Annotated in this window: 439 protein-coding genes, 4 pseudogenes and 1 riboswitch (2 of these 444 running past the window's edge); of the genes and pseudogenes, 219 read left to right on the top strand and 224 right to left on the bottom strand. The window is 69.4% G+C overall.

Features of this window, described 5'->3' with window-relative positions; all coding sequences use genetic code 11:
- Positions 1-651: the 5' portion of a sensor histidine kinase gene (locus ACIQF0_RS05795; protein ID WP_401024894.1), read on the bottom strand. It extends 645 nt beyond the left edge of the window; 651 of the gene's 1,296 nt are visible here — the first part of the coding sequence; its start codon is at positions 649-651; the stop codon falls past the left edge of the window.
- 1 nt (position 652) lies between these two features.
- Positions 653-934: a hypothetical protein gene (locus tag ACIQF0_RS05790; RefSeq protein ID WP_401024892.1), complete on the bottom strand. Its 282-nt coding sequence runs from the start codon at positions 932-934 to the stop codon at positions 653-655.
- A gap of 118 nt (positions 935-1,052) precedes the next feature.
- Between ACIQF0_RS05790 and ACIQF0_RS05785 the strand changes: the two genes are divergently transcribed.
- The 3 genes from ACIQF0_RS05785 to ACIQF0_RS05775 all read left to right on the top strand — a co-directional run bounded on the left by ACIQF0_RS05785 (position 1,053) and on the right by ACIQF0_RS05775 (position 6,875).
- Positions 1,053-3,602 carry a glycoside hydrolase family 97 catalytic domain-containing protein gene (locus ACIQF0_RS05785; RefSeq protein ID WP_401024889.1) on the top strand — a complete coding sequence of 850 codons (2,550 nt, stop codon included), beginning with the start codon at positions 1,053-1,055 and terminating at the stop codon, positions 3,600-3,602.
- A complete protein-coding gene (locus tag ACIQF0_RS05780) occupies positions 3,596-6,463 on the top strand; it encodes a discoidin domain-containing protein (RefSeq protein ID WP_401024887.1) in 2,868 nt (955 codons plus the stop codon). The genes ACIQF0_RS05785 and ACIQF0_RS05780 overlap by 7 nt, the downstream gene beginning before the upstream one ends.
- A 145-nt stretch (positions 6,464-6,608) precedes the next feature.
- A complete protein-coding gene (locus ACIQF0_RS05775; RefSeq protein WP_401024885.1) occupies positions 6,609-6,875 on the top strand; it encodes an isoamylase in 267 nt (88 codons plus the stop codon).
- Positions 6,876-6,885: 10 nt separating this feature from the next.
- Here the strand turns inward: ACIQF0_RS05775 and ACIQF0_RS05770 are convergent, their stop codons facing one another.
- On the bottom strand, positions 6,886-7,497 hold the full coding sequence (locus ACIQF0_RS05770) for a TetR/AcrR family transcriptional regulator (RefSeq protein WP_401024883.1): 612 nt from the start codon (positions 7,495-7,497) through the stop codon (positions 6,886-6,888).
- 146 nt (positions 7,498-7,643) lie between these two features.
- Between ACIQF0_RS05770 and ACIQF0_RS05765 the strand changes: the two genes are divergently transcribed.
- The 3 genes from ACIQF0_RS05765 to ACIQF0_RS05755 are packed head-to-tail and all read left to right on the top strand — an operon-like array spanning position 7,644 to position 10,657.
- Positions 7,644-8,273, top strand: coding sequence for an NADPH-dependent F420 reductase (locus ACIQF0_RS05765; protein WP_401024881.1), 630 nt, complete (start codon positions 7,644-7,646; stop codon positions 8,271-8,273).
- Positions 8,274-8,276: 3 nt separating this feature from the next.
- Positions 8,277-9,287 (top strand): alcohol dehydrogenase catalytic domain-containing protein, encoded by a 1,011-nt coding sequence (locus ACIQF0_RS05760; RefSeq protein ID WP_401024879.1) that lies wholly within the window; start codon positions 8,277-8,279, stop codon positions 9,285-9,287.
- Between the two features lie 23 nt (positions 9,288-9,310).
- Complete coding sequence (locus ACIQF0_RS05755; RefSeq protein ID WP_401024876.1) at positions 9,311-10,657, top strand: nitroreductase/quinone reductase family protein; 1,347 nt, start codon at positions 9,311-9,313, stop codon at positions 10,655-10,657.
- Here the strand turns inward: ACIQF0_RS05755 and ACIQF0_RS05750 are convergent.
- The 3 genes from ACIQF0_RS05750 to ACIQF0_RS05740 are packed head-to-tail and all read right to left on the bottom strand — an operon-like array spanning position 10,654 to position 11,566.
- Complete coding sequence (locus tag ACIQF0_RS05750) at positions 10,654-10,833, bottom strand: alpha/beta fold hydrolase (RefSeq protein WP_401024873.1); 180 nt, start codon at positions 10,831-10,833, stop codon at positions 10,654-10,656. The two genes, ACIQF0_RS05755 and ACIQF0_RS05750, sit on opposite strands and share 4 nt — an antisense overlap.
- A 33-nt stretch (positions 10,834-10,866) precedes the next feature.
- On the bottom strand, positions 10,867-11,061 hold the full coding sequence (locus ACIQF0_RS05745; RefSeq protein WP_401024871.1) for a hypothetical protein: 195 nt from the start codon (positions 11,059-11,061) through the stop codon (positions 10,867-10,869).
- Positions 11,062-11,071: 10 nt separating this feature from the next.
- Positions 11,072-11,566: a metallophosphoesterase family protein gene (locus tag ACIQF0_RS05740; RefSeq protein ID WP_401024870.1), complete on the bottom strand. Its 495-nt coding sequence runs from the start codon at positions 11,564-11,566 to the stop codon at positions 11,072-11,074.
- A 98-nt stretch (positions 11,567-11,664) separates the two neighbouring features.
- On the opposite strand from ACIQF0_RS05740, the gene ACIQF0_RS05735 reads away from it, so the two are divergent.
- The 8 genes from ACIQF0_RS05735 to ACIQF0_RS05700 all read left to right on the top strand — a co-directional run bounded on the left by ACIQF0_RS05735 (position 11,665) and on the right by ACIQF0_RS05700 (position 18,270).
- A complete protein-coding gene (locus tag ACIQF0_RS05735; protein WP_401024867.1) occupies positions 11,665-12,327 on the top strand; it encodes a class II aldolase/adducin family protein in 663 nt (220 codons plus the stop codon).
- The gene (locus ACIQF0_RS05730; protein WP_401024865.1) at positions 12,324-13,205 is read left to right on the top strand and encodes a VOC family protein; all 882 of its coding nucleotides are present in this window, start codon (positions 12,324-12,326) and stop codon (positions 13,203-13,205) included. Before ACIQF0_RS05735 ends, ACIQF0_RS05730 begins: the two co-directional genes overlap by 4 nt.
- A 9-nt stretch (positions 13,206-13,214) precedes the next feature.
- Positions 13,215-14,456: an MFS transporter gene (locus ACIQF0_RS05725; protein ID WP_401024862.1), complete on the top strand. Its 1,242-nt coding sequence runs from the start codon at positions 13,215-13,217 to the stop codon at positions 14,454-14,456.
- The gene (locus ACIQF0_RS05720) at positions 14,453-15,214 is read left to right on the top strand and encodes a 2-keto-4-pentenoate hydratase (RefSeq protein ID WP_401024860.1); all 762 of its coding nucleotides are present in this window, start codon (positions 14,453-14,455) and stop codon (positions 15,212-15,214) included. Before ACIQF0_RS05725 ends, ACIQF0_RS05720 begins: the two co-directional genes overlap by 4 nt.
- 1 nt (position 15,215) lies before the next feature.
- Positions 15,216-15,413 (top strand): 4-oxalocrotonate tautomerase family protein, encoded by a 198-nt coding sequence (locus tag ACIQF0_RS05715; protein ID WP_401024857.1) that lies wholly within the window; start codon positions 15,216-15,218, stop codon positions 15,411-15,413.
- The gene (locus tag ACIQF0_RS05710) at positions 15,410-16,846 is read left to right on the top strand and encodes an aldehyde dehydrogenase (RefSeq protein WP_401024855.1); all 1,437 of its coding nucleotides are present in this window, start codon (positions 15,410-15,412) and stop codon (positions 16,844-16,846) included. The genes ACIQF0_RS05715 and ACIQF0_RS05710 overlap by 4 nt, the downstream gene beginning before the upstream one ends.
- A gap of 24 nt (positions 16,847-16,870) precedes the next feature.
- On the top strand, positions 16,871-17,443 hold the full coding sequence (locus ACIQF0_RS05705) for a PadR family transcriptional regulator (protein WP_360033296.1): 573 nt from the start codon (positions 16,871-16,873) through the stop codon (positions 17,441-17,443).
- A 71-nt stretch (positions 17,444-17,514) separates the two neighbouring features.
- Positions 17,515-18,270 carry a Ku protein gene (locus ACIQF0_RS05700; RefSeq protein ID WP_401024852.1) on the top strand — a complete coding sequence of 252 codons (756 nt, stop codon included), beginning with the start codon at positions 17,515-17,517 and terminating at the stop codon, positions 18,268-18,270.
- Here ACIQF0_RS05700 and ACIQF0_RS05695 read toward each other — a convergent pair.
- Both ACIQF0_RS05695 and ACIQF0_RS05690 read right to left on the bottom strand, forming a co-directional pair.
- Positions 18,263-18,922: a PP2C family protein-serine/threonine phosphatase gene (locus ACIQF0_RS05695; protein WP_401024850.1), complete on the bottom strand. Its 660-nt coding sequence runs from the start codon at positions 18,920-18,922 to the stop codon at positions 18,263-18,265. The genes ACIQF0_RS05700 and ACIQF0_RS05695 overlap by 8 nt on opposite strands.
- A gap of 70 nt (positions 18,923-18,992) precedes the next feature.
- Positions 18,993-19,931, bottom strand: a complete 939-nt coding sequence (locus ACIQF0_RS05690; RefSeq protein ID WP_401024848.1) for a helix-turn-helix transcriptional regulator — start codon at positions 19,929-19,931, stop codon at positions 18,993-18,995.
- 43 nt (positions 19,932-19,974) lie between these two features.
- Between ACIQF0_RS05690 and ACIQF0_RS05685 the strand changes: the two genes are divergently transcribed.
- Together ACIQF0_RS05685 and ACIQF0_RS05680 are read left to right on the top strand one after the other, a co-directional pair.
- A complete protein-coding gene (locus tag ACIQF0_RS05685) occupies positions 19,975-21,051 on the top strand; it encodes an epoxide hydrolase family protein (RefSeq protein WP_401024845.1) in 1,077 nt (358 codons plus the stop codon).
- A 31-nt stretch (positions 21,052-21,082) separates the two neighbouring features.
- Entirely contained in the window at positions 21,083-23,689 is a 2,607-nt protein-coding gene (locus ACIQF0_RS05680; protein WP_401024842.1) for a BTAD domain-containing putative transcriptional regulator, read from the top strand.
- Here the strand turns inward: ACIQF0_RS05680 and ACIQF0_RS05675 are convergent.
- The 4 genes from ACIQF0_RS05675 to ACIQF0_RS05660 all read right to left on the bottom strand — a co-directional run bounded on the left by ACIQF0_RS05675 (position 23,669) and on the right by ACIQF0_RS05660 (position 27,560).
- Positions 23,669-25,216 (bottom strand): PQQ-binding-like beta-propeller repeat protein, encoded by a 1,548-nt coding sequence (locus ACIQF0_RS05675; protein ID WP_401024840.1) that lies wholly within the window; start codon positions 25,214-25,216, stop codon positions 23,669-23,671. The genes ACIQF0_RS05680 and ACIQF0_RS05675 overlap by 21 nt on opposite strands.
- Positions 25,217-25,288: 72 nt before the next feature.
- A complete protein-coding gene (locus tag ACIQF0_RS05670; RefSeq protein WP_401024837.1) occupies positions 25,289-26,320 on the bottom strand; it encodes a hypothetical protein in 1,032 nt (343 codons plus the stop codon).
- 45 nt (positions 26,321-26,365) lie between these two features.
- The gene (locus ACIQF0_RS05665) at positions 26,366-26,740 is read right to left on the bottom strand and encodes a hypothetical protein (RefSeq protein WP_401024835.1); all 375 of its coding nucleotides are present in this window, start codon (positions 26,738-26,740) and stop codon (positions 26,366-26,368) included.
- Positions 26,741-26,786: 46 nt separating this feature from the next.
- Entirely contained in the window at positions 26,787-27,560 is a 774-nt protein-coding gene (locus ACIQF0_RS05660) for a TetR/AcrR family transcriptional regulator C-terminal domain-containing protein (RefSeq protein ID WP_319973058.1), read from the bottom strand.
- A 79-nt stretch (positions 27,561-27,639) separates the two neighbouring features.
- On the opposite strand from ACIQF0_RS05660, the gene ACIQF0_RS05655 reads away from it, so the two are divergent.
- Both ACIQF0_RS05655 and ACIQF0_RS05650 read left to right on the top strand, forming a co-directional pair.
- Positions 27,640-29,898, top strand: coding sequence for an ATP-binding cassette domain-containing protein (locus ACIQF0_RS05655; protein WP_401024831.1), 2,259 nt, complete (start codon positions 27,640-27,642; stop codon positions 29,896-29,898).
- Positions 29,895-30,677 (top strand): siderophore-interacting protein, encoded by a 783-nt coding sequence (locus ACIQF0_RS05650; protein ID WP_401024828.1) that lies wholly within the window; start codon positions 29,895-29,897, stop codon positions 30,675-30,677. The genes ACIQF0_RS05655 and ACIQF0_RS05650 overlap by 4 nt, the downstream gene beginning before the upstream one ends.
- Here the strand turns inward: ACIQF0_RS05650 and ACIQF0_RS05645 are convergent.
- Positions 30,667-31,641: a methyltransferase gene (locus tag ACIQF0_RS05645; RefSeq protein ID WP_401024826.1), complete on the bottom strand. Its 975-nt coding sequence runs from the start codon at positions 31,639-31,641 to the stop codon at positions 30,667-30,669. The genes ACIQF0_RS05650 and ACIQF0_RS05645 overlap by 11 nt on opposite strands.
- Positions 31,642-31,843: 202 nt before the next feature.
- Here ACIQF0_RS05645 and ACIQF0_RS05640 point away from each other — a divergent pair, with 202 nt between their 5' ends.
- The 5 genes from ACIQF0_RS05640 to ACIQF0_RS05620 are packed head-to-tail and all read left to right on the top strand — an operon-like array spanning position 31,844 to position 38,115.
- Positions 31,844-32,713 (top strand): ABC transporter permease, encoded by an 870-nt coding sequence (locus ACIQF0_RS05640; protein WP_401027714.1) that lies wholly within the window; start codon positions 31,844-31,846, stop codon positions 32,711-32,713.
- Complete coding sequence (locus ACIQF0_RS05635) at positions 32,710-33,705, top strand: ABC transporter permease (RefSeq protein ID WP_401024823.1); 996 nt, start codon at positions 32,710-32,712, stop codon at positions 33,703-33,705. Before ACIQF0_RS05640 ends, ACIQF0_RS05635 begins: the two co-directional genes overlap by 4 nt.
- A gap of 14 nt (positions 33,706-33,719) precedes the next feature.
- A complete protein-coding gene (locus ACIQF0_RS05630) occupies positions 33,720-35,390 on the top strand; it encodes an ABC transporter substrate-binding protein (protein WP_401024820.1) in 1,671 nt (556 codons plus the stop codon).
- Positions 35,387-36,919, top strand: a complete 1,533-nt coding sequence (locus ACIQF0_RS05625) for an ABC transporter ATP-binding protein (protein WP_401024819.1) — start codon at positions 35,387-35,389, stop codon at positions 36,917-36,919. Before ACIQF0_RS05630 ends, ACIQF0_RS05625 begins: the two co-directional genes overlap by 4 nt.
- Positions 36,916-38,115 (top strand): FAD-binding protein, encoded by a 1,200-nt coding sequence (locus ACIQF0_RS05620; RefSeq protein ID WP_401024817.1) that lies wholly within the window; start codon positions 36,916-36,918, stop codon positions 38,113-38,115. Before ACIQF0_RS05625 ends, ACIQF0_RS05620 begins: the two co-directional genes overlap by 4 nt.
- Here ACIQF0_RS05620 and ACIQF0_RS05615 read toward each other — a convergent pair.
- Together ACIQF0_RS05615 and ACIQF0_RS05610 are read right to left on the bottom strand one after the other, a co-directional pair.
- A complete protein-coding gene (locus ACIQF0_RS05615; protein ID WP_401024814.1) occupies positions 38,091-38,669 on the bottom strand; it encodes an SRPBCC domain-containing protein in 579 nt (192 codons plus the stop codon). The two genes, ACIQF0_RS05620 and ACIQF0_RS05615, sit on opposite strands and share 25 nt — an antisense overlap.
- The gene (locus ACIQF0_RS05610) at positions 38,662-39,159 is read right to left on the bottom strand and encodes a helix-turn-helix domain-containing protein (RefSeq protein WP_401024812.1); all 498 of its coding nucleotides are present in this window, start codon (positions 39,157-39,159) and stop codon (positions 38,662-38,664) included. Before ACIQF0_RS05610 ends, ACIQF0_RS05615 begins: the two co-directional genes overlap by 8 nt.
- A 105-nt stretch (positions 39,160-39,264) precedes the next feature.
- Between ACIQF0_RS05610 and ACIQF0_RS05605 the strand changes: the two genes are divergently transcribed.
- Both ACIQF0_RS05605 and ACIQF0_RS05600 read left to right on the top strand, forming a co-directional pair.
- Entirely contained in the window at positions 39,265-41,397 is a 2,133-nt protein-coding gene (locus ACIQF0_RS05605) for an RICIN domain-containing protein (protein ID WP_401024810.1), read from the top strand.
- Between the two features lie 60 nt (positions 41,398-41,457).
- Positions 41,458-42,708, top strand: a complete 1,251-nt coding sequence (locus ACIQF0_RS05600; protein ID WP_401024807.1) for an amidase family protein — start codon at positions 41,458-41,460, stop codon at positions 42,706-42,708.
- Here ACIQF0_RS05600 and ACIQF0_RS05595 read toward each other — a convergent pair.
- Entirely contained in the window at positions 42,683-43,009 is a 327-nt protein-coding gene (locus ACIQF0_RS05595) for a DUF6204 family protein (protein WP_360033234.1), read from the bottom strand. The genes ACIQF0_RS05600 and ACIQF0_RS05595 overlap by 26 nt on opposite strands.
- A gap of 69 nt (positions 43,010-43,078) precedes the next feature.
- Between ACIQF0_RS05595 and ACIQF0_RS05590 the strand changes: the two genes are divergently transcribed.
- Positions 43,079-43,720 (top strand): transcriptional regulator, encoded by a 642-nt coding sequence (locus ACIQF0_RS05590; RefSeq protein WP_401024804.1) that lies wholly within the window; start codon positions 43,079-43,081, stop codon positions 43,718-43,720.
- Between the two features lie 40 nt (positions 43,721-43,760).
- Here the strand turns inward: ACIQF0_RS05590 and ACIQF0_RS05585 are convergent, their stop codons facing one another.
- Complete coding sequence (locus tag ACIQF0_RS05585; RefSeq protein ID WP_401024801.1) at positions 43,761-45,254, bottom strand: chitinase; 1,494 nt, start codon at positions 45,252-45,254, stop codon at positions 43,761-43,763.
- Positions 45,255-45,454: 200 nt separating this feature from the next.
- Between ACIQF0_RS05585 and ACIQF0_RS05580 the strand changes: the two genes are divergently transcribed.
- Together ACIQF0_RS05580 and ACIQF0_RS05575 are read left to right on the top strand one after the other, a co-directional pair.
- The gene (locus ACIQF0_RS05580; protein ID WP_401024798.1) at positions 45,455-46,219 is read left to right on the top strand and encodes an alpha/beta fold hydrolase; all 765 of its coding nucleotides are present in this window, start codon (positions 45,455-45,457) and stop codon (positions 46,217-46,219) included.
- A gap of 13 nt (positions 46,220-46,232) precedes the next feature.
- Complete coding sequence (locus ACIQF0_RS05575; protein WP_401024796.1) at positions 46,233-47,240, top strand: hypothetical protein; 1,008 nt, start codon at positions 46,233-46,235, stop codon at positions 47,238-47,240.
- Here the strand turns inward: ACIQF0_RS05575 and ACIQF0_RS05570 are convergent.
- From ACIQF0_RS05570 to ACIQF0_RS05560, 3 genes are read right to left on the bottom strand one after another with little or no spacing between them, the layout of a single operon-like run.
- Positions 47,237-48,067, bottom strand: a complete 831-nt coding sequence (locus tag ACIQF0_RS05570) for an oxygenase MpaB family protein (RefSeq protein WP_401024793.1) — start codon at positions 48,065-48,067, stop codon at positions 47,237-47,239. The genes ACIQF0_RS05575 and ACIQF0_RS05570 overlap by 4 nt on opposite strands.
- Positions 48,067-48,912: a DUF6461 domain-containing protein gene (locus ACIQF0_RS05565; protein WP_401024790.1), complete on the bottom strand. Its 846-nt coding sequence runs from the start codon at positions 48,910-48,912 to the stop codon at positions 48,067-48,069. The genes ACIQF0_RS05570 and ACIQF0_RS05565 overlap by 1 nt, the downstream gene beginning before the upstream one ends.
- Positions 48,913-48,956: 44 nt before the next feature.
- Positions 48,957-51,818: an alpha-L-fucosidase gene (locus ACIQF0_RS05560; protein WP_401027711.1), complete on the bottom strand. Its 2,862-nt coding sequence runs from the start codon at positions 51,816-51,818 to the stop codon at positions 48,957-48,959.
- A gap of 193 nt (positions 51,819-52,011) precedes the next feature.
- Between ACIQF0_RS05560 and ACIQF0_RS05555 the strand changes: the two genes are divergently transcribed.
- Entirely contained in the window at positions 52,012-52,878 is an 867-nt protein-coding gene (locus ACIQF0_RS05555; RefSeq protein WP_401024788.1) for a DUF4231 domain-containing protein, read from the top strand.
- Between the two features lie 16 nt (positions 52,879-52,894).
- Here the strand turns inward: ACIQF0_RS05555 and ACIQF0_RS05550 are convergent, their stop codons facing one another.
- On the bottom strand, positions 52,895-53,281 hold the full coding sequence (locus ACIQF0_RS05550) for a hypothetical protein (RefSeq protein ID WP_319973078.1): 387 nt from the start codon (positions 53,279-53,281) through the stop codon (positions 52,895-52,897).
- Between the two features lie 30 nt (positions 53,282-53,311).
- Here ACIQF0_RS05550 and ACIQF0_RS05545 point away from each other — a divergent pair, with 30 nt between their 5' ends.
- Genes ACIQF0_RS05545 through ACIQF0_RS05495 form a run of 11 tightly spaced genes read left to right on the top strand, consistent with a single transcriptional unit; the run spans position 53,312 to position 63,459 of the window.
- Positions 53,312-53,857 (top strand): XRE family transcriptional regulator, encoded by a 546-nt coding sequence (locus ACIQF0_RS05545; protein ID WP_330277257.1) that lies wholly within the window; start codon positions 53,312-53,314, stop codon positions 53,855-53,857.
- 27 nt (positions 53,858-53,884) lie between these two features.
- Positions 53,885-54,964: an NAD(P)/FAD-dependent oxidoreductase gene (locus ACIQF0_RS05540; protein ID WP_401024785.1), complete on the top strand. Its 1,080-nt coding sequence runs from the start codon at positions 53,885-53,887 to the stop codon at positions 54,962-54,964.
- On the top strand, positions 54,961-55,143 hold the full coding sequence (locus ACIQF0_RS05535) for a 2Fe-2S iron-sulfur cluster-binding protein (RefSeq protein ID WP_360033208.1): 183 nt from the start codon (positions 54,961-54,963) through the stop codon (positions 55,141-55,143). The genes ACIQF0_RS05540 and ACIQF0_RS05535 overlap by 4 nt, the downstream gene beginning before the upstream one ends.
- Positions 55,140-56,330, top strand: coding sequence for an FAD-dependent oxidoreductase (locus tag ACIQF0_RS05530; RefSeq protein WP_401024782.1), 1,191 nt, complete (start codon positions 55,140-55,142; stop codon positions 56,328-56,330). Before ACIQF0_RS05535 ends, ACIQF0_RS05530 begins: the two co-directional genes overlap by 4 nt.
- Positions 56,327-57,235 carry a dihydrodipicolinate synthase family protein gene (locus ACIQF0_RS05525; protein WP_401024780.1) on the top strand — a complete coding sequence of 303 codons (909 nt, stop codon included), beginning with the start codon at positions 56,327-56,329 and terminating at the stop codon, positions 57,233-57,235. The genes ACIQF0_RS05530 and ACIQF0_RS05525 overlap by 4 nt, the downstream gene beginning before the upstream one ends.
- A complete protein-coding gene (locus tag ACIQF0_RS05520; protein ID WP_401024777.1) occupies positions 57,232-58,224 on the top strand; it encodes a proline racemase family protein in 993 nt (330 codons plus the stop codon). Before ACIQF0_RS05525 ends, ACIQF0_RS05520 begins: the two co-directional genes overlap by 4 nt.
- Positions 58,225-58,241: 17 nt before the next feature.
- Complete coding sequence (locus ACIQF0_RS05515) at positions 58,242-59,108, top strand: hypothetical protein (protein ID WP_401024775.1); 867 nt, start codon at positions 58,242-58,244, stop codon at positions 59,106-59,108.
- Positions 59,109-59,783 carry a hypothetical protein gene (locus tag ACIQF0_RS05510; RefSeq protein ID WP_401024773.1) on the top strand — a complete coding sequence of 225 codons (675 nt, stop codon included), beginning with the start codon at positions 59,109-59,111 and terminating at the stop codon, positions 59,781-59,783.
- Between the two features lie 21 nt (positions 59,784-59,804).
- Positions 59,805-62,249: an ABC transporter permease gene (locus ACIQF0_RS05505; RefSeq protein WP_401024771.1), complete on the top strand. Its 2,445-nt coding sequence runs from the start codon at positions 59,805-59,807 to the stop codon at positions 62,247-62,249.
- Positions 62,250-62,269: 20 nt separating this feature from the next.
- On the top strand, positions 62,270-62,845 hold the full coding sequence (locus tag ACIQF0_RS05500; RefSeq protein WP_401024769.1) for an ABC transporter ATP-binding protein: 576 nt from the start codon (positions 62,270-62,272) through the stop codon (positions 62,843-62,845).
- Positions 62,842-63,459 carry an ATP-binding cassette domain-containing protein gene (locus tag ACIQF0_RS05495; protein WP_401024767.1) on the top strand — a complete coding sequence of 206 codons (618 nt, stop codon included), beginning with the start codon at positions 62,842-62,844 and terminating at the stop codon, positions 63,457-63,459. The genes ACIQF0_RS05500 and ACIQF0_RS05495 overlap by 4 nt, the downstream gene beginning before the upstream one ends.
- Here ACIQF0_RS05495 and ACIQF0_RS05490 read toward each other — a convergent pair.
- Both ACIQF0_RS05490 and ACIQF0_RS05485 read right to left on the bottom strand, forming a co-directional pair.
- On the bottom strand, positions 63,432-63,878 hold the full coding sequence (locus ACIQF0_RS05490) for an Lrp/AsnC family transcriptional regulator (RefSeq protein ID WP_360033182.1): 447 nt from the start codon (positions 63,876-63,878) through the stop codon (positions 63,432-63,434). The two genes, ACIQF0_RS05495 and ACIQF0_RS05490, sit on opposite strands and share 28 nt — an antisense overlap.
- The gene (locus ACIQF0_RS05485) at positions 63,875-64,996 is read right to left on the bottom strand and encodes a M24 family metallopeptidase (protein ID WP_401024764.1); all 1,122 of its coding nucleotides are present in this window, start codon (positions 64,994-64,996) and stop codon (positions 63,875-63,877) included. Before ACIQF0_RS05485 ends, ACIQF0_RS05490 begins: the two co-directional genes overlap by 4 nt.
- A gap of 128 nt (positions 64,997-65,124) precedes the next feature.
- On the opposite strand from ACIQF0_RS05485, the gene ACIQF0_RS05480 reads away from it, so the two are divergent.
- The gene (locus tag ACIQF0_RS05480; protein ID WP_360033176.1) at positions 65,125-66,069 is read left to right on the top strand and encodes a 5'-3' exonuclease; all 945 of its coding nucleotides are present in this window, start codon (positions 65,125-65,127) and stop codon (positions 66,067-66,069) included.
- Here ACIQF0_RS05480 and ACIQF0_RS05475 read toward each other — a convergent pair.
- The 14 genes from ACIQF0_RS05475 to ACIQF0_RS05410 form a co-directional block, all read right to left on the bottom strand.
- Positions 66,066-67,235 (bottom strand): GNAT family N-acetyltransferase, encoded by a 1,170-nt coding sequence (locus ACIQF0_RS05475; protein ID WP_401024761.1) that lies wholly within the window; start codon positions 67,233-67,235, stop codon positions 66,066-66,068. The genes ACIQF0_RS05480 and ACIQF0_RS05475 overlap by 4 nt on opposite strands.
- A gap of 37 nt (positions 67,236-67,272) precedes the next feature.
- Entirely contained in the window at positions 67,273-68,124 is an 852-nt protein-coding gene (locus ACIQF0_RS05470; RefSeq protein WP_401024757.1) for a hypothetical protein, read from the bottom strand.
- Between the two features lie 58 nt (positions 68,125-68,182).
- The gene (locus tag ACIQF0_RS05465; RefSeq protein ID WP_401024754.1) at positions 68,183-68,896 is read right to left on the bottom strand and encodes a DUF4333 domain-containing protein; all 714 of its coding nucleotides are present in this window, start codon (positions 68,894-68,896) and stop codon (positions 68,183-68,185) included.
- A 96-nt stretch (positions 68,897-68,992) separates the two neighbouring features.
- Positions 68,993-71,740 carry a DEAD/DEAH box helicase gene (locus ACIQF0_RS05460; protein ID WP_360033167.1) on the bottom strand — a complete coding sequence of 916 codons (2,748 nt, stop codon included), beginning with the start codon at positions 71,738-71,740 and terminating at the stop codon, positions 68,993-68,995.
- 115 nt (positions 71,741-71,855) lie between these two features.
- Entirely contained in the window at positions 71,856-73,697 is a 1,842-nt protein-coding gene (gene htpG / locus ACIQF0_RS05455; protein ID WP_401024750.1) for a molecular chaperone HtpG, read from the bottom strand.
- A gap of 44 nt (positions 73,698-73,741) precedes the next feature.
- A complete protein-coding gene (locus ACIQF0_RS05450; protein WP_401024747.1) occupies positions 73,742-74,602 on the bottom strand; it encodes a diacylglycerol/lipid kinase family protein in 861 nt (286 codons plus the stop codon).
- Positions 74,599-75,507, bottom strand: coding sequence for a twin-arginine translocase subunit TatC (gene tatC / locus ACIQF0_RS05445; RefSeq protein ID WP_401027708.1), 909 nt, complete (start codon positions 75,505-75,507; stop codon positions 74,599-74,601). The genes ACIQF0_RS05450 and tatC overlap by 4 nt, the downstream gene beginning before the upstream one ends.
- Positions 75,508-75,619: 112 nt before the next feature.
- On the bottom strand, positions 75,620-75,913 hold the full coding sequence (gene tatA / locus ACIQF0_RS05440) for a Sec-independent protein translocase subunit TatA (RefSeq protein ID WP_401024745.1): 294 nt from the start codon (positions 75,911-75,913) through the stop codon (positions 75,620-75,622).
- Positions 75,906-76,178, bottom strand: coding sequence for a bacteriophage holin (locus ACIQF0_RS05435; protein ID WP_360033156.1), 273 nt, complete (start codon positions 76,176-76,178; stop codon positions 75,906-75,908). Before ACIQF0_RS05435 ends, tatA begins: the two co-directional genes overlap by 8 nt.
- A gap of 18 nt (positions 76,179-76,196) precedes the next feature.
- Positions 76,197-77,168: a helix-turn-helix transcriptional regulator gene (locus tag ACIQF0_RS05430; protein ID WP_401024742.1), complete on the bottom strand. Its 972-nt coding sequence runs from the start codon at positions 77,166-77,168 to the stop codon at positions 76,197-76,199.
- A complete protein-coding gene (locus ACIQF0_RS05425) occupies positions 77,165-78,130 on the bottom strand; it encodes a WYL domain-containing protein (protein WP_360033151.1) in 966 nt (321 codons plus the stop codon). The genes ACIQF0_RS05430 and ACIQF0_RS05425 overlap by 4 nt, the downstream gene beginning before the upstream one ends.
- 61 nt (positions 78,131-78,191) lie before the next feature.
- Complete coding sequence (locus tag ACIQF0_RS05420) at positions 78,192-79,043, bottom strand: alpha/beta hydrolase (protein WP_401024739.1); 852 nt, start codon at positions 79,041-79,043, stop codon at positions 78,192-78,194.
- Between the two features lie 58 nt (positions 79,044-79,101).
- Positions 79,102-79,734, bottom strand: a complete 633-nt coding sequence (locus ACIQF0_RS05415; RefSeq protein ID WP_401024737.1) for a hypothetical protein — start codon at positions 79,732-79,734, stop codon at positions 79,102-79,104.
- 1 nt (position 79,735) lies between these two features.
- Positions 79,736-80,740: an oxidoreductase gene (locus ACIQF0_RS05410; protein WP_401024735.1), complete on the bottom strand. Its 1,005-nt coding sequence runs from the start codon at positions 80,738-80,740 to the stop codon at positions 79,736-79,738.
- A 121-nt stretch (positions 80,741-80,861) separates the two neighbouring features.
- Between ACIQF0_RS05410 and ACIQF0_RS05405 the strand changes: the two genes are divergently transcribed.
- Positions 80,862-84,968, top strand: a complete 4,107-nt coding sequence (locus tag ACIQF0_RS05405; RefSeq protein ID WP_401024732.1) for a hypothetical protein — start codon at positions 80,862-80,864, stop codon at positions 84,966-84,968.
- A gap of 51 nt (positions 84,969-85,019) precedes the next feature.
- Here the strand turns inward: ACIQF0_RS05405 and pafA are convergent, their stop codons facing one another.
- Positions 85,020-86,378 carry a Pup--protein ligase gene (gene pafA, locus ACIQF0_RS05400; protein ID WP_093587937.1) on the bottom strand — a complete coding sequence of 453 codons (1,359 nt, stop codon included), beginning with the start codon at positions 86,376-86,378 and terminating at the stop codon, positions 85,020-85,022.
- 116 nt (positions 86,379-86,494) lie between these two features.
- Here pafA and ACIQF0_RS05395 point away from each other — a divergent pair, with 116 nt between their 5' ends.
- The 4 genes from ACIQF0_RS05395 to ACIQF0_RS05380 are packed head-to-tail and all read left to right on the top strand — an operon-like array spanning position 86,495 to position 91,693.
- Complete coding sequence (locus ACIQF0_RS05395) at positions 86,495-87,859, top strand: bifunctional phosphatase PAP2/diacylglycerol kinase family protein (RefSeq protein WP_401027705.1); 1,365 nt, start codon at positions 86,495-86,497, stop codon at positions 87,857-87,859.
- A gap of 41 nt (positions 87,860-87,900) precedes the next feature.
- Entirely contained in the window at positions 87,901-88,656 is a 756-nt protein-coding gene (locus tag ACIQF0_RS05390) for an IclR family transcriptional regulator (protein WP_401024729.1), read from the top strand.
- Between the two features lie 27 nt (positions 88,657-88,683).
- Positions 88,684-90,180, top strand: coding sequence for a glycerol kinase GlpK (glpK, locus tag ACIQF0_RS05385; protein ID WP_401024726.1), 1,497 nt, complete (start codon positions 88,684-88,686; stop codon positions 90,178-90,180).
- Positions 90,173-91,693, top strand: a complete 1,521-nt coding sequence (locus ACIQF0_RS05380; RefSeq protein WP_360033137.1) for a glycerol-3-phosphate dehydrogenase/oxidase — start codon at positions 90,173-90,175, stop codon at positions 91,691-91,693. Before glpK ends, ACIQF0_RS05380 begins: the two co-directional genes overlap by 8 nt.
- Positions 91,694-91,854: 161 nt before the next feature.
- On the opposite strand, the gene ACIQF0_RS05375 is transcribed toward ACIQF0_RS05380, so the two are convergent.
- Positions 91,855-92,670, bottom strand: coding sequence for a hypothetical protein (locus ACIQF0_RS05375; RefSeq protein ID WP_401024724.1), 816 nt, complete (start codon positions 92,668-92,670; stop codon positions 91,855-91,857).
- 14 nt (positions 92,671-92,684) lie between these two features.
- On the bottom strand, positions 92,685-93,104 hold the full coding sequence (locus tag ACIQF0_RS05370; RefSeq protein ID WP_401024721.1) for a MarR family winged helix-turn-helix transcriptional regulator: 420 nt from the start codon (positions 93,102-93,104) through the stop codon (positions 92,685-92,687).
- A gap of 78 nt (positions 93,105-93,182) precedes the next feature.
- Between ACIQF0_RS05370 and ACIQF0_RS05365 the strand changes: the two genes are divergently transcribed.
- Positions 93,183-93,791 (top strand): maleylpyruvate isomerase family mycothiol-dependent enzyme, encoded by a 609-nt coding sequence (locus ACIQF0_RS05365; protein WP_401024719.1) that lies wholly within the window; start codon positions 93,183-93,185, stop codon positions 93,789-93,791.
- Here the strand turns inward: ACIQF0_RS05365 and ACIQF0_RS05360 are convergent.
- Complete coding sequence (locus ACIQF0_RS05360; protein WP_401024717.1) at positions 93,781-94,368, bottom strand: GNAT family N-acetyltransferase; 588 nt, start codon at positions 94,366-94,368, stop codon at positions 93,781-93,783. The genes ACIQF0_RS05365 and ACIQF0_RS05360 overlap by 11 nt on opposite strands.
- Positions 94,369-94,520: 152 nt before the next feature.
- Between ACIQF0_RS05360 and ACIQF0_RS05355 the strand changes: the two genes are divergently transcribed.
- The 4 genes from ACIQF0_RS05355 to ACIQF0_RS05340 are packed head-to-tail and all read left to right on the top strand — an operon-like array spanning position 94,521 to position 99,042.
- Complete coding sequence (locus ACIQF0_RS05355; protein ID WP_360033123.1) at positions 94,521-95,066, top strand: PadR family transcriptional regulator; 546 nt, start codon at positions 94,521-94,523, stop codon at positions 95,064-95,066.
- Entirely contained in the window at positions 95,063-95,767 is a 705-nt protein-coding gene (locus tag ACIQF0_RS05350) for an ABC transporter ATP-binding protein (protein ID WP_401024714.1), read from the top strand. The genes ACIQF0_RS05355 and ACIQF0_RS05350 overlap by 4 nt, the downstream gene beginning before the upstream one ends.
- Positions 95,764-98,400 carry an FtsX-like permease family protein gene (locus tag ACIQF0_RS05345; RefSeq protein ID WP_401024711.1) on the top strand — a complete coding sequence of 879 codons (2,637 nt, stop codon included), beginning with the start codon at positions 95,764-95,766 and terminating at the stop codon, positions 98,398-98,400. The genes ACIQF0_RS05350 and ACIQF0_RS05345 overlap by 4 nt, the downstream gene beginning before the upstream one ends.
- A gap of 9 nt (positions 98,401-98,409) precedes the next feature.
- Positions 98,410-99,042, top strand: coding sequence for an alpha/beta fold hydrolase (locus ACIQF0_RS05340; protein WP_401024708.1), 633 nt, complete (start codon positions 98,410-98,412; stop codon positions 99,040-99,042).
- Positions 99,043-99,094: 52 nt separating this feature from the next.
- Here ACIQF0_RS05340 and prcA read toward each other — a convergent pair whose 3' ends face one another.
- The 5 genes from prcA to ACIQF0_RS05315 form a co-directional block, all read right to left on the bottom strand.
- Positions 99,095-99,859 (bottom strand): proteasome subunit alpha, encoded by a 765-nt coding sequence (gene prcA / locus ACIQF0_RS05335; RefSeq protein WP_401024706.1) that lies wholly within the window; start codon positions 99,857-99,859, stop codon positions 99,095-99,097.
- 34 nt (positions 99,860-99,893) lie between these two features.
- A complete protein-coding gene (gene prcB / locus ACIQF0_RS05330; protein WP_360033109.1) occupies positions 99,894-100,742 on the bottom strand; it encodes a proteasome subunit beta in 849 nt (282 codons plus the stop codon).
- 49 nt (positions 100,743-100,791) lie between these two features.
- A complete protein-coding gene (locus tag ACIQF0_RS05325; protein WP_030477124.1) occupies positions 100,792-100,986 on the bottom strand; it encodes a ubiquitin-like protein Pup in 195 nt (64 codons plus the stop codon).
- A 79-nt stretch (positions 100,987-101,065) separates the two neighbouring features.
- Positions 101,066-102,559 (bottom strand): depupylase/deamidase Dop, encoded by a 1,494-nt coding sequence (gene dop / locus ACIQF0_RS05320; protein WP_401024702.1) that lies wholly within the window; start codon positions 102,557-102,559, stop codon positions 101,066-101,068.
- A 73-nt stretch (positions 102,560-102,632) separates the two neighbouring features.
- Positions 102,633-105,026, bottom strand: coding sequence for an FtsX-like permease family protein (locus ACIQF0_RS05315; RefSeq protein WP_401024699.1), 2,394 nt, complete (start codon positions 105,024-105,026; stop codon positions 102,633-102,635).
- A gap of 107 nt (positions 105,027-105,133) precedes the next feature.
- Between ACIQF0_RS05315 and ACIQF0_RS05310 the strand changes: the two genes are divergently transcribed.
- A complete protein-coding gene (locus ACIQF0_RS05310) occupies positions 105,134-105,631 on the top strand; it encodes an NUDIX hydrolase (protein WP_401024696.1) in 498 nt (165 codons plus the stop codon).
- Here the strand turns inward: ACIQF0_RS05310 and ACIQF0_RS05305 are convergent.
- From ACIQF0_RS05305 to ACIQF0_RS05285, 5 genes are all read right to left on the bottom strand, one after another.
- Positions 105,618-105,953, bottom strand: coding sequence for an antibiotic biosynthesis monooxygenase family protein (locus tag ACIQF0_RS05305; RefSeq protein WP_401024693.1), 336 nt, complete (start codon positions 105,951-105,953; stop codon positions 105,618-105,620). The genes ACIQF0_RS05310 and ACIQF0_RS05305 overlap by 14 nt on opposite strands.
- Before the next feature lie 13 nt (positions 105,954-105,966).
- Positions 105,967-106,845 (bottom strand): aldo/keto reductase, encoded by an 879-nt coding sequence (locus ACIQF0_RS05300; protein ID WP_401024690.1) that lies wholly within the window; start codon positions 106,843-106,845, stop codon positions 105,967-105,969.
- A gap of 73 nt (positions 106,846-106,918) precedes the next feature.
- Positions 106,919-107,974 (bottom strand): glycoside hydrolase family 5 protein, encoded by a 1,056-nt coding sequence (locus ACIQF0_RS05295; protein WP_360033092.1) that lies wholly within the window; start codon positions 107,972-107,974, stop codon positions 106,919-106,921.
- 96 nt (positions 107,975-108,070) lie between these two features.
- Complete coding sequence (locus ACIQF0_RS05290) at positions 108,071-108,826, bottom strand: ABC transporter permease (RefSeq protein ID WP_360033089.1); 756 nt, start codon at positions 108,824-108,826, stop codon at positions 108,071-108,073.
- A gap of 108 nt (positions 108,827-108,934) precedes the next feature.
- Entirely contained in the window at positions 108,935-109,078 is a 144-nt protein-coding gene (locus ACIQF0_RS05285; RefSeq protein WP_401027703.1) for a transposase, read from the bottom strand.
- A gap of 128 nt (positions 109,079-109,206) precedes the next feature.
- Between ACIQF0_RS05285 and ACIQF0_RS05280 the strand changes: the two genes are divergently transcribed.
- Positions 109,207-110,511: an RNA-guided endonuclease InsQ/TnpB family protein gene (locus ACIQF0_RS05280; RefSeq protein ID WP_401024686.1), complete on the top strand. Its 1,305-nt coding sequence runs from the start codon at positions 109,207-109,209 to the stop codon at positions 110,509-110,511.
- 20 nt (positions 110,512-110,531) lie between these two features.
- On the opposite strand, the pseudogene ACIQF0_RS05275 reads toward ACIQF0_RS05280, so the two are convergent.
- Positions 110,532-111,179: pseudogene (locus tag ACIQF0_RS05275) on the bottom strand (ABC transporter ATP-binding protein); the annotation flags it as partial.
- A gap of 111 nt (positions 111,180-111,290) precedes the next feature.
- On the opposite strand from ACIQF0_RS05275, the gene ACIQF0_RS05270 reads away from it, so the two are divergent.
- Entirely contained in the window at positions 111,291-112,358 is a 1,068-nt protein-coding gene (locus ACIQF0_RS05270; RefSeq protein ID WP_401024684.1) for a sensor histidine kinase, read from the top strand.
- Complete coding sequence (locus tag ACIQF0_RS05265) at positions 112,355-112,981, top strand: response regulator (RefSeq protein WP_401024681.1); 627 nt, start codon at positions 112,355-112,357, stop codon at positions 112,979-112,981. Before ACIQF0_RS05270 ends, ACIQF0_RS05265 begins: the two co-directional genes overlap by 4 nt.
- A gap of 54 nt (positions 112,982-113,035) precedes the next feature.
- Here ACIQF0_RS05265 and arc read toward each other — a convergent pair whose 3' ends face one another.
- Positions 113,036-114,835, bottom strand: a complete 1,800-nt coding sequence (arc, locus tag ACIQF0_RS05260) for a proteasome ATPase (protein WP_093587965.1) — start codon at positions 114,833-114,835, stop codon at positions 113,036-113,038.
- Between the two features lie 713 nt (positions 114,836-115,548).
- Here arc and ACIQF0_RS05255 point away from each other — a divergent pair.
- A complete protein-coding gene (locus ACIQF0_RS05255; RefSeq protein ID WP_401024678.1) occupies positions 115,549-116,394 on the top strand; it encodes a hypothetical protein in 846 nt (281 codons plus the stop codon).
- 40 nt (positions 116,395-116,434) lie between these two features.
- Positions 116,435-117,274, top strand: coding sequence for a hypothetical protein (locus ACIQF0_RS05250; RefSeq protein ID WP_401024675.1), 840 nt, complete (start codon positions 116,435-116,437; stop codon positions 117,272-117,274).
- A gap of 59 nt (positions 117,275-117,333) precedes the next feature.
- Here the strand turns inward: ACIQF0_RS05250 and ACIQF0_RS05245 are convergent, their stop codons facing one another.
- Both ACIQF0_RS05245 and ACIQF0_RS05240 read right to left on the bottom strand, forming a co-directional pair.
- Entirely contained in the window at positions 117,334-118,161 is an 828-nt protein-coding gene (locus ACIQF0_RS05245; protein WP_360033073.1) for a tRNA (adenine-N1)-methyltransferase, read from the bottom strand.
- A gap of 12 nt (positions 118,162-118,173) precedes the next feature.
- Positions 118,174-119,292, bottom strand: a complete 1,119-nt coding sequence (locus ACIQF0_RS05240; protein WP_401024672.1) for a site-2 protease family protein — start codon at positions 119,290-119,292, stop codon at positions 118,174-118,176.
- 84 nt (positions 119,293-119,376) lie between these two features.
- Between ACIQF0_RS05240 and ACIQF0_RS05235 the strand changes: the two genes are divergently transcribed.
- The 4 genes from ACIQF0_RS05235 to ACIQF0_RS05220 all read left to right on the top strand — a co-directional run bounded on the left by ACIQF0_RS05235 (position 119,377) and on the right by ACIQF0_RS05220 (position 122,223).
- Positions 119,377-120,222: a PD-(D/E)XK nuclease family protein gene (locus ACIQF0_RS05235; protein ID WP_360033067.1), complete on the top strand. Its 846-nt coding sequence runs from the start codon at positions 119,377-119,379 to the stop codon at positions 120,220-120,222.
- Positions 120,222-120,992 carry a thioesterase family protein gene (locus ACIQF0_RS05230; protein WP_401024668.1) on the top strand — a complete coding sequence of 257 codons (771 nt, stop codon included), beginning with the start codon at positions 120,222-120,224 and terminating at the stop codon, positions 120,990-120,992. The genes ACIQF0_RS05235 and ACIQF0_RS05230 overlap by 1 nt, the downstream gene beginning before the upstream one ends.
- 139 nt (positions 120,993-121,131) lie before the next feature.
- Positions 121,132-121,581, top strand: a complete 450-nt coding sequence (locus tag ACIQF0_RS05225) for a hypothetical protein (RefSeq protein WP_401024665.1) — start codon at positions 121,132-121,134, stop codon at positions 121,579-121,581.
- 93 nt (positions 121,582-121,674) lie between these two features.
- Complete coding sequence (locus tag ACIQF0_RS05220) at positions 121,675-122,223, top strand: phosphoribosyltransferase (RefSeq protein WP_401027700.1); 549 nt, start codon at positions 121,675-121,677, stop codon at positions 122,221-122,223.
- Here ACIQF0_RS05220 and ACIQF0_RS05215 read toward each other — a convergent pair.
- From ACIQF0_RS05215 to ACIQF0_RS05205, 3 genes are read right to left on the bottom strand one after another with little or no spacing between them, the layout of a single operon-like run.
- Positions 122,184-122,495 carry an antibiotic biosynthesis monooxygenase family protein gene (locus tag ACIQF0_RS05215; protein ID WP_401024662.1) on the bottom strand — a complete coding sequence of 104 codons (312 nt, stop codon included), beginning with the start codon at positions 122,493-122,495 and terminating at the stop codon, positions 122,184-122,186. The two genes, ACIQF0_RS05220 and ACIQF0_RS05215, sit on opposite strands and share 40 nt — an antisense overlap.
- Positions 122,492-123,352 carry an ATP phosphoribosyltransferase gene (hisG, locus tag ACIQF0_RS05210; protein ID WP_360033048.1) on the bottom strand — a complete coding sequence of 287 codons (861 nt, stop codon included), beginning with the start codon at positions 123,350-123,352 and terminating at the stop codon, positions 122,492-122,494. The genes ACIQF0_RS05215 and hisG overlap by 4 nt, the downstream gene beginning before the upstream one ends.
- 16 nt (positions 123,353-123,368) lie before the next feature.
- Positions 123,369-123,632 (bottom strand): phosphoribosyl-ATP diphosphatase, encoded by a 264-nt coding sequence (locus ACIQF0_RS05205; protein ID WP_089912086.1) that lies wholly within the window; start codon positions 123,630-123,632, stop codon positions 123,369-123,371.
- A 108-nt stretch (positions 123,633-123,740) separates the two neighbouring features.
- Here ACIQF0_RS05205 and ACIQF0_RS05200 point away from each other — a divergent pair, with 108 nt between their 5' ends.
- From ACIQF0_RS05200 to ACIQF0_RS05170, 7 genes are all read left to right on the top strand, one after another.
- Positions 123,741-124,391: a (2Fe-2S)-binding protein gene (locus ACIQF0_RS05200; protein WP_360033045.1), complete on the top strand. Its 651-nt coding sequence runs from the start codon at positions 123,741-123,743 to the stop codon at positions 124,389-124,391.
- Between the two features lie 34 nt (positions 124,392-124,425).
- Positions 124,426-124,617, top strand: a riboswitch (cobalamin riboswitch).
- Positions 124,618-124,649: 32 nt separating this feature from the next.
- Positions 124,650-124,838 carry a CbtB-domain containing protein gene (locus ACIQF0_RS05195; protein WP_330277318.1) on the top strand — a complete coding sequence of 63 codons (189 nt, stop codon included), beginning with the start codon at positions 124,650-124,652 and terminating at the stop codon, positions 124,836-124,838.
- A 25-nt stretch (positions 124,839-124,863) separates the two neighbouring features.
- Positions 124,864-125,622, top strand: coding sequence for a CbtA family protein (locus tag ACIQF0_RS05190; RefSeq protein ID WP_401024657.1), 759 nt, complete (start codon positions 124,864-124,866; stop codon positions 125,620-125,622).
- A 60-nt stretch (positions 125,623-125,682) separates the two neighbouring features.
- Complete coding sequence (locus tag ACIQF0_RS05185) at positions 125,683-126,138, top strand: YbaB/EbfC family nucleoid-associated protein (protein ID WP_401024654.1); 456 nt, start codon at positions 125,683-125,685, stop codon at positions 126,136-126,138.
- Positions 126,135-127,565, top strand: coding sequence for a hypothetical protein (locus tag ACIQF0_RS05180; RefSeq protein WP_401024651.1), 1,431 nt, complete (start codon positions 126,135-126,137; stop codon positions 127,563-127,565). The genes ACIQF0_RS05185 and ACIQF0_RS05180 overlap by 4 nt, the downstream gene beginning before the upstream one ends.
- Positions 127,565-128,041: a hypothetical protein gene (locus ACIQF0_RS05175; protein WP_401024649.1), complete on the top strand. Its 477-nt coding sequence runs from the start codon at positions 127,565-127,567 to the stop codon at positions 128,039-128,041. Before ACIQF0_RS05180 ends, ACIQF0_RS05175 begins: the two co-directional genes overlap by 1 nt.
- Positions 128,038-129,078 carry a hypothetical protein gene (locus ACIQF0_RS05170; RefSeq protein ID WP_401024646.1) on the top strand — a complete coding sequence of 347 codons (1,041 nt, stop codon included), beginning with the start codon at positions 128,038-128,040 and terminating at the stop codon, positions 129,076-129,078. The genes ACIQF0_RS05175 and ACIQF0_RS05170 overlap by 4 nt, the downstream gene beginning before the upstream one ends.
- Before the next feature lie 8 nt (positions 129,079-129,086).
- On the opposite strand, the gene ACIQF0_RS05165 is transcribed toward ACIQF0_RS05170, so the two are convergent.
- Positions 129,087-130,655, bottom strand: a complete 1,569-nt coding sequence (locus ACIQF0_RS05165; RefSeq protein ID WP_401024644.1) for a hypothetical protein — start codon at positions 130,653-130,655, stop codon at positions 129,087-129,089.
- 11 nt (positions 130,656-130,666) lie between these two features.
- On the bottom strand, positions 130,667-132,166 hold the full coding sequence (locus ACIQF0_RS05160) for a serine protease (RefSeq protein WP_401024641.1): 1,500 nt from the start codon (positions 132,164-132,166) through the stop codon (positions 130,667-130,669).
- Between the two features lie 157 nt (positions 132,167-132,323).
- Here ACIQF0_RS05160 and ACIQF0_RS05155 point away from each other — a divergent pair, with 157 nt between their 5' ends.
- Entirely contained in the window at positions 132,324-132,668 is a 345-nt protein-coding gene (locus tag ACIQF0_RS05155; protein WP_401024638.1) for a CU044_2847 family protein, read from the top strand.
- Here ACIQF0_RS05155 and ACIQF0_RS05150 read toward each other — a convergent pair.
- On the bottom strand, positions 132,665-133,336 hold the full coding sequence (locus ACIQF0_RS05150; protein WP_401024635.1) for an HAD family hydrolase: 672 nt from the start codon (positions 133,334-133,336) through the stop codon (positions 132,665-132,667). The genes ACIQF0_RS05155 and ACIQF0_RS05150 overlap by 4 nt on opposite strands.
- The gene (gene metH / locus ACIQF0_RS05145; RefSeq protein ID WP_401024633.1) at positions 133,329-136,865 is read right to left on the bottom strand and encodes a methionine synthase; all 3,537 of its coding nucleotides are present in this window, start codon (positions 136,863-136,865) and stop codon (positions 133,329-133,331) included. Before metH ends, ACIQF0_RS05150 begins: the two co-directional genes overlap by 8 nt.
- 48 nt (positions 136,866-136,913) lie before the next feature.
- Here metH and ACIQF0_RS05140 point away from each other — a divergent pair, with 48 nt between their 5' ends.
- Together ACIQF0_RS05140 and ACIQF0_RS05135 are read left to right on the top strand one after the other, a co-directional pair.
- Entirely contained in the window at positions 136,914-137,813 is a 900-nt protein-coding gene (locus tag ACIQF0_RS05140) for a PAC2 family protein (RefSeq protein ID WP_093587980.1), read from the top strand.
- Between the two features lie 393 nt (positions 137,814-138,206).
- A complete protein-coding gene (locus ACIQF0_RS05135) occupies positions 138,207-139,367 on the top strand; it encodes an MFS transporter (protein WP_401024630.1) in 1,161 nt (386 codons plus the stop codon).
- Here ACIQF0_RS05135 and ACIQF0_RS05130 read toward each other — a convergent pair.
- Both ACIQF0_RS05130 and ACIQF0_RS05125 read right to left on the bottom strand, forming a co-directional pair.
- Positions 139,297-140,880 (bottom strand): ABC transporter permease, encoded by a 1,584-nt coding sequence (locus ACIQF0_RS05130; RefSeq protein WP_401024627.1) that lies wholly within the window; start codon positions 140,878-140,880, stop codon positions 139,297-139,299. The genes ACIQF0_RS05135 and ACIQF0_RS05130 overlap by 71 nt on opposite strands.
- A complete protein-coding gene (locus tag ACIQF0_RS05125) occupies positions 140,877-141,764 on the bottom strand; it encodes an ATP-binding cassette domain-containing protein (protein WP_401024625.1) in 888 nt (295 codons plus the stop codon). The genes ACIQF0_RS05130 and ACIQF0_RS05125 overlap by 4 nt, the downstream gene beginning before the upstream one ends.
- Positions 141,765-141,847: 83 nt before the next feature.
- On the opposite strand from ACIQF0_RS05125, the gene ACIQF0_RS05120 reads away from it, so the two are divergent.
- Positions 141,848-142,345, top strand: a complete 498-nt coding sequence (locus tag ACIQF0_RS05120; RefSeq protein WP_401024623.1) for a GbsR/MarR family transcriptional regulator — start codon at positions 141,848-141,850, stop codon at positions 142,343-142,345.
- A gap of 52 nt (positions 142,346-142,397) precedes the next feature.
- On the opposite strand, the gene ACIQF0_RS05115 is transcribed toward ACIQF0_RS05120, so the two are convergent.
- Positions 142,398-143,498 (bottom strand): S1 family peptidase, encoded by a 1,101-nt coding sequence (locus ACIQF0_RS05115; RefSeq protein WP_360033003.1) that lies wholly within the window; start codon positions 143,496-143,498, stop codon positions 142,398-142,400.
- Positions 143,499-143,997: 499 nt separating this feature from the next.
- Here ACIQF0_RS05115 and ACIQF0_RS05110 point away from each other — a divergent pair, with 499 nt between their 5' ends.
- The gene (locus ACIQF0_RS05110) at positions 143,998-145,704 is read left to right on the top strand and encodes a S8 family peptidase (protein ID WP_401024619.1); all 1,707 of its coding nucleotides are present in this window, start codon (positions 143,998-144,000) and stop codon (positions 145,702-145,704) included.
- A gap of 63 nt (positions 145,705-145,767) precedes the next feature.
- Here ACIQF0_RS05110 and ACIQF0_RS05105 read toward each other — a convergent pair whose 3' ends face one another.
- Positions 145,768-146,781 (bottom strand): hypothetical protein, encoded by a 1,014-nt coding sequence (locus ACIQF0_RS05105; protein ID WP_401024618.1) that lies wholly within the window; start codon positions 146,779-146,781, stop codon positions 145,768-145,770.
- A 9-nt stretch (positions 146,782-146,790) separates the two neighbouring features.
- Between ACIQF0_RS05105 and ACIQF0_RS05100 the strand changes: the two genes are divergently transcribed.
- Together ACIQF0_RS05100 and ACIQF0_RS05095 are read left to right on the top strand one after the other, a co-directional pair.
- Positions 146,791-147,054 (top strand): ATP-dependent Clp protease adaptor ClpS, encoded by a 264-nt coding sequence (locus tag ACIQF0_RS05100; RefSeq protein WP_401024616.1) that lies wholly within the window; start codon positions 146,791-146,793, stop codon positions 147,052-147,054.
- Positions 147,054-147,515: a hypothetical protein gene (locus tag ACIQF0_RS05095; RefSeq protein WP_401024613.1), complete on the top strand. Its 462-nt coding sequence runs from the start codon at positions 147,054-147,056 to the stop codon at positions 147,513-147,515. The genes ACIQF0_RS05100 and ACIQF0_RS05095 overlap by 1 nt, the downstream gene beginning before the upstream one ends.
- Here ACIQF0_RS05095 and mshC read toward each other — a convergent pair.
- Entirely contained in the window at positions 147,512-148,750 is a 1,239-nt protein-coding gene (gene mshC, locus ACIQF0_RS05090; RefSeq protein WP_401024611.1) for a cysteine--1-D-myo-inosityl 2-amino-2-deoxy-alpha-D-glucopyranoside ligase, read from the bottom strand. The genes ACIQF0_RS05095 and mshC overlap by 4 nt on opposite strands.
- Before the next feature lie 236 nt (positions 148,751-148,986).
- Between mshC and ACIQF0_RS05085 the strand changes: the two genes are divergently transcribed.
- Genes ACIQF0_RS05085 through ctaD form a run of 5 tightly spaced genes read left to right on the top strand, consistent with a single transcriptional unit; the run spans position 148,987 to position 161,059 of the window.
- On the top strand, positions 148,987-153,147 hold the full coding sequence (locus tag ACIQF0_RS05085; protein ID WP_401024608.1) for a glycoside hydrolase family 2 TIM barrel-domain containing protein: 4,161 nt from the start codon (positions 148,987-148,989) through the stop codon (positions 153,145-153,147).
- 49 nt (positions 153,148-153,196) lie between these two features.
- The gene (locus ACIQF0_RS05080) at positions 153,197-153,979 is read left to right on the top strand and encodes a slipin family protein (protein WP_360032982.1); all 783 of its coding nucleotides are present in this window, start codon (positions 153,197-153,199) and stop codon (positions 153,977-153,979) included.
- A 58-nt stretch (positions 153,980-154,037) separates the two neighbouring features.
- Complete coding sequence (locus ACIQF0_RS05075) at positions 154,038-157,934, top strand: AAA family ATPase (RefSeq protein ID WP_401024605.1); 3,897 nt, start codon at positions 154,038-154,040, stop codon at positions 157,932-157,934.
- Entirely contained in the window at positions 157,935-159,260 is a 1,326-nt protein-coding gene (locus ACIQF0_RS05070; RefSeq protein ID WP_401024602.1) for an esterase/lipase family protein, read from the top strand.
- A gap of 38 nt (positions 159,261-159,298) precedes the next feature.
- A complete protein-coding gene (ctaD, locus tag ACIQF0_RS05065) occupies positions 159,299-161,059 on the top strand; it encodes a cytochrome c oxidase subunit I (RefSeq protein WP_401024599.1) in 1,761 nt (586 codons plus the stop codon).
- Here ctaD and ACIQF0_RS05060 read toward each other — a convergent pair.
- On the bottom strand, positions 161,056-161,868 hold the full coding sequence (locus ACIQF0_RS05060) for an SCO6745 family protein (protein WP_360032970.1): 813 nt from the start codon (positions 161,866-161,868) through the stop codon (positions 161,056-161,058). The genes ctaD and ACIQF0_RS05060 overlap by 4 nt on opposite strands.
- A gap of 238 nt (positions 161,869-162,106) precedes the next feature.
- Here ACIQF0_RS05060 and ACIQF0_RS05055 point away from each other — a divergent pair, with 238 nt between their 5' ends.
- Positions 162,107-162,643 (top strand): DUF4240 domain-containing protein, encoded by a 537-nt coding sequence (locus tag ACIQF0_RS05055; RefSeq protein ID WP_401024596.1) that lies wholly within the window; start codon positions 162,107-162,109, stop codon positions 162,641-162,643.
- The gene (locus tag ACIQF0_RS05050; protein WP_401024593.1) at positions 162,640-163,161 is read left to right on the top strand and encodes a DUF4240 domain-containing protein; all 522 of its coding nucleotides are present in this window, start codon (positions 162,640-162,642) and stop codon (positions 163,159-163,161) included. Before ACIQF0_RS05055 ends, ACIQF0_RS05050 begins: the two co-directional genes overlap by 4 nt.
- Here the strand turns inward: ACIQF0_RS05050 and ACIQF0_RS05045 are convergent.
- From ACIQF0_RS05045 to ACIQF0_RS05035, 3 genes are read right to left on the bottom strand one after another with little or no spacing between them, the layout of a single operon-like run.
- Entirely contained in the window at positions 163,129-163,464 is a 336-nt protein-coding gene (locus ACIQF0_RS05045; protein ID WP_401024591.1) for a hypothetical protein, read from the bottom strand. The genes ACIQF0_RS05050 and ACIQF0_RS05045 overlap by 33 nt on opposite strands.
- Before the next feature lie 38 nt (positions 163,465-163,502).
- Positions 163,503-165,431, bottom strand: coding sequence for a VWA domain-containing protein (locus ACIQF0_RS05040; RefSeq protein ID WP_401024588.1), 1,929 nt, complete (start codon positions 165,429-165,431; stop codon positions 163,503-163,505).
- Positions 165,428-166,819 (bottom strand): sigma 54-interacting transcriptional regulator, encoded by a 1,392-nt coding sequence (locus tag ACIQF0_RS05035; RefSeq protein WP_360032956.1) that lies wholly within the window; start codon positions 166,817-166,819, stop codon positions 165,428-165,430. Before ACIQF0_RS05035 ends, ACIQF0_RS05040 begins: the two co-directional genes overlap by 4 nt.
- 155 nt (positions 166,820-166,974) lie before the next feature.
- Here ACIQF0_RS05035 and ACIQF0_RS05030 point away from each other — a divergent pair, with 155 nt between their 5' ends.
- Together ACIQF0_RS05030 and ACIQF0_RS05025 are read left to right on the top strand one after the other, a co-directional pair.
- Positions 166,975-167,400: a YcxB family protein gene (locus ACIQF0_RS05030; RefSeq protein WP_360032953.1), complete on the top strand. Its 426-nt coding sequence runs from the start codon at positions 166,975-166,977 to the stop codon at positions 167,398-167,400.
- A 60-nt stretch (positions 167,401-167,460) separates the two neighbouring features.
- A complete protein-coding gene (locus ACIQF0_RS05025; protein WP_401024585.1) occupies positions 167,461-168,258 on the top strand; it encodes a hypothetical protein in 798 nt (265 codons plus the stop codon).
- Between the two features lie 2 nt (positions 168,259-168,260).
- Here the strand turns inward: ACIQF0_RS05025 and ACIQF0_RS05020 are convergent, their stop codons facing one another.
- Both ACIQF0_RS05020 and ACIQF0_RS05015 read right to left on the bottom strand, forming a co-directional pair.
- A complete protein-coding gene (locus ACIQF0_RS05020; protein ID WP_401024583.1) occupies positions 168,261-169,172 on the bottom strand; it encodes a catechol 2,3-dioxygenase in 912 nt (303 codons plus the stop codon).
- Positions 169,173-169,174: 2 nt separating this feature from the next.
- Positions 169,175-169,513 (bottom strand): 2Fe-2S iron-sulfur cluster-binding protein, encoded by a 339-nt coding sequence (locus ACIQF0_RS05015; RefSeq protein ID WP_360032944.1) that lies wholly within the window; start codon positions 169,511-169,513, stop codon positions 169,175-169,177.
- A gap of 132 nt (positions 169,514-169,645) precedes the next feature.
- On the opposite strand from ACIQF0_RS05015, the gene ACIQF0_RS05010 reads away from it, so the two are divergent.
- Positions 169,646-170,491: an alpha/beta fold hydrolase gene (locus ACIQF0_RS05010; RefSeq protein WP_401024579.1), complete on the top strand. Its 846-nt coding sequence runs from the start codon at positions 169,646-169,648 to the stop codon at positions 170,489-170,491.
- Here ACIQF0_RS05010 and ACIQF0_RS05005 read toward each other — a convergent pair.
- Genes ACIQF0_RS05005 through fabG form a run of 4 tightly spaced genes read right to left on the bottom strand, consistent with a single transcriptional unit; the run spans position 170,436 to position 173,780 of the window.
- Positions 170,436-171,161, bottom strand: coding sequence for a FadR/GntR family transcriptional regulator (locus tag ACIQF0_RS05005; RefSeq protein ID WP_401024577.1), 726 nt, complete (start codon positions 171,159-171,161; stop codon positions 170,436-170,438). The genes ACIQF0_RS05010 and ACIQF0_RS05005 overlap by 56 nt on opposite strands.
- 31 nt (positions 171,162-171,192) lie before the next feature.
- On the bottom strand, positions 171,193-172,218 hold the full coding sequence (locus tag ACIQF0_RS05000; protein ID WP_401024574.1) for a ferrochelatase: 1,026 nt from the start codon (positions 172,216-172,218) through the stop codon (positions 171,193-171,195).
- A 52-nt stretch (positions 172,219-172,270) separates the two neighbouring features.
- Complete coding sequence (fabI, locus tag ACIQF0_RS04995; protein WP_093588011.1) at positions 172,271-173,038, bottom strand: enoyl-ACP reductase FabI; 768 nt, start codon at positions 173,036-173,038, stop codon at positions 172,271-172,273.
- 37 nt (positions 173,039-173,075) lie between these two features.
- Positions 173,076-173,780, bottom strand: a complete 705-nt coding sequence (gene fabG / locus ACIQF0_RS04990) for a 3-oxoacyl-ACP reductase FabG (RefSeq protein WP_401024570.1) — start codon at positions 173,778-173,780, stop codon at positions 173,076-173,078.
- A gap of 108 nt (positions 173,781-173,888) precedes the next feature.
- Here fabG and ACIQF0_RS04985 point away from each other — a divergent pair, with 108 nt between their 5' ends.
- Genes ACIQF0_RS04985 through ACIQF0_RS04970 form a run of 4 tightly spaced genes read left to right on the top strand, consistent with a single transcriptional unit; the run spans position 173,889 to position 177,767 of the window.
- Positions 173,889-176,471: an FAD-binding and (Fe-S)-binding domain-containing protein gene (locus tag ACIQF0_RS04985; protein ID WP_401024568.1), complete on the top strand. Its 2,583-nt coding sequence runs from the start codon at positions 173,889-173,891 to the stop codon at positions 176,469-176,471.
- Between the two features lie 28 nt (positions 176,472-176,499).
- Positions 176,500-176,922, top strand: coding sequence for a hypothetical protein (locus ACIQF0_RS04980; protein ID WP_360032926.1), 423 nt, complete (start codon positions 176,500-176,502; stop codon positions 176,920-176,922).
- 1 nt (position 176,923) lies between these two features.
- Positions 176,924-177,343 carry a hypothetical protein gene (locus ACIQF0_RS04975; RefSeq protein ID WP_401024565.1) on the top strand — a complete coding sequence of 140 codons (420 nt, stop codon included), beginning with the start codon at positions 176,924-176,926 and terminating at the stop codon, positions 177,341-177,343.
- A gap of 1 nt (position 177,344) precedes the next feature.
- The gene (locus ACIQF0_RS04970; RefSeq protein WP_401024562.1) at positions 177,345-177,767 is read left to right on the top strand and encodes a hypothetical protein; all 423 of its coding nucleotides are present in this window, start codon (positions 177,345-177,347) and stop codon (positions 177,765-177,767) included.
- Between the two features lie 54 nt (positions 177,768-177,821).
- Here ACIQF0_RS04970 and ACIQF0_RS04965 read toward each other — a convergent pair whose 3' ends face one another.
- On the bottom strand, positions 177,822-178,139 hold the full coding sequence (locus ACIQF0_RS04965; protein ID WP_401024560.1) for a hypothetical protein: 318 nt from the start codon (positions 178,137-178,139) through the stop codon (positions 177,822-177,824).
- Between the two features lie 150 nt (positions 178,140-178,289).
- Here ACIQF0_RS04965 and ACIQF0_RS04960 point away from each other — a divergent pair, with 150 nt between their 5' ends.
- The 4 genes from ACIQF0_RS04960 to ACIQF0_RS04945 are packed head-to-tail and all read left to right on the top strand — an operon-like array spanning position 178,290 to position 181,644.
- Positions 178,290-178,949: a response regulator transcription factor gene (locus tag ACIQF0_RS04960; protein WP_093588014.1), complete on the top strand. Its 660-nt coding sequence runs from the start codon at positions 178,290-178,292 to the stop codon at positions 178,947-178,949.
- Positions 178,950-180,254, top strand: a complete 1,305-nt coding sequence (locus ACIQF0_RS04955) for an ATP-binding protein (protein ID WP_401024557.1) — start codon at positions 178,950-178,952, stop codon at positions 180,252-180,254.
- Entirely contained in the window at positions 180,251-181,114 is an 864-nt protein-coding gene (locus ACIQF0_RS04950) for a TAXI family TRAP transporter solute-binding subunit (protein WP_401024555.1), read from the top strand. The genes ACIQF0_RS04955 and ACIQF0_RS04950 overlap by 4 nt, the downstream gene beginning before the upstream one ends.
- Positions 181,111-181,644 carry a dihydrofolate reductase family protein gene (locus tag ACIQF0_RS04945; RefSeq protein WP_401024552.1) on the top strand — a complete coding sequence of 178 codons (534 nt, stop codon included), beginning with the start codon at positions 181,111-181,113 and terminating at the stop codon, positions 181,642-181,644. Before ACIQF0_RS04950 ends, ACIQF0_RS04945 begins: the two co-directional genes overlap by 4 nt.
- On the opposite strand, the gene ACIQF0_RS04940 is transcribed toward ACIQF0_RS04945, so the two are convergent.
- From ACIQF0_RS04940 to ACIQF0_RS04920, 5 genes are all read right to left on the bottom strand, one after another.
- A complete protein-coding gene (locus tag ACIQF0_RS04940; RefSeq protein ID WP_401024550.1) occupies positions 181,629-182,594 on the bottom strand; it encodes a VWA domain-containing protein in 966 nt (321 codons plus the stop codon). The two genes, ACIQF0_RS04945 and ACIQF0_RS04940, sit on opposite strands and share 16 nt — an antisense overlap.
- Complete coding sequence (locus ACIQF0_RS04935; RefSeq protein WP_360033820.1) at positions 182,591-183,472, bottom strand: DUF58 domain-containing protein; 882 nt, start codon at positions 183,470-183,472, stop codon at positions 182,591-182,593. The genes ACIQF0_RS04940 and ACIQF0_RS04935 overlap by 4 nt, the downstream gene beginning before the upstream one ends.
- Before the next feature lie 59 nt (positions 183,473-183,531).
- A complete protein-coding gene (locus tag ACIQF0_RS04930; protein WP_360032906.1) occupies positions 183,532-184,581 on the bottom strand; it encodes a MoxR family ATPase in 1,050 nt (349 codons plus the stop codon).
- Positions 184,582-184,643: 62 nt separating this feature from the next.
- On the bottom strand, positions 184,644-185,174 hold the full coding sequence (locus ACIQF0_RS04925) for a molybdenum cofactor guanylyltransferase (protein ID WP_401024547.1): 531 nt from the start codon (positions 185,172-185,174) through the stop codon (positions 184,644-184,646).
- A complete protein-coding gene (locus tag ACIQF0_RS04920) occupies positions 185,171-185,854 on the bottom strand; it encodes a TetR/AcrR family transcriptional regulator (protein ID WP_401024543.1) in 684 nt (227 codons plus the stop codon). The genes ACIQF0_RS04925 and ACIQF0_RS04920 overlap by 4 nt, the downstream gene beginning before the upstream one ends.
- 77 nt (positions 185,855-185,931) lie before the next feature.
- Here ACIQF0_RS04920 and ACIQF0_RS04915 point away from each other — a divergent pair, with 77 nt between their 5' ends.
- Together ACIQF0_RS04915 and ACIQF0_RS04910 are read left to right on the top strand one after the other, a co-directional pair.
- Positions 185,932-186,840: an ATP-binding cassette domain-containing protein gene (locus ACIQF0_RS04915; protein WP_401024541.1), complete on the top strand. Its 909-nt coding sequence runs from the start codon at positions 185,932-185,934 to the stop codon at positions 186,838-186,840.
- Positions 186,837-187,580: an ABC transporter permease gene (locus tag ACIQF0_RS04910; protein ID WP_401024538.1), complete on the top strand. Its 744-nt coding sequence runs from the start codon at positions 186,837-186,839 to the stop codon at positions 187,578-187,580. The genes ACIQF0_RS04915 and ACIQF0_RS04910 overlap by 4 nt, the downstream gene beginning before the upstream one ends.
- Here the strand turns inward: ACIQF0_RS04910 and ACIQF0_RS04905 are convergent.
- Positions 187,567-188,439 (bottom strand): oxidoreductase, encoded by an 873-nt coding sequence (locus tag ACIQF0_RS04905; protein ID WP_401024536.1) that lies wholly within the window; start codon positions 188,437-188,439, stop codon positions 187,567-187,569. The genes ACIQF0_RS04910 and ACIQF0_RS04905 overlap by 14 nt on opposite strands.
- A 27-nt stretch (positions 188,440-188,466) precedes the next feature.
- Here ACIQF0_RS04905 and ACIQF0_RS04900 point away from each other — a divergent pair, with 27 nt between their 5' ends.
- Positions 188,467-188,808, top strand: coding sequence for a DUF2203 domain-containing protein (locus tag ACIQF0_RS04900; protein ID WP_401024533.1), 342 nt, complete (start codon positions 188,467-188,469; stop codon positions 188,806-188,808).
- Here the strand turns inward: ACIQF0_RS04900 and ACIQF0_RS04895 are convergent.
- Positions 188,805-189,722 carry a hypothetical protein gene (locus ACIQF0_RS04895; RefSeq protein ID WP_401024530.1) on the bottom strand — a complete coding sequence of 306 codons (918 nt, stop codon included), beginning with the start codon at positions 189,720-189,722 and terminating at the stop codon, positions 188,805-188,807. The two genes, ACIQF0_RS04900 and ACIQF0_RS04895, sit on opposite strands and share 4 nt — an antisense overlap.
- A 92-nt stretch (positions 189,723-189,814) precedes the next feature.
- On the opposite strand from ACIQF0_RS04895, the gene ACIQF0_RS04890 reads away from it, so the two are divergent.
- From ACIQF0_RS04890 to ACIQF0_RS04880, 3 genes are all read left to right on the top strand, one after another.
- A complete protein-coding gene (locus tag ACIQF0_RS04890) occupies positions 189,815-190,363 on the top strand; it encodes a cysteine hydrolase family protein (protein ID WP_401024527.1) in 549 nt (182 codons plus the stop codon).
- Entirely contained in the window at positions 190,360-191,262 is a 903-nt protein-coding gene (locus tag ACIQF0_RS04885) for a GlxA family transcriptional regulator (RefSeq protein WP_401024524.1), read from the top strand. The genes ACIQF0_RS04890 and ACIQF0_RS04885 overlap by 4 nt, the downstream gene beginning before the upstream one ends.
- Positions 191,263-191,334: 72 nt before the next feature.
- On the top strand, positions 191,335-191,886 hold the full coding sequence (locus tag ACIQF0_RS04880) for a cysteine hydrolase family protein (protein ID WP_401024522.1): 552 nt from the start codon (positions 191,335-191,337) through the stop codon (positions 191,884-191,886).
- On the opposite strand, the gene ACIQF0_RS04875 is transcribed toward ACIQF0_RS04880, so the two are convergent.
- Genes ACIQF0_RS04875 through ACIQF0_RS04860 form a run of 4 tightly spaced genes read right to left on the bottom strand, consistent with a single transcriptional unit; the run spans position 191,883 to position 193,666 of the window.
- Complete coding sequence (locus ACIQF0_RS04875) at positions 191,883-192,053, bottom strand: hypothetical protein (RefSeq protein ID WP_401024520.1); 171 nt, start codon at positions 192,051-192,053, stop codon at positions 191,883-191,885. The two genes, ACIQF0_RS04880 and ACIQF0_RS04875, sit on opposite strands and share 4 nt — an antisense overlap.
- 55 nt (positions 192,054-192,108) lie before the next feature.
- Positions 192,109-192,498: a hypothetical protein gene (locus ACIQF0_RS04870; protein WP_401024518.1), complete on the bottom strand. Its 390-nt coding sequence runs from the start codon at positions 192,496-192,498 to the stop codon at positions 192,109-192,111.
- Positions 192,495-193,136, bottom strand: a complete 642-nt coding sequence (locus ACIQF0_RS04865) for an epimerase (protein ID WP_401024515.1) — start codon at positions 193,134-193,136, stop codon at positions 192,495-192,497. Before ACIQF0_RS04865 ends, ACIQF0_RS04870 begins: the two co-directional genes overlap by 4 nt.
- Positions 193,133-193,666, bottom strand: a complete 534-nt coding sequence (locus ACIQF0_RS04860) for a TetR/AcrR family transcriptional regulator (protein WP_401024512.1) — start codon at positions 193,664-193,666, stop codon at positions 193,133-193,135. The genes ACIQF0_RS04865 and ACIQF0_RS04860 overlap by 4 nt, the downstream gene beginning before the upstream one ends.
- Positions 193,667-193,680: 14 nt before the next feature.
- On the opposite strand from ACIQF0_RS04860, the gene ACIQF0_RS04855 reads away from it, so the two are divergent.
- Together ACIQF0_RS04855 and ACIQF0_RS04850 are read left to right on the top strand one after the other, a co-directional pair.
- On the top strand, positions 193,681-194,190 hold the full coding sequence (locus tag ACIQF0_RS04855; protein ID WP_401024509.1) for a GNAT family N-acetyltransferase: 510 nt from the start codon (positions 193,681-193,683) through the stop codon (positions 194,188-194,190).
- Between the two features lie 86 nt (positions 194,191-194,276).
- Entirely contained in the window at positions 194,277-194,708 is a 432-nt protein-coding gene (locus ACIQF0_RS04850) for a PLAT/LH2 domain-containing protein (RefSeq protein WP_401024506.1), read from the top strand.
- Positions 194,709-194,752: 44 nt separating this feature from the next.
- On the opposite strand, the gene ACIQF0_RS04845 is transcribed toward ACIQF0_RS04850, so the two are convergent.
- From ACIQF0_RS04845 to ACIQF0_RS04835, 3 genes are all read right to left on the bottom strand, one after another.
- A complete protein-coding gene (locus ACIQF0_RS04845) occupies positions 194,753-196,063 on the bottom strand; it encodes an NlpC/P60 family protein (RefSeq protein ID WP_401024504.1) in 1,311 nt (436 codons plus the stop codon).
- A 158-nt stretch (positions 196,064-196,221) separates the two neighbouring features.
- Positions 196,222-197,736 (bottom strand): AMP-binding protein, encoded by a 1,515-nt coding sequence (locus ACIQF0_RS04840; protein ID WP_401024502.1) that lies wholly within the window; start codon positions 197,734-197,736, stop codon positions 196,222-196,224.
- A gap of 9 nt (positions 197,737-197,745) precedes the next feature.
- A complete protein-coding gene (locus ACIQF0_RS04835; protein ID WP_401024500.1) occupies positions 197,746-198,555 on the bottom strand; it encodes an SIR2 family NAD-dependent protein deacylase in 810 nt (269 codons plus the stop codon).
- An 18-nt stretch (positions 198,556-198,573) separates the two neighbouring features.
- Here ACIQF0_RS04835 and ACIQF0_RS04830 point away from each other — a divergent pair, with 18 nt between their 5' ends.
- From ACIQF0_RS04830 to ACIQF0_RS04820, 3 genes are all read left to right on the top strand, one after another.
- A complete protein-coding gene (locus ACIQF0_RS04830; protein WP_360032848.1) occupies positions 198,574-199,026 on the top strand; it encodes a hypothetical protein in 453 nt (150 codons plus the stop codon).
- Complete coding sequence (locus ACIQF0_RS04825; RefSeq protein WP_401024496.1) at positions 199,023-200,531, top strand: flagellar basal body protein FliL; 1,509 nt, start codon at positions 199,023-199,025, stop codon at positions 200,529-200,531. Before ACIQF0_RS04830 ends, ACIQF0_RS04825 begins: the two co-directional genes overlap by 4 nt.
- A gap of 84 nt (positions 200,532-200,615) precedes the next feature.
- Complete coding sequence (locus ACIQF0_RS04820; protein WP_401024494.1) at positions 200,616-201,917, top strand: FAD-dependent monooxygenase; 1,302 nt, start codon at positions 200,616-200,618, stop codon at positions 201,915-201,917.
- Here the strand turns inward: ACIQF0_RS04820 and ACIQF0_RS04815 are convergent.
- The 3 genes from ACIQF0_RS04815 to ACIQF0_RS04805 are packed head-to-tail and all read right to left on the bottom strand — an operon-like array spanning position 201,837 to position 205,965.
- Positions 201,837-204,626, bottom strand: coding sequence for a BTAD domain-containing putative transcriptional regulator (locus ACIQF0_RS04815; protein WP_401024491.1), 2,790 nt, complete (start codon positions 204,624-204,626; stop codon positions 201,837-201,839). The genes ACIQF0_RS04820 and ACIQF0_RS04815 overlap by 81 nt on opposite strands.
- Positions 204,626-205,258, bottom strand: a complete 633-nt coding sequence (locus tag ACIQF0_RS04810) for a hypothetical protein (protein ID WP_401024489.1) — start codon at positions 205,256-205,258, stop codon at positions 204,626-204,628. Before ACIQF0_RS04810 ends, ACIQF0_RS04815 begins: the two co-directional genes overlap by 1 nt.
- Positions 205,255-205,965, bottom strand: coding sequence for an ATP-binding cassette domain-containing protein (locus tag ACIQF0_RS04805; protein ID WP_401024487.1), 711 nt, complete (start codon positions 205,963-205,965; stop codon positions 205,255-205,257). Before ACIQF0_RS04805 ends, ACIQF0_RS04810 begins: the two co-directional genes overlap by 4 nt.
- A 370-nt stretch (positions 205,966-206,335) precedes the next feature.
- Here ACIQF0_RS04805 and ACIQF0_RS04800 point away from each other — a divergent pair, with 370 nt between their 5' ends.
- Complete coding sequence (locus ACIQF0_RS04800) at positions 206,336-209,152, top strand: aconitate hydratase (protein ID WP_360032833.1); 2,817 nt, start codon at positions 206,336-206,338, stop codon at positions 209,150-209,152.
- Positions 209,153-209,274: 122 nt separating this feature from the next.
- The gene (locus ACIQF0_RS04795) at positions 209,275-209,700 is read left to right on the top strand and encodes a DUF1761 domain-containing protein (RefSeq protein ID WP_401024484.1); all 426 of its coding nucleotides are present in this window, start codon (positions 209,275-209,277) and stop codon (positions 209,698-209,700) included.
- On the opposite strand, the gene ACIQF0_RS04790 is transcribed toward ACIQF0_RS04795, so the two are convergent.
- From ACIQF0_RS04790 to ACIQF0_RS04735, 12 genes are all read right to left on the bottom strand, one after another.
- The gene (locus tag ACIQF0_RS04790; protein WP_360032827.1) at positions 209,697-210,128 is read right to left on the bottom strand and encodes a PH domain-containing protein; all 432 of its coding nucleotides are present in this window, start codon (positions 210,126-210,128) and stop codon (positions 209,697-209,699) included. The two genes, ACIQF0_RS04795 and ACIQF0_RS04790, sit on opposite strands and share 4 nt — an antisense overlap.
- Positions 210,128-210,625: a 6,7-dimethyl-8-ribityllumazine synthase gene (gene ribH, locus ACIQF0_RS04785; protein ID WP_401024480.1), complete on the bottom strand. Its 498-nt coding sequence runs from the start codon at positions 210,623-210,625 to the stop codon at positions 210,128-210,130. Before ribH ends, ACIQF0_RS04790 begins: the two co-directional genes overlap by 1 nt.
- Positions 210,622-211,884: a bifunctional 3,4-dihydroxy-2-butanone-4-phosphate synthase/GTP cyclohydrolase II gene (locus ACIQF0_RS04780; protein ID WP_401024477.1), complete on the bottom strand. Its 1,263-nt coding sequence runs from the start codon at positions 211,882-211,884 to the stop codon at positions 210,622-210,624. The genes ribH and ACIQF0_RS04780 overlap by 4 nt, the downstream gene beginning before the upstream one ends.
- Complete coding sequence (locus ACIQF0_RS04775; RefSeq protein ID WP_401024475.1) at positions 211,881-212,501, bottom strand: riboflavin synthase; 621 nt, start codon at positions 212,499-212,501, stop codon at positions 211,881-211,883. Before ACIQF0_RS04775 ends, ACIQF0_RS04780 begins: the two co-directional genes overlap by 4 nt.
- A gap of 8 nt (positions 212,502-212,509) precedes the next feature.
- Entirely contained in the window at positions 212,510-213,493 is a 984-nt protein-coding gene (gene ribD / locus ACIQF0_RS04770) for a bifunctional diaminohydroxyphosphoribosylaminopyrimidine deaminase/5-amino-6-(5-phosphoribosylamino)uracil reductase RibD (protein ID WP_401027697.1), read from the bottom strand.
- A gap of 14 nt (positions 213,494-213,507) precedes the next feature.
- The gene (rpe, locus tag ACIQF0_RS04765) at positions 213,508-214,173 is read right to left on the bottom strand and encodes a ribulose-phosphate 3-epimerase (protein WP_360032818.1); all 666 of its coding nucleotides are present in this window, start codon (positions 214,171-214,173) and stop codon (positions 213,508-213,510) included.
- 26 nt (positions 214,174-214,199) lie between these two features.
- Complete coding sequence (locus ACIQF0_RS04760; RefSeq protein WP_401024471.1) at positions 214,200-214,697, bottom strand: flavoprotein; 498 nt, start codon at positions 214,695-214,697, stop codon at positions 214,200-214,202.
- A 36-nt stretch (positions 214,698-214,733) separates the two neighbouring features.
- Entirely contained in the window at positions 214,734-215,282 is a 549-nt protein-coding gene (locus ACIQF0_RS04755; protein ID WP_401024468.1) for a hypothetical protein, read from the bottom strand.
- A gap of 209 nt (positions 215,283-215,491) precedes the next feature.
- Positions 215,492-216,943, bottom strand: coding sequence for an RsmB/NOP family class I SAM-dependent RNA methyltransferase (locus tag ACIQF0_RS04750; protein WP_360032812.1), 1,452 nt, complete (start codon positions 216,941-216,943; stop codon positions 215,492-215,494).
- A gap of 109 nt (positions 216,944-217,052) precedes the next feature.
- A complete protein-coding gene (gene fmt / locus ACIQF0_RS04745) occupies positions 217,053-217,979 on the bottom strand; it encodes a methionyl-tRNA formyltransferase (RefSeq protein WP_401024466.1) in 927 nt (308 codons plus the stop codon).
- Positions 217,980-217,981: 2 nt separating this feature from the next.
- Positions 217,982-218,530 (bottom strand): peptide deformylase, encoded by a 549-nt coding sequence (def, locus tag ACIQF0_RS04740; protein ID WP_360032806.1) that lies wholly within the window; start codon positions 218,528-218,530, stop codon positions 217,982-217,984.
- 46 nt (positions 218,531-218,576) lie between these two features.
- Positions 218,577-218,726, bottom strand: a complete 150-nt coding sequence (locus tag ACIQF0_RS04735; RefSeq protein WP_401024464.1) for a hypothetical protein — start codon at positions 218,724-218,726, stop codon at positions 218,577-218,579.
- A 120-nt stretch (positions 218,727-218,846) separates the two neighbouring features.
- Between ACIQF0_RS04735 and ACIQF0_RS04730 the strand changes: the two genes are divergently transcribed.
- Genes ACIQF0_RS04730 through ACIQF0_RS04720 form a run of 3 tightly spaced genes read left to right on the top strand, consistent with a single transcriptional unit; the run spans position 218,847 to position 221,195 of the window.
- On the top strand, positions 218,847-219,449 hold the full coding sequence (locus ACIQF0_RS04730) for an RNA polymerase sigma factor (RefSeq protein ID WP_401024460.1): 603 nt from the start codon (positions 218,847-218,849) through the stop codon (positions 219,447-219,449).
- A complete protein-coding gene (locus tag ACIQF0_RS04725; RefSeq protein WP_401024459.1) occupies positions 219,449-220,666 on the top strand; it encodes a hypothetical protein in 1,218 nt (405 codons plus the stop codon). Before ACIQF0_RS04730 ends, ACIQF0_RS04725 begins: the two co-directional genes overlap by 1 nt.
- A gap of 10 nt (positions 220,667-220,676) precedes the next feature.
- Complete coding sequence (locus ACIQF0_RS04720) at positions 220,677-221,195, top strand: DinB family protein (RefSeq protein WP_401024457.1); 519 nt, start codon at positions 220,677-220,679, stop codon at positions 221,193-221,195.
- Between the two features lies 1 nt (position 221,196).
- On the opposite strand, the gene ggt is transcribed toward ACIQF0_RS04720, so the two are convergent.
- Positions 221,197-222,966: a gamma-glutamyltransferase gene (gene ggt / locus ACIQF0_RS04715; RefSeq protein WP_401024455.1), complete on the bottom strand. Its 1,770-nt coding sequence runs from the start codon at positions 222,964-222,966 to the stop codon at positions 221,197-221,199.
- 65 nt (positions 222,967-223,031) lie between these two features.
- On the opposite strand from ggt, the gene ACIQF0_RS04710 reads away from it, so the two are divergent.
- On the top strand, positions 223,032-223,499 hold the full coding sequence (locus ACIQF0_RS04710; protein ID WP_401024452.1) for a hypothetical protein: 468 nt from the start codon (positions 223,032-223,034) through the stop codon (positions 223,497-223,499).
- Positions 223,500-223,503: 4 nt separating this feature from the next.
- Here the strand turns inward: ACIQF0_RS04710 and ACIQF0_RS04705 are convergent, their stop codons facing one another.
- Genes ACIQF0_RS04705 through ACIQF0_RS04695 form a run of 3 tightly spaced genes read right to left on the bottom strand, consistent with a single transcriptional unit; the run spans position 223,504 to position 229,087 of the window.
- Entirely contained in the window at positions 223,504-225,894 is a 2,391-nt protein-coding gene (locus tag ACIQF0_RS04705; protein WP_401024450.1) for a hypothetical protein, read from the bottom strand.
- Positions 225,895-225,924: 30 nt separating this feature from the next.
- Positions 225,925-227,130: a hypothetical protein gene (locus ACIQF0_RS04700; RefSeq protein WP_401024447.1), complete on the bottom strand. Its 1,206-nt coding sequence runs from the start codon at positions 227,128-227,130 to the stop codon at positions 225,925-225,927.
- A gap of 10 nt (positions 227,131-227,140) precedes the next feature.
- Positions 227,141-229,087 carry a phosphocholine-specific phospholipase C gene (locus tag ACIQF0_RS04695; protein WP_401024445.1) on the bottom strand — a complete coding sequence of 649 codons (1,947 nt, stop codon included), beginning with the start codon at positions 229,085-229,087 and terminating at the stop codon, positions 227,141-227,143.
- Between the two features lie 113 nt (positions 229,088-229,200).
- Here ACIQF0_RS04695 and ACIQF0_RS04690 point away from each other — a divergent pair, with 113 nt between their 5' ends.
- Positions 229,201-229,686 carry a calcium-binding protein gene (locus ACIQF0_RS04690; RefSeq protein ID WP_401024442.1) on the top strand — a complete coding sequence of 162 codons (486 nt, stop codon included), beginning with the start codon at positions 229,201-229,203 and terminating at the stop codon, positions 229,684-229,686.
- On the opposite strand, the gene ACIQF0_RS04685 is transcribed toward ACIQF0_RS04690, so the two are convergent.
- The 13 genes from ACIQF0_RS04685 to pyrR all read right to left on the bottom strand — a co-directional run bounded on the left by ACIQF0_RS04685 (position 229,673) and on the right by pyrR (position 245,107).
- The gene (locus ACIQF0_RS04685) at positions 229,673-232,537 is read right to left on the bottom strand and encodes a hypothetical protein (protein ID WP_401024440.1); all 2,865 of its coding nucleotides are present in this window, start codon (positions 232,535-232,537) and stop codon (positions 229,673-229,675) included. The genes ACIQF0_RS04690 and ACIQF0_RS04685 overlap by 14 nt on opposite strands.
- 115 nt (positions 232,538-232,652) lie before the next feature.
- On the bottom strand, positions 232,653-233,855 hold the full coding sequence (gene metK / locus ACIQF0_RS04680) for a methionine adenosyltransferase (RefSeq protein ID WP_319973231.1): 1,203 nt from the start codon (positions 233,853-233,855) through the stop codon (positions 232,653-232,655).
- A 38-nt stretch (positions 233,856-233,893) separates the two neighbouring features.
- Positions 233,894-235,102: a bifunctional phosphopantothenoylcysteine decarboxylase/phosphopantothenate--cysteine ligase CoaBC gene (gene coaBC / locus ACIQF0_RS04675; protein WP_401027695.1), complete on the bottom strand. Its 1,209-nt coding sequence runs from the start codon at positions 235,100-235,102 to the stop codon at positions 233,894-233,896.
- 38 nt (positions 235,103-235,140) lie between these two features.
- A complete protein-coding gene (gene rpoZ / locus ACIQF0_RS04670; protein ID WP_045313812.1) occupies positions 235,141-235,419 on the bottom strand; it encodes a DNA-directed RNA polymerase subunit omega in 279 nt (92 codons plus the stop codon).
- Between the two features lie 3 nt (positions 235,420-235,422).
- Positions 235,423-236,019, bottom strand: coding sequence for a guanylate kinase (gene gmk, locus ACIQF0_RS04665; protein WP_093588062.1), 597 nt, complete (start codon positions 236,017-236,019; stop codon positions 235,423-235,425).
- Positions 236,016-236,333: an integration host factor, actinobacterial type gene (mihF, locus tag ACIQF0_RS04660; protein WP_030481817.1), complete on the bottom strand. Its 318-nt coding sequence runs from the start codon at positions 236,331-236,333 to the stop codon at positions 236,016-236,018. Before mihF ends, gmk begins: the two co-directional genes overlap by 4 nt.
- A gap of 290 nt (positions 236,334-236,623) precedes the next feature.
- The gene (pyrF, locus tag ACIQF0_RS04655) at positions 236,624-237,436 is read right to left on the bottom strand and encodes an orotidine-5'-phosphate decarboxylase (RefSeq protein ID WP_360032774.1); all 813 of its coding nucleotides are present in this window, start codon (positions 237,434-237,436) and stop codon (positions 236,624-236,626) included.
- Complete coding sequence (carB, locus tag ACIQF0_RS04650) at positions 237,433-240,735, bottom strand: carbamoyl-phosphate synthase large subunit (protein WP_401024434.1); 3,303 nt, start codon at positions 240,733-240,735, stop codon at positions 237,433-237,435. Before carB ends, pyrF begins: the two co-directional genes overlap by 4 nt.
- Positions 240,735-241,877, bottom strand: coding sequence for a glutamine-hydrolyzing carbamoyl-phosphate synthase small subunit (gene carA / locus ACIQF0_RS04645; protein WP_401024431.1), 1,143 nt, complete (start codon positions 241,875-241,877; stop codon positions 240,735-240,737). The genes carB and carA overlap by 1 nt, the downstream gene beginning before the upstream one ends.
- Positions 241,844-242,332, bottom strand: coding sequence for a transporter (locus ACIQF0_RS04640; protein ID WP_401024429.1), 489 nt, complete (start codon positions 242,330-242,332; stop codon positions 241,844-241,846). Before ACIQF0_RS04640 ends, carA begins: the two co-directional genes overlap by 34 nt.
- The gene (locus ACIQF0_RS04635) at positions 242,329-243,609 is read right to left on the bottom strand and encodes a dihydroorotase (protein ID WP_401024426.1); all 1,281 of its coding nucleotides are present in this window, start codon (positions 243,607-243,609) and stop codon (positions 242,329-242,331) included. Before ACIQF0_RS04635 ends, ACIQF0_RS04640 begins: the two co-directional genes overlap by 4 nt.
- A complete protein-coding gene (locus tag ACIQF0_RS04630) occupies positions 243,606-244,538 on the bottom strand; it encodes an aspartate carbamoyltransferase catalytic subunit (protein WP_360032760.1) in 933 nt (310 codons plus the stop codon). The genes ACIQF0_RS04635 and ACIQF0_RS04630 overlap by 4 nt, the downstream gene beginning before the upstream one ends.
- Entirely contained in the window at positions 244,535-245,107 is a 573-nt protein-coding gene (gene pyrR / locus ACIQF0_RS04625) for a bifunctional pyr operon transcriptional regulator/uracil phosphoribosyltransferase PyrR (protein WP_089912344.1), read from the bottom strand. Before pyrR ends, ACIQF0_RS04630 begins: the two co-directional genes overlap by 4 nt.
- A gap of 257 nt (positions 245,108-245,364) precedes the next feature.
- Here pyrR and ACIQF0_RS04620 point away from each other — a divergent pair, with 257 nt between their 5' ends.
- Complete coding sequence (locus tag ACIQF0_RS04620; protein WP_030471611.1) at positions 245,365-245,853, top strand: transcriptional regulator; 489 nt, start codon at positions 245,365-245,367, stop codon at positions 245,851-245,853.
- 82 nt (positions 245,854-245,935) lie between these two features.
- On the opposite strand, the gene ACIQF0_RS04615 is transcribed toward ACIQF0_RS04620, so the two are convergent.
- Together ACIQF0_RS04615 and ACIQF0_RS04610 are read right to left on the bottom strand one after the other, a co-directional pair.
- The gene (locus tag ACIQF0_RS04615; protein WP_401024420.1) at positions 245,936-246,661 is read right to left on the bottom strand and encodes an RNA polymerase subunit sigma-70; all 726 of its coding nucleotides are present in this window, start codon (positions 246,659-246,661) and stop codon (positions 245,936-245,938) included.
- A gap of 84 nt (positions 246,662-246,745) precedes the next feature.
- Complete coding sequence (locus tag ACIQF0_RS04610) at positions 246,746-247,555, bottom strand: sigma-70 family RNA polymerase sigma factor (RefSeq protein ID WP_401024417.1); 810 nt, start codon at positions 247,553-247,555, stop codon at positions 246,746-246,748.
- Positions 247,556-247,643: 88 nt separating this feature from the next.
- On the opposite strand from ACIQF0_RS04610, the gene ACIQF0_RS04605 reads away from it, so the two are divergent.
- The gene (locus ACIQF0_RS04605) at positions 247,644-248,345 is read left to right on the top strand and encodes an SDR family oxidoreductase (protein ID WP_401024414.1); all 702 of its coding nucleotides are present in this window, start codon (positions 247,644-247,646) and stop codon (positions 248,343-248,345) included.
- Between the two features lie 12 nt (positions 248,346-248,357).
- Positions 248,358-248,999 carry an HD family hydrolase gene (locus ACIQF0_RS04600; protein WP_401024411.1) on the top strand — a complete coding sequence of 214 codons (642 nt, stop codon included), beginning with the start codon at positions 248,358-248,360 and terminating at the stop codon, positions 248,997-248,999.
- On the opposite strand, the gene ACIQF0_RS04595 is transcribed toward ACIQF0_RS04600, so the two are convergent.
- The 4 genes from ACIQF0_RS04595 to ACIQF0_RS04580 form a co-directional block, all read right to left on the bottom strand.
- On the bottom strand, positions 248,996-249,532 hold the full coding sequence (locus tag ACIQF0_RS04595) for a hypothetical protein (RefSeq protein ID WP_401024408.1): 537 nt from the start codon (positions 249,530-249,532) through the stop codon (positions 248,996-248,998). The two genes, ACIQF0_RS04600 and ACIQF0_RS04595, sit on opposite strands and share 4 nt — an antisense overlap.
- 95 nt (positions 249,533-249,627) lie before the next feature.
- Positions 249,628-250,047, bottom strand: a complete 420-nt coding sequence (gene nusB / locus ACIQF0_RS04590) for a transcription antitermination factor NusB (RefSeq protein ID WP_360032744.1) — start codon at positions 250,045-250,047, stop codon at positions 249,628-249,630.
- Positions 250,047-250,616, bottom strand: a complete 570-nt coding sequence (gene efp, locus ACIQF0_RS04585) for an elongation factor P (RefSeq protein ID WP_360032741.1) — start codon at positions 250,614-250,616, stop codon at positions 250,047-250,049. Before efp ends, nusB begins: the two co-directional genes overlap by 1 nt.
- Positions 250,617-250,647: 31 nt before the next feature.
- A complete protein-coding gene (locus ACIQF0_RS04580; RefSeq protein WP_360032738.1) occupies positions 250,648-251,724 on the bottom strand; it encodes a Xaa-Pro peptidase family protein in 1,077 nt (358 codons plus the stop codon).
- A gap of 35 nt (positions 251,725-251,759) precedes the next feature.
- On the opposite strand from ACIQF0_RS04580, the gene ACIQF0_RS04575 reads away from it, so the two are divergent.
- A complete protein-coding gene (locus ACIQF0_RS04575; protein ID WP_360032735.1) occupies positions 251,760-252,170 on the top strand; it encodes a B-4DMT family transporter in 411 nt (136 codons plus the stop codon).
- Here ACIQF0_RS04575 and ACIQF0_RS04570 read toward each other — a convergent pair.
- Positions 252,154-252,762, bottom strand: coding sequence for a hypothetical protein (locus ACIQF0_RS04570; RefSeq protein WP_401024403.1), 609 nt, complete (start codon positions 252,760-252,762; stop codon positions 252,154-252,156). The genes ACIQF0_RS04575 and ACIQF0_RS04570 overlap by 17 nt on opposite strands.
- A 19-nt stretch (positions 252,763-252,781) precedes the next feature.
- Complete coding sequence (locus ACIQF0_RS04565) at positions 252,782-253,159, bottom strand: VOC family protein (protein WP_401024400.1); 378 nt, start codon at positions 253,157-253,159, stop codon at positions 252,782-252,784.
- Positions 253,160-253,259: 100 nt separating this feature from the next.
- On the opposite strand from ACIQF0_RS04565, the gene ACIQF0_RS04560 reads away from it, so the two are divergent.
- The gene (locus ACIQF0_RS04560; protein ID WP_401024397.1) at positions 253,260-253,907 is read left to right on the top strand and encodes a Long-chain-fatty-acid--CoA ligase; all 648 of its coding nucleotides are present in this window, start codon (positions 253,260-253,262) and stop codon (positions 253,905-253,907) included.
- A 126-nt stretch (positions 253,908-254,033) separates the two neighbouring features.
- Here ACIQF0_RS04560 and aroQ read toward each other — a convergent pair whose 3' ends face one another.
- From aroQ to ACIQF0_RS04525, 7 genes are all read right to left on the bottom strand, one after another.
- The gene (gene aroQ, locus ACIQF0_RS04555; RefSeq protein WP_401024394.1) at positions 254,034-254,462 is read right to left on the bottom strand and encodes a type II 3-dehydroquinate dehydratase; all 429 of its coding nucleotides are present in this window, start codon (positions 254,460-254,462) and stop codon (positions 254,034-254,036) included.
- Positions 254,459-255,568, bottom strand: coding sequence for a 3-dehydroquinate synthase (gene aroB, locus ACIQF0_RS04550; protein WP_401024391.1), 1,110 nt, complete (start codon positions 255,566-255,568; stop codon positions 254,459-254,461). Before aroB ends, aroQ begins: the two co-directional genes overlap by 4 nt.
- Positions 255,565-256,071: a shikimate kinase gene (locus ACIQF0_RS04545; RefSeq protein WP_401024388.1), complete on the bottom strand. Its 507-nt coding sequence runs from the start codon at positions 256,069-256,071 to the stop codon at positions 255,565-255,567. Before ACIQF0_RS04545 ends, aroB begins: the two co-directional genes overlap by 4 nt.
- On the bottom strand, positions 256,068-257,267 hold the full coding sequence (gene aroC, locus ACIQF0_RS04540; RefSeq protein ID WP_401024385.1) for a chorismate synthase: 1,200 nt from the start codon (positions 257,265-257,267) through the stop codon (positions 256,068-256,070). The genes ACIQF0_RS04545 and aroC overlap by 4 nt, the downstream gene beginning before the upstream one ends.
- A gap of 13 nt (positions 257,268-257,280) precedes the next feature.
- A complete protein-coding gene (locus ACIQF0_RS04535) occupies positions 257,281-257,733 on the bottom strand; it encodes a prepilin peptidase (RefSeq protein ID WP_401024383.1) in 453 nt (150 codons plus the stop codon).
- A gap of 119 nt (positions 257,734-257,852) precedes the next feature.
- A complete protein-coding gene (locus tag ACIQF0_RS04530) occupies positions 257,853-258,308 on the bottom strand; it encodes a PTS glucose transporter subunit IIA (protein ID WP_360032708.1) in 456 nt (151 codons plus the stop codon).
- Entirely contained in the window at positions 258,305-258,541 is a 237-nt protein-coding gene (locus tag ACIQF0_RS04525; RefSeq protein WP_093588084.1) for a glucose PTS transporter subunit EIIB, read from the bottom strand. The genes ACIQF0_RS04530 and ACIQF0_RS04525 overlap by 4 nt, the downstream gene beginning before the upstream one ends.
- 115 nt (positions 258,542-258,656) lie before the next feature.
- Between ACIQF0_RS04525 and ACIQF0_RS04520 the strand changes: the two genes are divergently transcribed.
- Genes ACIQF0_RS04520 through ACIQF0_RS04510 form a run of 3 tightly spaced genes read left to right on the top strand, consistent with a single transcriptional unit; the run spans position 258,657 to position 261,016 of the window.
- A complete protein-coding gene (locus ACIQF0_RS04520) occupies positions 258,657-259,412 on the top strand; it encodes a GntR family transcriptional regulator (protein WP_360032705.1) in 756 nt (251 codons plus the stop codon).
- Positions 259,409-260,719 carry a PTS transporter subunit EIIC gene (locus ACIQF0_RS04515; protein WP_401024377.1) on the top strand — a complete coding sequence of 437 codons (1,311 nt, stop codon included), beginning with the start codon at positions 259,409-259,411 and terminating at the stop codon, positions 260,717-260,719. The genes ACIQF0_RS04520 and ACIQF0_RS04515 overlap by 4 nt, the downstream gene beginning before the upstream one ends.
- A gap of 30 nt (positions 260,720-260,749) precedes the next feature.
- On the top strand, positions 260,750-261,016 hold the full coding sequence (locus tag ACIQF0_RS04510) for an HPr family phosphocarrier protein (RefSeq protein WP_319973703.1): 267 nt from the start codon (positions 260,750-260,752) through the stop codon (positions 261,014-261,016).
- 198 nt (positions 261,017-261,214) lie between these two features.
- Here the strand turns inward: ACIQF0_RS04510 and ACIQF0_RS04505 are convergent.
- A pseudogene (locus ACIQF0_RS04505) lies at positions 261,215-261,577 on the bottom strand (phosphatase PAP2 family protein); the annotation flags it as partial.
- A gap of 231 nt (positions 261,578-261,808) precedes the next feature.
- Here ACIQF0_RS04505 and ACIQF0_RS04500 point away from each other — a divergent pair.
- The 4 genes from ACIQF0_RS04500 to ACIQF0_RS04485 are packed head-to-tail and all read left to right on the top strand — an operon-like array spanning position 261,809 to position 265,068.
- Positions 261,809-262,483 carry a response regulator transcription factor gene (locus ACIQF0_RS04500; protein WP_360032700.1) on the top strand — a complete coding sequence of 225 codons (675 nt, stop codon included), beginning with the start codon at positions 261,809-261,811 and terminating at the stop codon, positions 262,481-262,483.
- Positions 262,484-262,526: 43 nt separating this feature from the next.
- Positions 262,527-263,837 carry a HAMP domain-containing sensor histidine kinase gene (locus tag ACIQF0_RS04495; RefSeq protein ID WP_360033811.1) on the top strand — a complete coding sequence of 437 codons (1,311 nt, stop codon included), beginning with the start codon at positions 262,527-262,529 and terminating at the stop codon, positions 263,835-263,837.
- A complete protein-coding gene (locus ACIQF0_RS04490) occupies positions 263,834-264,229 on the top strand; it encodes a hypothetical protein (protein ID WP_401024374.1) in 396 nt (131 codons plus the stop codon). Before ACIQF0_RS04495 ends, ACIQF0_RS04490 begins: the two co-directional genes overlap by 4 nt.
- A gap of 14 nt (positions 264,230-264,243) precedes the next feature.
- Positions 264,244-265,068 (top strand): MarR family transcriptional regulator, encoded by an 825-nt coding sequence (locus tag ACIQF0_RS04485; protein WP_401024371.1) that lies wholly within the window; start codon positions 264,244-264,246, stop codon positions 265,066-265,068.
- Positions 265,069-265,070: 2 nt separating this feature from the next.
- On the opposite strand, the gene ACIQF0_RS04480 is transcribed toward ACIQF0_RS04485, so the two are convergent.
- The 8 genes from ACIQF0_RS04480 to ACIQF0_RS04445 form a co-directional block, all read right to left on the bottom strand.
- Positions 265,071-265,565 (bottom strand): DUF6985 domain-containing protein, encoded by a 495-nt coding sequence (locus tag ACIQF0_RS04480; RefSeq protein ID WP_401024368.1) that lies wholly within the window; start codon positions 265,563-265,565, stop codon positions 265,071-265,073.
- 199 nt (positions 265,566-265,764) lie between these two features.
- Positions 265,765-266,583, bottom strand: coding sequence for a shikimate dehydrogenase (locus tag ACIQF0_RS04475; RefSeq protein ID WP_401024365.1), 819 nt, complete (start codon positions 266,581-266,583; stop codon positions 265,765-265,767).
- Between the two features lie 2 nt (positions 266,584-266,585).
- Positions 266,586-267,806 carry an endolytic transglycosylase MltG gene (mltG, locus tag ACIQF0_RS04470; protein WP_401024362.1) on the bottom strand — a complete coding sequence of 407 codons (1,221 nt, stop codon included), beginning with the start codon at positions 267,804-267,806 and terminating at the stop codon, positions 266,586-266,588.
- Positions 267,803-268,291, bottom strand: a complete 489-nt coding sequence (ruvX, locus tag ACIQF0_RS04465; protein ID WP_093588093.1) for a Holliday junction resolvase RuvX — start codon at positions 268,289-268,291, stop codon at positions 267,803-267,805. Before ruvX ends, mltG begins: the two co-directional genes overlap by 4 nt.
- The gene (gene alaS, locus ACIQF0_RS04460) at positions 268,278-270,947 is read right to left on the bottom strand and encodes an alanine--tRNA ligase (RefSeq protein ID WP_360032680.1); all 2,670 of its coding nucleotides are present in this window, start codon (positions 270,945-270,947) and stop codon (positions 268,278-268,280) included. Before alaS ends, ruvX begins: the two co-directional genes overlap by 14 nt.
- A gap of 58 nt (positions 270,948-271,005) precedes the next feature.
- Positions 271,006-271,275 (bottom strand): hypothetical protein, encoded by a 270-nt coding sequence (locus ACIQF0_RS04455; RefSeq protein WP_093588095.1) that lies wholly within the window; start codon positions 271,273-271,275, stop codon positions 271,006-271,008.
- The gene (locus ACIQF0_RS04450; protein ID WP_093588096.1) at positions 271,272-271,664 is read right to left on the bottom strand and encodes a DUF948 domain-containing protein; all 393 of its coding nucleotides are present in this window, start codon (positions 271,662-271,664) and stop codon (positions 271,272-271,274) included. Before ACIQF0_RS04450 ends, ACIQF0_RS04455 begins: the two co-directional genes overlap by 4 nt.
- A gap of 93 nt (positions 271,665-271,757) precedes the next feature.
- Positions 271,758-272,252 carry a DinB family protein gene (locus tag ACIQF0_RS04445; RefSeq protein ID WP_401024356.1) on the bottom strand — a complete coding sequence of 165 codons (495 nt, stop codon included), beginning with the start codon at positions 272,250-272,252 and terminating at the stop codon, positions 271,758-271,760.
- 152 nt (positions 272,253-272,404) lie between these two features.
- On the opposite strand from ACIQF0_RS04445, the gene ACIQF0_RS04440 reads away from it, so the two are divergent.
- The gene (locus ACIQF0_RS04440) at positions 272,405-272,983 is read left to right on the top strand and encodes a GNAT family N-acetyltransferase (RefSeq protein ID WP_401024353.1); all 579 of its coding nucleotides are present in this window, start codon (positions 272,405-272,407) and stop codon (positions 272,981-272,983) included.
- On the opposite strand, the gene ACIQF0_RS04435 is transcribed toward ACIQF0_RS04440, so the two are convergent.
- From ACIQF0_RS04435 to ACIQF0_RS04425, 3 genes are read right to left on the bottom strand one after another with little or no spacing between them, the layout of a single operon-like run.
- Positions 272,980-273,615, bottom strand: a complete 636-nt coding sequence (locus tag ACIQF0_RS04435) for a maleylpyruvate isomerase N-terminal domain-containing protein (protein WP_401024350.1) — start codon at positions 273,613-273,615, stop codon at positions 272,980-272,982. The two genes, ACIQF0_RS04440 and ACIQF0_RS04435, sit on opposite strands and share 4 nt — an antisense overlap.
- A gap of 41 nt (positions 273,616-273,656) precedes the next feature.
- Positions 273,657-275,006 (bottom strand): replication-associated recombination protein A, encoded by a 1,350-nt coding sequence (locus ACIQF0_RS04430; protein WP_401024347.1) that lies wholly within the window; start codon positions 275,004-275,006, stop codon positions 273,657-273,659.
- 56 nt (positions 275,007-275,062) lie between these two features.
- Positions 275,063-276,280 carry an RNA-guided endonuclease InsQ/TnpB family protein gene (locus ACIQF0_RS04425; RefSeq protein WP_401024345.1) on the bottom strand — a complete coding sequence of 406 codons (1,218 nt, stop codon included), beginning with the start codon at positions 276,278-276,280 and terminating at the stop codon, positions 275,063-275,065.
- Between the two features lie 103 nt (positions 276,281-276,383).
- On the opposite strand from ACIQF0_RS04425, the gene ACIQF0_RS04420 reads away from it, so the two are divergent.
- The 3 genes from ACIQF0_RS04420 to ACIQF0_RS04410 all read left to right on the top strand — a co-directional run bounded on the left by ACIQF0_RS04420 (position 276,384) and on the right by ACIQF0_RS04410 (position 278,623).
- Positions 276,384-276,962, top strand: coding sequence for a uridine kinase (locus ACIQF0_RS04420; RefSeq protein ID WP_360032653.1), 579 nt, complete (start codon positions 276,384-276,386; stop codon positions 276,960-276,962).
- Between the two features lie 70 nt (positions 276,963-277,032).
- Positions 277,033-278,037: a hypothetical protein gene (locus ACIQF0_RS04415; protein ID WP_401024343.1), complete on the top strand. Its 1,005-nt coding sequence runs from the start codon at positions 277,033-277,035 to the stop codon at positions 278,035-278,037.
- Positions 278,024-278,623 carry a DUF4129 domain-containing protein gene (locus tag ACIQF0_RS04410; RefSeq protein WP_360032647.1) on the top strand — a complete coding sequence of 200 codons (600 nt, stop codon included), beginning with the start codon at positions 278,024-278,026 and terminating at the stop codon, positions 278,621-278,623. The genes ACIQF0_RS04415 and ACIQF0_RS04410 overlap by 14 nt, the downstream gene beginning before the upstream one ends.
- A 31-nt stretch (positions 278,624-278,654) precedes the next feature.
- On the opposite strand, the gene ACIQF0_RS04405 is transcribed toward ACIQF0_RS04410, so the two are convergent.
- A complete protein-coding gene (locus ACIQF0_RS04405; protein ID WP_401024340.1) occupies positions 278,655-279,836 on the bottom strand; it encodes an RNA-guided endonuclease InsQ/TnpB family protein in 1,182 nt (393 codons plus the stop codon).
- A gap of 176 nt (positions 279,837-280,012) precedes the next feature.
- Between ACIQF0_RS04405 and ACIQF0_RS04400 the strand changes: the two genes are divergently transcribed.
- Genes ACIQF0_RS04400 through ACIQF0_RS04390 form a run of 3 tightly spaced genes read left to right on the top strand, consistent with a single transcriptional unit; the run spans position 280,013 to position 283,294 of the window.
- Entirely contained in the window at positions 280,013-281,044 is a 1,032-nt protein-coding gene (locus ACIQF0_RS04400) for a DUF4350 domain-containing protein (RefSeq protein ID WP_401024337.1), read from the top strand.
- Complete coding sequence (locus tag ACIQF0_RS04395) at positions 281,041-282,003, top strand: MoxR family ATPase (RefSeq protein ID WP_319973276.1); 963 nt, start codon at positions 281,041-281,043, stop codon at positions 282,001-282,003. The genes ACIQF0_RS04400 and ACIQF0_RS04395 overlap by 4 nt, the downstream gene beginning before the upstream one ends.
- A gap of 1 nt (position 282,004) precedes the next feature.
- A complete protein-coding gene (locus ACIQF0_RS04390) occupies positions 282,005-283,294 on the top strand; it encodes a DUF58 domain-containing protein (RefSeq protein ID WP_401024333.1) in 1,290 nt (429 codons plus the stop codon).
- A gap of 97 nt (positions 283,295-283,391) precedes the next feature.
- Here the strand turns inward: ACIQF0_RS04390 and ACIQF0_RS04385 are convergent, their stop codons facing one another.
- A complete protein-coding gene (locus tag ACIQF0_RS04385; RefSeq protein WP_360032638.1) occupies positions 283,392-284,399 on the bottom strand; it encodes a stage II sporulation protein M in 1,008 nt (335 codons plus the stop codon).
- A 19-nt stretch (positions 284,400-284,418) separates the two neighbouring features.
- Here ACIQF0_RS04385 and ACIQF0_RS04380 point away from each other — a divergent pair, with 19 nt between their 5' ends.
- Positions 284,419-285,150: an RDD family protein gene (locus ACIQF0_RS04380; RefSeq protein ID WP_401024329.1), complete on the top strand. Its 732-nt coding sequence runs from the start codon at positions 284,419-284,421 to the stop codon at positions 285,148-285,150.
- Here the strand turns inward: ACIQF0_RS04380 and ACIQF0_RS04375 are convergent.
- Positions 285,147-286,052 carry a phosphotransferase gene (locus ACIQF0_RS04375; RefSeq protein WP_401024326.1) on the bottom strand — a complete coding sequence of 302 codons (906 nt, stop codon included), beginning with the start codon at positions 286,050-286,052 and terminating at the stop codon, positions 285,147-285,149. The genes ACIQF0_RS04380 and ACIQF0_RS04375 overlap by 4 nt on opposite strands.
- Positions 286,049-286,465 (bottom strand): nuclear transport factor 2 family protein, encoded by a 417-nt coding sequence (locus tag ACIQF0_RS04370; RefSeq protein ID WP_401024325.1) that lies wholly within the window; start codon positions 286,463-286,465, stop codon positions 286,049-286,051. The genes ACIQF0_RS04375 and ACIQF0_RS04370 overlap by 4 nt, the downstream gene beginning before the upstream one ends.
- 77 nt (positions 286,466-286,542) lie before the next feature.
- Here ACIQF0_RS04370 and ACIQF0_RS04365 point away from each other — a divergent pair, with 77 nt between their 5' ends.
- On the top strand, positions 286,543-287,058 hold the full coding sequence (locus tag ACIQF0_RS04365) for a TetR/AcrR family transcriptional regulator (protein WP_401024322.1): 516 nt from the start codon (positions 286,543-286,545) through the stop codon (positions 287,056-287,058).
- Here the strand turns inward: ACIQF0_RS04365 and ACIQF0_RS04360 are convergent.
- From ACIQF0_RS04360 to ACIQF0_RS04345, 4 genes and pseudogenes are all read right to left on the bottom strand, one after another.
- Positions 287,037-287,780 (bottom strand): energy-coupling factor ABC transporter ATP-binding protein, encoded by a 744-nt coding sequence (locus tag ACIQF0_RS04360; protein ID WP_401027691.1) that lies wholly within the window; start codon positions 287,778-287,780, stop codon positions 287,037-287,039. The genes ACIQF0_RS04365 and ACIQF0_RS04360 overlap by 22 nt on opposite strands.
- A gap of 33 nt (positions 287,781-287,813) precedes the next feature.
- A pseudogene (cbiQ, locus tag ACIQF0_RS04355) lies at positions 287,814-288,452 on the bottom strand (cobalt ECF transporter T component CbiQ); the annotation flags it as partial.
- On the bottom strand, positions 288,449-288,733 hold the full coding sequence (locus tag ACIQF0_RS04350; RefSeq protein WP_401024320.1) for a PDGLE domain-containing protein: 285 nt from the start codon (positions 288,731-288,733) through the stop codon (positions 288,449-288,451). The pseudogene cbiQ and the gene ACIQF0_RS04350, both read right to left, overlap by 4 nt.
- Positions 288,730-289,416, bottom strand: coding sequence for an energy-coupling factor ABC transporter permease (locus ACIQF0_RS04345; protein ID WP_401024317.1), 687 nt, complete (start codon positions 289,414-289,416; stop codon positions 288,730-288,732). Before ACIQF0_RS04345 ends, ACIQF0_RS04350 begins: the two co-directional genes overlap by 4 nt.
- 299 nt (positions 289,417-289,715) lie before the next feature.
- On the opposite strand from ACIQF0_RS04345, the gene ACIQF0_RS04340 reads away from it, so the two are divergent.
- Together ACIQF0_RS04340 and ACIQF0_RS04335 are read left to right on the top strand one after the other, a co-directional pair.
- Positions 289,716-291,812: a glycosyl hydrolase family 95 catalytic domain-containing protein gene (locus tag ACIQF0_RS04340; RefSeq protein WP_401024313.1), complete on the top strand. Its 2,097-nt coding sequence runs from the start codon at positions 289,716-289,718 to the stop codon at positions 291,810-291,812.
- 50 nt (positions 291,813-291,862) lie between these two features.
- The gene (locus ACIQF0_RS04335; RefSeq protein WP_360032615.1) at positions 291,863-293,212 is read left to right on the top strand and encodes an aminotransferase class V-fold PLP-dependent enzyme; all 1,350 of its coding nucleotides are present in this window, start codon (positions 291,863-291,865) and stop codon (positions 293,210-293,212) included.
- A 94-nt stretch (positions 293,213-293,306) separates the two neighbouring features.
- Here ACIQF0_RS04335 and ACIQF0_RS04330 read toward each other — a convergent pair whose 3' ends face one another.
- Complete coding sequence (locus tag ACIQF0_RS04330) at positions 293,307-293,882, bottom strand: MarR family transcriptional regulator (protein ID WP_360032612.1); 576 nt, start codon at positions 293,880-293,882, stop codon at positions 293,307-293,309.
- A 302-nt stretch (positions 293,883-294,184) separates the two neighbouring features.
- Here ACIQF0_RS04330 and ACIQF0_RS04325 point away from each other — a divergent pair, with 302 nt between their 5' ends.
- From ACIQF0_RS04325 to ACIQF0_RS04290, 8 genes are all read left to right on the top strand, one after another.
- Entirely contained in the window at positions 294,185-295,534 is a 1,350-nt protein-coding gene (locus tag ACIQF0_RS04325; RefSeq protein ID WP_093588121.1) for a glutamine synthetase family protein, read from the top strand.
- Between the two features lie 10 nt (positions 295,535-295,544).
- Positions 295,545-298,031: a DEAD/DEAH box helicase gene (locus ACIQF0_RS04320; RefSeq protein ID WP_401024310.1), complete on the top strand. Its 2,487-nt coding sequence runs from the start codon at positions 295,545-295,547 to the stop codon at positions 298,029-298,031.
- 69 nt (positions 298,032-298,100) lie between these two features.
- Positions 298,101-300,266, top strand: a complete 2,166-nt coding sequence (locus ACIQF0_RS04315; protein ID WP_401024307.1) for an FG-GAP-like repeat-containing protein — start codon at positions 298,101-298,103, stop codon at positions 300,264-300,266.
- 421 nt (positions 300,267-300,687) lie between these two features.
- Positions 300,688-300,975 carry a hypothetical protein gene (locus tag ACIQF0_RS04310; protein WP_401024304.1) on the top strand — a complete coding sequence of 96 codons (288 nt, stop codon included), beginning with the start codon at positions 300,688-300,690 and terminating at the stop codon, positions 300,973-300,975.
- A gap of 308 nt (positions 300,976-301,283) precedes the next feature.
- Positions 301,284-302,186 (top strand): LytR/AlgR family response regulator transcription factor, encoded by a 903-nt coding sequence (locus ACIQF0_RS04305; RefSeq protein ID WP_401024301.1) that lies wholly within the window; start codon positions 301,284-301,286, stop codon positions 302,184-302,186.
- A complete protein-coding gene (locus ACIQF0_RS04300; protein ID WP_360032597.1) occupies positions 302,183-302,584 on the top strand; it encodes a hypothetical protein in 402 nt (133 codons plus the stop codon). Before ACIQF0_RS04305 ends, ACIQF0_RS04300 begins: the two co-directional genes overlap by 4 nt.
- Positions 302,581-304,323, top strand: a complete 1,743-nt coding sequence (locus ACIQF0_RS04295; protein WP_401024298.1) for a cation acetate symporter — start codon at positions 302,581-302,583, stop codon at positions 304,321-304,323. Before ACIQF0_RS04300 ends, ACIQF0_RS04295 begins: the two co-directional genes overlap by 4 nt.
- Before the next feature lie 7 nt (positions 304,324-304,330).
- Complete coding sequence (locus ACIQF0_RS04290; RefSeq protein WP_360032591.1) at positions 304,331-305,506, top strand: histidine kinase; 1,176 nt, start codon at positions 304,331-304,333, stop codon at positions 305,504-305,506.
- Positions 305,507-305,573: 67 nt separating this feature from the next.
- Here the strand turns inward: ACIQF0_RS04290 and ACIQF0_RS04285 are convergent.
- Positions 305,574-305,930 (bottom strand): annotated as a pseudogene (locus ACIQF0_RS04285) (transposase); the annotation flags it as partial.
- Positions 305,931-306,613: 683 nt separating this feature from the next.
- Here ACIQF0_RS04285 and ACIQF0_RS04280 point away from each other — a divergent pair.
- From ACIQF0_RS04280 to ACIQF0_RS04270, 3 genes are all read left to right on the top strand, one after another.
- Complete coding sequence (locus ACIQF0_RS04280; RefSeq protein WP_401024295.1) at positions 306,614-307,432, top strand: metallophosphoesterase family protein; 819 nt, start codon at positions 306,614-306,616, stop codon at positions 307,430-307,432.
- Positions 307,433-308,077 carry a 4'-phosphopantetheinyl transferase superfamily protein gene (locus ACIQF0_RS04275; protein ID WP_360032585.1) on the top strand — a complete coding sequence of 215 codons (645 nt, stop codon included), beginning with the start codon at positions 307,433-307,435 and terminating at the stop codon, positions 308,075-308,077. It abuts the gene before it with no gap.
- 98 nt (positions 308,078-308,175) lie between these two features.
- Positions 308,176-309,654: a glutamate--cysteine ligase gene (locus ACIQF0_RS04270; protein WP_360032582.1), complete on the top strand. Its 1,479-nt coding sequence runs from the start codon at positions 308,176-308,178 to the stop codon at positions 309,652-309,654.
- A 57-nt stretch (positions 309,655-309,711) separates the two neighbouring features.
- Here ACIQF0_RS04270 and ACIQF0_RS04265 read toward each other — a convergent pair whose 3' ends face one another.
- Positions 309,712-311,397, bottom strand: coding sequence for a cellulase family glycosylhydrolase (locus tag ACIQF0_RS04265; RefSeq protein WP_401024292.1), 1,686 nt, complete (start codon positions 311,395-311,397; stop codon positions 309,712-309,714).
- A gap of 158 nt (positions 311,398-311,555) precedes the next feature.
- On the opposite strand from ACIQF0_RS04265, the gene ACIQF0_RS04260 reads away from it, so the two are divergent.
- The 4 genes from ACIQF0_RS04260 to ACIQF0_RS04245 are packed head-to-tail and all read left to right on the top strand — an operon-like array spanning position 311,556 to position 315,598.
- Positions 311,556-312,617, top strand: a complete 1,062-nt coding sequence (locus ACIQF0_RS04260) for an ATP-binding protein (protein ID WP_401024289.1) — start codon at positions 311,556-311,558, stop codon at positions 312,615-312,617.
- Positions 312,614-314,227: a hypothetical protein gene (locus ACIQF0_RS04255; RefSeq protein ID WP_401024286.1), complete on the top strand. Its 1,614-nt coding sequence runs from the start codon at positions 312,614-312,616 to the stop codon at positions 314,225-314,227. The genes ACIQF0_RS04260 and ACIQF0_RS04255 overlap by 4 nt, the downstream gene beginning before the upstream one ends.
- Positions 314,227-314,907 carry an NAD-dependent protein deacetylase of SIR2 family gene (locus ACIQF0_RS04250; protein WP_401024283.1) on the top strand — a complete coding sequence of 227 codons (681 nt, stop codon included), beginning with the start codon at positions 314,227-314,229 and terminating at the stop codon, positions 314,905-314,907. Before ACIQF0_RS04255 ends, ACIQF0_RS04250 begins: the two co-directional genes overlap by 1 nt.
- The gene (locus tag ACIQF0_RS04245) at positions 314,900-315,598 is read left to right on the top strand and encodes a class I SAM-dependent methyltransferase (RefSeq protein WP_093588135.1); all 699 of its coding nucleotides are present in this window, start codon (positions 314,900-314,902) and stop codon (positions 315,596-315,598) included. The genes ACIQF0_RS04250 and ACIQF0_RS04245 overlap by 8 nt, the downstream gene beginning before the upstream one ends.
- Here ACIQF0_RS04245 and ACIQF0_RS04240 read toward each other — a convergent pair.
- The 6 genes from ACIQF0_RS04240 to ACIQF0_RS04215 form a co-directional block, all read right to left on the bottom strand.
- Positions 315,591-315,929: a hypothetical protein gene (locus tag ACIQF0_RS04240; RefSeq protein WP_401024280.1), complete on the bottom strand. Its 339-nt coding sequence runs from the start codon at positions 315,927-315,929 to the stop codon at positions 315,591-315,593. The genes ACIQF0_RS04245 and ACIQF0_RS04240 overlap by 8 nt on opposite strands.
- Positions 315,930-315,945: 16 nt before the next feature.
- The gene (locus ACIQF0_RS04235; RefSeq protein WP_401024278.1) at positions 315,946-316,506 is read right to left on the bottom strand and encodes a TIGR03086 family metal-binding protein; all 561 of its coding nucleotides are present in this window, start codon (positions 316,504-316,506) and stop codon (positions 315,946-315,948) included.
- Positions 316,506-316,916: a hypothetical protein gene (locus tag ACIQF0_RS04230; protein WP_401024277.1), complete on the bottom strand. Its 411-nt coding sequence runs from the start codon at positions 316,914-316,916 to the stop codon at positions 316,506-316,508. The genes ACIQF0_RS04235 and ACIQF0_RS04230 overlap by 1 nt, the downstream gene beginning before the upstream one ends.
- Positions 316,841-317,548, bottom strand: coding sequence for a DUF998 domain-containing protein (locus ACIQF0_RS04225; RefSeq protein ID WP_401024274.1), 708 nt, complete (start codon positions 317,546-317,548; stop codon positions 316,841-316,843). The genes ACIQF0_RS04230 and ACIQF0_RS04225 overlap by 76 nt, the downstream gene beginning before the upstream one ends.
- Before the next feature lie 81 nt (positions 317,549-317,629).
- Positions 317,630-318,358 (bottom strand): SDR family NAD(P)-dependent oxidoreductase, encoded by a 729-nt coding sequence (locus ACIQF0_RS04220; RefSeq protein ID WP_401027689.1) that lies wholly within the window; start codon positions 318,356-318,358, stop codon positions 317,630-317,632.
- Positions 318,359-318,383: 25 nt separating this feature from the next.
- Complete coding sequence (locus tag ACIQF0_RS04215; protein WP_401027688.1) at positions 318,384-319,244, bottom strand: LysR family transcriptional regulator ArgP; 861 nt, start codon at positions 319,242-319,244, stop codon at positions 318,384-318,386.
- A 99-nt stretch (positions 319,245-319,343) separates the two neighbouring features.
- Between ACIQF0_RS04215 and ACIQF0_RS04210 the strand changes: the two genes are divergently transcribed.
- Positions 319,344-319,892 (top strand): LysE/ArgO family amino acid transporter, encoded by a 549-nt coding sequence (locus ACIQF0_RS04210; RefSeq protein ID WP_401027686.1) that lies wholly within the window; start codon positions 319,344-319,346, stop codon positions 319,890-319,892.
- On the opposite strand, the gene idi is transcribed toward ACIQF0_RS04210, so the two are convergent.
- Positions 319,893-320,471: an isopentenyl-diphosphate Delta-isomerase gene (idi, locus tag ACIQF0_RS04205; protein ID WP_401027683.1), complete on the bottom strand. Its 579-nt coding sequence runs from the start codon at positions 320,469-320,471 to the stop codon at positions 319,893-319,895. It lies immediately after the preceding gene.
- 111 nt (positions 320,472-320,582) lie between these two features.
- Between idi and ACIQF0_RS04200 the strand changes: the two genes are divergently transcribed.
- Positions 320,583-320,771 (top strand): MbtH family protein, encoded by a 189-nt coding sequence (locus tag ACIQF0_RS04200; RefSeq protein ID WP_330277491.1) that lies wholly within the window; start codon positions 320,583-320,585, stop codon positions 320,769-320,771.
- On the opposite strand, the gene ACIQF0_RS04195 is transcribed toward ACIQF0_RS04200, so the two are convergent.
- From ACIQF0_RS04195 to ACIQF0_RS04185, 3 genes are all read right to left on the bottom strand, one after another.
- Complete coding sequence (locus ACIQF0_RS04195) at positions 320,768-323,281, bottom strand: glycoside hydrolase family 97 catalytic domain-containing protein (RefSeq protein WP_401024270.1); 2,514 nt, start codon at positions 323,279-323,281, stop codon at positions 320,768-320,770. The genes ACIQF0_RS04200 and ACIQF0_RS04195 overlap by 4 nt on opposite strands.
- Positions 323,282-323,396: 115 nt before the next feature.
- On the bottom strand, positions 323,397-324,689 hold the full coding sequence (locus ACIQF0_RS04190; RefSeq protein WP_401024267.1) for a cytochrome D1 domain-containing protein: 1,293 nt from the start codon (positions 324,687-324,689) through the stop codon (positions 323,397-323,399).
- A 35-nt stretch (positions 324,690-324,724) separates the two neighbouring features.
- Entirely contained in the window at positions 324,725-325,210 is a 486-nt protein-coding gene (locus ACIQF0_RS04185) for a GNAT family N-acetyltransferase (protein WP_401024264.1), read from the bottom strand.
- A 79-nt stretch (positions 325,211-325,289) separates the two neighbouring features.
- Between ACIQF0_RS04185 and ACIQF0_RS04180 the strand changes: the two genes are divergently transcribed.
- On the top strand, positions 325,290-325,781 hold the full coding sequence (locus ACIQF0_RS04180) for an RNA polymerase sigma factor (RefSeq protein ID WP_401024261.1): 492 nt from the start codon (positions 325,290-325,292) through the stop codon (positions 325,779-325,781).
- Positions 325,774-326,640 carry a hypothetical protein gene (locus ACIQF0_RS04175; RefSeq protein ID WP_401024259.1) on the top strand — a complete coding sequence of 289 codons (867 nt, stop codon included), beginning with the start codon at positions 325,774-325,776 and terminating at the stop codon, positions 326,638-326,640. Before ACIQF0_RS04180 ends, ACIQF0_RS04175 begins: the two co-directional genes overlap by 8 nt.
- On the opposite strand, the gene ACIQF0_RS04170 is transcribed toward ACIQF0_RS04175, so the two are convergent.
- The gene (locus ACIQF0_RS04170; protein ID WP_360030405.1) at positions 326,625-327,950 is read right to left on the bottom strand and encodes a serine/threonine-protein kinase; all 1,326 of its coding nucleotides are present in this window, start codon (positions 327,948-327,950) and stop codon (positions 326,625-326,627) included. The genes ACIQF0_RS04175 and ACIQF0_RS04170 overlap by 16 nt on opposite strands.
- A 69-nt stretch (positions 327,951-328,019) precedes the next feature.
- Here ACIQF0_RS04170 and ACIQF0_RS04165 point away from each other — a divergent pair, with 69 nt between their 5' ends.
- The 3 genes from ACIQF0_RS04165 (at position 328,020) to ACIQF0_RS04155 (ending at position 331,123) form a co-directional block, all read left to right on the top strand.
- Positions 328,020-328,976: a magnesium transporter CorA family protein gene (locus tag ACIQF0_RS04165; RefSeq protein ID WP_401024256.1), complete on the top strand. Its 957-nt coding sequence runs from the start codon at positions 328,020-328,022 to the stop codon at positions 328,974-328,976.
- 4 nt (positions 328,977-328,980) lie between these two features.
- Entirely contained in the window at positions 328,981-329,748 is a 768-nt protein-coding gene (locus ACIQF0_RS04160) for an enoyl-CoA hydratase/isomerase family protein (RefSeq protein WP_360030410.1), read from the top strand.
- Between the two features lie 271 nt (positions 329,749-330,019).
- Positions 330,020-331,123, top strand: coding sequence for a hypothetical protein (locus ACIQF0_RS04155; RefSeq protein ID WP_401024253.1), 1,104 nt, complete (start codon positions 330,020-330,022; stop codon positions 331,121-331,123).
- 57 nt (positions 331,124-331,180) lie between these two features.
- Here the strand turns inward: ACIQF0_RS04155 and ACIQF0_RS04150 are convergent, their stop codons facing one another.
- Together ACIQF0_RS04150 and ACIQF0_RS04145 are read right to left on the bottom strand one after the other, a co-directional pair.
- Positions 331,181-331,501 (bottom strand): hypothetical protein, encoded by a 321-nt coding sequence (locus ACIQF0_RS04150; protein ID WP_401024250.1) that lies wholly within the window; start codon positions 331,499-331,501, stop codon positions 331,181-331,183.
- Between the two features lie 57 nt (positions 331,502-331,558).
- Positions 331,559-332,014 carry an SLATT domain-containing protein gene (locus ACIQF0_RS04145; protein ID WP_330277501.1) on the bottom strand — a complete coding sequence of 152 codons (456 nt, stop codon included), beginning with the start codon at positions 332,012-332,014 and terminating at the stop codon, positions 331,559-331,561.
- 34 nt (positions 332,015-332,048) lie between these two features.
- On the opposite strand from ACIQF0_RS04145, the gene ACIQF0_RS04140 reads away from it, so the two are divergent.
- Positions 332,049-332,777 carry a PIG-L deacetylase family protein gene (locus ACIQF0_RS04140; protein WP_401024246.1) on the top strand — a complete coding sequence of 243 codons (729 nt, stop codon included), beginning with the start codon at positions 332,049-332,051 and terminating at the stop codon, positions 332,775-332,777.
- A gap of 279 nt (positions 332,778-333,056) precedes the next feature.
- Here the strand turns inward: ACIQF0_RS04140 and ACIQF0_RS04135 are convergent, their stop codons facing one another.
- Together ACIQF0_RS04135 and ACIQF0_RS04130 are read right to left on the bottom strand one after the other, a co-directional pair.
- Positions 333,057-334,352: a UDP-glucose dehydrogenase family protein gene (locus tag ACIQF0_RS04135; protein ID WP_401024244.1), complete on the bottom strand. Its 1,296-nt coding sequence runs from the start codon at positions 334,350-334,352 to the stop codon at positions 333,057-333,059.
- On the bottom strand, positions 334,352-335,683 hold the full coding sequence (locus ACIQF0_RS04130) for a glycosyltransferase family 4 protein (RefSeq protein ID WP_401024241.1): 1,332 nt from the start codon (positions 335,681-335,683) through the stop codon (positions 334,352-334,354). Before ACIQF0_RS04130 ends, ACIQF0_RS04135 begins: the two co-directional genes overlap by 1 nt.
- A 111-nt stretch (positions 335,684-335,794) precedes the next feature.
- Here ACIQF0_RS04130 and ACIQF0_RS04125 point away from each other — a divergent pair, with 111 nt between their 5' ends.
- Genes ACIQF0_RS04125 through ACIQF0_RS04115 form a run of 3 tightly spaced genes read left to right on the top strand, consistent with a single transcriptional unit; the run spans position 335,795 to position 340,896 of the window.
- Entirely contained in the window at positions 335,795-337,795 is a 2,001-nt protein-coding gene (locus tag ACIQF0_RS04125) for a glycosyltransferase (RefSeq protein WP_401024238.1), read from the top strand.
- Positions 337,796-337,797: 2 nt separating this feature from the next.
- Positions 337,798-339,621: an asparagine synthase (glutamine-hydrolyzing) gene (asnB, locus tag ACIQF0_RS04120; RefSeq protein WP_401024235.1), complete on the top strand. Its 1,824-nt coding sequence runs from the start codon at positions 337,798-337,800 to the stop codon at positions 339,619-339,621.
- A gap of 48 nt (positions 339,622-339,669) precedes the next feature.
- A complete protein-coding gene (locus tag ACIQF0_RS04115; RefSeq protein WP_401024232.1) occupies positions 339,670-340,896 on the top strand; it encodes an MFS transporter in 1,227 nt (408 codons plus the stop codon).
- Here ACIQF0_RS04115 and ACIQF0_RS04110 read toward each other — a convergent pair.
- A complete protein-coding gene (locus ACIQF0_RS04110; protein WP_401024230.1) occupies positions 340,868-341,713 on the bottom strand; it encodes a glycosyltransferase in 846 nt (281 codons plus the stop codon). The two genes, ACIQF0_RS04115 and ACIQF0_RS04110, sit on opposite strands and share 29 nt — an antisense overlap.
- Before the next feature lie 109 nt (positions 341,714-341,822).
- On the opposite strand from ACIQF0_RS04110, the gene ACIQF0_RS04105 reads away from it, so the two are divergent.
- The 3 genes from ACIQF0_RS04105 to ACIQF0_RS04095 are packed head-to-tail and all read left to right on the top strand — an operon-like array spanning position 341,823 to position 345,477.
- Positions 341,823-342,848, top strand: a complete 1,026-nt coding sequence (locus tag ACIQF0_RS04105; protein WP_401024227.1) for a glycosyltransferase — start codon at positions 341,823-341,825, stop codon at positions 342,846-342,848.
- Positions 342,845-344,287: a lipopolysaccharide biosynthesis protein gene (locus tag ACIQF0_RS04100; RefSeq protein WP_401024224.1), complete on the top strand. Its 1,443-nt coding sequence runs from the start codon at positions 342,845-342,847 to the stop codon at positions 344,285-344,287. Before ACIQF0_RS04105 ends, ACIQF0_RS04100 begins: the two co-directional genes overlap by 4 nt.
- Entirely contained in the window at positions 344,284-345,477 is a 1,194-nt protein-coding gene (locus ACIQF0_RS04095) for a glycosyltransferase family 1 protein (RefSeq protein WP_401024222.1), read from the top strand. Before ACIQF0_RS04100 ends, ACIQF0_RS04095 begins: the two co-directional genes overlap by 4 nt.
- Here the strand turns inward: ACIQF0_RS04095 and ACIQF0_RS04090 are convergent.
- A complete protein-coding gene (locus ACIQF0_RS04090; protein WP_360030439.1) occupies positions 345,470-346,435 on the bottom strand; it encodes a hypothetical protein in 966 nt (321 codons plus the stop codon). The genes ACIQF0_RS04095 and ACIQF0_RS04090 overlap by 8 nt on opposite strands.
- 137 nt (positions 346,436-346,572) lie before the next feature.
- Between ACIQF0_RS04090 and ACIQF0_RS04085 the strand changes: the two genes are divergently transcribed.
- Both ACIQF0_RS04085 and ACIQF0_RS04080 read left to right on the top strand, forming a co-directional pair.
- Positions 346,573-347,436, top strand: a complete 864-nt coding sequence (locus ACIQF0_RS04085) for a hypothetical protein (RefSeq protein WP_401024220.1) — start codon at positions 346,573-346,575, stop codon at positions 347,434-347,436.
- Complete coding sequence (locus ACIQF0_RS04080) at positions 347,415-348,743, top strand: O-antigen ligase family protein (protein ID WP_401024217.1); 1,329 nt, start codon at positions 347,415-347,417, stop codon at positions 348,741-348,743. The genes ACIQF0_RS04085 and ACIQF0_RS04080 overlap by 22 nt, the downstream gene beginning before the upstream one ends.
- Here the strand turns inward: ACIQF0_RS04080 and ACIQF0_RS04075 are convergent.
- The 3 genes from ACIQF0_RS04075 to ACIQF0_RS04065 all read right to left on the bottom strand — a co-directional run bounded on the left by ACIQF0_RS04075 (position 348,727) and on the right by ACIQF0_RS04065 (position 350,739).
- Positions 348,727-348,903 carry a DUF397 domain-containing protein gene (locus ACIQF0_RS04075; protein WP_401024214.1) on the bottom strand — a complete coding sequence of 59 codons (177 nt, stop codon included), beginning with the start codon at positions 348,901-348,903 and terminating at the stop codon, positions 348,727-348,729. The two genes, ACIQF0_RS04080 and ACIQF0_RS04075, sit on opposite strands and share 17 nt — an antisense overlap.
- Entirely contained in the window at positions 348,878-349,729 is an 852-nt protein-coding gene (locus ACIQF0_RS04070) for a helix-turn-helix domain-containing protein (protein WP_401024212.1), read from the bottom strand. The genes ACIQF0_RS04075 and ACIQF0_RS04070 overlap by 26 nt, the downstream gene beginning before the upstream one ends.
- Positions 349,730-349,794: 65 nt before the next feature.
- Positions 349,795-350,739, bottom strand: coding sequence for a zinc-binding alcohol dehydrogenase family protein (locus ACIQF0_RS04065; protein WP_401024211.1), 945 nt, complete (start codon positions 350,737-350,739; stop codon positions 349,795-349,797).
- A 127-nt stretch (positions 350,740-350,866) separates the two neighbouring features.
- Between ACIQF0_RS04065 and ACIQF0_RS04060 the strand changes: the two genes are divergently transcribed.
- Both ACIQF0_RS04060 and ACIQF0_RS04055 read left to right on the top strand, forming a co-directional pair.
- Positions 350,867-351,715 (top strand): helix-turn-helix domain-containing protein, encoded by an 849-nt coding sequence (locus ACIQF0_RS04060; RefSeq protein WP_401024209.1) that lies wholly within the window; start codon positions 350,867-350,869, stop codon positions 351,713-351,715.
- Positions 351,716-351,727: 12 nt separating this feature from the next.
- Positions 351,728-352,474: a maleylpyruvate isomerase family mycothiol-dependent enzyme gene (locus ACIQF0_RS04055; RefSeq protein ID WP_401024206.1), complete on the top strand. Its 747-nt coding sequence runs from the start codon at positions 351,728-351,730 to the stop codon at positions 352,472-352,474.
- A gap of 4 nt (positions 352,475-352,478) precedes the next feature.
- Here ACIQF0_RS04055 and ACIQF0_RS04050 read toward each other — a convergent pair whose 3' ends face one another.
- The 10 genes from ACIQF0_RS04050 to ACIQF0_RS04005 all read right to left on the bottom strand — a co-directional run bounded on the left by ACIQF0_RS04050 (position 352,479) and on the right by ACIQF0_RS04005 (position 366,245).
- Entirely contained in the window at positions 352,479-353,366 is an 888-nt protein-coding gene (locus ACIQF0_RS04050) for a hypothetical protein (protein WP_401024203.1), read from the bottom strand.
- A 90-nt stretch (positions 353,367-353,456) separates the two neighbouring features.
- Positions 353,457-354,017 (bottom strand): acyltransferase, encoded by a 561-nt coding sequence (locus ACIQF0_RS04045; RefSeq protein WP_319973335.1) that lies wholly within the window; start codon positions 354,015-354,017, stop codon positions 353,457-353,459.
- Entirely contained in the window at positions 354,014-355,096 is a 1,083-nt protein-coding gene (locus tag ACIQF0_RS04040; protein WP_401024200.1) for a DegT/DnrJ/EryC1/StrS family aminotransferase, read from the bottom strand. The genes ACIQF0_RS04045 and ACIQF0_RS04040 overlap by 4 nt, the downstream gene beginning before the upstream one ends.
- Positions 355,093-355,740: a NeuD/PglB/VioB family sugar acetyltransferase gene (locus tag ACIQF0_RS04035; RefSeq protein WP_401024197.1), complete on the bottom strand. Its 648-nt coding sequence runs from the start codon at positions 355,738-355,740 to the stop codon at positions 355,093-355,095. The genes ACIQF0_RS04040 and ACIQF0_RS04035 overlap by 4 nt, the downstream gene beginning before the upstream one ends.
- A gap of 7 nt (positions 355,741-355,747) precedes the next feature.
- Positions 355,748-360,457 (bottom strand): DUF4082 domain-containing protein, encoded by a 4,710-nt coding sequence (locus tag ACIQF0_RS04030; protein ID WP_401024195.1) that lies wholly within the window; start codon positions 360,455-360,457, stop codon positions 355,748-355,750.
- 220 nt (positions 360,458-360,677) lie between these two features.
- Positions 360,678-361,802 carry a DegT/DnrJ/EryC1/StrS family aminotransferase gene (locus ACIQF0_RS04025; RefSeq protein WP_401024192.1) on the bottom strand — a complete coding sequence of 375 codons (1,125 nt, stop codon included), beginning with the start codon at positions 361,800-361,802 and terminating at the stop codon, positions 360,678-360,680.
- Between the two features lie 307 nt (positions 361,803-362,109).
- Positions 362,110-363,108: an NAD-dependent epimerase/dehydratase family protein gene (locus ACIQF0_RS04020; RefSeq protein WP_401024190.1), complete on the bottom strand. Its 999-nt coding sequence runs from the start codon at positions 363,106-363,108 to the stop codon at positions 362,110-362,112.
- On the bottom strand, positions 363,109-364,131 hold the full coding sequence (locus tag ACIQF0_RS04015; protein WP_319973341.1) for a Gfo/Idh/MocA family oxidoreductase: 1,023 nt from the start codon (positions 364,129-364,131) through the stop codon (positions 363,109-363,111).
- Between the two features lie 14 nt (positions 364,132-364,145).
- Positions 364,146-365,654, bottom strand: coding sequence for a sugar transferase (locus tag ACIQF0_RS04010; RefSeq protein WP_360030467.1), 1,509 nt, complete (start codon positions 365,652-365,654; stop codon positions 364,146-364,148).
- A 375-nt stretch (positions 365,655-366,029) separates the two neighbouring features.
- Complete coding sequence (locus tag ACIQF0_RS04005) at positions 366,030-366,245, bottom strand: RNA-binding S4 domain-containing protein (RefSeq protein ID WP_360030469.1); 216 nt, start codon at positions 366,243-366,245, stop codon at positions 366,030-366,032.
- 189 nt (positions 366,246-366,434) lie between these two features.
- Here ACIQF0_RS04005 and ACIQF0_RS04000 point away from each other — a divergent pair, with 189 nt between their 5' ends.
- Positions 366,435-367,019, top strand: a complete 585-nt coding sequence (locus tag ACIQF0_RS04000) for a DUF2306 domain-containing protein (RefSeq protein ID WP_401024186.1) — start codon at positions 366,435-366,437, stop codon at positions 367,017-367,019.
- A 279-nt stretch (positions 367,020-367,298) separates the two neighbouring features.
- Here ACIQF0_RS04000 and ACIQF0_RS03995 read toward each other — a convergent pair whose 3' ends face one another.
- From ACIQF0_RS03995 to ACIQF0_RS03985, 3 genes are read right to left on the bottom strand one after another with little or no spacing between them, the layout of a single operon-like run.
- The gene (locus ACIQF0_RS03995; protein ID WP_360030473.1) at positions 367,299-367,715 is read right to left on the bottom strand and encodes an SLATT domain-containing protein; all 417 of its coding nucleotides are present in this window, start codon (positions 367,713-367,715) and stop codon (positions 367,299-367,301) included.
- A complete protein-coding gene (locus ACIQF0_RS03990; RefSeq protein WP_360030474.1) occupies positions 367,712-368,914 on the bottom strand; it encodes a DUF4231 domain-containing protein in 1,203 nt (400 codons plus the stop codon). Before ACIQF0_RS03990 ends, ACIQF0_RS03995 begins: the two co-directional genes overlap by 4 nt.
- Positions 368,915-368,968: 54 nt before the next feature.
- Positions 368,969-369,664 carry an HAD family hydrolase gene (locus ACIQF0_RS03985; RefSeq protein ID WP_401024183.1) on the bottom strand — a complete coding sequence of 232 codons (696 nt, stop codon included), beginning with the start codon at positions 369,662-369,664 and terminating at the stop codon, positions 368,969-368,971.
- Between the two features lie 35 nt (positions 369,665-369,699).
- Between ACIQF0_RS03985 and ACIQF0_RS03980 the strand changes: the two genes are divergently transcribed.
- From ACIQF0_RS03980 to ACIQF0_RS03960, 5 genes are all read left to right on the top strand, one after another.
- Positions 369,700-371,085 carry an SDR family NAD(P)-dependent oxidoreductase gene (locus ACIQF0_RS03980; protein WP_401024180.1) on the top strand — a complete coding sequence of 462 codons (1,386 nt, stop codon included), beginning with the start codon at positions 369,700-369,702 and terminating at the stop codon, positions 371,083-371,085.
- A gap of 187 nt (positions 371,086-371,272) precedes the next feature.
- On the top strand, positions 371,273-371,935 hold the full coding sequence (locus tag ACIQF0_RS03975; protein WP_093588179.1) for a Ku protein: 663 nt from the start codon (positions 371,273-371,275) through the stop codon (positions 371,933-371,935).
- 135 nt (positions 371,936-372,070) lie between these two features.
- On the top strand, positions 372,071-372,529 hold the full coding sequence (locus ACIQF0_RS03970) for a hypothetical protein (RefSeq protein ID WP_401024177.1): 459 nt from the start codon (positions 372,071-372,073) through the stop codon (positions 372,527-372,529).
- Complete coding sequence (locus tag ACIQF0_RS03965) at positions 372,462-375,332, top strand: AAA domain-containing protein (RefSeq protein ID WP_401024174.1); 2,871 nt, start codon at positions 372,462-372,464, stop codon at positions 375,330-375,332. Before ACIQF0_RS03970 ends, ACIQF0_RS03965 begins: the two co-directional genes overlap by 68 nt.
- A 136-nt stretch (positions 375,333-375,468) precedes the next feature.
- On the top strand, positions 375,469-376,080 hold the full coding sequence (locus ACIQF0_RS03960) for an LPXTG cell wall anchor domain-containing protein (protein WP_360030484.1): 612 nt from the start codon (positions 375,469-375,471) through the stop codon (positions 376,078-376,080).
- 62 nt (positions 376,081-376,142) lie between these two features.
- On the opposite strand, the gene ACIQF0_RS03955 is transcribed toward ACIQF0_RS03960, so the two are convergent.
- Positions 376,143-376,892 carry a PIG-L family deacetylase gene (locus ACIQF0_RS03955; RefSeq protein ID WP_401024171.1) on the bottom strand — a complete coding sequence of 250 codons (750 nt, stop codon included), beginning with the start codon at positions 376,890-376,892 and terminating at the stop codon, positions 376,143-376,145.
- Positions 376,893-376,989: 97 nt separating this feature from the next.
- On the opposite strand from ACIQF0_RS03955, the gene ACIQF0_RS03950 reads away from it, so the two are divergent.
- Positions 376,990-378,222 (top strand): glycosyltransferase, encoded by a 1,233-nt coding sequence (locus ACIQF0_RS03950; RefSeq protein WP_401024169.1) that lies wholly within the window; start codon positions 376,990-376,992, stop codon positions 378,220-378,222.
- 64 nt (positions 378,223-378,286) lie between these two features.
- On the opposite strand, the gene ACIQF0_RS03945 is transcribed toward ACIQF0_RS03950, so the two are convergent.
- The gene (locus ACIQF0_RS03945; RefSeq protein ID WP_401024166.1) at positions 378,287-379,960 is read right to left on the bottom strand and encodes a S8 family peptidase; all 1,674 of its coding nucleotides are present in this window, start codon (positions 379,958-379,960) and stop codon (positions 378,287-378,289) included.
- Positions 379,961-380,262: 302 nt separating this feature from the next.
- Between ACIQF0_RS03945 and ACIQF0_RS03940 the strand changes: the two genes are divergently transcribed.
- Together ACIQF0_RS03940 and ACIQF0_RS03935 are read left to right on the top strand one after the other, a co-directional pair.
- Entirely contained in the window at positions 380,263-381,189 is a 927-nt protein-coding gene (locus tag ACIQF0_RS03940) for a LuxR C-terminal-related transcriptional regulator (protein WP_360030491.1), read from the top strand.
- Positions 381,190-381,265: 76 nt separating this feature from the next.
- Positions 381,266-381,841, top strand: coding sequence for a hypothetical protein (locus ACIQF0_RS03935; RefSeq protein WP_401024163.1), 576 nt, complete (start codon positions 381,266-381,268; stop codon positions 381,839-381,841).
- Positions 381,842-381,900: 59 nt separating this feature from the next.
- On the opposite strand, the gene ACIQF0_RS03930 is transcribed toward ACIQF0_RS03935, so the two are convergent.
- Positions 381,901-383,778: a S41 family peptidase gene (locus ACIQF0_RS03930; protein WP_401024162.1), complete on the bottom strand. Its 1,878-nt coding sequence runs from the start codon at positions 383,776-383,778 to the stop codon at positions 381,901-381,903.
- A 120-nt stretch (positions 383,779-383,898) separates the two neighbouring features.
- Here ACIQF0_RS03930 and ACIQF0_RS03925 point away from each other — a divergent pair, with 120 nt between their 5' ends.
- The gene (locus ACIQF0_RS03925; protein WP_401024159.1) at positions 383,899-386,235 is read left to right on the top strand and encodes a hypothetical protein; all 2,337 of its coding nucleotides are present in this window, start codon (positions 383,899-383,901) and stop codon (positions 386,233-386,235) included.
- Positions 386,236-386,306: 71 nt separating this feature from the next.
- Positions 386,307-386,897, top strand: a complete 591-nt coding sequence (locus ACIQF0_RS03920) for a superoxide dismutase family protein (protein ID WP_401024156.1) — start codon at positions 386,307-386,309, stop codon at positions 386,895-386,897.
- Here the strand turns inward: ACIQF0_RS03920 and ACIQF0_RS03915 are convergent.
- Entirely contained in the window at positions 386,894-387,985 is a 1,092-nt protein-coding gene (locus ACIQF0_RS03915; protein ID WP_401024154.1) for a helix-turn-helix domain-containing protein, read from the bottom strand. The genes ACIQF0_RS03920 and ACIQF0_RS03915 overlap by 4 nt on opposite strands.
- 142 nt (positions 387,986-388,127) lie before the next feature.
- Between ACIQF0_RS03915 and ACIQF0_RS03910 the strand changes: the two genes are divergently transcribed.
- From ACIQF0_RS03910 to ACIQF0_RS03885, 6 genes are all read left to right on the top strand, one after another.
- On the top strand, positions 388,128-390,734 hold the full coding sequence (locus ACIQF0_RS03910; RefSeq protein ID WP_401024151.1) for a type 2 lanthipeptide synthetase LanM family protein: 2,607 nt from the start codon (positions 388,128-388,130) through the stop codon (positions 390,732-390,734).
- Positions 390,734-390,922 (top strand): hypothetical protein, encoded by a 189-nt coding sequence (locus tag ACIQF0_RS03905; protein WP_330277548.1) that lies wholly within the window; start codon positions 390,734-390,736, stop codon positions 390,920-390,922. Before ACIQF0_RS03910 ends, ACIQF0_RS03905 begins: the two co-directional genes overlap by 1 nt.
- 69 nt (positions 390,923-390,991) lie before the next feature.
- Complete coding sequence (locus tag ACIQF0_RS03900) at positions 390,992-393,868, top strand: AAA family ATPase (protein ID WP_401024148.1); 2,877 nt, start codon at positions 390,992-390,994, stop codon at positions 393,866-393,868.
- 112 nt (positions 393,869-393,980) lie between these two features.
- On the top strand, positions 393,981-394,967 hold the full coding sequence (locus tag ACIQF0_RS03895; protein ID WP_401024145.1) for an efflux RND transporter periplasmic adaptor subunit: 987 nt from the start codon (positions 393,981-393,983) through the stop codon (positions 394,965-394,967).
- The gene (locus ACIQF0_RS03890) at positions 394,967-395,677 is read left to right on the top strand and encodes an ABC transporter ATP-binding protein (RefSeq protein ID WP_360030509.1); all 711 of its coding nucleotides are present in this window, start codon (positions 394,967-394,969) and stop codon (positions 395,675-395,677) included. Before ACIQF0_RS03895 ends, ACIQF0_RS03890 begins: the two co-directional genes overlap by 1 nt.
- Positions 395,677-397,005, top strand: coding sequence for an ABC transporter permease (locus ACIQF0_RS03885; RefSeq protein ID WP_360030511.1), 1,329 nt, complete (start codon positions 395,677-395,679; stop codon positions 397,003-397,005). Before ACIQF0_RS03890 ends, ACIQF0_RS03885 begins: the two co-directional genes overlap by 1 nt.
- A 66-nt stretch (positions 397,006-397,071) precedes the next feature.
- On the opposite strand, the gene ACIQF0_RS03880 is transcribed toward ACIQF0_RS03885, so the two are convergent.
- On the bottom strand, positions 397,072-397,857 hold the full coding sequence (locus ACIQF0_RS03880) for an aldo/keto reductase (protein WP_401027681.1): 786 nt from the start codon (positions 397,855-397,857) through the stop codon (positions 397,072-397,074).
- A 52-nt stretch (positions 397,858-397,909) separates the two neighbouring features.
- Positions 397,910-398,674, bottom strand: a complete 765-nt coding sequence (locus ACIQF0_RS03875; RefSeq protein WP_401024141.1) for an SDR family NAD(P)-dependent oxidoreductase — start codon at positions 398,672-398,674, stop codon at positions 397,910-397,912.
- 83 nt (positions 398,675-398,757) lie between these two features.
- On the opposite strand from ACIQF0_RS03875, the gene ACIQF0_RS03870 reads away from it, so the two are divergent.
- From ACIQF0_RS03870 to ACIQF0_RS03835, 8 genes are read left to right on the top strand one after another with little or no spacing between them, the layout of a single operon-like run.
- The gene (locus ACIQF0_RS03870) at positions 398,758-399,195 is read left to right on the top strand and encodes a MarR family transcriptional regulator (protein ID WP_360030514.1); all 438 of its coding nucleotides are present in this window, start codon (positions 398,758-398,760) and stop codon (positions 399,193-399,195) included.
- A gap of 22 nt (positions 399,196-399,217) precedes the next feature.
- Positions 399,218-400,309 (top strand): acyl-CoA dehydrogenase family protein, encoded by a 1,092-nt coding sequence (locus ACIQF0_RS03865; RefSeq protein ID WP_401024138.1) that lies wholly within the window; start codon positions 399,218-399,220, stop codon positions 400,307-400,309.
- Entirely contained in the window at positions 400,309-400,911 is a 603-nt protein-coding gene (locus ACIQF0_RS03860; protein WP_401024135.1) for a nitroreductase family protein, read from the top strand. Before ACIQF0_RS03865 ends, ACIQF0_RS03860 begins: the two co-directional genes overlap by 1 nt.
- Before the next feature lie 13 nt (positions 400,912-400,924).
- Positions 400,925-401,722, top strand: a complete 798-nt coding sequence (locus ACIQF0_RS03855) for a thymidylate synthase (protein ID WP_401024133.1) — start codon at positions 400,925-400,927, stop codon at positions 401,720-401,722.
- On the top strand, positions 401,719-402,174 hold the full coding sequence (locus ACIQF0_RS03850; RefSeq protein ID WP_401024131.1) for a dihydrofolate reductase: 456 nt from the start codon (positions 401,719-401,721) through the stop codon (positions 402,172-402,174). The genes ACIQF0_RS03855 and ACIQF0_RS03850 overlap by 4 nt, the downstream gene beginning before the upstream one ends.
- A 38-nt stretch (positions 402,175-402,212) precedes the next feature.
- A complete protein-coding gene (locus tag ACIQF0_RS03845) occupies positions 402,213-402,641 on the top strand; it encodes a MarR family winged helix-turn-helix transcriptional regulator (protein ID WP_401024128.1) in 429 nt (142 codons plus the stop codon).
- On the top strand, positions 402,638-403,834 hold the full coding sequence (locus tag ACIQF0_RS03840) for an MFS transporter (RefSeq protein WP_401024127.1): 1,197 nt from the start codon (positions 402,638-402,640) through the stop codon (positions 403,832-403,834). The genes ACIQF0_RS03845 and ACIQF0_RS03840 overlap by 4 nt, the downstream gene beginning before the upstream one ends.
- The gene (locus ACIQF0_RS03835) at positions 403,831-404,379 is read left to right on the top strand and encodes a cysteine hydrolase family protein (RefSeq protein ID WP_401024124.1); all 549 of its coding nucleotides are present in this window, start codon (positions 403,831-403,833) and stop codon (positions 404,377-404,379) included. Before ACIQF0_RS03840 ends, ACIQF0_RS03835 begins: the two co-directional genes overlap by 4 nt.
- On the opposite strand, the gene ACIQF0_RS03830 is transcribed toward ACIQF0_RS03835, so the two are convergent.
- Genes ACIQF0_RS03830 through ACIQF0_RS03815 form a run of 4 tightly spaced genes read right to left on the bottom strand, consistent with a single transcriptional unit; the run spans position 404,376 to position 406,546 of the window.
- Positions 404,376-404,888 carry a YciI family protein gene (locus tag ACIQF0_RS03830; RefSeq protein ID WP_401024121.1) on the bottom strand — a complete coding sequence of 171 codons (513 nt, stop codon included), beginning with the start codon at positions 404,886-404,888 and terminating at the stop codon, positions 404,376-404,378. The two genes, ACIQF0_RS03835 and ACIQF0_RS03830, sit on opposite strands and share 4 nt — an antisense overlap.
- The gene (locus tag ACIQF0_RS03825) at positions 404,889-405,317 is read right to left on the bottom strand and encodes a hypothetical protein (protein WP_401024119.1); all 429 of its coding nucleotides are present in this window, start codon (positions 405,315-405,317) and stop codon (positions 404,889-404,891) included.
- Positions 405,290-405,649, bottom strand: coding sequence for an MmcQ/YjbR family DNA-binding protein (locus ACIQF0_RS03820; RefSeq protein ID WP_360030533.1), 360 nt, complete (start codon positions 405,647-405,649; stop codon positions 405,290-405,292). Before ACIQF0_RS03820 ends, ACIQF0_RS03825 begins: the two co-directional genes overlap by 28 nt.
- Before the next feature lie 9 nt (positions 405,650-405,658).
- Complete coding sequence (locus tag ACIQF0_RS03815; protein ID WP_360030535.1) at positions 405,659-406,546, bottom strand: PAC2 family protein; 888 nt, start codon at positions 406,544-406,546, stop codon at positions 405,659-405,661.
- A gap of 257 nt (positions 406,547-406,803) precedes the next feature.
- Here ACIQF0_RS03815 and ACIQF0_RS03810 point away from each other — a divergent pair, with 257 nt between their 5' ends.
- The 3 genes from ACIQF0_RS03810 (at position 406,804) to ACIQF0_RS03800 (ending at position 409,536) form a co-directional block, all read left to right on the top strand.
- Positions 406,804-407,286, top strand: coding sequence for a DUF4230 domain-containing protein (locus ACIQF0_RS03810; RefSeq protein ID WP_401024114.1), 483 nt, complete (start codon positions 406,804-406,806; stop codon positions 407,284-407,286).
- A 70-nt stretch (positions 407,287-407,356) separates the two neighbouring features.
- Positions 407,357-408,961: a serine/threonine-protein kinase gene (locus tag ACIQF0_RS03805; RefSeq protein ID WP_401024111.1), complete on the top strand. Its 1,605-nt coding sequence runs from the start codon at positions 407,357-407,359 to the stop codon at positions 408,959-408,961.
- A 140-nt stretch (positions 408,962-409,101) separates the two neighbouring features.
- Positions 409,102-409,536, top strand: coding sequence for a hypothetical protein (locus ACIQF0_RS03800; protein WP_360030541.1), 435 nt, complete (start codon positions 409,102-409,104; stop codon positions 409,534-409,536).
- Between the two features lie 38 nt (positions 409,537-409,574).
- On the opposite strand, the gene ACIQF0_RS03795 is transcribed toward ACIQF0_RS03800, so the two are convergent.
- Genes ACIQF0_RS03795 through ACIQF0_RS03780 form a run of 4 tightly spaced genes read right to left on the bottom strand, consistent with a single transcriptional unit; the run spans position 409,575 to position 415,790 of the window.
- The gene (locus ACIQF0_RS03795) at positions 409,575-411,572 is read right to left on the bottom strand and encodes a DUF3488 and transglutaminase-like domain-containing protein (RefSeq protein WP_401024107.1); all 1,998 of its coding nucleotides are present in this window, start codon (positions 411,570-411,572) and stop codon (positions 409,575-409,577) included.
- Positions 411,569-412,663: a DUF58 domain-containing protein gene (locus tag ACIQF0_RS03790; RefSeq protein WP_401024104.1), complete on the bottom strand. Its 1,095-nt coding sequence runs from the start codon at positions 412,661-412,663 to the stop codon at positions 411,569-411,571. Before ACIQF0_RS03790 ends, ACIQF0_RS03795 begins: the two co-directional genes overlap by 4 nt.
- Before the next feature lie 8 nt (positions 412,664-412,671).
- Entirely contained in the window at positions 412,672-413,637 is a 966-nt protein-coding gene (locus tag ACIQF0_RS03785; RefSeq protein WP_218164304.1) for a MoxR family ATPase, read from the bottom strand.
- Positions 413,634-415,790, bottom strand: coding sequence for a hypothetical protein (locus tag ACIQF0_RS03780; protein WP_401024101.1), 2,157 nt, complete (start codon positions 415,788-415,790; stop codon positions 413,634-413,636). The genes ACIQF0_RS03785 and ACIQF0_RS03780 overlap by 4 nt, the downstream gene beginning before the upstream one ends.
- 189 nt (positions 415,791-415,979) lie before the next feature.
- Between ACIQF0_RS03780 and ACIQF0_RS03775 the strand changes: the two genes are divergently transcribed.
- Entirely contained in the window at positions 415,980-416,624 is a 645-nt protein-coding gene (locus ACIQF0_RS03775; protein ID WP_401024099.1) for a hypothetical protein, read from the top strand.
- A gap of 178 nt (positions 416,625-416,802) precedes the next feature.
- On the opposite strand, the gene ACIQF0_RS03770 is transcribed toward ACIQF0_RS03775, so the two are convergent.
- Both ACIQF0_RS03770 and ACIQF0_RS03765 read right to left on the bottom strand, forming a co-directional pair.
- Complete coding sequence (locus tag ACIQF0_RS03770) at positions 416,803-417,477, bottom strand: fibronectin type III domain-containing protein (protein ID WP_401024096.1); 675 nt, start codon at positions 417,475-417,477, stop codon at positions 416,803-416,805.
- Entirely contained in the window at positions 417,474-418,076 is a 603-nt protein-coding gene (locus ACIQF0_RS03765; RefSeq protein ID WP_360030553.1) for a hypothetical protein, read from the bottom strand. Before ACIQF0_RS03765 ends, ACIQF0_RS03770 begins: the two co-directional genes overlap by 4 nt.
- An 80-nt stretch (positions 418,077-418,156) precedes the next feature.
- Between ACIQF0_RS03765 and ACIQF0_RS03760 the strand changes: the two genes are divergently transcribed.
- Entirely contained in the window at positions 418,157-419,044 is an 888-nt protein-coding gene (locus tag ACIQF0_RS03760; protein ID WP_401024093.1) for a LysR family transcriptional regulator, read from the top strand.
- Here ACIQF0_RS03760 and ACIQF0_RS03755 read toward each other — a convergent pair.
- Positions 418,947-419,810 (bottom strand): EamA family transporter, encoded by an 864-nt coding sequence (locus ACIQF0_RS03755; protein ID WP_401024091.1) that lies wholly within the window; start codon positions 419,808-419,810, stop codon positions 418,947-418,949. The genes ACIQF0_RS03760 and ACIQF0_RS03755 overlap by 98 nt on opposite strands.
- Positions 419,811-419,903: 93 nt before the next feature.
- On the opposite strand from ACIQF0_RS03755, the gene ACIQF0_RS03750 reads away from it, so the two are divergent.
- Positions 419,904-420,812 (top strand): RluA family pseudouridine synthase, encoded by a 909-nt coding sequence (locus tag ACIQF0_RS03750; RefSeq protein ID WP_401024089.1) that lies wholly within the window; start codon positions 419,904-419,906, stop codon positions 420,810-420,812.
- On the opposite strand, the gene ACIQF0_RS03745 is transcribed toward ACIQF0_RS03750, so the two are convergent.
- Positions 420,807-421,700, bottom strand: a complete 894-nt coding sequence (locus tag ACIQF0_RS03745) for a phosphotransferase family protein (RefSeq protein ID WP_401024087.1) — start codon at positions 421,698-421,700, stop codon at positions 420,807-420,809. The two genes, ACIQF0_RS03750 and ACIQF0_RS03745, sit on opposite strands and share 6 nt — an antisense overlap.
- Between ACIQF0_RS03745 and ACIQF0_RS03740 the strand changes: the two genes are divergently transcribed.
- Complete coding sequence (locus ACIQF0_RS03740) at positions 421,701-422,897, top strand: acyltransferase family protein (RefSeq protein WP_401024084.1); 1,197 nt, start codon at positions 421,701-421,703, stop codon at positions 422,895-422,897. It abuts the gene before it with no gap.
- On the opposite strand, the gene ACIQF0_RS03735 is transcribed toward ACIQF0_RS03740, so the two are convergent.
- A complete protein-coding gene (locus tag ACIQF0_RS03735) occupies positions 422,845-426,039 on the bottom strand; it encodes a GH92 family glycosyl hydrolase (RefSeq protein WP_401024081.1) in 3,195 nt (1,064 codons plus the stop codon). The two genes, ACIQF0_RS03740 and ACIQF0_RS03735, sit on opposite strands and share 53 nt — an antisense overlap.
- A gap of 53 nt (positions 426,040-426,092) precedes the next feature.
- Here ACIQF0_RS03735 and ACIQF0_RS03730 point away from each other — a divergent pair, with 53 nt between their 5' ends.
- Positions 426,093-427,355, top strand: coding sequence for a BNR-4 repeat-containing protein (locus ACIQF0_RS03730; RefSeq protein WP_401024078.1), 1,263 nt, complete (start codon positions 426,093-426,095; stop codon positions 427,353-427,355).
- Here ACIQF0_RS03730 and ACIQF0_RS03725 read toward each other — a convergent pair whose 3' ends face one another.
- Positions 427,356-427,790 carry a hypothetical protein gene (locus tag ACIQF0_RS03725; RefSeq protein WP_360030568.1) on the bottom strand — a complete coding sequence of 145 codons (435 nt, stop codon included), beginning with the start codon at positions 427,788-427,790 and terminating at the stop codon, positions 427,356-427,358.
- A 58-nt stretch (positions 427,791-427,848) separates the two neighbouring features.
- Here ACIQF0_RS03725 and ACIQF0_RS03720 point away from each other — a divergent pair, with 58 nt between their 5' ends.
- The 4 genes from ACIQF0_RS03720 (at position 427,849) to ACIQF0_RS03705 (ending at position 430,758) form a co-directional block, all read left to right on the top strand.
- Complete coding sequence (locus tag ACIQF0_RS03720; protein WP_360030570.1) at positions 427,849-428,232, top strand: VOC family protein; 384 nt, start codon at positions 427,849-427,851, stop codon at positions 428,230-428,232.
- Between the two features lie 117 nt (positions 428,233-428,349).
- Positions 428,350-429,042 carry a chitinase gene (locus tag ACIQF0_RS03715; protein WP_401024075.1) on the top strand — a complete coding sequence of 231 codons (693 nt, stop codon included), beginning with the start codon at positions 428,350-428,352 and terminating at the stop codon, positions 429,040-429,042.
- Between the two features lie 106 nt (positions 429,043-429,148).
- Entirely contained in the window at positions 429,149-430,216 is a 1,068-nt protein-coding gene (locus ACIQF0_RS03710; RefSeq protein ID WP_401027679.1) for a chitinase, read from the top strand.
- 53 nt (positions 430,217-430,269) lie between these two features.
- Positions 430,270-430,758 (top strand): DinB family protein, encoded by a 489-nt coding sequence (locus ACIQF0_RS03705; RefSeq protein WP_401024072.1) that lies wholly within the window; start codon positions 430,270-430,272, stop codon positions 430,756-430,758.
- 1 nt (position 430,759) lies between these two features.
- On the opposite strand, the gene ACIQF0_RS03700 is transcribed toward ACIQF0_RS03705, so the two are convergent.
- On the bottom strand, positions 430,760-431,005 hold the full coding sequence (locus ACIQF0_RS03700) for a mycoredoxin (protein WP_090069138.1): 246 nt from the start codon (positions 431,003-431,005) through the stop codon (positions 430,760-430,762).
- Between the two features lie 327 nt (positions 431,006-431,332).
- Between ACIQF0_RS03700 and ACIQF0_RS03695 the strand changes: the two genes are divergently transcribed.
- From ACIQF0_RS03695 to ACIQF0_RS03685, 3 genes are all read left to right on the top strand, one after another.
- Positions 431,333-431,956 (top strand): DUF4360 domain-containing protein, encoded by a 624-nt coding sequence (locus tag ACIQF0_RS03695; protein ID WP_360030575.1) that lies wholly within the window; start codon positions 431,333-431,335, stop codon positions 431,954-431,956.
- A 93-nt stretch (positions 431,957-432,049) separates the two neighbouring features.
- On the top strand, positions 432,050-432,661 hold the full coding sequence (locus ACIQF0_RS03690; protein ID WP_396424967.1) for a DUF4360 domain-containing protein: 612 nt from the start codon (positions 432,050-432,052) through the stop codon (positions 432,659-432,661).
- Positions 432,662-432,754: 93 nt separating this feature from the next.
- On the top strand, positions 432,755-433,936 hold the full coding sequence (locus ACIQF0_RS03685) for a hypothetical protein (RefSeq protein WP_401024069.1): 1,182 nt from the start codon (positions 432,755-432,757) through the stop codon (positions 433,934-433,936).
- On the opposite strand, the gene ilvA is transcribed toward ACIQF0_RS03685, so the two are convergent.
- Complete coding sequence (gene ilvA, locus ACIQF0_RS03680) at positions 433,933-435,168, bottom strand: threonine ammonia-lyase IlvA (protein ID WP_319973398.1); 1,236 nt, start codon at positions 435,166-435,168, stop codon at positions 433,933-433,935. The genes ACIQF0_RS03685 and ilvA overlap by 4 nt on opposite strands.
- Before the next feature lie 85 nt (positions 435,169-435,253).
- Between ilvA and ACIQF0_RS03675 the strand changes: the two genes are divergently transcribed.
- The 3 genes from ACIQF0_RS03675 (at position 435,254) to ACIQF0_RS03665 (ending at position 437,880) form a co-directional block, all read left to right on the top strand.
- Positions 435,254-436,090 (top strand): lytic polysaccharide monooxygenase, encoded by an 837-nt coding sequence (locus ACIQF0_RS03675; protein ID WP_401024066.1) that lies wholly within the window; start codon positions 435,254-435,256, stop codon positions 436,088-436,090.
- Positions 436,091-436,174: 84 nt separating this feature from the next.
- Entirely contained in the window at positions 436,175-437,416 is a 1,242-nt protein-coding gene (locus tag ACIQF0_RS03670; protein WP_401024063.1) for a ThuA domain-containing protein, read from the top strand.
- 56 nt (positions 437,417-437,472) lie between these two features.
- Positions 437,473-437,880 carry a DUF3574 domain-containing protein gene (locus ACIQF0_RS03665; protein ID WP_360030584.1) on the top strand — a complete coding sequence of 136 codons (408 nt, stop codon included), beginning with the start codon at positions 437,473-437,475 and terminating at the stop codon, positions 437,878-437,880.
- A 4-nt stretch (positions 437,881-437,884) separates the two neighbouring features.
- Here ACIQF0_RS03665 and ACIQF0_RS03660 read toward each other — a convergent pair whose 3' ends face one another.
- Positions 437,885-438,274: a hypothetical protein gene (locus ACIQF0_RS03660; RefSeq protein ID WP_360030586.1), complete on the bottom strand. Its 390-nt coding sequence runs from the start codon at positions 438,272-438,274 to the stop codon at positions 437,885-437,887.
- Between the two features lie 200 nt (positions 438,275-438,474).
- Between ACIQF0_RS03660 and ACIQF0_RS03655 the strand changes: the two genes are divergently transcribed.
- The 5 genes from ACIQF0_RS03655 to ACIQF0_RS03635 are packed head-to-tail and all read left to right on the top strand — an operon-like array spanning position 438,475 to position 442,217.
- Positions 438,475-438,912 (top strand): helix-turn-helix domain-containing protein, encoded by a 438-nt coding sequence (locus ACIQF0_RS03655; RefSeq protein ID WP_360030588.1) that lies wholly within the window; start codon positions 438,475-438,477, stop codon positions 438,910-438,912.
- Positions 438,913-438,915: 3 nt separating this feature from the next.
- Positions 438,916-439,428, top strand: a complete 513-nt coding sequence (locus ACIQF0_RS03650; protein ID WP_360030590.1) for a hypothetical protein — start codon at positions 438,916-438,918, stop codon at positions 439,426-439,428.
- A complete protein-coding gene (locus ACIQF0_RS03645) occupies positions 439,429-440,538 on the top strand; it encodes an MAB_1171c family putative transporter (RefSeq protein WP_401024058.1) in 1,110 nt (369 codons plus the stop codon).
- Positions 440,539-440,553: 15 nt separating this feature from the next.
- A complete protein-coding gene (locus ACIQF0_RS03640; protein ID WP_401024055.1) occupies positions 440,554-441,621 on the top strand; it encodes an ATP-dependent DNA ligase in 1,068 nt (355 codons plus the stop codon).
- The gene (locus tag ACIQF0_RS03635) at positions 441,618-442,217 is read left to right on the top strand and encodes a YigZ family protein (RefSeq protein ID WP_401024052.1); all 600 of its coding nucleotides are present in this window, start codon (positions 441,618-441,620) and stop codon (positions 442,215-442,217) included. The genes ACIQF0_RS03640 and ACIQF0_RS03635 overlap by 4 nt, the downstream gene beginning before the upstream one ends.
- On the opposite strand, the gene ACIQF0_RS03630 is transcribed toward ACIQF0_RS03635, so the two are convergent.
- Positions 442,214-442,993 carry an alpha/beta hydrolase gene (locus tag ACIQF0_RS03630; protein WP_401024049.1) on the bottom strand — a complete coding sequence of 260 codons (780 nt, stop codon included), beginning with the start codon at positions 442,991-442,993 and terminating at the stop codon, positions 442,214-442,216. The genes ACIQF0_RS03635 and ACIQF0_RS03630 overlap by 4 nt on opposite strands.
- Before the next feature lie 91 nt (positions 442,994-443,084).
- Between ACIQF0_RS03630 and ACIQF0_RS03625 the strand changes: the two genes are divergently transcribed.
- Positions 443,085-443,642, top strand: coding sequence for a TetR/AcrR family transcriptional regulator (locus ACIQF0_RS03625; RefSeq protein ID WP_401024046.1), 558 nt, complete (start codon positions 443,085-443,087; stop codon positions 443,640-443,642).
- Positions 443,643-443,669: 27 nt separating this feature from the next.
- On the opposite strand, the gene ACIQF0_RS03620 is transcribed toward ACIQF0_RS03625, so the two are convergent.
- From ACIQF0_RS03620 to ACIQF0_RS03610, 3 genes are all read right to left on the bottom strand, one after another.
- Entirely contained in the window at positions 443,670-446,273 is a 2,604-nt protein-coding gene (locus ACIQF0_RS03620) for a glycoside hydrolase family 3 protein (RefSeq protein ID WP_401024044.1), read from the bottom strand.
- Between the two features lie 125 nt (positions 446,274-446,398).
- Entirely contained in the window at positions 446,399-447,052 is a 654-nt protein-coding gene (locus tag ACIQF0_RS03615) for a YdcF family protein (RefSeq protein ID WP_401024041.1), read from the bottom strand.
- A gap of 13 nt (positions 447,053-447,065) precedes the next feature.
- Positions 447,066-448,139, bottom strand: a complete 1,074-nt coding sequence (locus tag ACIQF0_RS03610; RefSeq protein WP_401024039.1) for a helix-turn-helix domain-containing protein — start codon at positions 448,137-448,139, stop codon at positions 447,066-447,068.
- A gap of 156 nt (positions 448,140-448,295) precedes the next feature.
- Between ACIQF0_RS03610 and ACIQF0_RS03605 the strand changes: the two genes are divergently transcribed.
- Together ACIQF0_RS03605 and ACIQF0_RS03600 are read left to right on the top strand one after the other, a co-directional pair.
- Positions 448,296-448,751 (top strand): glycine-rich domain-containing protein, encoded by a 456-nt coding sequence (locus ACIQF0_RS03605; protein WP_401024036.1) that lies wholly within the window; start codon positions 448,296-448,298, stop codon positions 448,749-448,751.
- 7 nt (positions 448,752-448,758) lie between these two features.
- Positions 448,759-449,580, top strand: coding sequence for a hypothetical protein (locus tag ACIQF0_RS03600; protein ID WP_401024034.1), 822 nt, complete (start codon positions 448,759-448,761; stop codon positions 449,578-449,580).
- A gap of 24 nt (positions 449,581-449,604) precedes the next feature.
- Here the strand turns inward: ACIQF0_RS03600 and ACIQF0_RS03595 are convergent, their stop codons facing one another.
- Complete coding sequence (locus ACIQF0_RS03595) at positions 449,605-451,251, bottom strand: glutamate--tRNA ligase (RefSeq protein WP_401024031.1); 1,647 nt, start codon at positions 451,249-451,251, stop codon at positions 449,605-449,607.
- Between the two features lie 100 nt (positions 451,252-451,351).
- Here ACIQF0_RS03595 and ACIQF0_RS03590 point away from each other — a divergent pair, with 100 nt between their 5' ends.
- Positions 451,352-451,972 carry an L-threonylcarbamoyladenylate synthase gene (locus tag ACIQF0_RS03590; protein ID WP_093588235.1) on the top strand — a complete coding sequence of 207 codons (621 nt, stop codon included), beginning with the start codon at positions 451,352-451,354 and terminating at the stop codon, positions 451,970-451,972.
- On the opposite strand, the gene ACIQF0_RS03585 is transcribed toward ACIQF0_RS03590, so the two are convergent.
- Positions 451,973-453,459: the 3' portion of a S8 family serine peptidase gene (locus ACIQF0_RS03585; RefSeq protein WP_401024028.1), read on the bottom strand. Its footprint extends 337 nt past the window's final position; only the last 1,487 of its 1,824 coding nucleotides appear in the window; the start codon falls outside the window, past its right edge — the gene reads right to left on this strand; its stop codon occupies positions 451,973-451,975.

The raw sequence follows: 453,459 nt of genomic DNA, 5'->3' as shown, positions 1-453,459 counted from the left end.
GGCCAGCGCGGCGACGTCGTCGTTGCCGGAGACCGGGATGCGGCGGGTGAGGTCGTCCTCGGTGATCTCGGCCGCCGCCTGGCGGACCACGCGGATCGGCGCGAGGATCACCCCGGCCACGAACCAGGCGATCAGGGCGGCGATCAGCAGCCCCGCCAGCGACACCAGCACCAGCACGCGCACCGTCGAGTGCACCGGCGCATGTACGCCTTCCTCGAAGTAGCCGGTGACGAACCACATCTCCGCGGGAGCCGCCGCGTGCACCTTCGCCCAGCGGAACGGACCGGCCGGAGTCGACACGACGCCCCAGGGCGCGGCCGAGGAGGTGATCATGCCCAGCACCGCGCGGTCGTTCTCCAGCGCGTAGGTCGTCTCGGCACGCTGGACGAGCACGCCGCTGGGGAGAACGGCTAGGTGGATCTCGTGCTCGTCGGGGTACTGCAGCCGCAGGTGGGCCTCGGCGACGGCCCGTGCGTCGCCGGCGTGCGTCTCGGCGTAGGTGCTGAACTCGCCGGTCTCCTGTTCCAGAGCGCGGTTGACGCGGTCGTCGACGTCGACGAGCAGGAAGCGCCACACCACGACCACGACGGTCCCGAGGACGAGCGTCATGAGGCCGAGGAGCCAGCACATGATCTTCACGCGTGCGGGCACGTCAGTCGTCCTCGCCGTCGTCGTCTTCGACCGGCGGTGGCGGGGGCAGCACGGAGCCGGGTGAGGTCGTGGGAACCGCGGAGGAGGACGGGGCGGGTGGGGCCGATCGTCCTATCTGGACCTCCGGTGCCCGCACGTCGGGCGGCACCGGTCGCGCCACGGTGAGCACGAGCAGCACAGCCGCAAGCGCGCACACCACGCTGAGCACGGCCACGAGGACCGTGCCGGTGCGGGCCGACGGCAGCATGCGACCGACAATGCCCCAGCCGGAGCAGTCCCGCATGAGACCAGGATGAAGATCTCTTCATCTGTCCGCAAATCGACTGATAACTATCAGCCTCTTGACCGGGAACGAACGGCCCCACACGATGGGAGCGGTCTCACACCGGGAGCTGACAACGATGTCACGACTGCTCGTACTCGTGCTCGCCCTGCTGTTGCCCGCCGCGCCCGCCGTCGCCGCACCCGCCGGCTGGACGGTCACAGGCCCTGGCCAAGTCGCCGCGGAAGTAGCCCTGAACAGCGGAAATCTGACTCTGACCGTGCGCAGGCAAGGCAGAACGGTGCTCCAGCCCGCCGCCGTCGGCCTCACGACGACCGCCGCGGACCTCACGAAGGACCTGACGTCCACCGGACGCAGTGACCGCGTTGTCATCGACCGCTACACCATGCCGACCGGCAAGCGGTTGCAGCGCACGACCCGGATGAACGAGGCCACGTTCGGCTTCCGCAACGCGAGCGGCAGCTTCGACCTGGTCGTGCGCGCCTCGGCGGACGGCGTCGCCTACCGCTACGTGCTGCCCGCCCCGGCGACGATCACCGGAGAGGCGTCGAGCTTCAGCGTCCCCGCCGACTCCAGGGCGTGGCTGCTCCCCTACAACGCCTGGTACGAGGCCAACCGCGTGCGCACGACCGCCGGTGAGGCCACCGGCGACTTCGGTTACCCGTCGCTGTTCCAGTCGGGGCAGGACTTCGCGCTGCTCACCGAGTCCGATGTGGACGGCCGGTATGCGGGTAGCAGGTTGCGCAAGAGTGGCAACGGCTTCCAGGTCGTGCTGGCCGACGCGCAGGTCGCCTCGACCGGCACGACGCCGTGGCGCACGGCGATCGTCGGCGATCTCAGCACGGTCAGCACCTCCACGCTCGTGGACGACCTGGCCAGTCCCGCGAAGTTCGCCGACCAGAGCTGGATCAGGCCGGGCAAGGTCGCGTGGTCGTGGCTGAGCGAGCACTCGAGCCCGGGCGACTTCGCGCGGCAGAAGCAGTACGTGGACTTCGCCGCCCGCAACGGCTGGGAGTACGCGCTGGTCGACGAGGGCTGGAGCGCCGCGTGGGTGCCGGAGCTCATCCGGTACGCCCGCGCGCAGGGCGTGGAGATCCTGCTGTGGCTGCGCTGGAGCGACCTCGACACGCCGCAGGAACGCGACACCGTGCTGCCCAGGATCAAGCAATGGGGCGCGAAGGGCGTGAAACTCGACTTCATGGAGTCCGACTCGCAGGACCGTTATCGCTGGTACGACGCGGTGTTGCAGAAGACGGCCGACCTGAAGCTGATGGTCAACTTCCACGGCTCCACCATCCCGCACGGCCTCGCGCGCACGTGGCCGCACGTGCTCACGATGGAGGCTGTGCGCGGCGCCGAGAACTACCCGCCCGCCGCCAACAACCCCGTGCAGTTCTTCACTCGCAACGTCGCCGGGTCGATGGACTACACGCCCGTGTCGCTCGAAGTCGGCACGAAGGAGGCGTCGATCGCGCACGAGGTCGCGCTTCCGGTCGTCTACGAGTCGGGCTGGACGCACTTCGCGGACAAACCCGAGGCCTACGAACGGCATCCGCAGGCGTTGCGCTATCTCGACCAGATCCCGACGGTCTGGGACGAGACCAGGCTGCTCAACGGCGATCCGGACTCACACGCCGTGGTCGCGCGCCGCAACGGCGACAGGTGGTTCGTCGGCGGCATCGCCTCCCAGGAGCGCACTCTCCAGGCGCCGCTCGGGTTCCTCGGCGGCGGGCAGTGGCTGGTGGAGACCGTACGCGATCCCGCCATCCGGGCCGACGTCCTCCGCAGCGGCCAGATCCTGCGCAGTTCCGACACCCTTTCCGTGCCAGTCAAGCAGAACGGCGGCTTCGCGGCCGTCATCTGCCGCTACCGGACGGGGTTGCAGACCTGTGACCAGCCGATCAGGCAGGTCCCGAAGACCACGCTGACCGTCACGCCGACCGGCCAGGTCGACACCCCGGCGGGCTCGACCGTCGAGGTCGCCGGCACGTTCACCAACGGCGACAAGGAGATCCGCGACGTCAAGCTGACCGCCGTCGCACCGGAGGGCTGGTCCGTCAGCGGTCCGGCCGTGCAGCGCAGCAAGCTCGCTCCGGGCGAGTCGATCAGCGGGAGCTGGCAGCTCCGGGCGGGCACGCGGGTCGGCCCGGTGGACGTGCCGATCGTGGCCACCTTCGGCAGCGTGCACGTCGAGCAGGCGGTCAGGGCGTTCGTGCCACCTCCGACGCCGGCGAACGGCGCCCAGGTCAGCGATCTGCCGTTCATGAGCGAGACCAACGGCTGGGGCCCGGCGGAACGCGACAGGTCGAACGGCGAGAACACCGCGGGTGACGGCAACGTGCTGTCCATCGGCGGCACCACCTACGCCAAGGGCATCGGCACGCACGCGCCGTCCGAGATCTCGGTCTACCTCGGCCGCGGCTGCGAGCGCTTCACGGCGAGGATCGGCCTCGACGACGAGACCGAGCAGCCGGGTTCGGTCGCGTTCCAGGTCTACGGCGACGACAAACCGTTGTACGACAGCGGAGTCCTGGTGGGCAAGGGCGCGGCGGTGCCGATCGACGTCGACGTCAGCGACGTCCGGATGCTCAGCCTCCGCGTCACCGATGGCGGCGACGGCCGCAACTTCGACCACGCCGACTGGGCGGAGGCCGCGCTGACATGCTGATCAACCGCAGAACGTTCCTGGTCGCCACGGGTGTGCTGACGGTCGCGCCGAAGGTCTCGGTCGCACAGCTCAAAGACACCTACTACGAGGTGCTGCTCAGGCACACGAAGTGGGCCGAGACCCAGTACGACGCCACCGCCGGACGGTATCGGCGCACGGACTTCGGGTTCGCGGTCGTGCTCGGCAACGCCGTCCTGCTCACCCGAGGCAGCTACGACGCGTCCCTGGCGGGCGTCGAGAAGGACGTTCTGCGCGACCACACGCTCGCCACGATCAAGCACTTCGCGGCGAGCAACGTGCTGGCGGGCGGCACGGAGTGGGGCAAGACCCTGTTCTGGGACACCACGTTCCAGTCCTACTTCGTGCTGGCCGCCCGTCTGCTCTGGCCGGACCTCGACGCGCCGACCCGGGCGAACGTGGAGGCGATCGCCCGCGGCCAGGCCGACTACACGACCTCGCTCGGCACCGCGAACGACCCGCGTTCCGGCAGTTGGACGCCGAACGGCCTGACCGGCGGCCATCGAGGCGACACCAAGCTGGAGGAGATGGGCGTCTACGCCCAGGCACTCGCGCCCGGACTGGCCTGGCACGGCGACGGGCCGGGCTGGCGCGAGGCGTTCGGCCGCTGGAGCCGCAACGAGGCGGGCCTGCCCGCCGCCGACCTCGCCAATCCCTCCACAGTGGACGGCACAGCGATCTCGGGCAACACCGCGACGAACCTCCACGACACGTTCATAGTGGAGAACCACGGCTCGTTCGGCCCGCACTACCAGGAGGAGCTCTGGCGCACCTCCGGCCGCAACGCCGTGCACTTCCTGCTCGCCGGACGGCCGCTGCCCGAGGTGCTGACCAAACAGCCCAACGGGGAACTGTTGTGGCGCAGCATCCTCGCCACGATGAGCGACGCCGGCGAGCCGTTGATGCCGATGGTCAACGACCGGGAACACCTCTACGGCCGTGACGTCATCCCGCTCGCCTTCCGCTCCACGGTGCTGCGCGACCCGATGGCGGCGTGGGCCGAGTCGGCACTCGCGTCCCGGTTGCTCGCCTACCAGGCACATCCGCCCGTGTACCGGCTCGCGAAGTTCTCCGGTGAAGCCAAGTACGAGCCGGAGGCGCGCGCGGAGCTCGCGATCAGCTACCTGCTGCACGAGCTGCGCCCACCGGTGGCGCCGGCGTCGGACTTCTTCGCCCGCGCCGCGATCACGATCGACCACGGCGCCGACCCCGGCCTGCTGACCCACCAGTCGGCGGCCGCGTGGGCGGGCACGGTGACCAAGCCGGGGTTCACGAAGCTCGCCTGGCAGCCCGCGCACGACGACTGGCTGTTCAAGGTCAGCGGCGCGACCCCGATGCTGCTGCCGTCTGTCGCGGTCACGGGTCGCAATGCCGTGGTGTACCAGCAGATCCGGGACGGCTTCGACGGCACCGCGAGCCTGCTGCGGTTCGCGGACGGGTTCGCCGGCACCGCCACCCTGCCGACCGGCACGATCGTGTGCGCGCTCCCCCGCCCCGGCCGGGTCGACGTGCACAACCTCGCGATGGCCGGGATGCCGGGGCTGAGCGGCTCGCGCACCTACACGGGATCGGCGGGCCGCGTCACGGTCCAGGCGCGCGAGGGGTTCCGGGTCGACGAGCTGACGTTCCCGGCGACCTCCGCACGGTACGTCCGCATGCTCGGCATCACCCCGCACTCCACCTACGGCTACTCGCTGTTCGAGTTCGAGGCGGGTCAGGGCACGGCGACGGCGTCGTCGTTCGATCCCGGCTACGAACCGGCGAAGGCAACGGACGGCAACACGGCCACGCGCTGGGCCGTAGCCCGTGCCGAACGCGGCCGCGCGGACAGCTGGATCTCGGTCGACCTCGGCGCCGCCACGACCGTGCAACGCGTGCGCTTGCGTTGGGAGACAGCGGCCGCGGTCGCGTACCGCATCGAGACCTCACTGGACGGCGCCACGTGGACGACGGTGGCCGAGTACCCGCGCCCGGATCTCAGCACGCCGGGCTGGCTCGACGTGGACGGCCGGGCGGGGTTCGTCGCACGCTCCGCCGAGCCGATCACGGTGCAGGGCGACACGATCACCGTCCCCGCGGGCCTCGTCGAGGGGTACGTCCGCGCCGACCTGCGCAAGATCGCGGCGGAAGAGCCCCCGCAGTGCCCTCCGGGAGTGCGCGCGAGCACTGCGGACGGGTTCCTCAGCCTGTTCAACCTGTCCGGCGCCGACGTCACCGGAACAGTCCGGCTGCGCGGCACCCGGCTGTACCGGGGCACGCAGGTCACCACCCGCGACGGCACCGACTACGCACTGACCCTGCCCGCCGCGACCGCGCGGATCGAGGCACCGTGGTTCACCGCTCGCGGCCTCCCCGCGGGCATCACCGCCGTCGTGCACGACGGGCAGCGGGTCACTTTTCGCGGTGGCCCGGCCATGTTCGTGCTGACCCACCGCGACGGACACAGCCTCCCGGTCGTCCTTGGCCGGGCCGAGCGCACGGTGACCATGCCGCTGGCCACACCGTTCCCGATCGACGACCTCGCGCTGGGCCGCGTCACGTTCCCGAACTCCGTGCTGCCGGCCGGGATGAGCGATCCGGGAGCGGCGGTCGACGGCGACCAGCGCACCGCGTGGAAGCCGGGACGAGACGGCCGCATGGTGGTGGATCTCGGGGCGGTCCACGACGTTCAGGTCGCTCTCAAGTGGACGGTCGGGCCGGTGCCGCCGCACACCGTCACGTACAGCGTGGACGGAAGGGCCTACGGCTCGGTCACGGCCGCGCGGTACGTCGCCGTGTCGACCGGCTGGCGTCCAGGGCACGCCTCGCTGCAGAGCGTCGTGGTGCGGGCTCGCTCGAACTGACGACGATTCGGGCGGGATCACCCGATCCGGCGACCTCACGTCCTTCCCAGGCGCGCCGACTCGTCCGATGTGGACACGGCGGGCAGGCTGTCACCACGTCATCGTTGAAGCACGGGGAAGGAACGACGAGCGGATGATCCGAATCGTGCCTGCCAAGGATCAGCACGTGCGGGTGACCTGGGCGCTGCCCCGCCACGAGCCGCCGGGACCGGTGAGCGTGGTCGGCGACTTCAACGGCTGGACGCCGGGGGCGACCGAGCTCCGTGCCCGTTCCAACGGACGCCGCACCGCCGCGGTCGTCGTTCCTCGTGGCACGACGCTGCGCTTCCGCTACCTCGGCTCGGACGGCCACTGGTTCGACGACTCGGACGCGGCGGCGCAGGACGACCACGGCTGCGTGATCACCGTTTGAGTCCGGCCGGCTACCGCGCTTTGAGGCGCTTGCGGTTGACCGTCAGGACCTCGTCGGACAGCGCGGGATCCGCGTCGGCGACCGCGCGGGCGACCATCATCGCCCCGACCATCTGACTGAACAGCGCGACGGCGCGTTCGCGGGCCTCGGCGGGCGTGAGCTCCGCGCCGGTCTGGCGCGCCCGCTCCAGCAGCATCTCGGTGATGGCGGCGAAGTAGCCGTCGAGTCCGCGCTTGTACTCGGCCTGGGCGTCGGTGCCGTGGCGGCCGACATCGGAGACCAGGGCGGCTGAGGCGCACCCGATCTCCGGGTGATCGCGGTGGTGCGGGCTGACGTAGCTGTCGACCATGTCGTGCAGGGCCGCCCTGGCCGAGCGCGGGTGCGACTCGCGGATGGCTTCCAGAGCCGCCAGCGAGTCGGTGAAACCCTCGTGGAGGACAGCCAGGGCCAGGTCGTCCTTCGAAGCGAAGTGGTTGTAGAAGCCGCCGTGGGTCATGCCGGCGGACTTCATCAGCTCTTCGATGCCGATGCCATCGATGCCACGAAGCCGGAAGCCCTCGCCGGCCGCGCCGACGATCTTCTCGCGGTTGAGCCGCTTCTGCTCCTGTGTGATGCGGGGCACTTCGACCGCCTCCCTGGCTTGGCACGGCACCTCTACGACCAGGGCCGACGTTTGCCTGCCTGCGATGTTACCCATCATCAAAACGGGTGTCCACGAACGACAGCGCCTTGACAAGCCAACGATGTCGAGCATCATCATTCTTATTGATGTCGATCGTCATCAATAAGTGGAAGGAGCTCGTCGTGCGCTTCGGAACGATCGGCGCCGGGACGGTCGCGCAGGCCATCGCCGGTCACCTCGTCACAGCCGGGCACGAGGTGACGCTCAGCAACAGCCGCGGCCCGGAGACGTTGCTCGACGTCGTGACCCGGCTGGGACCGCTCGCCCACGCGGGCACGGCCGAGGAGGCCGCCACGGCCGACATGGTGTTCCTCGCCGTGACGTGGCCGCAGGTCGGCGCAGCACTGTCCAGTCTGTCCTCCTGGGACGGACGAATCCTCGTCGACACCACCAACTCCGGCTTCGCGCCACCCGCGGTGGAGGACCTCGGGGTGGAGACCGCCAGCGAGTTCGTCGCCCAGCGCGCTCCGGGCGCGCGGGTGGTCAAGGCGTTCAACACCCTCTACGCCCAGTACATCGCCGCCGATCCACGGCACGCGGAAGGCAGGCAGCTGCTGTTCCACGCCGGCGACGACGACGCGGCCAAAGCCGACTTCCGTGCGGTCTTCGACGGCATCGGGTTCGCCCCGGTCGACGCCGGGTCACTGCGCGAAGGTGGCCGGCTGATGCAGCTGGGCGCCGTGCTCTCCGCCCTGCACGCCGTGAAGCTGGACTGAGCCATGAAGGCACTCGTCTACGAGAAGGCTCATCCACTCGACGCGTTCGCCATCGAACTGGTCGACGTCGCGGAACCGCGGCTGCGCGACGGCGACGTCCTGGTCGCGGTCGCCGCGATCGGCGTCAACCCCGGCGAGGCCGCGATCCGGAGGACGCGCGGTGCCGCGCCCGGCGGCCGGATCGTCCTCGGCTGGGAGTTCGCCGGGGTGGTCGTCGCCACGGGAAGGAGCGCCACCGGTTTCGCGATCGGTGACCGCGTCATGGGGACCGGCGACGTCACCCGGGACGGGGCCTGGGCGGAGCGCGTCGCGGTCGACCACCGGGTCGTCGCGAAGATCCCGGACGAACTCTCGTTCACCGACGCCGCCTCCCTGCCCATCGGCGTGCTCACGGCGTGGGAGGCGTTGTTCCGCGATCAGGACTCCTTGCCCGCGGGCGTCGGCCGCGTGCTCGTCATCGGAGCGGCGGGAGGCGTCGGTTCGATGGCGACACAGCTGTTGAAGGCGACGTCCGCGTTCGTGATCGGCACGGCGTCACGCCCTGAGTCGGCGCGGTGGGTCACGGAGATGGGCGCCGATCTGGTCGTCGACCATCACGGCGACCTGCCGGGGCAGCTACGCGCGACGGGTATCGGCACGGTCGACGCGGTGTTCTCCACCGCGGGGACCGGCGGCCACCTGGGATCCATCACGGAGGTCCTGCGGCCGTTCGGCCACCTGGCCTTCATCGACGCCGCCGGCCCCGTCGACCTCGGCGCGTTCACGGACAAATCCCTGTCGCTGCACACGGAGATGGTGTTCAGCAAGATCACCGCCGGTGGGGACCCGAGCAGCCAGGGCCGGATCCTCGCCCGCACAGCGCGGGACGTCGTCGCGGGCCGCATGCGCCCGATCGCCACGACCACGCTGCACGGCCTGACCGCGGAGACCATGCGGACCGCCCACACGCTCACCGAAAGCGGCCGGACGGTCGGCAAGACCGTGATCTCCCTCGACGACGCGACCCCCGACTGAACCACCGGAAGGACTGCTCCCCCATGGAAAAGCTTCTCGTCACCGGCGCCACGGGCAACCTCGGGCGCCTGACCCTGCAAGCCCTGCTCACCCAGGTGCCGCCACACCGCCTCGCGGGACTCGCCCGTGACCCGTCACGCGCCACCGACCTGGTCGGGCAAGGCGTGGACATCCGCAAGGGCGACTACTTCGACCACGACTCGCTCGTCGAGGCGTTCGCCGGCGTGGACCGGCTGCTGCTGGTGTCCGCGGAGGCCTTCACCGACCGCGACACCCAGCACGCCAACGTGATCACGGCGGCGAAGCAGGCCGGCGTCCGGCACGTGATCTTCACCGCCGTCCAGCGCCGCGAGGACTCCGACGCCCGGCAGATCGGCGTCACCGACGGCGACATCTTCGCCGAGAACGCGCTGAAGGCCTCAGGCCTGACCTACACGATCCTCCGCCACCCGACGTTCGCGGAGAGCCTCGGCGCCTACATCGGCGCCGACGCCTACGACACAGGCGTGCGAGTCCCCGAAGGCGACGGCACGGTGGCACCGGCGACCCGGCACGACCTCGCCGCCGCCAACGCTGCCGTGCTCACCCAGAACGGCCACGAGAACACCACCTACACCCTCAGCGGCAGCGAGGCGGTCTCGTTCCGCGACCTCGCGAACGCGCTGACGGAGATCCACGGCTCCGACGTGCCCTACCTGCCCGTCACCGCCGAGGAGTACACCGAGAGCCATCTCGCACACGGTTTCCCGCGTGAGGTCGCGGAGTTCCTGACCTCCTGGGTCATCGCGATCGCCGGCGGTGCGTTCAGCGAGAACACCGGAGATCTCGAACGGCTGATCGGTTACCGGCCCACGAGCTACCGGGAGTTCCTCGCCCAGCACCATCCGCGACTCAGCCAGGCGGAAACCCCTGACGCCGCAAAGGATCTGCTCGAGGGCGAGTACGTTCCCAGCCCCGACCCGGCGACCCGCGAACAGGTCGAACTCTACGAACGCACCGGCGGCCGCGAAGGCGCGACCATGATGGGCGGCCCGGTGGTCGTCGTGACCATGCGCGGCGCACGCTCGGGCAAACTCAGGAAAGTCGCCCTCATGCGCATCGAACGCGACGGCGTCTACGCCATCGGGGCATCGGCCGGAGGCCAGGCACGCCACCCGAACTGGTTCCACAACCTCGTCGCCGACCCGGTCGTCCAGCTGCAGGACGGCCCGGATCGCAGACTGATGACAGCCAGGGTGACCGAGGGCCCGGAGCGCGACAGATGGCTCGCCTACGCGGACGGGCTCTACCCGTTCTTCGCGGACATGCGCGCCCGCGCCGCCGACGACCGCGAGGTGCCGCTCGTCCTCCTCGAACCCTCCGAGAGCTAGGCCCTGCCGAGGAAGTTCAGCACCGCGGCGAGGGTCTGCCGGGGGAGTTGGACGTGCGGGTAGTGGCCCGCCCCCTCGATCATCTCCAGCGCGCCCAGCCCGGCCGGCAGGTCAGCGGCGATCGCCTCGCCCTCCGCCGGCGGTGAGGCCCAGCCGGGGTCGAGGATGCCCTGCACGACCAGGACCGGCGGGTGACGCGGGCCAGGTGCTCACCGGCGTCGGGCGGGCGAGATCTTGCCCATGGCCTGCAGGACCTTCATCCGGCCGGGCTCCTCCAGCTTCGCGGTGATCTGACGCAGCCGGGTGTCCCAGTCCGCGGGCTTGGGGCCGGGGTGGGCGATGTCCAGGTACGTGGCCCACTGGCGGGTGCTGCCGAGGAGGGCGGTGCCCATGAGGTGGGTCATGCCTTGCGGATCAGCGCGTGACCGGCACGATCCGGGCTTCCAGCAGGACGCCGTCCTCGATCTCCAGCAGCCCGATCGTGCCCTGCGGCTGACGCCGCTTGTCCGTGGGCGAGCCGGGGTTGAACACCCGGACCCCGTCCTCCTGCTCGTCCCACGGGATGTGCGAGTGCCCGAACACGACGAGCCGGGCAGCGGGGAACCGGCGGCGCATCCTCGCCATCCGGCCGGCCTTCTGGCCGCTGTCGTGGATCATCGCGAACGGCAGCCCGCCGATGTCCGCCTCGACCACGTCCGGCGCGCCCCACGCCACCACGTCCGGGCCGTCGTTGTTGCCGCACACCGCGATTACGGGCGCGTACTGAGCCAGCTCGTCGAGCACCGGTGCCACGCAGACGTCTCCGCCGTGCAGGATCAGGTCCGCCGACCGCAGGTGTGACGCCACCGAGGCAGGGCACCGCTTCCAGAACCGCGGCGCGTGCGTGTCGGACAGCACGACGACTCTCACGGTTGCGAACCGTAGCAACCGCCGACACATATCTGTATCGATAGAAATATCGCCGACGTCTAGCGATAGGTATCTCCATACACGTATGGTCCGACACCATGAAGTCACGCGAGGTCGAAGAAGACCTGCTGGACGCGGCGCTGACCACCGCACACGCCGGGCTGGTCACGGCGTTCGGGCACGTGTCGGTGCTCGTCGGTGGGCAGGTGCTGATCACGCCGCCGCAGCCGTTGGGATCGCTCACCAAGCCCCCGATCCCCCTCGACCTCGCGGCTGACGAACTGCCCGAGGGGACGCCGAAGGAGGCGTGGATCCACCTCGCGGTCTACCGGGCCCGGCCGGACGTGCGAGCTATCTGCCGGGCCCAGCCCGAGACCGCCACCGCACTGGCGTCGGCGGGCGTGCCGATCCGGCCGTTGCACGGGCAGGGTGCCTTCCTCGGGCCCGAGGTGCCCGTGTTCGACGACCCGCGGCTCGTGCGGGACCGGCAACGCGCCGAAGAACTCGCCAAGACCCTCGGCAACGCACCCGCGCTCCTCATGCGGGGCAACGGCGCGGTGACCGTCGGCGCTGACGTCGGGCAGGCCGTGGCGCGGATGTGGCTTCTCGAGGTGTCAGCGCGGATCAACGCGCAGGCCGCCGCCGCCGGACGGCCGCGTGCGTTGTCCACGGACGAACAGGCGGCCTGGCTCGCCGCCGAGACCGAACTGCTGAGCCGGCTCTGGGCACACCTGCGTGCCGACCGAAGGGGACAGTCATGATCACGTTGCACGACATCGCGTACGTGCGTTCCGGTACGGCGGACATCGGCGCGGCGGTGGCGTTCGCCGTCGACGTCGTCGGCATGGAACTGGTCGCGCAGGAAGACGGGGTCTCCTACCTCCGCGCTGACCGGCGGCACCACTGCCTGGCGTTCGAGGAGGGCGAGGCGGGAGTGCTCGCCTCCGGGTTCAGCCTCCGCGGTCCCGATGAGCTCGAAGCGGCCGAGAAAGAACTCGAGGCGGCGGGCGTCGAAGTTGCTCGTGGTACGCCGAAGCAGGCTCGGAGCAGGCGCGTCGAGGACTTCATCGCGTTCGACGACCCGTTCGGCAACCGGATCGAGCTCGTGCACGGGCAGGTGCAGCTCGCCCGTCCGGTCCACTTCGGACGGACGGCGGGGATCACCGAGTTCGGGCACATCTGCTTCGACGCGCCGGACGTCAAGGAGGCGTACCGGTTCTGGTCGAAGCTGTTCAACGTCAAGGTGTCCGACTGGATCGGCGACTGGGCGTGCCTGATGCGGTTCGACCCGGTGCACCACAAGCTCGCGGTGTTCCGCGGCAGCGAACCGGGGTTGTGCCACATCAACTTCCAGGTCGACTCGCTCGACGACGTCATGCGCAACTGGCGGTTCCTGCAGGCGCGGGGCGTGGAGATCGAGATGGGGCCGGGCAGGCACCCGCAGTCGACCGCGATCTTCGTCTACTTCAAGGGGCCAGAGGGCCTCACCTACGAGTACTCCTACGGCGTCCGGAACCTCGACGACGACTGGGTTCCGCGGGTCTTCGACCCTGCCGAGCCGGACGCGATCGACATGTGGCACGGGCCGACCCAGCGCGTGCAGACCCAGCCCCAGCTCCGCCGTCCCCTCAGCGCGTAAGGAAGCGTCATGCGTTTGCTGATCATCGTTTTGTGCGGTCTCGCCCTCGCTTTCGACGGTTACGACCTCGTGGTCTACGGCACCACCATCAAGGCCCTGCGTGACGAGTGGGGCATCAGCGCGGCGCAGGCGGGCACGATCGGCAGTGCCGCGCTGGTCGGCATGCTCGTCGGCGCACTGCTCGTCGGCACGCTCACCGACCGCTGGGGGCGGCGCAGGACCTTCCTGTTCAGCGTCGCGTGGTTCTCCGTGCTGATGGCGGCATGCGCGGCGGCCACGTCGCCCGACATGTTCCTGGCGCTGCGGTTCCTCGCGGGCATCGGTCTGGGCGGGCTCATGCCGACCGCGGCAACGCTGACGATCGAGTACGCGGCCGAGAAGCACCGCGCTTTCACTTACGCCGCAATGCAGTCCGGGTACGCGATCGGCGGCATCATGGCCGCGACGCTGGCGATCCCGTTGCTGCCCACGGCGGGATGGCGGGTGATGTACCTGATCGGGGCCGCGCCGCTGATCGTCGTGCTGCCGCTGGCGTTCCGCTACCTGCCGGAGTCGCTGGAGTACCTGGTCACACGCGGCCGTCACGACGAGGCGAAGGCGCTCGCCACACGGATCGGCGTCCCGGTTCCGGTGCCGTCCGAGCACACGGGCAGTGGCGTGCGCACGCTCGTCCAACGGCCCTACCTGCGGCGCACGATCCTGTTCTGGGCGGCGTCGTTCTGCGGCCTGCTGCTGGTCTACGGCCTGAACACGTGGCTGCCGGAGATCATGCGCGCGTCCGGTTACCCGCTGGGTTCGGCGCTGAGCTTCCTGCTGGTGTTCAACCTCGGCTCGGTCGTCGGCGCGTTGCTGGGCGGGCGACTGTCCGACCGGCACGGCGCGAAGCCGATCATCCTCGGCTCGTTCGCCCTCGCGGCGATCTGCGCGGCGGCGCTGAGCACCAACCCGGGGCAGGTCGCGATCTACGCCCTGATCGCCGTCGCCGGGTACGGCACGATCGGCACGATGCACCTGATCAACGCCCACGTGACCAGGTCCTATCCGGCGAGCGTGCGGGCGACGGGCATCGGCTGGGCACTAGGTGTCGGCCGGCTCGGCGCGATCCTCGGCCCGGCGGTCGGTGGCCTGATCATCGACTCCAGTCTCGGCGCGGGCTGGAACTTCTACTTCTTCGCCGTCGTCGCCGTGCTGGGCGCGGCCGCCGTCGCCGCCTTCCCCCGCACCCGTGAACTCGTTGGAGCCCCCGCGTGAACTGGACTGTCGAAAGCGCCGCGGCGGAACTGCTGCGACGCGAGGACGAGCGCGTCGACGGCGACCCGTTGAGCGACACCTGGCCCGAACTGGACCTGGACACCGCCTACGCGATCCAGGACGAGACGCTCCGACTCAGGCTGGCGCGGGGCGAGACCTTGATCGGCGTGAAGCTCGGGCTGACGTCGCGGGCCAAGCAACAGCGGATGAACGTCGACTCGCCGCTCGTGGCGTGGCTGACCGACGCGATGGTGCTGCCGCAAGGTGTTCCGGTGCCGGCGCTCATCCACCCGCGCGTCGAGCCGGAGATCGCGTTCGTGATGGGCCGCGGACTCGAAGGGCCTGGAGTGACGGCGGCGACGGCCATCTGCGCGGTCGAGAAGGTCTTCGCGGGGCTGGAGATCATCGACAGCCGCTACCGGGACTTCCGCTTCACGCTGCCGGACGTGGTGGCGGACAACGCCTCCTCCGGCGCGTTCGTGACGGGGACCGTCGGCCGCTCCCCCGACTTCGATCTCGCGCTGGAGGGCTGTGTGCTCTCGTCCGGCGCCTCGATCGTCTGCACCGCGACCGGTGCGGCCGTGCAGGGTCACCCGGCCGAGGCACTCGCATTGGCCGCGAACACGTTGGCGCGCAGGGGAAAGCGGATCGAGGCGGGCTGGATCGTGCTGACCGGCGGTGTCACGGACGCGGTACCGCTGGAAACGACCGTGTCCGTGGAGTTCACCAACCTCGGCCGACTGACCGTGGGGAGCTGACATGCCGATCGTGCGCATCGAGGTGGCGCAAGGCCGTGACCCCGAAACCCTGCGCAAGGCGTTGCAGACCGTGCACGAGGCGGTCCGCGACGGCTTCGGGGTCCGGGACGAGCAGGTCCGGGTGCTGCTGACCGAAGTACCGCCGCAGCACTGGAGCGCGGGCGGCAAGACGTTGCTGGAACGGGAGTTGGAGCGATGAAGAGCATCAGGCACGTCATCGGGGGCGTCGAGACCGACTCGGCGGACGGGGGGACGTTCGAGGACGTCGACCCGTACACGCAAGAGGCCTACGCGACCGTCGCCCTGGGCGGCGCGCGCGAGGCGGACGAGGCGGTGAAGGCCGCGCGCAAGGCGTTCGACGACGGCCCGTGGCCGCGGATGTCGTTCGAGGAACGCGGAAAGCTCCTCCACCGGCTCGCCGACCTGATGGACGAGCACACCGACGAACTCGCGCTGGCCGACACCCGCGACATGGGCAAGCCGATCACCGCCGCGAAGTCCAAGGACGTGCCGCGTTCCGCGCTCAACTTCCGCTTCTTCGCCGACCACGCCAGGCTTTCCGAGTCGCAGCACCTGCCGTCGGCGACGGGCCACCACACCTACGTCCAGCACGCGCCCGCCGGGGTCGTCGCGGCGATCGCGCCGTGGAACTACCCGCTGATGCTGGAGACGTGGAAGGTCGCGCCCGCGCTGGCGTGGGGCAACACGGTGGTGCTCAAGCCCGCCGAGGACACCCCGCATTCCGCCTACCTGCTCGCGAAACTCGCTTTGGAGGCAGGGATTCCAGACGGCGTGTTCAACGTCGTGCACGGTTTCGGGCCCGGTTCCGCGGGCGAGGCCCTCACGGTGAACCCCGCCGTCGACCGGATCACGTTCACCGGCGAATCGGGCACCGGCAAGGCGATCGCGCGGGCGGCGTCGGCGAACCTGACCCCGGTGAGCTTCGAACTGGGCGGCAAGGGCTGCAACCTGGTCTTCGACGACGCCGACCTGGACAGCGCGGTCCAGTGGGCGGTCGAGGCGGCGTTCGGCAACGCCGGCCAGGTGTGTCTCGCGGGCTCGCGGCTGTACGTGCAGCAGGGCGTGCACGACGAGTTCGTCGAGCGCTTCGCCCAGGCGGCAACGGCGTTGCGGCTCGGCGACCCGAAGGATCCCGCCACCCGGATGGGCCCGCTGGCGAGCGAGGAGCACTACCGCAAGGTCACCGGCTATCTCGACGGCGAGGCCACCGGGCACGCCAAGGTGCTCGGTGGCGGCGCCGCACCGGGCTGGTTCGTCCGGCCCGCCATCGTCCTCGACCCCCCGGCGCACTCCCCCGTGCTGCGCGAGGAGATCTTCGGCCCGGTGGTGACGGTCACGCCGTTCGCGACCGAGGACGAGGCGGTCAAGCTCGCCAACGACACGCCGTACGGCCTCTCGGCAATGCTGTTCACCGAGAACCTGCACCGCGCGCACCGCGTCGCAGGCAGTCTGAACAGCGGCAACGTGTGGGTGAACTGCTTCTTCGTGCGTGATCTGCGGGCACCGTTCGGCGGGTTCGGCGCCTCCGGCATCGGCCGTGAAGGCGGTGCGCACAGCAAGGAGTTCTTCACCGAGGCGAGGACGGTCACGATGCGAATCGCCACGGCCTGAACCGGAAAACGTTAACATCGATACATGTCTCTTCCTCACGTCTTGCTGGGCGTCCTCGAAGCGCGGCCGATGAGCGGGTACGAGCTCACGCAACTCTTCGGCGCCTCGACGCGGTGGGTGTGGTCGGCTCCGCAGAGCCAGATCTACCCGGCGCTCAAGAAGATGGAGGAGAACGGCCTGATCGAGGGCGAGGAACAGCAGCGCGGCACGCGGATGACCCGCACGGTCTACGCGATCACCGCCGCGGGCATGGCGGAGCTGCGGGAGTGGATCGGCACACCGCTGCCGATCCCTCCCTCGCGCGACGCCCTGGAGGTGCAGGCGCTGTACTTCGACCTGGTACCGGCCGAGTCGGCCAAGCGCGTGCTGAAGGAGTTCATCAGCGAGCAGGAGGACGCGCTGGAGCACGCCGAGGCGCACCAGGCCCGGTTGCTGGCCAAGGACACCGAGCTGCTCAGGGAACGCATGAGCAAGCGGCCCGTCGGTGAGCACGACCGGATGGCGCGGCTGAAGGCGCACGTGTTCGCGGGGCACGCGGCGGTGGCCAGGACGCGCATCGCGTGGGCACAGGAAGGGCTGCGGCTGCTCGACGAGTAACCGCACGCTCCGGTGGGTACCTGACCTGCATGGCGAGGGCGATCTGGAGCGGTTCGGTCAGTTTTGGACTCGTGAGCATCCCGGTGGAGCTGTACAGCGCCACCGAGGACCACACCGTGCACTTCAACCAGTTCCAGCGCGGCACGTCCGACCGCATCCGCTACAAGCGCGTCAACGAGCGCACCGGGCGTGAGGTGCCCTACGACAAGATCGTGAAGGGGCACGAGGTCGACAGCGGCGAGTACGTCGTCGTGGAGCCGGAGGAACTGGACGAGATCGCGCCGGGCCGCAGCCGCACGCTCGACATCGAGGCGTTCGTCGACATCGACGAGATCGACCCGGTGCACTTCCAGAAGACCTACTGGCTGGGGCCTGCCAAGCCCGAGTTCTCCCGCCCGTACCTGCTTCTCGCGCAGGCGATGAAGAAGACGAACCGGGCGGGCATCGCCATGTTCGTCATGCGCGGCAAGCAGTACCTGACGGCGTTGACGGAGGACAAGGGCGTCCTCGCCGTGCACACGCTGTTCTTCGCGGACGAGATCCGCAAGCCGAAGGACGTGCTGGACGTGGTGCCGGAAGGCCGGGCGCCGCGCGGCAAGGAACTCGACATGGCGGTGTCGCTGGTCGAGTCCATGGCCGACGACTGGCGGCCCAAGGACTACCGCGACACCTACACCGAGCGGGTCACCAAGCTGATCAAGGCGAAGCAGAAGGGCCGCAAGGTCAAGGTCGAGGACGAACCCGCCGAGGCCACCGGGGTCATGGACCTCATGGAGGCGTTGCAGCGCAGCGTCGAGGCCAGCAAGAAGAAGCGGAAGGTCAGCTGACGACCAAAGCCGTCGCGTTGTCGGTGCCGCGCGCGTACAGAGCCGCACGCACCAAACGCTCTGCCGAGGCGTTCCCGGACATGATCGCGTCAATCCCGTTGTGTCCCAACGGTCCGTAGACGCCGTCGGACACGAGGGCAAGCCGCGGTGCGCGAGTCGCCGCACGGCCGATGTTCTCGGACGTGGAGTGGCGGACGGTGTTCGTGACTACGTGCTCCATCCGCGGTTCGGCCTTGATGCCGCGCTCGCGGAAGTACTCGGCGACGGTGTGGTCCGTGGTCAGCTGAACGAGATCCGAGCCGTTCGAGGCGTACGCGCGGGAGTCGCCTGCCCACGCCACGTCGAAGCCTCCGTCGGGACGGGCCGTGGCGACGACGATCACCGCGTCGCCGGAGTGCACCTGGAGGGCGTCGCGGGCGGCGAGGATCGCGGCGACCGGGTCGGCGAGCAGGGCCGCGGCTCGGGCGGCCGCCCATGCTGCTTCGGCGGCGGCGGGAGAGTCGCCCACGCCGTCGGCGACCACGAAGGTGCGGCGGTTCCACGCGAAGGCGTCGGCGTTGTACTTGCGCGGCCCGCGTTCCGAGGCGTGGGTCACGGTGAGCGCGGTGCCCAAAGGAACGGTGGAGAGTGGCATGGTGCGATCGATCAGCATGGCGGACCTCCCTGACCTCCACTAAGCCTTGCGCGCCTAGGAGTCTGCTGTCAGGACCCTGAGAAATTCTCTAGAACTTCGCCGCCCTGCGAAACCGGTCCGCGGCCTGGAGCAACGCCGTGGCCAGTTCCGGCGGGGAGACGACCTCGAACTCGACCGTGATGCTCGCGAGCATGAACACCACGTCGTCCATCGTCTCGCCTCCGACCCGCACCTGGCACGACGTTTCGTCCACAGCCAAAACCTCGCCGTAGCTGCGCCACCCCACGGCCTCCGACGCGGGCACGCTCAGCCGCACGACGCCCTGCACCGGCCACCGGTCGGCGACACGTGCCGCCACGAACGCCCCCGCGTCGCCGCCCGGAATCTCACGGGGCGTGAAGCAGGCACCGAACGGGGTCCGCACGCTCATCCGATCGAGCCGAAAAGTCCGCCAGTCCTCCCGCGCGAGGTCCCACGCGACCAGATACCAGCGCCGGCCCCACGTCACGAGCCGGTGCGGCTCGGCCTCGCGCTGCGACTGCTCCCCCGCGTGCCCGACGTAGCCGAACCGGATCCGCTGCCGGTCGCGGCAGGCCGTCCCGACCAGCGTCAGCAGCCCGGCGTCGACCGCGGGCGCGGGAGAGGTGTGCGGCACGGTCGCGATCTCCAGCGCCGCGACCCGGTGCCGCAGCGCGGAAGGCAGCACCTGCTCGACCTTCAGCAACGCGCGCACGGCCGTCTCACCGATGTTCTCGATGCCACTGGCGGTGCGCAGCCCGACCGCCACGGCCACGGCTTCGTCGTCGTCCAGCAGCAACGGCGGCAACTGCGCGCCAGACCCGAGCCGGTAGCCACCGCCGGACGTGCCCATGGACGCGTGCACCGGGTAGTCCAGTGAACGAAGCCGGTCGACGTCACGGCGCACGGTGCGTGTGGTGACACCCAGCCGATCCGCGAGCTCCGCGCCGGACCACTCACGGCGTGACTGCAGCAGACCGAGCAACTTCAACAAACGAGCAGAGGCCACTGTAGGACCATAACTGTCCTACAGGCGAAATACCGTCGTCGGCATGAAGCCGTTCGAGATCTCCATCCCCCAGTCCGACATCGACGACCTGCGCCGCCGCCTCGACCAGACCCGCTGGCCCAACGAACCGACAGGCGCGAGCTGGGCGCAGGGCACGCCACAGGAACGCCTCAAGGAACTCGTGGACGCGTGGCGGAACTTCGACTGGCGCGAACAGGAGCGGCGGCTCAACAAGATCCCGCAGTTCGTCACCGAGATCGACGGCGCGCAGCTGCACTTCATTCACGTCCGCAGCGCCAACGAGAACGCCGAACCACTCCTGCTCACGCACGGCTGGCCGGCGACCGGCTTCGCGTTCGACGAGATGATCGAACCGCTGGCCCGCGACTTCCACCTGGTGATCCCGTCGGTGCCGGGCTTCGGCTTCTCCGGCCCCACCACCGAACTCGGCTGGACCATCCCCCGCGTGGCGAACGTGTTCGCGGAACTCATGCGGCGCCTGGGTTACCAGAGCTATCTCGCGCACGGCTACGACTTCGGCGCCAAGCTCACGCGTGAACTCGGCCTGCGCGACGAGGTCAAGGCCATCCACGTCAACCAGATCTTCTCCGCCGGCGTCACCCAGGAGACGGCGGACATGGAGGTCGAGGCCGAGCGGAGGTCCGTGGAGAAGGCTTTCCGGTACGAGTTCGAGCAGTTCGGCTACGTGTCGATGCAGAGCACACGGCCGCAGTCGGTCGCCCACGCGCTCACCGACTCGCCCGTCGCGCAGCTGGAGTGGATCGAATGGGCGTTCCACACGTGGAGCGACCCGGAGATCGGGGTACCCCTCGACGCGCTGCTGACCAACGTCTCGATCTTCTGGTTCACCCGGACCGCGGGCTCGTCGGCGCGCTACTACCAGGAGGGCGACGAGACGTGGGGCGAGCTGGAACCGCCGTCGGCGACACCGACCTCGGTCGCGGTGTTCCCGCACGACGTGGGCGTGCCGATCCGGCGGATGGCCGAGCGCAACCACACCGTCGTGCGGTGGACGGAGATGGCGCGGGGCGGGCACTTCGCGGCGCTGGAGGTGCCGGAGCTGATGGTCGCGGAACTGCGAGAGGCGTTTCTTTTGTGAGGCTCGCGCTGGACCGACTACGGTGATCACCGTGCGGTTCACGGTCTTCGGCGGGGTCTCGGCACGAACGGGCGATCGCACGACCGAGTTCGGCCCGACCAGGCTGGGGGCTCTGCTCGGCGTCCTGCTCGTGGACGCGGGCCGGGTGGTGAGCGCCGAGGAACTGGTCGAGCGCGTCCTGGGTGAGGCGCCGCCACCGCGTGCCCGCGCGATGATGCAGACGTGGCTGACCAGGCTGCGGCACTCGTTGCCCGGCCTGGTCGAACGCGACGGAGCCGGCTACCTGGTGCGGGTCGATCCGCTGGAGATCGATCTGCACCTGTTCCGGCACCTCGTGCGCACCGGCCGCACCACCGAGGCCCTCGCCCTCGCCGGAAAACCCCTTCTGTCCACACTGGACACACCGTGGGCGCGGCAGCGACGCGCCGGCTTCGCGGACGAGCTGCTGGCCGCCCGGCTCGACCACGTCGACGCCCGGCTGGCCCAGGGCGAGCACTCGGCGCTGGTGCCCGAACTGCACGCGCTCGCCGCCGGCAGCCCGCTGGACGAACGGATCGCGGCCCAGCTGATCGAGGCGTTGCACGGCAGCGGACGCGCGGCGGAGGCGTTGCGGCACTTCGAGGTCGTACGCGAACGGCTGGCCGGCGAGCTGGGCGCCGAACCGTCGCGGCACCTCGCGACCCTGCACCGGCGGCTGCAGACCGCCACGGCACCGCGGCAGCTGCCGGCCGCGCCCAAGCCGTTCACCGGCCGGGCGCTGGAGCTCGCGGAGCTCGACCGGGAACCGAACGGCGTCGTGGTGATCACCGGCACCGGCGGTGTCGGCAAGACCTCGCTCGCCGTGCACTGGGCGCACCGCGCGGCGGCCCGGTTCCCGGACGGCCAGCTCTACGTGAACCTGCACGGCTTCGGGCCGAGCGGAGCGGCGGTGAGCCCCGGCGACGCGCTGCTGCGGTTCCTCTCCGCGCTCGACGTGCCGCGCGCCCAGGTGCCGCACGACCTCGCCGGGCAGTCGGCGTTGTTGCGGGACGCGCTCGCGGACAAACGCGTGCTCATGTTGCTGGACAACGCGACGGACGCCGACCAGATCGAGCCGTTGCTACCGCGCACCCCGAACGCACACGTGGTGATCACGAGCCGCACGACGCTGAAACCCGCGCACTCCCACGCGTTGCCGTTGGGACTGCTTCCGCCCGACGACGCCCGTGAACTGCTGGCCGCCCGCATCGGGCACGACCGCGCGCGAGCGGAACCGGACGCGGTCGACACGGTGGTCCGCCGCTGCGCCCGCCTGCCGCTCGCGCTCGCGGTGGCCGGGGCGCGGGCGGCGACGCAGCCGGAGTTCCCGCTGGCGACGCTGGCGGACGAGCTGGCCGACCTGGACGCGTTCGCCGACGACGATGACGTGACGGCGGACCTGCGTTCGGTGTTCTCCCACTCCTGCAAGGCGTTGAGCCCCGCGGCGCTGCGGCTGTTCCGGCTGCTCGGCCTCATGCCGGGCTCCGACATCAGCCTCGCCGGTGCCGCGTCGCTCGCCGGGCTCGGCGAACGGGAGACCGGGACGCTGCTCGCGGAACTGGCGCGGGCGAACCTGCTCGACGAGCCCGAACCGGGCCGGTTCACCTGCCACGACCTGCTCCGCGACTACGCGGCCGAGCTCGCCCTCGCCGGCGAACGGGACGAGGCGCTGCACCGGTTGCTCGACCACCTCGCGCTGACGAGCGTCGAGGCGGGCGTCGCGTACACGCCCAGCCGGCGGCGCCCGGCGACACCGGAACCGGCCGCGGGCGCGGTGGTCGGGCGGTTCGGCACGCACGAGGAAGCACTGGCGTGGCTCATGGCCGAGCACCCGGCGCTGATGGCGGCGATGCCCCACGGCACCGCGACCCAGACGTGGCTCATGGGCTGGTCGCTCGCCGACGCGCTGGACCGCCAGGCCCGCTACCGGGATCTGCTGACCTCGCAACAACTCGCGGTCGCCGCGGTCGAGCAGCTCGACGACACCGACGGCCTGGGCCGCACGCTGATCAACCTGGGCCGCAGCCTGAGCCGCATGCGCAGGCCCGACGAGGCCACGGCCGCACTGCGCCGCGCGTTCGACGTCTACGAGGGCGACCCGGCGGGCCAGGCAGCGGTGCTGCTGAACATCGCGATGCTGACCCCGGACGACCGGATCGCCGAGGCGCTGGAGCACACCCGGCGCGGGCTCGCGTTGTTCGAGGAGTGCGGCGACGCCTACGGGCAGGCCAACGCGCTGACCGGGCTGGCGTGGGGCCACGGCAAGCTCGGCGAGTACGCGGAGACCGTGCGGTACGCCGAACGCGCGATGCCGATGTGGCGGGAGATGGACCACCTGATCGGCCAGGCCGAGGCGTGGGACAACCTGGGCATGGGTCATCTCGGGCTGGGCGAGCACGCGAAGGCCGCCGAGGCGTTCACCCGGTCCTCCGAGATGTTCCGGCTCGGCGGCGACCTCATGCACGAAGCCGGCGCGTACGAACAGCTCGGCGACACCCACGCGGCCGCGGGTGACGCCGAGCCTGCTCGAGAGGCCTGGCAGAAGGCCGTCGAACTGCTTGCGGAGGCGGGTCTTCCGACCGACCTCGTGCGCGCGAAGCTACAAACCGAACGCGAGTAGCACGCTGCCGTTCGGGCTGGTGAACTCCGGGTAGTAGCCGGACTGCACGTACACCATGCCGTCCGACACCACCGCGCCCGTGCCGGGACCGGACATCGTGCCGCCACGCCCGGTCAGCCCGTTGACACCGCGAACGTCCTGCACGGTGTCGTAGGTCCAGATGATCCTGCCGGTCTTCGCCTCGTACGCCCGGAACTTGCCGTCCGCGGCGCCGAGCCAGACCACGCCCGGCGTGCTGGACACCGGCAGGCCGTGCGCCCGCGCGCAACTCGGCTGGCCCGCGGCCCCGCCCGTCGTGCAGCCGTCCTCGGGCGCCGGGGTCTCCCACAGCACCTGGCCGGTGCCGGGATCGACGGCGAAGAGCTTGCCCGGTTCGGCGTAGTACGTGGCGATGTAGAGCCGCTTGCCGTCGTAGCTCGATCCCCACTGGATACCGGAGACGCCACCGCTGGGCAGTGGCACGCCGAGCTGACGACGCCACACGACCTGGCCCGTCGAGGCGTCGAACACGTGGTACACACCGGACTTCTGGCCGACGCCGACGAGCTGGCGCCCGTTGACGGAGAACAGGTTCGGTGTGGCCCCGATGTCGTAGTCGAGGTTGGTGCCGTCCTTGAGCCCCGGGCAGTAGCCCTCGGCGTCCGGCGTGTTGCACGCGTCGCGCCAGGTGTCGGCGTCGGTGACCTGGTTGGTCCACTTCACCGCGCCGGTGCGGGCGTTCAGCGCGAGCAGCGAGTCGAACTCGCCGCCCTTGCCGGTGTAGTTCTGGCCGGTGCCGACGTAGAGCGTGCCGGTCCTGCGGTCGATCACCGGCGAGCTCCACACGCCCGCGCCCGACGGCTCGAACCGCTTGGCGCCGTTGGGCCACGTGCCGACCTGGACCGGTTCCGGCACCGTGTAGTGGCGCCAGACCCGCGCGCCGGTGTCGATGTCGTAGGCGTCGATGTGGCCCCGGAACGTGCAACAGTCGTGCGTGACCGGCAGCGTGTTCTCGGCACTGGACGTGCCCACGTACAGCAGTCCGTTGTGGACGATCGGTGAGCTGGTCGTGGTCGAGGCGATGCCGTCGTCCATCTGCACCTGCCACCTCAACCGGCCGGTGCGCTGGTCGAGCGCGTAGAGGCGGCTGGCGTTGTCACCGAAGAAGACCTTGCCCTCGGCGACCGTCGGCCCGTCGGAGTTGTAGGTGTAGTGGGCGGCCGTCGGGAGCGTGAACTCCCACTTCGCCCTGCCGGTGCGCGCGTCCCTGGCGTAGAACTTCCGGTCAGGGCCACCGAAGTAGATCGTGTCCCCCACGACCGCCGGCTGGCTGCGGACGCCGTTGAACTCGCTCTTCGGATAGGCGAACGCCCACTTCAGCTTGAGCTTGCCGGCGTTGCCCGCGTTGAGCCGCCACTCCGCGGCGTTGTGCCGGGATCCGTTGAGGTCCTTCTGCCACCCCGCCCAGTCGCCGTTGGCGTGCGCCGTCGCGGGTGCCGCGGTCAGCAGTACTAGCGCCGTCGTGAGCAGCGCTGTGGTCTTGAGCATGAGTTTCCCCCTTCCACCACCCACCCTGTCAGCGGAGGAAGGGGGAAACACCCAAAGAAGGTCTCGGGGAAATTAGCCGATCGGTTGATGCGTCACGACGTCGACGCCGGGAAAACCCTTGTTCACGATCGGGTTCCGCCGGCCGTTGAGGTACTGCTGGAAGAACGCCGGGACGTACGTGGTCGCGATCCCACGTTGCTGCTCAGGGGTCAGCGCGGTGGCCGGGCAGGTGCTGTCGTTGTCGTAGGACCATTTGGTGTTGAAGTAGTTGTGGTTGGCGTTCTTCGGCGTCACCTCGTGGATCGGGACGACGTTGCGGCCCTTGGCGTTGTCGATGTACGTCCCGCCGTCGACGGCGCCGTCGCAGCTGCCGGTCATGACGGCGAACGGCGTCTTGGTGATGCGGTAGTCGAGGTTCTCCGGCGCCTCCGGGTCCGGCGCGTAGTAGTCGGCGGGCGCGAGCGGGAGCACGGCCTTGATCTCCACCCCGGCAGGCAGCTCGCCCGCGTGCTTGTCCGACGCCTGGTAGACCGCACCACGACCGCCGCGTGAGTGTCCGAGCGTGCCGACGTTCGTGAGGTCGACGTGCCCGCGGAACCCCGGCAGCTTCAACGGGCCCTTGCCGTCGTTGAGATCGCGCCACAACTCCAGGTGCCTGCTCATCACCGCCGCCCTGGCCACGTCCGCGATCTCGCCCATCTCGCCCGCGTTGACGCCGTTCACGCTCACCGACACGACCACGAAACCCTGCCGCGCCAACTCCTCGGCGAGGTAGTCGTACCCGCGGTAGCTCGGGAACGCGTCCCCGGCAGGACACGGCCACTTCCACTGGTCGTCGGCGCACGGCTTCCAGTAACCGTGCGCGAGCAGCACCAACGGGCGTTTGCCGACGAGCGTGCGCGGCGCGTGCACGACCGCGGTGAGCTCGAGATCCGCGACGGGTCCGTCCGGTTCGGTGTGAAAGCCGGGCACTTGAAAGGCCCGGTCACCGAGCGAGTACTCGACCTTCCTGACGCCGGCGCCGTGCTCGGGGGCCGCGGAGGTGGTCGGCGCGGCCAGCACCATCGCCATCACGACGGCGGCCGCGGCTTTTCCGATTGCCATGTGCTGATCTCACCGGGAACTTGTGGTGGTCCTGTGAGGGAGCTGTCACGGTTCTGCCACAGCGAGGTGGCCGGCGAACCTCCCCATCCGCTCCGCGAGCGGTCCCGTGCCCGCGACGACCCCGCGCCACAGCTCGCGGTGCCGGTCCATCGAGAACCGGTCGTCCACCAGCACCACCACGAACCCCTGCCGCGCCAGTTCCTGCGCGTACACATCGGATCCGCGGACGTTGAACACCACCGGCCGCACGCCGACGATCGTGCGGGGCGCGTGCACCACACCGGTCAACGAGCCGGCCTCGTAGCGCAGGGACATGGTCGCGGGGCGGTAATCGTCGTCCTGCGAGGGTGCGGCCGCCGTGCTCTGCGCCGTCAGCACCAGGGCGCACGCGACGGCAACAAGAACTCTGCCGAAAACCATGAGCACGATCTCATCGAGTCCGTGTGCACTGAACGTCCGGACTATGTCACGGTTTTGCTACAGCGCCCTCGACACCGTCGAGCAACACTTTCAATCCGCCACGAAAGTTCTCGACGGCGTCGTTCTCCAGATACGGCAGTTCTGGATCGATAGGCTCTCGATCGTTCTCCAGCAAATGCAGCATCGGGAACTTCTTCGCCAGGTCAGGCTCGATCTCCAGCAGCACGGCGGACCGCGCGTACCACCACTCCTCGTCGGCCTCCCCGGTCGCGCCACCCGCCGCACGGGCCTCCGCGACGGTCTGGGCCGCGCCGCGCACGAAGTAGTTGACGGCACCGACGATGCCGCGCAGTTCGCGACCGGGCAGGCCGGTCGGTACCAGGATCGCCGCCAGCGCCTCGATCACCGCGAACTCGTGCGGCCCGAGGACCGGACGGGCCTGCGACACCTGCAACACCCAGGGATGACGGCCGTAGAACTCCCACATGTCCGTCGCCCACCGCGTGACGGCGGCACGCCAGCCGTCGTCCAGCTCGTACGACGTCGGCAGCTCGGCCATCGCGCGGTCGTACATCAGGTCGACGAGCTCGTTCTTGCCCGGCACGTACGTGTAGAGCGCCATGGCCGTGCGCCCGAGCCGCTCCCCCACCGCGCGCATCGAGAACGCCATGCCGTGCTCGTCGGCGACCGCGATGGCCGCGTCGACGATCGCGTCCACGCTCAGTCCGGGCTTCGGGCCGGAGCGCTTCTCCGCGACCGACGCCCGCCACAGCAACTCGATGGAACGGCGTGGGTCGCCCTGACCTGCGTAGACGACCACGGTTGCGACTCCTTACAACGTAAAGTAACCTTGCCGGTCGATACTTTACGGCATAAAGAATCACTTTGGGGAGCCAGCCTTGAACGCTGTCGCCGACAGCCATGACGTGATCCAGGTCCGCGGGGCGAGAGTCAACAACCTCGCGGACGTGTCGCTCGACATCCCCAAGCGCCGCCTGACCGTCTTCACCGGCGTGTCCGGTTCCGGCAAGTCCTCGCTGGTCTTCGGCACGATCGCGGCCGAGTCCCAGCGGATGATCAACGAGACCTACACCGCGTTCCTGCAGTCGTTCATGCCGTCGATCGGCCGCCCGGACGTCGACGCGCTGCACAACCTGAGCGCGGCGATCATCGTCGACCAGGAACGCATGGGCGCGAACTCCCGCTCCACCGTCGGCACCGCCACCGACGCCCACACCATGCTCCGGATCGTGTTCAGCCGCCTCGGACAGCCGCACGTCGGCACGTCCGGCGCGTTCAGCTTCAACCTGCCGGAAGGCATGTGCCCGGCCTGCGAGGGCCTGGGCAAGGTCACCACCATCGACGTGGACGCCATCGTCGACCGGAGCAAGTCGCTCAACGACGGCGCCATCGACGCCCCGAACTACGGCGTCGGCACCTGGTACTGGCAGGTCCTCGCGAACTCCGGCCTCTACCCCGCCGACCAGCCGATCTCGACGTTCACCGAGCAGCAGCTCCACGACTTCCTCTACAAGCCGACCACGAAACTGAAGATCAACGGCACCAACGTCACCTACGACGGCCTGATCGCGAAGCTGCAACGCACGATCCTCAGCAAAGACCGCGAGTCCATGCAGCCACACGCCCGCGCGTTCGTCGACAAGGCCGTCACCTTCGCCACCTGCACTGACTGCCAGGGCGCGCGCATCAACCAGGCCGCGCTCAACTCGAAGATCCGCGGCGTGAACATCGCTGACTGCTGCGCGATGCAGATCAGCGACCTGGCGAAGTTCGTGCACGCCATCGACGACCCGTCCGTCGCACCGCTGCTCGCCACCCTGCGCGACACGCTCGACTCGCTGGTCGAGATCGGCCTCGGCTACCTGTCGCTCGACCGCGAGTCCGGCACGCTCTCGGGCGGCGAGTCGCAGCGCGTGAAGATGGTGCGGCACCTGGGTTCCTCGCTCACCGACATCACCTACGTGTTCGACGAACCGACCGTCGGCCTGCACCCGCACGACATCCAGCGGATGAACGACCTCCTGCTCCGCCTGCGGGACAAGGGGAACACCGTCCTCGTCGTGGAGCACAAGCCGGAGACCATCGAGATCGCCGACCACGTCGTCGACCTCGGCCCCGGCGCGGGCGTGAACGGCGGCCACCTCTGCTACTCCGGCGACGTGGCGGGCCTGCGCGCGTCCGGCACGCTCACCGGCCGCCACCTCGACCACCGGGCCAAGCTGCGCTCGGAGTTCCGCTCCCCCAAGGGCTTCCTGACGATCAGCGGCGCCCGCACCAACAACCTCAAGGACGTCTCGGTCGACCTGCCGCTCGGCGTGCTGACCGTCGTCACCGGCGTCGCGGGTTCCGGCAAGTCGTCGCTCATCCACGGCTCGCTGCGCAGAGGTCCGGACGTCGTGACGGTCGACCAGTCGCCGATCCGCGGCTCGCGCCGGTCCAACCCCGCCACCTACACCGGCCTGCTCGATTCGGTCAGAACCGCTTTCGCCAAGGCCAACGGGGTCAAGGCGGCGTTGTTCAGCGCGAACTCCGAGGGCGCGTGCGAGAACTGCAAGGGCATCGGGCTCGTCTACACCGACCTCGCGATGATGGCCGGCGTCGCCACGGTCTGCGAGAAGTGCGAGGGCAAGAGGTTCACGCCCGAGGTGCTGCGCTACACCTTGCGGGGCAAGAACATCAGCGAGGTGCTCGGCATGTCCGTCGCCGACGCCCGCGACTTCTTCCCGTCCGGCCAGGCGCACGCGGTGCTCAGCCGCCTGCACGACGTCGGTCTGTCGTACCTGTCGCTCGGCCAGCCGCTGACCACGCTGTCGGGCGGTGAGCGGCAACGGCTGAAGCTCGCGATCCACATGGCGGAGAAGGCCTCCACATACGTGCTGGACGAACCGACGTCCGGCCTGCACCTAGCGGACGTCGACCAGTTGCTCGGGCTGCTGGACCAGCTGATCGACGCCGGCAACACGGTGATCGTGATCGAGCACCACCTCGCCGTGATGGCGCACGCCGACTGGATCGTCGACATGGGTCCCGGCGCGGGCCACGACGGCGGCCAGGTCGTCTTCTCCGGCACCCCCGGCGAGCTGGTGTCCACTTCGGACACCCTCACCGCCCGGCACCTGAAGGAGTACCTGTCATGAGCCTGCTGACGGTCACCTCGGTCCGGCAGGTCACCCCGCGCATGACGCGGATGACGTTCACCGGCCCCGGCCTGGCCGAGATCGGCACCTGGCCGGACCAGCAGCTCAAACTGCTCTTCCCGAAGCCAGGCCGATCGGCGCACGTGTCGGACGCCCCGGACGTCGGCACCTGGTACCAGGCCTACCTGGCGATGCCCGAGTCCGAACGGCCGTGGATGCGCGGCTTCACCGTCCGTTCGTTGGTCGACGGCGTGCTGACTGTGGACTTCGTGCTGCACGGCGACAACGGGCCTGCGTCGAAGTGGGCCGCCACGGCTCAGGTCGGTGACGTCATCGGCCGGTTCGGGCCGTCGCGGGACTACGCCCGGCCGCTCGGCACCGCGGACCTGCTGGTGTTCGCGGGCGACGAGACGGCGTTGCCCGCGATCGGCTCGCTGCTGGAACTGCTTCCCGAAGCACAGCGACGACTGGTGTTCGTCGAGGTCGCGGATCCGGCGGAGGAGCAGGACGTCCCCGGCGTGCGATGGGTGCACCGCAGCGCCGGGGAGGACCTGGTCTCGGTGGTGACGGCGGCCGAGGTGCCGTCGTCGGCCTGGGTGTGGCTCGGCGGCGAGGCCTCCGCGGTTCGTGCGCTGCGCAGGCACTTCGTCGGCCTCGGAGTGTCCAAGAAGGACATCGAGTTCGCCGGTTACTGGCGGCGCGCCCTCACCCAGGACGACGCCCCGACCTCCGACGACCTCGCCGAGGCCCAGGAGCGGATCGCCGCGCTCAGCGAGTGAACTCCAGCAGGCTGCGCCCACCGGTCACCTGGGTCACGGACTCCAGCCGGAGCCCGTGCGCCGACGCCAGCCGTTCGAAGTCGTGGAGCCCTCGGTCGCGCCCGCCGAAGTGCACGAGCATGATCAGGTCGAACGCCGTGCTCTCACCGAGGGACTCCACGACGAGGATCCGCCCGTCCGGCGCCGCCTCGACGCAGCGCGCCAGGATCCGGTGCGCCTGCTCGTCGTCCCAGTCGTGCAGGATGTCGAACAGCAGGTAGGCGTCGGCCCCGGCTGGCAACGGGTCGAAGAAGCTGGCCCCGATCACCTCGGTGCGATCGTCGAGGCCGTACAGGCTGAACACCGCACGCGCGCCTGCCGCAGTGTCCTCGAGTTCCACGAGATGGCCGCGCATCGCCGGGTTCGCCGTGAGGATCGCGGCGAGCAGGCTGCCGTGCCCGCCACCGACGTCGACGAGCGTGCCGAACCGCGACCAGTCGTAGTTCCTGACGATCTGCGGCACCCAGTCCCGCATGCGGTCGGTCATCTGCCGGTCGAACGCGTCCCGCAGATGCCGCTGCTCGGCCAGGTCCGTCCAGAAGTCCCGGCCGTAGCGCACCGGATAAGCCGGTTCGCCGGTGCGGACGCTGTGGATCAGGTCGACGAACGCCAGGTCGGCGCGCCCGGCGGCGGAGTCGTGGTGCAGCAGGTTGTTCAGGCCGTTGCCCGCGTCGGCGCCGAGCAACGCGCCGAGGTCGGTGGTGCGGTAGCCGGCGTCTGTCAGTTCGGCCACACCGAGGGTCGTGAGGTGGGCCAGGAGCAGGTCGAGAGCGAGCGGGTCGACCTTGAGTTCGGGTGCGAGTTCGTGGGCGGTGGCGGGGTTGTCGCGCAGGCGGTCCGGCAGTCCCAGGGTCACGGCGACCCGGAGCGCCATCGGCGTGATCAGCCCGGACATCTCTCGGAGCCGTTGTACGTCGGTGTCCACGTGGATCCACCCTGCCACCGCGGGCAACCTAATTTCGGTCAACACTGAAGCAATAGTGTTAACACAGTCTCAGCCAGTGGACGTGGACGACTCGGTCACTCGATCGGCTTACTGTGCGCCGCGACAGATCATCACGCCCGAGAAGCAGGTCAAGCAGTTGCACACTCCCGTCGCGCGGTCCGTGCCCGCCGCGATCAGATCGGTGCTCGCCCGGGATCGCTGGGCGCTCGCCGGCACCGTCACCGTCCTGGTGATCGGCCTGATCGCGATCTTCGCCGACGTCCTCACCGCCATCGAGGGCCACGACCCGTACACCTACGACGCGACCGCGCTCGATCCCGCGTCCGGGCTGCCCGCGGGGTCGTTCGGCGGGGTGAGCGGCGAGCACTGGTTCGGGGTCGAGCCGCTGACCGGACGCGACCTGTTCGCGATCGTCGTGCACGGCGCGCGCACGTCGTTCCTGATCGGGCTCGCGGCCACGCTGGTGTCCATCGGGCTCGGGGTGCTGATCGGCGCGGCCGCCGGCTACCTGGGCGGCTGGATCGACCGGGTGATCACCTGGAGCGCCGACGTCTTCCTGGGGTTCCCGTACCTGGTGTTCATGATCGCGATTGGCGCGGTGGTGCCGGTCGAGTTCCCGCGAGCGCTGCTGCTGATCGTGGTGATCGGGTTCTTCGGCTGGCCGTCGACCGCGCGGATCGTGCGGGCGCAGGTGCTCACGTTGAAGGAACGCAACTTCGTGAAGGCCGCACGGGTGCTCGGCGCCTCGCCGTGGCAGGTGTTCCGCACCGAGCTGCTGCCGAACCTCTGGGGTCCCGTGCTGGTCATGGCAACGTTGTCGGTGCCGGGCAAGATCGGGCTGGAGGCGGCGCTGTCGTTCCTCGGCGTCGGGGTGCTGCCGCCCACGCCGAGCTGGGGCCGGTCCATCAGCGCCGCGATCGACTGGGTCCGCGTCGACCCCGCCTACCTGCTGTTCCCCGGTCTCGCGCTGTTCGCGGTCACCTGGGGCTTCAACGCGGCGGGCGACGGGCTGCGGGACGCGCTCGACCCGAGATCGGTGACCCGCCGATGAGGACCCTCCGGTACGCCCTGACGCGGCTCGGCGGCATGGTGCTCGTGCTGCTGATCGTCGCCTTCTGCACGTTCGTCGTGTTCTACCTCGTGCCGTCGGACCCGGCCCTGCTGGCGTGCGGCAAGCCGTGCACGCCGGAGAACCTCGCGCTGGCGCGGGAGTTCATGGGCTTCGACGAGCCGTGGTGGCAGCAGTTCCTCACGTTCCTCGGCGGCATCTTCACCGGCCGCACGTTCGGCACCGGCTCGACGGCCATCCACTGCGCCGCACCGTGCTTCGGCTACTCGTTCCGGCAGAACGCCGACGTGCTGGAGCTGATCGGCGACCGGCTGCCGGTGACGTTCTCGCTCGCGATCGGTGCCGCGATCCTGTGGGTCGGTGTGGGCGTGGCGATCGGCGTGTACGCCGCGCTGCGCAAGGACTCCTGGTTCGACCGGGCCGCGCTTGCGGGGTCGGTGATCGGGGTGTCCGCGCCGGTGTACCTGGTGGGACTGCTCGGGATCCTCGTGCTCGGCTTCCAGCTGAACGTGGTGCCGGTCGGCAACTACACCGCGTTCGCCGACGACCCGGTGCGCTGGGCGTGGGGGCTGGTGCTGCCGTGGTGCGTGCTGGCGTTCGCGCACGGCGCCCACTACGTCAAGCTCACCCGCTCGCAGATGCTCGAGACGATGAGCGAGGACTTCATCCGCACCGCACGGGCCAAGGGCGTGCCGGAACGGACCGTCGTCGGCAAACACGCGCTGCGCAACGTGTTGCTGCCCGTCGTGACGCTGACCGGCATCGAGTTCGGGTCGTTGCTCGGCGGCGCCGTGATCACCGAACGGGTGTTCAGCCTGCCGGGCCTGGGCGGCCTGCTGATCGAAGCGGTGCACGCCCGCGACCTGCCGACCCTGCTCGGCTGCACCTTGTTCGCAGGTTTTCTCGTAGTCGTCGCCAACGCCGTCGTCGACCTGTCCTACGGCGTGCTCGATCCGCGAGCACGGCTCACCTGAGGGAGGAAAGTCCGTTGTCCAGCAAGAAACTTCTTGCGATCGTGCTCGCCGGTGCCCTGGGGGTCTCGGCGTGTGGCGCGAACGATCAGAAGCCCTCCGGTGACACCGCGGTCAAGCCCGAGAAGGGCGGCACGCTGCGCATCCTGTCCGAGTCGCGCACGCTCAACCTCGACCCCGCCAAGTCGCAGAGCCTCGCGATCACCACGCTCGGCCTGGTGCACCGCAGACTGACCGGCTGGCAGAACGCCGTCGGACAGCCCGCGAAGGTCGTGCCCGACCTCTCCGACACCGGCAAGACCTCCGACGGCGGCAAGACCTGGACGTTCGTGCTGCAGGACGGCCTGAAGTTCAGCGACGGCAAGCCGATCACGTCCGCGGACGTGAAGTGGGGCGTCGAGCGGTCGTTCGCCCCGGCGTTCGGCGGCGGCCTCGGCTACCACAAGGACCTGCTGGGCGGCGGTGACTACAAGGGCCCGTTCGAGGGCAAGGAGCTCGACTCCATCAAGACCCCGGATGAGAAGACCATCGTCTTCACGCTGACCCGCCCGTACGGCGACTGGCCGTGGATCGCCTCCACGCCCGCGTTCGCCCCGGTGCCGAAGGGCAAGGGCGCCGAGGCCGACTACCACGAGCACGCCGTCGCGTCCGGCCCGTACCAGGTTGACACGTACACCAAGGGCGTCGAGGTCAAGCTCAAGCGCAACACCAACTGGGAGCCCGCGAAGGACCAGGTGCGCGCCGGCCTGCCCGACGCCGTCGTGTTCCAGCTGGGCCAGGAGGCCTCGGTCGTCTCGCAGCGCCTCGCCGCCGACTCCGGCGACGACCAGACGGCGTTCGCCTCGTCGTTCGTCTCCCCCGCCCAGCTCGCGCAGCTGCAGAGCAACCCGTCCGCGAAGTCCCGCGTGGTGACGTCGAAGTCGGGCGCGGTCGCGTTCCTCTCGCTCAACACGCAGAAGGCGCCGCTGAACAACGTCAAGGTGCGCCAGGCGTTCCAGTACGCGGTGAACAAGGCCGCCTACCAGGTCGCCTCGGCGGGCACGGCCGCGCTGGCCGGTGACACCGCCTCCACGCTGATCACGCAGGGCATCGAGGGCCGCGAGCAGTTCGACCTCTACCCGTCCAAGCCCGAGGGCGACCCGGACAAGGCCAAGGCGCTCCTGGCCGAGGCCGGTTTCCCGAACGGCGTCGAGAACCTGTCGCTGGTGCTGAACAAGTCCAACAACCAGACCGACAAGGCCGAGGCCATCCAGGCCGCGCTGGCCCGGGCGAACATCAAGGTGACCATCCGGTCGCTGGAGGCCGACGCGTTCGAGACCGAGACCAACCTCTCGGACAACCCGACGTACGACCTGATCCTGTCGTCGTGGCAGCCGGACTTCCCCAGCGCGAACTCGAACATCCAGCCGCTGTTCGCGACCTCGGAGATCGGCAAGGGCGGCTACAACACCTCGCGCTACTCCAACCCCGAGGTGGACAGGCTGATCGAAGAAGCGCAGTCCACTGTGGACCCGGCCGAGGCCGGGAAGAAGTGGGCCGCGATCGACAAGCGGATCCTGCAGGACTCGCCGGTCGTGCCGCTGATCTACACCCGCAACTCGTTCATCCGCGGCTCGAAGGTCGGCAACTTCTACATCGCCGACTTCCCCGCCTACCCGAACTACCTGCAGGTGGGTATCACCAAGTGAGTGCGCTGCTGTCCGTCGAGAACGTCTCGGTGGACTTCGGCTCGGGCTCCCCTGCGGTCAGCGAGGTCTCGTTCTCGCTGACCGCAGGGGAGGTCCTCGCCGTCGTCGGCGAGTCGGGTTCCGGCAAGACCGTGACCGCGATGTCGTTGCTCGGGCTCCTGCCCGCCACGGCGACGGTGTCCGGGCACGCGGTCCTGAACGGCCGCGACCTGTACTCGTTGAACGCCACCGAACTGCGTGAGGTGCGGGGCAACGCGGTGGGCATGGTGTTCCAGGAACCCATGAGCGCCCTCAACCCGGTCTTCACCATCGGCAACCAGATCGTCGAAGCCGTGCGGGTGCACCGCGCGGTCTCCCGGGCCGAGGCTCGGGCACGGGCGGTGGAACTGCTGCGGCTCGTCGGGCTGCCTCCCGAACGGTTCAAGGCCTACCCGCACGAGATGTCCGGCGGTCAGTTGCAACGCGTGGTGATCGCGATGGCCGTGGCGAACGAGCCGTCGCTGCTGATCGCCGACGAGCCGACGACCGCGCTGGACGTGACCGTGCAGGCCGAGATCCTGGGGCTGTTGCGGGACCTGCGCGACCGGCTCGGGGTCGCGATCCTGCTGATCACGCACGACATGGGCGTGGTCGCGGACCTGGCGGACCGGGTGGTCGTGATGAACGCCGGACGGGTCGTGGAGACCGGTCCCGTGCGGCAGGTCTTCGAGCAGCCCGCTCAGGAGTACACGCGGACGTTGCTCGACTCGGTGCTGCGGCTGGACTCCCGTGAGCTGGCCGCACGCGAACCCGAGGAACCGGTGCTGCGGCTGTCCGACGTCTCGGTCACCTACGGCAAGTTCCGCGCGGTCTCCGAGGTGTCCCTGGACATCGGCCGCGGCGAGACCCTCGGCCTCGTCGGCGAGTCGGGGTCGGGCAAGTCGTCGCTCGCCGGGGCGATCACCGGCCTCACCCGCTACACCGGGCGGATCACCGTGACGGGCAAGGAGGTCTCGGCGCTGCGCAAGGCCGACCGGGGCCGCATCGGACTGGTGTTCCAGGACCCGCTGTCGTCGCTGAACCCGCGCGCCACGATCGCGAAGTCGATCGCGCAACCGTTGCTGCTGCACACCTCGGTGCGCGGCGGGGAACTGGCCGCGAAGGTCGACTCGCTGCTCGACGCCGTGCAGCTCTCCCCCACCCTGCGCGACCGCTACCCGCACGAGTTGTCCGGTGGACAACGCCAGCGTGTCGGCATCGCGAGGGCCATCGCGCTGGACCCCGACCTGCTGATCGCCGACGAGCCGACGTCCGCGCTGGACGTGACGGTGCAGGCGCGCGTGCTGGACCTGGTTCGATCGCTGCAACGGGATCTGCGGTTCGCGTGCCTGTTCATCAGCCACGACCTGGCCGTCGTGCAGCACCTCGCCGACCGGGTCGCGGTGCTGCACCAGGGCCGTGTGGTCGAGGAGGGAACGTCGGTGTTCGCCGCGCCGCAGGATCCCTACACCCGACGATTGCTGGCGTCGGCGCTTACCGTGTCTGTATGAGGACCAACTGGGCTGGCAACGTCACGTTCACCGCGGCCCAGGCCGTGACCCCGGCCTCGGCCGAAGACCTGCGTGCGCTCGTGCGCGGCTCATCGGCCGTGCACGTCGTCGGTTCGGGACACTCGTTCAGCACGATCGCCGACACGACCGGCACGTTGGTGTCGCTGTCGGCCATGCCGGAGATCTTCGAGGTGTCCGGCCAGACGGTCCGGGTCAGCGCGGGCATGACGCTCGCCGACCTGTCCGTCCGGCTGGAGGCGGCGGGCCTGGCCCTGCACACGCTGCCGTCGTTGCCGCACATCACCGTGGCCGGCGCGATCACGACCGCCACCCACGGCTCGGGTTCCCGCTCGCTGGCGGGTGCCGTGCGGTCCGTCGAGGTGCTGCGCGGGGACGGCTCGGTCGTCGAACTGAGCTCGGCGGGCGCTCCCGTGTCGCTGGGCGGTCTGGGCGTCATCATCACGGTGACCCTGGACGTGGTGCCGTCGTTCCAGGTCGCGCAGACGGTCTACCAGGACGTCGCGTGGACGACCCTGCTCGTGCAGATGGAACAGATCTTCGACGGCGCGTACAGCGTGAGCGCGTTCGTCGACTGGCAGGGCGGCGCGACCCTGTGGGTCAAGCACCGCGTCGGCGACGAGGAGTTCCGCTACCCCGGCCGTCCCGCGTCCGAGCCGGCCCACCCGGTGCCCGGCCAGCCCGGCTCCCGCTGCACGATCCAGGGCGGCGTGCCCGGGCCGTGGCACGAGCGCCTGCCCCACTTCCGCGCCGAGTTCACCCCGTCGGTCGGCGAGGAGCTGCAGACCGAGTACTTCGTGCCCCGCACCCGCGCGGTGACGGCGTTGCGGGCGCTGGCCGAGATGTCCACCGTGATCTCGCCGCTGGTGCAGGCCTGCGAGATCCGCACGGTCAACGGCGAACCGCAGTGGCTCAGCCCCGCCTACGACCGCGACAGCCTGGCGATCCACTTCACCTGGGTGCCGAACACCCCGGCCGTGCTGCGGATCCTGCCCAGGCTGGAGGAGGCCATCGCGCCGCGGCCGCACTGGGGCAAGCTCTTCACCGTGCCGCCGGCGCTGCTGGCCGCCCGCTACCCGCAGTGGGACGCCTTCCGGGCGTTGCTGCGCGAGCACGACCCGAAAGGCGTCTTCCGCAACGACTTCCTGACGACCTACTTCGGGTCCGCCTCCAGCTGAGGCCCCTTGCCCCGCAGCGCCTCCAGCTCGGCGTCGGAGAACCCGTAGGTCGTCACGACGGTCATCTTCGCGCTGGTGACGACGAGACCCGGGCCGAACTCCTCCACCACGACGCCGCGCTGGTTCGCCGACTCGAAGAACGGCTTGCCGTCCACCCCGAGGTCGACCTCGGACGGCCAGAACAGCGTGCGGCGCTTCTCGCCGGGGTGGAACTCGTGCGCGAACTTCAGCTGGTGCAGGAACGTGATCCAGCCTTCGGTGATGTCCTCGTAGTAGTCGTCCCACTCGGGCGAGGTGCCCTTGGGCGCGCGGGTCAGCACGACGCGGGTGCCCTCGGGAACGGGCGTGAGGGCGAACGTGTCGTGGTTGTGCACGATCAGCGTCGTGCCGTCCTCCTCCGCGTTCTGGAAGTAGATGTGGTCGATCTCGGCGTCGAGCTCCGGGATGTCCCAGCCGTGCCAGTGGCGCAGCTTCTCCTTGTCCCGGAACGACTGCCACACCTCGTCGACCGGTGCGGCCACGGTGATCTCGATCCGCACGCCCTCGTCACTCATCTGCTACTCCGGGATGGCCCATCGCGACCACCCGGTACGGGCGGCCTGACTCGGTGTCGTACTTCAGCGCGATCTGCCGCACCGCTTCGGCCAGGTCGCTGGTGAACTCGTGGACGGCGCCGGGCGCGCCGAAGCGGACCGTCGTCTCCACCGTGAACGTGAGCAAGCGCTTTCCCGCGGCGGCCGCGGCGCTCGACATCCGCTCGACGTCCCGAGCGGTGTCCTCGGCGACGGACACGAGGTGCGTCGCGGCGAACTGATCTTGGACGTCGGCGGCGATCTCCCTGCCGGGCTTCGCGCGCAGCACGCGTTCGACGCAGCCGCGCCGCTGGCGTTCCTCGACGAGCTCGACCAGTCCTGCCTGCTCCAGGGCTCGCACGTGGTAGTTGACGCGCTGCCGGGGCAGGTCGAGGACCGCCGCGAGCTGCGTCGCCGAGGCGGGCGATCTCAGCAGCTCCAGCAGCGATCTGCGCAACGGCGACAGCTCCACGCATAGCACGGTCCCATTTGACAAAATCATTTGTCAATACCGGAACGGGACCGGAAACAGTTAGGTTCGTTGACGGTTGCAACAAACCACCCCCACCCTGTGACCGTGAGAACCCCCCTGCTGGTGGCAGCGTTGGCGGCAGCAGCGATCGTTCCTGTGTGGACGGTCGCGGCGCAGGCCGACGTGGTGCCCGGAACCGCTTATCAAGTGACGAACGTCGGCAGCGGAAAGTGCGTGGAGTCGCTGGGAACGGCCAACGGCGCACAGCTCCGCCAACAAGGTTGCACTGGGCAGAAGTGGACCTTCACGCCCACGAGCGACGGCTACTACACGGTCGGCGACGGCCAGGTCTGGGACGTCTCGAACGTCTCCACCGCGGACAACGCGGCGGTCCACCTGTGGCAGTCGTTCACCGCGAACAACCAGCAATGGCGCGCCGAGGCGGTGGGCACGGACACCTACCGGTTCGTGAACCGCAACAGCGCCAAGTGCCTCGACGTGCCCGGCGCCTCGACCGGTGACGTCCAGTTGGTCCAGTACACCTGCAACGGGACCAACGCGCAGCTCTTCCGCCTCACCCCGGACGGCCCGCCGAACCCCGGCCAGCCCGACTTCGGCCCGAACGTGCTGATCTTCGACCCGTCGATGTCCTCCGCCACGATCCAGGCGCGGCTCAACGACGTCTTCCGTCAGCAGGAGGAGGGTCAGTACGACGCGCGCCGGTTCGCGATCATGTTCAAGCCCGGCAACTACAACGTCGACGTCAACATCGGCTTCTTCACCCAGGTCCTCGGCCTGGGCCTGTTGCCGGACGGCGTGACGATCAACGGCCAGGTGCACGTCGAGGCCGACTGGTTCGAGGGCAACGCGACGCACAACTTCTGGCGTGGCGCGGAGAACCTCGCGATCCGGCCGCCGTCGGGCACCAACACGTGGGCCGTCTCGCAGGCGTCCGCGATGCGCCGCACCAAGACCTACGGCAACATGCAGCTCGACGACAACGGCTGGTCGAGCGGTGGTTTCCTCGCCGACTCCGTGGTGACGGGCCAGGTCCGCTCCGGTTCGCAGCAGCAGTGGCTGTCGCGCAACACCGAGTGGGGTTCGTGGACCGGTGAGAACTGGAACATGGTGTTCGTCGGTGCCCGCAACGCACCGCAGAACACGTTCCCCGAGCCGCCGTACACGACCGTCGCGCAGACCCCGGTCGTGCGGGAGAAGCCGTTCCTGAACGTCGACGGCAGCGGCAACTACAACGTGTTCGTCCCGGCGCTGCGCTCCAACACCAGCGGCACCACCTGGGCGTCGGGCAACCAGCAGGGCACGAACATCCCGTTGTCCCAGTTCTACATCGCGAAGCCGGGCACCTCGGCGGCGACGATGAACGCGCAGCTCGCGGCCGGCAAGCACCTGCTGCTCACGCCGGGCGTTCACCAGGTCTCGGAGCCCATCCGCGTCACCCGCCCCGACACCGTCGTGATGGGCCTCGGTCTCGCGACCGTCATGCCCACCAACGGCAACCTGGCGCTCGACGTGGCCGATGTGGACGGTGTGAAGATCGCCGGCCTGCTGCTGGACGCGGCCCCGACCAACTCGCCGCTGCTCGCGCAGATCGGCGCGCCGGGCAGCAACGCCAACCACTCGGCCAACCCGACGTCGCTGCACGACTTCTACGTGCGCATCGGTGGTTCGGCCATCGGGCGGGCCACGACCTCGTTGGTGGTCAACAGCCACAACGTGATCGGCGACCACCTGTGGTTGTGGCGCGGTGACCACTCCGTCGGCGTCGGCTGGGACGTGAACCGGGCGGACACCGGCCTGATCGTCAACGGCAACAACGTGACGATGTACGGCCTGTTCGTCGAGCACTACCAGAAGTACCAGACCATCTGGAACGGCCAGGGCGGCCGGACGTACTTCTACCAGAACGAGATGCCGTACGAGGCGCCCAACCAGGCGGCGTGGATGAACGGCTCGACCCGCGGTTACGCGGCGTACAAGGTCGCCAACAACGTCACGACGCACGAGGCGTGGGGCCTGGGCAGTTACATCTTCGCCAACGCCAACCCGAGCGTGGTGGCCGACCGGGCGTTCGAGGTGCCGAACACCCCGGGCGTCAAGTTCCACAGCATGGTGACGATCTCGTTGGGCGGCAAGGGAACCATCGAGCGCATCATCAACAACTCGGGTGGACGGGTGACCGCGGGGTCTACCGAGGCTTACCTGGCCAACTACCCGTGATGTTCCGCTGAGTGGATTTAGATCCCACATCCCCATGCTCCGGTCCGCATAGACTGGAGCATGGGGATTCTTTCTGAGCAGTTGCGGATCATCGAGGCCCTGAACCCGGTCTACAACGCGTTGACCAGCGTGTTCGACGTCCAGGACGAACCGGTCGGCCCACTGGCCGGGGTCACGTTCTCGGTCAAGGACAACATCGACGTCGCGGGGGCCGCCACCACGCACGGCCTGAAGTCGCTGGCGGGCAACGTGAAATCGGCGGACGCGCCCATCGTGGCACGGCTGAGAGCGGCCGGGGCGACACCGATCGGGCACGCCAACATGCCGACGTTGAACGCCCGTGGCATGCACACGTACAGCGAATTGGCCGGGCACACCATCAACCCGTGGGACAGCACGAAGTCACCCGGCGGCAGCTCGGGCGGTGACGCGGTCGCGGTGGCCACGGGCATGGTGCACATCGGGATCGGCAACGACAGCGGCGGCTCACTGCGCCTGCCGGCGTTCCTGAACGGCGTCTGCGCCCTGAAACCGAGCCACGGCCGCTACCCGCAGGGCAGCGTGCTCGGCCAGCCGGACCCGTCGTTCCCGACCCAGGTCATGACGGTCGAGGGCCCGCTCGCCCGCACCGTCGCCGACCTGCGGAAGGTGCACGAGTTGCTGTGCGGCGCGGATCCGGCCGACCCCCGCACGGTGCCGGTACCGGCGTTCGGCGCACCGGCTCCTCGAGTGGCCGGGTTCGTGCCGGGCGACCCGGTCGTCGAGGAGGCGGCCCACCGCCTGGCGCAGGCCGGGTACGAGGTCGAGGCCGTCGAGGTGCCCCGGCTGGACGAGGCCGCGGACCTGTCCCTGCGGATGATCGCCACGCCGATCGCGCTCGGCTTCGAGCAGTTCGCCGCGTTCGCCGGGGAGGAGGTCGCGCTGTTCGCCCGCCACCTGCTGGAGGTGCGGCCCGGTCTCGACCTCGCGGAGTTCCTCGCGCTCACCGGCACACGGCTCGCGATCCAGCGGGAGTGGGCGGGACTGCTCGACCGCTACCCGGTGTTGCTCGGGCCCGTGTCCACGATCCCGTCGTTCGAACCGGACCAGGACCGCCGCAGTTCCGAAGCACTCGGCGAGTACTTCGACGCGCTGAAGCTGTGCGAGGCGAGCAGTTTCGTCGGCGTGCCGTCGGTGGCGGTGCCGACGGGGCTGCGGAACGGGCTGCCGACGGGCGTCCAGGTGATCTCCCGGATGTTTCGGGAGGACCTGGCCCTGGACGCCGCCGCGGTCCTGGAAGTCCCGCTCAGCCCAGCCGTTTCGGCCGGTTGATCTTCATCTCGTCCACGTCGGTGACCTTGGCCTTGAGGCCCTTGAAGTCGACGCCGAGCGAGTCGAGGGCTGTGGCCGCGCGCCGCAGCCCCGCCTCGTCGGGCTTCTCGGCGGCGGTCAGGATCACGCGGTAGCTGAAGAAGTCGAGCTTCTCGTCGTAGGTGAGCGCGCCGTCCTCGCTGAAGCCCATGTCGCGCAGGACGTCGAAGCCCTTGAGGCGATCCTGGAGCGTGACGCGCTGCTCGGAGGTGAGGTCGGCGAACCGGCCGCGGACGAGTACTCGGTAGGTGTGTTCAGCCACGAGCGAAGATGCTCCCTGAAGGCCCTGCGGTCTGGCGAACGATTTCCCGAGTGCGAAAGAATCGGGACCATGAACGCAAAAGAGCTGGTCACGCGCATCCGGACGGAGCTGCACCCCGGTGAGCACGACAACCTCGTGGTCAAACTGATCGAAACCGGACAGGCTCCGCGCGCTGTGATCGCCACGTTCGCCGCGGAGGAGAACCACATCGTGTCGTCGGACTGGCGAACATTCCTGGCGCTGGCGGCGAAGGCGGAGGAGCCGAACGCGCGGGCGTTCTTCACGTTGCTCGCGGGCGGCGAGGAGCTGGTGCTGCCGATGCTGGAGCCGCTGGCGAAGGCGGCGGGCATGTCCGCCAAGGACTTCCAGAACTACGAACCGTTCCCCGGTTGCCAGTCCTACCCCGCCTACCAGGCGTGGATGGCGCTCAACGGGGAGCCGACGGACGTGATCCTCGCGATCCTCGCGAACTTCACCGCGTGGGGCGGCTATTGCGCGCGCATGGCGAAGGGGCTGCGCGAGCACTACGGGTTCGACGACGAGGCGTGCGCGTTCGTGGACTTCTTCGCCACTCCGGCACCGCAGCTCGAAGACCGCGCGGTCGCCGCGATCCAGGCGTCCCTCGACGCCGGCTGGCAGCCGAAGCACGCGTGGCGCTACGGCCGCCTGCTGCAGGCGTACGAACTGCAGTTCTGGTCCACGCTGGCGTAGAAGGAAACGGGGGCGGCTCAGGAAAGCCGCCCCCGACCCGCTATCGGGGCAGATAAGCCCGGTGTGCCTTGGAGAACTCGTAGTTGTTGTACTTGTCCCAGTTGATCGACCACGTCATGAGGCCGCGCAGGTTCGGGTAGACGCCCTTCGGCTTGTAGCTGCCGCAGCGCGTGCCCTTGGTGAGGCAGTCCAGCGCGGTCTGGACGTCCGCGACGGACGTGAACCCGTTGCCCGCGTACTGCGCGGCGGGCAGGCCAATCGCGACCTGGTCCTGGCGCAGGCCCGCGAAGAACTTCGACGCGTCACCGCGCACCGGGAACCCGGCGAGCACCATGTCGGTCATCGCCACGTGGAAGTCCGCGCCACCCATGTTGTGGTACTGGTTGTCCAGCCCCATCACGGGTCCGGAGTTGTAGTCCTGCACGTGCAGCAACGTCAGGTCGTTGCGCATCGCCTCGATCACCGGCAGGTACGCACCCGTGCGCGCGTCGCCGGTGCCCGTGCCGCCGTAGAACTGGTAGCCGACCTGAACGAAGAACGTCTCCGGTGCCATGGTGAGCACGAAGTTGGCTCCGTAGCGGGCCTTCAGCGACCGCAGCGCCGAGATCAGGTTCACGACCACGGGCGTGGTCGGGTTCTTGAAGTCGAGGTCACCGGGGTTCAGCGACAGCGAGTGGCCCTCGAAGTCGACGTCGAGACCGTTCAGTCCGTACTTGTCGATGATGCCGCCGACCGTCCGCACGAACGCGTCACGTGCCGCCGTGGTCTCGAGCCGCACCTGGCCGTTCTGGCCGCCGATCGAGATGTTGACCTTCTTGCCCTTGGCCTGCTGGGCGCGGATGCCGGCGATGAACTCGGCCTCGGACTCGACGTTCGGGCACTCCGCGACCGGGCACTGGCTGAACCGCAGGTCACCGCTCGTCGCGCTGGTGGGTTCGGCGAACGACAGGTTGATGACGTCCCACTCGTCCGGCACGTCCTTCATGCGGATGTAGCCGGAGCCGTTGGCGAAGCTGGCGTGCAGGTAGCCGACGAGCACCTTGCGCGGCAGCTGACCCGTGGGCGGCTGACCGGTGGTCGTCGTGGTCGTAGTGGTCGTCGTCGTCGTGGTGGTCGTGCTCGTGGTGGACGACGTCGTCGGTCCGGTGCCACCCGTGCACGCCGCGCCGTTGATCGTGCAGTTCGCCGGGTCGGCGGTGCCGGCGGCGTTGAAGCCGAACGACACGCTGGCGCCGGGCGCGACCGAGCCGTTGTACTCCCGGTTGACGAACGTGTTGTGGTTGCCGCTCTTGGTGAGCAGCGAGTCCCAGTAGGCACCGACGGAGGTAGAGGCCGGGTAGTCGAACTCGACCTTCCAGGAACTGATCGCCGCGCTGGTCTCGTTCTTGATCGTCACCGTCGCGGTGTAGCCGGAGTCCCAGCCGTTCTTGGAGAACGTCGCCGTGACTCCGGCGGCGCTGGCAGGGGCGAGGCTCACGATCACGGTGCCGAGCACCAGTGCGGCCACCGCGGATATTCGAGCGAACAACAGCATGGGTTCCATCCCTCACGCGTTGGCGGCCGGCAGGGGGTCACCCCGAATTGGACTAGACCATCTATCGGGAAGTCAAGGTTCCAGTGGTGTGGCTCGGAGCGTTGCCGGGGGAATTCGCGGTCAGACGGATGCATCGTGGTGCCCTGCTGAGCGTGGATCACCTCGCCAACGTTCCGAGACGCGCTACTAGACTTCTCGCCGTGCCCCACGCTCGTGCCGCCGACGGAACCAGGCTCTTCTACTCGGTCGAGGGCTCCGGGCCTGCGCTGCTGCTCATCGCGGGCCAGGCGAACTCGTCGAAGTGGTGGTCACAGGTCCGCGGGGACTTCTCCGCCCGGTTCACGACGATCGTCACCGACCACCGCGGAACCGGTTCCAGCGACAAGCCGGACGTCCCGTACAGCACGAGGATGTTCGCTGAGGACTGCGTGACGATCCTGGCCGACGCGGGCGTCGAGTCGGCCCACGTCTACGGCACGTCGATGGGCGGCCGGATCGCGCAGTGGCTCGCGGCCTCGCACGGCGACCGCGTCGACCGGCTCGTGCTGGGCTGCACCTCCCCCGGCGGCCCGCACGGCATCGAGCGCAGCGCCGAGGTGCGCAAGTCGTTGGCGCAGGTCGACCCGATGAAGGCGCGCAGGGCGTTGGAAGCGCTGATGTACACACCGGCCTACCGCGGCCCGTACAACACGCTGGGCGACCCGCAGATGCCGCCGCACGCGCGCAAGCGGCACCTCTTCGCGAGCGCCGAACACGACGCGTGGGACGTGCTGCCGTCGATCGCCGCACCGACGTTGGTCGTGCACGGCACCGAGGACATCTTCAACCCCACGGCCAACGCTCCCCTGATCACGGAGCGGATTCCCGGCGCGGTCATGCACCTGATCGAGGGAGCCCGACACGGTTACTTCGAGGAGTTCGCGAGCGAGGCGACGCCACTCGTGCTCGACTTCCTGGAGGCCTAGCTCTGGGGGATGTATGCGGAAAGCGCCTCTCGTTCTTCTCGTGTTGTCGTTCTTCGCCTTCCTGCCCGCTCCCGCCACCGCGGCCACCGAGCTGCCCGGCGGCAAGGCGTACTTCGTCGTGTCGCGCGGCTCGTTCAAGACGGGCACGTCCAACTGGATGCGCCTGAGCGACTACACGTTCACGACCGACGGCAAGGTGCGAGCGCGCACCTACCTGTGGCAGCAGGCGAAACCGGTCGCGCGTCAGGGCACCGGCACCACGCCCGACAGCTCGTGCTCGACCTCGTCTCCGACGTCTCCGCAGACCCTCGTGCGCTCCTGCCAGGTCATGACGGCCGGCGGCTTCACCTCGTCTCCGAACGAGTCGACGGCAGGCAACTACCGGTTGGACGGCGACCAGCTGCACATCACCTGGGAGGTGCCGGGCTGGAACGAGCAGTGGGCCGTCGTCCCGAGTCCCGACGCCACGCTCGCCAGGCTGGACTTCCAGTCCAACGCCCTGGCCACCGCCGGGTACGGCTACGGCAGCAACACCCCGCTGACCACCCGCCGCCAGATGGCGAGCGTGCAGTCGTTCCCGGGCAACCTGCGGCTGGAGTTCCACGGCTGGGACAAGGGCAACCCGGTCAGCAACGGCAGCGGATTCACCATCGGCCTGTACAGGACCTGCACCACCACCTCGTGGTGCCTCACCTACCGCCAGCCCGAGTCGGCCAACTCCTGCCAGGGCGGGAGCGGCTGCAAGGAGGGCGGGGACACCTCGATCCAGAACCACATCGTGCGCGTCTCGAACACCGACCGCCGCGACACGCACTGGCACTGGTGCAGCTGCCTGAGCATCAACTCGCAGGGCAAGGAGGAGTTCTGCTACAAGGGCAACTCCCACGTGAAGCCGATGCTGCAGATCCTCGACGACAACGGCCAGTTCCACGGCTGGGTGGGCGTCGAGGCCTCCTTCAGCCCGCAGAACAACCGCAACGACGACATGATCTCCGCGTTCCGCGTCGCCGACTTCCGCTAACCGGTCACCCACCGCAGGCCGCGCATCAACGCGTGACCGGCGAACCGCACCCCGGTGGCCTCCGCGATCGGCAGGTAGGGCAGCCGCAACGGCACCCGCGCCCACACCGGCAAGGTGGCGACCGCGGTGGAACTCAAGATCGCGTACGGCCCGCGCGCCAGCACCGGCAAGGGCGCCTTGAGCAGCAGGAACCTGGCCGCCTCCCGCGCCTCGGGCGTGCCTTTCAGCTCGGGCCGGTAGGAGTCGAGCGTCGCGTCGAGCTCGGCAGTGGTGCGCGGCGGGTCCGGAATGCCCATCGCGTCGGCGATGACGGCCATGTCGGCGACGTACCCGTCGTAGTCGTCGAGCGGCTTCTCGCCATAACGCTGGTGGCAGCGCAGGAAGCTGTCGACCTCGGCCACGTGCACCCATGCCAGCAGGTGCGGGTCGTCGGCGCGATACTGCCGCCCGTCCGCCGCCGTGCCGTGGATGTGCTGATGCACGCGCCCGAGCCGTTCGACGGCCTTGAGCGCGTCCTGGGTCGTGCCATACGTGGTGACGCCGACGAACAGACTCGTGCGCTGCAACCGCCCCCACGGGTCGGTGAGGTAGTCGGAGTGCTGCGCGACCGCCGCCATCGCCAGCGGGTGCAACGACTGCAGCAGCAACGCCCGCAGCCCGCCGATGAACATGGCGTGATCAGCGTGGACGTGCCGGATCGGCCGGTCGTCGGCGAACAGGCGCGGACCGGGCGAGTCGTGGATCCGGCGTGCGTGTTTCGCCCGCTCCGGACCCGCGACCTTCTCGAACAGGCTCTCGCTCAGCTGCCGCCGCAGTGCCTCCAGCATCACTCCATGATGCGCGCCGGTCGCTGAGAAAGCCGCACCCACAGCTCAGGAGAGGTGAACGCGCGGTTGTCCGTCGGCCGCAGCCCTGCGTACGCCAGGCAGAACGCGGCCGGTTCGTCCTGGTAGAGGTGCGCCAGCAACACGTCGTCAGCCGTCGCCTGCTCGTCCACCCCGTTGCCGACCTGCAGGTCGGCATCATCGCCGTCGCCGTCGCGGTAGACGGTGCCCTGGTTGCCGCCCTTGGGGTTGGCGTACATGCCGATCGCGACGGTGCCCGCGGACAACCGCTCGAGCACGTCCAGCCCCGCCGCCGAGTAGCCCCAGAGCTGCATCAGCACGCACCCGCCGGGCACGCTCGTCACGCCGACCACGGTCTCCTCGTCGAGCAGGTCGGTCCGCCAGTCCTCGAGCCGCTCGTAGGTCACCTCGACGGGCTCCGCCTCCAGCCTGTCCAACGCGGTCCGCGCGTCGATGCCCGCGACGCACGCCAGGCTGTAGCCGTCGTCGCGGGGAAGGCCGCCGAGCACCGCCACGAGCCGGTCGCGTTCCTCCACGGCGGCACGTTCCTCCGGCGTGAGGTCTTCCTCGGTCGGAAGCGGGTGCTCCGTGGTGAGGCTGAGCCGCGCCGGCGACCAGCCGTACATCATCGAACGCGCCGGATCCGCACCCGCGGCGAGCAGGACCTGGACGTTCTCCGGCCGGCTCGCGTGCACCGCACGCCACAACGCGGTGCGCTCCTCGTCCATCGCGTCGACGTCGTCCGCCTGAGCGATCAGCGCCGCGACCTCCTGCGCCGACTCGAACTCCGCGGCCCAGTGCAACTCGGAAAGCCAGTCGTCCCCCATGGAACGGCACCCTACCGAGGCGGAGTGCCGTTCCAGCAGGGAGATCAGGCGAGTGCGATCTGGTCCAGATCGGGGGCGCCAGCGCCGTCGTTGCCGAACCTGATGGTGTTGGCGCCGGCGTTCAGCGGCACCGGGATCTCGGCCACGTGAGGCGTGTTGTTGCCGACCCCGTCGAGCTTGACCTCGACCGGCGCGCCGCCGTTCACGGAGACGAAGTACGAGCGCGGCCCGTTCACCGTGAACTGGATGAACAGCTTGTAGGAGCGCGTTTCCGGCACGGTCACACCGGGGAAGGTCACCGACGCGTCCGCGCTGCCGCCGATGTTGCGCACCTTCTCCGCGCCCGAGCACGGGCCGCAGCTCGTCAGGCCGGTGCTGCCGAACTGGTTCGCCGAGTCCTCGGCCTCGCGCACGAACACACGATCAGCCGGCCGGGTGCGCACCGGCACAGACCCGGAGACCTCGCGGTCGGAGCCGAGCAGCTGGAACGAGGCGACGACGGGAATGCTGACCGAACCCACGTCGGCCGGCGAGGTCGCGGTCCAGGTGCCTTCCAGCAGACCGGCCAGGCGCATCGACGGACGTGTGGCCGGCGCACCGGTCAGCGTCCAGCCCGCGGGCAGGACCGGGGCGAGGGACACGTTGTCGATCTGGTCGTCGGCGTCGAGGCGCAGCCGTGCGGTGATCTTCACGGACTGCTGTCCGGGCGCGACCCATTGCACGCCATGGGGTTCCACGGTCAGGGTCGTCTTCGGCGTGTAGTTCGACGGCGGCAGCCCGCCCACCGAGATCCGGTCCAGGCCGAGCTCGCCGGTGCCGGACACCTTCACCGTGTTGCGGCCCGCGTTCAACGGCACCGCGACCGACGTCGGGTCCGGCACGTCCGCTCGATCACGCGGCACCGCGACGGAAACCGGTGCCGCGCCGTTCACGGAGACCGACACGACCGAGGACTCGGCGGCCGTCAGGTCGAGCCGGAGGCTGTAAGTACCAGCCGTGCCAACGGAAACATCGCGGAAGGTCACAGCGCCGCGTTCGCCGAGCCCGACCACCTGCCGCGTGCCGGAGCAGGCCGCGCAGAACTCGCCGTGCGCCGAACCCGACCGCGACGCGTCCTCGGCCTCCAAGGCGCCCGGCACACCGCGCGGATAGCTGTGGCCGACGCGGATCTCGTCGATCTTCAGTTGCTTGAAGTACACGGGAGCCTGCGGCCCGCCCCAGGTGTTCAGCACGGTCAGCTTCAGGAACCGGGCCTCCTGCGACCCGATGTCGATGAACTGCGTTCCGCGCGCCGAAGGCAACGCACCGCTGCGCACGTGCCACCAGGAGCGGCCGTCAACAGACGCGGTCAGCTGATAGTCCTTGATGCGCGAGGAATCCTCCGGCCGCCCGAACGACACGCGGGCATGCGTGGGCGACGACTCGCGCTGGTTGATCGCGAGGAACGCGGCCGCGCGACGACGCCCGAGGTCCAGAGAGATCGAGACGGGCTGAGCGGCGCCGGCGTCCCAGTACGTCTCATAGCTGCCGTCCGTCAGATTCGACGCCGGGAAGCCGCCGGAGGATGACGTCGCCGACGCCTTCACGCCGGTGTAGAAGCCTTGCTGCCCAGCGGTTTCCACGGCGAACACCGTGTCGTACTCGTCCCACGCCGTGATGCCCTGGATCGTCAGAAAACCGGCCGATTGCGAGAAGCGCATCCGCGCGCCGGTCCGCAGATCACGAACAGAAGTAACGCGATATCCGTTGTCCCGCAATCGAACGAAGTCGGCACGCGGCCGGGTGACGACGTGGACGTACTGCTTGCCGCTGGCGGGATTGATGGTGATCACGCCGTGGGCGCCGTCGTTCCAGAACCCCGGCTGCATGCCGCCGTACATGTACCCGGCGCCCTCGACGCCCTGGATCGACTCGCGGATCGGCGGCACCCACGAGGCCATGAAGTTGTTGTAGGTCTCCTGCTGCGCGGGCATCCTGCCGTTCACCATCGGCGTCTCGGCCATCAGCGACTTGATCGACGAGCCCGCGTTGGTGATGTAGCGGCCGGTGTTCAGGCGCGTGTCGACGGCGTGGTTTCCGCCGTCGTACCACCAGTCCCCCGTGGTGGGCAGCTTGTAGCAGGCCTCGGACAGGCGCGGCATCGGCGTGAACGTCGCCGCCGGGTAGTCGTAGGACGGGAACATGCCGGTCTTCTGCTCGTTCGAGACCGTGTCCATGATCGGCGTGTCCTCGTTGTTGTTGCTCAGCAACCAGGTGGGCCGCAGCTGCCGGACCTGCTCGTAGAGCTTGTTGCGCTCCCAGTACTCGTTGTCGTTGTCGATCCAGAAGCCGGCGAGGTCGTCGTAGTTCTTCATCACCTCGAAGAACAGGTCGTAGCTGTACTTGCCGAAACCCTCGCGCGTGGTCAGGTCGACCTGCTCGCCGCGATAGGCGGAGTAGGCGGCCGAGTCGAGCATCTGCACGCCCTGCTCGCTGTGCCACTGCGGGTCGTCGGTCATGTAGAGGACGACCTTGACGCCCTTGGCCTTGCCCGCACGGACGAGTTCGCCGAGCAGATCGCGTTCGGTGGCACAGCTTCCGGGGATCTTCGAAGGCCACGGCCGCGCGTAGCCCAGCCGTGAGTGGAACGTCGCCAGCACGACGTAGGAGGCGCCGAGCTTGCGGGCCTCGTCGATCCAGTAGCCGGGGGTCCACCCGCCACCGGTGACGTCGCGCTCCCACTCGGCGCAGTTCAGGTGCTTCGGGGCGGTGAACATGCCCCAGTGCAGGAACAACCCGGCGGTCGACTGCCGCAGCCACTCCTGTCTCGGATGCTGCACCTCGGCCTGAGCGGCGCCTGGGGTGAGCAGACCTGCGAGCAACGCGGCCACCACAGCCGCGCACCAACGACGTAGTCCCATGACCATCGCCTTCTCGTCCGGGGCGGCGGCGAGAAGATCCGATGATTGCAACCGGAACCAGACGGGTCAAGGCCCATTCGCCCACCAAACGCGAAGACTCATCGGAGCAATCCATGATCCAGCGCATGGTCAGCCGCCGCCGTGATAATCAGGCGTTTGGCTGCGCACGATCAACTTCGGCCATCGAGGACGGAACCGGATGAACGACGAGCACCTGCCCGGCTTCTACCACGACGCGGAGGCGGTCTCCCGGCTCGGACAGCGGCTCACCCTGCTGTTCAGCCGGGTGCGGCTGATCGGCGCGGTGGTCGCGGCGGTGGGCGGTGCGTTCAAGTGGCAGATCGGCGGCGGGGTCGACGTCTGGGCGTGGGTGGCGCTGGGCGGGTTCCTCATCGCGCTGTTCGGCGAGCTGCTGCTGTGGGTGATGCACCCGGAGCTGAAGTGGAACGCGGGCCGCACCGTCGCCGAACGCGTGAAGTCGCTGGCCTGGCGCTACGCCGTGGCGGGTGACCCGTTCCACCGCATCGTCCAGAACCCGCGTGAGGAACTGGAGCTCGCCATCGCCGACGCGGTGCGGGAACACCGCAGGGAGGTCATGCTGACCAGCGCGAACGACAACGGCGAACGGGTCATGACCGAACTGCGCACCGCCTCGTTCGACGAGCGCAGGACCGCCTACCGCGAGGCCCGCGTCCAGCCGCAGGTGCAGTGGTACCGCGACCGGTCCGCGATGAACGAGACCCGCGCGAACGTGTTCCGCGTCCTGATGATCGTCGGTGAGCTCGTCGCGATCGTCTTCGCCATCCTGCGCATCAACGGCGTCTGGGACGTCGACCTGTCCGGCGTGATGGCCGCGGCCGTCGCGGGCGGCGCGGCCTGGATCGGCCTGCGGCAGTACGAGAACCTCAGGGTCACCTACGCGGCCGCGGCCGGTGAGCTCGCGGACATCTACCACCGGCTCCCCCACGTGCGGGAGAGCGACTGGGCCGCGGTGGTAGCCGAGACCGAGGCCGTGATCGGCAAGGAGCACGCCGCCTGGCTCGCGTCGCGGCCCAGCGCGACCTGAGCCAGGCGGAACGCCGTCAGCTCAGCGCTTCGACGACCTTGGTGACCATCGCCCGTTCCGCGGCGGCCACCTCGCCGTCCGCGCCCGCCACCGAGCGGCACATCTCCGACACGGCGGCGCGGAAGATCGCGACGTCCCGCGGTTCGTGGGCGTTGATGATCGCCACCGAGTCCCGTAGCGCGGCCAGCACACCCGACTCCACATCGGACGCCGAGCCCTTCGGCAACGAGGGCGGCGCGGCGGCGATGATGGCGCGCAGGTCGTCCGTGAGCAGGGTGATGGCCCTGACGCCCGCCTGGCTCTCCTCGTCGACCGAGCCGGGGTCCGCAGTGGACACCAGCACCATGGCACCGAAAACGGCCGTGCGGAGGGTCTGCCCCTCCGCCTCCGTGTACGCAGTCATGGGCGCAAGCCTATGCAACGATCAGTGGCTATGAGTGCGGGTCAGGTGCTTGGCGCCAACATCAGGGCGTTCCGGGAGCAGCGCGGGCTGTCGCTGTCGGAGCTCGCGCGGCGGTCGTCCATCGCCAAGGGCACGCTGTCGCAACTGGAGAGCGGCGCCGGCAACCCGACGATCGAGACAGTGTTCAGTTTGTCGAACGCTCTGGATGTGCCAGTGTCGGAACTGGTGACCGCGCGGACGCCGCCGGAGGTCGTGCTGGTGCGCGCCCGCGACGTCGAGGTGCTCAGCAGCAACGCCGTCGACCTGCGGCTGATGCGGCGGATGGACATCGGGGACACCGTGCTGGAGATCTACGACCAGCGCGTCCGGCCCGGCGCCACACAGACCAGCGAAGGACACCCCGGCAAGGAACACGTGCTGGTCACGAGCGGTCAGCTGCGCGTGGGACCGGCGGACGAACCGTACGAACTGGGCCCCGGCGACTACGTCTGCTTCCCCGGCTCGATGCCGCACTCGTACGAGACCGTCGACGGTGAGGTCAGCTCGGTACTGGTGCTGGAGTACCCGAAGCACTAACGTTCATTCTATTGAACGGAGGTGGCGATGCAGCCGGACGTCGTGGTCATGGGCGCGGGCATCATCGGGGCGGCGTGCGCGCAGGCCCTGAAGGCACGCGGGCTCCGCGTTGTCGTCGTCGACCGCCACGGACCGGCGTCGGGCACCAGCGCGGCCGGTGAGGGCAACGTCCTGGTCAGCGACAAGGAACCCGGCCCGGAACTCGACCTGGCCCGGGCGAGTCGCGACCTCTGGCCGGAGCTGGCGGAGGACGCCGAATGGGAGGAAAAGGGCGGACTGGTCGTCGCCACGACTCCCGAGGCGGTCGTGCCGCTGCAGTCCTTCGCCGCGAAGCAACGGGCCGCGGGCGTCGACGCCTGCGAGATCAGCACCGCCGACGCGCTGACCCACGAGCCGCACCTCAACCCGGAGATCACCGCCGCCGTCCACTACCTCCAGGACGCGCAGCTCAACCCGGTCAAGGCGACCCGAAGCCTGCTGCGCGGCATCGAGGTCAGACGCGCCGAGGTGTCCACAGCGGACGGCCGCGGCGTCACCACCCCGGACGGCGTGATCAGCTGCGGCGCGGTCGTGAACGCCACCGGCCCGTGGGCGAGGAACTTCGGCGTCAACGTGCTGCCCCGGCGCGGCGTGGTGCTGGTGACCACGCCGATCCCCGGCACCATCCGGCACAAGGTCTACGACGCGGACTACGTCGGCGCGGTCGCGAGCGGCGACGCGGACCTGCAGACGTCCGGCGTCGTCGAGTCGACCCAGGCCGGCACCGTGCTGATCGGGTCGAGCCGCCAGCGCAAGGGCTTCGACGACACGATCGAGAGCAGGGTGCTCAAAGCGTTGGCGCTCAAGGCGATCGCGCTCTTCCCGATGCTGACGAACGTCCCGGTCATGCGCGCGTACGGCGGTTTCCGCCCGTACGCGCCGGACCATCTGCCGATCATCGGCGAGGACCCCCGCACGCCCGGCCTGTGGCACGCCACGGGTCACGAGGGCGCGGGCGTCGGTCTCGCCCCGGCGACCGGGCTGCTGCTCGCGCAACTGCTCACCGGCGAGTCCCCGCTGGTCGATCCCCACCCGTTCCGCGTGGACCGGCCGGAGGTGATGGTGTGAAGGTGACGTTCAACGGGCTGCCGCGCGAGGTCGCGCACGTCGCGGAGTTGTTGCCCGGCAGGTTCTTCTGCGGCATCGGCGTGTGCTTCGGCTGCGTCGCGGAGATCAACGGCGTGCCCGAGGTCCGCGCGTGCCGCCACCCGTTGCGCGACGGCGACGTGATCAGGACGACGTCATGAGGGTCGTGGTCGTGGGAGCGGGACCGGCCGGGATGGCCGCCGCGCGGACCGCCGCCGACGCGGGCGCCGAGGTCGTGCTGGTCGACTCGGAACCGGACGCGGGTGGGCAGTACCTGCGCGGGAGGGCCAAGTTCGAGCACAGCGGGGTCACGCACCTCAGGAACACCGAGGCCTGGCTGGTGGAGGGCAACACCCTTCATCTGCGCGGGCCGCGGCAACTGCGGTTCGGCTCGCTGGTCATCGCCACCGGCGCCTACGACCGGCCGCTCCCCTTCCCCGGCTGGGACGGTCCCGGCGTGATCACCGCGGGCGCCGCCCAGGCACTCGCGAAGCAGGGCGTCACGCTGGCCGAACGCGTGATCGTCGCGGGCACCGGCCCGTTCCTGCTGCCGGTCGCGACCGCGCTGCAGGACCTCGGCGCCACGCTCGTCGGCGTCTACGAGGCCTCCTCCCCCACCAGGTGGCTCCGAGAGGCCAGGGCGATCGCCGCGAACCGGCACAAGATCGGTGAACTCGCGAGCTACCGGAAAGTGCTGCCACGCCTGGAAACCCGCACCGCCGTGATCGCCAAGCACGGTGACCGAGTGACCGTCGCGAAGCTCGACGGCCAGTGGCGTCCGGTCAGCCACCGCACCGTGCAGGCCGACCTCGTCTGCATCGGCTACGGCTTCCTGCCCCGCACCGACCTGCTGCCGAACGCGAGCCGCACCAACGACTTCTACGACGTCGACGACCACCAGCGGACGTCGGTCGAGCACGTCTACGCGGCCGGTGAGGTCACCGGCATCGGTGGCGCCGACCTCGCCGAGGCCGAAGGCGTCATCGCCGGAGCCGCAGCGGCAGGACAGAAACCGCCCACGAAGGCCCTGGAAGCCGTGCGCAAGGGCCGTTTGTTCGCCCAGGCCCTCTCCAGAGCGCACGCCGTGCAACCGGGCTGGCAGACGTGGCTGGACCCGGACACCACCGTGTGCCGGTGCGAAAAGGTCAGCCTCGAAGACCTCACCGACGCGACCAGCATGCGCGAACTGAAGCTCACCTGCCGCGTCGCGATGGGTCGCTGCCAGGGCCGCATCTGCGCCCGCAACGCCGCCGAACTGACCGGTGTCCCGTTCGACGGCCAACGCCGCGTGATCGCGGTCCCGATCCCCCTAGGCGAACTGGCCACTCTTCCAGAGGAGACACAGTGACTGATCATTCTGGGACGGAACGCCTCGACGGCGTCATCGTCGCCACCGCGCTCCCCTACGCGGAGGATCCCAGCGCCCCGGCCGGACTGCGCCCCGACCTCGACAAGTTCGCCGAGCACTGCCGGTGGGTCGTCGAGAACGGCTGCCGCGGCGTCGGCCCGAACGGTTCGCTGGGCGAGTACTCGTCGCTGACCGACGCGGAACGCCGTGAGGTCGCCCAGACCGCCATCGCCGCGGTCAAGGGCCGGGGAATCGCGGTCATCGGCGTGCACGGCGTGGGCGCCCACCAGGCCCGGCACTGGGCCGAACTGGCCGCCGAGGACGGCGCGGACGGCGTGCTGTGCCTGCCGCCGACGATGTACCGGGCCAACCGCGGCGAGGTCGTGCACCACTTCCGCGAGGTCGCGAAGGCCGGGCTGCCGATCATGGTCTACAACAACCCGATCGACACCAAGGTCGACCTGACGCCCGATCTGCTCGCCGAGATCGGCCAGATCGAGAACGTCGTGGCGGTCAAGGAGTTCTCCGGCGACGTCCGGCGCGTGCTGGAGATCCGCGCGGCCGCCCCGCACCTCACCGTCGTGGCGGGCGCCGACGACGTCGTGCTGGAGAGCCTGCTGATGGGCGCGACGGGCTGGTTCGCGGGCTACCCCAACGTGTTCCCCGCCGAGTCCACCCAGCTCTTCACCCTCGCGCTGGAAGGCAAGCTCGACGAGGCCAGGACGCTCTACGAAAAGCTCGTGCCGGCGTTCCGCTGGGACTCGCGCACCGAGTTCGTGCAGGCCATCAAGCGTTCGATGGACTACGTCGGCCGCTACGGCGGTCCCTGCCGTCCCCCGCGCGGCCCGCTGAGCCCCGAGCAGCTCGCCCAGGTCGACGCCGACATGAAGCTGGCGACGTCGTGAGGTTCGCCAAGTACTTCAGCGCCGTCGACTCGCACACCGAGGGCATGCCGACGCGGGTCATCACCGGTGGCGTCGGCGTGATCCCCGGCGAGACCATGGCCGAGAAGCGGCTGAACTTCGTCAAGAACCACGACCACATCCGGAAACTGCTGGTGAACGAGCCGCGCGGGCACGCGGCCATGAGCGGCGCGATCCTGCAGCCGCCGACCCGCCAGGACGCGGACTGGGGCGTGCTGTTCATCGAGGTCTCGGGCCTGCTGCCGATGTGCGGGCACGGCACGATCGGCGTCGCGACGGTGCTGGTCGAGACCGGCATGGTCGAGTTGACAGAACCTGTCACGACCGTGCGCCTGGACACCCCGGCCGGGCTGGTGCTCGCCGACTACGACACCCGCACGAAGCTCGTGACGATTCGCAACGTCCCGGCGTACGCGCACGAGCTGGACGCCGTCGTCACCGTGCCCGGACTCGGCGAAGTGCGCTACGACATGGCGTACGGCGGCAACTTCTACGCGATCGTGCCCCTCGCGGACCTGGGCATCCCGTTCGACCGCGTGGAAAAGGAACGGATCCTGGCCGCCGGTCTGTCCATCATGGACGAAATCAACTCGGTGAACCGGCCGGTGCACCCGGTGGACCCGTCGATCGGCGGGTGCAAGCACGTCCAGTTCACCGCACCCGGCCAGGACGGCGCCGACGCGCGCAACGCGATGGCGATCCACCCCGGCTGGTTCGACCGATCACCCTGCGGCACAGGCACTTGCGCCCGAATGGCCCAGTTGCACGCACGAGGCCTGCTCGGAATCGGTGAAGACTTCGTGAACGAGTCGTTCATCGGGACGAGGTTCATCGGCCGGCTGCTGGAAGAGGTCCGGCTAGGTGACCGCACGGCCGTCGTGCCCACAGTGGCCGGTCGGGCCTGGATCACTGGCATGGGTCAATATCTGCTGGACGAGACCGATCCGTTTCCTGAGGGGTTCGCGTTGTAGTCACTAGAGTCATGCGCGTGACAACGACGCCCAGTCTGGAAGCGCTGCTGCGCATCGGACCGTTCCACTCGGCACTGCGCGCGGCCATCCGCCGGCGTGGCCTGACGCTGGAACGGCTGCGGCTACGCCTGGCACAACAGGACGTGGCGGTGGCGTTGTCCACGCTGAGCGACTGGCAGCAGGGCCGGGTGCGGCCGAACTCCCCGAAGTCGCTCAGGGCCGTCTCGGTGCTGGAAGAGCTGCTGGAGGTGCCGCCCCACGCGCTGCGGACCCTGCTCGAGCACACCGGCCCGAGCGGCTGGCCGGACGTCGTGCCCGGCATGATGCCCGGCTTCAACGCGAACGACCTGGAGATCCTCTCCCGGCACGACAGGGTGTTCGTGGACGCCGCCCGGCACGCGTCCCGCGTCGACGCGCAGGTGGTCGTCCGGGCACGCCGTGACGGCGTCGACCGCTTCTACGCGCACTACTTCTGCGACGACTCGGTGGAGACGGCGGAGGTGCGGCAGGAGCCCGTCCGCAACTGCCGTCTCGGCCGGTCCACGCGGAACGAGACCGAGCGCGTGGTCGTGGACGAGCTGCTGTTCGACAAGCCGTTGCTGGAAGGCGAGACCTGGGTCTTCGAGTACACCGCGCACGACCCGACGCGGCTGGACAGCATCGAGTACGCGCACGGCGTGCGGTGCTTCCTCGCGCAGAGCCTGATCGAGGTGCACTTCGACCCGGCCGCGCCGCCCGTCGACCCGCACGTCTACCTCCAGGACTGGGAGGAGCCGCAACCGCACCGGACGATCGACCTGGAACCCGACCACACGAACTCCGTGCACCACTTCGAGACTGATGTGTCGGTGAACTGGGTAGGTATCCGCTGGAGGTGGGCGTAGATGATCACTACCGACTTCGTGCCCGGAGCGCCTGCCTGGCTCGATCTGGGCACGTCCGACGAGGCCGCCGCGGCGGAGTTCTACGGGCGTGTGCTCGGCTGGGGCTACCAGCCGCTCGACACCCCGGGCACCGGCGTGTTCACCCACGCGGGCCTGACGGTCGCGGGGCAGGTGCCCTCGCAGTCCGGTTCGTGGACCGTCCACTTCGCCGCGTCCGGCGCGGAACCGGCGGCCGACGTCCGGCTGACCGATCCGCACGGCGGCGAGTTCGGCGTGTGGCAGGCGGGAGAACGCCCAGGGATCGGCGCGGTGTCGATCCCCGGATCGCTGACCTGGCTCGAACTCCACTCCCCCGCGCCCAGCGCGTCCGCGGCCTTCTACCGGTCGCTGTTCTCGTGGGAGATCGAACTGATTCCGGGGGCGCCCGGCCAGTTCCTGCGGCCGGCGGGCGCGGGAGCCGGGCGGCTGTTCGGCGCGATCGTCGCGGACACGCAGGCGTTCTGGCTGCCCTACTTCGAGGTCGCCGATGTGGATCAGGCCGCGGCCTCCGCCCCGGTGCTGCTCGCACCCCACGACCTGGACGGGGTCGGCCGGATCGCGGTGCTCGTCGACCCCTTCGGAGCGCGGTTCGGGGTCATGCGTTCCGTTACCGTCGAAAACCTCCCAAATTCCTGAGTCGCCGGTTAGCGTGCGCAGGTGCAGTTGCCGTGGAGAGCCGCGCCCAGGGCCGCGCTGTCGAGTCCGCTCACGTTGCTGGTGAGCATCGCGACGACGTTGCTGCTGGGCTTCGTGGTGGCCGCGGCCGCACTGCACTCCTCCGCCGCGGGCAGTGCCGCTCTCGCCTACCAGCAGGGCCGGATGTGCCCGCATTCCGTGCATCCGTCGCTGGACGGGGAAGGGCTCGCGTTGCCGGCCGCCGTCTCGATGGCGGCGCGCGGCGATCTCGGCGCCGCCTACACGCGGATCGGCCGGCCTGATTTCAACGGGCTCGCGACCTACGGCCGGTTCGGCTACCGGCCGGACGCGCTGACGCACCTGACCGTGGTGCAGGGCGGTGGCACCGGGCTTTGGGTGCCGCAGACGATCGCCACGGCCGCTCGCGTGAAGGTCGGCGACCGGCTGACCGGGTCGTCGCTGGTGGTGTCCGCGATCTACGCCGACCTCGCGCAGCCCGTGTCCGGGTGGTGGTGTTCCGAGGCGAAGACCGTGGTGCCGAACCCGTTGGGCGGTGACGGCGCCAGCACGTCGGTGATCTGGGTGGCCTCCTCCTCGGACCTCGCCCTGCTGCCGCCGGAGTTCGCGGCGGGCGCCACGGTGTCGCTGCGCTTCCCCACCGAGCCGCCGGCGACGCTCGCCGAGGCGGAAACGCTGCGGGACGACGGCAACGCGCGGCTGGCGGCGCTCGGGCTGCCGCTGACGCGGACCGACCTGCTGTCCGGCGCGATCACGGCGGCACGGACCTCGGAGCGCAACGTCTCGTCCGCGCTGCTGCCGTTGGTGATCATCAGCGTGCTGGTCGGGCTCGCGGGCGTGGGCACCGTGACCGTGCAGTGGGCGCAGCGCCGGCATTCCGAGCTGCGGCTGCTGTGGGTGCGCGGGGCGAGTCCGTTGTCCCTGGGTCTCCGCGGCGTGCTGGAGCTGGGGTTGCCGCTGGTCCTGGGCGGTCTGCTCGGGCTGGTGGCCGCGCGACTGCTGTTGCCGTTGTACGCGCCCGGGGTCGTGCTGGCGTCCGGAACGCTCTGGGTGGCGCTGGGTTTCGTGCTGGCCGTGGTGGTGCTGAGCCTGGCGGTGACCGTGCTGGTGGCGGCCCGGCGAGCGCACCGGACGTTCCAGGCCCGGGCCCGGACGCGGCGGCTTTCGCTGGTGCCGTGGGAACTGGTCGTCGCCGGACTGGCCGTGCTGGCGTGGGTTCGCCTGTCCCACAACGGGTTGGGCACGGCGCTGAAGTCGGGCACGCTGCCGCGCGTCGACGTGGCCGCGCTGGCGTTCCCGCTGCTCGTGGTGCTGGCGGCGGCGTTGCTCGCGACCCGGCTGCTGCGGTGGTCACTGGGCTGGTCGCACCACGTGCGGTGGTGGCGGGTGCCGGCCGCCCAACTCGCGGTGCGCCGCCTGGCCGCGGCCACCGGTCCCGTGACCGGTGTGCTGCTCGTGGGTGTGCTGGCGGTCGGCACCATCGCCGTCGGCAGCGCGGTGGCGGGCGCTCAGCAGTCGGCGCTGGACTCGAAGTCGGGCGTGTTCGTCGGCGCCAACAGCACGGTCCAGGTGTCGCAGGACATCGCGCTCGGCCGGGTCGCGCTGCCGTCCTCGTTGCGGGGCAACACCACTCTCGTCGGCGTGAGCACGGGTGCGTTGGTCGTGGACCCCGCGACGTTCACCGACGCCGCCGTTCTGAACGACGCCGCCTCGGTGCGTTCGCTGCTCTCGGGGTTGCGGCGGGACGGTGAGATCGCGCAGGCCGTGCGCATCGGCCGTTCGGCGAACCAGGAGATCCAGGTCCCCGGCCTGCCGTTGCTCAAGCCCGTGGCGTCGCTGCCGTCGTTCCCGAAGCTCGGCACGCGCGGCTACGTGGTCGCCCGCGACTCGGTGCCCGCCGCCGAACAGGTCGGCTCGTGGCACCTGTGGTCGTCGCTTCCGTTGTCCGCCTTGACTTCCGCGCTGCAGGCCGAGGGCATCCACTACACGAACGTCGCCGACCGCAACCGTGTGCTGGACGGCCTGCCGTTCCTGACCGTCGAGTGGACGTTCGGCTTCGTGGCGGCGATCGGCGTGGTCCTGGCCGTGGTCGCCGCCGTGGCACTGCTGCTGGCCGTCGAGGTCCGCCGCCGGCAGAACGCCGTCTCCGGCGCGCTGTCGACCCGCATGGGCATGCGCCCGTCCGTGCTGTGGTCGAGTCATCTCCTGGAAGTGGGCGTGCTGGCGTTGCTGGCACTGGGCATCGGCTCGGTGGCCTCGTTCATGAGCGCGGGAGCGGCCGTACCGCGCCTGGATCCCGCGCCGTGGCTGAACCCGGCCCCGATGCTGCCGGACCTGCTGCCGTTGCTGACTTCTATGGTGACGTGCGGCGCCCTGGTGGTCGTCGTGGCGGCCTGGCTCGCGTTGCGCGGTGTGCGCACCGCACGGATGGGAGAACTGCTCAGGTGATTCGCGCTTGTGGCGTAGGGGTGTCCTACGGTTCTGTGCGCGCCGTCGCGGACATGTCGTTGTCGATCGCGCCCGGCCTCACCGTCCTGTCCGGACCTTCCGGGTCCGGGAAGTCGACGCTGCTGCGCGTGCTCTCGCTGATCGAACGCCCGTCCCTGGGCGAGGTGTTCGTGCACGACGTGCCGACCTCGTCGCTGTCGTGGACGCAGCTGCGGGCGTTGCGGCGCAAGGAGATCGCCGTGGTGTTCCAGAACCCGGCCGACAACCTGATCTCGCACCTGACCGTCGGCGAGAACCTCCGCGCGGCCGGTGCCGAGGACTTCTCGCTGCTGGACCAGCTCGGGCTGGGCGGCTCCGCGACCTGGCGAATCGGCGCTCTCTCCGGTGGGCAGCAACAACGTCTGGCGTTCGGGTGCGCCATCGCCCGTGGCGCTTCGGTCGTGATCGCCGACGAACCGACCTCGCAGCTCGACGTGAAGTCCGCTGATCTCGTGCTGGAGATCCTGGAGTCCTTGCCGGTGCCCGCTGTGGTGGCGTCGCACGACCCGCGGCTCGTGTCGCTGGCGGACCTGTGCATCCCGCTGGCCGCGTCATGATCCGGGCGGACGGGGTGCACCGGGCCTTCGGCGGTGTGTCCGTGCTGCGCGGGGTGGATCTGGCCGTCGCGGCCGGTGAGCTGGTCACGTTGAGCGGGCCGTCCGGATCCGGGAAGACCGCGTTGCTGTCCCTGTTGTGCGGGTTCGACTTCCCGGACAGCGGGTCGGTGTCGCCCGGACTGGCTTCCTGGTCAGCCTGCGCGGTTCTGCCGCAGTCGCTCGGGCTGGCGTCCGAGCTGACGCTGGAGGAGAACGTCGCGCTGCCGTTGCGGCTGGCGGGGCGCGAGGTGGCCGGGGTCGCGGAGTTGCTGGCGGAGCTGGGGATCTCCGGGCTGGGTGCCCGGTATCCGGGGCAGGTCTCGTTCGGGCAGCAGCAGCGGGCGGCGCTGGCACGCGCTGTCGTGGCGCGGCCTTCGGCGTTGCTCGCGGACGAGCCGACCGCACACCTCGACGCCGTGAGTGCCGTGGCGGCCGTGGGGCTGCTGCGGCGGGTCGCCGACGAAGGCGCCGCGGTGCTGATCGCCACGCACCACGACGCCGTGCACGCCGTCGCCGACCGCGTGCTGCTGCTCGCCGACGGCCAGGTTCAGACCGCCGGAGGCCTGTCCTCGTAAGGCGTGGACAGCACCACCGTCGTCCGCGTCGAGACGTTCGCCGACTCCCGGATCTTCTGCAGGAGCTCCTCCAGCGCGACCGGCGAGGCGACGCGCACCCGCAGGACGTAGGACGCGTCGCCCGCCACCGAGTAGCAGGCCTCGATCTCCGCGAGGTGCTCGAGGCGCTTCGGGTAGTCGTCCGGCTCGGCGGGGTTGATCGGGAACAGCGAGATGAACGCGGACATCGGCAGGCCGATCTCGGTGCCGTCCAGCCGGGCCGCGTAGCCCTTCACGATGCCGCGCTGTTCGAGGCGCTTCACGCGTTGGTGCACGGCCGACACGGACAGGCCCACGCGCTCGGCGAGGTCGGTGAAGCTGCACCGGCCGTCCGAGGCGAGTTCCTTCAGTATCGCTCTGTCGATCTGCTCGAGGGTCAAAGCACCACCAGGTCGTGAGGTCGGTTGTTGAAGGACTCGACGCCGTCCGGGGTGGCGACCACGATGTCCTCGATGCGCGCGCCCCAGCGGCCGGGCAGGTAGATGCCGGGCTCCACGCTGAAGGCCATGCCCGCTTCGAGCGGCAGGGAGTTGCCGCTGACGATGTAGGGCTCCTCGTGCACGTCCAGGCCGATGCCGTGGCCGGTGCGGTGCACGAAGTACTCGCCGAAGCCCGCGTCGGTGATGACCTTGCGGGCGACGGCGTCGATCTCCTCGCAGGTCACGCCAGGCTTCACGGCTTCCACCGCGGCCTGCTGCGCCGCCTGGAGTACCGCGTAGGTGTCCCGGACGTCGTCGTAAGTGGGCTCGCCCATCACGTAGGTGCGGGTCGAGTCGGAGTTGTAGCCCTCGGCGACCGGGCCGCCGATGTCGATGACGACGACCTCGCCCGCCTGCACCACGCGGTCGGAGTCGCGGTGGTGCGGGGACGCGCCGTTGGGCCCGGAGCCGACGATCACGAAGTCGGCGACCGTGTGGCCTTCCTCGACGATCGCGGCGGCGATGTCCTTGGCGACCTCACGCTCGGTGCGGCCGACACGCAGGAACTCGCCCATGCGCGCGTGCACGCGGTCGATCGCTTGTCCGGCCTTGCGCAGGGCGTCGATCTCGGCGGTGTCCTTGCGCATGCGCAGCTCGCGGATGATCGGTCCGGCCAGCGACTGCTCGCCGCCGATCGCGTGGCCGAGCTTGATGGTGTGCAGCGCGGGCATCATGTCCGCGACCGCCGTGCGGGTGCCCTTCAGCGCGTCCTTGACCAGCGCGTACGGGTCCTCGCCGTCGACCCAGGTGACGACCTCGACGCCGAGCTCGTCCGTGGGGATGGCCGCGTAACCCGGCTGCTCCAGCTTCGGCACGACCAGCCTCGGCGTGCCGCCCACCGGCAGCGCGAGGCAGGTGAGGCGCTCGAACGAGTCGCCACCGGCGCCGATCAGATACCGCAGGTCCGAGCCGGGCGAGATGAGGAGGGCGTCGACGCCCGCCTGCTCGGCGGCGGCGGTGGCGCGGTCAAGCCGCGCACGCAGCGCGGACACGTCGATGGGCCCGGTGATCGTTGCCATGGTCGAAATCCTAGTGCGTGGACCACAATGCCCGCCGCACGCCTTCGGCACTCGGCAGGACACCTCGCGGGAGCGCTGAACGCGTCCGGCAAGCGTCAGCGGTCCACGCACGAGTAGTTTGTCCACTCGTGAGCTCTCCCCTGGTGCTGCTCGACTCCGCGAGCCTCTACTTCCGGTCGTACTACGCGCTGCCGGACTCGATGACGGCGCCCGACGGCACGCCGGTGAACGCCGTGCGCGGGTTCGTCGACACGATCGCCCGCGTCATCACCGAACGCGGCGCGGCCCGGCTGGTCGCCTGCCTCGACGCCGACTGGCGGCCCGAGTTCCGGGTCAAGGCGCTGCCGTCCTACAAGGCGCACCGCGTCGCCGAGGGCGCCACCGACGGGTCCGAGGAGGTCCCGGACACGCTGACGCCGCAGATCCCGATCATCCTCGACGTGCTCGACGCCGCCGGCATCTGCACCGGCGAGGCGGCGGGCTACGAGGCGGACGACGTGATCGGCGCGCTCGCCCACCACGAGAAGAAGTCCCGCGTCGAGGTGGTGACGGGCGACCGCGACATGTTCCAGGTCGTGCGCTTCGACCCCACGCCCGTGCACGTCGTCTACGTCGGCCGCGGCTGGAACAAGGCCGAGGTCCTCGGTCCGGAGGAACTGGCCACCAAGTACTCGCTGCCCGTCGAGAACGCGGGTTCCGCGTACGCCGACATGTCCGTGATGCGCGGCGACCCGTCCGACGGCCTGCCGGGCGTGGCGGGCATCGGCGAGAAGACCGCGGCGAAGCTCATCACCGAGTTCGGCTCGCTCGACGCCGTCCTCAAGGCCGTGACGGACCCGATGGACCGCAAGCTCACCACCAAGGCCCGCAACGCGCTCATCGCGGCCGAGGACTACCTGGCGGTGGCACCCCTGGTCGTCCGCACGGCGCTGGACGCCCCGGTCGTGCTGGACCGCTCCGACGAGGTGCCGCGCGTGCCCGCCGACCCCGAGCGGCTGCGTGAGCTCACGCAGCGCTGGGGCCTCGGCAGTTCGGTGCCGCGCCTGGTGAACGCGATGGAGCGGCGCGGCTAGAAGAACGTCGAGCAGAGCGGCGCGACGGGGACGGCGAACAACGCGTCGGCCTCGTCGAACCGCGAGCCCTCGATCCGTTTCGCGGCCGCGAGGTCCGAGAACCTCGTGTCGCCGAGGTAGACCGCTCCGAGCAGGTCGGCGGGGATCGTGATGTCGGCGGGGCCGTCGACGCGTTCGGCACCGTCCGGCGACACGCGGTAGCTGCCGTCGTTCGCGGGCAGCAGCCTGTCGCGCACCTCGATGACGACGGGCTCGGCGACGCCGTAGGTGCGGGCGGCGAGCATGCACGGCACGTCCACCAGCCGCAGCCAGATCTGGTCGAAGACGTCCTTCGTGTACACGACCCGCGGGTCCTCGAAGAGCCAGTTCACCGGGTCGTCGAGGGCGGCGTCGACGTTGATCTCGTCGATCAGGTCCAGCCGCGTCAGGTAGATCCAGAGGTCGCGCCACGCGTCGGCGTTGGCCCACGCGAAGTCCTCGATCTCCATGGTGTGCTTGAAGTCCTTGTCCTCGGACACCTTGTAGCACACGTAACCGTCGTCGCCGTCCGGTCCACTGTGGACGACGGTGACCACGTTCTCGGCCGCGCCCTTGCGCTCCTGGTGAATCGCCCACCAGCCGGGCCAGCGGGAGATCTGCCCAGGACGGTCGAGCCCGAACGTGGCGTGCAGCTCCGGCACCAGCTTGTCCGAGGTGTCGGGGTCCACCATCCGCACGCGTCCGACCGGCGAGCCCGGGATCACGGCCTTGCGCGCGTCGATCCGCAGGAACCGCACCCGCCCGGCGAGCCCGTACCCGAAACGGCCGTAGATGCGGCCCTCCGACGCGCGCAACGTCGCGACGGGATCCGACAACGTCGAGAGTTGCTCGCGCATCAACGCACTCAGCACGCCACGGCGCGTGTAGTCCGCACGAACCCCCACGCGCGACACAGCGGCGTGCGGTACGACGGCGCCACCGGGCACCACCATCGAGCCACCGAAGGTCTGCGTCGTGCCGACCATCTCGTCGCCCTCGAACGCGGCGTGCGTCCGGCCGGGCTCGTAGGTCTGCCGGATGATCTCCCACTTGTCGTCCGCGGCCGGACTCCAGTGCATCGCACGGCGGAAGAGCCCGTGGTGGGCGCGATACTGCGCTTCGTCGGTGAGAACGCGGATGTCGGTCACGCCCGCGATCCTGGCTCAGCGCGGCCGCGAACGCACGTCAGTTTCCGAGCGTCCAGTACGCCCGGCCCCACTGCTCGCGGCGCTTCAGGATCACCTCGACGAGATGGTCCGCCTCGGACTCGGCGATCGGGATCTTGACGCCGCGGTGGTCGGCCATGGCGAACTCCCGCAACGTGGTCGCCGGATGCCAGTCACTGCCGATCCCGAAGGAGTAGCAGAGGTGGGAGTCGTGGCCACCCCTCGGCCGCACCACGTGCAACGCGTCGTCCAGGTGCAGCGCCTGCCGGCCCTGGTTGAAGACCGCGAAGTAGTACGGGCCGGACCAGTGGTGCGACCACGCACCGCGCACCCGTTCGATCACGCCGGCGACCCGCCACAACGCGGTGCGCTCGTCCACCTCTTCCAGATCCCGCGCCGGGGGCCGGTCCGAGGGGTGCCAGTGCAGGTCATCGGTGAACTGCTGGCCGGTGCCGTCGGGCGCGACCCTCAGCACGATCTGCTCGCGTGCTCCCTGCTTCGACACGTGCCAGCGGAACGGGGCGGGAGCGCGCTCCACGAGCACGGCCTCACCGTCACCCAGGGCGATCTCCGGCTGAGTGCGCCGTTGTCCCCACACGCCGTCAACGTCGTGGTGGACGCGGATGCTCGGGTCGGAATCGCCGTATCGGGCCCGGCGCATCGCGACGATCATGTCGATCATGAACATCTCGGCCCAGTCCGAGTCGACCTCCCACGCGTCGCGCCTCGGCGGCGTCCGGGGCCGGGCGGACAACGGCTCCCAGCGCAGCTCACGGGTGAACGCCTGCTCGGTGCCGTCGTCCTCGACCCGCACCACCGCGATCGGGCACAGAGGCTCCCGCTCCTCGGCGGGGAACACGAAGTAGCGCAAAAGAAAAACCTTCCCCCAGGAACTCCCAGGGGAAGGCTAACGCGCGACAAACGGAGGATCAGCCGGTGGGCTGGCCGACCTCGTACTCGCCGTCCTCGGTCTTGACGACGATCTTGACCTTCTTGTCCTTGCCGCCGACCTGCACCTTGCACTCGAACGAGGTGTTGGGCTTGACCTCGTTCTCACCGGAGCAGGTCGCCGCGCCGACGTCGGAGATCTTGTACTCGTCCTTCAGGATCTGGACGATGCCGCTCTGCACCGCGGTGTTGTCGAAGATCTTCTTCTTGAAGAAGGCCGGCGACACGAACCCGGTGAACAGCACGCCACCGACGAGCAGGACGACGACCACAGCGGCGACCCAGATGGCCGCGCTGGACTTCTTCTTCGGCGGCACCGGCGGGCCGTAACCCGGCTGCTGGCCGTACGGGTTGGGCTGCTGTTGCTGGCCCGGCATGCCGTACTGCTGCGTCTGCTGGCCGTACGGGTCCTGTGCGGGGGTGCCGTACGGGTTCGACTGAGGCTGCTGACCTGGCACGCCGTACTGCTGCGTCTGCTGCTGCGACGGGTCGAAACCCGGGTACGGCTGCTGCTGGCCCGGCTGGGGCTGCGGCGGGCCGTAGGGGTTCTGCTGCCCCGGGTTCTGCGCCGGGAAGCCGCCGGACGGCGTGCCGGGAGGGAAACCGCCTCCATAGGGCTGCTGCGGCGGCTGCGGCTGCTGGCCCCACGGCTGCTGCGGATCGTTCCCTCCGGACGGTCCGTACGGGCTGCTCATCTGTCGACCTCCACGTGTACGACGTTGCGGCGAAATCCAATCACACCGTTGACGTCAGTCTTTACTCCGACTCGCAAAACCTTCGTCAGGCCCATGTCACATCATCGCCACAACTCCGCGCCTCAGCGCGTCGACGGCCTTGGCCGCGGCCGCTCCGACCGGGTCCTGTCGGCCGACCACCTCACGGATCTGGTCCAAAAGGTCGATCACCTGCCGGCACCAGCGCACGAAGTCGCCGGCACCGAGCTCGTTGCCACCGGCCTCGGCGGCCACGAGCACCTTCTCCAGCGACTCGCCGCGCGCCCAGCGGTACACCGGCCAGGCGAAGCCCGGATCCGGCTGGCGGGTGATGCGTTCGAGCTTGTGCCGGCGCTCGTCGTCCTCGATCTCCGCCCACAGCCGCACGGTCTTGAGCATCGCGTCGGCCACGGGGCCCTGCGGCAGCCGCGCCTCGACCGGACCGTCCCTGCGCGCCTCGTAGACCAGCGACGACACGACGGCGGCCAGTTCCTCCGGCTTGAGGCCCTTCCACACGCCGTTGCGGATGCACTCGGCCGCGAGCAGGTCCGACTCGCTGTAGAGCCTGGTCAGCCGCTTGCCGTCGGCGGTGATCTCCTCGGCCTCGCTGAGGTAGCCGCGCTCGCGCAGCAACGCCCGGATGCGGTCGAACTGACGCGCCAGCGAGTGCGTCGTCGCCGCGACCTTGCGCTCCAGCTGCTCGGTCTCGGCCAGCAGCCGGTGGTACCGCTCACCCCACCTGGCGTGGTCCTCGCGCTGGTCGCAGCCGTGGCACGGGTGCGCGCGCAGGGCCCGGCGCAGCGTCGCGAGCTCGGGGTCGTCGTCCGCCGTGGTCTGCCTGCGGCCCCGCGACGGCACGGTGATGCCGGTGTTGCGGATCGTGGAGGCGAGGTCGCGCCGCGACTTGGGCGACCGCACGTCGACCTGCTTGGGCAGCCGGATGTGGCCCAGCACCTCGACCGGCGACGGGAAGTCTGCCGACGTCAGGCGGCCTGACCAGCGGTCCTCGGTGACGACCAGCGGCTTCGCCTCGCCCATCGGCTCCAGACCGGGGTCGACGACGACCGCGAGACCACTGCGACGCCCGGACGGCACGGCGATCACGTCGCCCTTGCGCAGCCGTTCGAGCGACTTGGCCGTCTCGATGCGGCGCGAGTTCGTGTTCTGCTTCGCGAGCTGCTTCTCCCGGTCGCCGATGCGGCGGCGCAGTGCCGCGTACTCGGTGAAGTCGCCGAGGTGGCACGTCATCGCCTCGGTGTAGCCGGCGAGCGCCTCCTTGTTGCGGTCGATGCGGCGGGCGAGCCCGACCACCGACCGGTCCGCCTGGAACTGCGCGAGCGACTGCTCCAGGATCGCGCGCGCGGCCGAGGCGCCGAGCTGGGCCACGAGGTTGACGGCCATGTTGTAGCCGGGCCGGAACGACGACCTCAGCGGGTACGTGCGCGTGGACGCGAGCCCGCCGACCGCCTTGGGGTCGATCCCCGGCTGCCAGACGACGACCGCGTGCCCTTCGACGTCGATGCCACGACGCCCCGCACGGCCCGTGAGCTGCGTGTACTCGCCCGGCGTCAGGTCGACGTGCGCCTCACCGTTGTACTTCACGAGCTTTTCGAGCACGACCGTCCGCGCGGGCATGTTGATGCCCAGCGCGAGCGTCTCGGTCGCGAACACGACCTTGACCAGCCCGCGGACGAACAGCTCCTCGACCGTCTCCTTGAACGCGGGCAGCAGCCCGGCGTGGTGCGACGCGATGCCCCGTTCCAGGGCCTCCCGCCACTCCCAGTAGCCGAGCACGGCCAGGTCGGCCTCCGGCAGGTCGCGCGTCTTCTCGTCGACGATCCGGCGAACCTGCTCGGTCTCCTCCGGCGAGTTGAGCCGCAGGCCCGCACGCGCCGTCTGCGCGACCGCCGCGTCGCAGCCCGCACGGCTGAACACGAACACGATCGCGGGCAGCAGCGAGGCCGCGTCGAGCCGCTGGATCATGTCGGTGCGCGACGTCGGCTTGAACCCGCTGTTGCGCGCCGGACGGCCTGGACCGCCTCCACCGCTGCGGTTGCGCCCGCGGCTGAACGGCACGTGGTAGCGCGTGAGCTCCTCGGTCTTGCGCAGCACCTGGGTGTTGATCCGCGCGTGCGTCTGGTCGCCCTCGAACAGGTCGAGCATCTGGTTGCCCACCAGCATGTGCTGCCACAGCGGCACGGGCCGGTGCTCGTCGACGACGACCGAGGTGTCGCCGCGCACCTCGACCAGCCACTCGCCGAACTCCTCGGCGTTGCTGACCGTCGCGGACAGGCCGACCACCTGCACGTGCTCGGGCAGGTGCAGGATGACCTCTTCCCACACGGGGCCGCGGAACCGGTCCGCGAGGTAGTGCACCTCGTCCATCACGACGTACGCGAGTCCGTCCAGAGTGGACGAACCCGAGTAGAGCATGTTCCGCAGCACCTCGGTGGTCATGACGACCACGGGCGCGCCGCCGTTGATGCTCGTGTCGCCGGTGAGCAGGCCGATCTTGTCCGCCCCGTACCGCGCGGTGAGGTCGGCGAACTTCTGGTTGCTCAGGGCCTTGATCGGCGTGGTGTAGAAGCACTTGCGGCCCTCGGTCAGGGCCAGGTGCACGGCGAACTCGCCCACCACCGTCTTGCCGGCACCGGTGGGGGCGCAGACGAGCACTCCGTGACCGTCCTCCAGGGCCTCGCAGGCCTGGCGCTGGAACGGGTCCAGCTCGAACGAGATCACGGACAGGAAGTCGGTCAGCTTGGGCCGTTCGGCACGACGCCGGGATTCGGCGTAGGCCTCGGCCGGGGACCGCGAAGCACTTGACACTCCATCAGGCTTTCACATCACACCGACAATCGCCGCCGAGATAGATTAACTTCAATCAACACTGAAACGACAGAGGGCGATGTCCCTCGGACATCGCCCTCCACCTGCGGTTTTGTCAGAACGTGCGCTGCACCCGGTCCGCCACCAGCTTCACGAAACGGGACGGATCCGCGAGCTCGCCGCCCTCGGCCAGCAACGCCAGCCCGTAGACGAGCTCGGCGGTGTCGGCGAGCGACTCGCGTTCGCCCGCCGCGAACGCCCCGTGCAGCCCCTCGACCAGCGGGTGCGACGGGTTGAGCTCCAGGATCCGCTTGATCTTCGGCAGCTCCTGCCCCATCGCCTTGTACATCTTCTCCAGGGTCGGAGTGATGTCGTAGGAGTCGCCGACGACGCACGCCGGTGAGGTCGTCAGGCGCGTGGACAGACGCACGTCCTTGACGTCGTCCTCCAGCTGCTCCTTCAGCCACGTCAGCAGGTCGCCGAACTCCGCGGCCTTGGCCTCGTTGGCCGTCTTCTCCTCGTCGGTCTCCAGGTCGACCTGACCCTTGGCGACGGACTGCAGCGTCTTGCCGTCGAACGCGGGAACGGAGTCGACCCACATCTCGTCGATCGTGTCGGTGAGGATCAGCACCTCGAAGCCCTTGGCGCGCAAGGCCTCCATGTGCGGCGAGTTCTCGACGGACGTCCGCGAGTCGCCGGTCATGTAGTAGATGTGCTCCTGGCCGTCCTTCATCCGCGAGACGTACTCGGCGAGCGTCGTCATCGAGTCCGCGGAGTTCGTCGAGGCGAAGGAGCAGACCTCCAGGATCGCGTCGCGGTTGTCGGTGTCGGAGAGCAGGCCCTCCTTCAGCGCCGCGCCGACCTCGCCCCACAGCTTCGCGTAGTCGTCGGGACGCGAGGACTGCAGCGACTTGATCGAGGAGAGCACCTTCTTCACCAGACGGCGGCGCATCAGCTGGATCTGGCGGTCCTGCTGCAGGATCTCGCGCGACACGTTCAGCGAGAGGTCCGCCGCGTCGACGACACCCTTCACGAACCGCAGGTACTCCGGCATCAGCTCGGCGCAGTCCTCCATGATGAAGACGCGCTTCACGTAGAGCTGCACACCGCGCTTGCCGTCGCGCATGAACAGGTCCATCGGCGCCTGCGCGGGCAGGAACAGCAGGGCCTGGTACTCGAACGTGCCCTCCGCCTGCATGCGGATGGTCTCGAGCGGCGCGTTCCAGTCGTGACTGATGTGGCGGTAGAACTCGGCGTACTCCTCCTCCGTCACCTCGGAGGCCGGGCGCGCCCACAGGGCCTTGCGCGAGTTGATCTCCTCGCCGCCCAGGCGCACCGGCCAGGTGATGAAGTCCGAGTAGCGCTTGACGATCTCGCGGATCTTCGCCGGCTCGGTGTAGTCGGGCAGGCGGTCCTCGTCGTCGGACGGCTTGAGGTGCAACGTGACCGAGGTGCCCTGCGGCGCGTCGTCCACGTCGTCGATCGTGTACGTGGCCTCGCCGCTCGACTCCCAGCGCACGCCCTTCTCGGCGTGCGGGTACTTCGTCACGAGGGTGACCTTGTCCGCCACCATGAACGACGAGTAGAAGCCGATGCCGAACTGGCCGATCAGGTCCGACGTGCTGGACTGCTGTTCCTTGAGCTGCTTCAGGAACTCCGCCGTACCGGACTTGGCGATCGTGCCGATCAGCCGCACGACGTCCTCGCGCGTCATGCCGATGCCGTTGTCCCGCACGGTGAGCGTGCGCTCGGCGGGGTCGGACTCGATCACGACGTGCAGGTCGTCGACGTCGACGACCATGTCCTTGTCGCGGAACGACTCCAGCCGCAGCTTGTCCAGCGCGTCGGAGGCGTTCGAGACCAGCTCGCGCAGGAACGTGTCCTTGTTCGAGTAGATCGAGTGGATCATCAGCTGCAGCAGCTGGCGCGCCTCGGACTGAAACTCAAGCGTTTCCATGCATCCCTACCGAAAACCGAAAACGAACCGAACAGCCATACAACTTAGCGACCCAGGACTGTGAGAGCGCCTGGAACCGTCCGAACTGAGACCGGCAATGCCTCTTGGCGTTCGCCATCGGCGTACGCGATCCAGCCGTTGCCACCGGACAGAGAGACCTCACGCGCGCGGAACGTCCGCACGGCCGGGTGCTCGGTGTGCGTGCCCGTGCGCAACGTCGGCAGCATCCGCATCAGCATCCTGCGGCTGCCGTGCTCCACCACGGTCACGTCGAAGAGCCCGTCATGAGCGTCGGCACCGGGGCACACGGGGATGCCGCCGCCGTAGTTCGGCGTGTTGCCGATCGCCACGAGCGTCGCGTCCAGCTCGAACGTCTGGTCCTCGGTCGTCACGACCAGCGGCGCCGACTTCAGCGACGCCAGCTCGGCCACGATCGCGAGGTCGTAGCGGCGTGGACCGGCGGGCCAGCGCATCGCGTTCGCCCGCTCGTTGACCGCGGAGTCGAACCCGGCGCACAGCACCGTCGCGAACCACTGCCCCGTCGACAACCGGCCGAGGTCGAGCTGCTTGCGAGTGCCGTGCACGACGTCCTCGACCGACCGGGACCCGACGGCCACGGCCAGGTCGTTGCCGGTGCCGGCCGGGACGATGCCGAGCGCCGTGGACGTGCCCGCGACGGCCTGAACGCCCAGGTGGGCGGCACCGTCACCGCCGAGGACGACCAGCAGGTCGACACCGTCCGCGACGGCCTCACGGGCCATCGCGAGCGTGCCTTCGGCGTCGTGCGCGACCAACTGCTTCAACGACGAGACGTGCGGACGCAACGCCGCGGCGGTCGACCCGGCCATCCGGGCCGCCCGCCCCTTGCCCGACGCGGGGCACACCAGTAAGGCGGCCCGCGTCACGTGGCGTCGTCGTAGTTCACGCGCTTCGAGGGCTCCGAAGCGATGGCCTTCTCACCGGGGTCGTTGCCGTCGGCGTCGGACGCGACGTAGTGGAACGGCGCCGCCTCGTCGTCGTCGAGCTCGTCCAGGCCCTCGGCGGCACGCAGCTTCGCCTTGCGCTTGTCGTGCACGCGGGAGATCTGGATCGCCATCTCGAACAGCACCGACAACGCGAGGGCCAGCACGACCATCGAGATCGGGTCGGTGCCGGGCGTCGCGATCGCGGCGAACACGAACAGGCCCATCAGCAGGCCGCGCCGCCACTTGGACAGCCGCTCGTAGGACAGCACGCCAGCGCGGTTGAGCATCACCACGACCAGGGGGAGCAGGAAGCTCACCCCGAAGATGAACAGCATCGTGATGACGAAGTTGATGTACTTGCTACCCGTGAGCGCGGTGACCCAGTTGTCGCCACCGAAGCCGAGCAGCACCTTCAGGCCCTGGGGAACCACCAGGTATGCGAGCACCGCGCCGGCCACGAACAGCAGCGCTCCGGCGCTGACGAACATGCGCGCGAACTTGCGTTCCTTCTGGTAGAGGCCGGGCGTGATGAAGGCCCAGATCTGGTACAGCCACAACGGGCTGAGCAGCACCGCGCCCGCCGCCGTGCCGACCTGCAACTGCACGAGGAAGATCTCGAACGGCTCGGTCTGCAGCAACGCGCAGGTGCCGTCGTTGGTGATCTTGGCCCGGTACTGAGCCAGATCCGGCTGGCAGTACGGCCCCGTCAGGATGTCGCCCAGCGACGGGATCGGGCCGAGCCGCACCTGGAACCAGATGAAGCCGAAGATGGCACCGACGGCGATGACCAGCATCGCCAGGCCGAGCCGGTACCTCAGCTCGTACAGGTGCTCTTTGAGCGACATCGTGCCGTCGGCGCTTCCCCGACGGCGCCTGCCGCGTTCCCGGCGTTCAGCAACCCACCGGAACGGACTTGCCACCGCGTTGACCGTCCTTACAAGTCAGGAGACCGGAGGGTCAGTTGTTCGCGGCCTTGTTCTGGCTGGTCTGCTCGATCGGAGGCGCGACCTGGGGCTGCTGCTGCACCTGCGGCTGGGCCGGAGGGAGCTGCTGGACCGGCTGCTGCACGGGCTGCTGCTGCACCGGCGCGTCGTCCGCGTCGTGGTTGTCGCGCAGGCCCTTGGTCTCAGCCTTGAAGATCTTCGCCGACTTGCCGAGCGAACGCGCCATGTCAGGAAGCTTCTTCGCACCGAACAGCAGAATGATCACCACTGCGATGATGATCAGCTCGGTGGGTCCGAGGTTACCCATTGGTGATCCTCCTGTCTCCCCCGTCACGACGATCGTACGCGGGGTTTGCCCTGGTGCGGGCCTGTTCCTTGGGGCGTCGTTGTGCGAAGGCCACCTTCAGCGCAGCGGATCGCGCCTTGAGCAGGCCCACGCCGTCCCCGACCCTGTCCCCCACCAGAGTGCGGGCACGGGCGAATCGACGCAAGGATCGGATGACTCGGACCATGATCGCGACGAGCACGATCAGGCCGAGCGCGATCAGCGCCAGGGTCGGTGTCGACGGCACAAGCACAACCTATACGTCTTAGGTGGACAGCAGGTGATCTGCCCGGCGCAATGCCTCCCGCGCCTGGCGGACCACCTCGTCCGCCAGTTCCGCCGGCTGCTCTACGTGCACGTCGCCGCCCAGCCCGAGGAGCAGGCGGACCATCCAGGACGGGTCGTCGTAGCGCATGAGGACACGCGTGCGGCCGTCCGAGAGCTCCGCGGAGTGATCAACCGGGTAGTACTCGGCGACCCAGTGCGCGTCCGGTTCGAGCAGCAGCACGGCGACCTTCTGGTCGTCCCTGGGGTGGAACAACCCCTCCGATGTATCGGTCAGCTGGGCATGCGGCGGAGGCGAGGACGGCTCGTCGAGCACCTCGACGTCGTCGATGCGGTCGAGCCGGAACAAGCGCACGCCGAGCGCCGAGCGGCACCATCCTTCGAGGTAGCCGCGCCCCTCGACGAGCAGCAGCCGCATCGGATCGACCACTCGGTCGCTCATCGCGTCGTGCGACTGCGAGTAGTAACGGATGCGCACGGCCCGTTCGCGCTTCACGGCGTCCTGCACGGCGGCGCGAACCTCGGCGGTCTCCCCGCGTTCGAACGCGCCGAGCCCGACCACCATGCCCGCCGGCTGCGCCTTGCCGACCGCCGCCTCGATCTTCGCGAGCGCCCGCTGGACGGCGTCCGTGTCGACCACACCAGGCGTGTCGGCCAGCGCCCGCAGCGCGACCAGCAGCGACGCCGCCTCGGCCGCGGTGAGGCGCAACGGCCGGTCGAGGCCCGCGTCGAAGGAGACGGTGATCGTCTCGCCCTCGAACGACAGGTCGATCAGGTCACCGGGCCCGTAGCCGGGCAGGCCGCACATCCACAGCAGCTCGAGGTCCTTGCGGAGCTGCTTGGGCGTGATGCCGAAGTCGGCCGCGGCCTCCTTGACGGTGATGGCGGGGCGGGTGAGCAGGTACGGCACGAGTGCGAGCAGACGCGGCAGCCGTTCGTTCGACGCGGTCACCGCGCTCCTTCCAGTGCGCCCTGCAGGCGGTCGCGGACCGACTTGGCCAGGACCTCGGGTTCCAGCACCACGACGTCGGGCCCGAACCCGGCGAGCCACTTGGCGGCCGAGTCGGGGAACTTCAGGTCGATCTCGACGACGTCGCCGCCGTCGCGTTCCTCGACGACCTTCGCGTGCCGCCGCAGCCCCTGCGCCCGATCCTTGGCCACCCAGATCTTGGCGGGCGCCGTGTGGTGCGGATCGACCTCCGTGCGCGCGATGAGACTCATCAGATCCGTGCCTTCGGGAACGGTGAAGGCGTTGGGCCTGCCCACGGTCCGGACCGCGCCCACGACGCGTGAGAGCCGGAAGCAGCGCGTGTCGTTGCGTTCACGATCCCAGCCCACGAGGTACCACTTGCCGCGCCACGCGACGACACCCCACGGCTCGACCGTTCGTTCCTTCTGCCCGCCCGGCGGCGGCTTGCGGTAGTCGAACGCGACGACCTGCCCCGCCTGCACGGCCTGCAACAGCGGCGGGAACGCGGGCTCGTTCGCCCGCACCTTGGGCTCGACGGCCGCGGGCGTGTCCTGGTCGACGTCCACACCGGCGGCCCGCAGCTTGATCAACGCCCCGTGCACCGCGCCCGTGAGCTGAGGCGAGTCCCAGAGCCGGGCGGCCAGCGCCACGGCCGCGGCCTCGTCGGGTTCGAGGTCGATGTCGCCGAGCTCGTAGTCACGCCGCGCGATCCGGTACCCGTCCTCCGCGCCCTCGGCGTTGGACTGCCGGCCGGTCTCGAGCGGCACGCCGAGATCCCGCAGCTCGGACTTGTCCCTTTCGAACATGCGGAAGAACGCCTCGTCCGTCGGCGCTTCGTGATAGCCGGGGACGATGGCGCGGATGCGCTCCGCTGTCAGGTACTGACGGGTCGACAGCAGGCACAGCACCAGGTTGACAAGGCGTTCGGCGCGTGCGATGGCCACGGAGAGACCCTAACGCGTGCGCGCACCGAAACCTCATCACCACCTGTCGTCAACGGTCCGTTCAAAACAGCGTCCGCAGTTCCCGGACCAGTTCGACGGGTGCCTCCTCGGCCATGTGGTGACCGCAGCCGAGGGCACGTACCCGCACGTCATCCGCCCACTCGGCCCAGATCCCGGGCAGGTCGTCGTACAGCTCGCCGAGGTCGTCCTCGGCCGACCACAACGCCAGCACCGGGCAAGAGATCTTCCGTCCGGCGGCGCGGTCCTCGTCGTCGTGCTGACGGTCGACCTCCAGACCGGCGCGGTAGTCGCCGCACATCGCGAGCACGGTCGCCGGGTCGTGGATCGCCCGCTGGAAGTCGGCCCAGTTCTCCACGCCCATCGCCAGCGGGGTGTCGTGGTAGCGGCGGCCGTACCAGAGATCGGGGTCCTGGTTGATCATCGCGGCCGCGAGTTCCTGCTGTGCCAGGAAGAACCAGTGGTACCAGTCCTGGGCGAAGCGGGCGTTCGCACGAGAGAGATGAGCGCCGATCGGCAGCCCGTCCAGCACGGCGAGTCGCGTGACCCTCTCCGGGTGGTCGAGCGCGAGCCGGATGGCGGCGGCAGCGCCCCGGTCGTGGCCCGCGACGGCGAACTTCTCGTGGCCCAGCTGGCTCATCAGGTTCACGAAGTCGCGCGCCATGGCGCGTTTCGAGTAATCACCGGGTTTGCTGGATTCGCCGTAACCGCGAAGATCCGGGCATACGACCGTGTAATCGTTCGCCAGCAACGGCGCGACGCGGTGCCACGTGGTGTGTGTTCGCGGATGGCCGTGCAAGAGGAGGACCGGCGGCCCTGCACCACCGGTCCTCACTCGCAGATTGGCCTCGCCAACGTCCCTGCAACGCAACGAGAATCCGTCGAACACCTGCATCGGCTACCCCGCTCGGGAGTGGCCGACACGTCCTTTTTCGCCAGACCCCCTTCGGGCGTTACACACCTACGACGATCTCGGACTCGGGATCGTGGTCGAGCGTGGTCGTACCTGCCACGACGACGGTCGCCTTGCGCCACGGCTGTTCGCGCGCCAGGAACGGCAACTCCTCGGCCAGCCACGCGGCGACGTGCCGTTGGTGCTCGGCGGAGTCGCCGTCCCGGGCGACCAGCCGTCGTTCCTGCTCGTCCAGGTCGCCCTGCACCCAGATCGAGGCGTCGATCCACTCGGCGCACCGCTCCCGGATGATCCCGGTGCCCTCGATCCACACGACGTCCAACCCGGACGCGACCTGGATCGCGCCGGGCCTGTCGCGTTCGGCCCAGGCCGCCGGCCGGAACGCCACCGCCTCGCCCCGGCGCAGGGGCGCCAGGACGTTCTCGACCAGCAGGTCCGCCCAGTCGAAGTAGGCGTGGTGCCAGGCGACGTCGTCGGTGTGCACCACCTCGGACCCCGGGACGATCCCCCGCAACCGTCCGGCGAGAGTGGACTTCCCGGCACCACCGCGCCCGTCGATCGCGACGAGGAGGGGACGCCCGGTGGGCGCCTCCTCCCGCAGCCGCCGCACGACGTCGGCCAGCCTGGCGACCCGCCAGCCCGCGGCCCCGGTCTCACCCGGATGCAGACGCATGTCAGGTCCGGCCGACCCGCCCCTTCTCCCCCGCCGCCCAGCAGGTCGAACCGACGCAGTCCACGGTGTCGAAACTCCCGGTGTCCGCGATCTTCCAGGACTTGCCGTCCCTGCTGGTGTCCGTCCCGGACGGTCCGACCGCGACCAGCCCGTCCCCGCGATAGGCGATGCCGGACCGATACCCGACCGGCGCCTGCTTGCCCGCCGTCCACCCGCGACCGTCGTTCGTCGCGAACGCCGGCGTCGGATCGGTCGGCTTCAGGTAGTCCCCGCCGATAGCCACACCCCGCCACGGCGTCTTGAACGCGACCGCGAACACCCCGGCCGCCTCACCGCTGGGCAAGGGGGTGTCGGAGGCCTTCCACGACCGCCCACCGTCCCGCGACTCCAACACCCGTGCCCTCGCCCCGCCGCCGGTAGCGATCCACGCGTGGTTGCCGCTGGTCGTCACACACTGCCCGGACGCCGCGAACGCGAACTCACCCGGCAACGCGTCCGGCATGCCCTTGGTGTCGTTGACGTGCCACGACCGACCGCCGTCCCACGTCCTGAGGACACGGAACTTGCCGTCGACGGGATCACTCAACGCCAGCCCGCGGAACCGGTCGAAGAACGCCACGCAGTCGTAGAACGCCTTCGGGTCCGTGTTCCGGAACTCCTCCTGCCACGACTTACCGCCATCGGCCGTGCGGTAGATCCGCGACGACTCACCCTCGCCGATCGACAACGCCACGGCGTTGCGCGCGTCGAAGGCCTCGATGTCGCGGAACTCCAGCGCCTCGGTGCCGGGCGGCCCGACGGAGTCCCACGTCCGGCCGCCGTTCGTCGTGCGCAGGACGGTGCCCTTGGAGCCGCTGACCCACGCGACCTGCCCGTTGACCGCGGACAGGCCTCGGAAGCGCGCGTCGGTGCCGGTGGGCTTCAGGTCCCAGAAGGTGTCGTCCGATGCCGAAGCCACCCCGGGAAGTATCAGGAAAGCAGCGAGTGCCGCCGCGATGATCCTCATGCGCCCACTCTGGTCGAGCCGGTGTCCACTTCCTACCCGCTGATCGGCCGGACACGGCTGAACGGGTGATGTGCCGCGTCGCTGCCGCACTTCCCTGCGGCCGCGGCAGAAGATCCTCGGCATGCAGGAGAACGACCCGCGCCTGGTGATCGGAGCGACCGCACTGCGGCGTTCCCTCGCGGAGGTCACCGCGCCACACCGGTGGACGACGGCCGCACGCGACCACCTGGGCCCCTCGAACACGATGCTGGGCGGCGTCACCGCCGTGGTGTCCCACCTGGCCGTGCAGTACGAGGACACCCTCGGAGCGTTGGCGGGCGACCCCTGGCTCGACACCGAGTTCGCGGACCGGTTCACCCGGCGGCTCCGCTGGCTGACCAGGCAGGTGCTGGAGCAGCTGCGTCTGTCCGACGCCGAGGCCGCGCTGCTCGTCGTGTTCCCGTACCTGCACCAGGCGTTCTGGGCGAAGGCGGCGGTGCGGCAGGGCGTGGATCCGGCGGTCGCCGCCTTCACGTCCAGCGCCGGGCTGACGAAGTTCAGCACGTTCGCGGCCGGGCAAGGCGCCCTGCACCGCCGTGCCGTCCGTGCCGCCGAAACCGGCGACCCGGCGGCCGCGGGCATCGGATGGTGGATGTTCCACCAGTGGCTCGTCCGGCAGCCCGAGTGCTACGCCCTGGACACCATCACGTCGCTGCTGCCCGAGTCGATCCCTCCCCCGTTGAACGCGGTGCTCACCGCCACGCGTCTCATGGAGCTGATGCGCGCGGTCCAGCTCGATCCCGCCTACCTGCGCCGAGTCGACCGCCCCGGAACGCTGAGGCCGGTCGCGCGCATCGCCGGCGGCACCGAACTGGAACAGGACCTGCGCGAGCAACTGCTCGGCTACCTGCTCGTCGTCGCCCACCGCACCGCCATCGACCCCACCGCACTGCCCAGGGTGATCGCCGACCACATCGGCATCGACGACGGCATCACCCCGGACGAGGTGCTCACGTCGATCCGCCAGGCCACGTGGGACGGCAACCGCACCCGCGTGCTCACGACGGACTGCCGCCACCCCGCGACCGCCCTCGCCCTGCACGACCGCGCGGCGGCCGTCGACGCCGTGCTCGCCGAGATCGTCCGCGCCGCCGAGGACTCGGACTCCCTCGCGCCACTCAAGAACATGCCCGTCCACGCGTCGGCGGACGGCACGACCCCCGCCGCGACGCCCGGTCACCGGTTCCGCCTGGCGGACGACCAGATCCGGGCGCTGCTCATGGGCGAACAGCTCTACGGCGCCTCGGAGCTCGCCATCCGGGAGCTGTACCAGAACGCCCTCGACGCCTGCCGCTACCGCCAGGCCCGCACCGCCTACCTGACGGCGACCGGAACCCCGCCGCCACCGTGGACGGGCCGGATCGACTTCCGGCAGGGCGTCGACGAGCTGGACCGGCCGTTCCTCGAATGCTCCGACAACGGCATCGGCATGGGCGACCGCGAGCTCGTGGACGTCTTCGCGCACGCCGGCGTGCGCTTCACCGACATGCCCGAGTACATCGAGGAGCAGGCCGACTGGGCCTCGGCGGGCGTCGAGTCGTTCCCCAACAGCCGGTTCGGCATCGGCGTGCTCAGCTACTTCATGCTGGCCGACGAGATCACGGTGACGACGTGCAGGCTCAGCCGCGCGGGCCGCCCCGGCCGCCGGTTGGAGGTCCACATCGCGGGCCCTGACGCCCTGTTCCGCGTGCGTGACCTCGGACCGGGCGACGAGGCGGGCACGGTCGTGCGGCTGCGCCTGCGGCCGGCTGACCAACCGGTGCGCTGCACCTCGCTGCTGCGCCGGATCCTGTGGGTGAGCGACTTCGCGGTCACGTCGGACGACCTGAGCGGCTACCAGATCTGGGAACCTCGGCAGCTGTCACCAACGGCTCCGATCGGCGTGGATGACGCGCTCGACCCCCATGGCAGAAGAGTGGCGGGCAACGTTGTACAGGCCGCGGGCAGAGTGTGGTGGTGCGACACCCTGGGCGCAGTCCTCTCCGACGGACTCTGGGCCGGGACCACGACGTTCGGCGCGGTGGTCGATCTGTCCGGCCACGACCAGCCCCGGCTCACGGTGAACCGCCAGGAGATTGTCGAACTCGACTCCTCTGCGGTCGAGGACCTGTTGCGCCCCGCGATCCCAGCCCTGCTCACCTCCCCGGGCTCGCCGTTGTCCCACGCCTGGCTGTCAGAGTTGTCCGAGACCATGCCGTCGCTCGCCGATAAGATCTGCGCGCGAGCAATCGACGTCCGGTATCGACCCTGGCGAGTGGGTTCGGTGGACGCACCGATCGAAGTCGTGGGCTGTTTTCCCAGCGACGCCAACCTCTTCTCGGATGATCGGGAGCTGTACCTGCACTGGAACAACGAGGTCAGCAGGTGGCGACTTGCGGTATGGCTGCAAGTGGGCACGGGACGAGGGCCCGCCACCGAGGAAGTCGTGCCGGCCCGCCCGTCCGACGACAGCTTGCTCCGCACCTTCCTGGACAGGCCGTCTGAGGCAAACGTTCTCAAGGTTGCGCAAATCACTCAACGCGCTCCGTCCGAGGTCGTGGCCAGGCTCGTCGAACTCGGCTACCCCGCTCCAGATCCGGACTCGTTGCCCGCCGACGTGAGTGAGATCAACCCGGAACTGCTCGTCGACTACGACCGGCGGAAGGTCTGGCTAACGGCAGACGCGGGTCTGTCACGCGGTTACGTCCTGGACCTCGCGGTCCACGTTGGCCTGGCCCCGTCCACTCTGGTCGAACGACTGGCCGAACTCGGGTACGACACCAGCACGGTGGGTCCGCTTCCCGCAGTGGTCCGCGCGGACGACGCCGAGCTGCTGGCGGGCGGCGTGATGCGTGGCCCGCTCCGGTCCGACGAGACCGTTTCAGCCGCTCACGTCATGGTTGTTGCACACGAGACAAACCGGACACCCATCGAGATCGTGATGCGACTCGCCGAGCTGGGATATGACACGCCGGACATCGGCACCTTGCCGAGGCGGAGCGATCCGCAGGACGGACATACGTTCATCGACCAGGAAAGGCCCGGACGCTTCTACGTCCGAAGCCCTGTATCGCGACGACACATCATCCTCACGGCGTTGGAGACAGGCCGAGAACCAGCACAGATCGCCGCGCGACTCGCGGAAGCAGGGTTGGAGAGCGCATCGGCCGAGGTTCTCACGGAGAGCCTCACCTCGTTCGATCACAAGATCACCCACAAGCGCCGGAACGATCAGGACACCCTGCATCGCGATGTGGTCGTCAACATCGGACACGTCGTCATCGCCGCGCTCGAGACCGGCGCGTCACCTGTCGTGGTCGCGAGCAGGCTGACCGAGCTCGGCTACAAGACGCCATCACCTGAGCTCCTTCCGGCGACCGCTGACCCTGATGATCTGGCACTGCTCAGCACCGCGATCAGAGCCGACGCGATGACCAACTCGGACGAGTCGGCGTGGTTGCGGCCCGGAACGCGGGTGAGCCTCCAGCACGTCCTCATCGCGGCGGCCACGACAGCGCTCAGTCCACGCTCGGTCGCCTGCAGACTGGCGGAGTACGGCTTCGACACCCCGCCGGACCACCTGCTGGACCTGGAACCGCAACTGGAGGACCTGCTCCTGCTGAGCGTCGCCCTGAACAGCAAGCTGCCCTGGCTGACCGGTCACCACCCGGCGCTGGAGCGGTCCGGCCTCAAGGTGCCGCTGGGGCACGTGCTCGCCGCAGCCGCCCGGCTCGGGAAGTCTCCCGCTGCGGTGGCTGCGCGGCTCGAGACGCTTGGTCTGCGCACGGAGGCCGTCATGTGGCCGGACAGGGTGGAGCGGCATGACAGCCGCTTGTTGATGCGCCCGCTGAAGAACGAGAGTTGGCGGGGCCGACGGTCTGCGGAGTTCGGCTGGATCGGCCTGACTGAACCAGCTGACGCGCTGCACCTGCTGGTCACAGCTGGCGATACCGGTTTGACGCCCGCAGAGGTGGCCTATCGGCTGTCCCTGCTCGGAGTCCCGGTCGCGGAGTCGAGAGGTCTTCCGCCGTCCGTCGACAAGCTCGACCTGAAACTGCTGAGCGAGTCGTTGAACGGTTCAGCCCCTTACCGGGACCTGAACGTGGAGTTCCCACGCGAGGACGTCATGCGCGCGGTGTTCGCAACACATCTGATGCCTCGCGAGGTGTTCGAGCGACTGGAGCGGCTCGGCATCCGAGTCGGTGAATGACGAACGCGGCGGGCCCCGGAAGGAGCCCGCCGCGTTCGGTTCAAGCCTGCGTCAGAGCGACGAGATCAAGCGCTCGACGCGCTCGTCCACCGCCCGGAACGGGTCCTTGCACAGCACGGTGCGCTGCGCCTGGTCGTTCAGCTTCAGGTGCACCCAGTCGACGGTGAAGTCGCGACCGGCGGCCTGGGCGGCGGCGATGAAGTCACCGCGCAGCTTGGCCCGCGTGGTCTGCGGCGGGGTGTCCTTGGCGGCCTCGATCTCGCCGTCGTCGGTCACGCGCTCGACCTGGCCCTTGCGCTGCAGCAGGTCGAACACGCCGCGGCCGCGGCGGATGTCGTGGTAGGCGAGGTCGATCTGGGCGATGCGCGGGTTGGACAGGTCCATGTTGTGCTTTTCCATGTACCGGTTCATCAGGCGGTTCTTGATGGCCCAGTCGATCTCGCGGTCGATCTTCGTCAGGTCCTGGGCCTCGACGGCGTCGAGGGTGCGGCCCCAGAGTTCGAGGACGCGCTCCGCCATCGGGTCCGGTGAGCGCTTGGCGCAGTGCTCGACGGCCTTCTCGAAGTACTCGCGCTGGATGTCGAGCGCGGAGGCCTCCTTGCCGCCCGCGAGGCGGACGGTGCGGCGGCCGGTCAGGTCGTGGGAGATCTCGCGGATGGCGCGGATCGGGTTGTCCAGCGAGAAGTCGCGGAACTGGACGCCCTGCTCGATCATCTCGAGCACCAGGTTCGCGCTGCCGACCTTCAGCAGCGTCGTCACCTCGGACATGTTCGAGTCGCCGACGATGACGTGCAGGCGCCGGTAGCGCTCGGCGTCGGCGTGCGGCTCGTCGCGGGTGTTGATGATCGGGCGGGAGCGGGTGGTCGCGGACGACACGCCCTCCCAGATGTGCTCGGCGCGCTGCGAGAGGCAGTACACGGCGCCGCGCGGGGTCTGCAGGACCTTGCCCGCGCCGCAGATCAGCTGCCTGGTCACCAGGAACGGCAGCAGCACGTCCGCGATGCGCGAGAACTCGCCGGCGCGTGCCACCAGGTAGTTCTCGTGGCAGCCGTAGGAGTTGCCGGCCGAGTCGGTGTTGTTCTTGAACAGGAAGATGTCGCCGCCGATGCCCTCGTCGGCGAGCCTGCGCTCGGCGTCGACGAGCAGGTCCTCCAGGATCCGCTCACCGGCCTTGTCGTGCGTGACGAGCTGCGCCAGGTCGTCGCACTCGGCCGTCGCGTACTCCGGGTGGGAGCCGACGTCGAGGTAGAGCCGGGAGCCGTTGCGCAAGAAGACGTTGGAAGAACGCCCCCACGAGACGACGCGGCGGAACAAGTACCGCGCGACCTCGTCCGGGGACAGACGACGCTGCCCGTGGAAGGTGCAGGTCACCCCGAATTCTGTCTCAATGCCGAAGATCCGCCGCTGCATGCCTCAACAGTAGGCGACTCTCAGGCGGAGCAGGGTGATCCGTTCGGGCGGCACGCCGGTTGCGGTTTAGTGTCGGAGGGGTGTGGAAACGGGTCAGCGCTCTCGACAAGAAGCTCATGAGCTCCTCGGCCGGACTACGTCCGAGCAGGCTCGACAGGGGTTTGAAGAGGCTTTCGAAAGCCGCCAACCACAGCCTGCTGTGGTTCGTCGTCGCGGCGATTCTGGCGACCAGGAAAGGCCCGTACCGGCGTGGTGCGATGCGGGGCCTTGCGGCCATCGCAGGGGCCTCTGCCAGCGCGAACCTCGTCGGCAAGTCACTTTTCCCGCGCCGTCGGCCCGCCGCGGATCTGCTCGCGATGGACCGCAGGTTGTCCAAGCGGCCGACGTCGTCGTCATTCCCGTCCGGTCACTCCGCGTCAGCGGCCGCTTTCGCCACGGCGGTGGCCATGGAATCCCCCAAAGCAGGCGCTGTGGTGGCGCCGATCGCGGCCGCGGTCGCCTATTCACGCGTTCACACGGGCGTTCATTGGCCGACGGATGTCGCGGCCGGCGCGGCGGTCGGTGTCGGCGCCGCGCTGATCACCCGCCGGTGGTGGCCGCTCGGGGTGAACGAGCCCGCGTCTGCCTACGAACACGCCGACCTGACGTCGTTGCAGGACGGCGACGGGCTGGTCGTGGTGGTGAACCCGCACTCGGGGATCGGGCCGGATCCGACGCCGCAGATCACCGAGGAGTGGCCGAAGGCGCAGATCGTCTCGGTCGAGGAGCTGTCGGACCTGCCGGACGCGAAGGCGCTGGGCGTGGCCGGTGGCGACGGGACCGTGGCCACCGTGGCCGCCATCGCCGCCGAGCGCGACCTACCGCTGGTGCTCGTCCCCTCCGGCACGTTGAACCACTTCGCGCGTGACGTGGGCATCATGGGCCTGCACGACACGGCTCAGGCGGTGGCGGACGGCGTGGGCGTGCGGGTGGACATGGCGAAGGTCAACGACCAGTGGTTCATCAACACGGCGTCGCTCGGCGGCTACCCCGACATGGTGCGCATCCGCGAGAAGCTGGAGAAGCGCTGGGGCAAGTGGCCCGCGGCCGGAATCGCGATGTTCCGCGTCCTGCAGCGCGCGAAGCCGTTGCACATGACGATCGACGGCGACAAGCACCTCGTGTGGATGCTGTTCGTGGGCAACGGGCCGTACCGGCCGAAGGGCTTCGCGCCGACCATGCGGCCCCGGCTGGACGACGGGCTGCTCGACGTGCGGTTCGTCCGTGCGGACCGGAAGTACTCGCGGACCAGGTTCTTCTTCGGCGCTCTTCTCGGGGCGTTGGAGCACTCGCGCATGTACAAGCACTTCGAGGTGGCGTCGTTGAACGTCGAGGTGCACGGCGCGCCCATCTCGATCGCGACGGACGGTGAGGTCCGGGAGAAGGCGAACCACTTCAAGTTCCGTTCGCGTGCGGCCGCGCTGGGAATCTATCGGCCGTAAGTGTTCGACATTGTCGAACGTACGCAGCTAGAGTGGGGTGCGTGCCCGGCCCCATTCAGTCCATTCAACGCGCGGCAGAGGTCCTGAAGCTGCTCGCGCACGGCGGCGCGCACCAGCTGAGCGTCGGCGAGATCGCCCGCGCCCTGGACCTCGCGAAACCGACGGTGCACGGCATCCTGCGGACGTTGCAGGAGGTCGGGTTCGTCGAGCAGGAGGTCGAGGGCGGCAAGTACCGCCTGGGTGCCGCGCTGTTCCAGATCGGTACGTCCTACCTGGACGGCAACGAGCTGCGCGCCAAGGCGTTGAACTGGTCGGACACGTTGGCGATGCGTGCGCGCGAGGCCGTACGCATCGGCGTGATGCACGGCAAGCACGTGCTCGTCGTGCATCACGTGTTCCGGCCGGACAACAGCCGGCAGACGCTCGACACCGGCGCGCTGCTGCCATGGAACGCGACAGCCCTGGGCAAGGCGCTGGTCGCGTTCGGCGACTGGCCGGACGGCGACCTGCAGCCGTTCACGCGGCACACCCTCAACCCCGAGCAGCTCACCGACGCCATGAACGAGGTCCGCGACCGCGACTGGGCCTACGACCTGCACGAACTGGTCGAGGGTGAGGCGTCCGTCGCGGCACCGATCCGTGACCGGCGTGGCGTGGTCGTGGGCGCCGTCGGCATCTCCGGACCGGTCGAGCGGCTGTGCGACTCCCCCGATCTGCCCCCTCGCCTCGAACTCGTCTCCTACGTACGTGAGGCAGCTCGCAGCATCTCCAGGGAGCTCGGCGGGCTCTCCTGGTAGTAGTGTGGAATCGTTCGACAATGTCGAATGGTTCGCACAAGGGAGTGTGTGCACGTGGCTTACATCGCGGCGATCGACCAGGGCACGACGTCGTCCCGGTGCATCGTGTTCGACCAGTCCGGCGGGATCGTGTCGGTCGCTCAGCGCGAGCACCGGCAGATCTTCCCCAGGCCGGGCTGGGTGGAGCACGACGCGACCGAGATCTGGACGAACGTGCAGGCCGTCGTGCGCGACGCCCTCTCTCACGCGTCGCTGACCTACGCCGACATCGCCGCGTTCGGCATCACGAACCAGCGCGAGACCACGGTCGTGTGGGACAAGGCGACCGGCGAGCCCGTGCACAACGCGATCGTCTGGCAGGACACGCGCACCGACGCGTTGATCAAGCAACTCGGCGACCAGGACAGGTTCCGCGAACGCTCCGGACTCCCCCTGGCCACCTACTTCTCCGGCCCGAAGCTGCGCTGGCTGCTCGACAACGTCGACGGTCTGCGAGACAAGGCCGGCCGCGGCGAGGTCCTGTTCGGCACCATGGACACCTGGCTGATCTGGAACCTGACCGGCCGCCACGTCACCGACGTCACGAACGCGTCGCGCACCATGCTGATGAACCTGGAGACCCTCGACTGGGATCCGGAACTCGTCGCCGCGATGGACGTTCCGCGCGAGATGCTCCCTGAGATCCGGTCCTCCTCCGAGGTGTACGGCAGCTACGAGGGCGTGCCCGTCGCGTCGGCGCTGGGCGACCAGCAGGCCGCGCTGTTCGGCCAGACCTGCTTCGAGCCCGGCGAGGGCAAGTGCACCTACGGCACCGGGGCGTTCCTGCTGATCAACACCGGTGGCAAGCCGGTGCACTCGCGGAACGGCCTGCTCACCACAGTCGGGTACAAGATCGGCGACGAGCCGGCGGCGTACGCGCTGGAGGGCGCGGTCGCGGTGACGGGCGCGCTGGTGCAGTGGTTCCGCGACAAGATCGGGCTGATCTCGTCGGCGGCGGAGATCGAAACACTCGCACGGACCGTGGACGACAACGGCGGTGCGTACTTCGTGCCGGCGTTCTCCGGACTCTTCGCACCGCACTGGCGCAGCGACGCGCGTGGCGTGATCGCCGGCCTGACGGGCTACATCTCGCGCGGGCACCTTGCACGGGCCGTGCTGGAGGCATCGGCGTGGCAGACGCGTGAGGTCGTGGACGCGATGAACGCCGACAGCGGTGTGGACCTCATGACGTTGCGCGTCGACGGCGGCATGACGGCGAACAACCTGCTCATGCAGTTCCTGTCGGACGTGCTGGACGTGCCGGTGGTGCGCCCGATCGTGGCCGAAACGACGTGCCTCGGCGCGGCGTACGCGGCGGGACTCGCGGTGGGCTACTGGAGCACCACCGACGAGCTGAAAGCCAACTGGCACAAGGCGGCCGAATGGGAGCCGTCAATGGATCCGGACGCCCGCGACAAGGGCTACCGGAAGTGGAAGAAGGCGGTCGAGCGGACCGTCGGGTGGATGGACGAGGACGATGACTGACTCAACTCAGCGGACAAGGGCTCGCGAAGAGCTGCAGCACGGCAAGTTCGACGTCGTCGTGATCGGCGGCGGCATCCTGGGCATCGCGACCACGTGGGCCGCGGCGCGGTCGGGACTGCGGGTGGCGCTGGTGGAGAGCGGCGACTTCGCGGGCGCCACGTCGTCCGCGTCGTCGAAGCTCGTGCACGGCGGCCTGCGCTACCTGGCGATGGGCCCGTCGGCCGTGCCGATGGTGCACGAGAACCACAAGGAACGCCGCGCGCTGGGCGACCACCTGGCCCCGCACCTGGTGCGCCCGCTGCCGTTCCTCGTCCCCGTCTACAAGGGCGGCCCGCACAGCCGGTTCGTGCTGGGCGCGGGCGTCACGCTGTACTCCGCGCTGTCGGGCTTCGGCGACGGCATGGGGAAGGTGCTGTCGGCGCGCAGGGCCGCGGAGTGGGTGCCTGACCTGCGCGCCGACGGTCTGCGCGGTGCCGCGATGTACTACGACCACCAGATGAACGACAGCCGCGTGGCGATCACCGCCGCCCGCGCCGCCGCCGAGGCCGGTGCCGTGCTGCTCAACCACATCTCGGTCGTGGGCCTGCGCAAGACCGGCGCGAAGGTCACGGGCGTCGACCTGCGCGACTCGCTCGGCGAGTTCGGCGTGGACGCGAAGGTCGTCGTGAACGCGACCGGCCCGTGGCTCGACGTGCTGCGGCGCATGGAAGACGCCGCCGCCGACCCGTCGATCCGCCTCTCCAAGGGCTCGCACCTGGTGCTGAAGCAGACCTCGGAGTGGAAGGCCGCGCTGACGATCCCGGTCGACGACGTGCGCGTGTCGTTCGCGATCCCGTGGGAGGGCCACCTCCTGCTCGGCACCACCGACGAGGCCTACGAGGGCGACCCGGCCGCGGTCGCGTGCACCGACGCCGACATCGACCAGATCCTGGACGAGGCGGGCGTCGCGGTGTCCGGTCTGGACCGTTCGCGGATCGCGTACACGTTCGCGGGCCTGAGGGTGCTGCCCGGCGGCCCCGGCGACACCTCGCACGCCAAGCGCGAAACGGTGATCACCGCGGGGTCCGGCGGCATGATCAGCGTGGCCGGCGGCAAGTGGACGACGTTCCGCAAGATCGGTGCCACCGTCCTGGCCCGCGTGAACTCCGAGCTGGGCCGCACCTTCGACGGCCCGCTGGACGGCGTCGCGCTGCCGGGCTCGGCGTCGCCCGACACCGTGGGTTCCGTGCTGGGCCACGCGTTCGACGCGCTGCCCGGCGACGTGGTCCGCCACCTCGCCACGCACTACGGCACGACGTCGCACGAGGTCGTCGCGCTCGGCCTGGAGAACCCGGCGCTGCTGGAGCGCGTCCACCCGGACGGCCCGGACATCTGGGCGCAGGTCGAGCACGCCCGCCGCACCGAGTGGGCGTCCGAAGTGGACGACGTGCTGCGCCGCCGCACCACCGTGATGGTCCGCGGCCTCGACTCGCCCGAGGTCCGCTCGCGGGTGTCGGAGCTGCTGGCGTCCTAGTGGTGTGGCCCGGAAGGTTGCCGGGTGAATTCGCGGTCAGACGGGTGCGTCGTGGTGCCGCCCCCACGTCCTCATACCGGAGTCGTATGGGGGCGTGGGGGCGGTGCCGCGAGGCGCCCTGCTGACCGCGAATGCGCCCGCCAACGGGCCGGGCCACACCACTAGAGGGCCATGGCGCGTTCCACGAGGTACTCGGCCAGTTCGGGTTCCGAGTGGAACGCGCTGCGCACCGCCAGCGTCCCGTCGCACCCCAGCACGACCTCTTCCCGTGACACCGCACGGTGTTCCAGCCGCAGCCCCTCGAGGTACGCGTCGATGATCGCCTCGCGCACGGGCGGCAGGTCCGCGACGGCCATCCGTCCGGCCTGAGCGAGGCCCACGAGCAGCTGCCCCAGGTCGGCTCCGACCGGGTTCGGACACTGCCAGCCCACGTCGATCACCACGAACGACTCGGGATCGTCGAGCGGTACCAGCAGGTTCTGCGGGCACGCGTCGTTGTGCCCGGTGGCCTGAGGCAACGCCTCCAGTCGTGCCAGCAGATCCGGCATCCGGCCGGCGAGTGGCGGGCAGTCCGGCCGCAGGAACGCCTCCCGCACCAGTCTTCCCTCGTACAGCAGCCGCAACGCCCTGCCCGGCGCGCCGCCGAAGCGACGTCCTGCCCACCGGCCCAGCGCCACGGCGGCCCGCCGGAATCGCGGCAGATCCCACGGGACGTCCGCGCACACGACGTCCTCCAGCCACAGCCCGATCCGGTCGCCGAGGTCGTCGACCCGCAGCACGCGCGGCCGCCGCATCCCCGGTGGCAACACGAAGTCCGACACCAGGAACTCCGCCTCGTCGCGCCACGGGAACTCCCCGACCAGCTCCTCGAAGCCCGGAAACACCGGTCGCCGCAGGACTTTCACGAACGCCGGCTCCCCCGCCGACACCACCCGGTAGACCGCGGCCGTCGTCAGCGCGACCGGGTCGAACGCCACCGGCACCACGCGGGTCAGCGGTACGGGTCGGTGATCTCGCCGAGCATCTCCAGGGCCTCGCGCAGCTGGCCCATGCGCCGCTTGCCGAGGTGCCGTTCCCATTCCGCCTCGATCCTGGCCAGTTCCTCGTTCGCGACGGGCACCGCGCCCAGCGCCTTCGCGGTGACCCGCACCAGCCGCGCCCTGCCGTCCGCCGGGTCGGGCACCCGTTCCACGTACCCGGCCTTCTCCAGCTGGTCGACCAGGAAACCGGCGGTCTGCTTGGTCACCTGGGCCGCCTCCGCGAGCACGGTCAGCCGCGTTCCCTCCGGGTCGACGCGCATGAGCACCCGAGCCTGCGCCTGCGTCACCTCGAAGCCCGCCGCGTTGACCGCCGCCAGGACGCGGTTCTCGACGTCGCGGTTCGGGATGAAGAGCAGCAGTCCGATGTTCACCCGGAACTCCCGTTGCTTTTGGTCAGAGACACTGATTAAAGTAGTCAGCCTCTCGAACTAAATCAAGAGGAGAGGGCGATGGACGAGGCAACGATCTGGCAGACGATCGACTCCGAACGCGCGGCGACCGCGGACCTGCTCGCCGGATTGACGGACATCGAGTGGACCTACCCGTCGCTGTGCGCGGGCTGGACGGTGCGCGAGGTCGCCGCCCACCTGTCGCTCGCGCACCGGATCCGCGTCGGCACGGCGTTCGGGGCGTTCGTCCGGGCTCGCGGGAGCTTCAACCGCATGGTCGACCAGACGGCACGCGACGAGGCACGCAGACCGACCGCCGAACTCGTCGCGGAACTGCGCGGCGCCGTCGGGTTCCACCGGCTCGCGCCCGGCCAGTCGCTCAAGAACGCGCTGATGGACACCATGGTCCACACGCAGGACATCGCGCTGCCACTCGGCATCGAACGGCACATGCCCCTCGACGCCGCCGTCGTGGCGGCGGACGACCTGTGGCGCATCGGGTTCCCGTTCCACGCGCGGCGCAGGCTGGCCGGGCACCGGCTCGTCGCCACCGACGTCGACTGGTCGGCGGGCGATGGCGCCGAGGTGCGCGGGCCGATCGAGGCGCTCGTCATGCTGCTCGCCGGGCGTACCGCCACCATCCCGAGGCTCACCGGCATCACGACCTGAGCGCGCGCACCATCCTCCGGCACACGTGCACACGCTCGAACCGTTGCCGCAGCTCGGTTTCCCGTTCGATCCTGGCGTGCAGGAACGCTCCTACGGGCTCCAGTCCGTACCTCACGCTCAGCACGCTGCCCACCTCGGCGGGCGACGCGTACACCTGCAGGTACCGGCGGTCCTCCACGAACCCGTTGCGCGCGAACCATCCCAACGCCGGCGCGTCCTCACGGGTCCATGCGTGGACCTCGCGCACACCGCATCGCTCCAGCCGTCGCACCGCCTCCACCAACAGCGCTGTCGCGATGCCCCGCCCTTGATAATCCGGGTGCACGACGACGGTCTCGATCATCGCCTCCGCCCCTGGCACGGACACGTCGAGCACGCCGGTCACGCCGCCGTCGACCGCGACGAGTTCCAGGTCGGCGCGGCGCTTGGCAGGCCACACGTCGTCGTAGCAGGTCGTCGCCAGCAGTCCGAGGACCCGGCAGCGCAGCCACGCCGGCTCGTCCGCCGGTTCGTAGTCCCGCACGTCCGGCGGCCCTGGAACGTGGCGCGCCTCGGTCCTGCCCGGAGCCCCCAGCAAGCTCAGTCTTCCCGTTCTTCTCCGCGCGGTGCCGTCCACGCTCCCACCCCGCTTCAGCCACCCATCAGGGTTCCTGATGTCAGCACCGATCGCACGTGTGTTTGCCCGTCACCGTTTGCCAGGAACATACTCAGTATGCATACTCAGTAGGTATGTCGGTCAAACACGGTCTTCTCGCGTTGCTGCAGCGCGGGCCCATGTACGGCTACCAGCTGCGGGCGGCGTTCGACTCGGCCACCGGCGGCACGTGGCCGTTGAACATCGGGCAGGTCTACACGACGTTGTCGCGCCTGGAGCGCGACGATCTGGTCGCAGCCCTTCCCGAGAACGAGGGCCAGCGGCCCTACGAGATCACCACGCAGGGCCGCGACGAGCTGAGGAAGTGGTTCGCGACGCCCGTCCAGCGCGGCGACCGGCCGCGCGACGAGGTGGCGATCAAGCTCGCCCTCGCCATCACCACGCCGGGCGTCGACGTCGCCAAGGTCGTGATGACCCAGCGCACGGCCACGATGCGCACGTTGCAGGAGTACACGAGGCTCAAGACCCAGCCCGGCGACCTGCCGTGGCTGCTCGTGCTCGACGCGATGATCTTCCAGGCCGAGGCCGAACTGCGCTGGCTCGACCACTGCGAGACGAGCCTGCTGCGCTACGAACCGAAGCCCGTCCCCGAGACGACCGACGTCGAGGTGCCGAGATGACCGTCCTCGAACTGCGCGACGTGCATCGCGTCCACGGCACCGGCGAGACGGCGGTCAACGCCCTCGACGGCGTCTCCCTCACCGTCGAACCGGGTGAGCTCGTCGCCGTGATGGGGCCGTCCGGCTCCGGCAAGTCGACGCTGCTGAACCTCTGCGGCGGCCTCGACAGCCCGACCAGCGGCCAGGTTCTCGTCGACGGCACGAGCCTGCGGTCGCTGTCCCGCAAGCAGCTCGCCGCCTGGCGCCGCAAGCGGATCGGCTACGTCTTCCAGGACCTCAACCTCATCGCGAGCCTCACCGCCGCCGAGAACGTCGCACTCCCCCTCGACCTCGACGGCGTCCGCAGGTCCCGCCGGCAGGCCGAAACCGCACTGTCCGAAGTGGATCTCGACGGCTACGCCGACCGGTTCCCCGACGAGATGTCCGGCGGCCAGCAGCAACGCGTCGCCATCGCCCGCGCCCTGATCGGCGAACGCCGCCTGGTGCTCGCCGACGAACCCACCGGCGCCCTCGACTCCCGCACCGGCGAGACCGTGCTCCGGCTGCTGCGCTCCAAAGTGGACGCCGGGGCCGCCGCCGTCCTCGTCACGCACGACGCCCGCCACGCCGCCTGGGCCGACCGCGTCGTCTTCCTGCGCGACGGCGTCGTGGTCGACGTCTCGTCCCGCGACCAGCCAGAAGAACTGCTGAGCACGCCGTGAACGGGTGGCGCGCGGCAGTGCGCATCGCCTGGCGGGAGGCCCGCAAGTCCGCCGGCCGCTCGGCCCTCGTCATCGCCCTGATCGCGGTCCCGGTCGCCGCGCTGTCGTTCACCGCGATCGTGCACGACTCGACCAGCCCCACCCCGGACGAGGACGCCGACCGCCGCATGGGCGCCGCGCAGGCCCTGGTCAGCTGGCCCTACCGCGGTCCCGTCATCCAGGAACCGACCAGGGACTTCGCGATCCCGACCACGAACGCCGAGGGCCAGGACCCGTCGGAGGAACGACTGAAAGCCCTGCTCCCCGGCACCGAACTCGTCCCCGTCGACCGCGGCGGCGTCAACATCCGCACGACGGCGGGCGTCGGCCGCGCGAGCGTGCGCATGCTCGACCTGAACAACCCGGTCACCCGCGGCATGATCACCGTGCTGGAGGGCAGGGCGGCCGCGAGCGCCACCGAGATCACGTTGTCCCGCAAGGCGATGGACCGCACCGGGGCCGCACTCGGCGGTTCCCTCACGACCGAGGACGGCCGCACGTTCACCGTAGTCGGAGTCGTCGAGGAACCGGACCGGCTCGACAACACGACCCTGGTGGCGCTGCCCGGCACGTTCGAGCGGACCGACCGCTCCTGGCTGGTGACCACTCCGCTGTCGTGGCCGAAGGTCAAGGAGCTCAACAAGCTCGGCATCGCGGCGTTGTCCCGCGCCGTGCTGAACGACCTGCCGCCCGCCTCCGAGCGCTATCCGGAACTCCCCGGCTCGAACGAGATCACCGCCGACGTCCTCGTCCTGGTGGCGGGCCTGGCCGTGCTGGAGATGTCGCTGCTGGCGGGCTCGGCACTGGCCGTCGGCGCCCGCCGCCGCAAACGCGACCTCGCGCTGGTGGCCGCGGTCGGCGGCTCCCCCGCCCACGTCCGCCGCATCGTCCTGGCGGATGGCGTCGTCATGGGCACGCTGGCCGCTCTGGGTGGCGTGATCCTGGGCGTCCTGGCCGCGGTGGCCAGTCGCCCACTGATCGAATGGCTGCTGGCCGAACGCTTCGCCGCCCAGCGCTTCTACCCGTCCGCCCTGGCCGCGCTGGCGCTGCTGGCGATCGTCACCGGCGTCCTCGCGGCGCTCGTTCCCGCGTGGATCTCGTCCCGGCAGGACGTGGTGACGGCGCTGGCGGGCAGGCGGGGCATCACCCGCTCGCGCCGCCGCTGGCTGGTGCTGGGCCTGACCCTGGTGGCCGCGGGCATCGCGGTGGGCGTCTTCAGCGCGATCCAGATGCGGTTCACCGGCATCCTGGCGGCTCTGGTCCTCACCGAGGTGGGTCTGGTCCTCTGCACGCCGTCACTGCTGGGTCTGCTGGCACGCGCCGGTCGTTGGCTGCCGGTGGCACTGCGCATCGCCCTGCGCGACGCCTCCCGCAACCGCACCGCCGCGGCCCCCGCGATCTCGGCCGTGATGGCCGCGGTGATCGGCGCGGTGGCCGTGAGCGTCATGCTCACCTCGCAGTCCCAGCAGGAAGCGGGTCAGCTGGCGGGCAGCATGGGCGATGTCACCGTCTACCGCCTGGACGACCTCACGAAGTCCAGCACCGCGCCCATCCCGGCCTCGGTGGCGACCGCGATCCGGAACACCCTGCCGGTGGCCGAGACCCACGAGATCAAACTCCTCTCGTGCGACGGCGGCCCCTGCTTCGCCCACGTCCGCCCGCCGGCGGACCGCGAGTGCCCGTACACCCTCGACGTCCTGCACCGCGATCCCACCGAGGCGGAACAACAGTCCGCGCTGGCCGACGACCGCTGCGCCGGCGTGGGCCGGACCCACCGCTACTTCGGCACCTACACCACCCCGAACGGCTTCCTGGTGGTGGCGACACCCGAGGCCGTCCAATCGTTGCTGCACTTGAACTCCGGCGACGTGGCGGCCGCCCAGAGGGCGTTGCGCGAAGGCAGGATCGTCGTCAACGACCCCGATCTCGTCTCCGGCGGCCAGGTCCTCCTAGCCACCGGCACCCAGGCCACCACCACCCCGGCCCCGGGTTTCGCGGCACCCCAGCGACATCCGGCACCACTGGCCGTGATGACCGAGCAGACCGCGCGATCGCTGGGCTACGACGTCACGACGTTCACCATGTACGCCACCACGACCCGCATGCCCACCGAAGCGGAGCAGGAGGCCCTGACCGCGGCGCTGGGTGGTGAGTACGAGGTGAACGTCGATCGCCCGACGGAGTCCGACGTGCAGCAGGCCCTGACAGTCCTCGGCATCGTGGCGGGCATCATCACCCTCGCGGCCGCCGCCCTCGCCACCGGTCTGGCGGCAGCCGACGGCAGGCGCGACCTCACGACGCTGGCCGCGGTGGGAGCGACCCCGACGTTGCGCAAACTCCTGTCCCTGAGCCAGGCGGGCGTGATCGCGGGCATCGGCGGCTTCCTGGGCACAGCGGCGGGCGCGGGCTCGGCCCTGGCCCTGCTGGCTGCGCTCAACGTCGGCTACTCCGGCTTCTGGCCCGCGCCGGAACCGAACCCGCTCACCGTCCCCTGGCCCACGATCACGATCTCGCTGCTGGTGGTCCCGGCCGTCGCCATGCTGGGCGCGGCCCTCTTCACCCGTTCCCGCCTGCCGATCGAGCGTCGCGAATAGGCTGCGGCCATGACGACCTTCGCGATAGCGCACGGCGCGGGCGACGTCGGCTGGTCGTGGCACCTGGTCGCAGAAGCCTTGCGGGCCAAGGGTCACACCGTCGTCGCACCGGACCTCCCCATCGAGGACGAGTCGAAGGACCTGACGGACTGGGCGTCGACCGTCGTCGACGCCCTCCCGTCCACTTCGGACGTGGTGGCGGTGGGCCACTCGTTCGGCGGCTTCGTCGCTCCCCTGGTCGCCGCCCGCGTCAACGCCAGGGCGTTGGTGCTGGTGACGGCGATGGTGCCGAGTCCAGGTGAGACTCCTGGCGAATGGTGGGCCAACACCGGCTACACCGACTCGGGCCTGGAGGACCAGTTCTTCCACGACGTTCCCGCCGACCTGGCCGCGGAGTCGCAGAAGCGGGAACGCGGCATGTCCGAGACCTCGATGGCGAAGCCGTGGCCGTTGGACGCGCTGCCGGACGTGCCAACGCACTTCGTCCTGTGCACGGAGGACCGGTTCTTCACCCCGGACTTCATGCGCGGGGTCGTGGCGGACCGGCTGGGCGTCGTGCCGGTGGAGCTGGCTGCGGGCCACTGCGCGCCGCTGAGCAAGCCGGACGAGCTGGCCGACCTGCTGGCGATCTACGCGGACTGACGTGAAAGGGCCCCAGGCAACACCGCCTGGGGCCCTTCACCAGCGAACAGACCTACTTGGACTCGTCGTCCGACGGCAGCTCGACGTCCTCGACGGTCTTGCCGTCCTTGGTGGGCGCGGGCATCAGGCCGTCCAGAGCGGCACCGGCGATCCGACGGAACGCCCTGCGCGGCCGAGCCCTCTCCAGCACCGCCACCTCCAGCTTCGCCGCCGGAAGCAGCTCAGCGGACCCGGTCCCCGTGGACGGTGATCCGGCGGACAACGCCTTCACCGCAAGAGGAACGGCCTCGGCCAGCGTGAGACCGTCGGCGAAGGCCTCCTTCAGCGCCGTGTTGGCGGCGTCGACGGTGCCGCCCATCACGATGTACTGGGGCTCGTCCACGATGGACCCGTCGTAGGTCAAGCGGTACAACGTGTCCGACCCGGCGGTGTCGCCGACCTCGGCCACGGCGATCTCCACCTCGAACGGCTTGATCTGCTCGGTGAAGTAGGTGCCGAGCGTGGTGGCGTAGACGTTCGCGAGAGACCGGGACGTCACGTCGCGCGGGTCGTTCTGGTACCCGCGGACGTCGGCGAACCGGATGCCGGCCTGGCGGAGGTTCTCGAACTCGCTGTAGCGGCCGACGGCGGCGAAGCCGATGCGGTCGTAGATCTCCGAGACCTTGTGCAGCGTGCTGGAAGGGTTCTCCGCGACGAAGAGAATGCCGTCGGCGTACTTGAGCACGATGACGCTGCGACCCCTGGCGATGCCCTTGCGGGCGTACTCCGAGCGGTCGCGCATCACCTGCTCCGCCGATGCGTACAGCGGCATCGTCATGGGTGGTGCTCCTGACGTCGAACCTGTGGGGGACTCAGCCTGAGGGGCGGGACCGGCGGCCTTCGACGACCGCGTCGGCGATCGTGGCGACCTGGGGTTCCGGCACCTCGACGGCACCATCGGCACCGTTGATCGTGACCACGATCGGGTAGAGGCGGCGGACCGGGTCCGGGCCGCCTGTCGCCGAGTCGTCGTCCGCCGCGTCGTAGAGCGCTTCGACGACCGAGCGGATCGCTGCTTCGGCGTCCGCGTCGGGGTCGTAGAGCTTCTTGAGCGCGGACTTCGCGAACAGCGAGCCCGAGCCGACGGCCTGGTAGCCCTGCGACTCCTCGTAACGGCCGCCGGTGACGTCGTAGGACACGATGCGGCCGGCGCGCTCCGAGTCGGTGGCCGAGGTGTCGTACCCGGCGAACAGAGGCACCACGGCGAGGCCGGCCATGGCCGCGTCGAGGTTGCCCCTGATCATCGCCGAGAGGCGGTTCGCCTTGCCGTCGAGCGACAGCGGCACGCCCTCGATCTTCTCGTAGTGCCGCAGCTCCACCGTGTACAGCCGCACGATCTCGATGGCGATGCCCGCCGTGCCCGCGATGCCGACGGCCGAGTGGTCGTCGGTGACGAAGACCTTCTTCATGTCGCGCTGGGCGATGACGTTGCCCATCGTCGCGCGCCGGTCGCCGGCGATCACGACACCACCCTTGTAGGTGGCCGCGACGATCGTCGTCCCGTGCGGGGCCTGGACGGTCCCCTCCGGGAGCTTCCGGGCGCTAGGCAGCATGTCGGGTGCCTGGGCCCGCAGGAAGTCCGTGAACGACGACGAGCCCGGCGTGAGGTACGCGGAGGGCAGCGCCGCGGCCGGGTAACGCCCGGTCGAGCTGTGGTCCATGTGTTGGTTGTTCTCCCGTCCCCGAGGTGGTCAACAGGCCCCCGAAGGCCTACTGACCGCCCTTCTGCACGTATGCGCGGACGAAGTCCTCCGCGTTCTCCTCAAGCACGTCGTCGATCTCGTCGAGGATCGCGTCCACGTCCTCGCCGAGCTTCTCGCGGCGTTCCTGACCGGCTCCCGCGGCGTCGTCGGCACCGTCGTCGCCGTCGCCACCACCCTGGTGCTGCTTCTGTTCCTGGGACATCTCGGCCTCCCACTCACTCGCCTGACAAGAACACTACCCAGCGGCACCGACAAAAATCCTGAGCCACTCGGGTAGACGATCACCCGCGAGTCAGTGCGTCCACCAGTTGCTCGGCGGTGTCAGAGGCCTCCAGAAGAGCTCCGACGTGCGCTTTCGTCCCGCGCAGCGGCTCCAGGGTGGGGATTCGCACGAGGGATTCTCGACCGAGATCAAAGATCACCGAGTCCCACGACGCGGCCGCGACCGAGGTCGGGTAGCGCTCCAGGCACCGGCCGCGGAAGTACGCACGCGTGTCCTCGGGCGGCGAGGTGATGGCCGCGCGGACCTCGTCCTCGCTCACCAGCCGCTTCATCGAGCCGCGCGCGACGAGGCGGTTGTAGAGGCCCTTGTCCAGGCGGACGTCGGAGTACTGCAGGTCGACCAGGTTCAGCCGGGCGGCGCCCCACTCCAGGCCGTCGCGCTGCCGGTAGCCCTCGAGCAGCCGCAGCTTGGCGACCCAGTCGAGGCGATCGGCGCACTCGGACGGGTCACGGGCCAGCGCGTCGAGCACCTCGCCCCAGATCCGCAGGACGTCGCGGTCTCCGACGCCCTCCTTCTCCACGAACGCCAGCGCGCGCTCGTGGTAGGCGAACTGCACGTCGAGGCCGGTGAACTTGCGGCCACCGGTCATCTCGACCTTGAACTTCAGGGTCGGGTCGTGGCTGATCTGGTGCACCGCGCGCACCGGGTCGACCATGCGCAGGTCGTCGAACCGCTGCCCGTTCTCGATCATGTCGAGCACCAGCGAGGTGGTGCCGACCTTGAGGAACGTGGAGTACTCGGCCAGGTTCGCGTCGCCGATGATGACGTGCAGGCGGCGGTACTTGTCCGCGTCCGCGTGCGGCTCGTCGCGCGTGTTGATGATGCCGCGCTTGAGCGTCGTCTCGAGGCCGACCTCGACCTCGATGTAGTCGGAGCGCTGCGAGAGCTGGTAGCCGGCCTCCTCGCCGGACTGCCCGATGCCCACGCGGCCGGACCCCGTGATGACCTGGCGCGACGCGAAGAACGGCGTGAGGCCCGCGATGACGGACGTGAACGGCGTCGAGCGCTGCATCAGGTAGTTCTCGTGCGTGCCGTACGACGCGCCCTTGCCGTCGACGTTGTTCTTGTACAGCTGCAGGCGGGGCTGGCCGGGCACGGAGGCGGCCTTGATCGCGGCCTCCTCCATGATCCGCTCCCCCGCCTTGTCCCAGATCACCGCGTCACGCGCGTTGGTGACCTCGGGAGCCGAGTACTCGGGGTGCGCGTGGTCGACGTAGAGCCGCGCGCCGTTGGTGAGGATGACGTTCGCCGCGCCCAGGTCCTCGACGTCGGAGTCGGCGGGGTGGCCACCGGGGCTGCCCAGGTCGAACCCGCGCGCGTCGCGCAACGGTGACTCCACCTCGTAGTCCCAGCGCGCCCGCCTGGCGCGCGGTATGTCCGCCGCCGCCGCGTACGCGAGCACCACCTGTGTCGAAGTGAGCACCGGGTTCGCGGTCGCGTCGCCCGGCACCGCGATGCCGTACTCGACCTCGGTTCCCATGATCCGCCGCATAGCTCACACCTTATGACCTCACCCCGACACCAAGCGTGAGGGGAGCTTCGCGTTGAAGCTCCCCTCACCCTATTCACCCGGACGCCAGTCCGGCGGCAGGACGAATCCGGGACGCGCCGCGAGACGGCCCGAAAGCGGCGACCACGGCGAGCAGGACGACGATGGCCGCGCCTGTGACCAGCGGCAACACCACCTTGAGAGCGGGCAGCGTCAGCGGGACGCCGATCGAGAGAAACGCGACCTCCGCGTAGGCGAACCCGAGCACGCCTCCCCCGATCACCCCGACCAGGGCCAACATGATCGCTTCAGCGATGACTCCGCCCTGCAGTCCGCCCTGAGTGACGCCCAAGGCGCGCCTGAGCGCGAGCTCCTTGCGGCGTTCCTGGACGGAGATGGTCAGCGCGGTGCCGATGCCGGTCACGGCGACCGCCACGGACAGTCCGAGCAGCACCATCATCAGCACGGTGCCCAGGTGCATGTACCGGGCGGCCTCGGCCCGTTCGTCCGCGTCGGTCTGCACGATCACGGTCGGGTTGTTCGGCAGCGCGGCCTGCAGTTCCGAGCGGAACTGGGCGGGGTCGACGCCGGGTTTCAACGCGACCAGCACCTTGTCCGCCGGTCCCGACGTGGCGCCGGCGATGATCGGCGTGTAGCCGGTGATGCTGCCGGGGATCGTGCCGACGACCTTGTACTGCTTGCCGTCGGCCTCGACGAACGGCCGGTCCTCCCAGTGCGGCGGCACGATCGCGGTACCGGCGACGAGCTGGTCGGCACCGGACACGTTCTGCGCCCTGAGCCAGGTCCTGAACTGCTCCGGGTCCACGCTCGCGGCGCCGTCACCGGTCTTGTGCAGCACGACGCTCGCGGCCACGCCCGGCTGTGCGGGGATCTGCGGCAGCGGCCGGTCGCCCGCGTCCACCACGGTCGCGTCCGGACGTTCCTCGTTGGCGTACTGGAACGTCAGCTCCTCCGCCCCGCCCAGCACGACCAGGAAGAAGGTCACCATCGAGCTCGCCAGGAGCAACGGCAGCGCCACCGAGGCCGACCGCTGCGGCATCCTGCGCACCTCGGCGCCGGCGAGCTTCCACTGCGTGCCCCCGATCCTGCCGAACAGGCGCGCGATGAGCGGGACCGTGACCGGGCCGAGGATCCAGAACAGGCCGGTCACCGCGGCGATCGCGGAGAACGTGACGGCCAGTGGGGCGGCGGACGTGCCCTTGGCCGCGATCGCCGCCATCGCGAGCAGCACGGCACCACCGGTGAACAGCACACCGAACACGAGCCGAAGGCGGCGCACGGATCGAGGCGGCACCTCGTTCTCCGCGTCGCGCAGAGCGGCCAACGGCGAGACGCGCGCGGCGTTGATCGCGGGACGGACAGCCGCCATCACGCTCAGCAGCGCGGCGACGACGACTCCGAGGATCACGTACCCGAGCGACGGCAGCAGTTCCGGGCTGAGCTCCACCGCGCCGAACAGCACGGAGATGCCGGTGACGTCGAACGTCCTGGCCAGCAGCCACGCCATCGGCCCGCCCAGCAGCGCGCCCGCGACACCCGCCAGCGCACCCGTCACGAACGCCTCGAACAGGCTCCTGCGCACCAACGGCCCGCGCTGGGCGCCGATGCACCGCAGCAACGCCGTCTGCCGCTGGCGTTGCGCGTAGACCGCCCGGAACGTGGCCGCCGCGACGAACACCGCCGTGGCGAGCGCGAGCACGCTGAACGGCAGCAGGAGGAACGTCAGCTCGTTGCCGATGCTGTCCGCGTCCGGCGCCGGATCCCACACGACGTAGGACGCGCCCGCCGCGCTCGCGACGGCGTCCCTGGCCCCGCCGATCACCCAGATCTCCTTGGTGAACGGCTGCGGGTCGAGCTTCTTCGCGAGATCCGGTCCCGCGACCAGGATCGGCCGCGCGTCCACGCCGCCCTTCTTCATGATCCCGCTGACGGTCATCTCGACCGGCTTGCCGTCCGCCGCGGCGAGCTTGATCCTGTCGCCGGGCTTGAGGCTCCGCTCGTACGCGGTGATCTTGTCGACGGCGACCTCACCGTCGGCGGCAGGGGCCTTGCCCTCGGCCAGCGGCCAGCGCACCAGGTCGGGCTGCTGGACGTGCACCTCGGCGCGGTGCTCCCCCGCCCGGCCGTTGCCGTCGAGGAGGTCGGCCTGGGCGACCTGCACCGGCACGGCACGGCCGACGGAGGAGAGCTTCGCGAGCAACGCGTCGTCGAGCTTCGGGCGGTTCGCCTCGGCGCCCGCGTCGTACTCGACGGGTTTGGTGTCCACCACGTGGCTCACCGACGACGGTGTGAGGGGCGCGCCCTCGTCGACCGACCTGGTGAGCGCGTCGCTCAGCACGAGGGCGGCCAGCAGGCAGGCGACGCCGACGACGAGCGCGACGCCGGGCAGCAGCGCGCGGCCCGGCCGGGCGCGGAACTCGGCAACGCCGAGCCGCAGGGAAGTGGACACGAATCCTCCTCGGTGACGTCTGACGTTCACGAAGGTAGGAAGGAAGGCGATCAGCGGGCGTCGGACTGGGGTAGCAAGCTCGCGTACGACCACAGGAGGACACGGGGATGATCAACCTCTACGACGAGGCCGCGAACGTGATCGGCGAGGTGACCCGCGAACGGATGCGCGCCGAGAACCTCTGGCACGGCTGCGTCCTGACCGTCGTGCACTCGGGCGACGGCGACCGGATCTACGTGCACCGCCGCACCGACACCAAGGACATCTTCCCCGGCCTGTACGACTACGCGGCGGGCGGCGTGATCGACGCGGGCGAGACCCCGGACGAGGCCGCGGTCCGCGAACTGCGCGAGGAGCTCGGTGTCGAGACCCCGCTGACGCCGCTCTTCCGGACCACCTACGTCGACGAGCAGACGCGCTATCACGCGTGGATCTACGAGACGCGCAGCGACGGCCCGTTCACCCACCAGCCCGAGGAGGTCGCCTGGGGCGGGTGGATGGACGCGGACGAGCTGCGCGGCAAGATCGAGGACCCGGGCTGGCCGCTCGTGCCGGACGGCCGGGAAATCGGCCGGGAGTGGTTGCGACGGGCTAGGAACGCGTGAAGCTGTGGCTGCGCTCCACCTTCGCCACGTGGATCGTGTAGCTCTGGTACCAGTGGGCGCGCCCGCGCTGCTGCGCCGCCTGGTGTTCGGCGTTGGTCCGCCATTGCGTGAGGGCGTCGGCGTCGCGGAAGTACGCGACGGTGATGCCGAGTCCGCCGGGGTTCTGCGCGTGGTCCATCCCGAGATATCCGGGGACGTCCTTCACCAGCTCTTCCATGCGCGCGTTGGTGTCGCGGTAACCGCTCTGCTCCTGTGTCCGCACCGTGGTGAAGACGACCGCGTAGTAAGGGGGTTCGAAAGCCTCGACGGGCGCATCGCTCACCGCGCCACGGTAACTAGTTCCAGCTGAGGCCGGAACGGATTTTCCAGTACCGCTCCGCGGGCTCGGCCAGATCCGGCAGGTCGGCGTCGATCCGCAGCGCGTCCACATTGGACCGCAGCTGGCCGGGGCTCGCCGCGCCGGACAGCACGACGTCCACCCACGGCTGCCGCGCGATCGCCGCCAGCGCGACCGCGTCCGGGCCGACACCGAGCGCTTTCGCCTGGGCCGCAACCGCTTGCGGAGGGTCGACGGCGAGCCGTCCGTTGGCCACGCCCTCCTTGATGATCACGCGCAGCCCGGCGTCGTGCGCCTCCCGCAGGGCCTCGCCCGCCGAGGTCTCCAGCACGTTCCAAGTGGACTGGACGGACCGGAAGATCCCGAGTTCCAGCGCCTTGCGGATGGCGTCGGCCTGGCGCGGCCCGGACGTCGAGAAGCCCAGCGGCACCCCGATCCCGGCCATCGCGTCCTGCAGCGCGCGATCGCCGAACAACGGGCTGTCGGCCGTCAGCGAGTGCACCTGGTAGAGATCGACCCGGGGCAGCAGGGCCGTGGTCTCCTGCCACTGCCGGGTGAAACGGGCGAGCGAGTGCTCCTTGACCTCGTGCACCTCGGCGTCCGGCCGCCAGTCCGCGGTGTAGGCGTAGCCCCACTTGCTGGAGACCGTCACGTCGTCATGACCGGGCAGCCACGACGCCAGGAAGTCCTCGGACAGCCCGTACGAACGGGCCGCGTCGACCCACCGGATGCCCAGTTCGTAGGCCGTGTCGAGCACGAGGTGGCACTGCGCGCGCATGGACTCGACGTCGCGCACGGCGGGCAGCGCGTCCTCACGGCCGAGGTTGATGTAGGCGGGACGACCGAGGGAGGCGAGACCGAGCGCGAGTTGTGCCATGCCGACAACGGTAAACGGCGGCCCCGAAGGACCGCCGCTCACGTGACCCGCCGGGGTCGGTCGAACAGAAGGATCAGAAGTCGTCGGCGGTGCGGATGTGGTTGCGCACCCACTTGCCGGCGTCCTTCAGGGGACCCTCACCGGTGAAGCCGCTGCCGGAGCACGTGCCGCTCTTGAACACCGCGCCGGTCCGGTTGTCGTCGGAGAAGTTCCAGTTGGTCCAGGAGATCTTCGCGTCCTTCATGAACGTGATGAACTTGTTCGCCATGGTGAAGTCGTTGGGACCGTCACCGGAGGCCTCCTGCGAACCGAACTCGGTGACGAAGACCGGCACCTGGCTCGAGACCGTCTTCAACGCGTTGAGGTACGAGTCGCGGTGGTCCTTGGCGTAGAAGTGGAACGTGTACATCAGGTTCGAGGCGTTGACCTTGTTCTGGCTGACCTCGTTGATGTTCTTGCCGTCGGACAGGCCGAACGTCGACCAGCCGTGCGTCCCGACGAGCACGAGGCTGTCCGGGTCCTCCGCGCGGATCGTCGGGATGACGGCCTCCGCGTAGGACTTGACCTTCGCCCACGTCACGCCGTTCGGCTCGTTGGCGATGTCGTAGATGATGTTCGTCTTGTCCTTGTGCCGCTGCGCGATCTCCTTGAAGAAGGTCTTGGCGCGCGCGGTGTTGGCGTTCGGGTCGCCCGGCGAGAGCTGGTGCCAGTCGACCAGCGCGTAGAGGCCGCGCTTGGTGGCCTCCTCGATGTAGCCGTGCACCAGGTCGGTGAACTTGCGAGGGTTGGTCTCGTAGCCACCTTCCTGGATGTACATCGAGATGCGGAGGACGTCCGCCTTCCAGTCGTTGGCGAGCGCGTCCAGCGACGCGGTCTTGACGCACTGGGAGTACCACTGGATGCCGTGCGTGCTCATGCCGCGCAACTGGATCTGCTTGCCGTTCTTGTTGCACAGCTTCACGCCGCACACCTTGAGCTGACCGTTGACCGCCGCGGGCGAACCCGGCGGCAGCGCGGCAGCGGCGAAGGTGCCCTCGGGAGCGGCGGCGACGGAACTTCCCGCCATCGCACCGGTCAGCGGGAGCACGACTGCCGCGGCGAACGCCACCACAGACTTCTGCCAGGACATACAGCGTCTCCTCTCGGATGCCGGCGGCGGATTAGTTAGGTAAGTTTCCTTACCGATTAAAGGTATAGATGACCTTAGGGGCACCCCAAGAGCGAGTCAAGCGTCTCGTCGCAGAAGAGTCACCGTTCCGGCACCCAGCGTCACCAGTACGTAAACGGCCAAAACTGCAGCGGCGGCCAATGGACCCAGCGGTGCGTCGTTCACGACCCCGGCGACCTCCCACACCAGGTACGGCACCATCACCGCGGACGCGTCCATGTTCCAGGGCTCCGGCAGCATCGGCGTGATGGCGGGCAGACCCCACAGCAGCACGCCCACCACCACGATCGTGACGGCCGTCGACCGCACCGCGAGCCCGATCCCCAGGCCGGTCAGTCCGGTCACCAGGATCGACAGCACGGCCGCGCCCGCCCACGGCAGCGCGTCGCCGAGGCCGTCCCACGGCGCGATCGGCGGCGGCCGGTCCCCCATGATCAGCCAACTGGACCCGACGCTCAGTGCCAGAGTGATCGCGCCGACCACCACGGCCGTGGTGGCGACGAGCACGCTTTTGGCCACCAGCAAGCGTTTCCGGTCCGGCACGGCGGTCAGCGCGGTCAGCCTCGGGTCGGAGGTCGCGACCAGGGCGCCGAGCGCGGCGACGAGGAACTGGACCACCGGGGTGATCACCACGCTGCTGTCGGCGGAGGCGAACCTCGCCTGTTCCGCGGCCGGCGAGGTGTCGTAGTCCTGGACGATCAGCCACGACAGCAGCGCGCCCGCGACCACCATCAGGCCGACGGTGATGATCAGCCCGTACGACGAGCGGACGGTGCGGAGCTTGAGCCACTCCGCGGCGAGCGCGTTCTTCACCTGAACTCCAATCGGCGGAAGCCTGGTCGTTTACGGCTAGGAGGAGCGGATCCCGGCTTGCGCGTGCGGCCAGCCGGCGAAGTAGAAGGGCGACCAGAAGTGCTGCCCTCACAGGTATCGGCGGTGGATGTGCGCGGAGAATTCCTGCCGAAGGCGTCGAGAGGAGACGCCTTTGAGACTGTTGCCCAGAGTGGACAGAGCCAGACCGGGCGGGGAGTGCACGTGGTCAATTTTGCCGTCGAACTCGCGCAGTTCCTCGGTGAACGCGCCACGCCGGTACCCGGTGACGAAGAGCAGGTGGACGTGAACGTTGTGGATGACACTGCGTCCCCTGCGTACGTCGGGGTCGAGTTCCCACCCTGGTGACGTAGACCAACGCTATGGTGATCAACGTGATGCAGGCGGTGCAGGTGCGATTGCTGCCGTCGCCCGAGCAGGTAACGGCGCTGGCCGACACGCTGCGCGCTTGCAACACGGCAGCGTCGTGGCTGTCCGAGAGGATGCACGCCGACCAGGTGTTCCGGAAGTTCGATGTGCAGAAGCGCTTCTACGCCGAACTGCGGGAGCGGTTCGGGCTGGCCGCGCGGCCGGCGATCCGGGTGATCGGCAAGACCGTGGACGCCTACACGACTTTGCGGGCCAACCTCAAAGCGGGCGACTACGGGCCCCTTGGGTCGGATCGGCGCCGTAAGATCGAGAACTCGCCGATCAGGTTCCGTCCACAGGCGGGGCAGCCGTTCGACGCCCGCTGCCTGTCCTGGCAACTCGGTGACGCGGGCCGCGACGGGACAGTGTCGATCTGGACCACCGCCGGTCGGCTCCGCGGTGTGCGGATCGTCGGAAACCCCAGGCATCTCGCCTTGTTGCGGTCCCGACCGGCGATCGGCGAGACCGATCTGCTGCACCGGGACGGGGTGTGGCTGCTGCACGCCGTCGTCGACAGTCCCGAGGCACCCCGGCGGGAACCGGTGAACGGGTTCCTCGGGGTCGACCTGGGAATCGTCAACATCGCGACCACCTCTGACGGTGACCGGTACTGCGGGTCGCGCCTGAACCGCTACCGCAAGCGCCAGCAGCGAATCCGGAAGCGGTTGCAGGCCAAGAAGACCTCCTCCGCGCGACGGCTGCTCAAGAAACGCCGCCGCAAGGAGGCCCGGTTCGCCGCCGACGTGAACCACCGGATCAGCAAGAACATCGTGGCCGAGGCTGAACGCACCGGACGCGGGATCGCCGTCGAGGAACTGACGGGAATCCGTGTCCGGGTACGGCTTCGCAAGCCCCAACGGGCCACGCTGCACTCCTGGGCGTTCGCCCAGCTCGGTCAGTTCCTGACCTACAAGGCCCAGCAGGCCGGCGTGATGGTGGTGCAGGTCGATCCGGCCTACACCTCGCAGACCTGCCACGCCTGCGGGCACGTCGACAAACGCAACCGCCGCAGTCAAGCGGTGTTCCAGTGTGGCCGGTGTGACTTCGTTGGGCACGCCGACCACAACGCGGCACACAACATCGCGGCACGCGGCGTCGTGTGCCGGGGCGAAGTCATGCGTCCAGACGCAGCGTCCGTCCTGGCAGCCAGCCAGGACGGCAGCAGCAAGCCTGACAACCGCCGCTCGCGGCGGCCGGCAAGCTCGATCCTTCAGGGACGAGCTCATGACAGTCCCCTCCCGGAGGTGAGTTCGAGGTAGGCGTCCTCCAGCGAACCGTTGCGGGTCAACGCCTCCATCGGCGTCTCCTTGACCAGCTGTCCTCTTGCGACGATCACGACGTGGTCGGCGGTCAGCGCCATCTCGCTCATCAGGTGACTCGAGACGAAGACCGTGCGGCCCTGCTTCGCGAGCCCTCGCATGAGGTCGCGGATCCACCGCACGCCCTCGGGGTCGAGGCCGTTGACCGGTTCGTCGAACATCAGCACGCCGGGGTCGCCCAGCAACGCGGCCGCGACGCCGAGCCGTTGCTTCATGCCGAGCGACAACGCCCTGATCCGCTTGTGCCGCACGCCTCCCAGGCCGACCTGCTCCAGCAGCTCGACCGCGCGCTTGGCGCCGATGCCGTTGCTGGCGGCGATCCAGAGCAGGTGGTCAAGGGCCTTGCGGCCGTGGTGCACGGCGGCGGGATCGAGCAACGCGCCGACGTGCCGCAACGGCCGGTCCAGGTCCTGGTAGCGCTTGCCACCGATCAGGGCTTCACCGCCCGATGGCCGGTCCAGGCCGAGGATCATCCTCATGGTCGTGGACTTGCCGGCGCCGTTCGGGCCGAGGAAGCCCGTCACCAGTCCAGGGTGGACGGTGAAGGACAGGTCCTCGACGGCCGTGGTGTCGCCGTATCTCTTCGTCAGGTTCCGCACCTCGATCATGCGGAACAGGTTGGCGCTCCCGCGTTCCAGGCGGATCGGCCTCTGCTCCGATCCCGGGAATCGGACCCTGGTCCGAGGCGCGCCGCCCGACGGCTCGTTAACGTCGTCGGTGTGATCGCCAAACTGCACCTCTACCTGGTCGACCTGACCGCCGCCGTGGTGATCGGCGTGCTCGTCGCCTACGCCATGGTGGAGAACCAGGACAAGCCGTGGTGGCTGGTCCTTCCTGGTGCCGTGCTGGTGGCGCTGCCCGTCGCGGTGCGCCGGTGGTGGCCGCTGACGGTCCTGGCGATCACCACGGCGGCAACGGTGGCGGTGGTGATGACCCAGCTGCTGCCGGTCCAGGCGCTCGGCGCTCCGGTCGGCGCGGTCTGCTTCGGGCTCTACACGGTGGCGGTCGAACGCACCCGCAGGTGGTCGCTGGCCGCTCTCGTGGTCGCCGTCGTCGCGGTCTCCGGTGTCTCCGGAGGCGAACCGGAGACCCTCCTGGTCGGTCTGGCCGTGCTCGGAGCGGTGTGGGTGATCGGCTACACGACACGGCTGCGGCGCTCGTTCCTGGCACGCGAGACCACCCAGCAGGCCGAGCAGGCCCTGGCCGACGAACGCCTGCGCATCGCCCGCGAGTTGCACGACGTGGTGGCGCACAACCTGTCCCTCATCGCCGTGCAGGCCGGCAACGCCGCACACGTGCGCTCACCCGAACACGCCTACCAGGCGTTGGAGTTGATCTCCGAGACGAGCCGCGCGGCGCTGACCGAGATGCGGGGGCTCTTGGGCGTGCTGCGGTCCGACGCCGATCTGGCGCCCTCCCCCGGCCTCGGCGGACTGGCCGACCTCGCGGACCGGGCATCGCTCGCCGGGGTGCGCGTCACGTTGGACGTGCGGGGCGACGCCGTCGTGCCGGAAGGGGTCGGGCTGTCGGTGTACCGGATCGTGCAGGAGGCGCTGACGAACGTCGTGAAGCACGCGGCACCCGCGGCGTGCACGGTGCTGGTAGAGGTGACACCGGAAGCCGTCCGCGTCGACGTGGCGGACGACGGGCCTGGGGTGAGGGAGCTCGGAGTGGGACACGGGTTGATCGGCATGCGTGAACGCGTGGCCGTGTACGGCGGCACGTTCAGCGCGGGCCCCGGCGAGACCGGCGGCTTCCGGGTCGTCGCGGAACTGCCGCACCGATGATCCGCGTGCTGATCGCCGACGACCAGGCGTTGCTGCGCGCCAGCTTCCGCCTGCTCCTCGACAACGAACCTGACCTGACCGTGGTCGGCGAGGCCGGCACCGGCGCCGAGGCCGTCGCGCTGGCGTCCACTGCGAAGCCGGACGTCGTGCTGATGGACATCCGCATGCCCGAGATGGACGGCATCGAGGCCACGAGGCTGCTGGACGGCCCCCGCGTGCTGGTGCTGACCACGTTCGACCTGGACGAGTACGTCTTCGGCGCGTTGCGGGCCGGGGCCTCGGGTTTCCTGCTCAAGGACACACCACCCGCCGAACTGCTGGCCGCCGTCAGGGTCGTGGCGTCCGGCGAGTCGCTGCTGTCGCCGACGGTCACGCGCCGGCTGATCTCCGAGTTCGTCCGGCGGCCCGCCTCGCCCGTGGTGCGCGGGCTGGACCGCGTGACCGAACGGGAGAAGGAGGTCCTGCTGCTGATCGCCCGCGGCCGGTCGAACGCGGAGATCATGGCCGAGCTGCACGTCAGTCCCGGCACGGTGAAGACGCACATCGGGAACCTGCTGGCGAAGCTGCACGCCCGTGACCGCGCCCAGCTGGTGATCGCGGCCTACGAGTCCGGCCTGGTCTGAACGAGAAACCGCCCCGGCCGTGTGCAGCGACCGGGGCGGTTCGGTGAAGCGGTCTTACAGGTACGTGCCGGTGTTCGTGGCCGTGTCGATCGCGCGGCCGGCGTCCTGGTTCTTCCCGGTGACGAGCGTGCGGATGTAGACGATCCGCTCGCCCTTCTTGCCCGAGATGCGAGCCCAGTCGTCCGGGTTCGTCGTGTTCGGCAGGTCCTCGTTCTCGGCGAACTCGTCGAGGATGGCGGCCTGCAGGTGCCGGACGGAGAGTCCGGGCTGCTTGGTGTCCAGCAGCGACTTGATCGCCGCCTTCTTCGCCCTGTCGACGATGTTCTGGATCATGGCGCCGGAGTTGAAGTCCCGGAAGTACAGGACCTCCTTGTCACCGTTGGCGTAGGTGACCTCCAGGAACCGGTTGTCCTCTGACTCCTCGTACATGCGCTCCACGGTGTGCTGCACCATGCCCTCGATGCAGGCCTTCGGGTCCCCGCCGAACTCGGCGAGGTCGTCGGCGTGCAGCGGGAGGTTGGGCGTCAGGTACTTGTTGAAGATGTCCTTCGCGCCCTCGGCGTCCGGTCGCTCGATCTTGATCTTCACGTCGAGTCGGCCGGGGCGGAGGATCGCCGGGTCGATCATGTCCTCGCGGTTGGAGGCGCCGATGACGATGACGTTCTCCAGGCCCTCGACGCCGTCGATCTCGGCGAGGAGCTGGGGCACGATCGTCGTCTCGACGTCGGACGACACACCCGAACCACGGGTGCGGAAGATCGAGTCCATCTCGTCGAAGAACACGATCACCGGGGTGCCGTCGGACGCCTTCTCACGAGCCCGCTGGAAGATCAGGCGGATGTGCCGCTCGGTCTCACCGACGAACTTGTTGAGGAGCTCGGGGCCCTTGATGTTGAGGAAGTAGGACTTGGCCTGCTTGTCGGTCTCGCCGCGGATCTCCCGCACCTTCTTGGCCAGGGAGTTCGCCACCGCCTTGGCGATGAGCGTCTTGCCGCAACCGGGAGGGCCGTAGAGCAGCACGCCCTTGGGCGGGCGCAGCTCGTACTCGCGGAACAGGTCGGCGTGCAGGAACGGCAGCTCCACGGCGTCGCGGATCTGCTCGATCTGCCGGGAGAGGCCACCGATGTCGCTGTAGTCGATGTCCGGGACCTCCTCGAGCACGAGGTCCTCGACCTCGGCCTTGGGGACCCGTTCGTAGGCGAAACCCGCCTTCGAGTCGACCAGCAGCGAGTCGCCGGGCTTCAGCGGCGAGTCGAGCAGCGGCTGGGCGAGCCAGACCACCCTCTCCTCGTCCGCGTGGCCGACGACCAGCGCGCGCGAGATGGTGTCCAGACCGTCGTCGTCGGTCAGCACCTCCCGCAGAGAGCAGACCTCACCGGAACGCTCGAACCCGCCGGCCTCGACGACCGTCAGCGCCTCGTTGAGGCGCACGGACTGGCCGTAGGCGATCTTCTCCGGCTCGACCGCGGGGGACACGGCTACGCGCATCCTGCGGCCGGACGTGAAGACGTCCACGGTCCCGTCGTCGAAACGTGCCATGAAGACGCCGTACCCGCTGGGCGGTTGCGCCAGCCGGTCGACTTCCTCACGCAGCGCGAGCAGCTGGCTTCGTGCTTCGCGGAGGGTGTCTATGAGCTTCGTGTTTCGCTCGGTCAGCTGGCTGACGCGCTCTGTCGCCTCAGCCAAGCGCTGCTCGAGCAACCGCGTGTGCCGCGGCGACTCGGTCAGCTTGCGACGCAACGACGCGATCTCGTCCTCGAGGAACCTGATCTGCGCAGTCAGCTCAGCAGAATTGTTGCCCTGGTTCAGCTCGCCACCCTCATCGGGTTGGCTGCCGGGATGACCGTGCTGCATGTCGGCACCCTCCTCCCGTGTTCGTACCGATTACGGTACCGGCGATCACCGACAAAATGGGGTACTCACAACATCATCTTCGCTCGTGTGGTGCAACGGTGAACCCTCCAACTGAGGTCAACTGCTCCATCTCGGTGTCCGGTCCGACCGCCCAACCGCTACGGTGCGTCTCAGAAACCACCATCGGCGTTTCGCGCCGCGACACGCCAGACGACCTGCGAGAAGTCCGAGGAGAGGGTCATGGGAGCACCTGTGCGGGCACCCGGCCCCTACGGTCCGCGACCACCCTCGGACGATCACGAGCACACCTGGTATGGGCCACGACCCGTCGACGGGCGGCAATCCGCCATCGTCCCACCAGGTGGACCAGACATTGGTCCGATCGGCGGTCACGCACCGCAACCCACCCCGTTCGTGCCCGTCGGAGGACCCGCGCGAGCGAGGCTCCGATGCCTCCGGAGGGCGTGCGGCCAACCGGGTGGTTTCGCCGACGCGACCGGCGCACCACCCCGACAGCGCAGAGCATCGCGCTCAAATCCCGGTGGAGTTGCCACAATCGTTATCAGACACGACCTTTGCGCGGCCAGATCGCGGGTACAGGGCGTGTGCATAACCACTCGTGCGGGTCGATAGACCCCATTCGCCCGCGAGTAGTCCGGCGAAGTACGACAATGTCCAGCGAAAGATCACCTCATCCGCATCGGGGGAGTTTCATGACCTACCCGCCGCAGCAGCCCGGGCCGTACGGGCAGCAGCCGCCGCAGCCCGGAGGTCCCTACGGGCAGCAGCCGCCGCAGCAGCCGGGGTACGGCCAGCAGCCCCCACCCGGCTACGGCCAGCAGCCGCCACCGGGACACGGACAGCAGCCAGGCCAGTACGGCCAGCCGCAGCAGGACCCGTTCGGCCAGCAGGGACCGCCCAGCGGCGGCTTCCAGCAGGGCCAGTACGGGCAGCAGCCAGGTCAGTACGGCCAGCAGCCCTACGGTCAGCAGCCGTTCGGCCAGCCCGGCGGGTTCGGCGGCCCTCCGCCTCCCAAGAAGAGCAACACCGGCCTGATCATCGGCGTCGTCATCGGCGTGCTGGTGCTCGTCGGCGGTGGCATCACGGCCGCCGTCATGCTCACCGGCAACAGCTCGAGCAACTCCAGCAGCTCGTCGCCGGACTCGGGTTCGAGCGACAACGGCAGCAGCGGCGGCAACGACGAGGCCGACGTCAAGAAAGCCGCCGAGGAGTACATCGCGGCGGCGACCTCGAAGAACGAGAGCAAGGCCAAGTCGATGGCCTGCCAGGAGATGCTCGACGAGGCCGCGGAGGCCGAGAAGAACGCCACCCCTGAGCAGAAGAAGCTCGCCGAGGAGATGAAGAAGCTCCCGGTGCCCAAGATGGTGTACAAGAGCGCGACCGTCTCCGGCAACGAGGCGACCGTCAAGATCACCGTCACCGCGGACTACGGCGGCCAGACCCAGACCGTCGACTCCGACACGAAGTTCAAGAAGGTGTCGGGCAAGTGGAAGGTCTGCATCCTGGTCAAGGACATCAAGGTCCCGACGACCCGCTAGCCGGGAAGCAGTCGGTTCATCCACCTCGGGGGAATTCGTCATGACCTATCCGCCGCAGCAGCCAGGGCCCTACGGGCAGCAGCCGCCGCAGCAACCCGGTTACGGCCAGCAGCCGCAGCCGGGGTACGGACAGCAGCCCGGCCAGTACGGCCAGCAGCCGGGATACGGGCAGCAGCCCGGTCCCGGTCAGTACGGGCAGCCGCAGCAGGACCCGTTCGGCCGGCAGGGACCGCCCAGCGGCGGCTTCCAGCAGCAGGGTCAGTACGGGCAGCAGCCGCCCGGCCAGCCCCCGTACGGCCAGCAGCCCGGCTACGGCGGGTTCGGCGGTCCTCCGCCTCCCAAGAAGAGCAACACGGGCCTGATCATCGGCGTCGTCGTCGGCGTGCTGGTCGTGGTCGGCGGCGGTATCACGGCCGCGGTCCTGCTCTCCGGCGACGACTCTCCGAGCAGCACGAACACCGCGTCGTCGAACACGAACACGGAGCCGGCGGACGGCAGCACGAAGCCGACCGCGCCGTCGTCGAAGAGCTCGTCGAGCGGCGGTGACAGCGATGCCGAAGACGTCGCGAACGAGTTCACCGACAAGATCCTGAAGGGCGTTCACGCGGGCACCAGCACGCCGAACGACGTCAAGGACCTGGTGTGCACGGCGGAGTTCCCCAAGCTGAAGGCGCAGACCACCAAACCGAACCCGAGCGTGAGGGCCACCGTGTCGGAGGTCAGGACGTCGGGCAGCACGGGCACGTTCCGGCAGAGCCTCACCGGGCTCGCCGATCCGGCCAACCCCGGCAAGACCACGTCGGGCGCCATCATCTACAAGCTGTCGAAGGAAGGCGGCAAGTGGACGGTGTGCGGCATCGACAAGCTCGAAGGCAACTGATCTGACGCGTGAAAGGGCCCCGCACCTCGGTGAGGTGCGGGGCCCTTTCACGTCCGGGATCAGCCCTTGCTGGGCCGGCGCTGCGGACGCGGCGCCGTCACGCCGTCCGCGAGCTTGCGCGTGGTCAGCAGGAACGCCGTGTGCCCGATCATCCGGTGCTCCGGCCGCACGGCCAGGCCGACGACGTGCCACGGGCGGACGAGCGTCTCCCACGCGTGGGGCTCGGTGAAGCACGTCATCTCGCGCAGCGCCTCGGTGACGACCGAGAGCTGCGTGGTGGTGGCGACGTAGACGACCAGGACGCCGCCGGGGATGAGGTTCTTCGCGATCGAGGGCAGGACCTCCCACGGCGAGAGCATGTCGAGGATGACCCGGTCGACCTCGCCCTCGTGGTTCTTCACGTCGTCGACGGTGATCGACCAGTTGCCGGGGCGTTCGCCGAAGAACGTCTCCACGTTGCGGATGGCGTGCACCGCGTGGTCCTCGCGCACCTCGTAGGACTGGACGCTGCCCTTCTCCCCCACCGCGCGCAGCAGCGAGCACGACAACGCGCCGGAGCCCGCGCCCGCCTCCAGGACGCGCGCGCCCGGGAAGATGTCGCCGTACATGCAGATCTGCGCGGCGTCCTTCGGGTAGATGACCTGCGCGCCGCGCGGCATCGACAGCACGTAGTCGGGCAGCAGCGGGCGCAGCGCCAGGAAGTTCGTGCCGCCGACCGACGCGACGACCGAGCCCTCGGGCTGGCCGATCAGCTTGTCGTGCGGGATGGCGCCGCGGTGGGTGTGGTACTCCTTGCCGGGTTCGAGAACGACCGTGTAGTGCCGGCCCTTGGGGTCGGTCAGCTGTACCCGGTCACCCGGCTGGAACGGTCCACTTGCGCTAATCACCGCGCAATGGTGTCAAACGCCCTTCTCAATGGCCGCACGCAGGTCCTCCCTGCGCAGCACGCCCGCCGGGCGGCCCTCCAGGTCGACGACGAGGAACTGCCACGCGGCGGTGCCCTGGACGCGTTCGACGATCTCCTCACCGGGCTCGTCGGCGAGCAGCACGGTCTCGGGCAGGATCGGCTCGGCCGCCTGCTCCGCGGGAGCGAAAGGACTTGCGGCGGCGAGCTTTCTGGCCAGTTCGGTGTCGAGCAGACCGGCCGCCACCCCGTCGGCCCGCACCAGCACCACGCCCCGGCCGGCCGACGTGCTCAGCGCGTCCGCGACGGGGCTCTCCGCCGGCAGCTGGAGCACCGGCAGGATCAGGTCGCTGAGGGTGACACCAGCGGGCCACGTGCGGCGGCGCTCGCTCGCGAGTTCGCTCCTCGCGCCGGCGACGACGACCCACGCCGTGAGCACGCACACGCCGAAACGCAACCAACGGTCGTCCGCGCCTTCCGCGACGCCGTACAGCGCCCACGCCACCAATGCGATGGCCACGGCGAACCCACCGACCACGGCGACGCGCGTGCCCATCGCCCGTTGCCCCGTCACGGCCCACACGCCGGCCCGCACGATCCGGCCACCGTCGAGCGGCAGACCGGGCAGGAGGTTGAAGACGGCGACGGCGACGTTCGCGGCGGCGATCTGGAAGACCAGCACCCACACGACGTCGCCGGGTTCCATGACCAGCGCGCCGACGCCGAAGATCGCCGCCAGCGCGACGGACACGATCGGCCCTGCGCCCGCGACCACGCCCTCGTGGCTGGGTTTGCCGGGCGTGCGCATGATCTCGGACAGGCCGCCCAGCAGGTACAGGCGCAGTCTTCTGACCGGCAGCCCGAGCCGCAGCGCCGCGACGCAGTGGCCGAGTTCGTGGGCCAGCACGCTCAGCCCGAGGAAGATCGCGAAGAGCGCGGCGAGCAACAGACCGACTCCCGGCGGCGTGCCGGGGGCGAGATCGTCGACGAGCGGCGCGTAGAAGGCCACCACGATCGCCGAGCCGATCCACCAGGACGGCGCGAGGACCACCGGGATGCCCGCCACCCGGAACAGCAGCAGGCCGCCCTCTCGTTCACTGATCCGCGCGGCCACGGGTGAACTGTAGGGCTCCGGGTGTGATCCCGCGGTCTGGTGCTGCTCGCAGAATTGTCAGACCTCTGTCCTAGGGTGCGAACCATGAGCACCACGTTGCGCAGGCCCGCGCTCTCGCCTTCCCGGGCAGGGGACTTCAAGCAGTGCCCGCTGCTCTACCGGTTCCGCGCGGTCGACCGGCTGCCGGAGAGGCCGACGAAGGCGCAGGTGCGCGGCACGGTGGTGCACGCGGTGCTGGAAGACCTGTTCGCCCTGCCCGCCGCCGACCGCGTGCCCGACCGCGCGCGTTCGATGATCACGCCGGCCTGGGAGCGCGTGAAGGCCGAGCGCCCGGAGTTCTCGACGCTGTTCGAGGTGGAGGGCAGCGAGGAGGAGGCGGAGTGGCTGGCGTCCGCCACGAAGCTGCTCGACGGCTACTTCGGCCTCGAAGACCCCCGGCGCCTGGAACCGGAGTCGCGCGAGCTGCTCGTGGAGTCCGAACTGCCGTCGGGCGTGCTGCTGCGCGGCTACATCGACCGCGTGGACGTGGCCCCGACGGGTGAGATCCGCGTGGTGGACTACAAGACCGGCGCCGCCCCCCGTGAGGTGGGCGAGGCGAAGGCGTTGTTCCAGATGAAGTTCTACGCGCTGGTGCTGTGGAAGCTGCGCGGCGTCGTCCCCCGCCAGCTGCGCCTGATGTACCTGGCCGACGGCCAGGCCCTCGCCTACACCCCGGACGAGTCCGAACTGGCCCGCTTCGAACGCACCCTCGACGCGATCTGGCAGGCCATCATGCGCGCGGCCCCGACGGGCGACTTCCGCCCCAACCCCAGCCGCCTGTGCGACTACTGCGACCACAAGGCCTTCTGCCCGGCGTTCGACGGCACCCCGCCGCCCTACCCCGGCTGGCCGGAGCCCGACGACACCGAGACCCTCCAGGACCGCGACTGATGACGGCCTTCTACCTGCCGCTGGGCAACGACACGTACCGCTCCACGGCGCACACCGTCGGCCCGTGGGGCCCGGACAGCCAGCACCTCGGCCCGCCCTCGGCGTTGCTGGTGCGCTCTCTGCTCACCCTGGGCAACCCGTCCTCCGCCCTGGCCCGCGTGACGTTCGAGGTGCTCGGCCCGGTCCCGGTGGCCGACCTCACGGTGTCCACTTCGGTCGAACGCCCAGGCCGCTCGGTAGAACTGCTCGCCGCCTCGCTCTCCTTTGAGGGCCGCCCGGTCCTCACGGCACGTGCGTGGCGCATCGTCGGCTCGGACACCACCGCCGTAGCGGGAGGCGAAGTCCCCGCTCTCGCACCACCCGCTTCCGCCGTGCCGATGGAGATCCCGGACCACTGGGGCGGCGGCTACCTGGCCGCGGTCGAGTGGCTTTCCGTGTCGGGCGGCATCTTCACGCCGGGCGACGCCCAGGTGTGGGCCCGCCCGCGCGTGGCCGTCGTAGAGGGCTTCGAACCCTCACCGGAAGAGCGCGTGTTCTCCGTCGTCGACTCGGCCAGCGGCGTCTCGTCCCGTGTGGACATTCGCAAGTGGTACGCCATCAACACCGACCTGACCGTCCACCTGCACCGTCGTCCCGTCGGCGAGTGGGTCGGCATGGACGCGCGGACGACCATCGGGCCGGACGGGGTCGGGCTCGCGACCAGCGTGGTGCACGACGTGGAGGGGCCGGTGGGCACGACGGCGCAGGCGCTGTTCGTGCGCGAACGCTGATACCTCACAGGACACAACGGGAGTCGCAACCTCACCAGCAACCCCAGTGATCGCGACACCGCGCGATCCCTCGTCCCTCTGCCGGGCTCTACCGCCGCACGCGTGCGGTCAGCCAGGGTGGAAGCGGGGAGGGAACACGATGGCGAAGAAGACCCGCAGGCAGAGAAAGACCTTCTACTTCCTGCTCGTGGTGGCGCTCTCGGTCGGCTGCGTCGTCGCGCTCCACCACGGGAACTACGCGCGGGCGGTGTGGACCGGCTCGTTCGCCGTGGCGACGGCCTGCTGGATCATCGCGGTGCTCTATCCCGTCACCTGCGCGGTGACCACCAGGCAGGGCTTGCCGTGCCGCAACACGGCGAACGGCGTCCTGTTCGGTTGCAGCCGCCACACCTGGATCAAGTTCCGGGCGCACTTCGGCCGGCACGAGCGCGTCCAGGTCCACAACTCAGGGCCGGCGCCGCGAGCTGAAGCCCGTCCCGCCGACGCCGCCGAGACCAGGCGGGGCACGATGCTGTTCTGGCTTGCCATCATCGCCACCGGTTCGGGCTTCGTCTCGATGACCACCGACGTCGCCGGCCTGTTCGACTGAGCCCGGAGGGGCTAGCGTCAGCCTGACTGTGAAGAGGTTCGCGAACCGGCAGGAAGCGGGCCGCGCCCTCGCCGCGCGACTCGCCGACCTCCCCTGGCACGACCCGCTGGTCCTGGGCCTCCCCGAGGCGGCGTCCCAGTCGCCAAAGAAGTCGCCCGCCACCTCAACGCCGAACTGGACGTGGTCGTGGCACGCAAGATCGGCGCCCCAGGCCATCCGGAATACGGCGTGGGCGCCGTCACCGCGGACAGCGAGCCCATCTACGACCCGAGAGTGCTGAGAGCGCTCGACCTCACCGAAGAACAACTGGGCCGCACCTGCGACGAGGAACGCGAAGAAGCCAGAAGACGCACGGCCCTCTACCGCGGGGACAAGCCGCTCACCCTCAAGGACCGCGACGTGATCCTCGTGGACGACGGCCTGGCCACCGGCGTCACGGCCAAGGCGGCGCTGCACTGGATCGCCCAGCACGAACCGCGGACCACGACCCTCGCCGTCCCGGTGGCCGCCAAAGAATCGCTGGCCACGTTCACGACGCCGGTGATCGCGCTCCTGCTCCCGCGCCGCTTCGGCGCGGTCAGCCGCTGGTACGACAGCTTCGCTCAGACCACGGACGAAGAGGTGCTCAGCGCGCTCTCGTAGTGCTCCACCACGGGGAACGGCGAGTAGAAGCGGTGCAGCAAAGCGGACCACTTCTCATACGAAGGCCCCTGCCGGAAGCCCACCGTGTGATCCTCAAGAGAGTCCCAGCGCACGAGCAGCAGGTAGCGCGACGGCGTCTCCAGGCACCGCAGCAGTTCGAGGCCGCGGAAGCCCGGCGAGGCGGAGATCAGCTCCCGCGCCTCGCCGAACGCCCACTCGAACTCCTCGGCGGAACCTGGCAGCACGTCCAGCAGGGCGTGCTCCGTGATCACAGCCGGCAGAACCTGATGTCCGAGGCCAGCACGGCCTTGGCGCCGATCGCGGCCAGCTCGTCCATCACCTGGTTCGCCTCCTTGCGCGACACCATCGCCCGCACGGCCGCCCAGTCCGGGTTGGCCAGCGGCGCGACGGTCGGCGACTCCAGGCCCGGAGTCAGCGCGATCGCGTCATCGAGGATCGAACGCGGGCAGTCGTAGTCGAGCATCAGGTACTGCTGCGCGAACACGACGCCCTGCAGGCGTGCCGTCAGTTGCTTCTTGGCGGCCGTGAGTTCCGAGCCGTTGCGGTGGATCAGCACCGCCTCCGACTGGCAGATCGGCTCGCCGAACGGCACCAGGTCGTGCTGGCGCAGGGTGCGGCCGGAGCCCACCACGTCGGCGATCAGGTCGGCCACGCCCAGCTGGATCGAGATCTCCACGGCGCCGTCGAGACGGATCACCTTCGCGGTGATGCCACGGGCCTTGAGGTCGCGGCCCACCAGCTTCGGGTACGCGGTGGCGAGGCGCTTGCCCTCGAGGTCGGAGACCTTCCAGTCGGTGCCGCGAGGGCCCGCGTAGCGGAAGGTCGACGAGCCGAAGCCCAGCGCCAGCAGCTCCTCGACGGAGTTGCCGTTGTCGTCGGCGCCCGAGTCGGCGGCCAGGTCGCGGCCGGTGATGCCGAGGTCCAGGTCGCCGGACGCCACGTAGATCGCGATGTCCTTGGGGCGCAGGAAGAAGAACTCGACGTCGTTGTTGTTGTCGAGCACGGTCAGGTCGCGCGGCTCGTGCCTCTGCCGGTAGCCGGCCTCGGTGAGCATGGCGGAGGCGCGTTCAGCGAGCGCGCCCTTGTTCGGGACTGCAACGCGCAGCATGTGAAAGTCTTTTCCGTCAGAGGTACTTGTAGACGTCTTCGAGGGTGAGCCCACGGCCCAGCATGAGCACCTGGAGGCGGTAGAGCAGCTGCGAGATCTCTTCGGAGAGCTTCTCGTCGGACTCGTACTCGGCGGCGATCCAGACCTCGCCCGCCTCCTCCAGGACCTTCTTGCCCTGCGCATGGACCCCGGCCTCGAGCGCAGCAACGGTGCCGGAACCCTCCGGCTTGGTGGCGGCTCGTTCGGTCAGTTCAGCGAACAGGGAATCGAAGGTCTTCACGGCATGACATCCTCCCATCCCGGCGACCCCCGTCCACACCGCGGTCACATCTGTCCCAGGCCGTGGACGTGATCTGTCCTGCATGGACACCCAGTAGCGTGAACTTCTGTGTCTGAGTTCGCCGAGGTCCTCGAAGCACTGCGCCGGGTGCGCGGAATCAACCCGTTCTTCGCGCTCGACGTGGGCCGCCCGGACGAGTCCTGGCTGCCGGGAACGGCGTTGTTGGAAGGTCCGGCGCTCAAGAACACCATCGACGCGATCGCGATCCGGTACAAAGCGGAGGAACCACGCGTAGCGGCCAGCCTGTTCTTCCTCAGCTACACGGCACGGCTGCTCAGCCCGCTCACGGCCGCGGGCATCCCGATCGACGTCCGCCCGGAGAACCTCTGGTGGCAGCACCACCCCGCGAACGGCCTGAGCGTCCGCATCGACCAGCCGAGACTGGGCCCGAAGGCCGCAGAGGCGCTCGAACCGGTGGTGGAAGCGATCCAGGCCGTCACGCCGGTGGCGCGTGGATTGTTGTGGGGCAACGCGATGTCGAACGTCGCGGGCGCGCTCAAAATGGTTGTGCGCGCACGCATGCTCACCGCCGAGGAAGCGGAAGAACGCGGCGAACGGCTCATGAGCTCACCGCCGTTCGAACAGGCGGGAGAATTCCTCAGTTTTCCCGGCGAGGTCACGTTCCGGCGTCGGTCGTGTTGTCTCTACTACCGCGTCGCCGCAGGTGGGAAGTGTGGTGACTGTCCACTCGTGAAGTGAGGAACGCAACAACTCTTATGGCCGGTTGTGCTTAACCGATGGATCAACTTACGGTGCACGCGCCGCAGTGACGGGAAGCCGGTGAAAATCCGGCGCGGTCCTCGCCACTGTGACCGGGAAGCGATCCCCGCCGAGCACGTCACTGGTCCTCGCGAGAGGGCTGGGAAGACGCGGGGGCAGCGTTGATCCGGGAGTCAGGAGACCGGCTGCGGCGCCGCAAGGAGAGTTGACCTTCCACGAGGTATGGAGGAGCCCGTCATGACGAGCCCCGCAGCAAATCTGTCCGCCGTCCAGGTGCCCAAGTGGGCGTTCGCCGCCGCACTTCTCGGCCTGATCGTCACGTACCTCGTCCTGCAGGAGAACGGTCTCGCGCTCGGCGCGGGTTCCGAGTTGCTGCACGAGTTCTTCCACGACGGCCGCCACGCGCTCGGCGTCCCCTGCCACTGATCCCCCGATCCCAGGCAGGGAAGACATGACGACGACGTACAAGTCCCTTGCGCTGCGCGGAGTCGCGGCCGGCGGTATTGCTGGCGTCGCCTCCGCGCTCGTGCAGCTGCTGGTGACCGAGATCCCGATTCGCGCCGCGCTCGCGGTCGAGGAGGCACGGGCACCCGCCGGCGAAGAGGCCGGCCACACGCACGGCGGCGAGGAAGAGCTGGTCAGCCGTGGCGCCCAGGTCGTGGGCGGCATGCTCGGCGTGGTGATCGTCGGCATCGCGGTGGGCCTCGTGTTCGCCACGGCCTACGCGCTGTCGAAGCGCTGGTTCGCCGACCGCACGCCGTTCAGCCGCAGCTTCGCGTTCGGGGCCGCGGTGTTCGGTGCCGTGGCGCTGCTGCCGTGGCTCAAGTACCCGGCCAACCCGCCGGCCGTGGGTGACCCGGAGACGGTGAACTACCGGACCGCGCTCTACCTCGGTGTCGTGGTGGCCGGACTGGTGATCGTGTGGGCCGCGAGCTGGCTCGCCGAACAGCTGCGCGCCCAGTCGCAGCCGGTGCGGACGACCGCTGTGCTGCTCGCGGTGGCCGCGGCCGTCGCGGTGGTGCTGCTGGCGTTCCCCGCGCCGCCGGACACGATCCCCGCGGACATGCCGGTGAACGTGCTGTGGCAGTTCCGCCTCAGTTCGCTCGCCCAGCTCGCCACGCTCTACGTCGGCATCGGCGTGGTGTTCGGCCTGCTGATCGACCCGGCGTCGCGCAAGGCCAAGGCCCCTGAGAAGGCCGCTGTCGCCTGATGGTGTGGGGTGGCCGTGGGTGCGGCCACCCCGCCCAGCCGCGATTGGTACGTTCGGCGCATGCCTGACAGCGCTGAGTTGCTGGAACAGATGCGTCAGAAGCTCGAGTTCTTCGAGCAGGCGAACCGCGCCGCCGACGCCCGTGCCGCCGAGTACGACGCGATGGGCAACGAGCTCAGAACAGTGGAAGCCAGCGTCCAGTCCCCCGACCGTTCCGTCACGGTCGTCGCGGGTTTGTCCGGTTCCATCAAGGAGATCCGGTTCACCGAGGACGCGAAGCGGCTGAGCACCACGCAGCTCTCCCAGGCCGTGATGTCGACGCTGCACCTGGCCGTCGCCGCGGCCGCGCGTCAGCAGGCGGAGATCGTGCAGGGCCACACCGACCTCCCGATCGCCGAGCGCGTGCTGGCGACGCAGCAGGAGATCTTCGGCCGGCCCGCCGCCCCACCGGCCCGTTCCCCGGCGGACGACGACGGCGACACCGGCAGCATCTTCCGCAAGGACGACCGCTGGTGACCGGGATCGTGGTGCACGCGGACGAGATCGCCCGGTGCGCGAAGACCATCGGCACGCTCTCCGGCACCTCCACGAAGCTCAACGACGCCGTCACGACCGCGTCGGTGCCCGCGGTCAGCTGGGGCGCGCTCGGGCACCTGCTCGGCCTCTACCAGCAGTACGACGAGTTGCTGGGCGATCTGCACGGCCACTTCGGCAAGATGACCGAGGGCTTCGGCAAGATCGATTCCGCCCTCACCGCCACCGCGCAGACCTACGCGGGCCACGAGCAAACGACGACGGACGCGTTCGGCAAGACGCTCCAAAGTGGACTCGACAGCGCCACCGCGCCGCCGATGGTCTCCGGCGGCAAGGGCACCTCGAACCTCGGCGCACTCGGCAAGAGCTACGGCGACCAGTACTCCGGCGACAACGTCGGCAAGGCGTCCGCGAAGCTGATCCCGTTCGGTGGCAGCAGTTACTCGCTCATGAAGGACAGCGCGAAGCTCGGGGACGACCTCCAGAAGGGCGACGGCGCCGCGATCGCGAAGGACGTCGTCAGCGTCATCTCCGACATGAACAACTTCATGCAGGACGGCATGAAGCTCGCCGGCGCGATCTCCGACCCGCTGAACTTCCTGATCAGCAAAGGACTCGGCTGGCTGCTCGACGTCGTGGCGCCGTTGAAGCAGGCCGTGGACCTGGTCACCGGCGACCCGGCGGCCACGAGCAAGGCCGCGGGCGCGTTCAACGACATCGCGACGCGGACCGAGGACCTGGCGCGCACGTTCGACGAGCACCTGCGTCAGGGCCTGCGGAGCTGGAAGTCCGAGGCGGGCGACAAGGCCGCGGCGAAGCTCGGCGGGTTCCACCACGGCATCGAGGGCACGGCGGGCACCGCGGGCCACATCGCGTCGCTGCTGCAGGGCAGTTCGATGTTCATGCAGGTGGCCGAGGACGTCATCAAGGGGATCCTGAGCGACCTGATCGAGTGGCTGGTCGTCACGTGGGTCGCCGCGCAGATCGCGGCCGTCCCGACGTGCGGGGCCTCCGAGGCCGCCGCGGCCGCCGCCACCCCGGTCGAGGCGGGGATCTCGACCGCCAAGGCCGGCAAGGAGGTCGGCAAGGTCCGTTCGGTGATCCAGAAGATCATGGACGTGCTGCGGCGGATCCGCGAGGTGCTCAGGAACTCGAAGGTCGGCAACGCCTTCCGCGAGGGCGTGGCCGACAAGCCGGGCTCGTTCGGCGAGGCGCTGGGCAAGGCCGCGAAGGACCAGCTGAAGAAGGCGGCCGGGCTGGACAAGAGCGGCCCCGACGGCGCGAAGTACACGGACCCGGTCAAGATCGCGAACAAGGTCGCCGGGTACGCCGACGGCATCTACAAGACCGTGACGTACGGCTCCAAGGGCGACGAGTCGTCGAAGACGGACCAGGAGCTCGACATCTGATGCGCTGGTGGCGGAAGTGGCTCTGGCCGGAGGAGTCGGCGGCGTCCACGCTCTCCGCGGGCGGCCGCACGTTCGCGGTCCACTCGGAGACGAGGATCGTTGGCCTCGCGTCCGCCCCAGGCGACGACGTGAGCGCCCGCACGGAGACCATCGTGTCGGTGAGCACGGACCTCGGCCCGTGCCCGCCGTTGCGCGTGGTGGAACGCCTGCTGCCAGACCCACGCGACGAGAACGCGGGCGCGGTGGCCCTGGGCGTGCCCGCGTTCGACGACCGCTTCCTGGTGTTCTGCGACGACTTCGCGTTCGTGCGGCGCCTGACCCCGGCACTGACCGCCGCGCCCACCGAGTCGACGGCAGGACTGTCACTCGGCGGCGGCAGGATCACCGTGCACCGCAAGGGCACCCGGCACAACACAACGGCCGCGAACTACCTCAACGCCCTGATTCCCTTGCTACCGCCGGAGTTGCGCCGATGAACGACGCGCCGATCATCGTGCCGCTGTCCGCCGGACTGGCCGTGGTGATCGAACAGGACCGCGTCTACTACAGCCGCCTGGCGAACGACGCTTTGGTCGACTCCCCGGTGTTCGGCGTGCCACTCGCGGCGGTCGTGCTCGTGCAGCCGGGAGAACTCCGCGACGAACTCACGCACCGCATCGACCAGAGCGACGGCATCACCGAGCAGATCGTGCTCTCCCGCGGCCCCGCGGTCTGGATCCGGTACGCCGACGACATCATCGTGCCTTGTGCAGACCCACGCGGGCTGGCGGCCGAGATCGAACGACGCCGCCGCCGGGTCGCACGGTACGGCGGCCTCGCGGCGGCCGAGGTGTGGAAGGTCAACCCGAAGCTGCGCAACGGATTCGAGCCCGGCGGCGCGGAGTTCGCTCCGCCGCGCCCGCTGAACGCGAACTGGGAGCCCGTAGCCCCCGCCCAGGCCGGGGAACCGTCCCCGGGCAGACCGCCGTCCGCGCCGGTGGTGCCGTCCTCGGTGCCGTACCCGGAGTCGCTGCCGGTGATCACCGAGCCGCTGGGCAACGGGGTCCGGCTGTCGGTGTCGGTGCGCAGGACGGTGCTGGGGTTCGGCACGGCGGCTCCCGAGTTGGTGACCGAGACGGTGCCGCCGTCCTCGCTGCACGTGCCGCTGGCCGCGTGGCACGTGGTCCAGGCGGGTTCGGTGCGCGGTGGGCTCGCCCCGATCCGCCGGTGCGCCGCCGATGGGACCGAGATCGGGATCGACCTGCCGGACGGGCCCGCGCTGTGGTTGTGGGGGCCGTTGCGCGAGTGGCTCGTCGCCACGCCGCGCGCCGCCGAGCTGGCCGACGAGATCCGGCTGCGGCAGGCCGTGGGGATGAGGTTCCCGCTGTCCAGTGGGCTCGGGGCGGAGCGGAAGACGTGGCTGGACCTGCCGACGACGCGGCCGGTGGACACGGCTGCGGGACGCGCTCTGCCCGCTGTTCCTGAGTGGGCACCAGTCTCGCCCACCCTCGTGCCGCACGACTGCTGGAGCTAGTGGTTCGGTCAGGCCCCGCACTCGCCCTTGGCTCGGTTCGTGGCGTCACACCATCGCAACGTCAGTCCAGACGGGCCGCTCATCATCAGTCCGGGGAACTTCCGCTCGAACACCACGCTCGCGCCGTTGGGCATCGCGGTGTCGTTGCTCGTGAGCACCGTTGCGGTGGCACGGTCACCGGTCACCTCGGTGATCCGCATCGTGAGTTCCGGGAAGGTCGGCATCACGGTCACGGTGGACTGGTAGCTCATCGTCACCAGGCCGTCCGGGGCGATGGTGAGGCTTCCGGCGTGCTGCGACCACGTGCCGGCGAGGGACGCGGGAGGTGCAGCCGCGACGACCGAACTGGTGGTGGGCTGCGGTGCCGGCACGCTGATCGGCGGCGTCGAGAGGAACATCGCCTTCTCGGCGACCACGGTGCGTTTGCCGTCTCGTTGGAGCACAAGTGGTCCGGAGGTGCAGTTCGCGTTCGGGTCGGTCTGACCGAGGCAGCTCGGCACGGTGAGCGCTGCGGTGGTGCCGTTGCCCAGATCACGCACCATCGTCACAGCGTCCATGCCTCCCTTGACCCACTTGCCGTTCTCCAACACCCAAAGGTCCCCGGCGCTGTGCAGCACGTGCGTGCCGTTGTTGTTCGGCTTGAGATCGGTGCAGGTCCACGAGTTGGCAGTCGCCCGCAACTCGCCCTTCGGGGTCCACCACAGATCGGTCACCCGGAATCCACTCCCGGCACCAGGCGGCATCATCGCGGACGTGTCGGTGTTCGTCGCCTTGCCGCTGACGTCCAGGATGCGAACCGCAGACCGACCTCCGCACCCATCACTCTCGGCCACGGCGAGTGCGTACTTTTCGCCGTCACCGTTCTCGTAGGGCGCGACAGGTGTGTAGTAGTTGGAGCTGTGGGTCCCGAACTGCTTGGCCGCCGCGCCGGACTCCGCCAGCACCAGGACGACCTTCCCCTTGCCGTTGTACTGCATGGTGATCACATGCCTGCGGGTGCTGACGAGGAACGCTCGCGAGTTCGGTGAGTCGAGCGCGGGCGGGAATCGGGTGTCGTCCTTTCTCTCCCCCGTGCGCAGGTCGACCGTCTGGAATCGATCCCCGACCGAACCCGTCAAACCCACGTTGAGCAGCACGCTGTCCGGACCGGTCGTGGTGATGTCGTAGCAAAAGCCACAGGGATGGCGCCGCTGTTCGCCGGTGCGTGCGTTGATGACGATCAGTTCGGCCTGTTCGTTCGACCCAGGAAGCAGGTTCGCGTCGGAGAACAACGCGATGTAGTCCCCGCTGTTCGTCCACACCACCCTGTTCCGCAGCGCGTCGCCGCCGCCGAAGAACCGGCGAAGACGAGTGATGACCTGGTCACCGCGCATGACGAAGAGATGGGTCTCCGTGAAGTAGAGGTAGTCGGCTCGTCCCGTCACGACCGGACCGGAGGAGTTCGGAGCCGAGGTGGCAGCGGTCGGCGGCTCGGCTGTCGGCGCCTGTTCGCCCCGCTGCTTCAGGACGAATACCGTCACCACCGCCGCGACGAGGCAGAGCCCCGCGAGCAGGGCCACGAGCTTCTTCACTGTCATGGCGGGCCTCGCTAGGGACGGTACGTACGGGGATCGATGCGGGACCAGGTGTCGTAGTTGCGCAGGTAAGCGGCCTGATAGGCGGAGAACGGCGCTCCCTGCACCGTCGGCGCGGCCTTTCCGCTGACCTCGAACGGTTTGCCGTTGTCGTCGACGTCGAGCGAGTACGAACCGGCCGCGGTCGCGATGATCAACCGCAGGCGGAACTTGCAGTGCCGGTTCGTGGTGAGGGCGGCGAGCACCAGGTCCTGCTGATCACCTGGTCTCAGCTCGATCGACTTGTCGGTGAAGTAGCTTTCGCCGATCAGCTTCGGGACGTCCTGGAGCGCCATCTGTTGGACGGTGGGGCTCGGCTCGTCCAGGTCGAAGCCGAGTTGCACCACACCGGACGGACCGCCCTGGGTGAATCCGCTGAAGAACGTGCCCGCGATCGGAGTCGCGCACTCCTTGAGAACCTCGATGTCGGTGATCCGCACAGCAGCGCTGTCCTTGTTCATCAGGGTCACCTTGGTCAGGCCGAACCCGATCGGAACGCCGCCGTTGCGGTCGTACCACGTGGCCTGTCCCTCGGTCTTCTCGACGACCTCGGTGGTGAACTTCGCGAGCTGGGAGTCGTTCATGTCGATCTTGGCTGGGACCGTGAACGCCGACGCGCCACTGCTGCGGCGTTGCACGCGTTCGGTTCCCACCACCGCCACCGCCGGCGAGTCCGCCGGCATCGGCTGGACACCTTTGTGGACGGCGACCGGTGCCGTGGTGGGTGGGGCCGATGTCGCTGTGATGACTGGTTGCCGGGCGAGTTGGACGACGCCCGCCGTCGCGGACACGGTCAGCAGCAACGCGGCGACCGTGAGCAGCACCGCCACCTTCCTGCTCACGCGTGCCTTCGGCTGACCGACGACCTTCACCCGATGGCCGACGGGGAGCAGCGCGAGAACGTCCTCCATCCGTGCGGTCCACACGGCGAACTGCAGCCAGCGATCGCTGTTGTACCGCGCGGAGACCACGCCGACCACCGCGTCGTCAGCGGCGCGGCGCACCGGACCGCCGCTCATCCCCAGCGCCGCGGAGTCCGAGGTGAAGTAGCTCTTCGGAACGTCGTTCCTCGTGAGCTCTCCACGCCACACACCGGTCGTGGTGAGGAATCCGTACTCGTGACCGGGATCCTCGACCTTGGCCACCCCGGTCACGACGACCTTGGTGTCGGGCGCCACCGCGTCGGTCAGCGAGACGGCCTCGATCGTGCCGGGCAGCGGTGTCTCCCTGCGCAGCACAGCGAGATCGCGCCGTTCATCCACCGCGACCACCTCAGCGCGCAGCACTGGGTGATCACCGCCCGCCAACGCGTCCACGTCCACGTACGAACCGACCTCACCTGCCCGGAGGTCGCGCAGGACGTGCCACGCGGTCACCAGGACTCCGGGAGCGACCTGGAAGCAGGTACCCATCGGAGCTCCCGCTCCGGTCAGGATCCGGCCGAGGTACAGCGGAATCCGTTCATCACCCGGCATCTGGCCTCCCGTCGCGGATCTGTCTGCCCATCGCCGCGACCGGCACCCCGCGTTACGCGAGTCCTTTGTGGACAAAAAGATTCCAGAATGCCTGGAATTCCCCGTTGTAACGCCGAACCGACCGTCGGACGATCAGACAGCGACCAAGGAGGACGTCATGGCGGGCAAGCTCATGCCGATGAGGATCGGCGACGTCGAAGTGCTCGTCGAGGCGGTCGGCGAGCAGTGGAGCGAGGACACCTCAGCCTTGGACGAGGCGGGCAAGCGCTTGCTGGACGCTTTCGCGATGGCGCGCGAGGTGATCGTGGGTGCGGCCATCGCCACCGCGGAGACAGCGGGCAACCTCGCCGCCCGTTCCGTGCGACCGGACAAGCTCGAGGTCGAGTTCGGGCTCGGTTACTCGATCAAGGGCAACGTGGTCGTGGTGAGCGGTCATGCCGAGTCGACCCTCAAGGTGAAGCTGACCTACGACGCCCCTGATATGGACGAGAAGCCGGTCTAGAGCGCCTTCAGGACGTCCGCGTCCACTCCCACGAGTGAGTCGCGGAAGATCCGCCGCTCCCCCTCCGCCACCTCGACATCGCACGGCACCACCAGCACGGTGCACCCGGCCGCCACCGCCGCCGCCACCCCGGTGGGCGAGTCCTCGATCGCGACACAGCTCCCGGCGTCCACGCCCAGCAGCCGGGCGGCCTTCAGGTACGGCTCCGGCAGCGGCTTGTTGAGACCGTCCACCTCGTCGCCGCACACGGTGACGTCGAACAGGTCCCGCCCGATCGTGTCCAGCGCGACCTCGGTCAGGGAGCGCTCGGTCGACGTCACGAGAGCCATCGGCACACCGGAGGAACGCACGGCACGCAAGGCCTCGGCAGCGCCCGGACGCCACGGCAGGCCCGCGCGGAACACCTCCTCGGTGCGGCGCGAGATCCACGCGGCTCCGTCCACCAGGTCGGCGGGGGTGGGGTCGATGCCGATGTCGGCGAACAGCAGGCGCATCGTCGTGGGCACGTTGGTGCCGACCATGCTCTCGCGGGTCTCGAGGGAGAGGACGCCGCCGAGCTTCTCCGCGTACTCGTAGAGCGGGATGTCCCACAGCTTCTCGGAGTCCAGCAGCGTGCCGTCCATGTCCCACAGGACACCATGAAGATCAGACACAGCCAGGTCAGACATTGAAGTACTTCGCCTCCGGATGGTGCGCCACGAAGGCGTCGGTGGACTGTTCCGGGTGTAGCTGAAGTTCCTCGGACAGCGAGACCCCGATGCGCGACGGGTCGAGCAGTTCGACGACGCGCTTGCGGTCTTCCATTTCGGGGCAGGCGCCGTAGCCGAACGAGTACCGCGCGCCGCGGTAGCCGAGTTTGAAGTACTCCTCGACGGCGGCCGGGTCCTCAGCGGCGACGGACTCACCGCTGGGCCACACGAGTTCCTCGCGGACCCGCTTGTGCCAGTACTCGGCCAGCGCTTCGGTGAGCTGGACCCCCAGTCCGTGGACTTCCAGGTACTCACGATACGCGTTCTTGCCGAACAGTTCGTTCGCGTAGTCGGCGATCGGCCGGCCCATCGTCACGAGGTGGAACGCGATGACGTCGACCTCGCCGGAGTCTCGCGGCCGCCAGAAGTCGGACAGGCAGAGCCGCCGATCCCTTTTCTGGCGCGGAAAAGTGAACCGGAAGCGCTCCGGGGACGACGTGGCGGGCTCTTCCAGCACGACCAGATCGTCGCCGTCCGAGACGCACGGGAAGTAGCCGTAGACGACGGCGGCGTGGGCAAGAACACCTTCCGTGGCAAGGCGTTCCATCCAGTAGCGCAGGCGTGGGCGGCCCTCGGTCTCGACCAGTTCCTCGTAGGTCGGGCCGCTGCCGCGCGCGCCCTTCAGGCCCCACTGGCCCATGAACGTCGCGCGCTCGTCCAGCAGCGCCGAGTAGTCCGCGACCGGGATGCCCTTCACGACCCGGTTGCCCCAGAACGGGGGCGCCGGGATCGGGTTGTCCGTGGCGACATCGGAGCGGCCGGTCACGACCTCTTCCACCGCAACGGCTTTGCGAGCGGCCGCGATGCGCAGCGACCGTTCGCGACGGGCCTTGCGCTCGGCGGCCTTCTCCCGCATCTCGTCGTCCACCAGGGGAGCCTCGCCGCGCTTGGCGGCCATGATCGCGTCCATCAGGCGCAGGCCCTCGAACGCGTCGCGGGCGTAGCGGACTTCGCCGAAGTACATCTCCGTCAGGTCGTTCTCGACGTACGCGCGCGTCAACGCCGCGCCGCCCAGCAGCACCGGCCACCGCGCCGAGACACCCCGGGAGTTCATCTCCTCGAGGTTCTCCTTCATGATCACGGTCGACTTGACCAGCAGGCCGGACATGCCGATCGCGTCCGCGCGGTGTTCCTCCGCGGCCTCCAGGATCGTGTTGATCGGCTGCTTGATGCCGATGTTCACGACCTCGTAGCCGTTGTTGGACAGGATGATGTCCACGAGGTTCTTGCCGATGTCGTGGACGTCGCCCTTCACGGTGGCGAGCACGATCCGGCCCTTGCCACCGTCGTCGGACCGTTCCATCTGCGGTTCGAGGTGCGCGACGGCGGTCTTCATGACCTCGGCGGACTGCAGCACGAACGGCAGCTGCATCTGGCCGGAGCCGAAGAGCTCGCCGACGGTCTTCATGCCCGCCAGCAACGTGTCGTTGATGATCTGCAACGCCGGCTGCTCGTCCAGGGCGAGGTCCAGGTCGGCTTCCAGGCCGTTGCGCTCGCCGTCCACGATCCGGCGCTGCAGGCGTTCGAACAACGGCAGCGCGGCCAGTTCCTGGGCCCGCGTGGCGGAGTTCGACTTCGTGGTGACGCCCTCGAACAGCTCCATGAGCCTCTGCAACGGGTCGTAGCCCTCGCGGCGGCGGTCGTAGACCAGGTCCAGCGCCACCGCGCGATGCTCGTCGGGAATGCGCGCCATCGGCACGATCTTGGCGGCGTGCACGATCGCCGTGTCGAGACCGGCCTGCACGCATTCGTGCAGGAACACGGAGTTCAGCACCTGACGCGCGGCCGGGTTCAGTCCGAAGGAGACGTTGGACAGACCCAGGGTCGTTTGCACGTCCGGAAAACGGCGCTTGAGCTCGCGGATCGCCTCGATCGTCTCGACGGCGTCGCGGCGGACCTCCTCCTGGCCGGTGGAGATCGGGAACGTCAGGCAGTCGACGATGATGTCGTTGACGCGCATGCCCCAGTTGGTCGTCAGGTCCTCGATCAGCCGGGTGGCGACGCGGACCTTCCACTCGGCCGTGCGGGCCTGGCCCTCCTCGTCGATGCACAGCGCCACGACCGCAGCGCCGTGCTCCGAGACGAGCCGCATGATCTTCTGGAACCGGGAGTCCGGGCCGTCGCCGTCCTCGTAGTTGACCGAGTTGACCGCGCAACGGCCGCCGAGACACTCCAGACCGGCCTGCAGCACTCCGGGCTCGGTCGAGTCGAGCATGATCGGCAGCGTCGACGCGGTGGCCAGCCGGGAGGCCAGCGCGCGCATGTCCGCCTCGCCGTCGCGGCCCACGTAGTCGATGCAGAGGTCGATCAGGTGGGCGCCCTCCCGCGTCTGGTCGCGCGCGATCTCGATGCAGTCGTCCCACTTCTCGACCAGCATCGCCTCGCGGAACGCCTTGGAGCCGTTGGCGTTCGTGCGCTCGCCGATCATCAGCACCGAAGCGTCCTGTTGGAACGGAACGGCCTGGTACAACGAGGACACCCCGGGTTCCGGACGCGGCCGGCGCGTCGACGGTCCCAGGTCGCGCACCGCCTCGGCCACCTGCCGCAGGTGCTCGGACGTCGTGCCGCAGCAACCGCCGACGAGTCGCGCGCCGAACTCGCGAACGAACCCGGAGAGCGCCTGAGCCAGTTCTTCAGGGCTCAGCGGGTAGACCGCGCCGTGGGGGCCCAGTTCGGGGAGTCCGGCGTTCGGCATCACCGAGAGCGGGATGCGGGCGTGCTTGGACAACGTGCGCAGGTGCTCGCTCATCTCGGCGGGACCGGTGGCGCAGTTGAGTCCGATCAGGTCGATGCCCAGCGGCTCCAGCGCCGTCAGGGCCGCGCCGATCTCCGAGCCGAGCAGCATCGTGCCGGTCGTCTCGACGGTGACCTGGGCGATGATCGGGACGGACCGGCCCTCGGCGGTCATCGCGCGCTTGGCGCCGACGACGGACGCCTTGGTCTGCAGCAGGTCCTGCGAGGTCTCGACGATGATCGCGTCCACGCCGCCGGCGAGCATGCCCTTGCACTGCTCCTGGTACGCGTCGCGCAACGTCGCATAAGGAGCGTGACCGAGCGTCGGCAGCTTCGTGCCGGGACCGACGGAGCCGAGCACGAACCGCGGCTGACCGGACGTGCTGAACTCGTCCGCGACCTCCCGCGCCAGCGCCGCACCGCGTTCGGACAGGTGGAAGATCTGGTCCGGAATGTCGTACTCGGCCAGGTTCGCGAGGTTCGCGCCGAACGTGTTGGTCTCCACGGCGTCGCAGCCGACCTCGAGATAGCCGCGATGCACTGCCTTCACCACGTCCGGGCGGGTGACGTTCAGGATCTCGTTGCAGCCCTCTAGACCGTTGAAATCGTCAAGAGAGAGGTCAACGGCCTGAAGCATGGTGCCCATGGCGCCGTCAGCGACGACAACACGGTTCACCAGCGCTTCCAGCAACGGCGACTCTCCGCGATCACGCATGGGCCAAGCCTACGATGAGTTGACTGGCCGAACCCGTAGTCTGGCGCCGTGAACGATCCGTCCCAGGAATCCCCGACCCCCTCGAACCCGCGCATCCCGCTCACGGCTCCGATCATGGTCTGTGCGTTCGAAGGCTGGAACGACGCCGGCGACGCCGCCAGCACCGCGATCGAGCACCTCCAACTCACCTGGGACGCCACCCCGCTCGCCGAGATCGACCCGGACGACTACTACGACTTCCAGGTGACGCGCCCCACCGTGCGGATGGTGGACGGCGTCACGCGAAGGGTCGACTGGCCGACGACGCGGCTGTCGGTGTGCCGCCCTCCCGGTTCCGACGTGGACGTGATCCTCGTGCACGGCATCGAGCCGAACATGCGGTGGCGCAAGTTCGCCGCCGAGCTGCTGGGCCACATCGACGCTCTCGGGGTGACGACCGTGGTGACGCTCGGTGCCCTGCTGATGGACACGCCCCACACGCGCCCGGTGCCGGTCACCGGCACCGCCTACGACGCGGACGCCGCCGAGAAGTTCGGCCTGGAGCACTCGAAGTACGAGGGCCCGACCGGCATCGTCGGCGTGTTCCAGGACGCGTGCGTGCAGGCCGGCATCCCGGCGATCTCGTTCTGGGCCGCCGTGCCGCACTACGTGTCGCAGCCGCCCTCCCCCAAGGCCACGCTGGCCCTGCTGCACCGGGTGGAGGAGGTGCTCGACATCGAGGTCCCGCTCGGCGCGCTGCCGGAGCAGGCCGAGGAGTGGGAGCGCACGGTCACCGAGATGGCCGACGAGGACGAGGACGTGCGCAACTACGTGCGCGCCCTGGAAGAGCGCGGCGACGCGGAACTCCAGATCACCGAGGCCTCGGGTGACGACATCGCGGCGGAGTTCGAGCGCTACCTGCGCCGCCGCGGCCGCGGTCCGGGTTGGCCGTCGACCGGTCCTCGCTAGCCCCGCCTTCACGCAGGTCAGAAGCCGTCTCGGTCATTTGGACCGGGACGGCTTTTTCACGCTTCCGAGTGATCGAGTCGGGGATTCCAGACGCCGAGGAATGGGTACAAGATCCTTCTTCAGACAGGAACCACCCGTGTCTCTCGTGCGCAAGATCGTTGTCGGCCTTGCTGCGGGCGGCGGCGTGCTGTTGGCCGTGTCTCCCGCCAGTGCAGCTCCCCTCTCCCCCGTCGACTCCCTCGGGGAGAACGGTCCTCACACGACCGTGAGCGATGTCAGGGAGTCGTTCCAAGGTTTCACCGCGGGTCTCCACGGATAGAAACTTAGCGACAACAACCACTTTTGGGCGTTCTCCGCCGCTCGCCCCCATAGGGTGAGCGGCGGAGGTGTCAGTTGGGACGGTTGGCACGCGCAGGGCTGTACGCGGGCGCATTGATCGGGCCGTTCGGCGGCGCCATCACCACGTCGATCCTGCCGGAGATCGGGGACAGCTTCGGCCGCTCGGCCGGGTCCGCGGCCTCGACGCTGACGTACTACCTCGTGCCGTTCGCCGTGCTGATGCTGGCTTCCGGCACTCTCGCGCAACGCTGGGGTCCACAACGGACGGTCCGGATCGCGTACATCGCCTACGCCGTCACGTCCGCGCTGGCCGCCTCCTCGTGGACGTTCGAGGTGCTGCTGGCCTCCCGCGCGTTGCAGGGCGCGGCGAACTCGTTCACCACGCCGGTGCTGCTGGCCGTGATCGCGGCCTCGACGCCGAAGGAGAAGCTCGGGCGCGCGCTGGGGTTGTTCGGGTCGATGCAGGCCGCCGGGCAGACGTCCGCGCCGCTCGTCGGTGGCCTGACCGCCGAGATCGACTGGCGGCTGGCGTTCGTCGTGATCTCCGTGGTGGCCGTGGGGCTCGCGATTCTCGGGGTGCCGCAGACGGACGCGGAACCGGAGCGCGACGCGAGTCTGCGCAGTGCCTTCGTGCCGAGCACGCTGTGGCCCGCGCTCGTCGGGTTCATCGGCTGGGGCTGCCTGGGCGGGCTGTCGTTCCTCGTGGCGTTCCGGCTCGACGACGTCTTCGGGCTCGGCGCGGGCGAACGCGGCGTGCTGCTCACGGGGTTCGGCGTCGTCGGCTTCGTCACCGCCCGGTTCGTCGGCAAGGCGATCGACCGGTTCGGTGCCGCGACCACCGTCATGCTCGGCGCGACGCTCGGAGCGGGCCTCATCGCCGCGGTCGGCACCACTCCCCTGGCCGCCGTCGTGGTCCTCGCGTGGGCGCTGACCGGTGCGGCGGCTCAGGGTGTGTTGGTGAGCATCAACGCGTTGGTGTTGCAGAGCGACAACGCCAACAGGGGCGGCAGCGTCAGTGTCGTGCAGTCACTGCGCTTCATGGGCGCGGCCGCGGCCCCGTTGGCGTTCGTCCCGCTCTACCAGGCGCACCCGTTGCTGGGCTTCCTGGTGCCGGCGGCTCTGCTGATCACGATCCCGGCGATCGTCACGTGGTCAGGTCGCGCCGGCGGAACCCGGCGAACCCCGCCGCCAGCAGCACCACCGCCACCACGGTGAGCCACGCGAGCGGCCCGAAGGTGATGTCCGGGTACTTCGGGACGTGCGTGAACGGCGAGACGTCGATGACCCACTGATCGAGCTGCAGGGCCGGGCCGAGCAGCGTGATCACCAGCGACACCGACACCACCGCCCAGCTCACGCCGGTGAGCTGCGGGAACAGTCCGAACAGGGCCAGCGCCACGCCCGCGATCACCCAGGCCGCCGGGAGCTGGACCAGTGCCGCGCCGAGCATCTTCGGCACGACCGTGCCCAGGTCGTCGATCTGCAACCCGTAGACCAGGCCCAGCCCGAGGCCGGACGCCGCCAGCACGACCGCGCCGCCCACCAGGGCGAACACCGCGTGCGAGGCGACCCAGCCCCAGCGCGAGACCGGCGTGGCGAGGACCGGCTCCGCGCGGAACGAGGTCTCCTCCGAGCGCAGCCGCAGGATCGCCTGCACCAGGTAGATCGAGGTGATCAGGCCCAGCAGCTGGGTGATGGTGGCGAAGAAGGCGTCCACCATCGCGTCGGCGCCGCCGATCTTGCTGACTATCTGCCCGAGCGTCGGGTTGTCCTGCACCATCTGCCCGACCGCCTGGGCGACGCTGCCGTAGATCGCGCCCACCGCGAACAACGCGATGGACCAGCCGATCAGCGAGCCCTTCTGCAACCGCCACGCGAGCCCGAACGGAGTGCTGATCGTGCCCTGCGGCGGGCCGAGCCGGGCGGCCAGCAGGCCGAGCCCGACGTCGCGGCGGGTCACGACGTACGAGGAGACGCCGACCAGCAGGGCGAACGCCGCCAGCGGGAGCAGCAGCACCCAGAACCTGTTGTCCGCGAACGACCGCACGTGCTCGGTCCAGCCGATCGGAGAGAACCAGGTCAGCCACTGCGGGCCCGACTCCCCCGCCGCGTCGCCCGCCGCGCGCAGCAGGTAGATCACGCCGAGGAACCCTCCCGCGATCGCGTTGGACACGCGCGAGTTCTCCGAGAGTTGCGCGGTGAACGCGCTGACGCCGGTGAACACCAGTCCGACGCTCGCGGTCGAGAGGCCGAACGCGAAGGCACCCGCCGGAGCGAGGTCCTTGCCGATCAGCGCCACCGCCTGCAGAACACCGATCAGCAGGCTCGTGCCGCCCGCGACGATCACGGCGGCGGCCAGTGGCGCGTGCCGTCCGACGACCGTGGCCGCGATGAGTTCGGTGCGGCCGGCTTCCTCTTCCGCGCGCGTGTGCCGGGTGACGACCAGCATGGCCATGATCGCGATGAACAGGCCCGAGAAGACGCCCCAGCGCCACACGACCAGGCCACCGAGCGACGACCAGTCGTGCAACGGGCCGAGCATCGCCAGGAACGCGGAGTTCGCGTTCGCGGTGACGCCGAGCAGGTCCCGCGACTGCTGCGTGTTGTACAGCTCTTCGAGCGCGGTCGTCGTCGAGAAGGTGACGCCGACCAGGAAGAGCACCCAGACGGGCAGCAGGATCCGGTCGCGGCGCAGTGCCAGGCGGACCAGTTGCCAGGTGCCGGTCATTTCACGTCCTCGTAGTGGCGCAGGAAGAGCTCTTCCAGGGTCGGCGGCTGCGAGGTCAGCGTGCGGACGCCGGTGGACACGAGCTGCTTGAGCACGAGGTCGAGCTTGTCCGAGTCGACCTCGAACCGGACGCGGTTGCCCTCGGCCACGAGGTCGTGCACACCGGCCAGCGACGCCAGCCCGTTCGGCGGCCCCGCGAGCTCCGCCGAGATGGACGTGCGGGTCAGGTGCCTCATGTCGGCGAGCGTGCCGGTCTCGACGATGTGGCCGTTGCGGATGATGCTCACCCGATCGCACAGCGCCTCGGCCTCGGCGAGGATGTGGCTCGAGAGCAGCACCGTGCGTCCGCGCTCGCGTTCGTCGTTGATGCAGGCCTGGAAGACGGACTCCATCAGCGGGTCGAGGCCCGAGGTCGGCTCGTCGAGGATCAGCAGCTCGACGTCGCTCGACAGGGCGGCGACCAGCGCGACCTTCTGCCGGTTGCCCTTGGAGTAGGTGCGGCCCTTCTTGCGCGGGTCCAGTTCGAAGCGCTCCAGGAGCTCCTCGCGGCGACGGGAGTTCAAGCCGCCGCGGAGCCGTCCGAGCAGGTCGATGACCTCGCCGCCGGTCAGGTTGGGCCAGAGGTTGACGTCGCCGGGGACGTAGGCGAGCCGGCGGTGCAGAGCCGCGGTGTCCTTCCACGGGTCGCCGCCGAGCAGCCGCGCGGTGCCGGAGTCGGCACGCAGCAGGCCGAGGAGGATCCGGATCGTCGTCGACTTGCCCGCGCCGTTCGGGCCAAGGAAGCCGTGCACCTCACCGGTCTGGACGTCCAGGTTGAGATCGTCCAGTGCACGCGTCGAGCCGAAGGTCTTCACCAGGCCCGACACGGATATCGCAGATGTCATGCCCGGTAAGCTACACTTCTTTCACAACTTCGTGAAGGACGTAAATTTTGCTCGATCGGCTGACGAAAGGGGATGATGCCGCCGTGACGAGTACTACGGAGCGTGACACGCAGGCGGTGAGCCAGTTCGTCGAACGGTTCGGCGGGATTCTGGCGGACACCGGCGTTCCGCGCATGCCGGCTCGCATCCTCGCGGCGCTGCTGACGACGGACACGGGACGGCTCACCGCGGCCGAGATCGCCGACCTGCTGCAGATCTCCCCGGCGGCGGTGTCGGGCGCGGTGCGCTACCTGACCACGGTCCAGATCGTCAGCCGCGAACGCGAGCCCGGATCACGCCGCGACGTCTACCGGATGCGCGACAACGTCTGGTACGAGGCGACGTTCCGCAAGGACCAGATGCTGGTGATGATCGACGAGGTGCTCAGCGAGGGCGTCAGGGCGCTCGGCCCGGACACCGACGCGGGGCTGCGGCTGGACGAGACGCGGGAGTTCTTCCGGTTCGCCCACAGCGAGCTCGGCTCGATGCTGGACCGGTGGCGCGTGCACCGCGAGAAGTGGCTGGAAGAGCGGCAGGACTGAAAGCGGGAGGGGGAGCCTCCACGGATGGAGGCTCCCCCGTTCACCGGTCGCGTCAGCCCGTGGTGAGCGTCAGGCCGTACGTCTCGAGGATCTCGTTGACCGGCTGGTAGTAGGTCGTGCCGCCGCTGGTGCAGTCACCGGAGCCACCCGAGGTGACGCCCTGCGCCTGCGTGCCGCTGACCCACGAGCCACCCGAGTCACCGGGCTCCGCGCACACGTTCGTGCGCGTGAGGCCGCTGACCGAGCCCTCCTGGTAGTTCACGGTCTGGCTCTTGGCCTGGACCTCGCCGCAGTGCCAGCCCGTGGTCGAGCCGGAACGGCAGATCGAGGCGCCGACCGCGGACTCGGTGTGACCGGACACGATGACGTCAGCGCCGCCGTAGTGGTTCACCTTGGCCGTGGACGTCCAGGACGAGTTGGTCTTCACGAACGAGTAGTCGTTGCCGGGGAAGGACGACTTCTCGAACTCGCCCATCGCCGTCTTGTCGACGCCGGTCACCGTGTCGCCGGGCGACCCGCAGTGCCCGGCGGAGACGAAGCCGCCCTCGACCGCGAAGCCGACGGAGCAGCGTCCGGCGTTGTTGATGTAGTAGGCGTCGCCGCCGCGGGTGTCCTTGAACAACCGCGGGGCCTCGTCGGTCTCGACGACCTTCGCGACCGCGCCCGCCTTCTCCACCAGCGTCTTCGCCGCCTCGGTCTGGCCGCGCTTGACGGTGATGGTCACCGCGTTCGCCTTCGTGTCGACGAACCAGCCGGTGACCTCGGCCGGAGCCTGCGACGCGTCGAGCTTCGCCTTGGCCGCGTCGAGGTCACTCGCCTTGTGCGCGACCGTGCGGGGCTCCGCGCCGAGCTTGCGGAGCCGGTCGGTCTTGGTCGCGTCGGTCACGCCCACGACGAGCTTGCCGATGGACGCGTCGAACCACGCGCCGCCGTAGCTCTCGCCGGCGAAACCTTCCGCGACTCGCTGCAGGACCGTGGCCGCGCTCTCCTGGCGCAACCGTTCCGCCGCCTGCGTGGCGTCCAGCCCGAGGTCGCGCTGCATCGCGGCGAGCAGGTCGGCGGAAGGTCCCTCGGCGGCGACGGCGGCAGGGGAGACCGTCGTCGCGAGAGCACCCGCCAACACGGCCACAGCTGCGACAGCCATGCGCTTCATAGGCATTTCTCCTTGATCTTCGGTTTTGTGCAGGGCCGGTGTAACGCCGGACCGGGCAACCGCGATGAGGAGATCAGCTGTGCTGCAACACAGCGCGTACGACACCGGATGAATGGCGTCCCCAGGCGGCGAACTGCCCGATCAGTTCGTTCCTCCGTCTGGGCGACGCTACTTCGGCATGTCTACCGGACGGTAGGGTCGATCGAGGGGTGGACCTCGCGGCGTTCGGGTTGATATAGGGAAAGCAAATGCGTTCTCTCGGCCTATTTCCGTGACTGTCCGCAACTGTCGCTTTGACACGAAATGTCAAATCTGTCAACAGTTCGCACTCCTCGGCGTATCCCTCTGACCTGCGGTTTAGGGCTAGCGTGCTGGTCACCCTGTTCCCTGCACGAGGGAGAACCCTGCAATGCGAAGAGTCTTGGGTACGGGACTCGCTGCCGCGGCCGCCGTATGTCTGGCCGCCGCCGTGGTCCCCGCCGCATCAGCTCAAGAAAACGTGGGGACGATTCTCGGCGCCGACCGCGCCGATGTCGTGAAGGACAGCTACATCGTCTCGCTGAAGGCCGACACGGCGTCGAGGGCCGCCGCACCGGGCTTGGCGAGCAAGTACGGCGGCCAGGTCGGTCAGGTCTGGCAGCACGCGCTCAACGGCTTCTCGGTGAAGATGACGGCCAAGCAGGCCGCCAAGCTCGCCGCGGACCCGAAGGTCGCGTACGTCCAGCAGGACGCCGAGGTGCACCTGCTCGACGTCCAGCAGAACCCGCCGTCGTGGGGCCAGGACCGCGTCGACCAGCGCGACCTGCCCCTGAGCAACAGCTACCAGTACGACACCACGGCGTCCAACGTCACGGCGTACGTCATCGACACGGGTGTGCGCACGACGCACTCCACGTTCGGTGGCCGCGCGACGTGGGGCACCAACACCTCCGGTGACGGCAACAACACCGACTGCAACGGCCACGGCACGCACGTCGGTGGCACCATCGCGGGCGCCGAGTACGGCCTCGCGAAGGCCGCCAAGGTCGTCGCCGTCAAGGTGCTGAACTGCTCCGGCTCCGGCACGACCGCCGGTGTCGTCGGCGGTATCGACTGGGTGACCGCGAACCACGTCAAGCCCGCTGTCGCCAACATGTCGCTCGGCGGCGGCGCGGACGCCACCCTGGACGCGGCCGTGCGCCGTTCCATCGCGGCCGGCGTCACCTACGCCATCGCCTCCGGCAACTCGAACACCGACGCCTGCAGCACCTCGCCTGCACGCGTCACCGAGGCGATCACGGTCAACGCGTCGACCAACACCGACGCGCGCGCCTCGTTCTCGAACTACGGCTCCTGCACGGACATCTACGCACCGGGTCAGAACATCGTGTCGTCGTGGAACACCAACGACACCGCGACGAACAACATCTCCGGTACGTCGATGGCCACCCCGCACGTCGCGGGCGCGGCTGCCCTGTGGCTCGCCACGCACCCGACCGACAGCCCGGCCGCGGTGTGGGACGGCCTGAACGCCGCCTCCACGCCCAACAAGATCACCAACGTCGGCGCCAACACGCCGAACAAGCTGCTCTACACGCTGTTCGGCGGCGGCCAGCCGGGCAACCCCTCGGTGACGAACCCCGGCACGCAGACCTCCACGGTCGGCACGGCGGCGTCGTTGCAGCTCTCGGCCAGTGGCGGCACCGCGCCGTACACCTGGTCCGTGAGCGGCCTCCCGGCCGGTCTGTCGGCGTCCGCCTCCGGCGCGATCTCCGGCACCCCGACCACGGCGGGCACCTCGTCCGTCACCGCCACGGTGACCGATGCCGCGAACAAGACCGGCACGGCGACCTTCTCGTGGGTCGTCAACGCGGTCGGCGGCAGCTGTGACGCCCGGACCAACTCGACCCCGGTCGCGATCCCGGACCAGGCCACGGTGACCAGCACGATCGTCGTCTCCGGCTGCGCGGGCGCCGCGTCGGCCACCTCGACGATCAAGGTCTCGATCACGCACACCTACAAGGGCGACCTCGTGGTCGACCTGGTCGCGCCCGACGGCACGGTCGTCAACCTGCACAACCGGACCGGCGGCTCGGCCGACAACATCAACGAGACCTACACCAAGAACCTCTCCGGTGAGGCTGCCAACGGCACCTGGACGCTGCGCGTGCGCGACGCGGCGTTCCTGGACTCCGGCACGTTGAACAACTGGACGCTCGACGTCTGAGCAAACCAGTTGTACCGCTGAACGAGACCGCCCCCGGTGCTTCCGCCTCGGGGGCGGTTTCCTTCACCCGCAGCGTTTCTCCGCCTCGGCCACCGCGTCCAGCACGACCGGAGGCAGCCCCGGCACGTCCCGCGCCTGCCGCCCCGCCTCGGCGAACACCTCACGGGCGAGCCCGGCCTCCGCGACCCCGGCGAGCAGGTACAGCTCGTGCACGAAATCGCGCCCGAGCCCGACCTCCCGCCAGTCCTCCACAGCTCCCAGGGCGGCCCCGCACTCCCGCAACGCGTCCCAGGCAGCGTGGTGATCCCCGGCCTGGCGTTCGAGCCGGGCCAGGACGCACCACCCGACTGCGCGATCCCAGTCACTGTCCGCGAACGGGAGAGCCTCCCGCTGGGTCCGCGCCGCCTCCGCGAACTCCCCCAGATCCGCGAGCTCGTAGCGCAACTGGTTCAACGTGCTGATGTCCCTCGAACGGCCCAACGCCCACCGGTCCAGCTCGGCACGCGCCAGCTCCCGCTCCCCCGCCAGCTTCGCGCGCTCGACCCACGTCAGCGGGTCCTCGTCGCCGGGGTCTTTCGGGAACCACTCGTGGCGGCTCTCCAGCCACGCCCGCACGTCCTCGTCGTCCACGTCCCGGTCGAGCAGGAACTCCAGCACCTCGTCCCGGTCGGGATGATCACTCGCCCGCACGTACGCGACCGTGGCCTCGGCACCGGCGGCGAAGACGTGCTCCTGGTCGTAGCCGCACCAGGTGTCGAAGTTGGCGCGCTTGATCGCGTGCTGCCGCCACACGTCCTCGACCTGCCCGTGCGCGGCCAGCAGGAAGCCGGCCAGCTGGGCCTCCTCGCCGATGCCCTGGAACGGCGCGTTGCTACGGCACAACGCCTCCTGCTCGGCCAGGAACCGCAGCAGCGGCAGGTCATCGGGGCGCCGGTCGTACTGCAGCGCCCACAGCACTTTCGCGCGCGCCACCTCGTTCGCGTCGTCACCATTGCCGGTGCTCTCGTAGCGCAGCTCCTGCCACGCTGCCGCCGACTCCCGCATGCGCGCGAGGTCGCGCCGTGCCACCTCCATCACGGGTCCATTGTGGCGCTGCGACATACTTCCCCGGTGAGCTCTGGGGAGAGATGGCAGGTCGTTCTACACAACGACGACGTGAATTCGTTCATGCTCGTGCACCACATTCTGCGCACGGTTTGTGGTCACGATGATGCACAAGCACGAGCGAAGGCCGTGGAGATCCACCACGCCGGTAGGTCGGTGGTGGGTGAGTACGACAGCGCCGACGCCGAAGCACTGACGGTGCGCCTGGTACGACTCGGGCTGCGCGCGACCTTCGGGAGGGCGTGATGACCGAGATCCACTTCGACGCGACCCCGGTGGGCGACGGCGTGCTGGTCCGGATCTCGGAGGAGAACGCCGCGGTGATCGTGAACAACCTCGACGCGGTGCTGCGCCTGTTCGTGGACGGGGAGGTGCTGCCGCACTTCGGGCGATGGTGGCGCACGCCCAGCGCGGAGGAGTTGCGGCGGCGGATGTTCCCGGTCTCCGACGAGTTCTGGGCACGGCACCGCGAGACGCTCATCGATCCCGGGCCGGCCCAGCGGGTTCGTGAGCGGGTCATCGTGCCGACGCCGTGGGTGCTCGGCTTCGACGAGGTCGAGGACTGGATCGTCGCGTTCGCCCAGATGCGCGCGCTCTACCAGAGGTGGAAGGGCGCGACGATTCCGGCCGCTCAGGTGCTGTCCGGTACTCCGGCCCAGCTGGTGGTGGCGCTGCACCCGAGCAGCGCCACCGGCTGGCCTGATTAGAGGTCCACGCCCAGAAGCGCGTCCACCGCGTCACGGATCTGCGAGGGCCCGTGCTTGTCCGAACCGCCGTGCGTCAACGCCTCGTCGGCCCACGCGTCGATCGCGGCCAAGGCCTTCGGCGTGTCGAGGTCGTTGCCCAGGTGGTCGCGCAGCCGCGTCACGGTGTCCACAGCGGACGGTCCGGTGTCGCGGCCGGCGGCCTGGCGCCACTTGTCCAGCCGCGCCAGCGCCGTGTCCAGCAGCTCCTGCGACCACGGGCGGTCTTCGCGGTAGTGCCCGGAGAGCAGGGCCAGGCGGACGGCGTTCGGGTCGACCTTCTGCGAGCGCAGCTTCGAGACGAAGACCAGGTTGCCGCGCGACTTCGACATCTTCTCGCCGTCGAGGCCGATCATGCCCGCGTGCACGTAGTGGCGGGCGAACGGGTGCTGGCCCGTCTGGGCCTCGGCGTGCGCCGCGGAGTACTCGTGGTGCGGGAAGATCAGGTCGGAGCCGCCGCCCTGGACGTCGAAGCCGGCGCCGAGGCGGTTGTGGGCGATGGCGCTGCACTCGATGTGCCAGCCGGGGCGGCCTTCGCCCAGTTCGGACTGCCACGCGGGCTCGCCGGGACGCTTCATGCGCCACAACAGCGCGTCGAGCGGGTGGCGCTTGCCGGGGCGGTCCGGGTCGCCGCCGCGTTCGGCGAACAGCCGCAGCATCTCCTCGGCGGAGTAGTTCGACTCGTAGCCGAACCGGCCCGTGGCGTCGTGCGCGAAGTAGATGTCCGGGTACTCGGAGTCGTCGGCGCGGTACGCGTGGCCGTCGTTGAGCAGCTTGACGACCACCTCGACGATCTCGGGGACCGCCTCGACGACGCCGACGTAGTCCTGCGGCGGCAGGACGCGCAACGCCTCCATGTCCTCGCGGAACAGGGCGGTCTCGCGCATCGCGAGCACCTCCCAGTCGTCCTTGTCCCGCAGCGCCCGCTCCAACAGCGGGTCGTCCACGTCGGTGACGTTCTGGACGTAGTGCACGTTGTGGCCGTTGTCGAGCCACACGCGGTGCACGAGGTCGAACGCGAGATAGGTGGCGGCGTGGCCGAGGTGCGTCGCGTCGTACGGCGTGATCCCGCAGACGTACAACCTGGCGGTGTCTCCTGGAGCCGTCGGACGCACTTCGCCCGTGGCCGTGTCGAACAGCCGCAGCGGGCGGGGGTCCCCCGGAACCCGCGGCACAGGAATTGATGACCAGGTCTGCATGTATCCGACACTAACGCGTGCTGCGGAGTGGAGCGTGATTTCCGGACGTTGGGACGCGTCGGCCAGATCCGTTCGGACAGAAAGAGCGGACATTCGTTGACGCCGTCCTCACGCCGCCCCTAGCTTCCGAAGGCATGCTTCGTGTCGTCGTAGCCACGGTGGTAGCGCTCTCACTGGCCCCCGCAACCGCGCAGGCCGAATCCCTGGATGCCTTGGCATATCTGGAGAATCCCAGAATGACGGGCGAGAACCAGGAACCTCCTCACCCGGATCTGAAACCCGAGCGCAGGCTCAGCCTCAACGGCGAGTGGCGCATCCGGATGTTCGACAGGCCGCAGGACGTGAGAGACACGCCCGACGGATGGCGCACGGTCAAGGTCCCCCACACGTGGCAGACCGACTTCCTCGACCACCCGATGTTCCGCAACATTCCCACCGAGATGTACCCGGACGCCCCACCGTCGATCCCGCACGACCTCAACCCGACCGGTGTCTACGAGAAGACGTTCGACCTGCCGCGGAACTGGGACCGCACATTGGTCCGCTTCGAGGGCGTGACCAGCGGATACTTCGTGTGGGTCAACGGCGCGTACGTCGGCTACGACCAGGGCGGCTACACGCCCGCCGAGTTCGACATCACCAGCAAGCTCAAGCCCGGCCGCAACACGATCAAACTCCAGGTCCACCGCTGGGGCTCCGGCTCCCACCTGGAGGACTACGACCAGTGGCGGTTCTCGGGCATCTTCCGCGAGGTCTGGCTCTACTCGACGCCGGCGACGTACCTCCAGGACGTCACGATCAAGACCGACCTGGACGCCCAGTACCGCGACGCCACGATCAGCGCGGACGTCAAGATCGGCGGCCCGCAGGACGGCCACACCGTCCGGACCAGGCTCTTCGACCCGCAGGGCCGCGAGGTCCCCATCCGGGACGGCAAGGTCGCCGACCCGCTGAAGTGGACCGACGAGACCCCGAACGTCCACGAGCTCCGGATCGAACTGCTCAAGGACGGCCGCGTGATCCAGACCGGCAGGCAGCCGGTGGGGTTCCGCAAGATCGAGATCATCGACAAGCAGTTCAAGATCAACGGCAAGCGCGTGCTGTTCCGCGGCACCAACCGGGCCGAGACGTCAGTTCACGGCAGCCGCTACGTCACCCGCGCTGACCAGGACAAAGACGTCCAGCTGATGAAGCGGTTCAACATCAACGCCGTGCGCACCTCGCACTACCCGAGCGACCCGTACTTCTACGAGCTCGCGGACCGCAACGGGCTGATGATCGCCGACGAGGTCGACATCGAGACCCACCACCACGACGGCTGCCCGACCAACTGCCTCGCCGAACGCCCCGAGTGGCAGGACGCGTTCCAGGACCGGTTCACCGCCATGATGCAGCGCGACAAGAACCACCCGAGCGTGGTCATGTGGGACACCGGCAACGAGGCCGGTCTGGGCAAGGCGCACTACACGATGGCCGAGTACGCGCGGAAGAACGACACCCGCCCGCTGTACCACCAGCCGAACGTGCCGGACGGCGACGCGCCGTTCGCGGACGTGGCCGGCCCGCGCTACCCGTCGCCCGCGAGTCTCGAAGCCAAGGCGAAGACGACGACCAAGCCGATCATCATGGGCGAGTACGCGCACGCGATGGGCAACAGCCTCGGCAACTTCAAGGAGTTCTGGGACGTCGTCCGCGCCTATCCGCAGGTGCAGGGCGGTTTCATCTGGGACTGGGCCGAGCAGAACATCGCCCTGCCGCTCTACACCACGCCCGACGACGCCAACGGCATCCTCTCCTACCTGTCCGGCAAACCGTCCCAGGTGGACGGACCGCACGGCAAAGCGTTGCAACTCAGTGGACTCGACGACTTCGTGGAGGTCTACCGCGACCGCAAGCTCGACGAGGTCACCACCGCCCTCACGCTGGACGCCTGGGTCAAGCCCGACACCTGGACCGGCGACTTCACCGTCATCTCCAAGGGCGACCACCAGTACGCGCTGAAGATGTCCAACGCCACCACACTGGAGTTCTTCGTCCACAGCGGCACCTGGCGCACGGTCAGGGCCACGGTCCCGGCGGACTTCCACGGGAACTGGCACCGCGTCACCGGCACGTTCGACGGCGCGAAGCTGCGGCTGCTGATCGACGGACGCGAGGTCTCCACCACCGAGTTCAGCGGCGCGATCGACTGGTCGCACTGGCCGGTCAACATCGGCCGCAACGCCGAGACCATGCAGGAGAACGTCGGCACGCGCATGGCGCACGGCTCGGTCGACCAGGTCCGGATCTACCACCGCGCCCTGACCGACGCCGAACTCGCGGCAGATCCGAAGAAGACCGCCGTGCTGGCGCTCGACTTCGAGAAGCTGGAGGACAAGGGCCGTCAGCAGTCCTACGGCGCGGGCACCGGTGGCGTCGACGGCGTGGTGTGGTCGGATCGCAGGCCGCAGCCGGAGACCACCGAGCTGATGGCCGTCCACTCCCCCATCCGATTCTCTTTCGCGGACAACAAACTCACGACCGTCAGCGAACGCCAGTTCACCGGCACCGACGACCTCGAACTGCGCTGGCAGGTCCAGGACAACGGCCGCACGATCGCCGAGCACCGCGGCAGGCTCCAGCCGGGCACGATCACCTTGCCGGGCTTCCGGGCCGAGACCGAGCGGTGGCTGACCGTCCGCGCGACCGACCGGCAGGGCAACGACGTCGCTGTCGCGGACTTCCCGCTGGGCGGCACCCAGATCGCCGGCCTGCACACGCCGGGAGCGCCCGGCAAGATCACGACCACCCAGAACGACGACGAGATCGTGGTGTCCGGCAAGGACTTCCGGTACGTCGTCAGCAAGCGGTCCGGCACGCTCACGTCGATGCGCGTGCGCGGCATCGAGTTGCTCAAGACCGGCCCGGAGCTGGACGCGTGGCGCGCCCCGCTGTCGAACGAGTTCATGAGCGAGGACGGTTCCTGGTACCGCAACGGTCTCGACCGCCTCAAGACCACACCGTCGAGCGTCACCGTCACCCAGAACGCGACGGACACGGTCATCACGGCCAAGTCCACCGCCCAGGCCGTGACCGACGCGTCGTTCGGCCAGACCTTCACCTACCGGATCACGGGTGACGGCGAGATCAACGTGGGCCACCGGGTCGCCGCCCGGGACCGCATGCGCGACCTGAGCTACCTGCCCGGCATCGGCTTCACGCTCAAGGTTCCCGCCGACTACGGCAGGTTCACCTGGTACGGCCGCGGTCCCGGCGAGAACTACGACGACCGCAGGTCGGGCAACCCGGTCGGCGTCTACCAGTCCACTGTGGACAAGGAGTTCAACGACTACTACAAGCCGCAGGACTTCGGCAACCACGCGGACACGCGCTGGGCGACGCTGTCCAACGGCCGCGCCGGCCTGCTCGTCGCGGGCGACCTGGACGTCCGGGTCTCGCGGTACGACGACCTCGACCGCGCCGCGTACCCGTTCGCGCTCAAGAAGAACGACGGCTGGACCACCCTGCACGCGGCACATCGCGTGACGGGCGTCAGCGAGACGTTCCACGAGCCGTTGCCGCAGTATCAGGTGGAGGCGGGCAACGAGTACGCGTACTCCGTGCTGCTGCGCCCGCTCACGCCCGTGGAGGCCGCGACGGGCAAGCTCGGCCGCAACGTCGACTGCGCGCCTGCCGCCCAGCTCAACGCCGCCGACACCGTTCTCGAACCAGGTGAGCAGGTCGAGGCGGAACTGGTCGTGACGAAGCCCTGCCCCGGCAGGACCACGGCCAGGCTGACCGCGCCGGACGACTGGTCCGTCACGCCGAGCACCGTCGACCTCTCCAGCGGCTCCGCGAAGGTGACGATCAAGCGCGAAGGCGGCCAGACCGGCACCCGCCCGGTGTTCGCGGAGATCAGCTCGGGCAAGGCGACGAGCACGATCACCAAGGACTTCACCGCCACGCCGCGTCCGCCGCAGGGTGAGGCTCAGGTGTCCGCGCTGGAGTTCCTGAACGAGCGCAACGGCTGGGGCCCGATCGAACGCGACCGCAGCAACGGAGAGAACGCGGGCGGTGACGGCAACCCGATGAGCATCCGGGGAGCGGAGTTCGACAGGGGCGTCGGCACGCACGCCGACTCGGAGTTCCAGGTCTACACCGGCGGGAAGTGCTCCGCGCTCAACGCCACGATCGGTGTCGACGACGAGACGAACGGCGGCGGCACCGTCCGGTTCGAGGTGCTGAAGGACGGCGTGTCCGCCTACCAAAGCCCCACGCTGACAGGACAAAGCGCCGCCGTACCGATCACCGTCGACACGTCTGGAGCAACGGTGCTGACGTTCCGGGTGACAGACAGCGGTGACGGCAACGCCCACGACCACTCCGACTGGGCGAACCCCGTTCTGAGCTGCGTTTGAGGCGTACCGTTGGAGATCAAGGGCATTCGCCGATGAAAGGCGGGGTCTCATGATCTTCTTCGAAATCCTCGGTGGTCTCGTCGCGCTCGGAGGCCTCGGCCTCGCCATGAGCGCGCGAGTGATCAAACAGTTCGAACAGGGACTGGTGTTCCGGTTCGGCAAGCTCCAGGAGGGCGTGCGCGGGCCGGGGCTGACGATGCTGGTTCCCGGGGTCGACCAACTCCGGAAGGTCAACCTGCAGATCGTCACCCTGCCCGTGCCGGCCCAGGACGGCATCACGCGCGACAACGTCACCGTGCGCGTCGATGCCGTCATCTACTTCAAGGTGCAGGACGCGGCGAAGGCCGTCGTCAGCATCGAGGACTACCGGTTCGCGATGCAGCAGGTCGCGCAGTCCTCGCTCAGGTCGATCATCGGCAAGAGCGAGCTCGACGACCTGCTGTCCAACCGGGAGCGCCTCAACCAGGGCCTGGAGCTGATGATCGACACGCCCGCGCTGGAGTGGGGCATCGACATCGACCGCGTCGAGATCAAGGACGTGGCGCTGCCGGAGAGCATGAAGCGCTCGATGTCGCGGCAGGCCGAGGCCGAACGCGAGCGCCGCGCCCGGATCATCACCGCGGACGGCGAGTTGCAGGCGTCCAAGAAGCTCTCCGAGGCCGCCGGGACCATGGAGGCGACGCCCGGCGCGCTTCAGCTGCGGCTGTTGCAGACCATCGTGGAGGTGGCGGCGGAGAAGAACTCGACGCTGGTGCTGCCGTTCCCGGTGGAGCTCCTGAGGTTCCTGGAGAAGAACACGAACCTCGAGTTGCCGAAAGATTCGGCCGAATGAGTTAACCGGAGTAACACCCCTTGCCGCACAACGACGTGTGGACAGGGGGTAGTGAGTCATGCAGGAGAGGGTCAGAGGCAGGTTCGTCGGCATCGGCGTCGGCTCCTACGAGCTGGTGCAGCCGCTGCAGCACGCCGTGAGCGACGTGCGGGAGTTGCGCGCGCTGCTCAAGGGCTACGAGGGCGAACCGCTGGCCGACCCGACCGAGGCCGAGATCCGCGCGCACATGAAGGCGCTGCGCGCCAAGCCGCAGGACGGCGGCGCGCTGGTGGCGTTGTGGAGCGGGCACGCCATCCCCGTCGCCGGCAACCTCAGGCTCCTGGCCAGGGACAACGACGGCGTGGTCGACGGGATCATGCTGCACGAGTTCGCGCTGTGGTGTGCCGCGTCGGGCGCGCACCAGGTGCTCATCGTCATCGACGCCTGCTATGCCGGCGCCCAGCTCGACGAGGCCGTGCGCACGGTCGCGGCCGTCCAGGAGGAACTGCTGGCGGGCCAGGCGCACTGGGCGGGCGTGCTGGTGGCGTGTTCGAGCGTCGAAACGGCCCGTGACGGGCTGTTCGGCGGGAAGCTCCGCAAGCTGCTGCGTGCCGGTCCCACGGCCGATGAGGACGCACGGCGGTGGAGCGACCGCATCGCGTTGATCGACGGTGGCGCGGTCGGTACCGCACTGCTGAACGCGTGGGACAGCGACATCCAACGGCCGCGCTTCATGCAGTACGGGTCCGCACAGCCGATGCTGCCGAATCCTCTCTACGCCGCGAACACGGTCGTGAAGCATCTTCTGCTCGCGGCCCGCGGCGGTGACTCCACGGACAACCGGTCGTGGTTCACCGGCCGCACCGCCCAGGTCGACAAGGTCGTGAGCTGGGTGAAGTCCGGGGCGGCCGGTCTGCGGGTGGTCACCGGGTCGCCGGGCACGGGCAAGTCCGCGGTCGTCGGCCGAGTTGTCAGCCTGTCCAACTCGGCCGAGCGCGACCGCCTGCTGTCCGCCGGGCCGTCGTTCCGGCACGCCGACCCCGGTCCCGAGTCGGTCGACGCGGCCGTGCACGCCCGCGCGATGGACGCCGACCGCGTCGCCGACCTGCTCAGCCGCCAGCTCGTCGCCGCGGGCCTGGTCCCCGCGCCCGACGGCCCGCGCCGGGGTGCCGCCGAACTGGTGGGCGTGGTCAGCGCGTTGACCGAACCGCCGGTGCTGGTGGTCGACGGCCTGGACGAGGCGCGCGGCGAGTCGTTCTCGATCGCCACCTCGCTGCTGACCAAGCTCGCGGCCTACGCCGTCGTGATCGTCTCGACGCGGCAGGCGCACCGGGTGGCGGGTGGTGCTCCCCTGCTGACCGAGCTGTCCCCGGTCGAGGTGCTCGACCTCGACGAGGCGGGCAGTGAGGCCGACGTGCGCGAGTACGTCCTGGCACGTCTGGGACCAGGCGCTCCGCAGTCCACTGTGGACGAGCTGGCGAAGCTGCCGTTCCTGACCGCGTGGATGATCACCGACCAGGTGCTGGCCGACGGCGGTGGCGATCTCCGGTTCTCGCTGGAGGCGGCGTTCGACCGTGAGCTCGCGAAGGTGCCCTCAGCTCGTGCGCTGCTGACCGCGTTGACGTGGAGCTACGGCGCGGGTTTCCCCGAGGCCGAGTGGATAGCGGTCGCGCAGGCGTTGTCCGGCGAGGAGTTCACCCGTGACGACATCACCGCCGTGCTCACCGAACTGGGCCGTCACGTCGTGCAGGACGGTGAGGAGGGCACGGCGGTCTTCAAGCTGACGCACCAGACGTTCGCGGACCACCTGCGACCGCAGTTCGCGCCGAGCCGGGAGGTGGTGTTCGCACCGGGCGCGGAGAAGGTGGCCTGCGCGTTGATCCGCCTCTACCGGCAGCGCCTGGAGGCCGGCGTGCCGCCGAACGTGCCGGGTTACCTGTGGAAGTACGCGTGGCGGCACTGCGGGCACGCGGGCACGCAGGCGTTGGACGGGTTGCGCGATCTCGCCGGGATGAACCGGATGTTGTTGCCGGACATCGCACTCGCGGCCACGACGTCGGCGAACGAGCTGATGCACTGGGGTCGCGGCGACGAGGCCATCGCGCCGTTGGAGGAGGCCGCCGAACACTTCCGCGCACTCGTGCCGACGCTGCGGATGTACTTGGCGGACTTGGCTTTCGTGCTGAACAAGCTCGGCAGGCGGTTCCGCGACGCCGGACGCCTTCAGCAGGCCGTGGCACCCGCCGAAGAGGCCGCCGTGCGTTACCGCGAGCTGGTGGCGTCGACACCGACGACGGCGGAAAGCCTTACGCACAAACGGCTCGCGCAACGCATCGCGAAGACGACGACGCACGGCGGCGATAACCCGACGTACGCGGCGCACCTCAGTGGCGCGTTGGTGGACCTGAGCGAGGTCTACGCGATGCTCGGCCGTCGGCAAGAGGCGCTGTCCACGGCACGTGACGCCGTCGCGGCCGTCGAAACCGATGCACCGCTTGCGCGCGCGGTGACATGTCTTGCCGCCCGGTGCAGCGACTCCGGGCTGCGTTATGAGGCCATGCAACGGTCGAAGCAGGCCGTCGAGCTGTACTACTCGCTCGCGCAGACGAACCCGGTGTTCCTCGCGGACCTGGTCAGCGCGTTGGTGGAACTGAGCCGCGACTACCTGGCGCTGGGCAGGCTGTCCGACTCCGACAGCATGACCCGGCAGGCCGCGGAGATCAGCGGCACGCTCGGCCGGCACGCCGCGTTCCGTCCCCAGCTCGCGGACGCGGCGCTGAGCCTGAGCGTCGCGTACAGCATGGTCGACCGCACGGACGCGGCCCTCAACGCCGCCCGGCAGGCCGCCGACCTCGCCGAGGGCTCGCGCATCCACGCCCAGGCGCTGCACAACCTGATGCGCCGCCAGCGGGACGCGGACAAGCCCAGGGAGGCGCTGGCGACCGGGCTGCGGACCGTCGAGGTCTGCCTGCTGCCGGAGAACGTCGACCGGCTCTCGACGCTGTCCGCCGCGTTGTTCACGCTCGACACGATCTGCGCGGGGCTCAAGCAGCCCGAGATAGTCGAGGAGACCTGGGAACGGGTGACCGCGCGGTTCAACGGCCCGCACCTCGCCACGCTGCTGATGCTGCGGGCGGCCGCGACGAAGGCCGGTGATCCGGCGGCGGCGAAGTGGTTGTGCCAGGCGCTCACGCACGTCGGCCAGTCACGGCAGGCGATCCACGACGTGCACGACATCGCACGCCGTCACTACGACTCGGGCCCGTGGCCGTGGGACTCCACGCCGGACTGGCTGACGGTCGACCGTGCGTTGCTCAGGACCGCACGCCTGTGGGTGTTCGCGCGCTCGTACGCCGAGGAGCGCGCGCTCCTGGTCGCACACCCCGAGTTGTTGTCGACCGACGCGGATGTCGCCGTCACGGAGGCGTTGTACGGCACGAGCCTGATCGAGGCGCAGGTCATCCAGTCACGCCGCACGACCGCACAGCAGCAGGGCGTCGCACTCGCCTATCGGCCGTGGCTGCTCGCGAGTCTCGCGGACGAGTTCATGGACGCCACACCCGCACGCCGTCGCGAACTCCTCGCCACTCGACGGGAGGAGTTGCTGGACAAGGAAGTGCTGAAGAACGTCCGCGACAACCGGCCCGTGCACGCGTTGCTGCTGCTGGCCGACGAGGACGCCGATGTGCTCGACCTCGTGCTGGACGCCGTGGAAGACCCGTCGCGCGTGACCGACATCCTGCGCGGGCTCGCCACCGGCGCGTCACCGCAGGCCTTGAGCCAGGCCGTGACGGCGTTGGAGCCGCACGCGTTGGCGGCGCTGTACAAGGCGGTCGCGCGCGCTCGGGCCGGTGACGAACGCCTGGCGTTGCCCGCGCCGGACCAGCGTCTGGTCTGGATCCACGAGCTGACCTACCTGGTGCCCGCGAACCTCGCGTTGCTCTCCCTCATCCGCAAGCTCGCCGAGGAGTCCTAGATGACCGATCTGGTGGTGGTCCTGCCCGGCATTCTCGGCAGCACGCTGCGCAACGCGGACGGCATGGTCTGGGAGGTGTCCGGCAGGGCCGCGTTGCGCGCGGTGCTCACGCTGGGCCGCAGCCTGGGGAGGTTGAAGCTGCCGGCGGGCATCGGCGACGAGCACCCCCAGGACGGGGTCGAGCCCGTCGCGCTGATGTCGGACCTGCACGTCATCCCGGGCATCTGGACGCCGTTGAAGGGCTACGACCGGGTGACGCGCAGGATGAACTCGCTCGGCTACACCGTCGAGAAGGGCAATCTGCTGCTCTTCGCCTACGACTGGCGGCTGTCGAACCGCTACAACGGCGCGTTGCTCGCCCGGCGGGTGGACGAGGCGCTGGACCGGATCGGGCCGGACGCCAAGGTCAGCTTCGTGTGCCACTCGATGGGCGGGCTGGTCGCGCGCTGGTGCATCGAGCAGTGCGGGATGGCCGAGCGCACGGCGAAGCTGATCACGATGGGCACGCCCTACCGCGGCGCCGCGGCCGCGTTGGACCAGCTGGTCAACGGCGTGCGCAAGGGGCTCGGGCCGTTGGCGATCGACCTGACGGAGTTCGCGCGGTCGATGCCGTCGCTGCACCAGCTGTTGCCCGAGTACGCGTGCATCGAGTCGCCTGGTGGCCTGCTCAAGACCACTGAGACCTCGTTGCCCGAGCTCGACACGAAGATGGTCGAGGACGCGATGGCGTTCCACGGCGCGTTGACCGAATCGTTCGCTGATCAGACGTACGCGATCCTCGGCGGTAAGCAGCCCACGGCCACCACGGCACGTATCGCCGACGGCAAAGTCACCTGCTTGCGGACGTACGAGGGCGAGGACCTGTACGGGGATGCGACCGTGCCCATGGTCGGCGGCGCACGGCGTGGGTTGGCGTTGTCGTCGAACACGCTGCACCGCGTGACGGAGCAGCACACGTCGTTGCAGGACAACGCCGCCGTACTGGACGCGGTGGAGTCGTTCCTGACCGCGAAGGCCGTCGTCCCGCGCAACGTGACGGCGACGGAGCCCCAGCTCACCGTGCCCGACCTCGTGCTGACCGGGGAGGACCTGGAGGTCACCGTCGAGCTGAGGGACACGGCGGCGCGGGCGGTGAAGGTGGCGTTGCTCGACGAGAACGGCAAACAGGTCGAATCGCGCAGTCCGGCGATCTCCGAGAGGATGACGATCAAATTCGATGAATTGGTCCCCGGCGCCTACTACGTGCAGGTCAGCGGCATTTCGGTAGGTGCTCCGGTGGTCCCGGTGACCAGTGCGGTGCTCGTCATGGATTGCCCCCCGGTCTGACCGGGAGGACGATTCACGTCTGGCACGGAGGAGGCGCGATGACCACGATCAAGCCCACGCCTGTGGTGCCCCATCCGGGGGCGGCGCGTGCACGGCCGAAGGGTTCGTACTTCCTCTCGTTGTTCAAGACGACAGATCCCAAGCAGATCGGGATCATGTACCTGACCACGTCGTTCGCGTTCTTCATGATCGGCGGCGTGATGGCGCTGCTGATGCGCGCCGAGCTGGGGCGGCCGGGTCTGCAGTTCCTGTCGAACGAGCAGTACAACCAGCTGTTCACCATGCACGGCACGATCATGCTGTTGCTGTACGCGACGCCGATCCTGTTCGGGTTCGCGAACTACGTCCTGCCGCTGCAGATCGGCTCGCCGGACGTCGCGTTCCCGCGCCTGAACGCCTTCTCGTACTGGCTCTACCTGTTCGGCGCCATCATCACCGTCTCGGGGTTCCTGACTCCCGGTGGCGCGGCGGACTTCGGCTGGTTCGCGTACACACCGCTGTCGTCGGCCGTGCACTCGCCGGGCATCGGCGCGGACCTGTGGATCATGGGTCTGGCGATCTCCGGTCTGGGCACGATCCTCGGCGCGGTCAACATGACGACGACCGTGGTGTGCCTGCGGGCGCCGGGCATGACGATGTTCCGCATGCCGGTGTTCACCTGGAACATCCTGGTGACGTCCGTGCTGATCCTGCTGGCGTTCCCGATCCTGACCGCGGCGCTGATGGGCCTGGCGGCGGACCGGCACCTCGGGGCGCACGTGTTCGACCCGGCCAACGGTGGCGTGATCCTGTGGCAGCACCTGTTCTGGTTCTTCGGTCACCCCGAGGTGTACATCGTCGCGTTGCCGTTCTTCGGGATCGTGACCGAGGTCTTCCCCGTGTTCAGCCGTAAACCGTTGTTCGGCTACAAGGGTTTGGTGTTCGCGACGCTGGCGATCGCGATGCTGTCCGTGGCCGTGTGGGCGCACCACATGTACGCCACGGGTGCGGTGCTGCTGCCGTTCTTCGCGCTGATGACGTTCCTCATCGCGGTGCCGACGGGCATCAAGTTCTTCAACTGGATCGGCACGATGTGGAAGGGGCAGCTGACGTTCGAGACGCCGATGCTGTTCTCGATCGGCTTCCTCGTCACGTTCCTGTTCGGTGGCCTGACGGGCATCCTGCTCGCCTCCCCCGCCGTCGACTTCCACGTGTCCGACACGTACTTCGTGGTGGCGCACTTCCACTACGTGCTGTTCGGCACGATCGTGTTCGCCACGTACGCGGGCATCTACTTCTGGTTCCCCAAGATGACCGGGCGGATGCTCAACGAGCCGTTGGGCAAGCTGCACTTCTGGACGACGTTCCTCGGGTTCCACGGCACGTTCCTCGTCCAGCACTGGCTGGGCAACGAGGGCATGCCGCGCCGCTACGCCGACTACCTCGCCTCCGACGGCTTCACGACGCTGAACATGATCTCGACGATCAGCTCGTTCCTGCTCGGCGCGTCCGTGCTCCCGTTCGTGTGGAACGTCTTCCGCTCCTACCGCTACGGCGACCCGGCCCCGCAGGACGACCCGTGGGGCTACGGCAACTCGCTGGAGTGGGCCACGACGTCACCCCCGCCGCGGCACAACTTCAAGGAGCTGCCGAGGATCCGCTCGGAGCGTCCGGCGTTCGAGCTGCACTACCCGCACATGGTCGAACGGATGCGGGACGAGGCGCACTTCTCGCTGACCCATCCCGGAAAGCACCGTGCCGGGAAGGACGAGGCCACCGAGAAGGCGCTCGCGTCCACTGACCGCGACGGGACCGACTAGCGGCGTCCGGGGACCATCCCGGCTTCGACCACGGCCTTGCTGAGCGGCGCGGCCAGTTCGACGAACCGCTGCTTCTCCTGGTCGGAGAGGACGTCGTAGGCCGGCGCGGCCATGCGGTCCGTGTCGTCCTCGATGCCCTGCCGCAACTCGCGCCCCTGCTCGGTGAGCAGCTGGTCTTGGTTCACCAGCCCGCGCTTCTGCAGGTCTTCCACCGTCGCCGCCCACTGCTCCTCCGACCACGCACGCGTCTTGCGCAACACGTCGGCCGGGTAGTCACCCGTCGCGACGTGCAGCACCAACGCCTCGATGCCGGAGATGTTGTGCCGGAGCAGAGCCGCGAGATGCCCGTCGCCGCGGAACTCCCGCAGCAACGTCTGGGCGTGGAACAACTGCAGGCGGGGCTCGTCCGGCCACGGCAGGCGCGCGTGCGCGGCGAACAACGTGCGGCCGCTCAGCATCTCCTTCGACCGCTCGGCAGCGCGCTTGGCCAGTTCGGTGATCTCCTTCAGATCATCGGGCAGAGCCTTCGCGAGAGCCTCGTCCGCCGCCTCCCAGCGCAGTTCGAGCATGCGCTCCGGCGTGACCTTCTCCCACGCCTGGGGAATGCGCGCCCGCACGATCTCGGGGTTGAAGTTGTAGAAGGTCGCGATCACGATCTCGGCCCCGACCGCCCCCAGCGCCGCCGCCCGTGACGCGAAGTACCCGCCGGGCCGGTCGAGCCCGACGCTCGCGTACCGGGAGTCCGCCTCGGGGGCGAAGTAGATCATTCCGTGGACGGCCTCGAGCGAACGAAACAGGTTCCTGATCATGCTTCCCAACCTAGTGGCACGACTCGCAACGTTGGCGGTGAATTCGCGCTCAGCAGGGCACCTCGCGGTGCCGCCCCCACGCCCCCGTACAACCAGTACGAGGGCGTGGGGGCGACACCACGATGCACCCGTCTGACCACGAATTCGCACGGCGACGTTGCGAGCCATGCCTCTAGAACGTTCCGGCTCGTAAGTCAGGCGCCAAAAATTGTCAGACCCCTCTGCCAAGCTTCTCGACGTGGATCAGAACACCTTCTGGAAGCTCATCGCCGACGCCCGTGCGAGCGTCTCCGACCCGTCCGACGGCGAGGAAGTGGCCGCGGCCGCCTCCGCCCTGCTGGCAGCCCGTCCGCCCGCCGAGATCGTGGCGGCGCAGCAGGTCCTGTGGGATCTGCTCGCCGTCTCGTACCAGAACCCGCTGTGGGCGGCGGCCTACCTGATCAACGGCGGCTGCTCGGACGACGGCTTCGACTACTTCCGCGGCTGGCTCCTCACCCAGGGCGAGGAGACCTACACCACCGTCGTGGCCTCGCCCGACTCGCTGGCCTCCCTGCCCGCGGTCGTGGAGGCCGCCGAGTCCGGCATGGAGTTCGAGTGCGAGTCGGCCCTGTCCATCGCCTGGAACGCCCACATCAAGGCCACCGGAATGCAGTTGCCGCAGGACGCCTTCCGGATCAGCTACCCCGATCTCGACCCGGACTGGGACTTCGACTTCGACGACAGCGCCGAGCTCGCCGTCCGCTTACCCCGCCTCGCCGCGCTCTACGAGTCGTGACCGACGCCTTCTGGAGCCTGATCGAGTCGGCCCGGGCCGACTCGACGACGTGCTGCGAGGTGGCCGCGAACGCCGCCGCGCTGCTCGCCACCCGGCCGCCGGCCGAGATCGTGGCGACCCACCAGGCGCTGTGGCGGCTGATGGACGCCTCCTACGTCGCCCCGCTGTGGGCGGCGGCGTTCCTGATCCGCGGCGGGTGTTCCGACGACGGCTTCGACTACTTCCGCGGTTGGCTCCTGACCAGGGGAAGGCAGGTGTTCGAGGCCGCCGTGGCCGACCCGGACTCCCTGGCCGGCCTCACGCCGACCCCTGACCTCACCGGCAGGATCGGCACCTGCGAGAACACCCTCTCCCTCGCGCAGCAGGCCCACGGGGCCGCCACCGGCGAAGACCTCCCCGACGCGGCCTGGGAACCCGGCAACCGCCCAGCCCTGGACCCGTCCTGGGACTTCGACTTCGAGAACGAGACCGAGATGCGCCAACGCTTACCCCGCCTCGCGGCCGTCCACCTGAGCTGACCGGGCGACGAGGACGCCGAACGCCACGTGATCCAGCCACTGCGGCACCGTGGGCAGCGCACGGATCTGCGCGTTGCGGCGCCCGATGATCTCCAGGTCGAGGGCGGCGATCACCAACCCGGCCACCGCCCCACCGACCACACCGCGCACCCGAAGCCGTGTCAGCACGAACGTCCAGAACGCAGACACGGCAAGGTGCACCACAACGCCGGACCGAACCCCACCGCCGACCAACGACCCGGCGGCTCTGGTGGCGCGCAACAGATCGTCACCCGCCACCAGAGCGTGCACGGTCGAAGGCACGCCACTGAGCACAACGGCAAGGAGGAACCGACGCACCATCAACGACGCCGGCGCCGAGACCTCAGGTAGTCGCTGACCACGGCGGCCCCGAGCCCTTCCTCGTCCGCCGACACCACACGCCCGCCACCACGGCGGGCCACGATGTCGACGAAAGCGGCCAGCCGGGGGTCGTCGCCCAGCTTGAACACCGAGATCGTCGCGCCGAGCCGAGCCAGTGCGTCGACCTCGTTCAGGGTCTTGGCCAGGGTCCGGGGCAGCGGCGGGTAGTTGAACTCCGCGTCCCCCTCGGGCTCCAGGTGGGCCGTGGGCTCGCCATCGGTCACGACCAGCACCACGGGCTGTGCGTCGGGATGCCGACGCACGTGGCGCCCGGCCAGCAACAGGGCGTGGTGCAGGTTCGTGCCCTGCTCCCACACGCCTTCCAGCGCGGTCAGTTGACCGATGTCCACGGCCTCGGCATAACGCCCGAAGGTCACCAGTTGCAGAGCGTCCGTCCGGAAACGGGTGCGCACGAGGTGATGCAGGGCGAGGGCCGTGCGTTTCATCGGCACCCAACGGCCGTCCTGCACCATCGACCAGGAGGTGTCCACGCACAGAGCGACGGCCGCACGGGTGCGGTGTTCGGTCTCGGACACTTCCAGGTCCACGACGTCGAGGGACATCGAGCCGGAGCGCAGCACGGAGTTGCGCAGGGTTCGTGGCACGTCCCAGGGTTCGGTGTCGCCGAACTGCCACGGCCTGGTCGAGCCGATCAGTTCGCCCGCCGCGCCGGCGGACGTGGTCTCGCGCGAACCCTGCGACGAGCGGAGCTGGTCCACGACGCCGCGCAGTGCCGTTTCGCCCAGGCGCCGCAACGCTTTGGGCGTCAGGCGCAACGAGCCGTCCGGGGCGCGTTCCACGATGTTCTGCTGGCGCAGCGCCTTTTCCAGCTCCGCCAGGCGACGGGCGTCGACCGAGGCCGACTCGCCGAGCTGGCGTTCCAGGGCTTCGAGGTCGATGTCCTCCAGGCGTGCGCCCGGATACGACTGCGAGAGCTGTTCGGCCAGGGCGTCGAGTTCGGCGAGGTCCGCCATGGCCTGCGCGCCCTCGCCCAGGCCCAGCGGGTCCTGGCCGCGGAAGCGGGCCGACGACGTCCAGTCCTCGCCGGGGCGCAGGCGTTGCAACAGCGAGTCCAGAGTGGACAGAGAGGAGCCGATACCACCGAAGGCCTGCTGGGACAACGCGGACAGCTCGGCCCGCTGGGCGTCGGTCATCGAGTTCATCATGCGTTGCGCGGCCGCCGAACGGGCGGCCAGCGCGTCGATGAGCTCGTCGACGTTGCGGGGCTGTTCCGGGAAGAACTCGCCGTGCTTGCGCATGAAGTCGTCGAACATGCGCGGCGTGTCCGGGGAGCCCGAGGCGTGCGCCTCCAGCAACGAGTTGAGGTCGCGGAGCATGCGCTGGATGCGCTTGACGTCCTCGGCGTCCACGTTGGACATGGCTTCCTTGATGCCCTGGAAGCGCTGGTCCAGCAGTTCACGGCCGAGCAGCTCGCGGATCTGCTCGAACGCCTCGCGGGCCTCCTGCGAACGCCAGTCGTAGGAGGACAGCTCCTGCACGGCCGCGGCGGTGCCCGGCGGCAGTGCGTCGAGCTGGGCCTCGCGGAAGCGCGCGTCGTCGGACGGGTCCGGGAACAGCGCGCGGCGCTCGGCCTCGACCGCCTTGTCCAGCAACTGCTTGACCTCGGTGAGCGTGCCGTCCAGGCGGTGCCGGCGCTGGATCGACGCGCGGCGCTGCCACAGGCGCGAGGTCAGGTCGTCGAGGCCGCGGGTGCCGTCGACGCCGCGGCGCAGCAGTTCGCGCAGGGCGGACTGCGGTGAGGCGCCCTCCATGATCTCGCGGCCGAGTTCGTCCACGGCCGCGCGGAGGTCCACCGGGGGCGCCAGCGGATCGGCGCCGCCGCCCCAGCGTCCGTAGCGGTATCTCATCCGTACACCGATCGGTCGTCGTCGGAGGAGTTGTCCTTCGACAGGTGGCGGGTCAGGTACAGCGACTCCAGGGCCAGTTCCACGGCCGAGGCGATGCGCCCGACGGGGTCCTTCGGGCCCGCGCCCATGCGGGCCGCCACCTCGTGCAGGATCGGGAGCTCCGGCAACGCCGCCAGCAGGTCGCCCGCGTGCACCCGGTCGCCGGTCGCGACGGGGTGGCCGTCCGAGACGACCTCGGCCAGCGCGCGCAGGTTCAGGCCGGCCAGCCGGGCACGAGCCGTGTCGGCGATCGAGCGGCGCAGCAGGTGGATGAGGACCTCGTCCTCACGGCCCTCCTCCCCCGCCTCGAACTCGAGCTTGCCGCGCAGCACGTCCGGCACCGACTCGAGGTCGACCGGGCGGGCGATGGCCGGCGTCTCGCCGATCAGCGCGGACCGCCGCAGTGCCGACGCCGCGACGGTCTCCGCCGCCGCGACCGCGAACCGGGCCGAGACGCCGGAGCGCTGGTCGATCGACGACGACTCGCGCAGGTGCCGGACGAACCGGGCGATGATCTCCAGCAGGTGGTCGCCCACTTCGGCGACGAGATCGGCTTCCTGGCGAACCAGGTCGACCTCGGCGTCGATCTCCAACGGGTAGTGCGTGCGCACCTCGGCGCCGAAGCGGTCCTTCAGCGGCGTGATGATGCGGCCGCGGTTCGTGTAGTCCTCGGGGTTCGCGGTCGCCACGAGCAGCACGTCCAGCGGCAGCCGCAGCGTGTAGCCGCGGACCTGGATGTCGCGCTCCTCCATGACGTTGAGCAGCGAGACCTGGATGCGTTCGGCCAGGTCGGGCAGTTCGTTGATGGCGATGATGCCGCGGTGGGCGCGCGGGAGCATGCCGTAGTGGATCGTCTCCGGGTCGCCGAGCGAACGGCCTTCGGCGACCTTCACCGGGTCGACGTCGCCGACCAGGTCACCCACGGACGTGTCGGGCGTCGCGAGCTTCTCCGCGTAACGCTCGTCGCGGTGCCGCCACACCACCGGCAGGTCGTCGCCGAGCTCGGCGGCCCGCCTCTTCGACTCGGGCGTGATCGGGTCGAGCGGGTGTTCGCCCAGCTCGGAGCCCTCGATGACGGGCGTCCACTCGTCGAGCAACGACACGATGGTGCGCAGCAGGCGGGTCTTGCCCTGCCCGCGTTCGCCGAGCAGGACGACGTCGTGGCCGGCCAGGAGAGCACGTTCGAGCTGGGGCAGCACCGTGCGGTCGAAACCGACGATGCCGGGCCACGGATTGCGTCCTTCGCGCAGGGCCGCGAGGAGGTTCTCCCTGATCTCGGTCTTGACGCCGCGCGGCAGGTGCCCGGCGGCGCGCAGTTCGCCCGCCGTGCGGGCCAGGTTCTGGGTCACGCAGACGACGCTACGCACCGAATCGGGACCCGTCGATGTGGAGCAACTCCAGGCGCGGGCCCGGCCCGTGCGCCAGAATGCGGGGCGACATGAGTGACAGCGTTGATTTCAAATGGGCCCCTTCACCGGCGGACTGGCGGGCCAGCCTGCGCGCGATGGTGCCGATGTTCAGATGGGCGCCGTGGTTCGCGCTCGTGCTCGCGGTGGTCTCGCTGGTGCTGCTGTTCGGCTTCGACGACGCGCTCTTCGTGGCGCTCTTCGGCCTGGTGTGCGCGCTGGTCATCGGATTCATGGAGCCGGTCGCGGTGTGGTGGCGCTTCACGTCCGACGAGATGATCAGCCGGACCGTGGTCGGCAGCGCCGACGAGCAGTCGTTCCGGATGGCCGTGGGCAACGCCGTGCGCGAGGAGATCGTCTGGCAGGAGCTGCCGGGCTGGACCGAGACGCGGCAGGGCTTCGTGCTGGAGACGCTCGACGAGGGCGCGGCGTCGCTTTCCGTGCCGCACCGCGCCTTCGCGTCCGATGAGGACACGGCGTCGTTCCGCACTCTCCTCGAAAAGCACATCGGTCCGGCCAAATAGTCGTCTCGGATCGGGCACACCGGGTGGGGCCGGCAGGGCAGGGCCACGTAATCTCGTCGGGTGTCCTGTGCAAGTGCCACGCTGGTCGTGTGGACGTCGGGATGGCTGCACGGTCTAGCCGCCGCCGACGACGTCCTCGACGCCCTGCACATGTGGGCCGAGCAGCACGAGGTGGTGGCCGACGACGACGGCACCGCCACGGCGCTCGACCTCCCCGGTCCCGACGAGGCCCCCGTGGGGCCCGCTCTGCTGCTGGCCGCCCTGCGGCGCGCGGGAGCGACCTCCGCCCGGCTGGTGCTGCCAGTACCGGGCGACGTACGAGGCCTGGGAGGCAAAGGCCCTCTCTCGACGTGCGCGCTGCGGTCCGGCGAGGCCCTCGTGGTGCCGTCCGTGCACATCGGGCTCGTGCCGAAGATCGTGGCGGACGGCGTGATGCGCTGGACGGTGTTCGACCTGCCGTCGTCCAACGGCCTGGAGCACATCCCGATCGGCGAGGCCGAGCACGGCCTGGGCGCGGCGCTGCGCGAGGCGACGGCGGCCCTGGCGTCGCTCGACGTGGCCAAGCACCGCCCGAACGTCCGCAAGGAGATCACCGACCTCGCGGCGGAGAACTCCAAGCTGCCGTGGCCGGACGCGATGCCGCCCCGCTCGCTGCGGGTGCTGCAACGGGCCGCCGAGGTGGCCGCGATCGTGTCCGTGGCGAGTTCCGACTCCCCCGGCGGCGCGATGTCGGCGTCGGCGATGACCGCGCGCACCGAGGCGCTGCGGCCGGTGTCGGAGGCCGTGCGGCGCGCACGGTGCGCGGCGGTCGACGAGGCCGTGCGCGTGCTGGCGGACAGCGGAGCCGGCCGGCACTGACGTCAGGTGACGACCTGGAGGAACTCCTGGTCGATCTCCCGGTGGGTGTAGTTGATGCCGCGCGCGGCCTGGTCCATCGTCCAGGTGATGGGGCGGAAGTCCGGGCCGGTGCGGTAGCCGCCGGAGAAGACCTCGTTGCGGTTGCCGGACGGGTCGAAGAAGTAGATGGTGCCGCCGCGGGTGATGCCGTGGCGGGCGGGACCGAAGTCGATCGGCACGTCGTCCATCGACATGACGTCGCCGGCCCGCAGCAACGCGCTCCAGTCGTCGATCTCGTAGGCGAAGTGGTGGAGCTTTCCGTTGGCGCCCTTGACGAACGCGATGTCGTGTGGCTGGTCACCGCAGGACATCCACGACCCGACGAGGTCGGAGTCCTCGTGGCTCGCGACCAGCCGTTCGGACGGCCGGAAGGCCAGCACCTCGGAGAAGAACCGCTCCAGCAGGGCCGGGTCCTCGGTGGTGATCAGGGCGTGGTTGATCCGCGGCACGCCGATGCCGCGCAGGTCGCGGGGCCACGGGTCGGGGTTGAGCTTGCCGACCTTGGTGCCCAGGTGGTCGACGTCGGAGTAGAGCTCGAGCACGTGCTCGGACGGCAGCGTGACGCGCAGTCCGTCACCCACGCCCACGTTGTCCCCCTTGGACATCCGCTCGCAGGTGGCGCCGAACGACCGCGCCTTCGACTCGATCGCGTCCAGCGTGCCGTCGGCGGTGACCTTGTAACCGAACTTGACCAGTCCGACGCCGCCCTCCTCGAGCACGACCGAGTGGTGGTCGTCCTCGTCCCACGACTTGAGGTAGACCCTGCCGTCCTCCTCGTGGACGGCGTCCATGCCCAGCGTCTCCTGGTAGTGCTGCCGGGCCTGGGCGAGGTCGGTGACACGAACGTGCACGTAGCCGAGTCTGATGACCGCCATGGTCACAGTCCTTCCTGCGGGCGGGGATCGGGAGAGGGAGCGCTGGCCAGCACCGCGCGGAGCGGTTGCGCGCCGATGTCGAGCACGACGTCGGTGACCGGAACTGCGCGGCACGGCAGGCACTGTCCTGCCGCCTGCTCCGCCGCGCCGAGCACGGACTCGGCCACCGGCACCGGGTAGCGGATCCGTCCGGAGAGCAGCCGGGCGCGGCACGCTCCGCAGCCACCGCGCCGGCACCGGTACGGGCTGCGCCAGCCGTGCCGGCGCAGCGCGTCGACCACCGACTCACCCGCCCGCGCCCGCACCTGGACGTCCTGGGGAACCACCGTGACGACGGGCATGACCGGCCTTCCGGCAAAGTTTCGGAAACTTCCGCAATATTTCCAGCTCGTCAGCAGCATAGGCGCACTCTGCGCGTTAGTTCAAGTTTGAACGAGCTAGATTGTTCCTGAAAGTTATGCAACTATCCGGCCATGCGTAAGACCAACGAGGAGATCGGCCGGAGCGTCGACGTCTGCGGCGTCGCGACGAACTACCACGACCTCGGCGACGGGCCACCCGTGCTGCTGATCCATGGCTCCGGTCCCGGCGTCTCGGCCTGGGCGAACTGGCGGACCGTGCTGCCCCGCCTGTCCGAACGGCACCGCGTCCTCGCGCCGGACGTCGTCGGCTTCGGCTACACGGCACGGCCGGCGCACCTCGCCTACAGCCCGCAGGTGTGGCTCGACCATCTGCTCGGCTTCCTGGACGCACTGGACGTGCCGAAGGTGTCGGTGGTGGGCAACAGCTTCGGCGGCGCACTGGCCCTGCGCCTGGCGGACGTGGCTCCCGAACGGGTCGACCGGCTGGTGCTGATGGGCAGCGTCGGCGTGCACTTCGAGCTCACGCCCGGACTCGACGCCGTGTGGGGGTTCGAGCCGTCGCTGGAGGCGATGCGCGATCTTCTGGGCGTGTTCACCTTCGACGGTTCCGCGGTACGCGACGACCTCGCCCGGCTGCGGCTCGACGCGGCCACCCGGCCCGGCGTGCACGAGGCGTTCGCCAGCATGTTCCCCGAACCACGGCAAAGCGGTGTCGACGCGCTCGCGCTGGCCGACGACGTCATCTCAGCGCTGCCGCACGAGACGTTGATCGTGCACGGGCGCGACGACCGCGTGATCCCGCTGGCCACCTCGCTACGGTTGCTGGACCTGATCGACAGGGCTCAGCTGCACGTGTTCGCGCGCTGTGGACACTGGGTCCAGATCGAACAGGCGGAGCGGTTCACCGCGCTGCTGGAGGACTTCCTGGCCGACCGGGTGAGCGCGACGGCTCGGTGAGCCGGACCAGGTCCGTGCGGTGGTCGGTGATCGCGGCGGCCAGCAGTTCGCGGTCACCCGAGGTGATCGCCTTGATCAGCCGGGCGTGCACCTCGATGTTGTGGTCCAGCGCCTCGCTCGGATCGGCCACCGCGAACTCCGCTCGCACCAGCGCGCCGCGCAGCAGCGTGACGATCGACTCGTACATGGCCGCCAGCACCGGAACGCGGGCGGCGCGGGCGATCACGGCGTGCAGCCGCATGTTGGCTTCGAGGTAGAGCCGCGGGTCGTCGCGCCGGTCGCGCAGTTCCTCCAGCGCCCAGCCCAGATCGCGGGCGTCCTCCGGGGTCGCCCGCTCGGCCGCCACCTCCGCGAAGCCGTCCTCCAGCAGGGAACGCGCCTCGAACAGGTCCACGGCGTCCACCAGCAGCCCGCGGAACCACAGGTCGATCACGCCCAGCCGGACCTGGGGCGGCGGCTGGGCGATGAACACTCCACCTTGGACACCGGGCTTCACGACGACGACTCCGCGCTCCCGCAGGATGCGCAGTGCCTCGTTCATGGCGTTGGCGCTGACGCCGTACCGCTCGATCAGCTCCGTGCGCAACGCGTAACGCGCGCCGGAGTCCAGCCGCTGCTCGAGGATCTCCTTCTCCAGCTCGGCGGCGATCCGGTCGGGAACGGACGTCATGAACGGCAGTTTTCCACAGTTCGGCAGGTCGCTAAGCCCGAGCGGGCCTCTTCGCCGGTTCGCAGCACAACGGCGCGCACGGCGCACCGTTCACCGTGCAACCCGCCACCGCGAACGACGACAGCTTCCGCACGGGAGCGTCCGACATGTGCTCGGCCACGAGCTCCACCACGAGTTCGGCGAAGCGCGGGTCCCCGTTCGGCGTGGCGGCGCGGGCGAACTCCATGCCCAGCTCGGCGGCACGGTCACGGGCCTCGGTGTCGAGGTCCCACACGACCTCGAGGTGGTCGGACACGAACCCGATCGGGCACACGACGACCCCGGTGACGCCCTTGGCGTGCAGGGCGTCGATGTGGTCGACGACGTCCGGCTCCAGCCACGGGATCTGCGGCGGGCCCGAACGCGACTGCCACACGACGTCGTACTCGGTGACGCCCAGTTCCGCGGCCACGAGCCGCGAGGCCTCGACGATCTGACGCGAGTAGCGGTAACCGCCTTCCTCGGGCGGCCCTGCGGCCTTGTCCGCGGAGACCGGCACCGAGTGCGCGGTGAAGACCAGCCGGTACGGGCCGTTGAGGGACGCGGCGGCGGCGCGGATGCCGTCGGCGAAAGAGGAAACGAAGAGCGGGTGGTCGAAGAACTGGCGCAGCTTCACGAGTTCGGGGCCGTCCGGCACGGCCTGCAGCGCGCGCACGATGTCCTCGTCGTACTGGCGGCACGCGGAGTAGCCGCCGTACGCGCTCGTCGGGAACACCAGGGCGCGCTTCACGCCGTCGGCCTTCATCCGCGCGACGACGTCCTCGGCCATCGGGTGCCAGTTGCGGTTGCCGAAGTAGATCGGCAGCTCGAAACCGGTGGCGCGCACGGCCTCGATGGCCTCGAGGTTCAGGCGGTTGATCGGCGACACGCCGCCGAAGTGCTGGTAATGGGCCTCGACCTCGTCCAGCCGCTCCGGCGGCACGCCACGTCCGCGAACCACGTTCTCCAGGAAGGGACGGACGTCCTCAGGACCTTCTGGGCCGCCAAAAGACAGCCAGAGCAGCGCGTCGAAACTCACCACTCCATCCAATCAGACGCCCGATCGCCTCACATGACGAACAGATGTGACGTCAGAGACCGAGGAAGTGCACGCCGCCGTCGACGAAGACCATCGAACCGGTGGTGGCCGGGAACCAGTCGGACAGCAGGCCGCAGACGGACTTCGCGACCGGCGTGGGGTCGTCGACGTCCCACGACAGCGGAGCCTTCTCGCCCCACATCTTCTCCAGCTCGCCGAAGCCAGGGATGGACTTCGCGGCCATGGTGCGCACCGGGCCGGCGGAGATCAGGTTCACGCGGATGCCGTCCGGGCCGAGGTCGCGCGCCATGTAGCGGTTGATCGACTCGAACGCCGCCTTCGCTGCGCCCATCCAGTTGTACGCGGGCCACGCCTGGCGTGCGTCGAAGTCGAGGCCGACGACCGACGCGCCGTGCGAGAGCAACGGACGCGTGGCCTGCACGAGCGCCTTGTACGAGTACGCCGAGACGTGCATCGCGACGGAGACGTCCTCCCACGGCGCGTCCATGAACGGTGCGCCGAGGCAGCTCTGCGGGGCGAAGCCGATGGCGTGCACGACGCCGTCGAGGCCGTCGACGTGCTCACGCACCCGATCGGCGAGCGTGTCGAGGTGTTCCTGGTTCTGCACGTCGAGCTCGACGACCGGCGCCGGCTTGGGCAGGCGCTGGGCGATGCGCGTCACGAGGCTCATCCGGCCGAACCCGGTCAGCACGACCTCGGCGCCCTGCTCCTGGGCGACGCGTGCGACGTGGAAGGCGATCGACGCGTCGGTGATGACACCGGTGATCAGCAGTCGCTTGCCTTCGAGCAGTCCGGTCACTTGATCCAACCCTTTCGCAGTACGAACACCAGAAACTTCAGTGGCCCATGCCGAGGCCGCCGTCGACCGGCAGCACGGCACCGTTGATGTAGCCCGCCTCGTTCGCGGCGAGGAACGTGACGGCGCGCGCGATCTCTTCCGCCGCACCGTAACGAGCGGCCGGGATCTGCTTGAGCGCGGCGTCGCGGACGGCCTCGGGAAGGTCCGCCGTCATGTCCGTGGTGATGAAGCCGGGCGCGATGACGTTCGCGGTGATGTTGCGCGAGCCGAGCTCCAGCGCGATCGAGCGCGCCATGCCGACCATGCCCGCCTTGGACGCGGCGTAGTTGACCTGGCCCGCGCCGCCGGTGAGACCGACGACCGACGAGATGAAGACGATGCGGCCGAACTTCTTGCGCAGCATGCCGCGCGAGGCGCGCTGGGCGAAGCGGAACGCGCCGGTCAGGTTCGCGTCGACGACCTGGGTGAACTGCTCCTCGCTCATGCGCAGCAGCAGCGTGTCCTGCGTCATGCCCGCGTTGCAGACGAGCACCTCGACGGGCCCGTGCGCGGCCTCGACCTCGGTGAACGCGGCGTCGATCTCCGCGGAGTTCGTCACGTCGCACTTCACGCCGAGCAGGCCTTCGGGAGCGCCGGACCCGCGGTGCGTCACGGCGACCTTGTCGCCCTGCGCGGCGAACGCCTGCGCGATGGCGAGGCCGATGCCGCGGTTGCCTCCGGTGACCAGAACGGACCGACTCACTAGCTCTCCTGAGAATCGCTGCTGGTTGACCGGGTGAGGTTATCGGCTACCGGCAGGTAGACCGGCATCGGCGGAGGCATGTCACACCAAGGCGGGCATGATCAGGTGATGCGGGCCTTTCTCGATCAGCTCCGACGCGATGTGGACGGCGACGTGCTCGACGACCCGGCCAGCCGGGCGCTGTACTCGGCGGACGCGTCGAACTACCGGCACGTGCCCCGCGTGGTCGTCCGTCCACGCACGACGGACGCGGTGGTCGCGGCCGTCGGGCTGGCCGCCGAGCACCGCGTGCCGATCACCAGCCGCGGCGCGGGAACGTCCATCGCGGGCAACGCGTGCGGCACCGGTCTGGTGATCGACTTCAGCCGGTACCTGCACTCGTTCGAGATCTCCGGGGACCGCGCGTTCGCTCAACCGGGTGCCGTGCTCGACAAGATCAACGCGCAGGCCGGCGCCTACCTCTTCGGGCCGGACCCGTCGACGCACTCCCGGTGCACGATCGGCGGGATGATCGGCAACAACGCGTGCGGCGCGCACTCGGTGAAGTGGGGCAAGACCAGCGAGAACGTCACGAACCTCCACGTGCTGACCGCCGACGGCCGCACGTTCGACACGACGAACCCTCCCCCGCTCGCCCTGCCGACGTACGACCCGGCGTGGTTTCCGCAGCTCAGCCGCCGGGTCAGCGGGTACGCGCTGGACGCCCCGACGCTGACGCGGCAACTGGTCGGCACCGAGGGCACCTGCGTGGTGCTGCTGGGCGCGGAACTGAAGCTGGTGCGCAGGCCCGAGCGCCGCGTCCTGGTCGTGCTGGGCTTCGCGGACACCTACGAGGCCGCCGACCAGGTCACCCAGATCGAGAACGCGCTCGCGATCGAGGGCCTGAACGAGGCGCTGGTGCACAGCGTCCGCACCCGTCCCGACCTGCCGGAGGGCCGCAGCTGGCTGTTCGTCGAGGTCGAGGACGACCCCGAACGCGTCGCCAGGATCACGAAGAACTCGATGATCATCCACGACCCGGCGCAGCAGCGGGCGCTGTGGCGGATCCGCGAGGACGGCGCCGGCCTCGCCACCCGCATGGCCGACGGAAGCGAGGCCTGGTCCGGCTGGGAGGACGCGGCCGTCCCGCCGGAGCGCCTCGGCGCCTACCTGCGCGAGTTCGACGAGCTGCTGACCGGGTACGGCCGCCGTGGCATCACCTACGGCCACTACGGCGAGGGGTGCATCCACGTCCGCATCGACTTCGACCTCGCGCACGGCTACCGCGAGTTCCTGCAGGACGCCGCCGACCTGGTCGTCAGCCACGGCGGCAGCCTGTCGGGCGAGCACGGCGACGGCCAGGCGCGGTCGGAGCTGCTCAGCCGCATGTACCCGCCGGAGGCGATCAAGGCGTTCCGCGAGTTCAAGCACGCCTTCGATCCGGGGAACCTGCTCAACCCCGGCCGGATCGTCGAGCCGCGGAAGCTCGACGACGACCTGAGGATCCTGGTCGCACCACCGAAGATCCCGACCCGCGCGGAGTTCGCCAGCGACACGCGGCGGTGCGTCGGCGTCGGCAAGTGCCTGAACACCCACGGCGGCGTGATGTGCCCGAGCTACCGCGTGACCAAGGAGGAGAAGCACTCCACGCGAGGCCGCGCGCACCTGCTGTTCGAGATGCTCAACGGCGACGTGGTCAAGGGCGGCTGGAGGTCACCCGAGGTCGCGGAGGCGCTGGACCTCTGTCTGGGCTGCAAGGGCTGCAAACGCGACTGCCCGGTCAACGTCGACATGGCGAGCTACAAGGCCGAGTTCCTGCACGAGCACTACAAGGGGCGACTCCGGCCGCGGGCGCACTACGTCATGGGCTGGCTGCCGACGTGGCTGAGGTACGGGCTGGTCAACAGGTTCACCGCGAAGCTCGGCCGGTTCGCCGGGATCACGCCGGAACGCGAGCTGCCGACGCAGACCACCCGCCTGGTGCGTCAGCTGCACCCGCTCGGCGAGGGCGATCCGGTGCTGCTGTTCCCCGACACGTTCACGAACCACTTCGAACCGGGCGTCGGGCTCGACGCCGCGAACGTGCTGGCACACCTGGGAAACCGCGTCGAGGTACCGTCGGCGAACGTCTGCTGTGGACTGACCTGGCACTCGACCGGCCAGCTCGGCAAGGCCCGCCGGGTGATCGAACGCACCGCGCGGGCGCTGCTCCCGTGGACGAGCCAGGGCGTTCCGGTGATCGGCCTGGAGCCGAGCTGCACGGCGTTCCTGAGGACCGAGGCCACGAAGCTGTCCCGGGAACACCCGGTGCAAGCGCTTGCCGACGCCACCCGCACGTTCGCCGAGCACGTCGCGCCGAAGCTGCCCGAACTCGAGGGCACCCGCGAGGCCGTCGTGCAGACGCACTGCCACCAGTACGCGGAACTCGGCTTCGGTCCGGACCGCGAGGCGATGACCAAGGCCGGCCTGAAGCCCAAGATCGTCGAGGGCTGCTGCGGGCTGGCCGGCAACTTCGGTTTCGAGAAGGGCCACTACGACGTCTCGATCGCCTGCGCCGAACAGGACCTGCTGCCGGCGTTGCGGGACAACGAGGACGCGCTGGTGATCGCGGACGGCTTCAGCTGCCGCACGCAGATCCGCCACACCACCGAACGCAAGCCCGTCCACCTGGCCAGCGCTCTCGCGGCCCGGCTGGGTGTGATTTACCGCTGACTAACCGCGCCCGGCCATCGTCGTGCGCATGCAGAAGAGGATTGGAGCCGCCGTGCTGGCGGCCGCGGCGATCGCCGTGACGTTCGCCGGACCGGCCCAGGCCGAGACGAACCCGTACTGCGGCAGCGTCACGCAGATCGGGGCCACGAAGTACATCAAGGCGGGCTCCGAGACCGTCGCCTCGGTCAAGCAGTTCAAGGGCTGCAACAAGAACTGGGGCTACACCTACGTCTGGGACTCCTGGAAGTCCAAGCACGGCAGCAAGTTCCGTGCCGCCGCGGGCATCTACACCCGCACCAGCGAGGGCCCGCTGGGCTACAGCGGACCCGGCGAGGGCGGCCAGGAGGCGTGGTCGAACGGCTCGAACACGCTGTCCGTCTGCACCCGCGGCTACGGCTCGGTGATCTCGTCGTCCTACTCGTACTACGGCCTGACCGAGGAACGGTGCTGACGTGCTGAAGAAGATCAGCGCCGCCGCCCTCGCGGCCGCGGCCGTCGCCATGACCTTCGCGGGCCCCGCACACGCCGAGACGAACCCGTCGTGCTCCAGCGGGGTCACGCAGATGGGCGCCACCAAGTACATCAAGAGCGGCAGCACAACCATCGCCTCGGTCAAGCAGTTCAAGGGCTGCGGCAAGAACTGGGGCTACATCTACGTCTGGGACTCGTGGCGCGCCGACCACAGGACGTACAGCATCTTCGCCGGCGTGCAGGTCCGCGGCGCCGAGTTCCCGAGCGGCTACAACCGGGCCGAGAACAAGCAGGAGCTGTGGTCCTACGGCACGGACACGCTGTCCAAGTGCACCAAGGGCTACGGATCGATCCAGGCGGCGTCCTACGGTGGCGGCGTCGAAACCGAGGAGCGTTGCTGACGTGTTGAAGAAGATCAGTGTCACCGCTCTCGCGGCCGCGGCCATCGCCATGACGTTCACCGGCGCCGCGCACGCCGAGACGAACCCCAAGTGCTCCAGCGGGGTCACGCAGATCGGCTCGACGAAGTACCTCAAGCACGGTTCCGAGACCGTGGCGTCGCTCAAGCAGTTCAAGGGCTGCAACAAGAACTGGGCGTACGTCTACATCTGGGACTCGTGGAAGGCCAAGCACCCGTCCAACCACATCCGGGCGGGCATCTGGACGCGCACCAGTGACGGCGCGGTCGACTACGCGGGCCACGACGGCACCAAGCAGGAACTGTGGTCGAACGGCGCGAACACGCTCAACGTGTGCACCTACGCGGCGGGCGACGTGTTCGGATCCGGCTACAGCGCCAACGGGTCGACCGACGAACGCTGCTAGCGGCGGAGGCGGAGGGCGGTCGCCGCATGACCGCCCTCCGCGAGGTCTACCCGATCAGCACCACTCGCCCGCGAGGGAGAGCGAGTTCACCCAGCCCAGCGGGTTGTCGTAGTCCTGGCTCGCCACCCACTGGTCGGCGTACGGCGGAATGCACACCTTCTGGTTGGGCAGCACGGCGTAGTGCAGCTCCACCAGGTCGGGCGACGCGTCGCAGTTGTGCCACCAGAGTTGCGTGGGCGCGCCCGCCTCGTAGTGCAGGCCGCACACCGACGCCGTGCTCACGGGTGCGGCGGAGGCCGGCACGGTCAGGGTGAGCGCGGCGGCGGCGAGTCCCGCCGACAGGAGCAGCGCACGGCTCTTCTTCGCGATCATTCAGATTCCCCCAGAACCTGTTGTGATGGAACGACTACGTCCCGTTCATCCGAACGTACGGCAGTCTCCACGGGCTCCGCGGGCAACTTAACCGTCCCTTAGGCGCGTCGCCACGCACACGAAACAGACGTCATGGCTGATACTGCTCCCATGCGGGTGCTGTTGGTCGAGGACGACGACGGTGTCGCCGACGCCCTGGTGGAAGCGCTGCGGGCGAACGGCCACCGGCCTTCCCGCGTGCGCAGGGGTGCCGACGCGCTGATCGCTCATCGCGACGCGGACGTGGTGCTGCTCGACCTCGGCCTGCCCGACCAGGACGGCCTGGAGGTGCTGCGCAAGCTCCGCAAGATCGACCCGGTGCCGGTGCTCGTGCTGACGGCCCGTGGCGACGAGCGCACGGTGGTGCGGGGACTCCGGCTCGGCGCGGACGACTACCTGGTCAAGCCGGTGCGGCTGGCCGAGTTGCTGGCGCGCATCGACGCGGTGGCACGGCGCAGCGCGGCCCGGTCGCAGGAACCGGAGGACGTCGTGCGGGTGTCCGATGTGGAGATCGACCTGCAGAGCCGTCAGGTCGTGGTCGGCGGGCGCGAGATCTCGTTGACCACCAAGGAGTTCGACGTGCTGGCGGTGCTCGCGCGCAGGCCGGGCACGGCGGTGAGCCGGCAGCAGCTGATGGACGAGGTGTGGGGCAACGCGTTCGTCGCGGTGTCGCGCACGCTCGACGTGCACCTCACGCAGTTGCGCGCCAAGCTCGACCGGCCGGGGCTGCTGCACACGATCCGCGGTTTCGGCTACCGGCTCGGTGAATAGATGCGGCAACGGCTTCTGTTGGTGCTGCTGCTGTTCTCGCTCTCGGCCGTGACCGCGTTCGCGTTCCCGTTGCTGATGAGCACGGCCTCCGAACGCACCCAGCAGTTCGTGATCAGCCGCACCGCGGACCTGGACCGCTTCGCCACGCTGCCGGTCGACGTCGTGGTGTCCGAGGCCGAGCGGTACGCCGAGGTCTACGGCGAGGAGATCGTGGTCGTCGACGCGTCCGGCACGCCCGTCGTGGAGTCGGGGATGACGGCCGGGGACGTGTCCGCGCAGATCGACGCGGCCCTGCGCAACCAGCCCGCCGCGCCCGTGCCGACCGTGCTGCCGTGGAGCGGCGGTGACGTGCTGTTCGCCCGGCCGGTCGGCATCGGCACGAAGGTCGCGGGTGCCGTGGTGCTGCGGGCTTCCACGCGCGTGGCCGCACTCGACGTGGCCCGGCGGTGGGCGATCGTGCTGGCCGGGGCGTTGCTGGCGGCGTGCGCGTGCGTGCTGCTGGCGCTCGTCGTCTCCCGCTGGCTGCTCAGGCCTTTGAAAGAACTCGACCGAGGCGTGCGAGCGGTCGCGGAGGGCCAGCGACGCACCCATGTCGCCGACACCGCCGGACCAGCCGAGCTGCGGGCGTTGTCGGAGTCGTTCAACCGCATGTCCGACGCCGTCGCCGAGGCCGCCGACCAGCAACGACGCCTGATCGCCGACGCCTCGCACCAGCTGCGCAACCCGATGGCGGCACTGCGGTTGCGCGTGGACATGTTGCCCTCCAACGGATCGCTGCTGACCGAGGTCGAACGCCTGGAGTCGTTGCTGGACGGGCTGCTCGCCCTCGCCAACGCCGAGAGCACCGCCACCGAACGCGCGGCCGGCGGCGTCGAACCCGAACTCGCCGATCTTCAGGTCGTCGCGCACGACCGGGTCGACGCGTGGCGTGCGGCGGCGCAGGCGGACGGCGTCACGATCACCGTCGACGACCGGGCGCCCGGACTGGTGCGGTGCGCGGTGTCGGACCTCGCGCAGGTGCTGGACGTGCTGCTGGACAACGCCATCAAGTACGGCGGACCGGAGATCACGGTGGTGTGCGACCGCGCCACGCTGACCGTGCGGGACAACGGACCCGGCCTGTCCAAAAAGGACCTCAAGCACGCCACCGAACGGTTCTGGCGCGGCGACGACACCCGGCGCGGCACGGGCCTGGGCCTCGCCATCGCGGAACGCATCGTCACCGCGCACGACGGAAAGCTCAAGCTGGACACCGACAACGGCCTGGTCGTGACGGTGGAACTGCCGAAGGAGCCACTGCTGTGAGGCGCCGGACGTTCCTGCTGGGCACGCTGGCCCTGACCGCGTGTGGCGCCTCAGAACCCGACGGCACCATCAGAATCGCCGGTGGCGAGCCCGGCGGTTTCTACAACGACTTCGCCGCGCTGATCTCCCGCCTCTCCCCCGCCCCGCTGACCATCACACCGATCCAGACCGGTGGCAGCGCCGACAACCTCAAGCACCTGCGCGAAGGCAGCGCCGACATAGGGCTCTCGCTGAGCGACAGCGCCCACCTGGAACCCGGCCTCGTCGCGCTGGGCCGCGTCTACGAGAACTACCTGCAGCTCGTGGTCCTGAAGTCCTCGCCGTACACGACCGCCGCCGACCTGGTCGGCAAGCCGGTGTCGCTGGGCGCGGACGGATCCGGTGCCGCACTGCAGGGTTCACGGCTCGCGCTGGGCGTTCAGGAGGCGCACTACCCGTTGCGCAACGCCGTCGACGCGCTCAAGGCTGGCGAGATCGCCGCCCTGCTGTGGTCCGGCGGCGTCCCGACCCCGGAGCTCGACAAGGCCAGCGGGATCAGGCTCCTGCCGCTGGACGGCTTCCTGCCGCGGCTGCGCCAGGACCACGGCAAGGTCTACGAACGCGTGGACGTGCGCATGGGCGTCTACGGTTCCCCGGTCGACGTCCCCACGATCGGCACGCCGAACCTGCTGGTGTGCCGGCCGGATCTCGACTCCGAGTACGCGAGCGCCGTCGTGCGGCTGCTGGTGGGCAGGGCCGCCGAACTGGTGCCGGAACAGGCGCTCGGCACGCAGTACCTCGACGTGCGCAGTCTGATCGACACAGGCAAAGTGCCCCTGCATCCAGGCGCGGCGGCAGAGTACCGGAGGTTGCACGGATGATCATCACGATGGCGTCGGTCTCGCTGGACGGGTTCTTCGAGGGCCCCGATCACGACATCGACTGGCACCACATGAGCGAAGAGTTGCACAGCCACATCAACGACGAACTGGCGAGGATGACCACGTTCGTCGACGGCCGCCGCAACCACGAGCTGATGCTGGAAGCCTGGCCCCACGCCGAGGACCACCCCGACTGGCCGCAGGCGATGCGCGACTTCGGGCCGATCTGGCGGGACACGCCCAAGATCGTCTACTCGCGCACGCGGCAGTTCACCGAGTGGAACACCGAGACCCGCACCGAGGTCGTTCCGGACGAGATCCGCAAGCTCGAAGGCGACACCATGGTCGGCGGCAACGAGCTGCTTCAGACGTTCTTCGAGCACGACCTGATCGACGAGATCCGGCTCTACGTCAACCCGGTCGCGATCGGCGCCGGCACGCCGTTCTTCCGGAAGCCGAACGCCCTGGCGCTCAAGGGCACCAGGGCGTTCGGCAACGGAGTCGTGCTGCTCACCTACGGCAGGCGCTGACCGAGCAACAGGGCCGCGGCGGCCGCGAACATCGCCGTCATCGTGCCGAGCAACAGCCACGGTTTCGACGCGTCGGCCTGCTTCTTCTCGTAGCCGATCTGCTCGCCGAGCGTGTCGTAGACGCGGCGCAGCTCCTCGGCGGACGCGGCCTTGAAGAACTCGCCGCCGGAGATCTTCGCGATCTCCTTCATCGAGTCGTCGTCGACGGGCACGGACTGCTGGCGCCCCTCGATGTCGACCACGCCGTCCTCGGTGCCGAACGAGATGGTGGAGATCGGGGTCCCGGCCTTCTTCGCGTCCTCGGCCGCGTCGAACGCCTTGCGGGTACCCACGGTCTCCTTGCCGTCCGTCATCAGCACGATGCGGGCGGGCGGCGGGCCCTCGGCGCCGCCGACGACCTTGCCGAACGAGTCGATCGACGCCATCGCGGCCACGAGCGCGTCACCCGTGGCCGTCGACTGGGCGAGCTTGAGCCCGTCGATCGACTGCGTGACGGCGGCGCGGTCCGTCGTCGGCGCGACCAGCACGGTGGCCGAGCCGGCGAAGGAGATCAGGCCCAGGTTGATGCCCGGCGTGAGGCCCTCGGCGAACGACTTGGCGGCCACCTGCGCGGCCTCCAGCCGGGACGGCTTGACGTCGGTGGCCTTCATCGACAACGACACGTCGACCACCAGCATCACGGTCGCCCGGTTGCGCGGGACCCGTTGCTCGGACGTCGGACCGGCCAGCGCGACCGTCAGCAACGCGAGCGCCACCAGCAGGAACGCCGCCGGGACGTGCCGCGACCAGCGTTCCCGCTTGGGCGCGACCTTCTCCAGCAGCTCCAGGTTCGTGAACCGCAGCACCCGCTTGCGCCGGACCCGTTGCGCCACCACGTATCCGGCGGTGAGCAGCCCCACCGCGAGCAGCAGCAGGAACCACCACGGGGCGACGAAGTTCGAGAAGCTCATGCGACACCCCCAGACCAGCGGCGCTTGCGCGCCACCACGAAACGAACCGTGTCCGCGATCCAGTCCGAGTCGGTCCGCAGCACCAGGTGCCCGGCGCCCGCACGGCGCAGGCCCGCCGCCACCTCGCCCCGGTGTTCCGCGGCCGCGGCGCCGAACTCCTTGCGCAGCAACGCGGACGCGGTCACCTCGCGCTGCCGGCCGCTCTCCGGGTCGGACAGCACCACGGTGCCGACCTCGGGCAGGTCGACGTCACGCGGGTCGACGACCTCGATGGCCACGATGTCGTGACGCGCGGACAAGGCGCGCAACGGCCGTTGCCACTCCATGCCGCCGAGGAAGTCGGAGACCACCACGATCAGGCCGCGCCGGCGAGGCGGGCGGCGCAGTTGTTCGAGCAACTCCGCCAGGTCTCCGCGGGTGCCCTCGGGCGCCCGGTCGATCTCGGCGATCTTGCGGATCATGCCGCGCGCGTGCGCCAGGCCACCGCGCGCCGGGATCCGGACGTTCTCGGCACCCGTCGAGACGGCGGCGCCGATCCGGTTGCCGCCGCCGCGGGTCAGGTGCGCGACCGCGGCCGTCGCGGCGATGACCAGGTCGCGTTTCTCGCAGGCCGCGGTGCCGAAGTCGAGCGACGGCGACAGGTCGATCGCCATCCACGTCTCCAGCTCGCGGTCCGCGACCGTCTCCCGGATGTGCGGGATCGTCGTGCGGGCCGTGACCGCCCAGTCCATCCGGCGCACGTCGTCACCGGGCTGGTAGGTGCGCGCCTCGCCCGGTTCGGTGCCCGGCCCCGGCACGAGGCCGAGGTGGTTGCCCTGGAGCAGACCGTCGAGACGACGCCGGACGTCGAGCTCCAGCATGCGCAGCGCGGCTTCCATCCGGACGCCGCGCAGGACGGGCGGCGCCCAGGACGGACGCTCTTCCGCTTGTTCCCGGCTCACGGCCTACCAGCCGGAACCGGCTGCTGCGGACGGGCCGACACCTGCGGCAACGGCACGATCTGCAGCACGCGGGTGATGATGTGGTCCAGCGGCACGCCGTCGGCCAGCGCGTCGTAGGAGAGCACCAGGCGGTGCCGCAGCACGTCCGGGACGACGTCCACGACGTCCTGCGGCAGCACGTAGTCACGGCCGCGGACGAGCGCGAGGCCACGCGCGGCGGCGATGATGCCGAGCGACGCACGCGGCGAGGCACCGTAGGCGACCCAGCCGGCGACGTCGGTGAGGCCGTGCTCGCCGGGCGCGCGGGTCGCGATCACCAGGCGCACCACGTAGTCGACGAGCGCGTGGTGGACGAAGACGCGCGACGCCACGCCCTGCAGGCGCACCAGCTCCTCGGGCGAGAGGACCTGGTTCGGCACCGGTGCCTCGACGCCCATGCGGTAGACGATCTCGCGCTCTTCCTCGGCGGTCGGGTACTCGACCTGGATCTTGAACAGGAACCGGTCGCGCTGCGCCTCGGGCAGCGGGTACACGCCCTCGTTCTCGATCGGGTTCTGCGTCGCCAGCACGAGGAACGGGTTCGGCATCGGGAACGTGCGGCCGCCGATGGACACGTGCCGCTCGGCCATGACCTCGAGCATCGCCGACTGCACCTTGGCGGGCGCGCGGTTGATCTCGTCGGCGAGCACGAAGTTCGCGACGACGGGCCCGAGCTCGACGTCGAACGTCTCGGTGGACTGGCGGTAGATGCGGGTGCCGAGGATGTCGGCGGGCACCAGGTCGGGCGTGAACTGCACGCGGGAGAACGAGCCGCCGACCACGCGGGCGAACGTCTCCACGGCGAGCGTCTTCGCGACACCCGGCACACCTTCGAGCAGCAGATGGCCCTTGGCCAGCAGACCCACGAGCATCCGCTCGACGAGCCGGTCCTGGCCGACGATGACCCGCTTCACCTCGAACACGGTGCGTTCGAGCAGCTGGGCGTCACGAGCCGGGGTGACGGGCGCCGATGCGTTCGGCGTTGCCTCGGCGGCGGGCTCGGTCACGTGCGGGCCTCCATGCGGAACAGGGTTTTACCGATAGTGGAACAGTCTTACCCTTCGCCTGTTCAACCGCTGTGAAGGGTGTCCAGGTCGGCGGGCGTGTCGACGTCCTGAGCCTCACCGGGCAAAGCGGACACTTCGACGGGATCGAGTCGCAGCAGAGTCTTGCGCAGCGGCAGGTTCCGCGGATCTTCGGGGAGGGCTTCCCGCAGCTCAGCGGCGTTCCAGTAGCCGATCAGCCACTGCACGCGGTCGTCTTTGAGCACGGCGTTGCGTCCGGCTCCGCGCAGCCTCGCGATGGTGTCCTTCGTGAGGCCGGGCTGGTCGACGGCGAGCACCGCGACCCAGTCCTCGGTGACCTCGGCCAGTCCGGCGGCCAGTCCGGCGAGCGGTCCGCCGCCGGGTGGGTCCTCACGGGCCCAGACGACGCCGGGCAGGTCCTTCTCCGGACCCACAACGACTTTCTGGCTCGCGTCGTCCACAACGGACAGCACGTGGTCGAGCAGCGTGGCGTCCCGATAGGACAGTGCGGCCTTGTCGACGCCACCGAGCCGTTCGCCGGTGCCGCCGGTGAGGATGATCACCGCGTAGGTCATGCCCTGCCTCCGATGTGCGTCGCGATGCCCTCCAGGAACAGGTGCAGGCCGAAGTCGAAGTCGGCGGCGACGTCCTGCTCCTCAAAGAGGTCGTCCACGTCGAACACGCCGGCCGCGACGATCTTCGCGAGAGCGGGCATGCGGCGCGGGTCGACGATCTCGCGCAACCGCTGCCCGTACTGGCGGCTGAACTGGGCCGGGTCGTCCTCGAAGCCCTGCTGCAGCGCGACGCTCAGCCAGGCCTCGCCGTGCACGAACGTCATCAGGCCCATCACCACGCCGACCTTCTCCCCGGCCTCCAGCGGCGTGCCCTCGAGTGCGCTCAGCGCGCTGTCGAACCAGGCGAGGCTCTTGAGACCGGTCGGCGGGCCGCTCATCGGGATCTGCAGGAACCACGGGCGCTTGCGGATGCCACCGAGCATCTCCCTCGCCCAGACCCCGAGCTTGTCCCGCCAGTCGCCGTCCGGCAGGAGTGGCGGTTCGTCGAACGCGGCGTCCGCCATCAACGCCAGGAGCTCGTCCTTGCTCTTCACGTGGCGATAGAGCGCCATCGTGGCGTTGCCCATCTCCTGCGCGACGCGCGCCATCGACACGGCGGCCAGGCCCTCGGCGTCCGCGACCGCGATGGCGGCGCGGGTGATGTCGGCGGCGTCGATGGTCGGCTTGCGCCCCCTCTTCATGCCCTCTAGTCAAACAGATGCGTATGTCATACGCTAATTCAGGTTTTGCGTATGAGGTACGCATAAAAGGGGGTTCCATGATCGTCGAGACAGTGGGTCTGACGAAGAGATACGGCTCGAACACCGTGCTGAACGGCCTGAACCTGAAGGTCGCGGAAGGATCCGTGCTCGCGTTGCTCGGGCCCAACGGCGCGGGCAAGACCACCGCGATCCGCATCCTGAGCACGCTGACCAGGCCCGACGGCGGCGCGGCGCGCGTGTGCGGGTTCGACGTGGCGCGGGAGGCCGCCGCCGTGCGCGGCGTGATCAGCCTGACCGGCCAGTACGCGGCGGTGGACGAGGAGCAGACCGGCCGGGAGAACCTGGTGATGATCGCCCGGCTGCGCCGTTTCACCCGGCCGGCGGCTCGGGCGCGGGCCGTCGCGCTGCTGGAGCGGTTCGACCTGGTCGACGCGGCAGACCGGCGGGTGCGCACCTACTCCGGCGGCATGCGCCGGCGCCTGGACCTCGCGATGAGCCTGGTGGCACGGCCGCGGCTGCTGTTCCTGGACGAGCCGACCACCGGCCTCGACCCGGTGAGCCGCACGACCACGTGGGACGCGATCGGCGACCTGGTGCGCGACGGCGTGACGATCTTCCTCACCACCCAGTACCTGGAGGAGGCCGACCGCCTCGCCGACCGGATCGTGGTGCTGCACAACGGAGGCGTCGTCGCGGACGGCACCGCGGACGCGTTGAAGAACTCGGTCGGCGGCACCCGCCTGGACCTGACCTTCTCGTGCGCCGAGGACGCGTCGCGAGCCCAGGCCGTGGTCGGCGGGGTGGCCGACGGGCTGACGCTGGGTGTGCCGTCCGACGGCAGTGCCGTTCACCTGCACCGCGTGCTGGACGACCTGCTGGCGGCGCGGGTGAGCGTGTCGCGGGTGTCCGCGCACCGCCCGACTTTGGACGACGTGTTCACGACGCTGACGGCGGTGGCGGCATGACCGTCCCGCTGACGATGATCGGCCGCGGCATCCGGCTGAGCCGCCGCAACCTCGACACCCTGATCATGGCGATCGTGTTGCCGGTGCTGATGATGGCGTTGTTCGTCTACGTGTTCGGCGGCGCGATCAGCTCGGTTCAGTCCTATGTGGACTACGTGGTGCCCGGAATCCTCGTGCTGTGCACCGGTTACGGCGCCACGTCCACCGCGATGTCCGTGGCCGACGACATGAAGAAGGGCGTGGTCGACCGGTTCCGCTCGATGCCGATCGGCGGTTTCACCGTGCTGACCGGCCACGTCGCCGCGTCGGTCGCCCGCAACGCCCTGGCGACGTTCGCGGTGGTGCTGGTGGCCTTGCTGATGGGCTTCCGGCCCACGGCGTCGCTGGGGTCCTGGATCCTGGCGATGGGCCTGCTGCTGCTCTACGTGCTGGCGTTGTCGTGGCTCGCGGCAGGCTTCGGCGTGATCGCGCGGACCGTCGAGTCGGCCGGCCTGCTCGGGTTCTTCATGCTGTTCATCCCGTACCTGAGCAGTGCGTTCGTGCCGGTGGCGACGATGCCGTCCTGGCTGCGCGCCGTCAGCGAACATCAGCCGATCACGCCGGTCATCGAGACCGTGCGCGCTCTGCTGACCGACCAGCCCGTGGGGTCGGGCTGGCTCGCACTGGCGTGGTCGGGCGGCCTGCTGGTCGTGGCCTTCGGGTGGGCCACCTGGCTGTTCCGGCGGATCAGCTCCCGTTGAGGTGTGCGGCGTCGAGGCGGGTGAGCTCGTCCGCGGTGAGGCTCAGCCGCCCCGCCTCGACGTTCTGCCGCAGGTGCTCCGGGTCGCCCGTGCCGGGGATGACCAGCACGTGCGGCCCCCTGGCGAGCGTCCACGCCAGCCGGATCTGCGCGGGCGAGGCGTCGCGGGCGTGGGCGATCTCGGTGACCACGTCGTCGTCGGCCGACGTCCCGGCCTCCTGGTTGGCGCCGGTGAGCGCGAAGAACGGCACGTACGCGACGCCCCGCTCGCCGCAGACGCCGACGAAGTCGTCCTGCTCGGGGTGGTGCCCGAGCCCGTAGGAGTTCTGCACGCACACCACGGGCGCGATCCGTTGCGCCTGGTCGAGGTGGTGCGGCCTGATGTTGGACAGCCCGAGGTGCCGGATCAGGCCGTCCTGCTGGAGTACCGCGAGCTGCTCGAAGTGCGCACTGAGGTCGTCGAGCGCGCTCACCCGCAGGTTGACCACGTCGAGGTGGTCGCGGCCGAGCTGACGCAGGTTCTCCTCGACCTGTCCCCGCAGCTGCCGCGGCGTCGCGAGCGGCAGCCACTCCCCCTGCGGCGTGCGGCCGGGCCCGACCTTGGTGACGATCACCAGGTCCTCCGGGTACGGCGAGAGCGCGCTGTTGATCAGCTCGTTCGCCGATCGCGTGGCGGAGAAGTAGAAGGCGGCCGTGTCGATGTGGTCGACCCCGAGCTCCACGGCCTTGCGCAGCACCTCGATCGCCTGCCGTCGGTCGCGCGGCTCGGCCCGGCGGTCGAACGCCGTCCCCCGCTGCGGCAGCCGCATCGCGCCGAACCCGATCCGGTTCACGGTGAGGTCACCCAGTCGCCACGTCATTCCCTCCACTGTGCCAGCCTTGTGCCCGTGGGACTGTTCAGCCTCTCCGAAGCCAGGACCGAACTCGCGCGCCTGTTGCCGGCGCTGGACGAGATCGTGCGCCTGCGGGCCGACGCCGCCGAACTCGCCGTCGGCGGGTCCGCGTTGGGCGGGCTGCCGGAGTTCAAGGCCGCGCAGGCCCGGCTGGACGAGCTGATGGAGACCGTGCAGGGAACCGGTGCCGAGCTGAAGGGCTTCGCGCCGTTGCTCGTGGACTTCCCGTCGGAGATGGACGGTGTGCCGGTGCTGCTGTGCTGGCTCGAGGGCGACCGCGAGCTGGCCTGGTACCACCGGACGGACCTGGGGTTCGCGGGCCGCCGCCCGCTCTAGCCCGGCGCGAGGAATCCGGCGATCAGCAGCACCGCGATCAGGCCGGTGATGAGTCCGGCGGCCACCAGGTAGTGCTTCCCGGTGGTGCGTCCGGGCATGCGGCTCAGGATGATCCCCGCGGCCACCGTCAGGACGCCCGCGATCGGGGTCAGCGCTCGCCACGCCTTGTCCCACGTGAACGGCAGGTACTCGTCCGCGCCGTACAGCGACAGGATCAGGGCGGGCAGACCCAGTCCGGCGGCAGCGGCGGCGGCGAGCATGTTGAACCGTTGCTGCGCCTCGCCGTCCTGGGCCACGGCGAGCGTCGACACGCTGCCCAGCAACGACTGCAGGCGCGTCATCTCGTCACCGAGCTCGGTGTCCATCGCCTGGCAGTGCGGCAACGCGCCGCCGTCGCGCATCCAGAGCTGCTCGCGGATGGCCTCGCGCGCGAAGTCACGGGCACGGCTGAACGCGATCGACAGTTCGACGAGCTGGGCCATGATCAGCCGGAGAGTCGCGTTCTTGCGCTCGGTCAGCAGGTCGGCGACCTGGCGTTCCATCTCGTAGCGCAGCTGCCGCAGCTCGCCGACGGTGTTGCGCGATCCCTCGGCGACGCCCTTGGCGATGGAGACGTCCCGCTGGTGGGGCCGGATCGGGTGAGCGGGGTGCGCGAGGGTCTCGCCCAGCGCCTCACCGTTCCAGGGTTCCCGGTGCCAGCCGCCGGTCTCGTTCCAGGTGGCGCTGACCACGATCTCGACGTGCGTGGCGGTGACCCGTGCCTCGCCGACCAGGATCTCCCGGCTGCCGTGGTGCCCGACCAGGCGCAGGTACGGCACGGCGAGGCCGCTCCTCGGGCCGGCGCCCGCGGTCACCTCGACCTCGGCCCCCAGAGCCGGATCCGCGGGATCGCCCGCCAGCACGCGCAGCTTCACGTCCGCGATCTTCGCACGGGTGACCGGATCCGTCCGCCCCTCGCCCGGCCCGTGCCTGTTTCGCGATCTTCGAACCCGCCAGGCTGGAGGACATGAAGCGAGCATTGATCGTCATCGACGTGCAGGAGTCGTTCCGCCAGCGCCCCAACTGGGCCGAGGTGTCCAACCCGGACGTCGTGGGCAAGGTGAACCAGCTGGTCGACCTGAGCCGCGACGCCGGCGACCTGGTGGTGTGGGTGCTGCACTCCGAGCCCGGCTCCGGCGACGTGTTCGACCCGGCGCTCGGGCACGTGCGGCTGATCGACGGGCTCAAGCCCCTCGATGACGAGCCGATCCTGACCAAGACCGCGCACAACGCGTTCACCACGACGAACCTGCAGCAGACGCTGACGCAGCGGGGTGTGCGGGAGCTGCTGATCAGCGGCATCCGGACCGAGCAGTGCTGCGAGACGACCACGCGGGTCGGGTCCGACCTCGGGTTCGACATGACGTTCGTGACGGACGCGACCGCCACCACGCCGTTGCCGCACTGGCGGACCGGGAAGGTGCTCGGCGTCGAGGAGATCATCGAACGCACCGAGTACGTCCTGGCCGGTCGGTTCGCGCGGATCTCGGATGTCGCTACGCTGACCGGATCGTGACCAGAGTCGTCTTCCTGCTCGTTCCCGGAGTGCACCTGCTCGACCTCGCGGGGCCGGCGCAGGTGTTCTCCAGCGCTGCCGACCTGGTGAACGGGTACGCGCTGTCCTACGTCGGCGACATGGACACCGTGCTCAGTCATCAGGGCGTGCCGCTGGGTGCGTCGCGTGAGCTGCCCTCTCTCGACGTGGACGACCTCGTGTTCGTGCCGGGCTGGCGGTCGCCGAAGATCGTGGGGACCGGACATCTGAGCGAACGCGCGTTGACGTGGGTGCGCGCGCACCACGACAACGGCGGCACGGTGGCGAGTGTGTGTGCCGGCGCGGATGCGTTGGGGCGCGCCGGTTTGCTCGACGGACGGCGTTGCACCACGCATCACGAGTTGCAGGAGGAGCTCGCACGGCGCTACCCGGCCGCACACGTCGTGCGTGACGTCTTGTTCGTGGAGGACGGCAGGGTCGTGACGTCCGCGGGCATCGCGAGCGGTATCGACCTCGCGTTGCATCTCGTCGCCGTGCGCCACGGGCCCACGGTTGCCGCCGCGATCGCACGCACGATGGTCATCTACGCGCGCAGGAACGGTGACGACCAGCAAGCCAGTGTCCTGCTGCGGCACCGGTCGCACATCAACGAGACCGTGCACCGCGTTCAGGACATCATCGAGTCACGCCTCGCCGACCGTCTCTCGCTCGCGGAACTCGCCGTCCACGCCGGTTGCAGCGAACGGACCGTGACGCGGTTGTTCGGCCGTGCGACGGGCATGACGCCGTTGAAGTACCAGCAGGCGTTGCGCGTCGAACGGGCCGAACACCTGATCGGTCAAGGTGCCACGGTCGAGACCGCCGCGCGCAACGTCGGTTTCGAGGACGCCCGGATGTTGCGGCGGCTGCGTTCCCGCTGAGCCGCACGCGTGCGGCCGTCCACAGTCGACGAACGCCCTTGCACGCCACCGGAAGCGGCCTAAGCTGGCCGCGTGACGACTCTGGCGAACCGCCCCAACACAGCGTTGCTCGTGATCGACGTGCAGAACGGCGTGGTGAACCACGCCCACAACCGCGACGAGGTCGTCGCCAACGTCGCCGCGCTGGTCGACAAGGCGCGCGCGGCCGGCGTCCCCGTCGTGTGGGTGCAGCACAGCAGCGAGCACATGCCCAAGGAGTCCGACGGCTGGCAGTTCGTGTCCGAGCTCAAGGTCGCCGAGGGCGAACCGGTGGTGCACAAGACCTACGCCGACTCGTTCGAGAAGACCGACCTCGAGGAAGTACTGGCGGGCAAGGGAATCGGCAGCCTCGTGGTGTCCGGCGCGCAGACCGACGAGTGCATCCGCTCGACCCTGCACGGCGCCGTCGTGCGCGGCTACGACGCCCTGCTGGTCAGCGACGCGCACACGACCGAGGACCTGTCGGAGTGGGGAGCGCCCACCCCGGACAAGGTCGTCGCGCACACGAACCTGTACTGGGAGAACCACACGGCGCCGGGGCGCACCGCGGGCGTCGTGAAGACCGAGGACGCGTTCAAGTCCTAGCCGGAGAACGCCTTCAGCTCATCGGCGGAGAAGTAGTTCTGGGTCACGTCGGTGATCCGGACGAGGATCTTCTCCCTCTCGTCGTCGAAGTGGACGACGGTGCCGACGTTGCCCGTCATCGTCGTGCCGGTGATCTGAACGGTGTCGCCGATCTTGAAATCGCCCATGGCACCCGAGCGTAACGACGAGGTCCGGCACCGGCATCTCGAACTCGGGACGCGGTCAGGCTCGGGTGATGAGGTGCTTGCTCGGCATGTAGTCGATCTTCCAGTCCTCGTACACGCCGCACAGCCCGCACTTCAGGCACCGCAGCCCGACGGTCAGCCAGCGCACCTCGCCGTCCGGGCGGCACGACGACCCGAGAGCGGCGGCGAACTTCTCGCCGCCGCAGGTGCACTCGCACTCCTCCGCGTCATCGTCGTCCCAGTGCTCGTCGGAGTCGGCGATGAACTCCGCGAGACCGCAGCCGAGGCAGGTCCGCCGCATCGCCTGGTCCTCGGTCATCTGCACGTGGAACGACTTCTCGCCACACCCGCCGCACACGGACTCCACGACGTGCGTGACCTCGTAGCCGTCCTCCTGGTACTCGCGGATGGCCTCTTCGAGCGTCATCCCGCGATCCGGTTGATCTCGTCGCTGCGCAGCACCCGCGTCGCCTGAGCACCCTTGGCCAGCGCCACCATCGCGCGCCCGAGCTCGTCGGTGCTCGTGACGAACTTCGGGGCGACCTTCTTCAACAGCGGCATGAGCCACGAGGACCACGAGTAGATGTAGCGGTAGATGCGGGTGCGCGACGTGATCCCGTGCCGCGGCTGGATGAACCCGGGCCGCACCACGAACACCGGCCGGTCCAGCGCCAGCAGTTCGTTCTCCGTACGTCCCTTCACCCGCGCCCACATCGTCTTGCTCTCGGCATCGGCGCCCTCACCGGACACGTACACATACGTGCCACCGACGACGCGTGCGGCCTCAAGCGCGTAGTCGTGCGTCACGGGCGTGTACTCGGCCTCGCTCAGACCCGCGGACGTCACGCCCATGCAGTAGAAGCACGCGTCGGCGTCGGCCAGATCGGAAGCGACCGGCGACAGGTCACCGAAGTCAGCGTGCACCACGTGCCGCAGCTTGGGATCCGTCAAGGCCGAAGGCGAACGCCCGACCGTGACCACCGAATCCACCGCCGGGTCGAGCAGGCACTCCCGCAACGCGCCCTGACCGACCATTCCAGACGCACCGAACACCACGATCTTCACACCACAAAACTAGTCCCCACCGCCGAGGTGACGCGCTCGCCGTCCCCCGTCGCGAGCAGGTCCAGCAACGCACCCCGCAGCAACGCGAGCTCACGCGTACGCGCCGCCAGTCCGGCAGCGGTGTCGCGCACCTCCTCGGGCTGAGCGGCGCGCAACACCTCCAGCCAGTCCTCCACGGTCGCACGCGCGAAGCCGGCCCACGGCCCGTCCTGCTCCACGAGAGAGCGCGCGTAGGCCTCCAGCCACAACGTCAGCAACGGCCGGTGCGCGGGCGCGGACAGCCATTCCCACAGCCGCGTGACGAGGCCGGGTCCGGTGCCGATGTCGGCGAGCAGCGCCAGTTCGTCGGCACGTGCTCGCGCCAGCAACGCCCTGACCAGGCCTTCCTTGCTGCCGAACAGGTAGAGCAGCACGCGCGTGCTCGATCCGATGGCCGCAGCCAACGGCCGCAGCGACACGTCGGCGAGGCCGTGGGTGAGCACGTACCGGTAGGCGGCTTCGAGCAGTTCGGTCTCCCGTGCGGACGGCATGGCAGTATCTTGGCATGACTGAAACAGTCGTGTCAGTGGAGGAGACCATGCTGATCCGCCCGCTCGGCCACCCCGGCGACCTCGGCTGGGTGGTCCAGGCGCACGGCGAGCTCTACGCGTCCGAGTTCGCCTGGGACACCTCGTTCGAGGCGTTGGTCGCCAAGATCGTCGGCGACTACGCGGCCGACCACGACCCTGCGAGAGAGGGCGCGTGGATCGCCGAACTCGACGGCCAACGCGTCGGATGCGTGCTCTGCGTTCGTGAGGACGACACGACGGCGAAGCTGCGCGTACTTCTCGTGCATCCGAACGCGCGTGGCCACGGCGCGGGAAACAAGCTCGTCAGCACATGCATCGAGTTCGCCCGGAACGCGGGCTACGAGCGGATGGCGTTGTGGACGGTCGCCGGTCTCACGTCCGCCCGGAAGATCTACGAGGCGCAGGGGTTCGAACTGGTCGACGAAACGCCCCAGCACAGCTTCGGCCACGACGTGACCGGCCAGCTCTGGGCACGTGATCTCTGAGCTGCGGATTTCATGATCACCGCACAGTCCCGCAATCGCCTGCCGCCACCTTCTCCCTCAGCAACACCCAAGAGAGGGGAACGAGCATGAAGGTGGCAACCACCGCGGTCGTCGGCGTTCTGGCCGCGGCGTTCGCCGGCACGCTGGCCATGGGCACCGCCCAGGCCGCTCCGGGGCAGTACCGCATCGAGGTCCGCACCTGCGACGTGGACAAGGCAGGCACGGACTCCCGCGTCGAGGTGCGTCTGAACGGCACCACCTCGTCGGGCTGGATCAACCTCGACAACCCCGGCGACGACCGCGAGCGCGGCAAGACCGACGTCTACGACTTCACGCTGTCCGAGGTCGGCCCGCTCACGTCGTTCGACATCGCGTTCGACAACAAGGGCGACAGCTCGCACTGGTGCCTGGAGGAGGTCGTCGTCCGCGGTCCGCAGGGCGTGACGATCCACCCGCACCACAACTGGCTGCGCAGCGCCACCACGAAGACGAACCCGCTGCGGCTCGGCTCGGCCTGAGCAACGGAACCGGTGGCCCGCTCGCGAGCGGGCCACCGGTTCCGTCAGAGCACGCGAGTCACGTACGGCATGATGCCGCCGTACCGCACCGGGGAGATCCGCACCACGGCACCGGAATGCGGCGCTTCCACCATCATCCCGCCGCCCAGGTACAACGCCACGTGCGTGCCGCCGCCGGGTCCCCAGAAGATCATGTCGCCGGGGGCCATCTGCGACAGCGGCACCTTGCGGCCGGAGTTGTACTGGTAGCCGCTGTAGTGCGGCAGGTACACGCCGGCGCCCGCGAAGGCGTACATCATCAGGCCCGAGCAGTCGAAGCCGATCTTGCGGTAGTCGCCGTACGAGTCGGCGACGCCGCCGTCGCGCACGCCGTACGTCGGGCCGTAGTGGTTGCCGCCGCCCCACGCGTAGATGACACCGCGCTGAGCCAATGCCCGGTTGATCACGGTCTGCACGCGGTTGCCGGACGGCGCGGGTGCCGAGGCGGCCGGACGGGGTGCCTGAGCCTGTGGGGCGGCCTGAGCAGCGGCAGCCGCGGCGGCCCTGCGGGCGTTCTCCTCGTCCTCGCGCTGCTTGGCCTCGGTCCACTGGTCGTACTGCTGGCGTTGCGCCTCCAGCCCGTTGACCGCACCTCGCGCCGAGGCGAGCTCACGTTCGACGGCGTCCTTGTTGGACTGCAGTTCCTCGGTCGCCGCGGCCTGCGCCGAGTGCGCGTCCACGGCCACCTGCTGGGCCTGCTCGGCGACCTTCTTGGCCTCGTCGGCGGCGGCCTGCTTCGACTCGGCCTTCTGCAGCGCGGCGCGGGCGGCGGAGTCGAGGTTCGCGGCGGTGCCCTGGTCGCGGGTCACCTGGTCGAGCCGGTTCAGGCTGGACGCGGACACCGCCTCCAGCATCTGGGCACGGGCGAGCAGGTCCTCCGGCGACTTGGCGCCGATGTACGCGGAGAACGACCCGACGGTCGTGCCCTGCGCGTACGAGGCGGCGGCGAACTCGTCCAGTTCGAGGCGACTCTTCTCCACGGCCTTGGAGGCTGCGTCGGCTTCGATCCTGGCAGCGGACGCCTCACGACGGGCGGCCTCGGCCTCGGAGATCGCCGTCTCGAGGTCCACACGGGCCTTGTTGGCGAGCTCGCGCTTGTACGAGACGTCGTCGAGCAGTTCCTGCAGGCGTGACTCGGCCTGCGTGAGCCGCCCGGTCAGCTCGCCGACGCGGGCCGCCTTGGCGTCCGCCTCCGCCCGTGACGCCGAGATCTCCGCGTCGCTGGGGTTCGGCGGCGGTGGAGGCACGGCGGCGGCTGTCCCCGTGAGGACGGCCGTCATCAACACCGCGACCACGGCGGAGAGTCGTGTCAACACGGGACATCACCTCCGACCGCATTAGACCAATTGGACGCATTCGGCGCATCAGGAACTGACGCACCGTCAGCCACACGTGTCACAGTGGAACACGCGGTGTGGTCCTTTTGGGACGATCGAAGTTCCGGCGTGTCGCCGAAACGGCCTAGTCGACCGGCCTAGTTGACGCCCCGGTCCCGGCCGGACCAGTACGGCTCGCGGAGCTTGAACTTCTGGATCTTGCCGGTCGCCGTGCGCGGGATCGAGTCGCGGAACTCGATCGACGTCGGCGCCTTGTACCCGGCGAGCCGCTCCTTGCAGTGCTTGATCAGCTCGGCCTCGGTGGCCTCACCGGAGAGCACGACGAGCGCCTTGATCGTTTCACCCCACTTCTCGTGGGGCACGCCGATGACCGCGACCTCGGCGACGGCCGGGTGCGAGAACAGGCAGTCCTCGACCTCGATGGACGAGACGTTCTCGCCGCCGGTGATGATCACGTCCTTCTTGCGGTCGGAGATCGTCAGGTAGCCGTCGTCGTCGAAGTAGCCGCCGTCGCCGGTGTGGAACCAGCCGTCCTCGATCGCGTCCGCGGTGGACTCCGGGTTCTCCCAGTAGCCCTCCATGACCACGTTCGAGCGCGCGAGCACCTCGCCGTTCTCGGAGATCCGCAGCTGCGCGCCCAGGGCCGGCGCGCCCGCCCGTGACTGCTTCTTCGCCTTCTCCTCGCCCTCCGGACCCGGCTGGGCGCGGTTGAACGTGAGCAGCGGTGCCGTCTCGGTCAGGCCGTAGATCTGCAGGAACTCCCAGCCGAGCTCCTCGGTCACACGCTGGATCGTGCGCGAGGGCGGCGGCGCGCCGGCGCACACGATCCGCACGGTGTCACGACCGGGGATCTCGCCGTCCCACGTCTGCGCGGCGTCCAGCACGGCGTTCCACACGGCCGGTGCGCCACACATGAGCGTGACGCCGTGGTCGCGCACACGACGCAGGATCTCGGCGCCGTCGACCTTGCGCAGCACCACCTGCGGCACACCGAGGCCCGCGAGACCGAACGGCATTCCCCAGCCGTTGCAGTGGAACATCGGCAGCACGTGCATGTACACGTCGCGCTCCCACGCACGGGTGTGCATGGCGAACGTGACCGCGTTCAACCAGATGTTGCGGTGCGTCAGCTGCACGCCCTTAGGACGTGCGGTCGTGCCGGACGTGTAGTTGATGGTCGCTGTCGCGTCCTCGGAGGGCGCGCTCCACGGCCGTGGCTCCACATCGAACCGAAGCAGCGCCTCCGACTCCTCGCCGAGCGTGAACCGGTGGCGCGCCACGACGTCGTCCAGTTCCAGCTCGGGGTCGACGAACAACGCCGACGCGCCGCTGTGCTCGACGATGTACTTCACCTCGTCGGGGCGCAGGCGGAAGTTCACCGGCACGCAGATGCGCCCGCTGCCGGGCAGCGCGTGCAGCAGTTCCAGCATCCGCGCGGAGTTGTGACTGACGACGGCGACGCGTTCGCCCTCGCCGACGCCCAGTGCGTCGAACCCGGCCTGCCACGCGCGCACACGGGTCGCCATCTCGGCGTACGTCGTCGTCGCTACCGGCTTCGCGGGCTGGTCCGGTTCGTCGATGGCCGCCGTCGTCGCTCCGAACGCGAACGACGCGCGGTCCAGGAAGTCCGTGGTGATCAGCGGTACGCGCATGAAGCGACCCTACGACCAGGTGCTCGGATCTCCCCAGGACGAGAATCGGCCTCCCCCGGATGGAGGAACGGAACTGAGATCGGGAAGCACGTCGGCGACGGGTTCGTGCAGCACAACGGCCGCCACGGAGTCGTACGGCGTCGGCTCGGCGTTGCAGATGATGACCTCGGCGCCCGCTTTGGCCGCCAGCGGCACGAGGCCCGCGGCGGGCTGCACCGACAGCGATGTTCCCGCCACGAGCAGCACATCGCAATCCAGGGCGGCCAGGCGGGCGCGGCGCAGCACCTCGCCGTCGAGTTCCTGCCCGAACGAGACCGTGGCGGACTTGAGGATTCCCCGGCAGCGCGGGCAGTCCGGCTCCTGCTCGCCTTCGGCCACGCGCTTCAACGCGTCCCGCATCGGGCCCGTGGCACCACATCCGAGGCACACGGTGGCGTGCAGCGTGCCGTGCAGTTCCAGCACGCGATGCGGATCGGAGCCCGCCTTCTGGTGCAGGCCGTCGATGTTCTGCGTGACCACGGTGCGCAACCGGCCGGACCGTTCCAGTTCCACCAACGCCAGATGTGCGGCGTTCGGCTTCGCGGTCCACACGGGACTTTCGAGCTTCGCCCGCCAGGAGCGCCTGCGTACCTCGGGGTCGGAGAGGTAGGCCTCGAGCGTCGCCCCGAGCCCGGCGTCGGCGTCGCGCGTCCACAGCCCGTCCGGCCCGCGGAAGTCCGGGATGCCCGAATCGGTGGAGACTCCGGCCCCGGTCAGCACCGTGATCCGGTGAGCGGACGCGACCAGCGCCCGTGCCGCTGCGCACGCCTCCGAGGCCATCGGTTCACACTAGTCCCCGTGCGCAGCGCAGTGGGAGCCGCGATCGCGGCAGTGGGCTTGGTCACCACCATCACCGGAACGTTCTTGCCGTGGCTGAAATCCGGATCGACCACGAGGGACAGTTACGAGGTGCTTTCGCTCCGTGATCTCGCCGGGTTGGACGGGGTGGCGGGCACCGTCGTGACGTCGATCTGGGTGGGGCTAACGCCACTGGCCATGGTCGCGATTGGTCTCTACGTGGTCCGTTTTCCACGGTTTGCCGCATGCATCGGCCTTCTCTTTGGCACGATCGGGGGAACCGTGGCGCTACTAGCCACAGTCCAAGGGGATAGCAAGGGTGCATTGGTCGGAATCAGCATCTCCGGACCGGTCACCACTCTTGCCGGTGCCGTACTGACGATCGTGGGGGCGATCACGGTGCTCACCTCCAACAGGCGCAGCGCAGTGATTACTCCGGGAGGACAACCGTGAGCTACCCAGGTGGCGGCGGCGGCCAGTGGCAGCCGCAGAACAACCCGTACGGCCAGCAGCCGCAGCAGCCCCAGCAGGGCGGCTACCCGCAACAGGGCGGTTACCCACAGCAGCCCCAGCAGCCGCAGCAGGGCGGTTACCCGCAGCAGGGTGGCTACCCCCAGACCGGGCCGCAGGGCTTTCCCCAGCAGGGCTACCCGCAGACGGGCCCGCAGGGCTTCCCGCAGCAGGGCTTCGACCAGCAGCCCTACGGCTACGCGCCGATGGGCGGCGAGCCGCCGAAGAAGAAGCGCACCGGCCTGGTCGTCACGGCCGTCGTCGCGGTGCTGCTGCTGATCGGTGGCGGTGTCACGTTCTTCGCGCTGAAGAAGGCCGACCCCGGCACGAACGCGGGCCAGGACACCCCGGCCGTCGCGGCGAAGAACCTCATCGAGCAGCTGGGCAGCGGTGACGTCGTCGGCATCATGGCGTCGCTGGCGCCCGCCGAGGCCGCGCTGTCCAAGGACTACATGGACTCGATGACGAAGGAGATGAAGCGTCTCGAGATCCTCAAGCCCGACGCCGACCCGAACAAGCTGACCGGCGTCGAGTTCAAGAGCGAGAACATCAAGTTCGACGAGGCCGCCGCCGAGAAGATCAACGACCACCTCACCATCAACAAGCTGGTCGAGGGCAAGATCACGATCACCTCGGACGCGTCGAAGATCCCGCTCACCGACAAGCTCGTGGACGCGCTCGGCACCGAGTTCAGCACGACCACGTCGAAGTCCGAGACCGTCGACATCACCGCCGAGGTGAAGAAGCGCGGCACGCCGATCGGCATCGCGTCGATCAAGGTCGGCGACAAGTGGTACCCGAGCGCCTTCTACACGATCGCCAACGCGGTCCTGGAGGAGGAGAAGCAGAAGTGGCCGGCGAAGGGCATCGCGGCGCAGGGCGCGGGTTCCGCCGAGGACGCCGCCAAGCAGATGGTGAACGCGGCGCTCGACGGCGACCTGACGAAGGTCATCGCGCTGCTGCCGCCCGACGAGGCCGGTGTGCTGCAGGACCTCGGCCCGTTGCTGCTCGACGAGGCCGGCCCGATGAAGCCGACCGGTGCCAAGCTCAACGCGCTGGAGACCGACGTCAAGGACGTGACCGGCGGCAAGCAGGTCACGATCAAGAAGCTCTCGATCACCGCCGAGGGCGAGACCATGACGATCACCCGCGAGGGTGACTGCTACGCGGCCGAGGTGCCCGGCCAGGGCAACCAGAAGCTGTGCGCGAGCGAGATCACGCAGCTGCTGAAGCAGCAGGGCGGCAAGCAGATCCCCGCCGAGGCGATCGACATCATCGGCCGGGTGGCCGGATCGGTCATGAAGTCCGGTGTCGGCGTCGTCTCCACCGAGGTCGACGGCAAGTGGTACGTCAGCCCGGTCCGCTCGTACTACGAGCTGGCGCTCACGCTGTTCCGCGGCTTCGAGCCCAAGGACGTCGACGCGCTGATCGAGCTGCTCAAGAAGTAAGTACTCGCTGGTCCTCCACGGCCCTGTCACCCGCAACAGCGCGGTGACAGGGCCGTGGCAGTTCGTGGGCCGACTGTGGGCGTCATGGACATTCAGGTTCTGATCATCGGCGCCGGCCCTACCGGCCTCACCCTGGCGCTCGACCTCTCCCGCCGCGGCGTCCCGTTCCGCATCGTCGACGCCTCACAGGCGCCGTTCGCCGGCTCGCGCGGCAAGGGCCTGCAGCCGCGCAGCATGGAGGTCTTCCACGACCTGGGCGTGATCGAGCCGGTGCTGGCCTCGGGCACGTTCCACATGACGATGCGCGCCTACAAGGGCCGCGAGGTGCTGCGCGAGTGGGACGTGCACGAGGGCCGCGTCCCGACGGCCGAACGCCCGTACGCGAGCACCATGCTCATCCCGCAGTTCCGGGTGGAGCAGATCCTGCGCGAGGCACTCCCCCAGCCCGTCGAGTACGGCAAGCCGCTGACGTCCTTCAGCCAGGACGACTCCGGCGTGACCGCGGTCGTCGGCGGGGAGACCGTGCGGGCGAAGTACCTCGTCGGGTGCGACGGCGGAAAGTCGTTCGTGCGCAAGGAACTCGGGGTGTCGTTCGTCGGCGAGACGCACGAGGACCAGCGGATGCTCGTCGGTGACGTCCGGATCTCCGGTCTCGACCGCGACCACTGGCACCAGTGGGGTGGCCGCGTCGACAAGTGGCTCGCCCTCTGCCCGTTGCCCGGCACCGACCTCTTCCAGTTCCAGGCGACCGGCGACGGCGAGCCGTCGCTCGAGCTCTACCGGGAGATCGTCCGCGACCGCACCGGCCTGGACGACGTGGTCGTGCACGACGCGACGTGGACGTCGTTGTACCGCATGAACATCCGGATGGTCGACAGGTTCCGCACCGGCCGGGTGTTCCTCGCGGGCGACGCCGCGCACGTGCACTCCCCCGCCGGCGCGCAGGGCATGAACACCGGCATCCAGGACGCCTACAACCTGGGCTGGAAGCTCGCGATGGAGACGCTGCTCGACACCTACGAGTCCGAGCGCAAACCCGTCGCGGAGTGGCTGCTGGGCATGACGACCGCGATCATGATGTCCGGAAAGCCGTTCGAACGCCGTGGCGACGAGACGCTGCAGCTCTCGCTGTCGTACCGGACCGAGGAGGGCGAGGGCCTGCGGGCCGGCGACCGCATGCCCGACGGCGTCACCGAGCAGGGCCGGATCTTCGACCTGCTGCGCGGCCCCGACTTCGTGACGCTCGATTTCCCGGACGGCCCGGTGCTCGTGCGCCCGGACGGCTACGTCGCCGCGATCGGCCGGTCAGCGATCGACGCCTACTTCGGCGCGAACCCGGTCACGCAGCTGCACCACCGCCGGGTCGCTGCTCGGACCGCCGCGTAGCCGTTCCGCCTCGCCCAGGGCCTCCCTCGCGCCGCGGGGGTCGCCCTGGGCGTGCAGCCAGTCCGCGTACCACTCCAGCACCAGCGCCCTGGCCGGTCCGTCGGCACTGCGGTTGACGGTGTCGAGCGCCTTGCCGTGGTGCTCGCCCGCCTCGCCGAACTGCCCGAGGCGGGTCAGCGCCAGCCCGAGTCCGGCGTGGACGGTGGCGCGGAACTGCTTCGCGGGCGAGTCCTCCGTGGCGTCGAGCGCCTGCCGGTACAACGTGACGGCCTGCTCGAAGTCACCGCTGAAGTACGCCATCTCACCGTAGGCCTGCGTGACCCGCGCCCGATCCAGGTCGAACGAGGACGCCGGCACCAGTTCCAGATCTTCCCGGGCACCGGCCGGGTCACCGATCCTGATCTTGATGCGCGCCGCCTGCATGAGCACGGACATCGGCACCAGCACCGACTCCGGCTCGCCCAGCTCGGCCGCCACCTGTCGCGCCTCGGAGACCGCCTTGAAGCCCTCGGCGAAGGCACCCCGGTTGATCAGCACCATGACCAGGCAGGACAGCCCGAACACCACGGCCCACCGATCCCCCACGGCCCGGAACCCGCGCAGCGCCTCCTGGTACGCCGCCTCCGCCCGCGGCGCGGAGCCCTCGCTGAACTCACCGGCCACCAGCCCGCGCACGAGCGCCGCGAACGCGCGCATCCACGCGTCCGGCGACCGCTCCAGCCGACCGGCCAGCACCTCGAGCCGTTCCGCCAGCCCGGTCGCACCCCAGACCTGACCGCTCGTCAGCATCAACGCGCACAGCGCCGTCGGAAGGTTCTCCTCCCACAACCGCTCCGCCGCGGCGAGAGCGGCCGGCGTGCCGAGCGAGGCCAGCACCTCCGACAGCGGGTCGTCGGGCGTGAGCGCGGCCCAGCGGCGGATCTCCTCGAACCGCTTGGTCATCACCAGCCAATGCCACGTGCGCGCGGCCATCATGCGCCGCGCGACGGCCATGTCGTGCCGGACCGCCCACGTCTGCGCCGCGTCGAGGTTGGACCGCTCCACGTCGAAGACCTTCAACGCGTCGAGTTGCTCCGGGCCACGCAGCAGCGGTTCGTTCCGCTCGGCCAGCGCGACGTAGTAGGCGGCGTGCCTCGCCGGATCGGCTTGGCCCTGCTCCAACGCGTACTCGCGCACGGTCTCCAGCAACCGGTAGCGCTCACCCGAGCGCACGACCAGCGACTTCTCCACGAGCGCGCCCAGCAGGTCCTCGGTGTCCCAGAGATCGTGATCTTGTCGGACCTCCTGAGTACGTTGAGATGCAGGGGTTCCCAGCTCGGGGGTACCCCTGCGCGAGCCTGCCCCGCACACGAAATGCACCGCCGCGGCCGTCGCCCCGCCCACGAACACGGCCAGCCGCGCCAGCAGCGCGCGCTCGGCGTCGTCCAGCAGCTCCCAGCTCCAGTCGATCACCGCCCGCAACGTCCGGTGCCGCGCCGGTCCGGTTCGCGCGCCGCGGTCCAGCAGCCGCAGCCGGCTGTCCACCCGCGACTCCAGCTGCGCCACCGACAGCGACCTGGCGCGGGCCGCCGCGAGCTCCAGAGCGAGCGGAATCCCGTCCAGGGCAGCACAAACCCGCCGCACGACGCCAGGATCCAGCGCCGACCCGACCCGTGCGGAGAACAGGCCGACCGCGTGGTCGAGGCCGAGCGGCGCCACCGGGTGCACGACCTCGCCCGGGATCCCCAGCGGCTCGCGCGAGGTCGCCAGCACGCGCGCGTCCGGCGCCTCGGCCAGCAGCCGCACGCACAGCGCCGCGGCCGCGTCCACGACGTGTTCGCAGTTGTCGAGCACCACCAGCGACGATCCGAGCCGGGAGAACGTCGGGGCCGCCAGCGGGTTCGGGCCCAGGGCGGCGTCCAGCGCCGCCAGTGGTTCGGCCGCCGAGTCCAGCTCGACGAACCACGCCTGCGGCACCGACGCGGCATGCGTCAGCGCGAGGCGCGTCTTGCCCACGCCGCCGAACCCGGTGAGCGTCACCAACCGGTTGTCCCGCAACAGCTCCGCCAGCGAGGCCAGATCGCCGGCCCGCCCGACGAACGACCCGACCGGCGCCGGCAGGTTGCCCCGCGAGACGCGCTCGCGCAGCACCGTCAGATGGGCGGCCGCCAGCGCCTCACCGGGATCCACGCCCAGTTCGTCGGCCAGCGCCGTTCGAACGCGCGCGAACACCGCCAACGCGTCCGACCGCCGTCCGGCGGCGTTCAGCGCCAGCATCAACCGGGCCTGGACGTCCTCGCGCAACGGATGCGCGGCCGCCAAAGCCTCCAGCCCCGCCAGGTCGTCGCGCAGCAACGCCAGCCGCACGGCCTCGTCCAGAGCGAACGGCGCCTCCTCGAACGCCGCCCCGCGCCACAAGGCCGCGTCGCGCGTCCGGACGAACGCCTCGACGTCGGTCGGCACCTCCAGCCGGTACCCCGAGGCGTGCGACGAGACCGTCGAAGCACCGACCACCCGCCGCAGCCGCGACACGAGCGACTGCAACGCCGCGGGACCGTCCACCGGCGGCTCGTCCGGCCACAGGTCGGCGATCAGCCGGTCCGCCGCGACGACGTGGCCGGGTTCCATCGCCAGCCGGATCAGCAACCAGCGCAGCCGTTTACCGCGCACCTCGACCGGTGCGCCGTCCGCGGCCACGACCTGCAACGGCCCGAGCACGTTGACCCGCATCAAGCCCGCCGCACCCCGGCCACCACCGCGGCGGCCACCAGCGCGACACCGACCACCACCGTCCCCAGCAAGGACAGCGACGCCCGGTTGTGCCCCAGCGCGTCCAGCACCCACCCGAGCGGAGTGGCCCGCCCGAGCGGATAGGTCAGCACCACCACCGAGAACACCGCCAGCACGGTGCGCCCGATGGAGTCGAAAACGGGGCGGGCGAACATCAGGCCCACACCGACGCCCAGCAACGCACATCCAGTATGCGCGGCGAGTCCGACAAAAAATTCGCCCGCCGTGTACGGGTGCGGGTTCGTCACCACCGGCCACACCGCCGCCAGCAGCGCCATCGCCAGGGCGACCAGCACCGACACCAGCGCGGCCGCCGTCAGCACCCGCGACCACCCACCGGCGGTCACCACGGTGATCTCGCGCCGCACCACGTCCTCGGACGTCGCCACCACGACGGCCATCCACGCGGCGATCGGGTAGAGCAACGCCGACGACCCCGAGTACGCCTCCAGCGGCTGCCCGGCGTCGGAGGAGAACAACATCCCCATCACACCGAGGAACACCAGCAAGGGCGCCAAATACCGTTGCCCGCGAAAGACGTCAGCGGCGAGGTACCGAACGAGAGAGATCACCGCACACTCCGCACCGAACACCCGAGCCGCAACGCCTCCGCGAGCACCTGATCGCTCCGGTCCGGCGCCACGACCACCCGCACCGACGACCCGCGGGCCTGCACGGACCGCACGCCTTCCAAGGCTTCCAGGGCGTCCAAAGCGGACACACGGCTGAGATCGATCGTCACGTGCCCACCGGCGAGGTCCACGCGCGTCGCCGACGCGAGATGTCCCTCGTGATCGGACACCAGCGCCGTCCGTCCCTCCAGTAACGACACCAGTTCGGCGGCCGCCGAGGCGTCGAGGCCGGTCCACGGCTCGTCGAGCACCAGCACGTCCGACGCCAGAAAAGCCTGCGCCAGCGCGACCTTCTGCGCGTTGCCCTTGGACAGCTCCGACATCGGCGCCGTCATCGACCCGACGAAACCCAGTCGCTCCAGCACATCGTTCGACTCAGCACGCCGGATCCGTCCCATGTGCGCCAAATACGCCGAAGCGGACATCTTGACGTCAGAGGGGAACCGCTCAGGTACGTAGCCGACCGAAGCAGGCCGCGAGACACGTCCGGACGTCGGCTTCAACACCCCGGCGGCGATCTTGAGCAACGTCGACTTGCCGGTGCCGTTCGCGCCGGTCAGCACGGTCAGGCCGGACACCTCCAGGGTGAGGTCGCGCAGCACCCAGGGCCCGCGCCCGTACCGCTTGGAAACCTGATCGAGGAGCACCCCGCCAAGATAGCCATCCTGGCCGCCGCGACGGTCGCGATCAGCCCACGGAGCCGATCAGAGCGGCCGGTTCGGCGGGCCGCGAACATCGGCGGGAAGATCACGTCGTCCACGTACACGATCGCCGTAGCCGGCACCGCCTGCCACGTCGCCTCGATCACCACCGCCGCCGGGTATCGCGCCGAAAGCGCGTTCAAGAGGTTCACCGGGCGAGTACCGGACACGACTCGTGACTTAGGGCAACCTGGGTTGAACCGGCTTACAGGACAAGCGTACTGTTTGGGGTCGAGGGGCAGGGGTCAACCAGGTGAGGAAGACTCTCCCCCATCCCGAACTGACCACCGCGCTGTCACCAGTTATGGAGTTGCACGTGACTGCACCAGCTAGCAAGGACAGCTTCGGCGCCCGCGGCACGCTCAACGTCGGCGACGCCTCGTACGAGGTGTTCCGGCTGAGCGCCGTGGAGGGCGCCGAGCGTCTGCCGTTCAGCCTGAAGATCCTGCTGGAGAACCTGCTGCGGACCGAGGACGGCGCGAACATCACCGCCGACCACGTGCGCGCTCTCGCCAACTGGGACCCGGCCGCCGAGCCGAGCACCGAGATCCAGTTCACGCCGGCCCGCGTCGTGATGCAGGACTTCACCGGTGTGCCCTGCGTCGTCGACCTCGCCACCATGCGCGAGGCCGTCACCCAGCTCGGCGGCGACGCCGAGAAGGTGAACCCGCTCGCGCCCGCCGAGCTCGTGATCGACCACTCGGTCATCGCCGACATCTTCGGCCGCCCGGACGCGTTCGAGCTGAACGTCGACCTGGAGTACGAGCGCAACCGCGAGCGCTACCAGTTCCTGCGCTGGGGCCAGACGGCGTTCGACGAGTTCAAGGTCGTCCCGCCCGGCACCGGCATCGTGCACCAGGTCAACATCGAGCACCTCGCGCGCGTCGTGATGGTCCGCAACGGCCAGGCGTACCCGGACACCCTCGTGGGCACCGACTCGCACACCACCATGGTCAACGGCATCGGCGTGCTGGGCTGGGGCGTCGGCGGCATCGAGGCCGAGGCCGCGATGCTCGGCCAGCCGGTCTCCATGCTGATCCCGCGCGTCGTCGGCTTCAAGCTGTCCGGCGAGCTGCCCCCCGGCGCCACCGCCACCGACCTGGTGCTCACGATCACCGAGATGCTGCGCAAGCAGGGCGTCGTCGGCAAGTTCGTCGAGTTCTACGGCGAGGGCGTCAGCGCCGTGCCGCTCGCGAACCGCGCCACGATCGGCAACATGTCGCCGGAGTTCGGCTCCACGGTCGGCATCTTCCCGATCGACGGCGAGACCATCGACTACCTGCGCCTGACCGGCCGTTCCGAGGAGCAGATCGCGCTCGTCGAGGCCTACGCCAAGGAGCAGGGCCTCTGGCACGACGCGTCCCGCGAGCCGGTGTTCTCCGAGACGCTGGAGCTGGACCTGGCGACGGTCGTCCCGTCCATCGCCGGCCCGAAGCGCCCGCAGGACCGCATCGAGCTGACCAACGCCAAGGAGTCGTTCCGCCAGGCTCTGGGCGCCTACGTCGCGCACACCGAGTCCGCGGAGCTGTCCGGTGTGGACGAGGCCGTCGACGAGTCCTTCCCGGCGAGCGACCCGGCCGCCATCCACGAGGGTGGCAACGGCTCGGGCGCGCCGAAGGTGTTCCAGTCGGCTGCCGAGGGCGCGACCGGCCGTGTGTCGAAGCCGGTCAAGGTCTCCCTCGACGGCAACGAGTTCGAGCTGGACCACGGCGCCGTCGCGATCGCCGCGATCACGTCGTGCACCAACACCTCGAACCCGTCCGTGATGCTCGGCGCGGCCCTTCTCGCGAAGAAGGCCGTCGAGCGCGGTCTCGAGCGCAAGCCGTGGGTCAAGACGACCCTGGCGCCGGGCTCGAAGGTCGTCATGGACTACTACGAGCGCGCCGGCCTCATGCCGTACCTGGAGAAGCTCGGCTTCCACCTGGTCGGCTACGGCTGCACCACCTGCATCGGCAACTCGGGCCCGCTGCAGGAGGAGATCTCGGCCGGCGTGCAGGAAGGCGACCTCGCGGTCGTCTCGGTGCTGTCCGGCAACCGCAACTTCGAGGGCCGGATCAACCCGGACATCAAGATGAACTACCTCGCGTCGCCGCCGCTGGTCGTGGCGTACGCGCTGGCCGGTTCGATGGACAAGGACATCACCACCGAGCCGCTCGCGTACGACCCCGAGGGCAAGCCGGTGTACCTGTCGGAGATCTGGCCGACCCCGGCCGAGATCGCCGAGGTCATCTCGACCTCGATCTCCGCGGAGGGCTTCACCAAGGGCTACACGAACGTGTTCTCCGGTGACGAGCGCTGGCAGTCGCTTCCCACGCCGACCGGCAACACGTTCGAGTGGGACGCGCAGTCCACCTACGTGCGCAAGCCCCCGTACTTCGAGGGCATGGAGATGGAGCCGAAGCCGGTCACCGACATCTCGGGCGCCCGCGTGCTCGCGCTGCTGGGCGACTCGGTCACCACGGACCACATCTCCCCCGCCGGTTCGATCAAGGCCGACTCGCCCGCGGGCAAGTACCTGACCGAGCACGGCGTGGAGCGCAAGGACTTCAACTCCTACGGCTCCCGCCGCGGCAACCACGAGGTGATGATCCGCGGCACGTTCGCGAACATCCGCCTGCGCAACCTGCTGCTCGACGACGTCCAGGGCGGCTTCACCCGCGACTTCCTGGCCGACGGCGCCCCGCAGACCACCATCTACGACGCGTCCGTGTCGTACGCGGAGGCCGGCGTTCCGCTGGTCGTGCTGGCGGGCAAGGAGTACGGCTCCGGTTCGTCGCGCGACTGGGCGGCCAAGGGCACCTCGCTGCTCGGCGTCCGCGCCGTCATCGCCGAGTCCTACGAGCGCATCCACCGCTCGAACCTCATCGGCATGGGCGTGCTGCCGCTGCAGTACCCGGCGGGCGACACCGCGTCGTCGCTGGGCCTCGACGGCACCGAGACGTTCGACTTCACCGGCGTCACGGAGCTGAACAACGGCACCACGCCGTCGACGGTGCACGTCGTCGCCACGAAGACGGACGGCTCGAAGGTCGAGTTCGACGCGGTCGTCCGCATCGACACGCCCGGTGAGGCCGACTACTACCGCAACGGCGGCATCATGCAGTACGTGCTGCGCAAGATGGTCCGCAGCTAGTCACCCCTGACGAAAGGGCCGCTCACCGCTGGGTGAGCGGCCCTTTCGCCGTTGATGCACTCGTAACGGTGGGCGCGCACCCCGCGATGCCAAGTCACCCTGATCACCGCGGGAGACCCCACATGAGCTTGACCGTGCTCGGCGACCTCAACTGGTTAGCCGTCATCGTGGCCACGATCGCCTACTTCGCGCTGGGCATGGTCTGGTACGCGGAGTACGCCTTCGGCAGGGCCTACCAACACGCGTCCGGCCAGGACCTGAGCCCTCCGGAGAACCAGAGCGCGGCCGTCTACGCCATCCCCTTGCTGACCTGCTTCGTCATCACGCTCGCGACCGCGATGATCGGCAACGCGTCGAGCACCGACAACATCATGGAAGGCATCCTGCTCGGGCTCGTCGTCGGTATAGGCATCGCACTGCCGGTCCGGTTCGTGACGGGCGCCTACGACATGACGAAGCCCGCCCCGATCACCTTCGCGGCCATCGGAGCGGGCTATCACGTCGTCGGACTCACGCTCGCGGGCGCGATCCTCGGTCTGTGGGTCTAAACGCGCGCAGCCTTGTGCAGTTCACGCAACGCGCGCACGGACGACACGGCGTACTCGCGGTCCACGGCCTGCACGGCCATCACCGAGATGTACTCGTCCTCCGGCAGCTCCAGACGGGCCCACGCGGCGCCGTCCGGGAAGCTGACCGACAGCACGTCGTTCCAGTCGTAGTGGTGGGACGTCACGACGTTGCGCACGTCGACACCCGCGGCGTCGGCGGTGACGCGGGGACGGGTCAGCAGCAGCACACCGCCTGCCAGCAGGAAGCCCAGCAGGATCATGGCGACCTGGTCGGACGTCCGGAAGATCACGCCGGTCGGGGTGTTGCCCAGCAGCAGCCCCACGATCGTGAACACCACGACGAGACCGACCGCGCACGCCCACGCGACGCGGCGGATCTTCTTGGGACGCAACACGATGGACGTCATCACTCGAATCCCCGCTCGGTCCAGGGCTGACGCAGGCCGCGCAGCACCAGTGCCGTGTCGATCGCGGCGACGGTCGCCTCGTATCCCTTGTCCTCCACCGAGTCCGGCAGACCCGCGCGGGCCAGCGCCTGCTCCTCGGTGTTGGTCGTCAGCACGCCGTTGCCGACCGGCGTCGACTCGTCCAGCGCGACGCGCGTGAGCCCGTCCGTCACCGAGTCGCACACGTACTCGAAGTGCGGCGTGCCACCGCGGATGACCACGCCCAGCGCGACCACGGCGTCGTGGTGACGCGCGAGTTCCTGCACCACGACGGGAAGCTCGATCGCTCCCGCCACGCGCACCACGGTCGTGTCGACGCACCCGGCGTCCTGCGCGGCCTTGAGGGCGCGCTCGACGAGCTGGTCGGTGATCTTGGTGTGCCAGCGCGTCGCCGCGATCGCGACGCTCAGGCCCTTGCCGTCGAGCCTGGTCTGGTCCGGACGGCCCTCGCCGCTCATTCCTGGTCCTCCGTAGCGGAAACAACGGTCTCGTACTGCTCGAGCTGGTGCAGTTCGTGGCCCATCCGGTCGCGCTTGGTGCGCAGGTACCGGAGGTTCTCCGGGTTCGGGGAGATCGGCAGCGGCACCCGGTCGAGCACCCGCAGACCGTATCCGGCCTCCAGACCGACGCGCTTGGCCGGGTTGTTCGTCAGCAGTCGCATGGACTTGATGCCGAGGTCCACGAGGATCTGCGCGCCCGTGCCGTAGTCGCGTGCGTCGGCGGGCAGGCCCTGCACCAGGTTCGCGTCCACGGTGTCCGCGCCCTGGTCCTGCAGCTGGTAGGCCTGCAGCTTGTGCATCAGGCCGATGCCACGGCCCTCGTGACCGCGCATGTACAGCACGACGCCACGGCCTTGTGCCGCAACGGCTTCCAGCGCCGCGTCGAGCTGCGGGCCGCAGTCGCACCGCAGCGAGCCGAAGACGTCGCCGGTGAGGCACTCGGAGTGCACGCGCACCAGCACGTCCTCGCCGTCGCCGATCTCGCCGTACACGAGCGCGACGTGCTCGATGCCGTCGAGCAGACTGTCGTAACCGAACGCGGTGAACACGCCGTGCGCGGTCGGGATGCGGGCCTCGGCGGCGCGGGCGACCTGGGTCTCGACCCGGCGGCGGTACGCGATGAGGTCGGCGATCGTGATGATCGCGAGGTCGTGGTCGGCCGCGAAGACCTCCAGTTCGTCGCGGCGGGCCATGTCGCCCTCGTCCTTCTGCGACACGATCTCGCAGAGCACACCCGCGGGCGACAACCCGGCCAGCCGCGCCAGGTCGACGGCCGCCTCGGTGTGACCGGGACGGCGCAGCACACCGCCCGACTTGGCGCGCAACGGCACGACGTGGCCGGGCCGGTTGAAGTCGGTGGACTTCGAGGTCGGGTCGGCGAGCAACCGGATCGTGCGGGCGCGGTCGGCGGCCGAGATGCCGGTGCTGACACCCTCACGCGCGTCGACCGTGACCGTGTACGCGGTGCCGCGCGCGTCCTGGTTCGTGTGGAACATCGGCGGCAGGTCGAGGCGCTCGCAGTCGTCCTCGGTCAGCGGCACGCAGATGTACCCGGACGTGTAGCGGACCATGAACGCGATCAGTTCTGGCGTGGCCTTCTCGGCGGCGAAGATCAGGTCGCCCTCGTTCTCGCGGTCCTCGTCGTCGACCACGACCACGGGCCGTCCGGCGGCGATGTCCTTGATCGCGCGCTCGATCTCGGCGAAGTCGGTGCTCACTGGGCCTCCTCGCCCGCGATGGCCCGCAGGTGCGGGATCGCCAGTCGTTCAACGTACTTCGCCAGCACGTCGACCTCCAGGTTCACCACGTCGCCGGGCGTGCGACGCCCGAGCGTGGTGAGTTCAAGGGTCGTCGGGATCAGGCTCACGGTGAACTGGTCCTCGGAGACGGTCACGACCGTCAGCGAGACTCCGTCGACCGTGATGGAGCCCTTCTCCACGACATAACGGGCCAAGGTCGGCGGGAGTCCGATGTGGACGATCTCCCAGTGCTCGGCCTTCTCCCTCGCGAGAATCGTGCCGGTGCCGTCGACGTGGCCTTGCACGATGTGGCCACCGAGGCGCTGGCCGACCGCGGCCGCGCGCTCCAGGTTGACCCGGTCACCCTCGGCGACCTTCGCGAGGCTGCTGCGCAGGAGGGTCTCGCGCATCACGTCGGCGGTGAAGGAGTCGTCCCGCACCTCCACGACGGTGAGGCAGACGCCGTTCACCGCGATGGAGTCGCCGTGCTTCGCGTCGCTGGTGACGATCGGCCCGGCGATGCGGATCCGTGCCGCGTCCGGCAGGTCCTCCGTCGCTACGACGTGGCCGAGTTCCTCGACGATCCCGGTGAACACCGCTCCTCCTAATTTTCCGGAACCGCGCTGATCCGCACGTCCGGCCCGCTCATGGTGACGTCTTGCACGGTCAACCGGACAGCGTCCGTGATGGTTGACACGCCCGCTCCCAGCACCGCCGCGGGACCGTCCCCGAGCAGCACCGGCGCGATGTAGGCGAGCACGCGGTCGATCCTGCCCGCGCGCCAGAACGCGCCGGCCAGCGTCGGTCCGCCCTCCAGCAGCACGTCGACCACCCCCTGCTCGGCGAGTGCGGTCAGCACGTCGTCCGGGTGGTGCGTGCGCAGGTGCAGCGCGGTGTCCTGGAGCTTCGCCCCGACCGGCAGGTCGCTCATGCCCACGACCACCGGCAACGGCTGGCGGGCCAACGGCATTCCATCGGCGTCCCTGGCCGTCAGCGCGGGGTCGTCCTTCCGGACCGTACCGCTGCCGACGATGATCGCGTCGAGCTTCGCGCGCATCTCGTGGACCTCCTTGCGGGAGACCTCCGAGCTGATCCACTGGCTGGTGCCGTCGCTCGCCGCGATCCGGCCGTCCAGCGAGGCCGCGTACTTCCACGTGACGTGCGGACGACCCGTGCGCGCGTAGTGCAGCCACGCCCTGAGGGGGCCGCGGCTGACCTCGGTCGCGAGGAGTCCGCTCTCGACGGTGATCCCGGCGTCTTTCAACCGGTTCGCGCCGCCCGCCGCCCTCGGGTTCGGGTCGCTGACCGCGTGGATGACGTGCTTGATGCCGGCTTCGATGAGCGCTTCGGCGCACGGCGGCGTGCGTCCGTGGTGCGAACACGGCTCGAGAGTGACAACGGCCGTGCCGCCGCGTGCCTTCGTGCCCGCTTCCTTCAGCGCCATGACCTCGGCGTGCGGACCGCCGACCGGTTGCGTGCCGCCGAACCCCGCCGCGTCGCCGTTCTCGTCGAGGATGACGCACCCGACGGGTGGGTTGGGGCTGGTGATGCCCCGCACCCGTTCGCTCTCCGCGATGGCGAGCGCCATCGCGTCCTCAGGCGTCACGTGGTCCTGATTCCCTGAGCGCCGGCCGCCTGGGCGCGCAACGCCTCGACGGCCTTGCCGGGGTCGGCGGCGTCGTACACGGCGGACCCGGCGACGAAGCAGTCCACGCCGGCCTCCGCGGCCTGTTCGATCGTGTCGGCGTTGATGCCGCCGTCGATCTCCACGACCAGCTTGAGGTGGCCGGTGTCGACGAGCCGACGGGCCTGGCGCACCTTGTCCAGCACGCCGGCCATGAAGCTCTGGCCGCCGAAGCCCGGCTCGACCGACATCACGAGCAGCGTGTCGTAGTGCTTCAGCACGTCGACGTACGGCTCCAGCGGGGTGCCGGGCTTGATGCTCAGCCCCGCCTTGGCCCCGGCGGCCTTGAGGTTCTTGGCCAGCGCGATGGGGTCGTCGGCCGCCTCGACGTGCACGGTCACGTTGTACGCGCCCGCTTCCGCGTAGCCGATGGCCCAGCGGTCGGGGTCCTCGATCATGAGGTGGCAGTCGATCGGAATGTCGGTCACCTTGAGCAGTGACTTCACCACCGGCAGGCCGAGCGTCAGGTTCGGCACGAAGTGGTTGTCCATGACGTCGACGTGGATCCAGTCCGAGGTGGGCACCGCGGCGAGCTCGTCGGCGAGGCGCGCGAAGTCGGCGGACAGGATGCTGGGGGCGATCATCGGCGTGTGGACCACAAGGGTGAAGTCTAGGTGTCCAGCAGGTCGAGCAGCCTGCCGGGAGGCTCGTCGGTGACCACTACGACACCCGCATTGGTGAGCGTCGTGACGTGCGTCTCCCACATGGGGTGACGCCGCTTGTCCGCGTTGGCCTGGGGCAGGACGACGACCTTGCAGCCCTCCACGCCGATGGCCTCGTTCAACGCGGTGAGCGCCTGGTTGTCGCCGATGCCCAGGGCCAGCTTGGCCACCGAGTTCGCGCTGGCGGGGGCGAAGATGAACGCGTCGGGCGTGGGGTAGGGCTTGGGCTGGCTCGGCATCCGCGGTTCCCAGCGGATCGGGAGGTCGGTCAGCGCCTGCAGCTTGTCCAGTTCGCCGGCTTCCTCGAACCACGGGGCGACGGCCGGGGTGAACGTGATGGCCAACCGCCACCCCCGTTGCGCGGCGGGCTCGGCCAGCTCGGTGCGGAACCAGCCTTCGACGCCTCCGCAGCCGCTTGCGACCAGTCCGAGCAGCCCACGTGTCATGTGGACGATCTTAGGTTCGGTGGCCTGGCGAGACGGTCATCGGGGAACAACACGGAAGTCACCAGCCGTCGTCGACCGCCGTTCACCGTTCGCCACCCACTCCACCACGAGCGCGACGCGGCAGTCGCAGTCACCTGTCGACAGCTCGATCGAGAACACTTCGGGCTCACCCCGCACGACCCGGTAGGGAAATGTCGTCGGCGCGGCGTCCGATCCCCGTCTGGTTCGTGGCGGAGCCGCTGCCAGCCGAGGCATCGGTTCATCGAGGTCAACCACGAAGTCACGCGGACTGATCGGGTCGCCAGGGCATCCGGCCCGGCGGTTCGGCACCGCGCGAACCGTTGCTGCAGAAGACGATCTGAGCTCAGCGCGGATGCCCGTGACGACGACCTCGGCGGTGCTCTCGTTCTGACCGGTGACCGTGACCACGGTGCCTGCGGCGTGTCCGTCCCCGTCGACAACCTCGTAGCCGCACGGAGCGTCGAGGGCCGTCGCGATCGTCAGCCGCGGTGCGTCGCCCGCCTGGTTCGGCACGACGATCTCGCGATCACGTTCCCGCAACACGATCAGGAACACAGCCAACACGATCAGGACACCTGCAGCTCCCCAGCTCACCCTGCGCCACCGACCGACGCCAGGTCGACCGATGTGCACGTCGCCGTGGACATCACGGAATTGGGTGACGCCGCCACGAACGTCACCCACCGTGTTACCGCTGGGCTCTCCCTCGCCCATTAACCGCCCTCGCCCGCCCGGCACTGTCGGACCCCGTCGCTAGCGTCCTTCACGAGCGCTCAAACAGGGCGTCGCAGCACCGCGCAGAACATCGCGTCGGTGCCGTGCAGATGGGGCCACAGCTGAACGTGCGGGCCTTCCCCGAGGTCCGGAACTCCCGGGAAGAACTCCCGCGTGTCCAGCACTTCGACCCCGGTGCGCTGCGCGACGTCCGTCACCACCCCTACGGTCTCGGAGAGATGAGGTGAGCACACGACATAAGCCACGACGCCGCCAGGCCGCACCAGCCGCAACGCCTCGGTGAGCAGCTCACGCTGCAGCTTCGTGAGCGTGCCGACGTCGGCGGGCTGGCGCCTCCACCGCGCCTCCGGGCGCCTGCGCAGCGCACCGAGACCGGTGCAGGGCGCATCGACCAGCACACGGTCGAACGCTCCTTCGACGAAGCCGGTCTCGAGGCCGTCGGCCACCTCCACGGTGACCGGCAGGCCTGAGGTGAGCTTGCGCACGAGCTCGGCGCGGTGGGGCGCCTTCTCGACGGCGATCAGTTCGCCGCCCTCGATGCCGACCAGCGCGGCCAGCAGGGCGGCCTTGCCGCCGGGGCCCGCGCAGAGGTCCAGCCAGCGGTCGTCCGTACCCCCGTTGTCACCGCCCTGGAGCGGCGCGCGCGTCAGGGCCAGGGCGCACAGCTGGCTGCCCTCGTCCTGGACGTTGGCGAGGCGTTCCCGGACGGGCTCGAGATCGCCCGGGTCGCCCGCTCCAGGCTCCAGGTGCACGCCGTAGGGCGAGTACGGCGCCACGTCGCCGCCGGTGATGGCGGCGAGCTCGTCGGCGCTCACCTCGCCGGGACGTGCCACCAGGTGCACGGCCGGGCGCGCGTCGTCCGCCGCGAGAGCCAGCTTCAGCGGTTCCTCGCGGCTGCCGAGGGCCTCCGCGAACGCCTGCGCGATCCAGCGCGGGTGGGCGTGGGTGAAGGCCAGGTTGCCGATCGGGTCGGTGTCCGGGTCCGGTGCGAGCTCGTCGACCCAGGCGGCCTCGTCCTGCTCGGCCACCCGGCGCAGGACGGCGTTGACGAAGCCGGCGATGCCGGACCCGAGCTCGCCCCGCACGAGGTCGACGGTCGAGGCGACCGCGGCGTGGGACGGGATCCGGGTGCGCAGCAGCTGGTACGTGCCCAGCCGCAACGCGTCGAGCGCCGAGCCGTCCACTTCGGACAGCGGGCGGTCCGAGCACGCCTCGATGACGGCGTCGAGCAGGCCCTGGGCCCGGGACGCGCCGTAGGTGAGTTCGGTGGCGAGCGCGGCATCACGGCCGGTGATGCGGCGGTCGCGCAGCATCTGCGGCAGCACCAGGTTCGCGTACGCGTCACGTTGCCGCACGGCGCGCAGGGTCTCCAGCGCGGCGAGGCGTGCCGGATCCTCCACGGGTGGCCGTGCGGGTCCGGTGCGCCGCTTCGGCGGGTGGGGCCTGCTCGGGCGGGAAGGCTTGGAAGCGCCTCGCGGGTGGCCGGTCATGCGTTGTACTCCACTGTCTCTGGCTCCCCTGCGGCGGCGCGGGTCACGCGCGCCACGGTCCTGTCCTGCCGCTCACAGGCGACGCCTGCCGAGCTCGTCCGGGAGCACGTCATGCGATGCGCTCCCCTGATTCGATCCGCACGCCGCGCGCCCAGTCGGTGGCGGCCATGCGCTTCTTGCCCTGCGCCTGGACCTCACCGAGGACCACGGCGGTGGTGGCGGTGCCCACGAGCACGCGTTTGCGCTCGACGAGCACCTCGCCGGCCGGCAGCGTCACGTCGGCGACCGGCGTAACGGGGCCGAGCTTGAGCCGCTCTCCCCGGAACTCGGCCCACGCGCCTGGCTCCGGTGTCACGGCGCGCGCCAGGCGGTCGACGGCCGTGGCGGGCGTGGTGAAGTCGAGGCGCGCGTCCTCGACGGAGATCTTCGCGGCGTAGGTGACGCCGTCGTCGGGCTGGTCGACCGCGCGCAGGGTGCCGTCCTCGATGCCGTCCACAGTGGACAGCAACAGGTCGGCTCCGGAGAGGGACAACCGGGTCAGCAGGTCGCCGGAGGTGTCGCGGTCGCGCACCTTCTCGGTCACCACGCCGAACACCGGGCCCGCGTCGAGTTCCCTCACGATGCGGAACGTCGAGGCGCCCGTGATGTCGTCGCCGTTGCGCACGGAGGCCTGCACCGGCGCGGCGCCGCGCCACGCGGGCAGCACGGAGAAGTGGAGGTTGACCCAGCCGAACTTGGGGACGTCGAGCGTCCGTTGCGGAAGGAGGTTGCCGTAGGCGACGACCGGGCAGAGGTCGGGTTCCAGCGCGCGCAGGCGCTCCAGGAACTCGGGCTCACCCGCCTTGGCCGGGGTGAGGACCTCGATGCCGTGCTCGTCGGCGAGCGCGCCGACCGGGGAGCGCTCGAGCCTGCGGCCTCGGCCGGAAGGGGCGTCGGGGCGGGTGACCACGGCGACGACGTCGTGGCGGGAGGAGTCGATGAGGGCGCGCAGCGAGGGCAGTGCGACCTCGGGCGTACCGGCGAACACGAGTCGCATGGTCAGCTGGACCTGCCGAAGAGTGGGTGCGGGCTCTGCTTCAAGGTGGGGACCGTACCGTCGAACCACTCGGACTGCCGGATTTCCCGCATGGCCTGCTTGCGGGTGTCGGCGTCGAGGCGGTCGAGGAACAGCACTCCGTCGAGGTGGTCCGACTCGTGCTGGATGCAACGGGCCAGCGTCTCGGTGCCTTCGACCTCGACGGGCTCTCCGTGCATGTTCCAGCCCTTGGCCACCACGTGCAGGTGGCGCTTGCAGTCCCACGACATGCCGGGGATCGACAGGCAGCCTTCCGAGCCGTCCTGCATCTCCTCACCGACCACGTCCCACGTGGGATTGATGAGGTGCCCCGCGAAACCGTCGCAGTGGTACGTGAACACGCGCAGTCCAACACCGAGCTGAGGCGCGGCGAGTCCCGCTCCGCCGGCGTCCTGCATCGTGTCCCACAGGTCCTTGACCAGGGTGCGCAGTTCCTTGTCGAAGTCGGTGACCTCGGTGGCCGCGGTGCGCAGCACTGGGTCGCCGAACAGGCGGATGGGTTGGACGGTCACGCAATGCTCCTCGTGTGGACTGGAGGCCAGTCTACGAGGAGCGCGGTCAGTGCTCGGACGCGCTGCCGAGGAAGATCACGCTCACCAGCGCCACGACGAAGTGGCCGGTGAAGCGCAGCGCCGTCAGCACGGGGCGCAACAGCGCGTGGAAGTCGATGTGGGCTGCGGGGGCGCTGGTGGCAGTGGTCGTCGTCATGGTGTCAACTGTGCCGTTCGTGCAGGTCAGCTCACATCGGCCCGGAGTATCGAGGCTGTGTCGGCCCGAGGTAGGAAGATCGGGTGCAACACTCGGCCGGAAGGTGGACACCTTCGGGTCATGAGGCTGATGCGACCGATCTGGGAGGGGGCGGCCGGCGTGCGCGACGACGCCCCGTCGGACGCCGAACTGTGGACCCGCGGCGACGAGCACGCGTTCAGCGAACTCTACGACCGCTACGCCGAGGCGGTGTGGAACCACGCTTACCGGCTGACCGCGTCGTGGTCGACGGCGGAGGACCTGACGTCGGCGACGTTCATGACCGCGTGGCGGCGGCGCGCCGAGATGACACTCGTCCGGGACAGCGCGCTGCCATGGCTGTTCACGGTCGCCGGTTTCCTGGCTCGCTCGGAGTTCCGCCGCAAAGCGCGGTTCACCCGGCTGCTGCATCGCGTGCCACGCGACGACGTGCAGCGCGACCACGCCGACGACGTCGCGGCGTCACTCGACCACGAGGCCCGGTTGCGCGAGGTCCTGGAAGCGGTCGAACGCCTTCCCCGTGCCGAACGCGAGGCCGTGGAGCTCGTGCTGTTCGGCGAACTGCCCATCGCGCAGGCCGCCGAGGCCCTGGGGGTCGCCGAGGTGAGCGTCCGGTCCCGCATCTCGCGTGCCCGCGCCCGCCTGCGCAAGCAACTCTCCTACGACACCCTGGAGGTGGAGTGATGGCCTTCGACCTGCCAGCCCGCCGTGAACTCCCCGCCGACGTCAAGGAGCGCATGCGCCCGGACTTCGCCGAGTCCCTCGCCGTCCGCACGCGCCGCAGCCGCGCACCTCTCGCGGTCGCCGCGGGGGTGACGCTCCTCATCGCGGGCGGTGTGGTCGTCACGCAGTCGTCCAGCCACCAGGTCAGCCCTGGCCACGTGCGCGTCGTCACCCCCTCCGAGCAGGACCTGACACGATGCCGCGTCGCGCTGGAAGACCAGAACTGGCAGTCCACCGAGATGGCCGTCTTCGACCTGCGCAAGGTCCTGCACGGCACGGACGGCCGCTTCTGCGAGCTCACCCGTTCCAGGGCCATGGTCGCGGAGCGGCGCTTCAAGCCCGTCGCGTTGCAGGACGGGTCGATCACCTACCGCTCGAACAGGATCATCGCCGGTGTGCCGCCTAAGGGCACGACCACCGCGAGGAGGGACCGGGTCAACAACCACCCGCAGTTGGAGCCCGCCCTGGATCCTGAAGCCTTCAACGACAGCGTGGTCACCCCGAACTTCTTCATCATCGAGATCTGGGGCGTGCACGACTCGACACCGACGCTGTTCTTCGACGATCGCCCCGAGAAGACGCCGCCGCTCAGCGCGCACTCCGCGGCAGTCAAGGCGAGCTTCGAGAGCGGCGACCCCGACCAGAAGTCGCTGGTGAACATCCTCGCCAAGTGCACAGACCGAGCGTGGGAAGAGACCGGGGTGCATGCCGAACGGCTGGACAAGTGGGAACCCGTCATCGCGACGGGAGTCGAGGAGTGGAACGGTGCGCTTCTCGCTCGCCGCGGCGACGCGGAGTTCGGGTACTGCTACTTCTACAGCACAACCGCGGCCAAGCCCTTCTCGATCATCGACGAGGTGCAGGAAGAACCCGACGAGCCGTACCTGATCACACAGGCACCGAGCGATGTGATCAACCACGGCGCTGCGATTCTGTCCGTCGGGCAGTACACCGTCATCGGGCGCGTCGGCCGCTGCACCGGAACCGTCGAAGTGTCGGACCGCGACGGTCCCGCTGTCACCGCCGAACTGGCGGACGGTTTCTTCCTGGCGAACGTCCCCCTCAAGGACGGGCGCGAAGACCTCAGGAAGCCTGACGATCCGCTCGAGCCCGGACGCCTGCACGTGGTCGTCCGTGACGAGAACAACGAAGTCGCCTACGAGGGCGACCTCAAGTGATCATGGAGCCATGACCTGGACCGCACCTGAAGTCGACATCACCGACGAACCGCTCCTCGGGGCGGAACGCCCGATGCTGGAGGCGTGGCTCGACCGCCATCGAGCCACGTTCCTGGGCAACTGCGCGGGACTCACCGGCGAGCAACTGGCCGAGGCGTCCGCGCCGCCGTCGAACCTGAGCCTGCTGGGCCTGATCCGGCACCTCGCGGACGTGGAGCGCGTGTGGTTCCGCGTCCGCCTGGCCGGCCAGGACGTGCAGGCCAGGCACAGCGGGCCAGGTGACTGGGACGGCGCCTTCGAGGACCTCGATCCGGCCCGCGCCGAGGCCGAGTACGCCTATCTCGTGGCCGAGATGGCCGAGGCCCGCGCGGCTGCTGCCACGCGGGACCTCGACGACATCTTCTTGCACGAACGAGTGGGCGAGATCTCGGTGCGCTGGCTCTACGTCCACCTGATCGAGGAGTACGCGCAGCACAACGGCCACGCCGACCTCCTGCGCGAACGCATCGACGGACGCACCAACAACTAGCTCAGCCCACCTTCACCACGCGGGCCGCGCCACCTCCGCGCCTCGTCGGCTCGGCGACCGCGCGCCACCGGCCGTCCTTGGCCCGTTCGACGGCCGTGGCGGCGCCGATCTCGGCGTTCTGGCTGAACTTGTGCCCGATGGCCTGCAGGCCCGCGGTGGTCGAGGCGGCGATGAACGCCGCCTCCGCCGGGGTGGTGGCGGCGTTGCGCTGGGAGGCGCGCGGGGCCGCGACGGCGTCGACCAGGGACATCTTGCGGTCGAGGCGGCCGGTCAGGATCTGGGCGACCGTGGTGATGATCGTGGCGCCGCCCGGTGAGCCGACGGCGAGCACGACCTTGCCGTGGTCGAGGACGATCGTCGGGGCCATCGACGAGCGCGGGCGCTTGCCGGGGCCGGGGAGGTTCGGGTGCGGGACGCCGGCGGTCGGGGCGACGAACTCGAAGTCGGTGAGCTCGTTGTTGAGCAGGAAGCCGCGGTTCGGGACGACGATGCCGCTGCCGCCCTCCGCCTCGATGGTCAGGGTGTAGGCGACGACGTTGCCCCAGCGGTCGGCGGTCGTGAGGTGCGTGGTGCGTTCGGCGTCCTCACGCAGGGCCGAGAGTCCGGCGGTGGCCTCGCACGCCTTGGGGTCGCGCGGGTCGGCGGCGGGCTGCGGGGCGGGAAGCACGGCGTCGGGCTTGATCAGGCAGGCGCGGCTGTCGGCGAACTTCTGCGAGAGCAGGCCCTCGGTCGGCACGCGGGAGAAGGCGGGGTCGCCCACCCAGCGCAGGCGGTCGGCGAAGGAGAGCTTGGTCGACTCGATGAAGCGGTGCAGGTACTCGACGTCGGAGACCTTCGACAGGTCGGTCGACTCGAGGATGTTGAGCGCCTCGCCGACGGTCGTGCCGCCCGACGACGGTGCCGCCATGCCGTAGACGTCGAGGCCGCGGTAGCTGGTACGGGTCGGGTCACGGCGTTCGACCTGGTAGCGGGCCAGGTCGGAGAGCTGCATGTCGCCGGCGCGGACGTTGCGGGTCGAGCCGGGCACGACCGGCGGCTTCTGCACGGCCTTCACGAGGTCGCGGCCGACCGCGCCGCCGTAGAGCGACGCCAGTTCGGTACGGGCGAGTTCGCGGTAGGTGTCGGCGAGCTGCGGGTTGCGGAACGTGCTGCCGACCGCGGGCGCCTGGCCGCCGGGCAGGTACAGGTCGCGGGTCGAGGTGAAGTCGGCGAAGCGGGCGGCGTTGTTCGTGATCTGCGAGTTGAACGTCTGGTCGACGACGAAACCACGCCGTGCCAACGCTTCCGCGGGCGCCATGGCCTCACGCAGGTTCAGCGTGCCCCACTTGCGCAGCGCCTGCTGCCACGTCTTGGGCGTGCCGGGGACGCCGACGGACTTGCCGCTGGTCATCGCCTCAGCGAACGGCAGTGGCTGGCCGTTCTCGACGAAGAGCTGGTCGGTCGCGGACCGCGGCGCGGTCTCCCGGCCGTCCAAAGTGGACACACGGCCGGTGCGGGCGTCGTAGTGGACGAAGAACCCGCCGCCACCGATGCCCGCGCTGAACGGGTCGGTCACGCCGAGCGCGGCGGCGGTGGCGACGGCGGCGTCGACAGCGTTGCCACCGCGGCGGAGCACGTCGATGCCGATCTGGGACGCGTCGGGGTCGACGCTCGACACAGCGCCTCCCCAGCCCACCTGCTCGGGCACGCGTGGCGATGATTCCGCCGCTCCTGCCGGGGCAGGAGCGACCAGTACGACGGAGAGCGTCAGTGCGGCAACCGTTCGCAACATGCGGAAACTTCTACTCCGTTGTCACCGGATGGCAACACCCCTTGAGGAAGGCCTAAGGTGCGGGCGTGTCGATCGATCTTGATCAGTTGCGAACCGATTTCACGAACACCCCGCTCGACGAGGCCGACCGCGAGGACGCGCTGCACCTCCTGCTGCGCGAGCGCCGCGACGAGGACGCCGGCCTGCTGCGGCATCTCCTGGCCGAGGAGACCGCCGCGCACCAGGAGGGCTGGGGTGTGCGCGAGGCATTGGTGCTCGCCGCCCTGCTGCTCGCCGAGTGCGGGCGTGAAGAGGACGTCTGGGCCCTGTGGGAGGCCAAGAACGCCTCCTTCGACACGATGGCGGGCCTCGACGGCTTCCTGCTGTTCCCGGCGGGCATCGCGGGCACGACGGCGCACGTGATCGCCGGTGAGGACCACCCGGAACGCGGCGACCTCATGACCTACATGAGCGAGTACCTCGAGTACGAGAAGCTGACCGACGAGGACATCCGCGAGCACATCGCCGGCCTGCGCTCCCACTTCGCGAACTGAGCGCCTACAGGACCTCCAGCGGGTCGAGCTTGATGCGCACTAGGTCCTGCTCCTTGCGCGCCGTCCGCACGGCCTGCGCCTCGGCCAGCACGGCGGCCAGCTGACGGCCCTCGCCGCGGGCGACCCTCACCAGGGCTCGTTCCTTGGTCTCGTCGTCGCCCAGCGGCACCGGGCCGAGGACCTCGCCGGTGGGCGGCAGCCGGAGTTCGTCGAGCATGGCGTTCACCGCGTCCGGGGTGCCGTCGACCGTCGCCATCCGGACCGCGGGCGGGAAGCCCAGCTCGGTCCGCGCGGCGAGTTCGGTGGCGGCGTGCCACACCGGGTCCCAGCGGACCAGGGCCTGCACCGGGGTCAGCGACGAGTCCGCGATCACGACCACCCGCCCGTTGCCGGGCCGCACCAGGCCCGCCGCCGTCATCCACCGCCGGAGCGCCTCCTCGGCGGCGCGGAGGTCGGCCCTGCCCAGCAACGCCCACCCGTCGAGCAGCAGCACGGCACCGTAGCCGCCCTCGGCCACGGGTTCGGCGCCCGGCGTCGCGACCACCAGCGAGGGCCTGCCCGGCACCTTGGTCAGCACCTCGTCCGCGCCGCTGGTCCGCACCGGAATCCCGGGAAACGCCCGCCCGAGCTCCTCCGCCGTGCGCCGGGCCCCGATGATCTGCCCGCGAAGCTTGCGCGACCCGCACGTGGGACACCGGAACGCGGCCTCCGTCGCCGCGCACCACCGGCAGTACGCGGGCTTCGGCAGCCCGTCCTCGGTCCCGCCCGGCAACGCCAGCGGCCCCGCGCACCGGCGGCACCGCGCGGGCCCCCGGCACTGACCGCAGGCGAGCGACGGCACGTAACCACGGCGCGGCACCTGGATCAGCACCGGCGAGTCGGTGAGCGCGAACCGGGCGGCGTCGAACGCGATGGACGGAAGCCGGGCCGTGCGCGCAGCCGGGTCCTTGACGTCCTGCCACTCGTTGTCGCCCACCGACACCACCCGCGGCGCGACGGACCTCAACGTCTCGCGCGACGCCACGATCTCGTGCGCCCAGCCAGTCTCGACCAGCAACTGCGCCTCGGCCGTGCGAGCGAACCCGCCGATGAGCAGCGCGGCCCCCGTCATGTGCGCGCGCTGCACCAACACGTCACGCACGTTCGGATACGGCGACCGCTGCTCGACGTGCAGATCGTCACCGTCGTCCCACACGACCAACAGCCCAGGATTCTTGACCGGTGCGAACGCCGTGGCCCGCGTACCGACCACCACCCGCGCCACGCCCCGGCGCACCAACAACCAGCGCTTGTAGCGCTCCGACGGCCCGAGGTCGGCCGACAACGTCACGACGCCTTCGATCAGCTCGCCGCACGCCTCGGCGACACGGGCCAAGTCGCGGTGGTCGGGAACGACGATGGCCACCCCGCGCCCCGACGACGCGACGGCGGCGGCCGCCTCCGCGAGCCGCGCGGGCCAGTCCTCGGCGGGCAACGCCTGCCAGACGGCGTGGGCGGGCCGGCCCTCGTGCAGGGCCTCCAGGTACTTGGGGCCGCGGGGATAGCGCGCCCAAGCGTCGGCGGGGACGGGAGGCAGCTGCGAACGCCCGGCGGCCGCGTCGGACGGCGGGACGGCTTCGGCCGGCGAAGCGGGCTCGGGCTGGGAAGCGGATTCGGTTGGCGGGACGGCTCCGGTCGGCGGGAGCGCTGCGGGGTACGAAAGGGCCTCGGCCTGCTGCGCCTCGGGCTGCGAGCCCGTCTCGGTCTGCGGAACCCCGATCTGCGGAACGGCTCCGGTCGGCGGCACAGCTCCGGAATGAGGTGTGCCTTCGGCCCGCCGCGTCTCGGTCTGCGAAGCCTCCACGGGCGATGAGGCGGCTTCGGCCTGCCGTTCCTCGGTCTGCGGAACCATCTCGGGCTGTGAGGCCACCACGGTCAGCAGCGCGGCTCCGCCCTGTGGCGCCTCCGCCGGCGGCTGCCCCACCCACGCGGGCAGCTGGGGCAGCGGCGGCGGCTCCGCTGAGGCGGCGGCTTCCGCTCGGGCGTGCCGGGGCGGGATGGCCAGGCGCAGCACGTCGATCATGCCGCCCGCGTACCTGTCGGCGATGGCGCGGGCCAGGGTGGCGATCTCGGGTGCCAGCACCGGTTCGGGTGACACGACCTTCTCGATGAAGGCCAGTTTCTTGCCGTACTCCGAGGTTTCGGCTCGCTCCAGCAGGTAGCCGTCGACGAGCTGGCCCGCGAACCTCACCCGGACGCGGCAGCCCGCGACGGCGGCTTCGTCCAGTTCGGACGGAACCGAGTAGTCGAACGGGCGGTCCAGGTGGGCCAGGGGGACGTCCACCACGATCCGGGCGACCGGCAGCGACTCCGCGGGGACCCGCTCCCCTTTTCTCGCTCCGGTCTTCGCGTTCATGCCTCCTGGTGTATCAGACACCCCCGACAGTCACGCGTTGCGCCTCACCAAACCGGTGAAGCCCGCCACGAACAGGGTCGCGAAGGCCCAGGCCAGGATCTGCAGCAGCCAGGTGGTGGCCAGGACCACCTGGCCCGCGCTGGCGCCCGCGTCGACCGTGCAACGGGTGGCGTCGACCTTGACCAGCGGTGTCGCCACGTTCAGGGCGTAGCCGACCTGTTCCACGGTCGAGCAGCGGACGGCTCCGGAGATCAACACCACACCGACCGACACGGCGAGCACGCCGGCCAGCCACACGAGCGCGAGGCCGGGGCGGTAGCCGTGTCCGACGGTCACGCCTCGGATCAGGTGCCAGGCGCGGCCCCACCGGGAGAGCTGGCCGCGGCGGCGCAGGTCGCGTTGCTGGGCCACCCGGATCCGCCGCACGTCGCGTTCGTGGCCGGCGGCCTGGTGGGCGGCGGCGAGCTGGGTCCACGGCTGGGTCGAGTAGCGGAGGGTGCGGGTCGCGAGGAACGAGAGCCATTCGTCCACAGTGGCGTCCCGCGGCAGGCCCTCGTAGGTCAGGCCTTCCAGTTGTGCCTTGCCGTCGACGCCTTCGAACGGCAGGAACAGCTCTTTGCCGACGCGCACGTGCCGCAGGTCCAAAGCGACGCCCGGTGAGCTGACCCGGCCGTCCCGGAAGATGAGCTGGCCGTCGACCCGCGTCCCGCGCAATCGCACCGAAGCGTGGATGCCGCCGCCCGAGACGTCGCACCCCTGGGACAGGAAGATCCCGTCGCCGACCCGCAGGTCGACCAGCACGAGCCCCGCCTCGAAACGGGCTCCGGCGCACATCAGCACGGCCGAGATCTGCGACCCGCTCAGCGTCACCGAACCCGCGGCGTGGAAGCCGTCGTTCAGGTACACGCTGCCGCCGATGCGCATGTGCAGCGCGTCGATCGACTCCGCGGCGCTCAGGCGGGCGCCGCTCAGGCTCAGGTTGTGGTCCACGGACAGGCCACGCGCGTGCACGGCGGGCGCGGTCAGGCCGCGCAGGTCCAGCTGTGAGAACTGCGCCCGGTCGAGCCGCACCGGCTGCTCGGTCGTGCAGTCGCGCAGCACCAGCGGTTTCTTCGCCACGACGTCGGACAGGTCGAGCTGACCGGTGATCTGGGCCCCGACGAGCACGAACCCGCCCGGATCCAGTAACTCGTGCTCGATCATCCGCCGCCGGATCTCATCCCCCTTGATCTCCACGGGGGCAACGTTATCCGGAGATCGACTCCTGGCCGTTCTCGATGTGACCGCACAGACGACGGCGGAACCGGGGCTCCTCCTCCACCGTCACCGTCAGGTCGTACCAGCCGGAATTCATGACGGTCAGCCATGGGATGACGTGACGATGTCCTGGCCTCACAACGTAACGACGCCGCCCCAGCACGAACGTCAGCCGCGACGATCCGCTGTTCTCGAACGTCAACGTCAGCACACGGCTGTATCCACGCACCGACGACGAGACGCGCGCACGGTCAGAGGAAGACCCAGCGAACTCACGGCGGAAGCCGTTGGGACCCAGCAACACGAGGTCGTGATCACCGGTGACCTCGAGCGACGCCGACGACGCGACGTCGAAGTGCTGCGGCAGCGCGAACTGGCCCGAGTACGGGTACAGCGCGAAGTGCACGGACGCCGATCCGGAGTTCGACATGTCCAGCGTCGACCCGCGCAACGACGCGTCCGGCTGATACGGCAGGGCGCGCGCACGTCGCCTACCGGCCTCCTGCTCCGGCATCTTCTGCTCGGACGGAGGAGCGGGGCGCCAGCGCGGCGTCGCGGGCGGCACGGCGGCGGGTTCGCCGACCTCGGGCCACGTCCGGCGCCGGTCGAAGTCGAACGCCGAGGTCAGGTCACCGGCGACGGTCCGGCGCCACGCGGAGATCTCCTCCGACCGCACCCCGGTCCACTTCTCCAGGAACCGCGTCATCGACGTGTGGTCGAACACCTGCGAGTTCACGTAACCGCCGACGGACCACGGCGAGACGACGGTCATCGGCACGCGCGCACCCAGCCCCAACGGCCGGTCACCCACGTACTCGTCGGCAACGGACAACGGCGGGCGCGGCGGCGGCACGTGGTCGTAGAAGCCGTCGTTCTCGTCGTAGGTGATGAACAGGACCGTGGACTCCCACACCTCCTGGTTGGACGCCAGCGCGTCCAGCACCTGATAGGTGATCGAGGCGGAGGCGGCGGGCGACGACGCGCCGGGGTGCTCCGAGTCCACAGAGGACGGAACCAGGTACGACACGGCGGGCAACCGGCCCGCGACGACGTCCGCCCGGAACGTCTCCCCCAGCCCTCCGGGCTTCACGCGATGCAGTCCGCGCGAGTACAGCGACTTCTCCGCCGCGGAGAGCTTCGAGAGGTCCAGCGAGCCGATCAGCGCGGGGTCACCGGTCCCGTACAGCTTGTCCAGCGACTTGAACCCGGTGGGCAGCACCTTGCGCGCGATCTCCTTGAACCGCACGTAGAACTCCAGGTTGTTGTCCTGGAAGTTGTCCCACTCCTGGTACACGCGCCACGACTTCCCCGCCGCCTCAAGGCGTTCCGGGTACGTCTTCCACGTGTACCCGGTGTGGGTGTCCTCGCTGTAGGCCGCGTTGCCGGTCGCACGACCGCCGGACGGCTCGAAACCCGTGTACCCGGACACCCAGTAGTTCCGGTTCGGTGAGGTCGAGGACGGCACCGAGCAGTGGTAGGCGTCGCACAGCGTGAACGTGTCCGCGAGCTCGTAGTGGAACGGGATGTCCTGGCGCGTGTAGTACGCCATAGTCGCCCCGGTCTTCGCCGGCACCCAGTTGTCGTTCCACCCGCCGCGCAACGCCGAGTGCCCGCCGTTCCAGCTGTGGTCCAGGTCGCCGATGTACTGGATGTCACGCCCGGACGCCGCCTCACGCACCGGGAACGGCAGCACGCCCGACTGGTTGAACACGCCCTTCAGCGCGTTGCGGTCGGAGAACCCGCGCACGCCGCGGAGTGTCCCGTAGTAGTGGTCGAACGAACGGTTCTCCTGCATCAACAGCACGACGTGCTTGATCGCGCGCAACCCTCCCGCACGGGGCTCACGGGCCAACGCGGCGTACACCGACGGCGGCAGCAGCGTGCCCGCACCGGCTGCGGCGACGGCAGCCATGAACCCACGACGAGAGAGCGACATGAACGGAGTTTGTAGCCTCGGAAGGTGTCGCGGAACCGACCTTTGGTTAGCGTTCGGGCAACGCGCGGTTGTGACTCTCTCCCCAGGCAAGACACAGAAGAGGGGAAACGACCATGAGACTGCGCATTGCCGCCGCCGCACTCGCCATCGGGCTCTGCACCGCCGGTGTCGCCCAGGCCGACGAGGTGCCGCCGGAGTTCCAGAACAGACCCACGCCCGCGAACTGCTACAACGCCGTGCCCACGATCGTCGGCGCGGGCTTCATCGTCGGCGGTCCGGGGCCGGACGTGATCGTCGGCAGCAACGGGCCGGACACCATCTTCGGGCTGGGCGACAACGACATCATCCTCGGGCTCGGTGCCGACGACACGATCTTCGGTGGCGACGGCAACGACCTGGTCTGCGCGGGCTGGGGCCCGGACGACGTCCAGGGCGGCGACGGCCACGACACCGTCTACGGCGAGGCCGGCGACGACGACATGCTCGGCGGCGACGGCATGGACCTGCTGTCCGGCGACCTGAACTTCGACCGCGGCGACGGCCAGCTCGGCTTCGACTTCTGCCCGCCGTCGACGGAGGTCACCGTCAGCTGCGTGTGACCGCCTGCCGCAACAGGATCTCCGTGGCCGGGTCGGGTCTCACCCCGAGCTGCCGCAACGAGTCCAGCACGCGCGCACGGACCTCCTCGATCCTTTGTGGATTCCGTGCGCGCAACGCGGCGGCGAGCGCCAGCCGGTGCCCACGCGGTTCGAACGGCTCCAGGTCCAGCGCCCGGTCCGCGAGGTGACGGGCCTGCGCCGGATCCCCGGTGACGAGCCGGAGTTCGCCCAGCGCCAGCAGGTTGCCGACGTGCCGCTCCCTGATCCGGGCGATCTCCGCCTCGCACAGGTCGGTCAGGTCCGGGAGCGGCTCGCCTCGCCACAACGCGACCGCCTCGCTCTGCCTGGCCGTGTCGCTCAGCTCGTGGAACGACCACAGGTCCACCGTCAGCAGGTCGCCGCGGACGAGCCGGAGGGACTCGCTGTCGCTGCGCAGGAAGTAACTGGCCTCGCCGGCGGTCCGCCCCGGCTCCAGCAGCCGCCGGAGGTGGGTCGTCGTCACGCGCAGGTTCCTCGCGGCACTCGCGGGGTCCAGGTCGGGCCACAGCAGGTCGATCGCCTGGGCGCGGGTGATCACGGTGCGCACCACGAGAAGGCCGAGGAGCTGGCGGACGCGGGCTCGGCGCAGTTCCGGCGCCGGTGCGGTGAGGCCGTTCCTGGTGACCCGCATCGGCCCGATGACCTCGATGCCGATCGGATGCTCCGGCGGCGAGGGCACGGTGGCCAGGAGCTTGAGGGCACCGGCGGCGAGGCCCGGATCTCTGGCCAGCTCGCGGAACTGGCGGTGCGCGGCCGGTCCGACGCGGTCCGCCAGCCAGGTGCCCAGCGCGGTCCTGCCTCTCGCGGCCTGGCGCGCGGCGAGTTCCGCAGACCACGGCAGCGGGAGGAAGCAGAGGGCGTGTTCCGCCGGTAGCTCGGTGCGGAGATCTCCTTGCCTGGCTTGCAGGAACGCGCGTCCCGCCACACGGGCCCTGCGATGGGACGGGCCCAGATCGGTGCTGTCCCAGCGTTCCCTGAGTTCGTCGCTGAGCACGTAGCCCAGCGTCAGGAACCGGCGCAGGTGCCGTTCGGCGACCTTGACGTCCACGGGCCATCGGGCCAGGTGCTGCTTGTAGAGGTCGCGGGCCAGTTCTTCGTCGCCGCGGGTGACGGCGGCCGCCGCCTGTGCCGCACACGTCAGCACCGCGTCGCGCGGGTTGTCCTGCTCGGCGGACAGCTCGGCGGTGGTCTCGCCGAACGACGCGGCGATGACCGCGTGAAACGCCCGCGCCACGAACTCGTCGCGAGCCGTGCCGTCCTCGTCGTCTCCTTGGAACTCAACGGGTTCACCGTCGAACCACCGCGCCGTGGCGACGTGCCGGCGGGACAGGTCGCCGGTGAGCATCCGTCCGGCCAGCTCGGCCGCGTCCTGGCCCCGCCCGCACAGCGCGAGGCAATGCACGTGGAACCGCGTCGTAGACACCGCAAGCGCTTGGGGCACCTCGCTGGTGGGCGCCTGGGCGAGGTGGGTGAGAGCGGTCTCCGGGTCGCCGGCGAGTTCGGCGACCACCGCGGCGACGCTGTGCCGGAGCAGTCTCAGCACGGGTGACCGCGCTTCAAGTCGTTGTGCCCGTTGGGCGACGGCGGCCAGCCTGGTGAGGTCTCCCCTCGAATGCGCGGTGATCACGGCCTGTCCCAGCGCCACCGCCGCGCCGTCGTGGTCACCGGCTTCCAGCCATCGCGCGCAGGCGTTGTCGACCAGGCAGTCGATGGCCGGGTCGGTGAAGTCGTCGGCGTGCCGGACGGCGGCGGTGAGCAACAGGAACGCCGGCTCCTGGAGTTGGTGTGCCGGAACCGCTTCGAGCCATCGACGGGCCGTCGCGCCGGGCAGGACCGAGAGCGTGGTCCGCACGAGCTCGACCGCCAGGCGCGCGAGCAGCGTCCAGTCGCCGGCCCGGCACGCGACCCGTCCGGCCCCCGCCAGTTCGCCGCGCTGGACCAGCACCTCGGCGGCTTTGACGCGCATGTGCGCGGTGGGCAGAACGCTCGCCCACAGGTCGTGAGCCCGGTAGCGGCCGTCGTCGAGACGGTCCACCAGCGGAACGGTCCGGACGAGGTGTTCCACGTCGGTGGCCGCACCCGCCACCGCGCCGATCTCCGCGGCGGTCGCGGTTCCGAGGATCACCAGTGCCGCCAGCGTTTCCCGCGTCGGTGCGGACAGGCGGCTCAGCACCTCCTCGGCGGCGTAGCGCCAGGACGCGGCCGGGCCGGCGGTGAGGGACAGCCTGATCAGCGCGGGCCAGCCGTGCAGGTCCTCGGTGAGCTCCCGGCCGAACCTCCTGGCCAGCGCGGACGTTTCGGCGCCGGTGAAGGCCAGGTCGGCGGTCTCGATCGTGGCCACCTCCCCCGCGGCCTCCCTGCGCGCCAGCGGAAGTCCCGGCACGACACGTCCGGACAGGACGAGGTGCGCGGTGGCGGGCAACGCGCGGGCGAGCGTCGCGAGCAGCTCCGCGCCGGGTGATCCGTCCGGAACCTCGTGCACGTCGTCGAGCAGCAGGCACACGTCGAGCGGGGCTTTGCGTTGCAGTGCCTGGAGGATCTCCGCCGCGCCGGCCTGGGATCCGCGTTCTGCCGCGAGGGCGTCCAGGATCGCGGAGGCGAGCCGGGTCGCGTCCTCGTGGCCGGGACCGCAGGTGACCCAGGCGTCGATGCCGCGTGGTTCCAGGAGGTTCGCGCGCACCGCCTGGGCCAGCGCGGTGGTCTTGCCGAAGCCCGCGCCGGCGGTCACCAGCGTCACCGGGCGGCACCAGCGGCCTCTCAGGCGGTCGACCAGCCGCGGGCGGGCCAGCTCGACGTCGAGCGGGCGCGGCACCGCGTGCAAGCCTGTCTGGTCGTCCCCCACTCACTGCGGAGGCCCGCGAGAGACCCGAAATACGCGAAACGGCCCGTCTCCGGGCGGAGGCGGGCCGTTCGGGCGTGCGGGGTGATCAGGCGCCGGCGGCGTTGCGCAGGGCGTCGGCGCGGTCCGTCGACTCCCAGGGCAGGTCCACGTCGGTGCGGCCGAAGTGGCCGTACGCGGCGGTCGGGGCGTAGATCGGGCGGAGCAGGTCGAGATCGCGGATGATCGCGGCCGGACGGAGGTCGAAGACCTCCGAGATGGCCTGCTGGATCTTCGACGGGTCGACGGTCTCGGTGCCGAACGTCTCGACGAACAGGCCGACCGGGGCCGCCTTGCCGATGGCGTAGGCGACCTGGACCTCGACGCGGGTGGCGAGGCCCGCCGCGACGGTGTTCTTGGCGACCCAGCGCATGGCGTACGCGGCGGAGCGGTCGACCTTCGACGGGTCCTTGCCGGAGAACGCGCCGCCACCGTGACGGGCCATGCCGCCGTAGGTGTCGACGATGATCTTGCGGCCGGTGAGACCAGCGTCACCCATCGGGCCGCCGATGACGAAGCGGCCGGTCGGGTTGGTGAGCAGCCGGACGCTCGAGGTGTCGAGCCCCAGTTCGGCGATCTCGGGGGCCACGACGTGCTCGCGCAGGTCGACGCCGAGCAGCTTCTCGAGGTCGATGCCGTCGGCGTGCTGCGTGGAGATGACGACGGTGTCGAGGCGCACGGGCTGGTCGCCCGCGTACTCGATGGTGACCTGCGTCTTGCCGTCCGGGCGCAGGTACGGCACGGTGCCGTCCTTGCGGACCGCGGTCAGGCGACGGGACAGGCGGTGGGCCAGCGCGATCGGCAGCGGCATGAGCTCGGGCGTGTCGGTGCACGCGTAGCCGAACATCAGGCCCTGGTCGCCGGCACCCTGCTTGTCGATCTCGTCGTCGGCGCCCTCGACGCGGTTCTCGAACGCCGTGTCGACGCCCTGCGCGATGTCCGGGGACTGCGCGCCGATGGCCACGTTCACGCCACAGGAGTTGCCGTCGAAGCCCTTCTGCGACGAGTCGTAGCCGATCTCCAGGATCTTCTCGCGGACGATCGTGGGGATGTCCGCGTACGCCTCGGTGGTGACCTCACCCGCGACGTGGACCTGGCCGGTGGTGACCATCGTCTCCACGGCGACGCGGGAGCGCGGGTCCTTGGCCAGCAACGCGTCCAGGATCGAGTCACTGATCGCGTCACAGATCTTGTCGGGGTGTCCCTCGGTCACCGACTCACTGGTGAACAGCCTGCTGCTGTGCTGGCTCACGGACACTCCTTGTTCGAGGGGCTCAACAGGGAAAAATTCTACTGAGAATCAGTCAAGCGAACGGTAACCGCGTCCCACACAGCGGACGCCACTTGTGTTTTGGGGCCGTGCGGTATAGGCGTCTCGGTGCCGTCCGGGGACAGCAGCCAGCCGGCGTTGTCCTCCTGCTCGAACGCCTTGCCGTCGCCGACCGCGTTGAGCACCAGGAGGTCGCAGCCCTTGCGCCGCAGCTTCGCCCGTCCGTAGTCGAGCACCGACGTCGTCTCGTCGCCGGTCTCCGCGGCGAACCCGACGATCAGCTGGCCCGTCCTACGTGCGGAAACGAGTTCCACGAGGATGTCGGGGTTCTTCGTCAGCGCGATCGGGTCGGGGTCGCCGTCGGTCTTCTTGATCTTGTGCCCGGTGAGCGACAACGGCCGGAAGTCGGCCACCGCGGCGGCCATCACGACCACGTCCGCGTCCGCCGCGACCTTGTGCATGGCTTCGCGCAACTCCACGGCGGAGCCCACGCGCACCAGGTCGACGCCGGCGGGTGTGGCCAGATCCGCTGTGTTTCCCGCGACCAAAGTCACTCGGGCACCGCGTTGCGCCGCCACCCGTGCGAGTGCATAGCCCTGCTTGCCGGACGAGCGGTTGCCGATGAACCGGACCGGATCGAGTGGTTCTCGCGTGCCACCGGCGGAAATCGCGACGTGCACACCTTCGAGTGTCCTCGCGAGGGCGTCGCGGCGCACCAGCAGCAGCCGGGCCAGTTCGACGATCTCGGCGGGGTCCGGCAGACGGCCCTTGCCGGTGTCCTTGCCGGTGAGGCGGCCGGACGCGGGTTCGGCGACGATGACACCGCGACTGCGCAACAACGCCACGTTGTGCTGGGTGGCCGGGTGCTCCCACATCTCCGTGTGCATCGCCGGCACCAGCAGGACCGGGCAGCGCGCGGTCAGCAGGGTGTTCGTCAGAAGATCGTCCGCGAGGCCGTGCGCGGCCTTCGCGATCAGGTTCGCCGTGGCCGGGGCGACGACGACGAGGTCGGCGTTCTGCCCCAGTTTGACGTGCGGCACCTCGTGCACGTCGTCGAACGGGTCCGCGGACACGACCTGGCCCGACAGCGCCTCGAACGTGGCGGCTCCCACGAACTTCAGCGCGCCCTCGGTGGGGATGACCCGCACCGAGTGGCCTGATTCGGTCAGTCGGCGCAAAACCTCACAGGCCTTGTACGCGGCGATGCCCCCGCCAACCCCAAGAACGATCTTGGGGCGAACAGGGGCACCAGCGTCAGATGACGCAGTCACTCGCCCTCGGTGTGCTCAAGCAGACCCGCGTGGATCTCGCGAAGAGCAATCGAGAGGGGCTTCTCACGCGGGCCCGGCTCGACGAGCGGGCCGACGTACTCGAGCAGGCCCTCGCCGAGCTGCGCGTAGTAGTCGTTGATCTGGCGGGCACGCTTCGCGGCGTAGATCACCAACGCGTACTTCGAGCTCACCTGCTCAAGCAGGTCGTCGATCGGCGGGTTGGTGATGCCCTCCGGAGAACCGGTCAGGTGACCGAGCTCGGTGTGGGTGATCACTCGTCAATCTCCTGAATTTCGTGGTCCGACCATCAAGGATAGCAAGTCGGACGCGGCCGACTGCACGTCGGCGTTCACGACGACCTCGTCGAACTCCTTTTCGGCCGCCAGCTCCTCGCGGGCGATGGCCAGCCGGCGTTCGACGACGTCCGGGTGTTCGGTGCCTCTGCCGGTCAGCCGGTCGACCAGGTGCTCCCAGGACGGGGGCGCCAGCATGACCAGCTGTGCGTCTGGCATGGCCACGCGGACCTGCCGCGCGCCCTGGAGTTCGATCTCCAGGAGCGCGGGGCGGCCCGCGGCCAAAGCTTCTTCAACGGGCCTGCGAGGGGTTCCGTAGTGGTTTCCGGCGAACTCGGCGTGTTCGAGGAACTCGCCAGCCTCGACCATCTGCTGGAACTTCTCGTGGTCCACGAAGTGGTAGTGCACTCCGTCGACCTCGCCCGGCCTCGGCTTCCTGGTGGTCGCCGAGACGGAAAAGTAGATATCGGGTTGCTGGCTGCGCAGCTCCGTCAGAACGCTGGACTTGCCAACGCCGGACGGCCCGGACAAGACGGTGAGGCGGGAACGGGCAGAGCCCGTTCCCGCCTCGGTGCCAATCACTCTCCGCTGAACTCGGAGAGCAGGGCCTTGCGCTGACGGTCACCAAGACCGCGCAGGCGACGGCTGGGAGCGATCTCGAGGCGCTCCATGATCTGCTGAGCACGCACCTTGCCGACACCCGGCAGGGCCTCAAGCAGCGCGGACACCTTCATCTTGCCAAGGATCTCATCGCTCTCGGCGGACTTCAGCACGTCCGTCAGGGTCGTGCCGCCACGCTTGAGGCGCTCCTTGAGCTCAGCCCGAACGCGACGAGCGGCAGCAGCCTTCTCCAGCGCTGCGGCCCGCTGCTCCTCGGTAAGCTGGGGAAGAGCCACGATTTCCTCCGTGTGGATTCTTTTCGGATCGGTGCCGCGACCGTACCGACCGCAATTGCCTGAGTACAACGTGACCCAGTCAGGTAAATCTTCAGCGGTCATGATTGCGGCGGGTGGTAGTAGTACCAACACCCTCCGGCGGCCTGATCACCGCCCTCCGGCAACTCATCGCCCACTCTAGGTGTGCTATGAGGCCGGTGACCAGCGGGGCAGCCGGTGGCGTGGACCCTACCAACACATGTTTGCCCTGGTGAGCGCACCACACCCCAAAAGGCGTGGCGCGCCCCTCCTCAGAGGCTCTGCTGAACCCTCTGCACCGCGCTGACCAGCGAAGACACGTCGGGGCCGTGCTTGAGAACATCTCGTGAAGAAGTCGGAAAGACGTTGCGCATGTCGGGTCCGAAGAGCCGTTTTAGATCGGCCACGGAGCCTCCCTGAGCGCCGAAACCGGGCGCCAGGATCGGTCCGTTGAACCCGGAGAGGTCTACATCCGTTTCCCCGATCGTGGCACCCACGACGAGACCAACATCGCCGCACGGGGAAATGCCTGAATTCCGAGCGGAGGCGAAATCGATGATCGTCTTCGCCACGGTTCGCCCGTCTGGAGCAACCGCCCGCTGGACCTGCGCACCTTCCGGGTTCGAGGTGAGGGCGAGCACGAACACGCCCCTGCCCGTCGCCCGCGCCGTGTCGAGCGCGGGCTGCAGCGATCCGAAGCCCAGGAACGGGGAGATCGTGACCGCGTCACCGGCCAGTGGCGAGCCGTCGCCCAGGTACGCCTGGGCGTAGGCGGCCATGGTGGAGCCGATGTCGCCGCGCTTGGCGTCCACGAGCACCAGCGTGCCCGAGTCGCGCAGCTCCGCGATCACCCGCTCCAGCACGGCGACCCCACGCGACCCGTAGGCCTCGAAGAACGCCGCCTGCGGCTTCACCATCGCGACCCTGCCGCCGAACGCCTCCACGGCCGTCAGAGCGAACCGTTCGAGGCCCTCCGCGGTCGGGGACAGGCCCCACGCCTCCAGCAGGCTCGGGTGCGGGTCGATGCCGACGCACAGAGGTCCGTACGCCTCAACGGCTTTCGCGAGTTTGTCGCCGAAGGTCACTTGTCACCCCGCAGAGCGGCCTGGAGGGCCTGCAGCGGCTGGACGCCGATGTCACCCTGGATGAGCGCCTCGATGCCGTGCACGGCCGCGGCAGCGCCCTGGATCGTGGTCACACAAGGGATGTCCTTCGCCACGGCGGCGGTGCGGATCTCGTAGCCGTCGATGCGCGGGCCGCTGTTGCCGTACGGCGTGTTGAAGATCATGTCGATCTCGCCGGCCAGGATCATGTCGACGACGTTGCCCTCGCCCTCGAAGTGCTTGCGCACCTCGGTGCACGCGATCCCGTTGCGCTTCAACACCTCCGCCGTGCCCGCGGTCGCCAGGATCTGGAAACCGAGGTCGGCCAGCCGCTTGACCGGGAAGATCATCGCGCGCTTGTCGCGGTTCGCGAAGGACACGAACACCTTGCCGGACGTCGGCAGCGAGCCGTACGAGGCCGTCTGCGACTTCGCGAACGCCTTGCCGAACGACGAGTCGATGCCCATGACCTCGCCGGTGGACTTCATCTCCGGGCCCAGCAACGAGTCCACGCCGAGACCCTCCGGCGTGCGGAAGCGGTGGAACTGCATGACGGCTTCCTTGACCGCGACCGGCGCGTGCTCGGGCAGCCGGGCACCGTCACCGGTGGCCGGCAGGATGCCCTCCACGCGCAGTTCCGCGATCGTGGCGCCGAGCATCACGCGGGACGCGGCCTTGGCCATCGACACCGCCGTCGCCTTGGACACGAACGGCACCGTGCGCGACGCACGCGGGTTTGCCTCCAGGACGTACAGCACGTCGTCCTTGAGCGCGTACTGGACGTTCAGGAGCCCCTTCACGCCGATGCCCTTCGCGATGGCCTCGGTGGAGCGGCGGACGTTCTCGATGTCGGAGGCGCCGAGTGTGATGGGCGGCAGCGCGCACGACGAGTCGCCGGAGTGCACACCGGCTTCCTCGATGTGCTCCATGACACCGCCGATGAACACCTCCTCGCCGTCGCACAGCGCGTCGACGTCGATCTCGATGGCGTCGTCGAGGAACCGGTCGACCAGCACCGGGTGCTCGGGCGTCACCTCGGTCGCGCGGGCGATGTAGCCCGACAGCGACTCCTCGTCGTACACGATCTCCATGCCGCGCCCGCCGAGCACGTAGGAGGGCCGCACGAGGACCGGGTAGCCGATCTCGTCCGCGATCTCCTTGGCCTCGCTGAACGACGTGGCCGTGCCGAACTTCGGCGCGGGCAGGCCGGCCTCGGTCAGCACCTTGCCGAACTGGCCGCGGTCCTCGGCGAGGTGGATCGCCTCGGGCGTCGTGCCCACGACGGGCACACCGGCGTCGGCCAGGCGCTGCGCCAGGCCCAGCGGCGTCTGGCCGCCGAGCTGGACGATCACGCCCGCGACCGTGCCGGAGCGCTGCTCGGAGTGCACGACCTCCAGCACGTCCTCGAACGTCAGCGGCTCGAAGTACAGGCGGTCCGACGTGTCGTAGTCCGTCGACACCGTCTCCGGGTTGCAGTTGACCATCACGGTCTCGTACCCGGCCGCCCGCAACGCCATGGCCGCGTGCACGCACGAGTAGTCGAACTCGATGCCCTGACCGATGCGGTTCGGCCCGGAGCCGAGGATCAGCACCTTCGGCTTCTCGCGCTGTTCCGCGACCTCGGACTCGGCCTGGGGGTCGAGCTCGTACGCCGAGTAGTGGTACGGCGTCTCGGACTTGAACTCCGCCGCGCACGTGTCGACCGTCTTGTAGACCGGACGCACGCCCAGACGGTGGCGCAGCCTGCGCACGCCGTCCTCACCGGCCAGTTCGGACCGCAGCACCGCGATCTGCCGGTCGGAGAGCCCAGCTCGCTTCGCCTTGCGCAGCAACGGCTCGTCGAGCACGGGAGCGTCCAGCAGCTCCTGCCGCAACGTGCCGAGCCACGCGATCTGCTCGATGAACCACGGGTCGATCTTCGACGCGTTGTACACGTCCTCAATGGACGCGCCGAGTCGAAGAGCACGCTCGACCGTGTAGAGGCGCCCGTCGTGGCCGCGCTCCAACTGCTTCAGAGTGGACTCCAGAGTAGTGCCCTCCGGGTCCGGCTGCGTCCAGAAACCGACCGATTTCGTTTCCAGCGAACGCAGCGCCTTACCCAGCGCCTCCACGAAGTTCCGGCCGATCGACATGGCCTCGCCGACCGACTTCATCGTGGTCGTCAGCGTCGGGTCCGCGCCGGGGAACTTCTCGAACGCGAACCGCGGCGCCTTCACGACCACGTAGTCGAGCGACGGCTCGAACGACGCCGGGGTCTCCCCCGTGATGTCGTTGGTGATCTCGTCGAGCGTGTAGCCGATGGCGAGCTTCGCGGCGATCTTGGCGATCGGGAAGCCCGTCGCCTTGGACGCGAGAGCAGACGACCGCGAGACGCGCGGGTTCATCTCGATGACGACCATGCGGCCGTTGTCCGGGTGGATCGCGAACTGGATGTTGCAGCCACCGGTGTCGACGCCGACCTCGCGGATGACCTGGATGCCGACGTCGCGCATGTGCTGGTACTCGCGGTCGGTCAGCGTCATCGCCGGCGCGACCGTCACCGAGTCACCGGTGTGCACGCCCATCGGGTCGATGTTCTCGATCGAGCAGATGACGACGACGTTGTCGTTGCGGTCGCGCATCAGCTCGAGCTCGTACTCCTTCCACCCGAGCACGCTCTCCTCGATGAGCACCTCGGTGACCGGGGACTCCTCCAGGCCGATCGCCGCGAGACGCTCCAGCTCCTCCGCCGTGTACGCCATGCCGGACCCGAGCCCGCCCATGGTGAACGACGGGCGGATGACGACCGGGAGCCCCAGTTCGGCGACGGTCTTGCGCACCTCGTCCATCGACTTGCAGACGGCCGAGCGCGGCACCTCGGAACCGATGCCCCGCACCAGGTCCTTGAAGATCTGCCGGTCCTCACCGCGCTGGATGGCGTCGATGTCCGCGCCGATCAGCTCGACGTTGTACTTCTCCAGCACACCGCGCTCGTGCAGCGCGATGGCCGTGTTGAGCGCCGTCTGACCGCCCAGAGTCGCCAGGATCGCGTCCGGGCGTTCCTGCGCGATGACCTTCTCCACGAACTCGGCCGTGATCGGCTCGATGTAGGTGGCGTCGGCGAACTCCGGGTCGGTCATGATCGTCGCCGGGTTGGAGTTCACCAGGCTGACCCGGATGCCCTCTTCGCGCAGCACGCGGCACGCCTGGGTACCGGAGTAGTCGAACTCGCACGCCTGACCGATGACGATCGGACCGGAGCCGATCACCAGGATGTGCTTGAGATCAGTCCTCTTCGGCATCAGCGGGCCTCATTCATCAGCGTCACGAACTCGTCGAACAGGGGCGCGGCGTCGTGCGGACCGGCCGCGGCCTCGGGGTGGTACTGCACGGAGAACGCCGGCGCGTCGAGCAGCCGGACGCCCTCGACGGTGCCGTCGTTCGGGCAGTAGTGCGACAGCACGGCGCGGCCGAACTCCGAGGAGAACTCCTCACCGGGCGTGCCCTCCAGCGCGAACCCGTGGTTCTGCGAGGTGATGGCGACCTTGCCGGTGGTCACGTCGATGACCGGGATGTTGATGCCGCGGTGGCCGTAGCGCATCTTGTACGTCCCGCGGCCGACCGCGCGGCCCAGGATCTGGTTGCCGAAGCAGATGCCGAACAGCGGCAGCTTGCGGCCCAGCGCCTCCTTCGTCAGCGCGATGGCGTGGTCCTGCGTGGCCGGGTCGCCCGGGCCGTTGCTCAGGAACACCCCGTCCGGGCTGACCTTCAGGATGTCCTCGAAGGAACTGGTCAGCGGCAGCACGTGCACCTCGATGCCGCGCGCCGCCATCATCCGCGGGGTGTTCGACTTGATGCCCAGGTCGAGCGCCGCGACGGTGAACTTCTTGGCACCGATGGCCTCGACCACGTACGGCTTGTCCGTGGTGACGTCGACCGCGAGGTTCGCGCCGACCATCTCCGCCGAGGCCTTGACCTGCTCGACCATCGACGCGTCGTCGGTGAGCTCGGAGCCCGAGAACACCCCGGCGCGCATGGCGCCCCGCTCGCGGATGTGGCGGGTCAGGGTGCGGGTGTCGAGGCCCGCGATGCCGACCACGCCCTGGTTGGTCAGTTCCTCGTCGAGGCCGCGCTTGGACCGCCAGTTCGACGGCGTGCGCGCGGGGTCGCGGACCACGTACCCGGCGACCCAGATCTTCGAGGACTCGTCGTCCTCGTCGTTCCAGCCGGTGTTGCCGATCTGCGGCGCGGTCTGCACCACGATCTGGCGGTGGTAGGAGGGGTCGGTCAGGGTTTCCTGGTACCCGGTCATGGCCGTGGAGAACACGACCTCGCCGAGCGAGACGCCGGTCGCTCCGTACGCCTCACCGCGGAAGACACGTCCGTCTTCCAGCACCAATGCCGCGTTCGTCACGCCTTGCCTCCCACGAGAGCTGCTACCCATTCGCCGTAAACGTCCTTGTCGTCACCGCGGAACCCGGTGTCGAACAAGTGGCCTTCGTTCTCCCACTGGACCACCAGCAGGCCCTCTTCGCTGAACATGACCTTCCCGGCCAGGCCGCGGTCGGTGCGGGCGTCCCGGATGGACTCGGCCGGGATGAAGATCGGTGACGCGCCAACGCGTTCGATGGCTACACCTTCCGGGACGAGGCTCAGCGTGGCCTCCGCGCGGAAGCCGATGTCCCCGACCTGGACGCGGTCCTGCCAGTTGCCCGCGTTCGTCGTTCCGATGTAGACGCCCGTCGTCGCGAGCTTCGGCGCGCCCAGGGCGGCCGGCGTCGAGGGGAACGCGGGCAAGCCGGCCTGCTCGCGCTGGCGGCGCTTCCAGCCGTGCCACATGCCGTAGACGCACAGCGCGAAGAAGATGAAAACCGCCAGGGACAGGAGAATGCGCGTCATTCCGCAATCCTCCCCGCCAGTGCGGTCACCCGGCCACGCAAGATGGTGGCCGTCACCGCGGCGGGCAGTTCCATGCCCTCGAACGGGGTGTTGCCCGCGATGCTCGCGAGCTCCGCGCCGTTCACCGTCCACGACGCGTCCGGGTCGACCAGCACGAGGTTCGCGGGCTCGCCGACCGCGATCGGACGGCCCTGGTCGGTCAGCCCGGCGATCTCCGCGGGCTTCTCGCTCATCACCCGCGCGACGCCGCGCCAGTCCAGCAGGCCGGTCCGCACCATCGTCTCGACGACGATGCCGAGCGCGGTCTGCAGGCCGAGCATGCCCGGACGGGCCGCCGACCACTCGCAGTCCTTGTCCTGGATCGCGTGCGGAGCGTGGTCCGTGGCGACGCAGTCGATGGTGCCGTCCGCGAGCGCCTGCCGCAGCGCGTCCACGTCGGACTGCGTGCGCAGCGGCGGGTTGACCTTGTTGACCGGGTCGTAGGTGGAGAGCCGGTCGTCGGTCAGGATCAGGTGGTGCGGGGTGACCTCGGCGGACACCTTGGTGCCGCGGGCCTTGGCCCACTTCAGGACGTCCGCCGTGCCGGTGGTGCTGACGTGGCAGACGTGCAGCCGCGCGTCGACCTGCTTCGCGAGGATGCAGTCACGGGCGACGATCGACTCCTCGGCCGCGGCGGGCCAGCCCTGCAGTCCGAGCCTGGAGGCGTTCTCGCCCTCGTGCGCCTGGGCACCGACCGTGAGGCGCGGTTCCTCGGCGTGCTGGGCGATGACGGCGCCCAGCGCCTTCGAGTACTCCAGCGCGCGGCGCATGATCAACGGGTCGTGCACGCAGTGGCCGTCGTCGGAGAAGACCCGGACGTTGGCCTTGGAGTTCGCCATCGTGCCGAGCTCGGCGAGCTTCTCGCCCTTCAGACCCACGGTGACGGCGCCGACCGGGTGGACGTCGACCAGGCCGACCTCCTGGCCGCGGCGGGCGACGTGCTCGACGATGACGGCGTTGTCGGCGACCGGATCCGTGTTGGCCATCGCGAAAACGGCCGTGTAGCCACCGAGTGCGGCGGCCTTGGAGCCGGTCTCGATGGTCTCGGTGTCCTCGCGACCCGGCTCGCGCAGGTGGGTGTGCAGGTCGACGAACCCGGGCAGGAGGACCGCCCCGTTGCCTTCGATGACTTCGGCCTCTGAATCCGTGCCCTCTGCGATCACGCCGTCGCGGATCAGCAGGTCGATCGGATCACCCTCGCCGTAGGGTCGAACTCCCTTGAGAAGCAAGGGTTTCACGCGTTTTCCTCCTCGTGGGCAAGCAGGTGGTACAGCACGGCCATGCGCACGTGGACACCGTTGCGGACCTGCTCGGTGATCGCGGCCTGCGGGCTGTCGGCGACGACGGAGGCGATCTCCATGCCGCGCAGCATCGGGCCGGGGTGCAGCACGACGGCGTGCTCTGGCAGCAGCTTCAGCCGCCGCTCGTTGAGGCCGTACGCGATCGAGTACTCGCGCGAGCTCGGGAAGAACCCGCCGGTCATCCGCTCGGCCTGCACGCGCAGCAACATCACGGCGTCCTGCGAGGCGAGCTCGGAGTCGATCTCGTGCGAGACCGCGACCGGCCACTTCTCGACGCCGGTGGGCAGCAGGGTCGGCGGCGCGACCAGCGTGACCTCGGCACCGAGCGTGGTGAGCAGGTGCACGTTCGAGCGCGCCACGCGGCTGTGCAGGACGTCGCCGACGATCGCGACGCGGCGGCCGTCGAGGCTGCCCAGGCGGTCGCGCAGCGTGGCCGCGTCGAGCAACGCCTGCGTGGGGTGCTCGTGCATGCCGTCTCCGGCGTTCACCACGGACGTGCTGGTGTGCTTGAGCCAGCCCGCGAGCCGGTGCGCCGCACCGGAAGCGGGGTGCCGCACGATCACGCAGTCGGCGCCCGCGGCCTGCAACGTCAGCGCGGTGTCGCGCAGCGACTCGCCCTTGCTGACGCTGGAACCGGAGCTGCTGACGTTGATCACGTCCGCGGACATCCACTTGCCGGCGATCTCGAACGACACCCGCGTGCGCGTGCTGTTCTCGTAGAACATCGTGATCACCGTGCGGCCGCGCAACGTCGGCAGCTTGCGGACCTCGCGGCCGAGCAACGCCTGCTTGAGGCGGTCCGCGGTGTCGAGGATCGCGATCGCCTGATCGCGGTCGAGGCCGTCGGTGGAGAGCAGGTGCTTCACTTCAGGACCACTCCGTCGCGGCCGTCGAACTCCTCGAGCATCACGACGACGTCCTCGGTCTTGGACGTGGGCAGGTTCTTGCCCACGTAGTCCGCGCGGATCGGCAGTTCGCGGTGACCGCGGTCGACGAGCACGGCGAGCTGGACGGCGCGGGGCCGGCCGTGGTCGCGCAGCGCGTCGAGGGCGGAGCGGATCGTGCGGCCGGAGAACAGCACGTCGTCCACGAGAACAACCAGCTTGTCGTCGATGCCGCCCTCGGGCAGCTTCGTCGCTTCCAGCGGCCGCGTGGGGCCTCTGCGCAGGTCATCGCGGTAGAGGGTGATGTCGAGCGTGCCCTCGTGCACCGTCCGGCCGGAAAATTCGGCGATCTTAGCGGCTAGACGTCGTGCGAGGGGGGCTCCCCGGCTGGGAATACCCATCAAGACGACGTCGGGTGCGCTGGGTGCATCGAGTGCGGTCTTCTCGATGATCTGATGGGCCATTCGGGCGACAGTGCGCGCGACGTCACCGGCCGAGAGAATCTCGCGATCCCCGGCCGGATCCGTCGCGCCACGTTGACGTGACGCCACGGCTGGACCTCCTTCCCCGCCTCACTGGACGGGTCCTTAAAGGACGTCGGACACCTAGTGACAACTAGGCTGACCTGCACCGTATCACCTACGGACGGTCAACCATCCGAGTGGTGTGCCAGGCGTGGCGCGCGTCTCTCCTTGAGATCAGCTTGACCTGCCGACCACGGCGAGTAATCATTACTCTGCGTATCGATCGAAGCCTCCCCGCAGCACGCCGGTACTGCTGACGGGGCGAATGAACGGAGAACCGCCACATGGGCGACTACGCCAAGGCGCTGGGGGCCAAGCTCCGCGCTATCCGCCAGCAGCAGGGTCTGTCCCTGCACGGCGTCGAGCAGAAGTCCGGCGGTCGCTGGAAGGCCGTGGTCGTCGGCTCCTACGAGCGCGGTGACCGCGCGGTGACCGTGCAGAAGCTGGCCGAGCTGGCCGACTTCTACGGCGTTCCCGTCGCCGAGCTCCTGCCCGAGGGCCGCGTTCCCTCCGGTGCCGAGCCGGCCACCAAGATCGTGATCAACCTCGAACGGCTGCAGCAGCTGCCGGTCGAGAAGGTCGGACCGCTGGCCCGCTACGCCGCGACCATCCAGTCGCAGCGCGGGGACTACAACGGCAAGGTCCTCTCCATCCGCACCGAGGACCTGCGTTCGCTCGCGATCATCTACGACATGACGCCGGGCGAGCTCACCGAGCAGCTCATCGACTGGGGTGTGCTGCCTCCCGAGGCCCGCCCCGCGAAGGAAGACTGAGCTTCACACGCCGTTCATGGCTCCCCCGACGTCCTGCTGGTCGCCCTGAGGACGTTCGAGGGAGCCATGTGCGTTCTCGAGGTCATTCGGGTGAGAACAGCCGCCGGACGTGCTCCCGGTCCGTGATCGCGTGGATCGCCGCGATCTTCCGCTCGCGCACCGTGAACGCCACCAGCGCGACCGGCTGACCGTCCACTGTCGACACCAGCCCGGCCTCGCCGCCGACGACCGCCGGTTCCATGCACGGCGCCGCCCGCATCACCGCGGTCTTGGGCGCGACCATGCCGGCCCCCCGCAGCCAGATCCCCTCCGAGCGCAGCGTCACGTCCGCGTCCAGCACGTTCTCGCCCGCCATGAACGCGTCGACGACCTCGCGCTGTCCGGCCAGGTCCACATCGGACACCGGTCTGCCCGCCACCCTCTTGCGCGCCCGCGCCTCCACCTGCAACGCGCCCAGCGGAGTGCGGCCGATCAACGGCGCCACCTGCTCGAACGGCTCCTGGAACATGTCGTGCAGCACGTAGGCGACGCGTTCGTCGGGGGTCAGCGCGTCGAGTGCGGTCAGCACGCCGAGGCCGGGTTCGTGGTTCGGCTCCCTGCTCACGACCGGGTCCGGCATCTCGAAGCCGTTCTTGGCCCGCACGCGCAGCATCGTGAGGCTCACCCGCGCGACGACCGTGCTCAGCCAGCCGGGCTCACCGGTCTTCTCGATCTTGCGGCGTGCCTCCCGCACCGCGTCCGCGGCCTCGGCGAACCGGCCGAGCATCCGGTAGGCGAGCCTGTCCCCCTGGTCCAACTCCCCGATCATCGTTGGTCCCCTTCACCTCGAGCGCCCACCTCAAATAGACACCTGGCGGGCGTTCGACGTGACCAGTGACAGCAGTGGTATTGCTCACGGAATAAGCGCGGCAAGTTGCTGCCGGTCCTGGATCACGTGGATCGCGGCGATCCGGTCGTCGCGCACCGTGAACGCCATGATCGAGAACACCACGCCGTCCACCCTCGTGACGAAGCCGATCTCGTCGCCGATGACCGCGAACTCGACGGCGGCCAGCGCGGCGTACTTGCGGAACAGGCTCGCACGGCCCGCGACGGTCCGCCCGCCGACGACCCGCAGGTCGCCCGCGCGCAGCACGGCGTCCGGGTGCAGCACCGCGACCAGGCCTTCCAGGTCGCCCTCCCGGGACGCCCTGAGGAACGCCTGCACCACTTCGCGCTGTTTGGGCAGGTCGACGTTGGGCCGCGGCCGGTCCTGCACGCGCTTGCGGGCCCTGCTCGCCAGCTGACGCGCGGTGGCCGGGGTCTTGTCGATCAACGGCGCGATGTCGTCGAACGGCACGGCGAACAGGTCGTGCAGTACGAACGCCAGCCGCTCGTCGGGCTTGAGCGAGTCCAGCACGATCAGCATCGCGAGGCCGACCTGGTCCCTCGCGACGGCCTGGTGCTCGGGCTCCTCCCCCGTCTCGATCACGGGATCGGGCATCTCGAACGCGTGCTCCCGCCTGTCCCGCAACATGTTCAGGCACACCCGCCCGACCACGGTCGTGAGCCACGCGGCCGGGTTGTCGATCTCGCTCGTGTCGGCGCGCTCGACGCGGAGCCAGGCGTCCTGCATCGCGTCGTCGGCCTCGGCGAACGACCCGAGCATGCGGTGGGCGATGGCGCGCAACCTCGTGCGCTCCTGCTCGAACTGCGCGATCAAAGCTTCCCCCTGTGGCCTGGCACACACCCTGTCACGTTCCCGCGCGCTGCCGGGTCGACCGGGCAACGACTCATTCGGGAGGGTAATCATGAAGATCCTCGTCACCGGCGGCACCGGCACGCTCGGCAGGCACGTCGTCGCCGCGCTGCGTGCGGCCGAGGCGGACGTGACCGTGCTGAGCCGCCACGGCGACATCGCCTGCGACCTGCTCGGAGAGGTGCCGCCGCTCGAGGCCGACGTCGTGGTGCACCTCGCCGGCGGGCAGAAGGGCGACGACGTCGCGACCCGCAACCTGCTGGCGGCCTGCCGGAGCGTCCGGCACCTCGTCTACATCTCGGTGATCGGCGCGGACACCGTGCCGCTGGCGTGGCTGCGCACCAAACTCGCCTGTGAGCAGGAGATCGCCGCGTCGGGCATCCCGTTCACGATCCTGCGCGCGGCCCAGTTCCACGACCTGACGCTGACCATGGTGCGCGGCCTGGCGAAGCTGCCGGTCGTGCCGGTGCCGGGCCTGCGGCTGCAGCCCGTCGACGCTCGTGACGTGGCCGCGCGCATCGTCGAGCTGGCGCTCGGTGCGCCCGCCGGACGCGTCACGGACATCGCCGGCCCTGCGGTCTACGAGCTGCGGCAGCTCGTGCGGGACTACCTGTCGGTCACGGGCAAGCGCCGTCTCACCGTGCCGGTGCGGCTGCCGGGCAAGGCCGGACAGGCCTACCGGGACGGGCGGAACCTGACGCTGGACGGCGACCACGGCGCCCGCACGTGGGAGGAGTTCCTCGCCGATCGGTAGAATCCCGGCAACGTGACCTCTTCCGACGCAGGACTTCTCGCCGATCAGAACCCGCTGCCGTCCGGTGTGGACTCCCGGCTGCGCGAGCACCTCACGTTCCTGATCGAGGTCGATCAGCTCAAGACCGTGCTGCGCGCGTCCCCTCTCGCGGCGGCGGACCGGCGGGAGAACGACGCGGAGCACTCGTGGCACCTCGCGCTGATGGTGCTGACTCTCGCGGAGTACGCCGACGAACCGATCGACGTCGGCCACACGATGAAGCTCGTGGTCGTGCACGACCTGGTCGAGATCTACGCGGGTGACACGCCGATCTACGACACCGAACTGGGCGAGAGCCAGCAGGAACGCGAGGAGGCCGCCGCCGACCGGCTGTTCGGGATCCTGCCCGAGGACTCGGGTCGCGTGCTGAGGGCGTTGTGGGACGAGTTCGAGGCGCGGTCGACGCCCGAGGCGCGGTTCGCGAAGGCCATGGACCGGCTGCAACCGTTGCTGCTCAACTGGATGGCGAAGGGCGGGACCTGGCGGACGCCCGGTGTGACGGCCGATGCCGTGCGCGGTCGCAAGGCCGTGATCGGTGAGGGCTCGACGAAGCTCTGGGAAGCGGCGCTGGAGCTGATCGACGAGGGCGAGCGGCGAGGCTGGGCGCGGTCCTAAGGGGTGTGCCAGCCGCCGACGAACCACTTCACGTCGCCGGTCGCCGGGTCGTAGCGGCGGCGTTCGATGGTGCCGATGTCGGCGCCGTAGACGTGGATGCCGATGGTCGGCTCCTCCGATTCGGCCACGACCGAGTGAACATCGTCGTCGGTCGTGCAGCACACGGTGACCTCGCCACGCCGGAAGATCTGCTCGCCCAGCTCGATCAGGGGACCTGCTCCGGTGGGCTTGGCGTAGCGGATCTCGCGTTCGGCGCCGGAGTAGATGCCGACGGCGCCCCACGTCTCATGGCCGTGCACGGGCGTGCGCTGCCCTGGCGCCCACACGACGACGGCGACGCACCAGCCGGGGGCGAGGTGCAGCGGGTAGTTGACGTGGTGGTCGGGCGACGGGCGGGTGAGTTCGGGCGGGAGACGGTAACCGCTGTCCAGCAAGGCGGACAGGCGGTCCGCGACCCGTTTGGTGATCTCGTGCTCGTCGTCGGAGGCGGCCACGATCGACGCCACGTCGTCGAGGAAGGTCTGCAGGTTCATGACCTGAAGCCTGGGGCAGCGCCCGTATGACGTCCAATGCCAAAACCGCGGGCATCCCATCAACCTGGTTGATGAGACGCCCGCGGAATGGGGAACTACAGGACGGCGCGCAGCTGGTCCGCGATGACCGCGATCCGGCCGAGCACACCGTTCACGAACCGCGGCGAGTCGTCCGTGGACAGGCCCTTGGCGAGCTCCACGGCCTCGTCGATCGCGACCGCGTCCGGCACTTCGGTCGCCCACAGCAGCTCGTACAGGCCGAGGCGCAGGATCGCGCGGTCGACCGCCGGCATGCGCTGCAGGGTCCAGCCCTCGGCGTGCTCCGAGATGAGGTCGTCGATGCGCGACCGGTGTGCGGTGACGCCCTCGACGAGCGTCACCGTGTAGTCGTTCACCGGCGGCACGTCGGGAGACCCGACGCGCGAGGCCAGCAACGTCACCGCGTCACTGCCCAGCAGGTCGGCTTCGTAGAGGAAGTCGACCGCGCGCTTGCGGGCCTTGCTCCGAGCACCCATCAGGACTTGTCGCTGATGCGGCCGAGGTAGCGGCCGTCGCGGGTGTCGACCTTGATCTTCTCGCCGGTCGTGACGAACAGCGGGACCTGGATCTCGGCGCCGGTCTCCAGGCGGGCGGGCTTGGTGCCGCCGGTGGAGCGGTCGCCCTGCAGGCCGGGGTCGGTGTGCTCGATGATGAGCTCGACCGACGTCGGGAGCTCGACGAACAGCGGGACGCCCTCGTGCGTGGCGACCATCGCTTCCTGGTTCTCCAGCAGGTAGTTCGCGGCGTCGCTGACCGTCTCGGCCGAAACCGGGATCTGGTCGTAGGTGTCGCCGTCCATGAAGATGAAGTCGGTGCCTTCCTTGTAGAGGAAGGTCATGCCGCGCTTGTCCACGGTGGCGGTCTCGACCTTGGTGCCCGCGTTGAAGGTCTTGTCGACGACCTTCCCGGTCAGCACGTGCTTGAGGGTCGTGCGCACGAAGGCGCCACCCTTGCCGGGCTTGACGTGCTGGAACGCGGTGACGGTCCAGAGCTGGCCGTCGAGGTTCAGCACCAGGCCGTTCTTCAGGTCGTTCGTGGTGGCCACGGTGGGATTTCTCCTGTGTAGGACGGGGGTGTCAGACGACCACGAGTTCTTTCGTGGTCAGGGTGAGGAGCTCCGGCCCGCTCTCGCGGACCACGAGGGTGTCCTCGATGCGGACCCCGCCCCGCCCCGACAAGTAGACGCCGGGCTCGACGGTGACCGCCATACCGGCCGAAAGTGTACCGGCACCCGCCTTCGACAACGCCGGTGCCTCGTGGATCTCCAGCCCGACCCCGTGGCCGAGGCCGTGCAGGAACTCGTTCCCGTGCCCGGCCTTCTCGATCACCTCGCGCGACGCGTGGTCGACGTCGCTCACCCGCGCGCCGGGCGTGAGCGCGTTGCGGCCCGCCGCCTGCGACCGCGCGACCAGGTCGTACAGGTCGCGCTGCCAGTCCGCGGGCTTGCCGAGGACGAGCGTGCGGGTCATGTCGGAGTGGTAGCCGTCGACCAGTGCGCCGAAGTCGAGCTTGATGAGGTCGCCCACGTGCAGGGTCGCGTCCGTCGGCGAGTGGTGCGGCACGGCCGAGTTCGCGCCGAACGCCACGATCGAGGAGAACGACGGGCCTTCCGCGCCGTGGTCGAGCATGCGGCTCTCCAGCTCGCGCGCGACCTCGCGTTCGGTGCGGCCGGCGCGCAGCCCGCCGTGGCCGATCAACGCCCCGAGGGCGCGGTCCGCCGCCGCGCACGCCATCCGCAGCGCCTCGATCTCGACCTCGTCCTTGACCAGCCGCAGCTTCTCGACCAGGCCACCGGCCTTCACCAGCTCGGCCTTACCGGCGGCCGCGGTCAGCTCGTCGAGGCCGTCGACCGTCACCTGGTGGCTCTCGAACCCGAGGCGGCCCTTCGCGCGTTGGGCGAGCGCCGTGTCGCACGGCCGGTCGATCAGCCGTTCCAGGTCCGGCACCTGCTTCGCCGACTGGGTGAGATAGCGGCCGTCGGTGCAGAACACCGTCGTGTCGTCGCCCGCCGCGCCGATCAGGACGGCGGCGTTCGATCCGGTGAACCCGGTGAGGTACCGGACGTTCAGCAGGTTCGTGACGAGCAGCGCGTCCAGGTTGGTGGCCTGGAGCTCCTGGCGGAGGGCGGTTCGGCGTGCGGCGTACGACGACATGTCTCGCAGCGTACGGCCAGTCCTAAGCTGTCCGCATGCGTCCTTGGTTCGTCCGTGCGTTGTGGATGGGGCTCCTGCACGGAGCCGTGCAGACCGGCGTGGCGGCCGTAGGCGTGCGCAGCCCCGAAGCCTCCTCGGTCCGCCCGATCGCGATCGGGCTGCTGATCGCCGCCGCCGTCATCTGGGGCGCCGTCGACACGGCGCGCGACCTGGACGGGCGCGGCATGCAGTGGTTCATCGCGGCGCTGATCGCGGGCCCGTTCGCGGGCGCGCTGGGCGTGATCGGGACGGCGTTGCTGGTCGACCAGACCGGGCAGGAGGCGCTGTGGGTGGCGCTGACGGGCGGCGCGGCGTTCACGGCGTTGCTCGTGCTCGCGCCCGCCGGGCTGGGGATGCTGCTGGGCGGGTTCCTGGTGGGCAAGGACCCGGCTAGTCCGAGGAGCTGACGAGGAGCAGGTAGCGCGCCGAGGTGCTGAAGGTGCCCGACTCGCCCTTGACCAGCAGTTCGTGCTCACCCGGCTTGAGCGGCGGGATCCACGCCCACAGTCCGCAGCCCTGCGCCGGCACACGTCCCTCGCGCTGGCCCACCACGTTGTCGCGCGCGGCCTGGTAGGTGATCGCGACCGGCGCGATCCGGCGCAGTTCCACCAGCTGCCCGTCGAGGGTCACCGAGCCCTTGGCGGCGTCCATGAACGACGCGCAGTTCGTGTCCGTGGAGGCGAGGTTGAGCGCGGGACCGGCGAGCGGGCGCCCGGCGGGCACCTGGCACCTGCGGTTCACGGCGCCGCCGAACGTGCCGGCGAAGAACCACACGTCCTTCGGCTGGTTCTCCGCGCACCACTGCCCGGTGTCGTCGACCACGGGGTTGCGGTTCTCCGGACTCGACGCCGCCCACGTCCACCACTGCGCCTGCAGCTCCTGATCGGACAGCTGCTCGCCCGCGGCCGTCGTCGTCTCGCTGCTGACGGGCGCGGGCTCCGGCGCGGCGGCACACCCGGCCAGGAGCAGGGCGAACGCGGCGATCCAAGGTCTCGGCACGATCAGCATCTTCACACGTTCAGATGGCGACCAGCTCGATTTCGAAGCCGTCCTCGTTCTCCAGGAACGCCGCGTAGTGGTCCGGTCCTCCCGCGTGAGGGTGCTTGTCCGCGAACATGAGTTTCCAGCCGTGCGCCTCGGATTCCCGGGTCAGCCGGTCGACGTCCTCGCGGGTGCCGGCTTGCAGAGCGAGGTGGTTCAGGCCCGCCTTCATCCGGTCGTGCGGGCCGGTCATCGCCGGGGATCGCTCGACCACCACGTAGGTCTCGCCGAGCTTCCAGCTGACGCCGGCGCTCCAGCGCTGGTGCTCGGTCCAGCCCAGTTCGGTGAAGATCCACCCGAACGTGGCCTCGGCGCGTCCCAGGTCCGGTACCCACAGTTCGACGTGATGCAGCATTGCGCACTCCCCGGCTTCTACGATCGGCTCGTGAAGATCGTCTCGAACGGCGAGCGACCCGACCTCCAGGGCCCCGCTGCGGGACGGCTGGCCACCGTTCGTGCTGCGCGGCCAGATCCCCGCAACTCACCGCGCCGCCGTGGCCGAGTACTTCCCGCGCTACGACGTGCTGCTGCTCGATGACGACGACACCGTGCTCGCGCGGGCGACTGCGGTGGCGCTGCGCTGGGACGGCGAGACGCTGCCCGACGGCGGGTACGACGGCGCGCTGGTCGCGGCGGTCAGCGGGCACGAGAACGGCGTCGCGCCGGACACCCTGTGCGTCGTGGCCGCGACGGTGCGAACGGACCGCACCGGCGGCGGGCTCGCGGGCAAGGTGCTCATGGGCCTGCGTGAACGGGCCGCGGCCGACGGGCTGCCGCGGGTGATCGTGCCGGTCCGGCCGACGCTGAAGGCGACCTACCCGCTGACCGCGATGGAGGACTTCCAGCGGTGGACGCGCGAGGACGGCCTGCACCTCGACCCGTGGATCCGCACCCACCAGCGGCTCGGCGCCACGATCCTCGGGCCGGCGCCCCGGTCGATGGTCGTGACCGGCACCGTCGCGCAGTGGGAGCGGTGGACGGGGATGGCGTTCCCGCAGACCGGCCGCTACGTCGTCGCCGGAGGGCTGGACCTCGTGGCGATCGACCGGGAGCGCGACCAGGGGCGCTACGAGGAGACGAACCTCTGGATGCGCCACCGCTGAGCCGGCGGCGTGACTCGGAACGTGGGCTGGGTGGTTCACGCACAGCGGAGCGCCTCACGGCGTCACCCGGAACGTCAACCAGGCGTCCACACACAGCGGAGCGCCTCACGGCGCACCACCGCCGAGTTACCTCTTGAGCGCCAGCCAGCGCAGTGCCAGCAGGTAGCCCTCGACGCCCAGGCCCACGATCACGCCGCTCGCGATGGCCGAGATGACGCTGTGGTGCCGGAACTCCTCGCGCTGGTGGATGTTCGAGATGTGCACCTCGACCAGCGGCGCGGTCAGCTGGGAGCACGCGTCGCGGATCGCGATCGAGTAGTGCGTCCAAGCGGCGCCGTTGAGGACCACGGGGATCGAGGCGTCGGCGGCCTCGTGCAGCCACGCGACCATCTCGCCCTCGTGGGCGGTCTGGCGGACCTCTACCTCGAAGTTGAGTTCCTTGCCCTCGGCCACGCACATCTGGACCAGGTCCGCGTACGTCGTGCGGCCGTAGACGTCCGGCTCGCGGGTGCCGAGGCGGTCGAGGTTCGGACCGTTGAGGACGAGGACCCTCACAGCAGCACCTTTCCGGAGCCCGTGGTCGGCTCGGCGGCGACGGCCGAGTAGGCGGCGGCGATCAGGGCCGGGTCCGGGCCTTCGAGGCGGCCCGGCTTGGCGAGACCGTCGAGGACGACGAAGCGCAGGACGCCCGCCTTGTTCTTCTTGTCGACCTTCATGCCCTCCATGAGCTGCGGGAGGGCGTCCGGGTCGTAGGAGGTCGGGAGGCCGAGCAGCTGCAGCACGCGCTTGTGGCGGTCGGCCGTCTCGTCGTCCAGCCGGCCCGTGAGGCGGGCCAGTTCGGCGGCGAAGACCAGGCCCACGCTGATGGCGGCGCCGTGGCGCCAGCGGTAGCGCTCGCGGCGTTCGATGGCGTGGCCGAGGGTGTGGCCGTAGTTCAGGATCTCGCGCAGGTTCGACTCGCGCAGGTCCGTGGTGACGACGTCGGCCTTGATCTGGATCTTGCGGCGGACCAGGTCGGCGAGCACGTCGCCGGTCGGGTCGAGGGCGAGCGCGGGGTCGGCCTCGATCAGGTCGAGGATGACCGGGTCGGCGATGAAGCCGCCCTTCACGATCTCGGCCATGCCGGCGATGAGTTCGTTGCGCGGCAGCGTTTCCAGCGTCGCGAGGTCGACGAAGATCGCGTCCGGCTCGTAGAACGTGCCGACGAGGTTCTTGCCCGCGTCGGTGTTGATGCCGGTCTTGCCGCCCACGGCCGCGTCGACCATGCCGAGCAGCGTCGTCGGGATGTTGACCAGCCGCACGCCGCGCATCCAGGTGGACGCGACGAAGCCCGCGAGGTCCGTGACCGCGCCACCGCCCAGGCCGACGACGACGTCGGAGCGCGACAGGCCGATCTTGCCCAGCACGTCCCAGCAGAAGCCGGCGACCGCGAGGTCCTTGCCGTCCTCGGCGTCGGGGACCTCGACGCGGTGCGCGTCGACGCCCACGGCCTTGAGCTCGTCGACCAGCACCTTCGCCGTCTCGGCCAGCGTCGGCTGGTGGACTATCGCGATCTTCGCCGTGTTCTTGAGGAACTCGACGATGTCGCCGAGCAGACCACGGCCGATCACGACGTCGTAGGCCTTCTCCGCGGCGACCCGGATGCGCACGGGCTCGGTCATGCTTGCACTCCCTCGATCACCGCGTCGGTGACCTGTTCCGGGTCCAGCGAATCCGTCAGGACCTCGATCGTCGCGACCTCGCGGTACAGCGGCAGGCGCGCGTCCAGCAGCGCCTTGAACGTCGCCCGCGGGTTGATGCCGGACAGCAGCGGCCGCGAGGACGACAGTCCGGTGCGGCGCACGCCCTCGGCCATGCCCACGTTCAGGAACACGACGGTGTGCTCCTGAAGGCGCTCGCGGGTCGCCGCGGACAGCACGGCTCCCCCGCCCAGCGCGAGCACGCCCTCGTGCTCGACCAGCGCCTTGGCGACCGCTTCCTCTTCCATGGCGCGGAAAGCGGGCTCGCCGTCGTCGGTGAAGATGTCCGAGATGGGCTTGCCGGCCAGCGCGACGACGTCGGCGTCGGCGTCGCGGAACGGCAGGCCCAGGCGTGCCGCGAGCAGTTCGCTGACCGTGGTCTTGCCCGCGCCGGGCGGGCCGACCACGACGTAGCGCGGGCTCACATGCCCTCCCAGCGGGCTTCCAGGGCCTTGAGGTACGCGTGGGCGTTGCGGCGCGTCTCGTCGAGCGAGTCGCCGCCGAACTTCTCCAGCGCGGCCTCGGCCAGCACCAGTGCCACCACGGACTCCAGCACGACACCGGCACGCGGCACGGCGCAGACGTCCGAACGCTGGTGGATCGCGGTGGCGGCCTCGCCGGTGCGCACGTCCACCGTGGCCAGTGCGCGCGGGACCGTCGAGATGGGCTTCATCGCCACGCGGACGCGCAGGATCTCGCCGTTGGTGATGCCGCCCTCGAGGCCACCGGCGCGGTTCGAGCGGCGCGTCACGCCGACCGGGCCGCTGCCGCGGTCGATCTCGTCGTGGGCCTGCGAACCCCAGCGCTGGGCGGAGGTGAAGCCGTCGCCGATCTCGACGCCTTTCATGGCCTGCACGCCCATGAGAGCGGCGGCCAGGCGGGCGTCGAGGCGGCGGTCCCAGTGCACGTGCGAGCCCATTCCCGGCGGCAACCCGTAGACGAGCACCTCGATCACGCCACCGACGGTGTCGGCGGCCTTCTGCACGGCCTCCACCTCGGCGACCATCGCGGCGGTGCCGCGGGAGTCGAAGCAGCGCACCGGGGACTCGTCGATCGCGGGCAGGTCGTCCGGCGTCGGCAGCGCGGAGTCGTCGGGCGTCACGGCCTTGCCGATGGACACCACGTGGCTCAGGACCTGGACGCCGAGCAACTGCTGCAGGAACTGCCGGGCGACCGTGCCCAGCGCGGTGCGGGCGGCCGTCTCACGGGCCGAGGCGCGCTCCAGCACCGGGCGGGCCTCGTCGAAGCCGAACTTCTGCATGCCCGGCAGGTCGGCGTGACCGGGGCGCGGGCGGGTGAGGGCCTCGTTGCGGCCCGTCGGCTTGAGCAGGCTCGGGTCGACCGGGTCCGGCGACATGACCGTCTGCCACTTGGGCCACTCGGAGTTGCCGATCGTGACCGCGACCGGACCGCCCTGGGTCTTGCCGTGGCGCACGCCGCCGAGGATCTCGACCTCGTCCTGCTCGAAGCCCATCCGGGGCGAGCGACCGAAACCGAGCCTGCGGCGCCCGAGCTGGGCGACCAGGTCCTCGGTGGTCACCTCCACTCCGGCGGGCATGCCCTCCAGGACGGCGACGAGAGCGGGGCCGTGTGACTCTCCAGCGGTGATCCAGCGCAGCACGTTCACAATCCTTTCACAGCGTCGTCAACGCCCAGGTGGCGGCCAGCAGCCCCGGTCCGTGCGGCACGGCACGGCTGCGCCGGAGCGCGGCGACGACGAGCGTGACCGCGCTGGACAGGATCGCCGCAGGTAAGAGGGACGGCAGCGGGAGCACCGCGCCGAGACCGAACGCGAGCTTCACGTCCCCGCCGCCCATGAGGGCGGGCCGCCACCGCCGGACGGCGAGATGCGCGCCACCGAAGACGAGCGCCGACAGCACCGCCGCTCCCAGCCCGTGGAACTGAAGGAGCAGCAGCGCGGCACCCAACGGGAGGGTCAGCGCGTCCGGCAACCGGTGGTGCCGCAGATCGATCATGGCGAGCACGATGCCGAACCAGGCCAGCAGGAACGACGAGGGTGGAGCGTCCAGGACGGCGGCGACCGTCCACAGGGAACCCAGCGCAGACGCGAGCAGGACCGTGGTCATGACACCACGGTCCTGCTCGGCACGACCTGGCACAAATTTCGGCCTGTCGTGAACGGTCCGTTCACGCACAGGCTTCACGGTGCCTCAGAAAGGGCTGGGAGAACGCCCGGAACAGCGGTTCAGCGAGACCAGTCGAACAGGGCGTCGTTCGCCGCCACGTCGACGTCCAGCGCGAGGTCGGCCAGCACCTCGGCGGACGCGTCCAGCGCGATCACCGGGCAGATCGGTGCGAACCCGGCCGCCTCGACCTCGGCCGGGTCCCACGTCACGATCTTCTGACCGGCCCTGACCTGCTCGCCCTTGACGACGTGCAGCTCGAAGCCCTCGCCCTTGCGCTTCACGGTGTCGATGCCGAGGTGGACGAGGACGGCCGCCCCGTCACCGTTGGCGACCACGAACGCGTGGGGGTGCAGCGTGACGATGGTCCCGTCGAGCGGCGACACCACGTCGGACTTCGATCGAACCGGCTCGACGGCCACGCCGGGGCCGACCATCGCCTCGGCGAAGACCTGGTCCGGAACGGCGGAGAGCGCGACCACCCGGCCGGCGACCGGGCTGCCGACGCGGAGGCTCACAGGAGGTCCTCGATGTCCGACGCGATGGTGTCCGCCTCGGGTCCGACGACGACCTGGACGACGTTGCCGGAGCGCATGACTCCGTGTGCTCCCAACGCCTTCAGGGCCTTCTCGTCCACGACGGAACCGTCCTCGAGCTCACACCGCAGGCGGGTGATGCACGGCTCGATCTCGACGATGTTGTCCCGTCCGCCCAGCGCGGCGAGGATCTTCTGAGCCTTCTCGTCAGCCACGTTCGTACCTCTCGTTCCCGTAACAGCGGTTGACACCCGCTCGGTGCGCGGAGCATTCTCCCGCACCAACTGGTCTAGACCGGAAAGTACCACTAGCGACGAGGGAGGTGACCGAGTGAACGAGATCGTGGACGGGCCCAAGCCCAAGCACGCGCAGTTGCGCGAGATCCTGCGACGGCTGGCCGAACAGGAACTCGCTCCCGGCTCACCCATTCCGTCGGAGCGCGACCTCGCCGAGCGGTACGGAGTCTCTCGCATCACCGTGCGGGCCGCAGTCGGCCAACTGGTCGCGGAAGGCCTGCTCACCAGGGCCAAGGGCCGTGGGACGTTCACCGCCAAGCGGCGCTACGACCTGCAGCTCTTCCTGGCCTCGTTCACCTCGGACATGAAGGCGCGCGGGGTCGAACCCAGCACCGAGGTGATCAGCTGCGCCCAGGCGGCACCCGGCTCGAAGGCCTCGCTGGGCCTGGAGGCCGACGAGTACGCGTACCGCGTCGTGCGGCTGCGCAAGGCCGACGGGGCACCGTTGGCGCTCGAGGCCGGCTGGTACAGCCCGCACATGCTGCCCGAGCTCGACCGATGTGACCTGACCGGATCGATCTACGAGATCATCGCGACCCGGTACGGAATTCAGCTTGACCACGCGCGGCAGACCGTGTGGGCCGAGACCGCCGACGCGGAGACCGCGAAGGCGCTCGACGTCCGCAAGGGCAGCCCGCTCCTCGTTTTCAGGAGGGTCGCCAGCTCCGACGGGCGGCCCTGCGAAGACGTGACCTCCTGGTACCGGGGCGATCTCTACCAGGTGACCATGCAACTGGACCGGACCGTCCCGGGTTCCGGACCTAACTCCGCCAAGGGAGGTACCACATGAGCGCCAGCGCCCCAGAGGCGACAGGCGGTCGCGGGTTCAAGGGCCTGGCCGGTATGCAGCGATTCGGCCGCAGCCTGATGCTGCCGATCGCCTCACTGCCCGCCGCCGCGATTCTTCTGCGTTTCGGTCAGCCTGACCTGCTCGGCAAGGACGGCCTGGGCTGGAACAAGGTCGCCGCCGTCATCGGCGGTGCGGGCGACGCCCTGTTCAGCAACCTGCCGTTGCTGTTCGCCGTGGGTGTGGCCATCGGCTTCGCCCGCCGGGGCGACGGTTCGACCGCACTGTCCGCAGTGGTCGGTTTCGTCGTCACCCAGGCCGTGTTCAAGGCCATGTCGCCGATGGTGCTTCCTCTCGCCGAGGATCCCGCCAAGCAGGAGCAGATCAACTACTCGGTGCTCACCGGCATCGTGGTCGGCCTGATCTCCGCAGTTCTGTGGCAGAAGTACCACCGCATCAAGCTGCCGCCGTACCTGGCGTTCTTCGGTGGCCGCCGCTTCGTGCCGATCATCGTCGCGGCCGTCATGATCCCGGTCGCGGTCCTCATGGGCCTCATCTACCCGTGGTTCGACAAGGGCCTGACCGCGGTCGGCGAGGCCGTCTCGGGCAGCACGATCCTCGGCGCGGGCGTCTACGGCGTCATCAACCGCCTGCTCATCCCGCTGGGTCTGCACCACATCCCGAACACGTTCATGTGGCAGGTCTTCGGCGAGTACTCGGCGGACGGTGCCACCAAGACCGGTGACATCCCGAGGTTCTTCGCGGGCGACCCGACCGCCGGCACGTTCATGAGCGGCTTCTTCCCGATCTTCATGTTCGCGCTCCCCGCGGCCGCGCTGGCGATCATCCACACCGCCAAGCCGTCGCAGAAGAAGATCATCGCCGGCATCATGGGCTCGGCGGCCCTCACCTCGTTCATCACGGGTGTCACCGAGCCGCTCGAGTTCGCGTTCATGTTCGTCGCGTGGCCGCTGTACGTCATCCACGCGTTCCTCACCGGCACGTCGCTGGCGATCACCAACGCGCTGGGTGTGCACGACGGCTTCGGCTTCTCGGCGGGTGTGATCGACTACCTGCTCAACTTCAACATCGCGACGAGGCCGTTGCTGATCATCCCGATCGGTCTTGTCTACGCGGCGATCTACTACTTCCTGTTCCGCTTCGTCATCACCAAGTGGAACCTGAAGACGCCCGGCCGCGAAGACGACGAGTCGCCGGAGGCCGACGAGAGCGTCGTCGGCAGCAGCGGTGACACCGCCGTGCGCGAGACCGCGGTGCGCGAGAAGCGCGCCACGAACGAACAGCAGTAAGCACAACCAGTACTACCGGGAGGAACCATCATGGCCGAGCGACGGGTCACCGTGGCCAGCAAGGTCGGACTGCACGCCCGGCCTGCCGCACTGCTGGCGAAGGCCGCCGCCGACCAGCCGGTGACGGTCACCATCAGCAAGGACGGCGGCGAAGCCGTTGACGCGGCGAGTGTCCTGGGACTCATGACCCTGGGCGCTATGCATGGTGACGAGGTGGTGCTCAGCGCCGATGGGGACGGAGCGGACGCCGCTCTGGACGCCATCGCCGAACTGATCGCCACCGATCACGACGAGTGAGCCGGGTCGTGAGTGGTCTCGGTCGCCCCGATGGCCGAGACCACTCACGACCCACCCGAAGTGCAGCACGACACCCGCGGTCACGACGCCGGCCAAGGTCGACGGCGTGGCCTGCGGGTAGCTCACCATCAGCCAGACCCCGCCCACGGCCAGCACGGGCGGCACGAGAAGACCAGCGGTCCACTTGCGCAGCAACAGGAACGCGAGCGTCGAGACCAGCAGCGCCGCGCCGAGCGTGTCGCTGAACCGGTGCCAGCCGAGCGACACCGTCTCCGCCGCGACCGCCCCCGCGCCGATCGCCCCCGGCACCGCCACGACCAGCGCGAACCGCTTGGGCACGGCCATCGTCACCGCGATCACCGACGCCACCGCGGCCGTCGTGTGTCCACTCGGGAAGCTGTTGTGCACCAGCACGGCGTCGTCGTCCAGCGGCGGCCGCACCAGCACGTAGAGCTTCAGCACCTGCGCGCCCAGCACCGAGCCGCCGAGCAGCAGCAACGGTGTCAGCGACTTCTTGCGCGCGAAGAGGATCACGAGGACAGCGGCGACAAGGATCGCCATGTCCACGTTGGACGCCCACGAGCGTTGCAGTGACAGCTCGGGCAACGCGGCGTTCTCCGCCTTCTGCCCGAACGACGTCCACACCAGCGCGAAGTACGTGAAGAGGAATCCCAGCAAGCTTCCGGCCATGACTTCGAGAGTCCGCGAGCCGCTCCACGGGAAGGTGCGCGGCATGTCATGGTTCGGCTACAGAACCGGCGCCGGTGCCGTCTCCTGCCGATAATGGATCTCGTGGCGATGGTCTTGCTGGTCGAGGACGACCCCTCCGTGCGTGAAGGACTCGGACTGGCGTTGCGCCGGCAGGGACACGACGTGCGGGCGGCGGAGACAGGCGAGGAAGGCGTCGCCCGGCTGCGCGAGTCCCGTCCCGACATCGTGGTCCTGGACATCATGTTGCCGGGCATCGACGGCTTCGAGACGTGCCGCCGGATGCGCACGCACGCCGAGGTGCCGATCATCATGCTCACCGCGCGCGGTGACGACTTCGACGTGGTCGCGGGCCTGGAGGCGGGCGCGGACGACTACGTGGTCAAGCCCGTCGAACCGCGCGTGCTGGAGGCCCGCATCCGCGCCGTGCTGCGGCGGACCGTCGCCGAGCCGTCCAGCCTCGAACGCCACGGCTCGCTGGTGATCGATCGGGCAGGTCTGCAGGTGCTCAAGAACGACGTGAAGGTCGCGCTGACCCCGACCGAGCTGAAGCTGCTGCTCGAACTCTCCCGCACCCCCGGCCGCGTGCTGACCCGCCAGCAGATCCTCGAAGCCGTCTGGGAGCACGACTACCTCGGCGACTCGCGGCTCGTCGACGCGTGCGTGCAGCGGTTGCGCGCGAAGATCGAGGACGTGCCCTCCGACCCCGGCTACGTCCACACCGTGCGCGGCTTCGGTTACCGCTTCGGCCCGCGATGAGGTCGTGGTGAGGTCACTGCTCAGGGGCCTGCGCCCGAGGCTGATGGCGGCGTTCCTGCTGCTGACGGTGCTGGGCGCGGTGGGAGCCGCGGGCGCCTCCTACGCGACCGCCCGCACGTTGCTGCTGGCGGACGCGCAGGACAACTTCATGAACCCGCTCGTGCAGGACGTCCGCGACTACGCGCCCCGGCTGACCGTGCCGCCGGCGCAGCAGGACCTGGACGAGTTCGGCACGTACCTGCGCGGTTCGGCGGTGGTGCTCTACGAGGGCCTGCGCTCCACCACCGGCCCCGATCCGGCGTTCATCCCCGCCGAGATGCGCGAGATGCTCAAGACGAGCAGGACGACCCTCTGGCAGCGCCGCACGGACCTGACCGACCCGTACGTCGTCATCGGCATCCCGCTGCTGCGCGCGGACGGCAATCCGACCGGCGTGGAGGTGTGGGCGCTGCTGTACCTGAGAGGTCCGCAGACCGCCATCGACAGCTTCTCGACCGCCGCCTGGGTGGGCGTGAGTCTCGTGCTTCCCCTGGCCCTGGGTCTCGCGCTCTTCACCGCCCGCGGCGTCCTGCGTCCCGTCCGCAGGCTCGGCACCGCGGCCCGCGCGCTGGGCTCCGGACGGCTGGACACCCGTGTCGACGAACGCGGCTCCGACGAACTCGCCGACCTGGCACGGACGTTCAACCGCGCCGCCGAACAGCTGGAGGCCTCCCAGGCCGCGTCCCGCCGGTTCGTCGCCGACGTGTCCCACGAGCTCCGCACGCCGCTGACCGCGATGAACGCCGTGACCGCGGTCCTGGACGAGGACGCGGACACGTTGCCGCCCGACACGGCCGTCGCGGCCAGGCTGGTGTCGGCCGAGACGCGCAAGCTCACCCGCCTGGTCAACGACCTGATGGAGATCTCCCGGTTCGACGAGGGCCGCAACCTGCTGGAACTGGACGACTGGGACATCAGCACGGCCGTCCGCGACACCCTGGCCGCCCGTGGCTGGGCCACGTCCGTCCAGGCCTCGCTGCCCGAGGGAGTGGTGGGCCGGGTGGACCGCCGCCGCCTGGACGTCATCGTGGCCAACCTGGTGGGCAACGCGCTCAAGCACGGCGGCGTGCCGGTGCGTGTGACCGTGCGGCCTGGTGTCATCGAGGTGTCCGACCACGGCCCTGGTATCTCTCCCGAGGCCCTGCCCCACATCTTCGACCGCTTCTACAAGGCAGACACGGCCCGCTCCCGTTCCGAGGGCAGCGGACTGGGATTGGCGATCGCATGGGAGAACGCACGCCTGCACGGCGGCACCATCGAAGCGGCCAACGCGCCCTCGGGTGGCGCGGTCTTCACCTTGCGCTTGCCCTGGTGACCCTCACGGCCTGCGGCATCCGCCCGACCTCGATCCTCACCGGGGCCGAGGCGCCTACGGTGTCGTCGCACTCGGTGACCATCTACCTCGTGACGCCGGAGCGGGACGGCCTGGTGCGCCGGACCCGCGAGTACACCGGCACCCTCGACATCACGACGGCCATGAACCTGCTGCTGGCCGGGCTCACCGACGAGGAGAGGAAGCTCGGCCTGGTGAGCGAGCTGCCCACCACGTCGGCCAAGGCGGTCGCCGTGCAGAACGTGATCGTGATGCCGCAGGGGGTCGAGCCGCCGTCGTCGAAATGGGCGGTGTTCCAGGTGCACTGCACGGCGCTGGCGAGCCGCGCGAAGGTGGCGGGCGTGGAGTCGCTCCCCAACGAGAACTGCCCGTAGGCATGATGGGGATCATGGCTCACACCGCCCGTCGCATGTTCGAGCTCCTGGAGCCGATCTGCCTGGTGACCTTCTTCGCCGACGAGTGCGGCGAGGAGCTGGCCGCGCTCGGCCACCGCACCTACTGGGACGGCTACTTCGCGAGCCGTGCCGCGCCGCTGGGACGGGTGCCGGCGGAGGTCGTGCACGCCGCGTTCTACAACTTCGCCGACGGAGAGGCCGCACGGCACATCCCGAGCGCCTGGGAGACGATTCCGCCCGAGGCATCGCTCGCCGCACGGGAACGAGGCAGCGCCGCCTCCCTGCGGCGGATCCTCGGCGAGCTGGCCGGCTCCCCCGGCCTGGTGCGTGCCGCCGACCTGACCACCAAGGCCGCGACGAGCGCGCCCACGGTGGGCCGGGTGATGTACGCCGGGATGCGCACCGTCCCGGTGCCCAGCGATCCCGTCGCCCGGCTGTGGCACTCCGCGACCATGCTGCGCGAGCACCGCGGTGACGGGCACATCGCCGCTCTCGTCGGCGCGCGGATCGGCGGCACCGAGGCCCACGTGCTCTCGGCGCTGGCGATGGGCGTCCACCCGGCGGAGACGTTCGGGCGCGTCCACCACCTGCCGAAGAAGCGACTGGCCGCGGTGATGGACGGCTTGCGCGAGCGTGGTCTCATCGATGCCGAGGGCCACTTCACCGACGCCGGTCGCGAGACCCAGCAAGGCGTCGAGGCCCTCACCGACGAACTCGCCGCGGCACCCTACGACGCCCTCTCCCCCGCCGAACTGGACGAGCTGGTCACCGAACTCGACCCCATCGCCGCGAAGCTGGTGGCTGCGGGATCGAAGTGACGTCAACGCTCGTAGAGCACGTCTGAGTCGTTGGTGAGGTGACCGTCGTACGGCCCGACCTTGGTCACGCGCGCGCCGTCGCGAAGCACGACCTGCAGCCCGTGCTCCACTTCCCACTCGCACTCGGCCTCTAGAGAGATGTAGACCGAACCGCCCCCGTGGTCACGTTGCACGGTGACCTCGTGGCCCGCGAACGAGACGTCGTTCCAGACCTCGGCCGGCCCGGCGATACGAGGGAAGTCGTCCAGTTCGTCGCCGAAGACCTCGCCCATGTGCCGGTAGTAGTCGAAGACACCGGGCGCCGCCGCCTCCAGCGCCGTGCCGTCCAACGCCAGGAAGGCGCGGATGGCGGCGTGGAAGTCGTCCGGCGCCGGGTCGTCGGTGTAGCCGTCCAGGTGGAACGGCAGCGCGACGCCGAGCACCGGCACCGGGATCGGCGCGCTGACCAGGCTTTCGTACTCGTTCTCGACCACGGTGCCGAGTCCGGGGATCTCCACCGGGTCATCCTAGGAAAAAGGCGGGACGCAGCGGCGGCCGTAGGCCGTGCGTCCCACCGACCGGCCCTCCCAAGGTGAGGAACACCGGCATGCGATGGCTGCGGCCGAGTGGCACATCGTCCACAGCCAGCGAGTCAGCCGTAGGCAATCACAGGCCTCGCGCACGCCGGAATCGAACAGCCGAAGATCAAGACGAAAGTTACGCGCGGGCACGCAGGGCGGCGTCGAGCGCCGACCGCATAACGTCCTGCGGCGCGGGCTTCCCGGTGAACTGCTCCACCTGCCCGAAAGCCTGGTGCAGCAACATGTCCAGCCCGGTGGCCAGTCGCGCCCCGGAGGCCTCCACGGCAGCGGCGACCGGCGTCGGCCACGGGTGGTAGATCACGTCCAGCACGTAGGGCGCACGAGCCAGGTCGGCGGCCAGCGGCACGGTGGCCTCGGCGGGCACCGTCGACACCACGACGTCCGACGCGCCGGCCAGCACGGCCAGGTCCACAGAGGACAGTTCCAGGACCTCGACGGTGACGCCGACCCTGGACGCGGTCTCCAGAGCCTCACCCGCACGCGAAGGATCGCGCACCACGAGGGAAGCGGAGGTGATGCCGAGCGCGGCGAACCCGGCCAGCGCGGCCGTCGCCGTGCCACCCGCACCCAGCACGACGCCGTGCGTGCCGCCGGAGAAACCCTTCTCCCGCAACGCACCCACCACACCGTCCACATCGGTGCAGTCGGCGTGCCACTCGGAACCGTTGCGCACCAGCGTGTTCGCCGCTCCGACCGCGGAAGCACGTGGGGTCACGACGGACGCGAACGCCAGCGCGGCACGTTTGGTGGGCATCGTGCAGGACAGGCCGACCCACTCCGGTCCCAGCGAGGCGACCAGAGCGGGAACTTCAGCCTCGGAGCACTCCAGGCGGGTGTACTCCCAGTCGAGGCCCAGTGCGGCGTACGCGGCGTTGTGCAGCACCGGGGACAGGGAGTGCTCGATCGGCGAACCGATCACCGCGGCCTTGCGCACCACTAGTAGATGCCGTCCTTCTGAGCCTTCTGGTCGTTCGCGTTGTGCTCTTCGAACGTGGTCGCGAAGCACGACGTGCCGTCCGTCTGGCACTTCACGAAGTACAGGATGTCGCCGCCCTCCGGCTTGATCGCGGCGGCGATCGCCTGCTGCGACGGCGAACCGATCGGGGTCGGCGTCAGGTTCTGGTTGATGTAGGTGTTGTACGGGCCCTGCGCCTCGCGGTCCGCGTCGGACGTGCGGATGTGGGGCTGGTTGTTCTTGTAGTTGATGGTCGAGTCGAACTGCAACGCCATCGGCTTCTTGATGCGGTTGTAGATGACCTGCGAGACCTTCGAGAAGTCCTTCTCGATGGCCTCCTTCTCGATCAACGAGGCGATGACCAGCACCTCGTAGGGACGGAAGCCGGTGTTCATGGTGCCGCCGGGGATGCCGGCGCCCTGCAGCTTCTGCGAGGAGGACACGATGATGCCGCGGAGCAGCTCGACCGCGCTGACACCAGGTTTGACCTGGTAGACGCCGCGCATGATCAGGCCTTCGAGGCGGTACTGCGGCTCGGCGCGCTTCACGTCGGCCAGCGCCCAGTCCGGTACGCCGAGGGCGACCGGGTCGGTCTGCTCGGCCGCGGCCTTGATCTCGTCGCCGGTCAGGCAGACCTTCGCGCCGTCCTTCTCCGTGCAGCTCGCGTCGGCCAGCAGGGAGTAGATGCCCTTGACGGTCTTGCCGTTGGCCTGGATGTCGGTGAGCTTGAGGCCACCGACGACCTGCACGGCCGGGACGCGCGTCTTCGGGTCGATCATGCGGGCCACCGCGTTCTGGCCCGACATCTTCGTCTTCATCAGGTAGAAGCCGGGCTGGATCGACGTCACGCGGGCGTCGGTCTTGCTGGCCTCGGTGAAGGCGCGCGCGGAGGCGATGACGCCGTTGTCGTACAGGGTCGACGCGATCTTGCTGACCACGTCGCCGTCCTGGACCTCGACGATGGCGTCGGCCTCGCCGGTGCCCGCGAAGTCCTCGAACGAGCCGATGCCGCGCAGTTCCTTGTAGCCGTAGTAGGCGCCGCCCATGCCGACGGCGAGGATCAGCGCCACGACGAGCCAGAGGACCGTCTTCTTGCGCTTCTTCGCCTTGGCACGGGCGTTGTCCCGGCTGCGGTCACGCTTCAGCGGGCGTCGCTCGTCCGCTTCGGGGTCGGTGAACAACCCGAGATCGTCGCCGCTCACACCTCGTCCTTTCGGGCGGACACAACCCGTGCCCGTGCGTCCAGCCAAGACTGAAGGATCTCGACAGCGGCGGCCTGGTCGACCACGGCACGCTGCTTCTTGCCCTTCACACCGCGCTGTGCCAGCACTCGGCTCACCACAACCGTCGTCAGTCGTTCGTCGCTGAGCCGTACCGGCACCGGGGCGATGCGGTCGGCCAGGGCCGCAGCGTACGCGGTAGCCGACTCCGCTGCGGGGCCGTGCCGACCGGCCAGTGTCTTCGGTAAGCCGACCACGACCTCTACGACGTCATGTTCGGCCACGAGACGTACGAGCTCGGTGAGGTCCGAGCCGCGCTTCTCGTCACGCTGCAGGGTAACCAGCGGAGTGGCGAGAAATGCCGATGGATCGCTGAGGGAAATTCCCACGCGAACCGATCCGACGTCGACACCGAGCCTCCGACCGAGGCCCGGGTCGCCGACATCAGTGGAATCAGCGCTGTTCAAGCACCTTGTCCAGTTCGTTGGTGAGGTTCGTGATGGCCTCGGGGACACCGGCCGGGTTCGTGCCGCCGCCCTGGGCCAGGTCCGGCTTGCCGCCACCGCGGGCGGCGATGGCCGGGCCGAACACCGGGACGAGCTTGCCGGCGGCGAGCCCCAGGTCGCGGGCGGCGGCCGTGGTGGCGACCACGAAGCTGACCTTGTCGCCGTCGACCGAGAACAGGGCCACCACACCGGGCTTGCTGCCCAGGCGGTTGCGGACCTCGCCACCGAGGGTGCGCAGGTCGTTGCCCGACACGCCCTCCAGGCCCAGGGCCACGAGCGACAGCCCGCGGATGTCCAGAGCCTTGTCGGCCAGAGCGCCGGCGTTGCCCAGCAGCTCGGCGGCGCGGACCTTCTCGAGCTCCTTCTCGGCGGACTTCAGGCGCTCGACCAGCGACTCGATCCGCTCGGGCAGACCCTCGGAGCCGACCTTGAGCATGTCGGAGAGGTTCTGCACGATGGCGCGTTCCTTGGCCAGGAACCGCATGGCCTCGATGCCGACGTAGGCCTCCAGGCGGCGCACGCCGGAACCGACCGACGACTCACCCAGCAGGGTGATCGGGCCGATCTGCGACGAGTGCTCGACGTGGGTGCCACCGCACAGCTCGCGGGACCACTCGCCACCGATCTCGATGACGCGGACGGTCTCGTCGTAGGTCTCGCCGAACAGGGCGACGGCACCCAGCTCCTGGGCACCGGCCATGTCGGTGTAGACGATGCTGACCGGCAGGTCGCGGCGCACGGCGAGGTTCGAGACCTCTTCGATCTCGCTCTTGGCCTCGGCGGACAGGCCACCGGTCCAGGCGAAGTCGAGCCGCAGGTAGCCGGGCTTGTTGTACGAACCGCTCTGCAGGGCCGACGGGCCGAGCACGTGGCGCAGGGCGGCGTGCACGACGTGCGTGCCCGAGTGGCCCTGACGGGCGCCGACGCGCCACTCCGGGTCGACGCGGGCCTCGACGTGCTCGCCCTCGCTGACCTCACCGGACTTGACGCGCACCTGGTGCACCCACAGCTTGCGGGCGACCTTCTGCACGTCGAGCACTTCCAGCTCGGCGTTGGCCGTGACGATCGTGCCGGCGTCGGACTCCTGGCCACCGGACTCGGCGTAGAGCGGCGTGCGGTCGAGGACGACCTCGACGATGTCGCCTTCCTTGGCGCTCTTCACCCGAGCGCCGTTCAGCACGATGCCGCGCAGCGTGGCCTCGGAGGCGAGCTCGGTGTAGCCGGTGAACTCGGTCGGGCCCTGCTCCAGCAGCTCGCGGTACACCGACTGGTCGCCGTGACCGGTCTTCTTGCCGGCGGCGTCGGCCTTGGCGCGGGCGCGCTGCTCGGCCATCAGCTTGCGGAACCCGTCCTCGTCCACGGACAGGCCGGCCTCGGAGGCCATCTCCAGCGTGAGGTCGATCGGGAAGCCGTACGTGTCGTGCAGCTGGAAGGCCTTGTCACCGGGCAGCGTGGCGCGGCCGTCGGACTTCACCTCGGCGGCGGCGCCCTCGAAGATCCGCGAACCGGCGTCGAGCGTGCGCAGGAACGTGTCCTCCTCGGCCTTGAGCACCTGCTGGATGCGGGCGAACCCGCTGACCAGTTCGGGGTAGGCCTCGCCCATCGAATCGCGGACGACCTCGGCGAACTGCTGCAGCACCGGCTCGTTGATGCCGAGCAGGCGTGACGAGCGGACGATGCGGCGCAGCAGGCGGCGCAGCACGTAGCCGCGGGCCTCGTTGCCGGGCGTGACGCCGTCGCCGACCAGCAGCACACCGCTGCGGGCGTGGTCGGCGATGACGCGGAAGCGGACGTCGTCGACCTCGTTGGCGCCGTACTTGCGGCCGGAGAGCTCCTCGGCCCTGGTGATGACGGCGCGGACCAGGTCGGTCTCGTAGACGTTGTCGACGCCCTGCAGCAGGTAGGCGACGCGCTCGACGCCCATGCCGGTGTCGATGTTCTTCGACGGCAGCTCACCGATGACCGGGTAGTCCTTCTTGGCACCACCCTCGCCGCGGATGTTCTGCATGAAGACGAGGTTCCAGATCTCCAGGTACCTGTCCTCGTCGACTACCGGGCCGCCCTCCTTGCCGTACTCGGGGCCGCGGTCGAAGTAGATCTCCGAGCAGGGGCCGCACGGGCCCGGGACGCCCATCGACCAGAAGTTGTCCTCGACGCCGCGGCGCTGGATGCGCTCCAGCGGCATGCCGGCGACCTTCTGCCACAGCTCGATGGCCTCGTCGTCGGTCTCGTAGACGGTGACCCAGATGCGCTCGGGGTCGAAGCCGTAGCCGCCGGCCTCCTGGGAGTTGGTGATCAGCTCCCAGGCCAGCCGGATGGCGTCTTCCTTGAAGTAGTCGCCGAGCGAGAAGTTGCCGGCCATCTGGAAGAACGTGAGGTGGCGCGTGGTCTTGCCGACCTCGTCGATGTCGGGGGTGCGCACGCACTTCTGGATGCTCGTCATCCGCGGGGCGGGCGGCGGGGCCTCACCGAGGAAGTACGGCTTGAACGGCACCATGCCGGCGTTGACGAACAGCAGGTTGGGGTCGTCGAGCAGCAGCGAGGCGCTGGGGATGTACTTGTGCCCGGCCTTCTCGAAGTGCTCGCGGAAACGCTTGATGATCTCGTGGGTCTGCACGGGAAAGTCCTTGTGTGTTGCTGGGGATTGTCAGGGCACGGGTAAGAGGCGAACGGTGTCAGTGCTTCCCGTTCGCCCTGGGCGCTCGGCGCCCTGGCGTGAATCCCGTCTGACGTTCCACGGTGTCCTGCAACTCCTGTTCCCGTTCGGCCATTCCCGCGCGCACCTCGGCCCCGAAGGAACCGATGGCGCCGGCGAGTTCGCGCAGGCCTTCACCCACGTTAGTGCCGATACCGGCCGGAGTCGCCTGCTTTGCGACCTCGGCGGCCTTCTTCGCGGCGAACAGCCCCGCCGCGGCGCCCAGTCCGAACCAGAAGAGGCGGCTCACTTGGCACCCCGCTTCGGGCGGCGCTTGGCGTGCTTGTTCGGCTGCTCCGCGGCCTTGCGACGGGCCTTGACGGCCTTGCTCACGCCGTAGGACAGCGCGGCGGCCTTGACCAGCGGGCCGCCGAGCGTGGCGGTGAACAGGCTGGTGAGCGCGGAGACGTTGCCGGTGACGGCGCGCGCGTTGGCCGTGATGCCGTCGACGCGCTCAAGCTGCGTGTTCACGTGCGTGAGCGTCGTGTTGGCCTCGACGAACAACGGGTCCGTGTTCTCGTGGGCCTTGCGCATCGCGACCGTGGCCTCGTCGAAGAAACGCGCCGCCTTGATCGCCACGATCCCCACGATGAGCACGAGCAGCACGAAGGCACCGGCGGCGAGCCACCCTGGCGACACGGATCCTCCTGGTGAACAGGCGTTCGGGCTTGGTTGCGGGTGAGATTACCGGGTAGGTCCGACACCCGACCGAGGGGCACCAGTTGTTGATCTTCAACGACCTGTGGCGCCGTCGATCTGCTCGCGGATGATGTCGGCGTGGCCCGCGTGCCGGGCGGTCTCGGTGGTCATGTGCGCGAGGACCCACCGCAGCGTCTTCCGGACGCCTTCGACCGGGGTCACCATCAGCGCCTCGGGATCACCGGCGGCCTCGATCGCCCCGTCGCTGCCGGCGATCGCCGCGCGGTAGTCCGCGATCACGGTCGCCACGTCGCGCTCGGCGGGCACGGTCATGCCGAACTCGGTGTCCTCCGACCACTCGGCGCCCGCGAGGTGGTGGCCGAACCAGTAGCGCTCGGCTTCGGCCAGGTGCTGGACCAGGCCGAGGATCGACGTGCCGCTGGCGACCATCGGCCGCCGCAGCTCGTCGTCGGTCAGCCCCTCCGCTTTCTTGAGCACGCAGTGCCGCTGGAACTTCAGGAACTCGTGGGCGACGGCGAGTTCGCCCGTGTCGACGCGCGGCACCGGCTCGCGCTGGGTCTCCGGCATGGCGATCAACCTACGCATCACCAATTGGAACGGACCACTCATTGACTCACTGCCGTCACAGCCTGTGAAATACCCGTCACACAGGGCTTGACAGCTCAGTCCTGCACAGCGTGAAGTTAGGCCACCCTAAGTTGACCCGTGCAGGAGGCCCAGTGAAGCCGGTGTCCCACCTGGACTCCTATCGGCCCCAGATCACGGCGGGCCCTCCTCCCGTTCCGGACCTGTCGATGCCGTGGGACGCCCGCGTCGCCCGTGCGGACGGCTACGACCTGCACCTCGTGCACCGCTGGAACCAGGCACCGCACGTGGCGGCGTTCTGGCGGCAGGCGTGGACGTTGCCGCAGTGGGAACGCCGGCTCGAGGAACAACTGGCGGGCGACGACGACCGGCCGTTGCTGATCAGCTGGCACGGCCGCCCGGTGATCTACGCCGAGGTCTACCGCGCGGCCAGGCACGCCGTCGCCCGCTGCTACCAGGCCCGGCCGCACGACCTCGGGCTGAACCTCGCGGTCGGCGACCTGGCGATGACCGACCGCGGACTCGTGCGGTCACTGCTCCCCCGCCTCACCGACGCGTTGTTCGAGGCCGACCCGCACTGCACGCGCATCGTCGTGGAACCGGACGTGCGCAACACCCGCGCCATCAGGTCGTTCGAGGCAGGCGGGTTCGTGGCCGCGGACGAGATCATGCTGCCGGGCAAGCTCGCACTGCTGATGGTCTGCCGGCGCTAGAACGCGGTGATGTCCTGCGGTGCGCGTTCCTTGCGGCTGAGCGCGCGCACCACGTCGATGGCGCGATGCTTGTTGAGCGCCATGCGGGTCAGCAGGTCGATGACGGTCTCGTTGACGGGCCGCGGGAACTCGGGAGTCTCCAGCCCGACGCTCACCGCGAGGTCGTCGGAGTGCACGACGAACTCCATCAGGCGACTGACCAGGTACTCGTCCAGCGGCACCGCCCACGGCCCCCAGTGCGGCATCCGGACACCCCGGTTCTCCACGCCCGGCAACGTCTTCGCGAGCTCGCCGACGGTCTGCTCGAACCGGTCGCACAGGGCCGCGTGCCCCTCCGCCGCCAGCTTCTCGCCACCCGCGCGGATGCGGGTGTGGAACTCGGAGTCGACGTCCAGGTCGGTCCACTTCGCCCGCTCGTAGTGCTCCATCAGGCTGACGACCGGCTCGTCGCCGGCCGGGGTCCCGATCATGCCCGGCAACGGGAGGGCCTGGTAGGCGACGTGCCCGGCGAGGCCGCTGACCCCGAACTCCGGCAGGGCGCTGGGCTGGTCCCAGTTCTCCACGACCTGCCGGTGGCGCAGGAGGTCCAGGGCGATGCGGGCGGTGGTCAGGAAGTCGTCTCTGATCGTCACCTCGCCGAAGCTACGCGACCAGGTGCGATGCCCGGAGCCGATTATTCGCCCCGGATCACCCGGCGCAGCCGCGGAAGCCGTTCCGCCACAGCGCGTTCGTTGCCACGCCCGGTCGGCTCGTAGTAGTCGCGCCCCACCAGGTCGTCCGGGGCGTACTGCTGCGTCAGCACGCCTTCCGGCACGTCGTGCGGGTACCGGTAGCCCTGCGCGTTGCCGAGCTTCGCCGCGCCCGCGTAGTGGCCATCGCGCAGATGTGCCGGCACGGAACCGATGGCGCCCTTGCGGACGTCCTCGATGGCGGCGTAGATCGCGGTGGTGACGGCGTTCGACTTCGGGGCGGTGGCGAGGTGGATCGTGGCCTGCGCGAGGTTCAGGGTGCACTCGGGCAGGCCGATGAGCTGCACGGCCTGAGCCGCCGCCACGCACGTCTGCAGCGCCGTCGGGTCGGCCATGCCGACGTCCTCGCTGGCGTGGATCACCAGCCGGCGCGCGATGAAGCGCGGGTCCTCCCCCGCCTCGATCATGCGCGCGAGGTAGTGCAGGGCCGCGTCGACGTCCGAGCCGCGGATCGACTTGATGAACGCCGACGTCACGTCGTAGTGCTGGTCGCCGTCGCGGTCGTAGCGGACCGCCGCCTTGTCCACAGTGGACTCCAGCAGCGGCAGCGTGATCACGCCCTCGTTGGACGCCAGCGCCGAGTCCGCCGCCGCCTCCAGGGCCGTGAGCGAGCGGCGGGCGTCGCCACCGGCCAGGCGGATCAGGTGGTCCTCGGCGTCGGGTTCCAGGACGACGGAACCGCCCAGGCCGCGTTCGTCGGACACCGCGCGCTTGATGACCGAACGCACGCCGTCGTCGGTCAACGACTTGAGCTGCAACACCAGCGAACGCGACAGCAAGGGCGACACGACCGAGAAGAACGGGTTCTCCGTGGTCGCCGCGACCAGCAGCACGATCCGGTCCTCGACCGCGCCGAGCAGGGCGTCCTGCTGGGTCTTGGAGAACCGGTGCACCTCGTCGATGAACAGCACCGTCGACTCGCCGGAGCGGACCAGGCGGCGCCGGGCCTCGTCGATGACCGACCGCACCTCCTTGACCCCGGCGGACAAGGCCGAGAGAGCGACGAACCGGCGTCCGGTCGCCTTCGACACCAGCGTCGCGAGGGTCGTCTTGCCGGTGCCGGGAGGGCCGTAGAGCATCACGGACGCCGGCGTGGCGCCCTCGACCAGGCGGCGCAGCGGCGCGCCCGGCCCGAGCAGGTGGTCCTGACCGACGACCTCGTCCAGCGTGACCGGACGCATCCGCACGGCCAGCGGGGCGTTGGCCGCGATGCGCTCGGCCTTCTCCTCGTCGGACGCGCCGAAGAGGCCCTCGTCGAACAGACCTTCGCTCATGCGTTCGAGCGTAGTTGACGTGCTCCTGTCCTGACGGACGAGGATTCCGCACATGGCTACGCCGTGTGCGGAATGCTTCCTGTTTCAACGCCCTGTGCCGCTCCGAAGAGTGGTCTTACCTGGACTCCGCAGGCGTTTGACCTCTCCGCACGTCCTGCGGCGAGGATGTTTCTGGCAGCATTGTGGTCCCGGTCGTGAACGATGAGACAGCCGGGACACCTCCACTGCCGGATCTTGAGTGGCATGACCTCCACGCGGTTCCCGCAAGCCGAGCACGTCTTGGAACTGGGCAACCACCGCGACACCATGTGCACAGCACGGCCATGGCGTTCGGCCTTCTGCTTGAGCAACTGGACGAACTGACCCCACCCGGCGTCGTAGATCGCGCGTGCAAGTCTGCGGTTGCGCACCATACCGGTGATGTTGAGGTTCTCCAGGTAGACCGCTTGGTTGTCGCGGACCAGTCCTAGAGCCTGCTTGTGGTGGAAGTCCCGGCGTGCGCGGGTGACCTTGCCGTACCGAACGGCGACCGTGCGCCGCGCCTTGGCTCGGTTGTTGCTCCCTTTGGCCTTGCGCGCCATGACGCGTTGGGCGTGGGCAAGCTTGCGGCGGGCACGGGCGAGGTGTCTCGGGTTGGCGATATCGCGTCGTGTTCCGCCAGTACAAGCGATCGTGGCCAGCCGGGCGATGCCCAGGTCGATCCCCGATTCCCGCTCGACCGGCGGCAACGGGGCCGGTTCGATCTCCACCACGAACGACGCGTAGTAATGGCCGTCCGGTTCGCGGATGATCGTGACCGACGACGGTTCACATGGCAGATCGCGTGACCAGCGGACCGCCACATCACCGACCTTCGCCAAGTACAGCCGTCCACCAGCGCGCAGGAGAAATCCGTTGCGGGTGAGCCTGAACGATTGCCGGTTGTCCTTGCGGGACTTGAACCGCGGCTTTCCCACCTTGCGGCCACGCCGGTTCCCGGACAGCGAGTCGAAGAAGTTGCGGTAGGCGCGGTGCGCGTCCTGCACGGACTGCACCAGCGCCACCGAGGCGACCTCACACAGCCACGCACGCCGCTCAGTGGTCTTAGCGGCCGTGATCACCCGCCGCTGCACTTCGGCCGGCGCGATCTTCTGCCCGGACGCACGGGCGTCCTCGCGGCAACGGAGAGCATCATTGAACACCACTCGTGCGCAGCCGAACGTGCGTGCCAACATCGCGCGTTGAACCGCAGTCGGTTCGATCCGATATCGGTACCTGGCCAGCACGACGATCACCGTAGCGGGTTGCCATGAATGCCAAACGGGACTAGCGGGCAGTGTTCGGGACAGGTGAACGCGGTCCATGCTCGGCATAGTTCATGTGCGAGGATCGCGTTCCGTGCCCATCCCTCGTGCCGTGCTGCTCGCCGGACCCTCCGGCTCAGGCAAGTCGACACTCGCCGCCCACCTCGGCTGGCCGGTCCTGCGCCTGGACGACTTCTACCGCGACGGCGACGACCCGCTGCTGCCCCGTGACGAGCACGGCAGGGCCGACTGGGACGACATCGGCTCGTGGAACGCGGACAAGGCTCTCCAGGCGATCATCGAGCTGTCGGACACGGGCCGGGTCGAGGCACCGGTCTACTCGATCAGCGAGGACCGCGCGGTCGGCACGCAGACGATCGAGCTCGGCGACGCGCCCGCGTTCATCGCGGAGGGGCTGTTCGCGGACCTGCTGGTCCAGGGCGCGCGGGAGGCCGGGGTGCTGCGGGACGCGATCGTGCTCGCGCCGAGTCCGCCCGTCACGTTCGTGCGCCGGTTCGCCCGCGACGTCGCCGAGGCCCGCAAGCCGGTGCCGACGCTGGTCAGGCGCGGGTTGCGGCTGATGCGCGAACAACCGCAGGTGATCAAACGCTGCGTCAGCGCGGGCATGCGGCGCACGACACCGGCCAAGGCGCGGACCGAGCTCGTTTCGTGATCAGGTTGCCGGGTGGCGGTGGGCCTGATCTGGCAGGATGCCGCTCACACCACGACCGGGGGTAGCCGAGATGTCCGAAACGCCCGGCTGGTCCTCACCGGACCAGCCATCGAACCAGCCGCAGCAGCCGGGGCCGCAGCAGCCGCAGTACGGCCAGCCCGGCGGCTACAACGCCCCTCCGCCGCCCGGCGCGGGTCCGACGATCAAGCCCGGCGTGATCCCGCTGCGCCCGCTGGCGGTCGGTGAGATCGTCGACGGCGCCATCACGACGATGCGCCGCTACCCGAAGCTGATCATCGGCGCGGCCGCCGTCGTCGCCGCGGTCACGCAGATCGTCGGCCTGCTGGTGCAGCTGCCGTTCCTGGACGACCTCACCGCCGTCGTGACGCTCGACCCGAACTCGGTGACGCAGGAACAGGCGATCGACCAGTTCACCAGCGCCATCACCGGTTTCCTGACCGGCACGCTGCTCAGCGTCTTCCTGCTGCTGCTCGGCACCGTGTTCCTGTCGGGCTTCATCACCGTCATCGTCGGCCACGCCGTGCTCGGCAAGCCGGTCACGTTCGCGCAGGCCTGGGAGGAGTTCAAGCCCCGGCTGCTCCCGCTGCTCGGCGCGACGCTGCTCTCCGGTCTCGTGATCACCATCGGCCTGGTCCTGTGCATCGTGCCGGGCGTCTGGCTGTGGGTGCTGTTCGCCCTGGTCACGCCCGCGCTGGTGCTGGAGCGCTGCGGCGTCACCGCCGCGTTCGGCCGGTCGAAGAAGCTCGTGGACGGCGCCTGGTGGCGGACGTTCGGCATCCTGCTGCTCACCGTCGTGATCACCATCGTGATCGAGTGGATCATCGGCCTGCCGTTCGGCCTGCTGGGCGCGGCGACGACAGGGTTCTCGTCCGACCCCACGGCGGCGCTGAGCATCGGCTCGCTGATCCTGTCGACCATCGGCGCGATCATCGCCTCGACGATCACGCTGCCGTTCAGCTCCGCCGTCACCGTGCTGCTCTACGTCGACCGCCGGATGCGTTCCGAGGGCATGGACATCGAACTCCAGCGGGCCGCAGGGCATGGCGGTATCTGACGTACCGGTAGATCTCGGCCGCGACGAGGCGAGGGAGGCGGCCGTCCGGGAGCTCAGCGACCCGGCGTACGTCTCCGACGACCCGAACCCGTTGCAACGCGCCCTGAACTGGATCCTCGACCGCCTCGGCGAACTGTTCGCCGGGGCGGGCGGCATGAGCGGCCTCACCGCGATCGTGATCATCGTGGCCGTGGCGGTGCTGATCGTGATCGTCATCCGGCTCCGCACCGGGCGCACGGGCCGTGCGCTGCGGTCGGGCGACAAGGTGTTCGGTTCGACCGTCCTGACCGCCGCGCAGCACCGGGCCGCCGCCGAGAAGGCCGCGGCCGCCGGTGACCTGGCCGAGGCCGTGCGCGAACGCTTTCGTGCCGTGGTGCGCGAGTTGGAGCAACGTGGCGTGCTCGACGCACGGGCCGGACGCACCGTGGACGAGGTCGCTTTCGAGGCGGGCCGGGCACTTCCGGTGCTCGCCGACGACCTGCGCGGTGCCGCTGTCCAGTTCGACGACGTCTGGTACGGCGGCAGGCCGGCGACCGTGGAGGGGTACGAGGCGTTGGTCTCCGTGGACGGCAAGGTGCGCGGTTGACTACCTCCACCCTCGTGAACGAGGGGGATTCCTACGGCTCGCGCCGCGGGGTTTTCTGCTTCGTCGCCGACTGCCCGCCCGGAGGGTTCCGTTGAGGTCTTACACCGGCTCCACAGACTGTCACCGCCAGCCCGGCGGTCAGAATGTTGCGTGCCGCGTTCACGTCCCGGTCATGGGTCGCACCGCAACCACAGGTCCAGGTGCGCACGTGCAGCGGCATCGCTGCGGCGAGTGCGCCGCAGGCCGAGCACAGCTTGGACGACGGGAACCAGCGGTCCACGACGATCACGTCCCGCCCGTACCAGTCCGCTTTGTACTCCAACAGTTGCCGGAACTGCCGCCAGCCCGCGTCGCCGATGGCGCGAGCGAGGCGGCGGTTGCCGACCATGTTGGACACCGCGAGGTCCTCGATCACGAGCGTTTGAGTCTCACGCACGAGCCGAGTGGTGACCTTGTGCAGGAAATCGGTACGCCGGTCGGCGATCCGGGCGTGCACGCGAGCGACCTCGACACGAGCCTTGGCCCGGTTGTTGCTGCCCTTCTGCTTGCGGCACAACGCCCGCTGCGCCTTCGCGAGCGCCGCGCGGTCGCGACGTTCGTGCCGGGGATTGCCGATCTTCTCCCCGGTCGAGAGCACCAGGAGCTGATCGAGGCCGACATCGACGCCCACCGCCGAATCCACCATGGGCAGCGGTGTCACGCTCAGGTCGTCACACAGCAGGGACACGAACCAGCGCCCGGCCGAGTCCCGCGAGACCGTCACCGTCGAGGGCATCACGCCCTCCGGGAGTGGCCGGGACCAGCAGATGTCCAGCGGTTCGGACATCTTCGCCAACGTCAGCACACCGTCACGCCAGCGGAACGCCGACCGCGTGTACTCCGCGCTCGCGCGCGACTTCTTCCGCGACTTGAAGCGCGGAAACCGCGCACGCCTGGCGAAGAAGTTGCCGAACGCGGTCTGCAGATGCCGCAACGTCTGCTGCAACGGCACCGCCGACACCTCGGCCAGAAACGCCAGCTCCTCGGTGCGCTTCCACGCGGTCAGCAACGCCGACGTCGCGGCGTAACCGACCCGTTCCCCGCGCTGCGTCCATCCCTCCGCACGGGCCTGCAAAGCCAGGTTGTACACCTTGCGAACACACCCGAACGTGCGCGACAACTCCACAGCCTGCGCCTCGCTCGGATAGAAGCGGTAGCGAAACGCCCGCTTCACCGGCCCACACGACACGCTTCACACCATATCGACCCGGATTCCCAACCAGCGGCCAGGATGCTGTTCGCGCTCGACGACTCAGCCTTGGCAGCTGAACACCACACCATGCCCTGCTCTACCGGGCTTTCGTCTCCTCACCGGCCTGAAGGCCTGGGTATCAACGACAGAGGCCCACAATGACGGCGGTCTCCCCCGACGCCGGGCGGATCTGGACGGCCGCGCGCGGTCCGTTGCTGATCGGCGTGATCATCCTGTTCACCGCGATCGTGATCACGTTGCTGCGCGGCAGCGGCGAGGGCGGTTCGCTCGACCCCCGCTCGTTCCGGCCGGAGGGCAGTCACGCGGTCGCCGATCTGCTGGAGCAGAACGGGGTGCGCGTCGAGCTCACCGACAACGCGTCCTCAGTGGACGGTGCGACGCTGTTCGTGACGCAGCCGAACCTCATCGACCCGCAGCGGCTCGCGGACCTGAGCGGGCGGGCCGCCGCGACCGTGCTCCTCGCGCCCGCCAGTGCAGTCGGCCGGTTGGAGCCCGAGACGCGGCAGCCGGGCTGCCCGCTGGCGGCCAAGGCCGGTGCGGCGACCACGGGCGGGTTCGTCTACGAGGGCGAACAACGGTGCTACGACTCGACCCTGGTGCGCACCGGCACCGTGACGATGATCGGCTACGGCGGGATCTTCACCAACCGCGACATCGACTCCGAGGGCAACGCGGCGCTCGCGTTGTCGTTGCTGGGTCAGCACGAACGGCTGGTCTGGTACGTGCCGTCCGCGGCGGACAGGTCGCAGCAGAAGTCGCTGACCGACCTGGTCCCGGACGGCTGGAAGTTCGCCGCGTTGCAGCTCGGCGTCGCGGCCGTGCTGATCGCCCTGTGGCGGGCGCGCAGGCTCGGCCGGGTGGTGCCCGAACGGCTTCCGGTCGTGGTGCGCGCCGCCGAGACCGTGGAAGGCCGCGCCCGGCTGTATCGCCGGTCGCACGCCGCCGCGCACGCCGCTTCGGTGCTGCGGCAGGCGACTCGGGACCGGTTGGCGCCGCTGCTGGGGGTGCCGGTGGGGGACGATCCGTCCGAGGAGATCGCCCGCAGGACTTCGCGTCCCGTCGCTTCGGTGCGGGCGCTGCTGTACGACGAGGGGTCGGTGGACGACCGGGGGCTGGTCGCGCTGGCTTCTGATCTGGACGCTCTGGAGGACGAGGTGCGCAAGGGATGACGGCTGTGGTCACCACCGAGGAAGCCCGCACGGCGCTGGTGGCGTTGCGCGCGGAGATCGGCAAGGCCGTGGTGGGCAACGACGCCGCCGTGACGTCGCTGATCCTCGCGTTGCTGTGCAAGGGACACGTGCTGTTGGAGGGCGTACCGGGCGTCGCGAAGACGTTGCTCGTGCGTGCTCTTGCGCGCGCGTTGGACCTGTCCACGACGCGTGTGCAGTTCACGCCGGACCTGATGCCCGGCGACCTGACGGGGTCGCTGGTCTACGACTCGCACAACGCGGCGTTCTCGTTCCGCGAGGGCCCGGTCTTCACGAACCTGCTGCTCGCCGACGAGATCAACCGGACGCCGCCGAAGACGCAGGCCGCGCTGCTGGAGGCGATGGAGGAACGGCAGGTCTCCGCCGACGGCAAGACCCGGCCGCTGCCGTCGCCGTTCATCGTCGTGGCGACGCAGAACCCGGTGGAGTACGAGGGCACGTACCCGTTGCCCGAGGCGCAGCTGGACCGGTTCCTGCTCAAGGTGACGATGCCGATTCCCGCGCGGGAGCACGAGATCGACGTGCTGACGCGTCACGCGTCCGGTTTCGACCCGCGTGACCTGTCGTCGTTGCAGCCGGTGGCGAGTGCCGCGCACCTGGAGGCCGGTGGGGCGGCCGTGCGCGCGTTGACCGTGGCTCCTGAGGTGATCGCGTACGTCGTCGACGTGTGCCGTGCGACTCGTCAGTCTCCGGCTGTCCGTCTGGGCGTTTCTCCGCGTGGTGCAACGGCTCTGCTCGCTGCCGCGCGCGCGTGGGCGTGGCTCTCGGGCCGTGACTACGTGACGCCGGACGACGTGAAGTCCTTGGCCCGTCCTGCTCTGCGGCACCGCCTGGAGTTGCGTCCGGAGGCCGAACTGGAGGGCGTGACGGCGGACGGCGTGCTGGACGGCGTGCTCGGCGCGGTTCAGGTGCCGCGCTGACGTGGCGCTCACGGGTCGCGCGGGCCTGCTCGCGCTCATCGGGGTTCTCGTCGTCGGACTCCTCTTGCCTTCGTGGCAGGGGATTCTCGTCGTGTTCGCTGTTCTCGTGCTGTGTGTGGCGGCCGACTTGTTGTTGGCTGCCGGCGTCCGGCCGTTGACGTTCTCGCGCGCGGGGGCGACCTCTGTGCGCACGGGTGAGTTGTGCTCTGTTGAGCTCACCGTGCACAACCCCGGCCGTCGGCTCCGTGGCGTTCTTCGTGACGCATGGGCGCCTTCTGCCGGTGTGGTCTCCGACCGTGTCGCGGTGGACGTGCCCGCTGGTGGCTCTCGTGTGTTGTCTTTCGAGCTACGGCCTGTGCGTCGCGGCGATCGCACTGCGGACCGGGTGACCGTGCGTTCTCACGGCCCGTTGGGTATCGCGGCACGCCAAGGCTCGCACGTCGTGCCGTGGACCGTGCGCGCGTTGCCGCCGTTCCACAGCCGCCGTCACCTTCCGCCCCTGCTGGAACGTCTGCGTGAACTGGACGGCCGCCGCGCGTCGTTGATCCGTGGGGCCGGCACGGAGTTCGACTCGCTGCGCGCGTACGTCATCGGTGACGACGTGCGTTCTATCGACTGGCGTGCGTCGGCTCGTTCGTCGGACGTGGTGGTGCGCACCTGGCGCCCGGAACGCGACCGTCAGGTGACGATCGTGCTGGACACGGCCCGCACCTCGGCGAGCCGCGTCGAGGGTGCTCTGGGTGGCCTGCCACGTCTGGACACGTCGATGGACGCGGTGTTGTTGTTGTCCGCCTTGGCATCGCAGGCCCGCGACCAGGTCGACTTCCTGGCGTTCAGCCACAAGGTCCGCGCCTCGGTCCCCCGTGCCACGCTGCCGGTCCTGGTGCAGGCCATGGGACCGCTGGAAGCCGAACTGGTCGAGTTCGACGCCCGTGCCGCGGTGGCCGAGGTCCTCCGCCGAGCCGGTCGCCGCTCGCTCGTCGTGCTGTTGACGTCGTTGGAGCCGTCGATCGAGCACGGCCTGTTGCCGCTGTTGCCGACGCTGGCCTCACGGCACCATCTGCTGATCGCCTCGGTGTCCGACCCGGCCGTGCACGCGATGGCCGCCGGACGTGGCGATCTGGAGGCCGTCTACAAGGCCGCTGCCGCGGAACGCACTCTGGCCGAACGACGCCGTCTCACCGCGTTGCTCGCACGGCACGGAGTCGACGTCGTCGACGCGTTGCCTGATGACCTGCCACGCGCCCTCGCGGACCGCTATCTCTCGTTGAAGGCCGCGGGCAAGCTTTAGTGGTGTGGTCCGAAACGTTGGCGGTGAATTCACGCTCAGCAGGGCGCCTCGCGGCGTCTGACCGCGAATTCGCACGGCAACGTTTCGAACCACACCACTAAACGGCGACCGGCGTGACGTCCTCGCGTTCGCTCGCGTCCACGTCGCCCGTCTCGCCCTGCTGCGCGGCCCGCCGTCCGATCACGAAGACGTACAACAGGAACAGCACCTCCGCGACCACGCCGATGCCCACGCGCGCCCACGTCGGCAGGCCGGACGGCGTCACAAAGCCTTCCAGCACACCGGAGACCAGCAGCACCACGACCAGTCCGAGCGCCACGGCCACGACCGATCGTCCTTCCGCGGCAAGGGCTTGGGCTCGCGTGCGTTTACCGGGGTCGATCACCTGCCACCCGAGCCGCATGCCGATGCCCGCCGCCACGAACACGGCCGTGAGCTCCAACAACCCGTGCGGCGCCAACAGTCCGAGGAACAGCTCACCGCGCCCGGCGCCGAACATCAGTCCGATGCCCACGGCGACGTTCACGGCGTTGGTGAAGAGCAGGTAGATCGGCGGAATCGCGAACAACACCCCGAGCAACAGGCACGCGGCCGTCATCCACGCGTTGTTGGTCCACACCTTCGCCGCGAACGACCCGGCGGGATCGCTGGAGTAGTAGGACTCGTAGCCGCCGCCGACCTTGGTCATCTCGCGCAGTTCGTCGGGCGCGGCGATGGCGGCCTGCACGTCGGGGTTGGAGGCGATCCACGCGGCGATGATGCCGGTGACCAGGTAGAACGCGACGCCGGCCGGCACCCACCAGCGCCAGCCGAGGTAGATCGCGGCGGGCAGCCGGTGCGTGAAGAAGCGCGTGAAGACCCGCCAGGCCGGCGTGTGCGTGCCCGTCAGCGCCGAGCGGGCCTGCGCGACCAGCGACGACAACCGTTCAACCGTGGCCGGGTCCGGGGTCTGGCTGCGCACGATCGACAGGTGCGTCGTGACGCGCTGGTAGAGCTCGATCAGCTCGTCGGCCTCGGCACCGGTGAGCCGGCCGGAGCGTTTGACCAGCTTCTCGAGCCGCTGCCACGACTCGCGGTGGCGATCGATGAACACGTCCAGATCCACGATGAGTCACACTATCCGCGTGGGGGACCTCGTCACCGGTGAAGCCGTAGTTCTGGACCTGCGCGTCGCACAGCTCGCGAGCAGGGCCGTCGCGTTCGCGTTCGACGTGGCCGTGCAGTTCGGCCTGCTGCTGCTCGTGTCATTGCTCGTACCGATCGGCTTCGACGACGCGCTGCAAACGGCCCTCGCGCTGTCCCTGGCGGTGCTCGTCCTCGTCGGCTACCCGACCGCGGTCGAGTCGCTGTCCCGCGGCCGCTCGCTGGGCAAGCTCGTGATGGGCCTGCGCGTGGTGCGCGACGACGGCGGCGCCATCCGCTTCCGGCACGCCCTGGTGCGCGCGCTCGGCGGCTTCTTCGTGGACTTCTGGGCCCTCGGCCTGGGCGGCGCCGTCGCACTGTTCGTGTCGCTGTTCTCCCCGCAGGGCAAGCGCGTGGGCGACTACCTCGCGGGCACCGTCGTGATCCACATCCGCGTGCCGAAGCAGCAGGTGGAACTCGCCACGATGCCGCCGCAGCTCGCCGAGTGGGCGTCCGGCCTCGACCTGTCGCAGCTGCCGGACGAGCTGGTGCTGGCGGTGCGGCAGTACCTGAGCCGCTACGCGGAGCTGACCGAGCAGGCACGGTGGGATCTGGGGTCGCGGCTGTCGGACGACGTGGGGACCGCGATCCGGTCGCCGCGGCTGGAGTACACGCACCCGCATCCGTACCTGTCGGCGGTGCTGGCGGAACGCCGGCGTCGCGCCGCTGCCTAAGCGTTCGCCAGGCGGAGGCGTTCGGCTCCCTGCTCGCGCACAGCGTCACCCGACGGCGTCGGGTCGCCGTGCAACACCTCCCAGCGTGCGTTGTGCAAGGCGGTCCACATGCTCCCGGCCCACGCGACCTCCATCTCCTCCACGGAGAACGCACGCCCACGAACAGCCTGATAGGCCTCGATGAACGCCGAAGAACTCTCCAACGGCACCCAGCTGGGCGGCGAGAAGTTGGCGAACGCCCCGGAGGCCGCGCCCACCAACGCCGCCTCCGGTTGCCACGCCAGGCTGTCCCAGTCGTGCACGGCCAGCACCGAGCCGTCCTGCCAACGCAGGTTCTGCGCCTCGAAGTCGGCATGCCCCAGCACGCACGGCAGCGAAGTCGCCAGCAGCCGCGCACGCACCCGAGAAGCCGCCTCCACCACGAACGACGGCACCACGCTCTGGTCCCGCGCGTCGAGGAAGTCGATCGCCGGCCACACGCCGGGATCCTTGTGGTCCCAACGAGCCCAGCGCGGTGACGGCAGCGGTGGCGGCACGGACACGTCGGCCAGCAACGCCATCAGCGAAGCGAACACGGCCGCGTAGCGCCGGGCGACGTCGGGTGAGGTGCCGAGCAGCATCTCCCCGCCGGGCAACGACGATTCGGCGTGCACGGCCAGCCCGTCCGCGCACATGACCGGCGTGAGCGGGCGGGGGCACGGAAACCCCCGCTCCGCCAGCGAAGCCTGCGCGGTCAGGCACGACACGGCGCGGCCGTCGTCCTCGCGGGCCTTCACGTAGACCTCGCGGCCGTCGGCGAGCAGCACGCCGAAGACCGACGAGATCGACACGCGCTCGTAGAGCACCTCGGACACCGGGCTGCCCAGCTGCGCGACGCACCAAGCCCGCAGGTCGAACGTCATACGCCCAGTAGCTCGGTCAGCAGCAGCGGGTTCATGTAGTCGTCGTAGCGGACGATCTCGCCGTCGCGCAAGTGGAGGATCGCGATGGCGGTGAACGTGTAGTAGTCCTGCTTCACCTTCGACCAGCCGCGGTGGGTGATCTCGGCGACCGCGACGGCGGGGTCGTTGGTGCGCCAGCACTGGGCCTCGACGCTCTGGATCTCGATCCTGTCCCGCACGGCGGCGCCTCGGACCTGGCCGAAGTACGCGCGGATCTCCTCGCGGCCCTTGATCTCCTCCGGCTGGAAGTGCGTCGGGAAGCGGTAGGCCATGATCCCGTCCTCGGCGAAGAGGTCGGCGAACTGGCTGTGCGTCTCCTCCCCCGCCACCATCCCGCGGACGTGGTCGACGATCTGTTCGGGTGTGCGCGTCATGGCTTCATCCCCAAAAGTAGAATCGGAACGGTGACCCCGGTTATGACGATACGGAACGCGCGCCCCGGTTGGCAACGATGAGGGCCGACGCGGCGCGGAACCGCGAGAAGGTGCTGGACGCGGCACGGGAGTTGTTCGCCGCCCAAGGCTTCGAGGTGCCGCTGGACGAGATCGCCAACAGGGCGGGGGTCGGGCCCGGCACGGTCTACCGGCACTTCCCGACCAAGCAGGCGTTGTTCCAGGCCGTCACGGAGACGCGGGTGTCGGCCATGATCGCGTCCGCCGACGAGCCCGCGGAGGACGCGCGACAAGCGCTGTTCGCGTTCCTCACCAAGATGGCGGACGAGGCGGCGGTGAAGCGGGACATGTCCGACGCGATCACCGTGTCACCCGAGCTGCGCAAGGGCCTGCACAAGGCGTTGGGCGGACTTCTCCACAAGGCCCAGGAAGCGGGCACGGTCCGTGCCGACGTCACGGCCACGGACCTCGTGGTGCTCATGAAGGGGATGCTGCAGAGCATGCACGACGGGGCGAATCCCGCCGTGCTGCTGGAGATCGTGCTGAAAGGGCTTCAGTCGAGCCGGAAGCCGTAGGGCAACTCCAACCGATGGCGCGCCAGCAGAGCGCTGTCGGCGAGGATCTCGCGGGTCGGTCCGTCCGCCACGACCACGCCGTCGTCGATCAGCACGCTGCGAGGGCAGATCTGCAGAGCGAACGGCAGGTCGTGCGTGACCATGAGCATGGTGGGGGCCAACGAGAGCAGCAGCTCGGCCAGTTCGCGGCGGGCCACCGGTTCGAGGTTCGCCGACGGCTCGTCCAGGACGAGGATCTCCGGCGAGCAGGCCAGCACCGAGGCGAGCGCGACGCGGCGGCGCTGGCCGCCGGACAGGTGCAGCGGGGAGCGGTCCGCGACCGACTCCATTCCCACGGCGCTCAACGCCTTCAGCACGCGAGCGTCCACATCGGACAGACCGAAGTTGCGCGGGCCGAACGCGACGTCCTCGGCGACCGTCGGGCAGAACAGCTGGTCGTCGGGGTCCTGGAAGACGAGGCCGACGCGGCGGCGGATCTCGCGCAGGTTCTGCTTGCGGACCTCCAGGCCCGCGATCGAGATCGACCCGGAGCCGCCGCCGAGAACTCCGTTGAGGTGCAACGCGAACGTGGTCTTGCCGGCGCCGTTCGGGCCGAGCACCGCGACGCGTTCGCCGCGGTCGACGCGCAGGTCGATGCCGAACAACGCCTGGTGCCCGTCGGGGTAGGCGAAGGCCAGCTTCGAGACCTCCAGCGCGGGAGCCGCCACGGTCTCGGGCACCATCGTCGCCGAGCCTCCCGACTGACCCGTCCAGCCACGCGACACCATCGCGAGATGCACCCTCTCTCCGCGTTCGTAGGACCGGATGAACAGCGTGCCGACCGACCGGGCCATCGCGCCCGCCTGCCACAGGAACCGCGGGTCGTCGCCGCGCGAGATGCGGGCGACGCGCATGCGTTTCGCTTCTCCCACCACGACTTCGCCGTACCGCAGCATCAGAGTGGCGATCATGATCAACGGCGCGGGCACCCGCAACGTCTGCAGGCCGCGCAACAACTCCCCCGGCGCGGTCGTGGCCGCCAGGGTCAGGCTGATCAGGACGCCCAGCGTGCCCTTGGCCAGGATGTTCCAGCCGGCCAGAGAGCCTTCGACCGACACGGAGAAGCCGAGGAAGTCGGTGCGCGGGTCCGTGCCGAAGATCGGCAGCAGGAACGCGAGCACCACGAACGGCGCCTCGATCACCGCCCGCTTGAGAAACCACAGCACGGGAACCGCCGCCACGAACCACACCGCGACGATCACCAGCAGGTACAACCCGAACAGCGGGAACAGCGTGCGCGGGGTCGCCACGACGCCCAGCACCGCCCCGAACGCCACGAGGATCTTCACGTGGGGCGCGAGGCGGTGCACCGGCGAGTCGCCGGCGTGGTGCAGGACGTCGTGGGCACCGCTCATCGAACGTCGGACTTCTTGCGCAGCACCCAGAACAGACCGAACGACAGACCCAGCACCACGATCACGCCGAGCACGCCCGCGAGACCGGTGAACTTGTCGTCGCCGCCGAGCGCGTAGTCGGCGAACGTGCTGCCGGAGAACGGGTGCTCCTGCGCGTGCTCGGCGATGCCGGTGTCCTCGACGGTCTTGTCCAGGCCGTCCGGGTCGCCGGACGCGAAGTACGACAGCACCCCGGCGATCAGCAGCGACACGAACACGAACCCGATGGCGAACTTCTTCACGACCGGACCTCCAGCGGCTTGCGGCTGCCCTTGAGCAGGTAGACGAGATCGGGCCGGATCGACGCGACCGAGGTGACGGTGACGGCGGTGATCAGGCCCTCGCCGATGCCGATCAACGCGTGCAGCCCCCACATCAGCAGCGCGACCTTGCCGATCTCCACCCCGCCCGCACCGCCGATCGCGTACTCGACGACGAAGCCGGTCGCCGCGACCACCGTGTTGACGAACGCCGAGACGAACGCGACGGCGAACAGCCCGCCCTTGCCGCGCTCGGCGATCTTGCGCAGGGCGACGGCGACCAGGAAGCCGGTCGCGGTGCCGATCAGCGCCATGTTGGTGACGTTCGCCCCCAGGGCGGTGAGGCCGCCGTCCGCGAACAGCAGCGCCTGCACCACCAGCACGATCGTCACGCACAGCGCGCCGACCCACGGGCCGACGAGGATCGCCGCGAGCGCGCCGCCGAGCAGGTGCCCGGACGCGCCGGGCAGGATCGGGAAGTTGATCATCTGGACGGCGAAGATGAACGTGGCCACCAGGCCCGCCATCGGCGCCGTGCGGTCGTCGAGGTCCGCACGGGCCTTGACCAACGCGAACCCGACGCCCACCGCCGCGAGGACGAGGAAGGCGACCGACACCGGCGCGTTCAGCAGACCGTCGCTCATGTGCATGGCAACAGGTGACATGAACAGCCACGCTAATTGCCCGACCTCGGCTATGGCTAGAACTGTGCAACAACGATTTGCAGGCAAGAAGGGCGTTGATCGTCACAGGGCCGCTAGTCATCGGATGACTTCTGCGGTTAGATCCGTTCCGCCGCCGCCACGGCACGGAGGGACGAACAGTGACAGAGTTGTCGCGTAGAACCTTTTTGTACGGGACGGGCGCGGCCGTGGGGGCCTCCGCACTCGGGGTGAGCTCCGCCGTCGCAGCGCCGGAAACATCGGGTCACAACGTCCACCGGGACGTGGTCCGCGATGCCCGCATGGAGTGGAGGAAACTGCCGCAGAACTGGGGCGACAGTCCTTTCCTCGCCAATGGATTCCTGGGCGTCCAGGTCTACGCGGGCCGCACCGCGAACGAGCTCAAGCTCATGCTCAGCCACTCGGAGGTCCAGGACCAGCGCGAACACTGGGAGGCCGCGGTCGGCCTGTCCCGGCTGCCGATCGGGTACCTGACCCTGCGGTTCGCCGGCGCGATCACCGCCGTCGACTGGACGCTCGACCTGTGGAACGCCGAGCTCACCGGCTCGGTCACCACGACCCAGGGCTCAGCCACGTTCACGATGCTCGTGCACAACTCGCGCAGCACGTTCCTCGCCTCCGTCAAGGGTGAGGCGACCTGGGGTTTCCAGCCGCTGGAGTCGTCGACGACCCGCCAGATCCGCAGGCCGGCCGACTACACGGCCAATCCCGCCCCAACGCTGGGCACGGCCAACGGCGTCTCCTACGCCGCACAACCGCTGCTCGCGGGCGGTGGCTACACAACGGCCTGGCAGACCCGCAACGGCCGGTTCGCCGCGCACGTGGCGTACACACACCCTGCGGACACGCACACGTCCGACGCGATCCGTGAGGTGCGGCAGGCGCTCGCGATCCCGTCCGAGGTGCTGACGCTGCAGCATCGCCGCTGGTGGAACGCCTACTTCGCCAAGTCGCTGGTGTCCGTGCCGGACAAGCTCGTGCAGCGCTTCTACTGGTTGCAGCTCTACAAGATGGCCGCCGCGACGAGGAACGACGCGCCCGTCATCTCCGAGTGGGGCCCGTGGTTCCCCGAGCAGGGCAACAGCTGGACGGCCGTGTGGTGGAACCTCAACGTCCAGATCTCGTATCCGCTGATCAACGGCTCGAACCACCACGAACTCGACGCGGTGACGACGACGCTGAAGCGGTTCGAGCACAACCTCGAACTCAACGTGAACCCGGCGTACCGCGACGGGAACTCGTACGCGATCTGCCACCCCGGCGACCGCACGCTGCGGTCCGGGCCGCGCTACTGCGGGGTTCCGGGCGTCGCGCCGAACGACCATACGGGCAATCTTCTGTGGGCCTGCCACAACGTCTGGCTGGGCTACCGGCACACGATGGACGAGAAGATCCTCAAGGACGTCCTCTTCCCCATCCTCACCAAAGCCGTCAACTACTACGCGCGGTTCCTCGTCGAGGGAGCGGACGGCAAGCTGCACCTGCCGGAGACGCGCTCACCGGAGTACGCGAACGCCACGGACACGACGTACGACCTCTCGCTGATCCGCTGGGGTGTGCGCACGCTGCTGTCCATCGAGGAGAACGCGCGCTGGCGCGACATCGCCAACCGGCTCGTCCCCTACGCCCTGGGCCCGAACGGCGCGTTGATCGGCAAGGACGTGTCGCTCAACGACTCGCACCGGCACTTCTCGCACATGCTCTGGTTCTACCCGTTGCGTGAACTGACCTACGACATGCCGGAGCACCGCGACCTGATCAACAAGACGTTCGACCACTGGGTGTCGCGGCAGCAGGCGTGGGCGGGCTACAGCTACGGGGCCGCGTCCGCGATGGCGTCGGCGATGGGCCGGCCGGAGGAGGCGCTCCAGTTCCTGCGCTACTTCCTCGACCGCAAACAGGTCGGCACGAACGCCGTGCTGACCGAGAACACCTTCTACCGCGAGGGAGGCAACCTCGCGATCGAGTCGCCGCTGATGTCCGGCCAGGCGGTGCTGGAAATGATGGTCCAGTCCCACAACAACGTCGTACGCGTCTTCCCGTCCGTTTCGTCCACATGGGCCGATGCGTCCATCTCGTCGTTGCGCACGCAAGGAGCGTTCCTTGTGGACGCTTCGCGTTCCTCCGGACGGACGGACTGGATCAAGGTCCATTCGGAGGCAGGCTCGCCTTTGCTTCTGGAGCACGGGATCCAGGGCGACATCGACGTCCGCGACACGTGGGGACGACGCCTCGACCACAAGACTCGTGGCGCGGCCGTCGAGATCCCGCTTCGCCGAGGTCAGAGCGCCGTGGTGTCGCGTCGCGGCACACGTCCTGACGTCTCAGCACGTGATGTGAAAGCGAACGGCTCGTCTTCGCGCTGGGGTCTGCCGTAACGTCCAAATTCGAACATTCGGATTGCGCGTGTGGACGAGTGGAGTGTGCGGTGGATCTTCAGCACTGGCTCAACGAGGCGTTGGCCAACCACGAGAAGTGGACGGCCGACTACGGCACCTTCACACCCCACTCGTCCCTGCAGGTCGACCCGGCGCTCTTCGGTTCGGCACTCGCCGAGCTGCAGGACCGGCTGCGCGACAACTACCCGTTCTTCCACCCGCGCTACGCCGGCCAGATGCTCAAACCGCCGCATCCGGCGGCCGTCGTGGGCTACCTGTCCGCGATGCTGATCAACCCGAACAACCACGCCCTCGACGGCGGTCCCGCGACCGCCGCGATGGAACGCGAGGTCGTCTCGGACCTGGCGACGATGTTCGGCTACGGCGACCACCACCTCGGCCATCTGACGTCCAGCGGCACGATCGCGAACCTCGAAGCGCTCTTCGTGGCCCGTTCGCTGCATCCGACCCGTGGCGTCGCGTACTCCTCCGAGGCGCACTACACGCATTCACGGATGTGCGGCGTGCTCGGCATCGAGGGTTTCCCTGTCGCCGTGGACGGTCTAGGTCGCATGGATCTGGACGCGCTCGAAGACCTCTTGAAGACCGGCAAGGTCGGAACCGTCGTGGTCACTCCGGGAACTACCGCTTTGGGTGCCATCGAACCGGTGCATCTTGTACTGGACGTCGCACGCCGCTACGACGCACGGGTGCACGTGGACGGTGCGTACGGCGGCTTCTTCACGCTGCTCGCGGGTACCGATCTGGCGCCTGAGCCGTGGGAGGCCATCGGCTCGTGCGACTCCGTGGTGGTGGACCCGCACAAGCACGGCCTACAGCCCTACGGCTGCGGCGCGGTGCTCTTCCGCGACCCGTCCGTGGGCCGCTTCTACCTGCACGACTCCCCCTACACGTACTTCACGTCCGACGAGATGCACCTGGGCGAGATCAGCCTGGAGTGCTCCCGAGCGGGCGCCGCGGCGGCTGGCCTGTGGCTGACGCTGCGGCTGCTGCCGTTGACGCGCGACGGTCTGGGCGAGGTGCTGGCGGCCGGACGGCGGGCGGCCGTGCGGTGGGCGTCGATCATCCGCGAGTCCGAGGCCCTGGAGCTCTACCAGGAGCCCGAGCTGGACATCGTCACGTACTTCCCGCGGACGGATCCGCTGACCCTGTCCGCGGTGGACGCCGCCTCCCACCGCGTGATGGAGACGGGCATGAACGCGGCCGTCGACCCGATCTTCCTGAGCGTGGCACGGGCCTCGAAGACCGCGTTCGCCGCCCGGCATCCCGAGGTGGAGGCCGATGTGGACGGTGCGCGGGTGCTGCGCAGCGTGCTGATGAAGCCGGAGTCCGAGGACTACCTCGACACCCTGCACGCACGGGTGCTGAGCCTGCTCTGAGCGCTGGTCAGGGGCCTGCCCTCTGACCGGTCAGACCCTCCAAGAACGCCAAATTGGGCGACTCACCCCCGGTGAGTCGCCCGATGGCGGCAGGTCAGCCGTGCTTCGCGCGCCGACCGGATCGGCGCGGCGGCAGCGGCGTGTCTCCGCGCAGGTCGAGCCGGCGCTGCTCGCCGTTGGCCTCGAGGTGCGTGACCATGCGGCGCAGCATCTCGGCCAGCGACTGGGACTCCGACGACTCCAGCGAACCGCTGACGAAGACCTCTTCCTCGTTGAACTTGGGGAAGAGGTCGGCCATCAGTTCTTCACCCTCAGGGGTGAGCCGCAGGACCGCCAGACGCCCGTCGGTCGGGTGGCCCAGGCGCTCCAGCAGGCCCCGCGACTGCAGCGTCTTGGCGACGCCCGTCAGGGTGCCCTTGGAGATACCCGCCTCCTCGGCGACGTAGCGCGTCTCCATCTCGCCCCAGATCCACACGACCCAGAGCACGACGAAGCCGGTCCAGGTCAGATCGCTGGTGCGCAGCACCGAGTTCTCGAGGTGCTGGCGAATCGCGGTCGCGGCGCGGTGGATGTTCGACACCGCCGCCATCTGCTCGCGATGCAGCGGCACCGCACCGAGCTTGGCCTGGACGGCCTTCTCGGTCTCGGCAATCGTGTGGTGACCAGACAACTCAAAGTCTCCCGTGCTCGAGCTCAGGTGTTCCCGGCACAATACTTGCGGTTCCGAACTATGTCTGTGATGTGGTGCGAGTCGGTCCGCAACCACTTTGATCACGATCCCACATCGTGCATGATCTCGTGACGGTCGTCACCCGTCCAGTTACGGACTGTTGCCTCGTGGTGGACGATGAGTGTGGGGCACCGAACGGGGACCAATGGCGGTCTTTGCCCCACGGACGGGTCGATAGCGTTTGCCCCTCAACGTTATCCCCTCCGCGTCAGCGACACACTGTGCCGGAAAGGTAGTTCGACGTGGTCGGTGAACAGGTGACACGGGAACTCGCGGCGAGACTCGGCGAGGACGGGATCGACGTGGTGCGCGTCGTCTTCCCCGACCTGCTCGGCACCGACCGGGGCCGTGACGTCCTCGTAGAGCACCTACCTGCGGTGATTCAGCGCGGACTGTCGTTCTGCCGGGCGGTGTACAGCACGACGCCCGGCGGCAAGACGACCGAGACCGGGGGCGTGCTCGACGCCGGGCTGCCCGACGTGATCGTGGTCCCCGACCTCGACACGCTGCTCCCCATTCCGTGGGAACCGGGCGTGGCGTGGTGCATCGGCGACGCGGTCAGCCCCGCCGACGAAAGGCCCGTCGACGAATCTCCCCGGCAGGTGCTGCGCAGGGCCCTGGAGGTGTTCGAGACCACCGGCCTGCAACCGGTGATCGGACCCGAGTTGGAATATTTTCTCTGCGAACCGGACGAAGATCGCCCGAACGGGTGGCGCCCCTACTGCGATGAGCCGGGCAACGTCTACGCGACCGGCCGCCGCGGAGATTCAGACGGTCATCTGTTGAGAACTCTGCGCACGCTCAGCTCGGCGGGTCTGCAGACGACCGGCGGCAACCACGAATACGCCGGGGGCCAGTTCGAAATCAACCTCGTCCATTCGCCGGCCATGGACGCGGCCGATCGCGCGTTCCGCTTCAAAACGAGCGTGAAAGAGCTGGCCAGGCGTGAAGGCCGGCTGGCGACGTTCATGGCCAAGCCGTTCAACGACGGCGGCGGCAGCGGGTTCCACCTGCACCTGTCGTGCCACGAGAAGGACGGCCGCAACGCGTTCCAGGCTCCGGGGAGCTCCAGCGGCCTGTCCGACGAGGCGCGCTGGGCCATCGGCGGCATCCTCAAGCACGCCCCGGCGCTGGCCGCGCTGCTCAACCCCACGGTCAACTCCTACAAGCGGTTCGGTCCCGACTCGCTCGCGCCGTGGCTGATCGACTGGGGCCTCGACAACCGCAGCTCGATGCTCCGGGTGCCGGCCGAACGCGGCGAGACCACCCGGCTCGAACTGCGGCTCGGCGACGCGAGCGCGAACCCCTACCTCGGCATCGCCGGTCTCGTCGCGGCCACCTACCTGGGCATTCGCGACCGGATCGAGCCGCCGCGGCCGTCCGCCGGGTACGGCTACGACCCGTCGAAGGCCCCCACACTGCCCGCCACGCTGCCCGACGCCCTCGCCTATCTGGAGGAGGACACGGCGATGGTCGAGGTGCTGGGCAAGGACTTCGTGCGGTCCTATGTGGACTTCAAGTGGGAGGAGGTGGCCCGGTTCCAGCGGTTCGTGACCGACTGGGAGTTCACCGAATACGCGTACCACCTATAGTTCACCTGCGATGACTGCACTTACGGACCGGCTCACCTCGATCGCCGACGAAGACGAACTGTTCGACGCCTTCTCCCACTGGGCGACTGAGCGCGGCCTCGCGCTGTACCCGGCGCAGGAGGAAGCGGTCATCGAGCTCGTCTCGGGGGCCAACGTCATCCTCAGCACCCCCACGGGGTCGGGCAAGAGCCTGGTGGCGATCGGCGCCCACCTGGTCGCGATGGCGGCCAACCAGCGCAGCTTCTACACCGCGCCGATCAAGGCCCTGGTCTCGGAGAAGTTCTTCGCGCTGTGCGAGATCTTCGGGCCGGAGAACGTCGGCATGATGACCGGCGACGCCAGCGTCAACGACCAGGCGCCCATCATCTGCTGCACCGCGGAGATCCTCGCGAACATCGCCCTGCGCGACGGCCACACGGCCGACGTCGGCCAGGTCGTGATGGACGAGTTCCACTTCTACAGCGAGCCCGACCGCGGCTGGGCCTGGCAGGTGCCGATCGTCGAGCTGCCGCAGGCCCAGTTCCTGCTGATGTCGGCGACGCTGGGCGACGTCTCGTTCTTCGAGAAGGACCTGACGCGCCGCACCGGCAGGCCGACGGCGGTGGTCCGTTCGGCGCAGCGCCCGGTGCCGTTGAACTTCCAGTACGTCTCCACGCCGTTGCACGAGACGATCGAAGACCTGCTGCACGGCCGTGAGGCACCGATCTACGTCGTGCACTTCACCCAGGCCGCCGCTCTGGAGCGCGCGCAGTCGCTGATGAGCGTCAACGTCGCCACGAAGCCGGAGAAGGAGCAGATCGCCGCGACGATCGGCAACTTCCGGTTCTCGGCCGGGTTCGGCAAGACGCTGTCGCGGCTGGTCCGGCACGGCATCGGCGTGCACCACGCCGGCATGCTGCCGAAGTACCGCCGCCTGGTCGAGCAGCTCGCGCAGGCCGGTCTGCTGAAGGTCATCTGCGGGACGGACACGCTCGGCGTCGGCATCAACGTCCCGATCCGCACGGTCGTGTTCACCGCTCTCTCGAAGTACGACGGCACGCGCACGCGCATCCTCAAGGCCCGTGAGTTCCACCAGATCGCCGGACGGGCGGGGCGCGCGGGCTTCGACACCATCGGCACCGTCGTCGTGCAGGCGCCGGAGCACGAGGTCGAGAACATCAAGGCGCTGGCCAAGGCCGGCGACGACCCGAAGAAGCGCCGCAAGGTCGTGCGCAAGAAGGCTCCGGACGGGTTCGTGTCGTGGAGCGAGTCGACGTTCGAACGGCTCGTCGGCGCCGAACCGGAGCCGCTCACGTCGTCGTTCCAGGTCTCGCACGCGATGCTGCTCAACGTGATCGGCCGCCCGCAGGGCGGCGCGTTCCAGGCGATGCGGCACCTGCTCGAGGACAACCACGAGGACCGTCCGAAGCAGCTCAAGCACATCCGCCGCGCGCTCGCGATGTACAAGGCGCTGGTCGCGGCGGGCGTCGTCGAACGCCACGGCGAGGAGTTCCAGCTCACCGTCGACCTGCAGTTCAACTTCGCGCTGAACCAGCCGCTGTCGCCGTTCGCGCTGGCCGCGGTCGAACTGCTCGACCGCGAGGCACCGGGCTACGAGCTGGACGTGCTGTCGGTGATCGAGTCCATTTTGGACAACCCGCGGCAGATCCTGAGCTCGCAGGAGCACAAGGCTCGAGGCGAGGCCATCGGCGCGATGAAGGCCGACGGCATCGAGTACGACCAGCGGATGGAGATGCTGGACGAGGTCACGTACCCGAAGCCGCTCGCCGAACTGCTCGACGCCGCGTTCTTCACCTACCGCCGCGGCCACCCGTGGGTCGGCGACTACGACCTGTCCCCCAAGTCCGTCGTGCGGGACATGTACGAGCGCGCGATGACGTTCACGGAGTACGTGGCGTTCTACGGCCTCGCACGCTCCGAGGGCCTCGTGCTGCGGTACCTGGCCGACGCCTACAAGGCGCTGTCGCAGACGGTGCCGGACGAGGCGAAGACCGAGGAGCTCAACGACCTGATCTCGTGGCTGGGCGAGCTCGTCCGCCAGGTCGACTCGTCGCTGATCGACGAGTGGGAGAAGCTCACCAACCCGGACGCCCCGGTCGAGGAGGTGCGCGTCGACCTGCCGCCCGCGGTCACGCGCAACGTCCGCGCGTTCCGCGTGCTGGTCCGCAACGCGCTGTTCCGCCGCGTCGAACTGGCCGCCAAGCGCGACTGGTACTCCCTGGGCGAGCTCGACCACGAGTCGGGCTGGACGGCCAAGGAGTGGATGGACGCGCTGGAGCCGTACTTCGAGGAGCACTCGGACATCGGCGCGGGCCCGAACGCGCGCGGCCCGGCGTTCCTGATCATCAACGTCGAGCGCGAGCGCTGGGTGTGCCGGCAGATCTTCGAGGACCCGGCCGGGGACAAGGACTGGGGCTTCAACGCCGAGGTCGACCTGGCCGCGTCGGACGAACTCGGCGAGGCGGTCGTGGTCATCACCGACGTCGGCAGGCTGTAGTACATAGGCAACCGAACCTCTCCCTCGCGCGTGGATGCGATGCAGCATTCATGAGCGAGGGGGAGACTCGTGCGAAGAATTCTGTCTTTCGGCGCGCTGTTGGCGCTGTTCCTGACACTGATCACACCGCCGGTCCAGGCCGTGTCCCACTCGGCCGAACCGGTCGCGTGGACGCAGGTGAACGAGCTGCGGCCGGACACCTCGTACTGGGAGACCGACCGGGGGACGGTCCGCGCCGGCACGATCGACGGTGGCGTGTGGCGGTCGCTGTTCCAGTTCGACACGCGGCATCTGGCCGGTGCACGGATCATCAAGGTCAGCGTCTACCTGGTCGTCGACCGCACCGAGTCGTGCGACGAGACGTCCGTCCAGTTGTGGAACACCGGCGCGATCGACCCGGCCAGGCCGCTGACCTGGCGGACCTCGGCTGATCTCTGGCGCACCCAGGTCGCGACCGGGGCCGCGCAGGCGTGCGGTGAGTTCAACACGCCGCTGGGGTTCGAGAGCGACCAGATGAGGCAGGTGGTCCAGCGGGTTGCCGACGAACGGGCCGGGTCGATCGGGTTCGGGTTGCGGGCGCAGCAGGAGCACGACTCCGCGTACGGCAAGGCGATCGTGCCCAAGAGCGTGGTCCTCGTCGTGGACTACAACAACGCGCCGAGCGTGCCGGTCGTGAACACCTCATATCCGCGTGCGTGTGGAACGGCGGACGCGCCGACGGTCATGCCTCCGCCGAGCCAGTTCTCGGGCAGGGCCAAGGACCTGGACGACGACAACGTGAGCACCACGCTGGAGATCCGTGACGCGGCGGGAACCACGGTGCACACCAGCACCGTCGGCCCGACCACGCCGGGATCGGCGTTCTCGTGGCCGGAACTGCCCGCGGGCCTGCTCAAGCACGGCGAGAAGTACAGCTACCGCGCGAAGACCTCTGACGGCACGGACACCGGCCCGTACAGCGCCGAGTGCTGGTTCCAGGTCGACTCGGTCAGGCCGGGCAAGCCGCAGATCTCCTCGACGGACTACCCGAACGGCGAGCCGGCGATCCCGGCGGGCACCACGGGGACGATCACCCTGTCCCCCGCCACCCCCGGCGACGACGTCTACGGCTACCAGTTCGGGCTGCAGCAGGACTCGGCGACCACCTTCGTCAAGGCCGGGCAGGACGGCCGCGCGGTCGTCCCGGTGACGGTGCAGCGCGACGACGTGGGCTGGTGGTCCTTCTTCTACGCACGGGCGGTCGACCGGGCGGGCAATGTCAGCAGCTACAACAACAGCTGGGACGTGGCGGCTCTGGATCCCGTGACTCCGCAGCCGCACGTGCGCGGTGACCTCAACGGTGACGGCCGCGCGGACGTGACCTTCATGCAGCGCCACGACTTCGGCCGGATGACCATCTGGAACGTGACGGCGCGCGACGGTGGTTTCCACGCCGGCACGCAGCTCTACGACACCGGCATCTCCTCGGGGTCCGAGCAGTGGGGTCCGCACGTGCGGGGCGACTTCAACGGGGACGGTCGCAGCGAGGTGGTCCAGTTCCAGCGCAGCGGGGACAACACCCGCTTGATCGTGATCCAGTCCGACGGCAACCGCCTGGGAGCGCCGCCCGTGCCGTGGACCGGTGCTCTGCCGCTGGACCAGGCCCGGTTCACGTCCGGCGACTTCGACGGCGACGGCAAGGCCGACGTCGCGGCCGCCACCGGCTCGCGGGTGCTGGTGTTCCGCGGTGCCGACCTGAGCGCGCCCGCGACGTGGCTGGAGGGCGTGACCGGCAAGATCGTCGCCGGTGACTTCGACGGCGACGGCAAGGCCGACCTCGCCGAGGTCCGGGACGAGAACGGCACCACGAGCGTGCGGACCTACGCGTCGTCAGGGACCGCGTTCGGGGCGGGCGAGGTTCGCTGGCAGGGCGGCGACTACCGCGCCGCCGACGTCACGCTGGTGGCCGCCGACGTGGACGGCGACGGCCGCGGGGACGTGGTGGCCGCGAGCGGCACGAAGCTGGTCGTCCACACCGCCGCGGACTTCGCCGCGCGCACCTGGTGGAGCGGCGCTCTGGCCGCGCCGGTGTTCACCGCGGGTGACTTCGACCTCGACGGCAAGGAGGACATCGCCGCTGTGCGGACCGTCGGTGGCAGGACGCAGCTGTGGACGTGGAAGTCGACGGGGAGCGCGTTCGGCTCGCCGGTGCCGGGCTGGGAGGACGAGACCCGCGGCACGCCCGCCGCGTCCTAGTGGAACTCGCCACTATTTCCACCTGAACCGAACGACGGAACTCCGCGTGCGCTCCACCGCGCCGCATTGCAGCAAGAGAGTTAATACGTCGGTCGAGAAGTCCCTCGGCCGACGTAACTCAATGCCGTGATTCCTGCGGCCCAGGACACACCCGGTAGGCCCGGCGCCACCCGTATCGCCGGGCCTACCAGGCACGTAGAACCGACACGGTGTCGGGAAACGTCGACTAAACGCCGAAATCCGTTCATTTCAGCCGACGGCCATAAGTGCGCGCCAGTTGAGACAAGCGCCAAATGAGACGATTGCGCAATCGATTGACCGGGTAGTCCTCCTGGGGCAACATCATTGCACTGGGCCACAGTGGTCGAGATATGGTGATGCCCAGCAGGAAATGTCTGGCGCAGCACGACTGGAGGAATCCGTGGACCCGGCACTGGACGCCTTGCGCGACCGGCTGGCGGAGATCGTCGCGTCACCGCCGGACAACACCGAGGACCTGGTGGACACGCTGAGCGGCCTCGCCAAGCTGTCGAACCAGTGGTCCGAGGCGATTCAGGCGCTCCGCGCGCCCACCCGCAGACTGGTCGGCCCGGCCGCCGCCGCCTCCGTGAGCGTCGCCGCCCGCCGCGCCGAGGAGTCGTTCATCGAGCTGGAGATCACGCTCGGTGACGCGCTGGCGGCCCAGCCCCGTGCGATCCGGCAGCCCTGACTGGATCTTTCGCCTCCGCTGACGGCTGAGTTCACCGAGGGTTCGCAGATCCTCACCGAGACACACCCGATCGGAGGGTTTCCGCTCCTCCTCTCCCTGGCGGATGATGCGCCCGATCGGGCTTTCAGGGCGGGAGGGGTGCTCGTGGTGCACACGGTGCGCAACCGGACCCCCGCGGCGGGTCACCCTCCGTGAGGGGGCATGATCGCGTATCCGACGCCCACGGCTCACCAGGCGCGCGATGACCGAGCGTGGTCCAATCGCTGCCACGTGAGGATCGGCCGTACACAGTTTGGACTCGATCTCGAATGACCTCAGGTCTGCCCTGCCCCATCTGCGAGGGGCCGGATCGACGTGGCAGCCTCGAGCGCTCCCTGCGGGTGCTCGCCGTCGACGACGAGGCGCCCGCGCTGGAAGACCTCACCTACCTGTTGCGCTCCGATCCGCGCATCGCCCACGTGGAAGCGGTCACCGACGCCACCAAGGCGCTGCGGGTGCTGCACCGCGCGATGGACGCCGGGCAGCCGTTGGACGCGGTGTTCCTCGACATCCGCATGCCAGGGCTGGACGGTCTCGACCTCGCCCGCGTGCTGTCGCGGTTCGCGCAGCCGCCACCCGTGGTGTTCGTGACGGCGCACCAGCAGCCCGCGGTGGAGGCGTTCGAACTCAAGGCGCTCGACTACCTGCTCAAGCCCGTGCGCGCGGAACGGCTCGCCGAGTCCGTGCACCGCATCGTGCACGAGGTCTGGGACTCCAAGACCGCTGCCGAACCCGCCTCCCCTGCGCCCGCGCAGCCCGCGAACTCCACGCCGCCGGAGATGGGTGACGAGGTCATCCCCGTCGAGCTCGGCGGCGTCACCCGGTTCATCCGCCTCGCCGACATCCGGTACGTGGAGGCGCACGGCGACTACGCCCGCCTGCACACCGCGACCGGCAGCGGCCTCGTGCGCGCGGCGTTGAACGGGCTCGAGGAACGCTGGCGCAGCGCCGGGTTCGTCCGCATCCACCGCAGTCACCTGGTGTCGCTCGGCCACATCGACGAACTGCGGCTGGAGGACGGGCACCTGAGCGTCACGATCGGCGGCGCGGTGCTGCCGGTCAGCCGCCGGCACGCCCGGCACCTGCGGCAACTGCTCGTCCGCCGCGCCCGGCCCACGCCCGTGTCGGGCAGCGGCGGTGTTCTGCAACCGAGGAACGGGCTCGGGTCGTGACGACGCCACCACCCCGGCGGCCGGACCCGAGGCCGACCCAGCGCGTGGTGGTGACGAGCCCGCGCACGCGGGCACCCCGTGCGCGCCGCCCGTACTCGGGCACGCGCGAGATCAACGAGCAGAGCGAGCTCGGTGCCGTCTACATGCGCACGCTGATCCGGGCGCAACGACGGCTGGGCATCTCGGTCTGCCTGGTGGCGTGCGGCGCCCTGGGTCTGTTGCCGCTGCTGTTCGCGATCGAGCCGGAGTTCGGCAAGTTCCGGATCCTCGGGCTCGGCCTGCCGTGGTTCCTGCTGTGCGTGGCGACGTGCCCGATGCTGCTGCTGGCCGGCTGGTTCTACGTGCGGCAGGCCGAACGCAGTGAGCGCGAGTTCGCGGAGCTGGTCGAACGTCCATGACGAGTGGTTACGCCATCGTGGCGGTGCTGGTCGTCGCACTGGGCACGATCCTGGTCGGCACCTACGGACTGCGCGTCTCCCGCACCACGTCCGACTTCTACGTCGCCTCGCGCACGGTCTCGCCGTGGTGGAACGCCTCGGCGATCGGCGGTGAGTACCTCTCGGCGGCGTCGTTCGTCGGCATCGCCGGGCTGATCTTCGCGTACGGGCCGGACATGCTGTGGTTCCCGGTCGGCTACACCGCCGGGTACCTGGTGCTGCTGACGATGGTCGCCGCGCCGCTGCGGCGGTCCGGCGCCTACACGCTGCCGGACTTCGCCGAAGCGCGCTTCCGTTCCCGCGGCGTGCGCGCGGTCGCGTCGATCCTGGCGCTGGCGATCGGCTGGCTGTACCTGTTGCCGCAGCTGGAAGGCGCGGGCCTGACGCTGAACACGGTGACGGGCGCGCCGGACTGGCTGGGCGCGCTGGTGGTCACGGTGGTCGTGACGGTGAACGTGATGTCCGGCGGGATGCGGTCGATCACGTTCGTGCAGGCGTTCCAGTACTGGCTCAAGCTCACCGCGATCACCGTGCCGATCGTGTTCCTGATCGTCGTGTGGCAGGCGCACGGCGCCGACTCGCTGACCAAGCCCGAGTACCCGATGTTCCGGCAGGACACCGAGGTCGCGTTCCAGCGCCAGACCACCATCCACGCCGAGAAGGCCCTCTTCATCAAGGGCACCGGCGACGTCGACGGCGTGCGCATCGAGAACACCGGCATCGTGCTGACCGAGGGCTACCACCGCATCGGGCAGGGCTCGGAGTTCACGTTCCCGAAAGACGCGCCCGTCCCGCATCTGTCCACAATGGCGCACAACACCAACGAGATGTGGTCGCTGCCGATGTCGAGCGGCCAGGACTTCCCGTTGTACGGGGCCTATTCGCTCATCATCGCGACGTTCCTGGGCACCATGGGCCTGCCGCACGTGATCGTGCGCTTCTACACCAACCCGAACGGCACCGCCGCACGCCGCACGACGTTGATCGTGCTCGGCCTGCTCTCCGTCTTCTACCTGATGCCTCCGATGTACGGGGCGCTCGGCCGGCTCTACACCCCCGAGTTGCTGATGACCGGCCAGACCGACGCCGTGGTGCTGGTGCTGCCGACGCGGATGATCGACGGGATCGGCGGTGAGCTGCTCGGCGCTCTGGTGGCGGGCGGTGCGTTCGCGGCGTTCCTCTCCACGTCGTCGGGCCTGGTCGTGTCGCTGGCGGGCGTGCTCTCGCAGGACGTGCTGCGCCTGGGCGGCGTGCGCGGGTTCCGGATCTCCACGGTGCTCGCGGGCCTCGTGCCGCTGGCGATGACGTTCGTGTCGACCGGAATGCCCGTCGCGGACATGGTCGGCCTCGCGTTCGCCGTCGCCGCGTCCTCGTTGTGCCCCTTGCTGATGCTGGGGATCTGGTCGAGCCGCATCACCACGGTCGGCGCCATCGCCGGCATGCTCGCGGGCGGCGTGCCCGCGCTGACCGCGGGCCTCGTCACGATGTTCACCGACACCGGCGACGCCTGGTACGAGATCCTGCTCTCCCGCCCCGCCGCGTGGACGGTCCCGCTCGGCTTCACGGTCATGTACGTCGTCTCCCTGCTCACCCAACGGCACGTTCCGCCAGGGGTGCAGCGCACGATGGTCAAGCTCCACGCGCCCGAGAACCTCGGGCTGGACAGCTCAAGCTCGAACTCGGGCGACGAGCGAAGCTAGGGGTGACATGCAGGACTTCCTCACCGCCGCCGCGATCCTGTTCGTGGGCGGAGCGGCCGTGCTCGTCCTGTGGCGAGGCACGCGCAACAAGCAGTCGCTCTCGACCGAGGCCCAGCGCGTCACCTACGAGACCCTGCACACGGCCTGGTCCGCCGCTCCCCCGCTGCGCGCCGGCCTCGTTCCCGACGCGGCGAAGAAGTCCGCGCGGCACCTGCGCACGTTGCTGGACACGCCCGCTCTCGCCCTGACCGACGAGACGGAGGTCGTGGCCTGGGAAGGCGTCTCCGACCACCACGCGGCCGAGGCCATGGCGCAGGCGGAGGACGTCTTCCAGACCGGCCGCACCCAGGCGTTCGACATCGGCTGCACCGAACCGAACTGCCCGATCAACTGCGCGGTCGTCGCCCCGCTGACCGTCGAGGGCCGCGTGGTCGGCACCCTGGCCGCCTACTCCCGCGAGGCCTCGGCCGGACTCGTGCGCGCGACGAACCAGGTGGCGCGGTGGGCGGCCGGCCAGCTGGAACTGGCCGAGCTGGACCGCTCCCGCACCCGGCTGGTGGAGGCGGAGGTGCGGGCCCTGCGCGCGCAGATCTCGCCGCACTTCATCTACAACTCGCTGTCCGCCATCGCCTCCTACGTCCGCACGAACCCGGAGCGCGCCCGGACCCTGCTCCTCGACTTCGCGGACTTCACCCGCTACTCGTTCCGCCGCCACGGCGACTTCACGACCCTGGCCGAGGAACTGCGCTCGATCGACCAGTACCTGGCCCTGGAACGCGCCCGCTTCGGCGAACGCCTGAAGGTGACGCTGCAGGTGGCGCCCGAGGTGCTGCCGGTGACCGTGCCGTTCCTGTGCCTGCAGCCGCTGGTGGAGAACGCCGTCCGGCACGGCATGGAGGGCAAGGTCGAGCCGGGCCACATCCAGATCTACGCGAACGACGGCGGCGCCGAAGCGCACATCACCATCGAGGACGACGGCATCGGCATGGACCCGGAGAAGCTGCGCCGGACACTGGCCGGGCAGGTGGACGAGTCGGCCGGCATCGGCCTGGGCAACATCGACGAGCGGCTGCGGCGCGTGTACGGCGACGAGTACGGGCTGGTCGTGGAGACGGCGTGCGGGCTGGGCACGAAGATCACCGTGCGGGTGCCGAAGTACCACGCGGGCATCAACGGCATGTGAGCGCACGAAAACGCCGGAGCCACCCTTCCTCAGGGTGACTCCGGCGAAGCTTGCGAACCAGCGGTCAGCTGGCGGCCTTCGCGGCCCGGCGGTCCGCCGCGTCCAGCACCGCGCGGATCCAGTCGATCTCGTCGGTCCCGCACGCGCCCTCGGCCGCGGCGCGGCGAAGCCGGACCCACAGGCCCAGGTCGGTCCACTCCTGGAACCGCCGGTGCACGGTCGGCACGGTCACGCCGAACGACGCCGGCAGGTGCCGCCAGGCGCACCCGGACGACAGCACGAACACGATCGCGGTGAACACCGAACGGCTGCACACCCGGCCGCGGCCGCCGCCCTGACGACGGACCTTGGCCGGCGGGATGAGCGGCTCGACGACCGCCCAGAGGTTCGCCGAGACGAGACGGGCGGAGAGCTGGTCGATCACGTCACCGCGGCCGGCCTCCAGGCCGGACTCGGGCCAGGCGGACGTGCGCATCCACGAGTCGGGGCGCTGCGCCACGTCGGCGGGCCGCTGGTCCTGGCGGGCGGACTCGGCGCGCTGACGGGAGCGGAGCAGGGTGGCCAGTGCGGTGTCCTCGGCCGTGGTGCGGCGCTGGGGGACGGCGTAGGCCTGGTGCTGCTGCGCGTGGCGGGCGATCTCGGCGCCCACCGTGCGGCGGAACGACGGGTTGCCCGCGAGGCGCGGGTCGACCGGCTGGCCGTAGCGGGTGGGAGCCTGGCCCACCGCCGCCTGGCGCGGCGGGATCTGACCCGCGGGCGCCTGGCGTGGGGGAACCGGGCGTCCTGGCACCTGACGGGGCGGGACCTGGCGCGCGAGGCGCGGGTCCGGGGTGCGAGCGAACTGCGAGTCGGTCATGGGGTCCTCCGCCAGGACTTTTCCGTCAGGTGACAGCGCTCACAGTAAGAAGGCGGCCAGAAAACAGGTAAGTACGTAGGCCATAAAAGGCGATGAACGGGCGTGCGGCGGCGATACGCGGCTTGCCCTGTTGAGACGAGTGGCGCACTGTCTGCGACGAACGGATAACCGGTCGTGGTACCGCTCTCACGATCGAGTGGCCCACCGGAGGGTAATGATCCGGTCGTTGACGCCACAGATACCGTCGAACTGTGAAGCTCTTGGCCACCAGCGACCTGCACGTCTCCTACCAGGACAACCGCCAGGTCGTGGAGACGATCGCCTCACCGGACGAGACCGACTGGCTGATCATCGCCGGGGACATCGGGGAGAAGTTCGCCGACATCGAGTGGACGCTCGCCACCCTCCGGCCGAAGTTCGCGAAGCTGATCTGGTCGCCGGGCAACCACGAGCTGTGGACCACCAAGGACGACCCCAACCAGGCCCGCGGCGAGATGCGCTACAAGCAGCTCGTGGAGCTGTGCCGCAGCCTCGACGTCATCACGCCGGAGGACCCGTACGTCACGTTCGACGGTCCCCAGGGGCCGGTCACCGTCTGTCCACTTTTCCTCGGCTACGACTACTCCTTTCGGCCGCACGGTGCCACGGACGTGAAGTCGGCCCTCGCCATCGCGCACGAGGCGGGCGTGGTGTGCACGGACGAGTACTTCCTGCACCCCGACCCGTACCCGTCCCGCGAGGCCTGGTGCCAGGCGCGCGTGAAGGAGACGGAGGAGCGGCTCGCGCAGGTCAGCGGCCCGACCGTGCTGATCAACCACTACCCGCTCGTCCGCGACCCCACGTTCGTGCTGCGCTACCCCGAGTTCGCGCTCTGGTGCGGCACGACGCTGACCGCCGACTGGCACAAGCGGTTCAACGTGGTCGAGATGGTCTACGGCCACCTGCACATCCCCCGCACGACGCATTACGACGGCGTGCGCTTCGACGAGGTCTCGCTCGGCTACCCGCGCGAGTGGAAACCACGCGGCACCACCCAGGTGAAGCTGCACGACGTGCTTCGGGAGTCCTAAGTGCTGGAGCAGGTCCTCCCCCCGCCCATCGTGGCCGTGGAGCGGTACGACGACGAGCAGCCGGCCGACCTCTTCCCCGAGGAGGAGGCGCTGCTGGGCAACGCCGTGCCCAAGCGCCGGTTCGAGTTCGGCACGGTCCGCGCGTGCGCCCGCGAGGCGATGCGGCGGCTCGACGTCGAGCCCGCCCCGATCCTGCCGGGCCCGAAGCGCGAACCGCTGTGGCCGGCCGGCATCGTCGGCAGCCTCACGCACTGCGCCGGGTACCGGGCCGCGGCACTGGCCCGCGACAGCGACTTCGAGACGATCGGCATCGACGCCGAACCGCACAAGCCCGCGCCGGACGGCGTGCTGGGCGCGATCGCCATCCCGGCCGAGCTGCGCCGAATGCCGGGGCTGAAGGTCGACGACCCGAAGATCTGCTGGGACCGGCTGCTGTTCAGCGCCAAGGAGTCCACCTACAAGGCCTGGTACCCGGTCACGAAGCAGTGGCTCGGGTTCGAGGACGCGGACATCACGCTGAACGCCGACGGCACGTTCCACTCGCGCATCCTGCTGCCCGGCACCCCGATCGCCGGGTTCGACGGCCGCTGGCTGGTGCAGGGCGACCTCCTGCTGACCGTCATCGCGGTGCCCGCGCGCGGCTAGGGAATGTCGTGTTGTTCCGGAACAGGACACACGAGTGTCGGATTGATCAACCATGGTGCAGAGTGGTGGGCTGAACCCTCGACCGCCGGGAGGCCACCATGGGCGAGGACGTCGCGAAGCACGAGTTCACGCGCGAGGACCGCACGCGGTACCGCACCAAGGTGCGGCGATGCCTCGACGTGTTCGCGCGGATGCTGCGTGAAGCGCGCTTCGACTTCGAGAGGCCGATGACGGGCCTGGAGATCGAGATCAACCTCATCGACGAGAACTGCGATCCGGCGATGAAGAACCACGAGGCCCTGGACGTCATCGACGACCCGGACTTCGTGACCGAGCTCGGTCAGTGGAACATCGAGATCAACGTGGCCCCGCGCCGGCTCGCGGGCGGCGGCATCACGTCGTTCGAGGAGACGGTCCGCCGCAGCCTCAACGACGCCGAGGAGAAGGCCCGCGCGGTCGGCGCGCACATGGTCATCAACGGCATCCTGCCGACCCTGCGCACCAAGGACATCTCCCCCGGCCTGCTCTCCGGGAACCCGCGCTACGCGTTGCTCAACGAGCAGGTGCTGGCCGCGCGGGGCGAGGACCTGCAGATCTCCATCGACGGCGTCGAACGGCTGCACCTCACGGCCAGCTCGATCGTCCCCGAGGCCGCCTGCACGAGCACGCAGCTGCACCTGCAGGTGTCACCGGAGCAGTTCCCCGCGTACTGGAACGCCGCGCAGGCCATCGCGGGAGTGCAGGTCGCCGTCGGCGCGAACTCGCCGTTCTTCCTCGGCAAGGAGCTCTGGCGCGAGACCCGCATCGCGTTGTTCCAGCAGGCCACCGACACCCGCGGCGACGAGCTCAAGGCCCAGGGCGTGCGGCCGCGCGTGTGGTTCGGCGAGCGGTGGATCAACTCGATCTTCGACCTGTTCGAGGAGAACGTCCGCTACTTCCCCGCGTTGCTGCCGATCTGCGACGACGAGGACCCGCTGGCCGTGCTCGACAAGGGCGACACACCCACCTTGAGCGAGCTGAAGCTGCACAACGGCACCATCTACCGCTGGAACCGGCCGGTGTACGACGTGGTCCGCGACCGGCCGCACCTGCGCGTCGAGAACCGCGTGCTGCCGGCCGGACCGACCGTCGTGGACACCCTGGCCAACGCCGCGCTGTACTTCGGGCTGGTGCGCGCGCTGGCGGAGGACGAACGTCCACTGTGGTCGCAGATGAGCTTCCAGGCGGCCGAGGAGAACTTCAACGCCGCCTCGCGCAACGGGATGGACGCGCAGATGTACTGGCCCGGCGTCGGCACCGTGCCGGTGGTGGAACTGGTGCTGCGCCGGTTGTTGCCGCTCGCGCACGAGGGACTGATCCGGTGGGGCGTCGACTCGGCGGAGCGCGACCGTTTACTGGGCGTCATCGAGCAGCGGTGCCTGAGCGGCGTGAACGGAGCCACCTGGCAGGCGCGGGAGTTCCACCGGCACTACGACCACACGCACCTGGACCGGGCGGACGCGTTGCGCACGATGCTGCGGACCTATGTGGACCTGATGCACGCCAACGAACCCGTGCACACCTGGCCACTGACGTAAGAAGAAGACACAGAAGAAGGGGTGGCCGCCGAAGCGGCCACCCCTTCTTCATCTAGTTCAGCTGGTCGGGAAGTTGTCCTGGGTGCGGACGCGCTCGCGCACCCACACACCGGCTTCCTTCAGCACACCGGTACCCGAGAAGTTCGTGCCGGAGCAGGTGCCCGTCTTGAACACCGCGCCCGACAGACCGTCGTCGGAGTAGTTCCAGTTGGCCCACGAGATCTTCTTCTGGGCCATCAGGTCGATGTACTTCTGCGACGTCGTGAAGTCGTTCGAGCCGCCGCCGGACGCGGTCTGCGTGCCGAACTCGGTCACGAACACCGGAACAGCGCTGGAGACGCGGTTCAGGACGTCGATGTACGCCTGCTTGTGCGAGTTGGCGTAGAAGTGGAACGAGTACATGAAGTTGGTCGCGTTGACCTTGTTGTTCAGCACCACCGACGGGTCCTCGCCGTCGGAGTGGCCGAACGTCGACCAGCCGTTCGTGCCCGAGACGATGAGGCTGTCCGGGTCGATGTTGCGGATGACCGGGATCATCTGCTCGGCGTAGGACTTCACCTTCGCCCACGACGTGCCGTTGGGCTCGTTGGCGATGTCGTAGATGATGTTCGTCTTGTCCTTGTGCCGGTTGGCGATCTCCGTGAAGAACGTCTTGGCGCGGGACAGGTTGTAGTTCGGGTCACCGGGCGAGAGCTGGTGCCAGTCCACGAGGACGTAGATGCCGCGACGCGTGGCTTCCTCGATGTAGCCGTGCATCATGTCGGTGAACTTGCGGGGGTCGGTCTCGTAACCGTCCTCCTGGATGTACATGGCGACGCGGATGAAGTCCGCGTTCCAGTCGTTCACCAGCGCGTCCCACCACTGGGACTTGGCGCACTGGTGGTACCACTGGATGCCGTGCGTGCTCATGCCGCGCAGCTGGATCGGGTTGCCGTACTGGTTGCACAGCTGCACACCGCACACGCGCAGCAGGCCGTTGATGTCGTGCGGCCTGGTGCCGCCGGGCGTGCCCGGCTGCGTGCGCACCGAGATGGAGTTCGAGGCGCCGGACAGGTTGCCCGCCGCGTCGCGCGCCTGCACGGTGAAGGTGTACGCGGTGTCCGGTGTCAGGCCGGTCACGGTGTGCGTGGTGCCGGCCGCGGTCTGCCCGTTGGACAGGACGTAAGCGGCGACGCCCACGTTGTCGGTGGACGCGTTCCACGCCAGCGACACCGAGGACGACGTGGTGCCCGTCGAGCGCAGGTCGCCCGGCACCGAGGGAGCCACGGTGTCCGGCGTGCCCGCCTGGGCGTCGACGTCGATGCGGTCCAGGTTCGGGCCGCCGTTCGCCGTCGTCGCAACGGTCTTGATCGTGTTGGTGCCCGCCGCGAGGGTGACCGTCGTGGACTTGGTGGTCCACGTGGTCCACGCGCCGGTGCCCGGGAACGCGAGGTTCGACGCCACCACGGTGCCGTTGACGGAGATGTTCATCGGGCGGTTCGCCGTGGTGCCGTTGGCGAACCGGAACGTGAGCGCCGCCGGACCGGCGGTTCCCGCGTTCACGGTGAACTCGACGGAGCTGCCGACCTCGTTGTCGTAGTTGACGAAGCCCGAACCGGTGAAGCCTGCGTGGTTGGACTCGACGAGGCCGTTGGCGATCGTCGCGCTCTCCGCCTGGTACTGGACCGGGGCGGCGAAGGCGACGGCCGGAACAACAGCGAGTGCGAGAGCTGCTGGTACGACCAGGAACAGGGGTCTGGCCACAGGGTGCCTCCTGTGTAAGGGGAACAGCAGGGCGCGGCGGCGATTTAGTTAAGAAGGTTTCCTATCAGTGGTGGCTTGAATCACAGCACTAGACCACTGCTCCTGTCAACAAATTCGGGCGACCGGAACAAGTGGGATGAGGCATCCTCAACCACCTGATGCGATCCAAAGTCACCGTGACCCCAGCGCAGCTCCCGGAGGTGCTGCTGCACGTCGCCGTCGTCCGGCCGGTCTTCCTGTGGGGAGCACCGGGTATCGGCAAGTCCTCACTCGTCCGCAAGTTCGCCGCCGAGCTGGGCCTGGAGTGCGTGACGCTGCTCGGCACGCAGCTCGCGCCGGAGGACCTCATCGGAGTTCCGGAACTGGTCGGTGGCCGTTCCCGGTTCGCCCCGCCGGAGTCCATCGCGCGGCACGACCCGTACTGCCTGTTCCTCGACGAGCTGAACGCGAGCTCCCCCGAGGTGCAGAAGGCGTTCTACTCGCTGATCCTCGACCGGCGCATCGGCTCCTACGAGCTGCCGAAGGGCTCGATCGTGATCGGCGCCGGCAACCGGGCGGTCGACAACGCCCTGGCGCGCCCGATGGCGTCCGCGCTCGTGAACCGCATGATCCACGTGCACCTCACGGCGTCGGCGCGCGACTGGCTGACGTGGGCACGGGAAAGCAACATCCACCCGTGGGTGCTGGAGTACCTGACGCAGCGCCCGGACCACCTGTGGAGCGCGGCGCCGAAGGTCGAGGAGTCGTTCTCCACGCCACGTGGCTGGCACATGCTCTCCGACGCGCTGCACTCGTTCGGCAACGACATCTCCGACGACCTGCTGGAGGTGCTGGCGTTCGGCACGGTCACCGCGAACCACGCGTCGATGTTCAAGGCGTACGTGAAGACCGTGCGGCACGCGTACGGGCTGGAGTCCGTGCTGCGCGGTGACGCCCGCTGGCCGTCCGCTCCCCAGGACCGCGACCTGCTGTACTTCCTGGCCGAGGCGTTCCGCGCGCGACTGGTGAAGGAACTGCCGCACGACAAGGCGCACGCACCGGCGGCGGGCAAGCAGCTCGCGCACCGGGGCAAGGCGCTGCTGCTGGAACTGGCCGAGCTGTCGCTGGAGATCGCGCAGATGGTGATCGCGGCCGACGACGACGGCAATCCCGTGCTGCCCGCGTGGTTCCTCGTCGAGGTCACGCGCGACCTGCCGCGTCTGGTCGCCGCACGCGCATGAGCCGGCGCGGAAAGGCCCACGTCGACCAGGCCGCGCTGGACTTCGAGGCCGCCCGCGCGCAGATCCGGCTGCATCCGCTGTTCGCGCCGTTGAGCAGCTACGAGAGCCGGAGTTCCGACCACCCGTGGGCGGACATCTCGCTGGACGGGTCGATGCGCGCGCACCCGACACGTAAGGCCCGTGAGGCCGAATGGGTGTGGGTGTTCGCGCATTGCCTGCTGCACCTGGGTTTCGGCACCGCCTCGTGCGACGAGGTGCTGGACTTCCAGCCCGCGATCCGGCTCGGCACCCGCCCGCTGTCGTGGGAGCCGGGCCGGTGCGTGCGCGGCGGACCGGCCAGGGAACCGAAGCGCTGGGCCGATCGGTTCGCCGCCGGACTGTCCAACGCCGCCGTGGCCGCGATCGACGTGGCGGGTGGCGCGCGGTCGTCGTTGTCCGACTCACGGCCGGTGCGCAGCGAGTGGGATCTGGCGTTGAGCTGGTTCGTGTCGAACTACCCGTTGCTGGGCGCGCTGGCGTCGACGATGACGGTCGTGGCGGACGCGGAACTGGCGCGGGGCTGGGACATCTCGATCGCGGCGGTGTCGGCGGCCGCGGCCGAGATCTACGTGAACCCGTTGGCGGGCTTGACGAAGCCCGAGTGGAGGTTCGTGCTCGCGCACGAGATGCTGCACGCCGCGCTGCGCCACGGCGACCGGGTCGGCGGGCGGGATCCGTACCTGTGGAACATCGCCGCCGACTTCGTGGTGAACGGCTGGCTGGTCGAGATGGGCGTCGGGTCCCCGCCTTCCGGCGTTCTGCACGACCCGGAGCTGCGCGGCCTTTCGGCGGAGTCCGTTTACGACCGGATCGCGGTGGATCTGCGGCGGTACCGCAAGCTGCTCACGTTGCGCGGCAACCATCAGGGCGACCTTCTCGGTGAACCTCTGCGCGGGCCTTCGGACGTGGCCGATCTGGACGAGTTCTACCGGCGCGCGTTGCTGACGGGACTGAGCTATCACACGTCGTCGCGCGGACTCCTGCCCGCCGGACTGGTCGAGGAGATCCGGGCGCTGGAGCACCCGCCGCTCTCGTGGGACGCCCAGCTGGCGCGGTGGTTCGAGGAGTTCGTTCCGGCCGTGGAGAAGCGTCGCAGCTACGCCCGCGCGTCGCGACGGCAAGCGTCCACTCCGGACATTCCACGGCCCGGCTGGGTGCGGCCGGAGTCGCTGGAGGCGCGGCCGACGTTCGGCGTCGTGCTCGACACGTCCGGCTCCATGGACCCCCAGTTGCTGGGAAAGGCGCTCGGCGCGATCGCTTCTTATGCCGCGGCACGTGACGTGCCCGCCGCACGCGTGGTTTTCTGTGATGCGATGGCATATGACGCTGGATACGTGCCCGTGGAGGACATCGCGGGCAGGGTGAAGGTCCGCGGGCGCGGCGGAACGGTGCTGCAGCCCGGTGTCGACCTGCTCGAACGCGCCTCCGACTTTCCCGAGGCCGGTCCGATTCTGATCATCACCGACGCCGGGTGCGACGTGCTGAGGGTCCGGCGCGAACACGCGTTCCTGATCCCGGCGGGCGCGCATCTGCCGTTCCGCGCCCGCGGCCCGGTCTTCCGGATGTCCTGATGGAGATCGCCTGCGACGAGTCGGGTTCCGAGGGCGAGAAGCTCGTCGGCGGCGTCACCGCGGTCTTCGCCCACGCCGGCGTTCTCCTCTCGCACGAGGAGGCTTCGGGGTGCGTCGAGACGCTCCGCGAGATGATCAAGTCGCCCGCGCTGGAGTACAAGGCGAACCACCTGCTGCGGCAGAAGAACCGTTGGGTGCTGCTGTGGTTCCTGGGGCCGGACGGCCCATTGGTGGGCAAGGCGCGCGTTCAGCTCGTGGACAAACGGCGGTACCTGGCCTCACGGGTGCGTGCAGAGTTCGGTGGTGTGACAGGGCCGCTGGAGCTGTACAACGACCTGCTGCGGGCCCGTGGTCCGCGCGGGAATCTCGACCCACTGTTCCCCGCCATCCTGCGCGCGGTGGCTCAGTGGGAGACTTCCGGTGGCGGGCCGGTGTCGATCGTGCACGACCAGCAGCTGTCGCTCACCGATGGACGTATCCGGCAGCTCAAGAAACTCGCGCCACGGCTGCAAAGCCTGACGCTGGTCGACTCGCAGTACGACGCCCGCGTGCAGGTTGCCGACTTCCTGGCCGGAATCGCGCGACGGGTCGCCGAGGAAGAACTCAACGGACGACCTGACCGCGAGGTGATCGAGTTGCTGATGCCCTTCGTGGTCGGACCTAGGATGTGGCATGCCTGACGCTATTTTCGCCGACCCGAGACTGGCTCGGCTCTACGACGCCTTCGACGGGCCGCGCGTGGACCTGAACCTGTACCTCGGCATCGCGGCCGAACTGGAGGCGGCGAGCGTGCTCGACGTCGGATGCGGGACGGGCAGCCTGGCGGTGATGCTGGCGTCGTCCGGCCGGACCGTCGTCGGGGTGGATCCCGCGCTGGCGTCGCTGGAGATCGCGCGCGCCAAGGAGTCCAGGGTGACCTGGATCCACGGCGACGCGACCACGCTGCCCGCGTTGTCGGTCGACCTCGCGACGATGACCGGGAACGTCGCGCAGGTGTTCCTGGGCGACGACTGGGAGGCCACGCTGCGCGGGGTGCGCCGGGCGCTCAAGCCCGGCGGGCACTTCGTGTTCGAGACGCGCCGCCCGGAGCACCGCGCCTGGGAGGACTGGTCACGCGCGAAGCCGCGGGTGCTGGTCGGGGTGCGCGAGCAGCTCGAACTGCTCAACGTGAGCCTGCCGTTCGTGTCGTTCCGGCACACCTACCAGTTCCCGGACGGCTCGGTGATCTCCTCGGACTCGACGCTGCGGTTCCGGTCGCGTCCCGAGATCGAGCAGAGCCTGACGCGCTGCGGCTTCGAGGTCGTCGACGTGCGCGACGCACCCGACCGGCCTGGCCGGGAGCACGTGTTCGTGGCGCGCAGGGTCAACTGACCAGCGCGGGCTGCTTCCAGGCCCGCACCAGCCACGGCAGGACGCGCGGCAGCCGGTCGGCCACGATGTCGTGCAGCACCAGCACCATCCGGCCGGAGTGCGCGGGGCCGGCGTCGAGCCACACCACGTGCATCAGGACGCCGGTCTGCAGGTCGAGCCCCGCCTCCGCCTCCGCGAGGGCGGCGGGGGTGGCGGCGGCGGGGTCAGCGACCTCGTGGTGCGCGAAGCCGGAACGACACAGCTCAGGATGCAGTTCCACCAGTGAATCCATGGCGGCGGCGAGACGTCCCACGCCCAGCCCTGCCCGAACCTGCACCGTAATGGCTCTCACGTTAGGAGAGCCTAACCTAGGCCCAGCCGGGGTTCCGCCCACTGAGTCCCAGGACACGGTCGAGCAGAGGCGCGTTCGAGTCGACCTCCACCGCGGCTCCGAAGAGCGAGCCGTCGCGGTCGTCCGGTCCGATCGACGACACGAACCCGTGCACGACCTGGAGCAGGCCTTCCTCGACCTCGAACGGCTGCCCGGTCGCCTTGGCGAGGTCCCAGCCGTGCAGGACGATCTCGTCCAGCGCCACGGCACCGGCGACCTCGCCGGGCAGGTCGACGCCACCGGCGCGGGTCATGCCGTCCCAGGCCTCGGGTGAGCGCCAGGCCTTCGCCAGTTCCCCGAGCCTCGCCGGCACGGACTCGCGGAAGTCGAGCGGCAGCCGGGCCGCGTCGCCGGTGCCGGAGCCTTCGAGCGGGGTCTTGAGCGCCGCCGCCGTGAACGCGGCCGACAGGCCGTTCACGTGGTCGAGCAGGTCGCCCACCGTGTAGCCGGGACACGGAGTCGGCGCTTTGAGATCGCCGTCCGTCACGTTGCGCACCAGGCCCGCGAGCTGATCAGCCGCGGGAGTCAGGTCGAACATCAGTAGCCGTCGCCTCCCCAGAACTGTTCTTCGAGCGTGTCAGCGGTACCGGCGAGCAACTGGAGCGGATCGGTGAACTCGTGGATGTCGAGGTCCTTGAGCGGCAACGAGTGCCGCACCACGACGTGCTCCCCCATGATCGCGAGGCCGCACGCGACGGTCGAGTTGCCCACCTCCGCCAGCACCGCGTGGAGGTCCACGTCCTTGGCCAGGCCGCACGGGGACGCGATCTGCACCCACTCGTGCATCTTGTCGAGCACTTCCCTGACGATGATCACGACCTGCGTGCGTTCATCGTCGCCTTCGTCCTCGTCCCCGAAGGTGAAGAGGATCCTCAGCTCCTCGTCCTCGTCGTGGATGACGTCGTACTCGGCGCGGACGTAATCCGCGAGGTCTCCCCAACTCGCCATGGCGCAACCCTACTTGCCGCGATGGCCCACAGCCCGACGACCAGAACAGCCGCCACCTCCGCGGCGAGCAAGATCCTCTCTATGTAGCCCAACGGGAACACGCGCCACCACCGAACGTCGGAGGCCATGCCCATCACAATGGCGTAGAGGATGGGCATGAATGCGACAAAGCTCAACAAACCGGACGCCATCGTCCATTTGGCATGTTTGCCCCACACGTGATCGCGGAGCCACGGCCGCGCGAGCAGGATGACGGCGATCGGCAGGCTGACGAACGCGATCATGCTGCCGAACCGGTGGATGCTGCCGCTCAGTTCGTTGGTGCCCATGGCCCAGTTCGTCTTGGGGAACGCCACCACGAGGAACAGGCCGATCGACCACAGGGTCAGCGCGATCGCCCCGCCGGAACGCCACCTCGTCAGTCCTTTGTGGACCAGGACGGCGAGGATCGCGAGCGAGCCCACGGCCAGCGACACCACCGCGATGTCGAAGACCGTGCGGTAGTCACCCAGCGCGTACTCGCTGATCGTGCGGCGCAGCGGGCCGACGGTCAGGTCGAGCAGGCCGACCATGGCCACCGTCGCGACGACGGCGAGTGAACCGCCGGTGGCGGCTAGTCGAGGTATCAGCACATAACGGACAACGCCCCGGTGAGCGCGCCGGGTTCCTGGGTTCAGGAACCCGACAGCTCGCGCACAGGCTTTCACCAGCTTTCAGCCGAAGACGCTGCCGCAGGTGATGTTGACCTGCGATCCCGTGAGGGTGCGTCCCCAGTCCGAGGCCACGAACACCGCCGTGCGCCCGACGTCCTCCAGTGTCGCGGCCCTGCCGAGCAGCGTGTCACCGACGATGTCCTCCTCGATCGGCGCCCGGTGCTCCGGCGGAACCGACTCGGGGATGCCGCCGGTCTGCAGCGTCACCACCCGGACGCCCCGCGGTCCGAGTTCGGCCGCGAGCTGGCGGCGCATGGACTCGACCGCGTCGAATGCCGCGAGCAGGCCGCCGAGCTGCCACTTCCGGTGCGCCGACGGCTCGCCGGTGCCGCCGAAGAACAGGATGACGCCCTCGCCCTGCCTGGTCATGTGCCGGGCCGCCGCCCGCGCGGTGAGGAACTTCGACCGGACGGCCGACACGACCGGGCTGAGGTAGTCCTCGACGCTCATCTCGATCATGGGCGTGCCCTGGACGTCGTTGTCGGTGGTGACGTTGACGGAGATGTCGATCCGGTCGAACGCGGCGGCGTGCCGGTCCACGGCCTCCTCGTCCAGCGCGTCGACCACGGCGTAGTGGGCGTGGAGCTCGTCGGCCTTCGCCTTGAGCGTCGCCTCGGTGCGGCCGGCCAGGTGCACGTCGGCACCGGCCTCTTTGAACGCCGCCGCGATCGCGCCGCCCACGTTGCCCGCGCCGCCGTAGATGACTGCGGTCTTCCCGTTGAGGTTCATCGGTTCGCCGGTCATGGCGTCGAGGCTAACTCCGGAGAGCTGTGACCGCCTCTTGCGCGACCGCCTCGGCCACGGCGTTGAGCGCCGGCGAGTCGAGCTTCCACTGCTGCCAGTACAGCGGCACGGAGATGGTGCGGCCCGGCGCGAGGTCGACCAGGCCGTCCTGAAGCTGTTGCGGGGGCACCATTCCCCAGCCGAGGCCCGCCACGATCGTCCGCACGTACACCTCGGACGACGGCACGAAGTGGCGGTGCTCCGAGGCGCCGCGGCCGCGGGTCAGCGTGCGCACGAACCGGTCCTGCAGCTCGTCGTTGCGGTCGAACACGACCACCGGCGCGTCCGGCAGCCACGACTTCAGCGGTCCGGCCTCGTGCCTGTCCACGTACGGCCGCGATGCCATTGCCGCGTAACGGATCTCCCCCAGCTTGGTCACCGAGCACCCCGCGACCGGCTCGCGCGAGGACGTCACCGCCGCCATCACCAGTCCCTGCCGCAGCAACGCCGTCGTGTGGTCCTGGTCCTCGCGGTGCAGGTCGAACGAGATCCGGAGCGACGGCGAAACCCGTTGCAGCGCGGGCAGGAACCACGTGGCGAGCGAGTCGGCGTTCACCGCGATCGGCACCCGCACGACGGCGTCCTCGCCCAGCGCCGCGTCCAGGTCCTGGTCCAGCGCGAGCAGTTGCCGACCGTAGCGCACGATCACCTCACCGGACGGCGTCAGCCGCACCGGCCGGGCCCGCACCAGCAGCACGCGTCCGGTCCGCTGCTCCAAGGCCTTGATGCGTTGCGAGACAGCGGAAGGCGTGACGTGCAACGTGGCGGCCGCGGCGTCGAACGTGCCCGCGTCCACGACGGCGAGCAGTGTGCGCACCAGATCCAGATCCATCACGGCCGCTAATGATACGTAAGAATCTGTAGCTGGTCTCATCAAGACCGCGACAATAGCGTGGACCGCGTGACTGACCTGCTGCTCGGCTTCGGCACCATGATGACCCTGATCGTCGCGATCGGCGCGCAGAACGCTTTCGTGCTGCGCCAAGGCCTTCGCAAGCACGCGGTCGCCAAGGTCGTCGCCGTCTGCGCCCTCTCGGACGCGATTCTGGTCGCCGCGGGCGTGGCCGGGTTCGGCGCGATCGTGCGGAAGTTCCCTCAGGCGATCACGATCGCCGCGATCGCGGGCGGCATTTTCCTGCTGGGCTACGGCTTCCTGGCGGCGCGCCGGGCCTTCCACCCCTCAGCGCTGCGGGCGGGCGAGGACACGAACACCCGCCCCGTCCTGACCGCGCTTGCGCTGACGTGGCTCAACCCGCACGTCTACCTCGACACGCTCCTGCTGCTCGGCTCGATCGCGGCCGGCCGCTGGCTGTTCGGCGTCGGCGCGGTCACCGCGAGCATCACGTGGTTCGTCGCGCTCGGGTACGGCGCGCGCCTGCTGGGGCCGTTGTTCGCGAAGCCACGCGCGTGGCGGGTGCTGGACGGCCTGATCGCCGCCGTGATGATCACCCTCGGGGTGACGCTGATCGCCGGGTCGTGATCAGGACCCGAGCTTCACGGCCTTCGGGAGGCCTGCCTGGTCCCCCACCGGCCACGCCAGCGGATCCGGCCCCAGCTTCACCAGTTCGGCGACCTGAAGCCGCGACCACGGCGACACCGCGCGCGTCCCGTCCAGCACACCGGACGCGTAGTCCGCCCACGCCACCCGTTCGGTCGAGTCGACCTCCTCCGGGTTCGGCACGGGCTCGTCGTCGGACAGCACGCGGAACACCGGGCACATCTCGTTCTCGACGACGCCGTCCATCTCCGCGCGGTAGCGGAACGCCGGCAACAGGAGCTCGGGCTCGGGGGTCTTCATGCCGAGTTCGTCCCACAGGCGGCGCAGAACGGCCTGGGCCATGTCCTCTTCCGGCAGGGGGTGGCCGCAGCAGGTGTTGGTCCACAGGCCGGGGAAGGTCTTCTTGTGCAGGGCACGGCGGGTGAGGATCGTGTTGCCCGCCGAGTCGAAGACGTAGCTGGAGAACGCCAGGTGCAGCGGGGTGGCCGCGTGGTGCACCACCGCCTTGTCCTCGACGCCGATGGCCGAACCGTCCTCGGCCAGGAGGACCACCTGTTCCACAGTCACGGGCACCACGTAATCACACGCGGGCCAAGATCGGGAACCACGCGGACGAGTGAGCTTGAGCGTAGAGATAGCCGGACCATAGGTGTCCCACGTCACCCTGGGGGCATGACTTCCCCGTTCGCTCAGGCTCACACCATGTTCCTGGTGCTGGTCAGCCCGGCGGGCCAGTACTCGATCTGGCCCGCGGTGCTGCAGGTGCCCGCAGGGTGGCAGGTCGTCCACGGAGTCGCCTGCCGCCAGTCCTGCGAGGACTACGTCCAGGCGCTCCGCAACGACCTTCCCCTGGCTGCCTAACACGTCAGCCGCGCGTCACCCCACACAGCGTTGTCGAGGCTCGTGCCGTCGCCGCCGTCGGTCACCCGCAGCGTCAACCCCTTCACCCCACCGACATCCACGCTGATGGGCAGCGCCGGGTCCACAGACCGGCGCAGCGGGCTCGCGTACAGCACGCGGCCGTCGCCCAGCAGTTCGAACGTGACCGTGCCGCCGACGCCGCCCGCACGGTCCACCCGGCCGTCGACCTCGTCGTCCACGCCCACGGTCGCGTCGAACCGGGAGCACGTCCCGAGTTCGACGGTCCTGTCCGCGGGCGTCGTGCCGATGCCCTTGCCGAACCGCACGCCGCCGGTGGTCAGCGTCCTGCCCTCGACGGAACGGTCGTTGCCGGCCACGTAGATCTGGCCGGTGGGCAACGGTTTCCACACGTGTGCGCGCGTCGCCTTCTCGGCTTCGGCACCGGCGAACCGCGCCACCAACGGCACGTCTGTCAGGCCTGCAACAGGATTCGCGCCGACACGGACGGTCCACCTACCGTGCACCGACTGCCCCGGCGCGACCCGCAACGCCCTCACCGCCGAGGATGCACTCCACCCGGACGGCACGCGCGGCGCGAACATCACGCCGTACAACGGCCGGTCCGAGGTGTTGGTGAACGTGCCGCTCATCTCGAACGCCTCCCCCGGCCGCACCGACACCTCCGCAGGCGTGACAGCGACAGAAGTCGACGGAACGCCGTGAACAGGCCGAGCGCAGGTACCACGCGAAGGACGGCAGACCAGCGCGACGAACCCACCGTCCCGAGCCACCGGAACGGTCAGCTTCTCCGAAGTGACATGGGTTTCCTTCACCAGCCCGGCGGCACCGTCGCGCACGACCTCGACCAGCCACCGTCCACCACCCAACGCGGGCAGGTCCAGGACACGAGCCTCCCCCGCCACAGCCCCGCCGACGAACCACCGGTCACCCGAACGCCGAGCGATCACCACGCTTTCCGTCGGACGCCCGGACAACAGCCGCGTCTCGTCCCACGCCGCCGGCGCCTGCTCCAGGAACCAGCGCGCCAGCGGGCGGGCGTCGTAGGAGTCCGGGCGCCCGGCCAGGTTCTGAATGCCCGACTCGTAGAGCACCGACAACGCCAGCTCACCGCCATCGGTGTTGGTACGAGCCCGGTGGAAGCCGCCGGGCGTGTAGTCCATGCCGCCGACGACGTTGCGGGTGAACGGCAACGCGGTCAGGTGAGAAGTGGTGAGGCCGCTGGACTTCTCGGCGCCGTGCACGGCCTCGGTCGTCATGACGTGCGGCCAGGTGCGGTGAATGCCGTGCGGCAGCGTGGCGCCGTGGAAGTTGACCAGGAAGTGCATTCGGGCGGTCTCGGGCAGGATCTCGTCGTACCAGCGGTAGCGCTCCTGGCCGTCGGAGTCCATGAAATCGATCTTCAGGCCGCGCACGCCCCACCGGTGCAGCCACGGCAGGTGGTCCGCGCGCTTCTCGGGAGTGTCGACGCTGCTGAACCGCACCCAGGTGTGGATGCCGACGCCCCGCGCCGACGCGTACCGCACGAGTTCGGGGATGAAGCTGGTCTGCCGCCAGTTCGGGTCGTCGTACCAGCCCGCGTCGACCACGACGTACGGCCAGCCGCGCGCGGCCGCGTAGTCCACGAACTCCTTCTGCCGCACCAGGTCCTGCTGCACGGGACGGCCACCGGCGAGCCACGACCACACCGCGGGGCCGGGCTCGATCCACGACGTGTCGCGCACCCGCGAGGCCGGCGCGAGGTCGTCCACCAGCGTCGACTCCACCACGGTGGCCAGCGAACCGACGATCATCGCGCGCCACGGCGTCTTCAGCGCGCCGGTCACCGCGACCGCGGAGTCCCACAGCTTGACCTGGTACCGGCCGCCGCCGACGTGCACGAGGTGGCCGCCGGAGTAGCGTCCGTCCACATCGGACTCGGTGATCAGCGCGTACGAACCGCCGACCTCGAACAGCGCCGGGTGCATGTACTCGGCCTGCTCGGCGAACCCGGCGGTGGTCTGGAGGAACGGGTTCTCGTAGTCACGGCGGAACTTCGCGAGCCACGCCACCGAATCGGGAGGCAGCACGAAGGCGGAGGCCTCACCGGTCACCGCGCCGAAGTTCCGCGGCAACTCGTACCGGTACGCGACGCCGTCGGGAGATTCGCGCACCACGAAGCCAAGCTCACCAGCAGAGGAAGTGAACCGGTAGGTGGTCTCGGTGGCGCGCACGACCCGGTCCCGCTTCTTGCCGGACGTCGTGCGGTAGTGCTCGAAGATCGCCCGGCGTGACTTGCCGGTCAACGAGAGGCCGGAAGACAGGTCGGCACGCTCGGTCATGATCCCGACCGGCGACGGCCTCACGACGGTCCTGCCCCGATGCGTCACCGCCAGCGTGACGGCCCCACCGGCAACGTCGACCACCGCCCGCGGGCCCTCGACACCCGCCTGAGCAGGTGGTACGACCAGCCCCAACGCCAGCGCGACGACAGCAAGCGTTCTCACCGCCACGGACACTCCCCTCGTGAACCGGGGCGGCGGTCACCGGAGGTACATCCCTCGACCCGGACGTTATGCCGGGCATTTCGACCGAGTCAAGGGATGTAACAACCATGACAAGCGTTGACTAGAGCAGAGTGATGTACCCGTGCGAAGAGGCCCCACCGTGCTCGTTGTCGCCCGCGTACGAGGCCGTGAAGCCCTGCAGCAGGGTGGACAGGCCGACCAGCAACGCCACGTTCGCGTCGCAGGTGGCCTTGCCGGACGAGTTGGTCGTCGCGGTGCAGAGCGGGTTGCCCTTCACCGTGCGGAAGACGACCGACCGGCCGGCGATCGGCGCCCCGGTGTGCTTGTCGGTCAGCGTCGCGTCGAGCGAGCGGACCGTGAACCCGAGTAGCCGCAGTTGCAACTGCGCGGAGCCGGACACGAGCTTCGACGCGGCGGGCGGCACGAAGTTGATCGCGATGCCCACCGGGCGCTGGCCCACGGCGATGGTGCCGGTGACCGTGCCGGACGCCGTGTCGATGACCGACACGGTGTTGCTGTTGAAGTTCGTCACGTAGGCCGAGGCCCCGTCCGGCGTGAGGGCCACGCTGATCGGGCGGTCACCGACGAAGATCTTCTGCAGCTCGGTCATCGTCGTGAGGTCCACGACGGACACCGAGTCGAACTCGCTGTTCGTCACGTACGCGCGGGTTCCGTTGGGCGCCAACGCGATGCCGTGCGGCGTGAAGCCGACGGCCGCGGTGCCGACGACGGTGCGCGAGGCCACGTCGATGGCGGAGACGCTGTCCGAGCCCTTGTTGACCACGTACATCCGCGTGCCGTCCGCCGACGCCGCGATGGCGGTCGCCGCGTTGCCGACGGCGATCGTGGCGACGACCGCGTTGGCCGTCGTGTCGATGACCGAGACGGTGCCCGGTCCCGGCACGTCGTGCGTGACGTAGACGGACTTGCCGTCCTTCGTGACGACGACGCCGTCGGCGTTCGAGCCGACCGTGACGGTCGCGGTGACCGTCAGCGTGGCCGTGTCGACCACGGACACCGTGCCGTCCAGATAGTTGGTGACGTAGACGAAGCCGCCACCGGGGGCGACCGCGACGCCCGCCGGGTGAGACCCGACGGGAATGGACTTGTCGACCGTGTTGGTCGGCGTGTCGATGACTGTCAGCGTGTTCTGCGCGGAGTTCGTCACGTAGCCACGGGTCCCGTCGAACGCGACCGCTGCCATGTAAGGCGAGTTTCCGTTGCTGTCAGCGATCGTCGTGGACACCGCGTTCGTGGCCGTGTCGATCACCGACACCCCGCCGCCGTTGTTGGCGACGTATCCGAGCACCCGGCCGGCGGGAGCCGCCGAGGCCGGGGTCACCACCAGTGCCGTGGTGATGGCAGCCGCCATCACCAGTGGACGCAACCGCATGTTCAATGCCTCCTGGCGCGAGTCATCCCGACCCTTCAGGACATCGCGACCGGATGAGCGGACGTTAGCCTCTTCTCGAACCAGTGGTCGGAGTATTCGGCTGCGTTGTACGGAGCAATCTCCACGAACCCGTGCTTGGCGTACAGACTCCTTGCCTCCACGAGATCTTTGCGGGTGTCGAGCCGCAACGACGTGATGCCCCGCTTGATCGCTTCGGCCTCCATCGCGACGAGCAACGCCGACGCGGCGCCCTGCCCGCGGAACGGCGTGCGCACGAACATGCGCGTCAGCTCGCCGACACCGTTGTCGAGGAAGCGCATGCCCAGACAGCCGACATCGTTGCCATCGCGCGACACGACGAGGAAGACGGGCACGTCGTGGTCCTGCTCGTCGCGTTCGTAGGCGTCGATCTCGGCGTCGTTCGTCGGACGGCCCCAGTAGCGGCTGATCATCTCGGCGTTGTACTCGCGGTTGAGCGGCGAACGCGCGGCGTCGGTGGCCGTCACGGTCCAGTTGGTCATGGGACCATCATCGAAAGGCCGTCCACTGTGATTCAGGTCACTGCAACACCGACACCGCGAGAAGCCAACTGGGGGCGTGATGTTCGCGGAGCTGTTCGACGAGCACGCCCATCCGCTGCACCGATATCTGGCGCGGCGGGTGGGCGTCGACGTGGCCGACGACTTGGTCAGCGAGACGTTCCTCGCCGCCATGCGCGGCGAGGAGAGCTACGACCCGGAGAAGGGCAGCGTCGTCGGCTGGCTCTACGGCATCGCCACGAACCTGTTGCGCGGCCACGCCAAACGCGAGACGCGCCTGTTGCGCACCGCCGAACGGTACGGCGTCGACCTCGGTGTCGCCGAGTCGCTGGAGCACACCGTGGTCACCCGCGTCGACGCCCGCTCGCACCTGCGCCGGATCGCCCGTGAGCTGGCGCGGATGTCCCAGGACGACCGCGATCTGGTGCTGCTCGTGTCGCTGGCCGGGCTGACCGTGCAGGAGACGGCGGACGCCCTCGGCCTCAACCCCGGAACCGCCCGGTCCCGTCTGCACCGGCTGCGCGCGAAGCTGAAGGAAGTGGAACATGCGTGACCTGCTGGACGACGACCTCGCCGAGCTGTACCCGGTGCGGGGCGACGACGACGTGCGGCTGGCCCGGTTGCGCGAACAGCTCTTCGCCGAGAAGCCGGAACGCCGGTCGCGACGCTGGGCCGGCATCGCGGCGGCCTCCGTCACGGTGGTGCTGATCGCCGGGCTGGTCGTGCTGCTCAGGCCCGCCTCGCGCGACTCGGCCGCGACGATGCCGGTCGCGCCCGCCACCTCGTTGGTGGAGGCCGCGGCGCTGCTGGAGCGGGCAGAGCAGCCGTCCGCGAAATACCGGCACGTCAGGTACGCGGTCTGGCAGACGATGTCCATCGGGGGCGAGTCCAGCTCGTTCGGCGCCACCGCGCTCGAGTACCAGATCGACGCGTGGGTGCCCGCCGCGAAGGGCGAGATGGTCGTCATCTACCGCCGGTTCACCGGGAACAAGCGCGCGGTCACCGGCGTCCAGGAGCCGCTCGACCGCCTCACGGCCATCGAGTACAAGGGCCCTCAGCTGTGGAGCACGTTCTGCACCTCCACGCCCTGCAAGGAGTCGAGCCTCGGACTGCCGCTGCCGGCCGACCCCACGCGGAAGCTGGAGGGCGCCTCGTCGCGCCTGCTGTCGCCGTACACGACCAACGAGGAGAAGGCCGCGACCTACCGGGAGCTCGCCGCGTCCCCGGAGGTCCGCTGGAACGACGGGGCGCTGTCGGTCGACGGCGGCCTGACCTCGTTCCGCGTCGACCCGGAGACGGGTGAGGTCGTCAGCACGGAGGTGGCGGCGCCCGCGGACAGCAAGCTGCCGCCGGGCACGCCGGTTCTGACGGTCTCCATGACCTACGAGTGGACCGATCAGCGCCCGTCGTAGCTGCGCGGCAGGTACCAGGCCAGGGCGGCGCGCAGCTCGGCGACGTCGCGCTCGCGCCGCCGCCTGGTGCGCTCGTGGGCGATCGGGAACACCCGCACACCGCCGTGGTGCGCGCCGAAGAAGCGGCGCGGTGCTGGGTCCTTCAGCCAGACGACGACCCACGGCCGTTTCTTGTGCGGCACCACGCGCACCCGTGCGAGCTCGTACCACCAGTACTGGTGGAACTTGCCGTTGCGCGTGGTGGCGATGCCCTCGCGGCTGATCTCGATGACGACCTTGCGGCGGGCGGCGGCGCTGAAGTACCGCACCGCGCGCACGACGAGCACGCAGAACGCGGCCAGGGCCAGCAGCTGCGTGGCTCCGTTGGCCTGCGCGGCCGGGTCGGCGATCGCGGCGGCGAGCAGGGCCACGGCGAGGTTCAGCCCGCCCCACGCCATCGGCACGAACCGCGACGTCGAGAACGTCGCGGCGGCGGGCGTCATCGGCGCGGGGAGCTTGCTGGTCGGCGCCTTCGGCGTCACGACCTGGCTGAGCAGGCGCGTCACCTCGGCCGGTTCGGGACGCTTGGCCGGGTCGCGGTGCATGCACTTCTGCACCAACGGACGCAACGGCTTGGGCACGCCGTCGATGTCCGGCTCGCCGTGCGCCGCCTTGTAGAGCAACGTGGCCGTCGGGCCCTCACCGAACGGGCCCTTGCCCGTCGCCGCGTAGACCAGCACGGCGCCCAGGGCGAACACGTCCGAAGGGGACGCGACCTCCTGACCGGTGATCTGCTCGGGCGACAGGAAGCCGGGCGTGCCGAAGACCATGCCGGTCTCGGTCAGCGCGGTGTGCTCCATCGCGCGCGAGATGCCGAAGTCGATGACACGAGGCCCGTCGGCGCCCAGCAGCACGTTGGACGGCTTGAGGTCGCGGTGCACCAGGCCGGCCCGGTGGATCGCGGTGAGCGCCTCGGCCAGACCTTCGGCGAGGCGTCTCAAATGGTGCTCCGGCAACGGACCGTGCCGTTCGATGGCCTCTTGCAGCGTCGGCCCGGGCACGTACTCCGTCGCCATCCACGGCCGGGGCGCGCGCGTGTCGGCGTCCACGACGGCCGCCGTGCCGGCGCTGCCGACCGCTCGGGCCATCTGGACCTCGCGGCGGAACCGCTCGCGGAAGCGCGGGTCGTCGGCGAGCTCCGCGCGGGCCACCTTGACGGCGACCTGGCGTCCGTCGCTGCCTTGTCCCAGGTAGACCGTTCCCATGGCACCACGACCAAGCCTGCCCAAGAGCAGGTAGTCCCCAATGCGCTGTGGTTGGTCCACCTTCACCGGATCGAGGGTAGCGGGAACTCGGGCCGAAACCTCACATCTGAGTAGATCTACGTATCGTTGTCGCCCATGGGTAGGACCCGCTTGTACCGCAACGGCGAACTCGTGGACAGGGACTTCCCCGTCACGAAGGTCGCGGAGCATCTCGAAGATCACTCCGCGGTCGTGTGGTTCGACCTGTGCGCGCCGTCTCAAGACGAGATAGGTCTGTTGCGCGACGAACTGGGCTTGCACGAGCTCGCGATCGAGGACGCGGTCTCCGAGCGGCAGCGTCCCAAGATCGACCGCTACCCCACTCATCTGTTCCTCAGCGTCTACGCGGTCCGGTACGAGAACCACGAGCTCAAGACGTGCGAGGTCGACGTCTTCGTGTCCAGGAACGCGCTCGTGACCGTGCGCGAGAGCGAGGACTACAAGCTGGACGGCGTGCAGCGGCGGTGGGACAGCGCGCCATCGCTGGCGTCGAGCGGTGTCGCGTTCCTGCTGCACGGCCTGCTCGACGACGTGGTGGACGGCCACTACGCGGCGGCGCAGCGGCTCGACGACGACATCGAGGCCCTCGAGGACCGCATCTACGAGGAGAAACCACACGTCGGACGCAAGGCGCTGCAGCTCAGGCGTGCGTTGGTGCAGCTCAGGCGAGCCGCGTTGCCGATGCGGGAGGTGCTGGGGTCGCTGCTGCACCGCGAGCACGACCTCGTGGACGACACGATGATGCCGTACTACCTGGACGTGAAGGACCACGCGCTGTTCACCGCGGAGCTGACCGAGTCGATGCGGGAGCTGATCACGAACCTGCGCGAGGCCGAGGTCGCCGTGCAGAGCAACCGGCTCAACTCGATCATGAAGAAGGTCACCAGCTGGGCCGCGATCATCGCCGTGCCGACGGCGATTTCGGGCTACTACGGCATGAACGTCCCTTACCCCGGTTATGAGCAGAAATGGGGTGTTTGGGTGTCCACGCTGGGTATCTTCGGCCTCTCCTACCTCCTGTACCTGATGTTCAAGCGCCGCGATTGGTTGTGAGCCTGTGAAGATCCACCTGACCCGCCGTGACGAGCTCGCGATCATCACGATCGACGCGCCGCCGCTCAACCTGTACTCCCTCGACCTCGACGCCGAGTTCCACGAGGCCCTGGACGAGCTGGGTGACGCGCGGGCGTTGCTGGTCAACGCCACGGGAAAGGTCGTGTCGGGCGGTGTCGACGTGTCGCTTTTCGCCGCGCAGGAGTACCGCGACGAGGCGCAGCAGCTGTTCGACCGCATGCTGGTCCTGCCGCAACGCCTCGCCGCGCTGCCGATCCCGACCGTCTTCGCCGCGCACGCGTTGTGCCTGACCTGGGCTTTCGAGCTGGCGGTTGCGTGCGACCTGATCCTGGCCTCCGAGCGCGCCCGGTTCGGGCTGGTCGAGAAGGTCGTGGGCCTGACGCCGACGATGGGCGGCACGCAGCGGCTGGCGGCGCGCGCGGGCGTGGGTCGCGCGAAGGAGTTCGTGATGACCGGCGACCTTTACGACGCCGCCACGCTGGAACGGTGGAATGTCGTTAACCGGGTGTTCCCCGACGAAGGTTTCGCTTTGGCCGCGGAGCAGTTCGCGCTGAGTCTCGCGACCGGTCCGACGCAGGCACACTTTGCGACCAAACAGGTGCTCGCGCATTTCGAGAACGGGGGCGTCCCGGAGGCCGACGCTCACGTCACGACGATCGCGTCGGCGTTGTTCGAGACCGAGGACCTGCCACGCGCTGTGCACAGCTTCCTCACGGACGGTCCCGGTCGCGCGACATTCACAGGTCGCTGATCTCACACATCAAAGAATCATATGGCTCGGTGATAAAACCGTGATCTACCTGCTCACACGGATGGAGCATTCCCCACCGGGCGGAAGATGATGTTGCGGCGCAAGGAGATCCGCTTGACTCCTCCGGTTCTGCCGTGCAGTGTGCTGATCGTTCAACGGCCCCGTACGAAACTTCGTCGCACGAGTTTTGTACACATTCCGCAACGGCCGACGACACAATCAGCGAGTTCACGGTCCCCCGTCGTGAGCGCGCGTGGAGGTAGAACCAGCCGTGAGACCCAGATTGGCCCTGCTGCTGACCGGTGGTGTCATCGTGCTGGCCGCCTGTTCCCCGACCAAGGCGGCCCAGCCGACACCCGTGGCGGAAAGCTCCAGTGCCACCTCGACCAGCATTCCCAGCAGTTCCTCGGAGGCCCCGAGCAGCAGTTCGGCGGCCCCCAGCTCGACGACGACCAAGTCCGCCACCAACGGCCCCGTGAAGCCCCCGGCGAACTCCCCCGCCCCCGCCGGCTCCCCTGGCTGGAAGCTCACCCAGGCCAACACGGGCCTCGCCGCCCACGGCCTGAACTGCGACTCGCTGCCGCTCTACACCGGTCCCGGCGCCCCCGCCGCGGGCACCGTGATCTCCGGCAAGCGCGTCGAACAGGCCCTGACGCTGTTCGCGGGCAACATCACCATCGAGAAGTCCTGCATCCGCCCGAAGAACCTCGGTGAGACCGCCCCGCTGATCACCACGAACGGCCCGTGCGGCAGCAACTCCTGCCAGGTCACCGGCGCCCCCGTGACGATCCGCGACTCGAACATCGACGGCTCCGCCCTGTCGGCCAAGACCATCGCGGGCTCCTGCGCGTTCCTCGGTGTCGGCACCCTGCAGCGCAACTACATCAGCGGCATGGGCTCCGGCATCTGCTTCTACAACACCGGCAGCTCCCTGAGCGGCCTCGCCGAGGGCAACTACGTCCGCGGCCTGCGCTCGGACGGCGAGTCCCACAACGACGGCGCCACCGTCCGCGACTTCCCGCTCGACAAGAACGCGGGCCGCACCCTGACGTTCCGCAACAACCGCATCGACTGCTCGACCGGCAACGACACCGGCGCCCTGTTCATCCAGACCTACGGCGGCGACATCGACAACGTCACCGTCGAGGGCAACCTGCTGGAGGGCGGCGGCTACCAGCTCGGCCTGGAGTCGGGCTTCGACAACCTCTACGGCCGCAACATGAAGTCCATCAACAACCGCTTCAGCGGCACCGGGTGGGGCGCGGCCTACGTGAGCCAGAAGGGCGCCTCGTACAAGTGGGCGGTGTGGCAGGACAACTACCTGCACGACGCCAACGCGCCGGACGCCAAGGGCAAGCCCGCGGGCACCCCGTAGTCCCCTGACCGCCTTCGCCGCCGAGGCCCCCGCCGGCGGCGAAGGCGGTGCGCGGGCTCAGTCGGACGGTGCACCGGAACGGCGCTCGACCTCGGCGAGGCGTTCCTCGAGGGCCCGGATGCGGTCGTAGAGATCGACCAGGGTCACGCCGTCGGCCACCACGCCGGGGCGCTGCCAATGCCTTCGCACGAAGTCCTCCCGGCTCTCCTGCGGCGACTGCTGGAATCCGGAGAACGGCGCGGCACCGGGCTCCGCCGCCGGCGCGGAAGCGCCCAGCGCGCGGAACAAGGACTTCTGCAGCTTCATGATGATGAACCCGACGAGCACGATCCCCACGAGAGCGGTGACGGGGATCAGCCAACCCCAAGCGTCCGACATGAGAAACCCCCTGATCCTCGGACAGCGGAGATCGACACTACCGGTCGCGTCTCCGGCTCAGCCGTTGTCGCGGAACTTCAGCCAGCGCCCGCTGAGCGAGTCCCAGATCTCCTGGTAGCGCTCGAACATCTCCCGCACCCGCTCGGGGTCCACGTCGGCGGCCGGAGTGGACGCCACGTAGTAGGCGAGATCGTCCTCCAGCCGGTGGAACTTGTAGCTGGCCTCCTCCATCAGCACCCAGAGCGAGCGCCACGCGAAGAACGGCTCCAAAGCGGACACCACGGTCACCACCGCGACCAGCGAGAACGCCGTTCCCGTCCAGGGGTCCAGGTTCTGCAGGCCGAGGATGATCGTCGACACCGCCGAAAGCACCAAAGTGGTCAGTCGGACAGTTACGGACTTCCACCTGAACCGCTGCTTGCGGGAACGGGCGTACGCGTGCCCGCGTTCGATCTGCCCGAGCAGGTGCTGTGCGAGTTCGTGCGGCTTCAGGCCGGACGGCAAGTCGGTCACCGGCAAGACAATAGTTTCGGGGTAACTTCCCCGCGTGCAGTTCGATGGACCGAGAACCTTGCTGGCCGTCCACGCTCACCCCGACGACGAGTCGCGGTCGACCGGAGGAATCCTGGCCCACTACGCCCGTCAGGGTGTCCGGATCGTCCTCGTCACCTGTACCAGTGGCGAGCTGGGTGACATGCCCGGCGGCATCAAGCCCGGCGAGCTGAACCACCACCCGCAGGCCGTGGCGGCGCGCAGACGGGCGCAGCTCAACGCCGCGTGTGATGTGCTCGGCATCACAGACCTGGAACTGTTGGGGTATCACGACTCCGGCGAGACCGGTGAGGTGCCGCCCGGCGCGTTCTGCTCGATCCCGGTCGAGACGGCGGCGGGGCGGGTGGCCGCGCTGATCGAGCACTTCCGGCCACAGGTGGTCGTGACGCACGACCACCACAATCCACATCAGCACCGCGATCACGTCCACGCCGCGCGGGTCGCGCAGCACGCGGTCAAGGAGACCGGGATCCCGGCGAAGCTGTACCTGGAAGCGCACGACAGCCTCGCCACGACCACGGTGGACACGTCCGGCGTCGCCGACGTGAAGCGCAAGGCGTTGTACTGCTACGAGAGCCAGTCGCTCATCGGGAAGCTGACGGCGCAGCAACGGTTCGCGGCCGAGTCGTACATCCGCGCGATCGACACGACCGGGGCACCGTTGCCCGAGACAGATCTGTTCGCCGGCATCACGCACCACGGGCCGGATCTGCCGCGCTGGTGAAATGCCGAGGGGCGTTCGCCGTGAAGACGAACGCCCCTTCGAGACTAGAGCGGGAGTGCGGACAGCAGGCTGCTCGCGAGGTCGCTCGCCTGAGCCAGCAGGCCAGAAGCCTGGTGCACGATTCCGTTGACCATGTCCATGAGTCCAGCCACGGCGAGAACCTCCCCGACCAACCCCGGCGGGCCAGTCCCACCGGGTGTTGCCGGGAATCAAAGCGCTGGCACGACAAGCCCGCTCGCCCTGTCACACCATTGAGCTAAATGGACAGTCTCAAGTGGACTAGCGGCGCCCCAGCGACGTGCAGGTCAGGCCGGCACGACGAAGAACGTCCGGGTCCAACAGGTTCCGCGTGTCGACGACGACCGGCTGCCGCACGGTCTCGGCCAGGCGAGCCCAGTCCAAAGACCTGAACTCCGGCCACTCGGTCAGCACGACCAGGGCGTCGACGTCCTTCGCCGCCAGGTACGGATCGTCCACAACGGACACCGGGCCGAGGTCCGTGCCGCCGCTCAACGCCGGGTCGTAACCGACGAGCTCGGCGCCCGCCTGCTTCAGCAACGCCGCCACCGCGAGAGCCGGGGAGTCGCGCAGGTCGTCCGTGCCGGCCTTGAACGTCAGGCCCAGCAGTCCCAGCCGCACGTGCGACAGCGAGCCGCCGCGCTTGCCGGTGACCGCGAGGCGGACCTTCTCGACCATCCGCTGGCGCTGGCGCTCGTTGGTGTCGATCGTGGCGCGCAGCAGGCGGAACTCGAAGTCGGCTGCGTCCGCGACCTGGAGCATCGCGTGCGTGTCCTTGGGCAGGCACGAGCCGCCCCAGCCGGGGCCGGGGTTGAGGAACGCCTGACCGATGCGCTTGTCGTAGCCCATGCCCTCGGTGACGTCGGTGATGTTCGCGCCGAGCCGCTCGCACAGCTCCGCGACCGCGTTGACGTACGAGAGCTTCATCGCCAGGAAGCAGTTCGCCGCGTACTTGACCATCTCGGCCGAGGCCGCGTCGGTCAGCACCGTCGGCGCGCCGAGGCGTGCGTACAGGGCGGCCACGCGCTCAGCCGCGTCCTGCTGGTCGCAGCCGACGACGATGCGGTCCGGGTTCAGGAAGTCGTGCACGGCCGAGCCCTCGCGCAGGAACTCGGGGTTCGAGACGACGGCGACGTCGTCGCGGCGCAGCAGCTCGGCGGTGCGGATCGAGGTTCCGACCGGCACCGTGGACTTGTTGACGATCACCGTGCCGGACGGCAGCAGGTCGCGCGTCTCGTCCACAACGGACTCGACGGCCGCGAGGTCCGCGATGCCGCCGACACCCATCGGCGTCGGCACGCACAGGAACACGACCTCGGCGTCGGCCACCGCGGCCGAAGCACCCAGCACGAACGTGAGGCGACCGGAGGCCAGACCCTCGGCGACCAACTCGGCGAGGCGCGGTTCGAGGATGTCGACCTCACCGCGCGAAAGCCGTTCGACCTTCGAAGCGTCGACGTCCGCGCACACCACGCGGTGACCCAGCGAGGCGAGACAGGCACCCGTGGTCAGACCGACGTAGCCGGTGCCGACGACAGCGATCCTTCTGACGAACATCATTCTCCCGTTCGGGTCACGGCGAACGCGCGGAGCACGGCGTCGTCGCTCACGTCGATCATCTTGTTGCCCCACTGGTCGGTGCCGGCACCGAGCTCGGGCCTGCCGTCGGGGAACGGGCCGCGCGAGGCGAAGCCGGTGAGCCCGTCGAACACGGCCACGTAGTTCTCGGCCTGCGGGCGCCAGTCGAGCACGGCCTCACAGCGGCGACGGCCCTCGAAGCCGAGGCGCGCACGGCGTTCCGCGTCGTCGAGCAGGTCGAGCAGCGACGTCGTGAACGCCTCGACGTCACCCGGTTCGACCAGCACGGCGCACTCGCCGGCGGACACCACGGTCTCCTGCAACCGGTACGTGACGACCGGCAGCGCGTAGGCCATGTACTCCATGGTCTTGTTCATAGTGGACACGTCGTTCAAAGGCGACAACGGATCCGGGCCCAGTCCGACCGACGAGGTCGACAGGTAACGGGTGATCTGTTCGGGCCCAACCCGTCCGGTGAACTCCACGTACGGATCGAGTCCCCAGGCCGTGGCCTGCTTCTTCAGGTCTTCGAGGCAGTCGCCGAAGCCCAGCAGCGCGAAGCGGACGTCGGTGCGCCCGCGGTCGAAAACAACTCTCCGTGCGACTTCCAGGACACCGTCGACGCCGTCCTGCGGTCCCATGATTCCGAGATAGGCAACCAAGTGTTTGCCGCCGCGTCGGAGTTCGTCCACGCCCTCGACAGGCCGCATCACGGTGGTGTCCGGGCCGGAGCGCACGACGGTGGTGTGCTCGGGCGGCACGTCGCCCCGCGTCCACGCGATCTTCTGGTACGAGGTGTTGGTCGACGTCACCCGGTTGGCCGTGCGGAACGTCCGGCGCTCCAGCCACTTCAGGATCCGGTACTGCAACTTGCCCGCGAACCCCTTGGGCTCACCGAAACGAGACAGGAACACCTCGGGGTTGAGGTCGTGGTGGTCGAAGACGAACTTCACGCCACCGAGCCGCCACAACAGCGCGAGCGCCCAGTACGTGTCCGGCGGGTTGCACGCCTGCATGACGTCGAACCGCCTGCGGGCACGCACCTTCACGCTCAGCAACGCCGTGCGCACCCAGCAGTACAGGAACTCCCACGCGTAACCCAGCGCGCCTTCGGCCTGGGGCGGCGGAGCGTACTTGTACAGGTGCACTCCGTCGAGAAGTTGGTAGGCGGGGTCACCCGGACCCTTGGGGCAGATCACCGAAACCTCGTACCCGGCGGCGGTCAGGGCGCGGCATTCCAGCCACACCCGCCGGTCCAGCGGCACGGGGAGGTTCTGCACGATGATCAACACGTGAGGCGATGACGTCACGCTCTGGTTCTCGTTTTGGAGGGCAAAACGGTTACACATGGGGCGAATCTCGTAACGGAGGTTGCAAAACACTCGATGTAGCGCGCAGAGGCCCCAAAGCGAGGAGCGGTTGTGGAGCGGTCACCTGTCGCGGTGGTCATCGTCACGTACCAGAGCGAACAGGTCATCGAGGGATGCCTGAACTCGTTGCCCGACGGTGTGAAAGTGATCGTCGTCGACAACGCTTCCACCGACGGCACTGTGGCCTCCGCCACTCGGCCAGGCGTGCAAATCGTGCGAAACCCGGTTAATGCGGGATTCGCGGCCGGTGTGAATGCGGGCATCAAAGCCGCCGAGGGTTACGACGTTCTCGTCCTGAACGCCGACATCCGGTTGCACCCCGGAGCCGTGGAGACACTCCGCGCCGCCGACCGACCGATCGTCGTGCCGCGCCTGGTGGACGATTCCGGTGAGCTTTCCCACTCGCTGCGCCGCAAGCCGCGCGCCGCCGGAGCGTTCGCGGAAGCCCTCATCGGTGGCGGCCGCGCCGGGCGGATCGGCCTGGGCGAGACGGTCACCAACACCGTGGCGTACCAGGGCGCGCACGCCGCCGACTGGGCGACGGGCTGCGCGTGGCTGATCAAGCGGGAAGTCATCGAGCGACACGGCCTTTTGGACGAACGCTACTTCCTCTATTCGGAGGAAACCGACTACATGCTGCGCGCCGGCGGCGTCTGGTTCGAGCCGCGCGCGACGGCCACGCACATCGGTGGCGAGGTCTCCACGAACGCCCGGCTCTGGTCGATGCTCACCCAGAACAAGGTCCGGCTGCACCGCGAACTGCACGGCCGGTTCGCGGCACTGTTCATGTGGCTCGCCATGGTCGTGAACGAAGGGCTTCGCGCGCGTTCGCCGAAGCACCGCACCGCGTTGAAGGGGCTTTTCCGCATGCGCCGCTGGCCGGAGGAAGTGGCCTCCGAGGGCCCGAGCTACCTGTGCTTCTCGGCACAGGACTGGTGGTACCACAACCGCGCCCACTCGGACTTCCAGCTGCTGCGCCGCGTCGCCAAGCACCGCAAGGTGTTGCTGGTCAACAGCATCGGCCTGCGGATGCCGTCGCCCGGCAAGAGCACGCAGTTCCTGCGCCGGATCTTCCGCAAGGCCAAGAGCGTCGCGATGCTGGTGCGTCAGCCGATCCCCGAGACGCCGAACTTCTACGTGATGACGCCCGCTCCCCTGCCGTTCTACGGCAAGCCGTGGCTGCGCAAGCTGAACTCGGTCCTCGTCCGCACGCAGGTCAAGGCTGTGTGCTTCTTCCTCAGGATGGGCACGCCCGTCGTGGTCGCCACGATCCCGACCGCGTGGGACGTCGTGAAGCCCATGAAGACCAAGGGCCTGGTGTTCAACCGCTCGGACCGCCACTCGGCGTTCCCCGAGGCCGACCAGGGCACCATCGCCGGGCTCGAGAACCAGCTGCTGTCCAATTCGGACTCCGTGCTCTACGTGTCGCGAGCCCTCCAGGAGGAGGAATCCGCGCTGACCGGCGACCGGGCGCACTTCCTCGACCACGGCGTGGACGTCGACCACTTCACCCGCCGCACCGAACTGCCCGCGGACATCGCGAGCGTTCCCGGCCCGCGCATCGGGTTCTTCGGCAGCCTCGACGACTACCTCGTCGACTTCGACCTGATCGAGAAGGTCGCGCAGGAGTTCCCCGAGGCGTCGGTCGTGCTGATCGGTGACGCGACCTGCTCGATGGAGCGCTACGACAAGTACCCCAACGTTCATTGGCTGGACTTCCGTTCGTACGACCAGATCCCCGGCTACGGCTCGGGGTTCGACGTGGCGCTGATGCCGTGGCTGGACAACGACTGGATCAAGCACGCGAACCCGATCAAGATGAAGGAGTACCTGGCCCTGGGCCTGGCCGTCGTGTCGACGGACTTCCCCGAGGTCGAGCGGTACGGCGACGTCATCCGGATCGCCCAGGGCGAGGCCGACTTCATCGACCAGATCCGGCTCACGCTCAAGGACGGCGGCCTGAAGACCCCCGCCGAACGCCGTGCGGCCGTGCTCACCGCCTCCTGGGACTCCCGTGCCCGTGAGCTCATGCAGATCGCGGAGGGCCGCTGACCATGTGCGGTATCGCAGGCATCAGACGGTTCGACGGCGCTCCCGTCTCCCGTGAGCTGCTCGCCGAGATGGCGAAGCGGCTGCACCACCGCGGCCCCGACGACAGCGGGTTCTTCTCGGACGGCTCGATCGGCTTCGCGCACACCCGGCTGTCGATCATCGACCTGGCCGGGTCGCCGCAGCCGATGGCGGGCGCTTCCGGCACCACGCAGATCGCGTTCAACGGCGAGATCCTGAACTACCGGCAGCTGCGCGAGACCCTCAGCTACCCGTTCCGCACGAACGGCGACACCGAGGTCCTGCTGGCGCTGTACGAACAGCACGGGCCATCAGCCGTGGCCCAGCTGCGCGGCCAGTTCGCCTACGCGATCCACGACGCCCGCACCGGCGACACGCACCTGTTCCGCGACCGGCTCGGCATCCTGCCGCTGTACTACTACGCGGACTCGAAGATGTTCGCGTTCGCGTCCGAGATCAAGGCGCTGCTGCCGGCGATCGGCGCGGCCGAGGTCGACCACGAGTCGCTGCACGACTACCTGGCCCACCGGTCCGTCCCCGCGCCCCACACGCTCGTCAAAGGCGTCCACAAGGTGCCGCAGGGCCACCACCTGGTGGTCACCGCGAACGGCGAGGTGCGGACCGAGGCGTACTGGGAGCTGCCGCGCGAGTCGGAGATCAGGCAGGTCACCCCCGAGGAGGCCGTGCGGCTCGTGGACGAGGCGCTGACGGCGTCCGTGCGCGACGCTCTGGTCGCGGACGTGCCTGTCGGCGCCTACCTGTCCGGCGGCGTGGATTCCTCGCTCATCACGGCTCTGGTGGCGCGGGAACGGGGTGACGCGGAGCTGCACACGTTCTCCGCGGGCTTCGGTGACCCGCGCGTGGACGAGATCCACCACGCCGAGAAGGTCGCCAAGCTCGTCGGCAGCCGCCACCACAACGTGATCGTCACGGCCGACGACTTCCGCGACAGCTGGGCCAAGCTCTCCTGGCACCGCGACGCGCCGCTGTCCGAACCGGCCGACGTGGCCGTGTTCCGCCTGGCCGAACTGGCCCGCAGGGACGTGAAGGTCGTGCTGTCCGGAGAGGGCAGCGACGAGCTGTTCGGCGGCTACCCGAAGTACCGCTTCGCCACGGCGACCCGCCTGGCCGCGGCCGCGCCGTCGTTCGCGTTGAAGCGCCTGGAGAAGGTTTTGCCGGCCTCCAAGGCACGGCTGGGCATCGCCCTGCGCGCCATCGCCGAGCCCTCCTACGCCGAACGCATGCGCGGCTGGTTCGCGCCCTTCACGGTGTCCGAACGGGCAGCGTTGCTGGGCGGTCCCGCCACCCGGTCCGTGCTCGCCCCCTACGAGAACGGGCGCGGGGACGCGTTGCGGCGCATGCTGTACGCCGACTCGCACACCTGGCTCGCGGACAACCTCCTCGAACGCGGCGACCGCATGTCGATGGCCGCCTCGCTGGAACTGCGCCCGCCGTTCCTCGACCACCGCGTCGCCGAGCTGGCGTTCTCGCTGCCCAGCAACGTGAAGGTGCGCGGCGGCACGACCAAGTGGGTCGTGAAGGAGGTGGCGCGCCAGCACCTGCCGGCCGACATCGTCGACCGGCCGAAGTCGGGCTTCAAGGTGCCGCTCGACGCCTGGTTCCGCGACGGCCTGCGGGACATGGCCTACGACCTTCTGACCGGGCCCACGTCCTTCGTGGGCAAGACCTTCGACCGAGCCGCCGTGCGCTCACTGCTCGACGACCACGATTCCGGTGACCGCAACGAGCAGCCGCGCATCTGGACGCTGCTGTCCCTCGAGGTGTGGCACCAAACGCTCAGCTGGTAGGACGGTCCATGAACAGGGATTTCGTTTCCGGGGCAGGTGGGTGACCCCATGTACGTCGCCTCCTCCCGTCCGTCCAAGACGGACTTCCGCAAGCGGTTGCCGGGCACGGTGTTCGCGCTCGGCACGGTCAGCCTGCTGACCGACGTCTCCGCCGAGATGATCACCGCGTTCCTGCCGGTGTACCTGCTCTTCACGCTGCACCTGGGCTACGCGCAGTTCGGCCTGCTGGACGGCATCTACACCGGTGCCACGGCCCTGCTGCGGCTCGTCGGCGGCAGCGTCTCGGACAAGTTCCGCAGGCCCAAGGCCGTCGCGGCCGCGGGCTACGGACTCTCGGCGCTCACCAAGGTGTTCTTCCCGCTGGTCGGCGCGTCCCCGTTCGGCATCGGCGCGCTGATGGCGGCGGACCGGGCGGGCAAGGGCATCCGGACCGCGCCGCGCGACGCGATGATCTCCCTGGCCACGCCGGAGGATCGGCTCGGCGCGGCGTTCGGCGTGCACCGGAGCATGGACACGTTCGGCGCGCTTCTGGGTCCGCTCATCACGTTCCTGCTGCTCACGCAGATCGGAATGGTGCCGGGGCCGATCTTCGCGGTGTCCGCGGCGTTCGCGGTCATCGGCCTGATCGTGCTCGTCTCGTTCGTGCGGGAGAAGCCGGCCACCGAGAAGCCCAAGGGACCACGACCGTCGTTCCGGGCCGGGCTCAACCTGCTCACCGACAAGCACTTCCGCCGGACGACCATTTCCGCCGGGATGCTGGGCCTCGCGACGGTGTCGGACGCGTTCGTCTACGTCCTGGTGCAGAAGGCCACGAACATCTCGCTCGGCTACCTGCCGCTGCTGCCGCTCGGCACGGCCGTCGTGTTCCTGGCCGCCGCCGCACCGCTAGGCAAGCTGTCGGACAGGATCGGGCGCTGGCGGATGTTCCTCACCGGCCACGGACTGCTGCTCGGCGTGTACGCGCTGCTGTTCATCCCCGAGGGCGGCACGGGGGTCGCGATCGCGGCTCTGCTGCTGCACGGCCTGTTCTACGCGGCCACGGACGGCGTGCTGTCGGCCAAGGTGAGCGAGTCGGCGCCGGAGTCGTTGCGCGCTTCGGGTCTGAGCGTCGTGCAGACCGGACAGGCGCTGGGCCGTCTCGTTTCGTCCGTCGCGTTCGGACTGCTGCTGCAGTTCTCCAGCTTCGGGACAAGCATCACGGTGGCGCTGGCAGCACTCACCGTGACGCTCATCGCGGCTTACGGAATCAACCGCGAGCAGCCAGCTTCTGCTTGATCTTCTCGAAGCCACCCTTGCCGAGGACCTTCATGGCCGCGTTCTTCGCGGCCACGCGCCCGGAGTCGCGCATGAACCGCACCGGCTGATCCACCAGCCGGTCCTGCGCCACGGCGAGCGAGCCCGGCGCGGCCACGTCGTCCAGCGAGTCCCCGAACGACGCCTTGTACGGCTCGGGCGAGACCAGCCGGCCGCGTGTGCGGTTCGACACGTTGCCGCCGTGCACGACCTGCAGCCAGCCCGGCGCCCCCTCCAGCTCCACGACGGGGAAGTGCAGGTGCATGTGGTTGTGCCAGTGCGCCCAGCACGTGACCGGCTCGTCCCAGGACTCCCGCACCGAGACGAACGCGTTGTGCCGGTCGACCCGGTGGTACAGGCCGCCCGGCGACTTGATCAGGCCGTTGACCAGGTAGTACGCGGCGGTCGTGGTGGGGCGGGGAGCGGCGCAGAGGCGTTCCACGAAGTCGACGGCGAGACCGTCGTCGTTGTCGAGGTTCGTGGTGATGAGCTCGGAGCCGACCTGGCCGTAAAGCGACCGGATGTCCGATCTCAGTTCTTCCCGCGACACTTCCGAACGGTAAACGGGCGTGTACGCGTCACCGTGTGAGGCGATTTTGTCCTTGAGCCATTGCGGTGATTCGGGGTCGAAATAGATGAGCCAACGCGTCCGTTCGTCCGTCTGCGCGAGCACCGATGGCAGGCAGTAGCGCTCGAACAGCGCAACGCGTTCGGTCAGCCACCCTTCCTTTGCCCGGACGTAACTTTCGGCACCCTTTGAAGGCAGGTTGAAGCGCGTCAGGATGACGTGGTCGGCCATGACTCCCCTTACTCCGGTCATCCCTACATCGCCTGATGGGCCCAAAACGTTGCGGGGCTAACGAATGCGCATCCACACCGATAGTGAGGTTGTGCCAACGCTTCCCACAGTGGACGTCGTGATCCCCTGTTACAACTACGCCCACTTCCTACCGGCCTGCGTCCGCAGCGTCCTGGATCAGCCAGGCGTGGACGTGCGGGTGCTTGTGATCGACGACACGTCATCGGACAACACCCCCGAGGTGATGGCCGAGCTGATGGCCGCCGACAAGCGCGTCGAGGGCTACCGGCACGAGGTGAACAAGGGACACATCGCCACCTACAACGAGGGCCTGCTGGACTGGGCGAGCGCCGACTACACCGTGCTGCTGTCCGCGGACGACCTGCTGGCGCCGGGAGCACTCCAGCGCGCCGCCGAGGTCTTCGAGCAGAACCCCGAAGTGGGCATGGTCTACGGCCGCGTCGTCTACTACAGCGACCACGACGCGTTGCCGAGGGTCACTCAGCTTCCGACCAGCTCGAAGGTCTGGCGCGGCGAGGACTGGATCGAGAACCGCTTCCGCAGCAGCCGCAACGTGATCTCCTCGCCGGAGGTCGTGGTGCGCACCAAGATCCAGCAGAAGGTCGGCGGCTACCGCTCGGACCTCCCCCACGCGGGTGATCTGGAGATGTGGCTGCGCATCGCCGCGGTGTCCGACATCGGGTACGTCAGCGGCAAGCCCGGCGCGTACTACCGGGTGCACGAGAACTCCATGATGCGCACGACGTTCAAGTCGGTGTTCGCCGACCTGGAGCAGCGCCGTGACGTGTTCGACCTGGTGCTGGAGCAGAACCCGAGCCTGCCCGCGCGGCTGAAGACGCTGGCGCACAAGGCGATCGCGAGCGACGCCCTGTGGCGCGCGGTCCGGCTGCACGACCGCGACCAGCTCGACGGCACCGAGCAGGAACTCCTCGACTTCGCCCGCGAGACCTACCCGCGGCTCGAAGAACTGCCGGAGTACAAGGCACTTCAGCGGCGCAAGAAGTTCAGCCCGCGTTTCCTGAGCCGCACCCAGTTGTTCCTCGCACCCCACGCCGTCAAGCGCGCGAAGCTGTGGATCGGCACGCAGCGCTGGAAGTGGCGGGGCGAGTGGTGAGCACGGACACCGGCCGGCTCGAAGGCGAGGTCTCCTCGGCGATCCGCTGGAGCGCCGTCAACTCACTGCTGCAACGACTCGCCGCGGTCGGCATCAGCGTCCTGCTCGCGCGCCTGATCGCGCCCGAGCAGTTCGGTGTCTTCGCGGTCGCCCTGGTCGTGCTCAACATCGTGCTGAGCGTGTCCGAACTCGGCGTCAGCGCCGCCCTGGTCCGTCACAACGGCCCCATCGACGAGATGGCGCCGACCGTCACGACCCTGTCGCTCGCGTCCGGCACGCTGCTGGCGTTGATCTGCGCGGTCGGCGCGCCGTGGTTCTCCAACGCCATGGACGCGCCGGAGGCCGCCGGGGTCATCCAGCTCATGTCGATCGCCCTGATCGTCGCGGGCGCGACCGCGGTGCCCGGCGCGATGATGCAGCGCAACTTCCGGCAGGACCACAAGTTCTACGCCGACACCGCCGCGTTCGTGGCGGGCACGGCCGTCGCGGTCGTGCTGGCACTCATGGGCTTCGGCGCGTGGAGCCTCGCGTGGCAGCGGATCGCGCAGAACGTCTCCGCCGCGATCATCATGTTCTGGCTCACCAAGGAGCGGTTCCGGCCTGGCTGGAATCCGTTCCAGGCCAGGGAACTGCTCGCGTTCGGCCTGCCGCTGGCCGGATCGAGCCTGCTGATCTTCGGCGTGATGAACGTCGACTACATCGTCGCCGGCGCGATGCTCGGCACCGTCCAGCTCGGCTTCTACCTGCTGGCGTTCAACCTCGCGAGCTGGCCGGTGGCGGCGTTCAGCGCCCCGGTCAGAAGCGTGTCGCTGGCCGCCTTCTCCAAGGTCCGCGAGGATCCCGAGCTGTTCCAGAAGGCGTTCGGCCGTGCTCTCGGCCTGCTGGCGCTCGTCACGGTGCCCGCGTGCGTGCTGCTGGCCGCCCTGGCCGAACCGCTCATCCGGGTCGTCTACGGGGAGCGCTGGTCGCCCGCCGCGACGGCGCTCGCGTTGCTGGTGCTGCTCGGCGCGGTCAGGGTCGCCCTCGAACTCGGCTACGACTTCCTCGCCTCGGCCGGCCGCTCGCGCGCGATCCTCGTGATCCACGTCGTCTGGCTGGGCGCGCTGGTGCCGTTGCTGGCGCTGGGCGCGCACCTCGACGGCATCCGGGGCGTCGCGGCGGCCCACGTGATCGTCGCCGTCCTGATCATCACGCCCGCGTACCTCGTCACGTTCAAGCCCTACGGCATCCGGGCCGGCGCGCTCGGGACCAGGCTGCTGCGGCCGTTCCTCGGCGGTGTGCTGATGGTCGCGGTCGTGCTCGTGGTCCGGAACATGATCGACAGTGAGCTGCTGCAGATCCTCGTCGGCGGCGCGCTGTCGTGCCTCGCCTACCTGCTCGTGGTGTTCCCGATGAGACACGAGATCCTTGCGGTGCTGAAGAAGAGGGCCGACGCGTGAGGCGACTGAGGCAGGTCACGAAGATCGTCCGCGAGCAGGGCGCGAAGCAGCTCGGCGTCCGACTGCTCACCGCCGCGACCCGCAGGCTCGGTGCCGAGGGCGAAGAACTGCCGGTACGTCTCGACGACGTCCGCAGGGCCGACGTCGAGCAGCGCAAGCCCGTGGTGATCCCGCCGATCCCCCACGACGACAAGCTCACGATCAACTGGGTCACCACTCCCCCGTCCAGGGGCTCCGGCGGCCACACCACCATGTTCCGGCTCATCCGGCACCTGGAGTCGCTCGGGCACGAGTGCCGGCTCTACCTGTACGACACGTTCGGCAACACCGTCGCCGACCTCGAACCCGGTGTCAGGGCGGCGTTCCCGTTCTTCCGGGGCTCGATCCACGACGTGACGGACGGCATGGCTGACGCGCACGCGGTCTTCTCGACGGCGTGGATCACCGCGTACCCGGCGTTCAACGATCCCTGCGCGGGCAAGAGGTTCTACCTCGTGCAGGACTACGAACCGTGGTTCTACCCGTCCGGCGGCCTCTACGCGCTGGCGGAGAACACCTACCGGATGGGCATGCACGGCTTCACGGCCGGAAGGTTCCTCGCCGACAAGCTCCTCGACGAGCACGGCATGCCGGCCGACCACTTCGACTTCGGCTGCGACGCCGACAGGTACAAGCTCGGCGACGAGAAGCGCGACGGCATCGTCTTCTACGCTCGCCGCAAGGCACCGCGCAGGGCGTTCGAACTCGGCGTGCTCGCGCTGGAGGTGTTCGCCGAGAAGCACCCGGACATCAAGATCCACGTGTACGGCGAGAAGATCGGGCAGCTCGGGCCGCAGTTCCACGACCACGGCCTGGTCACGCCCGACGACCTCAACGCCATCTACAACCGTTGCTTCGCCGGGTTGTCGCTGTCGATGACCAACGTGTCCCTCGTGCCGCACGAGATGCTCGCGGCCGGATGCATCCCCGTGGTGAACGACGCGCACTTCAACCGCGTAGTCCTGGACAACGACCACGTCCGGTACGCGACACCCACCCCGCACTCACTGGCGCGTGCTTTGTCCGAAGTGGTCACATCGCCGGACTTCGACGCGGTCGCCCGTGCGGCCGCGTCCAGTGTGGAGGGACGTTCTTGGGATGCGGCAGGACATGAGCTGGAAAAGGTGCTCCGCCGCGAACTCGCTACGTGACGGGAGACGGCGACGTGGCGTCCTGGATGAGCACCCTGGCGTCCTGCGATCCGTCGGCGGGCACCACGTGAACCGCGGGCAGCTTGGCGTCCTTGGGCACCGCGGCGAACGCGAGTTCCGTGCCGGTGAGCCACGTCGCCTGGTCGTCGATGCCGGCCGTGCCGGGCAGCCGCTTCTCGGTGTTCGTCGCGAGGTCGAGCACCGCGAGGTCCCACGGCCCGAGGCGGCCGATGCGCTTCTTGTACGCGACCTTCGTGCCGTCCGGCGACAGCGACGGGCATTCCGCGTCACGGCGCAACGACGTCACGGACTTGCTCACCAGATCGCCCTTCACCAGCCACGTGTAGCCGCCGCTGGCGAGCGTCGCGTAGAAGGTCAGGTCGTTCGACCCCACCGTCAGACCCCAGTAGTTGACGTCACTCGCGGTGAGCGGAGCACCCTCCACAGTGGCGGCGAAGTGTTCGAGCGACTCGACGGTCTCGCCGGTGCGCACGTCGAAGTAGCCCGTGCGGGTGGAGAAGCCGCCGGGAACCGAGTACGAGTCGCCGGTGACGAAACTCGTCCAGGACACCACGTTCCCGGACTGCGAGACCTTCGCGCGGCTCGGGATGCCCGGCAGCGGAACGGTCTTGATCGGCTTGCCGTCGCGGCTCACCTCGGCCGCGTAGGTCGGGCCGGGACCGGAGAGCTTGAGGCACACGCTGGTACCCGCGGCGGCGTAAAACCGCTGGCAGGCGAGTTCCGTCTGGGTGCGGGCGCCGCCGTCGGCGAGCTTCTCGACACGGTTCTGGCCGCCGGCGAGATCGACGAAGAGAAGATCACCGACCTTGGCCTGGGTCACCTGTTCGGTACCACCCGACTGCTTGGCGTCGGTGGCCGCGGTGACGACGTAAGCCGTTGTCCCGCCGATGACCACGAGAATGGCCGCGACGGTCACGGTCAGACGTCCTGCACGCATGCTGCCTCCTGGTTTCCACCTGTTCATCGCCGATCAGCTACGGCCTGTAACAGTTGGCAGCTCACCCCGATTTTCAAAGCAGGCGATACCCTACGAACATTGCGTTCGCAATACCGAGCCGCGGATCGGGGATTTTGATGGACTTCTGGGGAACCGTACGAGTGCTGCGGCGGCGGTGGTACATCGCCCTCCCCGCAGTGCTGCTCACGGGCATCCTCGCGCTGTACGTCTACATCTCCGTGCCCACCCGCTACGAGTCGAGCGGCGTGCTGGTCCTCACCTCCCCCGCGGCAGGTGGCCGGTACACGGCGAACACCAAGCCCGAGGACGTCGTCAGGGTCAACCCGCTGCTGCAGTTCGACGGCAGCCTCACGACCACCGCGCAGATCCTCACCCAGGTCCTCGGCGACCCGAAGACGGCGGAGGAGCTGGCGGGCAAGGGCTCGACGTCCGTCTACACCGCGAACACCGGCCCGGTCGGTGGCCCGCTGCTGTTCATCACGACCGAGTCGGACTCGGCCGAGTCGGCGGAAGGTCTCGTCGGCAAGGTGCTCGAGAAGACCGTCGCCGAGCTCGCGGCGCAGCAGAAGGCGTTGAACGCGCCCGAACAGACGTTCATCACCGCGCAGATCCTCGTGAAGCCGACGACGGCCTCGGCCAAGATCGGCGGCAAGGTCCGGTACGTCGGCGCGGCCACCGTCGTGTTGCTGCTGCTGACGCTCGCCTCGACGTTCGCCGCCGACTCGATCATGCTCAAGGCCAAGCGCCGCAAGGACAAAGAGGCCAAGGACGGCAAGGACGCGAAGGACCCGGCACCGTCCGAAAAGGAGACGACGCCGCAGCCCGTTCCACCGGTCCGACCGAACCCGCACCCGAAGAGCAACGGCAACGGAGCCCCGCCGCAGCGGCCCGTGCCCCAGGGCGTGCCGAACGCGCACCAGAAGACCGTCATCATCGCCGCACCCAAGCCAGACCCCGCATGGCCGACGAAAGACGACTGACCGCCCAGCGAGCCGACGGCGCCACTCTGCTCATCTTCTACATGGTGGCGCTGCTCGTCGTCCCCGCCCGGTTCACCATCGCGTTCGTCCCGATCACGCTGCCGCCGGCGTTGTTCGTGGCGATGTGCCTGGCCGTCGTGTGGTTCGCCGCGCACCTCGTCGACCACCTCGGCATGGCCAAGGGCCGCAACGCCGTCCGCACGATCCTCGCGATCTACGTGATGCTGCACCTGATGACGTACGCCCTCGCGACGCGGCGCTACCTGCCGATCGACGAGCTGTCGGTGTCGGACTCGGCGTTGATCCGGGTCGTGTCGATGGCGGCGCTAGCGGTGTTCGTGTGCGACGCGGTCCGCAGCGGTGAACGCCTGAGCCGCGCACTGCGGGTGATGGTGGCCTGCCTGACGGTCAGCGCGTTCGTCGGCCTGTTCCAGTTCGGCCTGGGCCTCGACCTCGCCTCGTACATCACGCTGCCGGGCCTGCGCGTGCAGGACAACGGCTACTCGGCGCTGGAGTCCCGGTCGATCTTCTTCCGCCCGGCCGGCACCGTGAACCACCCCATCGAGTTCGGTCTGGTCTGCGTGCTGGGCGTGCCGTTCGCCGCGCACTTCGTGTTCCAGGCGAAGGACAGGGGCGAACCCGTCGGCCGCTGGTGGACGGCCCTGTCGCTGCTCGCGTTGATGGCGATCCTGTCGCTGTCCCGCACGGCGATCATCGGCCTCGTCGTGACGGGCGTCGTGATGGCGATCCTGCTGCCCCGCGAACGAGGGCTGCCGCTTCTGGGTGTCGGCGCGGTGTTCCTCGGCGGCGCCTCCGTCGTCGTGCCGGGCCTGTTCGGCACGGTCACCTCGATGTTCTCCAACATCGAGGACGACCCGTCGTTCCAGGGCCGCACCAAGGACTACGACGGCGCGTGGCTGGAGATCGCCAAACACCCGTTCCTGGGCCGAGGATTCGGCACGTTCCTGCCCTCGAAGTACACGATCCTCGACAACCAGTACCTGCTGACGATGATCGAGAACGGCTACCTGGGCCTGATCGCGTTCGTGCTGCTGTTCCTCGGCGGCATCTTCGCGGCGCTGCGGGCCCGCGCGCTGTCCCGCGACGAGGGCGTGCGCGGCATCGCCATGTGCCTGGTGGCCGCGATGCTGACGTCCGCGCTGGGCGCCGCCACGTTCGACGAACTCGCGTTCAGCGTCGCCACCGGCATGACGTTCATGCTGATCGGCGTGTCCGGGGCGTTGCTGCGAATAGCCAGACAGGAGGCCGCCGAACGCAAGGCGGCCGAGGTCAGCCCAGCCAGTTGAGCAGGCTCTGCCAGGCAGGGGCGGAGAACGCGAGGACCTCGCCGCTCGCGTTCTTCGAGTCCCGCACCAACGCGTCCTGGGTCAGCGAGACCTCGACGCAGTCGCTGTCGATCGTGTCGCTGCTGTAGGAGCTCTTACGCCAAGTCCGTTCGCGGGTCATGAAGATCCTCTCGAAGTCCGCTGACGTACTCCGCCAGCTTGCTCCGAGATTGTTCCTCATCCAGCGCGACCGCATCCAGCCGCTCGAAGAGCTTCCTGCTCCACGCGACGGCCGCCTCTTCCTGAGCGAACACCTTGGCCAGATCGGTCTCCGTGTAGGCCAATGGCGAGACCTTGCCGAACTCGAACAACGTGCACTTCGAGTGGAACGCAATACCCTTGACCGTCGCCGGTACGACTCGCAGGATGTGCGCGTTGAAGAGAAGCCGCAGGTACTGATCCTCCATGACCTTGTCGTCGCCGATGCGCATCCGCAGTGCTAGTTCGTGCACGTAGAACACGCATTCAGGACGATACGGCCGCTGCCAGATGTTCTGCCGCAGCATGCGGAGCTTGACGCCCTTCTCGATGTCGTCAGGCGACACGTTGCCAGTCTCTTCGAACTGTGCACGTGCGTAGGCCTCCGTTTGCAGAAGGCCCGGTATCGACAGGATTTCGTAGGCGAAGATCTTCCTGGCCATCGACTCGACCATGGCAAGCGTGCGCAGGTTGTCCGGTGCCTGGGCGAAGTAGAGGTCGAAGGCATGGCGGTACCGATTGCCGAAGTCCTGCAGGAAGTCGATGCCCTTCCCACACGTCGCCAGATACTGGGCGAGGTCGACCTCGGTGGGGCGCGCCTTGCCGGTCTCGATGTTCGACACCTTGCTTGGATCCCAGCCGAGCTGGACGGCCATGGCACGACCTCCGAAACTGGTGTTGTCTTCCCGCAACCTGCGGAGTTCGTCGCCCAGATCCCGGCTGTACGCGGTGGAAATGATCGCAGTCATGCCCTTGGACGGTAACTGTTGAAGTAACTCCAAAGAACGGCTCGTTAGGGTGAAAACGGACAGCCTTAAACAGCAATAACGTGCTTGCCCAGCACGCCCCCGCGTTCGAAGGCCTCGTGCGCGGCCGCGATGTCGGTCAGCGGATAAACGCCGTGCACCACCGGGCGGAGTGCGCCAGAGGTGACGTGGTCGGCGAGGTCGTCCAGCACGGCGTAACCGGGGTTGGCGCTGAACGTGCGGATGCGCCGGGAGCCGTGGACGCTCGACACCGCGATCGCGGCCAGGGCAGGACCGGAGAGCGCGATGGTGACCATCCGGCCACCCTTGGCGAGCCTGCGGCGATACCGCGCCAACTCGGAGCCGACCGTGTCGACGATGACGTCGAACGGTCCGATCTGATCCGGGGTGGTGGTGCTGTGGTCGAGGACCACGTCGGCCCCCAGATCACCGAGTGCGGCGGCGTGGCGGTCGCGGGCCAGTGCGGTGACGTGGCCACCCATCGCGTGGGCCAGTTGCACGGCCGCGGTGCCCACGCCGCCGGCCGCGCCCCGGACCAGGACCCGCTCGCCCTCGGCCAGTTCCACGCTGTCGCGCAACGCGATCAGCGCCGTGCTGCCCGTGACGACCAGGGACGCCGCCTCGACCGCCGACACACCCGCCGGTGCGGGACTGACGCGGTCGGCGGCGACCACGACGTACTCGGCCGCTCCCGCGACGGTGTGTCGTTGGCGGGGATGCACCATGCCCCACACCCGGTCCTCGGCGCGGTAGCTCTCGACGCCGGAGCCGGTCGTGACGACGACGCCGGTGAAGTCGAGGCCGACACCGATCGGGAAAGCGCGGCCCGACACCATCTTCAGCCCACCGGCCCGCACGATCGTGTCGTGTCCGTTCACGCTGGCGGCCTCGACCCGCACCAGGATCTCGCCGGCGCCGGGAGCGGGCCGGTCGACCTCGACGACCCGCAGGACGTCCGGTGCTCCGAAGCTCGTGATCTGTGCGGCCTTCATGTCGTTTCCTCCTGTGATCGGCTGAGGTCACCGATCCTGGGCTCCCCTCGCGTGATCTCGGTCGTTCGTCTTGTCCTGGGTCTGGCGGACCCACCCTCGCCGGTCGGCCCCTGGGCATACTGGGCCGATGACCGACGATCCCCGCCGTGAGCTGGCCGAGTTCCTGAGGACCCGGCGGACCAGGGTGCGGCCGCAGGACGTCGGGCTGGAGCCGGGTCCGCGGCGGCGGGTCGCGGGGCTGCGCCGGGAGGAACTGGCCCTGCTGGCCGGGGTGAGCCCGGACTACTACCAGCGCATGGAGCAGGGCCGTGACGTGCGGCCGTCCGACCAGGTGCTCGACGCCATCGCCGGGGCGCTGAACTTCTCCGCGGAGGAGTCCCGGCACCTGCACAGCCTCGCGGCCGCCGCGCGCACCCCCACGAGGGCTCGCCGATACTCGCCGGAGGAGGTGCCGCCGACCACGCTGCGGCTGATGAACGCGACGACCTCACCCGCGCTGGTCGTGGGGCGCTTCCTGGACGTGCTGGCCTGGAACCCGCTGGCCGGCGCCCTGCTCGGAGCGTTCGCCGAGGCGCCTCAACGGAACCTGCTCGCCCTGCTGCTGCACCCGGAGTCCGACGAGGCGTGCCCGGACCGCGCGGCCACGGTCGCCGAACTGACCGGGATGCTGCGGGCCCAGGTCTCCGCCGAGCCGGGACACCCGCGCGCGACGGAGCTGGTGGAGGACCTGAAGGCGCGCAGCGGCGAGTTCGCGGCGCTGTGGTCCCGTCACGACGTCGAGGGCACGACCCGCGGCCGCATGCGCGTCGACCACCCGCTGGTCGGCGAGCTGAACCTGGACTGGGACGCCTACCCGATACCCGGCGCGCCGGGCCCCGTGCTCATCGTCTACACCGCAGAGCCGGACAGCCGGGACGACGAACGCCTCCGCCTGCTCGCCTCGGAAAATGAGTGTGCGCCCACCCCGGCACGGTGATAGACAGCGCCCGTGCACAACAACCTGGCGTTCTCCGACCTCCTGCGACTGATCGAGGAGCGGACCGCCGCCTTCACCACCGCCATCGCCGCCGCCCCCGATCTGGACGCACCGGTGCCGTCGTGCCCCGGCTGGACGCTGTACGACCTGGTCCAGCACCTGGGCGACGGCCGCCGCAAGTGGGCGGAGATCGTCGCCGCGGGCCCGGCCGACGCTCCCCCGGTCCGCACGCCCGTCGAGGCACCGCGCGAGGACCTGGTGGCGTGGATGACCGAGTCGTCGCGGCTGCTGGTCGACGCGCTGAAGGAGTCCGGCCCGGACCGCGAGTGCTGGGCGTGGTGGAGCGACTTCCAGTCGCCGCGCAACACCGGTACCGCGGCCCGCCACCAGCTCCAGGAGATCGCGGTCCACACCTACGACGCCCAGCTCACCATCGGTGCCCCGCAGCCGCTGCCGGCCGAGGTCGCGCTCGACGGCGTGGAGGAGTTCCAGACGACCTGCGTCGCGACGAGGTCACGGTGGCCGCACGAGCCCGTGCTCGTCGACTACCACGCCTCCGAGGGCCGTTCCTGGCGCGTGACGCTCGACGGCGACGGCGCCCGGCTCGGTGACGTCCCGGGCACGGCCGACGCGTCGTTCAGCGGCACTGCGAGCGACCTGGTGCTGTCGTTCTACGGCCGCAAGACCGCGGACGCGCTGAAGGGCGAGGGCGACTACCTGCGCACCTTCGACCGCCTCGTGGCCTGGGAGCCCGAATAAGCACTCAGGCGGTTCCGTGCTCCAGTCCCACGGTGAAGAGCATGTCCTCGAAGTCGCCGGAGTAGTAGGTGACCATGCCCGCGCCGGTGTGGTGCCCGACGGTTTCGAGGCCGCCCACGGGCCAGGGACGCCACCAGTACACGCGTGAGCTGAGCTGGTAGGCGCTGTTCGCGTGGCACTCGGCGGTGAGCCGCCCGACCTCGTCCAGCGCCGCCAGCACGCCCGCGGTGTCGCGGTCCCGGATGACGTGGAAGACGAACTGGTCGCGGGCGGGCATCGCGACCAGTGCGCCGTGCGGCGCGTCGGCCACCCCGGTCACGGCCTCGATCACCCACGGGATGATCAGCACCAGGGAGCCGACGTAGTCCGAGCCCTGCAGGTAGTAGACGCCGTCGGCCTCGAGGAACCGGTCCGGCAGTTCCCTCGCCAGGTTCTCCGCGCCCGCGTCGCAGAGCTGGTCGTACCCGTGCCGGAGCACGTCCTCGTCCTTCATGACCACGATGGAGTCTGGCCGGTCGAAGGCGAGCACTCTGAGCAGGCCGGGCGTGATCTCCTCGGCGTAGGACGCGACCTCCGACACCCCGCTGTCCGAGGGGGCCAGGCGCAGGTAGGTGCTCTGGAGCACGACGTCGGCCGGCCCTTCGAGGTCGGCACCGTCCGCCGTCCCGAGAGCGATGGCCCGCCGGAAGTGCTCGTCGACGAGGTCCGGCCAGTCGCCGGACGGAGTGCCCGCCAGTGCAGCCGACAGCGACTCGAAGCCGAGTTCGAGCGGCTCCGGATGGCTGACCTCGACGTGGTCGGTGTGGACGACGATCCGCATGCCGATGAACGCCGGGCTGCGACGGGCCAGGTGCCGCATCCGGTCCTGTTGCGCGGTGGTGAGCAAATGCACCGCCGGGACGCTACAAGGCCCGCGGCGGCACGTCCGGGTTTTGCGCGAAAGGCCGCCGAAGCGCTCGCTCCGGCGGCCTTGAACGCTTGCTCAGACGGCTTTCAGGCCGTCCGGGGTCTCCTCGTGCCGGATCCCGCACTCGGGGCACGAGAGATCGTCTGAGAGCCGCACGCCGCACGCGCAGACCCAGCCCTTCACGACCGCCGGGTTGCCCGCCACGAAAGCGTGCGCGGGTACCGACTTCGTGATGACCGCACCGGCCGCGGCGAACGCGTGCTCGCCGATCTCGGTGCCGCACACGACGATCGCACCGGCGCCGAGCGTCGCACCCCTGCGCACCAGGGTGGTCTCCAGCGCGTCGCCGGTCTTCTTGACGTGGGCGCGCGGACGGAGGTCGTTGGTGAAGAGCACGTTCGGGCCGAGGAACACGTCGTCCTCGCACGTGACGCCGTCGAAGACCAACGTGCCGTTCTTGACCGTCACGTTGTTGCCCAGCACCGCGCGTGACTCGACGAACGCGCCATCGCAGATGTTGCAGTCACGGCCGATGCGCGCGCCCGGCAGCACGTGCGCGAACGCCCACACGCGAGTGCCGTCGCCCACGTCCTCGGACTCGCACAAACCCTTGGGGTGCACACGAACGCCGGTCATCGCAGCGCCTCCTTCAGTGCCTCGGCCACGCGGGTCTGCTGGGCCTCGGTGATCTCCGGGAACAGCGGCAGCGACAGCAGTTCCGCGGCCGAAGTCTCCGCGATCGGGAACGAGCCGTCCAGGTGCGCGAACGCGCCCGTCTTGTGCAGCGGCGTCGGGTAGTGGATGCCGGCGCCGATTCCCGCGGCGTGCAGAGCGGACAGCACGCGGTCGCGGTCCGGCACGCGGACGACGTAGAGGTGCCAGACGGGCAGGTTGCCGTCGAGCACGACCGGCACGCGCACCCGTTCGACGTCGGCGAGCAGTTCGGTGTAGCGCTGGGCGGCGGCGCGGCGGGCCTGGTTCCAGCCCTCCAGGCGGCGCAGCTTCGCGGACAGGACGACGGCCTGCAGCGTGTCGAGGCGGCTGTTGAAGCCGAGCACCGGGTGCTCGTACTTGCGCGGCGAACCGTGCTCGCGCAGCAGCTTCACCGACTCGGCGATCGCGTCGGACGTCGTCAGCACCGCGCCGCCGTCGCCGTACGCGCCGAGGTTCTTGCCGGGGTAGAACGAGGTCGCGGCGGCGACACCGAGGCCACCGACGGCGACGCCGTTGCGGCGCGCGCCCTGGGCCTGCGCGGCGTCCTCGACGACCGGAAGTCCGAGCGGCAGCAGTTCGACCGGCGCGGCCTGGCCGTACAGGTGCACCGGCACAACGGCCTTGGTGCGCGAAGTGACCACGGAGGACACCGCGTCGACGTCGATCAGCAGCGTGTCGTCCACGCAGTCCACGAGCACGGGCGTCGCGCCGGCACGGGCGACGGCCTCGGCGGTGGCGATGAAGGTGTTGGCGGGCAGCACGACCTCGTCGCCGTGGCCGACGCCCAGCGCGCGCAACGCCAGTTCGATGGCGTCGGTGCCGTTTCCGACACCGATCGCGTGCGCGACTTCCTGGTAGGCGGCGAACTCCGACTCGAACCGGGCGACCTGGGGGCCGTTGATGAAGGCCGTCGTCTTGAGCACCTCGGCCCAGCCGTCGGCCACCTCGTCGGCCACCTGCTCGTGCTGGGCACGCAGGTCCACCAGTGGAATCTCGATCACGCGCTCTCCCCACGCAACGGGCGGGCCGGCACGCCGGCCCACGTCTCTCCCGCGGGAACGTCCCGCAGGACAACGGCTCCCATGCCGATGACGGCACCGGCGCCGATCTTCACGCCCTCGCGCACCAGGGCTCCCTGTCCCAGGTACGCGGCCTCCCCGACGTGCACGGAACCCGCGAGCGACGCGCGGCCGGCGAACGTGACGCCGTCCGAGACCTCGTCGTCGTGGGTGATCAGCACCTGGGGCATGGCCACCACGTGCCGTCCGATCGACAGCGGGGTCGTGATGACGACACCCGCGAGCAGAATCGTTCCGGCGCCTACAGAAGCACCGGAGGTGACAGCCGCCGGGTGCACGATGGTCGCCCACCGCTCGTCCGGCAGATCGAGCCTCCTGGCCACGTCCAGCCGGACCAGCGACCGCCGTGCACTCGCGATGCAGAGCACGACGGCCGCGTCCGGATGATCGGCCAGGGAGTCGAGCCCGCCCAGCACGGGCACCCCGTCCATCAGGGTGCCGTGCAGGGCGGTGGAGTCGTCGAGAGCCCCGATCGGGTCCCACGTCTCCGGGAGGAGGCGGACCGCCGCGAGAGTCTCGCGAGTCAGTCCACCTGCCCCGAGGAACAGCAGTGGCCGAGCAGTCACAGGCGCATCACTGGAACACCACGTCCACCCAGTAGTTGCCACCGTTGTAGGTCGAGGTCGGGAACCCGGACCCGGCGGTGAACACGCCGGCGGACGGCGTGGCACCCAGCGGCGGCGACGTCACCGTGCCGAAGTAGCCCTCGTTCACCGCGTAGCGACCGACGGTGGTCGTGTACGAGGCGGTGTACGTGGTGTTGGCGGTGATCGACACCGGCGACGAGAACGTCAGCGTCTGCCAGCCCGACTCGGTCTCGTTCGAGAACGTGCCGGTGGCCAGGCGCTGGCCGTCCGCGGACCAGAGCGACCCGGTGTGGGTGCCCGTGTTGCCCGTGCCCTTGTAGAACTTCACGCCGGTGATCTGCCCGTTCGTGCTCGACGTGAACTTGACGCCCAGCTCGTACGCGCCGTTGTCATCAGCCGAAGTTACCGTCGGAACGGTCGCCGCGCTGAACAACGAACACGGGCAGGTCTGCGTGGTCGAGGTGGTGAACGACCACGTGACCGGGTTGGCCATCATGTTGCCGAACGTGTCCGCGGCCTTCACGGTCACCGAGTACACAGTGGACGCCGCGAACCTGGCGGCAGGCGTGAACGTGATCATCCTGCTGTCCGGCGAGAGCGCCCGCGTGCCGGCGATCTTCGCGCCACCGGGGTCGGTGACGTCGAACTGCGCCGAGTTGAGATCCACGGGCTCGTCGAACGACACGGTGACCGTCGAGTTCAGCGCCACGTCGCTCGCGCCGGTCAGCGGCGTGTGCGACTGCGCCACCGGAGCGACGTTGTCGGCGTTGGGCTGGTAGAGCACGTCGACCCAGTAGTTGCCGGAACCGTAGGTCATGGTCGGGAACCCGTTGCCGGGCACGAACACGCCGTTGGTCTCCTGCGGTGCCGACAGCGGGCCGGAGTTGACCGGACCCGTGCCGAAGTACCCGGCGTTCACCGCGTAGTGCCCGGTGGTCGTCGTGTACGAGGCGGTGTAGGTCTGGCCTGAGCTCACGACCACCGGCTGCGAGAACGTCAGCGTCTGCCAGCCCGTCGCGGTCTCACCCGTGAAGGTGCCCGTCGCGAGGCGCTGACCGTTGGCGTTCCAGAGGCTGCCGGTGTGCGTGCCGGTGTTGCCGGTGCCCTTGTAGAAGCGGACGCCGGTGATCTGCCCCGACTGGGTCGGGGTGAGCCGGACGCCGAGCTCGTACGCGCCGGAGTCGTCGGCCGACGTCTCCGTCGGCACCGTCGCCGTGCTGAACAGCGAACACGGACAGGTCGCGGTGGTCGTGGTCGTGAAGGTCCACTCCGCGGCCGCCGGCATCGCGATGCCGTTGACGTCCGCGATGCCCACGTGCGCCTTGTACTGCGTGCCGGACACGAGCTTGCCGGACGGCGTCCAGGTGACCGTCTTCTGGTCGCCGGACAGCGACACCGAGCCGGACAGCTTGGCGCCCTTCGGGTCCGTCAGCCAGATCTGCGCAGACGCTGGGTCGACCGCCTCGCTGAACGTCGCCGTCAGCGCGCTCTGCAGGCCCACGTTCGTCGCGTTCACGGCCGGCGTGCGGGTCGTGATCGTCGGCGGCGTGGTGTCACCGTTGAGTCCGTTGCGGTAGATGACGTCGACCCAGTAGTTCGTGGCGTTGTACGACGAGTTCGGGAACCCGCCACCACTTCCGTACTTGTAGACGCCGTTGCCGCCGTCGGTGCCGTTCTGCAACGCGTGCAGCGACTGGTAGCTCGCCTCCTGGCCGTTGAAGTAGCCGGAGCTGACCGAGTACCGGCCGTTCGGGGCGTAGTACGAGACGACGTAGGTCGTGTTCGCCTGCACCTGGACCGGCGAGTTGAACATCAGCTTCTGCCAGCCGGACGTGGTCTCCGCGGTGAACGTGCCGGTCGCGAGCAGCAGACCCGTGGAGGTCCACAGCGAGCCGGTGTGCGTGCCGGTGTTGCCGGTGCCCTTGTAGAAGCGGACGCCGAGCACCTCGCCCTTGCCGTCGAAGCGGACCTTGGTGCCGACCTCGACCTGGCTCGTGTCACCGGCGTCGATCACGGCCGGTGCCGCGAAGTCGTCCCAGATCGTGCACGGGCAGGCCGCCGGGCGCGGCGAGCCTGTCGTGAACGTCCAGTTCGACTGCGTGGACAGGTTTCCTGCCGCGTCCGCCGCCCTCATCGTGACGGTGTAGGCGGTGGCCGCCGCCAGTGGAGCGGACGGCGTGAACGTGATCGTGCGGGCGTCGTTCGAGATCGTCTTGGTGCCCGTGACCGCACCCGCCGGGCCGGTCACCGTGACCTGCGCCGAGCTGAGGGTCACGTTCTCGTCGAACGTGCCGGACACCGTGGTGTTGAGCGCGACCGAACCGGCGTTGGTCACCGGCGAGTTCGCGTTCTGGATCGGCGCGCGGGTGTCGGGACCGGGGTCCGTCGCCCACACCACGTCGACCCAGTAGTTCGTGTTGTCGAACGTCTGGTTCGGGAAGCCGGCGCCGAAGCGGAAGATGCCGTTCGGTCCGTCCACACCGGACTGCAGGCCGGTGATCGGCTGCATGTACGCCTGTTGCTGGTAGAACCCGCCGGTGTCGTAGGCGAAGTGCCCGGTCGGCGTGTAGTACGACACGATGTAGGTCGTGTTCGCGTTCACCGCGATCGGCGACGGGAAGAGCAGCGTCTGCCAGCCCGTGGCGCTCTCGTTGACGAACGTGCCGGTGGCGAGCAGGTCACCGGTGGAGGACCACAGGCTGCCGGTGTGCGTGCCGGTGTTGCCGGTGCCCTTGTAGAACTTGACGCCCCGGACGTAGCCGTTGCTCGCGGCCTTCCACTTCACGCCGAGCTCCAGCTGCGAGCTGTCGTCGGCGGACGTGACCTTCGGGACCTCCGTGCCGGCGAACATGCCGCACGGGCAGGTCTTGGCGGTGACGGTCGGCGTCGCGCTCACCGGTGCGGAGAGGTTCAGCGAGTCGTCGACCGCGCGGACCCTGATCTGCGCCGTGCCGGACTGGTTCGGCGTGTACGTGTAACTCCACGACGTCTGGCCCGCTTGCCAGGTCGCGTAGTGCCAGCGGTTGCCGCCGTCGGTCGAGACCTCGACGCCCGCGACCTTGCCGGCGGCGTCGATCACGGTGCCGCTGAAGGTGTAGGCCTGGCCGACCGTCGACTGCGCGGGCAGCGTCGTGATCTGCACGCCGGGTGCCGCGTTGTCGTTGATGGCACCGGAGATCGTCAGCTGGTCGGCCGCCCACAGCTGGTAGGGCTGCACGCCCATGTCCGCGAGGAAGTTGACCGTCGCCTGCTTGATCCGCTTGTCCGACGTCGGCGTGTTGGTCGGGAACGCGTGTTCGTCGTCGACGCCCCACGCCCACTGCACCGTGCCGGCACCGAACACCAGCGCACCGGAAGGCGCGCGGTAGTACGTGATCGCGTGCGTCTCGGGACCGCCGCCGTACTCGTCGCCGTAGTTCTTCAGGCCGTAGTAGCCCTCGAGGTTCACCGTCGTGCGGGACATCTGCGCGACACCGGCGGGCTGGAAGCCGTTGTCGTAGACGGTGTTCCACTCGTAGCCGAGCGTGCCGGGCTGGAACGTGTACGTGCTGCCCGCGGCGAGGTTCACCAGGTCGGTGTTGCGCCAGAGCCGCATCTTGCCGTACGCGGCCGGCACCTGCAGCGCGTCGTCACGCCGGCCGTTGACCGTGAACATGTTGCCGAGCAACGCGTTCTCGGGTCTGCCGCCGTCCTGGGGTGGACTGTAGCGAGGGTCTCGCCAGGTGCCGGTCCAGGTGCTCGTGCCGTCGTTCTGGGTGCCCTTCGTCTCCTTGAAGCAGACGATGGTGCGCCAGTCGGTCTGGGAGGAGTCCATGCTCTTCTCCCACTTGGTCTTCCAGAAGATCTCGTTGCCGGTCAGGAACGCCATGTGCACGCCGGCGTCACGGGCGGCCATCACGTTGTTCCACTGCTCGTTCGACCAGTACTCGTCGTGGCCGACCGCCATGAAGACCTTGTGGTTCTTGATCAGGTTGCCGCGGCGCGCGGAGTCGACGTCGGTCGTGTAGCTCATGTCGTACCCGTTGCGCTCCATGAATCTGAGCATCGGGTACTCGGCGTTGAAGATGAAGTTCTCGTCGCCGTCGCCGCCGGTGTACGGGCGGTTGTAGCTGACCTTGTACGAGCTGCCGCCCTGACCGGGGCCGTCACCGAAGTAGAGGCTGTTGCCGCCGTAGCGGTTGTAGGCGACCCAGGTGGCGTCGGAGGTCTGGAAGAACACCTTCGAGGTGGAGGCGTCGTCGCGCACGACGAACGCCATCTCGTTCTCGGCACCGGTGTCGTTGCGCGTCATGCGCACGTAGTAGATGCCGGAGACCGCGGTGGACGGAATGTTCCAGGTGACCGACACGGCCCAGTTGCCGCAGTCGATGAGCGCGGTCGGCGCGTCCCGCAGACATGGTGGCTGGTTCTGCGGGGTGTTGCGGTTGACCGTGCCCATGTACCGGGCGCCCTTGCCGCCGTACCAGCCCATCCGGTAGATGTCGAGCTTGTACGAGGAGGCCGATGTCAGCATCTTGAAGCTGACGGTCTGGCCGATGTTGTAGCTGATGTCCGTTGTGTACCCGAGGATCGTGTCGTCCCGGTACTGCGCCTGCCAGTCATCAGCACCGGTCTGCGTGTTCTCGCACGCGACCTTGTTGGTGACCGGGAAGTCACACGGAGCAGCGTTGGCGTTGGGGGCGTTGAAGACCCCCATCACGAACATCGTCGATGCGATTAATGCCGTGATCACAAGCACCCGCACGAGACGCGACTGCTGAGCCACCATTGGGTTTCACCTCTCGGACGGAGTTACCGTGTGTGATCCGCGCACTACGCTGGACAGCACAGGGCTGCTACTCCGAACGTCGGCGATCTCGTTAGAACTGTTACGTGTCAACACAAAAATGTTCCAGTGACGGTTGAATCTTTATCTTTCAACCACGCAGGGTCAGTTGGGATGTGTGGAGAGTTTCCGACAACGCTGACACGACTGTGTCCTGTTCGGACTCCGTCATGTCGTGGAAGAGCGGAAGGATCAGCGTCCTGGCCGTGAAGGCCTCCGTCACCGGCAGCGCGACGCTGGGATGACCCTCGTAGGCGGGTTCGAGGTGTGACGCCATGATTCCGCGCCGTGCACTCACGCCGCGTTCGGCAAGGCCCGCAAGGACTTCCTGACGGTCCGCGCCTTCCGGCAGCCAGACCCAGAACGACTGGTAGTTGGTCGTCCCGTACTCAGGGTCACGAACGGTCTCGACGACGCCGTCGAGCAACTCGTGGTAGCGCGCGGCCAACTCACGGCGACGAGCGATGATCGCGTCCAGTTTGGACAGCTGCACCAGGCCGACGGCGGCCTGGATGTCGGTCATCCGGTAGTTGAACGCCGTCTCCAGGTACTGCTCGATGACGGCGCTTCCGCCGTTGTGGCGGTCGGCCGCGGAGACGCTCATCCCGTGCTCGCGCAGGCGCTTGAGCCGGACCGCCCACTCGGGGTCGTCGGTGGTGACCATGCCGCCCTCACCGGTGGTGAGGAGCTTGCGCGGGTGGAACGACCAGGCGGCCAGCAGCGCGTCCGTGCCGACCGGCTTGCCCTTGTAGGTGGAGCCCGCCGCGCAGGCCGCGTCCTCGATGACCGCGATGCCGCGCGGTTCGCACAACGCCTTGAGGGCGTCGACGTCCGCGGGCACGCCGGCCTGGTGCACGACCATGACCGCGCGTGTTCGCTCGGTGAGCACGGGTTCCACTGTGGACGCGCTCAGGTTGCCGGTCTCCACCTCGACGTCGGCGAAGACGGGGGTGGCGCCGGTGTAGCGCACGGCGTTGGCGGTGGCGATGAACGACAGCGACGGCACGACGACCTCGTCGCCGGGGCCGATGCCGAGCACGTGCACGGCGAGGTGCAGACCCGTTGTGCAGGAGGACACCGCGACACCGTGCTGCGCGCCGACCGAGGCGGCGAACGCTTCTTCGAACTCCCGGACGCGAGGACCCTGGGCCACCCAGCCGGACCGGACGGCCTCGGCGGCGGCGAGCGCCTCTTCTTCGCCGAGCAACGGCCGCATAACCGGAATCAAAGCTCTACCTCTTCGCTGGCGGAGTTGGTGTCCGCGGCCGTCGCTCTGCTCGACGGCGGGTGGAGCAGAGCGACGACCGCGGAAGGGGTGCGGACGCGGCGGACCTGGGGGTGTCGGCCGCGCCCGCGGTCTGTGTTGTTGTGGTGCGGGCTCGCCCGCGGCGCCTTCCTGCTCGGGCACCGGCGAACGTTCGTGCGGAGTGCGGACGGCGGGCCGGACGGGCTGCCGCGTTCGCGGTCTTGCGGGTGCGGGCGCGGCGTCCAGGAGAGGCCGCCGCGCCCGCGGTCCGAGTGGATCAGGCGTTCTCGGCGGCGTTCTGCTCGGCGGCGGCCTTCTCGGCACGCCACCACGCGACGAGGTCGCGCAGACCGCCGTCCATCCCGATCTCGGGCTTCCACCCGAGTTCGGTGGCCGCGAGGCTGATGTCGGCGAGCCGGCGCGTCACGCCGTTCACCTTGCGCTCGGGGCCGTGCTCCAGCGGCAGGTCGGAGTCCATCGCGGCAAGCAACGCGAGGGCGAGCTCCTTGAGCGATGTCTCCTGGGAGGACGCGATGTTGTACACCGTGTCCGTGACCGGCGCCTTGGCCGCGAGGATGTTGGCGCGTGCGATGTCGTGCACGTGCACGAAGTCCATCGTCTGGGCGCCGTCACCGAAGATGAGCGGCGACTTGCCGTCTACGATGCGCTCCATCCAGCGGATGAGCACCTCGGTGTACAGACCGTGGACGTCCATCCGCGGGCCGTACACGTTGAAGTAGCGCAGCGCCACGTAGTCGAGGTCGTACATGGCCTTGAAGCTGCGCAGCATGCCTTCGTTGAACGCCTTCGCGGCGCCGTAGAAGGTGTCGTTGTTGTACGGGTGGTGCCGTTCGTTGGTGGGGAACGACTCCGCGAGCCCGTAGATCGACGCCGACGACGACGCGATGACCTTCTTCACCCCGGCGGCCGCGGCGGCCTCCAGGATCGTGAACGTCCCGTCGACCAGGCACTCCAGCGCGAGCCGCGGTTCCTCGGCGCACTGGGTGATGCGGATGGCGGCGAGGTGGAAGACGAGGTCCATGCCCTCGGTCAGCTCGCGCACCAGCGCCTTGTCGTTGATGTCGCCCTCGACGATCCGGACCACACCGGACTCCAGCGCCTGGGCCAGGTTCTCCCGGCGGCCGCGCACGAAGTTGTCCAGCACGACGACCTCGGCCGCGCCGGCCTCGACGAGCTGGTCCACCACGGACGACCCGATCGTGCCCGCACCACCGGTGACGAGAGCGCGCTGCCCCGAAATGGGCTGTGCGGACATTCAGGACACCTTGCCTTCAACTTGTTGAACAGGAACGAAAACTCCGCCGGCGCGCAGCGACTCCGACGCCGCCTCCAGCACCGCCAGCACGCGCAGACCCGCGCGGCCGTCGGTCAGCGGCGCCCGCTTCTCGGTGATGGACGCGGCGAACTCCGCCATCATCGTGCGCAACGCCTCGCGTTCCACCAACGCCGGCGCGACCATGTCGCCGGTGCGGTAGGAGATCTTCTGCTGCTCCGGGGACTTGTCGACGCCCCGGTCGTAGATGGACAGTCGCTGTGCGGGATTGTTGTCGTCCCACACGACCGTGCGCTGCGAACCGCCGATGACCATCGTGCGAATCTTCGTCGGCGACAGCCAGTTCACGTGCACGTGCGTGATTGCCCCGTTGGACAGCCGCACCGTGAGGTGGCCGACGCACGCGACGCCCGCGCCGATCGGGTCGGAGCCGTGGGCCGCGACCTCCACCGGGTGGACGTCGTCGGGCAGGATCGCCTCGAAGATCGACAGGTCGTGCGGGGCGAGGTCCCACAGCACGTCGACGTCCGGCTGCACCAGACCGAGGTTGATGCGGACTGAGTCGATGTACTGGATGTCACCGAGCTCGCCACCGCGGATGATCTTGCGCAGGTGCTGCACCGACGAGGTGTACGCGAAGGTGTGGTCCAGCATCAGCGTGAGGCCGCGCTGTTCGGCGGTCTCCACGAGCTTGAGGCCGTCCTCGAAGTTGGCCGCGAGCGGCTTCTCCACGAGGACGTGCTTGCCGGCCTCCAGCGCCGCCAGTGCGACGGGCAGGTGGGTGGCGGCGGGGGTGGCGATGGCGACCGCGTGGACGTCGGGGTCGGCGAGGACCTCGTCCAGCGACGCCGTGGCACGCACGGTCGAGTACTGGCCCAGCACGCGCTGGGCCTTCTCGACGTCGAGGTCGCACAGGTACCGCAGGTGGAGCTCGGGAGTGGCCTGGGCGTTGCGAACGAGGTTCGGCCCCCAGTACCCGGCTCCGATGACAGCAAGGCCAATCACGTCTTGGTTCCCCATCAGTAGGCCCCCTGGCCGCCGAAGACGGCGCGGAAGGTCTTCCACATGATCACGAGGTCGAGGGCGAGCGACCAGTCCTCGACGTAGCGCAGGTCGAGCCGGATCGACTCCTCCCACGAGAGATCGCTCCGTCCGCTCACCTGCCACAGGCCGGTCAGTCCGGGCTTCACCAACAGGCGGCGCCGCACGTCCGAGGAGTACTTCGCGGTCTCCTCCGGCAGCGGCGGGCGCGGGCCGACGAGCGACATGCTGCCCGCGAGGACGTTGAACAGCTGCGGAAGCTCGTCGATCGAGTACCGGCGCAGGAACGTGCCGACCTTGGTGATGCGCGGGTCCTTCTTCATCTTGAACAGCACGCCGTTGCCTTCGTCGACACTGGCGAGCCTGGCGCGCAACGCGTCGGCGTTGGTCACCATCGTGCGGAACTTGATGATCGTGAACGGCACGCCGGTCTTGCCGACCCGCTTCTGGCGGTAGAAGACGGGACCACGGCTGTCGATCATCACGAACGCGGCGACGGCGAACATGAGCGGTGCCAGCAGGACGAGGATGAGGAACGCTCCGACGCGGTCCACCACTTCCTTGACCAGACGGCGGAATCCGCTCAGTGCCGGTTCGCTCACGCGCAGCAGCGGCATGCCGAGCACGGCGCTCATGTGCAGTCGCGGGCCGGCGACCTCCATGAGACCGGGCGACACGACCATTTCGGCACCGGAGCCTTCGAGTGCCCACGCGAGCTGCTGGAGACGGCGAGGTGTCCAGTAGGCGTCGGGCGTGACGGCGACGATGCGGTACCCACCGCGACGGACGTGCTCGGCGAGCTCGCGCAGCTGGCCGACGACGGGAACGCCGTCGACGTCGGTGCCGGAGCGGCCGCGGCCGTCGATCGTGCAGATCGCGTCCACGCGCCAGCCGAGGTGGGCGACGCGCTTGGTGCGGAGGATGAGGTCCTCGACGGTGTCGAGGTTGCCGGCGGCGAGGACCGAGAGCAGGAAACGTCCTTCACTGCGGCCGCGGTGCAGCGGGCGGCGCAGGAGGTAACGCATGGGAAACGCGACCAGGGCGATCGCGGGAACCACGACGAAGATCCACAGGCGGGCGCCGGGGATGTCGACGGCGAGCGCTCCGAGTCCGAGCGCCACGACGGCACCGAACAAACCCCGGCCGAGTCTTCGGAACTCCTCAGCTCCTTGACCCAGAACGGTCGGCGTCCACACGCGGTTGATCGCGAGCGAACCGACGACGAGGACTACTGTGAGTATGTCCAGCAGTGCAAGGGAAAGCGGGCCGAAAGCGGCGTGTCTGATGCTCATGACGGCACCGACGGCGACGACGACCAGGGCAACGGTCACCACGTCGGCGGTGATCACGGCATAGCGGTAGCGGCTTTCCCAGCGGGCAACGGGTGGGTGCGTCTGTCTGTGTTCCGACAGAGGATTGAGCGTGGAGCGCACCCCGTCGACGTCACGGGCAGCGACGTCACGGGCAGCGCGGACCTGCTCACTCATCGTTCTGATCTCCCCGGCTCAGCGGCGATTCGGACGTACACGAACGCAGGTCACCCCGAGGACCTTGGAATCTGGCGGACTTCGCGATCTTCGGCCACGCCGCAAACTGGATCGGCAGCCGAAGCTCGCAACCGGTGATTCGTATGTTCTGGCATCCGCGTTACAGACCCTGGAAAAAAGTTTCCCGAAGTCCGAATACCGGACGTGACGCGCGTCTCACCACGTTGAAACCGTGGCGACGTAACACGTTTCCAGATGTCCACAAGGGACATAAAGAGCACGTATGGCGCGAGGTAATGGCCCAGAACAGGTCTTCAGGCCCTAGTCTGATCGTCTGCGAATGTGCATGCACTTACCGCTGAACGGAGTAATGGGCTACGGCCGAACAGAAATGCGCACTTCGTCACTCTCGACGACCACCACGTCACCGTGCCGCAACTGTGCGCCACGCCTCAGCTCCACAGCGCCGTTGACGTGGACTTCCCCGTCCTCGATGAGCTCCTTGGCGTGTCCGCCGTCCTGAGCCAGCTGCGCCAGCTTGAGGAACTGTCCTAGCCTGATCGGCTCTTCGGAGATCTCGACCGTCCGCATGAGTCCCATCATCCCAGTAGGGCGCTCCCCACTGCTCGCTCGGGGGCTCACACCAGCGCGTTCGAGTGAACGCGTTGACAGGCTTGAAGTATGAAAACTTCTTGGGGGTACGCCGCCTGGTTGGCGGTGTCGGGATTCGTCTGCGTCGCGATAACGATCTTCGCCGCGAGCGCGTACGTGACTTTGGACATGGATCAAGCGAGACCGCCGTTGCACGGACCGGTCCACTACGGGCTCCTGGTGGCCCACATCTTCACCGGAACGGTCGCGGTCCTGGCGGGTGTCTCGCAGTTCTGGCCGCGGCTGCGCGGCCGGCACCCGAGGGTTCACCGGGTCATGGGGCGCGTCTACTTCGCGGCGGTCCTGCCGTCGTCGTTGCTCGGCGTCGTGTGCGCCCAGCTGTCGCTGGCCGGGCTGTCCTCGTCCGCGCCGCTGACCGTGCTGTCGGTGCTCTGGTTCGTGACGGCGCTCTACGGCCTGAAGACGGCACGGCGGCGCCAGTTCGGCGAGCACCGCATCTGGATGATCCGCGGTTTCGCACTCACTGGCGCCGCCGTGACGGGTCGCCTTTGGGGGCTTGCTCTCGGCGCTGTGATGCCCGACGGGGACGGGCTGCTCATCTTCGCCACCGCGAACTGGCTGTCGTTCGTGGTGAACCTGCTGGTGGCCGAGTGGTGGATCCAGTCGCGGGGTTACACCCGGACCTTGCCCTCCGTGGCGCTCAAGCCGAGCATTTCCAGCAGGTCAGCGCAGTCGAGCGCGTCCGTGGCGTGACAGGCCACGGTGCGTGCCGCCTTGCTGTTCTGAATCGTGCTGTGCTCCTTCTCCAGAGCCTTGGCCTCGGCGAAGGTGCCGGTTTCGGGCTCGGCGATCGCGGGACGCGCCCAAGTCATCTCGTGCCTGCTTCCGCATCGGGGGATGTGGTCATCATGGCAACTGGGTGACGGAAACACCAGAACCGGTGCTTACCGTAATCGATCACCCACGCTGCGTGTTAACCGTGGGAGCGCTTTCTTTCGACCAACCCCTGATCATTCTTGCCAGGATTCCACTTTACCTGCCGTACCTGAGCACCGATTCCACTTCGGTCACAAATGCGACCAGCCGTTCGTCGTCCACATCGTCCGGCGTGGGCCCGTCCACCGCGAGTCGTTGCAGCGCAACGGAAGTGGTGGCACTCTCCCGCGCCAGGCGGCGGAACCCGAACGTCGCCTCGTACAGCGACAGCGCGGTGCCCAGAGCGGCCAGAACCGTTGCCACGAAACCCCACATGGCCCTGCGCGGTCCGTCCGCCATGCCCACGGCCGCGGCGGCCGCGGCGGCGATGAAGAACGCGGCCGCGAGCGCGACCGTCCACGTGCGAGCGCGGGAGTAGCGCTTGCGGGCGCGTTCGAAGTGGTCGAGCCGGTCCTGGAAGCGGTGGCGCAGATAGGCTTCCACGAACTGGGCCTGGCGCTGCTTGTCGCTCATGTCCGTACCACCTCGTGCTTGCGGTTGCTGACCGCGGCTTCCAGATCCGCCACCTTGTCCAGGCGCTCTTCCTCCGTGGCCGGGGCGACGGAGGCGAGGTGCGCGAAGTACAGCGCCCGCAGGCGTTCCGCGCGCGACCGGGCGGTGAGGTACTTGTCGAGCGACTCCCGCTTGCGCGCCACGATCGTGATGGCCGCGGCGAACGCGCCACCCGCCACGACGAGCACTCCCGGCCACGGCGTGTCCTTGAGCCAGGTCTGCAGCCCGGCGAACACCGTCGTGGTGAGGCCGCCCGCGATCGCGAGCACGGCCGTGAGCCGGTAGCGGTTCTGCTCGACCTCGGCCTCGGCGTCGAGCTCCTGGAACGCCGGCGCGACGACCTGGTTCGCGTCGTGGATGGCGTCGGCGAGCGTCGGATAGGCCACGACGAAGCCGGGGTCGACGAGCGGGCGCGGTTCCGGCGCCCGGTACCGGACCTTGGGCAGGATCCGCGGCGGCTTGACGGGCTTCTCCTTGCCCAGCAGCCGTTCCAGCGCGGTGACGGCCTTACCGGCACCCTCGTCCACGTGGATGATGAAGATCTTGCCGCTGCGCACGAGCACCGCTAGGTCGCCGGTGAGGTCGCCCGTCGCGATGCGGTCCGCGAGGCCACCGGTGCCGGCGAGCACCAGCAGCGGGTTGTCCCCGCTGAGGTGGTCGATCACCTCCCGCTCGTTCTCGCCTCCGACGACGAGAGCGACCACGGGCTTCTTGTTGCGCACCGCGTCGATCGTGCGGAACAGCACCGGTGTCGAGTCCGTCCACTCCGAACCGGGCACGATGACGGCGATGCTGTGGTTGGGTTCCAGCGCGACCTGACCGTTGGTGGAGCTCTCGGTGAGGTCGTGCACCTTGCTGCTGGGCGCGACACCGATCACGACGGGCCAGCGTTGCTCGCACGCCTGCAAAGCCATGCCCAGCAAGTGGACAACGCCTCTGTCGGTGCCTTCGGTGACGAACACGGCGCCGTTGCGCGCCGCCGTCACGACCACGGATCTGAGCACCGGCAACAACTTCGCGGCGAGATCCGTTTCAATGTCCTGGGTAGAGCCGAAGACCGAGATCACCGTGCGGCCTCGGGGAAGTCCGAGGGCCTTCGGTTTGATGTCGGCGTCCGGCTGGGACAGCCGTTTGACTGTCGGGCCGCCTGCTGTGGGCATGCCGCGCACCATAACGCCGTGATCGACCGTCGGCCAGGGCCGTTCAGACCCGTCTCAGGTGGCCCACACGCTCCTGGCCAGCCGCGACAGGTCGCTCAGGTCGTCGATCACGATCTGGGCTCCAGCTTGGTGGAGATCCTGTCTCGAACTGCGCCCGGTGGCCACGGCGACGAGCCGCACACCCGCTTTCGTCGCCGCGTAGACGTCGTGCGGGGTGTCGCCGATGAGCACCACCTCGTTGTGCGTGAACGGCCGGATCCGTTGTGCGCGTTCACGGGCGAACGTCACGAGCTCGGCGCGGTCGGCGTGGTCGTCGCCGAACGCGCTCGCGTCCCAGTCGACGAGGTGCGCCAGCCCGAACTCCTCCAGCTTGATCCGCGCCACGCTGCGGAGGTTCGCGGTCAGCACGCCCTGGTGCACGCGCGGGTCGTCCGCGAAGTGTTCGAGCGCCTGGAGCGCACCGGGCAGGACCTCGCCGTGGCCCGGAAGTTCGGCGCGGCGCGTCTCGAAGGAGTCCGCCAGCGCGTCGGCCAGCAGTTGCGACGCCTCCTCGGTGTGCTCGATGCCGTGCTGCCGCAGGGTCTCCTCGATGATGTCCAGCTCGGTGCGCCCGCCGAGGTCGACGGGGCCCTCCAACTCCCGGCCGAACGCGCTCCGGAACGCCTCGCGGTACATCAGTCCGCCGAAACCGCGCGCCGCGATCAGCGTGTTGTCGATGTCCCACAGCACCAGCAGTTCGGGCCCGGTCATCCCGAGCACCCCCTCACCCCGTAAAATGCCTGCTCATGACCTCGATCGACCCCGCAGAGCTGGAAGTCTGCCTGCGCGTGCTTGCCCAGGTCGAGGACCTGCCGGCGGAACACGACGACGCCGTGCGCGTCCGCCGGGCCACCGCGAAGATCTTCAAGGCCGCGAAGAAGTTCCGGAAGACCGAGCGCAAGGCCGCCATCACGGCCAACGACCGCGCTGTGACCGCGCTGACGGCCACCGGGTCGCCGGACCGCATCGACGACGAGACGCAGGGCCTCCCGCTCGTGTCGAACGCCGTCGGTGCTTCCGCAGGCACGTTGCTGCGCGCGCGGTCCTGCTACACGTGCCGCAAGAGGTTTGTCGAGGTAGATGCCTTCTACCACAACCTCTGCCCCGAGTGCGCCGCGTTCAACCACGGCAAGCGCGACGCCCGCACGGACCTGACCGGCCGCAACGCGCTGCTGACCGGTGGCCGCGCGAAGATCGGCATGTACATCGCGCTGCGCCTGCTGCGTGACGGCGCGCACACCACGATCACCACCCGGTTCCCCAAGGACGCCGCCCGCCGGTTCGCCACGATGCCGGACGCCGCCGACTGGATCGACCGGCTCAAGATCGTCGGCATCGACCTGCGCGACCCGTCCCAGGTGCTGGCGCTGGCCGACGAGGTGGCGTCGCGCGGCCCGCTGGACGTGCTGATCAACAACGCCGCCCAGACCGTGCGCCGTTCCGCCAACGCCTACACGCCGCTCGCGCACGCCGAGCACGAGGAGCTGACCGGCGACGCCCGCCGTCCGGAGCTGATCTCGTTCGGCGGCCACGGCCAGCTGGCGTTGCCCGGCACCGCCGTCCCCGAGGCCCACTCGGTGACGACGCTGGCGTTGATGGCGGGCTCCAAGGACATCGACGCGGGCGGCCTCGTGCCGGACACCGCGCCGGTCAACTCGTGGATCCAGAACGTCGACGAGGTCGACCCGGTGGAGCTGCTGGAGGTGCAGCTCTGCAACTCGACTGCGCCGTTCCTGCTGATCTCACGCCTGCGGGCGTCGATGGCGAAGTCGTCGTACCGCCGCAAGTACGTGGTGAACGTGTCGGCGATGGAGGGCCAGTTCTCCCGCGCCTACAAGGGTTCCGGGCACCCGCACACGAACATGGCGAAGGCCGCGCTGAACATGTTGACGCGCACCAGCGCCGAGGAGATGCTGCAGGCCGACGGCATCCTGATGACCGCCGTCGACACGGGCTGGATCACCGACGAGCGGCCGCACCCCATGAAGCTGCGGCTCGCGGAGGAGGGCTTCCACGCCCCGCTGGACCTGGTCGACGGCGCGGCACGGGTGTACGACCCGATCGTGCGCGGCGAGGCCGGCGAGGACCTGTACGGCTGCTTCCTGAAGGACTACGCGCCCTCGCCTTGGTGATGTCGTCACGCGAGCGCTTTTGTCGCGTGACGACATCACCAACTCAGGCTTCCAGGAATGTCACAGTAGGCCTTCGGAGTGACTTTCGTCGGAAACACGCGTCCGAGGCACCTGTCGGACGCGTCCGAACGAGGCCTTTCATCAGGCGTTATGCTTAGTTGAACACCTGTTCGAGTACTCATTTGTCATGAGAACTGTGTGGCGGGGAGCACTTCGGTTCGGGATGTCGACGATGACGGTGCGGCTGGTGTCGGCCGCCACCGAACATCGCAGCAAGGTGCACCTGGTGCATCGCGAGGACAGCGGCCGCGTGCGGCACCAACAGGTGTGCGGCGAGTGCTCCTTACGGCTGACGCCGGAGGACATCGGACGCGGCTACGAACTCGACGACGGCCGGATCGTGCAGATCGATCCGGGCGACCTGCCGGCGCCGGAGGACGGCGTGATCGACGTGCAGCAGTTCGCGCCGCAGGTCGACCTGGACCCGGTCGCGTTGCACCGCAGCTACTACGTCGAGCCGGACGACCTGGCCGTGCGGTCCTACGTGCTGCTGCGGGAGACGCTGGAGCGCACCAAGGCCGCGGCGATCGTGAAGTTCGCCTTGCGGGGCAAGGAAACGCTGGCGGCGCTGCGCCCACAGCAGGGCGTCCTGGTGCTGCACACGCTGCTGTGGCCGGACGAGGTCCGGGAGCCGCACTTCGCGTTCCTGCACCGGGACACCGAGGTGCGGACCGGCGAACTGGCCGCCGCGGCGGCGTTGGTGAGGGCGCAGACGCGTCCGTTCCGGCCGCACGACTACCCGAACACGCACCACGAGGCCCTGCTGCACCTGGTGGAGGCGAACGTCTGACCGGGCTCCTGATGGTGCGGGCGTGCGACCCGCGAGTCGGGGATGAACGCGGGTCGCGCGCCCGTTCTGTCAGGGCTGAGACCTCGCTGAGAGTTCGCGGGGCTCGCCGGTGGATCACCACTAGCGTCGCCGGTCATGAGGGAAGAGAAGAAGCCCGTGATCCTGTGGGTGGCGGTGACAGCGGTGGTCGCGCAGCAACTCGCCGCGTTCGTGGGCACTCCGGACGTCGACGTGAACCACGGCCACCTCATGTGGCTCGGGCTGCTGGCGTTCATGGTGATACCGGTGAACGGGTGCGCGATCGCGGTGTTCGCGACGCGGGACGTCCCGGCCCTGGTCAAGGCGGTGATCGCCGGGCTGTTCCTGGCCTGGCACGGCTACGCGCTGGTGCTGCTGTCCGGCGTCGCCGGAACGCGGAGCGCCGAGTTCTACATGCACGTGCTGGCGAACAGGACGGTCGGCATCGCCTATCAGGTGACGCAGGTCGTCGCGTTCGGCTTCGTGGTGCTGGCTAGCATCACTCTCCATGCTCGCCAGTCCGTCCGACCTCGTCGACCTGCTCGAATGCGAACACCGGAGCTACCTGGCGCGTGACGAACGGCGTGGCGACCCCGCTGAGCTGCACGGCGCCGCCGCCCGGACGGCCGCCGAGATGCGTTCGGGGGCGGACCTGGTCGAGAACGCCGTGTTCTTCGACGGCGTGTTCCACTGCTCGGCGCAGACCCTCGTGCGTACTCCCGAGGGCTACGAGCCGTGCGACGAGGCCTCCGACGCCACTCCCCTGGCCGTGTTGTCGCTGGTCGCGGCTGCCGAGGCACTGGGGTCGGCTCGAGCGCACCTGATCGTCGACGGGCGGCGGACGTCGTTCCGCGTCGCCGACTTCCTTCCCCTGCTGGGGCGGCTGCGGACGCGGCTCGCGAAGCCGTCACCCGCGCCGAAGCGGTCGTGGGGTGACGTGCGGGCGGCCTGCGTCGGGTGCCGGTTCGCTCGTCACTGCGCTTCTGGTCGTGAGGAGGCACGGGACCTGTCGCTGGTGGCCGGGCTGCGCACCGATCAGCGGCGGAAGCTGGTTTCAGCCGGCATTGACACGATCGACGCACTTGCGGCGACCGAGGAGCGGCCCGCCACGCTGTCGCCGGCGAGCTTCACGGCGTTGACCGCGCAGGCCCGGCTTCAGGTGCAGCAGGAACGCACCGGCGTGACCACCTACGAGGTGGTGGCGCCCGAGGCGTTGGCGAACCTGCCGGAGCCGGCCGAGGACGACGTGTTCCTGGAGGTCGACGGCGACACGTTCCGCACGCCGGGGTGGGAGGGGACGTTCGCGGAGTTCGTGGACCGCACGCCGGAGGGCACGGTCTACCACTTCACGCCGCACGACCTCGCCGGGCGGGCCGCGCGGACGGCCACCAGGGAGTCCGAAGTGGACGAACTGGTGCGCAGGTGCGTCGATCTGGGCGCGTTGACGCGGCGGGTGTTGCGGGTGTCCACGAGGGAGTACACGCTGCCGGCGTTGAAGCCGTTGCTGGACGACGAGATTCCGACTCGTGGGCTGCGGGATCTGTTGCACGCCATCAAACTCGAGCGCGAGATCGAGACCGCGCCGCCACAGGAGCAGGACGAGGCGGCTCGTGAGAAGGCGGCCGAGCGGGCGCGCCGGATGGCGGCGCTGACCGAGCCGTTGCTCGCCGAGGGGCACGACCTGTTCGCGGCGACGGTCGGGTATCACCGGCGTGAGTCGAGTCCGGCGTGGGGCGACTTCTTCCGGCAGGCCCTCGCGCCCATTTCCGACCTGGAGACCGATTCCCACTGCGCGGTGCCGATCACGCTCAAGGCCGAGGACTGGGTGCCGCCGGCCGGACGGGTCCGCACGCACAAGCGGCAGGTGCACGCGCGAATCGACCCTGAGCGGCCGCATCCGTTCGGCGCGAACGAGTCCGTCCGGCTGCTGTATCCCGGCAACGTGACGCGCAACGCGGTCGTGTCGGACGACAACCCGTACGAGCTGGTGCTGACCGAGAGCAACTCACAGGAGCATTCCGAGCTGCCGATCGCGGTGCTGCCGGGCAGTCCGGTGCCCGCGTCGCCGAAGGACGAGGCCGTCGCGGAGCTCGCCGAGCAGGCCGTCGGCCTGTTGCCGCTGCTCCCCCGCAACCCCGGCATCGACCTGTTGCTGCGCACGCCGCCCGCGCAACCGTTGCCGCAGCACGACGACGTGGTGCAGGCCGTGATCAAGGCCGTCGACCAGCTCGACGGCGGCACGCTGGCCGTGCAGGGTCCGCCCGGCGCCGGCAAGACGTACCTCGCGACCAAGCTCGTGCGGCACCTGATCGACCAGGGCAAGACCGTCGCGGTCACCTCGACGTCGCACAAGGCCGTGGAGAACGTGCTGTCGAGCGTCGATCCGGACATCCCGATGGCCAAGCGCCCCAAGGAGAAGAAGCCCGAGGAGGGCCTGCCGTGGGACCAGCCGAAGACCAACGGCGCGCTGGCGCAGTGGCGTGAGGAGCACCCGCAGGGCCACCTGGTCGGCGGCACGGCTTGGACGTTCTCCAACGCCGTGATCAAGGCGCAGCCGTTCGACGTGATGATCATCGACGAGGCCGGGCAGTTCGCGCTGGCCGACGCGGTGGCGGTGGCGACGGCAGCGCGCAACCTGGTGCTGCTGGGCGATCCGCAGCAGCTGCCGCAGGTCGTGCAGGGCGTGCACCCGCCCGGTTCGGACGCGTCCGCGCTGGGCCATCTGCTCGGCGACGCGGACGTGATCCCCGCGCATCTGGGCTACTTCCTCGCCGAGACGAGGCGAATGCACCCGGCGGTCTGCCGTCCGGTGTCCGAACTGTCGTACGCGGGACTGCTCCATTCGCACGAAACGGCCGCGCATCGGGCTGTCGAGGGCATCGAGCCCGGCATCTACCTGCGCGAGGTCGACCACCGCCACAACATCACGTCGTCGACCGAAGAAGCCGACGCCGTGGTGGACACCGTGCGCGCGATCGTCGGTCGTACGTGGACGGACAACGGCAAATCGCGCGAACTGACCGATGCGGACATTCTCGTGGTGGCGCCCTACAACCTGCAGGTGCGGGTGATCCGGCGACGGCTGGCCGATGCGGGATTCGGCGAAACTCGGGTGGGCACTGTGGACCGCTTCCAGGGCCAGGAGGCGCCCGCCGTCATCATGTCCATGACGTCGTCGTCCACCGTGGACCTGCCGCGTGGCCTGGACTTTCTTTTGTCACGCAACAGATTGAACGTGGCCCTGTCGCGTGCCCAGGCGCTCGCCGTGATGATCTGCTCGCCCCGGCTGCTGGACGCCGACGTGCGCGGCGTGGAACAGATGCGGTTGGTCGCGGGCATGATCGGCCTAACAGAAAACATGAGGATCTATCCGTGGTGACACCGTAGCGTTGTCATACGGTGACCTTCCGACCCCGCTCGGTTGCTAGCGTGGCCCGGTTCACCCGGTCGGGTGATTCAGATCATGAATGTGTGCTCGACCCCGCCACGCATCAAGCAAGAGCAGGAGAGATTCGTTGGCACGTAGAGTTCTCGGCGCGTTCGCGGTGACCGCCACCGCTGTACTCGCCACGTTGGCGCTGTCGACGCCTGCCAGCGCCCACACCCCGAAGTGGACCGCGTCCTGCGACAAGGGCGCCAAGGTCACCAAGGTCTCGGTCAACCTGACCCAGTACAACAAGAAGGCCAAGAACACCGTCACCGTCCTGGACGGTGAGACGAAGCTGCCGATCGACAAGCCCGAGTTCCAGGAGTCCTTCTCGAAGGAGTGGACCAACCTCGACGCTTCGGTCAAGCACGTGTTCAAGCTCGTCGTGACCGCGTCGGACGGTTACAACTACGAGGACACGAAGACGGTCGAGGCGTGCGTGGACAAGGCGCCGCCGACCAAGCCGACCAAGCCGACGGAGACCAAGCCCACCGAGCCGACCTCCTCGGCTCCGGAGGTGCCCTCGTCCTCCGCCGAGGTCCCGCCGTCGTCCACCCCGGCCGCTCCTGGTGGAAGCGCTCCCGAGCCGCCCCTCGCGGCCACCGGTGCGTCCCCGCTGTGGCTGCTGCTCTCGGGTCTGGGCCTGGTGGGCGCCGGTGCCGGCACCCTGCTGTTCCTGCGCCGCCGTCAGAGCGCCTGAGCCAGCTGATCTAACGAAAAGAGCGGGGCGGTCCGAAATGGACCGCCCCGCTCTTTTCGTTGCTAGAGGTCCAGTTCGGTCGCGGGACCGTGGCCCACGCGGATGAACCACTCCGTGCCGAACGCGTGCGCGAACGTGGGTTCGTCCAGCGACAGGAAGAACGACTGCTCGGGGATCTGCGAGGCGTGCGCGCGCATCGCCTTCCGCTTGACCTCCAGGTACTTCACGACGTCGACGCCGACGTTGATCTCCGACTCCGGCACCGCGCCCTCGCCCAGCGGCGGCGGTTCCTCGATCCCTGCCATCCGGAACGCCTCGCGGAACTCCGACTCCCGCACCATCCCCTGGTAGACGGCCGGTGTGCCCGCGAGCTCCGCGGCCCGCATTCCCACCCGGTGCGCCTGGATGTGGTCGGGGTGGCCGTAGCCGCCGAAGCTGTCGTAGGTGGTGAACACCTTCGCGTCCTCTTCGACGAGGATCGCCGCGAGCTTCTGGGCGGCCTCCTCGACGTCCGCGGTCCAGAACGACCCGGGCTGCCCGTTGAGCTCGTCGCCCATCATCCCGGAGTCGCGGTACCCCAGGAACTCCACGCGCGCGACCCCCAGCAGGTCCGCGGACGCGTGCGTCTCCACGACACGGCGCTGCCAGAGTTCCTCGCCCTCCGCCAGGTCGTCCGGGATCTCCCCGGCCTCTCCGCGCGTCGCGACGACGAGCACGACCCGGTGTCCCTCCTCGAACGCCTTGCGCATCACGCCACCCGTGACGATGCACTCGTCGTCGGGGTGGGCGTGGAACGTCACCAATGTCGCCATGACCGCGACGTTACCTGTGAATGGAACTTCGCCATTCCCCCACGCCCCCGCCTCTACCTAAGGTGGGGAACAAACCCTCGGCCGCGGGGAGGACGCCGTGCGCGTGCTGTGCACAGTCGCGTTCTCGGCCGCTCACGCCAGGGCCACCCTGCCGCTGGTCGCGATGCTCACCTCGCTCGGCCACGAGGTGCTGGTGGCGGGTCCCCCCTCGGTGCTGCGCGGCTTCGCGGACGAGCCGGTGCGCGTCGCCGCCGTGTTCCCCGAGGTCGCGGACCAGCTCGCGGACCTGTTGCAGGGCGAGGTCCTGACGCTCCCGCCGGACTACGACCCGTTCTCCGACGAGATGATCGTCGAGTTCGCGGCGGGCCCGCACATCGCCGCGGCCGTCCAGGCGCTGTTACCGGTCGCCACCGAGTTCCGGCCCGAAATCGTGCTGCGCGGCGGGATCGAGTTCGCGGGCCTGCTCGTCGCCGAGCACCTGGGCGTGCCGCACGTGACCACGCCGACCGGGGTCGGCCAGTACATGGACCGCCTGACGCTGCTGAACGCCCTGAACGAACGCCGCTCGGAACTGCGCACGCCGCTGCACGAGTCCCTCGACTCGGCGCACCGGTACGGCCGGTTGGACGCGGTCCCGCCGGGCTACTCGTTCGCCCGCCAGCCGATGCCTGCCGCGTTCGCCTTCCAGCAGCCGCCGCACCACAGCGCCGGGGAACGGCTGCCGCAGTGGCTCGCGGACCTGGACCCGGCGCGGCCGCTGGTGGTGGCGTCGACCTCCACGAGCGGCGGGGTGTTCGAGTCCGAGTCGTCGCTGGAGCTGTTCGACTTCGACGCGCTGCCCGCGCAGGCCCTGGACCGCTCGCCGCTGGCCCACCTGGAGGCGATGGTGGCCGGACTGTCCTCCGTGGACTGCGAGGCGGTGGTGCTGACGGGCGGGTTGCCGGTGGAGGCCCCGGCGGCGCACGTGCACCTGGTCGAGTCGCTGCCTCAGGCGCTGTTGTTGCAGAGCGCGGACCTGCTGGTGTCGCACGGCGGGTACAACTCGGTCCGCGAGGCGATGCGGGCCGGGGTGCCGTCGGCCGTGCTGCCGGTTCTGCACGATCAGATGCACAACGCTCATCGGGTCAGCGATCTCCATCTAGGCGTGCGGGTGCAGGACTTCTGCGGCGACGCGGTCGCGCAGGCGTGTGAGCGCGCGCTGGCCGACGACGGGATCCGGGCGGGCGTGCGACGGGCTCAGCGGCACGTGCTCGGGCTGCCGTCGATCCGCGACGTCGCCGACTACCTGGAACGGATCGTGCACCGCAACCGGAAGCTCGTGCGCATGTGAAAAGGGCGGCGCCTCCCCCAGGACTCCGGGATGGAAGGCGCCGCCCCTCGGCGAACTCGTGGAGCTATCGCAGGGTCAGGTTCCAGGAGTTGATGTACCCGGTGTCACCGGAGTACACGTCCTGGACCCGCAGCTTCCACGTGCCCGCCGCGACCTCGGACGAGGCGTTGACCGTGTAGGTCGCCACCACGTTGGCGGTGCTGTCCGAAGTGGACGAGTTCTTCAGCCGGTAGGCGGTGCCGTCCGGCGCGATCAGGTCGATCACCAGGTCACCGCGGTAGCTGTGGACGATGTCCACACCGACCTTGGTGGTGGAGGAGGCGTTGCCCGTCACCGTGGAGGTGATGGACGACGTCACAGCGGTGCCGCGGTCCGGGATGGCGACGTCGGTCGTGTTCTCCAGGCCACCGGACGGCGGCGGAGTCGTGTCGACGGCGTTCACGGTCTTGGTGGCGTCCGCGAGGCCCGCGCCACAGCCACCGGAGCAGGTGCCGGGAAGCGGCCGGGCGTTGGTCTTGATCAGGTCCTTGACCTGGGCCGGGGTGAGCGACGGCTTCTTCGCGACCAGCAGCGCCGCGAGGCCCGCGATGTGCGGGGCGGCCATCGACGTGCCCTGGTAGGGCTTGTAGTTCTCGGCACCGGGGGTGGTGGCGCCCGCGTTCAGCGTCGACCAGATGCCGTTCTCCGGCGTGGTGATGGTGCCGGGGGTGTCGGTGCCGCGACGGGTCTCGCCGCCGGGCGCCGCGATGTCGATGCGGGTGCCGAAGTTCGAGTAGAACGCCTTGTTGCCCTCACGGCCGGTCGCCGCGACGGTGATGACACCGGAGCAGTTGGCCGGGGTGAAGTTGGCGGCGTTCGCGTTCGAGTTGCCGGCCGCGACGACGACCGTGGTGCCGCGGTTGATGGCACCGTTGATCGCGTTCTGGTAGGTCGTCGAGCAGGACGACTGACCGCCCAGCGACATGTTGATGACCTTGGCGACGTTCTGGTTCGCGGGCACGCCGCTCACCGTGCCGCCGGACGCCCAGGTGATCGCGTCGGCGATGTCCGAGGTGGCGCCACCGCACTTGGCGAGCACGCGCAACGGCTGGATCTTGGCGTCGTAGGCGATGCCCGCGACACCCTTGCCGTTGTTGGTGGCCGCGGCGATGGTGCCGGCGACGTGCGTGCCGTGCCAGGACGAACCCTGGTCGGCGGGCGGAACCGGCTGGCCGTTGGCGTCGGTGCCGCACTCACCGCGTGCGGTCCAGTCGCCCTCGTCGGCCGGGTTGGAGTCACGGCCGTTGTTGTCACGGGCACGGGCGGAATCGGAAACGAAGTCGTACCCCGCGACGACCTTGGATGCCAGATCGCTGTGCGCGACGTAGCCGGTGTCGATGACCGCGACGGTCACGCCGGCGCCGGTGCTGCTGGACCACGCGCCGGGCACGTTCATGCCCGCGGTGGCCTCGAAGAGGTCCCACTGCCGGGAGTACTCGGTGTCGTTCGGGTCGGCGAACGGCTGCATCAGCAGGTCCGGCTCGACGTAGGCGACCTTCGGGTCGCTCTTGAACGCCTGGATCGTGCTGTCGGCGTTCGTGGTCTTCGCACCGAGGTCGACGACGACCGCGCCACTCGCCGTGCGGCGGTGCAGGGACTTGCCCTTCTTGCGGGCGTCGTCCGAGGCAGCGGTGTCGGACGAGGCTTCGGCGGTGCCGGGCTTGTAGCCGACGATCAGCCGCTCGAAGGGTCGGTTCACCTGAGTCGAGTCCGGCTGGGACTGGATCTGGCTTGGAGCTGCGTTGACGGGTGAGGCAACGCTGAACACGGCGGCGGAAACTGCCGCGGCGCACAGGGTCGTGCGTCGCAATCCGTTCACGTGAGGTCCTTCCACGCAGGGCCTTCGCGTGCCGTTGAGGGCGTCAGTGTTCTGAACCGGCTGCGGAGGTGGAGGGACCGTAAGCCGGGTCACAGCTGCGAAAACAGGTCTAGTGGAGGCCGTTTAACGACACTGGCGTGTTCACGACAGGGGTACTGCGCTGAATGGCGCACAATGTGGCCGTGTTGGGACACCTGGGCGTCAACGCGGAACAGACCGCTGTTTACGAGCTTCTGGTAACGGGCGGCAGCCGCACGACCGACGAGATCGGCGCGTCCACCGCCCTGCTGGAGTCGATGCGGGAGCTCGGCATGGTCCGGCACCTGCCCGGCGACGTGTGGCAGGCCGTCCCGCCCGACCTCGCCGTGGAGGCGCTGATCGCGGCCCGCGAGGAGGCCAACCGCCGGGCCCGCGCGGACGTCGGCCCGTTGATGGAGCTGTACCTGCGCAACCGCGACGAGGAGCTGGCCGACAACGCGTTCGTCGAGGTGGTGTCCGGAAAGGACGCCGTGCGCGATTTGTGGCGCACCCTGCTGGGCGGCGCCCGCGAGGAGGTCTGCGTCCTCGACCAGCCGCCGTACCTGTCTCCGCAGGAGGAGCACGCCGAGCTGGAGGACTCGACGCGGCAACGGGACGTGCAGTGGCGCGTGGTCTACGACAGGTCCGCCGTCGACCTGCCGGGCCGCGTCACCGAGATCATCGAACTGGTCGCGGCCGGCGAACGCGCCCGCGTCACGCCGACGCTGCCGTTCAAGCTCGCCGTGATCGACGCGCACGCTGCGGTGCTGCCGGTGGCGTCCGGCGACGTGATCGACAAGGTGCTGCTGATCCGGCCGTCCGCGCTGCTCGACGTGCTGCGCTCGACGTTCGAGCTGTACTGGGACAAGGGAATCCCGTTCAGCCCCGGCGGCATCTACGCGGCGGCGTCCGATGTGGACCCGAACCTGCTCGGCCTGCTCGCCGCCGGGCTGACCGACGAGTCGATCGCGCGGCAGCTCGGGCTCGCGCCGCGCACGGTGCAGCGGCGGGTGCGGCAGCTGATGGACCGGTGCGGGGCGCAGACGCGGTTCCAGGCGGGTGTGCAGGCGATGCGGCGGGGCTGGCTCTAGGAACGATCTTGAATGCAACCCCCGGTGATCTTGCGGCGTCTTCTTCTTCGCAAGCGAACGATCACCAGGGGGATTCATGCGCATGCGCAACGTGATGGCGGCTGCCCTGACGGGCCTCGCACTGCTCGGTCTCGCGGGCACGGCGTCCGCTCGGACCGGCCTGACGTGGCCGCCGAAGGACGTCACGCCGGTCCACAAGACCAAGGCGGAACTGCAGAAGCAGGCGGACGCGTTCTCCGCCCAGCAACAGCGGACCTACCCGCGGGCCTTCCGCGGCGCGCAGAACGTCTCGCCCGGCGACTGGGGTGGCGAGGCCGAGGGCGTGTTCGACGACATGCAGTACATGGGCAACACGGTGACGTTCTCCTACCAGGGTCAGAACGTCCGGACGTACACGCAGGTCAACGCTCCTGGCCAGCACGCGTGGTCGCCGGAGGAGTACTGCGAGCAGCCGTGGGCGCACTGCACCGGCCAGGTCAGCGACCACCGGGGCGGCGTGACCGTGTTCTCGAAGAACGAGCAGTTCGGCATCACGGAGGCCCGCAACTTCCGCCGCAACGGTGAGGTGGTCTGGGTCCAGGCCTGGACTCCGGGCACCGAGGCGCAGCTGGCGGTTCTGGCCTCCGACCGCGCGCTCACCTTCACGCGCTAGTCCGGAAGAGGAGAGAGCGGGCGCTTCCGGTCATGGAGTCACCGGAAGCGCCCGCCCGATCAACTGGCGACCTTGCGCGCGGCCACCAGCTGCCCGTCCGCGAAGCCCTCGACGCGCACCTCGCGCCCGGTCGCGGTCAACGTCGCGGTGTGCGCGCCGTCGGTCACGTCCAGCGAGGTGGCGGGGCGGCCGTCGACGTAGACGTCCACCCGGTCGAGGTTCACGGTGTCCAGGGAGACGGTCGTTCCCTCGACCGCCACTCCGAGCCGCCGCACCGGCAGCGCCTTCAACAGCTCTCCCGCCCTGGCGAGCAGATCCACGTTGCCCTGCAACAGGTCCGCGCGGGTGACCTTGTGCTGGTGCGTCGGGCGCACCCCCAGGTCCTCCACCGGTGTGCCGGCGAGCTTGCCGACGCGCAACGTGCGGCGGATCGACACGCGCATGTTCGCCTTGTTGGGCAACGCCTTGTACGGCGACTCGGCGTCGCCCGGCGCCGGGATCGTCAGCAACGTCTTCAGCAGCCCGTGCGTCCACACGTTCGCGCCGCCCGCGCCGGTGTTGTCGTCCACGCCGAGGATCGGGCCCAGTTCGTGGTCGGCCCAGCCCGCCGCGAAGATGTCCGTGGCCGAGTAGCAGCGCGCGTCGGTGATCAGCAGGACCGGGCCGTGATACGTCTGGCCCACCGCGTTCGCGCCGTCGACCGGCGTGATCGTGTGCGAGCAGGAGAACGCCTGGCCCGTCTCGGTCGAGCTGTCGAGCGACGGGAACCACGGGCCGAGATCGATCTGCCCGGTCGGGTCCTCCGCGTGCCGGCGGCAGATCCGCAGGTTCAGCGGCGTGCTCAGGAACTGCACCGGCTCCGGCTGCACGGGCCGCGGCGTCATCGTCTGCAGCAGGAACTCCGAGGCGAAGATGTGGCCGCCGCCGTTGTCCCGGACGTCGACGATGAGTCCGTTCTGCGGCAACAGGTTCGCGAGCCGGACGAACTCGGCGAGGAACGCGTCCGGGTCGTCGACGCTGAACGTGAAGATCCGCAGGTGCCCGAACGTGCCGGACGGCGTGGTGACCGGACGCGCCCGGAACACGCCGGGCATCGTCGTCGCCACGTCCTGCGACGCCATCGCGACCGCGCCGCCGGCGGCCTCGGCCTGCACGACCTTGGGCGCGTGCAACAACTTCTTGGCGCGCGCCTTCTCGTCGGAGTCCAGGTCGACGCCCTGGGCGGCCGCGGCGGGGCTCAGCGCGTCGACGTCGGTCATCGGGGGGAGGTTCTCCGTGACCTGCCAGTCGACCCGGATGTCCTCGGCGGCGCCGGTCTCGTCGCGGTAGCTGACGACGACCCAGTCCTCGTCGGGCGGGAGCTGGATCACCAAGGGGCGCAACGTGAGCGACTCGAGGCCGCGGGCCAGGTTCGCGGCGGTGTTGCTGCCGGCGAAGATCGCGCCGTTCAACGCGACCGCGCGGGCGATCGGCGTGCCGTTCCAGTGCGTCACCTCGGCGCCGACCGCGAGGCCGTTGAAGTTCGCGACCGTGCGGGCGACGAGGTACTGCTCGGTGCCGTCGGCGGCGAAACAGCGCTCCAGCTGGAACGGCAGGAAGGCGATCTTGCCCGCGAACGGCGCGGGCAAGAGGTAGTTCGTGTGCAGGTCGCGCACCGAGTGGAAGGTGCTCGACAGCTCGCGGTGGAACTGCCACTCCGGCTCGGCGGTGGCATCGGTCTGCCGTTCGAGTCTGGCTCGGAGAACTCTGAGTCTTTGCACAGGGTTCACCGCGTGCATGGCGACCTTGAGAGGGAGGTGCGCGTAGTTCTGCTCCAGCAGGATCAGCGCCTGGTCGACGATGAGCTTGCGCTGCGCCAGGGTGAGGGTGCCCGCCGTCGCGTGGAACTCGGCGAGTCCGACGGAGTTTGCGACGTTCGGGTGAGCGGTTGTGGTCATGGTGGGGCCTCCTTGTCCAGTAGAGGCTTTCCAGGGCGTCTGGATACACCTGTTTCACCCGTTCGGCCGCTAACTGGAGCAGTTTTGAGGACGACAACTGGAGTAAAGGGGAGGCCGGTCATGCACCCACGGGTCCTGGAACTGCGCATCCACGGGGTCAACAACACACCCCCGGACGCGATGCTGGCCCTTCCCGAGCACGCCGTCGAACAGTTCCGCGGCGACCGGTTCGGCAGCTTCTGGCGGCCGAAGCCGGACAAGCTCGCCGAGCTGCCACCGGATCACCCCGGGCAGGTGCCCGCGGCCGTGCGGCGCGAGGCGTACTCGTGGGGCGGCATGGCGCGCAGCAGTCCGGGTGTGCCGGGCAGCGGGGTGCCGTCGGTGCTCGCGAACGTGCTGGGGCGGATCGGCTGGGCGCTGCTGCTGCCGTTCGGGCTGGCGAACGTCGCCTACTGGTCCCGGAAACTCCCCGACGACTCGACGCCGACGACGAAGCACATGGCCTGGTGGAACGCCGGGCGCGGCGCGGCGTCGACGCGGCTCTTCGGGCTGGGGCTGACGGTGTTGCTGGTGCTCGCGGTGTGCGAGGTGGCGATCGACGTCTACGCGATCCAGTGCTCGCTGCCCGGCACCACGTGCAAGCGGCTGCCGGACTTCCTGGACGTGCTCGGCGATCCCGCGCGGCACGTCCGGGTGCTCGCCGCGTCCGTCGTGCCGGTGCTGCTGTTGCTCGGGCTGGTGGCGCTGACCTCGTTGTCGCGCAGCAGGTACGAGCAGGCGGCGATGCGGCGCAAGCCCGTGCGGCGGCCGGGCGTGATGCTCAGCAGGGCGTCGATGTGGGAGGGCAGCCCGCGGATCCGCCGGCTCACCCGCCTGCACATCTCGGCGGGGTGCTGCGTGGTCGTGCTGGTGACGAGCGTGGAGTTGTGGCGGCACGCGTTCTTCCTGGTGCTGAGCGTGCTCGCGGCCGGGGTGCTGGCGGTCGTGATGGCACGGGTCGTCGTGACGGCGACCGACTGCCCGGACGTGCCGTCGACCGAGAAGGGCGGCCTGTGGTCGTGGCTGCTGATGATCTCGGCGGTGCTCGTGCTGGTGGCGCACGGGTTCGGCCTGTACGCGATCGAGCCGGCGTTCGACGGGCCGTTGTGGCTGACGTCGTGGGGGCCGCCGGTCGTCACGGTCGCGCTGCTCGGGTCCGTGCTGGCGGCGTGGTCATGGCGGCGCAACGACGCCAAGGGTCCGTTGGTCCTGCTCGTGTTGTTCGTCGCCTTCATGGTTGCCACGTACTGGGTTCCGCTCGCCTGGATCGGCGCGGTCGTGGCCGGCGGGGCGCTGGCGTGGCGGGCCCGGCCGCGCGACGGTGACCAGTGGCAGGCCTGGCGGGGCGCCGGTCCCGGTGTGCTGCTGGGGTTGTCGCTGACGTCGTCGGTGACGATGGCGACCGTGCTGGTGCTGACGTTCCGGGGCTGGGTCGGCACCGGGCTTCAGGCGCCGCCGTTCTACTCGTGGTTCAGCGCCGCGTTCGCCGTCGCGCTGGTCCCGCTGGTGCTCCTGGTGCTCGCGCAGGCCGTCGTGCTGCTGTCGCGGGTGGCCAAGCCCGCCGTGCTCGACGACGAGGCGGAGGTGCTCGTCGTGCGGGTGCGGCACGTGGTCGCGGTGACGCACCGGGCGGAGAACGTGGCGGGCGTGCTGTCGACGCTGGGCGTGCTCGCGTTGCTGCTGACCTGCTACCTGGCGTTCGCCTCGCCCTCGTGGTCACAGTGGTCGGGCGTGACGTGGGTGGTGGGCAAGGGCGACTGGGTCACCGGGCTCGCCGGGGTCGCGGTGATCGGGTCGTTCGTCGGGGCCGGGATGCTGACCAACCGGCGGCCGCTCGGCCTGGTGTGGGACCTGATGTGCTTCCTGCCGCGCACCGCCCACCCGTTCGCGCCGCCGTGCTACGCGGAACGCGCGGTGCCGGAGATCGCGGACAGGTCCCGCGAGTTCCTGGACGAGTCGCCTGATCATCGGGTGGTGCTGTCCGCCCACAGCCTGGGTGCCGTGCTGGCGGTGGCGGCGCTGTTCGCGTTGCCGGAGGGCTATCTCCAGCGCGTGCGGCTGCTCACCTACGGCGTGCAGCTACGGCCGTACTTCGGGCGGATCTTCCCCGAACTGCTGGGTCCCTCGGTCCTGGGCACGCCGGAAGTCCGTGCGGGCGCGATGTTCTCGTGCGATCCGTGGCGCCGAAACCCCGGTGACACACCGGAACGCGGGCTCACCAGGTTGATGGGCAAGAACTGGATCAACCTGTGGCGTCGCACCGACTACCTGGGTTTCCCCGTGCACGGCTGGGAACCGAACGACCTCGACCGCCGCGCCGGCGAGACGAACGGGTCACCGGACAAAGTGGAGACTCACGGCGACTATCACCTGTGCACGGCCTATCGAGACGCGCTCACGGAGCTCGTCGCACGCTGATCTGAACCAGTCACCCGATCGTGGACGTGAAGGGGATGGGAACCTGGAACGCAGCTGACTCAAGGAGAAACATGCGCACGACTGTGGCGACCCTCGCGGGAGCCGTACTGCTCACCGGAGGGCTGGCCGCCTGTTCGAGCGAGCCCGCGCCCCCGTCCGCACCGCAGACCCAGGCCGTGCAACCGGTGGCCGAGACGGACGTGGTGGCGCCCGCGGCGTCCGGCGACCAACCGAAGGGCATCACCTACGACGTGGCGCGGATCCCGTTGGGCGCCAAGCTCTCCACCGGCTCGTCCGTCGCGAATGGACATACGACGGTGGAGCTGAAGGTGTCCGGCCTGCTGCCGAACACGAAGTACGGCTCGCACGTGCACACCAAGCCGTGCGGCGCCAAGCCGGCCGACTCGGGCCCGCACTACCAGAACGAGAAGGACCCGGTGTCGCCGAGCGTCGACCCGAAGTACGCCAACGCGCAGAACGAGATCTGGCTGGACTTCACCACCGACGCGCAGGGTGCCGCGACCGGCACGGCGACGGTGAAGTGGGAGTTCCGCAAGGGCGAGGCGAACGCCGTCATCGTGCACGCCACGCACTCCAGCACCGAGCACGGCAAGGCGGGCACCGCCGGTGACCGCCTCGCGTGCCTGACCGCCGCGTTCTAACAGGGCCCGGTCAGGGCCACCCCTCCCGCGAGGTGTGGTCCTGACATCGGTTCCAGCACCGCCGCCCGCACGAGGTTCAGCACCTCGTGCCGGGGTCCGACGCGACGAACGAGCCCGCGCACGCACAGTTCCCGCAGGGACCGGCCGTGCCCGGCGTCCTCCCCCTCGGCCATCCGCGCCAGCAGCTCCCGCCCCTCCTCGTCCAATGTGGACAGCGAGCGGCGCAGCGAGTCGCGCAGGTGTGCCGAGGTCGGGTCGAGCGGGTTGGTCCGCAGCCGGTCCAGCAGGTGCTGCGGTGAGTAGACCATGAACCACCCGGCCGCGAACTCCAGTGCGGACGGCAGCCCGTCCAGTTCGTGCACGAGTCCCATGAGCGCGGCCTGGTTGGCCGGCTCCGGCTTGAACGCGGGCCGCACCCGGTGCACGTGCGTGAGCAGCACCCGCATCGCGGCGTCGTCGGCCAGCGCTCCCAGCGGGAACACGTGCTCGTCGGCCAGGCCGGTCGGCGCGAGTGCCGTGACGACGATCCGCAGCCTCGGGTGGGCCTCCAGCAGGCGCGGGTCCGGCAGGTGATCGGTGACGAGGACGGTGTCCTGGCCGTCGACGACGGACGGGCTCGCCTGCGCGGGATGCCACAGGACCGACCAGCCGTGCCGGAAGTGCAGCTCTCCCGCGACCTCCAGGGCGAGCCGGGTCTTGCCGACACCGCTCACGCCGGTGATGGTGACCAGCCGCCGCGACTCGTAGCCGCCCGCCTCAGGCCGTCCCTCCGTCAGCAACGCCGCCAGCGCCGCCGCCTCCGCCTCCCGTCCCACGATCAGCCCCGCGGGCCCGGCCGGTGCGGGCGGTGCCACGGCGGTGCGGCCCGCGGACCGGCCTCCCGCCTGTTGCAGGTCCGCGCGGCTGCCGTCGTCGAGCCGCAGCCCGTCGGCGAGCAGGCGCACCGTCTCCGCCCGCGGTGAGCGGGTGCGGCCGCATTCCAGGTCGCGGATGGCCCGCACGCTCACCATCGCGAAGTCAGCCAGCTGTTGCTGGGTGAGGCCCGCGCCGATGCGGTGCGTGCGCAGCAGTTCTCCGAACTCCCTCATCCCGTTCCCCTCCCTCGGACATCGAGTCTCGGGTGAATCGGCCGCCGAAACATGGGTGGCGATCCCCCATATTCACGACCGCCCGCAAATCTGGGGGGTTGGTCCCCATGTGCCGCCCGCCCGCGCGTGCGAGGTTGGCCCGGTGACCTCCGCGGCCGAGACCAGCACCGGCGAGAGCTGGACAGCGGCTTTCGCGCACGCCCTGCGCCCGCTGATCGACGCGTCCCGCACGGAGGTCGCGCCGCCGTTCGACGCGGCGTTCGCCGAACAGCTCGGCCGCCGGCTGGTGGCCATCGCGGCGCGGACGCTCGTGCTGGAACTGCACACCGCCCGGGACACCCTGACCGCGCCCAGCAGCTCCGAGCGGTTCACCGAGTTCACCCGGACCCTGAGCCTGTCGTCGGTCTTCAACCGCTACCCGGTGCTGGCGCGACTGCTCGCGCAGGCCTGTGAGCAGGCCGTTTCGACGCACCACGAGCTGTCGTCGCGGTTCACCCGCGACCGCGGGGAGATCATCCGCACGATCTTCGAGAACGACGATCCCGGCGCGTTGATCTCCATCGAGATGGGCCAGGGCGACGCTCATCGACAGGGCCGGACCGTGGCGATCCTGACCTTCGACACCGGCCGGCGGCTGATCTACCGGCCGCGACCGGTCGGGCTGCACGCGCGGTTCCAGGAGCAGCTCGACTGGCTTTCGAAGCGGACCGGAATCGAGTTCCGGACACCGCGGCTGCTCCCCCGCGACGGCTACGGCTGGCTGGAGCACATCCCGTACGTGCCGTGCGCGGACGTCGCCGGGGTCGCCGAGTTCTACAAGAGGCTCGGCGCGCTGCTCGCGTTGCTCTACGCGGTCGACGGCACCGACATGCACTACGAGAACCTCATCGCGTGCGGCGACCAACCGGTGCTCGTGGACGTCGAGACGCTGTTCCACCCCACGCTCACGCCGGACACCGATCCCGCGACGCTCGCACTGGTGCGTTCGGTGCACCGCACGGCCCTGCTCCCCCACGTGCTGCTGGGTGACAACGGGGTCGCGGACGTCTCCGGGGTCGGCGGCGATCACGGCGTGCTGTCGCCGTTGGACGCGGTCGACTGGGCCGACGCGGGAACCGACCGGATGCGGCTGGTCCGGCGCCCCAAGACGTCGTCGGGAGCGCTCAACCGCCCGCTGCTGCACGGCGAGCCCGCCGAACCCGCCGACTACCAGGACTCGCTGCTGGCCGGGTTCCGCGCGGGCTACGACGCGATCGTGGCGCATCGCGACGAGCTGCTGCGGCTCGTGCGGGCGTGCGCGAACGAAGAAGTGCGGTTCGTGGCACGCGCGACACGGCAGTACGCGCGGTTGCTGGACGAGTCGACGCATCCGTCCGTGCTGGCCGACGCGCTCGACCGCGACCTGGCGTTCGGCGTGCTCGTGGTCGACGATCCGCTGCTCGACCGGCTGGTGCCGTTCGAGGTCTCCGATCTGTGGCGCGGTGACGTGCCGCTGTTCACGTGCCGGCCCGGGTCGACCGACCTGTGGACCGCGTCCGGGCTCCGGCTTCCGGGGATGCTGCCGGAGCCCGGACTGCACGCCGTGACGCGCAAGATCCTGGCGATGAGCGAGGTCGACCGGCACGACCAGCAGTGGGTGATCACGGCCCTGCTGGCGTCGCGACCGCGACCGGTGTCGCACCACAGCGGCGTCGCGGTGTACGGGCACGTCGCCCCGGTCGATCCGGATCCGGCACGGCTGCTGGTCGCCGCGTGCGGGCTCGCCGACCAGATCCTCGCGCACGCCGTCACCGGCAGGGACCGCGTCAACTGGCTCGGGCTCGAACTGGTCGACGACCGGCACTGGACGGTGCAGCCGCTCGGCGCCGGTTTGTCGAACGGCTACACGGGCGTGGCGCTGTTCCTGGCCGAACTGGGCGCGCTGACCGGGGCCGCGCGCTACGAGGAGTTCGCGCGCGACGCCCTGCGGCCGTTGCCCGCGCTGCTGGAGATGTTCGCCGGGGAGCCGGAGCTCGTCACCGCGGTCGGCGGCGGAGTCCACGGCCTGGGCGGCGTTTGCTACGGGCTCGCGCGTCTCACTTCGTTGCTCGGCCTCGATCCTCAACTGTTGACGCAGGCCGTGCGACTGATGCCTCGAGAAGATTCGTCGCTCACCGTCGTGGACGGAGTAGCGGGCTCGTTGGCCGCCATGCTCGCCGTGGGCACGCCGGAATCACTCGCCTTGGCCGAGCACTACGCATCTACTCTGCGTGGCGCTATTTGCCCCGCGAATGGTTTCGCCCGTGGCCATGCGGGAATCGGATGGGCCCTGAAGCGTTACGCGGCAACGTTTCATGACAGGTTGTCCGACGTGACCGCACGATCGTTCCTGGAGAGCGACGCCATCGACCCGACCGACACCGGCTGGTGCACCGGTCTGGCCGGTGCCGCGCTCGCCCGTGACGACGAGCGCCTGGCCGGCCTGCTGGCGTCCAGGAAACCGTTGCGGGACATGAGTCTCTGCCACGGCGAACTGGGCGTCGTCGAAGCACTGGCCGCGCACCACCCCAGCGCGGCGACCCGTCGCACGGCGTTGTTGCTGGGAGCACTGGAGGAACACGGCGCGCACTGCGCCACCCCGGGCGGCGTGCCGTCACCAGGCCTGTTCACAGGTCTGGCTGGCATCGGTCACGGCCTGCTGCGCCAAGGGTTCCCGATCCCGTCAGTCCTGCTGCTGGAACCGTCACCCGACCAAGAGGAGTGCACCTGATGAACGAGTCCCTGCACCGCACCGCCGACCAGCCCGAACCGGCCGAGCACGCGATCGGGGAGATGGAGCTCGCGCCGAGGACCTTCGCGGGTGCGCGGGCGCGTGCGTTGATGGGTGTGACCATGGCGATGAGCGCGTTCGTGGCCATCACACCCGCGATCTCGGACACCACGGTGAGCGACAAGTAGGAAACTTTCACCCCTAATACGCCTGGGCAGCCGATACGGAGAACTGCACAGGACCGTTAGGGTCCAGACATGCAGACCCGAGCGCCCCACGTGGTCGGCCGTGATCGCGAGGTCACGGCCATCACGGGGGCACTCGAACACACGCGCGAGTCCCGTGGCGGTGCCGTCTTCCTCACCGGGGAGGCGGGGATCGGCAAGTCCAGGCTCGCCCGGTACGCGGCGGGGCACGCGTACGACGAGGGCATGCGGGTGCTCAAAGGACGCGGCACGACGATCGGGCCGATGGTGCCGTTTCGTCCAATCGCGGAAGCACTTCTGGGTCTGTTCCGCGGCGAACCGCCGGACGACTCCGCTCTGGGACCGTACAAACCCGTGCTGGGCACGCTGATCCCGGAGTGGCACGACCACCGGTCCACGACGGAATCCGTCGTGGTTCTGGCAGAGGCGGTCCTCCGGCTGCTCGCGTCCGTCGCGCGCAAGACGCCGTGCCTGCTCGTGCTCGAAGACCTGCACGAGGCGGACGCGGAGACGCTCGCGGTCGTGGAGTACCTGGCGGACAATCTGGAGGACCAGCCGGTCCTGCTGCTGGCCACGATCCGCACCGAACCCGGTCACGCGCTGGAACTCGTGCACCGGATGGGACGACGCGGGTCCGGCAGTCTGGTGGAGCTGCAGCGGCTCTCGCAGGACGAGGTCGGGCAGATGACGGCCGCCTGTCTGGAGAGCGAGCTGGTACCGGCGGAGCTCGTCGATCGCCTGTGGACGGACAGCGCCGGAAACCCGTTCGTCATCGAGGAACTGCTGCACGGCATGGTCAGCGGCGGCCTGCTCGTCGCGGGGGCGCACGGCTGGCAGGTGCTGGGCGAGCTGAAACTGCCGGTGCCGGCGGCGTTCGTGCGCAGCGTCGCGCACCGCACGGACAGGCTGGGACCTCAGGGCCGCGAGGTGTTGTCCATCGCGGCGGTGCTGGGTCACCGGTTCCCGCTCTCGGTGGTGCAGAAGGTGACCGGCACCGACGACCGCGCGTTGCTGAGCCACCTGCACGCCGGGGTGGCCGCGCAGCTCGTGACGCCGGACGAGCCCGCGCCGGACTGGTACGCGTTCCGGCACCCGCTCACCGCGGACGCGTTGCTGGCCCACCTGACCCCGGCCGAACGCGTGAACCTGTCGTGGCGCACGGCCGACGCGATCGAGGACCTGCACGCCGGCCTGCCCGGTGACTGGTGCCCGCTCGTCGCGCAGCTGCGCTTCGACGCCGGATCGCCCACCAGGGCAGGACTTCTGTTCGCCGAGGCGGGCAAACGGGCGCTCGCGGGTGGTGCCGCGGAGTCGGCCGTCACGTTGCTCGACCGCGCGCAGGGCCTGCTCACCGACGAGGCGGCCGCCCGCGCCGACGTGCTGGACACGCTGCTGCCGGCACTGGCCGAGACGGGCGACTTCGAACGCGCCTTCGCTCTGGAGATGAACGACCTCCAAGGGCTGGACGGCGCCCGGCGCGCGAAGCTCCACACGCGACTGGCGCGCGTCGCCTACCTGGCCGGGTGGTTCACCGAAGGCGTGGAACAGGTGCGCGTCGCGAGGACGTTGCTCGGGCCGGACGCGCCCGACGAACTGGTCGCGCAGCTGGACGTCAACTCCGCCTACCTCACGCTGAACATCCCGAGCGCCGACCGGATCTCCTCGGCCGCGGGTCTCGCCCGGCAGGCGGCTTTGGCGGCGGACCGGGCACAGCTGCCGATGGTGGCGTGCGAGGCGTGGCAGCTGCTCGGGATCATCGCGCGCGAGCAGGACATCGACGAGGCGAACACCTGTTTCAGCAAGGCACTCGCGCTCGCGGACGCGCACCAGATGCCGATCCAGCACGTCTACGCGCTGGTTCGCCTGGCGGGCAACGACTGGCTGCAGCACGGCGCCACCGCGTCGCTCGGCCGCACGCACGCCGAGGCGTGCCGGGCGGGCGCGATCACGGTGGCGCACAACGTGGACGCGATCCTGGCGTTGCAGTCCGTGCTGACCGGGGACTACGCGGTGGCGGCCGAGGAGATCGCCCGCTGTCTGCGCACGACGACCCGCCTGCGGTTCCACGCGCTGACCCGCTATCTGTTGATGGCGAAGGCGACGCTGGCCGCGCACCGGGGCGACCGCGCCGGGACGGACGACGCCATCAGCGAGTTCGAGGCGGTCGCGAAGAGCGGGGCGCAGGAGTACCCGCTGTGCTTCGGGCTCGCCCGCGCGTTCTGCGCCCTGCTGGAGGAGAACCACCCGCTGGCGATGGCGGAGCTCGACCGCGCGCTCGCGCTGGAATCGCAGAACCCCACCACGTTCCACCTTTCCGGGACACACGGAATGCGGGTGCTGCTGGGCGTGCTCGACGGCCGGTTCGGCTGGTCCGACTACTGGGAACTGACCGCGGCCTCCGCGTCGGGAATGCGGTGGAACCGGCAGTTCACCGAACTGGCGCACGCCGTCCTGCTCGGTCGCGACAACCGGTTCGCCGAGGCGCTGGAGGCATTCCAGCTCGCCCAGGAAGCCTCGGAGCTGTATCCGTTGGCGAGACATCTGGGGCGGCGGCTGATCGCGGCGGAGGCGGCTTCGTGGGGCGATCCGGTGTCCTGGCTGCGTTCGGCCGAGGAGTACTTCCACCAGGCCACGATCCCGGCGGTGGCGTCGGCGTGCCGGGGACTGCTCCGGCAGGCAGGAGCGCCGGTCCAGCAACGCCGCAACGGCACGGAACAGGTGCCGCGGCAGTTGCGCGGGCACGGCGTGACGGTGCGCGAGTTCGAGGTGTTCGTGCTGCTGGCCGACCGAATGGGCAACAAGGCGATCGGGACCCGGCTGCACATCTCGCCGCGTACGGTGGAAAAGCACGTCGCCTCGCTCATCGCGAAGACCGGCCAGCCAGACCGTGAAGCGCTTTCCACCTATGCGGCCGCTCTGAGCCGCTAGTTTCGATCTGGGCCGAAACGTCGAGGGGCATCGGCCGAAAGACTGATGCAACCTCCGGGACCTATCGGGTGTCCTTATCGGTAGGTTGGTCGAAACGACATGGGGGACGTTCGTGCGCAAAATTGTTCTCGCGCCGCTGTGCGCGCTGGTCACGGTGAGCGTGGCGGCGTGCAGTCCGTCAGGTCCGGACCAGACCAATCCGGAGCTGGCACCGCGCGGCACGGCGATGACCAAGGTCAAGCCCACCAGGCAGGACCTGACCACCAAGATCAGCATCACCGGCAAGGTCGAGATGAACCCGACGTTCGGGCTCGTCGCGCCGGTCACGGGTGAGGTGCGGTACTTCGACGTCCCGGCGCCGAACGGCACGCCGACCAGGCCCATCCGGGTCGCCACGGTGTGGAAGGACCAGACGCCGAACTACGTCGAGGCGCCTCCGGGGTCCACGTTCAGCGGCCGGCTCGTCGACGACAAGGCGACGGTGACGGCGGGCATGCCGATCGCGTCGGCCAAGCACGTCGGCTACGCGATCGTCGGCGACATCGACGGCCAGCAGGCCTACAAGATCAACGGCGCGCTCACCGACGTGGTGGTGCAGATCAAGAACGGCCCCGGCCCGTTCCCGTGCACGGTGCTCGGCACGATCGCCGCGCTGCCGCAGGGCACGATCCCGGAGAAGCCGCCGGTCACGCCGGACACCAAGGACGACAAGAAGGACCAGCCGCAGCAGACCCAGCCCAAGGACCAGCCGCAGCAGCCGAGCACCTCCACCGGCCTGCGCATCGTGTGCACCGCGCCCGCGGACGTGCAGATGATCAACGGCGCCAGCGCGTCGATCGAGGTCACCACCGGCAAGTCGGCGCAGGCGCTGGTCGTTCCGGTCGAGGCCGTCGCGGGTGCGCAGGGCAAGGGCAAGGTCGACGTCATCGCTGGTGACGGCTCGCGCCGCACCACCGACGTGACGCTGGGCCTGACCGACGGCAAGGTCATCGAGGTCAAGTCGGGTCTCACCGGCGACGAGGAACTGGCCGTGCCGGGCCCGAACCTGCCAGAGGGTCAGCAGCAGGGCGGCGACCAGACCAAGCCGACGGGTCCGTGATGACCCAGTCATTCGATCAACCCACGGTTCAGGTGCAGGCACCGCTGCTGCAGCTCAACGGCATCACCAAGGTCCTGAAGGGACAAGGGGAACCGCGCACGATCCTGTCCGGCGTGGACTTCACCGTCCATCCTGGACAGAGCGTGGCGATCCTCGGCCGGTCCGGCTCCGGCAAGTCGACGCTGCTGTCGCTGATCGGGCTGTTCGACCGCGCCGACGAGGGCCAGTACTTCCTGCACGGCAACGACATCACGAAGCTGCCCGAACGCAGGGCCGCGGCGTTGCGCAGCGCGGAGTTCGGGTTCGTGTTCCAGCGCTTCTTCCTGCTCAAGCACCTCACCGCGGCGCAGAACGTGGCGATGGCACTGGTCAACGGCCAGGGCTGGTCGGCGCGGCGCAAGCGCAGGCAGCAGGTCATGGAGGCACTGGAGCAGGTCGGCATCGCGCACCTCGCGAAGTCTAAGCCCACCAGGCTTTCCGGTGGTGAGCAGCAGCGCGTGGCGATCGCCCGCGCACTCGTGCGGCAGCCGCGGATCATCCTCGCCGACGAGCCCACGGGCGCGCTCGACACCGAGACGGGCAACCTCGTCGTCGAGGTGCTGCTCAACACGACCAGGCAGGGCTGTGGCCTCGTGCTGGTGACGCACGACCACGACCACGCGCGCAAGATGGGCCGCGTGATGGAGCTCCGCGACGGGCGGTTCAACTGATGCTTTCCGGCAAGTTCCGGTCCGCCCTGGTCATCGGCGGACAGGGCATCCGCGCCCGAAAACTGCGCACGTTCCTCTCGATGGTCTCGCTGTTCCTGGGAGTTCTCGCCGTCGTCGCCGTGCAGGCGGGGTCCGAGATCGCCGAACGCGCGATGCTCACCGACGTCGAACTGCAGTCGGGCAAGGACGGCACGATCCGGGGGTACGTCCCCGGCGAGAAGGGCGCGCCGGGCATCGTCGAGTCGACCTTCAAGGGCCGCACCGACGCCGTCGCGATGATCAGCTCGCAGGCGATCATCGGCGAGCCGGGCGTGCGGCCGATCAACGAGGGCGGCGCGCCGTTCGAGTACGCCGGCCAGGGCAGGGGCTACTACGGCCCGCGGATGATCTGCGACTCCAACGGCACGTGCCAGGAGCAGAAGGAGCCGGAGAAGAAGCCGGACGGCCAGGCCATCGAGGTCAGCATGGTCGCGCTGACCGGCGACATCCGCCCGTTCAAGCCGTTCCGCCCGGTCTCGGGCAGCTGGCTCGACTTCGGGACCGCGCCGTCGCTCGCTCCCCGGATCGTGCTGAACGAGGAGGCCGCCAAGGGCCTGCGGCAGTACCGCATCCCCGGCGAGATGACGATCGAGGGCGCCACCCACCACGTGACGCCGCAGATCATCGGTGTGGTGCAGGACGGCGACATGCAGCCGCGCATCTACATGCGGCTCGACGAGCTGCGCACGTGGATGCCGGCGGCCTCCGAGACCAGCAACGCCAACCAGTTCCGCGGCGGCGGCACGAGCCTCGAGCTGTTCATGCAGCCGGGCACGGACGACCTGCAGCAGATGCTCAAGGCGAAGCTCGTCGGCGCGGGCCTGCCGCAGGAGCAGATGCAGTTCCAGGCGGTGAAGTCCAAGGAGCGCATGGAGTCCGAGCTCCGGATCATGCGACTGATCTTCCTCGGCATGGCGTTCCTGGTGCTGCTGATCGGTGTCGCGGGCATCCTCAACGTCGGCCTCGCCACGGTCGGCGAGCGCGTCGAGGAGTTCGCACTGCGCCGCGCGGTCGGCATGTCCCGGCTGTTGCTCGCGGGCATCGTGCTCGCGGAGACGTTGCTGACCGGTCTGCTGACCGCCGCGCTCGCGATCGGCGCGGGTGCCGCCGGGTTGCAGATCGCGCTGATGATGTTCGGCAGCCGCTTCCCGTCGCTGCAGGGCACCGCCTTCCCGTGGGAGGCGGGTGTCGCCGGTGTGATCGCGGGCCTCGTCGCCGGCGTGCTGGGTGGACTCATCCCGGCCATCCGGGCGGCGCGGATCCCGATCGCCACAGTCATGCGGGCCTGAGGCGGCCCGTTGCCGGCGAAGCCCCGGACCGCTTGACGCGGGCCGGGGCTTCGTATTTTCGCCGGACTAGTTGAGCTCGTCCGGGTTCGGGCCGATGCGGCCGCCGCGGTCCAGAGTGGACAGCGCCTCGATCTCGGCGTCCGGCAGCTCGAAGCCGAACACGTCGAAGTTCTCCCGGATCCGGGACGGCGTCACGGACTTCGGGATGACGACGTTGCCGATCTGCAGGTGCCAGCGCAGCACGATCTGCGCGGCCGACTTGCCGTGCGCCAGCGCGATCTTCTGCACGACCGGGTCGGAGAGCAGTTCGCCGCCCTGGCCGAGCGGCGACCAGGCCTCGGTCTGGATGCCGTGCTCGGCGTTGAAGGCGCGCACGTCGGCCTGCTGGAAGTACGGGTGCACCTCGATCTGGTTGACCGCCGGCACGACGCCGGTCTCGTCGATCAGCCGCCGCAGGTGCGCGGGCTGGAAGTTGGAGACGCCGATCGCGCGGACCCGGCCCTCCTTCTGCAGCTCGACGAACGCCTTCCAGGTGTCGACGTAGTTGTCGCGGGCCGGGGTCGGCCAGTGGATCAGGTACAGGTCGAGGACGTCCAGGCCGAGCTTGCCCAGCGACACGTCGAACGCGCGCTTCGCCGAGTCGTAGCCGTGGTCGGCGTTCCAGAGCTTGGTGGTGACGAAGACGTCGTCACGGTCCACACCGGACTGGGCGATTGCGGCACCCGTGCCGGCCTCGTTGCCGTAGGCCGCGGCCGTGTCGATGCTGCGGTACCCGGCCTTCAGCGCCTCCGCGACGGCGGGGGTGGCCTCCGCGTCCGGCACCTGCCAGACGCCGAAACCGAGCTGGGGCATGGTTACGCCGTTGTTGAGCTTCACGGTGTTCAAAGCAAGTTCCTCACTGTGATTACGGAATGAGCGTCGGAGCAGTGCCGCCGTCGACGCGCAACGCGGCTCCGGTCGTCGCGGACGACAGGTCCGACGCGACGTAGGTGATGAGGTTCGCGACCTCGTGGGGGCGGATCAGGCGGCCCAGCAACAAGGTGGGGCGCTCGGTGCGGACGAACTCCGCCTCGCCGCCGTCGCCGACGCGCTCGCGGATGAACTCCTCGACGCCGGGCGTCAGCGTCGGGCCGGGCAGCACCGAGTTCACCGTGACGCCGGTGCCCTTGACCTCCTGGGCCATGCCGCGCGAGATGGCGATCTGCGCGGTCTTCGTCATGCCGTAATGCACCATCTCGGTGGGCGTGAAGACGCCGGACTCGCTGCTCACGAAGATGACCCGGCCCCAGCCGCGTTCGACCATGCGGGGCGTGTAGTGCCGGGCGAGGCGGACGCCGGACATGACGTTGGTGTCGAAGAACCGCTGCCATTCGGCGTCGTCGATCTCGAAGACCGGCTTCGCGCCGTAGATGCCCAGGTTGTTGACGAGCACGTCCACGTCGGGCACCTGGCCGGTCAGTTCGGCCGCGCCTTCGGCGGTCGCGAGGTCCGCCGCGACACCGCGCACGTCACCGTGGGCGCTGAGCTTGCCGACCGCCTCGGCCACGCGGTCCTCGGCGCGGCCGGTGATGACGACGGCGGCACCTGCCTTGAGCAGGCCTTCCGCGGTGGCGAAGCCGATGCCCGCGGTGGAGCCCGTCACAAGTGCCGTGCGTCCCGACAGATCCATGTCTCTCCCCGGTAGACTTGTTGAAGACGATTACAAGCGTACGCAATAGTTGCACACGCTGTCTATTCGAGAAGGGTTGACCTATGTCACTGGACGACGACGCCGTCCAGGCGCGCGCACAGGGCTGGCGCACGCTCGCGGCGTTGCACGCGCGCATCGAGGACCGCCTCGAGAGAGCGCTGCAGAAGGCGCACGGTCTCTCCGTCAGCGAGTACACCGTTCTGGACGTCCTCAATCGCCAGGACGGTTTCCACCTTCGGATGAACCAGCTCTCCAACGCCGTGGTGCTCAGCCAGTCAGCCACAACGCGCCTGGTCACGCGACTCGAGGACCGCGGTCTGCTGGCGCGCTACCTCTGCCCGACCGACCGGCGCGGCATCTACACCGAGGTCACCGAGAAGGGCCACGAGCTGCTCGCGCTCGCTCGTCCCACGCACGACGAGGTGCTGTCCGAGTCGCTGTCGGAGGCCGGGGACGTTCCCGAGCTGAAGCCACTCGTTGAGGCGCTCGCCAAGCTGTAACCGCTGGAGCAAGATCGCGCGCATGGATCTCCACGCCCTGATCCGCGCCGAGGCGCCGTTGGCCGAACAGCAGCGCGCCCTCACCGAACCGGTGCTGGCCGCGCTCGTCGATCACGGCGTGCACCGCCTGATCGCCCCGAAGCGCTACGGCGGCGCCGAACTCGGCCTGCCGCAGTGGAGCCGGGAGGTCCAGGAGCTGTCGCGGTCCGACGCCTCGACCGGCTGGACCGCGATGACGACCACCATCTCGTCGTCGCTGGCCTGGTACCTGCCTGTCGACGCCGCCGACGAGGTGTTCGGCGACCCGCGCGCGTTGATCGCGGGCACCGCCGCGCCGTTGGGCAAGGCCGTGCAGACCGAGGGCGGATACCGCGTGACCGGCCGTTGGGGCTGGGGCAGCGCCGTCACCCACGCGTCGTGGGTCATCGGTGGCACCCTCACGCCCGTGGGCCCGCGTCTGGCCGTGTACCCACGTGAGGACGTGACGATCCACGACACCTGGCACGCCGCCGGCCTGCGCGCGACCAGTTCGCACGAGTTCTCTCTCACGGACGCCTTCCTGCCGTCACGCCGTGCGGTGTGGCCGATCGGCATCACGCCCGGCATCGAGGGCCCGATCACGGTGTTCCCCTACTTCAGCTTCCTGGCCGTGGGCGTCGCGTCCGTGTGCCTGGGCGTGGCCCGCCGCGCGATCGACGAGATCGAGGCGCTGGCCGTCGAGAAGGTGCCGCAGTACGCGACGTCCCGCCTCGCGGAGCAGACCGGCGTGCAGATCGAGCTCGCGCTGATGGAGGCACGGCTGTCTGCGGCGACCGCGTTCCTGCACGAGGCGTTGAGCGCGGCCTGGGACCACGCGGTCAACGGCTCGCAGACACCCGATCCGGTGAAGGCGCGGCTGCGGCTGGCCTGCTCGTTCGCCTCGGGCGAGGCGACGGACGTGACGCAGAAGGCGTTCGCGGCGGGCGGCGGCAGCTCGGTGTTCGAGTCGTCCGCTCTGCAGCGTTGCCTGCGCGACGTGCACGTGGCCGCGCAGCACACGGTGGTGTCGCGCCGGATGCTGGAGACGTACTCGATGCTCAAGCTGGGGCTCGCCCCGGACATGACGAGGTTCTGATGGACGCGCTCGAGGCGATCATGACGACGCGGGCGATCCGCCGCTTCACCGACGAGCCCGTCTCCGAGGACGACGTGTGGACGTGTCTGCGCGCGGCCCAGCAGGGGCCGTCCGGCGGCAACGTCCAGCCCACGCGGTACCTGGTCGTCACCGATCCGGACGTGCGCGCCGAGGTCGGCAGGCTGTACCGCAGCGCGTTCACCCGCTACGCCGAGATGGCGCCGGACCGCACGGACGCCGTCGGCCTGCGCATCGGCCGGTCCGCGAACCACCTCGCCGACACCCTCGCGTCCGTGCCGGTGATCGTGTTCTTCCTCATGCCACGCCTGCCGTCCCTGGTGACGGGCATCGACATCGGACCCGTCCACGCGTCGGTCTACCCGGCCGTGCAGAACTTCTGCCTGGCCGCACGCGCGTTGGGGCTCGGCACCACGCTGACCACGGTGATCAGGGTGCATCAGGCCGAGGCGCTGGACCTGCTCGGCGTGCCGGACAAGTGGGAGATCGCCGCGATGGTGCCGCTCGGCCACCCCGCCGAGAAGTTCTTCGTCGCCGTGCGACGCGACGTGGCGGAGGTGACGTCGTTCGACCGCTGGAATTAGTTAGGGTGCGTTCATGCCCGACACGCAGTACGAAGACCTGCTCCGCCACGTCCTGAAAGAGGGCGTGCGCAAGGAGGACCGCACCGGCACCGGCACGCGGTCGATCTTCGGCCACCAGCTGCGCTACCCGCTCGCCGGCGGCTTTCCGCTGATCACGACGAAGCGCGTGCACTTCAAGTCGATCGCGTACGAGCTGCTGTGGTTCCTGCGCGGTGACAGCAACGTTCGCTGGCTCCAGGAACACGGCGTGTCCATCTGGGACGAGTGGGCCTCCCCCGAGGGCGAGCTGGGCCCGGTCTACGGCGTGCAGTGGCGGTCGTGGCCGACCCCCGACGGCGGGCACGTCGACCAGATCGCCGAAGTGCTGAAGACGTTGAAGACGAACCCGGACTCGCGCCGGATCATCGTCTCCGCCTGGAACGTCGGCGAGATCTCGAACATGGCGCTGCCGCCGTGCCACGCGTTCTTCCAGTTCTACGTGGCGGACGGCAAGCTCTCCTGCCAGCTCTACCAGCGCAGCGCGGACCTGTTCCTCGGCGTGCCGTTCAACATCGCCTCCTACGCGCTGCTGACGCACATGATCGCCGCGCAGACCGGCCTCGGCGTCGGCGACTTCATCTGGACCGGCGGCGACTGCCACATCTACGACAACCACGTCGAGCAGGTCGAGCTGCAGCTCAGCCGTGACGCGCGCGAGTTCCCGGCGTTGGAGATGGCTCCGGCCGCCTCCTTGTTCGACTACGCCTACGAGGACTTCACGATCGAGGGCTACGACCCGCATCCCGGCATCAAGGCCCCGGTGGCGGTGTGATCGGGCTGATCTGGGCCCAGTCCGCGAACGGAGTGATCGGCCGTGACAACGCCATCCCGTGGCACGTTCCCGAGGACATGAAGCACTTCCGGGAGATCACCGCGGGCTCGGCCGTCCTCATGGGACGCCGCACGTGGGAGTCGCTGCCGCCGCGCTTCCGGCCGTTGCCGGGCCGCCGCAACCTGGTGCTGTCGCGCGCTGAACAGGCAGGCGCGGAGACGTTCGACAGCCTGGAGAAGGCCCTCGCGGACGTCACCGGCGACCTCTGGGTGATCGGTGGGTCCGCGGTGTACGCGGCGACGCTGCCGTTCGCGGACCGCGTCGAGGTGACCGAGATCCGCGAGACGTTCGAGGGCGACACGTACGCCCCGGCCGTGGAGCGGGAGCCGGTCAGCGTCGGTGAGTGGCTGGAGTCGAGCAGCGGCCTGCACTACCGGTTCGTCAGCTACTGAGATCGACAGCCCAGACTGTTCAGTCTAGGCTGTCTATTGTGACCGAACCCGCCGCCATCAACCAGCAGCTGCGCGTCTTCGTCGGACGACTGAGGCGCAAGCTGCAGGACGAGTCGTCGGTGGACGACCTGAGCGCACCGCAGGCCTCCGCGCTGGCCCGGTTGCTGCTGCTCGACGAGCCCTCGACCGCCAGTCAGCTCGCGGGCGCGGAACGCGTGAAGCCGCAGTCCATGGCCAAGACGCTGGCCTCCCTGCTCGAGCAGGGCCTGATCGAACGCGCGGCCGACCCCGCCGACGGACGCCGTCAGCTGATCACGCTCACCGCGGAGGGCCGCGCGGCCGCCCAGGGCGCGCGGGCCACCCGGATCGAGTGGCTGACCGAGGCGTTGACGCGGCAGTTCAGCGAGTCCGAACGACAGGCGATCGCCGAGGCGCTGACGTTGCTGGAGCGCGTGGTGGACGAATGACCACCACTGTGAAGTCGCCGGGGTTCGACCGGCGCCTGATCACTCCCTTGGTCGCGGGCGCGGTGCTGAACCCGATCAACACCACGATCCTGTCCGTCGCGCTGGTGCCGATCGGGGCGTCGTTCGGCGAACCGCCCTCGGCGACGGCGTGGCTCATCACCTCGCTGTACGTGGCCACCGCGATCGGGCAACCGGTGGCGGGCCGCCTGATCGACACCTACGGCCCGCGCAGGCTGTTCCTCCCCGCCACCGCACTCGTCGGGATCGCGGGCGTGCTGGGTGCCCTCGCCCCGAACCTGGTCGTGCTCGTCGTGGCACGCGTGCTGCTCGGCCTCGGCACGTGCGCCGGCTACCCCGCCGCGATGCGCCTGCTCCGGGACGAGGCCGACCGCACGGGCGAGGACAGCCCCGGCGGCATCCTCACGATCCTGGCGATCGCCACCCAGACCGTCTCGGTGATCGGCCCGCCGCTGGGCGGCCTGCTCGTCGACGTCGGCGGCTGGCGCACGACCCTCGCGATCAACGTCCCGCTCGCCCTGGCCGCGTTCGCGCTGGGGTGGCGTTACTTCCCGCGTGCGCGGCCCGAGGTCCGGGAGCGCAGGCCGTTGTTCGACCTCAGCGGTCTGAACACGCCGTTGATGATCACCTACGGCCGTGCGCTGCTCGCGTACCTGGTGTCGTACAGCTTCGTCTACGGCTTCACGCAGTGGCTGGAGGCCGGGCGCGGGCTCAGCGCGGGCCAGGCGGGCCTCGTGATGCTGCCGATGTTCGGCGTCGGCATCGTCGTGTCGGCGATCACCGGACGCAGCCAGGCGTTGCGCGGCAAGCTGATCGTCGCGTCGATCGCCCAGATCGCGGCCTGCGTGCTGCTGTTCGCGCTGCACCCGTCGAGTCCACTGTGGATTCTCGTCGTGGTAGTCGTGATCACCGGTGTGCCCCAGGGCCTCAACAGCCTGGCGCTGCAGAACGCCGTGTACCGCCAGGCTGATCCCGCCGCCGTCGGCGCCTCGGCCGGACTGCTGCGCACGTTCGGTTACCTCGGCGCCATCGTCTCGTCCACCGTGCAGGGACTCGTGTTCGGCGACACCGCCGACACCGACGGCCTGCACGAGCTCGCGGTGTTCCTCGTCGTCGCGGGCGTCGTGTACCTGCTCGTCAACGTGTTCGACCGCTCTCTGAAAGGCACGACATGACCACCGCACTGCTCGTCATGGACTTCCAGACCGGCATCGTCGGCCGCATCCCCGGCGCGGAGGCGTTGCTGGGCAACGTCACCACCGCCATCGACACCGTGCGCGGCCAGGGTGGTCACGTCGGCTGGGTGCGTGTGGCGTTCGACGACGCCGACTTCGCCGCCATCCCGTCCACGAGCGTCATGGCCGGCATGGTCACCTCCGAGCTGCGTGACGCGATGCACGCCGACTCCCCCGCCACCCAGATCCACGCTCAGCTGACTCCGCTCGCGGACGACGTCGTGGTGCGCAAGACGCGCGTCGGAGCGTTCACGACCACTGACCTCGATGCGCAACTGACTGACCGTGGCGTCACCAAGCTCGTCCTGGCCGGCATCAGCACCAGCGGCGTCGTGCTCAGCACCGTGCGCGAGGCGATGGACCGCGACTACGCGATCACCGTGCTCGCCGACGCGTGCGCCGACCCGGACCCGGCCACGCACGAGTTCCTCACCGGCACGCTGTTCCCCCGGCACACGACCGTGAGCAGCGTCGGAGACCTCTAACGCCGGCCGCCGAACTCCCACTCGTGCACCTCGACGGCGTCGTAGCGGTCCGCGGTCAGGACTGAGGCCGGGTCGGCCGACCTGACCAGCGCCGCCGTTCCCAGCCACGCCGTGCCGTCGTCGGACAGCAACGGCCCGTACGCGATCAGTTCCTCGGGGCGTGCGGGCACGAGGTCCGCGGCCTCTCCGGAACCGAACCCGAGCACCAGGTGGCCGCCGCCCCGGGGCGAGTCCCACATGGTCCGCCCGAGCACGTTGCGCCACCGGCGCACCAGCACGTCCCGGTAGCCACCGGCCTGGTAGACGGGCTCGTCGAACGCGAACGCACGGGCCGCCGCCGCGTCCGGCACGTCGACGATGTGCACGCTGCCGGTGAGCACACCGTCCGCGAACGTCGGGCCGCGGGCGATGAGCTCGAAGCCGTCCATGTAGGACCAGTGCTCCTCGATCAGGGCCGAGCGCAACGGCATCGAGCCGGGCCGGTCCCGGTGGTAGCAGAGGAACTCCACCTAGAGCCCGACCTCCGTGGTCCACACGGGAAGGACGTACCCCTCGGCCGTCTCCGGCCGGACGTTCGCGAGGTAGTCGCCGACGACGTCCTCGAGCTTCGCGTTCGGGTCGATCTTCGAACCGAACGGCAGCGCGTCCTTCTTCGCCGAGGTCGTCGAACACCTCAGGTGTCCTGCCTGCACGTCGAACCAGACGTAGAACGTCGCGGTCCGCTCCATCAGCGTCACGCGCTCACCGAGGCGTCGCGCGGTGTCCTCGAACGCGGCGACCACCTCCGCCGCCACGGGTGTCTCGTTCCTGGCCCGACCGAGCGACCAGGTGTTCTCCTCGGCCTGGGCCTGGAGGTCACCCGTCAGTTGCAACGGCTCGTCCGCGACCTCGCGGATCCACTTCGTCAGCGTCACCGGCGCCGTGCCCTCGCGTGCCACGCTTCCACGATCAACTCCTCCAACTCCCCCACGTCGATGTGCTCCAGCCGCACCAGGATCGCCGGATACCCGTTGAAGTGCGGCGTCGTGAAGTAGACCGAGTGGTCCGAGGCGAGCAACGCCTCCTTGGCCCCCAGGTCCGGCACGCGGGCGGCCAGGATCGGTCCGGACGGGGCCGCCGCGCCGAGTGCCGAAAGATCGGTCTTGCGCAGCGGCCGTTCCCAGACGAACAGCTTGTCCTTGACCCTCCAGTCGACGACGCCCTCGCGCACCCGCTCCGTGACATCGGGCATGGAGGTGGCGATCCGGTGCACGTCGTCCCAGGTGGCCATCACAAGCTCCTACAGGTGGTCCGGCGGACGCTGCTGCTCGGCCAGGAACCGTTCGAACTCGGCCCCCAGTTCGTCCGCGCTGGGGAGGTCGGTGGTGCCCACAGTCTGGATGAACGCGTCGTACTGCCGCTCGAGCGCTTCCACCACCTGGGCGACCTCCTCGGACTCCGCGACCTGCCGGTGGATCTCGGCGTCGGCGGCCTGCGCGGCCTCGACCAGCGAGCCGATGGGCAGCGCGAGGCCGGTGGCGCGGGCGAGGGCGTCGAGCAGGGTCACGGCGGCGGTCGGGTACTGCGACTGCGCCAGGTAGTGCGGCACCTGGGCGGCGAAGCCCATCGCGTCGTGACCCGCCTGGCCGAGGCGGAACTCCAGCAGCCCGGACACGTTGCCGGGCACCTGCACGCGGTTGAAGAACGGCTGGTACTCGCTCACGAGCTCAGGGCGCGTGGCGTGGCCGATGACGTTCAACGGCCGCGTGTGCGGCACACCCATCGGGATGCCGTGGAAGCCCACGGTCAGACGCACGCCCCAACGGTCGATCAGCGACCGCACGGCCTGGATGAACGCCTCCCAGCCGCGGTCCGGCTCGGGGCCGGTGAGCAGCAGGAACGGGTGGCCCGCGCTGTCCCACAGCAGGTGCACGACCAGTTCCGGGGCGGCGTAGTCCTCCCAGTGGTCGGTCGCGTAGGTCATCAGCGGGCGGCGCGACCGGTAGTCGATCAGGCCGTCGATGTCGAAGCGCGCGACGACACGGCTTTCGAGGGTCTCCAGCAGGTGCTCGGTGAGCAGGCGGCCCGCGGCACCGGCGTCCATGAAGCCCTCGAAGTGGTGCAGCAGCACCGCACCCGTGAGGTCCGGGACCTCCGAGTCCACCTCGTACAGGTTCTCCGGGTCCACCGCACGCCTCCTGAACTGTCGCTCTCGTCTCGTCCAAGCCAACCACGTGGACACGGAACTGATTCCGCTCGGGTCGATTAGCCCATACGGACCGTGTGCGCGCATCACCTCACGGGTACTCCATCGCGGTGTATAGGCGCTGGGTGACGCGTGGAGCATTGGTCGCGGCCGTCCTCATTCTCCTCGGAGCGGCGGTCTTCGGCTTCGCACAAATAAAACCTTTCGGTGACGAATCCATCGATCGCAGCCAGCCCGCGATGCTGAAGTCGGTGCGGGACCTGAGCCAGTACCACGCCGCTGCGGGCGAGTTCCAGGTCGTGCTGGACATCGAGAACGACGTGAAGTGGGTGCCGGACGCGCTGGCGGGCGAACGCACGCTGTTCGTCGCGGCCGGGTCCGTCAACGCCTTCGTGGACCTGGGAACTTTGAAGGACGACGGGCTGATCCTGTCCCCTGACGGCAAGACCGTCGAGCTGCGCGTGCCGAAACCGCAGCTGGACAAACCGAACCTGCACCACGACAGGTCGTACGTGTTCAGCCAGGAACGTGGCCTGATCAACGACCTGCAGGCGCTGGCGGGACCCCCTGACCAGCAACGGTTCTACGTCGCCGCGGAGGCCAAGCTCACCGAGGCCGCGCAGAAGTCCGAGATCCTCAAGCGCGCCGAGGACAACACCAGGGTGATGTTGACGGGAATGTTGCAGGCACTGGGATTCCAGGTGAAGGTCGTCGGCGACTGAGTCGAACCTTGAGCACCTTTCCGGACGAACGTTCAGCGGTGACCCACTCGCTCCGGGATAGGATCCGCCGGTGGAAGACGATCTGATGGCCTGGGCGCCCGCGCAGGGTGCTGCGCAGGCGCCGGAGATCGCGTTGCCCGGCTACAGCGGCTTCCGCGTGATCGCGCAGGGCGGCGAGGGCACGATCTACCGCGCCCGTCAGGACGGCCTGGGCCGCGACGTCGCGGTCAAGGTGCTGCAGGTGACGGACCCGGCCACGGTGACGCGGTTCCGCCGCGAACTGGCCATCACCGTCGAGCTCGGCCGTCAGCACCCGCACATCGTCACGGTGCTGGACACGGGCACGCTCCCTGACGGCCGCCCGTGCATCGTCATGGAGTTCTACGAACGCGGCTCGCTGCACGACCGGTTGCGCGCCATGGGCCCGTTGCCCGTGCAGGACGTGGTGGCGGCGGGCATCGCGGTGGCGGACGCGCTGGCGTTCGCGCACGGCCAGAGCATCCTGCATCGGGACGTGAAGCCGCAGAACGTCCTGGTGCTCCCGACTTCGTACGTGCTGGCCGATTTCGGCATCGCGCGCGGTGCTGACGCGGGACATTCCGCGTCACTGCAGATGGTCAGCTACCGGCACGCCGCGCCGCAGATGCTGGAGGGCGCCGCGCCGTCGTTCGCCGACGACATCTGGTCGCTCGGCTCGACGCTGTTCACGTTGCTGGAGGGCAAACCGCCGTTCGCCTCGGACAACCCGGACGAGGACACGCTGCTCTCCTACGTCGGCCGGGTCGGCAGCGGCGAACCACGGTCGCTCACCCGGTTCGACGTGCCGGCGTCGCTCATCGCGGTGATCGGGCGCTGCCTGCGCAAGGACCGGGCCGAGCGCTTCGGATCAGCCCTGGAACTGCGCGACGCGTTGATGGCGGTGCACTCCGGCACCTCGCTGTCCACTGTGGACCCCGACGCGACCGCGATGCTGGGCGAACGCCCCGACTACTACCCCGAGGGCCCGACCGAGGCGCCCGGCTTCGGTCCGCGCGGCTTCAGGCCCGAGCCGGAACCGGAACCCGAACCGGAACAAGAGCGCGACGACTCGTGGCAGGGCCGGCTCGAGGACCTGACCTACCGGCAGCACGACCTCATCCCGCCGCCGCCTCCCCGCCCCCAGCCGGTCGCGGTGCTACCGACAGTAGATCTGCCTCCCGTCGAACCGATGACCGCGCCGGTCCGCAAGAGCAAACGCGGTGCGGTGCTGGCGTTGCTGGCTGTGATCGCGGTGACCGGCGGGCTCGCCGCGGGCATCTTCCTGAACCGGGGCGACGACCGTCAGCAGGCCCAACCACCTGTGACGACAACGACACCTCCCGTGCCGACCTCCGACTCCGCCGACGCGGGACCGTCGCCGAACACCGACCCGAGGTTCGTCCCGGTCCTCAAACGCGCCGAGTACCAGGGCAGGGCGATCGAGCTGGAGTGGAGCGATCCCAGCGACGGCAAGGCCGAGTTCGTGGTGGTCGACGTGACCGGCGCCAAACCGAACGCCGTGACGCGGGTGACGGGCGGTGGCACGAAGTACGTCATCGAGGACGGTGGCGGCGACCGCCGGTGCTTCCAGATCGCGGCCTTCGGCTACAACGGCGAACGGGGCAGCTCCGCAAAGGTCTGTGCCAACAAGAACTAACTGTTTCACGACCGTTGTTGTTGCGCGTACACGTACTGGCGTAGGTTGCCCCGGTGCAAAGCGCTCGTTATGCCGGCCCACCGATGTTCGCTCGACAACGAAAACGCCGCATTCTCATTGTGTGGGCGGTCATTCCACTCGTGGTCGGCATCGGGATCGGCATGCTGATCGGCGGCAACCTCCAGCCGGAGTCCCACCAGAACACCGGTGCGTCGCCCACTTCTCCGGCTGTGCCCGATCAGCTCGAATACACGGACATGCCGTGCGACCCTGGCTCGTCCGTCCTCGTGCTGCACTCGCTGGAAGGCGCGATGCCGCAGTCCGAAGTCCAGGTGCTGCTGGACTACGAGACGATGTGGGTGAAGCATCGTGAGAGCGCGAACCCGGCACTGCGCGGCCAAACCGCGCTGCTGACCAGACGGGACGACGTGTGCCCCGTCATCGTCCCGGACGACCCGCGGTTCACGCAGTTCATCTGGCTCGGCCCGTTCCCGTCCGACACGGCGCCAGGGCTGTGCGAGGCGCTGTTCAAGGTCATCGGGAAGAACTGCATTCCCGCCCAGGTGGTGCGCTGATCCGTCAGCGCCGGAACAACGTCAGCGCCGGAACAACGTCAGCGCCGGAACAACGGCCGCGGGTCGATCGCCCACACCACCCGGCGCCACCAGGAAGCCTTGCGCCGCACCGCTTTCTTCACCTGCCGGGCCAGCCGCCAGCTGTTCTCGCCCACGACCGGCCGCGGTGCGAACGCGGCCTGGTCGACCAGGAGCGCGAGCTGCGCGCCCGCTTCTCCCCACTCGCTCGCGACGTCCGGCACGGTGCGGCTCGGCTTCGGCCGCAGTCCCGCGAGTTGCAGCGCGTCGAGCACCTCGTGCCACGCTCCCACCGGCCCGGCCGCGCGCAGCCGGACGCGCCGCGACGTCCGTGCCACGTACAGGCCGACGAGCAGCAGCACCGGCGTGAACACCCAGAACGGGAATCCCTTCGGGGCCTCGGGCGCGGCCACCTGGTCGCCCTGCACCGCGGTCGGCTGCACCAGCGGCGGCACCGACGGCAACGAGGTCGGCGTCGGCTTCGCGGTGGTCGACGCGAGCCGGTTCAGCACCTCGCGCTTCGACGCGGCGCTGGGCCCGCTTCCGTTGCCGGACACGGGATCGAACGCGACCCAGCCCCACCCGCTGAAGTACACCTCCGGCCACGCGGTGGCGTCGGCGGCGCGCACGATCCGTTCGCCGTTCTGTTCGGGCACCGGCTGGAAACCGACCACCACCCGCGTCGGAAGACCGACGGCCCGCGCGAGCACCGCGTAGGCCGACGCGAACTGCTCCGCCGTGCCGGCTCCCGCGCCGGACTCGCCCGCCGCGCCGAACAGGAACGTCTCCAGTCGCGCGTAGGACGACCCGACCGGCGCCTCGGCGTCCGGCCTGCGGTTGAGCCGCACGACCTGTTCCAGCGCGACGGCCTTCTCGTACGGCGTGCGGGCGTTCTGCGTCGCCTGCCGCGCGTAGTCCGCCAGCGTGAACGGCAGCCGCGGCAACGCCGTGTACTTCGTTGCGCTGGAAGGAACCTGGGCCTCGGCGAGATCGGTGTCGGCCGGTGTCTCGACGACGCCGCGCACCGTGTAGCTCAGTCCGGTCTTGAGTCCTTCGGCCACGACCAGCGACCCGGTGTCGGGGTCCACCATGGCGTCGCTCAGGGACACCGCCTGCGGCTTCCCGACGCCCGGCAGCCACTCCCCCTTCAGCCCGGTGATCCGCAGGTCCACGCTGGCGTCCTGGAACTTCCCGCCGGTCGGCAGATCCGGCGCGTCCACCACGCCGAGCGGCCCGTAGGTCGACGCGGCCTCCCACGACGCTCCCGAGTACCGGCTCAGCGTCACGAGTCGCACCGGCACCTCGGGCCCGTGCATGCGGAACAGCTCCGTCTCCCCCTGCGCCGCCCACGAGGCGAGCTGCGGCAACGGGTTCGAGAGGGCGAGGTCGGTGACGGGCGGCGTGACGAGCTTGCGCGGCTCGAACCCGTTGGTGGGCAACACGAAAGTCAGCAACGTCAGCGCGGCCAGCGTGGTGGCGAGCACCGCCGGTGGCACCACGGGGCCGCGCCGGTCGATGATCAGCCAGCCCAGCGCGAGCACCACGACCAGCGTCAGCGCCACCAGCCCGTAGCGGTCCGCGCGGCCCGTCGTGAGCAGCGCCGCCGACACGTACAGGGTGGCCGCGCCGAGGGCAGGCACGAACAACGCCGTGCCGCGCTTGGTCACCGACAGCACCATTCCCGTGGAGACGCCGACGATCAGCAGCAGTCCGGGCACGAGCAGTTCGGGCGTCGCCGGTGCGGGCCGGGCGGCGGTGAGCAGCCTCGGCACGGTGTCGAGCAGCACCCACGCCGGGTCGCGGTCCGGGGACGCGCCGCGGGCCAGGAAGAACCCGCCCGTCATCGCGAGCACCATGACCGCGAGGGCGGCGAGGCCTGCCGGGACGAGTCGTTTCAGTGCCAGGGCGAGGAACCCGGCGAACGCGGCGAGTCCGAAGTAGACGAACGCGCCGTCCCACGCCTGGGCGAGCTGGAGCGACCCGACCAGGAGAACGGCAGCGACCCACGCGAACTTCATCGGGCCACCACCGCGTTCCACGAATCGACCAGGTCCTCCGCGCGTGCCCCGCTGATCACCAGCACCGAGCCCGCCGCGCTGACCGGCCGTTTCTCGTCCACCACGAGCACCGCTCCGAACGCGGCCCGCCCGGCCTCCAGCACCAGCGCCGGAACGGACCTGCCGCTGATCACGGCGACCACGTCGAGGTCGCGCACCGGCACGGTCGGACGGCCGTCGACGTCCCGCAGTTCCAGATCCGCCAGCACGGACAGGATCGGCGCCGAGTCCTGCTGTTCCTCCATGTCGGTGCCACCCGACGACGTGAGCAGCCGCACCGGGTGTCCCTGCTCCAGAGCAGAGGTGACGAGCGACGCCGCCACCTCGACGGCCTCCTCGAAGCGCTGTTCCTCGGCGTACGAGGAAGCGTTGTCGTCCAGCAGCACCGCCAGGTGCGGGCGGGCCGGGTCGGCGTCCTCGCGGATCATCAGCGTGCCGGTGCGCGCGGACGTCGCCCAGTGCAGGCGCCGCAGGTCGTCACCTGGCACGTACTCGCGCAGTCCCACCAGGTCCGTGCCGCCGCGCTCGACGCGTTCGTCGGCACCGACCTGACCTCGGCGGGCACCGGACGGGAGACCGCGAATCGGCAGCACGCGGGGCACGACCCGCACCTGGACGACCTCGCCCAGCACGGTGCGCGCCTGCGCCAGACCGGCCAGACCCTTGCGCCGCAACGTCAACGGGCCCACGTCGAACACGCCGCGGCGTTCGGTGGGGATCGCGTAGTCGACGGCCTCGACCGCGCCGGGTGCCAGCAGCGGCACGTCGACGTCCATCGGCGAGCCCGCCACCACGTCGACGGCGTCCAGCGCCACCGGCCAGCGCCCCGTCGCGGACAGCTCCAGGCGGCCGTTGCACCGGGCCAGCCGGGGCACGGTGCGCGGGCGGACGGTGCGCGAGACCGACAGCGGTGAGGCGACCAGCACGGAGACGATCGAGGCGATGACCAGCGCGGTCAGCGCCAGGCCGAACGCCGCCATCCCCGCGTACCGCCACCACAGCCCGACACCGAGCATCAGCAGGCCCAGCACCGCTGTTCCGGTGCCGCGCACGGTGAGTCTCATTGCGCCGCGGGCTTGGGCACCGCCACGCGCGACAGCACGTCGGACAGCACCTCGGCCGTCGTCACGCCCGACAGGACGCTCTCCCGCGTCAGCACCAGGCGGTGGGCCAGCACCGGCTCCGCGATGTCCTGAACGTCCTGCGGCACGACGAAATGCCGGCCCTTCGACGCCGCGTAGACCTGCGCGCAGCGCACGAGGGTCCGCAGACCACGCGTCGAGGTGCCGAGCCGCAACCGTTCGTCGGTACGGGTACCGGTGCCCACGGACGAGATGTACTGCAGGATCGGGTCGGCGACGTGCAGCAGCTGCAACCGTCCGCTGAACGAGCTGATCTCGCGCGGCGACGACACCGTGCGCACGTCGGCGATCCTGCCCGCGCCGCTGCCGGGACGCAGCACGTCCAGCTCGTCCTCGACCGACGGGTAGCCGATCGAGGTGCGCAGCATGAACCTGTCGAGCTGCGCCTCGGGCAGCCGGTACGTTCCGTCGAGGTCGATCGGGTTCTGCGTCGCCACCACGAGGAACGGGTCCGGCACGGCGTGCCCGATGCCGTCGATCGTGACGGTCCGCTCCTCCATGACCTCGAGCAGCGCGGACTGCGTCTTGGCGGCCGCGCGGTTGATCTCGTCGGCCAGCACGATGTTCGCGAACACCGGACCCGGCCGGAACCGGATCTGGCCCGTCTGCGGGTCGTAGACCGAGGTGCCCGTGACATCGGACGGCAGCAGGTCGGGCGTGAACTGCACGCGCCGCGACAGACCGCCCAGCGCACCGGCGACGGCACGCGCCAGCGTCGTCTTCCCCGTGCCGGGCACGTCCTCCAGCAGCACGTGGCCGCCCGCGAACATCGCCACCAGCACCAGGTCGATCACGTCGCGCTTGCCGCGCACCGCGCTCTCGACCGCGTCGCCGAGGCGGGTGTGCAGGTCGCGGAAGGCGGAAACCTCACCGGTGTCGATCACTTTTCCTCATCTCCACGACGAACACCGATGCGCAGCAGGAACGCGCACGCCAGCAACCCGAGCCCGCCCGCGCCCATCGGCGCGGTACCGGCACCGGCCGGTGCCATCCGCGGGATGCAGGTCGGCTTGTTCGGCAGGCAGTCGTCGATCGTGTAGAGCACGTTGCGCGCCGCCGAGTCGACCTGTCCGGCACCGGACGCGGCGTACGCACGAACGACGATCGCGTTGCTGCCCTCCTCCAGGTCGATCTGCGCCGTGGTGGCGTTGCAGGCGATGCCGACCGAGTAGCCCTGCGTCCTGTTCACGACCTCGCAACGCCCGTTGTGGCTCGCCCAGTCGGCGGGCGGCGCCATGGTCACCGTGCGCCTGGGCACCATCCGGCCGCCGGAGACCGCGGTGATCACCACGGCACCCGCGGTCGGCAGCGACGGTGGCGGAGGCGGAGGTGGCGGCGGCGGCGTGGTGGTCGTGGTCGGCGGCGGGGTGTTGGGCGGAGGCGTGTTCGGGGGCGGGGTGTTCGGCGGGGGCGTGTTGGGCGGCGGGGTGTTCGCGGGCGGCGTCACGGTGAACGCGGCCATGCCCGCGGCACCGGCCGTCGACGCCGTCGAGGCCCGCACCGTCACGTCGAGCCTGCCGCTCGTGCAGAACGTGGAACCCGTGCACGGCACCGACAGATCAGTGGACGTACCAGCCGACTGGGCCGACACCGAGCCACCGCTGAACGAGCCGGAACCGGACACGGTGTAACCCACGACCGGGTCGGTCGACGCGGCGGCGGTCCAGCTCACCGTCACGACGAGCGCGGAGGAGTTGCGCGACTTCTCCCGCACGGTCACCCCGGCGGGCGCGGCCGGAGCCGTGCCACCGGCCGACGGCGGGGTGGAGACAGGAGTCGACGGCGGAGGCTGCACCTCAGTCGTCGGGCCGTTGTTCAGGCCGGGGTTGCGCGGCGGCTTCGTCGGCTCGTTCGGGTTCGGCGGCGGAGGTGGCGGCACGGACGGCGGCGGCGAGCGGTCCGGGTCCTTCACCGGGACCTCGGGACTGCGGATCGTCAGCGACCGCGTCGCGCCGTCCGCGTCGACCAGCACACCCGTGGACGAACCGGGCACGTTGACGAACAACCGGCCGTCGTCGAACACGAGCTCTGGGTCGGAACCGCCGGACGTGCGCACGTCGTCGCCACCGCGGTTGCCGCCGCGGTCGAGGATGATGACCTTGCCGGATCCCTTGCACGGCACGTAGACCTTGTCGCGGAACACCGCGGGCCGTCCGGGGTTCGGGCACCCCATCGCGCCGACGTCGACGCGGAGGACATCCCGGCCGACGACCAGCACCACGACCGAGGACGACGGCACCGACGCGGGCACCAGGTCCAGCGGCGAGGTCTGCGCGGCGATCACCTCGGCGTCCGAGCGGTCGGTGGACGAGTCCACGTCCTCACCCGTGCCGTCGCGCACCACGACACCGCCGTCGAGGCCGATGAGCGTGACGCCCTGGTCGTGCGGCACCAGCACGGTGCGGGGCCCGGCACCGGTGACCTGGCGCTGCGAGCGCTCCTGGAACCGCTCCTCGTCGTCCGACCAGTCCAGGGACCGCAACGTGCCACCGTGATCGACCAGCCACAGCACCCCGCGCTCGTCCACGACGGCGTCGGCCAGGGGCTGCCCGGCCTGCCAGGTCTGCCCGATGTCGGCCAGTGACAACGGATCGGCGGTGTGCACGGTGCCGGCCGCGCGGTCGACGACGAACACGAGCCCGTTCGCCACCAGCACCTTGCTCGTCGCGCCGGGTGGCGCCTGCCGGCGGCCGGAGGCGAGCAGCGTCGCGAGGTCGATGACGGTGATCTCGCCGGTGCGCCGGTTCAGGACGATCAGCCGGCCGTCCTCCTGCGCGATCTCGAGCTGCGAGTCGGGACCGCTGATCTGCAACCGCGTCTGCGGCTTGCCCGACACCGGGTTGACCTGCACGACCTCGCCGCGCTGGTCATCGCCCAGCCAGGTGAGCCCGTCCGACACCGCGACCGACGTGCGCGAGATGCCCTGCCCGAGCGCGGCGCCCGCGAGCACCAGAACACCCAGCAGTGCCGCGACGAAACTCGCCGATTCCCGCCCTCCACCGGAGATAATGCGTGTGATCCGGTGCCACCAAGACATACCGCGCCCCTCCCTCGCCCGCCGGGGATGCTAACCCCCGGCTCTGACAACTTCGGGCGGCGCATGGTTCCCGGTTCGCCTGGTCAGCCGACTGGCAGACATCGGGAATGGTGATGGATGCCGACCGGCAGTTTTGAAAACCGAATGGCGTTACCCCGAATCGACCAACGCGTAAGGCAGAGTGGACGCATGGAAATCCCCGGCATGGGACTTGCCAAGCAAGCGCTCGACACCGCCCTCGGCACGACAGTGGCCGTCGCGGCCGTTCCGGCCCGCGTGCTGAGCCTGATCGGCGAGGTCGAACAGCTCGTCCGCAAGGTCAACGGCACGATCGACGCCGTCGACGGCATCGTCGCGAAAGCCGGCGACCTGGTCGACCGCACGGCCAATGTCGTGGCCGACGCGGAGAAGGCCGTCGACGAGGTCCGCGCCATCACGGCGAGCGCGAGCGACGTCGCCGAACGCGCCGGGCTGGTCGTCACGACGGCGGGCCACACCGCGCACTCGGCCAACGAGCTGATCGGCATGTACGAGCCCATCGCGAAGAAGGCCCAGCCGCTCGCGCAGCGGTTCGTGGACGAGCTCTCGCCGCACGAGGTCGAGGCCGCGATCAAGCTCGTCGACGAGCTGCCGGTGCTGACGGAGCACCTGACCAGCGACATCCTGCCGATCCTCGCGACCCTCGACAAGGTCGGTCCCGAGGTGCACCAGCTGCTGGAGGTCACCAGCGACATGCGCCAGGCGATCCTCGGCATCCCCGGCTTCGGGTTCATGCGCCGCCGCGGCGAGAAAAAAGAAGAGGAAGAAGGTGTGAGGGAGCTCGAAAACGGGTAGCCCACCCGCATGAGCGCTCTCACCCGCGAAGATCAACTGACCTGGTGGCTGCTGACCAGCGTGTTCGGCCTGCTCGCGGCGATCAACGTCGCACTGGCCGTCACGGAGAGAACGACCTGGCCCTACGCGCTCGCGGCGTTACTTCTCGCCGCGAGCGCGTGGAGTGCCAGACAGGCGATCAGGCCTTCCCCGTCGTCTGGTGTGTCAGGTTCGACGGTGCGCCGAACCGGAACGCGCGCACCCGATAGGTCGCGGTTTTCTCGTCTGGAAGTGTGATCACCCCGTACGAGGTGGTGTCCGGGTCGAGCTGCACGGCGACGCGGTAGTCCGCCGCGCCCACCGGCCTGACCTCGATCAGGTACCCGTCCTCGTCGGACGCGCGGTCCTCCCAGGTGAACAGGATCCCGTTGGCGTGCTTCACCTCCGCCTTCAGGCCCGTCGCCGCCGCCTTGGGTGAGGTCACCGGCGCCTTGCCGCCACCGGCCTTGACCGGCGCGGTCCAGTCCGGCCCCTCGATCTCCGGCACGTCGTCCCCCGGGGGCAGCGCGACGTCCACAGTGGCCGAAGCGGGCCCGGTGAACGGCCGGACCCGGTAGTAGAACTGGGTTTCCGGGATCAGGTCCGGATGCTTGTACGTGTCCTTCGCCGGCGCGGCGAACTCCAGGATCGTGTACTCGCCGTCGGCAGCGTTCGCGTACTCGACGACCTGCCCGGCCGACCCCGCCTCCGGACGCCAGTGCAGCGTCACGTCGATCGGCGAGGTCAGCTCGGACGTCAGCACGGGGTCCTGCTGTTCCTGGCCACAGGCAGCCAAGAACAGCAGGAGCACCAAAGCAGTCGTGCGTCGGATCACTTGCGCCAGAACTTGATGTTGCTCCAGACGACCGTGGCAGGTCCTTGACCGCTGGAAGTCCTGTACGCGCCGAACTTGTCGTAGAAGCTCGTACCCGAACTCGCGTAGGTGTGCGCACGCGAGCCGTTGATGTACGTGCGGTGTTCCGTGGCCGTGTTGTGCACGGTGTTCACGCGCACGGTCGCCCCCACGGTCGCGCCGGTGGCGATGGTGTCGCCCCCGTGCACGGCGTAAAGCCGGCCACCGCGTTCCACGGCGAGCATCCAGAACGGTCCCGCGCTGGGAGCTTCGCGGAACGTCTGCTTGAGACTGATGCGGGTGCCGCCGAGACTCGTGATCCGGAAGCTCCCCTCGAACTGGCGCGTGCCGCCGGTGTAAGTGGCGTAACGCCGCTCGGCACGCTGGTCACCGCTCGCGGTCGAGCAGGTGAGCTGGAACGTGAGGTTGTTGACGTTGCCACAGCCGCGTTCCTGAACGGTGAACGACGGCGAGTAGCTGGTCCACGGACCCGTCTCGACCTGTGCCCGCGCCGGTGAGACCGACACGAGCAGACCGGCTGCCAGCGCGATCCCCGCGACGGTGCGGAGTCGTTTGGACATACCGATACCTCCTCAAAGCGTGCTGAGGACAGCACGTTTTCTCAGGGGGCGGTATCGCGAGAGTAGCCGATACTGATCGAATGTTCGACCTCCATCGTCTGCGACTGCTGCGTGAACTTTCCCAAAGGGGGACGCTCGCCGCCGTCGCGCAGGCGCTGAACTACAGCCCGTCGTCGGTGTCGCAGCAGCTCTCCCTGCTGGAGTCCGAGGTCGGCGTGCCCCTGCTGGAACCGGTCGGCAGGCGGGTGAAGCTCACGCCGCAGGCCGAGATCCTGGTGCGGCACACCGAAGAGGTGCTCGCGCGGCTGGACCAGGCCGAGTCCGAGGTGGCCGCGTCGCTGCACGAGATCACCGGCACGCTGCGGGTCGCGACGTTCCAGACCGCGGCACTGGCGCTGATCCCGGCGACGTTGGCACGCATGAGAGACGAGCATCCGTCACTTCGGATCGAGTTCCAGGTCCTCGACCCCGCGGAAGCGCTTTCCGCGTTGAACGCCAGGGACTTCGACCTCGTCTTCGTGGAGGAGTGGCCGGACCAGCCCGAGGCCCGGTTCACCGGCCTCGAGTACCGGGAACTGTGCCGGGACCCGATCCGGCTGGCCGTCCCACGTGGACTGCCGGTCGACGAGATCGGCTCCTACCCGTGGATCATGGAGACCGAGGGCTTCCCGCAACGGATCTTCAACGTGAACTGGTGCCGCCACAACGGCTTCGAGCCGGACGTCCGCTTCTCCTCCACCGACGTGCTGGTGAAGCTGCGGTTCGTGGAACGGGGTCTCGCGGTCGCGTTGCTGCCGGACCTCATCTGGTACGACCGCGAGGTCGCCGTCGACCTGCACGAACTGCCGGTGCCGATGTCGCGGCTGTTGTTCACTGCGGCACGGGCAGGACGAGGTCAGCATCCGGCCGTTCGGGCGTTCCGGGAGGCGCTGGCGCTTTCCGTAGCGCCGCTCCGACACCTGCCGTGATCACCAGGGCGATGCCGCACAACGAGATCACGCTCAGGTGCTGGCCGAGCAGCAACGCGCCTGCCAGCGCGGCCGCGGCGGGCTCGAGCGCGAGCACGACGCCGAACGTGCTGGGCTGCAACGTCTTGAGCGCCCTGATCTCCAGGGTGTACGGGATCGCGGACGCGAGCAGTGCCACGAGCGTGCCGAGCAGCAGGATCCTGGGCTCGAACAACGTGGCGCCGGCCGTCGACAGCCCGTACGGCAGGGTGAGCGCCGCCGCGATCAGGCTCGCCCCCGCGAGACCGCCGGTGCCGAGCCCTGCCGTCGCGAGCTTGCGGCCGGCCAGCACGTAGCAGGCCCAGAACGCGGCCGCGAACAACGCGAGCACCACGCCGATGAGGTCGAGCTTCGCGCCGGTGTACTCGTGCACGCCCAGGACGACGACACCGGCGAGCGCCAGCACGACCCACACGAAGTCCCTGGGCCGCCGGCTCAGCGCCGCCGCGAGCCCGAGCGGCCCGAGGAACTCGATCGTCACCGCGACGCCGAGCGGGATCCGGTCGATCGCGAGGTAGAACGTGCCGTTCATGCCGGCCATGGTCATCCCGAGCACCAGCGTCTCCTGGCGGAACTTCGGCCGCACGACCACGGCCAGCATCAACGCCGCGATGCCGAGCCGCAGGGCCGTGGCGCCGGGAGCGCCGATCTGGCCGAAGAGCTGGTTCGCGAACGCCGCGCCGAACTGCAGTGAGACGACCGAGCCGAGGACGAGGAAGACCGACATGTGTTCAGTCTTGTTTCCGCCGTCCCTTCAGTACAGCGAATGTTTGCGAGCGATATCGTTCGGTTTTCCCGAACATTTAGACTGGCCGGTGCGATGAGACGCAAACCCTCCTCCCCTCTCCCCCAGCGCAACGGCCTGGACGCGGCGCGGTTGAAGCTGCCGCCGGAAGGTCCCTGGCTGTCCCTGCGCGAACACCTCGTGGAACGTCTGCCGAGGGTGGCGGCCGAGCGCATCGACGAGATGCTGGCCGAGGAACGGATCTGGAGCGTCTCCGGCCCGTTGGGAGTGGACGCGCCGTTCGTGCCCGACTCCTACATCTGGTTCCACCGCGACCTGCCCGTCGAGGTGCCGGTGCCGTTCGAGGTCGGCGTGGTCCACCAGGACGACGACATCGTGGTGGCGGACAAGCCGCACTTCCTCGCGACGATCCCGCGTGGCCAGCACATCATGCAGACCGCGCTGGTGAAGCTCCGCGACTCGCTGGGTCTGCCGGAGCTCTCGCCGGCGCACCGGCTGGACCGCGTCACGGCCGGGCTCGTGCTGTTCGTGGTGCGCCGGGAGCTGCGCGGCAAGTACCAGACGATGTTCCGCGATCGGGTGGTGCGCAAGGAATACGAGGCGATCGCCCCGTACGACCCCGCGCTGGAGCTGCCGCGCGTGGTGCGCTCGCGGATCATCAAGGAACGCGGCATCATCACCGCGTTCGAGGAGGACGGCGAGCCGAACGCCGAAACTCATGTGTCCCTTGTGGAGCGTCGCGGTTCCCTTGGCCGCTACCACCTCAAGCCGGTGACCGGCCGCACCCACCAGCTGAGGCTGCACATGTCCGGGCTCGGCGTGCCGATCGTGAACGACGACTTCTACCCGGTGTTGCAAGAACGTCCGCTGGACGACTTCTCGTCACCCCTGCAACTGCTCGCCCGCACGTTGTCCTTCGTGGACCCCGTGTCGGGCGTCGACCGGTCGTTCACCTCGGGGCTGAAGCTGTCCGCCTGGTCATGAGATGTGCGTACGGCGGGTGTCGATCGGCTGCGGTTCCCAGACCTGGCCCATCCGGTCGAGCAAGCGCCGCGCGAGCGCGCTCATCTCCGGGTGGGTCTCGCTGAACGTCGCCACGACCTTCGCCCGGAACATCAGCCGGCCGCGCGCCGTCGTGCTGTACCAGAACCAGTCCTCGTCGACGACCCTGGCGAGGTGGTCGGTGCCGTCCCGCTCGGCGCGCTGCACCAGCGCGTCGCCGTTCACGAACCACCGCACGCACGCGTCTTCGAGCCCGGCGGTGAAGCCGCGTTCCTCGAAGTAGGCCTGCTCGGCGGCCTCCCGCAGCTCCCGGGGCGTCTCGCTGACGGTCGCGCAGGTCGGGAAGCCGATGCGGAGGTAGACGACCTCGGTCAGCCCGTCCCCCAGCGCCGCGCCCTCGAAGTCGACGAACCTCGCGCCCCGCGGTGAGTACATGTCGTTGCCGGGGCACGGGTCGCCGTGCAGCAGGTCGAACTTCCCGGAGTCCTCGAACACCAGCTCGTGCTCGGCGCCCCCGATCTCGACCTCCAGCGCCCGCACGAACCGCAGGAACGGGACGGGGTCCGGGACCGCCTGGCGGGGCAGCAGCCCGGCGTGCTCCGGTCCGGTGGCCATGTGGAGGCGGGCGAGGCCGCGGGCGTAGTCGATCACCCAGTCCTCCCCGAACGGGTCGGAGCGCAGCCGTTCGAGCACCACGGTCCGCTTCTCGTGGTCGACGTCGAGGACGCGCGGCACCACGCCGGTGTGCTCGGCGAGCCTGAGCGCGGTGACCTCGCGCTCGAACGCCACCTGGTCGCCGACCACCTGCTTGACGATCCGGTCCCCGTCCGCCCAGACGCGGGACCGGACACCGCTCGCGAGTCGCTCCACATGCGCATCCTATTCCCTGCCCATGACGAATACATTGCCGCCAGCTGGGCAACTCAGAGCAGAATTGTTCCGCTATTCGGACCACCGTGTAACAGCGCCCCGAAAGGCCGCGAATTCACCGCCGTGCAGAACCATGGGGCGGAAGCGAACCTGGGGCGATTGCCTTCGCTGACCGGGATGAGATTCATCGCGGCGTTCATCGTGTTCGGATTCCACATCAACGCGGCAGGGCTGTGGCCCTATCTGGACGTGCCCTTCCGCCAGGGTGCGACCGGGGTCAGTTTCTTCTTCATCCTGTCCGGATTCGTGCTCACCTGGTCCGCCAGGCCGGGCACCCGGCCTGCGACCGTCTGGCGGCGCCGAGCGGCGAAGATCTTCCCCAACCACCTCGCGACCTGGCTCGTCGTGCTGGTCGCCGCCGCCGCGGTGTCCCCAGCGACGGCACTGGCGAACCTGTCGCTGATCCAGGCGTGGTTTCCTGCCGAGAGCGTCTACTTCAGCCTGAACACCCCGGCGTGGTCATTGTCGTGCGAATTGGCGTTCTATCTGGCGTTCCCGCTGCTGATCAAATGGCGGATGCGCAAGCCGTGGCTGATCGCAAGTGCGGCGGTGTTCGCAATTTTGACAGTTCCGATCATCGCGCTGTCAATGCCAGGCCCCCTCGAATACTGGTTCGTTTTCGTCTTCCCGCCGGTGCGCGCATTGGAGTTCGTGCTCGGCATGGCGATGGCGCGGGTCGTGCAGCAGGGGAAGTGGATCGGTCTCGGGCTGTGGCCCGCGAGTGCGTTGTTCGTGGCCGCGTACGTCGGCTCGTGGTACCTGCCGGCGTCGTTCCCGTACGTCGCGGGCACCGTCGTCCCGCTCGCGCTGCTGATCCCGGCGGCGGCGGTCGCCGACCTCACCGGCAGGTCCTCGCCGTGGCGCTCGAAACCGATGGTGTGGCTGGGAACCGTGTCGTTCGCCTTCTACATGGTCCACCAGATCGTCATCCGGAGCAGCGAGAAGCTCCTCGACGTGCACGCGTTGCCACTGGTCGCGGCGCTCGGGATGTTCGTGGTGTCGATGCTCGCGGCCTGGCTGTTGTACCGGCTGGTCGAGGTGCCCGCGGAACAGTTCATCAAGCGGGCACCCCGACCAGCACTGATCACGCCAGCGTCAGCGCGTACAGCTCCACCCGCGGATCGTCGGGCAGCGTGACCGAACGGACCGTCTTCGCGGCGTCCAGCCTCAGCGACTGACCGAACAACCGGACCGGCGGCCCGTCGACGCCCTGCCCCGCCTTGATGCGGTGCGGCATCTCCAGCACGGTCGGGCCGCCGCCCGCCCAGTCCGCCACCGAGGCCACGACCTCGGCCGAGGTGCCGTCGGTGTACCAGACGGTGAAGGCGGTCGACACCGGTCCGTTGTGCGACGAGCCCACGACGTGCAGCCACGAGAACTGGCCGGTGGGCAGCAGGAGCCCCTGCCCGCGCGCCTCCACGAAGTTCGGCTTCGTGCCGCTGGGGTCAGGCGCCTGGTAGGTGATGCCGCCCCACGTGACGGGCCCGGCCGGGGGCAGCAGGGCCGCGTCGTAGCTCCAGCCACCGCCGTCGAAGTTCCCGGACGCGGAGTCGGCGACCGTCGCCGTGCCGTCGTGGTTGAGCTCCGGCGTCACGTCCACCGAACACGTCGAGAACGCGCACAGCGCCGCCGGTTTGACCTCCACCACCACCTTCAGCGCCACGGACTCCACCTGCACCGGGACCTCGTACGACCCAGGAGCCACCCCGGCGGGCACGGTCAGCGTCAACGGCACCGTCTTCTGCGTCGGCAGGTGCCGCGACACGATCACGAACGGCTTGGCACCGCTCACCTTCCAGCCCGCGGGCACGGTGGCGACCGGCCGCACGGTCGTGGCCCCCGGCGACTGGGCCAGCACGTCGAGCTGCACCGTCAGCGACTGCGCGGAGTCCGAGGTCGGCAGCACGATCTCGGAGTTCCGCAACGACGCCGACAGCGCACGACGCGAGTCCTCGTTGCCGTCGTTGAGCGAAGGCGGCTCGTCACCTCGCCCGGTTCCCCACGACGAGGGCTTCGACGACACCTGGTGGGCGAGCTTTCCGCCGCGCTGCAACGAAGACCAGGACAGCCAGGTCTTGCGGACGTCCCGTCCACCGAACGACACGCTCTTGACATACCGGTTGGTGTCCGAGACCCCTGGCGCCGTCACGGTCAGCGTCCCGCCCTGCGACCCGTACTGTCCGATTCGGACGGTCGCGGACTCGAACTGCGGCGAGGACAACGCGACGAAGTCCGCGCCGTTGAACGTCGGGTAGATGCCCAGCGACGAGAAGACGTACCAGGCCGACATCGTGCCCAGGTCGTCGTTGCCCGTCATGCCGTCCGGGCCGGTGGTGAACAACGTCATCGCCGCCCGCACGACCGTAGCGGTCTTCGAGGGCGTGCCCGACCACAGGTACATGTACGGCGCGAGCAGGTCCGGTTCGTTGTTCGGGTTGTAGGTGGGCTTGCCGTAGTAGTCGTACGGCTCGGTGATCCAGTCGTGCCGTGCGGTACCGGCCGGGTCGGCGAGCAGCTTCTCGTAGGCGAAGAACGAGTCGAGCCGCTTCTCGGTCTCCTTGCGCCCGCCCATCAGCGACACCAGTCCGGCCGGGTCCTGCGGCACCAGCCACTGGTACTGGTAGGCGCCGCCCTCGTGGAACTGGTGCGAGGCGTCGACCGGGTTGTACGGCGTCAGCCACGTGCCCGCGGCGGTGCGCGGCCGGAACTGGCCGATCGACGAGTCCCACAGGTTGCGGTACCACTGGCCGCGGTCGGCGAACAGGCGCGCGTCGGCCTTCTTGCCCAGTCCCTTGGCCATCAACGCGAGTGACGCGTCGGCGGCCGAGTACTCCAGGGTCGCGGAGGCCGGGTGCACGCAGTCGTTGTCGCCGCCCTTGTGCGCGCAGTCCTTGCCCAGCTCCAGGCCGGACGGGATGTAACCGCGGTCGTTGTAGTAGGTGACACCGGATCGCCCGTTGTACGGCGATTCGGCCGGAGGCAACGACGTGGCGTTGGCGCGCAACAGCTTGTACGTCTCCTCCTCGTAGCCCTTCAGCAGTCCCTTCGACCAGGCCTCGACGAGGAACGGCGTCACCGGGTCACCGGTCATGATGTTGGTCTCCGACGACGCCAGAGCCCAGCGCGGCAACCATCCGCCGTCCCGCCCACTGGCCACGACGGACAGTGCGACGTCACGGGCGACCTTCGGTTCCAGGATCTGCAGGAGCTGGTTCTGTGGTCTGTACGTGTCCCACAACGAGAAGTTCTGGTACGGCGTGTAGCCCGACGCCGTGCGCACCTTGCCGTCGAAGCCCATGTACTTGCCGTCGACGTCACCGGCGAGGTTCGGGTGCAGCACCGAGTGGTAGAGCGCGGTGTAGAACGCGACCTGCCGGTCCCGTGGCCCACCGGAGATCCGCACCGCGTCCAGCTGCTTCTTCCAGACGTCCTTGGCGGCCGCGACCGCGCCGTCGAAGTCGCTGGAAGGAGCCTCCGCCGCGAGGTTCTTCCGCGCGCCCTCGATGCCGGTGTAGGACAGGCCGAGCTTCAGCACGACGTCCCGGTCGGCGGTGGCGTCGAACGTGACCCAGGCGCCGTTGCCACCGGTGCCGGCCGCGTCCCGGACGCCCGGCGTGGGAGCGCTCCCCCGCCACGCGCCGAAGGACGCGAACGGGCGGTCGAACGTGGCCGTGAAGTACACGGTGTGCTCGTCCTTGCCCGCGCAGAACCGGCCGTTGCGCACCCGGCCCTCGATCGTCCGGTCACCGACGACGTGGATCTCCGAGTCCAGCACCGTCTGGTTGGACCGTCCGGTGTTGAACAGGACGTTCGCCGCGCCGCTCGAAGGGAACGTGTAGCGCTGCCACCCGGTCCGCTGCGTGGCCGTGAGCTCGGCGTTCACTCCGTAGCGAGGCAGCCCGACGCGGTAGTACCCGGGCTGCGCGGTCTCGTCCGAATGACTGAAATCGGACTTGTAAGCGTTGATGTCAACGTTGTCAACGGACCCGACTGTCGGCATGACCGGCAGCTCGCCCATGACGCCGCAGCCCACGCCCGACAGGTGTGTCTGCGAGAAGCCGTAGATGGAGGTGGCCTTGTAGTCGTACCCGCCCTGACCTCCCGTATCAGGGCTGACCTGCACCATCCCGAACGGCACCGAGGCGCCCGGGAAGGTGTTGCCGAAGTTCTGCGTGCCCACGAAGGGATTCACCAACGACGAAGGATCCTCGTCCGCCTGTGCCGCTTGAGCAGGGACTGTTAACCCCAGTAACAGCCCGACTACAACCAGTGTCCGCATGGGAGGCAGTATTGTCTGATCGTCGCCGCCCCGACACCCATCGGAGGTCGGCGATGCGCGCATTGGCCGCAACGCTGCTGCTTCTTGTCGCGTTTTGTCATCCGGCGCAGGCCGCGCCCACTCTCGACACGGTCACCACAGCGAGCGTCTACGGGTGCCTGCGCACCAACGGCGCGGGTGTGTACGACGCCACGGCCGGCAAGACGTTCGTGACGTACTCGGGGTCCAAGCACGACATCTACGTCAAAGCGTTCGACCACGCCGCGAACTCGTGGTCGGCGGCGGTCAAGGTCGCCACGCTGAACCTGACGCACGACAACGCCTATCACGACTACCCGGTGCTCACGCAGCTCGGCGACGGCAGGCTCGCGATCTTCCGGGCCACGCACACGACGTCGATGCAGCTCTACACCGCGCCCACACCGCGGGCGATCACGGGCACGTGGACCGCGCGGACGATCAGCACGGACAAGAACACCTACCCCGAGCCGATCGTCACGGGGAACACGATCCACCTGTTCTACAGCCACAACACGGATCTGTCGTACCCGTACCGCACGTACAAGGTGATCAAGTCGACGGACAACGGCAAGACGTGGTCCGCACCGCGCACGATCATCGACTCCGGGCGCACGGCCGACAAGTACGCCGAGGTGTACGCGTTCGGCGTGACGCACCGCAACGGCCGCGTGTACCTGACCTGGTCGCTGCACGGCGGACCCAAGGGCCACAACGGCGGCGGCAAGAACATCTACGTCGCGTACTTCGACACGGCGTCCGGGAACCTGTTCACGGTCGGCGGCGCGTCGCTCGGCACGGTGATCGACTCCTCGGACACCGACAAGGCCAGGGTCGTCACGACGAACCCCACCGATCTCCCCGCGGGCAAGGACCTTCCCGAGGAGAACCCGGTGACGGTGCCGTTGAACGACGGTTCGCTCGTGCTGGGGTACGGCGTGCACACCAGCACCAGCGCCAAGATCGTGCTCGCGCGTTTCGCCGGTGGCGCCTGGACTTCCACGACGGTCGACACCTCGACGTCGTTGTTCAAGGACCTCGCCGCGACCGGCAACGGCGTCGACTTCTCCTACGCCAGCGCGGATCGCAAGCGGTTGCTGGTGAAGTCGTGGACGCCGGGCGGGTCCGTGACGGCGAAGCACGACCTGACGGTGCCGTACTCGGCCGGTGCCGACACGACGTTCTACGCGAACTTCGTGGAGAACCGGCCGAGCGACCTGGTGGCCAGCACCATCGACTACGAGACCCGCAAGACCAACCACACGGGCACGTGGCCGGTGTTCTCGATTCGGGGCTAGCTAGCAGCGCTTGCTGGAGAACGCGGTGAAGTTGTCGTCCTGCTGGACGCTGACCATGCCGTAGGCGGCAGTGCACTGGGACAGGGTGGAGGCCGGCTTGCCCCACAGCTCGACGGGGGCGAACTGGCTGCTGTTGCCGCCCTTGTAGGAGTTCGGTGTGCTGTCGCCGGCACTGCTGTAGACGGCGATCGCGGTCTGCGTGCCCCAGTAACGACCGGTGGCGCGGAAGCTTTCCCAGACGTAGACGTAGGAGTAGTTCGACCCGCACCCGGCGAACTGCTTCACGGACGCGATGTTGTTGCCACGCCACTTGATGTACCCGGTCGACCCGATCTGCGCGGCGCTGGCGCAACCGGGCGGCGTCTCCGCGTTGGCGACACCGGGAGAGACGAAACCGAGCAGCACGAACGCGGCGGCGATGATTGCCCTCTTCATGCGGGTGATCATCGCCGTTCGCGCTGACAACTCCCTGACACCCGAGTAAGCAGGAGGCATGCCCGTACAGCTCAACCACACCATCGTCCACGTCAGCGACCAGAACGTCTCCGCCCGGTTCCTCACCGAACTGCTCGGCCTGCCCGACCCGGTGCGCTACGGCCCGTTCCTCGTCGTCGAGGTCGCGAACGGCGTCTCGCTCGACTACATGACCGTGTCCGGCCCGATCACCGGGCAGCACTACGCGTTCCTGGTGACCGAGGAGGAGTTCGACCAGATCTTCGGCCGCGTCCAGGAACGCGGCCTCGAGTACTGGGCCGACCCGTTCCACTCCCAGCCCCAGCAGATCAACCGCAACGACGGCGGACGCGGCGTCTACTGGAACGACCCGGACGGCCACGCGCTGGAGATCATCACCAGGCCCTACGGCTCCGGTTCCTGACGAACCGGTTCACGTATCTAAAAGGTATAGACCACCTCTTGTGCTCGGAGTTCTTGCCTGCCACCGTGAGAGCGGTAACACGCAGTGGCCGCCCTGACACTCCGAGGAGTTGGTCCCATGCTCAGGACCCGCGCCGCCGCCCTGTTCGTCGCGCTGATCGGCGTCTTCACGTTCGTTCAGCCGGCGACGGCAGCGCAGTTCATCATCACCGAGACGCAGTTCAAGAACATGTTCCCCACCCCGACCCGCAACACCTTCTACACCTACGCGGGCTTGAAGAACGCGATGGCCACGTTCGGCTCGTTCGCGAACCAGGGCAGCGACACGGTGAAGAAGCAGGAACTCGCGGCGTTCCTGGCCAACGTCTCGCACGAGACCGGCGGTCTGCACTACATCCGCGAGATCAACCAGAACGGCGACTACTGCGACGAGACCCGGCCCTACGGCTGCCCCTCGACGCAGAAGTACTACGGCCGCGGTCCGATCCAGCTGTCGTGGAACTTCAACTACAAGGCGGCCGGCGACTACCTCGGCATCAACCTGCTGACCAACCCCGAGCGGGTGGCCACGGACGCGACCGTCTCGTGGCGGACCGCGATCTGGTACTGGATGACGCAGAACGGGCCTGGCACCATGACCCCGCACAACGCGATGGTCAACTCGCGCGGCTTCGGCCAGACCATCCGCAGCATCAACGGATCGCTCGAGTGCGACGGCCGCAACCCCGGCACGGTGGAGAGCCGCGTCTCGAAGTACCGCTCGTTCACCTCGATCATCGGTGTCGCAACGGGATCGAACCTGTACTGCTAGTGACAAAACAGGTCTAGACCCTTGACTGGTCTGGACCATTGGTGCCAATCTCAGCGCTGTTCACATACCTGATCCTCCGGGCGCAAGACTCCAGGAGTGAGTGACCTTGCTGAGAAAACGAATTCTGGCGTCTCTCGCGGCGGTGGTGATGGCGGCGACCGTGGCCGTCATCGCACCGACCGCGTCATCCCAGGCGGAAGTGTCCGCACAGGCCTGCACGGCCACCGACTGGGTCGCCGGTAAGCAGTACTACACCGGCAACATCGTGCGCTTCAACGGTTCCTACTACATCGCCGAGCACGACAACCCCGGCTACGACCCGACCATCTCCACCTGGTTCTGGGACCCGACGAGTTGTGACGGCGGTGGTGGAGGTGGCGGCGGTACCTGCACCAGCGCCACGGACTGGGTCGCGGGCCGGCAGTACTACACGGGCAACATCGTGCGCTTCAACGGTTCCTACTACATCGCCGAGCACGACAACCCCGGTTACGACCCGACCATCTCCACCTGGTTCTGGGAACCCCACAACTGCAATGGTGGCGGGGGCGGTGGTGGCGGCAGCTTCGTCGTCAGCGAAGCCCAGTTCAACCAGATGTTCCAAGGCACCCGCGACCCCTTCTACACCTACGGCGGTCTCGTCGAGGCCATGAGCGCGTACCCCGCCTTCGCGAAGACCGGTGGCGACACGGTCTCGAAGCAGGAAGCGGCGGCGTTCCTCGCGAACGTCTCGCACGAGACCGGTGGCCTCAGGTACATCAGGGAGATCACGCCGGGCGTCTACTGCGACTGGGGCAGGCCCTACGGCTGCCCTGCGGGCGAACGGAACTACTACGGCCGCGGCCCGATCCAGCTGTCGTGGAACTTCAACTACAAGGCGGCCGGCGACGCGCTCGGTCTCGACCTGCTGAACCACCCGGAATGGGTCGAGCAGCAGGCGCCGATCGCGTGGAAGACGGGCCTCTGGTACTGGAACACGCAGTCCGGTCCCGGCTCGATGACCGGACACGCGGCCATGACCAACGGCTCCGGGTTCGGACAGTCGATCCGCAGCATCAACGGTTCACTGGAGTGCGACGGCCGCAACCCGGCGCAGGTCCAGAGCCGCGTCGACAGCTACACGCGGTTCACGCAGATCCTCGGTGTGCCGACGGGCGGCGGCCTCTACTGCTAGTGGTCGCCCTGACTAGGACTTGAGTGGTCCTAGTTTGGCCGTAGCTTCAATTCATGACCATGGAGCTCAACGACCTGTTGCACGAGCTGAACGATCAGCGCAGGACCTTCCGCGTCACAGTGCAGGGTCTCACCGCCGCAGAAGCGGTGAAGCGCACGACCGTCAGCGAGCTCACGCTGGGTGGGTTGCTCAAGCACCTCACCTGGTGTGAGCGCGGCTGGACCCACATCCTGACCGAGCAGCCCGGCACTCCGCCCGGCATGCTCGACTGGGATCAGTACACGTGGACCGGCGACGACCTCGACGCGTTGCTGGAGTCCTACGACGAGGCGGTGCGCACGACCGATGAGGCCGTGCGCACCGCCTCGCTCGACAAGCTGGTGCCGCTGCCGTCCGCGCCCTGGGACCAGAACCCGCAGCCCATGTCGATCCGGCGGATCGTGCTGCACCTGATCCGGGAGACCGCACAGCACGCGGGCCACGCGGACATCATCCGGGAGTCGCTCGACGGTCAGTCGACCACGGCGTTCCTGTACGAGTAGCTCAGGCCGCCAACTGCTCCTTGACCTGTGCCAGCGACGGGTTCGTGAGCGCCGCGCCGTTCGGGAAGTGGACGGTCGGCACCGTGCGGTTGCCGCCGTTCACCTCCATCACGAAGTCGGCCGCGCCCGGCGTCTCCTCGATGTTGATCTCGACGTACTCGATGCCTTCGCGGTCGAGCGAGCTCTTCAGGATCCGGCAGTAGCCGCACCACGAGGTCGAGTAGACGGTCAGCTGGTCGGGAGCCATCAGGCGCACTCCTCGTCGAGGTTGGACTGTGTCCTCAGTGTCAACGCCCGGCCGGGAGCGCTTCTTCCCGGGGTGCCGCTGTGCCGCGCGCCACTCGGACGGCGCAGCCGCCGGCGATCGTCAGACAATCGTCAGGTCAATTCCCTGCACGGTGAGTGAACATAGTTCGCGCACGGCCGAAGATTTCGGTCGTGCAATTCGTCGTGAATTCATCCTGGCATTGACGATCAATTCAGTCACCCATTCGGCGGCCCGTCACCACGCAGGGTTTCCGATATCGTCTGAATTCCGCCGCCGCTACCGCAGTCATGTTTGGAAAGGCTGACCATGCTGAAAACGGTGGCGGCTGCTGCCCTCGCGCTGTCCGCGGTCCTGACCGCGCCGGTCGCGAACGCAGCACCCGATGTTCCTGATTTCGTGACGATCGACGTCGTCACCGTGAACGGTTCCGGCTGTCCCGCCGGCACCGCCGCCGTCGCGGCCGCGGACGACCGCACGGCTTTCACGGTCACGTACAGCCAGTACCTGGCCCAGGCCGGACAGGGCTCAGGCCCCACCGACTTCCGGAAGAACTGCCAGCTCAACATCAGAGTGAGCTACCCGCAGGGCTTCACGTTCGGCATCGCCCAGGCCGACTACCGCGGATTCGCCAACCTGCAGCAGGGCGCCACGGGCACGGAGAAGGGGAACTACTACTTCCAGGGCATGTCGCAGACCGCGAGCCGCACCCACACGTTCACCGGCCCGAAGAGCGACAACTGGCAGGCCACCGACCGCGCGACGGTGTCGGAAATCATCTATGCGCCGTGCGGGGAAGTCCGCCACCTGAACATCAACACCGAACTGCGCGTGAACGCCGGAACCGCGTCGAAGTTGAACAGCTTCATGACGATGGATTCCACGGACAGCAGTGTGAGCACGAAGTACCAGTTCTCCTGGAAGCGTTGCTGATCCAGGCACCGATTGCCGCCGCCCGTTCATTTCGTTGAACCCCAGACGGAAAGGTGCCCCATGCTCACCACACTCGCCGCGGCCGCGCTCGCGATGTCGACGATCATCATTCCCCCCGGTGGCGCCCCCGGCGACACGCCCCCGCCGGAGAACATCACCATCGACGTCGTGACCATCAACGGTTCAGGCTGCCGGGCGGGAACGGCCGCCGTCGCCGTGAGCCCGGACAACAAGGCGTTCACCGTCACCTACAGCGAGTTCATGGCGCAGGTCGGCCCTCAGGCCCTGCCGACCGACTTCCGCAAGAACTGCCAGCTGAACCTGCGCGTCAACGTGCCGTCCGGCTTCACCTACGGCATCGCGTCCACCGACTACCGCGGCTTCGCGCACCTCGAACGCGGCGCCACGGCCCTGGAGAAGGCCAACTACTACTTCCAGGGCATGTCGCAGACCGAGTACAAGCAGCACAACTACAAGGGCCCGCTCAGCGACGACTGGCAGGCGACGGACACGACCGACGTGGCCGCCATCGTCTACCACCCCTGTGGCGAGAAGCGGAACTTCAACATCAACACGGAGCTGCGGGTCATGGCGGGCACGTCCGACCCGAAGAAGGTCACCAGCTTCATCGCGATGGACTCGACCGACGGGTCCATCGAGACCACCTACCACTTCGCGTGGAAGGTCTGTCCGCCCAAGCCGTAGTACCCGCTAGGTGCCGGGCATTCCGCGAACCGGGGTGCCCGGCACGCCCCTGTCCTGAGAGGATCGTCCCAGCCGACGTCTGGGGGGACGAAGATGCACGCGGGTACGGAAGCGGAGCTGGGTCCGGAGTTCCGCGCGATGATGAACGCTCTCGCCGGCACGACACCGCATCCCGGCCGGACGCTGCTCCCGGCAGACCTGGAGAACTCCACCGCGCGACTGGATCTGGTGCGGCTGGCCGTGGTCGTGGCGCTGGAACGGGCGGGCGAGCAGGTCGAGGTCCTCTCTGCCCCTCCGCACAGGGGATGGCTGGCCACGCTCAGGAAAGCTGTTTCCCAGTCACGTCATCCCGGACGCACGGTGACCATCGCGGAGAACGGCGACGGGCTCGTGCGCGTCACGATCGGCGAGGAGCGGTTCGAGTTCCGGCCACCGTCCGAACAGGAGTGCCGGCGGCTGCTGGAGCCCGGGGCACGCGGCACCGTGCTGCGGTTCCCGGTCTTCCCCAGCCAGGGACCGTTCCTCCTCGCGCGTGGCCACCGGCCCGACGAGGTGGTGCTGTGGGAGCCCGGCTCGGCGATGACCAGGGTTCGGCTGCCTGGCCCGGTGCTCGCCGCGACCTATGTGGCCAGAACGGGCCTGTACGCGCTCATCGAGGTCGACGGCGATCTGTTCGTCCACTGCGACAACGACCACGACACGATCATGGACAACCTGCGCATCCCGATCGACTTCAGCGTGGCCGACGAGGCCGGGCGCGACCTGTCACCGCTCTACCTGCACGCGGTGGAGAGCTGGGACTACCGCGTCTACTTCCGCCGCGCCGGACTGTGGTGGGAGTTCAGCTGGTCGCCCGGCCACGTGACGCTCGAACCGTCGAACTCCAAGGTCCACCAGCCCGAGCGCTATCCCTTCCACACCGTTCTCGACGCCGCGGGCGTGTCGCTGTTCGCACCAAGCCGCCACACCGCCGCGCGGCGCGACAACGGCTGGGTGACGTGGGGGTTCGGGCGGGACGGCGAGGTGATCCCGGTGCCACCGGCCGAGGAGGTCCTCGGGCTGACCGAGTTCGACGACCGACCGGCGCTGCTGACCCGCGAGGGTGACGTGATCCGGGCGCGCACGCTGGAGGACGTGCGCACGGTCGTCGAGTTCGACGGTCCCGTGCTCCGCCACCACGGGTTGCCGTGGGTGGCGGTCCAGCGCTCGGCCTATCTGGTCGAGATCGTCGACGTCGCGACCGGCGCGGTGCTGCACCGCGTGAACACCGCCTAGATCAGGAAGCGGTACGCCGTCGACCCGGGCTCCACGTGCTGGATCTTGAGCGGGGACTCCTTCATCCGACCCCACAGCAGGTCGTAGTCCTCGCGGCGGCCCAGTTCGATGCAGACCAGCGCGGCCCCGGTCTCCCGGTTGTCCCGCTTCATGTACTCGAACTGGACGATGTCGTCGTCCTTGCCGAGCACGTCGTCAAGGAACCGGCGCAGCGCGCCCGGCTCCTGCGGGAACTCGACCAGGAACCAGTGCTTCAGCCCGCGGTGGATCATGGACCGCTCGACGATCTCGGCGTAGCGCGAGACGTCGTTGTTGCCGCCCGAGAGCAGGCACACGACCGTGGAGTCCGGCGCGACGGAGATCTCCTCCAGCAGCGCGGCCGAGGCCAGCGCGCCCGCGGGCTCCGCGACGATGCCGTCGATCTGGTACAGCTCCAGCATCTCCGTGCAGACCGCGCCCTCGGACACGGTGAGGAGCTCGGCGCCGCTGTCGCGCACCATCGGGAACGTCACCTCACCGGCGCGGCGGACCGCGGCGCCGTCGACGAACGAGTCCACCTCGGGCAGCGTCACGGGGCCGCCGGCCTGGATGGCGGCGATCATGCTCGCGGCACCGGCCGGCTCCACGCCGATGATCCGGGTGCGCGGGAAGCGTTCCCTGAACCACGTGCCGACGCCGGAGAGCAGGCCACCGCCGCCGACGGGCACCACGATCACGTCGGGCGCGCCGCCGAGCTGCTGGACGATCTCCAGGCCGACGGTGCCCTGGCCCGCGACCGTGCGGCGGTCGTCGAAGGCCGGGACGAGGGTCGCGCCGGTCTGCTGCGCGTACTCCTTCGCCAGCGCGGCCGCGTCGTCGTAGGTGTCGCCGTCCACGACCAGCTGGACCATGCCCTGCCCGAGGGCGTGGATGCGGTCGCGTTTCTGGCGCGGCGTGGTGCGCGGAACGTGCACGCGGCCCTCGATGCCGAGGCGGCGGCAGGCGTACGCCATGCCCTGGCCGTGGTTGCCGGCCGACGCGCAGACCGCTCCACCGAACGCGAACTCGGTCTGGCAGAGCAGGTTGAAGGCGCCACGCAGCTTGTAGGAACGGCCGACCTGAAGGTCCTCGCGCTTGAACCACACGCGCGCCCCGGTCCTCTCGGACAACCGCTGGTTGACCTCGAGCGGCGTCGTGCGTGCGACACCGCCGAGCCGGGCTGCGGCCGCGGACACCTCATCAGCGAAGGACATGTCAATACATCTTCCGTGAACGACTCGGGTCTGGCACGCGTACCCCTAGAAGGAAGGGGAGGTGCCTGTGTTTCGCCTTTTGGGCGTGCTATCGCTGCTCATGATGCTCTCCGTGGTTCCCGCGCACGCCCATGGCGCGCCCACTGACCCCGCGAGCAGGGCTTTCCTGTGTTCGCCAGGTCAGCCCACAGCATCATCCCCGCTCTGCCGCAGCGCCATCGCGGCGGGGTTGCCGTCCAAGGAGTGGGACAACATCCGGCTCCCGAACGTGCGTGGCCAGGACGAGGCCAAGGTTCCCGACGGCAAGCTGTGCAGCGCCGGGCTCGCGAAGTACGGCGGGCTGGACATGCCGTCCGCGGACTGGCCGGCGACGAAGCTGAAGAGCACGGGCTTCACGTACAAGGCGACGATCCCGCACCAGGGCTCGTTCCGCTTCTACGTGACGCGTGACGGCTACTCCCCCGCCGCGCCGCTGCGGTGGGCGGACCTCGACCAGTTCCTGAACGTGCCCTCTCCCCCGTTGGTCAACGGCTCCTACGAGTTCAAGGTGCAGCTGCCGAAGGACCGGACCGGCCGTCACATCATCTACACGGTCTGGCAGAACACGGACACGCCCGACACCTACTACTCGTGCACGGACGTCGAGATCGCCGCGGCCGTGAAGCCCGCGCCGCCGGCGGCCCAGCCCGCACCCGCACCCGCCGCCGCACCCCCGGTGCGGGCCACGCCCCCGAGCTCAGCGGCACCGTCCACCAAGCCGTCCGCACCGAAGTCGAGCATCCCCCGGCCCGTTCCCGTTGCGTCGAGTGCCGAACAACCTCCTTCCAACGCAACGAGGTTCGGCATATCGGCCGTGGTGGCCGCACTCGGCGGGCTCGCGGTGCTCGGCGGGATCATGTTGTGGCGCAAAAGAATTCTGTGAACGTCCCGGTCCCCAACAGGTCTAGACCTTCTCTACGATGATCTTCGGGCGCGCAACCCCTGCTACACGAAGGTGTGTACCCGAATGGCTCGAAAACTGTTGGCGTTGCTGGCAATGCTCGCCGCCACCCTCGTCCCGGTTTCGCTCTCGGCAACGAGCACGGCGCAAGCGGCCCCGTTCAAGGTCCTGGCTTTCTACAACGGAACCTGGGACGCGGCGCACATCGCGTTCGTGAACGAGGCGAACCCGTGGCTGACCCGCGCGGGGCAGGAGAACGGCTTCACCTACGAGTCGACCCGTGACTGGAACCGGCTCAACACCCTCACCCCGGCCCAGGCGCAGGTCGTCATCTTCCTCGACGACGCGCCCACCGGGGCGGCCGCGCGCACCGGCTTCCAGCGCTACATCGAGGCCGGTGGCGGGTTCTTCGGCTTCCACGTCAGCGCGTTCACCCAGAACGCGAGCGAATGGCCGTGGTACCACAACACGTTCCTGGCCAAGGGGAACTTCGTCAGCAACACGTGGGGCCCGACGACCGCGGTGCTGAAGGTCGAGACCCGCACGCACCCGTCGACCCTGCGGTTGCCGGAGAAGTTCACCTCCGCGGTCAGCGAGTGGTACAGCTGGGACCGCGACCTGCGCCAGAACCCGAACATCCAGATCCTGGCGAGCGTCGACCCGTCGAGCTTCCCGCTCGGCACCGACCCGAACCAGCAGTGGCGCAGCGGCTACTACCCGATCATGTGGACCAACAAGAACTACAAGATGATCTACGCGAACTTCGGCCACAACGCCATGGACTACGCGGCGAACAAGCCGCTGTCGTCCACGTTCGCGAGCGCCACCCAGAACAACTTCCTCATCGACAGCCTGCTGTGGCTGGGCGGTGGCGGCACCCCGCCGTCGCAGGGTGAGTGGAAGACGGTCGTCAACCGCGGCAACGGCAAGTGCGTCGACGCCGCGGCGGCGGGCCTGAACAACGGCACCGTCATCCAGCAGTACGCGTGCAACGGCACCACGGCGCAGAACTTCCGCGTCGTGGCGACGACCGATGGGTTCTCACGGGTCGAGTACCGCAACGACCCGAACAAGGTGCTGGACGTGAGTGGCCCGTCCACCGCGGACAACACCGGCATCCACCTGTGGGACAACTTCGGCTCGACCAACCAGCAGTGGCGGGTCACGACCGGGTCCGACGGCTACTCGACGCTGACGGCACGGCACTCGAACAAGTGCCTGGCGGCGAACGGCGGCAGCGCTGACGGCGTGCAGCTGGTGCAGATGACCTGCAACGGGTCGGCGGCGCAGAGCTTCAAGATCGGTTAGTTCCCAGAGTGCGAAACACGTTCAACCGGCCGGGTCCCGGCCGGTTGGATGTGCTCATGACGACACGACGCGGAACCGTGGCCTGGCTCGTGGGAGCCCTCATGCTGGGTCTCACCTCGGCGAGCGCCGCCGGCACGGAGGCCGCCTCCCCCGGCGAGCAGTACAAGCGCACGGAGCTCTACTTCGGCGGCAACCTGCAGAACGGCACGCCCATCACCCCGGCGCAGTTCGAGACGTTCCTGGACCGGGAGGTGACCCCGGCCTTCCCCGACGGGCTGACGTGGTTGCAGGCGCACGGCCAGTGGAAGGGCGGCAAGGAGGACTCCTACGTCCTGATCCTGCTGTACCCGCTCTCCGACCGCGGCGCGAACCGCGAGATCGAGGAGATCCGCCGCGACTACAAGTCCCAGTTCGGCCAGGAGTCGGTGCTGCGCGCCGACAGCACGGACAAGGTGTCGTTCTGATCGGCTAGGACGACCGTGAGCGGTTCTGGTCGTCGAGGCGGCCGGAACCACTCACGACCACCCGTTCCCCTGGCAGCGGGTCCGTCGGGTGTGGTGCCCCGAGGAACCCGTACATGTCGTTGAGCTGGTGCAACGCCTGCACCGCGTCCCGCCACACCGGGCAGGGCCACGCGCGGTGCCGTCCGTACCAGGCGTGACACGACTTGCACCGGTGCCGCTCGTTCGGCTCGTGCATCCGCAGCAGGCCCCGCCACCAGGGCAGGGCAGCGCGAAGCTGCTCCCGCAGTTCGAACACCTCGTTGGGCGAGTCCGTCTGCGCGAGCTGGTTCATGGTCTTGTAGACGACGTCGATCACCGAGCGGTGAAACGACCCTTGTCGTTCAGCAAGCGCCATGTCCGGAGAACCTCCGCGAAGTGGCGATCGGGTGGGCTGACATGACTGTCGCGGACCGCGTGGACACCCTCCGCAGTTGAGACAGGCACGGGGGGAGTCTATGTTGGGTGTCGGAGGGCTTTCAACTGGTGAAAATCCCGTCACCCAGATAGCCCTTTCCATGGGTGGAGAAACTCACTGCGCGCGACGGGGGAGGCGGCATGGCGGTGCAACGGTCCCTGGCGGACAAGCTCAACCACCTCTTCGCCCGGCACACCGCCAGGTCAGGCCAGGAGTACAGCAACGAGCAGGTCGCGGCGGCCATCGCCGACACCGGCGTGACCATCTCCCAGAGCTACATCTGGCAGCTGCGCAAGGCCAAGAAGGACAACCCGACGTTCAAGCACTTGCAGGCACTGGCAGGCTTCTTCGGTGTGCCCGTGAGCTACTTCTTCGACGACGAGGTGACCGACCGCGTCGACGAGCAGCTGAAGTCGTTGCAGGACGAGCAGTCGCGCCTCAACGAGATCGCCTCGGGCAGCGACGCGCAGCTCATGGCGATGCGTGCGGGGGAACTGTCGCCGGACCGCCGCCGCCTGGTCATGGAACTGCTCGACGTCGTCTACCGACAGGAACAGGCCGAGCGCGGCGAAGGATGACTCGTGGCCGAACGAGATTTGCGCAAGCGGTGCCGCCGCCTGCTGAACGAGCTGGACATCCAGCCCCCGCTCGACGTCGGCGAGCTCTGCCGCCGGGTCGGTGACCAGCGCGGCAAGCCCATCCGGCTGATCGCGCACCCGATCCCGGTGCCCGGCCCGTACGGCGTGTGGATCGCCACCGCCAAGGCCGACTACATCCTGTACCAGCAGGAGACGTCGAAGGCGCACCAGAACCACATCATCCTGCACGAGCTCGGGCACCTGCTGGCCGGTCACACCAGCGACGAGCAGGACGACGACCTGCTCGCGGGCCTGTACCCCGACCTCGAACCGGACGCGGTGCGGCGCGCGTTGCGGCGCACGTCCTACGACTCGGCGCACGAACGCGAGGCCGAGACGGTCGCGACGATCATCCTGGAGTGGGCGTCGGTGCTGGACAAGGTGGCGCCGCGGGCGTCGGAGGGTCCGGCGCGGCGCATGTCGAAGTCGCTCGCGGACCGCCTGGGGTGGTTGTAGGTGGAGTACCTCAAGGAGACCCAGGGCATCGTCGCGTTCTCGGCGCTCGCGGTGGTGCTGTACCTGCTGGTGCGGCGCCCGCACGACCCGCGGCTGCGTTCGGTGACGGGCCTGGTGGCCGGCTGGGCGATCGGCTACCCGTTCGGGCGGGCGGCGGCCGGCGGGCGGTGGTTCCTCGGCCTCGACCCGATGGTCTGCCAGCTGATCCAGCACTCGATGCTGCAGGTCGGCGTGTACGGCCTGATCTGCTTCTTCATCTTCTCGGCGCTGGACGACGAGAAGGCGCGCAAGCACGCTCTGCTGCAGCTGGTCCCGCTCGCCCTGTGCGTCAGCTTCATGACGTGGGCGGTGCTCGCGATCCCGGACGACCTGCGGGTGGCGGCGGCTCGCGTGCCGAACTCGCTCGGTGGCGGGCCGACCGGCGTCCTCGCCATCACGGTGTTCTACGCGCTGGGCAACGGCTACCTGCTCTACGGCTTCGCGGCGATGTTCGTGTGGGCCCGCCGTTACGCCCGCGGCGCCGAACCGCGGTTGCGCCGCGGCCTGCGGATCACTTCGACGGGCCTCGCGCTGCTGGTACCCGCGGACGCGATCTTCGTGTCGTCGAACGTCTCCCGCTACTTCGGTGAGCCGCTCCCCCGCTGGCTGCTGACGGTGGCCGTGTGGTTCCTGCTGCCCGGCGTGCTGCTGTGCGTCGTCGGCGTGATCTACCCGATCGCCGCGATGCGGTTCGCGGCGACTCGCTTGTGGTTGCGGCACTTGCGCGCCTACCACCGGCTCTCTCCACTGTGGACGTTGCTGAACCAGTCGTTCCCCGAGGACGCCCTGCACCGCGTGCCGTCCAGGCGCGACTCGTTGTCGTTGCGGGGCGTGCACCGGCGCTACTACCGGCGGGTGATCGAGTGCCGCGACGGGCTGGTGCGGATCAGCCCGTACGTCGCCGAGACGCCGGACGAGCTGCCGTTGTCCGAACGGCTGCGGGCCGGGCTGGAGACGCGCAGGTCGGGGGCGGTCACGATGCGGCGGCCGATCGCGCTGGCGATCCCGGAGGACGACGGCATGGACGCGGACGTGCGGGAACTCGAAAAGCTCGCGGTGGCTCTGCGCTGAGCTTATGGTCCCCTGGTGGACCTGCCCGTGATGCCGCCGGTGAAGCCGATGCTCGCGAAGTCCGTTCCCGCGCTTCCACGCGGGGACGGACTCGCGTACGAGCCGAAGTGGGACGGCTTCCGCTGCATCGTGTTCCGCGACGGCGACGAGGTCGAGCTGGGCTCGCGCAACGACAAGCCGCTGACCCGGTACTTCCCCGAGGTCGTCGAGCTGCTGCGGGAGGCGCTGCCGCCGCGGTGCGTGGTGGACGGCGAGATCGTGCTGGTCACGCCGGACGGACTGAGCTTCGACACCCTCCAGCTCCGGCTGCACCCGGCGGCGTCGCGCGTCCGCAAGCTGTCGGTGGAGACGCCGGCGAGCTTCGTGGCGTTCGACCTGCTGGCGTGCGGCTCCGAGGACGTCACCGGGAAGACGCTCGCCGAGCGGCGCAAGATGCTGGAGGAGATCGTCACCGAGGTCCCCGGCGTCTACCTGACACCGTCCACAGCGGACCCGGACGTGGCGCAGGACTGGTTCACCCGGTTCGAGGGCGCGGGGTTCGACGGCGTGATGGTGAAGGCGTTGGACGGCGTCTACGAGCCCGACAAGCGCGTGATGTTCAAGGTGAAGCACGAACGGACCGCCGACTGCGTGGTCGCGGGCTACCGGTGGCACAAGGACGGCGAGACGGTCGGGTCGCTGGTGCTCGGGCTCTACCAGGACGGCGAGCTGCACAACGTCGGCGTGGCCAGCAGTTTCACCGCGGCGCGGCGGCGGGAGCTGGTCGAGGAGCTCAAGCCGTTGCTGGGTCCCGCCGAGCATCCGTGGAGCGCGTGGGCGACGTACGAGGGTCCCGGCATGAACAGCCGGTGGAACCCCGAGAAGCAGCTTCAGATCGTGCTGCTCGAACCGACGCGGGTCGCGGAGGTGCGGTACGAGCACGTGCAGGGTGGACGGTTCCGGCACACCGCGCGCCTGGTGCGGTTCCGCGAGGACAAGACGCCTGCGGAGTGCACGTACGAACAGCTCGAAGAAGTGGCGCCGGCCGAGCTGGACGCCCTGTTCGGTGAGGCCGAACAACGCAGGCGGACAATCGAACCGTGAAGGTGATCAAGCGGGACGGCACGCACGAGATCGAGATCCAACGGTCGCGGTTCCTGTGCCACGTCGCCCGCGTCACCTCCGATGCCGAGGCTTCCGAGTTCTTCGCGCGCATCCGCAAGGAGCACTGGCAGGCCTCGCACAACTGCACGGCTTTTCGCACGGTGGACACCCAGCGGTCTTCCGATGACGGCGAACCCGCCGGCACCGCCGGTGTGCCGATGCTGGAAGTGCTGACGCGCAGGGATCTCGTGGACACCGCGGTCGTCGTCACCCGCTACTACGGCGGGATCAAGCTCGGTGCCGGTGGCCTGGTCCGCGCGTACGGACGGGCCGTGTCGGAGGCCATCGACTCGCTGGGCACTCTCACCCGTGAACGGCACGAGAGCGTGCTTCTGGCCGTGGACCACGATCAGGCGGGGAAGCTGGAGAACGGGTTGCGCGCGGCCGGGTACCACGTCGCGGACACCGAATACGGTCATGACGTCACCTTCACCGTTCTCACGAAGGACCCGGACGACTTCGAGGTCTGGCTCGCCGCTCAGACCGGCGGCGCTGTCACCGCGATCAGGGGCGAGCCCGTTGACCTCGACAGTTAGAACTTCTCGGCCCAGTTCAGGGCGTAGTCGGCGACCTCTTCCCAGCCCTGCACGCCCAGGACGAAGTGCGGGCGGTTCGGGAACTCCTTGATCTCGGTGATCGCGGGGCCGGAGTAGCGGCGGGCGTTCTCGCGGTTCATCGACGCGGGCACGACGTTGTCGCCCTCGCTCGCGATGAACAGCAGTGGCGCGCGGTTCGGGTTCTTCAGGTCGACCTTGGTCGCGTTGTGGGTGGTGAAGTTCGCGGTCGCGGCCTGCCACAGGGGGCGTCCGGGCGCGGTGATGGCGAACTGCTGCCGCAGCGCCTCGGCCTCGTCCTTCGGCAGGGTGTTGGTGAAGGCGAAGTGCCACTCCTCCGGCGACAGCTCGACGTTGCCCTTGGCGTTCGCCGGGTTCTTCAGCACCGGGAACGCGGCCTTGAGCGCCGAGAACGGCAGGCCGAGGGTGCCCTTGGCGGGCGCCGAGTGGAACGCGACACCGGCCTTGCCGAGGCCCCGGTCCAGCAGCTTCTGCGTGATCAGGCCGCCGAACGAGTGGCCCATGATGATCGCGTCCTCCGCGTGGTGCTCGCGGATGAACTTCTCGACGTGGTCGGTGATCTCGACGACGCCCAGGCCGTTCGCGACCTCCGGGTGCGCCCGCATCTGCGCGACCTCGCCGTAGCCGGGCCAGGTCGGGGTGAGCACCTCGTGGCCGGCCGCCTCGAACCTCTCGGCGACGTTCTTCCAGCTGGCGGAGGTGAGCCACAGTCCGTGAACCAGCACGATCTTCGACATTTCCGTCTCCCTCGGTGGTGGAGAACGATCGTTCTCCGGTGTGTTTGCTACAGTAGAGAACGAGCGTTCTCCACGGCAAGGGGTAGACAAGGTGACCACGGACACAGAGACCCGAGAGAGGGTTCTGGAGGCTGCTGACCGGCTGTTCTACGCGAAGAGCGCGCACGCGGTCGGCATGGACGAGCTGCGCGCCGAGGCGGGTGTCTCGTTGAAGAAGCTCTACAGCCTCTTCGACGGCAAGGAGGCGCTGGTCGAGGAGGTGCTGCGCCGGCGGGAGGAGGCCATCACCGCCGAGACCATGAAGTACGTGCTGCGTGCGTCGACGCCGGAGGAGCAGATCCTCGCGGTCTTCGACTGGATGGCCGACTCGTCGGGCACGACCGACTTCCGCGGCTGCGCGTTCATCAACTCCTACGCGGAGCTGGGGCCGTCCTCGGATCGTGTGACAGCGGTGGTGCGCCACCAGAAGACCGGCGTGCGGGGCGCGATCGCGGCGATGGTCGCGGCGATGGGGAAACCCGAGTGGGTGGCGGACTCGATCTTCCTGCTGTTCGAGGGCGCGATGACGAACACGGCGATCACGGTGTCGTCGGAACCGGCCCGGCAGGCGCGGAAAGCGGCGCGCTTCCTGCTGGAAAAGACAGCCTGAAGCGCGCCGCGTTCTACTCGTTGTCGGTTACGTACAAGGCAAAGCGTCTGGATCGGCACCCGCCTTGGGCACCCACCGGATGTTCGCGAACGAGGCCTGGAACGCGCCGTCGGTGTAGACGAGGAACGGCGTGTTGACGCTCTCCAGGTCCAGTCCCTTGTTGGAGAAGCAGGAGACCGGGATCTTGACGGTCGCCTTCTGTCCGATGGGGAGGTTGCGGAACGCCTGCGTGGCATCGATCTCCGCCATGCACGGGTACTGGCAGTGCGAGCTGATGACCGTGCGGTTGGCCGGGGCTTGGTGCACGATCACGTCGAACTGGATGGCCGCGTTGGCGTTGCCGTAACCGCGGAGGTCGCTGACCGCCGCGCTCTGCAGGTACACCTGGCCGGGGCCGGTACCGGTCCACGTCGTCTTGAGCGCGTCCTGCTGGACGTTGACATCGGACTGCACGACGTTGAGCTCGGCGTGCGAGGCCTGGCCGTCGGGGCCGATCACGGTGCCGCCCCAGTTCTCGGCCGAACCGATCATCGACTGGTACGGCGCGATGTCCGTGCGGTTGAAGATCTCCAGGTCCTCGGTCGCCGTGCCACCGCCACCACCGGAGCACAGGACGCCGGGGCTGGTCTCGTCGAGCGTGCCGACGCGGCCGGTCTCCCAGTCGCGCAGGCCGTAGCCGAGCTTGAACAGCGGCTTCCTGGCGGGCTCACCGGGCAGCGCCGGGCAGGCCTCGCCGGGCCACGAGTAGGACAGCTTGCCGCTGAACCCGTTGTGCCGGCCCCTGATCAGCAGGTCGGCGATGCCGCCGCCCTCGGTGCCCGGCAGCCAGGCGGCCACGAACGCGTCGGAGCGGTTGATCTCCTTGTTCATGTACAGCGCGCGGCCGCCGACGTAGACGGTGACGACCGGCTTGCCCTTGCCGGACACCTTGTCCAGCACGGCCAGGTCCTGCGGCTGCAGGCGGGCGGACTCGAACGACCGCTTGCCGAGGTCGCCCACGCCCTCCGCGTACGGCGTCTCACCGATCACGGCGATGACCGCGTCGAACTGCGCCGGGTCGACGCCCTCCGCGGTCTCGGAGAACGTGACGTTGGCCGCGCCCAGGGTGTCCTGGATGCCCTTGAGGATGCTGGTGGCGTTCGGGAAGTCGGCGTTGGTGTTGCCGGTGCCCTGCCAGGACAGCGTCCAGCCACCGGTCTGGTTGCCGATGTTGTCGGCGGTCTTGCCGACGACGAGAACCTTGCTGCGCTTGGACAACGGCAGCACGCGCTTCTCGTTCTTCAGCAGCACGGCGGACTCGCGCACGGCCTCGCGGGCGAGTTCCTTGTGCTGCAACGCCTTCGCGTCACCCGCGTGCTCACGCAGCGACGGCTTCTTGGCCTCGAACACACCGGCGCGCAGCTTGACGCGCAGAATGCGGGTGACCGCGTCGTCGATCCGCGCGATCGGGATCTCACCGGCGTTGACCTGGGCGATCGTGTTGGTGATGAGCGCCTTCCAGTCGTTCGGCACCATGAGGATGTCCAGGCCGGCGTTGATCGCCGCCGCACAGCTGCCGTTCGTGCAGCCAGGAACCTGGCCGTGGCCGTTCCAGTCGCCGACGAGCAGGCCGTCGAAGCCCATCTTCTCCTTGAGGATGCCGGTCTGCACGTACTTGGACCCGTGCACCTTGCCCTCGTTGATGACGTCGTTCGTCCAGCTGTTGAACGAGATCATCACGGTCTGGGCACCGGCGGCGAGAGCGCCGTAGTAGCCCTGGCCGTGCAGGTTGATCATGTCCTTCTCGGAGAAGGCGTTGACGCCCTGGTCCTTGCCGCCGGTCGTGCCGCCGTCACCGAGGAAGTGCTTGGCGGTGGCGATCACGCCGTCGGAGCTGATGCGCTTCTTGGCGTTGTCCTGAAGGCCGCGGACGGCTTCGTAGCCGTAGGCGCGCGTGATGCGCGGGTCCTCGGAGAAGCCCTCGTACGTGCGGCCCCACCGGTCGTCCTGCACGACGGCGAGCGTCGGCGAGAACGCCCAGTCCTGGCCGGTCGCGCGGATCTGCTCGGCCGTGGCCTCGTTGATGTCGCGGATGAGGCACGGGTCCTGCGTCGCGCCGAGACCGATGTTGTGCGGGAAGACGGTCGCACCGAAGACGTTGTTGTTGCCGTGCACCGCGTCGATGCCCCAGATGGCGGGGATCTTGGTGCGCGACTGCTTCGAGGCCTCGAAGAACGTGTCGGCGAGCGCCAGCCACTCCTGCGGCGTGGCGTTCTTCTTGGCGCCGGGCCAGCTGCCGCCACCGTTGAGGATGGAGCCGAACCCGTAGGTCGTGACGTCCGCGGCCGTGATCGCGTTGATCTCGGGCTGCGTCATCTGACCGACCTTCTCGGCCAGCGTCATGTCCTTGAGGATCGCCTTGATCCGAGCCTCGTCCTTGCGATCGCCGTCGAGCTGGCTCTCGACCTTCGGCCAGTCCTTGAGCGTCGGCAGGGACTTCTCAATGCGAGCACAACCGTGCTCCGTCTTCGGCTGCCCGATGACCGTCTGCTTCGGCGGCCAGTGCTGCGCGTCCTGCGCGCCGGCCGCCGAGGTCGCGCTGGCGGCGAGCGTCAGCCCCAGCACTGCGGCGAGAGTGCTTCTCCAATGCATGCCGCGATCCTCAACGGCGTGTTACGTCCACGTCAATGGGAACGCTCTCACGACTTTGTTCCGGAAACTTTCAGGACGAAAGTCCCATACCGGGCCGATGCGTTCGGACACGCGTCCGGGCAGGCTCAGATCAGCCGGCTGTCGAACCCCGCTCGGACGAGTCGTTCGTAGGCCGCCAGCACGTCAGCAGGCACGTCCTGCTCGACCGCGAAGCCCAGCTTCGGGTACTCCACCACCCGCTGCAGGTCCCCGACGAGCATGTCGACGACGAGCTTCTCGTCGCCGATCGACCGGACGTAGTCGCCGAACTTCAGCGGCTCGGACGCGCAGACGACCTCGACCTCCGGCCACACCTTCCGGCACGTGGCGAAGGCGCGGCGTTCCATGTACGGCTTCGAGATGAGCAGCACCGAGCGAGGCGCGTGACCGTTCTCCGCCAGGAGCGCACGCGACAACCCCACGTTCTGCCCGGTGTTGCCCGCCCGCGGCTCCACCAGGAGAGCACCGTCCGGCACGCCGAGCGACAAGGCGTGCTCGCGGTAGTGCACCGCCTCCCCTCGCGGGAACCGAGCGGCCGTCGTCGGGCTGTTGGCACCGCTGAACACGAGCAGCGGGAACAGTCCGGCGCGGTACAGCTCGGCGGCGAAGGTTGCCACGCCGAGGTCGTGGCTGCCCAGGCCGATGGCGACGTCGACCGGACGCGGCTCATGTCCCATCTGGTGGTGGTCCCAGATGGTCTCCGCGTCGCGCCGCTGTTCGTCGCTGATCGGCCGGCTCACAGGTGATGCGCTCCTAGTTCACGTGCTCGAAGGCGCTTCGGATGGCCTCGATGCTGGCGAGTTGATGGGACATGCCGAACGTACGTGACGTCCCGGCGGCCTCGTCGAGCAGCCGCAGTCCGCCCTCCGAGGTCGCACGATCTGACAGGAGGACGTGGGCGTGCGCCGTCTGCAGCCGGACCCGCTGCATCGGGGAGTCCGATCGGTTCGCGAGTGCGACGTCGATGTAGCGCAGCGCCACGCCCAGTGCACCCGCTCCACGGTGTGCGAGGGCCATCTTCTGGTGTGCGACCGCCCAGTCATCGGGCTCTTCGAGCTGCTCGAAACGACGTATCGCCTCAGCCATCACTGTCACCGCGTGGTCGTTGGATCCCTTCTTGCTCAGGGCCGTCCCCACCCACAGAAGCGCCCGAGTGCGGTCACGAGGGCTGAGTCGGGAGTCGCCGGCCAGCGCCTCGTACCTGCGGGCAGCGAGATCGAGCCGCCCGTTCATCTCCTCCACGACCGCGAGCGACAACTCCACCTGCGCGACCCTGCGCGGCACACCCAGCTCGCGGAAGAACTGGTGCGCGCAACGGTAGGTGTGCGATGCCGACAGAGATCCCTGGACATCACCCTGGTCTCGTTGCAGGTCGCCGAGCAACACGAGCGATCGCGCGTGCAGGTACACCCCGTGGCCGTCGAGCTCCAGTGGGGTGAAACGCCGCAGCCAGCGGCCGACGAGGCTGCTCGCGAACTTGAAGTCCTGTTGCGCCAAGCATGCCGCCGCGCGTCCCAGGTCGTCGGTCCAGGTCTCGTAGTCCCATTCCCTCGGGCCGCTCCGGTAGTAGTCACGAACCGGCACCTCGCCGTCCTGCCGCAGCAGCAACTCGAAGCGTTGCTTGGCCTCCACGTCCGCGGTGGCCAACGCGGTGTCCAGAATGGACTGCATGAACGGGCGCGGCGTGGTTCTCGCGCCGAGCGACTCCCACTTGGTGACGGTGCGGACGCCGACGCCCAACCGCTCCGCGAAGGCACGCACGCTGAGACGCAGCGCGCGGCGGAGCGCACGTGCTTCACGGCCTGTCCAGTGAGCCAGTGACCCCATGTCGGCGACCTCCTCCTGCCCCATGGAACCAGGTGGGCGCGGGAATGTGCGCCGCAAGTACCACGGAAGTGCCACACCGGTTCATTACCGGCGAAAAGGGTCACGAGCAGGCTGTTCAGCAGGCAGCGACACACTCTCGACGATCAGGAGAAGCCCATGTCAGCGATCGCCTGCGCTCCGTCCGCGATCCCGACCGAGGTCCGGCACCGACTGCGCCTCCAACTGGCCACCGAGCACTCGATCACCGTCGGGGAAGCCGATCGGATCGTCACCGACACGATCAGCTTTCTCCTTGTGTGCGCGGCCAACCCACACGAGCAGTTCCGGCCGAGCAGGCAGGTCGACCTCGGCTGGCACCAGTTCATCCTCAACACCCACGACTACGCAGGCTTCTGCGATCAAGTGGCAGGGAGGTTCCTCCATCACGTGCCGGACGAGTTCACCGCGCCGGTGCGTCGCGCGACAGCGGACGCCCTCGGCCCTACCGTGGAGGCGATCAAGACCGCCGGACTGCCCTTCCACGCCGAGTTGTGGCTGACCGGCGATGGACGTTGTTCGCAGTGCCACGCCGGCTGCACCACCTGCGGTCAGGGCGGCGAAGACCCGAACTGAGGAACAGATGAGCGGCCGCCTCGAGTGGCAGGAGCTACCGGCCGGAGTGCGTGAGGCCGTCCAGGACCACACCGGCCAGGTCGTGAAGGCGGAAAGCGCTCCCGTGGGACGCAACTCCGCGTTCGCCGCATCGCTGGCCACCGCGGAGGGACCGGTGTTCTGCAAAGGTGGCAGAACGGACAGTCCACAGGCGGTCATGCATCGCAACGAAGCAGCGGTGAACCCGTACCTGCCGGAGGACCTGGCCCCGCGACTGCTGTGGCACGTCGAACGGGACGGCTGGTTGCTGCTCGGATTCGACCACGTTTCCGGGCAGCACGCCGATCTCTCGCCGGGCTCCCCCGATCTCCCGCTCGTGGCGGACGCCGTCAAGAAGATCAGCAGGATCACTCCGCAGCGGGCATCACGGCGAATGATCGCCGATCACTGGGAAGTGGCACTCGCGAACGAGCCCGCCGACGAGCGGGCAGCACACGCGCCGCGACACATGCGCGGGTCGACGCTGGTCCACTCCGACCTCAACCCTCTGAACATCCTCGTCGCCGACACCGCGCGCATCGTCGACTGGGCGTGGTGGCGGACCGGCGCGGCCTGGATCGACCCGGCGTTCGCGGTCGTGCGGCTCGTGGCGGAAGGCCATCGACCCGCGCACGCCGAGGAGTGGGCGGCACAGTTCGACGGATTCCGGGAGGCGCCCGCCGAGGCGCTCACCGCGTTCGCCGCATCGCTGGTGTGCCTGTGGGGACGAAGGTTCGCGGGCACCGCGGCCACCGAGGCAGCGCGGTCGTGGGCAGACCACCGGACAGCGAACGGCCCCCGATTCCCGTAGGAACCAGGGGCCGTCGAACGCCTGTCAGCCGGCCAGCGCGCGCACCCGGCGCAGCACCTCGTCCGCACCCAGCGTGCGAGCCACCGCGTGCAGGTCCGGGCTCGCCTTCGACCCCGTCAGCGCCACGCGGATGAGCTGCGCGGCCTCACGGATCGAGCCGGGGTACGCGTCCGGGTTCTTCTTGAGCTCCTTGGGGTTCGGGGCGAACCCGTGCTTCGACGCGAGCTCGCGGATCTGACCGAACCACTCCTGGCCGTCCTCGAGGTCCGCGTAGCCGTCGGCGAAGTCCGCGGCGAACGCGGAGATCAGCTCGGGCGACAGGCCGCCGAGGCGCTCGTCGGTCCGGTCGGACACCAGCGGGAACAACGACGGGAAGAAGAAGCCGTAAGCGGTGCGGAAGTCCGCCCACTTGCGGAGGTCCTTGCGCGGGTTCGCGACCTCCGGGCCGCGCTCGACCTTCAGAGCCGCCAGCGCCGCGTCGCGCTCGGAGGCCAGCACGGTGACCAGCTCGGGGTCGTAGGTGGCCGCCCACTCGGACACCAGCGAGATGATCTCCTCACCGGAGAGGGTGGCCACGTGGTCGGCGCAGATGTCGTCGAGCTTCACCAGGTCGACCAACGGGCCGGCGACGCCGCACTCGGCGAGCGAGATCGGGGTCTGCAGGGCCTCGGCCAGCGGCAGCTCGGCCAGGCGGGCGTTGACCAGGCCGCGCAGGTAGTACTGGACGGCCGGGGCCGGGAAGCCCGCCTCGATGAAGAACTCGACGGACGCCTCGGGGTCCTTGCGCTTCGAGAGCTTGCGCCGGGAGCCGCCCTGCTGCTTCATCAGCGGCGCGATGTGGGCGTACTCGACGCGGTCGAAGCCCAGGGCGTCGAACAGCTGCAGGTGGGTCGGGACCGAGGAGATCCACTCCTCGCCGCGGATCACCAGGTTGACGCGCATCAGGTGGTCGTCGACCGCGTGCGCGAAGTGGTACGTGGGCAGGCGCGGCGACTGGTCCGACGCCTTGAGGATCACCACGTCGTTGCGGTTCGCGTCGTGCTCCAGCGGACCCCGGATCGCGTCGACGAACGACGTCCGCTCCCCCGCCTTGCCCGGCGAACGGAAGCGCACCACGTACGGACGACCGGCCTCCAGCGCCTCGGCGACGTCCTCGGCGGTCTTGTCGCGCCAGATCGCCCAGCGGCCGTAGTAGCCGGTCGGCAGCTTGGTGGCCTGCTGGCGGGCGGTGATGTCCGCGAGCTCTTCCTTCGTCGCGAAGCACAGGTACGCGTGACCGGAACGCACCAGCTCACGCACGTACGTCAGGTAGACCTGCTCGCGCTGCGACTGGTGGTACGGGCCGTACGCGCCCACGGCGTCGGCCTCGTCGGGCTCGATGCCGAAGTACTTGAACGCCTGGTTGAACTGCTCGACGGCGCCGGCGACCTCACGGGCCTGGTCGGTGTCCTCGACGCGCACGATGTACGAGCCACCGGAGTGGGACGCCAGGTCGCGGTCGATCATGCCGACGTACAGGCCGCCGATGTGCAGGAACCCGGTCGGCGACGGCCCCAGGCGGGTGACCTTCGCGCCTTCGCCCAGCCCGCGGGGCGGGTACTGCTCCTCCCAGTGGGCCGGCTCGGGCAGGTCCGAGGGGAACAGGGCGTCGACGACGGCACGGTCGAGCATCGCTAGGGGTCTCCAAACCAGGGAAAGAAGTAGCCCCAGGTTAGCAACGTGCGCGAGCCGAAATGCTGGCCCCTCGGTGATCGGCCTAAGCTCACCGGCCATGGCCAAGTACCTCGACGTCCACCCGGTCAACCCGCAGAAGCGCGCCATCGACCAGGCCGTGAAGATCCTGCGGGAGGACGGCCTGATCGCCTATCCGACCGACTCCTGCTACGCGCTGGGCTGCCGGCTGGGCAACAAGGACGGCATCGACCGCATCCGCGAGATCCGCAAGCTCGACGACAAGCACCACTTCACGCTGATGTGCGAGAACTTCGCCCAGCTCGGCCAGTTCGTGGTCGTGGACAACGCGGTGTTCCGCGCGATCAAGTCCTCCACGCCGGGCAACTACACGTTCATCCTGCCCGCGACGAAGGAGGTGCCGCGCCGCATGATGCACGCGAAGAAGAAGACGGTCGGCGCGCGCATCCCGGACCACGTCGTGACGCAGGCGCTGCTGGAGGCGATGGGCGAGCCGCTGCTGACCAGCACCCTGCTGCTGCCGGACGAGGCCGAGCCGCTGGTGCAGGGCTGGGAGATCAAGGAACGCCTCGACCACGTGGTGGACGCGGTGATCGACTCCGGGGAGTGCGGCACCACGCCCACCACGGTGGTGGACTTCTCGAGCGGCGAGGCCGAGATCATCCGCTACGGCGCGGGCGACCCGGCCAGGTTCGAGTAACTACGACACGACCAGCGCGTAGTCGGCGTCGGTCGCGGCCGTCTCGACGTGACCGTCGACGTTGACCGAGGTCGCGATCACCTCGACCGTCCAGTTGCCCGCGGCGGGCGTCTGGACCAGGACGTTCTCCACGGTGTCGACGGTGTTCGCGACGCCGCCGGACGTGGACCAGTTGCCGGCCAGCAGGCCGTTGTTGCCCCAGTAGACGGTGCCGTTCGGGGCGGTGACCTTCAGCGTCAGGTCGTTGACGGTCGCCTTGGCCGCGGTCGGCGACCCGGCCGGGTCGGTGTAGGCCAGCGTCGCGCGCAGCGGCGTCTGGCCGTTGGACGCCACGGTGTACTTGCGCGACTGACCGGTCGCCAGCAGATCGGTCTCGTTCACCAGCACCGGCAGCTTCCAGCCGCCCGCCTTCGCGCGGTCGTAGAGGTTGCGGACCGACGCCGTGCCCCAGCCCTGGTGCGTGCGGGTCTGGTCGTGGGTGGTGCCGGAGAACGTGAACTGGTTGGCGGTGTTGATCAGCAGCGCCTTGGCGGTCGCCGCGTGCGGACGGGACGTGAACACGTCACGGCCCTTGCCGGGCGCGCCGTCGAACACGCCGTCGGCCCACATCTGGAACAGCAGACCGGCGTTGCCGCAGGTGATCGGCGTCGCGCCGGACGTGCCGCCGAACGACGTCGTGTAGGCGGTGTCGCTGGTCGACGTCGTGGTGTCGATGCGGTCGTAGTAGTTCGAGATCTCCGGCTTGATGCGGCCGTCGGCGGCGGGGCCGATCGACGCTCCGCCGTTCCACTTGTCGTCCGCGCGGTCGAGGGTGTTGTAGTGGTACTGGCCACCGACCGACAGCACGTTCTTCGCCCACGCCTGCGGACGCGAGCTTCTGGTGCCCGCGTTGCTCTGCGACTGGCAGATCAGCAGGTCGGTGTCGAACACGATCCGGTCCATCTGCTGCGAGATCGCCGTGTACGACGTGGTGAGCGAGTCACCCCAGCTGTTGGACTGGAAGACCGCCCGGTACTGGCCTGCCGGGTCGACGAGCTGCTTGGTGTGCGCGTAGCGGTCGCCGGTGTTGTAGACGGCCGTGATGCCCTGGGCCTCCGGCAGCAGGCCGCGGTGCGCGGACGAGACGCCGGACGCGAAGATCTGCCCGTACGTCGAGGTGCCGTGCGAGGTGTTCGTGGTGTTGGCGGTGTGCTGCAACGCCGGCCGGGCGCGGAACTCCTGGTGCGTCAGGCGGAACCCGCCGTCCATCACCTCGCCGCGCACGCCCTGGCCCTTGTAGCCGCCGACGCTCTCGATGTAGTTGGCGCCGGACGACTCGCGCGAGATCGCCATGTCGGTCTCCGGCGCGGACACCGGGTCGATCGCGATCACGGCCGGCAGCTTCGCGAGCTGCGCGGCCTGCCCGGCGTCCAAGGTGGCCATGATGTGCTCACGGCTCGCGGAGATGACGTTCACCTTGCCGCCCAGGGACTTCACCTTGGCGGCGA

The organism is Lentzea sp. NPDC092896 (assembly GCF_044754905.1).
Classification (GTDB): domain Bacteria; phylum Actinomycetota; class Actinomycetes; order Mycobacteriales; family Pseudonocardiaceae; genus Lentzea.
The sequence above is the reverse complement of the archived record's forward strand: the minus strand, read 5'-3'. Positions and strand labels throughout refer to the sequence as shown.

Coding starts and splice junctions, on each gene's coding strand:
- ACIQF0_RS05790 (WP_401024892.1), bottom strand. CDS start 934: ATGCGGGACTGCTCCGGCTGGGGCATTGTCGGTCGCATGCTGCCGTCG.
- ACIQF0_RS05785 (WP_401024889.1), top strand. CDS start 1,053: ATGTCACGACTGCTCGTACTCGTGCTCGCCCTGCTGTTGCCCGCCGCG.
- ACIQF0_RS05780 (WP_401024887.1), top strand. CDS start 3,596: ATGCTGATCAACCGCAGAACGTTCCTGGTCGCCACGGGTGTGCTGACG.
- ACIQF0_RS05765 (WP_401024881.1), top strand. CDS start 7,644: ATGTCGATCGTCATCAATAAGTGGAAGGAGCTCGTCGTGCGCTTCGGA.
- ACIQF0_RS05760 (WP_401024879.1), top strand. CDS start 8,277: ATGAAGGCACTCGTCTACGAGAAGGCTCATCCACTCGACGCGTTCGCC.
- ACIQF0_RS05755 (WP_401024876.1), top strand. CDS start 9,311: ATGGAAAAGCTTCTCGTCACCGGCGCCACGGGCAACCTCGGGCGCCTG.
- ACIQF0_RS05745 (WP_401024871.1), bottom strand. CDS start 11,061: ATGACCCACCTCATGGGCACCGCCCTCCTCGGCAGCACCCGCCAGTGG.
- ACIQF0_RS05735 (WP_401024867.1), top strand. CDS start 11,665: ATGAAGTCACGCGAGGTCGAAGAAGACCTGCTGGACGCGGCGCTGACC.
- ACIQF0_RS05730 (WP_401024865.1), top strand. CDS start 12,324: ATGATCACGTTGCACGACATCGCGTACGTGCGTTCCGGTACGGCGGAC.
- ACIQF0_RS05725 (WP_401024862.1), top strand. CDS start 13,215: ATGCGTTTGCTGATCATCGTTTTGTGCGGTCTCGCCCTCGCTTTCGAC.
- ACIQF0_RS05715 (WP_401024857.1), top strand. CDS start 15,216: ATGCCGATCGTGCGCATCGAGGTGGCGCAAGGCCGTGACCCCGAAACC.
- ACIQF0_RS05710 (WP_401024855.1), top strand. CDS start 15,410: ATGAAGAGCATCAGGCACGTCATCGGGGGCGTCGAGACCGACTCGGCG.
- ACIQF0_RS05705 (WP_360033296.1), top strand. CDS start 16,871: ATGTCTCTTCCTCACGTCTTGCTGGGCGTCCTCGAAGCGCGGCCGATG.
- ACIQF0_RS05695 (WP_401024850.1), bottom strand. CDS start 18,922: ATGCTGATCGATCGCACCATGCCACTCTCCACCGTTCCTTTGGGCACC.
- ACIQF0_RS05685 (WP_401024845.1), top strand. CDS start 19,975: ATGAAGCCGTTCGAGATCTCCATCCCCCAGTCCGACATCGACGACCTG.
- ACIQF0_RS05675 (WP_401024840.1), bottom strand. CDS start 25,216: ATGCTCAAGACCACAGCGCTGCTCACGACGGCGCTAGTACTGCTGACC.
- ACIQF0_RS05670 (WP_401024837.1), bottom strand. CDS start 26,320: ATGGCAATCGGAAAAGCCGCGGCCGCCGTCGTGATGGCGATGGTGCTG.
- ACIQF0_RS05665 (WP_401024835.1), bottom strand. CDS start 26,740: ATGGTTTTCGGCAGAGTTCTTGTTGCCGTCGCGTGCGCCCTGGTGCTG.
- ACIQF0_RS05650 (WP_401024828.1), top strand. CDS start 29,895: ATGAGCCTGCTGACGGTCACCTCGGTCCGGCAGGTCACCCCGCGCATG.
- ACIQF0_RS05635 (WP_401024823.1), top strand. CDS start 32,710: ATGAGGACCCTCCGGTACGCCCTGACGCGGCTCGGCGGCATGGTGCTC.
- ACIQF0_RS05620 (WP_401024817.1), top strand. CDS start 36,916: ATGAGGACCAACTGGGCTGGCAACGTCACGTTCACCGCGGCCCAGGCC.
- ACIQF0_RS05615 (WP_401024814.1), bottom strand. CDS start 38,669: ATGAGTGACGAGGGCGTGCGGATCGAGATCACCGTGGCCGCACCGGTC.
- ACIQF0_RS05600 (WP_401024807.1), top strand. CDS start 41,458: ATGGGGATTCTTTCTGAGCAGTTGCGGATCATCGAGGCCCTGAACCCG.
- ACIQF0_RS05590 (WP_401024804.1), top strand. CDS start 43,079: ATGAACGCAAAAGAGCTGGTCACGCGCATCCGGACGGAGCTGCACCCC.
- ACIQF0_RS05585 (WP_401024801.1), bottom strand. CDS start 45,254: ATGCTGTTGTTCGCTCGAATATCCGCGGTGGCCGCACTGGTGCTCGGC.
- ACIQF0_RS05575 (WP_401024796.1), top strand. CDS start 46,233: ATGCGGAAAGCGCCTCTCGTTCTTCTCGTGTTGTCGTTCTTCGCCTTC.
- ACIQF0_RS05570 (WP_401024793.1), bottom strand. CDS start 48,067: ATGCTGGAGGCACTGCGGCGGCAGCTGAGCGAGAGCCTGTTCGAGAAG.
- ACIQF0_RS05565 (WP_401024790.1), bottom strand. CDS start 48,912: ATGGGGGACGACTGGCTTTCCGAGTTGCACTGGGCCGCGGAGTTCGAG.
- ACIQF0_RS05560 (WP_401027711.1), bottom strand. CDS start 51,818: ATGGTCATGGGACTACGTCGTTGGTGCGCGGCTGTGGTGGCCGCGTTG.
- ACIQF0_RS05555 (WP_401024788.1), top strand. CDS start 52,012: ATGAACGACGAGCACCTGCCCGGCTTCTACCACGACGCGGAGGCGGTC.
- ACIQF0_RS05550 (WP_319973078.1), bottom strand. CDS start 53,281: ATGACTGCGTACACGGAGGCGGAGGGGCAGACCCTCCGCACGGCCGTT.
- ACIQF0_RS05545 (WP_330277257.1), top strand. CDS start 53,312: ATGAGTGCGGGTCAGGTGCTTGGCGCCAACATCAGGGCGTTCCGGGAG.
- ACIQF0_RS05540 (WP_401024785.1), top strand. CDS start 53,885: ATGCAGCCGGACGTCGTGGTCATGGGCGCGGGCATCATCGGGGCGGCG.
- ACIQF0_RS05530 (WP_401024782.1), top strand. CDS start 55,140: ATGAGGGTCGTGGTCGTGGGAGCGGGACCGGCCGGGATGGCCGCCGCG.
- ACIQF0_RS05510 (WP_401024773.1), top strand. CDS start 59,109: ATGATCACTACCGACTTCGTGCCCGGAGCGCCTGCCTGGCTCGATCTG.
- ACIQF0_RS05495 (WP_401024767.1), top strand. CDS start 62,842: ATGATCCGGGCGGACGGGGTGCACCGGGCCTTCGGCGGTGTGTCCGTG.
- ACIQF0_RS05485 (WP_401024764.1), bottom strand. CDS start 64,996: ATGGCAACGATCACCGGGCCCATCGACGTGTCCGCGCTGCGTGCGCGG.
- ACIQF0_RS05465 (WP_401024754.1), bottom strand. CDS start 68,896: ATGAGCAGCCCGTACGGACCGTCCGGAGGGAACGATCCGCAGCAGCCG.
- htpG (WP_401024750.1), bottom strand. CDS start 73,697: ATGGAAACGCTTGAGTTTCAGTCCGAGGCGCGCCAGCTGCTGCAGCTG.
- tatC (WP_401027708.1), bottom strand. CDS start 75,507: ATGTCGCTCAAAGAGCACCTGTACGAGCTGAGGTACCGGCTCGGCCTG.
- tatA (WP_401024745.1), bottom strand. CDS start 75,913: ATGGGTAACCTCGGACCCACCGAGCTGATCATCATCGCAGTGGTGATC.
- ACIQF0_RS05420 (WP_401024739.1), bottom strand. CDS start 79,043: ATGCAGGTGTTCGACGGATTCTCGTTGCGTTGCAGGGACGTTGGCGAG.
- ACIQF0_RS05415 (WP_401024737.1), bottom strand. CDS start 79,734: ATGCGTCTGCATCCGGGTGAGACCGGGGCCGCGGGCTGGCGGGTCGCC.
- ACIQF0_RS05410 (WP_401024735.1), bottom strand. CDS start 80,740: ATGAGGATCATCGCGGCGGCACTCGCTGCTTTCCTGATACTTCCCGGG.
- ACIQF0_RS05405 (WP_401024732.1), top strand. CDS start 80,862: ATGCAGGAGAACGACCCGCGCCTGGTGATCGGAGCGACCGCACTGCGG.
- pafA (WP_093587937.1), bottom strand. CDS start 86,378: ATGCAGCGGCGGATCTTCGGCATTGAGACAGAATTCGGGGTGACCTGC.
- ACIQF0_RS05395 (WP_401027705.1), top strand. CDS start 86,495: ATGAGCTCCTCGGCCGGACTACGTCCGAGCAGGCTCGACAGGGGTTTG.
- glpK (WP_401024726.1), top strand. CDS start 88,684: ATGGTTCGCACAAGGGAGTGTGTGCACGTGGCTTACATCGCGGCGATC.
- ACIQF0_RS05380 (WP_360033137.1), top strand. CDS start 90,173: ATGACTGACTCAACTCAGCGGACAAGGGCTCGCGAAGAGCTGCAGCAC.
- ACIQF0_RS05365 (WP_401024719.1), top strand. CDS start 93,183: ATGGACGAGGCAACGATCTGGCAGACGATCGACTCCGAACGCGCGGCG.
- ACIQF0_RS05355 (WP_360033123.1), top strand. CDS start 94,521: ATGTCGGTCAAACACGGTCTTCTCGCGTTGCTGCAGCGCGGGCCCATG.
- ACIQF0_RS05350 (WP_401024714.1), top strand. CDS start 95,063: ATGACCGTCCTCGAACTGCGCGACGTGCATCGCGTCCACGGCACCGGC.
- ACIQF0_RS05340 (WP_401024708.1), top strand. CDS start 98,410: ATGACGACCTTCGCGATAGCGCACGGCGCGGGCGACGTCGGCTGGTCG.
- prcA (WP_401024706.1), bottom strand. CDS start 99,859: ATGACGATGCCGCTGTACGCATCGGCGGAGCAGGTGATGCGCGACCGC.
- prcB (WP_360033109.1), bottom strand. CDS start 100,742: ATGGACCACAGCTCGACCGGGCGTTACCCGGCCGCGGCGCTGCCCTCC.
- ACIQF0_RS05325 (WP_030477124.1), bottom strand. CDS start 100,986: ATGTCCCAGGAACAGAAGCAGCACCAGGGTGGTGGCGACGGCGACGAC.
- dop (WP_401024702.1), bottom strand. CDS start 102,559: ATGCGGCGGATCATGGGAACCGAGGTCGAGTACGGCATCGCGGTGCCG.
- ACIQF0_RS05310 (WP_401024696.1), top strand. CDS start 105,134: ATGATCAACCTCTACGACGAGGCCGCGAACGTGATCGGCGAGGTGACC.
- ACIQF0_RS05300 (WP_401024690.1), bottom strand. CDS start 106,845: ATGGCACAACTCGCGCTCGGTCTCGCCTCCCTCGGTCGTCCCGCCTAC.
- ACIQF0_RS05295 (WP_360033092.1), bottom strand. CDS start 107,974: ATGTCCTGGCAGAAGTCTGTGGTGGCGTTCGCCGCGGCAGTCGTGCTC.
- ACIQF0_RS05280 (WP_401024686.1), top strand. CDS start 109,207: ATGGTGATCAACGTGATGCAGGCGGTGCAGGTGCGATTGCTGCCGTCG.
- ACIQF0_RS05265 (WP_401024681.1), top strand. CDS start 112,355: ATGATCCGCGTGCTGATCGCCGACGACCAGGCGTTGCTGCGCGCCAGC.
- arc (WP_093587965.1), bottom strand. CDS start 114,835: ATGCAGCACGGTCATCCCGGCAGCCAACCCGATGAGGGTGGCGAGCTG.
- ACIQF0_RS05255 (WP_401024678.1), top strand. CDS start 115,549: ATGACCTACCCGCCGCAGCAGCCCGGGCCGTACGGGCAGCAGCCGCCG.
- ACIQF0_RS05250 (WP_401024675.1), top strand. CDS start 116,435: ATGACCTATCCGCCGCAGCAGCCAGGGCCCTACGGGCAGCAGCCGCCG.
- ACIQF0_RS05235 (WP_360033067.1), top strand. CDS start 119,377: ATGAGCACCACGTTGCGCAGGCCCGCGCTCTCGCCTTCCCGGGCAGGG.
- ACIQF0_RS05230 (WP_401024668.1), top strand. CDS start 120,222: ATGACGGCCTTCTACCTGCCGCTGGGCAACGACACGTACCGCTCCACG.
- ACIQF0_RS05225 (WP_401024665.1), top strand. CDS start 121,132: ATGGCGAAGAAGACCCGCAGGCAGAGAAAGACCTTCTACTTCCTGCTC.
- hisG (WP_360033048.1), bottom strand. CDS start 123,352: ATGCTGCGCGTTGCAGTCCCGAACAAGGGCGCGCTCGCTGAACGCGCC.
- ACIQF0_RS05195 (WP_330277318.1), top strand. CDS start 124,650: ATGACGAGCCCCGCAGCAAATCTGTCCGCCGTCCAGGTGCCCAAGTGG.
- ACIQF0_RS05190 (WP_401024657.1), top strand. CDS start 124,864: ATGACGACGACGTACAAGTCCCTTGCGCTGCGCGGAGTCGCGGCCGGC.
- ACIQF0_RS05185 (WP_401024654.1), top strand. CDS start 125,683: ATGCCTGACAGCGCTGAGTTGCTGGAACAGATGCGTCAGAAGCTCGAG.
- ACIQF0_RS05175 (WP_401024649.1), top strand. CDS start 127,565: ATGCGCTGGTGGCGGAAGTGGCTCTGGCCGGAGGAGTCGGCGGCGTCC.
- ACIQF0_RS05170 (WP_401024646.1), top strand. CDS start 128,038: ATGAACGACGCGCCGATCATCGTGCCGCTGTCCGCCGGACTGGCCGTG.
- ACIQF0_RS05165 (WP_401024644.1), bottom strand. CDS start 130,655: ATGACAGTGAAGAAGCTCGTGGCCCTGCTCGCGGGGCTCTGCCTCGTC.
- ACIQF0_RS05160 (WP_401024641.1), bottom strand. CDS start 132,166: ATGCCGGGTGATGAACGGATTCCGCTGTACCTCGGCCGGATCCTGACC.
- ACIQF0_RS05155 (WP_401024638.1), top strand. CDS start 132,324: ATGGCGGGCAAGCTCATGCCGATGAGGATCGGCGACGTCGAAGTGCTC.
- ACIQF0_RS05150 (WP_401024635.1), bottom strand. CDS start 133,336: ATGTCTGACCTGGCTGTGTCTGATCTTCATGGTGTCCTGTGGGACATG.
- metH (WP_401024633.1), bottom strand. CDS start 136,865: ATGCGTGATCGCGGAGAGTCGCCGTTGCTGGAAGCGCTGGTGAACCGT.
- ACIQF0_RS05130 (WP_401024627.1), bottom strand. CDS start 140,880: ATGACCGGCACCTGGCAACTGGTCCGCCTGGCACTGCGCCGCGACCGG.
- ACIQF0_RS05125 (WP_401024625.1), bottom strand. CDS start 141,764: ATGACATCTGCGATATCCGTGTCGGGCCTGGTGAAGACCTTCGGCTCG.
- ACIQF0_RS05115 (WP_360033003.1), bottom strand. CDS start 143,498: ATGAAGCGCATGGCTGTCGCAGCTGTGGCCGTGTTGGCGGGTGCTCTC.
- ACIQF0_RS05095 (WP_401024613.1), top strand. CDS start 147,054: ATGACCGAGATCCACTTCGACGCGACCCCGGTGGGCGACGGCGTGCTG.
- mshC (WP_401024611.1), bottom strand. CDS start 148,750: ATGCAGACCTGGTCATCAATTCCTGTGCCGCGGGTTCCGGGGGACCCC.
- ACIQF0_RS05085 (WP_401024608.1), top strand. CDS start 148,987: ATGACGGGCGAGAACCAGGAACCTCCTCACCCGGATCTGAAACCCGAG.
- ACIQF0_RS05080 (WP_360032982.1), top strand. CDS start 153,197: ATGATCTTCTTCGAAATCCTCGGTGGTCTCGTCGCGCTCGGAGGCCTC.
- ACIQF0_RS05075 (WP_401024605.1), top strand. CDS start 154,038: ATGCAGGAGAGGGTCAGAGGCAGGTTCGTCGGCATCGGCGTCGGCTCC.
- ACIQF0_RS05070 (WP_401024602.1), top strand. CDS start 157,935: ATGACCGATCTGGTGGTGGTCCTGCCCGGCATTCTCGGCAGCACGCTG.
- ctaD (WP_401024599.1), top strand. CDS start 159,299: ATGACCACGATCAAGCCCACGCCTGTGGTGCCCCATCCGGGGGCGGCG.
- ACIQF0_RS05060 (WP_360032970.1), bottom strand. CDS start 161,868: ATGATCAGGAACCTGTTTCGTTCGCTCGAGGCCGTCCACGGAATGATC.
- ACIQF0_RS05040 (WP_401024588.1), bottom strand. CDS start 165,431: ATGAGATACCGCTACGGACGCTGGGGCGGCGGCGCCGATCCGCTGGCG.
- ACIQF0_RS05030 (WP_360032953.1), top strand. CDS start 166,975: ATGGTGCCGATGTTCAGATGGGCGCCGTGGTTCGCGCTCGTGCTCGCG.
- ACIQF0_RS05020 (WP_401024583.1), bottom strand. CDS start 169,172: ATGGCGGTCATCAGACTCGGCTACGTGCACGTTCGTGTCACCGACCTC.
- ACIQF0_RS05015 (WP_360032944.1), bottom strand. CDS start 169,513: ATGCCCGTCGTCACGGTGGTTCCCCAGGACGTCCAGGTGCGGGCGCGG.
- ACIQF0_RS05010 (WP_401024579.1), top strand. CDS start 169,646: ATGCGTAAGACCAACGAGGAGATCGGCCGGAGCGTCGACGTCTGCGGC.
- ACIQF0_RS05005 (WP_401024577.1), bottom strand. CDS start 171,161: ATGACGTCCGTTCCCGACCGGATCGCCGCCGAGCTGGAGAAGGAGATC.
- ACIQF0_RS04985 (WP_401024568.1), top strand. CDS start 173,889: ATGCGGGCCTTTCTCGATCAGCTCCGACGCGATGTGGACGGCGACGTG.
- ACIQF0_RS04980 (WP_360032926.1), top strand. CDS start 176,500: ATGCAGAAGAGGATTGGAGCCGCCGTGCTGGCGGCCGCGGCGATCGCC.
- ACIQF0_RS04965 (WP_401024560.1), bottom strand. CDS start 178,139: ATGATCGCGAAGAAGAGCCGTGCGCTGCTCCTGTCGGCGGGACTCGCC.
- ACIQF0_RS04960 (WP_093588014.1), top strand. CDS start 178,290: ATGCGGGTGCTGTTGGTCGAGGACGACGACGGTGTCGCCGACGCCCTG.
- ACIQF0_RS04955 (WP_401024557.1), top strand. CDS start 178,950: ATGCGGCAACGGCTTCTGTTGGTGCTGCTGCTGTTCTCGCTCTCGGCC.
- ACIQF0_RS04945 (WP_401024552.1), top strand. CDS start 181,111: ATGATCATCACGATGGCGTCGGTCTCGCTGGACGGGTTCTTCGAGGGC.
- ACIQF0_RS04940 (WP_401024550.1), bottom strand. CDS start 182,594: ATGAGCTTCTCGAACTTCGTCGCCCCGTGGTGGTTCCTGCTGCTGCTC.
- ACIQF0_RS04935 (WP_360033820.1), bottom strand. CDS start 183,472: ATGGAAGCCGCGCTGCGCATGCTGGAGCTCGACGTCCGGCGTCGTCTC.
- ACIQF0_RS04925 (WP_401024547.1), bottom strand. CDS start 185,174: ATGACCTACGCGGTGATCATCCTCACCGGCGGCACCGGCGAACGGCTC.
- ACIQF0_RS04920 (WP_401024543.1), bottom strand. CDS start 185,854: ATGAAGAGGGGGCGCAAGCCGACCATCGACGCCGCCGACATCACCCGC.
- ACIQF0_RS04915 (WP_401024541.1), top strand. CDS start 185,932: ATGATCGTCGAGACAGTGGGTCTGACGAAGAGATACGGCTCGAACACC.
- ACIQF0_RS04910 (WP_401024538.1), top strand. CDS start 186,837: ATGACCGTCCCGCTGACGATGATCGGCCGCGGCATCCGGCTGAGCCGC.
- ACIQF0_RS04905 (WP_401024536.1), bottom strand. CDS start 188,439: ATGACGTGGCGACTGGGTGACCTCACCGTGAACCGGATCGGGTTCGGC.
- ACIQF0_RS04890 (WP_401024527.1), top strand. CDS start 189,815: ATGAAGCGAGCATTGATCGTCATCGACGTGCAGGAGTCGTTCCGCCAG.
- ACIQF0_RS04875 (WP_401024520.1), bottom strand. CDS start 192,053: ATGGGCGATTTCAAGATCGGCGACACCGTTCAGATCACCGGCACGACG.
- ACIQF0_RS04870 (WP_401024518.1), bottom strand. CDS start 192,498: ATGACGCTCGAAGAGGCCATCCGCGAGTACCAGGAGGACGGCTACGAG.
- ACIQF0_RS04860 (WP_401024512.1), bottom strand. CDS start 193,666: ATGCCGTCCGCACGGGAGACCGAACTGCTCGAAGCCGCCTACCGGTAC.
- ACIQF0_RS04855 (WP_401024509.1), top strand. CDS start 193,681: ATGACTGAAACAGTCGTGTCAGTGGAGGAGACCATGCTGATCCGCCCG.
- ACIQF0_RS04850 (WP_401024506.1), top strand. CDS start 194,277: ATGAAGGTGGCAACCACCGCGGTCGTCGGCGTTCTGGCCGCGGCGTTC.
- ACIQF0_RS04840 (WP_401024502.1), bottom strand. CDS start 197,736: ATGCGCGTACCGCTGATCACCACGGACTTCCTGGACCGCGCGTCGTTC.
- ACIQF0_RS04835 (WP_401024500.1), bottom strand. CDS start 198,555: ATGGCCTCGGAGGCGTGCGCAGCGGCACGGGCGCTGGTCGCGTCCGCT.
- ACIQF0_RS04820 (WP_401024494.1), top strand. CDS start 200,616: ATGGACATTCAGGTTCTGATCATCGGCGCCGGCCCTACCGGCCTCACC.
- ACIQF0_RS04815 (WP_401024491.1), bottom strand. CDS start 204,626: ATGCGGGTCAACGTGCTCGGGCCGTTGCAGGTCGTGGCCGCGGACGGC.
- ACIQF0_RS04795 (WP_401024484.1), top strand. CDS start 209,275: ATGAGCTTGACCGTGCTCGGCGACCTCAACTGGTTAGCCGTCATCGTG.
- ACIQF0_RS04790 (WP_360032827.1), bottom strand. CDS start 210,128: ATGACGTCCATCGTGTTGCGTCCCAAGAAGATCCGCCGCGTCGCGTGG.
- ribH (WP_401024480.1), bottom strand. CDS start 210,625: ATGAGCGGCGAGGGCCGTCCGGACCAGACCAGGCTCGACGGCAAGGGC.
- ribD (WP_401027697.1), bottom strand. CDS start 213,493: ATGGCGCTCGCCATCGCGGAGAGCGAACGGGTGCGGGGCATCACCAGC.
- rpe (WP_360032818.1), bottom strand. CDS start 214,173: ATGATCGCCCCCAGCATCCTGTCCGCCGACTTCGCGCGCCTCGCCGAC.
- ACIQF0_RS04760 (WP_401024471.1), bottom strand. CDS start 214,697: ATGACACGTGGGCTGCTCGGACTGGTCGCAAGCGGCTGCGGAGGCGTC.
- ACIQF0_RS04750 (WP_360032812.1), bottom strand. CDS start 216,943: ATGACCGGCCACCCGCGAGGCGCTTCCAAGCCTTCCCGCCCGAGCAGG.
- fmt (WP_401024466.1), bottom strand. CDS start 217,979: ATGCGACTCGTGTTCGCCGGTACGCCCGAGGTCGCACTGCCCTCGCTG.
- ACIQF0_RS04735 (WP_401024464.1), bottom strand. CDS start 218,726: ATGACGACGACCACTGCCACCAGCGCCCCCGCAGCCCACATCGACTTC.
- ACIQF0_RS04730 (WP_401024460.1), top strand. CDS start 218,847: ATGAGGCTGATGCGACCGATCTGGGAGGGGGCGGCCGGCGTGCGCGAC.
- ACIQF0_RS04725 (WP_401024459.1), top strand. CDS start 219,449: ATGGCCTTCGACCTGCCAGCCCGCCGTGAACTCCCCGCCGACGTCAAG.
- ACIQF0_RS04720 (WP_401024457.1), top strand. CDS start 220,677: ATGACCTGGACCGCACCTGAAGTCGACATCACCGACGAACCGCTCCTC.
- ggt (WP_401024455.1), bottom strand. CDS start 222,966: ATGTTGCGAACGGTTGCCGCACTGACGCTCTCCGTCGTACTGGTCGCT.
- ACIQF0_RS04705 (WP_401024450.1), bottom strand. CDS start 225,894: ATGAACGCGAAGACCGGAGCGAGAAAAGGGGAGCGGGTCCCCGCGGAG.
- ACIQF0_RS04695 (WP_401024445.1), bottom strand. CDS start 229,087: ATGTCGCTCTCTCGTCGTGGGTTCATGGCTGCCGTCGCCGCAGCCGGT.
- ACIQF0_RS04690 (WP_401024442.1), top strand. CDS start 229,201: ATGAGACTGCGCATTGCCGCCGCCGCACTCGCCATCGGGCTCTGCACC.
- carB (WP_401024434.1), bottom strand. CDS start 240,735: ATGCCGAAGAGGACTGATCTCAAGCACATCCTGGTGATCGGCTCCGGT.
- carA (WP_401024431.1), bottom strand. CDS start 241,877: ATGGGTAGCAGCTCTCGTGGGAGGCAAGGCGTGACGAACGCGGCATTG.
- ACIQF0_RS04640 (WP_401024429.1), bottom strand. CDS start 242,332: ATGACGCGCATTCTCCTGTCCCTGGCGGTTTTCATCTTCTTCGCGCTG.
- ACIQF0_RS04620 (WP_030471611.1), top strand. CDS start 245,365: ATGGGCGACTACGCCAAGGCGCTGGGGGCCAAGCTCCGCGCTATCCGC.
- ACIQF0_RS04615 (WP_401024420.1), bottom strand. CDS start 246,661: ATGATCGGGGAGTTGGACCAGGGGGACAGGCTCGCCTACCGGATGCTC.
- ACIQF0_RS04605 (WP_401024414.1), top strand. CDS start 247,644: ATGAAGATCCTCGTCACCGGCGGCACCGGCACGCTCGGCAGGCACGTC.
- ACIQF0_RS04595 (WP_401024408.1), bottom strand. CDS start 249,532: ATGAACCTGCAGACCTTCCTCGACGACGTGGCGTCGATCGTGGCCGCC.
- nusB (WP_360032744.1), bottom strand. CDS start 250,047: ATGGGTGCTCGGAGCAAGGCCCGCAAGCGCGCGGTCGACTTCCTCTAC.
- ACIQF0_RS04580 (WP_360032738.1), bottom strand. CDS start 251,724: ATGTCGTCGTACGCCGCACGCCGAACCGCCCTCCGCCAGGAGCTCCAG.
- ACIQF0_RS04575 (WP_360032735.1), top strand. CDS start 251,760: ATGCGTCCTTGGTTCGTCCGTGCGTTGTGGATGGGGCTCCTGCACGGA.
- ACIQF0_RS04565 (WP_401024400.1), bottom strand. CDS start 253,159: ATGCTGCATCACGTCGAACTGTGGGTACCGGACCTGGGACGCGCCGAG.
- aroB (WP_401024391.1), bottom strand. CDS start 255,568: ATGACCGAGCCCGTGCGCATCCGGGTCGCCGCGGAGAAGGCCTACGAC.
- ACIQF0_RS04535 (WP_401024383.1), bottom strand. CDS start 257,733: ATGACCACGGTCCTGCTCGCGTCTGCGCTGGGTTCCCTGTGGACGGTC.
- ACIQF0_RS04515 (WP_401024377.1), top strand. CDS start 259,409: ATGAGCGCCAGCGCCCCAGAGGCGACAGGCGGTCGCGGGTTCAAGGGC.
- ACIQF0_RS04510 (WP_319973703.1), top strand. CDS start 260,750: ATGGCCGAGCGACGGGTCACCGTGGCCAGCAAGGTCGGACTGCACGCC.
- ACIQF0_RS04495 (WP_360033811.1), top strand. CDS start 262,527: ATGGCGGCGTTCCTGCTGCTGACGGTGCTGGGCGCGGTGGGAGCCGCG.
- ACIQF0_RS04485 (WP_401024371.1), top strand. CDS start 264,244: ATGGCTCACACCGCCCGTCGCATGTTCGAGCTCCTGGAGCCGATCTGC.
- ACIQF0_RS04445 (WP_401024356.1), bottom strand. CDS start 272,252: ATGCCGGAGACCCAGCGCGAGCCGGTGCCGCGCGTCGACACGGGCGAA.
- ACIQF0_RS04430 (WP_401024347.1), bottom strand. CDS start 275,006: ATGAGCGAAGGTCTGTTCGACGAGGGCCTCTTCGGCGCGTCCGACGAG.
- ACIQF0_RS04415 (WP_401024343.1), top strand. CDS start 277,033: ATGTCCGAAACGCCCGGCTGGTCCTCACCGGACCAGCCATCGAACCAG.
- ACIQF0_RS04410 (WP_360032647.1), top strand. CDS start 278,024: ATGGCGGTATCTGACGTACCGGTAGATCTCGGCCGCGACGAGGCGAGG.
- ACIQF0_RS04400 (WP_401024337.1), top strand. CDS start 280,013: ATGACGGCGGTCTCCCCCGACGCCGGGCGGATCTGGACGGCCGCGCGC.
- ACIQF0_RS04395 (WP_319973276.1), top strand. CDS start 281,041: ATGACGGCTGTGGTCACCACCGAGGAAGCCCGCACGGCGCTGGTGGCG.
- ACIQF0_RS04375 (WP_401024326.1), bottom strand. CDS start 286,052: ATGACGTTCGACCTGCGGGCTTGGTGCGTCGCGCAGCTGGGCAGCCCG.
- ACIQF0_RS04370 (WP_401024325.1), bottom strand. CDS start 286,465: ATGACGCGCACACCCGAACAGATCGTCGACCACGTCCGCGGGATGGTG.
- ACIQF0_RS04365 (WP_401024322.1), top strand. CDS start 286,543: ATGAGGGCCGACGCGGCGCGGAACCGCGAGAAGGTGCTGGACGCGGCA.
- ACIQF0_RS04360 (WP_401027691.1), bottom strand. CDS start 287,780: ATGGTGCCCGAGACCGTGGCGGCTCCCGCGCTGGAGGTCTCGAAGCTG.
- ACIQF0_RS04345 (WP_401024317.1), bottom strand. CDS start 289,416: ATGTCACCTGTTGCCATGCACATGAGCGACGGTCTGCTGAACGCGCCG.
- ACIQF0_RS04340 (WP_401024313.1), top strand. CDS start 289,716: ATGGAGTGGAGGAAACTGCCGCAGAACTGGGGCGACAGTCCTTTCCTC.
- ACIQF0_RS04320 (WP_401024310.1), top strand. CDS start 295,545: ATGACTGCACTTACGGACCGGCTCACCTCGATCGCCGACGAAGACGAA.
- ACIQF0_RS04305 (WP_401024301.1), top strand. CDS start 301,284: ATGACCTCAGGTCTGCCCTGCCCCATCTGCGAGGGGCCGGATCGACGT.
- ACIQF0_RS04295 (WP_401024298.1), top strand. CDS start 302,581: ATGACGAGTGGTTACGCCATCGTGGCGGTGCTGGTCGTCGCACTGGGC.
- ACIQF0_RS04290 (WP_360032591.1), top strand. CDS start 304,331: ATGCAGGACTTCCTCACCGCCGCCGCGATCCTGTTCGTGGGCGGAGCG.
- ACIQF0_RS04270 (WP_360032582.1), top strand. CDS start 308,176: ATGGGCGAGGACGTCGCGAAGCACGAGTTCACGCGCGAGGACCGCACG.
- ACIQF0_RS04260 (WP_401024289.1), top strand. CDS start 311,556: ATGCGATCCAAAGTCACCGTGACCCCAGCGCAGCTCCCGGAGGTGCTG.
- ACIQF0_RS04255 (WP_401024286.1), top strand. CDS start 312,614: ATGAGCCGGCGCGGAAAGGCCCACGTCGACCAGGCCGCGCTGGACTTC.
- ACIQF0_RS04250 (WP_401024283.1), top strand. CDS start 314,227: ATGGAGATCGCCTGCGACGAGTCGGGTTCCGAGGGCGAGAAGCTCGTC.
- ACIQF0_RS04245 (WP_093588135.1), top strand. CDS start 314,900: ATGCCTGACGCTATTTTCGCCGACCCGAGACTGGCTCGGCTCTACGAC.
- ACIQF0_RS04235 (WP_401024278.1), bottom strand. CDS start 316,506: ATGTTCGACCTGACTCCCGCGGCTGATCAGCTCGCGGGCCTGGTGCGC.
- ACIQF0_RS04230 (WP_401024277.1), bottom strand. CDS start 316,916: ATGGCGAGTTGGGGAGACCTCGCGGATTACGTCCGCGCCGAGTACGAC.
- ACIQF0_RS04220 (WP_401027689.1), bottom strand. CDS start 318,358: ATGAACCTCAACGGGAAGACCGCAGTCATCTACGGCGGCGCGGGCAAC.
- ACIQF0_RS04215 (WP_401027688.1), bottom strand. CDS start 319,244: ATGGATCTGGATCTGGTGCGCACACTGCTCGCCGTCGTGGACGCGGGC.
- ACIQF0_RS04210 (WP_401027686.1), top strand. CDS start 319,344: ATGATGACCCTGATCGTCGCGATCGGCGCGCAGAACGCTTTCGTGCTG.
- ACIQF0_RS04200 (WP_330277491.1), top strand. CDS start 320,583: ATGACTTCCCCGTTCGCTCAGGCTCACACCATGTTCCTGGTGCTGGTC.
- ACIQF0_RS04190 (WP_401024267.1), bottom strand. CDS start 324,689: ATGCGGTTGCGTCCACTGGTGATGGCGGCTGCCATCACCACGGCACTG.
- ACIQF0_RS04185 (WP_401024264.1), bottom strand. CDS start 325,210: ATGACCAACTGGACCGTGACGGCCACCGACGCCGCGCGTTCGCCGCTC.
- ACIQF0_RS04180 (WP_401024261.1), top strand. CDS start 325,290: ATGTTCGCGGAGCTGTTCGACGAGCACGCCCATCCGCTGCACCGATAT.
- ACIQF0_RS04175 (WP_401024259.1), top strand. CDS start 325,774: ATGCGTGACCTGCTGGACGACGACCTCGCCGAGCTGTACCCGGTGCGG.
- ACIQF0_RS04165 (WP_401024256.1), top strand. CDS start 328,020: ATGGGTAGGACCCGCTTGTACCGCAACGGCGAACTCGTGGACAGGGAC.
- ACIQF0_RS04150 (WP_401024250.1), bottom strand. CDS start 331,501: ATGTCGGACGCTTGGGGTTGGCTGATCCCCGTCACCGCTCTCGTGGGG.
- ACIQF0_RS04135 (WP_401024244.1), bottom strand. CDS start 334,352: ATGTTCGTCAGAAGGATCGCTGTCGTCGGCACCGGCTACGTCGGTCTG.
- asnB (WP_401024235.1), top strand. CDS start 337,798: ATGTGCGGTATCGCAGGCATCAGACGGTTCGACGGCGCTCCCGTCTCC.
- ACIQF0_RS04115 (WP_401024232.1), top strand. CDS start 339,670: ATGTACGTCGCCTCCTCCCGTCCGTCCAAGACGGACTTCCGCAAGCGG.
- ACIQF0_RS04110 (WP_401024230.1), bottom strand. CDS start 341,713: ATGGCCGACCACGTCATCCTGACGCGCTTCAACCTGCCTTCAAAGGGT.
- ACIQF0_RS04090 (WP_360030439.1), bottom strand. CDS start 346,435: ATGCGTGCAGGACGTCTGACCGTGACCGTCGCGGCCATTCTCGTGGTC.
- ACIQF0_RS04085 (WP_401024220.1), top strand. CDS start 346,573: ATGGACTTCTGGGGAACCGTACGAGTGCTGCGGCGGCGGTGGTACATC.
- ACIQF0_RS04080 (WP_401024217.1), top strand. CDS start 347,415: ATGGCCGACGAAAGACGACTGACCGCCCAGCGAGCCGACGGCGCCACT.
- ACIQF0_RS04075 (WP_401024214.1), bottom strand. CDS start 348,903: ATGACCCGCGAACGGACTTGGCGTAAGAGCTCCTACAGCAGCGACACG.
- ACIQF0_RS04070 (WP_401024212.1), bottom strand. CDS start 349,729: ATGACTGCGATCATTTCCACCGCGTACAGCCGGGATCTGGGCGACGAA.
- ACIQF0_RS04065 (WP_401024211.1), bottom strand. CDS start 350,739: ATGAAGGCCGCACAGATCACGAGCTTCGGAGCACCGGACGTCCTGCGG.
- ACIQF0_RS04060 (WP_401024209.1), top strand. CDS start 350,867: ATGACCGACGATCCCCGCCGTGAGCTGGCCGAGTTCCTGAGGACCCGG.
- ACIQF0_RS04045 (WP_319973335.1), bottom strand. CDS start 354,017: ATGACCGGCGTTCGTGTGCACCCCAAGGGTTTGTGCGAGTCCGAGGAC.
- ACIQF0_RS04030 (WP_401024195.1), bottom strand. CDS start 360,457: ATGGGGGTCTTCAACGCCCCCAACGCCAACGCTGCTCCGTGTGACTTC.
- ACIQF0_RS04025 (WP_401024192.1), bottom strand. CDS start 361,802: ATGCGGCCGTTGCTCGGCGAAGAAGAGGCGCTCGCCGCCGCCGAGGCC.
- ACIQF0_RS04020 (WP_401024190.1), bottom strand. CDS start 363,108: ATGTCCGCACAGCCCATTTCGGGGCAGCGCGCTCTCGTCACCGGTGGT.
- ACIQF0_RS04010 (WP_360030467.1), bottom strand. CDS start 365,654: ATGAGTGAGCAGGTCCGCGCTGCCCGTGACGTCGCTGCCCGTGACGTC.
- ACIQF0_RS04005 (WP_360030469.1), bottom strand. CDS start 366,245: ATGCGGACGGTCGAGATCTCCGAAGAGCCGATCAGGCTAGGACAGTTC.
- ACIQF0_RS04000 (WP_401024186.1), top strand. CDS start 366,435: ATGGATCAAGCGAGACCGCCGTTGCACGGACCGGTCCACTACGGGCTC.
- ACIQF0_RS03995 (WP_360030473.1), bottom strand. CDS start 367,715: ATGAGCGACAAGCAGCGCCAGGCCCAGTTCGTGGAAGCCTATCTGCGC.
- ACIQF0_RS03990 (WP_360030474.1), bottom strand. CDS start 368,914: ATGCCCACAGCAGGCGGCCCGACAGTCAAACGGCTGTCCCAGCCGGAC.
- ACIQF0_RS03985 (WP_401024183.1), bottom strand. CDS start 369,664: ATGACCGGGCCCGAACTGCTGGTGCTGTGGGACATCGACAACACGCTG.
- ACIQF0_RS03980 (WP_401024180.1), top strand. CDS start 369,700: ATGACCTCGATCGACCCCGCAGAGCTGGAAGTCTGCCTGCGCGTGCTT.
- ACIQF0_RS03975 (WP_093588179.1), top strand. CDS start 371,273: ATGAGAACTGTGTGGCGGGGAGCACTTCGGTTCGGGATGTCGACGATG.
- ACIQF0_RS03970 (WP_401024177.1), top strand. CDS start 372,071: ATGAGGGAAGAGAAGAAGCCCGTGATCCTGTGGGTGGCGGTGACAGCG.
- ACIQF0_RS03965 (WP_401024174.1), top strand. CDS start 372,462: ATGCTCGCCAGTCCGTCCGACCTCGTCGACCTGCTCGAATGCGAACAC.
- ACIQF0_RS03955 (WP_401024171.1), bottom strand. CDS start 376,892: ATGGCGACATTGGTGACGTTCCACGCCCACCCCGACGACGAGTGCATC.
- ACIQF0_RS03935 (WP_401024163.1), top strand. CDS start 381,266: ATGCGCATGCGCAACGTGATGGCGGCTGCCCTGACGGGCCTCGCACTG.
- ACIQF0_RS03930 (WP_401024162.1), bottom strand. CDS start 383,778: ATGACCACAACCGCTCACCCGAACGTCGCAAACTCCGTCGGACTCGCC.
- ACIQF0_RS03925 (WP_401024159.1), top strand. CDS start 383,899: ATGCACCCACGGGTCCTGGAACTGCGCATCCACGGGGTCAACAACACA.
- ACIQF0_RS03920 (WP_401024156.1), top strand. CDS start 386,307: ATGCGCACGACTGTGGCGACCCTCGCGGGAGCCGTACTGCTCACCGGA.
- ACIQF0_RS03915 (WP_401024154.1), bottom strand. CDS start 387,985: ATGAGGGAGTTCGGAGAACTGCTGCGCACGCACCGCATCGGCGCGGGC.
- ACIQF0_RS03905 (WP_330277548.1), top strand. CDS start 390,734: ATGAACGAGTCCCTGCACCGCACCGCCGACCAGCCCGAACCGGCCGAG.
- ACIQF0_RS03900 (WP_401024148.1), top strand. CDS start 390,992: ATGCAGACCCGAGCGCCCCACGTGGTCGGCCGTGATCGCGAGGTCACG.
- ACIQF0_RS03890 (WP_360030509.1), top strand. CDS start 394,967: ATGACCCAGTCATTCGATCAACCCACGGTTCAGGTGCAGGCACCGCTG.
- ACIQF0_RS03885 (WP_360030511.1), top strand. CDS start 395,677: ATGCTTTCCGGCAAGTTCCGGTCCGCCCTGGTCATCGGCGGACAGGGC.
- ACIQF0_RS03880 (WP_401027681.1), bottom strand. CDS start 397,857: ATGCCCCAGCTCGGTTTCGGCGTCTGGCAGGTGCCGGACGCGGAGGCC.
- ACIQF0_RS03875 (WP_401024141.1), bottom strand. CDS start 398,674: ATGGATCTGTCGGGACGCACGGCACTTGTGACGGGCTCCACCGCGGGC.
- ACIQF0_RS03870 (WP_360030514.1), top strand. CDS start 398,758: ATGTCACTGGACGACGACGCCGTCCAGGCGCGCGCACAGGGCTGGCGC.
- ACIQF0_RS03865 (WP_401024138.1), top strand. CDS start 399,218: ATGGATCTCCACGCCCTGATCCGCGCCGAGGCGCCGTTGGCCGAACAG.
- ACIQF0_RS03860 (WP_401024135.1), top strand. CDS start 400,309: ATGGACGCGCTCGAGGCGATCATGACGACGCGGGCGATCCGCCGCTTC.
- ACIQF0_RS03855 (WP_401024133.1), top strand. CDS start 400,925: ATGCCCGACACGCAGTACGAAGACCTGCTCCGCCACGTCCTGAAAGAG.
- ACIQF0_RS03840 (WP_401024127.1), top strand. CDS start 402,638: ATGACCACCACTGTGAAGTCGCCGGGGTTCGACCGGCGCCTGATCACT.
- ACIQF0_RS03835 (WP_401024124.1), top strand. CDS start 403,831: ATGACCACCGCACTGCTCGTCATGGACTTCCAGACCGGCATCGTCGGC.
- ACIQF0_RS03820 (WP_360030533.1), bottom strand. CDS start 405,649: ATGGCCACCTGGGACGACGTGCACCGGATCGCCACCTCCATGCCCGAT.
- ACIQF0_RS03810 (WP_401024114.1), top strand. CDS start 406,804: ATGCTGAAGTCGGTGCGGGACCTGAGCCAGTACCACGCCGCTGCGGGC.
- ACIQF0_RS03795 (WP_401024107.1), bottom strand. CDS start 411,572: ATGAAGTTCGCGTGGGTCGCTGCCGTTCTCCTGGTCGGGTCGCTCCAG.
- ACIQF0_RS03780 (WP_401024101.1), bottom strand. CDS start 415,790: ATGTCTTGGTGGCACCGGATCACACGCATTATCTCCGGTGGAGGGCGG.
- ACIQF0_RS03775 (WP_401024099.1), top strand. CDS start 415,980: ATGGAAATCCCCGGCATGGGACTTGCCAAGCAAGCGCTCGACACCGCC.
- ACIQF0_RS03765 (WP_360030553.1), bottom strand. CDS start 418,076: ATGTCCAAACGACTCCGCACCGTCGCGGGGATCGCGCTGGCAGCCGGT.
- ACIQF0_RS03760 (WP_401024093.1), top strand. CDS start 418,157: ATGTTCGACCTCCATCGTCTGCGACTGCTGCGTGAACTTTCCCAAAGG.
- ACIQF0_RS03755 (WP_401024091.1), bottom strand. CDS start 419,810: ATGTCGGTCTTCCTCGTCCTCGGCTCGGTCGTCTCACTGCAGTTCGGC.
- ACIQF0_RS03750 (WP_401024089.1), top strand. CDS start 419,904: ATGAGACGCAAACCCTCCTCCCCTCTCCCCCAGCGCAACGGCCTGGAC.
- ACIQF0_RS03740 (WP_401024084.1), top strand. CDS start 421,701: ATGCGCATCCTATTCCCTGCCCATGACGAATACATTGCCGCCAGCTGG.
- ACIQF0_RS03735 (WP_401024081.1), bottom strand. CDS start 426,039: ATGCGGACACTGGTTGTAGTCGGGCTGTTACTGGGGTTAACAGTCCCT.
- ACIQF0_RS03730 (WP_401024078.1), top strand. CDS start 426,093: ATGCGCGCATTGGCCGCAACGCTGCTGCTTCTTGTCGCGTTTTGTCAT.
- ACIQF0_RS03725 (WP_360030568.1), bottom strand. CDS start 427,790: ATGAAGAGGGCAATCATCGCCGCCGCGTTCGTGCTGCTCGGTTTCGTC.
- ACIQF0_RS03720 (WP_360030570.1), top strand. CDS start 427,849: ATGCCCGTACAGCTCAACCACACCATCGTCCACGTCAGCGACCAGAAC.
- ACIQF0_RS03715 (WP_401024075.1), top strand. CDS start 428,350: ATGCTCAGGACCCGCGCCGCCGCCCTGTTCGTCGCGCTGATCGGCGTC.
- ACIQF0_RS03705 (WP_401024072.1), top strand. CDS start 430,270: ATGACCATGGAGCTCAACGACCTGTTGCACGAGCTGAACGATCAGCGC.
- ACIQF0_RS03700 (WP_090069138.1), bottom strand. CDS start 431,005: ATGGCTCCCGACCAGCTGACCGTCTACTCGACCTCGTGGTGCGGCTAC.
- ACIQF0_RS03695 (WP_360030575.1), top strand. CDS start 431,333: ATGCTGAAAACGGTGGCGGCTGCTGCCCTCGCGCTGTCCGCGGTCCTG.
- ACIQF0_RS03690 (WP_396424967.1), top strand. CDS start 432,050: ATGTCGACGATCATCATTCCCCCCGGTGGCGCCCCCGGCGACACGCCC.
- ACIQF0_RS03685 (WP_401024069.1), top strand. CDS start 432,755: ATGCACGCGGGTACGGAAGCGGAGCTGGGTCCGGAGTTCCGCGCGATG.
- ilvA (WP_319973398.1), bottom strand. CDS start 435,168: ATGTCCTTCGCTGATGAGGTGTCCGCGGCCGCAGCCCGGCTCGGCGGT.
- ACIQF0_RS03670 (WP_401024063.1), top strand. CDS start 436,175: ATGGCTCGAAAACTGTTGGCGTTGCTGGCAATGCTCGCCGCCACCCTC.
- ACIQF0_RS03665 (WP_360030584.1), top strand. CDS start 437,473: ATGACGACACGACGCGGAACCGTGGCCTGGCTCGTGGGAGCCCTCATG.
- ACIQF0_RS03660 (WP_360030586.1), bottom strand. CDS start 438,274: ATGGCGCTTGCTGAACGACAAGGGTCGTTTCACCGCTCGGTGATCGAC.
- ACIQF0_RS03655 (WP_360030588.1), top strand. CDS start 438,475: ATGGCGGTGCAACGGTCCCTGGCGGACAAGCTCAACCACCTCTTCGCC.
- ACIQF0_RS03630 (WP_401024049.1), bottom strand. CDS start 442,993: ATGTCGAAGATCGTGCTGGTTCACGGACTGTGGCTCACCTCCGCCAGC.
- ACIQF0_RS03620 (WP_401024044.1), bottom strand. CDS start 446,273: ATGCATTGGAGAAGCACTCTCGCCGCAGTGCTGGGGCTGACGCTCGCC.
- ACIQF0_RS03610 (WP_401024039.1), bottom strand. CDS start 448,139: ATGGGGTCACTGGCTCACTGGACAGGCCGTGAAGCACGTGCGCTCCGC.
- ACIQF0_RS03605 (WP_401024036.1), top strand. CDS start 448,296: ATGTCAGCGATCGCCTGCGCTCCGTCCGCGATCCCGACCGAGGTCCGG.
- ACIQF0_RS03600 (WP_401024034.1), top strand. CDS start 448,759: ATGAGCGGCCGCCTCGAGTGGCAGGAGCTACCGGCCGGAGTGCGTGAG.
- ACIQF0_RS03595 (WP_401024031.1), bottom strand. CDS start 451,251: ATGCTCGACCGTGCCGTCGTCGACGCCCTGTTCCCCTCGGACCTGCCC.
- ACIQF0_RS03590 (WP_093588235.1), top strand. CDS start 451,352: ATGGCCAAGTACCTCGACGTCCACCCGGTCAACCCGCAGAAGCGCGCC.